The sequence below is a fragment of the Cnuibacter physcomitrellae genome, from assembly GCF_014640535.1.
In the GTDB taxonomy this organism is placed as follows: Bacteria; Actinomycetota; Actinomycetes; order Actinomycetales; family Microbacteriaceae; genus Cnuibacter; species Cnuibacter physcomitrellae.
This window is the reverse complement of record NZ_BMHD01000001.1, coordinates 1,825,500-2,276,748: the sequence shown is the minus strand read 5'-3', so window position 1 is coordinate 2,276,748 and position 451,249 is coordinate 1,825,500. Positions and strand designations below refer to the sequence as shown.

Genomic DNA, 451,249 nt, shown 5'->3' with positions numbered 1-451,249 from the left:
GCCTCGACCCCACCGGCCACACCCGACCCCACCGCGGTGGCCGAGCAGCTGGCCGTCGAGGAGGAGGCGCAGCTGCCGATCCCCGCCGCCGACATCCCGGGCTGGGCGAGCGAGGCCGTGCCGGCCGACGGTTCCCCGGGCCACCAGGGCACGTCGTCCGGGTGGATGAGCGAGCACTCGGCCCAGCGCCTGGTGTCGACGAACGGCACCCTCGAGGCCGGGAGCTATCAGATGCAGCTCGCCTGCCGAGGCGAGGGGACGATCACCGCCACGGTGACGACGATCGACGGCGCCACGGCCGGCGACAGTGCGACGTGTTCGAACGCGACCGTCGCGTTCGACGCCACGATCCCCGAGGCGGGCCTCGTCACGACCCTCGAGCACGACGGAGACCCGACGATCTACGCCCTCTCGGTCACGCGGGTCGGCTGAGGCCGCCGGAGCGCGGATCGGAGGTCCGCCCGTCGACGCGTGATGGCGCCGGTGGCGCGCATCCCGTATGCTCTCCTCAGAAATGTGACCGGTCACAATGAGGTGAGGCAGAAGCATGACGGATGCACGGGAGGGCGATCCCGACACGATCGCGTCGGGACGGACGGCGCTCGGCATCGAGCTCGGATCCACCAGGATCAAGGCCTGCCTGGTCGACGCCGACGACCCCACGGTCGTCCTCGCGACCGGGAGCCACGACTGGGAGAACCAGTTCGTCGACCGGCTCTGGACGTACTCCCTCGAGGCGGTGTGGGAGGGACTCCGCGCGGCGTACGCGGCGCTCGCCGCCGATGTCCGCCGGCGTCACGGCGTCGAGCTGACGACCGCGGGCGCGATCGGCGTCTCGGCGATGATGCACGGGTACCTTCCGTTCGACGCCGACGGCGAGCTGCTCGTGCCGTTCCGCACCTGGCGCAACACCAACACCGGCACGGCGGCGGCCGAGCTCACCGAGCTCTTCGGCGTGAACATCCCGCTGCGCTGGTCGATCGCCCACCTCCACCAGGCCGTCCTCGACGCCGAGCCGCACGTCGGCCGGGTCGACTTCGTCACCACGCTCGCCGGGTACGTGCACGTCGCGCTGACCGGTCAGAAGGTCCTCGGCGTCGGCGACGCCTCCGGCATGGTCCCGATCGACACCGCGACCGGGGACTGGGATGCACGGATCGTCGCGCAGTACGACGAGCTCGTGGGTCGGCGCGGGTCCACTCTCCCCGCGCTGACCCACCTCCTCCCTCGCGTGCTGCCCGCCGGGGCCCCCGCGGGGGAGCTCACCCCCGAGGGGGCGGCACTGCTCGATCCCTCCGGCACCCTGCGGCCGGGCATCCCGTTCTGCCCGCCCGAGGGCGACGCCGGGACGGGGATGGTCGCGACCGACGCGGTCGCGCCGCGCACCGGGAACGTCAGCGCCGGGACCAGCATCTTCGCGATGGTCGTCCTCGAGCGTCCGCTCACCTCGGTGCACCACGAGCTCGACCTGGTGACAACCCCCGCGGGCGACCTCGTCGCGATGGTCCACTGCAACAACGGGGCGAGCGAGCTCGCCGCCTGGGCGGGCCTCTTCACGCGCTTCAGCGAGGCGTCCGGCGCCGGCGCCGGCACCGACGGCGACGCCGTGTTCGACGTCCTGTTCCGCGAGGCCCTCGCCGGCGACGCGGATGCGGGCGGCCTGCTGGCCTACAACCACCTCGCCGGCGAGCCGATCGCCGGGCTGGCCGAGGGTCGGCCCCTCTTCGTGCGCTCCCCCGACAGCGTGTTCTCGCTCGCCAACGTGATGCGCGCCCAGCTCTACGGCGTCTTCGGCACGCTCGCGCTCGGCATGCGCGTGCTCGCCGACGAGGGCGTCGGCCTCGATCGGATGTCCGCCCACGGCGGCATGTTCCGCACCGCCGGCGTCGCCCAGCGGTTCCTCGCCGGAGCCCTCGACGCGCCCGTCACGGTGTCGGCCACGGCCGGCGAGGGCGGCCCATGGGGCATGGCCGTGCTCGCGGCCTACCTGCGCCGCTCGGATCTCCCGCTGGCCGAGTACCTCCACGACGTGGTCTTCGCCGACGCGCCGTCCGAGACGACCTCGCCCGACCCCGCCGACGTGGCCGGGTTCGCCCGCTACCTGGAGCGCTACGACGCCGGCCTGGCGGTCGAGCGCGCCGCTGTGGAGGCACTCGCATGACGACCGACAGCATCCGCGCCACCGGCGGCGCGCCCACCGGCGCCGACTTCGGTGCCGTGATCGACCGCATCCGCGCCGAGGTCGCGTCGCTGCACGCCGAGCTCGTCCGCTACGGACTCGTGGTCTGGACGGGCGGCAACGTGTCGGGCCGGGTTCCGGGGGCCGACCTGTTCGTGATCAAACCCTCGGGTGTCTCCTACGACGACCTCGCACCAGAGAACATGATCCTCTGCACGCTCGACGGCGAGGTGGTGCCGGGCTCGCCCGGATCCGACCGGTCGCCGTCGAGCGACACCGCCGCTCACGCCTACGTGTATCGGGAGATGCCCGAGGTGGGCGGGGTCGTGCACACCCACTCGCCCTACGCGGTGGGCTGGGCGGCGGCCGGCCGCCCGATCCCGTGCGTGACCACCGCGATGGCCGACGAGTTCGGGGGCGAGGTGCCGATCGGGCCCTTCGCGATCATCGGCGACGACTCGATCGGGCGCGGGATCGTCGAGACGCTCCGCGGACACCGCTCCCGTGCCGTCCTGATGCAGAACCACGGCCCCTTCACCATCGGCAAGGACGCCCGCGACGCCGTCAAGGCCGCGGTCATGGTGGAGGACGTGGCCCGCAGCGTGGCCGTCGCCCACCAGGTCGGCACGCCCCTCCCGATCGCCCAGGACGCGATCGACTCCCTCTTCCACCGCTACCAGAACGTCTACGGACAGGACCCGACAGGATCACTCGCGTGAGCACTCGCACCCCTCTGACCACCTCCTTCGACGGCCTCGAGATCTGGTTCCTCACCGGCAGCCAGGGCCTCTACGGAGAGGAGACCCTCCGCCAGGTCGCCGACCAGTCGAGGGCCATCGCGTCGACCCTCGACGGCGCCGGCGACGTGCCGGTGCGGATCGTCTGGAAGCCCGTGCTCACGGATCCGGCCGCCATCCGGCGCGCGATGCTCGACGCCAACGGCGACGACTCGGTGATCGGCCTGATCGCGTGGATGCACACCTTCAGCCCCGCGAAGATGTGGATCGCCGGCCTCGACGCGCTGCAGAAGCCGCTGCTGCACCTGCACACCCAGGCCAACGTCGAGCTGCCCTACGGCGAGATCGACTTCGACTTCATGAACCTGAACCAGGCCGCCCACGGCGACCGCGAGTTCGGCTACATCCAGACCCGCCTCGGCATCGCCCGGAAGACCGTGGTCGGTCACGCGACGAACCCCCGCGTCACGTCCGAGATCGGCACGTGGGCGCGCGCGGCGGCCGGCTGGAACGCGGCGCAGACCATGAAGCTCGCCCGCTTCGGCGACAACATGCGGTACGTCGCGGTGACGGAGGGCGACAAGACCGAGGCCGAGCACCGGCTCGGTGTGCAGGTCAACACCTGGTCGGTCAACGAACTGGCCGCGGCCGTCGAGGCGGCGGAGGAGGACGGCGCCGCGGTCGACGCCCTCGTCAAGGAGTACGAGGAGCTCTACGACGTCGTGCCCGAGCTGCGAGCCGGAGGCGAGCGGCACGCATCCCTCCGGGACGGCGCCGCGATCGAGCTCGGGCTGCGCTCCTTCCTCGAGGAGGGCGGGTTCGCCGCCTTCACCACGAGCTTCGAGGACCTCGGCACGCTCAAGCAGCTCCCGGGCCTGGCCGTGCAGCGGCTGATGGCCGAGGGCTACGGGTTCGGAGCCGAGGGCGACTGGAAGACCGCGATCCTGGTCCGGGTCGCGAACGTCATGGGCGCCGGGCTCCCCGGCGGGGCGAGCCTCATGGAGGACTACACCTACGACCTCGTCGAGGGTGCGGAGACCATCCTCGGCGCCCACATGCTCGAGGTCAGCCCGTCGCTCACCGTGGCGCGCCCCTCGCTCGAGGTGCACCCGCTCGGCATCGGCGGTAAGGACGACCCGGTCCGGCTCGTCTTCACCGCCGAGCCCGGCCCTGCGGTCGTCGTCGCCCTGTCGGACATGCGCGACCGCTTCCGCCTCACCGCGAACGTCGTCGACGTGGTCGAGCCGCGCGCCCCGCTGCCGAACCTCCCGGTCGGCCGCGCCGTCTGGCGCCCACGTCCCGACTTCGCCACGTCGGCCGCCGCCTGGCTCACCGCCGGCGCCGCCCACCACACCGTCATGTCGACGGCGGTCGGGATCGAGGCCTTCGACGACTTCGCGCGCATCGCGGGCATCGAGCTGCTCACCATCGACGAGTCGACCACGCTGCGCGGCTTCGAGCACGAGGTGCGCTGGAACGCGGCGTACCACCGCCTCGCCGAGGGTCTCTGAGTCGAGGCTGGGAAGGGAGGGCCGGTCCGACGCGACCGACGTAGCGTCTGGAGCAGTCCACGACCGAGGGAGCGCATCATGACCGACCACGACGACATCGAGACCCTCGCGGATCTCCTCGACGGCTTCCCCCTCACGATGATCGTGACCCTGGATGGCGACGGGAACCCCGTGTCGCAGCCGTTCGCGATGCAGCAGCAGCACCACCGCTTCGACGGTGACCTCTGGTTCCTCGTCAGCGTCGACTCCTCGACGGCGGGTCGGCTCGCCGAGCGGCCCGTCGTCAACCTCGCGTTCAGCGACCACGACTCCTGGGTCTCGCTCACCGGTCACGCCGAGCTGACCTCGGAGCAGTCCTACATCGACGCGATGTGGGACACGAGCGTGGAGGCATGGTTCCCGGGCGGCCGCACCGATCCGGCCATCCGTGCCCTCATCGTCCACGCCGACTCCGCCGAGTACTGGGACACCCCCGGGTCGACGGTGGCCACCGTCTTCAGCCTGGTGAAGTCGAAGGTCACCGGGTCCCCGATCGAGATCGAGAACGAGAAGATCGACCTCTGACGCAGGGGCGCCGACGGACTCCGGGCGGGCTGATCAGGCCTTCGACAGACGCCCGTAGCCCGAGCCGATGTGGGTCTCGATGAGATCCTCGAAGTGATCCGAGTGGTCGACGAGGATGTCGTCGATCAGCGACCCGTGCTCCTGCACGATGATCTTGTGGTAGTCGTCGACCTTCACCCGGCGCGCCAGGAGGAACAGCGCGACCTGCCACTTGATGGCCGTCCACGCCGTGTAGAGCCGCGAGTGGTCGGCGATCGTGAAGATCCGGTCGTGGAAGTCGAGGTCGAGCCGGACGAGCTTGGCCTTCTGGTCGCTCCTCACCGCGGCGGCCATCTCCTCGATGATCGCGCGGAGCCCGGTGATGTCGTCGGGCGTGGCCCGCTCGATCGCCCGAGACCAGGCCAGCTTCTCGAGGGCGATGCGCAACGTGGAGAGCTCGAGGAAGTCCTGCTGCGACAGGGTCACGACCGACGCCCCCTTGTAGGGGAGTGAGACGATCAGCCCTTCCTGCTCGAGATGGAGGAGGGCTTCGCGGATCGGGGCCCTGCTCACGCCCAGGGTGCTGGACAGACTGACCTCGCTCAGACGCTCTCCCTGAACGAGCCTCCCCTCGAGGATGGCTTCGCGGAGTTCGTTGACGGCGGCCCCCGAGAGGCCGGACCGAGCGAGTGCTTCCATGCGGTCAGAGTATCGGAAGACAGGTCCAAAAAAGTAGATTGTCGACAGTCGGCAGGTTTGTGCTAGCGTGACGACATTCAGCAGTGCTGGTGACCCCGTCGGCTATCGATCTTCAGATTCCGACTCCGATCGAGAGGCAAATCTGTGAAACGACTCGTACGAATCGCGGTGGTGGGTGCGGCCATGGCGCTCGCCCTCACCGCCTGTGCCCCGGCGGGTGGATCGTCGGGCGACAACGCCTCGGGATCGTCCGAGACCGCTCTCTACGGTGGCACCATCACCACCGCCGCGGCCTCCGACCCCGAGACCTTCGACCCGGCCGTCTGCACCGGCGCCACCTGCTGGAACATCATGCGCATGGTGTTCGACCGTCTCTACGACTACGACGGCGACACCAGCAACCTGAAGCTCCAGGCGGCCGAGGACTTCCCGCAGGTCAGCGACGACGGGCTCACCTACACGATGAAGCTCAAGGAGGGGCTGACGTTCTCGAACGGCGCCCCCGTGACCGCTGCCGACGTGGCCTACTCCTACGCCCGCGTGCTCGACCCCGCCACCAAGGCCGGCCTCGCGGAGTTCTGGAAGGGCATCGCCGGAGCCGAGGAGTACGCGGCCAACCCCACCGGCCTCCCGTCGGGCATCAAGGTGATCGACGACCTCACCCTCTCGGTCACACTCGACGCCCCGAACTCGGCCTTCAAGTACATCATGGCGATGCCGGCCGGCTCGATCATCCCCGAGGGGTCCGGTTCGACCGTGGCCACCGCCCCGATCGGCTCCGGCCCGTTCACCCTGGCCGACTTCACGCCCGGGCAGCAGGTCATGCTCGACCGCAACCCGTCGTACTGGGACTCCCCGCGCCCCTACGCCGACCACGTGCACATGATCCTCGGCGTCGACCCGGACAACCAGGTGCTGATGCTGCAGAAGGGCGACATCGACCTGATGGGCAGCCCGATCCCGCCGGCGAAGTTCGTGCAGATCACCACGGACCCGAAGCTCAAGGATCAGGTCATCTCGATCGACAAGCCGAGCACCTACTACCTGACGATGAACATGAACACGGCGCCGTTCGACAACCCGAAGGTGCGCGAGGCCATCTCGTACGCCTTCGACCGCGACTCGCTGCTCAAGCTCGTCAACGGTCAGGGCACTCCGGCGACCGAGTTCATCCCGCCGGGGGTCCTGGGACACTCCGGTGACGACCTCACCCACGGCAAGGACGTGGACAAGGCCAAGCAGCTCCTCGCCGACGCCGGGTACCCCAACGGGTTCGACACCCAGATGTACGCGTGGAACGTCGCTCCCTTCTCGGCTCTCGCTCCCCAGATGCAGCAGGACCTGAAGGACATCGGCATCACCGTCGACCTGCAGACCCTGGCGCCGAACACCTTCGCCGAGCTGGCGGGGTCGGGCAAGGCTCCGCTCGCGCTGACCTTCTGGGTGGCCGACTACCCGGAGGGCTCGGACTTCCTGCAGGCCCTGCTCTCCTGCGCCACCGCCGTGCCCCAGGGGCAGAACTTCGCCTACTACTGCAACGAGCAGATGGACTCCGACGTGCAGCAGGCCCTCTCGGCCAGTGACGAGTCGGTCGCGGCGGAGAAGTACCTCGAGGCGACCAAGGTGATGCTCGCCGACAACCCGGTCGTGCCGCTCTACTTCGGCACCAAGACCGAGATCCGCGGGGCGAACATCGGCGGCTACTACCCGCAGCCGATCTGGGCCTGGGACATGGCGTACTACTGGAAGACCGACGGCTCCGCCGAACGCCAGTAGCTCCGTCCACGGGTGCGGTGCCGCCGCCATCGAACGGTGACCGGCAGCACCGCACCCGACCCTGCCCGAAGGAGAACGCATGACCGCCCTACTCGAGGTCACCGACCTCGTCGTCGACTTCCCGACGTCGTCCGACGAGGTGTTCCACGCCGTCGACTCGGTCTCGTTCACGGTCCACGCCGGGGAGCGGGTCGGCATCGTCGGCGAGTCAGGATCGGGCAAGTCGCTCACCTCGCAGGCGATCATGCGTCTCATCCCCTCCCCGGGCGAGATCACCTCGGGCTCCGTGCGGTTCCAGGGCGAGGACGTCCTGGCGTACTCGACGTCGAAGCTCCGCTCCTGGCGCGGATCGCAGACGGCCATGGTCTTCCAGGACCCGATGTCGAGCCTCAACCCGCTCATGCGGATCGGGCGCCAGATCACCGAGACGCTCCAGGAGCACCTGGGCATGTCGAAGGCGGAGAGCCGCGCGCGGGCGATCGAGCTGTTGCAGCAGGTCGGCATCCCGGATGCCGAGGCGCGGCTCCGCGACTACCCCGGGGCGTTCTCGGGCGGCATGCGGCAGCGCGTGTGCATCGCGATCGCGACCGCGTGCTCGCCTCGCCTGCTCATCGCCGACGAGCCGACCACCGCACTCGACGTGACCGTCCAGGCCCAGGTCCTCGACCTGCTCGACACGCTGGCGACCGAGTCCGACACCGGGGTCATCCTGATCAGCCACGACCTCGGGGTCATCTCGAGCTTCTGCGACCGCATCCTCGTGATGTACGCCGGCCGGATCGTCGAGCAGGGCACCGCCGAGCAGATCGTCGGCGACCCGCAGCATCCCTACACCAAGGCCCTGCTCGAGTCGATCCTCAAGCTCGACCAGCCGGTGCCGCACCGTCTCTCCTCCATCTCCGGCACGCCTCCGGTCGCCGGCCGCCGACCGAGCGGCTGCTCGTTCGCGCCGCGGTGCGCCCTCGCGGTGGACGCCTGCTCCGCGATCGACCCCGCGCTCGTGCCGACCACGAACGGCTCGGCGGGCCAGCTGGTCGCCTGCGGAGTGACCGCTCCCGCCGCGTTCGCCGCGGGCGAGGAGGTGACCGCAGCATGAGCGCTCCTCTCCTCTCGGTCGACGACCTCCACGTCACCTTCCGGCGCTCGGGCGGCCCCGGCCGCCGCAGCAACACCGTGCGCGCCGTGCGCGGCGTCAGCTTCGAGCTGCAGGCCGGCCAGACCCTCGGCATCGCCGGGGAGTCCGGCTCGGGCAAGAGCACGATCGCCCGCTCCCTGATGGGCATCAACAAGCCCGCGAGCGGCAGCATGCTGCTCGACGGCGTCGACGTCGCCCACCGGCGCGGATCGTCTCTCGCGGCATACCGCCGGACGATGCAGATGATCTTCCAGGACCCCTACGACTCGCTCGACCCGCGGATGACGGTGGGCGACACGCTGCTCGAGGCCGTGCGGCTGCGGAAGGACCGCGTCGCCGACCCGCGCGGCGAGGTGAGAGCGCTCCTGGAGAAGGTCGGCCTCTCGCGCAGCTTCGCCGACCGGCGTCCCCGCGAGCTCTCCGGCGGCCAGCGGCAGCGCGTCTCGATCGCCCGCGCTCTCAGCGTCGACCCGCGCCTCATCCTCTGCGATGAGGCGGTGTCCGCACTCGACGTGTCGGTGCGCGCTCAGGTGCTCAACCTCCTCAAGGATCTGCAGGAGGAGCTCGGCCTCGCCTACCTGTTCATCTCGCACGACCTCTCGACGCTCCGCTTCATGGCCGACCAGGTGGCGATCATGTACCTGGGCGAGATCGTCGAGATGGGATCGCGGGACGAGGTCTTCGAGCGGCCGCAGCATCCGTACACCCGTGCCCTCCTGTCGGCTGTGCCCGAGCCGGTCGTGATCGACCGCACCGTGCGGCTGCCGCGCGTCCGGCTGACCGGTGAGCCGCCGAGCCCGACCAACCCGCCGTCGGGCTGCAGCTTTCACCCGCGCTGCCCGCTGGCGCAGGACGTCTGCCGCACCACCGCCCCCGCGGCGCGGGTGACCGCGAGCGGTCAGATCGCCGCCTGCCACTTCGCCGAGCCCGAGGAGGTGGTGGCCGCATCATGAGCGAGGCCATTCCCGCTGCCGCCGCCGTCGACGTCGAGACGCTCGGCGACAAGCCGATGCGCGCCAAGGAGGTCTGGCGGAGCCTCCGCCACGACCCCGCCGCGTTGATCTCGATCATCGTCCTGCTCCTGCTCGCCCTGATCGCGCTGCTGGCACCGCTGCTCTCGCCGCACGATCCGCTCGAGACCTTCCCCGACACGGGCCTCGGCCCGCAGGGGCAGCCGCTGCCGCCGGGCACACCCGGATTCCTGCTCGGCACCGACGCCCTCGGTCGGGACCTGCTGTCGCGTCTGATCTACGGCGCCCGGGTCTCGCTCGTGATCGGCATCGTCGCGAACGGCCTCGCCACCGTGATGGGCGTGCTCGTCGGGGTGATCGCCGGCTACTTCGGCGGCGTCACCGAATCGATCCTGATGAGGATCACCGACGTCGTGATCTCGTTCCCCATCCTGCTGCTCTGCACCGCCCTCATCGCGGTCACCACCCGCAGCACCGTCAACGTCATCATCGTGATCGCGCTGATCTACTGGACGACGCTCGCCCGCATCATCCGCGGCATGGTGATCTCGCTGAAGGAGCGCGAGTTCGTGGTGGCGTCGCGCACGCTGGGCCTCTCGCACCGCGCGATCATGTGGCGTCACATCCTGCCGCACCTCGTCCCCGCCATCATCGTGTACACGACGCTCGGCGTCGCCTCGTCGATCCTCATCGAGAGCGCGCTGTCGTTCCTCGGGATCGGCGTGCCCATCCCGGAAGCGTCCTGGGGCCAGATGATCTCCGACGGCAGCACCTACTTCCAGATCGCGCCGTGGATGCTCTTCATCCCCGGCATCTGCCTGATCGTGACCGTGATGGCGTTCAACCTCATCGGAGACTGGCTGTCCGACATGCTCAACTCCTCGTCCAGCTCGAGAGGTCGGTGACCGCATGATCTGGTGGATCCTCCGACGGCTCGGACAGATGGCCATCGTCCTGTTCGGCGTGGTCAGCCTCGCCTTCCTGCTCGTGTACGCCGTGCCGGCCGACCCCGCCACCACGCTCGCGGGGCCCAACGCCAGCGCCGCGACGATCGCCTCGATCCACGAGCAGCTCGGCCTCGACGCGCCGCTCTGGCAGCAGTACCTCGGGTTCATCGGGCGACTGCTGACCGGTGACCTCGGCACCTCGTACGTCCTGCGCGAGACGCCGGTCTTCGGCCGGATCATGGCGGCTCTGCCGACCACGCTCCTGGTGGCCGTGGGCGGCATCGTCTGGCAGATCATCCTGGGCGTGCCCGCGGGCATCTACGCCGCCTACCACCGCGGCAGCTGGATCGACCGGCTGATCACGTTCATCTCGCTCATCGGGCTCTCTGCTCCGCCGTTCTGGCTCGGGCTCCTCCTCATCTACTACTTCGCCTTCACCTGGGGCTTCTTCCCGCTCAACGGGCTCGGCGACCCGGTGCTCTGGTATCTCGTGCTGCCCACGTTCACGCTCGGTGCGGGCGGCGGGGCGTGGTACGCCCGGATGACGCGGACCAACATGATCGAGACGCTCGACTCGCCGTTCGTGCGGATGGCGAGGGCGAAGGGCATGCCCGAGCGCGTCATCCTCTGGCGGCACAGCTTCCGGCACATCTCGATCCCGCTGCTGACCATGATCGGGCTCGACTTCGGCTACTTCCTCGGCGGTGTCGTGATCGTGGAGACCGTCTTCGGGCTCAACGGCATCGGCCGCCTCGCCTTCGACGCCATCTCGAACCTCGACACCCCGATGATCGTCGGCACCGTGCTCTTCGCCGCGATCTTCATCGTCGTCGTCAACTTCATCGTCGACCTCCTCTACTCGGTCATCGACCCCCGGGTCCGGCTCACCACCTGAGCCGCGGGCGCCAGCCCGACCGCGCATCCCCCTGTCTCATCTCGTCCCGTTCCCCCTCGAAGGAGATTCACCATGGACACCCCTCAACTCCGCGTGGCAGTCGTCGGCGCCGGCCGCTGGGCCGTGCAGTCGCACATCCCCGGTTGGCAGCGCGATCCCCGGGTCGAGGTGGTGGCCCTCGCCGAGGTCGACGAGGACGCCCTCCGGTCCGCGTCGGAGAGGTTCGGCGTCGCCCGCGCCGTCACCGACTACCGGGAGCTCCTCGACGACCCCGACATCGACGTCATCGACGTGGCCACCGGCAACGCGATGCACTTCGAGATCTCCATGGCCGCGATCCAGGCCGGCAAGCACGTGCTCTGCGAGAAGCCGGTGAACAGCGACTACCGCGAGACGCGCCGCGCGGCCGAGCTGGCCGCCTCGAAGGGGCTGAAGACCAAGCTCGGCTTCACCTTCCGCTTCGCGCCCGCCATCCAGTACGCCAAGCACCTCATCGACACCGGCTGGATCGGCGAGCCGTACATGTTCAACGGCTACGAGCAGAACAGCCAGTGGCTCGACCCACACACCCCGCTGCGCCAGGTCGACGCGGACGCGGACCCCGACGTGATCGCCGTGTCGTCGATCGAGGGCTACGGCGCCCCGATCATCGACATCATGCACTGGTGGCTCGACGCGCCGATGACCTCCGTGGTCGGCACGATGCGCAACTTCGTGCCCGAGCGCATGGTCCGCGACACCGGTCGGATGCAGCGGATGAACATCGACGACGGCGACATGTGGATCGCGGAGTTCGAGAACAACCGACTCGGCAGCATCCAGTCCTCCTACGTCACCGTCGGCAACTTCCCCGGCATCGAGGCGCGCATCTACGGATCCGAGGGCGCGATCATCGTGCGCCTCGTGGAGGAGGCGGGCATCTGCCAGACCATCAAGGTCGCCAAGAAGGACTCGGTGGAGTTCGTGGAGATCGAGATCCCTCAGGAGTACTTCCCGGAGGGCGGCGCCTCGACCGAGCCGTGGCCGTTCCTCTTCTACTCCAACCTGGTCAAGGACTTCGCCACCGAGATCCTGAGCGGCGAGCCGATGAACCAGGGCGACTTCGGCCAGGGCGCCCTCGTGCAGGAGACGATCAACGCCTTCGAGCGGTCGTTCCGCACCCGTGCCTGGTGCGACTTCCCGCTCGAGGCCCCGGCCGGCGAGTCCGACACGGAGCGTGTCGCCTGATGACGGCCCACGACTGGGGTGACCTGAGCGACGACGTCGCGGCGGCCGCGATGCTCGCCGAGGCCCTCGACGCCGTCCAGGTCCGCGGCGTCAGCTACGCCGACGCGCGCCTGATCGAGGCCGAGGAGCTGCGGCTCTACTCGACCCTCGAGGCCGGCGTCGACGAGCGGGTCGAGAACAACCTCGGCATCGGCATCCGCGTGCTCTACAACGGCAGCTGGGGCTTCGCGTCGCTGCCCGTCTGGTCGAGTGCAGACCTCCGCACCGCCGCCGAGCGCGCGCTCGCCAACGCGCGGGCCGCCGACTCGGTGAGCGGCGCCTACCGCAGCGAGCTGCCCCCGCTGCCGCCCGCGAGCGGTCGGTACCAGACCGAGGTCGTCGTCGACCCGTTCGGGGTCAGCGCGTCGGCCCGCTACGAGCTGCTGGCCGCGGTGCTCTCCGCCGCCAGCGCGCCGGCCGAGATCGTGACCGCGCAGGCGGGGCTCAACGCCAAGCGTCAGCACCGCCACTTCGCCAGCACGGAGGGCTCGGTCCAGCACCAGCACTTCATCGAGAGCGGCGCGATGGCGCTCGTGAACGCCGCGGGCAACGGCACGCTCCAGCGCCGCTCGTTCCCGAACTCGTTCCACGGCAACACGGCGCAGGCGGGGTGGGAGTACGTCGAGGGCCTGCGGATGGTCGAGGAGGCCGACCGGATCGGTCGGGAGGCCGTCGAGCTGCTCACCGCTCCGCTCGCCCCGAGCGGATACGCCGACTTCATCATCGGTCCGGCGCAGATGGCGCTCCAGATCCACGAGTCGACCGGTCACGCCCTCGAGCTGGACCGCATCCTGGGCGACGAGGCGAACTACGCCGGGACCTCCTTCATCACGAAGGACGCCGCCGGCTCGATGAGGTACGGCTCGCCGGCGGTGAACATCACCTCCGACCCGACCGTCCCCGGCACCCGGGGCTCGTTCGGGTTCGACGACGAGGGCGTCCCCGCGTCGCGGCAGCCGCTGATCACCGAGGGGATCATCCAGAACTTCCTCTCCACCCGCGACTCCGCCGCGCGCATCGGCGCGCAGTCGACCGGGGCGGCCCGCTCCGACGGCTGGGGCTACCTGCCCGTCTGCTTCTCGACGAACGTCTTCCTCGAGCCGGGCGAGGGGTCGACCGAGGAGCTCGAGGAGCGTCTCGGCGACGGCTTCTACATCGACGACAACCGCAGCTGGTCGATCGACGAGCGCCGCCACGACTTCCAGTTCGGCACCGAGGTGGCGTACGAGGTGAAGAAGGGCCGGCGCGGACGCCTTCTCCGGGGATTCTCCTACGGGGGGACCACGCCGCAGTTCTGGCAGTCGGTCGAGGCGGTGGCCGGGCCCGAGGAGTTCAAGGCGTTCGGCATGCCGTGCGGGAAGGGCGAGCCGAAGCAGTGGGGATTCCTCGGACACGGGGCGTCGCCGACGCTCGTGCGCGACGTTCGGATCGGAGTGGACAGATGACGGACTCGACCCTCGACAGCCGCGAGGGGGCCTTCGCGCCCGTCCTCGACCAGGAGCAGGCCACCGGCGCCCTGGAGGCGGCGCTCGCGGCGGCGCCGGCCGACCGCGTGGAGGCGTTCATCACGTCCCGCTCGGGTGACTTCACCCGGTTCGCCGGATCCCGCGTCCACCAGAGCCAGGCGATCGCCGAGGTGCAGATCATGGTGCGCGCCGAGGTCGACGGCCGGGTGTCGCGGGCAGCGGCGAGCTCGTTCGAGAGCCTGCAGGAGGCGGTCGCCCGCGCCTGCCGCTCCGCCGCCGAGCAGGCCGCGGCAGGAGTGGCCCCGGCGCCCGCCCGAGCGCCGCTGCCCCAGCCCGGCACCGAGTCGGGCATCGCGGGGGTCGATCCCGCGCGGCTCTGGGGCGAGGACACCGCCGCCTGGTCGGTCGCCGATCACGCTCGCCTCGCCGACCGGGCGATGGCCGAGGCGCATGCCCTCGGCGGGGAGGCGGCCGGGATGTTCGGCCGCGCGGTCACCGAGGTGGCGTTCCACGACCGGGAGTCCGGACTCAGCCGCTACGCCGCCGCCTCGGAGGCGCAGGGCTCGCTGACCGTGCGCATCGAGGACGGGTCGTCGCACTGGAAGGACCTCTCACGCTTCTCCGGCCGACTGGGCGTCGAGGCCGCCATCGACCGGACGCTCTCGGAGGCCTCCCGCACCCGAGGGCGCGCGAAGCTCGAGCCCGGGGAGTACGACGTGGTCCTCGGCCCGCTCGCCGCGGGGGAGCTGCTCGACTTCTTCGGGGCGTTCGGGTTCACCGGGTCCGCGCTCGGCGCGGGCGTCGGCACGGTCGCCACGCACAGGGGCCAGCAGGTCGCCTCGCCCCTGGTGTCGGTGCACGACGACGCGACCCAGGACATCGGGCTGCCGTTCCCGTTCGACTTCCAGGGCGTCACCAAGCGCGACGTCCCGTTGATCGCCGACGGCGTCGCCCGCGACGTCGTCACGGATCGCGAGACCGCGCACGTCCTCGGCACCGCCTCCACGGGCAACTTCCACATCGCGCGAGAGGAGGCGCCGCACGCCATCCCGATGAACGTGGTGCTCCGCAGTGCCGACTCGAGCGAGGAGGAGCTCATCGCCGGGATCGAGGACGGCGTGTACCTCCAGCGCTTCTGGTACACCCGGACGGTCGATCCGGTGAGGACGACCATCACGGGTGTGACCCGAGATGCGTGCTTCCTCATCAAGAACGGCCGCATCGTGGGACCGGTCGAGTCCATGCGCTTCACGATGAGCGTCCTGGACGCGCTCGCCCGGGTCGACGGGGTCGGTCGCGACTCCCTCAGCCAGCCGCTGATGAACGTCTTCAACGGCTCCGCCTCCGCTCCGGCGATCCGCGTCCGCGGCTTCTCGCTGGGCACCGCTCCCGTCATGAGAGGACGCTCCTGATGTCGCTGCGCACCAACGCCGACAGGCTGGTGACCCAGATCCTCACGGGTGAGGTGTGGCCGCCGCAGGCGGACCGCCACGGCTACCGGGTCGACCCCGACGGGCATCCGTTCCTGCTCCCGGGGATGGGCGGCGTGACCATGGCCGCTCACATCGGGGAGGCGGCCACGGGATACGCGAGCGATCACCTCGAGCCGGGGCTGTCGATCCGTCACCGTGAGGAGGGTGCGAACTTCGCGCTGCAGTTCCTCACCTGCGTGGGCAACACGGTGACCGTGCGCTCCGGCCCCGCCGCGGGCGCCCGGGGTGTCGTGCTCGGCCAGCACGCGTACGTCCTGGCCGACTTCGCCGACGAGGACCTGCGCGAGATCACCACGGGCGACGCGGTGAGCGTCGAGGCGGTCGGTCAGGGGCTCGCGCTCCTCGACCATCCGGAGATCCGGGTGAAGAACCTGGCGCCGTCCCTGCTCGACCGGCTCCCGTTCCGGACCGCCGACGACGGCACGCTGCACGTCGAGGTGGCCGCGCGGGTCCCCGCCGCGGCCGCGGGAGCGGGCGGCGGGATGCTCTCCGAGTTCGCGAACACCGACCTCATGGGCGCCTACCCCGGGCTCTCGGAGGACCTCTCGCTCGGGCTCGAGTCGCTGCGCATCGGCGACATCGTGCTGCTCGAGGATCAGGACCACTCGTACGGGCGCGGCTACCGTCCGGGCTGGGTGACCATCGGCGTCATCTCCACCGGCGAGTGCCGGCTCTTCGGCCACGGTCCGGGCCCCTCCACCCTGCTGTCGGGCCCCGCATCCGCGTTCTCGATCGAGGTGCGCGACAGCGCGAACCTCGCGGCGGCGCTCGCCGCGCCGTCCCGCTCGACCCAGGAGGACACCCGTGCCTGACCTCGTGATGAACAACCTGCTCGGCATCGTCGAGCACGCCGCCCTCACGCCGATGGTCGCGTACAGGATCGACCGCGACGGCCACCCCTACGTGCCCACGGGCGACGGCGGAGTGGTGCTCGGCGTGCACCTCGGCGACTCGGTGTTCGCCAACGACGGCGATCACGTCGCCGCCGGGGTGACGCTGGTGCATCCCGACCCCGCCGCCCGGTTCGGCCTCACCGCCTTCTCCTGCCTCGGAAACGAGGTCGTGGTGCGCTCGGGCGCGGCCACGGGAGCGGTCGGACGTGTCACGGGGAAGCGGGGCGAGAGCGGTCGCGTCATCGTCTCGTTCTCCGACGACGTGCTCGCGCGGATGCTGCCGGGCGATCGGGTGACGGTCCGTTCCGTCGGGCAGGGCTTCCAGCCCGCAGGCGTGCCCTCCGAGGTCGCCGTGCTCAACGTCGACCCGGCCCTGTTCGACCTGCTCCCGATCGACGTCGCTGCGGATGCAGCGACAGTGACGGTCTCGGGGATGCTGCCGAGCGCCGTCTGCGGGAACGGCATCGGCCGGCCGGCCCAGATGTGGGACGTCGATCTCGCAGTCGTGGCCGACTCCCCGGATCTCAAAGGCGCCGACATGCGCCTGGGCGAGTTGTGGGCCGTGGCCGACCTGGATGTGCGGCACAACATGGGCTACCGGAGCGGCTGGATCACGGTGGGAGCGATCTGTCACGGCGGGTCGCCTCAGCCGGGCCACGGACCCGGTCTGGTCCCCCTGCTGAGCGGACCGGCCGAGCTGCTGCGGGCCGTCGTCGATCGCTCGGCCGGCCCGGCGATCACCGACGAGGTCCTCGCGGCCCTGGCGTCCGGAGGGACTGCGTCCGCTGCGACGGGAGGCGACCTGTGACGGAGCCGCTCACCATCCTCATCTCGACCTACCTGGAGCCGGAGCTCGTGGCGGAGATTGCTGCGGCCTCACCCGGGGACACGGTGCTCTACGAACCGGAGCTGATGCCCACACCGCGGTACGTCTCCGACCACGGCGGCGCCGCACCGGAGCTCGACGACGCCGCCGTCGAGCGCTGGCTCGGGATGCTGCGCCGGGCCGACGTGGCGTTCGACTTCGACTGGCGTGACCCGGCCGCGCTGCCGACCACGGCGCCGCGGCTGAAGTGGGTGCAGGCGACCAGCGCGGGCATCGGCGGGTTCATGGCCCGGACCGGTCTCGACCGCAGCGGCATCGTCGCCACGACCGCCGGCGGCGTGCACGCGGTGCCCCTCGCGGAGTTCGCCCTCACCGGCGCCCTGTACTTCGTGAAGGGCGTCCCGCACCTTCGCGCGCAGCAGGAGGCCCACCGGTGGGAGCGGTACACCACGCGCCAGCTGGCCGGGCTCGACGTCACCGTGGTGGGTGTCGGCGGGATGGGGAGCAACGTCGTCACCGTCTTCGACGCCCTCGGCGCGCACGTGACGGCGGTCGGTCGCCCCGGCGGCAGCTACGCGCTCGCCCCCTCGGTGCGCCTCGCCGACACCGACGGACTGCGCGACGTCCTCCCCGGCACCGACGTGCTCGTGCTGTGCACGGCGCTCACGCCGGCGACCGAGGGCCTCATCGGACGCGACGAGCTCGCGCTGCTGCCCGAGGGCGCCGTGCTGGTGAACATCTCGCGCGGCCAGGTGGTCGACGAGGAGGCGCTCATCGAGGCCCTGACCGAGGGGCACCTGCTCGGTGCGGCGCTCGACGTCGTGGCGCAGGAGCCTCTTCCGGCGGACTCGCCGCTCTGGGACCTCGACAACGTCCTCCTCTCGCCCCACTCGGCCTCGACGGTCGCGAGCGAGAACCGCACGCTCACCGAGCTCTTCATCGAGAACCTCCGGCGCTTCAGAGCGGGCGAGCCGTTGAAGAACCTCTACGACAGCGAGCGCGGCTACTGAGCGGGTGCCCCGGCGGGTGACTGGCGGTGGAGAGCCGTCAGCTGCACCTCGACCGGGGCGCCGCCGGGGAGCGACGCGACGCCGACCGCGGCCCGGACCGGCAGGGCGGACCCCGGCATCCGCTCGATGATGGTCGTGCTGGCCGCGTCGGCGATCCGGCTGTGCGTGGTGTAGTCGGACGTGGCCGCGACGAACACGGTGAGCGACACGACCTCGTCCAGGATGCGACCGGGCGGAAGCGCGGAGACCGCCGCGTCGAGGGCGCGCTCCGTCGCCAGAGCGGCCATCCGACCGCCCTCCGCGTCGCTGACCGCCTCGCCCAGTCGACCGGTGGCGAGGAGCGCGCCATCCACTCCCCGCGGGGTCATGCCCGCGGTGAGCACCAGGTCGCCCACCACCCGGGCGACCCGGTAGCTCCCCGCCGGGGTCGGAGTCTCGTCCGGACGCGCCACCGCGCTCACGCCCCGCGCCTCAGCCGACGAGGCCGGCGCGCGTCGCGAAGCCGGTGAGGCAGACGACCATGCGCTCGAGCGCCTGCGCCCACTCCGTCTCGTCGCGGGCGAAGCAGATCCGGAAGTGGCCCGTGCCCGAGGGTCCGAACTGGTATCCGGGCGAGACGATGACGCCGGCCTCGCGCTGCAGGGCGCCGGCGATCTCGACATCGGTCGCCCCGAACGCCGACACGTCGACGAAGAGGTAGGCGGTGCCGTCCTGTGCCTGCACGCGCACTCCCGACACCGCCCGTAGTGCGGCGAGGCTCTGCTCGCGCAGTCTATGGAGGTCGCCGATCCGCTCGGCGAGGAACTCCGCGTCGTCGACGAGCCAGCGCTCCAGCAGGCGCTGCGAGTACGCCGGGGCGCGGAGAGAGGTCATGGCGATGCACTGCTCGATCGACTTCACGATCTCGGTCGGGGCGACGACGACGCCGATCCGGAACCCGCTCATCGACTCCGTCTTCGACGGGCCGAGCAGCGTGATCGACCGATCCGCCATCCCGGGCTGTGCACGCAGGTGGGGGAAGACGGTGTCGCCGTAGACGAGTCGGCTGTAGAGCTCGTCGACCATGACGAGGAAGCCGCGCTCGTTCGACAGCTCGGCGACCCGGCGGATGACCCGCTCGGGGAACACGGCGCCGGTCGGGTTGTTGGGGTGGCTGAACATGAGCAGCACCGGCTCCTGCGCGGCGAGCTCCTCGACGAGGTCGAGGTCGAGGCTCGGCTCGTCCCCGTCGAAGGTGAGGGGGATGCGCTCGATCCGTGCGCCGAGGAACTGCAGGATGCGCTCGCAGAACAGGTAGTCCGGGTCCGCCAGCAGCACGAGGTCGCCCTCGTTCACGAGGGACGAGAGGGTCGTGAACAGCGCGCCCTGCGTGCCCGGCGTGAGCGCGAGGTTGGCCGAGGTCACCGGCGAGCCGAGGAAGTCGGAGATCCGGGGGGCCAGCGAGTCCAGGACCTCCGGGGCGCCGCGGTAGGGCGTGTAGGCCAGGCTGCCGTCGGCGACGGCCGCCTGCATCGCTGCATCGATCCACGGCGGCGGGGGGAAGCGGACGGTGTCGAAGTGCGTGGTGTCGAGCAGCCCGTTGCCACCGCCGTCGAGCCGCAGCGAGACGTCGGCCTCGCGCACCGACATGCCGGGCGCGGCCTCGCGGTCCGGGAGGTGCGTGCGCAGGATCCGGTCGCTCGGAGTCAGGTCGAGGTCTGTCGGCGTCTCGACGGAACGCAGAGCGTGGGTCATGGGGCTCCTCAGCAGGATCGCGCGTCTTCGACGCAAGCGTCAACAGAAGACTGTCGTTTGTCGACAATACTCTATCTGGGCGCTCACCGATGCTCAGGCGCGCTCGCGCGGGGTCAGGCGTCGCCGAGGCCTGCGTCGTCGAGGGCCCGCTGCAGGTGCTCGCCCACGGTGATGGTGACCTTCCCGCTCGGGTCGAGGCTGCTGATCCGCGAGATCATGCCGTCGCGCGAGAAGTAGAGGTCGGGGCTGATGGGGCCGCCGGGAACGGGGTCCTGCAGGATCGTCAGCACGATCGAGACCAGCTGCTGGATCGTGACGAGCGAGTCCGGTCCGGTGAGCTCCAGTGTGAGGAGCATGTGCCTGTTCGGGACCGCGAAGACGGTCCCGAACGGGGCGGGGCCCGTGACGGCCGTGAGGTTCGCTGCCTTGGAGGCGATGAAGAGCGACCCGCCCTCGAACAGTCGGATGCCCGGGACGAGCTCCGTCTCCTTCTCGATCGGCTCGTGATCGGTGTGGAACTGGCCGAGACCGTAGAGCTCGTCGAGACCCAGCGGCAGCTGGTCGAGGTCGCGGGTGGTGAGCGTGCGGACCGTCTGAGGGAAGTCGATGCACAGGACCGTGATCAGTCCCTCCGCGAAGGGCCGTCCGTAGCCGAAGCGTTCGGCGTCGGCGGGGTCGTCCACCACCGGGAGGATCCGCGTCCGCACCCTCGCCCGCAGGTCCTCGGGATCGAACGTCGAAGGGTCGGGGTCGGTCGCGGTGCCCAGCACGAGGTCGAGGTGCTGGTCGATCAGCCGCTCCGCCGCCTCACGCGAGGCGCCCTCCGTCTTCGGCACGAGGTTGTAGATCGGGAATCGTCTCCCGTCGGCCGCGACGAGCTGCGCATCCTCGAGGCGCTCGCCGAACTCGACGGTGCTCTCGACCCCCTTCTCGGCCAGTAGCCGCCGCGCGGTGGACGTGACCCACTGGATGCGGTCGTCGGGCTGCGGGGCCTCTGAGCGCTTCCGTCCGAACCATCCCATGCGAACCCCCATCCGTCGTGTCGTCCCCCCACGATAACGAGCACGGGATCCTGCCGACCGTCGGTCAGGGGCGCAGCGCGAGGGCGCGCGAGCGGGCGCGGACGAGCCCGACGCCGATGCCGGCGGGGAGGACGAGCAGCCCGAGGGGGCCGGCGAGCGTGAGCGCGGTCGCCGAGGCCGCCAGGGCGAAGGCCGAGAGCAGCGCATCCGCCTGCCAGGCCAGCTGCGCGAGGATCGACACGTCGCCCGCCGGCGTGGGGATGGGAGCGAGCAGCGACAGGGGGAGCGTCCCGCGGAGGGCGTCGACGATCCGCAGAGCGATCGCGGTCAGGGCGACCCCGGCGCTCAGGGCCAGCGTCGTGCCGTCGGGGGCCGGGCCCGCGGGGAGGACGCCGACGGCGCCGAGTGCGAGGGTGGCTGCGACCCCCAGCGCCACGGCGACCGCTCCGAACACCGCAGGCAGGATCGCGTGCAGGGCCAGGGCCGTCGCGGTCTGCTGGCGGAAGAGGGCCGGAGCGCCGATGGCGACGGCGACGGACCGGAACCCGTCCGACACGGCGCCCATCCCGGCGAACGCGAGCACTCCCGCCGGGCCGGCGACGGTCCAGGCCACGGCGGGACCGAGCGAGGACGCCAGCGACAGCAGCACGACCGCCGTGGTCGAGGCAGCCATCCCGGCCGCCAGCCGGAACGGCGTGCGGAGGGCGCCCACCAGGTCGCGGCCGAGGTAGGCGAGCGGCAGTCGATCGCTGAGGATCGCCCGCGCCCGCCGGGCGACGGAGGGCAGGGCGCGGTAGCGGGCGCCGGCCGCCGCGACGTCGCCCGTCACCGCGAGGGTGCGCGCGATGTCCTGGCGGGAGGCCTGCTCGACGAGGGCCTCTCCGCGGAGACCGTCGAGCAGACGCGGCGCGACGAGGAGCACGGCGACCGCGGCCAGGCCGAGGGCCGCGAGGGCGACGTCGAGCCCGCTGGTCGGGGCGGTGCCGGTGCTGGTGACCGCGGATGCGGTGGTCGGCCAGGTGACTGCCGCCCACCCCCACGGGAGTGCGGCGCCCAGCGGACGGAGGATCCACCCGAGCACGGCGAGCGCGAGGACCCCGGAGCCGACGGCGGCGGTCGCCGTCGGGGGCATCCGCTGACCGAGGAGCCAGCATCCGGCCGCCACGATGCCGTAGAGCGCTGCCGCCAGCACGATCGTCGTCCACGACGTCGCCGTGACGGCGCCGAAGGCCCAGAGGCCTCCCGCGGAGACGGCGGCGAGGAGCGCCAAGGTGCAGGCGAGCACGACGAGCCACGTCACCCAGGGGCCGTGGAGCGATCGACGCCGCGGGACGTCGCTGGAGGCGAGGGTGGCGGAGGCGAAGGCGCTCCGGAGGGCCGGACCGCGCATCCCGCCGAGCAGGAGGAGCCCGCCGGCCGCCAGGCCGAGGACGAGTCCGACCGCGCTGCGTGCCTCGGTGCTGACCAGGAGCGGCGCGACGGCGGGGTCCGAGAGGGCGAGCACGACGGCACGCACGAGGGGTGCGCCGGCGATCAGCAGGGCCAGGACGCCGGCGTAGACGGTGAGCGCCCGATCGCCGGATGCCGGTCGGTCGCCCCTCGTCCGACGCAGGTCGCGCGCCGCCGCCGAGCGGACCCGCCACGACGCCGCGGCCCGGTCGGCTTCCTCAGCGGGCGGCACCCGCCATCCCGTCGCGGTCACGGTCGTCCCTCGCCGGGGATGCGCACGTCGCGAGCGGCGGCCCCCCTCACGCCGTGCCCACGGTGACCTCGCGGCCGGCGAGCAGCGCGCTCAGCTCGTCGCTGTGGGTGGCGAACACGATCGCCGCGCCCTCGTCGAGGCGTCGGCGCAGCGCCTTCGCGACCAGCCCGAGGCGGTCGGCGTCGAGGCGCTGCTCGGGCTCGTCGAGGAGCAGCACGTCGAACGGGCGGGTGAGGGTCAGCGCGATCGACGCGAGCTGCGTCTGGCCGGAGCTGAGCTCGTGCGGGTACCGGGAGGCGAGTGCTTCGAGGGAGAGCTCGCCGAGGAGGGTCGTTGCGCGCCGGTCGGCGTCATCCCGCGGGACGCCCCAGGAGATGCCCACGAACGCGAGCTGCTCGGCGAGCGTCAGGTCGCGGGCGAACGGCGGCATCCCGATGAGTCCCGCGACGGCCGCGCGGAAGCGCCGGTCGCGGTCGTCGATGCGCAGCGTGCCGAGGGACACCGACCCGGACGTGGGCCGCTGCAGGCCGGCGAGCACGCGGAGGAGCGTCGTCTTCCCCGACCCGTTCGGGCCGCGGAGCGCCACGCTCTCGCCCGGCGCCGCCTCGAGCGAGGTGGGTGGCAGGAGCCGCTGCGCGTCGACCTCGACCGACACCCGATCGGCCCGCAGCGTGTCCTCCATCCCCTCGATGCTCTCACGCCCCCCCGTGGCGCCGGCGGGTCTGCGCGGGTCTGTGCGGGTTGCGCCCGCCCCGTGCGGCCTCGGGCCCGCCGGGGCGGCGACGGGGCGCTCCGCGGGCGCAACCCGCGGCGTCCCGGTGCCGGCGGCGGCTAGCGCGGGCGCCAGGGCTCGTCGGAGTGGGCGAGCCAGACCTCGGAGGGCTCGAGCGAACGGATGAGTCGCTGGCCCTCCGTGGCGGGGTCGTCGAGCTCGCCGAACCACACGGCCGTGTCGCCGGCGATGACGATCGGGCCGCCCTCCGCGTCGACGACCACGATCTGCGATCCCCGGGTGTGTCCGGGAGCCGAGACGAGCCGCACGCCCGGCAGCAGCTCCGACTCCCCGTCGACCGGCACGTAGGTGACGCCGGGGGCATCCACCCACTCGCGGATCGTGTAGGGATCCAGTGTCCGGGCGTCCTCCAGCTCACGGCGCTGCACGTGGATCGGCGTGCCCGCGAAGAGATGGTTCCCGCCGCAGTGGTCGAAGTGCAGGTGGGTGTTCACGACCGCGGCGACGCTGCTCACGTCGAAGCCCTGGGCGTCGAGGGGATCCAGGATGGGCTCCATGTCGGCGACCGCCTCATGGAGGGACGTCATGCCGGTGTCGACCAGGATGCGCCCCTCCGGATGCTCGATCACGTGCACGGTGATGGGCAGGCGCTCCTCTCCGGCGAGGAGCGATCCGACCGGGACGGGCGTCACTGCGATCCGTGTCATGTGGACAGTGTACACATTCTCGCCGGACCCGCGCGTGGTCCCGTAGGAGGACGGGACCGGTACCGCGGGGCGATGGAGCGGCGAACCGGTATCCCTACGGTGAGGACATGACCACAACCAGTCCCCTCGAAGTCACCGGCAGCGTCCAGGAACGGCGCCCGTCGCGCAGGTCGATCGCGCTCGCTGTCGCCGCTGTCGCTGTCGCCGTTCCCGCCCTGGTGATGGCCGCGATCGCCATCCTCGTCGTCAGGTTCTGACCGGCCGCACGCCTCGTCCCGGCGTGGGCCGACGTGGGCGGTCCTGGTAGGGCCACGACAGCGGTCGGCGCTCGGGCCTAGCGTCGGGATGCCCTGCACGACAGGCGTGCAGGTGCTCCCACCGCCCGACGACACGGAGAGCCCACATGACCGACCACTTCGACCCCCTGCAGTTCCGGATCGTCGAGCCGCGCACCTTCGAGCAGCTGAGGGTCGGAGAGGTGTTCCGCGCTCCCAGCCGGACCCTCACCGACGCGCACGCCTCCGCCTTCCAGGCGGTCTCGGCCGACAACCACCCCGTCCACTACGACGAGGTCTGGGCGAAGGCGCACGGCCACTCCGCCCCTGTCGTCCACGGGCTCCAGGTCCTCGCCTTCACCGCTCCGGGAGCGACGCTGTTCCCCCACGTCATCGGGGAGGTGTTCATCGCGTTCACGGGGCTGTCGGCGACGTTCCTCGGCGAGGTGCACGCCGGCGACACGCTGTACTCGCAGCTCGAGATCACGGCGCTCACACCCGACGGGCCGAACGGGGTCGTGACGGCGGCCGTCACGGTGCACAACCAGCGGTCGGAGATGGTCCTCTCCGGTGAGCACACGTATCTGCTGAAGCGCACACCGGGCTCCGAGTAGCCGCCGCCCCGGACCGTTCGTGTTCACCGGGCGGACACCTCGGGGTCACCGGGCTCTGCCAGCCTCGCAGGGCTCAGTCCCGACCGCTCCCGCGCATCCGGAGCGGCCCCCGACCGGAAGTGACCCCGTGCCCTCCTCCTCACCTCTGCGCTTCACCGCCGCCGCCGCGATCGCGGTCGGCCTCACGCTCGCCTCGGTGACGTCGGCGTCCGCCGCGCCCGCGCCCGCCGCACCCGTCTCCGCCGCCCCCGCCGCCGCGTCGTCCTCCGTCGACGTGAAGGATCCGAGCTGTGCCGCCGACGACGCCCGCGCGCTCTGCGCGGATCCCGAGGAGCTCCTCGACGTGCGGATCGGCGACGTGCATCCGACCCAGCCCTCCCTCGGCTACGACGAGGTGTACTACAAGCTCGGGCGGTACTCGACCGAGCTGAGCAAGGACGCGATCAACAAGAAGTTCGACGACTGGTGCGAGGCCAACGGGCAGGAGGAGGCCGCGTCGGCCTCCTCGAACGCGACGCTCACCGACCCGTCGACCTTCACCTGCACGGTCCCTGTCGGATCGGAGACGCCGGACACGATCGAGCCGATGAAGACGGTCGTGATCGGGCCCGGGGGCACCCTCTACCTCACCGACGGCCACCACACCCTGACCTCGTTCCTCGAGGACTCCGGCCCCGACGTGCACGTGCGCCTCCGTGTGCTCGGCAACCTCAGCGGCCTCAGCCAGACCGACTTCTGGGACACGATGCAGGCCCAGAAGTGGGTGTGGCTGCGCGACGTCGACGGCAACGCCATCACGCCGTCCCAGCTGCCGACGAACGTCGGGCTCTCGAACTTCGAGGACGACCGCTACCGCAGCATCATGTACTTCGGACGCGACATCGGTTACTCGGCCGATGGCGCCGTCCCGTTCCAGGAGTTCTACTGGGGCAGCTGGCTGCACGCCCACCCCGAGTTCGGCGTGGCGGACTGGGACCAGGACGACTGGGCCGCCTCCCTCGCCCTCGTGAAGAGGATCACCCAGGCCCAGGCCGCACTCGCGCCCAGCACCGTGATCGACCAGGCCTCCGGTTACACGGCCGCCGACCTGAGCGCGTTCACGAAGTGGAACGACGGCAAGGCGGAGAACAAGGGGGAGTGGGCCAAGCTGTCCGTCCCGTACGCGGAGTCGAAGCCCGGCAAGCTCGCCTACATGACGGCGTACCGCGCCACGCTCCCCGCCTTCGGCGTCACCTCGCCCACCCCGGGCCAGGTCCTCGACACGCGGACCGTCGTCTTCAGCGGCACCGGCGCCGACGGCGCGGTGGTCGCGGTGACCGAGGCCGACGGCGCGCCCGTCCCCGGCACCACCCCGGTCACGGTCGAGGGCGGTGCCTGGACCACGACGGGCACGTTCCCGTCGTCCGTCGGCGGTCCGCTGACCGTCACCATCACCCAGACGAACGGGTCGGAGGTGACCACCTCGACGGTGACCTTCACCCTCCCCGACGTCGTGAGGCTGCCCGCGCCCGTCATCACGTCGCCGGCCGCCGACGCGGCCCTGGTCGGCCCCACGGTGACGTTCGCAGGGACCGGCACCCCGGGCGTCCACGTGGTGCTGGGTGTCGCGCCGACCTCGACCGTGCAGGGTCGGATGTCGGCCCTCGCCGCACCGGAGCCGGCCGACCCCGCCGACCCGATCGTCGTCGCGGCCGACGGCACCTGGTCGGTCACCGTCGCCCTCGAGCCCGGCGACTGGACCGCGCGCGCCGTCCTCGTCGAGCTCGATGCCCGGGGCGGGGTCCCGACGGTCCTCTCGGATGCGTCCGACCCGGTCCGCTTCGCCCTCGCCGCAGCGGCGACCCCGACGAACCCCGCCGCCCCGGGCGGGTCCGTCGGGACCGGCGGCACCGGCGCGGACACCGCCGCGACCGGCAGCACCCTCGCCAGCACGGGCCTCGACCTCGGGTCGTACGGCCTCGGTCTGCTGCTCGCGGTCGTCGGCGCCGCCGCGCTCGTCGCCCGCCGCGCGCTCCGCGCCCGCCGCGCGTAGCTCTCGTCTCGCCACATCCACGTGGTTCCGCCACCCCGATCGGCATGGCGGAACCACGTGGGTGTGGCGGAACGCGGGCGGGGGAGAGGAGGCTGTGGGGATGGTGGAGGTTCACGAGACGGCCTCGGTGGCCGCGACCGCGGTGCTGAGCGGGGATGTGACGGTGGGACCGGGTGCGCGCGTGCTCGCCGGCGCCGTGCTCGATGGGTCACGCGGTCGGGTGGTGGTGGGGGAGGATGTCCTCGTCATGGAGCACGCCCTCCTCCGCGGGCGTCCGGAGCACCCGGTCGTGGTCGGTGATGCGGTCCTGATCGGTCCGCACACCAACATCACCGGAGCCCGGATCGAGGACGAGGCGTTCATCGCGACCGGGGCGTGCGTGTTCGCGGGGGCGCTGGTCGGAGCGCGGTCGGAGCTGCGCATCCACGCCGTGCTGCAGGTGAACTCCACCCTGCCCCCGGACACGGTGGTCCCGATCGGCTGGATCGCGGCAGGCGACCCGGCGCAGCTGTTCTCGCCCGACCGTCACGACGAGCTCTGGGCCGTGCAGCGCGAGCTCGACTTCCCCGGGACGATGTACGGCGTCCCGCGCGGCACGCCCATGCGATCCCTGATGCGGCGCCTGAGCGAGGCCTTCGGGGACGGCTGAGCTCGGGCCGGCCCGGGCCGAGGCCGGGCGGCGGACCTTCCCGGTCATCTCTCCCGGATGCGTCGCAGGATCGGCAGGAAGGCGTAGACCGCGGTGAGCACGGTCGCGAGGGAGAGCAGGGGCAGGGCGACCTCGACGGTCGGCGGGTTGTACTCCCCCAGGGTCGGCGCGAGCGTGAGCCACGCTCCGGCCGTCCCGGCGATGAGGAGCCCGGCGAAGGCGGCGAAAGTGACTCGCCCCGCGCGGGAGGTCTCGCGCTGAAGACTCACGGCGACGGCGATCATCGTGCCGATGATGACGGCGATGAGCACGAGGTAGGCGATCCCGAACAGCATGTCGACGCCGTCGGTCTCCCCGTCCGAGCCGGGTCCGAGGAGAGCGCCGGTGAAGGTGAACAGGTTCACCGTCTCGTCCTCGCCGTCCACGGTGTCCGTGAGGAACGGGAGGATGAGCGAGAAGGCGAGGAGAGCCTCGATGAGGAGGACGGGGAAGACCAGGACCGCCCGCTCGAGCTCCTTGACCTGCTCGCGCAGGACCTGAACGGCCGCCTGCTCGCCGGTGGGTGTCGCCTGTGTCATGAGCCCTCCCTGCCTCATCGACTGCTCTGAGCATGCCGCGGGTGCGGCGTCTCGGCCAGGCCTGGACGCCACGGGGCCCGGATGCAGGGGCGCCGCCGGCGTGGCGTTCCGCGTTCGTGCGGGTTCGGCCCGCTGGGCGCGCTGACGCCGCCGGGGAGGGCGCAAGGGCGCGCGGGGCGGGCGCAACCCGCGCCCGAGCCGGAGGCTCACAGGCCGAGGGTGAGCAGGTCCCTGGCGGAGGGCTCGCCCGCGGCATCCGCGAACAGCTGCAGCGCCTCCTCGACGCGGGCTCGATCGGCAGGGGTGAGGCGGACGAGGATCTCGGCGATCTCGCGTCGCCGGCGCTCGGTGACCTCGGCGACCAGGCTCGCGCCCGCGGCGGTGAGGCCGATGATCCGCTCGCGGCCGCTCGTGGCGCTCGGTGTGCGCGCCACCCATCCGCCGGCGACGAGCCGGTCGACGGTGCGGCTGAACGTGGACGGGTGCGAGCCCATCCGCTGGGCGATCGCGCCGCTGCGCAGAGGCCCCTCCCCGGCGAGGATCACGAGCACGCGGAACTGCGGCAGCGTGATCTCGTGGAGGGCCGCGGAGACGCTCCGCGCCACGACGCCGAGAAGCGCTCTCGACGCCCGCAGCGTCGCCTCCGCAGACTGCTCCTGGTCCGACATCCTCACCACCTTCGCTGCGTCGGCGACACCCTGCAACCCCCTTCCGACGTGGTCAGAAGTTTGCCATATGGCACAGATCCGGTACAGTCGATCAGCGTGCCTACGACGGCGCATGTCAACGACAGGCCCGTCCGAGCCGCGGCGGGCCGCCGAGGAGGACCCGTCGCATGACTCGAGAAGACCAGCGCTCGACGCTGCCCACCGATGGCGTGAGCCTGACCGCCGATGACGTCAGAAGCTCGAACAGCGGCGTCAGGAGGTCGAGACGCGTGCTCGACGAGGTGACGCATCCGGCTCTCATCCCGGGGATCGGCGTGGAGGACACGCCGCGATCGTTCACCACGAACTGGTTGGTGCTCGCCGTGGCCGGCGCACTCGTGCTGGGGGTCGTGGTGTGGGGCTTCCTCTCACCCGACTCGATCAGCGCGGTCGGATCGGAGTCTCTGGCCTGGGTGACGACCAACTTCGGCTGGCTGTTCTCGGCGCTCGCGCTCGTGACCATCGTCTTCATGTTCGTCGTCGGCTATGGCAGGACGGGCGGCATCCGCCTCGGGTCGGACGAGGAGTCGCCCGAGTTCTCGACGGTCTCGTGGATCGCGATGCTGTTCTCGGCCGGCATGGGCATCGGACTGCTGTTCTGGGGGCCCGCGGAACCGCTGCAGTACTTCCTCGACGTCCCCTACGGCTTCTCGTCGGAGCCCGGCAGCAACGATGCGATGCTCGACGCGCTCGCCCAGTCGATCCTGCACTGGGGGCCGATGGCGTGGGCGTTCTACGCCCTCGTCGGCGGAGCCATCGCGTACGCCGCGTACCGGCGCGGGCGCGCGCCCCTGATCTCGGCGATCTTCCGCCCGATCTTCGGCGAGCGCACGGAGGGCTGGCTCGGCTCGATCATCGACGTCTTCGCGATCATCGTCACGCTGTTCGGGACCGGGGTGACGCTCGGGATGGGGACGCTGCAGATCGCGAGCGGGATCGAGTACGTCGCGGGCATCGGCCCGATGGGCAACGGGGCGCTCGTCGGGATCGTCACCATCCTGACCGCGGCGTTCGTGGTCTCGGCGGTCTCGGGAGTCAAGCGGGGCATCCGCGCGCTCTCGAACATCAACATGATGATCGCCGCCGTCATCGGCCTCGCGGTGCTCATCCTCGGCCCGACCCTGTTCCTCCTCAACATCATCCCCGCCAGCGTCCCCGCCTTCTTCGGCGATCTCTGGACGATGCTGATGCGCAACCCGGCCCAGGGCGATCACGCGGCCTCGTTCATGGCGACGTGGACCGACTACTACTGGGCGTGGTGGATCTCGTGGACCCCCTTCGTCGGGATGTTCATCGCGAAGATCTCACGCGGTCGCACGCTCCGGGAGTTCGTGACGGTGGTCATCGTGGTCCCGTCGATCGTCTGCATCGCGTGGTTCGGCATCCTCGGCGGCACCACGATGCTGTTCGAGTCGCAGGGTCGCGGCATCAGCGATGCAGGGTCGTCGGAGGCGGTGCTCTTCGCCGTGCTCGAGAACCTGCCGTTCGGCGTGATCCTCTCGGTGCTCGCCATGGTCTCGATCGTGCTGTTCTTCGTCACCTCGGCCGACTCCGCCGCGATCGTGATGGGATCCGTGAGCCAGCGGGGTCGCCCCGAGCCGTCCCGCTGGGTCACGGTCTTCTGGGGGATCCTGCTCGGCGCGGCGGCCCTCGCGCTCCTCCTCGCGGGAGGCGAGACCGCGCTCTCCGGGCTGCAGTCGATCATGGTGGTCTCCGCCCTGCCGTTCGCGATCATCGCCGTCGGCATCATGATCGCCTGGGCCAAGGAGCTGCGGACGGATCCCTACATCCTCCGCACCCGGTTCGCGCGGGCCGCGATCGCCCAGGGTGTCCGCCGCGGGATCGAGGAGCACGGCGACGACTTCGTGTTCGAGGCCGCCGGAGTGGCGTCCGAGGACGGAGCCGGCGCGGGGATCGACACGGAGGACCCTGCGCTCACCTCCTGGTACGAGACCGCGACCGGCATGATCCCCGTCGCCCCCGGCGAGAACGAGGCGACGGATGCGTCCGGGGCGGCGGTCCGCGACGACGGCCGCCCGGTGGAGACCGATCCGGCGCCCGCAGGGCGTCGGCCCTAGAGGCCCGACCGGAATTCGATGGTCACGTCATCGGCGCTCGGACTGATCCAGGCGTAGATCGAGAACCGGCTGGTGTCGAAGGAGCCGTCCGACGTGTAGGAGAACCGGCCGGGGGTGAAGGTCGCCCGGAGAGGGGGCTCGGCGGCCACGCCGTCGGCGTACTCGACCGAGTACGTGGCGATGCCCTCGAGCGCTGGGTAGTCGGAGATCACGGCCTGCTGGGCGAAGTCGGCGCGGAGGACCAGGGCCGTCGGGCACTCGGGACCCAGCGCAGGCAGGGTGGCGAAGCAGGAGTCGACGAACGCCTGCGCCTCCTCGGTCACCCGATCCTGGAGGGCTGGCGTCGCGGAGTAGAGGAGCCCGCTGTCGACGGTCTCACCCAGGTCGTCGGAGTAGGAGCTCACCGCGCTCCCGCCCGTCACGGTCACCTCCTGGTCGTCCGCGGTCACGAACTGGTTCGTGGCCGCCGTCACCGTGTACGTGCCGGGGTAGAGCAGCGTCACGCGCTGCGGAGCCCCGTCGAGGCGCGGCCCGCTGACGGCGACCGCCGCGGATCCGATGGCGGCGGGTCCGAGCTCAGGGAGGTTCGTCTCCACGCGGAGCGGCACGAGCAGGGGATCCACCACGCGCCACTGCGGGAACCCGTACCAGGTGTCGGGGAGTCGCTCGACGCGGAGCGTGGCGCGGCTGTCGACGTCCGCCACCGAGTACCGCACGTCGACGTCCAGTCGGTCGCCCACGGCGAGGTGGTATCCGTCGTCGTCCTCCCGCAGGTCGTCGATGACGAGGCGCTCGCTCGCGGCAGCGGCGGTCGCCTCGATCAGCGCGGTGTCGAGGACGATATCGTCCTCGACCGTCCGCGCGGCGTCGTTCGAGACGACGGGGGCGGTGAGGCCGTCGTCGGAGTACTCGTCGTACGCGGTGTACTCCGCGGGTCGACCATCTCGGCCGCCGCCTGGGTGTCGCCGGCGGCCAGGAGGTCGAGGTAGTCGCGGACGGTGTCCTCGGGGTGGATGGTCACCCGGATGGCGCTGTACACGACCCAGGCGACCGCGGCGAGCAGCAGCACGCCTCCGATCACGCTCGTCAGCACGATCCGGCGTCGCGACCAGCGTCGGGTCGCGGTCGGCCCGGCCGTGCTCGCCCCGGTCTCCGCCATCGTCGCCCCTCTCCCGATGCTCCAGTCTGGCGCGATGCGTGGGGGTCCGCATCCGGGAGGGGGGTCACGTGGCATCGCCGTGACGTCGCTGGTCCGAGCGCGGGCGATCGCGCTAACGTGGCGGCGTGACCGAGTCCGCCCCGCCGGAGACCTCCGCGGCCGACCCCGCCCGCGCCGAGCGTGCCCGCGCCTCGACCAGGGCGACGGGTGTCGTGATCGTGGGCATGAGCATCGCGCTCTGGTGGCCGGCCTTCACGCTCGGCGCGTGGGGGACGCTGTTCTTCGATCAGGGGCTCACGGTGTGGGCAGCGTCCGTGGGCGCGCTCGTCGTGGTGCTGATCCAGCCCAGGGGACGGAAGCGGCTGTGGAAGGCCCTCGCGTTGCTCGTGCCGTCGCTCTGGGTGGTGCTCCTGTTCGTCGTGGTCGATGACACGAGCGACCTGCTGACCGGCATCCTGACCCTCGCGGGCCTCATCGCCGCCGTCCTCGGGCTGCCCGTCACGATCTGGGTGCTCGCGCGCGTGGTCTGGCCGGAGTTCGGGGAGGACATCCCCTGGAGCCGCCGTCTGATCGTCCTCGGTGCCGTGCTCCTCATCGCCGTCGCCTCCTTCTTCCTCGGGGCGAACCAGTCGCGGTTCCTCACCTGCGGCGACTTCACCATCAGCGGCAACTCCGAGCCGCCCGGGTGCACCCCCGGCCCTCCCGACATCCTCTTCGAATGACCGCCGCGAACTCCGACTCCGAACGGCGGATGCTGGTGCTGGCCCGTGAAGACGGCAGGATCAGTCAGCAGCAGCTGGCCAAGCGCGCCGGCACGAGTCAGCCTGCCGTGGCCGCGATCGAGGTCGGCACGCGCCGAGCCAGTCCCGAGCTGCTCGACCGGCTCTTCGACGCGGTCGCCCTCCGGCCCTCGGTGGCGCTCACCGTGCTCGCCGACGACGTCGTGGCGCTCGCCGCGTCGCACGGCCTCCACGACCTCCGCGTGATCGGATCGGCGGCCCGCGGAGACGACGTGCGCGGCAGCGATCTCGACCTCGTCGCCCGCTACGACGAGACCGCGGGCGTCGACGTGGTGAGGATGCTCGCCTTCGTGCCCCGCGCATCCGCCCTGCTGGCCTGCCGGGTCGACCTCGTGCTCGAGCCCGTGGAGCTCGACGGACCGGCGGTTCCGGTGAAGGGCTTCGCGCCCAGCCCGCGGATTGAGCGCACCCGCGCACCCGCGGCGGCCGAGCAGCTCGCCGCGCTCAGGCAGCTGGTCCACCGGCTCGACGACGTGACCGTCGAGCAGCTCGCCCGACCGGGCGGCGCCGTCACGCTCCGCGTCGAGGCCACGCTCGCACGCATCGCGGATGCGGTCGACCGCCTTCCCGACGACGTCCGCCGCCGGGTTCCCGATGGGGTGGTCGACGGCCTCCTCGCGGCGCCGCGCGTGCTGCGAGGCGGCCTCGAGCCGAGCGTCGCGATGCGCCTCCTCGAGGAGCTGCCGGCCGCCCTGCGCGCGCTCGACGTCGAGCCCTGATGCGGAGGGTCCTGCCTCGGATCAGGAGGGCTGGTCCGGGACGAGCTCGATCGACGGGTGTCCGTCGCGTCCGTTGACGTCGGTGTCGACGAGCAGCGGCGACTCGTCGATGATGGTCTGGAGGGCCGATGCGAACGCGGTCTCCGAGTCGAGGACGCTGATGTACGCGTCGAACGTCTCGTCTCCGGCGCGCGGCCCGAGCACGATCGACACCTCGTCCTGCGGCTGCGCGGTCAGCGCGGCGGTCGTGGCCTCGAGCAGCCTCAGGTGCTCCGCGGTGTATCCGGCCGGCGCGCTCACGCGACCTCGGTAGTCGTCGAAGCCGGCCTTGACGGCGAACGGCGACAGGTCCGTCGGCAGCGCGGTGAGCAGCTCCTGCGAACGCTGCAGGCCCTCGGTCTGGCTCGAGTCCTGCCAGCTGCAGGAGACCAGGATGAGGTCGTCCCCCGGATCGGTGTCGCATCCGGCGTCGGTCACCACCTCGAGCACCTCCCGGCGGAGCGTCGGGTCGGTGTCCGAGCGCAGACGGATGGACGAGTCCTCTCCGCCGGGTGCCGGGACCTCGATCAGATACGTCCACCGGTCGGGCATGTCGATGTCGGCCCGCTCGATCCGCTCGGCGAGGTCCGCGACCACCTCGTCCGCCCGTGCCGCATCGGCTCCCTCCACCTGGCGGACGTCCACGACGACGACGAGGCCGTTCGAGGTCGACGACGAGTCGTAGGAGGACGTCCTCACCCCGTCGGAGCTGTCCTGGACGTCGGCGAGCAGTGCGTCGAGGTCCTCGGGCTGGGGCGTGCATCCGGCCGTCGCGAGCACCACGCTCGTCGCCACCGCGGCGAGCACCGCGCCACGCGTCCCTCGTCTGCCCCTCATGTCGCCCTCCCCGAGCCGTTCCCACCGTCGCGGATCCGATGTCCCTCCCCAGTCTTCCCCGAGCCGGCTCAGACCGCAGGGCGGTCGACTCGGTACACGTAGTGGAGCGGGTCGTCGATCGGGTTGTCCGGTTCCATCGGGCCCTCGGCCATCCGCCTGAACCCCGCCTTCTCGAGTGCCCGCCACGAGGCGGCGTTCGCAGCGACCACGGCCACGAGCACGGCCGGAGCCGCGGGGTAGGCGGCCCAGGTGCTCTCGACCGCCTCTGCGATGAGCCTGGATCCGAGGCCGCGACCGCGGAGTGAGGCGTCGCCGATCAGATAGTCCAGCTCGACGGCGCCGTCCGGCACGTCGGCGATCGCCGCGAACTCCGCGAGGTCGTCCGGGTAGTCGGCGATCACGGAGCGCTGCAGGAGACCGATCGGGCGCCCGTCGAGCGACACCACGAGGTCCTCGCCCGGCTCCTCACCCCGCACGCTGGCGCCGAAGTCGCGCTGCACCGCCTCCGTCGAGTGCTCGTGGTTCCACCACCGCGCCACCTCCGGCTCGCGGAGCCACTCGGCCAGGAGCGGAAGGTCGCCGGCGGCCAGCGGGCGCCATGCCAGGTCACCGGTCACCGTCTCACCTCTCGGGGTGCGGCGACAGATCGTGCAGCGTTCGGGACCAGGCGACCTCGCGGTCGAGCTGGCCGGTCTCCGTGAACGACCGGACCTGCTGCGCGTCGGGCAGAGCCGCCGCGAGGGCGTGACGGTCGGCCTCGGCGAAGCCGAGCCTCTGCCAGAACGGGCCGGACCTGCGCGAGAACAACCAGGCCCGTTCGGCACCGGCCCGTGCGGCGCGGTCGAGAGCGTGCCGGGCCAGACGCGTCCCGGCGCCCGCCGCTCGGCGCCCAGGCGCCACGGCCACGCTCCGGATGAGCGCATGCCGCCCGTCGACGCTGAGCTCGAGACCCGTGCTGCCGATGATGATCCCCTCGCGATCGCGTTCGACCCACAGGCGCACCGCGTCGTCGTCCAGGCCCGTCAGCGTCAGGTCGGATTCACGCAAGAAGGAGCGCAGCTCGTCGGTGTCCGCACCGGAGACGACGTGGAGGCTCACCGACCCATCCTCTCGCGGCCGCAGGCGAGCCGCGATGCACGACGGAAGGCGCCCTGCCACCGTCGAAAGGTACGCTCAGCGCCACCATGAGCCCCTCTGCGGCCTGTGCAAGCTGTGGGGCGACCTTCTGACGGTCATCTCCGCTCGAGGGGGTCCGCCCGTGCGCGTTCCACCGTGCCTAGGCTGCTGAGCGTGATGTTCGGGTCCAGGAAGCGCGCCGAGCGAGCGGAGGCGCGTGAGGCGCTGCGGGCCGAGGTCGAGTCGCGCGGCTGGACGTGGCGGGAGGCGGCTCCTCCGCCGCCCATCGAGGTGCCGGAAGCCGCCCTGCGGGAGACCCGACGGCCGTCCCCCATCTGGACCATCGGCTTGGCCGAGACCGCGACCGGGATCGTCGACGGCCGGCCCTTCACCGCCGGGCGCCTGGTCGGATACGCGTACCGCACGTCGAACAGCGGCACCGCGTTCGGCGACCGGGAGACCGCGAACGCGGTGTGGCTCGCGCTTCCCGGTGCGCTCCCCGAGATCCGCCTGGTCGACACGACGGGCCCCGACGACGATCACGGACTGCCGCTCCCGCCGCTTCCCGCCCCCACGGCCCTCGCTCCCCGCTGGCGGGCGGAGGGCTTCATCCCCGCCTTCGCCAACGATCTGCTCACCCCGCAGGTCGCCGCCGTGCTGCACGGCGCTCCACCGTGCAGCGCCGTCGTGGTCCGGGCCGGGATCGCGATCGTGTACGGCATGCCCACCTGGGACGCGACCACGATCGAGGCGGCCCTGCGATTCCTGCAGGCGTTCGCGGCGGCCGTTCCCGCACAGTGCTGGGGTCGAGCGGATGCGCTGACAGCCGGGACCGGCGTCTTCCCGTACGACCTCCCGGCCGGTGGGCTGCGGCTCGAGCAGCGCCTGGTGGCCCCGAACTGGAAGGGCTTCGGGCTCGCGGCGAAGGTGGGATGGGAGCGGGCCGCGGAGGCGCCGAGGTCCGTCGTCCTCACGCGGGGTCAGGTGGGCGACGTCTGGGATCTGCCGCCCCGCTCGGGTGCGACCTCCTCGGTGAGCGTGGGCCTGCGCATCGGGGGTGCCCAGCTGGGGCCTGACTCGAACCACGGCATCGCCACGGTGGCGAGCACCCTGGCCTCCCGCACGGGCGGCATCCCACCCACCCCCTGAGCCCGTACGCACGCCCGCTCTGCGCGAGCGCCCGGTCAGAGTCGAGCGTCCTCCGGCGTGATCCAGGACGGATCCGAGACCAGCGCGCGCAGGTCGTCGACGAGCCGTGCCGTGTGGAAGCCGTCCGCCGCAGCGTGGTGGATCTGCACGGCCAGCGGGAGGAACGTCCGGCCGTCGCGCTCGACGTACCGCCCCAGGGTGAAGATCGGGGCGAGGTGGCGCCAGGCGTCGGCGATGTTCAGGTTGAAGCCCGTGAAGCTCGTCCAGGGGAGGCTCGACACGTCGAAGGTGTTCGGCGGCGGCGGCCCCTGGGGGAACAGCTCGGCCGACCCGGAGTGCGCAGCGATCGTCCGCGAGGCGGCCTCATGGAAGGACGCGTAGTCAGGCTCGAACGGCACCCACAGGCTCATGAACGTCTCGAGCTCGGGGTTGAACACGGTGAACGACGGATGCACCACCGGCCAGACGGCGGGCGTCCCGGACTCGTCGACGGTGAGCCGGAACTCGGGGCGCCGATCGACGACGGAGGCGAGCGCCCAGATCTGCGAGATGTACGTCCGGCGCCCGGCGGATCGGACGGCCGCGGCGAACTCGGTCACGTCGATCTCGACGGTGATCGAGTACGAGCAGGGCACCGCGTGGAGGTAGTGCTCGAAGTGCCCGCGCCGCGGCCACGTGTCGAGGTCGATCGGATCCGGTTCGGTCATCCGTCGATTCTGTCAGCCCCGCCCTGACGCACGCCGGAAGGGCGCCGACGTGGCCTCCAGCGTCACCGGCGTATTAACTCATTGTTATAAATGTGAGAAAGCAATCTCAAGGCTTGAGAATTCGAACGCGACCGGCCACACTCGTTCACCAAGCGCGACGGACGTCGCGTCACCAGTTCGAGGGATGGCGATGACCGCTTCAGGGATCACGGCACGAGACATCGGGATGAGGTTCGGTGACAACACCGTCCTCGAGAGGCTGGACGTCGACGTCCCGCCCGGCAGCTTCGTCACGCTCCTCGGTCCCTCCGGCTGCGGCAAGAGCACCCTGTTGAAGATCCTCGGCGGGATCCTCGAGCCCACCAGCGGCGAGGTGCGGATCGGCGATCTCACGGCGAAGCAGGCGGTGGCCCGCAAGGACATCGGCCTCGTCCTCCAGCGGCCGGCCCTCGTGCCGTGGAAGACCGCGCGCGAGAACGTGGCCATGCTGAGGGTCCTGGCCAAGAAGGGCAAGGCGAACGACGGCGCCGCCGACGAGGCGCTCGAGCTCGTCGGCCTCGCGCACGCCGCGGACCGCTATCCCCATCAGCTCTCCGGCGGCATGGCGCAGCGCGTCTCGATCGCTCGGGCGCTGGCGATGGACCCGTCGATCCTGCTCATGGACGAGCCCTTCGGCGCCCTCGACGCGATCACCCGCGACGCCATGAACGAGACCCTCGCCCGCATCTGGGCAGCGACCGGCAAGACGATCGTCTTCGTCACCCACTCCATCCCCGAGGCGGTGTTCCTCTCCGACACCGTCACGGTGATGGGTGTCCGCCCCGGACGGATCGTCGACCGCGTCGCGATCGACCTCCCCCGCCCGCGCGTGGCCGACATCGTCGACACCCCCACGTTCGTGCAGTACTCGACGCGCCTCCGCGAGCAGCTCGCGGTGCCGCAGGAAGCGACGGTGTGACATGACCGCCCTGGCAGAGGCCCGGACCACCGGGCAGGCGACCATTCGCAAGCCCCGCTCGTTCGCCCGCTGGTGGAGCGCCGCCTGGCCGCCCCTCCTCCTCGCGGCGCTCGCCGTCGTGCTCTGGCAGCTGGCCGTCGACGTGTTCGGCATCTCGAGCTACGTCATCGCCAAGCCCACCGACATCCTCGCCGAGATGGTGACCGGATGGCAGGTGCTCCTCGAGGCGACCTGGGTCACCACGCAGGAGGTCGTGATCGGCTTCGTCATCAGCATCGTGGTCGGCATGGCGATCGCGCTGCTCGTCGTCCGGTTCCGGTTCCTCGAGCGCGCGGTCTACCCGCTGGTGGTGCTGTTCCAGGTCGTGCCGAAGGTGGCGCTGGCCCCGATCTTCATCCTCTGGTTCGGCTACACGATGACCCCCAAGCTCGTGCTCATCGTGGTCATCGCGTTCTTCCCGATCACGATCAACATGGTGCTCGGCATGAAGCGGGCCGACGAGGACCTCCTGCTCCTCATGCGCTCGGTCGGATCGAGCCGCACCGAGATCCTCGCCCGCATCCAGGTGCCGACGGCTCTGCCCTACCTCTTCGCGGGACTCCGGATCGCCATCACGCTCGCCGTCATCGGCGCGGTGGTGGCCGAGTTCGCCGGCTCGCAGGCCGGGCTCGGGCATCAGATCCAGTTCGCCTCGACGCAGCTCGACACCGCGCAGATGTTCGCGGCGCTGGTCATCGTGTCGCTGCTCGGTCTCGTCCTCTACTACCTCGTCGGACTCGTCGAGTTCCTCTTCCGGCGGCGGTTCCCGCACCTCGCCCTCGCCGACGCCTGATCCACCCCCCACCCGCCCCGCACCCCCACCCCAGGAGTACGCATGTCCAGAGCACCACGGTTCGTCCTCGCCGCGACGTCGCTCGCCGCGCTCGCCGCCCTCACGGCGTGCGCCGGCGGCGGATCCGAGCCGGGGCCGAGCGCCCCGGCCGACGCCGACCACATCACCATCCAGCTCGACTACCAGCCGCGCGGCCTGCACGCGCCGCTCTTCGTCGCCGAGCAGCAGGGCTTCTTCGCCGACGAGGGCATCGTCGTCGACGACATCCTCACCGGGACGAGCTCGGGCGACACCCTCCGCCTCGTCGGTCAGGGCCAGGGCGACTTCGGCGTCTCCGACCTGCCGACCCTCGTGGTGGCGAGGTCGCAGGACGTGCCGGTCAAGGCGATCCTCGCCACCAACCAGAGCTCGCCGCTGGCGATGTGCGCGAAGGCCGACAAGCACACGCTGAACTCCCCGAAGGACCTCGAGGGCCTCAAGGTCGGCGTGCAGTCGTCGGGATCGACGTACGTCTTCTACAAGGCGCTGCTCGCGGCCAACGGCATCGACCCGAGCGCGCTCACCGAGCTGACGGTGAACCCGCCTTACGAGAGCTACCTCGTCACCGACCAGGTCGACACGGTGCCCTGCTATACGGATGCGGAGGTCCCGATCCTGCAGAAGTCGGCGGGCGACCTGAGCATCCTCATGGGCTCCGAGTTCGGCTACGACACCTATGGCACGGGCATCTTCACCACCGACACGATGATCCAGGAGAACCCGGACCTGGTGCAGCGCTTCACGAACGCCTACCTCAAGGGCCTCCAGTACACGATCGACAACCCGGCGGAGGCCGCGAAGACCCTCGCCGACTCGGACCCGCAGCTCGCAGACAAGGCGCCCCTCTACGAGCAGCAGCTGCAGGCGGACATCGACAACACGTTCACGAGCGCGGACACCGAGGCGAACGGTCTCGGCTCGATGGACGACGCGACCTGGCAGAAGACGATCGACCTCCTGTTCGGTCAGGGCGTCATCTCGACCGAGCCCGCGGTCGCCGACGTGCAGGATCCGACGTTCGTGACGGCCGACACCGACAACTGATCGACCGCGCGCGACCGCTCGCACGACACGACGGGGAGGGGGCCTGCGGGCCTGCCTCCCCGTCGACGTGTGCGACCCCTATGCTGAGCGCACCCAGACCGAAAGGCGTGCCATGGCCATCCTCAACTTCCAGCTCGTCGTCTCCGGCGACCTCGCCTCCGCGCAGGACGCCACGCGTACGGCCCTCGAAGCGGCGGACTTCACGATCACCGACAAGGGCGACCACTGGAAGGCCGCGCACGGCAGCATCGCCAAGACGATGTTCCAGGGGTTCATCACGAGCAAGGACTCCCTCCGCGAGGTGCTCGACGTGAAGTTCGTCGACCTCGGCGGCACCGTCCAGGTCGACCTGCACCGCCCGATCTTCCAGGCCGGAGGCGGAGACGACGACGGCCTCGTGCAGGTGCGCCTCTACGACGCCTACAAGGATGCGGTCGGCCAGGTGGCGTCGGAGCTGCAGCAGAAGGGCCTGCTGGTCAGCGAGAAGATCTGACCCGGGCCCGCCACCGCCGCCGGGTCGCCCCCGCTACGCTGACGGGATGTCGGCGGTCGAGGAGGATCAGATGTCAGGAGCGCAGCGCGAGGGTCGGGAACGGGTCTGCTTCCGCATGCAGCTGAAGCCCGAGCGCATCGAGGAGTATCTGGAGGCCCACGAGGTCGTCTGGCCCGAGATGCTCGACGCGCTCCGCGAGACGGGCTGGCGCGACTACTCCCTGTTCATCGATCGGACGGACGGCCTCGTCGTCGGCGTGCTCGAGACAGAGGACTACGAACGGGCGCAGGCCGAGATGGCGCGGCGAGAGGTGAACGCGCGCTGGCAGGCGACCATGGCCGACTTCTTCGTCGGATCGGAGAACCCGGACAGCAGCAGCCGCAGACTCGAGGAGTACTTCCACCTCGTCTGATCGACGCCGCCAAGGCGGGGTCCGCGGTTCAGGCGGTCGACTCCCGTACTACGAGCTCCGGCTGGAAGACGACATGTCGGTAGTCGCCCTCGTCGGGGTTCTCGATCTCGTGGAGCAGCACCTCCGCCGCGGTGCGGCCGATGTCGGCAGCCGGCTGGCGGATCGACGACAGGGGGATGGCCGCCGCGGACGCGAAGTAGATGTCGTCGTACCCGATCAGCGCGATGTCGTCGGGCACGCGCACTCCAGCACGGATGAGGGCCTGGAGCACACCCAGGGCGATGAGGTCGTTGGCGGCGAAGATGGCGTCGGGCCGGGCGCGCGGCGGTCGTGCCAGGAGGCGCTCGGCCGCGAGTCGACCCTCCTCCGCGGTCATCGCCTCGGTCTCGATCGTCCGGATCCCGGCTCCCGCGCGACCGTCGACCGCGTCGTGTGCTCCGGCGGACCGCTGTGACACCTGGAAGAGCTCGGAGGGGCCGCCGATGAAGGCGAGAGAACGCCGACCCTGATCGAGAAGGTGCGCGGCCGCGAGGAAGCCGCCGTGGCGGTCGTCGACGGAGACGGAGCTGAACGCTCGGTCCGGGTCGTGACGGTCGACCAGCACGACGGGTGAACCGCGGTCGCGGAGTCGCTCGAGTCGCGGGTACACCCGGCCGACGGGGGTGATGAGCAGGCCCGCCACCCTCTGCTCCTCGAAGAGGTCGAGGTGCGTGCGCTCGCGGTCGATCGAGTCGCCGCTGTTGCCGACCACGAGCGATCGGCCTTGCCTGCCCAGGGTCTCCTCGGCCGCAGAGGCGATGTCGGTGAAGAACGGGTTGCTGATGTCGAGGAGGGTGAAGCCCACGGTCCGGCTGTGTCCCACCCGGAGCTGCCGGGCCGACTCGTTGCGCACGAAGCCGAGCTTGTCGATGGCGGCCTGTACTCGAGCCGCGGTGGCGGGGGCGACCGGCTTCGAGGCGTTCAGCACATTCGAGACGGTCCCCACGGAGACGCCGGCCAGAGCGGCGACATCGCGCACGTTCGCGGCAGCCATCGGGTTCGACCTCCCGCTTCCGACATCGTTTGCATGGTTGAACGTTTCAGGACGTTATCAGAACGCGACTTGACGGGGAAGCGCGTGTGGTTCTACGGTGGCAAAACCACAACTTGTAAAACGTTTCACCGCATCTCGAAGACGAGTCGGACCCGAGACAAACCGGGGCGGACTCGAGTCGAGACCGACGCCAGCCCCGACGGAGGGGCCGAACGGGAAGCCGAAGATGACCCCACCCGAACACGCGCAACGACCGCTGCTCTCCCTGCGAGGCGCGAGCAAGACCTTCGGTCCGGTAATCGCCCTCGCCGACGGCACGATCGAGATCACGAGCGGCGAGGTCCACGCCCTCGTCGGCGAGAACGGCGCGGGCAAGTCCACGCTCGTCAAGATCCTCGCCGGCGTCCACCAGCCCGATGGCGGCGAGTTCCTGGTCGACGGCGCCCCCGTCGCCTTCCGGTCTCCGGCCGACAGCAAGTCCGCCGGCATCTCCGTGATCTACCAGGAACCCACCCTGTTCCCCGACCTCACCGTCGCGGAGAACATCTTCATCGGCCGTCAGCCCCGCGGTCGGGCCGGCCTCATCGACAGGTCCCGGATGCGCGCCGACGCCCGGGCGCTGTTCGAGCGCCTCGGGGTGCCCATCGACCCCGACCGTGTTGCCGAGGGCCTCTCCATCGCCGACCAGCAGATCATCGAGATCGCGAAGGCGATCTCGCTTGACGCGAAGGTCCTCGTCATGGACGAGCCCACCGCCGCCCTGAGCGGGGTCGAGGTCGACCGGCTCTTCGGCGTCGCACGGTCGCTGCGCGATCAGGGTGCCGGCATCCTGTTCATCTCGCACCGCTTCGAGGAGGTCTTCGAGCTCTGCGACCGCATCACGGTGATGCGCGACGGGCGATATGTGACGACGCACCGCACCGATGATGTGACGGTGGACGCGATCGTCCGCGAGATGGTCGGTCGCAGCATCGATCAGCTCTTCCCGAAGGTCGAGGCCGCGATCGGCGACGTCGTCCTCGAGGTGAAGGGACTCTCTCGCGCCGGGGTCTTCTCCGACATCGACCTCACCGTCCGGTCGGGGGAGATCGTGGCGCTGGCCGGGCTCGTCGGTGCGGGCCGCACCGAGGTCGCGCGCGCGGCGTTCGGCATCGATCCGTACGACCGGGGTGCCGTCACCTTCCTCGGGAAGGCGCTTCCACCGCGGAGCCCCCAGGCCTCCATCGACGCGGGGATCGCGTTCGTCCCCGAGGATCGGCGGAAGCAGGGGCTCGTCATGGACCTCTCCGTCGCGAAGAACGCGACGCTGACCCTGCGCAAGACACTGGCCCGCTTCGGCCTCATCAGCGGACGCGCGGAGCGCAGGGCGGCGGCCGACTGGTCGTCGCGGCTCCAGGTGAAGACGGGGTCACCCGACTTCGCGGTCTCGACGCTCTCCGGCGGCAACCAGCAGAAGGTCGTCCTCGCCAAGTGGCTCGCGACCGAGCCGAAGCTGATCATCGTCGACGAGCCCACCCGCGGCATCGACGTCGGTACCAAGTCCGAGGTGCACAGGCTGCTGTCCGACCTCGCGGGCCGGGGCATCGGCGTCCTGATGATCTCGTCCGAGCTGCCGGAGGTGCTCGGCATGGCCGACCGCGTCCTCGTCATGCACGAGGGTCGCATCACCGCCGAGCTGCCGAGGTCCGAGGCCACCGCCGAACGGGTCATGCATGCCGCGACCGCCTCCACGGAAGGAGCAGCTGCGTGACCACACACGCTCCCACCCCGCCCCCGGTGACCACGGCGACGACGCCCTCCGTGTCGCCGCACCGCCGCAACCCCGTGCTGGCGTTCCTCCGTCAGCGCGAGATCCCCGTCGCCGGTGCGCTCGTGCTCCTGGTGCTCGTCACCTTCGCCGTGAACCCGCTGTTCCTCTCCCCGCAGAGCGTCAAGGACCTGATGCTCAACGCGACCATCATGATCATCCTCGCCGTCGGGCAGGCCATCGTCGTGATTACCCGCAACGTCGACCTGTCGGTCGGCTCGATCGTCGGGCTGGTCGCGTTCGGCACCGGATCGATCTTCGACGTGGCGCCGGGCCTGCCGATCCCCGTCGTGTTCCTCATCGGGCTCGTCTTCGGGGCCGTGCTCGGCGGCATCAACGGGCTCCTGGTCTCGGTGGCCCGGGTGCCGGCCCTCGTGGTGACGCTCGGCACCCTGTACATCTACCGCGGGATCCTGGCCAGCTGGGCCGGGAGCACCCAGTACTTCTCGGGAGACATGCCGTCGGCCTTCGGGGCGCTCTCGGTCGACACCCTGCTGGGCATCCCGTACATCACGATCATGGCGATCGTCGTCGTGATCGTCGCTGCGGTCGTCCTCGGGCGGACGCGGGGCGGTCGCGACCTGTATGCGATCGGGTCGGATCCCGCGGCCGCCCAGCTCTTCGGCATCCCCGTGACCCGGCGCATCCTCACGGCGTTCCTCGCCTCCGGCGCCCTCGCTGGGCTCGCCGGCGTGCTGTACGCCAGCCGCTACAACTCCGTCGGTGCGCTGACGGGAGACGGGCTGGAGCTCAACGTGGTCGCGGCCGTCGTGGTCGGCGGCGTGGCGATCTTCGGTGGGTCCGGAACCGTCGTCGGAGCGGGCATCGGCGCGGTGCTGCTCTCGACGATCACGAGCTCCTTGACGGCCACCCGCGTCGACAAGTTCTGGCAGCAGGCCATCGTCGGCGTGCTGATCCTCGCGGCGATCATCGTCGACCGCGTCGTGACGCTGCGGAACATCCGCAAGCTGAGAGTGAGCGAGGCCCGAGATGTCTGAAGTCCTCACCGACATCCAGCGGAAGCGCACGTTGCCGCGTTGGCTGCGCGGCAACGACGCCATCATCATCGGCGCGCTCCTCATCGTCGCGCTGGTGGCCTGCCTGACCGTGCGCAACTTCGCCAGCACGACGACCCTGGGCTTCCTGCTCATCCAGATCGTCCCGATCCTGCTCATCGCGATGCCCATGGCGCTCGTCATCATCTCGGGCGAGATCGACCTCTCGGTGGCCAGTACGGCGGGTCTCACCAGCGCCGTCATGGGCGTGCTCTGGCGTGACAGCGGACTGGACATCTGGCTGGTGATGCTCCTCAGCCTCGTCGTCGGGCTGCTCTGCGGCGCGTTCAACGGGTTCCTCATCACGGTGCTGGGCCTGCCCTCGCTCGCGGTGACGATCGGCACCCTGGCGCTCTTCCGCGGTCTGGCGCTCGTCGTGATCGGCGACAACAAGGTGTCCGACTTCCCCGAGGAGCTGACCACGCTGGCCACCGCCAAGATCGGGGCGACCGGGATCCCGATCGTCATGATCGGCGTGCTGGCGATCGTCGTCCTGTTCGGGGTGCTGCTCCACTTCACTCCGTTCGGACGAGGCCTGTACGCGCTGGGCTACAGCCCCGAGGCGGCGACCTTCGTGGGAATCCGCGTGGGCCGCGCCAAGTTCTGGCTGTTCGTCGCGACCGGTGTCGTCTCCGCCCTGGTCGGCGTCTACTGGACGCTCCGGTACGCCAGCGCCGGCCCCGACAACGCCACCGGGATCGAGCTGAGCGTGATCGCGGCCGTCCTCCTCGGCGGCGTCTCGATCTTCGGTGGCAAGGGCTCGATCCCCGGGGTGGTGGCGGGCGTGCTGCTCATCGGCGTCGTGACCTACGCCCTTCGACTGGGCAAGGTCCCGGAGACCACCCTCACCATCGTCACCGGTGCGCTGCTGGTGATCTCGGTGCTCGCACCGAGCATCGCCGGCAGGGTGCGGGAGCGCGTGCGACTCGCCCGCGTCCACCGAGAAGTCCAGCGGTTGTCGACCGCCGGCGAGCAAGGCGTCTGAGCACCAGGCGTGATCCAGAGAGGAAGAACAATGGAGTTGTTTCACACACCCCACAGCCCGAAGCGGCGGGCCCGCAGGCTCGCCTCGGTAGCGGCCATCGCCACGGCGATCGCCCTGGCGGCCACGGGCTGCGCCTCCGGCGGAGGAGACGCGTCGAGCACCGACGGCGCCTCCGGCGGCGACGCAGGCACGATCGCGTTCCTGCCCAAGCAGCTCAACAACCCGTACACCGACGTGGTCCTGGGCGGCGGCGACACCGCGGCGAAGGAGATCGGCTACAACGCCGAGACCCTCGGCCCGCTCGAGGCCAGCGCCAGCGCACAGGTCCCGTTCATCGAGCAGGCCACGCAGGAGGGCGCGAACGTCATCGTCATCGCGGCCAACGACCCCGACGCGGTCGGTCCTTCGCTCAAGCAGGCCCGCGAGGGCGGCGCGAAGATCGTCGCGTTCGACTCCGACACGAACCCCGACTACCGCGACGTCTTCGTCAGCCAGGTCGTCGCCAAGGACGTGGCTCAGGTCCAGCTCGACATGATCAAGGAGCAGATCGGTGGCTCCGGCGACGTCGCCATCCTGTCTGCCACCGCGACCGCGACGAACCAGAACGAGTGGATCGCGGACATGGAGGACCTGATCGCGAACGACCCGGCCTACTCGGGCATCAACATCGTCACCAAGGTCTACGGTGACGACGACGCCGACAAGTCGTTCAAGGAGGCCCAGGGCCTGCTGCAGTCGTACCCGAACCTCAAGGGCATCATCTCGCCCACGACGGTCGGCATCGCGGCCGCAGCGAAGTACCTCTCCACCTCGGACTACAAGGGCAAGGTCGCACTGACCGGCCTGGGTCTGCCGAACGAGATGCGCTCCTTCATCAAGGACGGCACCGTCACCGAGTTCGCCCTGTGGGACCCGGCACAGCTGGGCTACGTCGCCGCGTACGCGGGCAAGGCACTCCAGGACGGCACCATCACCGGCGCCGAGGGCGACACCTTCCAGGCCGGCGACCTCGGTGAGAAGACCGTGGGCGAGAACGGCATCATCATCGTCGGCCCGCCCACGAAGTTCAACGCCGACAACATCGACGACTACGACTTCTAGTCCACTCGTCGCGCGGGAGGGACGGGTGACACTGCCCGTCCCTCCTCCCCCTCAGACCTCTCCTCCCGACCGCGGGAGCACGACAGGAGCATCATCACTGTGAACGCGCATACGGCCGCGCTGCGAGACCTCCTCCCGCCCCATCAGCGGCGCATGACCCGGATCGGACTGGTCGCGGGCGGACTGGGGACGTACTGGCCCCAGTTCCCCGACCTCCTGCCGCAGCTGCAGGAGTCGTCGAGGTACGTCTCCGAGCGGTTCCAGGCGATGGACGCCGTCGTCACCGACGTCGGCTTCATCTCCGACGCGCAGGAGGGGACGGCGGCAGCGGATCGCCTTCGCCAGGCCGACTGCGACCTGATCGTCCTGTTCCTCACGACCTACCTCACGTCGTCGATGGTCCTCCCGATCGCGCAGCGGACGAACACCCCGGTGCTCGTCATCGACCTGCAGCCGACCGAGCGGATGGACCACGCGAGCTTCGACACCGGCGCCTGGCTCGCCTACTGCGGTCAGTGCCCGGTCCCGGAGGTCGGCAACGTCTTCCGCCGCGCCGGCATCCCGTTCCGCAGCGTGTCGGGGTGGCTGCGTCAGGAGTCGGCCTGGCGCCGGATCGAGCAGTGGATCAACGCCGCCCACATCCGCGCCGCACTGCGCGACGCCCGCCACGGACTGATGGGTCATCTCTACCCGGGCATGCTCGATGTGTCGACCGATCTCACCCTGCTGCCGACGACCTTCGGATCCCACGTCGAGGTGCTCGAGTTCGACGACCTGCGCGTCCGTGTCGACGACGTGACGGACGCCGAGACGAAGGATCGCATGGAGCTCGCCCGTCGCGTCTTCACCCTCGACGAGAGCGTGGTCGACGAGGACTTCGCGTGGGGAGCCCGTGTCTCCGTCGGTCTCGACCGGCTCGTCGAGGACTTCGGCCTCGACTCCCTCGCCTACTACCACCGCGGATTGAACGGCGAGCTGCACGAGCGTCTCGGCGCGGGCATGATCCTCGGGGCATCACTGCTCACCGGTCGCGGCATCCCGGCGACGGGGGAGTACGAGCTGCGCACGACGGTCGCCCAGCTCGCGACCCAGGTCGTGGGCGCCGGCGGATCCTTCTGCGAGATCCAAGCGCTGAACTTCGAGGACGGCGTCGTCGAGATGGGTCATGACGGACCCGCGCACCTCGCCGTCTCGGCCCGGGACCCCCTGCTGCGGGGACTCGGTGTCTACCACGGCAAGCGCGGCTGGGGTGTGTCGGTCGAGTTCGACGTGCAGCACGGCCCCGTGACCCTCCTCGGTCTCGGACAGGACCGCGACGGCACCCTGTCGTTCATCGCCTCCGAGGGCGACGTGGTGCCCGGCCCGCTGCTGGCGATCGGGAACACCACGAGCCGGGTCGACTTCCACCGTGACCCTGGGGAGTGGGTCGACGAGTGGTCGGCGACGGGGATCGGGCACCACTGGTCGCTCTCGACCGGCCACCGAGCGGCCGACTACCGGGCCGCCGCGGATCTCCTCGGCATCCCGTTCCGGAGGGTCTGAGCCATGTCCGTCACCTGACCGGCCGAGCTTCCCTCCGCCTCGACGGCGCGAACCGTCGCGCCCCCTCAGACACATACCCAGGAAGGTCCTCGCACAATGGTGCAGTTCTCAGACATCGCCTCCGACCTGACGCGTCAGGCCATCGAGCTCCCGTCCTGGGCGTTCGGCAACTCGGGCACCCGTTTCAAGGTGTTCGGCACGCCCGGCACGCCCCGCACGCCGGAGGAGAAGATCGCGGATGCGGCCCAGGTCAACCGGTACACGGGCCTGGCGCCGACCGTGGCCCTCCACATCCCGTGGGACAAGGTCGACGACTACGCCGCGCTCCGGCGCTTCGCCGAGGACCTCGGGGTGACGTTCGGCACGGTCAACTCGAACACCTTCCAGGACGACGCCTACAAGTTCGGCTCGCTGACCTCCACGGATGCGTCGGTGCGGCAGAAGGCGATCGACCACCACCTGGAGTGCATCGAGATCATGCACCAGACCGGGTCGCGCGACCTGAAGATCTGGCTCGCCGACGGCACCAACTACCCGGGCCAGGGCGACATCCGCACCCGCCAGGACCTCCTGGCCGAGTCGCTGCAGACGATCTACGCCGCCCTCGGCGAGGAGCAGCGGCTGGTCCTGGAGTACAAGTTCTTCGAGCCGGCGTTCTACCACACCGACGTCCCGGACTGGGGTACGTCGTACGCCCAGGTCGCCGCGCTCGGCGATCGCGCGCTGGTCTGCCTCGACACCGGCCACCACGCGCCGGGCACGAACATCGAGTTCATCGTGGCGCAGCTGCTCCGCCTCGGGAAGCTGGGCTCGTTCGACTTCAACTCCCGCTTCTACGCCGACGACGACCTCATCGTCGGGGCCGCGGATCCGTTCCAGCTGTTCCGCATCCTGTTCGAGGTGGTCCGCGGCGGCGGGTACGACGAGGGCTCGCCGGTGGCGTTCATGCTCGACCAGTGCCACAACATCGAGGACAAGATCACGGGCCAGATGCGGTCGGTGCTGAACGTTCAGGAGATGACGGCCCGCGCGCTGCTCGTCGACCGCCCCGCGCTTCTCGAGGCGCAGAACGCGAACGACGTGCTCGCCGCCAACGGCATCCTGATGGACGCGTTCTACACCGACGTGCGTCCCGCGCTCGCCGAGTGGCGCGAGTCGCGCGGGCTGCCCGCCGATCCGATCGCCGCGTACAAGGCCTCGGGCTACCAGGAGACGATCGTGGCCGAGCGCGCCGGAGGCGTGCAGGCCGGCTGGGGCGCGTAGCCCTCCTCACACCTCCGCCGTGCGTTCGTGGTGGGCGCACGGCGGAACCCACTCCTCGCCGATCCGGTCGGCGACGCAGCACAGAACCGAAGGATGACGATGACCAACCCCGCCGCAGCCGACCTGATCGCGCGGTCCAACCGCCTCGGCGCCGATCCCCGCAACACGAACTACGCCGGCGGCAACACCTCCGCGAAGGGCCTGGAGAAGGACCCGGTGACGGGCGAGGACGTCGAGCTCATGTGGGTGAAGGGCTCCGGAGGCGACCTCGGGACCCTCACCGAGTCGGGGCTCGCCGTGCTGCGCGTCGACCGGCTGCGCGCCCTGCAGAACGTCTACCCGGGGGTGGAGCGCGAGGACGAGATGGTCGCCGCGTTCGATCACACGCTCTTCGGCAAGGGCGGCGCGGCGCCGTCGATCGACACCGCGATGCACGGGCTGGTGGATGCGGCCCACGTCGACCACCTGCACCCCGACTCCGGCATCGCGATCGCGACGGCCGCCGATGGCGAGGCGCTCACGCGGACGATCTTCGGCGACAGGGTCGTCTGGGTGCCGTGGCGCCGCCCCGGGTTCCAGCTCGGCGTCGACATCGCCGCGATCAAGGCGGCGAACCCGCAGGCGATCGGCACCATCCTCGGCGGTCACGGCATCACCGCCTGGGGCGACACCAGCGACGAGGCGGAGCGCCACAGCCTCTGGATCATCGAGACCGCCGCCGCGTACATCGCCGAGCACGGGCGTCCCGACCCGTTCGGCCCCGCCCTCGACGGGTACGGCGCGCTGCCCGAGGCGGAGCGACGGGCGAAGGCGGCGGCGCTGGCCCCGACCCTCCGCGGGCTCGCCTCGACCGACAGGGCGCAGGTCGGATCCTTCACCGACTCCGAGTTCGTGCTCGACTTCCTGGCCTCCGCCGAGCATCCGCGCCTGGCCGCGCTCGGCACGAGCTGCCCCGACCACTTCCTCCGCACCAAGGTCAAGCCGCTGGTGCTCGACCTGCCCGCCGACGCCTCGGTCGAGGACTCGATCGCGCGCCTCAAGGAGCTGCACGCGCAGTACCGGAAGGACTACCAGGCGTACTACGACGCCCACGCGACCGCCGACTCGCCCGCGATCCGCGGCGCCGACCCGGCCATCGTCCTCATCCCGGGCGTCGGGATGTTCTCCTACGGGGCGAACAAGCAGACCGCGCGGGTGGCCGGCGAGTTCTACGTCAACGCCATCAACGTCATGCGCGGCGCCGAGGCCCTGTCCACGTACTCCCCGATCTCGGATGCGGAGAAGTTCCGCATCGAGTACTGGGCGCTCGAGGAGGCCAAGCTCCAGCGGATGCCCGCGCCGAAGAGCCACGCGACCCGCATCGCGCTGGTCACGGGCGCCGCGTCGGGGATCGGGAAGGCCATCGCCACCCGGCTCGCCGCCGAGGGCGCCTGCGTCGTCATCGCCGACCTGGACCTGGCGAAGGCCCAGGCTGCTGCGGCCGAGCTGGGCGGCACGGACGTCGCGATCGGGGTGCAGGCGGACGTGACCAGCGAGGCCGACATCGAGGCGGGCATCCGCGCCGCGCTGCTGCAGTTCGGCGGCCTCGACCTCGTCGTCAACAACGCCGGGCTCTCGATCTCGAAGCCGCTGCTCCAGACCACCGAGAAGGACTGGGACCTCCAGCACGACGTCATGGCCAAGGGGTCGTTCCTCGTCTCCAAGGCCGCGGCGCGCGTGCTGATCGAGCAGGACATGGGCGGCGACATCGTCTACATCTCGTCGAAGAACTCCGTGTTCGCCGGCCCCAACAACATCGCGTACTCGGCCACCAAGGCCGACCAGGCCCACCAGGTGCGGCTCCTCGCCGCCGAGCTCGGCGAGTACGGTGTGAAGGTCAACGGCATCAACCCCGACGGCGTCGTCCGCGGATCGGGCATCTTCGCCGGCGGCTGGGGTGCGAAGCGCGCCGCCGTCTACGGCGTGCCGGAGGAGGAGCTCGGCGCCTACTACGCCCAGCGCACCCTCCTCAAGCGCGAGGTGCTGCCCGACCACGTCGCGAACGCGGTCGCCGTCCTCACCGGCGCCGACATGACGCACACCACGGGCCTGCACGTCCCCGTCGACGCCGGCGTCGCCGCCGCCTTCCTCCGATGACCCTGCCCGATCCCCCGTCGCCTCCGGGGTTTGTCCGGGTTTCCGCTCGCAATCGCGGAATTCGCGACGGAAACCTGGACAAAGCCGGGGTGGGAGTGCGTGCCGCGGGCGGACCGCGGGGCGGGGAGGTGCTGCCGTGACGGCGGCGGTCGCGGCGGTCGACCTCGGGGCGACGTCCGGGCGCGTGATGCTCGGGTACGTGGGGCACGACGAGATCCGTCTCGTGCCGGTCGCGCGGTTCCCGAACACCCCCGTGCGCATCCGCGATGGACTGCACTGGAACATCCTCGAGCTGTACCGCAGCATCACCGCCGGGCTCACCTCCGCGGTGCGGGAGGAGCCCGAGCTGCGGAGCATCGGCGTCGACTCCTGGGCCGTCGACTACGCGCTCCTGTCCGGCGATCGGATGCTCGGCACGCCGTACCACTACCGCGACTCCCGCGCCGAGCGGGGTGTCGCGGCCACGCACGCGCGTGTGCCGTTCGACGAGCTGTACCGGGCGAACGGGCTGCAGCACCTGCCGTTCACGACCCTCTACCAGCTCGCCGCGGAGGCCCAGGACGGGTGGCTCGACCGCGCCGACTCGATGCTCCTGATCCCCGACCTCGTCGCGTTCTGGCTGACCGGCGAGAAGCGGGCGGAGTACACGAACGCGTCCACCACGGGCCTCCTGGACGTCCGCCGTCGCACCTGGGACGACGGCCTCCTCGAGCGGCTTGGACTGCCCGCGAGGATCCTGCCCGAGCTCGTCGAGCCGGGCACCATCGTCGGAGACCTGCTGCCGGACGTCGCCACCGAGTTCGGCGCGGGGCGCCCGCTGCCCGTGACGGCGATCGGCTCACACGACACCGCATCCGCCGTCGCGGCCGTCCCCGCGACCAGCGAGCACTTCGCCTACATCTCGAGCGGCACCTGGTCGCTCGTCGGCGTCGAGCTCGACGCGCCGGTGCTGACGGACGAGAGCCGCGCCGCGAACTTCACCAACGAGGGCGGCGTCGACGGGCGGATCCGCTACCTGCAGAACGTCTCCGGGCTGTGGCTGCTCTCCGAGTCGGTCCGCACCTGGGAGCGTGAGACGGGGGAGAGCATCGACCTCCCGACCCTCCTCGCCGAGGCAGCGCGCGTGCCGGCGGACTCGGTCGCCACCTTCGAGGCGGGCGACCCCGTCTTCATCGCACCGGGGGACATGCCCGAGCGCATCGCCTCCTGGTGCTCGGACCGGGGGATGCGGGCACCGCGGTCGCGCGCCGAGGTGGTGCGCAGCATCCTCGAGAGCCTCGCCGAGGCCTATGCCGTCTCGCTCCGGCTCGCGTCCGAGCTCTCCGGCACGCGCATCGACGTGGTGCACATCGTCGGCGGCGGCTCGCAGAACGAGCTGCTCTGCCAGCTCACCGCCGACCGCACCGGCTTGCCCGTGCTCGCCGGTCCCGTCGAGGCGACCGCCCTCGGCAACGTCCTCCTCCAGGCGCGCGCTCACGGCCTGGTCCCCGCCGACGCCTCCCTCGAGGCGCTGCGCGCACTCGTCGCCCGCACGTACCCGCCTCGCCGCTACACCCCGTCCGCGCCCTGAGCTCGACGGGGACGGGGCGCGGGGCCTCGCGGTGCCCGTGCTGCGGGTTGCGCCCGTCGAGAGGCGGGAGAGCGGCGAATGGGCCCCACTTAGCCCGTCGAGAGGGCGGAACCCGCATCACGGCGTCGACGGCGGCGACGGCGGCGACTGCCTGCTCGTCGGGCACGCCGCCGCGCGAGACGTTCACCAGCGTCGCTCCGGAGGGCACCCGCCGAGGAGGGCGGCATCGTCGGCCGGATCGTCCATACCCTCGACGCCGATCCCCCGAGGATCAGTCGCGCTGTTCGTTGATGTAGGCCGTGAAACCGGGGACCGTGAAGGACAAGCGGCCGTGCCTACTGGCATCGATGATCCCCTTGCCGAGCAGTCGATCACGCGGCACCGAGATCGCCTGGGTCGTCTTGCCCATCTTGGCGGCGATATCCTCGCGCTTGACGTCGACACCCCCGAGCGACGCGATAGCGGCGAGGAGTTCCCGCTGTCCCTTCGAGGAGTTACGCCATCGAGAGGCGAAGAGTGAACGCATCTTCTCGTCGACGTAGGCCCGCTGCGGCCACGCCGATTCTCATGGCCTGCTCTTCCCAGACGACGCCGAGCTCGGAGGCGGGCCGTTGGAGTGCTGTCGCGGCGCCTCCGTCGTCGATTCCGAAGAGCTCGACGAAGTCGAACCGCTCGCCGAACGTGACGGCGCCAGTGATGTGGTCCTGGCTCCCGGGCAGGCCGACGGTGAAGAGACCTGCCGCCGGCGGATTCTTCGCGCTGGCCAGCTCCTGCCACGCCACCGCGATCGTCCTCAGGCTGGCCTTGTCGGCCGCCTGGATCTCGTCTACCAGGATCACGAGTCCGCCGCCGTCCTCTTCACGGGCAGCTTCTGCGATGTCAGAGACGACACTCATGAAGACCTTGCCCGCAGCCGACGCACTCTGCTGATTCGGCTTGAGTGTGACGCCGGCCTTGACCGGGCCTCCTCCGATCGTGACCGTCGCGCTGTCGATGAGCTCGACGAGCTCCTTGAGACGCTTGGTCTTCGGCAGGACCTTCCGGAGCTCGTCCAGGATAGAGGCTGCCAGGTTCTCGCCGTCGACCGCTGTCACCCAGACGGTCCTGATGCCGTAACGCTGGAAGAGGCGTTCCGCCTCCCTCAGCAGAGGCGTCTTGCCTACTCCTCTGGCCGCGTAGTCCACCCGGACGCTGCCTACGAGCGTCTGGTCGACTCTCACACGACGACGTTCACTTGTCGTCGATCACCGACATGAATCCGGCGAAGGCGAAGATCGCGGGCACGGCGTAGAGCAGGACGAGCGCGAGCACCCAACCCATCCGGCCCAGGGCCGGCCACAGGCCACGGCTCTTGTAGGCCCTCTGGAGGCGGCGGCCGTCGGGTCCGATCAGGCGCACCGGCCGCATCTGCTGGGACGGCACGCGGTCATCGCGGTAGGCCGCCGCGCGCTTGGCCAGGCGCACTGCCACTCCGTCGAGGATCGTCCTCACCCGGGTCCACGCGGCCGGGTCGGAGTAGTCGGCGGCGATCGGGGTCGACAACACCACGAGGTCGTCGATGATCTCCACGTCGAAGACGGAGGCGTCGTCGATGAGGGCGGCCATCACATCCGGGGTCAGCGCGTAGAGGGCGTCGGTCGCGTAGCCGTCGGGCGCGTAGGCGGCGAAGTAGCGGTCGAAGTCGCCCTCGAGCGAGAGCCGCTGGCTCCTGTCCACACTGCTGGCGAGGTCGCCCGGCGCGCGACCGTTCGCGAGGGAGTCGAGATAGATGTGGGGCAGGGCCGAGGGCAGCCTCACGGCGATGTAGGAGTGCGCGACGGGCCTGCCGTGCAACCCGGTGCGGTAGACGAGGTCGCCGAACTCGACGCCGGCGTCCGGGGCCGCGAAGCGCGGGAATGCGGATGCGCGGGGCGCGGGCCGGGCGGTGAGCGCGGGCAGGGGCGCTCTCGACAGCGGCCGTGACTCGAAGCCGTTGGCGAGGGCGGTGAGCGTCTGGCGCCATTCCGCGAGGCGGGCACGCGGCGACGGCGGGCGCTTCGACCACCGGCGAAGCAGGAGGGTCCCGGCGATCCCCGCCGCGAGCACCAGCACGGAGATGGCGAGGTCGCGGTAGTCGTCCGGCCCCGTGCGATTGTCACCGTAGCCGTCGACGCGGATGCCGATGACCATGAACACGACGAAGCAGTACCAGAGCAGGATGCTCCCACTGAGGTGCACGAGCATCCGTCGCCAGGTGGGGAGCCAAGGCGGGCGGGCGCTCGCACGGTGCTGCGCCATGGCGGAGGCCACCTCGACGGGCGGTGCGGTGAGGTACCGGGTGTCGAACGACGCGGCTCGATCGTTCGCCCTGCTCCAGCTCCGCACGCCCCACCCCGTCCGCGGTACTGTCGCGTACCGGATTCACCAGCCTGCCACACCCCCGCTCGGCTCGGAGAGACCGGGCGTCGCCGCCCGTGCGCATCCACCCCAGCTGGGCGGGGGCCTCATCGGGTGGAGGTCGCGAGCTCAGAGGTCACGCAACCTCAGTCGTAGGGGCGCGCCCTCACCCAGGGCATCGGGAGGAGCTCGGCCGGGCGGACGAGCCCGACCCGACCGCCGCCGAGATCGGCGATGACCTCGAGGTCGTCGCCGAAGACGGGCACGATCTCGCGACAGACGCCGCAGGGGTTGATGACCACCCCGGCGCCGGACGGATCGAGGCCGACCGCGACCATCCGCCGGATCCCCGCCTCGCCCGCCATCTTCGCGTTCGCGATGGCGGTGGTCTCGGCGCAGATGCTGACGCGCGGGCTGAGCAGGCTGAGGCCCAGGTAGACCGCGCCCGACGTGCCCTCCGCCGCGGCCGCCACTCGGTGAGTACCGGGGTCATGCGCCTCGACCAGGAGGGCGCTCGCCGCGGCGATCAGCTCGCGGTCGTGAGGCTGCAGGTCCCGGTCGTCCGTGCTGTGCGCATCCATCGTGGTCGTCCTCACACCCCGGTGTAGACGGTCTTGCCCCAGGTGAAGAAGTCGAGGGCCGTGGCGCCCTGCTCCCGGAAGGTGTTCGTCGACGAGTCCTTGACCCCGCCGAACGGGACGTTGAGGTCGAGGCCGGCGGTGGGCCGGTTCACCTTGACCACCCCCGCCTGCACCCGCTCCGAGAAGTCGGTGGCACGGGCGAGGCTGTCGGTGACGATGCCGGCCGTCAGCCCGTAGGGCGAGTCGTTCACCGCCGCGAGCCCCGACTCGTAGTCGTCGGTCGGAAGGACGGCGACCACCGGGCCGAAGACCTCCTCGGTGACGACGGGGTCGTCGCCGGCGACGTCGGTGAGGACGGCGGGGGAGAGGGCGAGACCCTCGGCCCTGCCGCCGGTCACGAGGCGACCGCCCCGTGACGCGGCGCCGGAGATCGCCTCGAGGTCCTTTTCGAGCTGCTGCTCGCTCACCACCACGCCCATCGTCGTGCCGGCGTCGAGGCCGTCGCCCGGGGTGTGCGCCCGCGCGGCGGCGCCGAGCTCGTCGACCAGGGCCGAGAGCACACCCGGCGTCGCGTACACGCGAGACGTCGCTGTGCAGGCCTGACCGGTCAGACCGAACCCGCCCGCGGCGACCACCTGCGCGGCCCGATGCGGGTCGGCGTCGTCGAGCACGAGCACCGCGTTCTTCCCGCCCATCTCGAGCTGGACCCGGGCCCGCCTCGCGCTGAGCACCCCGTGCAGCCCCAGACCCACCGCGGTGGAGCCGGTGAACGACAGCCCCGCGATCCGTCGATCGTGCGCGAGCGCATCCCCGACGATCGACCCCTTCCCGTGAACGATGTTGAGCACGCCGGCCGGCAGCCCGGCCTCGACGAGCGCAGCCGCGAGGTGGGAGGCCGACGCCGGCGTGAGCTCGGCCGGCTTGAGGACGACGGAGTTGCCGGCGAGCAGGGCCGGCGCCGTCTTCCACGCCGGGATCGCGATCGGGAAGTTCCACGGGGTGATCAGGCCCACCACGCCGAGCGGCTCCCGCCGCGTGTGGATGGTGGTCCCGGGCGTGGCGCTCGGCAGCACCTGTCCGCTGGCGGCCCAGCCGAGCCCCCCGAAGAACCGCAGGACGTCGATCGCGCGTCCGACCTCCCCGGTCGCCTCGGCGAGCGTCTTCCCCTCCTCGCGCACGAGGTCGGCGGCGACGTCGCTGCGGCGCTCGCGGAGGATCTCGCCGGCGGCCAGCAGGATCGCGCCGCGGGCGGGAAGCGGCAGGGCGGCCCATCCCGGCTGGGCGTCCACCGCGGCGGTGATGGCCTCATCGACCTGATCGGCCGAGGACGACGGGGCGACGGAGGCCACCTCGTCGGGGCGGGCGGGGTTGCGGCGCTCGAAGTCGGCGTCGCCGACCCACTCCCCTCCGATGAGGTTGCGGGCGCGGGTGGTGGTCTGGACGGTGCTCATGGTGCTCCTCGGGGTGGTTCTGGTGTGTCTGTCGTGGTGATGCCCGGGCGGTCGCCTCAGAGCACGGGGACGAGTCCGCCGTCGCAGCGGAGCGCGACCCCCGTGATGTACGAGGCCCGCTCGCTGCAGAGGAAGGCGGCGGCGGCCCCGAACTCGTCGGGCCGTCCGTAGCGGCGGGCGGGGATGCTCGATCGCGACTCCTCCTGCACCGTCTCGAGGTCGAGACCGCGGCGCACGGCCGCGGCGGCGTCGAGCGATGCGGTGCGATCCGTCGCGATCCGGCCCGGCAGCAGCAGGTTCGCCGTGATGCCGTCGGCCGCGACCTCGCCCGCGAGCGTCTTGAGGTACGCGGCGAGGGCGGCCCGGGCGACGTTCGAGGCCGCGAGCCCGGGCAGCGGAGCGACGACCCCGCTCGACCCCACGGCCAGGATGCGCCCCCAGCCCCCCACGGTCATCGCCGGGAGCGCCGCCGCGATCATCCGCTGCTGCGGGAGGAAGAGTCGCGCGGCGGCGGCCTCGAACGCCTCGGCGCTCGTCGCGCGCGCGGTGCTGGGCGCCGGACCCGGCCCGTTGGTGACGAGGATGTCGACCGGTCCCAGGGTCGCAGCGACCTCGTCGATCACGCGGCCCGGGGCATCCGGGTCGTCGACGTCCAGCTCGCGGGCCACCGCACCGGGCAGGTCCGCGGCCGCCTGCCGCGCCTTCTCGAGCGACCGGCCGGTGACGACGACGCGGGCGCCCTCTGCCGCGAGGGCGGTCGCGACCGCGAGTCCGAGCCCTCCCGTCGAGGCCGCGACGAGCGCGATCCTGCCCTCGATCCCGAGGTCCATCAGCGGCTCACCCCCGCGGCGGCCCGGAGTCCGAGCGCGAGCCCCACCTCGAGCTCGAGCTCTGCGAGATGGGCCTCCACCGCCGGAGCGAGCGCCTCGGGGAAGGCGACCGCGGGCGGGCGGGCTCCCGCCTCCGCGATGAGCCCGCGTCGACGCAGGAGCTCCTTGCGCACGGCGAGGGCGATGCGCGGCTGCTGCTCGAGGTTGATGAGGGGCAGGTAGGGCATGAGCGCGGCCCGGGCGGCGGCGAAGCCGTGTTCGTTCCAGGCCGTGATGCACGCCAGCAGTCCCTCGGGAGCGGAGAACCCGGTCATCGCCCCGGCGGCCCCCGCCTGCAGCTCGTCGAGGAGTCCCTGCCCGCCCAGGCCGCCGAAGACCGGGACGTCGAGGCGCGCGGTGAGGGCGGCGATGGCCACGCTCGTGGGAGGCGCCTCGGACTTCACCGCGACGACGAACGGACACGCCTCGACGATCGCGGCGAGGTCGCCGCCCGGGATCGAGACGCCGCTCGCGACGGGGTAGTCCTGCAGGACGACTCCCACGCCCAGGCTGTCGTGCACGGCCGTCAGATGCTCGATCACCTGACCCGGCCGGGCCGACGACACCTGGAGCATGACCCCGGCGAGCCGATCGCCGACGACCTCGAGGGCGAGCGCCGCCTCCTCGAGTGCGGGCCTCGTCGCCAGCGACGTCAGACCGGCGACGACGGGCAGCTCGGTGGCGTCCACCACCGTGGCCAGCACGTCGGCGCGCTCGCGGGGGGCGAGGCTCGCGGCCTCGCCGAAGACGCCCAGCACGGTGAGGCCTGTCGCTCCGATGCGCTCGTAGTGGCGGGCGAGCGCGGCGACGCTCTCACGGTCGACATCGAGGTCGGCGCCGCGGAAGGGCGTGGCGAGCACTCCCCAGACTCCGGGGGCGAGTGGTGTGGTCATCGGTTCTCCTCCTGTGGTTCTGATGGGGACGGGGCGCCGTTCGGTGCCGACCCCGATGCCGCGGCGGTGCGATCCCACGACGGCGGCCGCTTCTCCTGGAACGCGCGCACTCCCTCGTCCTGCTCGGCGCCCTGCAGGGCCTCGGCGAGAGCGGGCACGAGCATCGCGCGCGCCTCGTGCGGGGCGAGGTGCGCCGTGCGGGTGACCATCTGCTTCACCGCTCGCACCGAGGAGGGCGCGCAACGCAGGATGTCGGCCACCCAGCGGTCGACGGCGGCGTCGAGCTCGGCGGCGGGCACGACCTCGTTGATCAGCCCAGCGGCGTGCAGCTCGGCCGCGGTCGCCTTCCGGCCGGTGAGCAGCATCCCCATCGCGACCGTGTGCGGCAGCCGCTGCGTGAGCAGCGCGATGCCGCCGTCGAGGGCCAGCCTGCCGACCCGTGGCTCGGTCAGTCCGAGCTGGGCGTGCTCCGCGGCGACCACGATGTCGGCGCCGAGCACCATCTCGAGGCCGCCGCCCAGCGCATAGCCGTTGACCCGGGCGATGACGGGCACGTCGAGGGTGCGCCGCAGGCTCAGACCGCCGAAGCCGTTCGGATCCATGTCCGCCCAGTACTCGAGGCCGGTCTTGGCGACACCCTCCGCCGACATGTCGGCGCCCACGCTGAAGGCCCGGTCTCCTGCGCCCGTGATCACCACGACCCGCACGGACGGGTCCGTCTCGATCTCGGCCCAGATCCGGTTGAGACGATCGTGGGTGGCCGCGTCGACGGCGTTGAGGACCCGCGGCCGATCGAGCGTGACCCGGGCCACCCCGTCCCGCAGCGAGAACCGGACGCCGTCCGTCTCGGACGCGCTCACCGCAGCACCCCGTCGGCGCGCAGCCGCCCGATGGTGTCCTCGTCGACGCCGTACTCGCGGAGGATCTCGGCGTTGTGCTCGCCGAGCCGTGGCGCGACGCGGCGGACGGATGCGGGTGTCGCCGAGAGCCGGATCGGCACGTTGAGCATCTTCACCGGTCCGACCGTCGGATGCTCCGCCTCCACGATCATCCGATTGGCCGTGGTCTGCGGGTCGTCGAGCGCCTGGGCGAGCGAGTGCACGGGGGCGTTGAGCAGGCCCTCCTCCTCGAGACGGTCGCACCAGGACGCGGTGGTGTCGGTGGCGAAGCGCTCGGCGAAGATGCGGTGCAGCTCGGGCTTGGCCGCGAACTGCTGCTCGAGCGTCTGGAGGTCGGGCCGCTCGCCGAGGTCCTCCTCGAGCCCCAGCGCCCGGGACAGGTGGTGGAGCGGGTTCGTCGTGAAGCCCCCGACGAGGCAGAGCGCGCCGTCGGAGGTCTCGAACACGCCGCTCAGGGGCATCTCGGCCCAGTTCACCTCGTATCCGCGGTTGAGCTGCATGCACGCCTCCTGCATCTGCATGTGCAGCATCGAGTCGTACATGGTGACCTCCACGCGCTGGCCGAGCCCGGTGCGGTCACGGCTCCGGAGGGCGAGCAGGATGCCCTGCAGCAGGTGCATCCCCGTGGTGTAGTCGGCCAGCGTCGTCGGGTACATGGTCAGCGGGGTGTCGGGCGACTCCCGCCGCCACATGACGCCCGAGTAGGCCTGGGCGATCGCATCCTGCCCGCCCTTGTGGGCGTAATGGCCCTCGGTGCCGAACCCGGTGCCCGAGGCCCAGATCAGACCGGGGTTGTCGCGGGAGAGCTCCTCGTACCCGAACCCCATCCGCTCCATCACGCCGTGCCGGAAGTTGCTCACCACGACGTCGGCGTCGGCGATGATCCCGCGGAGGAGCGCACGGCCCTCCTCCTGCCGGGTGTCCACCGACAGGCTGCGCTTGTTGCGGTTGATGGACAGGAAGATCGGGTTGTCCTGCCCGTCCGGGTCGGGGAACGAGTTCCGTGAGATGTCGCCGAGTCCCGGCCGCTCGACCTTGATCACGTCGGCGCCGAAGTCGCCGAGCAGCTGCGTGGCGCTCGGCCCCATGTACACCTGGGTGAAGTCGACCACGGTGAGTCCCGCCAGCGGGAGCGCCGCATCCGGTGTCATGTCCTCCTCCTTCTCGACCTGTGCACGCGTTCTCTCCTCGAGGGTCGGACCGGTCATGCGCTGACCACAGCGTCCGCGTCCAGGGTGGCGTTGGCCGCGGGGACGTCGCCGGGGTCGGCCCCGTGGCGTCGCATCCCGACCTGGATGTCGGCCGCGGGCACGTCGCGGACGAGGACGCCCGAGTCGACCGCGAGGGCCGCGGCCACGCCGACCGCCTGACCCATCGCCATGCACGGCGGGATCTCCCGAGACGACTTCTGAGCGTCGGGGGTGGCGGAGTAGTGGCGGCCGGCGACCAGCAGCTGGTCGACCTCGCGGGGCAGGAGCGACCGGTACGGGTAGTAGTAGTCCCGGCCTCGGGCGACCGAGTCGGCGAAGTGCCGACGGGAGGTGACGTCGTCCTTGGTCATGACGTACTCGCCCTCGAGCAGTCGCGTCTGCCGGACCCCCATCTGGGGTGCGGCGTCGATGACGTAGCAGTCGGCGAACCCGGGCAGGTGCTCCTTGACGTGGGCCACGGCCTCGACGATGCGGTCCCTGGCTGCGAACTCGGCCCGCGTGAGGTCGTCCGGGTCGGAGCCGTCGAATCCGGTCATGTGCGGCGCGTTGCACCAGACCACGCCGGGCAGCGGGGTCTTCAGCCACCACAGCTCCCACGCCCCGCCGAGCAGCCGCTTGATGGTCCGGTTGATCGCGCGGGCCTCCTTCGGGTTCTCCTGCTCGAACCGCTCGGCTGCCTCGGTGTCGACGCCGCCGAGGCGGAACACCAGGGTGGTGAGGTAGCTGTCGCGGATGTGGCTTGCTCCTGCCCGCGACGCCACGTCGATGTCGCCCGTCGTGTCGATGACGACCGAGCCGAGGTAGGCGCGGGGACCGGCCTTCGTCTCGCAGACGACGCCCTTCATGACGCCGTCCTCGACGATGGGCCGGCTGAACCAGGCGTGCAGCACGAGATCGACGCCGGACTCGCGCACGAGGTCGTTGGAGACCCGCTTCCAGCCATCCGGATCGAACGCGGCGGCGTAGCAGATCGGCTTCGGCTGGGTGTGCGAGTGGAAGTCGAAGAGGCCGTACCGGCCCCAGCGGTTCCAGGTCTCGCGGGAGGCGCGGCGGTCCTCCTCGGGGGCCACGACGACGAGGCCGAGGCGGTCGAGGCGCTCGATGTACTCCGACACGATGCCGGTCACCGAGATCTCGGGCCCGTTCACCATGTCGTCCAGCACGAGCACCATGCCGCCGCTGGCCAGGCCGCCCAGGTACGGGTAGCGCTCGATGAGGGTGACGGAGGCGCCGGAGCGGGCCGCGGTGACCGCTGCGGAGACACCGGCCGGGCCGCCGCCGACGACGATGACGTCGGAGGTCGACGCGACGGGGACGTCCAGATCGGCGGGGCGGATGCGGAGATCGAGGGCTGTCATGGGGTACTCACTTTCCGACGAAGAGTCCATTGCGCGACCGCGCAAGGACGTAGAACAGCACGCTGAGCGCGCAGAGCACGGCGACGTAGGTGGGGAACACCCAGGTCAGACCGAGCGACTGCAGCCAGACGAGCAGGTACGAGGCGGTGCCGCCGAACAGGGCCACGCCGATGCCGTAGCCGAGGGCCACTCCGGCGCCGCGGGAGGCCTTCGGCAGGAGCGACGTGGCGACGACGTTGTAGAGGGTCATGTTGAAGACCAGGACGATCGAGCCGCCGAGGAGGACGAGTGCGAAGCCGCCGATCCCGGGCGAGACGTAGGCCAGCATGAGGAACACCGACGGGATCGCCAGGAGCCGCGCGATGACGAACCACTTCGAGAGCGGCCGGCCGTCCACGAACCTCCCGACCACCCAGCTGCCGACGACCATGATGACGCCCAGCGCGGTGGTGAGGGCGAAGACCGCGGTCGCGTCCTCCTTGAAGCCGCTTCGCGCGGCGCTCGGGAGGCCGGTGTTCCAGGCGTAGCTGTACGCCTGCACGGCGCCGACCACGAAGATCACGGCGAGCACGCCGAGCCAGTTCCTGCGGACGCCGGACCACACGGATCCGGTGGTCGACGCGGCCATCTCGTCGGCCTTCAACGTCTCGGGGAGGGTGCGACGCAGGTACAGGACGACGACGCCCAGGGCGGCCCCGACGAGGAACGGGATGCGCCAGCCCCACTCGCCCATCACCTCGCTGCCGAGGGCCAGGCTGCAGAAGAAGCTGACGAGGGAGGCCAGCAGGATGCCGAGGTTGACGTACACGGAGATGACCCCCGCGACCATGCCCTCCCTGCCCTCCGGGGCCAGCTCGACGGCGTGGGCGGTCGAGAGGGGCGCCTCGATCCCGGTCGAGATGCCCTGCACGATCCGGCAGAGCAGCAGGATCAGGCCGGACCAGATCCCGATCTGCTCGTACGTGGGCGTGAAGGCGATCACGAGGGTGGCGACGGCGATCATGCCGACCGAGAGGAGCATCACTCGTCGGCGGCCGATCTTGTCGGCGAGCGTGCCGAGGATGATGCCGCCCAAGGGCCGGAAGGCGAACCCGACGGCGAAGATGGACAGCGCACCGAGCGTGGCGGTGACGGCGTTGTCGGAGGGGAAGAAGTTCGGGCCGATGAACGCGGAGAGCAGGCCGAAGAGCATCCAGTCGTACCACTCGAGCGTGTTGCCGAGGCCGAGGCTGAACAGCCCTCGGCGGACCTCGGGGGAGAAGCGCGGGCGGGTGGAGGTGGAGGAGGTGGTGCCGGTGTCGATCATGACGATCCCTTTCGCGGGCGTGACGAAGAGCGCTCGGTGTCGGGCCCTCGGGCGCGACGGAGCGGAAGGTGGGGTGGATCTGACGCAGACTGGCTCGCTGCCCGCCGCGGGAGGGCGTGTCGGGCAGGTGGTGCGGTGTGACGGGAGGCGCGGGGTCGCTCAGACGAGGAGCGGGGCGCGGCTCACCAGGAGGGCGGAGTGCTGACCCAGATGGAGACGCAGTCCTCGTCATAGGCGTTGACGTACCAGTGCGGCAGCTCGGAGGAGTACCTGATGGAGTCCCCTGCCTCGACGGTGTAGCGCACTCCGTCGAGGTAGACGTCCTGCTTCCCGGAGAGGATGATGCCGAGCTCCTCGCCGATGTGTCGGAACGGCGTGGCACTGGTGTCGTGTCCGGGAGGACTGACCACCCAGTGGGCTTCGAGCGCGCCGTTGAGGTCGGGGGTCAGCTGCTCGTACACAGCGTCACCGACCGCTTCACGAGAGACCCTCGTGAAGTTCTGGCGCTCGTGCTTGCGGACTACTGGCGAAGGAGGAACCTCGCTCGTGGCGAAGAACCGGCCCACGGGGATGTCCAGCCCATGGGCGATCTGGACCAGCGTCGAGAAGGAGGGGTTCGCGAGTCCCCTCTCGATCTGGCTGACGATCGCCGGGCTGAGCCCCGTCGTCTCGGAGAGCGCGGCCAGAGTGAGGCCGCGCTCCTTCCGGAGGTTCTTCACCTGAGAACCGACGGAGAGCAGGAGGGTCTTCATGGCATCGGCTGAGACGTTCTGGTCCTGACTAGCCATTCGATCCTCCTCCTCGACGAGATTGCATTTACTTTATTGAAGATATTCAGCAGGTCAAGGCTTTTCGTGAAACCCACCCGGGGTTTTACCTTCTCGAAACACGTCCCGGCCGGATGATGTGCCGCTCGACCGCCGGGCGGCACGGTCCGCCAGGGGAGCCCCGTGACCCGGTGGTGGCCCGAGTATCGCGACCACCCCGAACGTCCGACCACGCTGCGGATGATGCTCTCGCACACGTCGGGGAAGCACGCCTTCCCCGACGCGGCAGCGACCATCCGTCCCACTGACTCTGAGGGACTCCGCCGCTCGCTCGCGGACTCGCCTCCCGCGACGACCCCTGGCACGGTCCTGGTCGAGCACGCGGCGACCTACGGGCACCTCGTGGACGGGGTCCTCGCTGCGGCGGGTGCGCCTTCAATCGCCGAAGGGACCGCGACTCTCTCCTCCGCACTCGGGTTGCGCGTCCGGTTCGGCGTACCGCGTCCGGAGCAGGGCGTGATCGCGACCCTCGAGTCGATCGCGCCGGGCTGGCCGGGGAGTCATCTGGAGGACGACGCCGTCCGGCGCTGCCTCGAGATCCCCAGGGGACTCCTCGACCTCGACGAGCTCGCCTCACCCGAGTGGCGGGAGACGTCGTTCCCCGCGATCGGGCTCGTCACGGATGCCCGCTCGCGCTGTTCTACGACGACGTGCATCGGACGAACGGCCGTCTCGCCGGGATCCTCGGTGCAGCGCTCCACCGCGAGCTGCTCGAGCCGTCGGCATCGGGCTACGACCGCTTCGTCCGTGGTGAGGTCCAGTGGTCGCTCGGGATGCGGGTCGAGGGCGGCGAGATCGGGATGGGCGGCATCGGAGGCAGCAGCGGCTGGTATGCCGCCGGGCCCGACTACGCCATGTCGTACGTCACTCGCGGTCTCGCCGACCACTCGCGGGCGGATGCGGTGGCCGACGCCGTCGAGTCCGCTCTCTCCGCGTAGACCGTCCTAGACCCGGAAGGTCGACAGCTCCAGGTCGACGAAGGGGAGCGCGTCGCGCGCCACGACGGCCGTGCACAGCACCCGCTCGCTCACCGGGAAGCCGACCGCGGAGACCCAGGGGTCGGTGTCGATCCGCACGCCCTCCCGGGCCTCGCCGTCGACGACGACGGTGCTGGGAACGACGGCGGAGACGCTCGCCTTCCACTCGTCACCTCCGCCCGGACCGGCGGGCAGCCCCAGCTGCTCGCGGAACGAGTTGCGGAGCACGTGGTTGACGTGGTCGACCATCTGGAGCGGCACCGTCCCCGTCGGGTGCTCGGCCGACCCGTACCAGCTCGTCCGGACCGCCTCCCACAGGATCGGGTAATGGAAGAGCCGCGCCTGCTCCCGCAGCCAGTCCGGGCGGCCCCACGGGGGCTCCTCGTCGATGGAGCGCCGGGTGCGCTCGTCGAGCTCGACCTCGTTCCGCGGATCGGAGCGATCCTCGGGGTAGCGCCACAGGGTGTAGCTGAACCGGACCGACGACTCGAAGAGTCCGGCCGAGCCCCGGCTCTCGGTGAAGCCTGTGATGGGCGTCCGAGCGATCGACGGCTGAGGCTTCAACTCGATGATCGGGAACGCACACGCGCGCAGGCGGGCTTCTGAGGCGAGGCTGGGGTCGGGGGCGTCGAGCGGAGTCACTCCACCGAATTCCATGACTCCAGTCTGCGCGGGTCCTCATCCGAGTCAACCCCACCGCGGCCGCCGCAGCGGGGTCTTAGGTTGCATGGGTATGAAGCACGTGACGTACGCGGACAAGTCCATCCTCACCGGTAGCGGTGTCGCCGATCTGCTGATGCAGTACGCCACGGAGCTGGCGCGGAAGGGCACGACGGACAACGTCTCCGTGCGGGTGCTGGGACCCGACGGGAACGACGCGGACGCGACCTTCCTGCTGGGGCCGGGGACGACCTTGATGATCGAGTCCGCCTCCACCGACTTGCCCGACCCCGACAACGCCGACGCGGAGAGGTACATGATCGACCGCCTCGACGAGCTGGGGCGATCACACAACGCCAGCTCGGCGGCCGGCGACGCGCTCGATCTCCCCTCCGACTTCTGATCGCTCATCCCATGCCGTCGTCGAGTCTGTCAACCCTTGCGCGGACCGGGCGTCGGTCGCCATACGGTGCGCAGAGAGGGCCGCTGTCGGAGCGGCGATGCTCGAGGAGGCGTGATGGGTAAGTTCCTGTGCGGCCCGCATGTGGAGGTCGAGTTCGAGGACAGGGTCCTCGCTCACCTGCAGATCGTCGTCGGGGCCAAGCTCCGTCGAGGCGAGTCGATGCTGTTCAGCTGGCGCGACAGCGTCGACTCCGGGGACGGGCGGACCACCGTGTGGGTCCATCCCGTCGCCGACATCACGTTCAAGTACTACGGACACCGGAAGCCCGCGATCAACAGCGACTGGGTCGACCTGCTCATGCTCGAGGCGAACAAGCCCGGGGGTCTTCAACTGGTCGAGGAGCCGGAGGGCGTCGCGGGCATCCCGCTCGGTCACAACAACCCGATCTCCCACAGCGGCCACGCCCCGTCGAAGGACTGACCGGCCCGTCAGCCCGCGGATGGGACGATGGCGCCGTCAGCGGACATGACGATGCTCTCCGATCGATAGTCGTCGCCCACCGTGGCGTAGACGCGGACGTCGCTCACCGACTCGGCGAAGGTGGGACTGTCGACGTCGGAGTCCGACGTCCTCGAGACGCTCAGGGAGATCCCGTCGAGCGGGTAGCCGCGCTCCGCGGCGATGGTCGTCACCGTGGCCCACACGCCGTCCCAGTCGAGCTCGCTCGTCGAGAACGCCTCCGCCGGCGTGCGCGGCTGGATGGTGGCGGCGCCGTCGCGCTCGACCGACCCCCGACGGTACGTCAGCCTGTCGGTGGGCAGCGCTCCGGGCGTGAGGGGTGCGTCGACCACCATGAGGTCGTCGCTCACGGAGATCGAGACCAGCTGGTCGTGTCCGGTCTCGGCCTCGAGCGCGGTGAGCGCGTCGCGGAACGGGCCCGGCTCGCGCAGGTCGGAGTGCCAACGACCCGACGGCAGCGCGGCGATCGTCTGCGTGAGCGCCGTCCGGTAGGGCAGCACGACCGCGGTCGCGGCGACGAGCGCGAGCACCGCCATGAGGGCGAGGCGCGCGGGCCGACCCCGTCTGCCGACGCCGAGCAGGGGCCGGCGACGCCGACCGCCCGAGACCCTGGTGCCTGATTCGGGCAGGAGCAGCGGACCGGCGCTCGCCGCATCCGGAACGCTCGGAACCCGGACGGGCACGCCCCCGTCGTCATCCAGGATCGCCACCTCGGGCCCGCCCTCGAGCAGCACGACCCCGGGATGCACGGTGCCCGGCTGGAAGCGCGGCACATCGATGACCGCGACGATCCTGCGCACCACGGTCCGGAAGGCGGGGCCGGTCTCCGGACGCACCGTCACCTGGAGCTCGCAGAGCGGCTGGTCGTTGACCTGCGTCCCGGTCTGGGAGAGCGCATCCACGCGGATGAGGGCCGAGCGGCCGGCCGCCCTCGCTGCGGCGATGTCGTCGGCGGAGGGTGTCTGCATCCCGTTCAGGGAGCGACCGACGAGGATCAGCGTGCCGCTGCCGATCAGGAGGATGAGTGCGACCGGGATCGTCCATTCACCCGCCCCCGGAGGGCCGACGACCTGCACGACGACTCCGCCGAGTCCGATGCCGAGTCCGAGGAAGAAGAGCAGGCGCAGCACCCTTCCAGGCTACGGGGCTGGAACGCGTCGACGCGTCGGGCCTCAGGTGTTCGTCCCCGTCTCGGAGTGGGGGGCGCCCACGCTCTTCGACTCGGTCGACCCGCGCTCGCGGAGGAAGATCGAGAGGGCCGCCATGCTCCCCACGGCGAGGAACTCGGACTGCCAGTTCTGCAGGGTCCGGTTCCAGAAGTCGCTCGAGAGCACGTACCGACCCCACGTGTAGGGCTCCTGCAGATCGTTCAGCTGCTGCTCGTTGAACGACACCACACCGGCGACGGACTGCGCCGCCCACGAGAGCAGGAAGATCGACCCCATCACGATCAGGAGCGAGTGCGAGAAGAGCACCCGGCGGAGCCCGTCAGCGACCGCCGAGCGGGGAGAGTCCGGCCGGGCGTGCTCGCCCACGAGCTCCTCGCGATCCGACTCGGGCCCGGCATCGCCGGGTCGCTTCGACTCGGGTGATCCGCGCTGCACGAGCCAGACGGTCGCCCAGATGTAGAGGAAGAACTGCAGGTACTCCGACTGCCAGTTCTCGGCGACGTCGGTGGCGAAGCTCGAGGAGGTGACGTACCGCCAGTACCCGATCTCCGTGAGTCCCTCCGCGATCCGGGTCTGGTCGTAGGCGGCGTGACCGGCGAACGACTGACCGATCAGGGCGGCGAGGAAGAGCGCGGCGAAGAACAGCGTCAGGCCGTTGTCGCGGAGGAAACGGAGCATCCGGAAGCCCGCTCGGGATGACCTCATCGGTGCAGCGCCCCGATCGTGAAGAAGGACGCCAGGCCCACGACGACGATCACGGCGTAGAGCAGGAACACGGTGCGCACGTCAGCTCCCGTCCACGACGCAGAGGAACGGCGCCTCGCCCTGCGGCACGCAGCCGATGGCGCGGACGAGCCACCCGTCCTCCGCCGCGGTGAGGAACGCCGCACCGTCGCCGAGTGGAACGAACGCCGACGTGCCGTACGCCTCAGGGTCGCCCGGCGGATCGTCGAGGTCGAGCCCCAGCGAGACGATGCCGGATGCGCACCCTGTGCCGGACTGCACGGCGACGGAGCGCTGGGCCGGTTCGGTGAGGAGGTCGCAGGCCGCTTCTCCGTCGCCGGCGACGACCGCCGCGGAGAAGCGGGACACCACGTCGGACGCGGCGGCCGCATCCGGGCTCAGCGAGGCGCACGACGTGAGGGTGATCAGGGCGAGAGCCGCGCCTCCGACGCCGCCCACCTTTCTCGAGGCTGATGACACGCTCTCTCCTTCCGGGGTCTCCCTCCCCAGTGCCCGGTCGGGTCGCATCTCATGCATGTCGATCCGCGGGCCTCGCGCGCGTGAGGCACCCTCCGTTCCGACAGGTCAAGCCCCGTGGCAGCGCAGTGGACGCGGCCGTTCGCTCGACGTCGAGGCCTGCCGTCCGGCGGCGGCCGGAGGAGGAGGGGTCGGACATGTCCGATGCAGTGGCCGACGGGGTCGAGACGACGAGCGCTCACCCGACCGCAGGGCGGCGCGGATCCGCACGACGGGTGCGGGGCACGAAGGACTACGCGGGGCTGCTCGCCGAGGTTCGGGCGGCGAGCCTGCTCGAGCCGAGGATCGGCTTCTACGTCGCCCTCGTCGCCGCGCTCGCCGGGGCGTCGGCGCTCGTGGTCGCCGCGAGCGTGCTCCTCGGAGACTCGTGGTGGCAGCTCGCCGTCGCGGCAGCGCTGGGGCTCGTGATGGCTCAACTCGGGTTCGTCGCCCACGAGGCGTCGCACCGGCAGGTGCTGCGCACGGGCCCGGGCAACGACCGGCTCGGACTCCTCCTCGGCAACGCCGTGGTGGGCATCGACTTCGACTGGTGGAAGGCCGGGCACGTCCGGCACCACGCGCATCCGAACGTCGTCGGGGCCGATCCCAGCATCGCGCTGGGCGCCTTCGCGTTCACGGAGGAGGACGCCCGATCCACGCGAGGGCTGTACTCCCGGTACATCGCCCACCAGGCCGTCCTGCTGTTCCCGCTCCTGCTGCTCGCGGGGGCCAACCTCTACGTCGCGAGCGTGATCGCCGCGGTGGGCGCCGCCCGGCGCGGCCACGTCGGGCGCCTCGCGCTGCTCGTGCTCCGCAACGGCGGCTTCCTGGCGCTGGTGTTCGCCACGCTGCCCCTGGGGAAGGCGTCGGCCTTCGTCGGCGTCGAGCTCGCGGTGTTCGGGCTGGCGACGGCGGCGGCGTTCGTACCCAACCACGTCGGCATGCCGATCATCGAGGCGGGCTCGGAGCTCGACTTCCTGCGCAGGCAGGTCGTCACCTCGCGGAACATCCGGGGTCGGGCGACGACGTGGTGGATGGGCGGCCTGGAGTTCCAGATCGAGCACCACCTCTTCCCGAGCATGCCCCGGCCGAACCTGGCCCGTGCCAGCGCGATCGTGCGCCGTCACTGCGAGGGTCTCGGCGTCGTCTACACGTCCCAGACGCTGACGGAGGCGTACCGCGACGTCCTCCGCGAGCTGCACGACGTCGGTGTCGTCGCCACCGAGCGACGCACCGGCTGCCCGGTGGCGACGCAGTACGGACGCTGAACACGGCGCGAGGACGGCGATGTGCGGGGCGTCGGGCCGCCTCCGCCCGCGTGAAGCACGTTCGGATGCGGATGGCTAGCCCCCTGGCACTCGAACGGGGGCCGCGTACACCCGTCAGGGAGGGACCAGGGAAGCGAACACGAAAGGACCGACATGTCAGACAGCTATGGTGCTGCTGCCTCCGGATCACAGGACGGCAGCACGGTCGACACGGCCAAGCAGGAGGCGGGCGAGCTCAAGGACACGGCGACCGAGCAGGCCGGCCAGGTGGCCTCGACCGCCAAGGACGAGGCAGCCGCCGTCGCCCGCGAAGCGAAGTCGCAGGTGAAGGACCTCTACTCGCAGACGACGAGCGAGCTGCGTGAGCAGGCGGGACAGCAGCAGCAGCGGGTGGCCGCCGGACTCCGATCGATCGGCGACGAGCTCGGCGGGATGGCCTCCGGATCGCAGGACCAGGGCCTCGCCACCGATCTGGTGCGACAGGCCTCCGATCGGGTCAGCGGCGTGGCGGAGTGGCTCGACGCTCGGGACCCGGGCTCGCTGCTGGCCGAGGTGAAGTCGTTCGCCCGCCGCAAGCCGGGCACGTTCATCGCGATCGCCGCGGTCAGCGGCGTCGTCGTGGGACGGCTCGCTCGCTCGCTCGCGGGTGCGGCCGCCGACGAGAAGGAGGCGCACGCCTCGTCCGCTCCGAGCACCGCTCCCACCAGCCCGAGCACGGCTTCCGCCCCCGCGAGTGCGTCGGGCGCTGCGAGTGCGTCGGGCGTTGCGAGTGCGTCGGGCGCCGCCTGGGCCACCCCCGGCCCGGCGGCCGACGAGTTCGAGCCCGTCGCTCCGGTGGAGTCCTTCGGCGCCCCGGCGACGGGAAGCGTCGCCGGGAGCGACGTCGACGACACCCCGCTCTACACCCAGCGCGCCACCGAGTTCGGTGACGACCCGGCCCGTGAGGACCGCCCATGACCGACGACTACACGCCCTCCGAGCGGAAGGCGGCGTCGACGTCGCTGGGCGATCTCCTCGGTGAGGTGACCCGCGATCTGTCGACCCTCATCCGCCAGGAGATGGAGCTGGCGAAGGCCGAGCTGAAGCAGTCCGCCGGTCGTGCAGGAAAGGGCGCCGGCATGCTCGGCGGGGCCGGCTACGCCGCGCTGATGGCGGTGCTGTTCCTCTCGCTCGCCCTCTGGTGGGCGATCGGGACCCTGATCGGCCTCGGCTGGTCCGGCGTGGTCGTCGCCGTCATCTGGGCGATCGTCGCCCTCATCCTCTTCGTGGTCGGTCGCGGCCAGCTGAAGAAGGTGCAGGGCGCTCCCCGGACCGTCGAGTCCGTCAAGAAGATCCCTGAGACGTTGAAGAGGAATGAGGAGAACCGATGAGCGATTCACCCGACCAGATCCGCGCCGACATCGAGCGCACCCGCAGCGAGCTGAGCGGCGACGTCGACGCTCTCGCCGACAAGGTCACCCCGTCCAAGGTCGTCGGCCGTCAGACCGACAAGGTGAAGGATGCGCTGGGCTCGGTCCGCGACCGCGTCATGGGCGCGGCCGACGAGGTCGGCTCCGCCGTGAGCGGCAAGGCCGCCTCGGCGCGCGGCGCCGCATCGGCGGCAGGGGACCTCGCCTCGGCGGCGGGATCGAGCGCGAAGGCGAAGGCGCAGGGCAGCCCGCTCGCGGTCGGCCTCATCGCCTTCGGCGCAGGCCTTCTCGCGGCGTCCCTCATCCCGGCGTCCTCGAAGGAGAAGGAGGTCGCCTCGACGGTCAAGGACAAGGCTCAGCCCCTCGTCGAGGAGGTGACCGACGCGGCCAAGCAGGTCGGCGAGAACCTCAAGGAGCCGGCACAGGAGGCGGCGGCCGCCGTCAAGGACCGGGCCGCCGACGCGGTCGACACCGTCAAGGAGGAGGCCTCCTCGGCGGCCGACGAGGTCAAGGATCAGGCACAGCAGTCGCGGGAGCACCTCTCCGGCAGCTGATCGCCCCGCACGACGAGCGCGGAGGGCGCGGCCGACGGCCGCCCCTCCGCTTCGTGCACTCGCCGCCCCCATCCGCAGATCCACGAGGAACCCCCATGGCACGCACCACACGCGACTCCGCCCGCGCCGACTCTGCCCGCGCCGACTCCAAGGGCGCGCCCGATCCGGACGACCCCCGGAAGCCCGACGATCCCACCGACGTCACGAAGCCCTCGTGGAAGTACGTGCTCACCAAGACGGCGCGCGAGTTCTCGAAGGACCAGTGCACCGACATCGCGGCGGCGCTGACGTATTACGCCGTCCTGTCCCTCTTCCCCGCGCTCATCGCGATCTTCTCGCTGCTCGGCGTGATCGGCCAGGGGCAGGCGGCGGCGGATGCGGTGCTCGACATCATCGGATCGGTCGCGCCGGGCGGCACGGCCGACATCGTGCGCGACCCCATCCAGCAGTTCGCGAGCTCACCGGCAGCGGGCTTCGCGCTCGTCAGCGGCATCGTGCTCGCCATCTGGTCGGCCTCCGGCTACGTCGGTGCGTTCAGCCGGGCGATGAACCGGATCTACGAGATCCCCGAGGGGCGGCCGTTCTGGAAGCTCAAGCCGGTGCAGCTGCTCGTCACGGTGATCTCGATCGTGCTCGTCGCGCTGGCCGCGGTGATCCTGGTCGTCTCGGGCCCCGTGGCGGACGCGATCGGCGGCGCGCTCGGTCTGGGCGGCACGGTGCAGACCGTCTGGGCCATCGTGAAGTGGCCCGTCCTCGCGTTCATCGTGGTCCTCATCCTGGCGATCCTGTACTACGCCACCCCCAACGCGAAGCAGCCGAAGTTCCGCTGGCTGAGCATGGGCGCTCTCCTCGCCATCATCGTGCTGGCGATCGCGACCGTCGCCTTCGGCTTCTACGTGGCGAACTTCTCGAACTACGACAAGAACTACGGCTCCCTCGCCGGGGTGGTGATCTTCCTGCTCTGGCTCTGGATCGTGAACAACGCGCTCCTCTTCGGAGCCGAGTTCGACGCCGAGCTCGAGCGCGGTCGTGAGCTGCAGGCCGGGATCGCGGCGGAGCGGAGCCTCCAGCTGCCTCCCCGGGACACCAGGAAGAGCGACAAGGCGGCGAAGAAGCAGGAGGTGGACGTGCTGAAGGGGCGCCTGCTCCGCGAGAGCCGCGGCAAGACGGACGGGGCCTCGCACGACGGATCCTCCGGTGGCGGATCCTCCGGTGGTGACTCGGGCCGCCGGTCGGGGCGCGACGGGAAGAAGGGGCGGCGCTGATGGCCCGCCTGGACGCCACGCGGCAGCGGGCGTCCGCCGGGCGGCGCGCCGAGTCGATGGCGGCGGTCCTCGCCGGCGATGCCGCCGCCACCTCGGGCCTGTTCGTGCTGGCCGGCGCCGCCGCGCTGAGGGGAAGGCCGTCCCGGGCACGGGTGCTCGCCACGCTCGGGGCGGCCATCGCGCCCAGCGTGCTGCTCGCGGCGTCGGCGGTGGGCGCCGTGGCGGCGGGCGGTGGTCGCGGCTCGCGTCGCGCGGCGGCACGCTACGGGGTCGCCGCGGTGGTCGTCGGAGACGTGCTGCACACCGCCGCGTCGGCCGCGTTCCTGCGCCGCGGCAGCGGCATCCGGGGCTGGGCGAGGCTGAGCCTCGTCGCCGGGAACGCCGCCACCGCGCTGTACCTGCGTCAGCTGCTGCCGGAGGCCCGCCGGGCGCGCTAGCCTGAACGCGAGCCGGTCGCCTCCGGCGGAGGAGGGGTCATGTCGCGTCCAGCTGGAGTCACGCTCGTCGCCGTCATCGTCTGGATCACCGGACTGCTGCAGGTGATCGGCGGCATCCTGACGATCCTCATCCCCTTCGTGGGCATCATCGCGATCATCCTCGGGATCATCACCATCGTCGTCGGCTCTGGGCTCCTCGGCGGCAGCAACGTCGCGCGCGTGCTCACGACGATCGTGCTGGCGCTGAACCTCGCGAGCGCGGTCTTCAGCATCACGGGCGGCTCGAACGCGAGCTGGTCGTCGATCATCAGCGGCATCCTCGCCCTGATCGGCATCATCCTCCTCTACACCCGCGCCGCGAACGCCTACTTCCGCCGCTGAGCCCGTCCGTGGTCCGTCCTTTCTCAGGACAGGATGCGCAAAGAGCCCGTTTTCAGGGCAGAACGTCCTGAGAACGGGCTCCGGTCCTGAGAACGGACGGGTGCGGCGAGCGCCGCGCGCGGCACACGCGCGCGCGGCGGACTACGCGGTGCGGATGAGCTTGCGGTTGACGAACTCGTCGAGGGCGAAGCGGCCGAGCTCGCGGCCGAAGCCCGAGCGCTTGGCGCCGCCGAACGGCAGCTCCGCGGCGTCGCCGAGCACGAGGTTGATCCACACCATGCCGGCGTCGATGCGGTCGGCGACGCGCGCCGCCTGGGCCTCGTCGGTGGTGTAGACGTACGAGCCGAGTCCGAACGGCGTGTCGTTCGCGATGCGCACGGCGTCGTCCTCGTCGGAGGCGCGGAACAGCATCGCGACGGGGCCGAAGAACTCCTCGTGGTAGGCGTCCATCTCGGGTGTGACGTCGGCGAGCACGGCCGGCGGGAAGAAGTTCCCGCGCACCTCGCCGCGGGCCAGGACGGTCGCGCCCTGCTCCTCGGCCCGAGCCAGCTGCGAGGCGAGTCGCGATGTCGCAGCAGACGACGACAGCGGCCCGAGCTCGGTGTCGTCCGAGGTGGGGTCGCCGGGCTGGATGGCCGTGAACCGCGAGACGAACTCGTCGCGGAACCGCTCGTACAGCGAGTCGGCGATCACGAAGCGCTTCGCCGCGTTGCACGACTGACCGTTGTTGTCGAGTCGCGCGTTGACCGCATCCTGCACGGCCGCGTCCAGGTCGTCGGTCGAGAGGAGGATGAACGGGTCGGATCCGCCCAGCTCGAGCACGACCTTCTTCAGGTTCTTCCCGGCGATGGCGGCCACCGCGGATCCGGCCCGCTCGGACCCGGTCACCGAGACGCCCTGCACCCGGGGGTCGGCGATGACGCGCTCGATCTGCTCGTTGGTGGCGAGGATGTTGCGGTACACCCCCGAGGGCGCGCCCACCTCGTCTGCGGCCCGGGCGAAGATCGCCTCGATCGCCGCCGCCGACTCCGGGCACTGAGGGGCGTGCTTCAGCAGGATCGTGTTGCCCGACACCACGTTCGGGCCGGCGAAGCGGGCCACCTGGTAGTACGGGAAGTTCCACGGCATGATGCCGAGCAGCACCCCCACGCCCACCTTGCGGATCACGGCTTCGCCGGACGAGACCTCGATCGGCTCGTCGACGAGGAACCCGGGCCCGTTGGCGGCGTAGTACTCGAAGATCGCCGCCGCGAACTCCACCTCGCCGACCGCCTGGGCGAGCGGCTTGCCCATCTCGCGCACGGCGATGGCGGCCAGCTCGTCCTTCTGCTCGAGGTGCAGCTCGGCGACGCGCTTGATGAGCGCAGCCCGCTGCTCGGCGGTCGTCGCACGGCTCCAGTCGGAGTAGGCCGCGTGCGTCGACGCGATCGCCGCGTCGAGCTCGGCGTCGGTGATGGTCTCGTACTCCTTGACCGTCTCGCCGGTGGCGGGGTCGATGACTGCGTAGTCGCTCATGGATCGATCCTCTCGTCTACTGGTCCGCGCCGTCGAGGGCGAGGATCTCGTGGGCCAGGCGCTTGCCCACCCGGAGCGCGCCGTCGACGTGCTGGTAGCCCTCCGCGGCGAGGTCGCTTGATCCGAACCGGATCGGGCCGATCGGCTCCAGCTGCATCGCGCCGTACCGGGTGAGCCCGCCGAGGTCGAAGCTCGTGGCGTAGGCGCCGCGCGTCCACTCCTCGGCCGCCCAGTCGCTCTCGTAGTACACGGCCGGGGTCAGCGCCTCTGGGCCGTAGTAGGTCGCCAGCGACTCCAGGATGCGCTGCTTCCGCTCGGAGGCGGAGAGCCGGAACACCGCGTCCGCCTTCTCGTCCGACACGAACCCGACGAGGGTGCCGCGGTTCTCGCCGTGGTTGGTGTTGTCGTACGCCTCGTGCACCAGCTGGTAGGGGCTGAACGCCGTGCCCGAGAGCCCCGCGGACCGCCAGAACGGGGTCTCGTAGGTCGCGTGCACCTTGATGACGAGCCCCAGCGACTGGTGTTGGAACTGCTGCTGGCGCAGCCGCGGCAGCGCCGGGAGGTAGTCGATGCGGTCGTAGAGGTTCGGCGGGACGGCGACGATCACGTGATCCGCGGCGACCTCGAGCTCGTCGCTGCGCACCACGGCGCCGAGCGACCCCCACGAGATCGACCGCACCGGCTGCTCGAGCCGGACGACATCCCGCCCCAGCCGTTCGGCGAGGACCAGGGGCACCGACTGCAGTCCGCCGACCACGCGCTTGTCGAGGATGAAGTCGGCGTCCACCAGGTGGCTGAAGCTGCCGGCGCTCGCGGCCATGAGGAGGGCCTGGAGCAGGGAGAACGCGTGAGAGGGCTTCGTGAGCATCGCGTCCGCGATGAACAGGGAGATGTTCTCCACGGCCTCCGAGTCGTCGCTCTCGCTCTCGAGCCAGGCGCGGAACGAGATGTGGTCGAACTCCTTGGCCCGCGGATGCTCCCACGGCGCCGCAGGGTCGGTCTGCGCGACGAGCTCGTCGAGGATCCCGATGAGCCGCGTGATCTCGGCCTCGGTGTGCTCGCCGGCGGGGAAGATGTCGCCGGTGAAGCGCTTCGCCTCGCCCGAGGGGGTGACGTAGACGCTCTCGCCCTCGCGGAAGCGCGAGTAGGTCTCCAGCCCGAGCTCGTCGAGCGTGCCGATCAGCTCGGTCTGGTCGGGCGAGACCCACTGACCGCCGATCTCGTACATCTGACCGTCGATCGCGTTCGTCCACAGCCGCCCGCCGACGCGGTCGCGGGCCTCGAGCACGATCACGCTCTTGCCCGCCTGCTGCAGCCGATACGCGGCGTTCAGCCCCGTGGCCCCGGCGCCGACGATGACGACGTCTCTCTCGATGTGTTCCATGGTGTCGAGTGTCTCCTGAATCGAGCCCTCGGGGCTCACAGCGAGGGGTTCGGGGTCATCGTGTACTTCGTGGTGAGGTACTCGTGGATGCCCTCGACGCCGCCCTCGCGGCCGAGGCCCGACTGCTTGATGCCTCCGAACGGGGCGGCCGCGTTCGAGATGACGCCGGCGTTGAGGCCGAGCATGCCCGTCTCGAGCCGGTCGATCATCCGCTGACCGCGGGCCAGGTCCTTCGTGAAGACGTAGGCGGCCAGCCCGAACTCGGTGCTGTTGGCCAGGCGCACGGCGTCGTCCTCGTCGGTGAACGGGATGATCGAGAGCACCGGTCCGAAGATCTCCGTGCTGAGGATCTCGCTGCCCGGCGCGACGCCGGAGACGACGGTGGGCTGGAAGAACGTGCCGTCGCCCTCGATCGCCTCGCCACCGGTGCGGACCGAGGCGCCGCGAGCGACCGCATCCTCGACGAGGGAGCGTGCCTTGTCGACGGCGGCCTGGTCGATGAGCGGCCCGACGTTCACGCCCTCCTCGGTGCCGCGACCGACCTTGAAGCCGGACACGCGCTCGGCGACCCGGGCGGCGAACTCCTCCGCCACCGACTCGTGCACGATGAAGCGGTTCGCCGCGGTGCAGGCCTCGCCCGAGTTGCGGAACTTCGCCGCCATTGCGCCGTCGACCGCCTTGTCGAGGTCGGCGTCGTCGAAGACGATGAACGGCGCGTTCCCGCCGAGCTCCATCGAGGTGCGCAGCACGTTGTCGGCCGCCTGCTTGAGCAGCGCCACGCCGACCTCGGTCGACCCGGTGAACGACAGCTTGCGGAGGCGGTGGTCGGCGATGATCGGGGCGCTCACGGCACGCGACGCGGTGGTCTGCACGACGTTCACCACGCCCGCGGGGACACCCGCATCCTCGAGGATGCGCACGAACAGCAGGGTGGTCAGCGGCGTGAGCGCAGCCGGCTTGACGACGACCGTGCACCCGGCGGCCAGCGCGGGCGCGATCTTGCGGGTCGCCATCGCGAGCGGGAAGTTCCAGGGCGTGATGAGGAAGCACGGTCCCACCGGGTGGTGGGTGACGATCATCCGCCCGGTGCCCTCGGGGTTCGAGCCGTAGCGGCCCGAGATCCGGACGGCCTCCTCGCTGAACCAGCGCAGGAACTCGCCGCCGTAGGTCACCTCGCCGTACGCCTCGGCGAGGGGCTTGCCCATCTCGAGCGTCATGAGCAGCGCGACCTCGTCCTTGCGCTCCTGCAGCAGCTCCCACGCGCGACGGAGGATCTCGCCGCGGGTCCGCGCGGGCGTCGCCGCCCACGACTCCTGAGCGGCGACGGCGGCGTCGAGCGCGGCCTTGCCGTCCTCCGGGGTGGCGGAGGCGATGGTCAGCAGCGTCTTGCCCGTCGCCGGGTCGTTCACGTCGAAGGTGCCGCCGTCGGAGGCGTCGACCCACTTCCCGCCGATGAACAGTCCCGTCGGGATCTTCTCGAGCAGCGCGGCCTCGGTGGATGCGGTCGGAGTGGTGATGGTCACGGGTACAGTCCTCTCAGTTGGTGGGCGTCTGCGACTCTCTCGACGGCCAGGCACATCGCTGCAGAACGGAGCGAGAGCCCGCGAGTCCGAGCTGTGCCCGTCACGTCGTCCCAGGCCCGGCTCATCCTCTCGGCGAGCCTGACCTCGACGTCGTGCTCGTGCCACCAGTACGACTGGTTGCCCTGCACCCACTCGAAATACGACACCACGACGCCCCCTGCGTTCGCAAGGATGTCGGGCACGACCAGCACGCCCCTCTCAGCGAGGATGCGGTCGGCCTCGGTCGTGGTCGGTCCGTTGGCGCCCTCGACCACCACGCGGGCGCGCACGCGCGGCGCGTTCTCGGCGGTGAGGACGCTCTCGACGGCGGCCGGCACCAGGAGGTCGACGTCGAGCTCCAGCAGGTCGGCCGGGGGGAGCACGTCTCCGCCGATGAACCCGGGGATGCCGCCGGTGCGGTCGACATGGAGGGCGAGCTCGCCGATGTCGAGTCCGCCGTCGGCGTAGACCGCGCCGTACTGGTCGCTGACGGCGACCACGCGGATGCCCGCCTCGGCCAGGAACCGCGCGGCGTCGCGGCCCACCTTGCCGAAGCCCTGCACGGCCGCGGTGCGCTCGGACCCGGTGATGCCGGCGTGCTCCAGCGCCCGCAGCGCGACGTGCACGACACCCCTCGAGGTCGCGGACGCGCGTCCGCGCGAGCCGCCGAGGTTCAGCGGCTTGCCGGTGACCACGCCGGGGACGGTGTAGCCGGAGGCGACGGAGTAGGTGTCCATCATCCAGGCCATGACCCGCTCGTCGGTGCCGATGTCGGGCGCGGGGATGTCGCGCTCCGGACCGATGATCGGCAGGATCTCGCTCGTGAACCGGCGGGTCACCCGCTCGAGCTCCGGGAGGCTGAGCGCGCTGCGGTCGAGGGCGACGCCGCCCTTCGCGCCGCCGTAGGGCACGTCGAGCAGGGCGCACTTCCACGTCATCCACATGGCGAGCGCCCGGACCTCGTCGAGCGAGACGTGGGGGCTGTAGCGGATGCCGCCCTTGGCGGGGCCGCGGGAGAGGCTGTGCTGCACGCGGTGACCGAGGAACACCTCGTGCCGGCCGTCGTCGTGCCGCAGCGGCACCGCGACCGTCATCTCGCGGCGGGGCGTGGCGAGCACGGAGTGCAGGCCCTCGTCGTAGCCCAGGATGCAGATGGCCTCGGCCAGCTGGTGCCGGGCGTCGTCGAGCACGCTCGACGGGGAGGGGAGCGTGGTCGTGGGGAGCGCGGACGTCGTCGGCCGCACCTCGGTGTCGGTCATAGCGGGTTCGCCGCCAGGGCCTCGCCCACCACGCGCACGCCCTCGCGGAGGAGGTCGTCGGAGATGGTCAGCGGCGGGAGGAAGCGGATGACGTTGCCGTACGTGCCGCAGGTGAGGAGCACGACGCCGTTCGCGTGGGCGAAGGCGGCGATCCTCGCGGTGAGCGCCGCATCCGGGGCGCCCGTGGCGGGATCGACGAGCTCGATCGCCATCATCGCGCCGCGTCCGCGCACGTCGCCGACGCGGTCGTCGACCGCGCGGAGCGCGTCGAGCGCACCGCGGAGCACCACGTCGATCTCGCGGGCGCGCTCCGTGAGCCCGCCGTTCTCGAACAGGTCGATCGAGGCCAGCGCCGCAGCGCAGGCGACGGGGTTGCCGCCGTAGGTGCCGCCCAGCCCACCGGCGTGGGCGGCATCCATGATCTCGGCGCGCCCGGTCACCGCCGACAGCGGGAGCCCTCCGGCGATGCCCTTGGCGGTGGTGATGAGGTCGGGGACGAGGCCCTCGTGCTCGCTGGCGAAGAGGTGCCCGGTGCGGCTGAACCCGGTCTGGATCTCGTCGGCGACGAACACCACGCCGTTGTCCTTCGCCCAGGCGGCCAGGGCGGGCAGGAATCCGAGCGCGGGCTCGATGAAGCCGCCCTCGCCCTGGATGGGCTCGATCACGACGGCCGCGAGGTTGCTCGCGCCGACCTGCTTCTCGATCTGCGAGATCGCCGCCGCCGCCGCCTCCGCTCCGGAGAGGCCGCCGTCGCGGAAGGGGTAGGAGAGCGGGACACGGTAGACCTCGGAGGCGAACGGCCCGAATCCGCTCTTGTAGGGCATCGACTTCGCGGTCATCGCCATCGTGAGGTTGGTGCGGCCGTGGTAGGCGTGATCGAACACGACCACGGCCTGCTTGCGGGTGTAGGCACGGGCGATCTTCACCGCGTTCTCGACGGCCTCGGCGCCGGAGTTGAACAGCGCGGTGCGCTTCTCGTGGTCGCCCGGGGTGAGCCGGTTGAGCGCCTCGGCGACGCGGATGTACCCGTCGTAGGCGGTGATGGTGAAGCAGGTGTGCGTGAAGCGGGCGACCTGCTCGGTGACGGCGGCGACCACCTCGGGGGCGGCGTTGCCCACTCCGGTGACGGCGATGCCCGAGCCCAGGTCGATGAGGGAGTTGCCGTCGACGTCGACGACGACCCCGCCGCCGGCCGCGACGACGGCGATGGGGAGGGTCACGCCGACGCCGTTCGGCACGGCGGCCGCCTTGCGGGCGAGCATCTCGCGGGAGAGCGGTCCGGGGATCTCGGTGACGAGCCGGCGCTCCTGGGGGAGGTCCGGGCCGCCGACGGGGGCGCTGCCGGCGGGGATGGTGCCGGGGCCCTGGTCGAGAACGGGTGCGAAGGTCATGCGGTCGTCCTTGTCTGCTGGCGCTGTCGCGGGGTGGTCCGCGCGGGCGGGTCGCGCTGCGCGGTGTTCCAGCCACGGTAGGTCCGTCAGGGTCACGGCGTCTCTGCCGCGATGGCACGCGCAGACCGCGGAGATGCCGTTTCGGCACTAGCATCGGAGGGTGCAGCCCACCCTCCGCCGGATGCTCTCGGAGCCCGCCTTCCGGGTGGTGCTGCTCACCGCATCCGACCGGCTCGACGATCCGCTGAGCTGGGTGTCGAGCTCGGACCTGGCGGACCCCAGCCCCTTCCTGCTGCCGGACCAGTTCGTGCTCACGACGGGTCTGCAGTTCCAGGCCGTCTCGGGCCAGGGCGACTACGACGACTACGTCGCGCGCCTCGCCGCGTCGGGTGTCGTCGGCATCGGGTTCGGCACCGAGGTGATCACGACCGGGACGCCGCCCGGGCTCCTCGAGGCGTGCCGCACGCAGGGGATGGCGCTCGTGGAGGTGCCCTACGACGTCCCGTTCGTGGCGATCATCACGTGGGCCGCGCGCGAGATCGCGCGGGAGGCCGCGGCGCGCGACGAGTGGGCGCTCTCCGCTCAGCAGGCGATCTCGCTCGCCGCGGTGTCGGGCGGAGGCGTCTCGGCAGCGATGCGGGAGACCGCCCGCCAGCTCGAGGGCGTCGTGCTGCTCTACGACGCCGACGGCGAGTTCGTGGAGCAGCATCCGGCCGGCCGCATCGCCGATCGGGTCGTGGATGCGGCGCAGGCCGACGTGCGAACGCTGCTCGGCCGCGGCCGGCGTGCGGGTGCGTCGCAGGCCGTCGGCGGGCGGGAGATCGTGGTGCAGACCCTCGGCCGCGGCGACCGGCCGCTCGGCGCGGTGGCCCTCGTGCTCGGCGCCCCCCTCGATGCGCCCGGGCGCGCGGTGATGATGACGGGGACCTCGCTGGTCGAGGTGGGGCGCGAGCGTGATGCGGCCGACAGTGCGGCGCTCGGCGCCCTGGGCGCGCACGCCGTGCGGCTGCTCGCGCGAGGAGAGGCGGCGCTCGCGGCGTCCCTGCTCTCGGAGGCCGCCCGGGCGGGCGCGGTCGACATCGGAGCCGTCGATCCGTCGTCGTCCGTGGTCGTGCTCGTCAGCGCAGGCCCCGCCGCTTCGGCCGCTTCGGCCGCGTCGGCCGAGGAGGTGCGCCGGCGCCTGCAGCGCACGGCGCGCACCGCCACCCCCACTCGCCTCGCGGCGATCCTCGACGGGGAGCTCGTCGCCGTCGCCTCCCCGGACGGTGAGCAGTGGCTGCGCCGAGCGGCGGAGGATGCGGTGGCGGGACTGTCGGCGCCGCATCCGATCGACCGCTTCGACGTGGCGGTGCAGGAGGCGCGAGCCGCGCTCGCGACGGCGACCTCCGCAGCAGACCGCAGCGGGGAGACCGCGATCGTCGGCTTCGCCGACACCAGCGCCGGCCGGCTCCTCGACGTGCTCGCCGACAGCGGGCTGCCCGCGGTCGCGCGACTGCGGCTCGCCGAGGTGCGGTCGACCGAGGAGGGCGAGGAGTCGGTGCGCCTCGCCGCGCTGTGGTTCGAGCACGGCTGCCGCTGGGAGGCGGCCGCCGAGGCCGCCGGGATGCACCGGCACAGCCTGCGCACCCGCGTCGAGCGCCTCGCCGCGCGCCTCGACCTCGACCTCGAGTCCTTCCCCGCCCGCGCCGAGCTCTGGGCCCTCCTCTCCCTCTCCTGAGCTCGGGCTCCCGCCCCGTGGCTCGCATTTCGAGCGTGTGAAGAGTCTGTTTCGGAGGGCCGGACGCCCTTGACAGCGCTGTCGCGTGTCTGCATTCTTGTCACGACGTCTGAAGGGTCCAAGCAGATGTCAGACAACCTCGGACACGAACCACGAACGAAAGAACCCCATGCTGAACTTCGATGTCGACAGATTCGTCAGGATCCAGTCGGACGCTCTCGCAGTCGAGCCCCGACTGAAGGAGGTCGTGACCGACCTGGTGAACGGCGGAGCGGAGAACCTCTTCTTCCTCGGTGCCGGCGGAGTGATGTTCCTCACCCAGCCCGCGTTCCAGCTGCTCCAGGCCAAGTCGCTCTTCCCCGTGTACTACGAGATGGGCGCCGAGCTCGTCGAGCGCGGCAACCCCCGTCTCGGTGAGAGGTCGATCGTCGTCACCCCGTCGCTGTCGGGCACGACGAAGGAGGCGATCGCGGCCCTCGAGTACGCCAAGAAGGCCGGCGCGACGATCATTACCTTCACCGGTCACGCCGACACCCCGCTGGCGGAGATGGCCGACCACAACTTCACCACCTTCGCCGAGGACGACACCTCCTCCGAGATGTTCTACCTCGAGACGCTCCTCGTAGCGCTCGCCCTGATGAACGCCCGCGGCGAGTACGACGCCTACGACGAGACCGTGGCCGAGCTGAAGCAGCTCCCCGCCCTGCTCGTCGACGTCAAGGCCTCCTTCGAGGACCGGGCCGCAGCGCTCGCCGAGGAGATCAAGGACGAGGACTACCACCTCATCACCGGCGCCGGCTCGACCTGGCCCGAGGCGCACTACTACGGCATGTGCATCCTCGAGGAGATGCAGTGGATCCGCACCCGCCCGGTCCACGCGTCCGACTTCTTCCACGGCGCCCTGGAGCTGCTCGAGGACGGTGTCAGCATCATCATCCTGAACGGCGAGGACGAGTCGCGCGGCCTGGTCGACCGGGTCATCGAGTTCGCCCCCCGCTTCACCGAGAAGGTGCGCATCCTCGACACCAAGGACTTCGAGCTGCCCGGCATCTCGCAGGCCACCCGCAGCCTGATCTCGCCGGTCCTGCTCGCCACCGTCTTCGAGCGGCTCAGCGCCCACCTCGAGGTGCTGCGCGACCACCCGCTCACCACCCGTCGCTACTACAAGAAGCTCGTCTACTAGTCGGGCCGCGGCCGGCTCGACCACCACACGAGCCGGCCGCCTCCGTCAGCACCCGAGCACCGACCCGCACCACCTTCCACCGCACCATCATCCAGAGAGGAACGAAGACGTGAGGAAAAGGACTACCGCGCTCGCAGCGGGCGGCGTCATCGCCATGCTGGCCCTGGCCGGCTGCAGCGGCGGCGGCAACGGCTCTCCCGCCGCCGCCGACGTCGACCTGTCGAACGTCGACTACAGCGGCTCCGTCAGCGTCATCACCCGCTACGCCGGCAACTACGAGAGCTTCTTCCAGGAGATGAAGTCCGCGTACGAGGCCGAGCACCCCGGCGTGACCGTCGAGCTCCAGCAGGAGTCGGACCAGGGCTACAAGGACAAGATCAAGACGCTCACCGCGTCGCAGAGCCTCCCGGACGTGTACTTCACCTGGCCGGGCAACTACGCCGAGCAGTTCTACGACAACGGAGTCGCGCTCGATCTCACCGACGTGATCGGACCCGACACCGAGTGGGGCCAGACCATGGCGCCCAGCGCGATCGGCGCCCTGACCAAGGACGGCCGGACCTACGGCATCCCGTTCGGACTCGATGCCAAGTTCATGGTCTACAACGAGAAGCTGTTCCAGCAGGCCGGTGTCGAGGTGCCGACCGACCTCGACGGGCTCCTCAAGGCCTGCGACACCCTCAGCGCGGCCGGCATCACGCCGATGTCGTTCGGCAACGTCGACGGCTGGCCCGCCATCCACTTCATGACGCAGCTGAACAGCTACGACGTCCCGGCGGATGTGCTCGCGGCCGACTACAAGCCCGACACCGCCACCTGGGACGACCCGGGCTACGTGGAGGCGCTCGAGCAGTTCTCCGACATCATCGACCGCTGCACGACCACCGGATCGGGCGCGAACGGCTCCGACTACTACTCGCAGCGCGACGCGTTCGGCGCAGGCCAGGCCGCGATGTTCTACGTCGAGAACCTCGAGTTCGGCGCCACCGTGCCCGAGGGATCGGTCGCCGCGAACGACGGATGGGGCATCTTCAAGCTGCCCGCCGCCTCCGACGCCCAGGGCGACCTCGGTGCGCTGACCGGAGCGCCCGACGGCTTCCTCATCAACCCGAAGGCGAAGAACCTGCCGCTCGCGGTCGACTTCATGAAGTTCGTCACCGACAAGGCCAACGCCACGGCGCTCACCGCCGAGCTCGGCATCCCGAGCCCGGTGAAGGACTCGCTGACCGACGAGAACTCCACGCCTCAGCTCCGCGAGAGCATCGACGTGCTCCAGGATGCGAACAGCCTGTCGATCTGGCTCGACACCGTCACCGTGCCGGACGTGGCCGACGCCTACCTCTCGGGGGTGCAGGGCCTCATCTCCGGAGACCGCTCTGCCCAGGACGTGATGGACGCCGTGAAGGCGGCCTCCGAGCAGGCGAAGGGCTGAGCCGTGTCGGAGGGGGTCATCGTCGGCCAGGAGAACCGGCTCGAACTGACGCGAGCCTCCTCCACCGCCGGTGCGCGCGAGCGCACCGGCGGGGCCTCCCCGCGCATCCGCCGCAGGCGTCCCCGCTGGAGCGGGCTCGTCTGGGTGCTGCCGGGTCTCGTCGTCCTGTTCCTGTTCGTCTACTACCCGCTCGTGCTCAACTTCGGGTACAGCTTCCAGCAGTCGAACATCTTCACCGGCGAGCAGACGTTCGTCGGCGCCGACAACTACGTCAAGCTGGCCGGCGACCCGATCTTCTGGCGGGCACTCGGGAACAACGTGCTCTACGCCGGGATCTCGATCGTGTTCCAGGTCTTCCTCGCGCTCGTCCTCGCGGCGATCATCGAGAGCCTGCGCAGCCACCGGTGGCGCGCGGTCCTGCGATCGGTGTACTTCATCCCCTCGGCGATGTCGCTCACCGTGATCGGGCTGCTGTTCACGTTCATCTACCAGCCGGACGGCGGCCTGCTGAACGGCGTCCTCGGCGCCCTCGGCCTCGACTCGCTGCAGCAGGCCTGGCTGGGAGACCCGAAGACGGCCATGACCGCGATCATCATGATGAGCCAGTGGCAGGGCTTCGGCTACTCGGCGCTGCTGTTCGCCGTCGCGATCCAGCGCATCCCGCAGGAGATCTACGAGGCGGCCGCGCTCGACGGGATCGGCCCGTTCCGTCGGATCTTCTCGATCACCATCCCGCTGGTGCGCGAGATGACCGCCCTGATGATGATCGTCACGCTGTCCGGGGCCTTCCAGGTGTTCAACGAGGTGATGGTCACCACCGGCGGCGGACCGGACAACTCCACCCAGGTGCTCGGCACCTGGCTCTACCGCAGCGGATTCGTCAAGAACGACTTCGGGTACGCGGCGGCGATCGCCGTGGTCATGTTCGTGATCACGCTCGCCCTCGCCATCGCGCAGGTCGTCTACGCCAACAGGAGGAGGGTCTGATGGCCGTCACCACAGCCTTCGGAGCGACCGAGGCCACGCCGACCCGTCGGCGACCGAAGCCGATCGGCGCCCTCGGGTTCGGCCGCATCGTCGGCCGGCTCCTGCTCATCGGCGTTCTCGCCGCGCTCGCGATCATCGTGCTCTACCCCATCCTCTGGATGGCGTTGAGCTCGCTGAAGTCGAACAGCGAGATCCTGTCGAGCCCGTTCGGCTGGCCGGCCGAGCTCGACCTCTCCAGCTACGGGAGGGCGTTCGCGGGCGGTGTGGGGGAGTACTTCCTCAACAGCGTCATCGTCACCGTCGCGAGCGTCATCGCGACGACCCTCCTGAGCGCCTGGGCCGCCTATGGCCTCACCAGGGTCACCATCCCGTTCAGCAAGCCGATCCTCTACATCATCATCGGCGGGCTGATGCTGGCGCCGACCGTGGCGGTCATCCCGCTGGTCAAGCTGCTGCAGGGATGGGGGATCTACGACACCTACTGGGCGCTCATCATCCTCTACACGGCGTTCCGCATCCCGTTCACGACCTTCCTCATCCGGTCGTACATGATCGACCTGCCGATCGAGGTCGACGAGGCGGCCGTGCTCGACGGGGCCCGCAGCTCGCAGATCTTCTGGCGGATCGTGCTCCCCATGTCGGCGCCCATCATCACCTCGGCGGTCATCCTCCAGGTGCTGTTCGCCTGGAACGAGTACCTGTTCGCGCTGATCTTCATCGGCAGCGACTCGCTGAAGACGCTGCCCGTCGGACTCGCGACGCTGTCGTCGAGGGCGGTGACCGACTTCCCCTCGGTGTTCGCCGGGATGACGATCGCCGCCGTGCCGATGATCGCCCTGTTCTTCCTGTGTCAGAAATACTTCATCCGAGGGCTGTCGGACGGGATCGGAAAGTAGATGAGCATGCACCACCAGCAGACGGAGCACTCGGGGCTGGCCACCATCGGCGACAACACCGTCGACCAGTACTACGGCACCGAGCAGACGAGCTTCGTGGGCGGCAACGCGGTCAACGTCGCCGTCAAGCTCCGCACCCTGGGCGCCGACGTCGCCTACGCGGGCGCCGTCGGTCCGGATGCGGACGGCGAGCGCATCCGGCGCACGCTCGAGGAGGAGGGCGTCGACACGTCGCTCCTGGTCGAGCTGCCCGGCATCACCTCCGTGTCGAAGATCCGGGTCGAGGACGACGGAGAGCGGGTGATCTTCTTCGAGGACTTCGCGACCTCGGCCGACTACCAGCCCAGCGAGGCGGACCTGGACGCGCTCGGCCGTCGGCGGCTCGTGCACATCGGCATGAACCCGTTCGCCGACCGCATCCGCCGCGAGCTGCGAGCGCGCGGGGTGCTGGTCAGCCAGGACTGCGCGGTCAGCTCCGGATACGCCGACCTCGACGTCGCCTTCTGCTCGGCCGGCGACGATCGCCCCGAGGCGGAGCGGCTGGCCCGGGAGGCCATCGCCGGAGGCGCTCGCCTCGCGGTCGTCACCTGCGGGCCCGCCGGCAGCATCGCGCACGACGGCGAGCGGTGGTGGGAGGCGGCGGCCCAGCCCATCGAGGTCGTCGACACCACCGGAGCCGGCGACAGCTACATTGCGGGGTTCGTCCACCGGTTCGCGCAGGGAGCCGATGTCCAGACGTGCATGATCGAAGGATCGCGCGTGGCCGCCCTGACCTGCCAGCATTGGGGTGGGTTCGACCAGGTCCCGCAGATCGTTCGAGAAGGGGCAGGCGCGTGATCGAGACACCGATCGTCCGAAGGCTCATGTCCGTCCAGGTGCGCGACGCGCTGGTCGAGTACTTCGAGCGCAACGGGGCGAAGCCGGGCGACCGCGTGCTGTCGGAGCCGGAGATCGTCGACCAGTTCGGCGTGGGGCGCAGCACGGCCCGCGAGGCGCTGAAGCTGCTCGAGCACGACGGCATCGTCGAGGTGCGGCCGGGCCTCGGCCGCTACCTCACCTCGCTCTCGGCGGCGAAGGTGAACCGCCCGATCACGCGCTTCGAGTCGGCGACCGACATGCTGCGCGAGCTGGGCTACTCGCCGCAGACCCTCGTGCTGTCGGTCGAGGAGGACGTCCCCGACCTCGACGAGCGCGAGGCGCTCGGCCTCGCCGACGACGAGCGCGTCGTGCGGATCGAGCGGCTCCGGTCGGAGGGCGACTCGCCCCTCATCTACAGCGTGGGCACCATCGCTCGGTCCCAGGTCCCCGGTCCGATCAAGCACGTGGACTGGACCGGATCGCTGACCACGTTCCTCAAGGACCAGGGTCGCGAGCTGTCGTTCTCGACCGCCGCCATCCACGCCGTCGAGATGCCCGAGGGACCCGCCGCCAAGTACTCCCTCGGCGGGTTCGGTCCCTGGATCTACATCACCGAGACCGCCTACTCGATCGCCGGGGAGCCGACGCTCTACGCGCAGGACTACCACCGCGGCGACATCTTCAGCTTCAACGTGCTGCGCCGCTGACCCGCACCGCGCACCTCCTCCACCTCTCGGCCCCCGGCCGCTCCGTGCCCCTCCGGCCGCACGCTCACCCTCCCTCGGCGCGCTCTCGCGCGCCCCGACGAGACGGACATCATGACCACCTACCGACTCCGCACGCCCGTCGAGGCGACCCTCCAGGACCAGGCCTTCTGGCTCCAGGACACCCACTCCTCCGCTCCGTCCTTCGAGCCGCTCACCGAGCGGATCACCGCCGACGTCGCGATCGTCGGCGGCGGCCTCACCGGGCTGTGGACCGCGATCCGGCTGCGGCAGACGCATCCCGAGCTCTCGGTCGTGGTGCTGGAGGCGAGCACCTGCGGGTCGGGGGCGTCCGGCCGCAACGGCGGCCAGGTGCACTCCTGGTTCGAGCGGCTCGACCAGCTCTCCGCCGTGGTGGGCGACGAGGAGGCGCTGCGCCTCGCCCGCGCGTCGGCGGAGGCGATCGACGAGCTGCGGCAGCTGCAGGAGGACCGCGAGCTCGACCTCGGCCTCCGGCTGGACGGCTGGGTCTGGACCGCCAGCTCGAGAGCGCAGGAGGGCGCGTGGGACGAGGCTCTCGCCCGCGGCGCGGAGGTGGGGGAGGACTCGTACTCCCGGCTGAGCGCGTCCGACCTGGCCGCGCGGGTGGGGCCGAGCGCCTCGTACGTCGGCGTCGTCGAGGAGCGCGGCGGGAGCCTGCATCCGGGTCGGATGATGCGCTCCCTGGCGCGGTGGGCCGACCGTCTCGGCGTCGTCATCCACGAGCACACCCCCGTCCGGTCGATCACGGACGGGGCCCGGGCTCGTCTCGTCACCGACCGCGCGACCGTCGACGCGGACCGCGTCCTGGTGGCGACGAACATCTGGGCGTCGTCCATCCCCGAGCTCCGGAAGCGCATGTTCGTCGTCGACAGCGAGGTCGTCGCCACCGCCCCCATCCCCGATCGTCTCGACGCCCTCGGCTGGCGCGGCGGCGAGGCCATCTGCGACGCGCAGCAGCAGGTGCTGTACTACCAGCGCACCTCCGACGGCCGCGTCGTCTTCGGGCGGGGCAGTGGGCGCACGCTGTTCCGCGATCGCGTGACCGCCGCGTTCAACCGCAGGCCGGAAGGCGCGCCGCTCGCCGTGGCCGAGCTGGCCCGGGTCTATCCGCAGCTGGCGGATGCGCCGATCGAGTACAGCTGGACCGGCGGCATCGACTGCGTGCCGAGCCACATCCCGCAGATCGGACGGCTGCGCGGCGCGAGGTCGGTGTTCTACGCCTACGGCTGGAACGGGACCGCCCTGGCGCAGATCCCCGCGTGCTCGCGCATCATCGCCGCGATGCTCGCGGGCGACGACGACGAGTGGGGCCGCAGCCGCCTCATCGACCAGCCGGACCCCGCCACCCTGCCGCCCGAGCCCATCCGCTGGATCGGGGCCAACGTGGTTCGCTGGGCGGTCGTTCGCAAGAATCGGGCCGAGATCCGCAACCGCAGGCCGGGCTGGTTCGTGCGCGCCCTCATCCGCTTCATGCCGTCCACGAGCGAGCACTGAGGCCCGCGATGCTGAGGATCGACGGAGTGTCGAAGACATACGACTGGGGTTCGCGCGAGGCGATCCCCGCCCTCCTCGGGCAGGAGCCCGACGGGCAGCCGGTCGCCGAGGTCTGGTACGGCGCGCATCCCACCGCACCGAGCCCGGTGCCTGCGGCTGGGACGACCCTCGACCGGCTGCTCGCCGACCGCGCAGACGAGTACTTCGCGGGCGGCGCGGGGGAGCTCGCGTACCTGCTGAAGCTGCTGGCCCCCGGCCAGCCGGTCTCGTTGCAGGTCCATCCCTCGACCGAGCTCTCGGCGGCGGGGTACGCGGACGAGAACAGCGCAGGCGTCCCGTTGGATGCGCCGCACCGCACGTTCAAGGATCCGCACGCGAAGCCGGAGATGGTGTTCGCGGTGACGCCGTTCCGGGGGATGGTCGGATTCCGGCCGCTCGACGAGGCGGTCGCCCTGCTGTCCGGGCTCGGGTCGTCGCCCGCTCCCGCGGTGCTCGAGCGGCTGCGGGCGGGGGAGCTCCGCTCGGCCTTCGAGGCGCTGGTGCTCGTGAACGGTGATCCCGGGCCGCTCATCGAGGAGGTGGTGGCGCGGGGTGACGAGGTCGGTGCTGTCGTCGCCGAGCTCGCCGGCCACCATCCCGGGGATGCGGGCGCGCTGGCGCCTCTGCTGCTCGCGGTGTGGAGCCTGGACCCGGGCGAGGCGCTCTTCGTCCCCTCCGGTGTGCCGCACGCCTACCTCTCGGGCGTCGCCGTGGAGCTGATGGCGAACTCCGACAACGTCGTGCGCGCGGGCCTCACCCGGAAGCACGTCGACCGGCGGGCGCTCCTGGAGGCGACGGACTTCGAGCGGGCCGTCGCGGTGGAGCGACCTCTCGTCGAGGGGCCGGTGCGCACGATCGCGCCCGAGGGGAGCCCGCTGCGGCTGGTCTCCGCGACCCTCGAGGGGTCGACCGCGCTCCTCCCGCTCGCGTCGGAGGGTCCGGCGATCGTCCTCGGCGTGAGCGGTCGCGTGCAGGTCGCGACGTCCGTCGAGTCGCAGCAGCTCGATCCCGGGCAGGCCGTCGTGGTCGCCCCCGCGGAGGGCGCGGTCGCCGTCTCGGGCACGGGCCTCGTCGTCGCCGCCTTCGCCGTGTGAGCTCGAGCGGGCGGGCGGGCTACAGCGCGCCGGGGGCGAGGCCGAGGGCGCTCGCGACGGCGGTGCGGATGAGGGCGGAGCGGTCGGCGTCGGTGCGGTACGCGACGCGGCTGTAGGCGTTGGTGGCGTCGATCAGAGCGAACAGCACCAGGCCCACGTGCTCGGGGTCGCCCGAGGGGAACGCGCCCGACGCCCGGCCCGCGGCGACGATCGAGCTCGCGACGCCCTGCCAGGCGTCGAGGCAGTCGCGCGCGGCCGCGGCGAGCGAGGTGTTCCGCCGGGCCAGACTCCACGCGTCCGACCAGAGGGGCACGTCCTCGCGGTCCGGGGCGGCCACCACGCCCACCAGCAGACGCAGCTGCTCGAGCGGCGTCGCCGCACGCTCCAGGAGCGCCGACATCGCGGAGATCTCGCGCCGGGCGACGCGGTCGAACGTGGCCGTGACCAGCTCATCCATGCTCGGGACGTAGTGGGCGACCAGCGAGGGCGCGACCCCCATCCGCGCCGCCACCGACCGCACCGTGATCGCGGCGAGCCCCTCCGAGAGGGCGACCTCCTCGGCCGTCGCCGCGATCTGCGCCACGCGTTCCGCGGGCTGCATCCGGCGTCTCGGTGAGCGGCTCGGCGACGTCGTCGTCATGCCGACATGGTACGTCGGACTTGCGCTCTGTTGATCACATGTCCAACAATGGCCCGCATGGACAGCGATGTCGGGGCGGTTCACGCTCCTCAGAGATTCATCGTGGGCTACACCGCCGACGACCGCGGCTTCGAAGCGCTCGCCCTCGCCACGTCGCTCGCGCGTCGCGCCGACGCGGAGCTGGTGATCACGCTCATCCTGCGCCAGCCCTCGCCGTACAGCGGCGCCGAGTCGGGTCTCTACACGAACGACCCGATCGTCCGCGAGCGCGTGACCACGTGGGAGCGGGAGGCGCTCGCCTGCGTGCCCGACGGGATCCGCGCGCGCACCGAGCTGCGCGCCGCCGACGACGAGGCGAGCGGACTGCTGGACGCGGTGGCCGAGCACGACGCCTCCGTCATCGTCATCGGAGCCCGGTCCAATCCGTTGCTGCAAGCGATCGCGATCGGCAGCACCGCCAACGCCCTGTTGCACTCCTCCGAGGTGCCCGTCGCCCTGGCGCCCGTCGGCTACGGCCACACCACGGGGGTCACCCGGGTCACCGCCGTCTACGGCACGCGCCCCGGCGCGGCCGCCGTCGTGGGCACCGCCGTCGAGGCGGCCGATCGGCGCGGGGTGCCCCTCCGGCTGCTCAGCCTGCTGCCCGCCGACGAGACCGCGGAGACGGTCGTGGACGAGGCCGCCGAGCAGGTCCGCCGCTTCGGGGGCGAGGCTCTCGGGTCCCGCGCCGAGGAGGTGCTCGCCCGCGAGGCGACCACCGTCGAGGTGGTCGGCGGCACCGACCTCGAGGATGCGGTCACCCGCGTCGACTGGATCGACGGCGAGATCGCCCTCGTCGGGTCGAGCCGGCTCGCGCCGCGCGGCCGCGTCTTCATCGGCAGCACGGCGCAACGGCTGATGCGACGCATCCCGACACCCCTCATCGTCATCCCCCGCGACTACAGCTACGGCCCGGCCTCCGTCTGACGGCGGCCACGACAGCAGGGCGAAGGAGCCACATGACCAGCCAGAAGACCTCGACCGAGACCGCCCCTCCCGGCGGGGAGGCCCAGCGCGAGACGTTCCACGCCAAGGGCCTGAGCGTCGCGAAGGTCGGCGCCATCGGCGGTGCGATCATCGGCATCTCGTGCATCGCCCCCGCGTACACGCTCACGTCCGGCCTCGGGCCGGTGGTGAGCGTGGTGGGTCTCCAGGTGCCCGCCGTGCTGCTCATCGGCTTCATCCCGATGCTGCTCGTGCTTTTCGGATACCGCGAGCTCAACTCGGCCATGCCCGACTCCGGCACGAGCTTCACCTGGGCCACGCGCGCCTTCGGTCCGTGGATCGGCTGGATGGCGGGATGGGGACTCATCGCGGCCACCATCCTCGTGCTCTCGAACCTGGCGGCCGTCGCGGTCGACTTCCTGTTCATCCTGCTGTCGCAGATCACCGGCAACCCCGACATCGCCGACCTCACCGGCGAGCTCTGGCTTAACATCCTGATCACGGCTGTGTTCACCGCGCTCGCGGCCTGGATCAGCTACCGGGGTGTGGAGGCCACGCAGAAGGTGCAGATCGCCCTCGTCGGGTTCCAGCTGCTCGCGCTCGGCTGGTACGTGGTCGCGGCGTTCGTCGCGATCGGCAGCGGCAACGCCTACGACTACACGCCCGTCACGCTCGACTGGTTCAACCCGTTCGCCGCCGAGGGCGGGCTCACCGCGATCACGGCCGGCGTCTCGCTCTCGATCTTCCTGTTCTGGGGCTGGGATGTCGTGGTCACCATGAACGAGGAGGCGAAGGACCCCAAGCGCACGCCCGGCCGTGCCGCGCTCATCACGATCCTCGTCATCGTGGCGCTGTACATGCTCGTCACGATCGCCACCCTGTCGTACGCGGGCATCGGCGACACCGGCCTCGGCGCGGGCAACCCGGAGAACCAGGAGTCGATCTTCGCGGTGCTCTCGTCGCCGATCATGGGCCCGTTCGCCATCCTGATGTCGATCGCGATCCTGTCGTCGTCGGCGGCGTCGCTGCAGTCGACGATGATCTCCCCGTCGCGGACGCTGCTCGCTATGGGCTACTACGGGGCGCTGCCGCCGTCGTTCAAGCGGATCAGCCCCCGTTTCAAGTCGCCGTCGGTGGCGACGATCGCGTCCGCGGTCACCGCGATCGTGTTCTACACCGTGATGCGCCTGCTGTCGGAGAACGCCCTGTGGGACACCATCACCGCCCTCGGCCTGATGGTCTGCTTCTACTACGGGCTGACGGGCGTGGCAGCGTTCTGGTTCTTCCGGCGCACCTGGTTCCGCTCGGTGCGGAACGTGTTCTACCGGTTCCTGTTCCCGCTGCTCGGCGGCCTGGCGCTGCTCGCCATGTTCGTGAAGACGGCCGTCGACTCGTACGCGCCCTCCTACGGATCCGGATCCGCCCTGTTCGCGACCACCTACGACGCCGACGGGGTCGCCCAGGACGGCGTCGGACTCGTGTTCGTGATGAGCATCGGCATCCTCGTGCTCGGCGTCATCATCATGGCGGTCTGCGCGGTGCGGAACCCCGCCTTCTTCCGCGGCGCGATCCTCCCGCGCGCCGCCGCCCCCGCGGGGGAGTAGAGCGTTGCGCCCCGACGGGCGCAACGCGACGCCGAACAGCGAGAAGGCGCCCTTCCCACGCGTGGGGAAGGGCGCCTTCTCGCTGTTCGACGGTGGTGGTCAGCCCGAGGGGTTCTCCACGGGAGTGCCGTCGGGCTCGGTGCCCTCGTCGGGGTCGACCTCGTCGGGCGTCGGGGTGTGCTCGGGGCGCGGCTCCGTGCCGCTCGTGTCACTCACCGGTCGCGCTCTCGTCAGGCTCCTCGGGGCCGCCGCCCGAGACGGTGTCCTCGCCGTCCTGGGCCGCGCTGCCGTCGGACGACGAGCCGTCGGGCAGGTCGTCGGCGTCGGGTCGTGCGGTGTCGTCGCTCATGTCACTCCTTCGATCGTGGCGGTCGGATGCGGTCAGTCTGACGCGGTCACTCCGCGCCGTTGACGGGGTTGCCGTCCGGCCCGAAGTCGGTCTCGGGGGCGAGGAGGTCGTCGCCCTCATCGGCGGACCCATCGGCGACGCCCTGGGTGTCCTCCTCGTGGTTGAAGTGCGACCCGTCGGGCACGTGTCCGGCCGCCAGACCGTTCGGGTCGTCCGGTATCGTGCCGTCCTTGCCGAGGCCGTCGCCTCCGGCGGTACCTTCGTCGCTCATCCGCTGTCTCCTCCTCTGCCCGGCACGACCGGGCTCCTCCTTCGAGCCTGGTCCGCCCCGCCCCCATCCGCACGCTCTCCCCAGCTTCTGTGGAGCGGGTTGCGTCCGTTGCCAGCACCGAGGTCGCTCCCACGGCCTCGATGGCGCGCTGAGCGGGCGCAACCCGCACGGCCCCGGCTCGAGCGACGTGCGGGGAGCGGGCGAGGGGTCGATCACGTCGCTCACCGACATCAAGACGTTCTCGCTGTGGGGTCAGGACAGCGAGCTCGCCGAGGACAGCATGGTCACCCATCCGCACGCTCTCCCCAGCTTCCCCGCAGGGGGCTTCGGAGTCACGCCCGCTGCCGGCCCTTCGAGGTCGAGCGAGGGCCGGACGGGAGGGTCGCGAGCCAGCCGGATCGGATGCGGGCCCGCCGTAGGAACACCAGGCCGGTGACGATGATCGCCGTGTGGAGGGCGATGAAGATCGTGTTCGACACGATCGAGTAGCCCTGGCTGATCATGTAGACGTCGTGCCCGATCCCGCGCACGACGGAGAGGGCGCAGACGAGCAGGACCACCGGTTCGAACCATCGCGGCACGAACGAGACCGCGATGAGGAACGCGCCGAGGACCAGCTCCTCGAGTCCGAACATGAACAGGTAGTCGACGAAGCCCGCCCACGCGGGGCCGTCGAGCGCGCCGTCGAACCCGGGGACGAGCTGCTCCACCCGGCCCGTGTTGATCGCAGGGATGAACGTGCTGCCGAGGACGAGATAGACCATGCCGACTGCTCGGCACCACCATGCCAAAGATTTCATGAGTGCACTGTAACATTCACCAGTACCATGTACTAGTGAATTGAAGGAGCCCATCATGACCATCGGCGACGACCTGCGGGACGCATCGACCTCCACCCCCGCCGCACGACCCGGACGACGGCCCGCCTGGGGTGTCTGGGGCGGCGGGCTGATCACGGTCGGCGGCACCCTGCTGCTCATCGCGACGCTCGTGGAGGTGCCGCTCCAGGAGGACGCGTCGGGCGCTCTCCTCGCCCTGTTCGCCGTGCTCTTCCTGGGCAGCGCGGTGGCGCACGCGCTGGCGATGGTGCCCCTCTCCGGCGGGCGGACCGGCGCCGACGGGATCGTCGGCGGTTCGATCATCGGGCGACTCGCGGTGCTCGGCTTCGGCGCGGTGTTCCTCACGTCGCAGACGGTCTACTTCGTCGTCACGTACGCGCTGCCCCCGGTCGACGACTACTCGGGTGCCCTCGTGCTCACCCTCGTGCTGAGCGTCACGCAGCTGCTGCTCCTGCTGGTCGCCTCTCTCGTGGTCCTCCGTGCCGGGGTCGCCGTCGGCGCGGCCCGCTGGGCTCTGCTCGCCCTCACCGTGGTCGCCGTCGTCACCGGGGCCGTCGCGAACGCCGCCGACAGCCTCGCGGTCGCCACGGTGGCGCTGCTGTGCTCGACCGGGGCGCAGATCGTCGTCGGCCTGGTCCTCGCGACGACGAGGGGCCGAGACAGGTAACGTCGAGGCCATGGCCCGCGCGTACAGCTCACCTCGCCGAGCGGCGGAGGCGGCCTCCACCCGTGCGGCGATCATCGCGGCGGCCGCGAAGCTGTTCGTCCGAGACGGCTACGCGGCGACCTCGCTCAAGGCGATCGCGACGGAGGCGAACGTCGCGGTCCCCACCGTGCAGCTGCAGGGCAGCAAGCACTCCCTTCTCATCGCCGCCTTCGAGGTCGCGTTCGCCGGGGACGAGGGGAAGCACTCCCTGACCGAGAGGCCGAGCCTGGTCTCGATCATGTCCGAGCCCGACCTGGCGACCGCGATCGACAGGTACGTCGAGTTCCTCGACGACGCCAACCAGCGTGCGGCCGGGATCGTCCGGGCGATGGCTGCGGCGGCGGACGCCGACCCGGCGGCGCGCGCCGCCTACGAGGAGCTCGAGCAGCGACGCCACCGCGACATGCTCCTCGCTGCGGGCTGGTTCGCCGGCCGGGGCGTCATCCCCGAGGAGCGCGTCGCGGAGGCCGCGGACGTGCTCGGGTACATCACCAGCGCCGACGCGTACCTGCACTTCACACGGGCCAGGGGCTGGACGCGCACCCAGTGGCGCAACTGGACGGCGAACCAGCTGGCGCACCTGTCCGACCAGCTGGGCGGCCTCTAGGTCCGCGGGTCACCGCCGGCGCGTCGAGACGGCGGCCTCCACGTCGTCGACCAGCCCCCGCGCGCCGCGTGCGGCGCTGATCGAGGCGCCGAGGGCGGCGCTCCGTCGGGCGAACGACGGGTCGTCCAGCAGCCGGCGGACGGCGGTGCCCACCTGGTCGGGCGTGGGGCGTCCGGTACGGAGATTGACACCGACTCCCGACCACTCCACGCGAGCGGAGGTCTCGACCTTGTCCTCCGAGTCGCCCGCGATGACGATGGGCACCCCGTACCGCATCGCGTGATGAAGCCCGCCGTAGCCTCCGTTGGTCACGAACACCGAGGTGCGCGGCAGCAGGGCCTCGTAGTCGAGGTACGACGCCGCGAACGCGTTCGAGGGGAGCGGGGGCAGGCCGTCGAGTGCTGCTCCGCCCGCCGACACCACGACCTGGACCCGCTCGTCGGCGAGAGCGGCGAGCGTCGGCTCGATCACCTCCGAGAAGTCGGTGTTCGCGACGGTCCCCTGGGTCACGTGCACGAGCGGGGTGCCCTCCTGCAGGCGAGGCCACCACTCGGGCGGCGGGCCTGGGCGGCGAGCAGGTCCGGCCATCGGCCCGTAGAACCTCAGGGCGTCGGGCGCGTCGCTCCGCGGGTACTCGAACTCCGGCACCGTGAACTGCGCGAGCAGGTCGCTTCGAGCGAGCACGTCCATGAAGAAGGAGCCGTCCAGGGTCGGGGCGCCCACGCTCTCCAGGAAGCGGTCGAGCGCCTTGTGGGCCGGGGCGAGGACGAGCTTGGCCGTCCGGTTGAGCACCGCATCCCGCATCCGACCCCATGCGCGGTTCGAGGAGGGGATGATGCCGAGGCCGTACGGCGGGCAGTCGCGGCTGGAGAAGCCGGCCGGTCCGATCCCGCACATCACCATCAGCGGGCGGTCGTCGGCCGGCCGGGCGAACAGCGCCTGCACCCCGAGGAACGTCATGTCGTGGAGGACGACCTCCGCGGGCTCCTCCTCCAGGAGTCGCAGCACGGCGTCCGCGGCGGCGTAGGCGGGGCGGACGAAGGCCTCCTCGACCCCGAGGTTGATGGTGGCCCGGCCGCGGTTGCGCTCACCCGTGCCCACCTCGTCGAGGGTGTCGGCCTCGGCCGGCAGCTGCGCGTACTCGGCGCCCGCCGCCTCGACCTGGGCCCGATAGCGGCGCCCGGTGAGGAACCGGACCCGCCAGCCTCGCCGCAGCAGCTCTTCCGCGACGACCAGCATCGGACCGACGTGTCCCACCGCCGGCATGCTGCACAGCAGCGCCGTGCGTCCCTCCCGTGCCATATTCACTATGTCACCATAACATCGAATCTAGCGGTCTCGACAGGGGGCCTGGGGGCGCCACCGAGGTGGTGGGACGCTGATCAGATGACGCACCCCGGTGGCAGCGACCGATCCGACCTCTCGTCGTGGTGGGTCGACCTGCTCGCCGACGAGCTCGGCGACTGTGCGTCCGTGGACCGTGCTGTCGGGCCGGCAGAGGGCATCGCCGTCGTCACCCTCACGCCGTTCCGGGCGGAGGCGCTGGCGATGAGGATCGTCGTCGGCGACGGGAGCGTCCCCGAGATCGAGTTCGGCACAGCGCGGCCGTTCGTCTGCGCGGGAGTCCCGACGGAAGACGGCGTGGGCGGCATCGATCCGTCGAACCAGCTCGGTGTCATGGTCGCCGCCGTCATCACCGACGGCGCCGCTCTGGTGCGGACCAGGTTTACTCGGCGCACGCTGGTGCTCGGACACGGCGATCGTGACGAGGAGGTGGCGGATGCCCGCGTGCTCCACCGGTGGCCGCCCTACGCCGACGACTACGTGATGTCCACGGTGTTCCGCCAACCCCCGGAGTACGCGACGCTGCCCCGCCGGGCGTTCATCCTGCCCGGGGTGGTCGCGCGGCCGTAGAGGCCGGGATCAGCGCTGGCCGCGGAAGAGCTTCCAGACGACGACGATCGCCGTCCAGACGATGCCGAGGCTCGCCAGCCCGAGCAGACCGACGTAGAGCAGCTCCAGCGCGGTGTAGTCGACCTCCATGTCGCTCCCTACTCGATCTCGCCGGCCGCGAGGGCGTCGGCGTACTTGCGGATGTCGGGGCCGGGCTCGAAGTCGATGAAGCGGTTCTCGAGCAGGCCGATGAGAGCAGCGTACAGCGCATCGGAACCCTCCTCACGTCGATCGCGGAGGCTCAGCACCGCCTCGCGGAGGACGCGGTCGGCGTCGTCGAGGATCTTCGTGTGCGCCTGCTCGTTCCAGACGATCTCGTCTTCGGTCATGCGCCGGACCCTACGCCTGCTCTCGGTGGATGGCGCGGGCTCGCTCCGGGTGGGAGCGGGATGCGAGCGACCGGGGCAGGCTCGGAGCATGGCTGACGACGACGAGGACGCGACGACTTGGGACGAGTTCCGGGAGGCGGTGAACATGACGCCCAAGCAGCTCGATCGGTGGCTCGGCACCGACGAGTCGAAGGAGGTCGGCCAGAAGGGCGGCGGATCGGAGTCGGTCGGGCACCGGAGCGGGCGGCACATCATCCGCATCCTCGAGAAGAGGAAGGCCGATCTCACGAGCGCCGACTACGCGCACATGCGCAAGGTCGTCGGATACGTGCATCGCCACCTGGAGCAGCGCCCGTCGGGCGACGTCACCGAGACGCCCTGGCGCTACTCGCTGATGAACTGGGGCCACGATCCCGAGAAGTCCTGAGCCGGGCCCGCCCCGTCAGGAGGCGCGCAGATACTGCTCGAGCGCGTCGCGCAGGATCTCGCTCGCTCCGCGGCCCTCGGCGGCGATGCGCAGCTCGAGGAGCTCGTCGAGCTGCGCCGGGAGCCGCACCTGCCGCTTGCGCGACGGGCCGTCGCCGACGGTCCCGCTGAGGCTCGGCCGTCCGGGGCCGGTGATGCGGTCGAGCTCCTCCTCGGTCATCACCGACAGGAGCAGCTCGCGTCCCTGTCGCGCCGCCTCCGCTCCGACGTACACGGTCGCGTTGCTCGTGTCGGGCTCGTAGTCGTCGCGCTCGACGTCGGCCGCCCAGGCGGCGTAGAACTCCTCCTGTTCGGGAGTGGTCGGCCAGCCGGTGAGGGCGTCGAATGGCTCCGGCGCTCGGTCGTCGCGCGATGTCGATTCGCTCGTCACTGTCTCTCCCTTGCCATCCGGATCGCCCGCTCCGCTATCGACCTTCGCAGAGGCATCGCGTGGAACACCGTGACCCTCTCCGCGACCGCATCGACGTCGAGCAGGACCTCGAGAAGGGTCCCGTCGGCCGTGTGTCCCACATACAGGTCGACCCTGCCCGTGCTCGGCGGCCTCGGCGGGTCGAAGTCCCGTATGACCAGCTCCGGTCGATCGACGACGTGCATCACGTCTTCCCTCGCTACGCCGTGCTTCGCGGCGCTCTGCACCCAGTACGTTCTTCCCACGGATAATGTACTCCAGAATCCCTCGTGGGGTCCAGAGTCGCAGGGCGTGGTCTCACGCGGGGGAGCGCTACCCGATCTGCGGAGAACGTCTGCTCCTTGGCGAACTGTGCAGGAGCGGAGCCGCGGGTCAGGCGGAGGCGAGCTCGCGGCGGAGGGCGTCGGCGAAGGCGTCGACGTCGGCCTCGGTGGTGTCGAACGAGCACATCCAGCGCACCTCGCCCGTCGCGGGGTTCCAGTCGTAGAAGCGGAACGACTCCCGCAGGCGGTCGGCGACCCCGGCGGGCAGGATCGCGAACACCGCGTTCGCCTGAGTCTCCTGCGTCAGCGTCACACCCGGCAGCCCCTCCACGGCCGAACGCAGCCGCTGGGCCATCCCGTTCGCGTGCGACGCCGACCGGAGCCACAGGTCGGTGCCGAACAGGGCGATCAGCTGCGCGGACACGAAGCGCATCTTCGACGCCAGCTGCATGTCGAGCTTGCGGAGGAAGGGGATGCCGTCGACCGCATCCGGGTTCAGGACCAGCACGGCCTCGCCGGCGAGCATCCCGTTCTTGGTGCCGCCGAGCGAGACGACGTCGACGCCCGCGTCGGTGGTGAAGGCGCGGAGCGGCACACCGAGGGAGGCGGCGGCGTTGGAGATCCGCGATCCGTCGAGGTGCACCCGCATGCCGAGCGAGTGCGCGTGCTCGGTGATCGCCGCGACCTCGTCGACCGTGTAGGCGGTGCCGAGCTCGGAGGTCTGCGTGATCGACACGGCGAGCGGCTGGGCACGGTGCTCGTCGCCCCATCCCCAGGCCTCGACGTCGATGAGCTCGGGGGTGAGCTTCCCGTCGGGGGTCGGCACGGTGAGCAGCTTGAGGCCGGCGACCCGCTCAGGGGCGGCGTTCTCGTCGGTGTGGATGTGCGCGGTGGTCGAGCAGACCACCGCACCCCATCGGGGCAGCATCGACTGCAGGGAGACCACGTTCGCGCCGGTTCCGTTGAAGACGGGGAAGGCCTCGGCGCGGTCGCCGAAGTGCTCGCGCATGACCGACTGGAGGTGCTCGGTGTAGACGTCCTCGCCGTAGGAGATCTGGTGGCCGCCGTTCGCCACCGCGATGGCCTCGAGCAGCTCGGGGTGGACCCCGGCGTAGTTGTCGGAGGCGAAGCCCCGGCGGTCGGCGTCGTGCAGTCTCTCGATCACCCGCAACAGTCTGCCAAACCCGAGCCGCACGTTCCTTGCATCGCGCGCCGGGTGCCGGGGGATCCGGCCGTCTAGGCGGCCATACCCCGCGTGATCTCGGCGATGGCGGACCAGTCGAGCCGCGCGAGCTCCTCGTCGGCGAGCGCGCTCTCGAACATCGACCGCAGCGTCGGCGCCGTCGGGAGCGCGACGCCCAGCTCGGCCGCTGCGGCCTCGGTGAGCCCCAGGTCCTTGAGCCCGAGGGGCACGGTGAAGCCCGGCGGCGAGTAGCGCCGATCCGCGATCATCGGCCCGTACCCGGTGTAGGCCGATCCGGTGAACGCGGCATCCGTGAGCACGTCGACGAACAGCCGCGGGTCGACGCCGCCGCTCTCCACGAGGGCGATCGACTCGGCGAGGGCCTGCAGGGCGTGGATGAGGGTGAAGTTCACGCCGATCTTGACCAGGTTCGCCTGCTCCGGGCGCTCTCCGAGGAACCACGTGCGCTTGCCGAGCAGATCGAGGGTTCCCCGCGCTCGTTCGAGCGCGGTCTCCGATCCGGCCGCGACGATGTTCAGTGCGCCCGCCTCGGCGACCTGCGCCCGGCCCAGCACCGGCGCCGCCAGGTACTCCACGCCGGCGAGCGCGTGCAGCTCGGCCAGGCGGCGTGCGGCGGCGAGGCTCACGGTGGCCATGTTGACGTGCACCGCCCCCGGCCGGGCCGCCGCGAGCGTCGCCTCGTCGAACACCGCCTCGACGGAGGCGTCGTTCGCCAGGATCGAGATCGTCACGTCCGCCGCGAAGCAGTCCTCGGGACGTGCCGCGGCGACCGCGCCGAGCGCCACCGCCTCCTCGACCGGCCCCGCCGAGCGGTTCCACACCGTCACGTCGACCCCGGAGGCGAGGAGGCGGCGCGCCATGGCGCCGCCCATCGTCCCGAGGCCGACGAGACCGACGGTGGCCCGGACGGACCCGTCGGCCCCGTCGACTCCGACGCCGGACATCAGCCCGCCTGCGGGCGGTTGAGGTGCGACTGGCTGCTGCGCAGCGGGTTGAGCGGGCCGTTGATCGTGAAGTAGCGGGTGCCGCCTGCGATCATGAGGTCCTCCGCGGGGAACTTTGTGATGACCTGGCAGCCGGTCTCGGTGACCACGACCTCCTCCTCGATGCGCGCAGCGCCGATGCCGTCGGCGGAGGGCCAGTAGGTCTCGAGCGCGAACACCATCCCGGCCTGCAGCACCTCCGGGTGGTCGAGGGACACCAGCCGCGAGAAGATCGGCTTCTCCCAGATGGAGAGTCCGACTCCGTGGCCGTACTGGAGCGCGAACGCCGCCTCCTCGTCGGGGAAGCCGAACTCCTGCGCCGTGGGCCACACCGAGACGATGTCGGCGGTCGTCGCTCCCGGCCTCACCAGATCGATCGCGTTGTCCATGTACTCGCGAGCCCGCACGTACGCGTCACGCTGCGCCCGGCTGGCGGATCCGACGGCGAAGGTGCGGTAGTAGCAGGTCCGGTAGCCGTTGAAGCTGTGGAGGATGTCGAAGAAGGCGGGGTCCCCGGGTCGGATGATGCGGTCGGAGTAGACGTGCGGATGCGGCGAGCAGCGCTCGCCTGAGATGGCGTTGACGCCCTCCACGTACTCGGAGCCGAGGTCGTAGAGCGTCTTGGCGACGAGCCCGACGGTCTCGTTCTCGCGCACGCCGGGTCGGAGGAACTCGTAGAGGTTCTCGTAGGCTGCGTCCACCATCGATGCGGCCTGGGTGAGCAGCGTGATCTCGTCCTGCGTCTTGATCCGCCGGGCCTCCATGAAGATCTGCTGTCCGTCGATCACGGTGATGCCCGCCTTCTGCAGGGCGAACAGGATCGGCAGCTCGATGACGTCCACGCCCAGCGGCTGATCCGCGAGGCCGAACTTCTCGAGCTCGCGCTTGATCTTCGCCGCGACCTCGTCGGCGATGCCCGCGTCCGGGCTGAAGGCGCCGCGGAGGGTGGAGATGCCGGCCCGGGCGCCGCTCTCGGCGCGCGGCCGCGTGGCGCCGTGGTGAGGCGCGTGCGGGTCGGCGTCCATCTCGGCGTGCGTCTGGTTCAGCCAGGGGTTGAACAGCTGGTGGTGCTTCGCGGCGGATCCGAAGTCCCAGGAGATGGGGTCGGAGTTGCGGGTGAGGAGCGCGAACCGGATGAGCTTGTCCATGGCCCACGTCCCGATGTGGGTCGCGGTCATGTACCGGATGTTCGAGAAGTCGAACGCCAGGACGGCGCCCGCCTCGGACCTCTCGAGCTCGTGCCGCAGTCGGGCCAGTCGCTCCGACCGGAGCCGGTCGAAGTCCGTCCGTGCCTCCCAGTCGACCGCCATGGTCCCCGTGGTCGCTGTGCTGATCGCCATCGATCCTCCTCGTTCGTCGTGGAACGAGGACCAGTCTGTCGCGTATTACTTCACATGTAAAGTGCTACTACACATCTTCTCGACGGTCCGGGGATTCGTAGTGGCTCCCCCGGTCGAACAGCGTGCCCAGGGCGGTGTGGCCCGACTCCAGCCGCTCGAACAGCTCCCTCGGATGCGCGAATCCGTGGCGCCCCACGACCGCCCAGATGGCCACGCAGTCGACGTCGTACGGGTTGCTGATGCGATGCGGGATCGTGGAGTCGAAGGACAGGCTGTCGCCCTGCTGGAGCGTGTCGGCGTCGAACCCGACCTGCAGGTCGATCTGGCCGCTGAGGACGTGCAGGTACTCCCAGCCCGAGTGGCGCATCATGTCGTCGGCCGAGTTGGACTCGCTGCCCGACGAGTACGTGACGCGCAGGAACTCCACGAGCGGGTCGTCGCGGGTGGTCAGCCGCTCCCAGCGGACCCCGTCGACGCGGATGTCGGGAGCGGTTCCGGCCCGCTGCAGGCCGGGGATGGAGGACGAGGTCAGGCGCTCGGCGTCGGGGATCGTGGTGGCGGCGGGCCCCGGCATCGTGGCCGCGGACGCCCGCTCCGGTGGGGTCCCCGTGACCGCCGTCGCGAGCAGGCCGTCGAGCGAGAGGTCGAGCTCGGCCACGATCGTGTACAGCGTCCCGATCGAGGGCGTGGCCCTGCCGAGCTCGACCTGCGAGATGAAGCTCGCCGAGACGCCCACCCGCCGTCCCATCTCCCGGAGCGAGATGCCCTCGTGCAGGCGGGCCTCCCGGATGGCGGCGCCGATCCCGGGCGCACCGTTCTCCCGGACCGCCTCGGCCAAGCGCTCCTTGGGACTGCTCGATCGCACCATCCGGATCCTGCCCCCTGTTCGGTCGACCCCCTCAGAGTAGACCGCGGAGGGGTGGGGATCCCCTGTAGCTCCCCACCCCCGTCTGTGGAGCGCGTCGCGCTCGTTCATGCCCCGGGCGGACGCGGCGTGGGCTGGAAGGCCAGCAGACGCCATCCGTCCGCCTCGCGCACCCAGACCGAGAGCGTCACGCTCTCGAGGGCGACCGGCCGGCCCGCGAGCTCGATGTCGGCGCTCATGGTGGCGACCAGGAGGGCCGTGTCGCCGACGACCACGGTGTCGAGGACCTCGCGGTCGACGCGGAGGTAGCGGAGCGACCCGTCGTCGACCTTGGCCAGGAGGTCCGCCTTCGAGTCCCGCGCCCCGCTGGAGTGGCCGTAGCCCAGCCGGTCGTGCAGGAGGTCGTCGAGACGGTCCACGTCGCCGGCCAGGAGGGCGACCCAGCGGTCGTCCTCGCGGTTCGCGACGACGGCCGCGTCCTCCTCCCCGGTCACTGGGGGATCCTCCTGCGCCGCCGCAGCCGCACGGCCATGGGGAGCACGGCGGCGACGAAGACGAAGATGCCCTGCAGCCAGTACTGCCACGACAGGTTCACGTTGAGGAAGGGCAGGGCGCTCGTGATGGTCTGGAGGAGCAGCGCCGCGGCAGCCACGGCGAGCGCGGAGCCGGATCCGCCGAAGATGCTGACGCCGGCGATCACGATCGCGGTGACGGAGGTGAGCGTCAGCGCTTGACCGACCCCGGCGTCGCCGATGCCCGTCTTGGTGAACAGGACGATGCCGGCGATCGAGGCGAGGACCCCCGACGCGACCGTCGCGAGCAGGCGCATCCTGGGCACGTTCACGCCCATCCGGTTCGCCTTGACCGGGTCGGACCCCGCGGCGCGCAGGCCGCGTCCGACACCGGTGTTCGTGAGCGCGAGCCAGAGCACCACGGCGATCACCACAGCGACGACGAGGACGAGGGGGATGCCCGCGATCGCGGTGCCGAGCGCGGTCATCAGGTCGGCGCTGGCCTGCCCGCCCGGCTGCGGTCGGAGCAGCTGGGCGGTGCCGAGCACCGCGATCGACGAGACGAGGGTGGCGATGACGGGAGGCATGCCCAGGCGCGTGATCAGCAGGCCGTTCACCACCCCGACGAGGGCGCCCGCGACGATGGCGACCACCATCCCCACGACGAGCAGGCCCGGCCCGCCCGCGCCGAAGAACGACACGATCACGGCGCCGAGCGCGACCACCGATCCGATCGACAGGTCGATGCCGCCCGTGATGACGACCACGAGCTGCGCCAGTCCGACGAGCACGAGGATGGCGCCAGCGGCCAGCAGCTGACCCAGGCTGAGCGGGCTCAGGAAGGAGGGGGCGATGCCCGCGGTCACCAGCGCCAGCGCCGCGGTGATGAGGACGAGGCCCACGGTCTGGACCTCGCCGCGCTGGTAGAACGGCAGACCCTTGCGCGAGGTCAGCTGTGCCGCGTCCGTCTCCTCGGAGAGGGAGGTCTCGGTGGAGAGGACCGCCGCGCCGGTGATCTCGCGCTCCGTCAGCCGTGGCCCGGTGAGCTCGGCCTGCACGCGTCCTCGTGAGAAGACCACGACGCGGTCGCAGAGCCCCTCGAGCTCCACGGCGTCGGTCGAGAGGATGACCACGGCCATCCCGTCGTCGGCCATGGCTCGGAGGAATGAGTAGATCTCGACGCGGGCGCCGGCGTCGACGCCCTGCGTCGGGTCCTCGACCAGCAGCACCGCGGGGCTGCCGAGGCGAGCCCGGGCGAGCAGCACCTTCTGCTGGCTGCCGCCGCTGAGCGATGTCACGGGCGTCTCGAGCGTGGGCGTCTTCACCGCCAGGCCGCTGATGGCCTGCTCGGTGAGCTGCGTCTCGAGGCGCGGCGAGACGAACCCCGCGGGCATCGCCCGCGAGATGTTCGGTGCGATCACGTTCTCGCGGACGCTGAGCTGGCCGAACATCGCCTCGCCCAGCCGATCGCCCGGCAGGTACACGATGCCCTCCTTGGCCGCCCGCTTGGACGTCAAGGAGCGGACGTCGCGACCCGCCACGGAGAGCGATCCGGAGGAGCGGACGGCGCCGGCGAGAGCCTTCATGAACTCCCGCTGCCCGTTGCCCTCGACTCCGGCGAGCCCCACGATCTCGCCTCCGCGGGCGACGAAGTCGACGTCGCGGAAGGCCTTTCCGGAGAGGCCGCCCGTCGTGAGGACGGCCGGAGCCTCCTCCGCCGTGGCCTTGTCGGGGAACGTGGTCTCGAGCGATCGGCCCACGATGAGCTCGACGATCTCGTCCGCGTCGTAGTCGGAGACGGCGCCGCGTCCGACGACCCGCCCGTCGCGGAGGACCGTCATCCGGTGCCCGATGGCGAGCACCTCGGGGATGCGGTGGGTGATGTAGACGACGGCCGAGCCCTTCGCGAGCAGGTCGCGGACCTGGACGAAGAGCCACTCGGTCTCGTCGGCGCCCAGCGCCTCGGTCGGCTCGTCGAGGATGAGGACGCGCGGCTCGGAGGCGAGGGCCGCCGCGATCTCGACCAGGTGGGCCTCGCGTTGGGAGAGGGCGGACACACGCTGCCGGACGTCGATCTCGAGGCCCAGCCCGGCGAAGAGCTCGGCGATCCAGGTCGTGGCGGTCCGCCTCGGCGGACGGACGGAGTCGGGCAGCAGGAGCAGCATCGCGTCGACCACCGTGAGCGAGGGGGCGAGCGCGGGGATCTGGTAGACGATCGCCAGTCCCTCCTCGCGGGCCTCGCGGGGATGCATGCGGGAGCGGGTGGTGCCGCCGAGGTCGATCGTCCCCGTGTTGGGGACGACCGACCCGGCAGCGACGCCGACCAGCGTCGACTTCCCCGCTCCGTTCTCTCCGAGCACGGCGTGCACCTCACCGGCGAGGACCTGGAGGTCGACGCCGTCGAGAGCACGGACTCCCGGGTACTGCTTGCCGATGTCGGAGAGGGTGAGGAGGGCCGTGGAGCGGCCGGCGTTCTCGTCCATCAGTTCGCGAACGCCTTCTCGATCTCGTCGGGCGTGAGGAGCGACGACGGGGAGCCGTCATCCGGTGCTCCGGACTGGCAGACGTCGGACGGGTTCTTGGCCCCCTGGGTCTTGCCGGAGGAGTCCTCGGCCAGCGACAGGTCGTAGATCGACGGCTCGGTGTCGGAGGTGCCGGAGATCGAGGCGAGCGCCTTGCGGAGCGCCACCCGTCCCACCCAGGTGCGGGAGGACACGGTCGCGAGCTCGTACGAGGGGTTCGCGGCCTTGAGCGCCTCGAACCCGCAGCTCAGGCTGTTCTGGTCGGTGGTCGCGATGGGCGGCAGCGGGATGCCCGCGGCCTGGTAGGCCCGGATCACGCCGTCGGTGGAGGCGCCGTAGTCGGAGATGACCGCGTCGATCTTCGGGTACTGCGAGAGCAGACCGCTCATCGCCTGCTGGGCCTGGGCGGGATCCCAGTTCGTGGTGACGGGATCCTGGGTGAGGAGGGTGATCTGCGGGTTCTTCGCGAAGACCTCCTTGATGCCCTCGAGCTCCTGCGAGGAGACCGCGCTGCCCGCGGGGCCGCCGAGGAACACGACGTTGCCGCCCTTCTCGCCCAGCTGGTCGACGACCCACTGAGCCCAGGTGCTGCCGCTGAACTGGGGGGACCAGTCGGCGTAGTCGAGGTAGTCGGTGCCGGCGGTGCCCTGGGGGTCGGAGGCGAAGGCGACCACGGTCGAGCCGGACTGCACGGCGCCGCGCAGGGCGGAGAGGTGGGCCTCGCCGGGGCCGGCGTCGGGGATGACGAGCACGATGTCGGTGCCCTTGGCGGCCATGCTCGTGATGGCGGCGGTGGTGGCCTGGAGGTCGCCGCGGCCGGCCTCGTAGTCGACGCTGGTGATCGCGGGGCACTTCGCCGCCTCGGACTCGATCTCGGCGCGGACGGTCTTCGACCAGGAGTTGGTGCCGTACCCGTCGACGACCCCGAGGGTGATCTGCCCGTCCTTCGGGCAGATCGAGGAGATGTCGGCGAACTCGTCCACCGTGCCCACCTTGCCCACGGCGATGTCGGCGCTGCTCGACGTCGACGTCGTGCCGCTGGAGTTGGTGGAGGAACAGCCGCCCAGGAGGACGGTGAGAGCAGCGACGGTGAGGGCGCTGCCGACCGCGAGAGCGCGGCGTGGTGCTGATGGTTTCATCGTGATGACTCCTCTTCGAGTGCTTCGGGTGCTACGGGTGTTTGGGCAGGGGTCGTGGGGCGGGAGAGCAGCCCCCGCAGGCGGGAGGTGTTGCCGCCGAGCTTCAGCTGGACGACGATGCCGACCGCGATGATGACGGCCTGGATGATGTTCTGGGCGGCCGTGGTCTGGGTGAAGGTCTGCACGAGCTGGCCGAGCTGACCGAGGAACAGGGCGCCGAGGGCCGTGCCGACGACGCTGCCGCGCCCTCCGGTCAGCGCCGTCCCGCCCAGGACGACGGCGGCGATGGACGGCAGCAGGTAGGCGTCGCCCGCGGTGAGCGTGGGCGAGCGGAGCAGCCCGGCGAGGAGCACCCCGCAGGCGCCCGCCAGCATCGCCGAGAGGGTGTACGCGCCGACGACGTAGACGTTGGTCGGCAGGCCGATGATGCTCGCAGCCCTGGGGTTGGAGCCCACGAGCTCGAACCGGCGGCCCGTGCGGACGGCCTTGAGCAGGATGTGCACCACCAGGACCACGGCGGCGGCGATCAGGGCGAGGACCGGGATGCCGATCCACCGCGAGAGCGAGAACTCGGCGAGCGAGTCGTCCACCTGGCCGCCGTAGCCGCCCGAGACGGCCTGCACGGTGCCGACCATGAGGGCGTTGCTCGCGATCGTGACCACGAGCGGCGGCAGCTTGAACAGCGCGATGACGAGACCGCTGAGCAGACCGAACAGCGCGGGGACCACGATGGCGAGGAGGATCGCGGCGGCGAGCCCGATCTGGTCCGGGCCGCCCAGCTTGGCGACCAGCAGGGCGCCGAGCGTGATCGCGCCCGGCACCGACAGGTCGAGGCCGCCCTGCTGGATGACGAGCGTCTGTCCGATCGCCACGACCGCGGTCAGGGCCGCGAACGGCAGCATCGACGACATGGCCGTGGGCGAGACGCTGCCCGGCGCGATCAGCGGACTCACCGCGAAGAGCACGGCGACCGCGAGGAGGGCGCGCGCCGCGGGCCAGGAGGCCACCCGAGCCCACGGGGTCACCCGTCGGATCTGCGGGCGCTCCTCGGAGCCGACCCGCGGTCGCGCGGAGTCGATGCTCATGCGTGGGCCACTTCGGGGTGCCAGGCGCCGTCCACCGACGCCGACGGCATCTCGGACAGGATGTAGTCGCGGGCCGCCGCGGCATCGTCGCGGAGCTTGCGCACGTCGACGTCGACCAGGCGGCCGTCCCGCTTGCGGATCACGCCGTCGACGACGACGTCGCGCACGAGTCCGGGGTGTGCGTTGTAGACGATGCTCCCGAACGGGTTGTTGAGCGGCGACATGGCGAGCGTGTTGCCGTCGACGACGATCACGTCGGCGGCCTTGCCGACCTCGAGCGATCCGGTCTTCGCGCCGAGTCCGGCGGCCGTCGCCCCGTCGAGCGTCGCGAACTGGATGACGTCCTGGCACTCGAGGCTGATCCGCTCGATCACCGCGCCGGCGTCCACGAGCTCCTGGTTGTCGGCCGCGCGCTGCAGTCCGATCGCCGTCCGCATGGTGCCGAACATGTCGCCGCCGTTCGAGCTGCAGACGTCGATCGAGAACGACGGGCGGACGCCCGCGGCCAGCAGACGACCGGTGGCCGGGTACCCGTGCCCCATCTGCGCCTCGACGTCGGGCGCGACGGACGCCGTCCCGCCGGTGGCCGCGATGATCCGGAGCTCCTCGTCGCTGAGCGTCGTGCAGTGCACGTACGTGGTCGTGTCGCTGAGCAGCCCGTCCTCCTGGAGCATCAGGATGGGGCGCATCTTGCCCCAGTGCCCGTCGCCGACGTGCACGGTCACGCGCAGGTCGAGGTCCTTCGCGAGCTGGTAGTCGGCGCGGTTCACCTCCCGGGTCGTGAACTGGGGGCCGCGGAGCGCGAGCGCCATGGTGACGAGCCCGTCGTTGGAGGCGAAGTGGCCCTCACGGAGCCTCGTCGCGTCCTCCCGGGGGTGCTCGACGGGGGAGGGGAGCGGACCGCCCCACTGCTGCGCTCCGCCGCCGTGCGCGAACACGGCGCGCATGCCGGTGTCCTCGAGCGCCTTCACGGCCGCATCCGCGTGCTCCGAGGTCCGGAGGTTGTGCGACCAGTCGACGAGCGTGGTGATGCCGGAGTCGAGGGCCTCGAGCCCGCCGAGGTAGTTGCTCACGTAGGTGTCCTCGGGCCGGAAGTGCCGGCTGAGGCCCGTGTGGAGCCCGACCATGTACTCGTCGAGCGACCAGTCGGAGGCGATGTTCCGGACGATGGCCTGCCAGGTGTGACGGTGGGTGTCGACGAAGCCCGGCATCACGATGCTGCCCGCGGCGTCGATGACCTCCGCGTCGGGGGCGACGATGCCCACACCGATCTCGGCGATCCGGCCGTCGCGGATGAGGACGTCGGTGCCGGGCTGGGCAGCGTCGCCCGCCCGCCCGGTCAGCACGGTTCCGCCGGTGATCAGGATGTCTCTGCTGGCGTTCATTGTCGGTGGTTCTCCTTACAGGGGTCGGTGGAGAGGTGGATCAGGCGGTCAGAGCGTGGTCTGCGGGGCGGGCGCGGTCGATCCACGGATCGACCAGGGTCTTGATCTGCGGCGACGAGCCGTCGGCCAACGGCTCGAGTCCCTCCTGCACCAGGTCCCGCAGGGGCAGGACCAGCGAGGCGATGTCGTCCCAGCCGTCCGTCGCCGCGCGGGCGGCGAGCAGCCGGACCGCTTCCGGGATGTCGTTGCGGAAGACGTGGGCCACCGTGCCGACGAGGGTCAGCTCGCCGAGCGTGAACCGGGACAGGTCGAGCTCGAGCGGCAGCTTCTGGAGCCCTACCGGCACGATCACCGCGCCCGGCTGCGCCGCGGCGAGGACGGAGTCCAGCCCGCGCCTGCTGCCGCTGACCTCGAAGAAGACCTCGGGCTCGTACCCGAGTTCGGCCAGGATCTCGACGAGCGGGCGGTCGGAGGCCTGCACCGTGTCGGTGGCGCCCAGTCGCGTCGCGAGGTCGAGCCGGTCGGGGTCGAGGTCGAGGGCGAGGACCCGAGCCCCGGTGGAAGCGGCGACGTGGGTGAGGAAGGCGCCGATGCCGCCCACGCCGACCACGACCGCATCCTGGCCCGCGTGCAGTCCGCTGCGGCGGACCGCATGGACGGCGACGGCCATGGGCTGCGCCATCGCGAGGGTGTCGTCCGAGAGGCCGAGGTCCGAGACGTCGTACAGGATCTCCGCCGGGGCGACGACGTACTGGGCGAGGGCCCCGTCGTCCTGGAGTCCGAGCGAGTGGTACGACCGGCAGAGGTTGGTGCGTCCCGCGCGGCACATGACGCACGTCCCGCAGCTGATGCCCGCTCCGCAGACGACCGTCGACCCGACCGGCAGCTCGACTCCGTCGCCCAGGGCGGCGACCGTCCCGACGAACTCATGCCCGAGGACCAGCGGTTCGACGAGTCCGGACTCGTCGTGCGGCACGAGCAGAGGACCGTGGGCCCACTCCGCGGAGTCGGTGCCGCAGATCCCGGCGGCGGTGACGCGGACGAGCACCTCACCGGGGCCCGGTGCGGGCACCGCACGCTGCTCCAGACGCACGTCCCGTGGCCCGTGGTACACGGCCGCGGACATGGTGGTCGCGATCGCGTCGACCGTCGTGTCAACCATGTCTCTCCTCATCGAGATGCTTCGACTCAGTATCGAAGTCGGGTGTCTGTAGTGTCAAGCATTAGTTCACAGTCGTGAACCAGAGATTGACGGTCCGGGTCGGTGGCCGTCAGATCAGGATCCCGAGCGGATCCTCGAGTCGGCTCGTGAAGGCGGCGAGCCACCGTGCGGCCAGCGCGCCGTCGACGGCACGATGGTCGACCGAGAGCGTGCACCGGAGCACGGTGCCCACCTCGAGTCGCCCGTCGACCACGACGGCCTGCTGGCGAGCGGCACCCACGGCGAGGATGCCGGACTGCGGCGGGTTGAGGATCGCCGCGAACTCGAGCGTGCCGTACATGCCGAGGTTCGAGACGGCGAAGCTGCCGCCCTCGAGCTCGTGCTGCTTGATCCGTCGATCGCGCGACCGCTCGGCGAGGTCGGCCACGGTGCGGCTGACCTCGGTCAGGCTCGTGCGCTGCACATCGCGCACGACGGGTGTGACGAGCCCTCCCTCGGTCGCGATCGCCACGCCGATGTCGACCGTGCGGTGCACCACCAGGCCGTCGTCGCTCCAGGTGACGTTGGCCTCCGGCACGTCGCCAAAGGCCGCTGCCACCGCCTTGAGGATGAGGTCGTTGACGGACACCCGCCGCGGGCTCGAGGCGTTCACCCGCTCGCGGAGGGCGAGCAGGTCGTCGACCCGCGCCTCCGTCGTGAGGTAGAAGTGCGGGACCGTCGACTTGCTCTCGGTGAGCCTGCGCGCGATCGCCCTCCGCATCCCCGTGTGCGGGATGAGCTCGGTGGCGTCGTCGGCGACAGGAGCGGACGGAGGGCTCGCCGGCGTCCGGTCGGCCGGGCTCGTCTCGGGCGCGGGAGGAGTGGTCGGGATCGTCCCCGGCGCGGCCGCGACTCGCGACGCGCTCGCCGAGGCGCGCTGGACGTCGCGTCGGACGATCCGGCCGCCCGGTCCGGTGCCCTCCACCTCGTCGACGTCGAGCCCGAGGTCGCGAGCCATCTTGCGCGCGATCGGGCTGGCGAACACGCGGTCGCCTGAGCCCGCGGACGGGTCGGCCGACGTGGACGTGGACGCAGCGTCGCCGGGCGAGGGCAGGGCGCCCGTCACGACAGGAGCCTCCGCGACCGACTCCGCCTCCACGACCGGCGAGGCGGACTCCGGGTCCCGTTCGGGCGTCGACGGCACCGCCTCGGGCGCCGGCGTGGACGCCGCGTCGGGCGCCGAGTCCACGCCGAGCGCGCGGTCGACGTCGGCGGGCGAGTCGCCCTCGGCGAGGAGGACCGCGATCGGCACCCCGATCTCGGCCGACTCCCCGGCGCCGATGAGCACACGCCCGACGACCCCGGCCGCCTCAGCGCTGTACTCGACGACGGCCTTCTCCGTCTCGATCTCCGCGATGGGGTCGCCGATCGCGACCGAGTCGCCCTCCGAGACGAGCCAGGAGGCGATGGCCGCCTCCTCCGCGCCCGCCAGGACGCTCGGCATCCGGACCACGGCCGCCATCTCAGCTCACCTCCCCGAACGACGCACGGACCCGTTCGAGGCCCGCGACGACCTCCTCCGTGCCGGCGATGGCGGCCCGTTCGAGGACCTTCGAGATGCTCGGCGAGGCCTCCGACCCGGTCACCCGGCGGACCGGCTGGTCGAGCCAGTCGAAGCATCGGAGCTGGATCTCGTCGGCCAGCCAGGCGCCGTACGAGGTGCCCTGCGCGCCCTGCTCGACGATCAGCACCGCGTTGGTCTTGCGGACGCTCTCCTCGATGGTCTCCCAGTCGATGCTCGCCCGGTCGAGGAAGCGCAGGTCGATCACCTCGGCGTCGACCCCGGTCTCCTCCACCGCCTTCAGGGTGTGCGCGACCATCGAGAGGTACGTCAGGACGGTCACGTCCGCGCCCTCGCGCCGCACCGCGGCCTTGCCGAACGGGATGCGGTAGTCGAGGTCGTCCACCGGCACCGATCCGGTCGTGGGGTAGAGGTCGATGTGCTCGATGACGAGCACCGGATCCTCCAGCGCCAGCGCCGTGTTCATGAGACCCACGTAGTCGAACGGCGTCGATGCGGCCATGATGCGCCAGCCGGGGCTGGTCGCGACGATGCCGGCGGGGTCCATGAGGTGCTGCGATCCGTAGCCCGATCCCATGGCGACCTTGGTGCGGAGCACCAGCGGGACGGGGTTGTCGCCGCCGAACATGTGTCGCGCCTTGCCGATCTGGTTGAACACCTGGTCGGCGGCGACCCACATGAAGTCGGGGTACATGAACTCCACCACCGGGCGGAAGCGGTCGTCGAGCGCGATGCCCCCGGCGAGGCCCGCGAAGGCGTTCTCGCTGATGGGGGTGCCGAGCACGCGGTCCGGGAAGCTCTCGGACAGGCCCTTGGTCGCCCCGTTCGTGCCGCCCTTGAGGCGGTGGATGTCCTCGCCGAGCACGACGATCCTGTCGTCCTGCTCCATGCGGCGGTGCATCACGCCGGCGACCGCGTCCACGAACTTGGTCTGGGCCATCTCGCCGTCGAAGTCGGCCTCCTCGACCTCGCGACCGGCATCCGACAGCTCGCTCGCGTCGCCCCGGATGCCCACGTCGACGAAGGCGGGGTCGGGCCAGAGCTCGGGTCGGATGCGCCGCGTGCCGGGCTTTCCCTCGGGGTCGGGCTCGAGCAGCCGCGAGACGGCGTCGGTCATCGCCGTCTGCGCCTGCTCGCGCGCCAGGCGCTCGGCCTCGGGGTCGAGGAGACCCAGCTTCGTCATCTCCGCGGCCACCCGGCGGAGCGGATCGCGGTCGCGCCACTCGCTCTCCTCCGACTTCGAGCGGTAGCCGAACGCGCTGCCCGGGTACGGTCCGTTCTGGTGGAAGTAGCGGTACACCTCCGCCTCGATGACGACGGGGCCGCGACCGCCGCGCATGAGCTCGAGGCCCTGCTTCATCGCCAGGTGGACCGCGAGCGGGTCCATGCCGTCGACCCGCCAGGCGGGGATGTCGAAGCCGAGCGCGCGCGCCGAGAGCCGAGGCTCCCGGGTCACCTCGGTGACGTGGGTGGAGACGGCGTAGAGGTTGTTCTCGATGAAGAAGCAGAACGGCAGGTCCCAGGCGCCCGTGAGGTTCATGCTCTCCAGGACGGAGCCGATGTTGGTCGCCCCGTCGCCGAAGTAGCTGACGGTGACGTCGTCGGTGCCGGCGTGCTTCTGCGCCCAGGCGTTCCCCGCGCCGAGCGGCACGCCGCCTCCGACGATCGCGTTCGTGCCGAGGGCCCCGGCCTCGAACCACTGCAGATGCATCGATCCGCCCCGCCCCCGGCAGTAGCCCTGGGCCAGGCCCAGGATCTCGGCGAGCGTGCGCTGCAGCACCTCCTGGACGGGCGCGGTCACCAGCGCGTCGAGCGAGAGCCCGTCCGGCGCGACGTGACCGAGGGCCTTGGCCAGGAACTGGTGGTGACCGCGGTGCGATCCGTTGATCCCGTCGGACGAGCGCAAGCCGAGGATGGATCCGACCGCGCCGCCCTCCTGCCCGATGCTCGAGTGGGCAGGGCCGTGGACGAGCCCTTCACCCGCCAGCTCGAGCACCGTCTCCTCGAACGCGCGGATGAGGTGGAGCTGGCCGAGCATGGTCGCCAGAAGGCCGGGATCGGCGCTGCGCCAGTCGGCGGACGTCGTCGAGAGCTGCACCCAGGGCGAGCCCGAGATCAGCTTGGAGGTGCGGGGCATTCGACTTTCTCCTTTGCAAGTGCGGATGCGCTGGCGACGACGTTACGACACGAATGTATCCATTGCAACTACTCTGTTCGCCGAAAGTGATCTAGATTGGCTCCATTGGATACATAGGACGAAGGAGTTCTCATGACCCTCCCCGGTCTGCGGGGCGCTGAGCATCTCGGCTTCACGGTGCCCGACATGGAGGAGGCTCACCGGTTCCTCGTCGACGTCATCGGCTGCCAGTACGTCTACTCGCTGCCCACGATGCGCCACGACGACAGCGACTGGATGCAGGAGCACCTGAACGTCGATCCCCGGAGCGTCGTCGAGGAGATCCGGTTCTACCGCTGCGGCACCGGGCCGAACTTCGAGGTCTTCGAGTACCGTGCGCACGAAGGGCAACGCGATCAGCCGCGCAACAGCGACCTCGGCGGCCACCACATCGCGTTCTACGTGGACGACCTCGACTCCGCCGTAACCCACCTGCGAGAGAACGACGTCCGGGTGCTGGGCGAGCCGACGGCCAGCCGGAACGCCTCGGCCGGGCAGCGGTGGGTGTACTTCCTCAGCCCCTGGGGCATGCAGTTCGAGCTCGTCAGCTATCCGGAAGGCAAGGCCTACGAGCAGGATGCGCCGGTGCTGCTGTGGCACCCCGCTCGCCCCGCGGAGTGAGCCCTGCCTAGGATCGTCGGGGAGGGGGTCGCATGACGATCGATGAGACGCGCGAGAACGTGGCGAGCCACCGCATCGCCGACAGCCTCCGCTCCTCGATCCTCGGCGGGGAGCTCCTGCCGGGGGAGCGCATCCGGCAGGAGGATCTCGCCGATCGCTTCGGCGCCAGCCGCATCCCCGTGCGGGAGGCGCTCCGGGTCCTGCAGGCGGACGGCCTGGTCACGCTCGTGGCCAACTCGGGCGCCTGGGTGTCGCGTCTGACGATGGCGGAGTGCATCGAGGCGTACCAGATCCGCGAGCGGGTCGAACCGCTGCTGCTGCGGACCAGCATGCCGAACCTCACCGAGACCGACGTCGCCGCGCTGCAGACCATGGCCGACCTCATGGAGCGCGACGACTCGGTCGACCTCTTCATGCGCACCGATCGGGAGTTCCACCTGGCCACCTACGCCGGTGCGCCGCCGTCGATGCTGTCGACCTTCATCCGGCGGCTGTGGAACACCACCCAGCACTACCGGCGCGCGTACTCGCAGCTCGTGAGGGCTCCCTCCATCGGGGTCACGCACATGGAGCACCACCTGCTCGTCGACTGCATCCGCCGCCAGGATGCGGACGACGCCGAGCGGGTGCTCGTCATGCACATCCAGCGCACCCGGCTGGAGCTGCAGAAGCATCCCGAGATCTTCGAGTGACGTCGCTCGCCCGGGCGTGAGCCGCCGCGCGGGCGGCGCTCGCGGTCCTCAGGATCCGGCGAGCGTGAGCAGGAGCCGCAGGTTGTCGGGCGAGGGTGCGATCTCGCGGCGCTCGATGCGGTGCGCCACCTCGACGACCGCGGCGTTCACCGGAGCGGCGAGTCCCAGCCGGCGAGCGGTGTCGACGACGTGCCCGTTGATGTCGTCCACCTCGCTGTGACGCCCCTTCGTCCAGTCCTGGAGGATCGTCGTCGTGGTGGACGGCAGGACGAAGCCGCCGTAGAGCGTGTCGAGGAGGGTCTCCACCACCGTCTCCGGGCGGGAGACATCGTCGGCGTCGAGGCCGAAGATCGGTGTGATCGTCCGGCCGTCCGCCAGGGCGGCGTCGAGTGCCTCCTGGCCGCTGCGCAGCATCAGCTCGCGCATCCCGGGATGGTCCAGCGCCGCCTGCATCGGCAGCCCCAGGCTCGCCGTGGTCACGAGCGTGGTGGCGTTGCTGACCAGCTTCATCCACTTCGCGGAGCGGATGTCGTCGACCACCTCGGCGGTGCCCGCCCAGGCGAGGAGACCGGCGATCTCGGACTCCCGGCCCACGGTCGCCTCCGTGACGCTCCCGACGGCGAACCACGAGCGGTCCGGGCCGGAGTGCCGCTCGACGATCCCGGGCTCGTACATCGTGGACGACACCTCGATGACGCATCCCAGGGTCCGCTCCGGGCCCACGACCTCGGCGATCGTGTCGATCGTCATCCCGTTCTGGACGCCGACGAGCAGGCCGTCCGGGGCGAGATGCGGTTCGATCAGCTGAGCCGCCCACCTGCTGTCGTAGGCCTTCATCAGCATCAGCACCACGTCGAACGGCTCGATGACGGTGGCGACCTCGCAGAGGTGGGCCGTCGTGACCTCCGTGCGCTCCACCCTGTCGGGCATCCGCACGGTGAGCCCGTCCGCCCGCATCGCGGCGACGTGGTCCGGCCATTGCTCGATGAGCGTGACATCGTGCCCCGCCCTGGTCAGGTCGGCTCCGATCGAGGCGCCGTTCGCGCCGGCGCCGAGGACGGCGATCCGCCGCCCGTCGGGTGAGGTCCTCTCGCCGATCACCGACGCGCCCCGTCGAGCAGCAGTCCGAGGTTGTCGGGCGAGACCTCGAGCTCTCCGCGCTCGATCCGTCGTGCGACGTCGACCACGAGCTGGTTGAACGGCGCCGGCTCTCCGACCCGCGCCAGCTCGTCGACGACGAGTCCGTTGATCTCGGCGACCTCGCTGCGGCGGCCCTTCAGCCAGTCCTGCAGCGACGTCGTCTTGGTGTCGGGGAGCGAGTACACCGTCAGGACGATCTCGAAGAGCTGCTCCGCGAAGACGTCGGGATCGTCGAGGCGCGCATCCGTCATGCCGAAGATCGGCCGGAGGCGGTTCCCGCCGGCCAGCGCGGCTCGAGCCGCCTCCTTGCCGCAGCTCATCATGAAGTCGTACATCCCCGGCGTCGTCGCGGCGGTGTTCAGCTCCAGCCCGAGGATGGCCGAGGGCACGAGCTCGGCGGCGTTCACGATGAGCTTCATCCACTTCGAGGATCGGATGTCGTCCGAGACCTCCACGGTCCCGGCGTGGGAGAGGACCGCGGCCACCTCCTCGGCGCGGACGGTCATGGCGGGGACGAGGCCGCCGACCGCGAACCAGGACTCCTCCGGCGGGTTCTGCCGGGTGGTGATGCCGGGCTCCCACATGTTCGACGCCAGCTCGATGACCGCGCCGACCGTCCGGTCGATCCCGACGATGTCCGCCATGTCGTCGATCGACATGCCGTTCTGGAGGCCGACGACGAGGCTGCGCTCGTGCAGGGCGGGCTTGATCAGCTCGCAGGCCCACCGGGTGTCGTAGGCCTTGACCCCCACGAACACCAGGTCGAACGGCTCGCGGAGGGTGGCCACCTCGCAGAGGTGCATCGCGGGAACGCGGGTGACCTCGGTCCGATCGGGCATCCTGACCTCGATGCCGCGTTCCCGGATCGCCTCCACATGAGCGGGCCACTGCTCGATGAACGTGACGTCCAGTCCGGCCCTGGCCATGTCGGCCCCGATCCCGGCTCCGTTGGCACCCGTTCCTACGACGGCGATCCTCATTCGTACTCCTCATCATCGGGAAGCAGGGGTTGCAGTGCTGCTGTACAGCGGTGTCAAGTAACACTACACATGCACCCGTGCTCCGTCGAGGGGCGGCCACCGGCGAATCGTGGACGAGCGATGCCGCGACCGCTAGCGTGAGCAGCGAGCTGGGTCGACGGCGAACCCGCACATCCGAAGGGCAGGGCATGTCTCATCTCCGATACGGCGCAGTCGATGTCTACGTCGTCGCACTCCCCTCCGATCGGCCCGACGGGGCGATCGTCTCGGCGCTCGCCGATCTCGAGGCCTCGGGCGCCGTCGGGGTGATCGACTTCCTCGTCGTCTCCAAGGACGCCGCAGGCGACGTGACGGTCGTCGAGATCGAGGACGACGAGGACGGCTTCGGTCTCGAGGCGGGGCTCGAGCAGCTCGGGATCCTCGGGGAGGACGACGTGGCCGAGCTCGTGGAGCTGGTCGAGCCGGGCACCTCGGCGGCGATCGTCGCCCTCGAGATGCGATGGATGCGCGACCTGGTCGAGCGCGTCCAGGCCTCCGGCGCGGAGGTGCTTCAGGTCGAGCGGGTGCCCGCCGCCGTGGTCAACGACCTCGTGGCCCAGCTCGAGGGCGTCGAGTAACCCCTCCCCTGGGTCCGGCCCGCCTCGCTGCGCTCCCCGCAACCCACCCCATCCCCGGCCCTTCGCGGGCCCCTCAGGAAGGACCCACCATGGCACCTCTCGGACGTCGCTTCGGCCGCCCCGGACTCCTCGGGCTGGCCGCCCGCACCGCCGTCGTCGCCGGGACCGCCACCGCCGTCAGCGGCGGCATGCAGCGCAGGCAGCAGGCGCGGGCCCAGTCCCAGTACGAGCAGCAGCAGTACGAGGCCCAGCAGCAGCAGGCGGCGATGCAGCAGGCCGCCGATCAGGCGGTCGCGCAGGCTCAGGCCCAGGCGGCGCCCACCGCGCCAGCGGCCCCGGCCCCGTCCGCTCCCGCCGCTCCGACCGCGGGCGTCGACCTCGTCGCCGAGCTGCAGAAGCTCGCCGCGCTCAAGGAGGCCGGCGCCCTGGACGAGGCCGAGTTCGCGGCCGCGAAGGCCCGCCTGCTCGCCTGAACTCGCCTCAGCTCGCCTCTCGCTAGGGGTGGCGTGCCCCGTGCAGCTCGACCAGCCGCGGCAGCACCCGCGCTATCAGGTCGTAGGGCACGGGCTTCGTGAGCGGGAACGCGAGCGTGTCCTTGCCCGACCGGTACGGCGCCACCTCCTCTTCCAGGTCCCCGCCGAGAGGATACACGGCGTAGAGCGCCACGTGGTTCTTCCACCCGGCGTAGTACGTCAGACGCCGTCCGTCGGACAGCGTGACAGTCGGCATGTGGTAGCTGACCGTCTCCCCGGCCTCGGGCAGCGCGTCGTGGATGGTCTCACGGAGGCGTCGGAGCACGGTCGCGACCTCGGGAGGGGCGGCGTCGATGTACGCGTCGACGGTCTCGGTCGTCATGCGACGAGGGTAGGGCGGGTGTCGAGCCAGCACAATGGAGGCATGTCCGCCCTCCTTCACCCTCTCGCGGAGAAGGCGCTCGCCGTGCGGGCGCGCAGCTCCGGCCGCGCCATCCTCGGGATCACGGGCGCGCCCGGGTCGGGGAAGACCACGCTCGTCCGGCGTCTCCTCGCGGCGCTAGAGCCCGTGATGCCCGGTCGTGTCGCCTGGCTGCCCATGGACGGGTTCCATCTCGCCGACTCGACCCTGCGATCCCTCGGAAGGCTCGACGCCAAGGGTGCGATCGACACCTTCGACGGATACGGCTACCTCGCGACGCTGCGCCGCATCCACGCGGAGACGACCCACACCGTCTACGCGCCCGACTTCGACCGCGTCCTGGAGCAGCCGCTCGCGGGAGGCATCGCCATCCCGCCCTCGACGGAGCTCGTGCTCACGGAGGGCAACTACCTGCTCGACGGGAGCGCGCCGTGGTCGTCGGTGCGCGCCGAGCTGGCGGAGGTGTGGTTCTGCGACGTACCGGATGACGTCCGGCGTGAGCGGCTCGTCGCACGCCACGTCGAGTTCGGGAAGTCTCCTGACGCTGCGGCGGCGTGGGTCGAGTCCGTCGACGAGGCGAACGCTCGACGCGTGCAGAGCACTCGCGATCGCGCGGACCTCGTCGTCGAGACGACGGTCGCCGCAGGCTGAGGCCCGAGGGCCTGCGACGCGCGGGCGCCCGAGGGTGGTCCGCCGCCGCCGTCAGAGGCCGAGGACGGTCCGCACGTCGTCGGCGACGAGACCGGCGGCGGCGCGCTGCGCCTCCTCCGCCGTGCGCGCGGACAGTGCCGCGCTCGCGATCCGCTCGCACTGCTCGCGCGTGTGGTGGCGCACGGCGTACCGCACGGCGGGCAGGGCGGAGGCGGCCATCGACAGGCTCGTGATGCCGAGGCCGGTGAGCACGAGCGCCATCAGCGGGTCTCCCGCCGACTCGCCGCAGACGCCCACGGGCTTGCCCGCGTCAAGGCCGGCTCTCGCCGTCGTGGCCACGAGCTCCAGGACGGCGGGCTGCCAGATCGACAGCAGGTCGGACAGCTCGCCACGGAGCCGGTCGGACGCCATCGTGTACTGCGCCAGGTCGTTGGTGCCGAGCGAGACGAAGTCGACCTCGGCGAGGATGTCGGCGGCCTTCAGCGCGGCGGCCGGCACCTCGACCATGACCCCGACGGTGGCGACCCCGGCGGCGCGGGCGCGGCGGGCGAAGTCGGCGGCCTCGGCCGGCGTCGCGATCATCGGCGTCATGGCCCACAGCTCGGTGCCGGGCACCGCACGGGATGCGGCGGCAAGCGCCTCGATCTGCTCCTGGATGAGGGCCTCGGCCGTGCGCACGAGCCGGTATCCGCGGATGCCGAGGGCCGGGTTGTCCTCGTCGGCCTGCGAGAGGAAGGCCAGCGGCTTGTCGGCCCCGGCGTCCAGGGTGCGCACGACGACCTTGTGGCCAGGGAACTGCTCGAGGACGCCCGCGTAGAGCGCGGTCTGGGTCTGCGCATCCGGGGCGGTGGCCTGGTCGAGGAACAGCACCTCGGTGCGGAACAGGCCCACGCCCTCGGCCGTGGGGGCCGCCCGGCGGGCATCCTCCTCGGTGCCGACGTTCGCCAGCAGCTGCACGGGGTGCCCGTCGGAGGTGGCGCCCGGCGCGGTGTCGGCGGCGAGGGCGGCCTCGCGGTCGACCGAGGACTGCAGGTCTGCGATCTGCTCGGCCGAGGGGTCGACGACGACCCGGCCGCTGGCGGCGTCGACCGCCAGCGGCGTCCCCTCCGCGACCTCGAGGGCCCCGACGGCCTGCACGACGCACGGGATGCCGAGCTGGCGCGCGATGATCGCCGTGTGGCCGGTGGGTCCGCCGGCGCTGAGGACGATCGCGGCGACGAGGTCGAGGTCGAGGGTCGAGGTCTGAGCCGGCGCGAGGTCGTCGGCGACGACGATCGAACGGGTGGCGAGCGCGGCGCTCGAGCTCGCGTCCTCTCCGAGGAGAGTGGCGACGACACGACCTCGGATGCCGCGCAGGTCGGTCGCGCGCTCGGCCATGTACCCGCCGAGCGCTTCCAGCTGGGTCGCGACGCCTTCGACGGCGGCCGCGGCGGCGGTGACCGGCCCCACGCCGTCGCGGATGCGGGACGCGGCGTCGTCGCTGAGGGTCGGGTCGAGCGCCATCATGGCCGTCGCCTCGAGCACCGACGAGAGGGGCTCGGCGGCGTTCGCCGCTGCCTCCGACAGCTGCGTCGACACCGTCGCGAAGGCGCTGCGCACGGTCTCGATCGCCGCATCGGCATTCGCTGCGGCGGGCTCGTCGGCAGGAGGCTCAGGCGCGGGCAGGAGGAGGTGCGCAGGCGCGATCGCGACCCCGCGTCCGATGCCGATCCCGGTGAGGACGGTGCTCATGGATGGATCCCTCCCGCGTGCTGCTCCTGCCCGCCGATCCTCTCACGCCCGCCCTCGGGCCGGGTGTGCGCCCTGCCAAGCGCTGCCCTCAGCCCGTGAGCAGCATCGCCACCAGGACGATGCCGACGCAGGTGACGAGGATCGCGCCGAACGCGGCGATCGCCGTGAGGGTGCGCGCGCGGGCCACGGAGCCCCTGCGAAACTGCCCGCGGGTGATGTGGCTGCCGTTCGGATGTCGGACCTTGAAGTACGGCTCGTCGAAGAGGCCCTTCGGCTCGTCTGGGTAGAGCGGCCACTCCTGACCGTCGCGGATGCCCGTGTCGCGAGGCTATCCTCCGTCGCCGGCCGCCCCCTCAGCACCTCGCCGATCGGGTCGCATTGGCTCTCCCTTCTGCTCGCCGCCCCCCTCGCCGTCGTCGCGCGTAAGAAGGCTCGCGGACGGTGGTCGCAGGTACTTTGTCCTACATTTGGCTGTTTGCTGCTACAGTCGGTCGCGTGACCCGACTCTCTCCCAACGTCCCGCTCTCGGCGCAGGTCGCCGATCAGCTGCGTCGGCGGATCGCGGAGGGCGAGTTCCCGGTCGGCGCACTCCTCCCGACCGAGAACGAGCTCTCGCAGCAGCTCGGAATCAGCCGCAACAGCGTCCGTGAGGCCGTGCGGTCGCTCGTGCACGCGGGGATCCTGGGCGCGCGGGCCGGCTACGGCACGTTCGTGGTGGCGGCGAGCGATCTCGCGCCCACGCTCGCGCGCAGGCTCGAGAGCGACACCGGGCGCGACGTGGCCGAGGTACGCACCATGCTCGAGCGGGAGGGCGCTCGCTTCGCCGCCGCGCGCGCGACCGACGAGCAGCGGCAGGAATTGCGTCGCGTGCTCGACGAACGGGCCCAGGCGACGGACGGACCGACCTACGTCGAGCTCGACCGGCGGTTCCACGAGCTCGTGTTCGAGGCTTCCGGCAACGCGCTCCTGGCCGAGCTCTACCGCGGCACCGGCGGCAACGAGCGCGCCCTCGCCTGGGTCGACTCGCCCGAGGTGGTGGTCGCCGAGGTGGGCCTCCTCGAGGTCGACCGGGCGCACGCCGACCTCGTCGAGGCCATCGAGGCCGGCGATCCCGAGGCTGCCGCCTCCGTCGCCGAGAGGCTGGTCCGCCTGGCCTACGAGCATCCGGCGATGAACGTGGAGGGTGAGCGACACGGAGGGTGAGCGACACGGAGGGGCTGGCGGATCGCACGACGCCGATCTGGCACCGTCCGCCTCACGTGCGACACCGGGTCGCAGACCCTGCGCCACACCTGCGCCGCACCTGCGCTGCCCATGACCACCCCGTCGCATCCCACACCACCGAGCACCAGCCCGCCGCATCCAGCACGACCCGAGCACCACCCCGTCGCATCCAGCACGACCGGAGCACCGCCCCGTCGCATCCACCCCAGCACCACCCGAGCGCCACCCCGTCGCATCCAGTACCACCCGAGCACCACCGAGCACCACCTTGAGAGCGAGCATGTCCGCATCCGCCGGCCGCCAGGCCACCCCCACCCCCACCCCCACCCCCGTTCCCGCGTCCGCCGTCGGCGCCGCCGCGTCGACGACCGGCGCTCCCGCCGTCCGCGCCCTGAGCCCCGTCCTGCTCATCGTCGGCGTGCTGCTCGTCGCCGGGAACCTCCGCGTCGGGATTACCACGGTGGGTCCGGTCCTCACCGACATCGAGGCCGATCTGGGGCTGACGTCCCTCGCCGCGTCCGTGCTCATCAGCCTGCCGCTCGTCGCCTTCGCGGTCGTATCGCCGTTCGCTCCCGCGCTCGCCAGAAGGCTCGGCTTCGAACGCACTCTCGGACTCGCCCTCGCCGGTCTCGCGGTCGGCCTGGTGCTGCGGTCGCTGCCCGGTCTCCCGCTGCTCTGGATCGGCACGGCGCTCCTCGGAGTCGCGATCGCCGTCCTCAACGTGGTCCTCCCCGCCGTGGTGAAGCGCGACTTCCCCGACCGGATCGGTCAGGTCACGGGCGGCTACTCCGCGGTGCAGGCCGCGTTCGCGGCGACGGCGGCGGGGCTCGCCGTGCCGGTCGCGGGGCTCACCGCGTGGGGATGGCGGCTCCCCCTCGGGATGTGGGCGGGCCTCGCGCTGATCACGCTCGCCGTGATCGCGCCCCTGCTCCGGAGGCGCACGACCGCCCCGCGGAGCGCCGACGACGTCTCGCTGGAACCGCCCGCCGTGCTCGACCCCGCGCATCCGTCGGATCGGTCGCCCTGGCGCACGGCGATCGGCTGGCAGGTGACCGGGTTCATGGGCCTGCAGTCGATCGGGTTCTACGTGCTCATCACGTGGCTGCCGTCGATCGAGGAGTCGGCCGGCATCGATCCGGCGGCTGCGGGCTTCCACCAGCTCCTCCTCAATGCCTTCGGCATCGCGGGCAGCCTCGTCGCCTCGGCGCTCATCCCGCGGATGCGCGACCAGCGCCTGCTCGCCACCCTCGCGCCCCTCGCGTTCGCGGTCGCCGTGTCCGGGGTGCTCGTGGCCCCTCAGCTCGGCATGGTGTGGGCGAGCCTGGCGGGCATCGCCGGCGGAGCGAACATCGTCCTGGCGCTGTCGTTCTTCGGGCTGCGTACCGCGCACCACTCCCAGGCGGCCTCGCTCTCCGGGATGGCGCAGTCGGTCGGCTACCTCCTCGCCGCAGCGGGCCCGCTGCTGATGGGGGCCCTCCACGATGCGACGGGATCGTGGACCCCGGCGCTCGCCATCCTCGTCGCCCTCCTCCTCGTCCTCATCGGCTTCGGCTGGCTCGCCGGACGCCCCCGCACCCTCCGCTGACCCGCGTCGCCCCCGTCCGCCCCGCTGCGTTGTCGCGCCCTGTTTGGCGTTTCGCGTGGTCAGTGGCCCCGCGAAAGGTCAAACAGGCCGCGAAACGGGGGGAGGGGGGTCAGAGGAGGCCGCGGAGGCGGCGGGCGCGGGCGACCCAGCCGGCGACGGTCGCGGTGGGGACGCGGAGGGTGCGGGCGACGGAGTCGATCGGCTTGCCGCCGTCGAGCACGGCCGCCGCGGCGAGCTCCTCGACGGACGTGAAGCGCCCCGACGACACGACGGCGCTCTCCACCGCCGAGGTCGTCTCGTGGCGGGCGGCCCCGTTCGCCGCCGCAGCCGCCCGCAGGCGGGGCGGCGGGGCGCTCACCGCGGGTCGCACGGGTGGGGCCTCGGAGTCGCGCGACCCGGGCCGCCGCTCTGCGCCGGGTGCTGCAGCGGCGAGCGCCCACCGCCCGCTCGTCCCCGTGATGGGTCCGCCGACCAGCCAGGTCGTGCCTGTCGGCGCGGCGGCGGGGCTCGCCTCGTCGCCCGCCCGCGCTGCTGCACCGATCGGCGCAGCAGCTGCCGTCACGGGTTCCACCACGAGCTCGGCGTCGGCGTCCAGACGCTCCGACTCCGCCAGCGCCTCCGCCAGCAGCGGGCTGATCTCCTCCGCGAGCCCGTGCTGCGCGAGCAGCGGATCCGCCGAGCCGACGAGCTCCGGCTCCCCGCGCAGCGCGGCCTCGTACTGCTCCTTCTCCGCCCGCGCGAGGGCGATCGTCGTCGACTCGACGAGCTCGCGGATGCGCCGCTGCCGCCGCATCCGCACGGCGATGAACGCGACGCCGAGCACCGGGATCACCAGCACGAGCGCCCACAGCAGCGCGAGCGGATGCTGCTCGATCCAGATCAGGATCTCCCACTTCACGCTCCAGTCGCCCGTGCTGTTGTCGAGCTGATCGACGTCCGCGGCCCCGCCCTCCACCGAGACGGCCGCAGGGCCGCTGCCGCTGAGCGTGTTGCCGCTGGCGCGCGTGGAGGTGAGGGCACCGGAGAAGACGATCCCCCGTCCATCCGCCACCCTCACGGCGTTCTCGTCGACCGCGCCCTGGGAGTCCGTGAGGCGGATGCCGATGCCCCGCTCGTCCACGTCCGTCCCGGTCACGACCACGCGGCTGGTGCCCTCGATCGAGATCGCGCCGAAGGCGTCGTCGTGGAAGGAGGTGCCGTCGATCGAGAGCCCCGTGGAGTTCGCCACTCCGTACCCGTTCGGGTTGGGGCCGTCGGCGCGGGGCGTGCCGTCGGCGAAGAGCCCCCACCGTCCGCTGCCCGACACCTCGCCGCCCGCGATCGACAGGTCGTCCACGCCCTGTCGGACCAGGATGCCGTCGGCGCCGGATCCGGTGACCGTCACGCCGTCGAGCGACGTCCCCGTGGCGCGGGTGCCGAGCAGCACCCCCTGCTCCGCGGAGGAGGCGAAGCGCGAGTCGGTCACCGTGAGCGCGGTGGTGTCGTCGGCGTAGAGGCCGATGTGGAGTCCGTCGGTCGTGACCCGTGTCAGCGAGCCGGAGGACAGCGTGCTGGGCGTGCCCGTCACGGCGAGTCCGCCGGTCGGGCCGCCCCAGTACCCGAGGTCGGAGAAAGCGACGTCCGAGGCGGTGAGGCTGCCGCTCTCGACACGGATGTAGACCCGCGAGTCCGAGGCGTCGACGTCGGGTTCGTCGAGCGAGTCGTCCCATCCGACGATGGTCAGCGGAGCGTCCTGGGTGCCCGAGAGGGTGAGCGATGCGCCCCACGCCACGATGCGGGCGGGCGCGGCGCCGGCATGACTGGCCAGACGGATCGTGGTGCCGGGGGAGTCGATCACGAGCGACGCACCCGGGCGGACGAACACGAGCTGCGTGACCAGGACGGTGCGGTCGTCGATCCGCTGCGCGGCGCCCTGCGCGATCAGGTCGTCGAGCGAGTAGGGCGTGTCGCGGGGAGCGAGCGCGACGAACTGACCCGCCGCGAGGTCGCGCACCTCCCCGGACCGGGCGAGGACGGGCCAGGCGGCGTCATCGCGCGCCGCGGTGTCGGCGAGCCGCTGCCACTCCTCGTCGTACGGGTACGGCGAGAACGTGCTGGTGGGCGTCGGCGTTCCGCCGGGGACGGTGGGGGAGGCGGATGCGCCCGAGCCCGCGCCGGTCGCCGTGCCGGCCGAGGGCACGGCGCTCGCGTCCGGGGTCGGGCCCAGCGCGACCGCGGGGCCGGAGGACGACCACGGGGTCAGCTCGAGGACGAGGTGCGGCACCTCCTCCAGCACGCCACGGGCGAGCAGCACGCTCGCGGCCACCCCGCCGGCGATCGCGGCGATCACCGCGGCCCGCACGACCAGACGCCTCGCGGGCGACAGGGTGTCACCCCGCTCCGCCGCGGTGAGCGCCGCCCGGTCGCCGTCCGCCCCGCTCGCCGCGTCCGCCGCCCCGCTCGCCGCGTCCGCCGCCTCGCTCGCCGCGTCTGCGTCGCTCGCCCCACTTGCCGCGTCTGCCTCGCTCGCCGCCCCGCTCGCCGCGTCCGCCGCACTCGCCCCACTCGCCGCGTCCGCCGCGTCCGCCCCGTCCGCCACCACCGCGCCGGGGGCCTCCCCGCCGGCGGCTGCGGCCTCCTCGTCCGGCGCGGGCTCCGGGCTCCGCGGGTCGCTCATCCGACGCGACCGGGCTCGGGCGACAGGCCCGGCACCGCATCCGGCGAGCTCGAGGGCGCCGCGTGCAGGCTCGCCTCGGTCTGCCCCTCGCCGCCGATGGTGTCGGCCGAGCGCGTCAGCCAGCCCTGCTTGTTCATCGTGAACAGCGCGTACGTCTTGATCGGCAGGGCGACGAGCGCGACCACGGCGACCACCAGCGGCAGGATGACGATGTCCTCCGGACGCCGCCACAGGTGCGACAGCCCGCGGATCGCGCGCCCCGCGAGCATCCACAGCAGCGCCAGGCCGAACGCGAGGAGCGGCGCCGGCGCCGTGAGCGCGTGGAACACGTACGCGAGGTAGATGAGCATGCTCACCGGGGTGAAGAGGATCTGCATCACCGTCAGCTGCGACACGAACGGCACCCGGAAGATCCACCCGTTCCTGATCGCGGTGATGTAGCAGCGGTAGGAGTTGCGGCTCCACCGCACGCGCTGCTTCACGAAGGCGCGGAACGTGTCGGGGAACATCGACAGCGCTCGTGCGCTGTCCTGATGCGTGACCCGGTACCCCTGCGAGAGCACGAGCCACGTGAGGCGCCCGTCGTCGCCGGCCACGCACTCGCGGCCGAAGAACACCTCGTGCTCGAGATCCTCGAGCCTCGGCAGGATCACCTCGCGGCGGTAGGCGCTGGTGCGTCCGGAGGCGCAGATCACCCCGCCGAAGCGCCCCATCGCGGGGGCGTAGTCGCCGTAGCGCTGGTCGACGATCCAGTCCGCCACCCGCCGCCAGACGCTCGAGCGCGGGAGGTACACGTTCTGTCGCGTGCTCACCGCGCCGACCGCGGCGTCGAGGAAGGGCATCTGGATGTTCGCGAGCATCCCCTCCTCCCACGATGTGTCGGAGTCGACGAGGATGACGAGCTCGGTGTCGGCGGCGCGGATCCCGACGCCGAGCGCGGAGCGCTTGCCGCGGTGGCGGAACATGATGACCTCGACGTCCGGGTACCCGAGCGCCTCGATGCGCTGCTGCGCCTTGGTGTCGGCGAGGTCGAGCACGATCACGATGCGGCTCGGTCGCTGCGCTCGCCAGGTCTCGAGGCAGCGCAGCAGGACGTCGGGGTCCTCGCGGTAGGAGGGCACCACCACCGTGGTCGTGGTGCGGTAGTCGTTCACGACGGGGCGCGTCGCCATCGAGATGCCCTTGCGGAGCAGCCAGAAGCTCCACGAGACGATGCCGAACACGCCGAACGGCAGCAGCCAGAGCACGGTCTGGCCGAGGCCGTGGAGGTACGACAGGACGTCGTCGAGCATGCGCGGGCGGGCTGCCTTCCAGCAGGCGGATTCGGGTCGCCGGCGCGGCGGCGGAGGGGGACCCGCCGGGCGTGCGAGCGGGTGACTCGCCGTGTGCCGGATGGAGCGTCCCCACCCTAGTGGCGGCGGCACCGCGCCCGCGCGCCCCGTTTCGGGGGGGCCTCGCGCCACCGCACTGGGCGGCGATCGCCCCGATCCGCGTCGCTCGTCACGGGATACGGCGAAGCGACGCCATATCCGCCGAGCTTGCGCGTCTCCCGTGACGAGCGACCGCTGACCGCGCGTGGTCGCGCCGCTTCGACACCGGATTCGGGCGAGCGGCGCGGTATTTGGGGGACTCCGGCAGTTTCGGTGTCGAGCGTGCGGCGAACTACGCTGACGTGGTGCGGATGAGCCGGGTGTGGCGCGTGTGCGCGGCCGCCGCGGGCGTGGCGCTCGTCGCCGCGCTCAGCGCCTGCGCGCCGGGCTCCCCGACGCCGACGGCGGTGGCGGGCTGCCCGGACGGGCACGTCGTCGCCGACGCGGGCGCGCTGCGCTCCGCGCTCGCGGAGGCGACCCCCGGCGACGTGATCGTGCTCGCGCCCGGCCGGTACGAGGGCACGTTCGAGGCGACCGCCGCGGGCAGCGACGCCGAGCCGATCACCCTCTGCGGCACCGCCGACAGCGTGCTCGACGGCGGATCGACGGACCGCGGCTATACCCTCCACCTCGACGGTGCCGACCATTGGACCCTCACCGGCTTCCGCGTCACCGGCGGGATGAAGGGGATCATGCTCGACGCCACCTCCCACGCGACCCTCAGCGGCCTGTCCGTCGACGGGGTCGGCGACGAGGCGATCCACCTCCGCGCGGGCAGCAGCGACAACCTCGTCGAGAGCAACGACGTGTCGGGCACGGGCCACCGTCGACCGGAGTTCGGCGAGGGCGTCTACGTCGGATCCGCGGAGTCGAACTGGTGCGAGATCAGCGGATGCGCGCCCGACGCGAGCGACCGCAACCGGATCGTGGGCAACCGCATCCACGACGTCACGGCGGAGCCCATCGACGTCAAGGAGGGGACTGCGGACGGCGAGGTCCGCGGCAACGAGCTCGACGGCGGCGGGACGACGGAGGCGGACTCCCTGTTGGACGTGAAGGGCGACGGCTGGCTCATCACGGGCAACACCGGGGTCCGCAGCCCTCGCGACGGCGCGCAGGTCCACTCGGTCGTCGACGGCCTGGGGGCGGACAACTCCTTCACGGCCAACTCCTTCGAGGTGGGAGAGGGCGGGTGGGCGATCGCGGTCGACGCCCCGGGCTCGATCCGCGCGACGACCACGGTCGGATGCGACAACGTCGCGCTGGTGGGCGGCGCCCCCGATCCGTCCCGTCTGTCGTCGATCCCCTGCCGCTGACCCGGCGACCCGCGCTAGCGCCCGAGAGCGGGCGCTGGGCCCGTCGACGCGCGGGGGAGTGTCGGCAGAGGGGGCCAGGATGGAGAGATGAGGACCTTCACGCTTCCCGGGACCGACATCACCGCACCGAACGTCGTGCTGGGGCTGATGCGCATCGCCGACAAGACCGACGACGAGGTGCGCGAGCTCGTGCGCACCGCTCGCGACGCCGGGATCGACTTCCTCGACCACGCCGACATCTACGGCCCCACGCTCCACGCCTGCGAGCGGCGCTTCGCCGAGGCGCTTCGGCTGTCTCCGTCGGAGCGCGACGCGGTCACCATCCAGACCAAGGCCGGCATCGTGAAGGACGGACCGTACTTCGACTTCTCCTACGAGCACCTCGTCGAGTCGGTCGAGGGCTCGCTCGAGGCGCTCGGCACCGACCACGTCGACATCCTGCTGCTGCACCGTCCGGATGCGCTGGTCGAGCCCGACGAGGTCGCCCGCGCCTTCGACGACCTCCACGCCGCGGGGAAGGTGCGGTACTTCGGTGTCTCCAACCACACGCCGCGCCAGATCGACCTCCTGAAGAAGAGCGTCACGCAGCCGCTGGTCGCGAACCAGCTGCAGCTCTCGATCACGCACTCGCCGACCATCGCCCAGGGCGTCGCCTCGAACATGGTCGGGCTGGAGCAGTCGATCACGATCGACGGCGGCGGCATCGTCGACTACTGCCGCCTGCACGACATCACCATCCAGGCGTGGTCGCCGTTCCAGGCCGGCTTCTTCGACGGGGTGTTCCTCGACTCCGACCGCTTCCCCGAGCTCAACGCCGTGATCGACAGGCTCGCCGCCGCCTACGGCGTGCCTGCCATGGCCATCGCGACCGCGTGGATCACCCGCCACCCGGCGCAGATGCAGGTCGTGCTCGGCACCACCACTCCCCAGCGCGTGGCGGATGCGGCGCTCGGTTCCGACGTGCCGCTCACCCGCCCCGAGTGGTACGAGCTCTTCCGGGCCGCCGGTCACCGCGTGCCCTGAGCCGTCGCCTCCGCGCGCTGCGGCCTGGCGGCGCCTCAGGAGGCGAGGGTGTCGCGCGGGAACTCGCCGTAGCGGGCGGAGTACGCGTGGGCGAAGCGGCCCTGGTGGCCGACCCGCCACCGCGTCATCACCGAGGCCACGCTGGTCCCGTCTCCCGGCGCGGCCTCGGCGAGGTCGCGGTGCACCCGCGCCATCCGCACCTCGGCCAGCACCCGCAGAGGCGTGGAGTCGAGCTCGCGCCGGAACGCGCTCTGCACTCCGCGGACCGACAGCGCCGCCGCCGTCGCGATGTCCTCGACCGAGATGTCGTCGTCGGCGCGGCGCTCGATGAACTCCACCGCCAGCCTGACGTGAGCGGACGGGGCAGCCGGCGACGGCAGCGCCTCGTCGGCGGCCACGCGGATGGCCGACAGCAGAGCCTCAGTCACCGCAGGGCTGGCGGACGACTCCAGGATGCGGGTCGTGTGCTCGAGAAGGATCGACCAGGACGCCCGTTGCTCGGTGTCGAGCAGACCCTCGTCCACGGCGCGGAGCTGCGTGGGCGTCAGGGCCCGCTCGAGAGTCGACCTCGTCGCCTCGGATGCCCTCACCTCGGCTCCTTCCGCCGCGCGGTCGGATCGCCCGCGAGTCCCATGCCTAATGCCACGCAGGGCCTGTGTCAACCCCTTCGTCCGATGGATGATCTCTGCGCCCACCGTATGACAATGTCGCAGGAGGTTCTGCGGTGGGTGTGATGTTGTACGACGGCGCGACGATCGAGTTCGACGATCGGACGCTCGCCCATCTCCACGTCGTCATCATCAACCGGCTGCGGCGCTCCGAGGGGCTGTCCATGTCGTGGGTCGATTCGGTGGCGAGCGGCGGCGGCCGCAGCTCCATCTGGCTGTCGCCTCACGTGCCCGTCTACTTCAAGTTCGACGGCGGTCGGGCGCCGGCCATCGACCCGCAGTGGATCGAGCTGCTCACGCGGTCTGCGGCCAGCTCGACCGGGCTCATCGTGATGGACGAGAAGAGCGTGCCCGTCCGCGGGAGCACCTACCTCCAGAACCGGGCCTGGCCTCCCGGTCACGGCACGTCGTGAGGCGAGTGCGACACCGGGTGACGGCGTCCCTGTGACGTTCTTCCGCACCGACTTCCGCGCGGACGACGGCGAGCACGCGGAACGCTGGCTGCTCGAGACCCACGGCGACATCCGGCTGGCCGGCGACGTCCGTGGCTTCGCGGAGCGGATGGTCGGCGACGCGCGCTTCGCGGTGTGCACGACGTCCATGGCCGGCCACTACGGATGCGACGCCGAGTTCGGGCAGATCCTCGTCTCCACCGCGGTCGGCGGATACACCTGGACGGTGGGTCGCGACACGGGCTCCCTCGGCGAGGAGCCTGCGCTCTTCCAGCCGGGCGACCGCCTGATCGCCGACATCGTCGACGTCGAGGCCCATACGCTGGCCCTCGACGTGGGCGCCCTGAGGGAGACGGCGGCGATGGTCTACGGCATCGACGGCGCCGACGTCCGCTTCGACGGGCCGCGTCCCGCGTCGGCGCCGTCGGCGGCCGCGCTGACGCGGCTGCTGGAGGACTCCGCGCGACTCCGCGACGGACTCGAGTCGGAGACCCTGCGGGCTCTCGTCTACCGGGCGCTGGCGGTCTCCGTCCTGGAGGGGTTCCGGCTGATCGGAGAGGTGCCCGAACGGCACCTGGCGGCACGGGCGCGCTACGCCGCCTACCGCGGCGCCACGCGCTTCATCGACGACTTCGCGTCGCTCCCCATCACCGTCGCCGACGTCGCCCACGCCGTGGGCCTGCCCGTCCGCGACCTCATGGACGTCTTCCGTGCGCACGCGCCGAAGGGCATCTCGCCACGCGCCTACCTCGCGTGGGCGCGGCTCGACGCGGCGCGCGCCGATCTCGACCGCGATCCCACTCAGAGCCACGACCGGGTCGCCCACCGCTGGGGCTTCTCGTCGGCGGCCGTCCTCGAGCTCGAGCTGCGCAGGAGCCGTCCCGCGCGGGACTGATCCGCCAGCTCGAGCTCGAGGGGCCGCTCAGGCGGCGTCGCGTCCGGTGATTCCCGAGGTGGACTCGACGGTGTCGCGCATCTTCTTCTCGAGCGCCTCGTAGAACATCGAGAGCGGGAACTCGTCGTCGAGCACGGCATCCGTCAGGCCCTTCGGCGGCCCGCTCACGGGGAGCGCGTCGACCCCGCGCGACCAGACGGAGGCCGGGTGCGGGGTGAGCGTCGACGACACCAGCTCGTAGGCGGCCAGCCAGTGCGCGGTCTTCGGCCGGTCGATGGAGCGCCAGTACAGCTCGTCGATGGCGTCGCCCAGGGCGACGACCGCATCCGGCAGCTCGGCCCAGTCGATCGTGAGCTTCGTGTCGGTCCAGTGCAGCACGCCCCGCTGGTGGAGCCACGCGAACAGCAGCTGACCGCCGAGCCCGTCGTAGTTGCGCACGCGCGACCCGGTGAGGGCGAACCGGAAGATCCGATCGAACAGCACCGCGTACTGCACGAGCTGCGCCCGATCGGCCAGGAGCGCGTCGGTCTCCGGGTCGCGAGCCAGCTCGACCGCCGACCGGAACGCCGTGAGGTCGCACCGGAGCTCCTCGAGGGAGTACAGGAAGTACGGCATGCGCTGCTTGATCATGAACGGATCGAACGGCAGGTCCCCGCGCATGTGCGTGCGGTCGTGGATGAGGTCCCACATCACGAAGGTCTCCTCCGCGAGCGTCTGGTCGTCGAGCAGCCGCAGGGCGTCGGCGGGCAGGTCGAGTCGCGTGATCTCGGCCGCCGTGCGCACGACACGTCGGAAGCGCGCCGCCTCGCGGTCGGCGAAGATCGCACCCCAGGTGTAGGCGGGGATGCTCGAGGTGGCGACCGACTCCGGGAACAGCACCGCGGAGTTGGTGTCGTACCCCGGGGTGAAGTCGAGGAACCGGATGGGGAGGAACAGCGCGTTCGAGAAGGCGCCGGCCTCGAGGTCGCCCACGAAGTCGGGCCAGATCACCTCGACCAGCACGGCCTCGAGGTGACGGTCGCTGCTGCCGTTCTGCGTGTACATGGGGAACACCACGAGGTGGCGGACCCCGTCTCGGCGGTCGAGCTGCGGCTGGAACGCGACCAGCGACTCGAGGAAGTCGGGCACCCCGAATCCGCCCTCGGCCCAGGCGGCGAGGTCGTCGTCGAGCGCCTCGAGGTACGCCGCGTCGTGGGGGAAGGCGGGGGCGAGCGCGGCCACGTCGTCGCGGATGCGGGCGAGCAGCCGTGCCGCCTCGGGGTGGTCCTCCGCCTCGGGGATCGACCCGTCCTTCACCTGGAACGTCTGGAACGCGGTGGCGGCGGCCTTGAGGTCCTGCCACGCGGGGTGCGCGATCAGGGCGGCGTCCTCGACGACCTCGGGTTCTCCTACGATGGCGGACCCGGCAGCGGGGGCGGTGGTGGTGATGCGTGCGGATGCGGACATGGTGAACCTCCAATCGTCGCTCTCGAGCCTACGGACGACTCTTCGCGCGAGTGTGGCCTTCACCGAGCATCCGTTGCGTCTGGTCGCAGGATCCGCGCGTTTTCTTTGCGTCGGGGTCTCACCTCGGCCGGGATGACCGTCCTCGTCCGGAGCTACGCGGTCGGCGGCGGCGGGGAGGCGAGCACGGCGTCGATCAGGCCCGGGAAGCGGGCGTCGAGCTCGGCGCGGCGCAGCTGGATCGCATGGGTGCGTCCGCTGACGATCGTGCGCGTCACCCCCGCCTCGCGGAGGGCCTTGAAGTGGTGCGACAGCGTCGACTTCTGCACGTCGAACCCCCAGTCGTCGGCGTGCTTCGAGTGCGGCTCGCCGTCGGAGAGCACGCGCACGATCTGCAGCCGGATGGGGTCGCCCAGGGTCCGGAGCACCTCGACGAGCTCGACCTCCTCGATGGGAGGGGACGGGTAGGGATCGGACATGGAGCACCTATTGTTTGACAACCATCGAACGATGTCGTACCTTCATCGTATGACATCGATCGAACGATCGTACCGCACATCCCTCCCGAAGCTGCTCCTCCTGGCCCTCGCGATGTTCGTCGTGGGCACCAACGCCTTCGTGATCGCCGGGCTCCTGCCCGACATCGCCGCCGACCTCGGCGTCTCCCCGACCGAGGTCAGCTACTCCATCACCAGCTACGCCGTCGTCGTCGCGGTCATCTCCCCTCTGGTGTCCATCACGCTCGCCCGAGTGCCCCGAGCCGTGCTCATGGCTGCCGGACTGGCCGTCTTCGCGCTCGGCACCGCCGTCGCGGCGTCCAGCGACTCCGTCGGCTGGTTCATCGCCGGTCGCACGCTCTCCGGTCTCGGCGGGGCGGCGCTCGTCCCGACGGCCACCGCCTCCGCGGCCCTCCTCGCACGGCCCGAACGACGCGGGCAGGCGCTCGCTCTCGTCGGTGCGGGCTTCACGCTCGCCACCGCGGTCGGATCGCCGTTCGGCACGGCGCTCGGGGGAGCGGCCGGGTGGCGGACCCCGATGTGGATCCTGGTGGGCGTCGCCGCGGTGCTGGTCGTCCTGATCCCGCTCGTGGTCCGCGGGCTGCCGGTGTCCGCCGCCATCTCCCTGCGTCGGCGGCTCGCCCCGCTGGCGGAGCCGCGCATCCTCGCCCTGCTGGCGACCACGTTCCTGATGATCGCCGGGTTCAACGTGGTGTACATCTTCAGCTCGGCCGTCACGGCCGAGGCGACGGGCGGCTCCGGGGCGCTGCTCGCGGTCCTGCTGCTCAGCTACGGCGGCGCGGGGGTCGTCGGCAACCTGGTCGCCGGCCCGGCGACCGACCGGATCGGCAGCCGGCTCACCGCGATCGTGGCGCTGGGCGGACAGGTCGCGGCGCTCGCCGTGCTCACGTTCGTGGAGTCGTCCTTCGTCGCCTCCGTCGTGGTGTTCGCGGTCTGGGGCGTGGCCGCCTTCGCGATCGCGATCCCCGTGCAGCACCGGCTCGTGAGCGTGGACCCGGACTCCGCCGCGCTCACCCTGGGCTGGTACTCGACCGCGATGTACGTGGGCATCGCCGTGGCTCCGCCGCTCGGCACCGCCGCACTGTCCCTGGGTGGGCCCGTCGCCCTCCCGATCGCCGGCGCGGTCGTGACCGCCCTCGCCCTCGTCTTCTTCCTCACCGCCTACGCCCGTCGCCGCGGCCCCGTCCTCCCGACGGGTGGGCTCTCACCTGAGCTTCCTGCCACGCCCGAGCAGCAGGTGCCCGAGCCGGCGCAGCGTTCCCTCTGATGCTTTCGCCATACCCACGCTGTTCCGCCACACCGATCGACGTGGCGAAACAGCGTGGGTATGGCGAAACGTGATCTACGCGTGGGGGCCGGGGAGCTCGCCGGAGCCGCGCACGACGAGGCGGGGGCTCAGCCGCACCTGCTCGAACGCGCGGCGGTCGCCGCCCACGCGGCGCAGGAGCAGGTCGGCGGAGAGCTGGCCCATGGTGGCCGGGTCCTGCGCGATCACGGTGACGCCCGGCTCGAGCACGTCGCTCAGCTCGAAGTCGTCGAAGCCCACGAACCCGCGCGTCGCGATCTCTCCGCGCGACTTCAGGTGCCGCAGCAGCCGCACGCTCCACCGGTTGTTGCCCGCGAAGATGGCGGTGGGCGGATCCTCGAGGTCGAGGATGCGGTCGATCCCGTCCTCGAGGTCGTCGCGTGTGGGGGCCGCGAGCATCACGAGGTCGTCGTCGAACGCGATGCCCGCATCCGCGAGCGCCAGTCGGTAGCCGGAGAGCCGTTCGCCGGCGGTGAAGACCGACGCGTCGTCGCCGAAGAACGCGATGCGGCGGTGGCCATGGGCGATCAGATGCGTCACGCCCTCGCAGCTGCCGCCGGCGTTGTCGGCGAGCACCGTGTCGGCCTCGATCCCGGGCACGATGCGGTCGACGAAGACGATCGAGCATCCCGCGGCGATCTCGGCCGCGAGGAACGCCGGGTCCGTGCCCTGGGCCGGGGCGAGGATGATGCCGTCGGCGCCGCGTGAGCTGAACGACTCGACGATCTGGCGCGAGCGGCTCGCATCCTCGTTGGACGAGGCGGAGAGCAGCAGGTAGTTGTGGGCGAGCGCGACGTCCTCGACGGCGCGGGTGAGGACGGAGTAGAAGGGATCGGCGACGTCCTCCATGATGAGGCCGATCGTCGCCGTGGTGCCCTGGCGGAGCTGGCGGGCGAACTCGTTGCGACGGAAGCCGAGCCGCTGGATGGCCTCCTGCACGGTCGCGAGCGTCTCGGCGCTGACGTAGCCGTCCTGGTTCACGACGCGCGACACCGTCTTCAGGCTCACGCCGGCGGCCGCCGCGACGTCGCTCATGGTCGCGCGGGTCCTCGTCGTCGGGCCGCTCATGCCAGAAGACTAGCGGCATCTCTCTAGGACAACGTTGACAGACAACGTTGACATACCCCTTCGGGGGTCGCTACCGTAACCCAGACGGATGCGCAGACGTCCGCAGTCACCATTCCTCTTTCAGCGTCGAAAGGCCCCCGCATGCCGGTCGCTCCCTTCGCCCACCCGCGCTCCCAGCGAAGGCGCACCACTCGATCCGGGCGGCTGACCGCACCGATCGTCGTGGCCGCCGTCGTCGCCGCCATGATCCCGCTGGCCTCCGTCGCCCCGGCTCAGGCCGCGAGCCAGACGGAGTTCTTCTCCTCGTTCGAGAGCGATCAGGCGGCTCCGTTCGCCGACCGTGTCGAGCTCGCCGCCGACGGCACCCCGCTCCAGCAGAACGTCGAGGGCCCCGGCGGCGGCAGCCTGCTCGGCAGCGTCAAGACCGTGACCGCGAGCGGCGAGAACGCCCCCAACGAGGCCGCCATCTGGGCGGCCGACGGCAACCCGGGCACCAAGTGGCTGGTCTTCCAGCCGCAGGGCTGGCTCCAGTACCAGCTGCAGAACGTCGCCACGGCCGTGACCTACTCGCTCACCTCCGGCAACGACGCGCCTGAGCGCGACCCCAAGCAGTGGGTGCTGAAGGGCTCGACCGACGGCAGCACGTGGGTCGACCTCGACACGCAGACCAACCAGACGTGGGCGGATGCGGATCGCGGCGTCAAGAAGAGCTACACCATCCAGACTCCGGGCGCGTACTCGTACTACAAGCTCGACGGCATCGTGAACCACTCCGGCGGCCTCATCCAGCTCGCCGACTGGGACCTCCTCGCCCAGGTCGACCCGAGCGCCCCCGCGGCGCCGGTCAGCACGGGCGTCGCCACCGGACCCAGCTCCGGCTACAACATGAAGGCGCGCGTCGGCTGGACCGGCACGCACTCGCTCCGCTACGCGGGCGAGCACAGCGCTGACGGCGAGGCGTCGTTCACCAACCGCCTCTTCGACGTCGACGTCGCCGTGGGCGCGACCAGCCGCCTGAGCTAAATGATCTTCCCCGAGCTCACCGCCAACGACCTGCAGTACCCGTCGACCTACTCCGCGGTCGACCTGCGCTTCAGCGACGGCACCGAGCTCTCCGATCTGAAGCCCGTCGACGTCTACGGCATCGACGCCACCGCGGAGGGACAGGGCGCCGGCAAGGTGCTCTACCCGAACCAGTGGAACCAGGTCGAGATCGACCTCGGCACGATCGCCGCGGGCAAGACCGTCACCGCGGTGCAGTTCCACTACGACAACCCGGGCGGCACCGCCGACACCGCGTTCGGCGGCTACCTGGACGACATCCGCATCCAGTCCGCTCCGGCGACCATCGACGGCTCGAGCCTGACGAACTACGTCGACACCCGTCGTGGCACCAACTCCTCGAGCGCGTTCTCCCGCGGGTCGAACGAGGCCATCACCGCGATGCCCAACGGGTTCAACTTCCTCGTCCCGCTCACGAACGCCGGCGCCAACTCGCGCGAGTACTCGTGGCAGCAGGACAACGACGACAACAACCGCACCCGGTTCGAGGGCCTCGGCTTCTCGCACGAGCCGAGCCCCTGGATGGGTGACCGCAACCAGTTCTCGGTGATGCCCGTGTCGGGATCCGGCACCCCCTCCGGGAACTGGCACACGCGCGCCGACCGCTTCGGGCACGACAACGAGACGGCGCAGCCCGACTACTACGGCGTGACGCTCGACAGCGGCGTCAAGGCGGAGGTCACCCCGACCGACCACGCGGCCGTGATGCGGTTCACCTTCCCGTCGGACTCGGGCAGCATCGTGCTCGACGCGCCCAACGGCTCGACCAGCGAGGGCAGCCTGAACATCGCGGCCGACGGCACCGTCACCGGCTGGGTCGAGAACGGCGCCGCGGGCGACACTGGCCGGACGCGCATGTACGTCTACGGCGTGCTCGACCAGGCGCCGACCAGCACCGGCACCGCCCAGGGCGGCCGTCAGCTCACCAAGTTCGCGAAGTTCAGCTTCGGCTCGGGCGACGACCACCAGGTGCTGCTCCGCGTGGCCACCAGCTACCTGAGCCTCGCGCAGGCCCAGCAGAACCTCGCGATGGAGGTCGGCGGGCAGGGCTTCGACCAGGTGCGGGATGCCGCGAAGTCCGCATGGAACGACCGTCTCGGCGTGCTCGAGGTCGAGGGTGCCACCGAGACCGAGCTGCGGACCACGTACAGCAACCTCTACCGCCTGAACCTCTACCCGAACTCGCAGTTCGAGAACACCGGCACCGTCAACGCGCCCGTGTACCAGTACGCGAGCCCGGTCACGAAGGGCGGCGCGAGCACCGCCGAGACGACCGGTGCTGTCGTCAAGGACGGCAAGATGTACGTCAACAACGGCTTCTGGGACACCTACCGGACCGTCTGGCCGATGTACTCCATCCTCTATCCGGAGCTCGCGGGCGAGCTGGTGGACGGCTTCACCCAGCAGTACCGCGATGGCGGCTGGATCGCCCGGTGGTCCTCGCCCGGCTACGCCAACATCATGACGGGCACCTCGTCCGACGTTGCGTTCGCCGACGCCTACGTGCGCTCGGTGCCGCTGCCGGATGCGCTGGCCACGTACGACGCCGCGATCAAGAACGCGTCGGTGCCGTCGTCGAACGACAGCGTGGGCCGCAAGAGCCTGAACTCGTCGATCTTCCTCGGGTACACGCCGGCGACGCAGGGTGAGAGCGTCTCGTGGGCTGCTGAGGGCTACATCAACGACTTCGGCATCGGCAACATGGCCGCCGCGCTCGCGAACGACCCGCGCACGCCGGCCGACCGAGTCGAGCAGCTGAAGGAGGAGAGCGCCTACTACCTCGAGCGCGCTCGGGGCTACGTCAACCTCTTCGACCCGTCGATCGGCGGGTTCTTCCAGGCCCGCAACGCGGACGGCACGTTCGTGACGCCGCCCGCGGAGTACGACCCGAAGACCTGGTGGGGTCCGTACACGGAGACCAACGGCTGGAACTTCGCGTTCCACGCTCCGCAGGACCCCAACGGTCTGGCGAACCTCTACGGCGGCAAGCAGGGACTCGAGCAGAAGCTCGACGAGTTCTTCGCCACCCCGGAGACCACGACCGGCTCGATCCACGAGATGGTCGAGGCCCGCGACGGCCGCTACGGCCAGTGGGGCGTGAGCAACCAGGTCAGCCACCACATCCCGTTCATGTACAACGAGGCGGGAGCGCCCTGGAAGGCGCAGTCCATCGTGCGTGAGGCGCTGCAGCGCTCCTACGCGGGCGGTGCCATCGGTCAGGGCTACGCGGGCGACGAGGACAACGGCGAGATGAGCGCCTGGTACCTCTTCAACGCGCTCGGCTTCTACCCGCTCCAGGTCGGATCCGACCAGGTCGTGCTCGGCTCGCCGCTGTTCACCAAGGCGACCGTGCACCTCGCGGGCGGCAAGGACCTGGTGATCAACGCGCCGGGCAACTCCACCACCAACAAGTACGTGCAGTCGCTGCGCGTCAACGGCGAGGAGTACACCAGCACCTCCCTCGACTCGCACGTCCTCACGGACGGCGCGACGCTCGACTTCACGATGGGCGCCGAGCCCAGCACGTGGGGAACGGGCGAGGCCGACAGCCTGCCGTCGCTGACCGAGGGCACCGGAGTCGCCACCCCGCTCAAGGACACCACCGAGCCCACGCTGGCCACGGTGTCGAGCGCGGGCGGCGAGAACGCGGGCGCGCTGGTCGACGACTCGTCGCGGACGCAGCTCACCTTCGCCGGGCCGACCCCGTCGGTGACCGTCACCTACAAGGGCGCCAGTCAGGCGCCGAGCTTCTATACCCTCACCTCGGGGGCGTCGAAGGCCGACCCGTCGGCCTGGAAGCTCGAGGGCAGCGACGACGGCGTGACCTGGTCGACCCTGGATGAGAGGACCGGGCGCACCTTCGCCCAGCGGAACCAGACGGTCCCGTTCCAGATCGAGCGTCCCGCCGCCTACCAGCAGTACCGCCTCACCGTCACCGCGGGCGACCCGACCATCGCGCTGAGCGAGTTCGAGCTGCTCACCGACGGCACCGGCGCCCAGGCCGCCGACCTGCGCTTCAGCGCAGCCGACGGACTCGCCGCCTCGTCGGGTGTCGAGAAGGAGTTCGCGCTCGGCATCGCCTCCGGCGGGTCGGCCGAGGGCTACTCGGCGACGGTCGACTGGGGAGACGGATCGGCGACCACGCCGGCGACGCTCGGTGCGGCCGACCTCGGCAACACGCCGGTGTCCGCGAGCCACGAGTACGCGCTCCCCGGCGTGTACCAGGCCCGCGTCACCCTCACCGACGGAGTGACGTCGACCAGCGGCCTCGTGTCGATCACCGTCGCGTACGTCGAGGAGGGCAGCCTCCTCGCCGCCTACGACAGCGTCTGCATCGGCGACGACGGCATCGGCGGCGCGGACTGCGACGCCAAGGGCATCTCGTACTCGCGCCAGGCGCTCCTCGCGGCCGGCGTGACGTTCGGCAAGCCCATGACGGTGCCCGGCACGGACCTGAGGTTCACCATCCCGGCCCTGCCGGTGGGTGCGCCCGACAACGCGACCGGAGACGGGCAGACCATCGCGGTCGACCTCGGCGCCGGAGCGACGCAGCTCTCGTTCATCGGAGCCGCGACCGAGAAGAACCAGGACACGACCGCGACGGTGACCTTCACCGACGGCACGACGGCGACGATCCTGCTGCAGTTCTCCGACTGGACGAAGGGCGGCAACCAGTCCGCCACCGCGCCCTACGGGAACATCGAGGTCGTCAAGTCGGCGTACCGCCTGGTCGGCGGCAGCCAGAACGGGGCCGCTCCGTACTTCTTCTCGACGGTGCCCTACACCGTCCCCGAGGGGAAGACCGTGGCGAGCATCACGATGCCCGACCAGCCCGGTGAGCCGAGCGAGACCGGACGCGTCCACGTGTTCGCCATCGCCTCGGACGGCGAGCTCCCGGTCGACACCTCGTTCACCGCCACGGCGGGGGCGGATGTGACGGGCACCGCGGGCGAGTCGCTCACGGCCGCTCTGGCCACCGTCGTGCCGACCGACCCGAAGGCCGAGGCGCCGATCGCCCGCGTCCAGTGGGGCGACGGCACGGTGACCGAGGACGCGACGATCACGCCGGGCGCCGACGGCTCGATGGCGCTCAGCGGGACGCACACCTACGCGGCGGCCGGGACCTACACGGTCTCCGTCACGGTGGCGACCACGGCCGGGACCTCGCAGCTGACGCTGAAGGCCACCATCGCGGCCGCACCGGTCTATACCACGGCCATCACCGCCGACCCGGCCGACGAGGTGCTCGCGGGCGCCACGGTCGCGGTGAGCGGCACCGGCTTCAAGCCGGGCGAGAGCGTCGACGTGGTGCTGCAGACCTCGCCCGAGGTCCGGCAGACGGTGACCGCCGGCTCCGACGGGGCGATCTCCGCCTCGCTCACGGTGCCGTCGGATGCGCAGCCCGCGATCTACGCGATCGTCGCCACGGGCGCCGAGTCGGCCATGCCGGCGACCGCCACCATCCAGGTGGTGCCGCCGACCGTGGATCCCGTCTACGACCCGCAGATCCACGTCGACTCCGGCTCGGGGCGCCCCGGTGACCTGGTCACGGTGACGGGAGAGGGCTTCGCGCCCGGAGAGACCGCTCACGTGGTCTTCCACTCCGACCCGGTCGAGGTGGGTGCGCCGGTCGCCAGCGACAAGGGCGCCATCGTCCTGACGTTCGCCGTGCCGGCCGACGCGGAGGTAGGCGACCACGCCATCGAGGTGACCGGTGAGGTCTCGGGCGTCCCGGTGTCGGTGCCGTTCCAGGTGCTGCCCCCGCGCACGCCCGGCGACGGCAGCACCGGGGTGACCGGCCCGGCGAGCGGCTCCGCGGCGTCGCACCTGAGCAACACGGGTGCCGACACGCTCGGCGCCGGCCTCGCCGGGGGCCTCGCGCTCCTGGTGATCCTGGCCGGTGGCGTGCTGCTCCTGCTCCGCCGCCGCCGCACCCACCGCGCCTAGCGGTCCCGCGGGCCGCGGGCCCCGCCTTCTCGGCGGGCCCGCGGGCCTGCGGATCACGCCGATCCGCGAGAAGACGCCCCTCCCACGCTGCGGGAGGGGCGTCTTCTCGCGTCTCAGCGCTGTCATCTCGCGGCGCGGCGGGCACCTCGCGTGCGGTGGGCGCGGTCGGAGGTGCGCGGTAGCGTGACGGCATGGCGATCGAGGTGCGTCCGGCGACGGTGTTCGCCGACGTCGCGACCATGGTGGGGCCGAAGAACCCCGACTCGAACGTCTGCTGGTGCCTCAGCTACCGGCTCCCCTCGAAGGAGAACCTGGCGCTCGCCAGACGCCAGCGCGGGGAGCGGGTCCAGCGGCTCGTGCGCGAGACGCCGGCACCCGGCGTGCTGGCGTACGACGGCGACGAGGTCGTCGGATGGGCGGCCGTGCATCCGCGGGCCGACACGTCCTTCGCCACGAACCGCAGGATCCCGCACGTCGACGACGTCGACGTCTGGTCGCTGTGGTGCGTGCGGGTGCGCCCCGGCCATCGGGGGCAGGGCATCTCCCACTCACTCGTCGCGGGCGCCGTCGACTTCGCCCGCGCCTCCGGCGCGCCCGCGATCGAGGCGTACCCCGTCGACAACGGCGGCGAGCGGGTCGACCTGACCATGGCGTACGTCGGCACGCGGTCCCTGTTCGAACGGGCGGGCTTCACGAAGGCCGCCGACACCACGTCGGTGATCAACGGGTTCCCGCGCGTGATCATGCGATTGGAACTGACATGACGGATGCGCGAAGCATGGGCACCCCGCTGTCCGGCACCGAGACGGCCGACCTGCCCGAGTTCACGGAGGCGCCCGCCGAGCCTCTGGCGCTCGCGCGGGAGTGGCTCGCCGCGGCCCGGGAGATCGGGGTGTCCGAGCCGCTGTCGATGACGCTCGCGACCGCGTCGTCCAGCGGGTCCGTGAGCGCCCGATCGGTCGACGTGAAGCGGATCGACGATACGGGTCTGGTGTTCGGGACCTCGCTGGAGAGTCGCAAGGGCGGTGTCCTCCTCGAGAACCCGCACGCCGCGCTGCAGGCGTACTGGCGCGAGACGATGCAGCAGCTCCGGTTCGAAGGGGTCGTGGAGGTCCTCGGCGGGGCCGAGTCGGATGCGCTCTTCGCCGATCGATCGCCTCGCTCCCGGGCGGCCACCGCGGTCGCTGCCCAGTCCGTCCCGTTCGCGACCGGCCCTGCGGAGGGGAGGGCAGCTCTCGCCGACGCGGCCGAGCGTCTCCTCGACGAGCACGGCGACGACGTGCCGCGGCCTCCAGCATGGCGGGCGCTGCGCCTCGTCCCGGATTACGTGGAGTTCTGGCTCGGACGCCGCGATCGCCTCCACCGTCGCCTGCGGTACCTCCGGGTCGAGGGCGGCTGGGTCGCGGATCACCTCCAGCCCTGAGCGTCTCGCATCGCCGGCACCTTCGCACCCTGGTCGCGGGTCTGAGCAGACGCTAGGGTCATCGCATGACGACATCGGGGGATGCAGTGGTGGTCGACCGGGCGAAGGCTCATCCGGTCGCGAAGGGGCTCGGCATCGCCGGGATCGTGCTCGGGGTGCTCGCGGTGGTGATGCCCCTCGCGATCGTGATCTGGGCGCTCCTGCCCGAGCAGATGAACGCCCTCTGGTACCTGCTCGCCGTCATCCCGCTGACGTTCCTGGTCGCCGTCCTCGGGCTCGTGCTGTCGGTGATCGGCCTCATCGTCGGCCTCGTCTCGAAGCGGGGCACGCCCGTCGCGGCCATCATCGGCGTGGTCCTCAACGCCCTCGTCCTCGCCCTGGCCTTCCTCGCCACGAGCGGCGGCTTCTCCTCCTTCTGAGGCGCTACGAGCCGTCCGCGCTGTCTGCGATGAGGTGGAGCTGGGTGCCGTCGAGGTCGATGAGGAACGCGGCGCGCTGGCCCCAGGGCTGCCGTGTCGGCGCGGTGAGGCGCGGGGCGCCGCTCGTGCGCTCGGGCACCACTGCGGCGACGGCGGCGTAGAGCTCGTCGAGGTCGGCGACCCGGATGCTGCACTGGAACGAGCTGGACGCGGGATCCAGGTCCGGGAACGGGAAGAACTCCAGCTCGACGGAGCCGCGGCGGAGGATGAGACAGGTGTCGTCCCGGAAGGACTCGCCGAACCCGAACGCGCCGTAGAACGCGCTCGTCAGCGCGAGATCGTGCGAGGGCAGGTTCGGGACGGCTCTGTCGACCACTCGGGCTCCGCGCTCCTGACGGCTAGGCCGGGAGCCAGCCCTCGATGGTCTGCACGATCTCCGGATCGTCGGGCTTCGTGCGCGGGCTGAAGCGGCGCACCTCCCCGGTCGGGCTCACGACGAACTTCTCGAAGTTCCAGGTGATCCGGCCCGACTTGCCCTCCGCATCCGGCACGCCGGTGAGCTCCTTGTAGAGCGGATGCGCGTGGCGGCCGTTCACCTTCACCCGCTCCGACATGGGGAAGGTCACGCCCCAGGTCGCGGAGCAGTACTCCTCGATCTTCTCCTCGCTGCCCAGCTCCTGCAGGAACTGGTTGCTGGGGAAGCCGATGACGGTGAACCCGCGCTCGCCGTACGTGCGCTGCAGCTCCTCGAGCTGCTCGTACTGGGGCGCGAGCCCGCACCGGGAGGCCACGTTGACCACGAGCGTCACGCGCCCGTCGGCCAGCTTCCCGAAGGTCGTCTGCTCGCCCTTGATGGTCGTCACCGCGATGTCGTCCAGTTCGCTCACGCCGCCACACTACGCCCCTCGGATGACCCAGAGCCCCCGGCCTCCCGGCGTCAGGGGTCGAGCGTAGGGTGCGGGTATCACGGACCGAGGACGGAACAGGAGGCGGCATGAGCGGGATCGACCTGACGTCGGGCGAGCATGAGAAGGCGCGGCGGATGCTCCAGGAGGACCTGATCGTGTGGTTCACGACGGTGGCGGACGACGGGACGCCGCACGCGGTGCCCGTCTGGTTCTTCTGGGACGACGGGAAGGCGTGGGTGTTCAGCCAGCCCGACACCGTGAAGGTGAAGCATGTGAAGGCCGGGTCGCGGGTGGTGCTGCACCTGAACGCAGGGGGAGAGTTCGGCGACGACGTCGTGATCCTCACGGGCAGCGCCGAGATCGACCCGCGTGGCGCCGCCGGGGTGCTGGCAGGCTTCCGCGAGGCGTACGAGCGCAAGTACGCCGCCGCGATCGCCGACTACGGGATGCCGCTCGAGCAGATCGGTGAGACCTACAGCACCGCGATCGCCTTCACGCCGGAGAAGCTCCAGGCCTGGTGAGCCTCCGCCCCGAGACGGGGAGCGAGGCTCCTGCCTCAGACGGGGCGCGAGAGGAAGCGGGCGGCGAGGGTTGCGCCGAGCCCCCCGTCGAGGACGACACCGTGCGCGGCGCCGCGGAGGATGGCGAGCCGCGCTCGCGGGATCGTGTGCGCCACGAGCCGCGCGCTGTCGGGCGGGGTGAGGCGGTCGGCCGAGCCGTGCAGCACGAGCGTCGGAGCCGTGATCCGGGAGAGCTCGGCAAGGGCGTCGTGTCGGCGGCTCGCGAGGTAGTGGGCCTGCCGCATCCGCGCATCCGTCGTGACCACCAGCAGGGACCGGGCGACGTCGACGGGCACGTCGTCGTCGAAGAAGAAGGGGCGGATGCGGGCGATCTCTCCCGATCTCAACGCCGCCCCTGCCTCGGGATCGCGGGTCACGGTGTGACGGTCACCCGCGTTCGTCGCGGCGAGGACCAGTCGCCCCAGGCGGGACGGATGGTCGACCGCGAACCACTGCGCCACCCGGCCGCCCATCGAGTGGCCGAGGAGGTCGACGCTCTCGAGACCCGCCGCATCGATCACCCGCACGAGGTCGGCGGCGAGGTCGCGAGTCGAGAAGACCCCGGACGCACTCCGTCCGCTCGCGCCGGTGCCGCGATGGTCCACCAGCACGAGCGGCCGGCCCTGCCCCAGCACGGGAGCGGCGAGCCGCCACGACCGGTGGTCGACCGCCTGCCCCGGGACGAGCAGCAGTGGACGCCCCGGCCCGTGGCCGAGGGTCCAGGCGGCGAGGCGTGTGCCGTCCGCCGCCGTCACGTCGGGGATCGGCACCGCCTCGGGGACGGCCGGCGACCGAGGGGCGCCTCCGCTGTCGCCGTCCCCGGCCCGCGCCTCAGGATCCGTGCCCGCCCCCGCGCCCGCGCTCATCGTCGGCGGGGCGTCCAGCCCACCGGCAGCGGCCCGGAGACGTCGGCGCGCTCGCGGTCGACCTCTGCCGACCAGCCCTGCGCCGCATCCGCCGGCCCGTCGAACCCGCCGCGGGCCACGCGGAACCCGAGGTCCTCCAGCGCGGTGCGCGGTGCCCCGCCGCGACGCGTCGAGGCGCGCACGCTCCACGCGTCGTCGGCGAACCCGCCGCCGCGGAACACGCGGTAGTCGCCGTAGCGGGCGGGATCGAGGAGGTCCCAGCACCACTCCCAGACGTTCCCGAGCGTGTCGAACAGGCCGAAGGCGTTCGGCATCCGCCCGCCGATGGCCTGCGGCGCCGTCACCCCGTCGGCCGCCGTCCAGGCCACCTCCGCCAGGGGGCCGTAGTGCGCCCCGGTCGAGCCGGCGCGGCAGGCGAGCTCCCACTCCGCCTCGGTGGGGAGCCTGAACCCATCGGCATCGACGTGCCAGGTGACCTCGTCGCCGTCGACCGCGTACGCGGGATCGAGCCCCTCCCACTCCGAGGCCGCGTTGCAGAAGCGCACCGCCCGCAGCCAGCTCACGCCGGTGGCAGGCCGACGCGGATGCGCGGCCGACTCGCCCAGCATCTCCGCCAGCTGCTCCTCGGTGACCGGGTAGCGGCCGAGCTCGAACGGCTCGAGCTCGACGCTCCAGCGCACCTTCCGACGCGCGTCGTGGAGCGCGACCGTGCCGCCGGGGATCGCCGCCATCTCGATGTCCACTGGTCCATCCTCCCAGCGGGGAGCGGGGAGCGCGGAGCGGGGAGCGGGGAGCGGGCGCGAGCGCCGTGAGGCCTACGGGACGATCGAGTCCACGTAGCCGCCGTCGACCCGCACCGCGGCACCCGTGGTGGCGGAGGCGAGCGGCGAGGCGAGGTAGCAGACGAGGTTCGCGATCTCCTCGGGCTCGATCAGCCGCTGGAGCAGCGACTGCGGGCGATGGACGCGCATGAACTCGCGCTGCGCCTCCTCCCACGGCAGCGAGCGGTCGACGAGCTGGTAGACGAAGTCCTCCACGCCCGGCGTATGGGTCGGACCGGCGATCACCGAGTTGACCGTGACCCCGGACCCGGCGGCCGCCTTCGCGAACCCGCGCGAGACCGCGAGCAGCGCGGTCTTGGACGCGCCGTAGTGGATCATCTCCTCGGGGATGACGAGCGCGGAGTCGCTCGCGATCGAGAGCACGCGCCCCCATCCGCGGTCGATCATGCCGGGCAGCGTCATCCGGATGAGGCGCGCCGCGCTGAGCACGTTGGTCTCGAAGAAGCGGCGCCACTCGTCGTCGTCGATCTCGAGCGGCGGCACCGCCCCGAAGATGCCCAGGTTGTTGACGAGCACGTCGACGTCGCCGGCCGATTCCCGCAGTCGATCGGCGCCCTCCTGCGTGGTCACGTCGGCGACCGCGGCCACGAGCTCGGCCTCGGGGAGCTCGGCGCGCATCCGCCCGATCGCCGACGAGACGGAGTCGTCGCTCCGGCCGTTGACCACCACACGCGCCCCCGCGTCGGCGAGGCCCCGCGCGATGGCGTACCCGATCCCTCCGGTCGACCCCGTCACCGCCGCCGTCCTGCCCGTCAGATCGATCCGCATCCCGCATCCTCTCGTCGACGTCCCATTCCAGCACCATCGCCCCAGGGATGCACCAGCGCGGATGGGCCAGACTGGCAGCATGAACCCGACAGAGCAGTTCCGGGCCGCGCGCGACACCCTCCTCGCCCACCGCACCGACGCGGAGGCGGCGGAGGCCGAGTTCCGCTGGCCGGATGTGGGTCCGCACTTCAACTGGGCGATCGACTGGTTCGACGCGATCGCGATCGGCAACGAGCGCCCGGCGCTGTGGATCGTGGAGGAGGACGGCTCCGAGACGGTGGTCAGCTTCGACCGGATGCGCTGGCGCTCCGACGAGGTCGCCGCCTGGCTGCACGCCCAGGGCGTCGAGCAGGGCGACCACGTGATGCTCATGCTCGGCAACCGGGTGGAGCTGTGGGAGTCGATGCTCGCGATCATGAAGCTCGGGGCCGTCATCCTGCCCACCACCGTGCTGCTCTCGCCCACCGACCTCGCCGATCGGCTCGAGCGCGGCGAGGTGACGCACGTCATCGCCGACGCCTCCGAGGCCGCCAAGTTCGAGGGCCTCCCCGAGGCGGACGACGTGGTGCTCATCGCGGCGGGCGGCCGGGTCGACGGATGGCTCGACTACGACGACTCCATCGACGCGGAGGGCATCGCCCCGACCGTGGTCGTCGACACCGACGACCCCTGCCTGGTCTACTTCACGTCGGGCACCACCTCGAAGCCGAAGATGGTGGTGCACACCCACGAGTCGTACCCGGTCGGCCACCTCAGCACGATGTACTGGCTCGGGGTGCGACCGCGCGACGTGCATCTCGCCATCAGCTCGCCCGGCTGGGCGAAGCACGCCTGGAGCTGCTTCTTCGCCCCCTGGATCGCTGAGGCGACGGTGTTCGTCTCCAACTACGCGCGGTTCGACGCCGGTGCGCTGCTGCGCCGCCTCGACGAGGCGGGCGTGTCGACCTTCTGCGCGCCGCCGACGGTGTGGCGGATGCTCATCCAGGCCGACCTCGGCGACCGGCCGAGGGCGCTCCGCGAGATCCTCTCCGCGGGTGAGCCGCTGAACCCGGGGGTGATCGCGAAGGTCGAGGAGTCGTGGGGGCTCACCATCCGCGACGGCTACGGACAGACCGAGATGACCGCCGTCATCGCCAACCCTCCGGGCCGCCCGATCGTCCCGGGCGCGATGGGGCGAGCGCTGCCGGGCGTCGCCGTCGAGATCATCGACCCGGTCTCGGGCGAGCCCTCCGGCACCGGGGAGATCTGCCTCTCGCTCGATCCGGAGCCGGTCAACCTCATGGCCGGCTACCTGGGCGACGACGAGCGCACCACCCGCGCGCGAGCGGACGGCCGCTTCCACACCGGCGACGTCGCCACCCGCGACGCCGACGGCACCATCACCTTCGTGGGCCGGACGGACGACATCTTCAAGTCCTCCGACTACAAGGTGTCGCCGTTCGAGGTCGAGAGCGTGCTGCTGCAGCATCCGGCCGTGGCGGAGTCGGCCGTGGTCCCGGCTCCGGATGCGACCAGGCACAGCGTGGTGAAGGCGTACGTCGCCCTCGCCGAGGGATGGGAGCCGGATGCGGCCACCGCCTCGGCGATCTTCACCCACTCGCGCGACCTGCTCTCGGCCTATGAACGCGTACGCCGCATCGAGTTCTTCGTCCTGCCGAAGACGATCTCCGGCAAGATCCGCCGGGTCGAGCTGCGCGAGCGCGAGGAGGACGCCTTCGCCCGCGGGGAGCGTCTCGCGGCCGAGCACCGAGCGGACGGCAGCTGATGGCGCACCTCCAGATCGCACTGAACGGCGACAGCACGCATCCGGCCATGCCGCGCACCCCCGACGAGATCGCGCGCGACGCGGCCGAGTGCGTGGCGGCCGGGGCGACCCTGCTGCACCTGCACGCGTTCGACGATGACGGGCGCGAGTCGCTCGAGCCGGTACACGTGGGGCGGATGCTCACCGCGGTGCGTGCGAGCTGCCCGGGCATCCCGCTCAACGTGACCACCTTCGCCGAGATCGAGCCCGATCCGCGGCGCCGCCTCGAGCTGGTGAGCGGCTGGACCGAGCTGCCCGACCTGATCTCGGCGAACCAGGGCGAGGACGGGATCGACGATCTGTCGGCCCTGCTCGTCTCGCGCGGCGTGGCGATCGAGGCGTGCGTCCTCTCGGTCGCCGACGCCGAGCGGTTCGTCGCGATCGGCGGATGGGACCGGTTCGAGCGCCTCGTGATCGAGGCCATGGATCCCGATCCCGAGACGGCCCTGGGTCTCATCGCCGACATGGAGGCCGTGGTGGCCCGCGCCGGGGTGGGCCTGGAGCAGCTGGAGCACGGGCTCGGTGCGGGCACCTGGGCCGTGGTGGAGCGCGCGGCCCGGCTGGGGAAGGGCATCCGCGTCGGGCTGGAGGACGTCGGCACGCTGCCCGACGGCTCCGTCGCCGCGTCGAACGCCGAGCTCGCCGTCGCGGCGAAGCGCCTCGTCCCCGCTGAGTAGCTCGTCCCGTCTGCGGAGAACCGCTCGCCCTCCCCTTCGGGGGCCGCGGGTGGTGCGGCGGCTTGGATAGCGTGGTCGAGGCCGCGACGCCGCGGTCTCGACAGTGGGGGAACCGACCTAGATGAGAAGACTCACCAGGGCCGTTGCGCAGTGCGCGGCCGTCACCATCGCCGCAGGGGCGATCCTGATGACCGCGGGCACGGCATCCGCGGAGCCGACGGCCGGGGGTGACCCGTCGGAGAAGCTGTCCGGATGGCTCTCCGTCGCGTCGAACCTCGACCTCTCGACCAATCCGGCGGTCGCCAACGAGCAGATCGACGCCGCCACGGAGTCCGCGGACGTCCTCGGCGCCGGACCGACGGGGCTGCAGATCTCCGAGCAGGGCATCGCCGTCACCGTCTACTACTCGACCACGCCGAGCGACGCCGACGTCGCCGCGCTCGCCGCCCTGGGCACCGTCGACGACGTCGCGGCGAAGTACTTCGTCATCGGCGCCACGGTCCCGGCCTCGAAGCTCGACGCCGTCGCCGCCCTGCCGCACGTGACGAGCGTCGTGCAGAGCCTCGCCCCGACCACCTCGGGCTCGGCCCGCGAGGCGATGGCGTCCGCCGTGGGCGCGGTCCCCGCGGCCGCCGCCGACGACTGCCGCACCGTCCCGGCGAACCTCGCCGACCCGCTCAACGTGCCTCTGGCGCAGGAGCTCTACAAGGTGGACGGCTCGGGCGTGAAGGTGGGCATCATCTCCGACTCGTTCGGCACGTCGACGGATGCGCTGACGACGCCCGCCGAGGACGTCGCCGCCGGTCTGCTCCCGGGCGCCGGCAACCCCTGCGGCTACACGCAGCCGGTGCAGGTCGTCCGTGAGGCGGAGGGCCCCGGCTCGGACGAGGGCCGCGCGATGGCGCAGCTCGTGCACAGCATCGCTCCCGGCGCGACGCTCGCGTTCGCGTCGGGCGGCAACAGCCAGGTGGCGTTCGCCAACTCCGTCGAGGCGCTGCTCGCCGACGGAGCGGACATCATCGTCGACGACCTCGGCTACCTCGACGAGTTGATGTTCCAGGACGGCACCATCTCGAACGCGGTGACCGAAGCGGAGAGCCAGGGCGTCCCGTTCTTCACCGCCGCCGGCAACGACACCTCCGTCGGTCGTGTCGGTCCGAGCACCGGGTCGGTCATCTCCTCGTGGGAGACCCCCGGCTATCGTCCGATCGACTGCCCCGCCGTCATCGCGACCTCGCTGACGCAGGCGGGTCTGACCGGCGACTGCCTCGACTTCAGCCCCACCGGCGCGGACGACCCCACCGACCAGCTGCTGTACCCGGACCTCCAGGGCGGGGTCGCGAGCATCATGCTGCAGTGGGCTCAGCCGTTCGGTGCAGCCGACACGCAGCTCACCGGCGTCGTGCTCGACTCGAACGGTGCGGTCGTCGGCTTCACTCCGTTCGCCGGTGTCGATCCCTTCCAGGTCATCCGCTTCCAGCCGACCGGTGGCGCCTACGACTTCGTCGTCGTCCGCGACACGACCGGCGGTGCGTCGGCGTCGCTGCCCCGCGTGAAGGCGATCTTCCTCGGCAGCTTCCTCGGCGGCGCCGAGTACTACCAGAGCACCGGCGGCGACATCGTCGGCCCGTCGATCTATGGTCACGCCGGCACCCCGTCGGCCGTGAGCGTCGTGGCCGCGAACGCGGAGACGCCGGACACCCTCGAGCCCTTCAGCGGCACCGGTCCGACGACCCTCTACTTCGAGCCCATCCCGAGCACGGCCGCCCTCGCGACGCCGATCTCCGGAGCGCCCGACGTCACCGGCGTCGACGGCGGCTGGACGAACTTCTTCAGCAACCAGCAGCCGGTGAGCGGTCATCCGGGCGTCTACTCCTTCACCGGCACCTCGGCCGCCGCGCCGTCGGTGGCCGCGGTGGCCGCGCTCGGGCTTCAGCTCAACCCGCAGGCCACGCCGCAGCAGGTGCGCGCGGCGCTCACCTCGACCGCCGAGGAGGTGCCGAACATCTTCAACGGCGTGTCCTCGCAGGACGCCACGGGTGCGGGCCGCGTGAACGCTGCGGCGTTCCTCGCCGCGCTGCCGCCCGTGCCGGTTCCGCCGGCTCCGGTACCCGTGCCGGTCCCGGCGGGTGGTGGCGGCAACGCCACGCAGCTCGCCGCGACCGGAGCCGGCGAGACGGGGTCCGCCCTCGGCCTCGGAGCCCTGGTCCTGCTGGCCGGATCCGTGCTCCTGATCGGAGCCCGCCGCCGCCGCGCCACGCGCTGACGAGCGACCCCCGCACCACCGAGCACACCCGGAGAGAGCGGCTGCCTGGCGACAGGAGCCGCGATCTCCGGGTGTGCTCGTCCGCGAGGGGGGCGGTCAGCGCAGGGCGGCGATGCGCTCGACGGCCTCGGTGAGGACGCCGGGCGAGCAGGCGAGGTTGAGCCGCGCGAAGCCGCGACCCACGGACCCGAAGGTGGGGCCCGGGACGAGCGCGACCCGCCCCTCCGCCAGGATGCGCTCGGCGGGGTCGTCGCCCCAGCCCAGCGCCCGGAAGTCGAGCCAGGCGAGGTATCCCGCGGTGGGCTCGCGATAGCCGACCTCGGGCAGGTGCTCGTCGAGCAGCGCACGCAGAAGGTGGCGGTTCTCGACGATCGCCGCCACCGTGCCGTCGAGCCACTCCTCGCCCTCGGGCGTGCCGAACGCGGCGACCGACGCGTGCAGCCCCAGGATGCTCGTCCGCGCGAGGACCTCGTCGCTCAGTCCGTCCACCCGGGCCGAGGTCGCCGCGGAACCCGGCACGATGAGTGCGCACTTGAACCCGGCGATGTTCCAGCCCTTCGACGCCGACGTGACGCACACGCCGACGCGGGCCGCCGCATCCGACACCGCGAGGAAGGGCGTGACGTCGCCATCCGGATGCACGAGCGGAGCGTGGATCTCGTCGCTCACGACGACGGCGCCGAACCGGTCGGCCAGCTCGGCCAGAGCGGCCAGCTCCTCGCTCGGATGGGGCCGGCCGATCGGGTTCTGCGGGTTGCAGAGCAGCACCGCGCGCGCTCCCGCTGCGAGAGCGGCCTCGAGGCCCTCGAGGTCGAGGCGCTCGCCGTCGGCGAGGGGCACCTCGACCACGCGATGGCCAGCCTCGGTCACCAGCTCGAAGAACGGCGGGTAGATCGGCGGCATGATCACCACGCCGGACGACGGGGGCAGCAGCACGCGGAGCGTCTCGACGATCGCCACGCTGACGTCGGTGGTCGCCCGCACGGTCTCCGCGTCGATCGTCCAGGCCCATCGCCGCTCGGCGAAGCGCGCGAACGCGTCGGCGACGGGACGGGCGCTCGCGACGTATCCGGTGTCGGACAGTCGCAGGCGTTCCTCGACGGCCGCGGCCACGACCGGAGCGATCGGGTAGTCGGTCTCGGCGACGAAGAGCGGCAGCACGTCCTCCGGGTAGGCCCGCCACTTGTAGCTCGAACGCTGCCGGAGCAGGGGCAGCGCGTCCGCCTCGACCTTCGTCATGATCGCAGCCTAGGCACGGCCGCCGACCTCCCGCTGCAGGGTGCGGATGGCGTCGCCGAGGGCGCCGACCGTCAGGAGCCCGGTGCCGAGGGGGCCGGAGCGGTCCTCGCCGAGGAGGGGCAGGCGGCGCAGCGCGGCTGCGACGTCGTCGTCCATCGAGTCCAGCTGGTGCTTCAGTTCCCGTGCCGCTGCCCCCGGGTCGTCGGGGGCGGCGAGGGCGACCGCCTTCGCGGCGTAGGCCGCGGCGCCGAGCGCGTGCGCGCCCATGTGCGCCACCCCCGAGGCCTGCGCGGCCGACCTGGCCGCCGCCGCCCCCGTGGGGGAGGAGGCGGAGGCGGCCGCCCGCCCGGCCACGAAGCGCATCCGGATCTGGCCCGCCGCGTCGACCTCGCCGCGTGCGTAGGCCCTCGCGCGCTCAATCGCGTCCCGCGCGCGGGGGTCGTCGGGCGCCTCGGCCTCGAACAGCGGCAGCACCCGCTCGGCGCAGTCGGCCGCCCACGCCGCCACCGCCCGCCGGTCGGCGTCGTCCAACGTCTGCGGAGAGAGCACGCCCCACTCTCCCACGCCCTCCCCCCGAGCGCCTCTCCTCGCGGGGTCGGCTCCCGTCAACATCGAGTGCTCATTTCTGGCTGCCCTGGCGCGCGGGATGGCGCCAAGAGTGAGCACTGGATGGGACGCGCGTTCGGGAGCGGGTGATCTTCCGGCGACGTCGAGTGCTCATTTCTGGCTGCATAGCGCAGGAGATGGTGTCAGGGGTGAGCAGTGGGTGGGATGCGTGGGTGCGGGTGTGGTCTCCTGGCGTGGTTGAGCGCTCATTGCTGGCTGCATTGCGCGGGAGATGTTGCCAGGAGTGAGCACTGGGTGGGATGCGCGTGCGCGGGCACGTGGGCCCCTGGCGGGGGTCGAGTGCTCGTTTCTGACTGCGTGGACGTGGGGTGGCGCCAGGAGTGAGCACTGGATGGGATGCGCGGGCGCGGGAGTGTGATCTCCTGGTAGGGGCGAGTGCTCATTTCTGGCTGCATAGCGCGCGAGATGGCGCAAGAAGTGAGCAGTGGGTGGGATGCGCGGGCCCGGCGTGTCGCCTCATGGGGTCGAGTGCTCACTTCTGGGTGCATGGCGCGCGGGATGGCGCCGAGAGTGAGCACTCGATGGGAGTGGGGCGCAGCGGGGCGGGCTAGGCGGGGCGGGCTAGGCGGGGCGGAGGAGGTAGCGGACGAGGTCGCGGGCGCCCTGGGCGGTGGCCGCGGTGTCGCTGCCGAGCGAGGAGAAGATGATCGCGCCGAGGATGGCGTCGCCGAGCTGGTCGACGGGGGCGTCGGCGGCGAGCTGCCCGTCCCGCACGGCGACGGAGAGGCGCTCGGCGAGGAAGCGGTTGACGCCGAGGCTCGCACCGAGGTGGTCGCCGACCGCGCGGTCCTCCGCGGCGGCCGCGAGCAGCGACCGCATCAGCGCGGTGCCGTTCGGGGCCTCGAGGACGGAGAGGATGACGTCGAGCCAGCTCTCCACATCCGCCAGCACGTCGCCGGTGTCGGGCACGTCGAACTCCAGGGGGAAGAGCCTCCCGTCGGTGAGGCACTCGGCGATGAGCGCCCCTCGCGACCGCCACCAGCGGTAGATCGTCTGCTTGCCGACGCCGGCCTCGCGGGCGACGCCCTCGATGGTGAGGTTCTCGTAGCCGACGGTGTGGAACAGGCGGGCGGTCGCGTCGAGGATGGCCTCGCGTGCCGCAGCGCTGCGGACGGGCCCGGCTCGGTGCTCGTTCATCCACACAGGCTACCCGCAGGAACTAGACGAGACGTCACGTATTGTGAACGTCATGGCCGCTCTGCTGTTCCGTCTCGGATCCTTCGCCGCACGTCGCGCCTGGGCGGTGATCGTCTCCTGGGTCGTCATCCTCGGCCTCGCCGTCACCGCGTTCCTCACGCTGGGTGGCACGCTCAGCAACAGCTTCGACATCCCGGGCACGGCCTCCGGCGCCGTCACCGACGAGCTCGCCGAGAAGCTGCCCGACCGCGCCGGAGGCACGGGCACCGTCGTCTACCAGACGACCGACGGCTCCGCCTTCACGGATGCGCAGAAGCAGGCCATCTCGGCGCTCGCCGCGACCGCGAAGGACCTCGACGGCGTGGCCGACGTGAACGACCCCTTCGCGACCGCACAGCAGCAGGCCGACCAGGCCCAGCAGCTCGCCGAGGGTCAGAAGCAGGTCACCGACGGTCGAGCCCAGCTCGATGCCGGACAGCAGCAGCTGGATGCGGGCAAGGCCCAGCTCGACGCCGGGCAGCAGCAGCTGACCGCCGCTCGCGCGCAGGCCGAGGCTGCGGGCGCACCGGCGGAGCAGCTCGCCGCGCTCGACGCCCAGCAGCAGCAGCTCGACGCCCAGACGGCGGCCCTCCAGCAGCAGCAGGCGCAGCTCGACGCGAACCGTGCCCAGCTCGATGCGGGCGAGAAGAAGGCGCAGCTCGGCCAGCAGCTGCTCGACTTCTCGAACGGGATCGGCCTCGTCTCCGCCGACGGGTCGACCGCGATCGTCAACGTCTCCTTCATCGAGCCCCGCCTCGACCTCCCCGAGGAGACCAAGCAGGCCACCATCGCGCACTTCCAGGACTCGCCGGTCGACGGGACCACGGTCGACTTCGGCACCGACATCGCGCAGGGCGTGCCCGAGATCTTCGGCGTGGGCGAGGCGGTCGGTCTCGTCTTCGCCGCCATCGTCCTGATCGTGATGCTCGGCACGATCATCGCGGCCGCCCTCCCGATCGTCACGGCGCTCGTCGGCGTCGGCGTCGGCGTGACCGCGTCGCTGGCCTTCTCGGGCGTGGTGGACATGGCCTCGGTCACGCCCGTCCTGGGCGTGATGCTCGGACTCGCGGTCGGGATCGACTACTCACTGTTCATCGTCAACCGGCACCGCAAGCAGATGCTCGCCGGCGTGCCCGTCCGGGAGTCGATCGGGCTCGCCACGGGAACCTCGGGCACCGCGGTGGCCTTCGCCGGCTCGACGGTCATCGTGGCGCTGCTCGCGCTCAACATCACGGGGGTGCCGTTCCTCGCCCTCATGGGGACGGTCGGCGCGGTGTGCGTCGCCGTCGCCGTGCTCGTGGCGATCACTCTGGCGCCCGCCATCCTCGGGCTCGTCGGCACCCGACTGCTCAGCAAGCGCAAGCGCGCCACGATCGGGCACCACCACCACAAGGCGAGCAGCGTGAAGCCCATGTCGACGGTGCGCGCCGTGCTCACCGCGCTCGCCACGGTCGCCGCCCTCCTCGTCATCGCCATCCCTGCGCTCTCGATGCGCCTCGGCCTGCCCGACGGATCCAGCGAGCCGGCCGACTCCACCAGCTACCGCGCGTACGAGATCGTCGACCAGGAGTTCCAGGCGGGGGCGAACGGTCCGCTCCTCGTCGTCGCCACCGTTCCGGATGGGGTCAGCGACGACGACCTGCTCCAGACCGAGGTCGACATCGCCCAGGTGCTGCACGACCAGGAGTCGGTCCAGGCGGTCGCGCCGATCGGGACCTCCGACGACAACTCCGTCATCGCCTTCCAGGTCAAGCCGACGGAGGGGCCGAACAGCGCCTCCACCGAGAAGCTCGTGCAGGACATCCGCTCCCTGCCGCCCGTCGACGGCGACATCACGCTCGGCGTGGCCGGCCAGGCAGCGATCAACATCGACATCTCCGAGGCGCTGGCCGACGTCCTGCCGATCTACCTCGTGGTGGTCGTGGGCCTGTCGCTGCTCATCATGATCGTGGTGTTCCGATCGCTGCTCGTGCCGCTCATCGCGACCGGCGGGTTCGTCCTCTCGCTGTTCGCGACGTACGGGCTCATCGTCGCCGTGTTCCAGTTCGGATGGGGTGCGTCGCTGATCGGACTGCACAACACCGGTCCGATCCTGAGCTTCCTGCCCGTGATCCTGGTCGGCATCCTGTTCGGATTGGCGATGGACTACCAGCTCTTCCTGGCCTCGGGCATGAGGGAGGCGTACGTCCACGGGTCGCCCGCCCGACTGGCCGTGGCGCAGGGCTTCCGCGCCGGACGCTCGGTCGTGATCGCCGCGGCGCTCATCATGGTGAGCGTGTTCGGCGGGTTCATCTTCTCGGAGTCGACGATCATCCGCTCGATCGGCTTCGGGCTCGCCTTCGGCGTGCTGCTCGACGCCTTCGTGGTGCGGATGCTGCTCATGCCCGCCCTCATGCACCTGCTCGGGAGCGCCGCGTGGTGGCTGCCGCGCTGGCTCGACCGCATCATCCCGAACGTGGACATGGAGGGCGCCGCGCTGGAGCGCGACCACCCCGGCGTCCAGACCGGCGGCGTCAACCTCACGAGCTGAGCGTCGACCCACGCCCAGCAGCGAGAAGGCGCCCCCTCCCGTGCGGGGAGAGGGCGCCTTCTCGCTGTTCGGCGGATGCGGCGCGGAGCGCCAGGCGGTCGCGCGTCACTCGACCGGGACGATGAGGCCCTTCCAGGTCTGGGTGATGTAGTCCTTCGTGCGCTGGTCGGTCAGCAGCTCGTACAGCTTCTGGATGCGCGGGTCGCTCTCGAGCGCCGGGGTCGTGGCGAGGACGTTGTAGTAGCTCGAGTCGGTGTTCTCGAGGATGATCGCCTGGTCCTCCGTGAGGCCCGCGGGGAGCGCGAAGGTCGCCGTGACGAAGGCGGCGTCCTGATCGGGCACGGCGAGCGCGAGGCTCGCGTTCTCGATCTCCGTGAACTGGAAGTCCTTGGGGTTGTCGGTGATGCCGTCGAGGTTCGTGACGTCGTCGGAGACGGTGATGAGGCCCTCGGAGGCGAGGAGCTTCAGTGCACGGCCCTCGTTCGTCGGGTCGTTCGGGATGGCGATCTTCGCGCCGTTCGGGAGCGCATCCGCGCTGTCGAACTTGTCCGAGTAGAAGCCGGCGGCGGGCAGGTAGACCTCGCCGACGCTCACCAGGTCTCCGCCCGACTGGGTGTTGTAGGTCTTCAGGAAGGTCGCGTTCTGGAACAGGTTCGCGTCGGTGCTGCCGTCGGAGAGGGCCGGGTTCGGGGTGTTGTAGTCGGTGAACTCGGTCCACTCGATGGTGAGGCCGGCCTCCTCGGCCAGGTTGTCCTGCACCCACTTGAGGATGTCGCCCGCCGGGGTGGCGAGCGCGCCCACCTTGACGGTGCCGAGGCTCCCGTCGGCCGAGCCGGAACCCGAGCCGGAGCCCGTCGAGCCGCTGGCTCCCGAGCAGGCGGCGAGGCTGATCGCGAGGGCGCCGGTCGCCAGGGCGGCGCCGGCGCGGAGGAGGGTCGATCGGATGGTCATGTGGCTACTCCTTGTGCGGGGTTGATGGTGAGCTCCGCATCCTTCGGCAGTGCTGCTGTGGTGCTCCGATGGGACACGGCGGTGGCGATCCTCGTCAGCACGAACTGCACGATCTGCACGATCGCGAACAGGATCAGGACGACGAAGACGATGTGGATCCAGCTGTAGCGCTGGAAGCCGTAGGTGATGGCGACGTTCCCGAGGCCCCCGCCGCCCACCACCCCGACCATCGCGGAGAAGTTGATGATCGAGGTGATCGTCGTCGAGACGCCGAGCAGGATCGACGGGAGCGCCTCCGAGAGGAGGACGCGGCGCACGAGCTGCCACTTCGTGGCGCCCAGCGAGTCCGCGGTCTCGTAGAGCCCGGTGGGGACGTCGTTGACGGCGATCTCGACCATCCTGGCGAAGAAGGGGATGGCGATGATCGTCAGCGGCACGATCGCCGCGGTCGTCCCGACGAAGGTCCCGATGATGAGCCGGGTGAGGGGGATGAGCGCGATCATCAGGATGATGAACGGCACCGACCGGCCGACGTTGACGATGAACCCGAGGACGCGGTTCACCGTGCGGGCGACCCAGATCGGCCCGAGGCTGTGCTCGAGGAACGCTCCCTTCTCCGTCCCGACGAGCAGGATGCCGAGGGGCAGCCCGATGAGGATCGTGAGGAGCGTCGCGACCCCGGTCATGTAGAGGGTCTCGAGCGTGCCCTTGAGGAGGACCTCGACGAGATCGCTCCAGAACGTCGGTGAACCGTAGTCGATCATGACCGGCCTCCCTTGAGGACGTCGACGAGCAGCCCCTGGCCGCGGAGGTCCGCGATGACGGCGTCGGCCGCGGTGCCCGCGACGGGGAGGGCGAGCCTGGTGCGGCCCGCCTGAGTGCCGCCGATGCGGTCGACGACCGCGCCGAGGATGCTGACGTCGAGCTGGTGGTCGCGGGCGAGCCGGGCGATGACGGGCCGGTCGGCGGTGCCGCCGGAGAACGTGATGTCGATCACCGTGGGGCCGTCGTCGGGCTGCGGGGCCGCGAGCGGGAACAGCTGGCTCGCCAGGCGCGATCCCTGGGTGCTGATGAGCCCGGTCACGGCGCCCTGCTCGACGATCCGGCCGTCCTCCAGGAGCGCGGCCGAGGTGCAGATGCGCTTGACGACCTCCATCTCGTGCGTGATGAGCAGCACGGTCAGGTCGAGCTCCCGGTTGATGCTCTGGATGAGGTCGAGGATCGACTCGGTCGTCTCCGGGTCGAGCGCGCTGGTCGCCTCGTCGCTCAGCAGCACGGTGGGCTCGGCGGCGAGTGCCCGGGCGATCCCCACCCGCTGCTTCTGACCGCCGGAGAGCTGCGCGGGGTAGGAGCCGCCGCGGCCCTCGAGGCCCACCAGCTCGAGGATCTCGGTGGCACGAGCGCGGCGACGGGCGCGCGGCGTGCGGGCGGCCTCGAGGGCGAACTCGATGTTCTGCTGCACCGAGCGGTTGGAGAGCAGGTTGAAGTGCTGGAAGACCATGCCGACCGACCGGCGGGCCCGGCGCAGTCCGGCCTGGTCGAGCGTGGTCATCTCGACCCCGTCCACCTCGACCGAGCCGGAGTCGGGGCGCTCGAGCAGGTTGACGGTCCGCAGGAGCGTGCTCTTGCCCGCGCCGCTGCGGCCGACGACGCCGAAGATCTCCCCCCTTGCCACCTCGAGGGAGACGTCGTCGAGGGCGCGCACGGCGCCGGGGCCGCGCCCGTAGGTCTTGCGGAGGTTCCGCAGCGAGATCATCCCTCGATCAGAGCATCGCCTCGGTGCGGAAGACGAATGCGGTTACGCACTGTGACGGAGAGGGTGGACGTGCTCGGCGCCGCCGCCGCGGATCCCGATCGTGTGTCTCACGTTGACACATCGCCCCGGATGCTGTTGAGTGACCACACCGCATGTCACCACTTCGAGGGAGAAGTATGCAGTCCTCACCCCGCAGCCGTCATCGGATGCGCCTCGGCGCCTCCGCCGCCGCACTCCTCGGCCTGGCCGCGGGCGCGCTCACCGCGGGGGCCGCGGGCGCCGCCGTGGCGGCACCCGCCGCCGCTCCCGGCGAGGTCGCCGCATCGCAGACGGTCATCTCCGGCGACGCGCGCTTCCAGGTGCTCTCGCCCACCCTCATCCGCACGGAGTACGCGGGCGACGGACGGTTCGACGACGCGGGCACGTTCAACGTCATCGGTCGCGGCGACTTCGCTCCCGCGGAGTTCACCACCTCCACCGAGGACGGCTGGCTGACGATCGACACCGGCAGCGCGGTCGTGCGGTACCGGGAGGGGTCGGGCGACTTCGGCCCCGACAACCTCACCCTCTCCCTCACGACCTCGACCGGGCAGGACGTGACGGCGGCGCCCTGGCCCGACGACAGCGCCCCCTCGTGCGAGGTCGGCGTGCTCTGCGAGGCCGAGTCGCTCACCCTCGACGGGCTGGGGATCGCGAAGAACCACACCGGCTACACCGGCGGCGGCTTCGTCGCGGGGTTCGAGGCCGTGGGCAACTCGCTCTCGTTCGACACCACCGTCGACACGGACGGCCCGTACGACCTCACGCTGCGCTACGCGAACAACCGGCCCGGCGACGGCTCCCTCGCCACCCGCACGGTCACGGTCACCGTCGACGGCGGGGCCGCGCAGACCCTCGAGCTGACGCCCACCGACAGCTGGGATACCTGGGCGCTCGCCACCGCGCCGCTCGACCTCACGGCCGGGGCGCACACCGTCCGCGTCGAGCGCACCGCCGGCGACTCGGGCAACGTCAACGTCGACAGCCTCGCCGTGGTGACCCGCGGATCGGACTACCCGGGTGCGGTCACCGCGCCCGCCGCCGCGGACTGCGCCTTCGGCAGCGTCTGCGAGGCCGAGACCTCGACGCTCGCGGGCGGCGCCGTGCCGGCGACCGACCACAACGGCTTCTCCGGCGACGCCTTCGTCGCAGGCCTCGGCCAGGGGGCCTCACAGACCCTGCACGTCACCGGCGTGCCGGCCGCGGGGACCTACGCCCTCCAGATCCGCTACGCGAACGGGCAGCCCACGTCGCGGCCCGTGTCGGTGCAGGTCGGCTCCGCCGCGGCGACCACCGCCGACCTGCCCGCCACCAGCGGGTGGGACTACTGGCAGACCGTCTCCGTCCCGGTCGACCTCGCCGCCGGTGCGAACGACGTCACCCTCGGCTGCCCGGATGGGGACAGCTGCCAGCTGAACGTCGACACCGTCGCGGTCACCGCATCCGACTCGCCGGTCCTCGCGCCCCACGCCGCCCTCGGTGGCTACCGCCGCGATCTCGACACGGCGAACGGCTCGGTCAAGACGAACCCCGGCCTGCTCTACCAGGACGGCTGGTCGCTCGTCGACGACACCGCCTCCGCCCTGTACGACCCGGCGACCGAGGTCATCACGCAGCGCGACCACGGGGGAGCGGACTACGCCGACGGCTACCTCTTCGCCTACGGCACCGACTACGAGCACGCTCTCGGCGAGCTCGCGCAGCTGACCGGACCGTCGATGCTGCTGCCGCAGTGGGCGTACGGCGTCTGGTACTCGGAGTACTACGACCGCACCGACGAGGAGTTCCTCGGCATCGCGGACCGCTTCGCCGCGGAGGGCGTGCCGGTCGACCTGATGGCGGTCGACACCGACTACAAGTCGCCCGACAAGTGGAACGGCTGGGAGGTCGACAAGACCCGGTTCCCCGACATGGCGGCCTTCCTCGCCGAGCTCGAGTCGCGGGGCATCCACAACACCCTGAACATCCATCCCACGATCGGCGCGAACGACCCCAAGTTCCCCGCCGCGCAGGCCACGGCGAACGGAGCGCTCACCCAGAGCGGCGACAAGTACCTCTTCGACTGGTCCGACCCCGCGCAGCTGCAGGCGTACTTCGACCTGCACACCGACATCCAGGACCAGGGGGTCGACCTGTGGTGGCTCGACTGGTGCTGCAGCGAGGGGTCGCAGTACTCGCAGCCCGGCGTGACCCCGGACGCCTTCATCAACCAGCAGTACGCGAACCAGACCTCCGCCGCTCTCGACGGTCGCGGGTTCGCGTTCTCCCGGGCGTACGGCTCGCTGACGGCGGGCGGCTACGGCAACCCGCAGCCGGTGCCGACCGGACCGTGGGCCGACAAGCGGACCACGCTGCACTTCACCGGCGACACCGTCTCGACGTGGCAGATGCTCGCGGCGCAGATCGGGTACACGCCCGGGGAGTCGGCTGCGACCGGCCTCAGCGCCATCAGCCACGACATCGGCGGGCACACCGGCGGCGACACGCATCCGGGCGCCGAGCCCGACAGCACCCAGCTCGCCGACGACCTCTACGCCCGCTGGGTGCAGTACGGCACGTTCCAGCCCATCGACCGGCTGCACAGCAACCACAGCGACCGTCTGCCCTGGCAGTACGGCGAGGAGGCGGATGCGTCGGCGTCGCAGTTCCTGAACCTGCGCGAGAACCTCGTGCCGCTGTCGTACACGCTGGCCGCCGAGGCGCAGTCGACGGGTGTGCCCGTGACGCGCCCGCTCTACCTCCAGTACCCCGACCAGCAGGAGGCGTACGGCCAGGCCGGACGTGAGTACCTGTACGGATCCGACATCCTCGTCGCGCCCGTCACCACACCGGGCTCGACCGCGGACACGACCGTCTGGTTCCCGGCGGGCGACGACTGGGTCGACTGGTTCACCGGTGAGGTGCACGCCGGGGGCACCACCGCCACCGTCACCACCGGCCTCGACCGGATGCCCGTGTTCGTGCGCGCCGGCGGCATCGTCCCCTCGCGGAGCGCGAACGTGCCGAACGCGTCGGCCCCGCTGACCGACGTGACCCTCTCCGTCGCCGCAGGCGCGGACGGGTCGTTCGACCTCTACGAGGACGACGGCGGCGCGGCCGACGTGGTGCAGTCGGCGACGACCGCCGTCACGTACACGCAGCAGGGGGCGGGCGGCACGCTCGCCATCGCTCCCGCGTCGGGCTCGTTCGCCGGGCAGGTGTCGGATCGCACCTGGACGGCGGAGTTCTCCGACGTCGATGCGCCGGTCACGGTGCTCGTGGACGGGGTCGCGGTGCCTGCGGCGTCGGCTGGTTCCGGTGCTGCCGCCGCGGCGCCTGCCGCCGGCTGGACGTACGACGCGGCGACGCGCACCCTCACGGTGCCGGTGTCGACGCGCTCCGTCTCGTCCGGTGCGACGGTGACCTTCTCGCCGGACGCCCTGCCGACGCCCGCGCTCGCGGTGGGCTCCCCCTCGGTCGCCGCAGGCTCGACGCAGACCGTCACCGGGTCGGGCTTCCCCGCCGACGTCGACGTGGCGCTGACGACCGCGCCCGACCTCGGCTCCGCGACGGCGCACACGGACGCGGCTGGCGCGTTCACGGCGGACCTCCCCGTCGCCGCCGGCGCGGCCGCCGGCGACTACACGGTGGTCGCCTCCGTGGCCGGCGCCGAGCTCGCCCGCGCCACCTTCGCGGTCACCGCGGCCGGCGGCCCCGGCGGTCCCGGCGGCCCGGGCGAGCCTGGCGGCCCCGGAGCCCCCGGCGGCCCCGGGACGGGTCCGGGCTCGGGCTCGGGTGGCTCCGGATCGGGCTCGGGTTCCGGATCGGGCAGCGGGTCGAACTCGGGCGACCTCGCCTCGACCGGCTTCGCCCTCCCCGGCGCGCTGCTCGCCGCCTCGGCGCTCGTCGCCGTCGGCGCCGCCCTCACCTGGCGCCTCCGCCGCCGTCGCCTCCGCCACGGCGACTGACCCTTGACCCTGCTCCTCCCGCTTGTATAGCGTCTTATATAGGCGGGAGGAGTACAGGTGGCAGTGACGTCCATAGACATCGACCCCGTCGAGCTGAGCACCGCGCGACGGCTGCTCGGCGCATCGAGCAATCGCGAGACGGTCGACATCGCGCTGAAGACGCTCATCGCCGTACGGCGTCAGGCCGCGGTCGTCGAGACGATCATCGGTCGTCGCTTCGACGACGACCAGATCGATGCGCCGACGGTCGAGCCCGCCGCGACCGACCGCCGGGCGGGATGAGCGTCTACCTCGTCGACAACAGCGTCTGGCAGAAGGCGGGCCGCAACCCGCGGATCGCTTCTCGGCTGCGCGAGCTGTCGCCCCAGCACCTGATCATCACGTGCCCGCCGCAGGTTCTCGAGTACTGCCACTCGGCGAGGACACCGGATGAGTACGACCTCCTCCGTGCCGACATGTCGGCGCTCCTCGCCGCCTCCGTGCACCCGAGCGCCGAGGTGGCCCTCGACATCCAGCGAGCCCTGTGGACGACCGGTCGGATGCGGGCCGCCGCCGCATTCGACTGCCTGATCGCCGCGTACGCGGTGGCGAACGATGCCATCGTGCTGCACAGCGACCGCGACTTCATCCACATCGCCGACGCGATGGAAGGTGCTCTTCGCGAGGAGTACGTCGCGTAGCCCGGCCACGTCGGCCCTCTGGCAGGCCGGGCGCTGGCTCAGCCGAGGGCGTGGAGGCGCCAGGAGGCCGATCCGGACTCGCCGGGGGCGAGGCCGATGACATCGATGAGCAGGTTGAAGGCGTCGGGCGGGCAAGTCATCGGTTCCACGGCGAGGCCGAGACGGGTGAGGCCCTGCGAGGGCAGCAGGTCGGCGGTGTGGATCTGAACCCACGCACAATCTATGCCCCAGGTCATGGCGACGCCGCGGCCGTCCGTATCCGTCACCGACACCGTCGTATGGCCCGCGTCATCGCGGACGAGGTCGGTGAACGCATGATCGATCTCGGTGGCGCCGATCACACGAGGGGACCGGAAGTCGAACGCGCCGCCCCGCGCCTCCGCTACTGCGTCGAGGTAGGCGGGAACGAGGCGGTCGGGCGTGACCTCGAACACGGTCTCCGCGGGGAGGGAGAGGGTCCACTCGTCGAGCGGGCTGTCGCCGGCGACGAGGTACGGATGCGGGCCGGTGCCGAACGGTGCGACACCGGTACCGAGGTTGGTGCCCGTGACGGTGGTGTGTAGTCCGTCGGCGTCGAGGCGGTAGCGGACCGCCACCTCGACGCGGAAAGGGTAGCCCGCTTGCGGCTCGACCACGGCGGTGAGGGTGAGCGCGTCGGGCGCGACCTCCATGGCGGAGAAGTCGAGCCACGAGGCGAGGCCATGCAGGGCGTGCCCGCGGGTGGGCTCCGTGAGGGGGAGCTGGTGCTCCGTCCCATACCAGTCATAGCGGCCGTCGACCACGCGGTTGGGCCACGGCGCGAGCACCGCCCCACGGTAGGCGGGACGCAGCTCATCGGCCTCGAACGGCACGACCAGATCGCGGCCCTCGTGGGTGACGCGGCGCACCGTCGCCCCGATGCTCGCGATGTCGAGCGCGTAGCCGTGCGACTCGAGGCGGTGCTGCGTGCCCGAGACGGGGCGGGGTGCGGTGCTCACGGGACGTCCTCCTCGAAGGCGATGATCGCCGCGCGAGGAGCGGGCGCGTTCCCACCGTACCGGCGCGGGCGGCTCCCGGAGTAGAGTCCGCGCCATGAGCATCAGGAGGGCCATCCCCGTGGTGAGGACGGACGACCTCGGCGAGAGCCGCGGCTTCTGGGTCGGCTTCCTCGGCTTCACGCCCGGGATGGACGAACCGGGGTTCCTCATGCTGAGGTCGCCGGAGGTCGAGACGACCCAGGTGATCGTGGCGGATCCGACCGCTGCGGACGCCAAGGTGCGCGACGTCGACGTCAGCGTCGAGGTGTCGGACGTCGAGGAGGCGTACGCCGACGCTCAGCGCCGCGGCCTCGAGATCGTGTATCCGATGACCGACGAGCCGTGGGGCATCCGCCGCTTCTTCGTGCGCGCCCCCGACGGCACGGTCGTCAACGTGGCCTCCCACCGCGGCTGAACGGGCCGGATGCGCGTCGCTCATCACGAGATACGCGCAAGCGACGCCGTATTCGTCGAGCTTGCGCGTATCTCGTGATGAACGGCGGGCATCTCGCTCGGCAGGCGGCCGGGAGGGCTTCACGTCGACACCGAATACGGGAAAGCCCCGCGTATACGGCGGGGCTTCCACGTATTCGGTGTCGAGGCGGCAGCTACTCGCGCTCGGCGGGCTCGCGGGCCGGCTCCCCGGCCGGGACGGCGGGCTCGTCGGACCCCGCCGGGGCTGCGGACCCAGCGGCCGGGGCCGCTCCGCCGAGGCGAGCGGCGCGCTGCTCGGCCTCGAGGCGCTCCGCCTCCTCGCCGCCGATGGCCTCGCCGCGAGCCACCAGCCCGGACACGTCCTGCAGCGGGATCTGCTTGAGGAACAGCGACAGCACGAACGCAGCCGCGATGAAGGGCAGCAGGTACCAGAACACCGGGGCGAGCGCATCCGCGTAGGCGTCGACCACACCCTGGTGCACGGCCTCGGGCAGCTGGTTCAGCGCCTGCGGGTCGAGGGTCGCGGTGGCCTGCGACGCGTCCGCGGCTGAGGCGCCGGCCTGGGTGAACACGCTCGTGAGGTTCTCGCTGAGGCGGGTGGTGAAGATCGTGCCGAACACCGCGGTGCCGAGCGCGGCGCCCACCTCGCGGAAGTAGTTGTTCGAGCTCGTCGCCACGCCGATCTGCGCCGCGGGGACGGCGTTCTGCACCACGAGGACGACGACCTGCATGATCAGGCCGAGGCCCGCACCGAAGAAGAACAGGTACACGCAGATCAGCCACACCGGGGTGGTCGCCGCGAGCGTGGTCATCGCGACCATCGCCCCCGCCGTGATGAGCGTTCCCAGGATGGGGAAGAGCCGGTACTTCCCGGTCCGGGTGATGATGACGCCGGATGCGATCGACGTGCCGAGCAGGCCCACCATCATCGGCAGCATCAGCAGACCGGACGCGGCGGCCGACGTGCCCGACGACATCTGCAGGAACGTGGGGATGAAACCGATCGCGGCGAACATCCCGATGCCGAGCGTGAGCCCGATGGCGGTCGCGTTGACGAAGATCGGGTTCTTGAACAGGCTGAGCGGGATGATCGGGTCCTTGGCGCGCGCCTCCGTGAACACGAACAGTGCGGCGGCGACGACGAGCCCGACACCCCAGGCCCAGGTCTCGATGGCGCCCCACCCGTGATCCTTGCTGCCGCCGAAGTCGGTGAAGAAGATGAGGCACGTCGTCGCGGCGGAGAGGAACAGGACGCCGAGGATGTCGATCGGCTGCGTGGCCTTCTTGGTCGGCAGGGTGAGCGCGACCAGGGCGATGACGAACGCCGCGATCCCGACCGGGATGTTGATGTAGAACGCCCACTGCCAGGTGAGGTGGTCGACGAAGAAGCCGCCGAGGAGGGGGCCGGCCACGGCCGAGAGGCCGAAGATGCCGCCGAGCGGGCCGAGGTACTTGCCGCGCTCGTTGGCGGGCACGATGTCGGCGATGATCGCCTGCGACAGGATCATCAGTCCCCCGCCGCCGAGGCCCTGGATGGCGCGGAACACGACGAACATCCAGAAGTCGCTCGCGAACGCGCATCCGACCGACGCCAGCGTGAACAGCGCGATGGCGAAGAGGAAGAGGTTGCGGCGCCCGAGCACGTCGCCGAACTTGCCGTAGATGGGCATCACGATCGTGGTGGCGAGGAGGTAGGCGGTGGTGATCCACACCTGGTTCTCGACGCCGCCGAGCTGCCCGACGATCGTGGGCATCGCGGTGGACACGATGGTCTGGTCGAGGCTGGAGAGGAGCATGCCCGCGATGAGGGCGCTGAAGATGATCCAGATGCGCCGCTTCGTCAGGAGCAGCGGGGCCGGGGCGGTGGCGGTCATGGTGTCCGTTTCGGGAGGAGAAGAGAGGAGAAGAGGGGGAGGGGGCGAGGGATGCGGGGAACGGTGAGACGGGCGGATGCGGTGGGCGGGCACCGCGATGACGGTCAGGCGAGCAGCTGACGCGCCACCTCGAGTCGTCGGCGGAGCAGGGCACGGAGGTCGTCGGGCGAGCTGCCCTCGTGGGCCCGGAACATCTCCTCGACGCTCGCACGGAGCAGCGCACCGAAGAGCTGCACGGCGGTCGCGGCGCGGACGTCGCCCGCGGGCAGCGCCTCGCGCCGCTCGACGAGGGCGATGTCGTCGCGTTCGCCCTCGCCCGCGAGACGGAGCGCGACCTGCAGCAGCTTCGGCTCGCGCTCGAAGGCCTGGAAGAGGTCGCGCACGTCGTCGTGGGTGAGGTCGACGGTGGCCCAGCGTGCCATCTGCAGCTCGAGGAGGTAGTCGAGGATCGAGTCGAGCCCGGTGGGACCGGCTTCGACGAAGGCCTGCTCGATGGCCTCGCGATCGCTGTCGATGGGGATGCCGATGACGGCGTTCTCCTTCGAGGCGAAGTAGTTGAAGAAGGTGCGGCGGGAGACTCCGACCTCCGAGCACAGCTCCTCGATGGTGAAGCCCGAGAGCCCGCGCTCCGCCGTGAGAGCGCGCGCAGCCTCCTTGAGGCGCCGGGAGGTCGTGGCCTTCCGCTCGTCTCGCAGGGTGAGTGCACTCTCGTTCATCGAGTGCAACTTTACACTTTCCGCTGAATAGTGCAAACCGGCGGATGCGGCTATCTCACCCCCGCCCCGGTGATGACGTCGGCCGCTGCTAGCCTCCGAGCGGAACGACGAAGGGTGGGGCACGTGCGCAGACTCACGATGGCGAGGAGAGGGCTGGCCGGGGCGGTCGCCGCGGTGATCGCGAGCGTCGCGCTCGCGGTGGGGAGCGCCTCCGTCGCGACCGCCGCCCCGGTCGACGGCGGCACCATCTCGGGCCGGATGGTGACGGCATCCGGCGACACCGTGCCCGGCATCGTGCAGGCCAGGCTCGCCGACGGGACGGGCGGCTACCGCAGCGCCGCCGTGCAGCAGGACGGGAGCTACGAGCTCCCGGTCCCCGCGGGCAGCTACCTCGTGCAGTTCGTCCCGGAGAGCGACTACGTCACCGAGGCGGCGCCCTACGGCTTCGCCCGCGCCTGGTTCCCGAACGCCCAGACCCCGGCCGACGCTCAGGCGGTCGTCGTCAACCCGAACAGCGACACGCTCTTCGTCGACTCCGCGCTGGTCGCGGCCGGGAGGGTGAGCGGCACGGTCGCCGGTCCCGATCCCGAGTACTGGATCCTGTTCTCGACCGGGGGCACGCCTCCCGTCGACCCCGGCGTCGACGCGCAGCTCGCGTACGCGGGCGGCGACAAGTCGTGGGACTACCGGATCGCGCCCGGGACCTACTTCCCGGTCGTGTACGCCGCCGACCCGGAGACCCACGACGCCACCTATCCGCTCGCCGTCCTCGGTCGGATCGAGGTGACGAGCGGCGGGTTGGTGTCGGGCGTCGACGCCACGCTGCAGCAGTCCGGCTCGCTCGACGCCTACATCCAGCTGCCCGACGGCAGCCCGTACGCGAACGTCGACGTGTGGATCGGCACCCAGCAGGGCTCCGGTCGACTGGGCCGAGAGGTCACGACCGACTCGAGCGGGCACGCGGTCTTCACGCACCTCCAGCCCGGCATCTGGGACATGTCGGTGCTCTCCGACCTCGACACGCCCTACGCGCCGCTGTTCGTGCGCGGGCTCGTCGTCGCGGGAGGCCTGGCCTCCGACATCACGTCCGCCGTCGGCGATCCGCTTCCGCCGGGCGCCACGGCCACGCCCTCGACGCGCACCGCCGACGGCGTGCTCCTCGTCGACCGCGGCCCGCTCACGCTGACCGTGTCCGACGCCATCGACCTCGAGGGCGTGAGCTACATCGTGTCCGACGACACCGAGGGCCCGGCTCCGCTCACGGGCGACTTCACGCAGGACGCGTCCGGCACCTGGACCGCGACCATCGACCTCAGCGGCACCGTCGGCAAGACGAGCATCGGCCTCACCCAGGAGTTCGACCTCGGGCTCACCGCGCAGACCATCATGCCCGTCGCCATCCCGCTCGCCGTGGCCGAGACCGACCTCATCGCCGCCAACCGCGGTGACGTGCAGACCCCGTCGACCGCGACGGCGGGCACCGCGACCACGATCTCCGGCCTGTCGGCCGGCGGGTGGTACTACGCCTGGTGGTTCTCCTCGCCCACCGCGGGCGGGTGGATGCAGGCGGATGCGTCGGGCACGCTCACTGCGGTCGTCCCCGCGTCGCTCGCGGCGGGTGACCACACGGTCGCGCTCGTGAGCGAGCTGCGGCAGATCGCGGGGTGGACGCCGGTCACGGTGCTCGCCGCCGGTGGCGGCGGTGGCGGCGGCGGCGGCGGCTCGTCCTCGGGTGGCGGGTCGGGCGCCGGTTCGGTCCAGCTGGCCGCCACCGGATCCGCGGCCTACGTCGCAGGCGGGATCGCGCTGGCGCTCCTGGTCGCGGGAGCGGTCGTCGTCCTGGTGCGCCGCCGTGCGACGCGCTCCGAGGCCCGCCGATGAGCCCCCGAGGGCAGGCCCCGGCGTCGCGGCGCTCGCCGCTCGCGCCGACGGGTCGTGTGCGCCGGAGGCCCGCAGCCGCCTGGCGGCGCGCCCTGCTCGTGCTCGGGGTGACCACGGGACTGGTGCTCTCCGGGGCTGCCGTCGGCGCCACCGCCGCGTCCGCCGATCCCGTCGGAGGGGTCATCAGCGGTCGGATGGCATCCGCGCTCGCGCAGACACCGCTCCCCGGCGACGTCGTGGTGCGCGCCGCGGAGAGCGGGTCGATCGTGACCGCGGTGACCACCGACTCCCAAGGTCGGTACAGCGTCCCGGTCGCGGCGGGCACGTACACCGTGCAGTTCCGTCCCTCGTTCGTGCAGGACGCCGAGGCACCCTACGGCTATCCGCCCGCCTTCTACCTCGACGCGGTCCACGCATCCGGGGCGGTGCCGATCACGGTCGCCGACGGCGCGACCGTGCAGGCCGACGGTCGGTTGAAGGCCGCCGGCGCCCTGATGGGGAACGTCACCGGCGCCACCGGCCGGTTCGCGCTCGCGCTGGTCGAGGCGGGCGCAGAGCCGCCGGCCGACCCCTTCGACGGCGAGCACTTCGCCGTCGAGGCTCAGGATGACGGCGGCTACGTCCTGCCGGGAGCCGCCGGGTCCTATCAGCTCGCCCTCTACCGCTACGCCGACGGCTGGGGCTTCGCCGGCTTCGCGCGCAGCGGTGCGTCGTTCGTCGTCGAGTCGGGCCAGCCGGAGATCGTCGACGTCTACGCTGGGCCGACCGGGTCCATCGAGGTCGCCGTCCGCGACTCGGCGGGAGCCGCCATCGCCGACATGCCGGTCACGCTCCGCTCCTCCGACGGGGTCACGCGCATCCAGAGCGAGACCGACGAGGCGGGCGCGGTCGCCTTCGACGGGCTGGAGCCCGACGACTGGCAGCTGTCGGTGCTGCCCGACGACGACCGGTTCGCCCCGCTCTGGGTGCGCGGGATCGCGGTCGACGCGGGCGAGGCGGTGACGGTCCCCGTCGCCCTCGGCGATCCGCTGCCGGGCGGGGCGACGGCGACGCCGTCCCTCCGCACCGCCGATGGCGTCCTGCTGCTCGACAAGGGTCCGCTGCTGATCACCGTGCCGGGCGCCGACGACCTCGTGGGCGTCGACTACATCGTGTCCGACTTCCAGGTCGGCGTGGAGGCGCTGACCGGCGCCCTCGAGCGCGGCGAGGACGGCACCTGGTCGGCGACCGTCGACGTCACCTCGCTCGAGGGCAAGGTGACGATCGGCCTGGTGCTGCATCGCAGCGAGGGCTGGACCGAGCAGACCGTGGCCCCGGCCGCAGAACCGCGTGTGGTCGACGCCACCGAGCTCACCGACGCCTCCCGCGGCGCGATCACCACGCCCGCGACGGCGACGGCGGGCTCGGAGACCACCGTCTCCGGGCTCTCGGCGGGCGAGTGGTACTACACGTGGTGGTTCTCATCGCCCACCGCTGGTGGCTGGGTGCAGGCGGATGCGTCGGGCACCGCCACCGTCGTGGTGCCGGCCGACCTCGGCGCGGGACTGCACTCCGTGGCCCTGCTCGACCGCATCGCGGAGTTCGTCGGGTGGGCTCCCGTCACCGTGGTCGCCGCGAACGGCGGGGGTGGTTCGGGCGCCGGGGGCGGTGCCGCCGGGTCGGGCGCCTCGGGCGCGGGCGCGGGCGCGCAGCTCGCCGCGACGGGCGTGGGCGCGACGGGCGGCATCCCGCCGCTCGGGGCGGGCGCCGGCGCGCTCGTGCTGCTCCTCGCCGGGGCTGCGCTCGCCGCCCGCGGTACGCTCCGCCGCCGCCGCTCGCGCGCGGCGTGACGCCAGCGCACCGATCCCGTCGAACCGCCGCGCTCTACGGCGTCGCTTCGGCGGGATCGGTGCTGAGGTGACGGGGCGCGGCGTTCTGGTGCTGAGGGCTGCCGCTCGTGCACGCCGCCGTCGCCGTCGCCGCTCGGGCATGGTGTGTCGCTAGCGCACCGATTCCGCCCTGGCTCGCCGAATAATGCGCCGCTTTGATGGAATCGGTGCTGAGGTGACGGGGCGCGGAGTGCTGGAGTTGCGCGCTGGCGCTCGTGCTCGCCGCCGCCGCCGTCGCTCGCGCGCGGTGTGACGCCAGCGCACCGATTCCGTTCGAGCTCGCCGGATAAGGCGTCGCTTCGACCGAATCGGTGCTGAGGGTGACGGGGTGCGGCGTGCTGCGCTCGTGCTCGCCCGCACGGGGTGCTCAATCTAGACGGAGCGAGTGCATCCCCGCGCCGACGCTCCCCCCGCAGATGCGGCGCTAAACTCGTCGCTGTGGCGCAGATACGGATTCGGGATGCCGGGGTCTTCCTCGGGGTGAGCGACGACACGGTCCGCCGCTACGTCGAGAACGGGTTCCTCACGAGCACGAAGGACGCCTCCGGGCGGTCGGTGGTCGACGGGCTCGAGCTCGCCGAGCTCGCGAGGCGGAACGCCGTGCTCCCCGCCGATCCGTCGGACGTGGGCCGGTCCGCGCGCAATCGCTTCGTCGGACTCGTCACCGCGGTGACCATGGACACCGTCATGGCGCAGGTGGAGCTGCAGTGCGGTCCGCATCGCGTGGTGTCGTTGATGTCGAGCGAGGCGGTGCGCGAGCTGGGGCTCGAGCCCGGATCGGTCGCGGTCGCCGTCGTGAAGGCCACGACCGTGATGATCGAGACGCCCCACGGGGTCTCCGAATGAGGCGGCGGCTCGCGGCCCTCGCGCTGGGCGCGGCCGCGCTCCTGCTCGCCGGATGCTCCGGCACCCCGGCGGCCGGCAGCTCGAACCCACCCGGCGCGGACCCATCCGCATCCGCACTCGAGGGCTCGATCGCGGTCTACGCCGCCGCGTCGCTGAAGCAGACGTTCACCGATCTCGCGCAGCGGTTCGAGGAGGCGCATCCCGGCGTGACCGTCGAGCTCACCTTCGCCGGATCGTCCGACCTGGTCACGCAGATCACGGAGGGCGCCCCCGCCGACGTCTTCGCCTCGGCCGACGAGAAGAACATGACGAAGCTGACGGATGCGGGGCTCGTCGCCCCCGATGCCCCCGTCGACGTCGCCACGAACGTGCTCGAGATCGCCGTGCCCTCCGGCAACCCCGGCGGGGTGCGATCGTTCGCCGACCTCGCGCGGCCCGACCTGAAGGTCGTCGTCTGCGCGCCCCAGGTGCCGTGCGGATCGGCGACCGCCGCGATCAAGCGGGCCACCGGCGTCACCCTCACGCCCGCGAGCGAGGAGTCGTCGGTGACCGACGTGCTCGGCAAGGTCTCCTCGGGCGAGGCGGATGCGGGGCTCGTCTACGTCACCGACGTCGCCGCGGCAGGGGGCGCCGTCGACGGCATCCCCTTCCCCGAGTCGAGCGAGGCGGTCAACACCTACCCGATCGCGCCCGTGTCCGCCTCCGCGAACCCCGCCGCCGCGCGCGAGTTCGTCGACTTCGTCGCCGGACCGGACGGCCGCGCCGTCCTCGCCGCCGCCGGCTTCGGCGCCCCCTGAGCATGCCCCGCCCGTCCATCGCCGTCCGCCCTGCGCTCGCGACAGCGCGTGCGCTGGCCCAGGGAACGTTCCTCCGCCGGTGGAGCGCGGTCCGTCCATGGCCCGCGGGTTTGTCCGGGTTTCCGTCTCGTTTTCCTGGATTCGCGACGGAAACCTGGACAAAGCCGGGGGTGGGCGGGTCCCGGGCGTCAACGGTCGCCCGCTCCGCCCGTGCGCTCGCTCGTGGGGACTTCCTCCGGCCGTGCGGCGCGGTCTGCACGTGGAGGGCGGTCCGCCCGTGGGGCCCAATCCGTCCGTGGGGCCCGGTCCGTCCGTGGGGCCAGGTCCGTCCGTGGGGCCAGGTCCGTCCGTGGGGCCAGGTCCGGCCGTGCGGCGCGGTCCGTCCGTGCGGCGCGGTCCGTCCGTGGAGCGTGGTCCGCACGCGGAGGGCGGGCGGATGAGAGACGTGGGCGCAGGGGTGCCGCGGTGGGTGATGGTGGTCGCGGGGGTGGGCGCCGCCTTCGTGCTGCTGCCGCTGGTGGCGATGGTCACGCGGGTGGACTGGGCGCACTTCGTCCCGCTCGTCACATCCCCCTCGTCGCTCGACGCGCTCTGGCTGAGCCTGCGCACGTCGCTCGCCGCGACCGCTTTCTGCATCCTGCTCGGAGTGCCGATGGCGCTCGTCCTCGCCCGCACGTCGTTCCGGGGGCAGAAGGTGCTGCGCGCCCTCGTGCTGCTTCCGCTCGTGCTGCCGCCCGTGGTCGGCGGCCTCGCGCTGCTCTCCGCGTTCGGCCGGAGGGGGCTGCTCGGCGGCACTTTCCAGGTGCTCGGCGTCGACATCGCCTTCTCGACCACGGCGGTGGTCCTCGCGCAGACCTTCGTGGCGCTCCCGTTCCTCGTGCTGAGCCTCGAGGGAGCCCTGCGCACCGCGGGTTCCCGCTACGAAGCGGTCGGCGCGACGCTCGGCGCCCGACCGACGACGGTGCTCCGCCGCATCACCCTCCCGCTGGCGCTGCCCGCGCTGATCTCGGGCGCGGTGCTCTCCTTCGCCCGTGCTCTCGGCGAGTTCGGCGCCACGCTCACGTTCGCGGGGAGCCTCCAGGGCGTCACCCGCACGCTCCCGCTCGAGATCTACCTCCAGCGCGAGACCGACCCCGACGCGGCGGTGGCCCTCTCGCTTGTCCTCGTCGTCGTCGCGATCGTGGTCGTCGCGATCGCGCACGGCGCGGGGGAGGTCGGCGCGGGTCCGTGGATGGGGGTCGGCCGGCGGATGCGGGTCGACCGACGGATGCGGGTCGACCGGCGGATGCGAGGAGGTGACGCCGAGTGAGCACGCCACCGCCGCCCGGTGAGCATCTGTCGCCTGGTGCGCATCTGTCGCCTGGTGCGCGTGCGGCGTCGCCTGGTGCGCATCCGCCGGGTAGCGCGCATCCGTCGCCACCTGGTGCGCATCCGTCGCCTGGTGCGTATCCGCCGCCGCCTGGTGCGCATCCGTCGCCTGGTGCGCGTGCGGCGTCGCCTGGTGAGCATCCGTCGTCTGGTGCGCGTGCGGCGTTGCCTGGTGCGCATCCGCCGGGTGGCGCGCATCCGCCGCCGGCCCTGGAGCTGAAGGCGACCGTCGCCGAGCGCGACTTCGCCGCATCCCTCTCGATCGCGCCCGGGGAGACGGTCGCCGTGCTCGGCCCGAACGGGGCGGGAAAATCGACGCTGCTCGGCCTGCTCGCCGGGCTCGTGCGCCCGACGTCGGGACGTGCCGTCCTCGGCGGAGACGTCCTCTTCGACCTGCCGCCCGGCGCCCCCGCGGACGGCGCCGAGCACACCCAGGATGCGCGGCTGCCGGCGGCGGGCAACCGCGTTTCCCGGGGGCACTCGGCCCCAGGCGCCGTCGGACGGCGCGCGTGGACCCCGCCGCACGAACGCGGGGTGACGCTGCTCGCGCAGCAGGCGCTGCTCTTCCCGCACCTCACCGCGCGCCAGAACGTCGAGTTCGGGCCGCGCAGCCGCGGGGCATCGCGCGCCGCCGCCCGCGCCGCGGGGGAGCGGTGGCTCGCCGAGGTCGACGCCCTCTCCCTCGCCGAGCGGCGTCCGGCGCAGCTGTCCGGAGGGCAGGCGCAGCGGATCGCCCTCGCCCGGGCCCTGGCCTCCGAGCCGCGCCTGCTGCTGCTCGACGAGCCCATGGCGGCGCTCGACGTGCACGTCCGGCCCGCGCTGCGGCGGATGCTGAGGGACGTCCTCGCCGACCGCACCGCGGTCATCGTCACCCACGACGTGCTCGACGCCCTCGTGCTCGCCGACCGCGTGATCGTCATCGCCGACGGCCGCGTCCGTGCCGAAGGCCCCACCCGCGCCGTGCTCGAGCGGCCCACCGATCCCTTCACCGCCGAGCTCGCCTCCCTCAACCTCGTCACCGGCACCGCCGTCGCCTCCCGCGCGGCCGGGCGGGAGGATGCGGTGACGGATGCAGTGGAGCTTCCCGACGGGCGGCGCCTCCCCGTCGCCTCCGGCGAGGCCGGGCCGGTGGATGCAGTGGTGGGTGCCGTGGAGCTTCCCGACGGGCGGCGCCTCCCCGTCGCCTCCGGCGAGGCCGGGCCGGCGGATGCAGTGGTGGGTGCCGTGGAGCTTTCCGACGGACGGCGCCTCCCGGTCGCCTCCCGGGCGGCCGCGTCGGCGGATGCGGTGACGGATGCGGTGGAGCTTCCCGACGGGCGCCGCCTCCCCGTCGCCCCGACGGCGCTCCCGCCCGGCGCGCGGGTGGGCGTCGCGATCCCCCCGGCCGCCCTCCGCATCGTGACCGACGCCGAACCCGCCGCCCCTGGTCAGGTGGACGCGATCGTCCGCGACCTGGAGCCCCGGGGCGACCTGGTGCGCGTGCGCACCGACCTCCTCTTCGTCGACCTCGCCCCCGCCGTCGTGGCCGACCGCGACCTCCTGCCGGATGCGCGCATCCGCCTGCAGTACGACCCCGCCGCCGCCGTCGCCTACCCGCTCCCGTAGCGCCCCGTCCCGCCACGTCTCGCCCGTGGCACCCGTGGGTCGAGTGCTCATTTCCGCCGGACGCCCGTCCCACCGTGCCGCCAAGACTGAGCATTCGATCGCGCTCGCGCGCGTGGCCGGGCATCCACTGCTCATCTTTGGCGCTGGCTTCGCGGGGATACCGCCAAGATCGAGCACTCGATCGCACACGCCCCCATCGCAGGTGAGCGCTCGAACCGAAGGGGCGGGCGCGGGGGTGCTTCCCAGGGCGGGCGGTGGCGCGCCGGTAGCATGAGGGGGCCATGACGAGTCCCGACCCGAGCTCCGCGCCCCGCACCCGCCGAGACGCGCGAGCCGCACGGGACGCATCCGCCGCGCAGACGCGCGCCGACGCCGCGGCGGCACGCGAGGCCGTCCCCGACGCGGCGGTGAAGCCGCGCTCGCCGCACTTCATGCCGCACATCCAGGGCCTGCGCGCGATCGCGGTGCTGCTGGTCGTCGTCTACCACTTCTGGCCCGGGCGCCTCACCGGCGGCTACATCGGCGTCGACGTGTTCTTCGTGATCTCGGGCTTCCTCATCACGGGGCAGCTCGTCCGCCAGCTCGAGCGCACCGACCGCATCGCGCTCCCGAGCTTCTACGCCAAGCGCGCCCGGCGGCTCCTGCCGGCCGCGATCCTCGTGCTCATCTTCTCCAGCCTGGCGACGCTGTTCATCATGCCGCTGTCGGCCCTCACCGAGAACGTGCGCGAGATCCTCGCCTCCACGTTCTACGTCGAGAACTGGGCGCTCGCGCTGAACTCCGTCGACTACCTCGCCGCGAGCAACGAGGCGAGCCTGGTCCAGCACTACTGGTCGCTGTCGCTCGAGGAGCAGTTCTACCTGTTCTGGCCGCTGCTGCTGCTCGGCGCGAGCGTCGTCGGCATGCGCTTCATGAACCGCCGCCGCTGGCCGGCGCTGTTCATCGTGCTCGGCGTCGTGGGCGTCGGGAGCTTCGTCTTCTCGGTGCTGTTCACCGCATCCGACCCGGCCCCCGCCTACTTCGTCACCTTCACCCGGCTGTGGGAGTTCGCGGTGGGCGCCGCGCTCGCGATGCTGCCGCGACTGCGGCCCACGCGGGCATGGCTGTCGAACCTGCTCGGGTACGCGGGCATCGTCGTCGTGCTCGCCTGCGGCGTCCTGTTCACCGCGGCGACGCCGTTCCCCGGGTACATGGCCGCGCTCCCCGTGCTCGGCACGGCGGCGATCATCGTCAGCCATCACCGCGAGCACTGGTACGACGCCGGCCGCGTGCTGAGCTTCCGCCCGGTCGCCTTCGTCGGCGACATCTCGTACTCGCTCTACCTGTGGCACTGGCCGCTCATCGTCATCGCGCCCTACGTGCCGTTCTGGGGGCTCTCGACCGCGCACCGGGTCGCCCTGTTCGTGTTCTGCTTCGTTCTCGCCTGGCTCACGAAGCGCTTCGTGGAGGATCCGGCCCGACGTTGGCGGTTCCTCGCGGAGGCGCGTCCGCGCCGTACCATGCTCTGGGTCGTCGGGGCGATGGCCGTGTCGAGCCTCTTCATCGGCACGACGCTGGCCGTGCAGCAGCCGAAGTACGACGCCGAGGCCGCGACCCTGCAGCAGACCGTGGCGGATCCGCCCGAGTGCTTCGGCGCCGCCTCCGGCCCGACGAACGGGCTCGCCCCGATCGACCCCCGCTGCGACAACCCGGCGCTCGCCGACGAGATCGTCCCGAGCCCCGGCTTCGGCAACGCCGATCGCCCGTCGAACTCCGACTGCCTCTCGACCCTCAACGACTCGACCGTCCGCGACTGCACCTTCGGAGCCGTCGACGACCCGAACGCCCCGCAGATCGCGCTCATCGGCGACAGCCACGCGTACGCGCTCATCGACCCGTTCATCCGCATGGCCGAGCAGCACGGCTGGCGACTGACCACGTACCTCAAGGGCGGATGCGCATGGTCGACCGATCCGCTGCCCGGCGACGACGCCTTCACCCGCTCCTGCGACACCTGGCGCGAGTCCCTCACCGCCGACCTCGCCGCGCACGCTCCCTTCGACGCGGTGTTCACCGCGGCGCTCGTCGACCGCTCGATCGAGGGATCCGACTCCGCCGAGGCCGCAGCTCAAAAGGGCTTCGAGGAGGCCTGGGCTCCCGTGCTGGCGGCGGGCACCCCGATCGTCACCGTGGTCGACAACCCGGCCTGGGAGGACGACCCGAACAAGTGCCTCCGCACCTCGTCGCCCGCCGACTGCGTCGAGCCGCGGTCCGAGGGGCTGGCCTCGTTCGACCCCGTCGCCTCGGCGGCCCGGGCACTCGCGGGGTCGGGGTCGGATGTGACGCTCCTCGACTTCAGCGACACCTACTGCACGGCCGAGGAGTGCCAGGCGGTGATCGGCGGCGCGAACGTGTACCGCGATCCCGACCACCTCACGAAGACGTTCGCGCTCACGCTGCAGCCCTTCCTGGCCTCGGCCATGGCCGCTGCCGTGGCGCGCTAGGCGCCGGCACCGCATGCTGGGGGTCCTCACCGGATTCGGCATCATCGGGATCGTCATCGCGATCGGATACGGTGTCGCCCGGCTCAGGGTGCTGCCCGACAACGCCCTGCCCGTCCTCAACCGGCTCGCGTTCTTCGTCTCGACGCCGGCGCTGCTGTTCACGGTGGTGAGCCGATCGCATCCGTCTGAGGTGTTCTCCCCCGCCCTCCTCGCCTCGGTCATCGCCGTGGTGGTGACGGGGGCGCTGTACGTGGTGGTGTCCGTGGTGTTCTTCCGCCGCGGGGTGGGGGTGACCGCCGTCGGCACCGGCGCCTCCGCCTACGTCAACGCGAACAACATCGGCCTCCCGGTCGCCACCTACGTGCTCGGACAGCCGAGCCTCGTCGTGCCGATCATCCTGCTCCAGCTCGTCGTGATGGCGCCCATCATCCTCACCGTCCTCGACATCACCTCGCGCGGGGAGGTCTCCCTGCGCTCCGTCCTCACGCAGCCGGTGCGGAACCCGATCATCATCGCCTCGCTCAGCGGCCTCGTCGTGAGCCTCTTCGGCTGGACCGTGCCCGACATCCTGCTGCAGCCGCTCCTGCTCATCGGCGGGTCCGCCGTCCCCCTGGTGCTGCTCGGCTTCGGGATGTCGCTGGTGGGGCGGCGGCCGCTCCAACCCGGCCCGGACCGGGTGGCGGTGATCGTCGCCTCCGCGTTCAAGTCGCTGGTCATGCCGATCGTGGCCTATCTCGCCGGGGCGCTGCTGATCGGGCTGTCGGGCCCGGATCTGTTCGCGGTCGTGGCGCTCGCCTCGCTGCCGACGGCGCAGAACATCTACAACTACGCGGCCCGGTACCAGACCGGCGTCGTGCTCGCCCGCGACACCGTGCTGGTGACGACGATCGCCGCCGTCCCGGTGCTCCTCCTCGCCTCCGTCCTCCTCGCCCACTGAGCCCCGCCCCCGCCGGTGCGTCGCGGGGATGGGTGTGCGCGGGCACCTCGGCCGTCGATGGATTCTCGGAAGTGACAGTTGTGGTGACCTCCGGCCGCGGGAACCCGCCACGAGTGTCAGATCCGTGCGGTGGGCGGAGCGGATGCGGTGGGGATGGGTGTGTGCGGGCGCCTCGGGCATCCACGGAATCTCCGAAAATGACACTCGTGGTGACCTTCGGGCTCGGGAAGTCGCCACGAGTGTCAGATCCGGACGCTGGTGGAGTGGATGCGGTCGGGGTGGGTAGGTGGGCTCCTCGGCATCCATGGAAATTCCGTAGATGACACTCGTGGTGACCTCCGAGCGCGGGAAGTCGCGACTAGTGCCAGATCCGCGCGGGGGCGGGACGGGGTCAGGGGAGGAGGGAGCGGACGAGGGACTCCCAGCCGTCGGCGAGGCGGGCGACGCCGATGCGCTGGCGCGCGTCGCGGGGGAGGACCATCACGGCGCGGAGGGCGGCGAGGAGCATGAACGCGGTGACGGGCACGTCGAGGTCGGCGCCGGACTGGCGCAGCAGCATCGCGATGTGCGCCTCCGATGCGGTGCCGGCGCCCGAGGCGGCCGGGTCGAACGCGGCGGCGGGTGCGTCGGCCTCGCGCAGCAGGTCGCTCTGGGTGTCGAACACCCGGATGCGCTCGCGCCCGTATGCGACGAGCCTCTCGACGGGCGGCGAGCCGGGTCCGAGAGGCGGCGGGCCGAAGATGTAGCGGCGCTGGAACTCCTTCTCGGTCGAGTCGAGCAGCGCGGTGAACAGTCCCGCCTTCGACTCGAAGCGACGGAACACCGTGCCCTTGCCCAGCCCCGAGTCGGCGGCGAGCCGGTCCATCGTGAGGGCGTCGACGCCCTCGGCGGCGATGATCCGGCGCGCGGTCTCGAGCAGGCTCTCCCGGTTGCGTGCCGCGTCCGACCGCTCGGGTCGGGACACCTCCTGCGCTCGTTGCAGGGGGAGCGCGGTCCGCTTCTCCATGCCCGCAGGCTACCAGGGGCCGCCGCGGCGGGCCCTCAGTACCCGTACCTGTACCCGCGCCGCACCCGAACGGACGCAGCACGCAGCACGCTCGCCGGGCGGAGGCAACCCCCTCGTCGCTCCGCCACGCGTTCCTAGGCTCACCCAGAGGCCGCCCCAGAAGCGGCCGGAGGGAGGCGACCCATGGCGACGGTGTCCGACGCGATCGTGCAGAGGCTCGGCGAATGGGGGGTCGACCGGATCTTCGGGTACAGCGGCGACGGCATCAACGCCTTCGTCGAGGCGATCGCCGCATCCGGTGATCTCGACTTCGTCCAGGCCAGGCACGAGGAGGCCGCCGCGTTCATGGCGGTCGGACACTCGAAGTACAGCGGGACCGTCGGTGTGATGACCTCGACTCAGGGGCCCGGCGCCATCCACCTGTTGAACGGCCTCTACGACGCCAAGCTCGACGGCGTGCCGGTGGTCGCGATCATCGGACAGCAGGACCGCAGCACCCTCGGCTCGGCGTACATGCAGGAGGTGAACCTCGAGCGCCTCTTCGCCGACGTCGCATCCGAGTACCTGCAGACCGTGCAGACGCCCGAGCAGGTCCCCCTCGTGATCGACCGCGCCTTCCGTGCCGCCCTCGCGACCCGCTCGCCCGCCGTGGTGATCCTCCCGCACGACGTGCAGAAGGCGGATGCGCCCGAGCTGCCCCATGAGCACGGCATCCTCCACAGCGCGGTCGGCTACAGCGCTCCCCGTGTGGTGCCCCACGTCGACGATCTCGCCCGAGCGGTCGAGGTGCTCTCCGCATCCGAGCGCCCGCTCCTCTTCGTCGGACGCGGTGCGCGCGGCGCGCAGGACGAGGTCGTCGCGGTGGCGGAGGCCCTCGGCGCCGGGATCGTGACGAGCCTGCTCGGGAAGCCGTACGTCGACGAGCGCCTCCCGTTCGCCGCCGGCACCATGGGTCACCTCGGCACGACGGCGAGCGCCCGTCTGCTCGCCGAGTGCGACGGGCTGCTCCTCGTGGGATGCGACGATCCGTGGACCGAGTTCTACCCCGCCCCCGGCCAGGCGGCCGCGGTGCAGATCGACATCGACGGGAGGGTGATCGGAAACCGATATCCCGTCGCCGTCGGCCTCATCGGCGACGCGGCCGAGACCCTCGCCGCGCTCCTCGCGCGGCTGCCGGACTCCCCGCCGGACTCCCGGCCGGAGACCGAGCCCGCGCCCGCGCCCGCCACACGCACCGCCGACGGCACCGGCGCAGACCCCGAAGCGGGCTCGTGGCGCGCGACCGTCGAGCGCGAGGTCGCCTCCTGGCGGGAGGTGGCACGCCGTCGCGCCGCGACGCCCGCAGACCCCGTGAACCCGGAGGCGGTCCTCGCCGCCCTCGATCCGCACCTCACGGCGGAGACGCTCCTCGCCCTCGACGTCGGCAGCGTCGTCTACTGGTACGCCCGCCAGCTCCACCTGCCGCACGGCGTCGAGGCGCACGTCTCGGGTCGCCTCGCCTCGATGGGATGCGGCGTGCCCTACGGACTGGCTGCGAAGCTCGCTGATCCGACGCGTCCGGTGATCGTGCTGGCCGGCGACGGCGGGATGCAGATGCTCGGGAACGCCGAGCTGGTCACCCTCGCGCGGATGTGGCCGCGCTGGGCCGATCCGCGCTTCGTGGTGTGCGTGCTCGACAACGGCGACCTCGCCGAGGTGAGCTGGGAGCAGCGTGAGATGGAGTCGGCGCCGCGCTACCCCGCGAGCCAGGACCTCCCCGCGTTCCCGTTCGCCGGGTACGCCGAGTCCCTCGGCCTCCGGGGCGTGCGGGTGGACGATCCGACCGCGCTCGACGACGCCTGGCGGGAGGCGCTCGCGGCCGACCGCCCCACCGTCCTCCAGGTCGTGACCGACCGGAACGTCCCCCTCCTGCCGCCCTTCCCCCAGGGCGAGCAGAAGCTCCAGTCGATGCACGAGGGTCTGGCCCGAGAGGGCGCCTCCGGCGCGGCAGCCGCTCGCCTGCTCGACGAGTACGCCTCACACGAGCGCCGATGAGGGCCCGGGCGAGGATGCGTCCGCGGGCGCTGCCCACGGTGTCCGTCGTCATCCCGGTGAAGGACGACCGGGATGAGCTCGAGCGCTGTCTCCGGGCGCTGGCGGCGCAGACCGTGCTGCCCGATGAGATCGTGGTGGTCGACAACGGCTCGAGCGACGGCTCGGCCGAGGTCGCGCTGAGCTTCGGAGTGAGGGTGCTCGCGGAGCCGCGCCCGGGCATCCCCGCCGCAGCGAGCACCGGGTACGACGCCGCGCGGGCCGACGTGATCGGGCGGCTCGACGCCGACAGCGTCCCCGACGTGCGCTGGGTCGAGACCATCGTCACGACGTTCGCCGCCCATCCCGAGCTCGACGCCCTCACCGGGCCCGCGCGCTTCTCCGACGGGCCGAGAGCGGGTCGGACCGCTCTCGCCGCGCTCTACCTCGGGGCGTATCGACTCGCGCTCGCTCCCGCACTGGGACACGTCCCGCTGTTCGGCTCGAACCTCGCCCTGCGCCGCGACGCGTGGCGGGACGTGCGGCGCCGCATCCATCTCGACCCCGAGCTGCACGACGACCTCGACCTGTCGTTCCACCTGGGCGTCCGCCACCGCATCCGGCACGAGCCGCGCCTTCGCGTGAGCATCTCGCAGCGTCCGCTGTGGTCGCTCTCGGCGTTGCGTGTCCGCTTCCGCCGCGGCTTCGCGACGGTGTTCGCGCACTGGCCGGCCGACCTCCCCTGGCGCCGCTGGCGGCGGATCGTGCTCGCCCGTCGGGCCGCGGCCCGATCGGAGCGCGGCGCCGGACGGCAGGCGGCCGCGTCGGATCAGCGCTCGGCGGGGTAGTCGGCGTCGTCGCCGGAGCTCGGCGACACCTCGGCGTCGTCGCGCCAGTCGATCCGCTTCGTGCCGTCGGCGGTCTCCGAGATGCGGATGCGCGGCTCGGCATCCGCCTCAGTCGCCTTCGGGGCGGTCGTGAGCTGGTCGTGGCGCTTCTGCTCGAAGTCGGCGTCGGAGTCCATCCTCCGAGCGTCCCACCATCCGGCGACTGTCGGGAATAAGCGGACCGTGGTCCGGTTAAACCCCTGCGAGACACTTCCGCGACGCGCCGCGTCGCCCGGATCCCAAGGAGAACCCATGACCTCGTCCGTGCTCGTCCTCGTCGGCAGCCTCCGCTCCGGCTCGACCAACCGTCAGATCGCGCACACCGCGCTCGAGCTCGCGCCCGAGGGGCTCGAGCTGCGCCTCTACGACGGACTCGCCGACATCCCGTTCTACAACGAGGACATCGACGTCGAGGGCAGCGTCCCCGCCGCCGCGACCGCCTTCCGCGAGGCCGTCGCCGCGGCCGACGCCGTGCTCGTCATCACGCCCGAGCACAACGGCACCATCCCGGCCGTGCTGAAGAACGCGATCGACTGGTCGTCGCGCCCGTTCGGTTCCAGCCCGATCTCGGCCAAGCCGGTCGCCGTCGTCGGGGCCGCGTTCGGACAGTACGGCGGCGTGTGGTCGCACGACGAGGCCCGCAAGGCTCTCGGGATCGCCGGAGCGAACGTGCTCGATGACATCCGGATGTCGGTGCCCGGCTCGATGACGCGCTTCGTCGACGTGCACCCCCGCGAGGACGTGGAGGTCACCACCCAGCTGCGCGCGGTGCTCGCCGACCTCCAGCGCGTGCTGTCCGCCCCGGCGGACTCCTCGGAGGACGCCGCCGCCTGACCCCTCTCCCGATCCGTTACTTTCCGCTAGCCGTGGGCGTCTGCACTAGCGGAAAGTGACGGATCAGGATGGGCGCGCGGGCGCGATCCGACGGGCCGCGAGGGGCGCGCGGGTGCGCGCGCAGGAGGGGCGCGCGAGTGCGCGCGGGCGGCGTCAGGATGCGCGGGCGGGCGTGGGGCAGATGAGCCGCGTGGGCGTGGACGAGTCCTGGTTCCGCTGGATCTCGTGCTGCGCGAGCGCGACGCCGCAGATCGGACACGTCGGGTCGGCCGGCGGCACGTACGGCGCCTCGGGGCGTCCGATGCCCACCTGAGCCGGCCCGGTGAACGTGAAGACGATGCGGTTGAGACGGTTGACGAACCCCGGCTTCCCGTCGAACGGGTTCATGGGGTTGGGCTCTCGCGGCGTCTTCTTTCGTGCCATAACCATTAGTATACTAACGATCATGACGACAGAGGCCACGGCGACCGCATCCGACCTGCTGAAGCTCGACCGCCAGCTCTGCTTCGCCCTTGCGGTCGCCTCCCGCACGGTGATCGGCGCCTACAAGCCGATCCTCGATCCGCTCGGTCTCACGCATCCGCAGTACCTGGTGATGCTCGCCCTGTGGGAGCGCGAGCCGCGCTCCCTGGGCGACCTCGCCGCGGAGCTGCGACTCGAGCCCGCCACGCTGTCACCTCTCGTGAAGCGCCTGGAGGCGGCCGGCCTGGTGACGCGCGAGCGCTCCGCGGAGGATGAGAGGCAGCTCGCCGTGCGGCTCACCGAGGCCGGCCGCGAGCTCCGCGATCGGGCCGAGGAGGTGCCGCCGCAGGTGATCCGCGCCCTCGGGGTCGACGTCGACGAGCTCGTCGAGCTGCAGGCACGGCTCACGTCGATCATCGACCGCATCGCGCCGCTGCCCGGGTAGCCTCGAGAGCGCGGCCCGCCGCTGGGGCATCCCCGGCAGGCCGGCCACGTCGCGTCGCTGCGCGACGCCCCCGCCCGGAGACAGAAGGCCACGACCCGAGTGCAGGCACTGCCCACCCCGATCGACACCACCGCGCTCACCGAGCCGCTCCGGCGTCGAGAGGTCCGTCGCCTCTGGCGCGAGCTCCTCGCCGTGCATCCCGAGGCGAGCGACGTGGGGAACGCCGTGCGCCGCTTCATCCTCGCGGTCCCGACGTTCGGGCTGCCGCTCGGCATCCTGGGGTTCGCGTCGGCGATCCTCTCGGAGCTCTCCGAGGGCGGGAGCGATGTGCTGATGAACGTGCTCGTGATCAGCGTCCTGGGTGGATTGACGCTCGGATGCGGGTTCCTCTGCGCCTGGGTCTGGTTCCGCCTGCGACGACGCCGCCCGCGCAAGCGCGTGCTCGTCAGGCTGATGCGCTTCGCCGCAGCGAACGGGATGGAGTTCCGGCCGGGGCCCAGCGGCGCCCATCGTCGCCTGCCGCTCCGGCGCCGTGGATCTCTCAACGTCCACCGGGTGCTCCGGACGCCCGGCGATCGCGGAGTCGAGTTCGCGAACTACGAGATCATGAACAAGCGGTCGAGCGTCACCACCCCGCAGTTCGGCGGGTACTGCGCCCTCCGACTGCCGACCGCGCTGCCGAACATCCTCCTGCGGTCCGAGGACGGGCCGATCCGTCCCCTCACCCTGTCGGGAGTGCCGCGCGACTCGCAGCGCCTCTCGCTCGAGGGCGACTTCGACCGCTACTTCGAGCTCTACTGTCCGGAGGGCTACGAGCGCGACGCGCTCTACCTCTTCACCCCGGATGTGATGGCGCGCCTGGTCGACACCGTGCGCGGTCTCGACGTGGAGATCGTGGACGACTGGATGCTCCTGCTCAGCGCGCGCGATCTCGTGACGGATCGCGCCGACCGCTGGCTCGCGCTCGCGGCGGCCGTCGATGCCCTCGACGACAGGATCGAGCGCTGGGGACGGTGGCGCGACGAGCGCCTCGCCCGGGGCGAGGTCGTCCCGACACCCGGAGACGACGCTGCGCGAGAGGCCGCCTCCGTCGCGAAGCCCGGGCGCCGGCTCCGGGTGAGCTGGGGGGTCGGCACGATCCTCGTCGTGGCCGCGATGATCGCGGGCGCCGTCGTCCTGGGCATCGCGATCAGCATGCGCTGACGCATCCTGTTTTCGCGCCCTCTTTGACCTTTCGCGTGCCCAATGACCCCGCGAAACGCCAAAGAGGCCGCGAAAACAGGCACTCGGACGGGCTACAGGGCGCGGCCGAGGGACCAGAGGCGGTCGCTGCGGCCGGAGATGGCCTCCGCGAAGGCCAGGGCCTGCGTGTCGGTGAACGACGACACGTAGTCGAGCACGGCCCGGGCGCGCGCCTGCTGTGCGATCGGCGCCGAACCCTGAGGGACGTGGATCGCCCGCTGAGAGTACTGCTCCTCCGCGATCGCGATGAGGTCGCGCAGTCGGCGGGGGACGCGCGAGGCGTCGAGCCGGTCGTCGGTCCACTCCACCAGCGACCGCACGGATCGCTGGAGCACCTCGCTGAGGCCGCGCTGGTAGACCGCGAGATCCGTCCGGCTGAGCACGAAGCGCTTGTGCACGAACTTCAGCACCTCGACCAGGTGCCAGGTCCGCGCATCCAGCGTCACGGGGCCGGCGCGGAGGGTGTCGACCGGGGTGGGCACGATCCCGCTGCCCAGGCGCGTGATCCAGCGGTCGGTGAACTCGGCGGTCGCGTGCTCGGCGGCGAGGGAGGCGTCGAAGGGGCGCGCGAGCAGTCCGTCGACGAGCTCGTCGCGCACCTGGACGACCGAGTCGTAGAAGATGTCGGCGTCGTAGACCCAGCCGTCCTTCCGCCGGATCTTGCGGCGCAGCTTCTCGAGCGCCCCGCCCGGGGGCAGGTCGTCGGCTCCCGCGGCGGTGGTGGAGGGCAGCTCGGCGTCGACGAGCTCGTGGGCGTCCTCGACGAAGGTGTTGAACTCGAGCGCCACCTCGGCGTAGCTCAGGATGCCCGAGCGGTAGAAGTCCTCGAGGTCGTGCACGGAGTACGCGATGTCGTCGGCGATGTCCATGACCGAGGCGGCGAGGGTCTGTCGCAGCGGTTCCGCGCCCACCTCGTCGCGGGCGGCGATCAGGTCGGGCTCGTCGATGACGTAGCAGGAGTACTTCGGCACCTGCCACGCCCCGCCCCGGTGCTGCAGCCCCTTGGGGATCTCGTCGTCGGGCAGCGCCGCCGGATCCTGCGCGATCAGCGGACTCCACGGGTACTTCGCGACGGCGGCGCGGGTCTGACCCGTGAGTCCCAGCCCCCGGTCGACACCGCCGGTGACCGCCAGCGCGGTGAGGATCCGGTAGGTCTGCGCGTTGCCCTCGAACCCGTCCGGCAGTCCGAGCTCGTGCCGTGCCAGGCGGTCGAGCACCCGCTCGCCGAGGTGGCCGAACGGCGGATGCCCGACGTCGTGTGCGCACGACGCGGCCTGCACCACGCGCGACGGCACCGACACGCCGTGCTCGTCCGCGAGCCGGCGCGCGATGCCCTGGGCGATCGCGCTCACCTTCAGCGAGTGCGTCAGCCTGTTGTGCACCGGCGAACCGGGTGACGCGGGGGAGACGACCTGCGTCACGTCCGCCAGGCGGGAGAAGAACGGGGAGAACTGGATGCGCTGCACGTCGCGCAGGAACGCCTCGTCCTCGGTCGCGGTGTCCATCCCCCGAGGCTACGCGGTCCCGCCCGCCCCCGCCGCGCTCCGTGGCCGCTAGCGCGACTCGGCGGTCGATCCCTCGTGGAAGTCGGTCACGCCGGCGGACTCGGCCTCGCGGCGGCGGGCGGCGAACGAGGGCGCGATGAGCGCGGCGAGGATCGCGAGCACGCCGACGCCCGCCGACGCCCAGAACCCGATCGTGAAGGCGTCGTCGGTGGGGGCGCCCTGCGGCGTCAGGTTCGAGGAGATCACCGCGGCGATCACCGCGGTCCCGACGCTGGAGCCGATCGTCCGGATGACGGTGTTGGCGCTAATCGCCTCGCTCGTCTGCGACGCGGGCACGCTCTCGACGATGGCGTTCGAGGTGGACGCGAGGGCCATCCCGATGCCGATGCCGGTCAGGATGCCCGACACCACGATCTGCCAGATCTCGGCGTGGCCGAAGGCGGGGAGCAGGAAGGCGGTGGTCACGGCGACGCCGCCGATCACCATCGGGATCTTGGGCCCTACGCGGCGGATCAGCATGCCGGCCAGGACGCCGGAGACCACCAGGGCGACGACCGTGGGCAGGAGGTAGAGACCCGACTCGCTCACGGTCTTCCCGAATCCGTACCCGAGGACGGTCGGCAGCTGCAGCAGGGTCGGCACCAGGATGAAGGTGCCGAACATCGCGAACCCGAACGCGAGCGCGACGACGTGGGCGGTCCAGACCCCGCGGTGCCGGAACAGTCGCACGTCGATCAGCGGCTCGGCGACCCGGAGCTCGACGATCACGAAGACCACGAGCGCGACCGCGCCGAGGACGAGCAGCCCGACGGTCTTGCCGTCGCCCCAACCCCACTTCTCGCCCTCGCTCACCGCGAGGAGCACGGCGACGAGACCGACGGAGAGGATGATCGTGCCGATCCAGTCGAGCCGGCCCGGGGTGCGCACGGGCGACTCGGGGATGCCGAAGATCGCACCCAGGAGCGCGATCGCGACCAGGATGGCCGGCAGCCAGAACAGCCAGTGCCAGGACAGCGCCTCGACGATCGGGCCGGCCGCGACGATCCCGACGCCCGCGCCGATGCCGAAGATCGCCGAGAGCAGCCCGATGGTGACGCTGACGCGCTCGCGCGGGAGCTCGTCCCGGACGATGCCGATCGACAGCGGCAGCACGGCGCCCGCCGCGCCCTGCAGGATGCGTCCCACGATGAGCATCCCGAGGTTGGGGGCGAGCGCGGCGACGACCGTGCCGACGAGCAGCAGTGCCAGGACGACGATGATGATCCGGCGCTTCCCGACCATGTCTCCGAGGCGTCCGAGGATCGGCGTGAGGACCGCCGCCGACAGGAGGTACGCGGTCAGCACCCAGCTCGCGTCGGAGGTGACCACACCGAGATCGGTGCCGATGGTGCCCAGCGCGGGAGCGACGAGCGACTGCAGCACGGCGAACGAGAGGCCGCCGAGCGAGAGGTAGAGGACGATCGCGGTGCCGCGGGAGCGCCGCACCGGTGCCGCCGGCGTCGAGCCGGTCGTGGGTCCGTGGGTGGTGGCGGACATGGCGCTCCTCGGAAGTAAACAGATGCTGACTTGAAGAGTATGCGCGGGGGAGGGCATGATGTCAACGCGGGTTTACATGGTTCGGAGGCGGCTCGTGGACGACGACGACGTCGAGGTGCGTACAGGACGCGACTCCGCGGCCACACGGCGCTCGCTCGTGCGGGCCGCCCGGCGGCGCTTCGCGACCGACGGCTACCGGGCCACGACCGTGCGGCAGATCGCCGCCGACGCGGGTGTCAACGTGGCCCTGATCAACCGCTACTTCGTGTCGAAGGAGGGGCTGTTCGAGGCCTGCATGCTGCGGACGTCCGACGAGCTCGACATCGACACCCGGACACCGTCGACGACGGTGGACGAGGTCATCACGAAGATGCTCGCCCACGTCGGCACCGGTCCCGACGGCGACGACCCGCTCCAGCTCCTGCTGCTCCTGCGCTCGTCGGGAGACGAGGCCGCCGACGCGGTCCGCCGCCGCATCCTCCTGCAGTACGCGCGTGGCATCGCGACGGTCGCCGGGCGGGATCCCGACGACCCCCGCTCGGAGCCGTTCCTGCTTCGCGCCGAGCTGGCGATCTCGATGCTGCTGGGGATCGTCATGCTCCGCTCGTCGTCGGCGGCCGTCGAGCCGCTCGCTGGCGCGGGGCCGGCCGACCTCGACGGTCCGCTCCGCGCCGCGCTCCGCGCGCTCCTCGCCGACGGCTGAGCCGACGGCGACCCGACGCCGCGGTCGCCGTCAGTCCACGGCGAGGGCCGCGATCGGGGTCACCCGGGTCGCGCGGCGGGCCGGGGTGACGGACGCGAGGAGCGTGAGCACCGTCGCCACGACGGCGGCGCCGACGAGCAGCTGCCAGGGCACGACCGGGGGGATGAGGGTGGGCGGCCTCCCGATCCCGCCGAGCAGCGACTGGGCGCCGGCCCAGCCGTAGACGGTGCCGAGCAGCAGACCGACGATGATCGACGTCACGGCCAGCTGCGCCGCCTCGGCGAGCACCATCGAGCGCACCTCGCGCGCGGTGAACCCGAGTACGCGCAGGAGGCCGAGCTCACGCTGACGCTGCAGCACGCTCAGCGAGAGAGAGTTGACCATCCCCACCGCGGCGATCACGGCCGAGAACCCGATCATCACCAGGAACACCGCCGTGATGGCGTCGAGCACCTGCTCCACGCCGGCGTACGACTCGGGCGACTGCGCCTGGGCGTTCAGCATGATGGTGCGGAAGCTCTCCATGGCCACGACGAACGTCGTCACGAGCGTGACGCCGATGACGAGCCCGATGGTCGAGCGGGCGCTCCGCTCCGGGTTGCGCACGGCGTTCGCGGCCGCGAGACGCGCGGCCGCCGACCGGCCGAGCAGCCGCCCCGCGAGGCGCAGCGCGCCGGGCATGAGCAGCGGCGCCCCCACGACGATGCCCGTGAAGGAGAGGATCCCGCCGGGGAGCGCGATCATGAGCCCCAGCGGCCCGAACAGCAGGCCGACCACGATCCCGAGGGCGAGCAGCCCGCATCCGAGCACCTGCAGCACGATCGTCCCCACGAGTCGTCGCCGTGGTGCGGTGGCGACGGGCGGCTCGACCGCGCCGGAGGTGGCCTCGAGCGGCGTCACGTCGAGCACGCGCCGGGCGCCGACGAACGAGGCCAGCCAGGTGGTGAGGACGACGATCACGAGCGGGAGCAGCAGCTCGGGCCGCGCGAAGTCGTAGGCCAGCGAGGGCATGACGTCCGTCGCCACGGCCACGCCGACCAGGGCGGCGGAGAGCCCGACCCCGACCAGCAGCCCGAGCACCGCGCCGATGGAGCCCGCCGCCAATCCCTCGCGGGCGATCCGTCGCCGCTCGGTCGACGCGGTCGATCCCAGCAGCCGGTGGAGGGCGATCAGGCGGCGGCGCCCGGCGATGAGCGTCGCGACCGTGTTGGCGGTGACGACCGCGGCGACGTAGACCGCGATCGTGAGGAAGGTGCCGGCCACCACGAGGAGCGCCAGTCGCACGGTGCCGAAGTCGCCGAGCGGGCTCGCCTCGACGACGGTGCCGAGCGCCCCCGTCACCTCGAGCAGCAGCGTCCCGAGGCAGGCGCTCAACCCGGCGACGAGCACCGTCGCGCGGTGCTCGAGAAGCGGGGAACGGACCGCGGCGCTCACGCCGCCGTCTCCATCCGCAGCATGATCGACGAGATCTGCTCGGGGCTCGACTGGGGGATGTCGCCGACGATGCGGCCGTCGGCGAGGAACAGCACGCGGTCGGCGAAGCTCGCCGCGATCGGGTCGTGCGTGACCATCGCGATGCTCTGCCCGTATCGCGCGACCGCGGCCGTGAGGAGGGTGAGCACGTCGCGTCCGGTTCGGGAGTCGAGGTTTCCGGTCGGCTCGTCGGCGACGATGAGGTCGGGTCGGGTGGCGAGGGCCCGCGCGATCGCGACGCGCTGCTGCTGTCCGCCCGAGAGCTGATGCGGGCGGTGGCGCAGCCGATCCTGCAGGCCCAGGGTGTCGACGAGGGTGTCGATCCAGAACGTCTCGGAGGCGGTGGGCTTCCGGTTGTCGAGGTCGAAGGGCAGCAGGATGTTCTGCTTCACATCGAGGGTGGGCACCAGGTTGAACGCCTGGAACACGAAGCCCACGCGTCGCCGCCGCAGCACCGTGAGCGCCGTGTCGTCGAGCCCCTCGATCGCCGTGTCGCCGAGCCACGCCTGGCCGCTCGTCGGGGAGTCGAGCCCCGCGAGGATGTGCATGAGCGTCGACTTCCCCGACCCCGAGGGCCCCATCACGGCCGTGAACTCGCCGCGGCGGACTCCGATCGTCACCTCGCGGAGGGCGTCGACGCGGGTGCCGTCGTTGGCGCGGCCGTAGGTCTTGGTGAGGTTCTGCACGCGGGCGACCAGCCCCATGTCGGTCGTGGTGATCTGCATGGGGCTCACGCTACGGATGCGGTCACCCGCCGCGCGTCACCCTCCGGTGCCGAGGCCGCACCTGGCGATGGCACCGCGGTACGACGTCGTCCGGGGAGTCGGCCCGGCCCCGTGCCCGCCGACTCTCGAGGTCACGCCGGGGTGAGGCGGGGGAGCATGTCGGCGACACGCTCCCGGATCTCGCGGACGACGTCGTCGAACGCCGAGTCGGAGTCGGCGCGGACGGGATCGGGGATCGACCAGTGCGCCTGATCGGCGCCGTGCAGGAGCTCGTGCGCCCGGTCGCAGACGGTGACGACGAAGTCGCCGGCCCGACGGACCTCCGCGAAGGCGCGGGGCACCATCTCGCCGACGAGCGGGATGCTCCACCGTCGAGCGGCGCTGACGGCGCGGGGGTTCACCGCCGGGCCGGGATGCGTGCCCGCCGACGCGCACGGGATGTCGCTCTCCTGCGCCCAGACGCCCGCGGCCAGCTGCGACCTCGCGGAGTTCGCCGTGCAGACGAAGAGCACCCGACCGGCCACGGGGATCGGGTCGGCCTCGAGCGTCCGGAACGCCTCGGACCTCAGCCGCACGTAGTTGCGGCGCCCGTCGCCCTCCGACGCGCGCCGGGTGATGATGCCGCGCTCCTCGAGCACGCCGAGATGGAAGGAGACCAGGTTGGACGGCATGTCGAGCTCCGCGCCGATCTCCTTCGGAGCGAGGTCGCTCACGGTGAGGAGGTCGACGATGCGGAGGCGGGCCGGGTCGCTCAGGGCGGCGAAGGCGGCGGCTCGTCGCTCGAGGTCCTCCCTCATCACGCCTCCCCAACAAGATCAATGCTGTTTGACTCAATCGTGGTAGGCAGGGTCGCAGACCGCCGGAACTCACATTGAACTTTAGGCAACCCTAACCTCCGGCGGACCCGACGCGGCCGTGACACGGCCAGGAAGAGAGGGCCCCATGGGCATCGGAACCGGCATCGCGCTGTTCGTCATCGGAGCGATCCTCGCCTTCGCCGTCAACGTCGACCTCGGCGGCTTCGTGAACCTCAGCCTCATCGGCTACATCCTCATGGGCGCGGGCGTCGTGGTGTTCCTCATCAGCCTCGTGCTGATGCTGCGGCGCCGGTCGACCGTCTCGACCTCGCGCACCGCCGTCGACCCCGCCAGCGGGGAGCAGGTCACCCAGCGCCGCACCAGCGACAACGGCGACCCGCTGGTCTGAGCATGTCCGACCTGCTCGAGACGCCTGCCCCGCGCACGGGCGAGCTGCTCGGCGGCAGGTACAGGCTCGTCGGCCAGCTCGGACAGGGCGGCATGGCGCGCGTGTACCGCGCCCGCGACGAGATGCTCGGCCGCGACGTCGCCGTGAAGCTGTTCAACGCCGGAGCAGCCGAGCCGGCCGACCAGGCCCGACGTCTCTCCGAGACGCGCCTGCTCGCCGCGCTCAGCCATCCGTCGCTCGTCACGCTGTTCGACGCCCACGTCGACGGGAGCGATCACGCCTACCTCGTCATGGAGCTGATCGACGGGCCCACGCTGCGTCGGCGACTCGACGAGGAGGGCGCCGTCGACACCCTCGATGTGGCGCGGATGGCCGCCGACCTCGCGGGGGCGCTCGCCGTCGTCCACGCGGCGGGGGTGGTGCACCGCGACATCAAGCCGTCCAACGTCCTGCTGCGGCCCGCCGCGCCCACGGATCCGGCGACCTTCCGCGCGACCCTGACGGACTTCGGCATCGCGTACCTCGTCGACTCCACGCGGGTGACCACCCCCGGCACCCTGATCGGCACGGCGGCCTACCTGGCCCCGGAGCAGGCGCGCGGCGAGTCGCCGGTGCCCGCATCCGACATCTACACGCTCGGCCTGCTGCTGCTCGAGTCGCTCACCGGGCAGCGGCCGTTCGGGGCCGGCACGATGCACGAGACGCTGATGGCGCGCCTGACGAAGCAGCCGGAGATCCCGGGCAACGTCGGCTACGAGTGGAAGTCGCTGCTGACGACGATGACGGCCTTCGACCCGGCCGCCCGCCCGTCGGCGGCGGATGTCGCCCGGCGTGCGGCCGAGATGGCGGAGAGGCCGGCGCAGGACGAGGGCACGGCCGCGACGGCCATCCTCGAGGGCGCGACCCTCCCGCTCGTCTCCGTCACGGCCCTCGACCCCGACGAGCCCACGGTCGCCATGGAGCCGCCGCAGGACCAGCGCGAGGCGCCTCCCGCCTCGCCCAGCCAGGCGGAGGCCCGGCCGCGAGCGGCCGCTCGTGCGGAGCGGATCTTCGTCCGCGACCCTCGGCCCGAGCCGGCCGACACCCTCGAGACGACGGCCACGTTCGCGGGTCCGCGTCGACGCCGGCTGAGCCCGCGGTTCTGGATCCTCGTCGCGATCGCCCTGGTGGTGCTCGCCGTCATCACGACCACCGCGCTCCTCCTTCTCGGCGCGAGTGCCGGCGACTCCGTGCCGCCTCAGCTCCCCCCGGTCGACGAACCACTGGGCTCGCATCTGCAGCAGCTGCTCGAGAGCGTGACGCCATGAGGCGCCGGATGCTCGGGATGGTCCCCGTCGCGCTGGCCGTCGTGATGGTCGCCGGATGCGCCTCCAGCGACGACTCCCTCGATCAGGCGACGGCGGCCACGCTGCAGAGCGCGGTCGTCCAGGTCGCCGATCACGCCTCGGCGGGCGACACGACGGGGGCGCTCGCCTCGCTCGACCAGCTGCAGGCCTCCCTCGACGCGGCCGAGGCCGCGGGGACGATCACCGCCGATCGGGTTCAGATCGTGCAGCAGAACATCGACCTCGTGCGCTCCGACCTGCAGCCCGCGGGGGAGACCACGACGCCCGAGGAGACGACCGCCCCGGAGACGGTCTCCACCGATCCGGCCCCGTCCGAGGAGACCACGCCCGCCGAGGAGACCGCCCCCTCCGACGAGTCGGACGACAAGGGCCCCGGCGGCGACAAGCCGAACAAGGGCCCGGGCAACAACAACGGGAACGGAAACGGGAAAGGGGGCGGACCGGGCAAGAAGTAGGGCCGCAACGCTGCGCTACATCACCGGCCGCGACCGCGTCTGAGCGCGGTGCCGTCCCGCCGAGAGCACACGACGAGACCGGATCGCCTCGAGCTCGGGCCCCGAGAGGCCCCGCTCGACGCGGTCCGGTGTCGTGCTGTCGGCGTCAGGCCTGGGCGGAGGCGCCGTCGGCGGCGCGCTCGGCGAGCGCCTTCTCGTAGTCGGCGCGCACCTGCACCATGTCGAGGCCGCGGGCCTGCTCGATCACGTTGTCGAGCACCGGGCCGGGGAGGGCGCCCGGCTGCGCCATGAGGGGGATGCCGTCGCGGTAGACGACGAGCGTGGGGATGGAGGTGATGCCGTAGGACGCGGCGAGCTGCTGCTGATCCTCGGTGTCGACCTTGGCGAAGGTGATGTCGGAGTTGGCCTCCGACGCCTTCTCGAACACGGGCGCGAACTGGCGACACGGGCCGCACCAGGACGCCCAGAAGTCGATGAGCACGATGCCGTCCTTGACGGTGTCGTCGTGGTTCTCGATGGTCAGGGTGGTGGTTGCCATGTCCTTCTCAACGGCCGCGGCCGCCTGGGAATTCCTGGGCTCCCAGACGGTGTCCAGGCGCATCCGGCGGGCCGCCGGCCCGGGGCATCCGATCAGCTGACGTGCACCTCGGGGCGCCGCTTGCGGTCGACCTCGGCCCGTCGGAGCACCTCGCGCGTGACGGGCGCCACCTCGCCGACGCCGGTGACCAGGTAACGGATCATGTTCGACATGGGGCTGCCCTCCGTCCACTCGAAGTAGATGCTCGGCACGGTCCCCGTCTCGTCGCGGATCGCCAGGAGGATCGCGGCGATCGTGTTGGGCACGTTCCCGCTCGTCACCTGCAGCACGCGGTAGCCGTGGCGGGTGACGCCCCGCACCACCAGCTCCTCCTCGAAGTCGGACGAGTCGGACGGATGCACCTCGAGCAGCATCACCGGGGAGCGCTGCGGGATGCCGCTGTCGCGGCGCTCGTCGTGGACCTTCTGCTTGTAGTCGATCGCCGCGCCCCGGCCGGGTTCGTTCGCGATGATGCGGATGGAGTCGTACTCCTCGGAGTCGGCCGTGACGAAGTCGAGGGCGGGCGCGTCGAGGGTGACCGAGACCGCCCGCAGCTGGAACGACCGGGAGATGCGCGAGACTATCGACACGACGACGATGCCCAGGATGAACAGCGCGGCGATCCGCACGCCGTCGGGTCGCTCGATCACGTTCGCGACCGTCGTGTAGATGAAGACCACCGTGATGACGCCGAAGCCGACCGCCCGCTTGCGCTGCTTCTTGCGCAGGCACGACAGCGTCACGGCGAACGACGCCGACGTGATGAGCACGAGCACGCCGGTGGCGTAGGCGCCGGCCTGCGCATCCACGTTGGCGTCGAACACGAGGGTGATGATCACCGCGATCACGCCGAAGACGATGACGAGCGGACGCACCAGCGCCGCCCAGTGCGGCGCCATCCCGTAGCGCGGAAGGTAGCGCGGCACGAGGTTGAGCAGCCCGGCGAGCGCGGAGGCGCCGGCGAACCAGAGGATGAGGATGGTGCTGATGTCGTAGGCCGTGCCGAACCAGTCGCCGAGGAACAGGTGCGCGAGGTAGGCCAGCGCCCGGCCGTTGGCGGGTCCGCCGGCCTGGAACGCCTCCTGCGGGATCAGCAGCGTTGTCGTGAGGCTCGAGGTGATGAGGAAGCAGCTCATGATGATCGCGGCCGTGGTCAGCAGGCGCTGGGCCCCGCGGATGCGACCGAGCGGGTACGACGGCGGCAGCGGCATGCCGCCCTTGGCCGCCGTCAGCGCCGAGGCCGCCCTGGCCGAGACCTTCGTGTTCGTGATCTGCGGCATGACGGCGACGCCCGTCTCGAAGCCGGAGAGGCCGAGCGCGAGCTTCGGGAAGGCGATCAGAGCGATCGCGACGATCATCAGCGGATCGCCGTTCTGGCGCGTGAGCGCTCCCCACCAGTCGCCGATCACCACCGGGTTCTCGAAGACGTGGAGGATCGACACGAGCACGACCACCACGTTGAGCGCCAGGTAGACGCCGACCAGCGCGACGGCGATGCCGATGGCCTCGCGGAACCCCTTGAGGAACACCGCCGCGAGCACGCCGACGAGCACGAGCGTGATCACGACGTTCTGGCCCTCGAACCAGCTCGGCGCGAAGGGGTTCTCGATCGCGTGCGCGGCCGCATCCGCCGCCGAGAGGGTGATCGTGATCATGAAGTCGGTGGCGGCGAACCCCAGCAGCACCAGGACGAGCAGCTTGCCGCCCCACCAGGGGAGCAGCCGCTCGAGCATCGCGATCGAGCCCTCACCGCGGTAGCTCTCGCGCGCCACCCGCCGGTACACCGGGAGTGCGCCGAAGAGGGTGATCGCGACCAGCAGGAGGGTAGCCAGAGGGCTGACGAGCCCCGCGGCGAGGGCCGCGATGGCGGGCTGGTAGCCGAGGGTGGAGAAGTAGTCGACGCCGGTGAGGCACATGACGCGCCACCAGGAGTGCGTCTTCTCGCGCAGGGTCGCCCCCGGGCCCGGATGCGCACCCGACTGCTCCGTTCCGCCCTGGACCCAGCGGGCGAACGCGCCGGGCGGCTTGTCGCCGTCAGGGCGTGGGACGTCGATGACCGCGCCGCCCGGCAGCGGCTGAGGTTCGTCGGGGTGCTGCTCGGCGGCGTCGACGGCCGCCTCGGCGGCGGTCGCGCGGGGGTCGCCGCCGGCGGTGGCGTCAGCGTCGCGGTCGGCCGCGGGCGTCGTGTCGGTCACGAGGGAAAGTCTGTCCCATCCCCGTGACTTCCGCGTGCCTCCCGGCGATCCGCGGCGCAGATCCGTCCCTCGTGGTGGCCGGCCCACCAGAGCGTCGGACTCGGCGGTGGCGGGTCGCAGCCCTGCCTCGCTATCCTCGCGACATGATCGAGGACGCTCAGCCGCCCCAGGTGCGTGTGGCCATACGCGCGAACCGCCCCCTGCTGGTGCTCTACCTGCTCGGAGCCATCGGAACGCCGCTCGGCATCATCCTGAGCTCGGTGAGCAACTCGATCGTGAGCGCGGCCTACGCGGCACCCCTCGCGGACGGGATCACGCTGGGAGCCGCGTCCTTCCTCTCGGTGATCGCCGGACCGCTCGCTCAGCTGGGGCTGCTGGCGCTGGTCGCGGCCATCGCGGTGCACGCCGTGCTCTGGCACACGGTGCAGCGCGACGAGAGGTCGCGCCGGATCATCGGCTGACCCTCACCCGCAGCGCGGGGATCACCAGAACATCGGGCGGTCGTCGTCGTCCTCGGGGGAGGGGGTCGCGATGTCGAGGTCGACCACGACGGGGACGTGGTCGCTGGGGGCGTCGCCCTTGCGTTCGTTGCGCTCGATCCGCGCATCCTTCACCAGCTCGGCGAACGGCTGCGAGCCCATGATGAAGTCGATCCGCATGCCCTCGTTGCGCGGGAAGCGCAGCTGCTTGTAGTCCCAGTAGGTGTAGCCCGTGGGGACGATGGGGCGCACGACGTCGGTGAGCCCGATCCGCTCGAAGGCGGCGAACGCGGCGCGCTCGGGGGCGGAGACGTGGGTGGCGCCCTCGAAGACGTCGAGGTCCCAGACGTCGGAGTCGAGGGGGGCGATGTTCCAGTCGCCCATCAGCGCGAGCGGCTGGTCGGGGTTCTCGCCGAGCCACTGCTCGGTCTGCTTCGCCAGCTCGTCGAGCCACTGCAGCTTGTAGGCGTAGTGCGGATCCTCGACCGCCCGGCCGTTGGGCACGTAGAGGCTCCAGAGGCGCACCTCGTTGACCGTGACGCCGAGCGCACGGGCCTCGAGCGGGAGCATCCCGTCGTCGCCGGGCTTGCCGAACCCGGGCATGCCGGTGAACGTCGTCGCGGGCTCCGTCATCGGGAGGCGGCTGGCGAACGCGACGCCGTTCCACTGGTTGAGGCCGTGCAGCACGACCTCGTAGCCCGCGTCGTGGAACGCGTCCATCGGGAACTGCGACTCCTTGCACTTGATCTCCTGCATGGCGAGGACGTCGACGTCGGCCTTCACCAGCCAGTCGACCACACGGCCCACTCGGGCGCGGATGGAGTTCACGTTCCAGGTCGCAACACGCATGTCCCTCACGCTACCGGCTGCATCCGACCCCCGGATGCGCGCATCGAGGGTGTGCGGATCCGGCGGACAGGGCCAGGCTGGGACGCATGATCGCTTTGGCCGTAGTCCTCTTCGTCGTCGGTATCGTGCTCCTCCTGCTCGGGCTGTTCGTGAAGGCCGCCGAGTTCCTGCTCTGGATCGGCCTCGTGATCCTCATCCTGGCCATCATCGCCGCACTGCTCCGCTTCATCCGCCGAGGTACGCGCGCCTGAACCCGCGCTCTCGGCGCGCCGCTCAGGGCGGGCAGCCGTAGGGTGAGGGCATGACGACCATCGGAGTGACCGGGGCGACGGGTGGCGTGGGCGGGCGCCTGGCCAGACGGCTTGCGGACGCCGGCCTCGAGCAGCGCCTGATCGTGCGGGACGAGGCGCGGGCTCCGCGACTGCGTCTGGCCGAGGTGCGCGTCGCCGAGTATCGCGACGTCGACGCCGCCATCCGGGCGCTGGACGGCGTCGACGTCCTCCTGATGGTGTCGGCGGCCGAGAGCGCCGACCGACTCGAGGAGCACCGCGCGTTCGTGTCGGCCGCGGAGGCCGCGGGCGTGCGGCACGTCGTCTACACGTCGTTCTACGCCGCTGCTCCTGACTCCGTCTTCACGCTCGGTCGCGACCACTGGGCCACCGAGGGGTTCCTGCGCGACGCCGGATTCGCCACGACGTTCCTCCGCGACAACCTCTACACCGACTTCCTCCCGCTGCTCGCGGGGGACGACGGGGTGGTCCGCGGCCCGGCGGGCGACGGTCGGCTGTCCTCCGTCACGCGCGACGACGTCGCGGCGATGGCCTTCGCCGCGGTCACCCACCCGGATGCGCACGCCGGTGCGGTCTACGACCTCACCGGTCCGGAGTCGCTCTCGCTCGGCGAGGCCACGCAGATCATCTCCGAGGTCACCGGGCGCCGGCTGCGCTACGAGAACGAGACCCTCGACGAGGCGTACGCGAGCCGGGCGCACTACGGGGCTCCGGACTGGCAGGTGGAGGCCTGGGTCAGCACCTACACCGCGATCGCCAGCGGCGAGCTCGCCCCGGTGTCCGACGACATCCCGCGCATCCTGGGGCGGCCCGCGCAGTCGCTGCGCCAGTTCCTCGAGGGTCAGGCGCCGCACGCCTGAGGGGCTGCGCGCCTGAGGGGCTGCGCCGCTGAGCGCGCCTCTCAGGCGCGGCGTCCCGGAGCGCTGCGCCCGCATCCCGCGTCAGGAGGACACGTCGTTCTCGATGTCCTCCGCGAGGTCGTCGACCACCTCGGGCCGCAGGTGCACACCGACCTCGTCGAGTCGCTCCTCGAGGACGTGGCTGACATCGTCCTCGATCCGCCCCTGGCGGATGTCGTCGCGGACCTCGTCGGTGACGTCCTCGATGGTGTCCTGATCGGCCGCTCCCCCGCCGTCCCCTGTGCCGACGTCGGCCGGGTCCACGACACCGGCATCCGCCCCGTCGACTCCTGCTCCGGTGTCGAGGGCGTCCGCCTCGAGTTCGCTGTCGGCCGCCTGACGGGCGGCGAGGCCGCGGTCCATGTCATCGCTCATGCCGCCATCCTGCGACCGCCTGCGGACGTCGCCAACCCCCTGGCGATCCTGCGGACGGAGGGCCTCGGTACACTGGCGGGGTGACCGAGGCGCGCGACAGACTGATCGACCACATCCGCGACGAGGCCGTGTTCCACGGCGACTTCACGTTGACGAGCGGCAAGAAGGCCACCTACTACGTCGACCTCCGCAAGGTCAGCCTCGACCACCGTGTCGCCCCGCTCATCGGTCAGGTCATGCTCGACCTCATCGCCGATGTGCCCGATGTGGCCGCGGTCGGCGGGCTCACCATGGGCGCCGACCCGATCGGCGCCGCCGTGCTCCACCAGGGCGCCGCGCGCGGACTTGCCTACGACGCCTTCGTGGTGCGGAAGGAGCCGAAGGACCACGGCCGCGGGAAGCAGGTCGAGGGCCCCGATCTCGCGGGCAAGCGCGTGATCGTGCTCGAGGACACCTCCACCACGGGCGGATCGCCGCTGAAGGCGATCGAGGCGCTCGAGAAGGTCGGCGCGATCATCGCCGGTGTCGCCGTCGTGGTCGATCGGAACACCGGGGCGGGCGACGTCATCCGCGAGGCCGGATACGAGTACCGGTACGCGATCGGCCTCGGCGACCTCGGCCTGGAGTGACATGACGGGCGCGGCCGACGGCTCCGCCGCTCCGCCGCCGTCGGGCGGACCCCGCTGGACCACGTGGGTGCTCGGCGTGAGCGTCGGGGTCATCGTCGTGGGCGGCATCGTCCTGCTGTTCCTCCTCGGCACCCGGGTGTCCGGAGGGGGTCCTGGAACGGCCCCGGAGGCGGCTCCGGTGCCCACCGTGACCGTGACCGTGACCGCGACCCCGTCTGCGGCGCCGGTCGCGCCCCAGCCGACGGCCCCGGCGGCGCCCGGACCGCATCCGTGGACCGACCTCGCCGGCGGCGAGTGCCTCGACCCCTTCACGTCGCCCTGGGCGGAGGAGCTCACCGTGGTCGACTGCGCCCAGCCGCACGCCGCCCAACTGGTGGGTCGGCCGGTGATCTCGTCCGACCCCGCCGCGCCCTATCCCGGCGAGGCGGCCATCACCGCGGGCCTCAACCTCGCGTGCACCGCGCCCGAGGTGCTCTCCCTCGACGCCGCGGCCGCGTATCCCGACCTCGCGTGGCAGGCGTCCTACCCGGTCACGGACGAGCAGTGGGCCGCGGGTCAGCGCACCGCGTCGTGCTTCGTGACACGCACGTCGGGCGAGCCGATCACCGGCTCGCTCAGCGCCGCGGGATGAGGACCGGAGCGTCGCACGGCGGCAGATCCCCGGCGTTCGCCGCCGTCGGTGAGCGATCCTCGCGAAGGTCGGTGCGCCGCGATAGCCTGGCCGTGATGCGCACCCTCGTCCGTTCCCTCGCCCTCGGGCTGCTCGTGATGCTCGGCCTCGCGGTGGCGACACCGGCCGTGGCGGCACCCGCTGCTGCTGCCGCCGGCGTGCCGGGCGTGGTCTCCGCTCGGACTGCCGCCGCTGCCGCCGCCGCGCCCGCTGCCGTCCCCGTCGGGGTCGGGTCCGTGCCCGCCGACGTGAACGACTTCACGTACTCCTCGTTCGACGCGGAGTACACGCTCGGCCGCGACGAGTCGGGCGCCTCCACGCTCACCACGGTCGAGACGTGGGTGGCCGACTTCCCCGAGTTCGACCAGAACCACGGCATGGTCCGCGCCCTCCCGCTGTCGTACAAGGGGCACCCGACCGACCTCGAGCTCGTGTCGGTCACCGATCAGGACGGCACCCCGCGCCCCTATGAGACCGAGGAGGACGACGAGAACCTCCTGGTCACGATGGCCGCCGACGACTTCGTGCACGGGCAGCAGACCTACGTGCTCACCTACGAGCGGCGCGACGTGACGGCGTTCAACGGCGATGACGACGTCGACGAGTTCTACTGGGACACGAACGGCACGCAGGTGAGGCAGCCGATCTCCCAGCACACCACGACCCTCACGGTCGACCCGTCGATCGCCGGGGCCATCACGGGCGAGCCCGTGTGCTTCGTGGGCCCTGAGGGTTCCACCCAGACGTGCGCGATCGAGCGCAGCACCGCATCCGACGGCGCCGCCGTCTTCACCACCCGCGAGTCCGACCTCCGCATCGGCGACAACGTCACCGTCGGCGTCGCGTTCGCGCCCCACACCTTCACCGAGCGCCCCACCGGCTACCTCGACGCGGGGGCCGCCGCCTGGGCGCAGATCCTCGCCGTGCTCGTCGCGGTCGCGGCCGCGGTGGCGTCGATCCTGCAGCGCGTCCTCCGGCTTCGCGACGCCCCGGGGCGCCCCACGATCATCCCCGAGTACACCCCGCCGAAGGGCGTCGACCTCCTGCTCGCGTCCGTGATCATGAAGAGGTCGACGAGGGGCGCGGCGGCGTCGTTCGTCGACCTCGCGGTGCGGCACAACGTCCAGCTGGTCGAGCGCGAGGCGGATGCGTTCCTCGGCTCCCGCACGGAGTACTGGCTGCGCTTCCTCACCTGGCAGGGGCTCACGCCCGCCGAGGTCGAGCTGGCGCGCGCCCTCTTCGGCACCGACCTGAGACCGGATGCGTGGCGCGAGATCCGCAAGAACGACACCCTGCTCGCGAAGTCGATCCAGTCGCTCATGTCCGCCACACGCAAGCGGGCGGCGGCCGAGGGGTACCAGAAGACGCGCACCCGCCCGCTCAGCGTGCTGCTCCTGCTGCTGGTCATCCTGGCGGCGGTCGGGAGCTTCCTCAGCGGTGTGATGGTGTCCGACGGCGGGTACGGCGGCGCGCTGCCGATCATCCTGATCTTCGTGGCGGGCGCCAGTGCGCTCGTCGTGTTCGCGACCGCCTTCCGCACGCAGCTCACCGCGAAGGGAGCCGAGCTGCGCGACTACATCCGCGGCATCGAGATGTACATCGAGTGGGCGGAGGAGGACAGGTTCCGTGTTCTCCAGAGCCCTGAGGGCGCTCTCCGGACGGGAGTGAACGCGCCCGACCAGGGCCAGGTGGTGAAGATCTACGAGAAGCTGCTGCCCTACGCGGTGATGCTTGGTCAGGAGACCGAGTGGGCGAAGGTGCTCGGCACCTATTATGAGAGCCTCGACACCCGTCCCGACTGGTACGGGTCCAACACCGCCTTCAACGCGGCGCTCTTCGCCACGACGGTGTCGTCGATGTCGTCCACCGTCGCCTCCTCCTTCTCGGGCACCTCCAGCAGCAGCTCGAGCGGCTTCTCCGGCGGCGGCGGCTTCTCGGGCGGCGGCGGTGGCGGCGGCGGCGCCGGCGGCGTCTAGCCCGCCCGCGTTCTCGTCGTGCTCGTCCCGTCGCGCGGGTTGCGGCGGGGGTTTCGTGCCGTGAGGCGCGGGTTCCGCCCTCCCGCGGCCGCGTCGTGCCCGTCGGGGCGCCGACGGCGCGCTGAGGGGGCGCAACCCGCAGGACGTGGTGGTGCGGCCCGCGTCTCCGCGCCGGGGGTGCGGGGTCTGGGGCTCGGGGTCCGGGGTCTGGGGTTCCGGGCTCGGGGCTCCGGGCTCGGGGGCCCCGGTCTGGGGTTCCGTGCTCGCGGTGCGGGACCGGCAGGCGGAGGTCCCGCGGTGCGGCGGCGGCGCGGGTTGCGCCCGCTGAGCGCCTGTTCGAGCCTGAGGGGGCGGCAAGCCCACCCTCCGCAGGCGGAACCCGCAGCGCGCCGAGTCCCTCCCCGTCCCGAGCTAGAGTCGGGCGCTCGTGGCGGGCCAGGGTGGATCCGGATCTAACACTTGTGGCGGGGTGGGGCTGCGCGAGGTCGCCACAAGTGTCAGATCGGCGGAGATGTTCCGGTGGGGTTCGTGGCGGGACCCCGGGGCCAGCCGGATTTGGCACTCGTGGTGGGGTTGGGGGTGCCTGGGGTCGCCACGAGTGTCAGATCGGCGGAGATGGTCCGGTGGGGCTGGAAGCGGGACTCCGGGGGCCGGGCGGATTTGGCACTCGTGGTGGGGTGGGGATGCGTGGGGTCGCCACGAGTGTCAGATCGGCGGGATGGCCCGGCGGGGCTTATGGCGAGACCCCGGGCGCCGGGCGGATCGGGCACTCGTGGCGGGATGGGGCCGCGCTGGGCCGCCACGAGCGCCGGACCCGTGAGGGGGGTCAGTGGGCGATCGCGCTGAAGAAGGCGGCGAGGAGGGCTGCGCCGGCGACGCCGAGCCAGGCGAGGAGGGCGAGGACCCAGCCCGCCAGGGTGACGTAGCCGAGGATGAGGCCGGCGAGCGCGAGGCCGCGGCCGTCCTCGCCGGTCCGCTTGAGCTGCGAGAGGGCGATGTGGCCCGTCACGACGGGAACGACGCCGAACCCGAGGATCCCGAAGACGAGCGTGAGCACGGCCAGCAGACTCGTGCGGCGCTGCGGCGGGTACACGGTCGCCTGAGCGGCCGCGGCGGGCATGCTGTATCCCGGCGCGCCCGCGCCCGGAGCGCCGTATCCGCCCGCGCCTGGAGCGGTGGGTGCGCCCTGTGCCCCGTCCGGACCCCAGCCGGAGGAGTACGTGGTCGAGCCGAACCCGCCCTGTGGCGCCATGCTCGGCGCGGCCGAGAGAGGCACGGTGGGCTGCGTCGCGCCGGAGACACCCGCCGACGCGCCGACCAGCTCGGGCTCGCGGTCGAGGCCCGCGGGCGTGGAGGCGCCGGGGAGAACGCTCGCGGGAGTGGAGGCGCTGGCGGTAGCGCCTGCGGAGGCACCCTCGCCCTCGGACGTGGAAACGCCCTCGGCGGCGGAAGCGGGGGTGGGGAGCTCGTCGAAGACGGCGGGGCCGTCGGTGGTGTAGTCGTCGGATGTCGAGTCGTTGGTGGTCATGGCATCCACGCTACGAAACCGGCCGACGAGGGGGATCGGACCACGGCATCACCGTCGTGGTACCAGGGGATGAACCTACGGGCGGCGGTGCCGGGGCAGGCCGGCGACGACGAGGTCGTACGAGTTGACGATGAGGTCCTCGACGAGCCTCGGGTCGGACTCGGGGCCCACGGTCACGGTGATCCAGTGCCGCTTGTTCATGTGGTAGCCGGGCACGATCCAGTCATGCTCCCGCACCAGCGCCTCGCCGTGCGGGGGCGCGACCTTCAGCGTGACCCGGACCTCGCCGTCGAGCGGCGTGATCGCGAAGACACGGCCCACCACCTTGGCGACGGCGGTCTCAGGGCCGAAGGGCCGCTCGTCGGTGGTCGCGGGCAGTCCGGCGCACGTCTCGAGCACGTCCTCCCGCGTCACCACACCCATGCCCGCAGCCTAGCTCCGGCATCCGACACCCCGCAGCGGACACCACCGCCCCACGACCCCCACCGGGGCCTCGGCGCTCAGTCGCTGAACGCGTTGGCGCAGGTCTGCTCCGCCGCGGTCTGCCCCTTGAGCCCCTCGATCACCTCGGGCGTCGCCGGGGAGTCGGTGGGCGCAGCCGACGCGTCGGGCGCGGACGGCGTCTCGGTCGACGGATCGGGTGTGACGGTCGTCGGATCGGTGCCGGGGTCGACGACGGTCGAGCCCGTGCCGGTGGAGTCGGCGTCGAGGCTGAACGGCTCGTCGGCCAGGATCTTCGTGAAGAGCTGGTCGGCCAGGTCGCTGAGCGGGACGACCTTGTTCGGGTACTCGGACGACGACCCTGCGGGGTACTGCACGAACACCATGTTGGCGAGGTCGACGTCCTTCAGCGTCAGCGCCAGCGACACCATCGCATCCGGGGTGGCGAGCGACCTCGACAGCTGGATGTTCTGCGTGGCCGCCTGGGCCAGGCCGTACAGCTTGGTGAAGTCGGTGAGCGTGTTCGAGCTCTTGATGGTCCGCACGAGCGACGACATGTACTGCTGCTGCGATGCGATGCGGGCCAGGTCGGACCCGTCGCCGACCCCGTGGCGGTTGCGGAGGAACGCGAGGGCCATGTCGCCCTGGATCGTCGAGATGCCGGCGGGCAGGTCGAGGCCGGAGTCCTTGTCGGAGATCGGCTCGACGAGGCAGACCGGCACGCCGCCGACCGCGTTCGTCATCTCGATGACGCCCTTGAAGGAGGTGGCGGCCGCGTAGCTGATGTCGAGCCCGGTGAGGTTCTCGATCGTGGCGGACACGCAGGCGAGCCCGCCACGGCTGAACGCCTCGTTGAGCGGCTGCGCGCTCATCGCGTCGTAGACGTCGCCGTTCGTGGGGTCGGTGCACTCCGGATGCGGGATGACCAGGTCGCGCGGGAAGCTCACGACCACGGCGTTCTTGTGGTCGGCGGACACGTGAAGCAGGATGTTGACGTCGTTGAGGGTGGCGTCGCGCTCGCCGAAGTCGTCGCCCTGGTTCGGATCGTTGTCGGTGCCCACGACGAGCAGGTTGAAGCCCCCGGGGAACGCTCCGAGGAGCGGGGGAGCGGCGGGCGCCTCGCCGCCGCCCGAGATGTCGACGGCGTTCGCCTGCACCTGCGAGTTGAGGTTGGCGAAGGCGATGCCGGCGGTGGTGACGAGCGCGACCAGCACGACGGCCACGGCGAGGCCGAGGAACTTGAGCACGGCGGCCGCGGGCGAGCTCGTGGGGAGGCGGCCGTGGCGCGGAGACTCGATCGGGCTGCGCCCGAGGGAGGCGTGGGTCACGGAGCGGATCCTCTCTCGTCGATCTGAGGCGTGACATGGCCGGAGGTCGGCGTGTCGTCGCTCGGCCGTTGCCGGTCGATAGTAGCGGATGCGCCACGCCGACCCCCGAGAGCGCTCTCAGGGACAGGGCGGGCCCGCGTGTCTGGGTGGGCCGCTTTGTCCAGGAAACCGACGCCTTTCGGCCGAAAGAGGTCGGCTTCCTGGACAAAGCCGGTGCCGGGAGCGCTCCGCGGGAGACCGTGGACCCCTCACACCTCGGCGACCGCCTCCGAGGCCTCGCGCTCAGCCGCCGCCACGGTGGCGGGGTCGTCCTCCGCGAGCGCCTTCCGCCCGGGCAGGGCGAAGGAGAGCACGACGGCCACCACGGTGAAGCCCACCGCCCACCAGAAGGCCGCGTCGAAGGCCAGCGCCGGCGACCCGGTCGCGGTAGCGGACGCCGACAGGATCACCGCGAGCAGCGCGACACCGACCGACCCGCCGACCTGCTGCGCGACGCGCGTGACGATGCTCGCGTGGGGGACCTTGTCGTGCGGGAGTCCCACGAACGCCACGGTCATCACCGGGACGATGACGATGCCGAGGCCCAGACCGCGGACGAACAGGGCGACCATGAGCAGCCAGATCGAGGTGTTCGCATCCGCGAAGGCGAAGGGGATGGTCGCGATGCCGACGAGGAGGAACCCGATGGCCGCGACACCCCTCGCCCCGAGGCGCTCGAGCAGGCGTGCGGCCGCGGTCCGGCTCACGAGCGATCCCACGCCCTGGGGGATGAGCAGCAGTCCCGCGCCCAGCGCGTCGGCGCCGCGCAGCTCCTGGAAGTAGAGCGGGAGGAGGAGCATCGCGCCGTAGAGCGAGGCGCCCGAGAGGAACAGGAGCGCGGACGCCGACCAGGTGGGGCGGGACCGGAGCACACGGAGGTCGACCAGGGCCGCGCCACGGCGACGCAGAGCCCAGACCACGAAGGCGGCGAGGAGGACGAGGCCGCCGATCATCGGCGCGAGCACGTCGGAGCGGGCGAACCCTCCGTCGCCCGTGACGTTCGACAGGCCGAACAGCAGGCCGACCAGCGCCGGGGAGAGCAGCACGAGCCCGACGACGTCGAGGCGGACGCGGGTCGCGGGGCCGTCGGCGGGGAGCATCCGCCAGGCGAGGAGCAGGCCGGCCAGGCACAGCGGCACGTTGACGAGGAACAGCCACCGCCAGTCGGCGACGCCCAGGATGAGCCCGCCGATCACGGGGCCGAGGATCGGGCCGACGGCGGTGGGCAGGGCGACCATGGCCATGAGACGGCCGCGCTCGGGCCCGCGGGACGCCTGCATGATCATCGTCGTCATGAGCGGCACCATCGCGCCGCCGCCGATGCCCTGGACCACGCGGAAGGCGATGAGGCTGGACGCATCCCACGCGACCGCGCAGAGGATCGAGCCGAGCAGGAACACGGCGAGCGAGGCGATCCACAGTCGCTTGGCCCCCATCCGGCTCTGCAGCCAGCCCACGAGCGGGATGACGACGCCGAGGGCGAGGAGGTACCCGGTGGTGACCCACTGGATGGTGTCGACCCCGGTGTCGAGGTCGGCGGCGAGCTCGTGCAGGGCCACCGACACGATCGTGGAATCGAGGATGACCGCGATGCCGCCGACGAGGACGGCGATCGTGGTGCGCAGCGTCTGCGGGTCGATCCGAGACGCGGATGAGGAGGGCATGTGGGCTCCTAAGGTACGGATGTGTATCTAACGGGCCCAGAGTAGATCAGCACGATAGGATACGCAAGTGGATCTAAACGACGACGACGCCGAGAGCGAGAGGGTCGACGGGACGGCGACCCGGCGGCGCGGCAAGGTGCTCGAGTCCGCCATCCTGCAGGCGGCGTGGGACGTGCTCGGCGAGAGTGGGTACTCGGGGTTCACCTTCGAGGCCATCGCCGCTCGCGCGGGGACGAGCCGTCCGGTGCTCTACCGGCGATGGCCCACGCGCGACGACCTGCTGCTGGCGACGCTCCGCGAGTTCTGGTGGTCGTCGCCGATCCCCGTGCCCGACACGGGGTCGCTGCGGCAGGATGCGCTCGACTACCTGCAGGCCGCCAACGAGGCCCGTGCCTGGCTGACCACGCTCATGAGCGTGCAGCTCGCCGACTACTTCCGTGACAGCGGGATGACCTTCCGACGTCTGCGCGACAGCGTGCGCGACGAGGTCTCGCCGAACTCGCTGGAGATCATGCTCGGACGCGCCGTCGCGAGAGGCGAGCTGCGGGGCATCCCGCGCTCGCGGCGGGTGATCGAGCTGCTGTTCGACCTCTTTCGCCACGAGCTGCTCATGTCGATGCAGGCCGTGCCCGCGGACACCATCCGCGGGATCGTCGACGACGTGTGGCTGCCGCTGCTGGCGGTCTCCGAGGTGCGGCAGGAGGATGCTGGCACTTAATCGACGGACTGTGTCAACTCAGCCACTCGTGGCGGAGAATCCCCGTTCATAGCGTTACTGCCATGATGATTCTCCTGGTGGTAGGCGGGCTGAGCGCCGCCGTCGCGGTGGCGGGCACGATCGTCGGCATGGTGACCGACGGGTACGGATGGCAGCGGAGGCGCGACTGCACGCCCGAGCGCCCGACGCTCTGACCGTCCGGTGATCGCCGCTCAGCGCGCGGGAGGCCGGGCCGGGCCGGGCCGAGCCGGCCGCGGGCTCAGAGCTCGGACTCGACCGGCTCGTGCGAGACGAGGTCAGCGACGGAGTTGAGGATCTCGTTGGGCCGGAACGGGTACTTCTGGATCTCGGACTGGTCGCTGATCCCGGTGAGCACCAGCACGGTGTGCAGGCCCGCCTCGATGCCGGCGACGACGTCGGTGTCCATCCGGTCGCCGATCATGCCGGTGTTCTCGGAGTGCGCGCCGATGCGGTTCATCGCCGAGCGGAACATCATCGGGTTCGGCTTGCCCACGACGTAGGGGTGCTTGCCCGTGGCCTTCGTGATGAGTGCGGCGATGGCTCCGGTGGCCGGCAGCGGACCCTCGGTGCTGGGGCCGGTCGCATCGGGGTTGGTGACGATGAAGCGCGAGCCGTTGCCGATCAGACGGATCGCCTTGGTGATCGCCTCGAACGAGTAGTTGCGGGTCTCGCCGACGACCACGTAGTCGGGGTTCGTCTCGGTCATGATGAAGCCCGCCTCGTGGAGGGCGGTGAGGATGCCGGCCTCACCGATGACGAACGCGCTGCCGCCGGGCATCTGGTCCTTGAGGAACGCGGCGGTGGCCAGCGCCGAGGTCCAGATCGACTCCTCCGGCACGTCGAGTCCGGACGAGCGCAGCCGGGCGCTCAGGTCGCGGGGCGTGAAGATCGAGTTGTTCGTCAGCACCAGGAACGGCTTGCCCTGGTCGCGCCACTGCTGCAGCAGTTCCGCCGCTCCCGGGACGGGGCTGTTCTCGTGCACGAGCACACCGTCCATGTCGGTGAGCCAGCATTCGACTTCTGAACGCTTCGCGGCCATCGGAGTCCCTTCCCTGCGGTCACCCCCAGGGTACTCGTCGCTCATCCGCGGCCGCTGGGACCCGGGCGTTACACTCCCCCTCAGGGGAAGCACGATCAGGGGGATCATGAGCTGGAGCATGAGAGCCGTCGCCATCGCGACGGCGGCGGTCGCCGTGGCGGCGCTCGTGGGGTTCGCCGTGAAGGCGCCCGAGCAGGCCGCCGTGGCGGGATCGGAGCACGGGCCGAGCCTCGACCGGAGCTGGGCGGGCAGTGTCACCGCCTCGTGGCAGGAACGTACGGTCGGTGACGTGGGCGGATGGTCGACGTCGGCGTGGGTCGGTCCGCTGCAGTCCGTCGTCGCCGCGGACGAGGGCTTCGCGTCGGATCAGGCGCGGAGCGCTCTGGCGGGCGCTGTGTCCGGTCTGGGTGACGCGTCCGCTCTGGCGGGCGCGGTGTCAGGTCTGGGTGACGCGTCTGCTCCGGCGGCGCCGCTCGCGACGACCGTCCTGGCCGGTGGGGAGGATGCTCGACACGACGCCGAGGGGACGCTCGCTGCCTCGCTCGCTCGAGGTGCCGAGATCAAGGCGCTCGTGGCGACGGCGAAGGCGTCGCTCGAGCAGGTGCGTCTCGAGGCCGTCGCGCGGGCGCAGGCGGTCCTCGACGCCGAGACGCCGGAGGCGGATGCCGCCAGCCGCGAGGCGCTCGCCGCCGCGCTCGCGGTGCCCGCTCTGGCGGCGGGGGCGCCATCCCTCCAGACGCCGTCCGCGATCATCGCGCTCGTGACCGCGACGCGAGCCGCGCAGGCCGCGCAGACGGCCGCCGTCGCGCTCCAGGCACAGGAGGCGGCCGAGTCCGTCGGGGGATCGGGAGGCGAGTCGAGTGACGACGGGCCGGAATGGGTCATGCCCTGCGGGCAGGCGCGCCCGGGTGACCCCTGCTTCGAGCCGCAACCGGAGCTGATGTTCACGCCGCCCCAGGAATGGATCGACCGCTGGGAGAGGCTGGAGGGCTGTCAGCGATTCAGCGATGACCTGTCGGAGTGCCTCGACTGACCCGACCCGTGTTTGTGTCGCGGTGACCTGAAGGGTTATAGTCACGGAAACCTTTAGGGGGTTCCCGTGACGGAGCACACGACTCGTGAGGCGATGGTCATCGCCGTGTCGACCGTGATCTTCGCGCTGCGCTCCGGCGAGGCCGAGTCGGATCACGACCCGGCGCGGCCGGGTCTCTGGCTGCCGCTGGTGCGCCGCATCCGCCCGCCGTTCGAGGGGCAGTGGGCGCTGCCCGGCGGTCCGCTGCGTCGCGACGAGGACCTCGAGGCCGCCGCCGCGCGCACGCTGCAGGCCACCACGGCCCTCGAGCCGAGCTACCTCGAGCAGCTCTACGCGTTCGGCACCCTCGACCGGGCGCCCGCCAGCGCCAGCGAGCGCGTCGTCTCGATCGTGTACTGGGCGCTCGTCGACTCGGAGGAGGCCACCCGAGCCGCCGAGACGGAGAACGTGCACTGGTTCTCGGCCGACGACCTCCCCGATCTCGCCTTCGACCACGACGTCATCATCGAGTACGCGCTCTGGCGCCTGCGCAACAAGGTCGAGTACGCCCGCATCGCGCACGCGTTCCTCGGCGACACGTTCACCCTCGCCCAGCTGCGGGAGGTGCACGAGGCGATCCTCGGGCGCACGCTCGACCCGGCGAACTTCCGCCGGCAGATCGAGGCGGGCAACACGATCGTCCCGACCGGCAAGCGCGTGACCGGAACCAGCTACCGTCCGCCGAAGCTCTACCGCTACAACCAGGCGATCGAGCCCGTGGACCGGGGTCCGCTCGGCAGCAGCGCGAGGCGACGACCGTCCTCCGACGGCGCCGAGGCCTCCGCCGGGCCGCCGGACTCCGCGGGCTGAGCCGCGCCCGACGCGTCCCGCTCGACGGGACCCCGCGCATCCGCGACCGCCGCCTCCGCGACCCGCTCACCACACCGACCCGCCGCATCCGCGACACACCCCGACCCGCCGCATCCGCGACACACTCCGACCCGTCGCATCCGCGGCCTACTCCGTCCCCCATCCCGACCCGCCGCATCCGCGGCGCACCCCGACCCCCATCCCGACTCCAGGAAGCCGCCCGCCATGACCAACCCGCTCACGCTCTCGATCGACGACGAGATCCAGCTCATCGCCTCCGGTGTGCACGCGCCGGGCGCGGTCGCCTCCTCCGGCGAGACCTGTGCGCCCGAGCTCGCCGACGGGCCCTGGTCGATCGATGTCCTCCCGCTGCCCACGTACGGCCCGGGCGCGAGCATGGCCGACCCCATCCCGGCCGAGACCCCGCGCCAGGGTGTCCTCCCGGAGGAGTACAGGCTGGCCTCGAAGGCCGAGCTCGACCAGCGCATCCTGGCGGCCAAGGACACGCTCGGCGAGCGCGTCGTGGTGCTCGGGCACTTCTACCAGCGCGACGAGGTCGTGAAGTACGCCGACTTCGTCGGCGACTCGTTCCAGCTCGCCAATGCGGCCAAGACCCGGCCCGATGCCGAAGCGATCGTCTTCTGCGGCGTGCACTTCATGGCTGAGACCGCCGACATCCTGGCGCAGCCTGAGCAGCGGGTGATCCTGCCGAACCTCGCCGCGGGATGCTCGATGGCCGACATGGCCGACATCGACTCGGTCGAGGAGGCATGGGAACAGCTCATGGAGCTCTACGCCGACGAGACGGCGGACGATGGCCGGGCTCCGATCATCCCCGTCACCTACATGAACTCGTCGGCCGCGCTGAAGGGCTTCTGCGGCCGCCACGGCGGCATCGTGTGCACCTCGTCGAACGCCGCGACCGTGCTGCAGTGGGCGTTCGAGCGCGGTCGTCGTGTGCTGTTCTTCCCCGACCAGCACCTCGGTCGCAACACCGCGAAGGCGATGGGCGTCCCGCTCGAGCGGATGCCGATGTGGAATCCGCGGAAGCCCCTGGGCGGCAACACCGACGACGAGCTCCTCGACGCCCAGGTCATCCTCTGGCACGGGTTCTGCTCGGTGCACAAGCGCTTCTCGGTGGCGCAGATCGAGCGGGCGCGGGCCGAGCATCCCGACGTGCGGGTGATCGTGCACCCCGAGTGCCCGATGCCCGTCGTCGACGCGGCCGACGAGTACGGCTCGACCGACTACATCGTGAAGGCGATCGGCGCTGCCCCGGCCGGGTCGACGTTCGCGATCGGCACGGAGATCAACCTCGTGCAGCGCCTCGCGAACCAGTACCCGCAGCACCGCATCTTCTGCCTCGACGACGTGATCTGCCCCTGCTCGACGATGTACCGCATCCACCCCGGATACCTCGCCTGGGTCCTCGAGGAGCTGGTCGCCGGACGCGTGGTCAACGAGATCACGGTCGGCGACGACGTGGCGGTGCCCGCGCGCGTGGCGCTCGAGCGGATGCTCGCGGCCCGGCCATGAGCATCCGACGGGGGCTCGCCTCGCGTGTGGTCGTCGTGGGCTCGGGGGCGGCCGGTCTGGTCACGGCGCTCGAGCTGCTGCGGCGGTCGCCGGACGTCTCGGTGACGGTGGTCACGAAGGGCTCGTTGTCGGACGGCAACACGCGGTACGCCCAGGGCGGGATCGCCGCCGCGGTGATGCCCGGCGACAGCGTGTCGTCGCACGTCAGCGACACCCTCGCGGCGGGGGCCGGGCTCTCGGATGCGGAGGCCGTGCGCGTGCTCTGCTCGGAGGGGCCGGCCGCCATCACCGAGCTGGTGCGGTGGGGGGTCGACTTCGATCGGGTCTCCGGTACGGGTTCTGGTTCTGGTTCTGCCGCCCCGTTCGATGCGGGCTTGGAGGGGGCGCACTCGCACCACCGGATCCTGCACGCCGGCGGCGACGCGACGGGGGCGGCGATCGAGCTCGCGCTCGTGCGGGCGGCGCTCGCGGCGGCGTCCGGCGGGCGGGACGCGCGGCTGGAGATCGTGGAGCACGCGTTCCTCCTCGACCTGATCGCGGTCGACGGCGCCGTGTCGGGCGTGCGTCTGCTCATCGGCGGCGTGGTGCGGGAGATCGCAGCCGACGCCGTGGTGCTCGCGACCGGCGGGCTCGGACAGCTCTACCCGCACACCACGAACCCCGCGGTCACCACGGGCGACGGCGCTGCGGCCGCGCTGCGGGCGGGGGCCGTGCTCGAGGACGTCGAGTTCGTGCAGTTCCACCCCACCGCCCTCGCGGTGCCGGGGTCGTTCCTCGTGTCGGAGGCGGTGCGCGGAGACGGCGCCGTCCTCGTGAACGCGACGGGGGAGCGGTTCATGCGCCACGCGCATCCACTCGCCGAGCTCGCCCCGCGTGACGTCGTCGCCCGGGCCATCGCCGCGCAGATGGCGGCGGGCTCGCCCGTCTTCCTCGACGCCACCTCGCTCGGTCGCGACGAGCTGGCGCGCCGCTTCCCCACGATCGACGCCGCCTCGCGCGCGGCGGGCTTCGACTGGGCCGCCGAACCGCTGCCGGTGGCCCCCGCCGCGCACTACTGGATGGGCGGGGTCGCCACCGACCTCGCCGCCCGCACGTCTCTGCCCGGCCTGTACGCCGTGGGCGAGGTCGCGCGCACGGGCGTGCACGGGGCCAACCGCCTCGCGTCGAACTCGCTGCTCGAGGCCGTGGTGTTCGGCCGCCGTGCCGCGGCCGCGCTGGCCGGCGCGGCTGCGGAGCCGTGGGGTGGCGCGTCTGGTGCTGCGGTCCGCTCCGTGGCGGGGCCCGCACTGTCGCGCGAGGATCTGCACGGGTGGATGTGGTCTGCCGCCGGACTCCACCGCTCGGCCGGGCCGCTCGCTGCGGCGTTCGAGGCGCTGGCGCCGTCCGCGACCGACGAGCTCGACGCCCCTCGTGGGTTCGCCACCGTCGAGGAGCTCGAGACCGAGAACCTCCACCTGCTCGGCGCTGCCGTGGTGCACAGCGCCCTGGCCCGGGAGGAGTCGCGGGGCGCCCACTTCCGCAGCGACTTCCCGGACACCGACCCCGAGCTCGCCCGCCCCCTCCCCATCACCCTCGACTCCCTCACCACAGCACTGCACCCCCTCCGCCACTGACCCGCCCGCCCCTCCATCGCCTGCCCCCCCACCGCCCGCATCCGCCCGGACCCCGCACCGCCCGCATCCGCCCCGACCCCCGCACCGCCCGCATCCGCCCCGACCCCGCACCCCCGCACCGCCCGCATCCGCCCGGACCCCGCACCGCCCGCATCCGCCGCTACCCCGCACCGCCCGCACCGAACGCATCCGCCTGACCGAAGGACCCACCGCATGCTCACTCCCGCGATCATCGCCGACGTCGTCGACCGCGCCCTCGCGGAGGACTCGCCGTGGGGCGACCTCACCTCCGAGCTGCTCATCCCCGCCGACGCCGAGGTCGTCGCCACGATGGATGCGCGCGAGCCGGGCGTATTCAGCGGATCGGCGGTGCTGGTCGCGGTCTTCGCGGCGGTGGACGCGCGCATCCGCGTCGACGTCGAGGTGCGGGACGGCGAGCGGTTCGAGGCGGGGGCCGTCCTGGCCCGCATCGCCGGCCCGGCCCGCGGAGTGCTGCGCGGCGAGCGCATCGCCCTCAACCTCGTGCAGCGGATGAGCGGCATCGCGACGCTCACCGCACGCTACGTCGCCGAGACCGCGGGCACCAAGGCGCGCATCGTCGACACCCGCAAGACGACGCCGGGCCTCCGAGCGCTCGAGCGGCAGGCCGTGCGCGACGGCGGCGGCCACAACCACCGCTACTCCCTGTCGGATGCGGTGCTCGCGAAGGACAACCACCTCGCCGTCCTCGCCGCACAGCACGGCGGCGACCTCACCGCCGCCCTCCGCGCGGTGCGGGCGCAGCTGTCGCACACGACGCACCTCGAGGTGGAGGTCGACCGCATCGACCAGATCGAGCCCGTGCTCGCCGCCGGGGTCGACACGATCATGCTCGACAACTTCACGCCCGAGGAGCTCCGCGAGGGCGTCGCGCTCGTCGCCGGGCGGGCGCTCGTCGAGGCGAGCGGAGGCGTCACCCTCGACACGGTGGCCGCCATCGCGGCGAGCGGTGTCGACATCATCTCGGTGGGGGCCCTCACCCACAGCGTCCGATCGCTCGACCTCGGGCTCGACGTGGGGCTGCATCCGTGATCTACCTCGATGCCGCGGCGACCACGCCGGTGCGCCGGGAGGTGCTCGAGGCGATGTGGCCGTATCTCGCGGGGGAGTTCGGGAACCCGTCGAGCACGCACTCCCTCGGCGACCGTGCGGCCCGGGCGCTGGCGCAGGCGCGGTCGACGGTGGCGGACTGGTTGGGGTGCCGCGCCTCCGAGATCGCCTTCACGTCGGGCGGCACCGAGGCGGACAACCTGGCCGTGAAGGGCATCGCGCTGGGGGCGCCCCGGGGGCGGCACGTCGTCGTGAGCGCGATCGAGCATCCGGCCGTGATGTCGTCGGTCGAGTACCTGGAGCGGGTGCACGGGTTCTCGGTGACGGTGCTCCCCGTCGATGCGGGCGGACTCGTCTCGCCCGACGACCTCGCCGATGCCCTGCGCGACGACACCACACTCGTCTCGGTGATGCTCGCGAACAACGAGATCGGGACGGTGCAGCCGATCCAGTCGCTCGCGGCGGTCGCGCACGATCGTGGCGTTCCTTTCCATACGGATGCGGTGCAGGCGGCCGGATGGCTGCCCCTCGACGTCGGGGCGCTCGGCGTCGACGCGCTCACCCTGTCGGGCCACAAGCTCGGGGCCCCCAAGGGGATCGGGGTGGCCTACGTGCGCGGGCGGCTTCCCGTCGAGCCGGTCCTGCACGGGGGAGGGCAGGAGCGCGGACGCCGATCGGGCACCGAGAACGTCGCGTTCGCCGTGGGCCTCGCCCGCGCCGTCACGCTCCCGCCGCTCGACTCGGCGTCCTCCGTCTCGGACGCGGCGTCGGGTGTGGCCGCCCTCCGCGACGACTTCATCGCCCGGGTGCTGGCGACCGTGCCCGGCGCGGTGCTGACGGGCGACCCCGTGCATCGGCTGCCCTCGGTCGCGTCGTTCTGCTTCCCCGGCACGAGCGGAGAGAGCGTCCTGCTGCAGCTCGAGGAGCGCGACGTCGTCGTCTCGAGCGGCTCCGCCTGCGCCGCCGGCTCCGACGACCCCTCGCCCGTGCTGCTCGCCTGCGGCTACCCGCCCGCCGTCGCCCAGACCGCGGTGCGGTTCACCTTCACGCACGAGACCACCGCCGCCGACCTCGCCGCCGCCGCAGATGCGCTCCGCGCCTCCGTCGTCGCCGTCACCTCCCTCGGCTCCCCGCGCCCCTGACCCCCGCCCCGCGCCGTCCCGCGCCGCGGGCCGCGGATCTGACACTCGTGGTGGCGTGGCCGCCGCGGAGCCCGCCACGACTGTCACATCCGTGGTGTCGTCCTCCCTCGATGCGCCTGAGCTATCGCGCTCACCGGCGCCGCGGATGTGCCCCGTGCCGTCGCGGGCGGTCACTTCTCGTGGATGTGACACTCGTGGTGGCCCAGCCGCCGCCGAGCCCGCCAGAACTGTCAGATCCGTGGTGTCGTCCTCCCTCGGTGCGTCTGAGCTGTCGCGCTGACCGGCGGCGTGGATGTACCCCCGGTTCTGTCGCGGGCGGACCCGTCCCGTAGATGTGACAGTCGCGGTGGCCTTGCGGGTGCCAAGCCCACCACGACTGTCAGATCCGTGGCGTCGTCGCCTAGGTGTGGCGGCCTTGACCGTATGACCCGCGACGCGGATGTGCTCCGTGCCGTCGCGCGATCCTGTGCCGTGGATATGACACTCGTGGTGGTCTGGCGCGCATGGATCCCGCCACGACTGACAGATCCACGCGGAGCCGTGATTCACCCCGTCAGACGGCGGGTGCCGCCGGCTGGTCCGTCGTCGCGAGTGGGGGACGCTCGTCACGGATTTCGGGGAAGTCCCTCGAAATACGGGGGGACTTGTGCGTATTCGGTGTCGAGCGTCAGCGCGAGCGGGCGATCCACACGGTCTCGGTCGCCTCGATCGTGACCGCGCCCGCTGTCCCGCCGGACCCCGGCACCCCGCCAGCCCCACCTACCCCACGGGCCCCACCCGACTCGGACCCAGGCACCCCGCCGGTCGCACCGGCCCCACCCGCACGGGCCCCACCCGCACCGCCCGACGCGGCACCGGCACCGGCACCGGCACCGAGCGGCGCGAGCGCGAGGGAGGGGCCGTCGCCGACGACGACGACGGCACCGGGCACGATCCCGCTCGCCGAGAGGGCGCGCAGGAGCGCGCCGTCGCGGTCGCTGATCCGCACCACCGCGCCCACGTGTCCGACGGCGGCGTCCTCGAGCGGGACGGCGTCGAAGACGGGGGCACGTCCGTCGGAGTCGGGGATGGGGTCGCCGTGCGGATCCTGCTGCGGGCGGCCGAGCCGCGCGTCGATGGCGTCGAGGAGCCGCTCGCTGATCGAGTGCTCGAGCACCTCCGCCTCGTCGTGCACCTCATCCCACGCGTAGCCCATCTCCCGGACAAGCCACGTCTCGACGAGCCGGTGCCGCCGCACCACGTCGGCAGCCCGCGTTCGACCGAGGGTCGTCAGAGTCAGCGGACCGTAGGGCACGTGCGTCACGAGCCCGGCCGCCGCGAGCTTCTTCACCATCTCGGTCACCGACGACGGCGCGACCCCGAGCCGCGACGCCAGCGCCGACGGCGTGATGGGCGCGGGCTGCCACTCGGTGTGCGTGTAGATGGCCTTGAGGTAGTTCTCGGCCGCGATCTCCTGCGCACCGATGCGCCGGGGCTGTCCCTCGTGCGCGGACCAGATGCTCATTCCGCCACTGTATCGATCGAGGATCAAATGAGTTATGCTCAGGAAAACGAGAAAGGATCATCATGAGACGTCTTCGACCCCTTCGTGCTGGATTCATCACTGTCGCCTGCGGCGCGGCCCTCCTCGTTCCCCTCGTGGCCGGCGCCTCGGCAGCCTCCGCGAAGACGGGGACGTATGGGTGGGAGTACCAGTGCGTCGAGATGGACATAGACCCGGCCTGCCACAACGGGTGGGATGCTCAGAACGGCGCAGCCGGATCCGCGGGAGGACAGTCGTCGTATCTCCCTGAGGACATGGGCTACGAGGGCGCACGGCTCGGAGCGGACGGCATGCCGTACCACGTGTTCGCCCGCAAGGACGGCACCGCCGCGAACGGCAACGACGCGAAGCGAGTGTCGCATGGCGTCAAGATGAGCTGCACGGCTGTGGGGGGCGCCGTCCTCTGCCCGATCTGATCTCCGGGGTACGCGACCCAGAGTCATCCGCGCCGGGTACAGTGTGCGCAGACCACCGCTGCAGGCGGCGTCGCGCCCATCCCGACCGTGCCTCCGGAGGACCTCGTGCCCATCATCGACAACGCCGTGTACGTCGACGGGGTGCGCACGAAGGATCCCGCCAGCCTCGACGAGACGTACGAGCTGCTGCGCGACATGCACGGCATGGCATGGATCGGGCTGTACCGTCCGAGCGCTCACGAGCTGCGGTCGGTCGCCGACGAGTTCGACCTCCACCACCTCGCGGTCGAGGATGCGCTGAGCGGCCATCAGCGCGCCAAGCTCGAACGCTACGGCGACACCCTGTTCATCGTGCTGCGCCCCGCGCGCTACATCGACTCGGAGGAGCGGGTGGAGTTCGGCGAGCTCCACCTCTTCATCGGCCCCGGGTTCGTCGTGACGGTCCGGCATGCGGAGTCGCCGAACCTCGGCGCGGTGCGGCACCGGCTCGAGGCGAACCGCGACCTGCTGAAGCTCGGTCCGGATGCGGTGATGTACGCGATCCTCGACCAGGTGATCGACGAGTACAACCCGGTGCTGGGCGGGCTCGAGAACGACATCGACGAGATCGAGACGCAGCTGTTCTCCGGCGACTCGACGGTCGCGAAGCGCATCTACGACCTGATCGGCGAGGTGATCGAGGTGCAGCGGGCCGTGCATCCGCTCGCCCCGATGATGGAGGCGCTGCTCCGCGGCGGCGAGAAGTACGGCGTCGAGCTCGAAGTGCAGCGGGGCCTGCGCGATGTGCTCGACCACGTGCTGCAGATCATCGGCCGTGTCGACACCATGCGCGACAACCTGCAGAACGCCCTCACTGTGCAGTCCACGCTCGCCACGCAGGAGTCGAACCGCGAGATGCAGCGCCTCGCCGAGGCGAGCCTCGACCAGGCGGAGGCGTCGCGCCAGCTGTCCGAGACGAGTCTGAAGCAGGGCGAGGAGGTGAAGAAGGTGTCCGCGTGGGCGGCCATCCTCTTCGCGCCGTCGCTCATCACGGGCATCTACGGCATGAACTTCGACAACATGCCCGAGCTGCACTGGGACTTCGGCTACCCCATGGCGATCGGGGCGATGCTCCTCGTCAGCACGATCCTGTTCCTGGTGTTCAAACGCAACCGCTGGATGTGAGCGTCCGGCCCCGACCGCGCGACCGCTAGCCTGAGGCGGTGACGGGTGATCGGGATGCGGAGGGCGACGACGGCGGATCGCCTGCGTCCGCAGCGGCGCCGTCACCCACCCACGAGCTGAGCACCGCGGGAGTGGGACCGTGGCAGGGGGAGCTCCCCGACGACCCGCGCTACGACCCGGAGCTCCTCGCGAACGGCGACACCCGCAACGTGATCGACCGCTACCGCTACTGGACGATGGAGGCGATCGTCGCCGACCTCGACGAGCACCGGCATCCGTTCCACGTCGCGATCGAGAACTGGCAGCACGACATGAACATCGGGTCGATCGTGCGCAGCGCCAACGCGTTCGCCGCCGACACCGTGCACATCATCGGGCGCCGGCGCTGGAACAAGCGCGGGGCGATGGTCACCGACCGCTACCAGCACGTGTCGCACCACGAGGACGTCGCCGCGTTCGTCGCCTTCGCCCGGGCGGAAGGGCTCCCGATCATCGCGATCGACAACGTGCCCGGCAGCGTCGCGATCGAGACCACCGCGCTGCCGGAGCGCTGCGTGCTGCTCTTCGGTCAGGAGGGCCCGGGTCTCTCGCCCGAGGCGCTCGCCGCCGCGGATGCGGTGGTGGAGATCACGCAGTTCGGCTCCACCCGCTCGATCAACGCCTCTGCCGCCGCCGCGATCGCCATGCACGCCTGGGTCACGCAGCACGTCCGCTTCTGAGCGCCGCGCCTCCCCGCCCTCCTCCGCGGCGTGTTTCGCCACGCCCAGGTGGTCTCGCCACTCCGATCGACGTGGCGGAACCACCTCAACGTGGCGGAACCGCTCGACGTGACGAACCGCCTCGACGGGGGCCGCGCTAGCCGGCGGTGGCGGTGGGGGACTCCTCGGGGTCGAGGTCGCGAGGGAGGCGTGCCCGCCTCCGCCACGCCACCGTCGCGATGGCCACGCCCGCGATCACGATGCATCCGCCGATGATGTCGCCCCAGGTGGGCACGTCGCCGAGGAGGATCCACGCGCTCGTGAACCCGGCGACGGGCACGAGCATCGAGAACGGCGCCACCCGGCTGGACGGGTTGCGCTTCATCAGCGTGGTCCAGATGCCGGAGCCGACGATCGTGCCGAGCACGACCGTGTACGCCAGCCCGAGGTTCGCGGGCAGCGCCTCGGGGGTGAACGCGGTCGACAGCGACCGCCAGACGACGTCGGGCCCCTCGACGAGCAGCGAGAGCGCGATCATGGGGATGGGTGGCACCACGGACATCCAGAGGGTGAGCCGCAGTGGCGAGTCGGGGTTCGCCTGGCGGCTGCAGACGTTGCCGAACGCCCATCCGAGCGCCCCGCACAGCGTGAGGATGACCGGCAGCAGGGCCGAGACGCCCGCGCGCTCGGCCGCGATGACCCCGAGCCCTCCGCACGCGATCGCGATGCCCACACCCTGGATCACCGTCAGCCGCTCCCGCAGCCACAGCGCCGCGATCACCACGGTGAAGGGGGCGGACGCCTGGAGCACCAGCGACGCGAGCCCCGGCGGCATGCCCGCCTGCATCCCGGCGTAGAGGAACGCGAACTGCAGGATGCCGAAGCCCAGCCCGTATCCGAGCAGCCAGCGCAGCTTCACCCCGGGCCACTTCACGAACAGCACGGTCGGGATGGCGAGCACGAGGAACCTCAGCCCCACCAGGAAGAACGGCGGGTAGTGCTCGAGCGACAGGTGGATCGCGACGAAGTTCACCCCCCACAGAACCGCGACGAGGGCGGCGAGGAGGCGATCGCGAGGGGGCACGGACTCAGCCTCGCGCAGGAGGGTCCGTCACGACGAATCGGATGCGCTACCAGTTCCTGAAACGTGAGTTCAGCGGCCCTTCACGATCGGGTCGGACGCTGCCCGCTACTTGCCGTGCTCGGCGAGGATCTCGTCGAGGTCGATGCGCTTGAGCACACCCGTCCAGTCGAAGGAGCGCGCGGCCTCGATGGCGTCATCCTCGGCCACGACCTTCCCGTTGCGCTGGACGGTCACGCCGGCCGGCGCCGCCTCGTTGAGGATGCGGAGGATGTGGTCGTCGACCGCCTCGGTGTCGAAGTCCGCGCCGTAGCGGGCGTAGACGTCAGCGTTGACGGTGTAGTTCAGGATGGTGATCTCGGTGTGCGTCACGCCTCCATCCTGCCGCTTCCCGCGGAGGAAGTGTCAGAGGTCGACGTGTCGTCGCGGGAGTCGCCTCGACGCCGGGCCCGGACTCGCCTCACCAGGAGCAGCACCGCCCGCCATCCCACGAGGAACACCGCCAGCACGACCGCGGTGACGACGACGAAGCTCGGCTGCACACCCTGCCCCGACGCGAGGCGGAGCAGCATCCCCACGACGACCGTCGAGACCCAGACCACCACGCCCGTCGGGACGAGCGCGAACGGACGCCGCCAGCCGAGCGACACCAGCCATCCGACGGCGGCGCCGGCCAGGAACGGCCAGAGCGTCGTCAGGAGGCCGAGCAGCGCATCCGACTCGTCATGACTGCGGCGACCGATCAGGACGAACACGAGCACGAGCAGGGCGTCGGCCACGGCGGCGATGAGGATCCTCACCCCGTCACCCTATGCGCCCCGGCGAGCGGGCCTGTCGACCGGCCCCGCGGTTCGGGCCCGGTCAGGCGTCCGCGTCGGGGCTCTCGTCGTGCAGCCGGTCGGCGGGGTGGGCGGCGCCGTCGGCGTCGGCCTCGGCCGGCCACTCGTCCTCGCCGGTGGCGCGGATGCTCCGGAGCTCGTCACCGAGCTCGGTGCGGGCCGCGTCGGGGATGCTGTGCTCGTCGCTCATGCCGCCGACCCTACGCCGGGCTCGTCGGCTCCGAACCCACTCTGAGGCGGCTCACGAGCACGGCGGCGTAGAGTCCGACTCGGGACACGGTCACGCCGATCCGTGCCCACTCCATCCCGAGACGAGGAGACGGATGCGCGGGAACGCCTGGGCAGCGCTCGTCGGCGTGGTCGCCGCCGGGGTCGAGCTCGCGGTGGCCGAGCTGGTCGCGGTGTTCGCCGGGCCCGAGTCGAGTCCGCTGTTCGCGGTCGGGTCGCTCGTGATCGACCTGGCGCCGCCCGGGGCGAAGGACCTGATGATCTCCCTCTTCGGCACGGGGGACAAGGTGGCGCTCCTCGTCCTGCTCGGGATCGTGGTGGCTGCGCTCGCGGTGCTCGCGGGCATCCTCGAGCTGCGCCGTCGGCCGGGCGGCGTGATCGTGCTCGTCGCCGTGACCGCGCTCGCCATCCTCGCCGTGACCACCAGGGCCGGGGCGAGCGGGCTGTGGGCGATCCCGACCGTGCTCGGCATGCTCGCGGGCGTCGTCGCACTGCGCCTCCTCACCGCCCGCCTCCGCGCCGCCCTCGCGGCCACCGCGGCACGGGCATCCGCTGCTTCCCCCGCTGCGAAGGAGCGGGCGTCCGATCCCGACACAGGGTCCGATGCCAGGACGTCGGTCTCACCGAACGACGGCATGCCGCGGCGGCGCTTCCTCCTGGCCACCCTCCTCGCCGGCGCGGGCGCGCTCGTCGTGGGCATCGCGTCCCGCACGATGAACGCCGCGGCCACCGCGGTGAGCTCCGCCCGTGCCGCCATCGCGCTTCCGCCCGCGGCGACCCCCGCGCCGCCGTCCCCTGCGGGCACCGACCTCGGGCTGGACGGCGTCACCCCGTACGTCACCCCGAACGGATCGTTCTACCGCATCGACACGGCGCTGCAGGTGCCGCAGGTCGACGTCTCGTCGTGGAGCGTCACCATCACGGGGATGGTCGAGAACGAGATCACCCTGACCTTCGACGACCTCCTCGCTCTTCCGCTGGAGGAGCACGCCGTGACCCTCGCCTGCGTCTCGAACGAGGTCGGCGGCGACCTCATCGGCAACGCGGTCTGGCTCGGATACCCCATCCGCGAGCTCCTCGAACGTGCGGTGCCGCAGGCCGGCGCCGACATGGTGCTCTCGACCAGCGTCGACGGCTTCACCGCGGGCAGCCCGCTCGAGGCGCTCACCGACCCCGATCGCGTCGCCCTCCTCGCTGTCGGGATGAACGGCGAGCCGCTGCCCGTCGAGCACGGCTTCCCGGTGCGGATGGTCGTGGCCGGCCTCTACGGCTACGTCTCGGCCACGAAGTGGGTCTCGCGCCTCGAGGTCACCCGGTTCGCCGACGCCGAGGGCTACTGGACCCCGCGTGGATGGTCGGCCCTCGGTCCGATCAAGACCGAGTCGCGGATCGACACCCCGCGCCGTGGGGCCTCCGTCCCGGCCGGCACGGTGGCCGTAGCGGGTGTGGCCTGGGCGCAACACACCGGCGTCGCGGGCGTGGAGGTGCAGGTGGACGGGGGAGCCTGGGCTCCCGCCAGGCTCGCGGCGGTCGACTCGATCGACACCTGGTGCCAGTGGGTCTACGAGTGGGACGCGACCCCGGGCTCCCACACCCTCGCGGTGCGCGCCACCGACCAGTCGGGCTACACCCAGACCCCGGACAAGGCCGCGCCCGCCCCCGACGGCGCCACGGGCTGGCACACGATCTCCGTCACCGTCTCCTGACGCGTCGCGGCTCCGCCGCCGCGGGTTCCGCCCGATGAGCGTGCCGTCGTCGCCGGTGGGGCCTCGTCGGTGCGTGGCGCGGGCGCAACCCGCGGTAGGCCACGTTCGGCGGGGGGATGGTGTCCGCTCGCCGCCGGCGTTCCCGGCCGCTGTCGTGCGGGTTCGGCCCACTGGGCGTGCCGTCGTCGCCCGTGCGCCTCCGTCGGTGTGTGGCGCGGGCGCAACCCGCGGTTGCCACGTTCGGCGGCGGGATGAGGTCCGCTCGCCGCCGGCGTTCCCGGCCGCTGTCGTGCGGGTTCCGCCCGCTGGGCGCGCCGTTGCCGCCGGTGGGGCCTCGACGCTGCGCCAGGAGGGCCGAACCCGCACCCACGTTCCCGATGGAGGGTACTTGGAAGGGAGAGGCCGAGAGCAGCCCCGGCCCTCGTGCGGCGCCCAGTGGCGAGAAAGGGCCCTTCCGGAGGGGTGGGAGGGGCGACTCCTCGCCGTTCGACGACCCCGCGGCCCGCCGGGGGCGGGTCAGGGGCGGGGGAGGGCGGCGGCGGTGCCGCGGACGACGATGCCGCCCGTCGGCGGGACCGTGACGCGCAGCAGGCTCGGTCGCCCCACGTGGGCGCCCTGGCGGATCTCGACCTCGGCGGGCGGGGTCAGCACGCCGAGCTCGCGCAGGTACGTCCCGGTCGAGGCCGCGGCGGAGCCGGTGGCCGGATCCTCCGTGATCTCGCCGACGGGGAACAGGTTGCGCGCCTCGTAGACGGCACCGGCCACCAGCGGATGCAGCACCGTCACGGTGCCCGCCCATCCCTGCTCGTCCATCAGGGCTCGCATCGCGCGCGGGTCGAAACCGAATCCGTCGAAGGTCGCGCGGTCGGCGACCACGACGATCGGATGCACGTTGCCCGCGAACGCGGCCCTCGGCGGATGCGTCGGGTCGAGCTGGGCGGAGGTCAGCCCGAGCAGGTCGAGCAGGCGGCCGAGCACCGCGTCGTCGAGCGGAGTCACGCGGGGCTCGACGCTCGTGAACGCGGCGGTCGGCTCGCCGTCGACGGTCGAGGTGGCGATGGCGACGTCGCCCGCGGGCGTCTCGAACAGCAGCTCGCCCGCTCCGTCCCGCTCCGCGAGGGCGACGGCGGTGGCGATCGTGGCATGTCCGCAGAAGGGCACCTCGGCCTCGGGCGAGAAGTAGCGGATGCGCACCCGCCGCACCGCCCCGTCGTCGACGATCTCGCGGACGAACGCCGTCTCCGAGTAGCCGACCTCCGCGGCGAGACGGAGCATCGCCGCCTCGTCCAGCCCGCCCGCCTCGAGCACGACCCCCGCGGGGTTCCCGCCGTCGGCCGCCCCGGGCTCCGGGAACGCGGTCATCCGCAGCACATCCACCATCCCGCCACCCTACTGAGCCCGGCCGCGCCGGGACTATCCTGGCCCGACCGACGGGCCTCGTCACGGAGGGAGGCCGGCGACCAGTGGAGTGGCGGATGCAGCGAATCGAGGACCCCCGCCCCACGTCCACCGTGCCACCGCACGTCGGCATGCGTCGACACGGTCGCCGTCTCGCCGCGCTGGCGGTCCTCGTCGTGCTCGCCGCATCCGGTTGCGCCGCGGAGCAGCACATGACCTCGCCCGCACCATCAGCACCGGCGAGCACCGCACCGGCGAGCACCGCGTCCGGCAGCGCCGCGCCGGCCCGACCTACGGCCACCGCCCCGCCGCCCGAGGGCATCACCGTGACGATCGACCAGCAGCGGCTCGACATCCCGCTCGACATGATGTCGGTCCAGGTGCACAACCGCTCCGGGCGCACGCTGGAGATCGTCGAAGCGACCTACACCGACGCCCGCTTCGCCGAACCGATCCAGTGGGTGGGCGACACCCTCGTGCCGAGCGACATCCAGCGGGACCTGCGGGTGCCCATCCCCGCACCCGACTGCGCCGCCTCCGCCGCCGCGCCCGCGCCGCACGTCGAGGTGACGTACATCCTCGACGACGCCGTCGCGGTCGGCGAGTACACGCCGACCGATCCGTTCGACTTCGTCCCGCTGCGCGTGGCCGCCGACTGCTTCGCCGAGCGTGTGGCGCAGACCGCCGACGTCTCGCTCACCGCGGTGTCGACGCGCCAGACCGAGGCGGGCGAGGTGGTCGAGCTCCAGATCACCGTCGCCGACCACGGCGCCGACGCGCTCACCCTCGGCACGATCTCCTCGACCGTGCTCTTCCAGCCGGCCGACGGATCCACCGGATGGACGCTCGACGCCGCCGTCTCTCCCGGCGAGTCGCGGGTCCTCACCATCGACGCGATCCCGAGCCGCTGCGATGCCCACGCCCTCGCCGAGGACAAGGTCGGCACCCGCTTCGACGCCTCGGTCGCGGTGGGCGACCCGGCCACGACGGCCACGACGGCCACGACGGCCACGACGGGCACGCTCACCCTCGTCGCGACGGACGCGCAGCGCAGCGACCTGTACGCCTACTTCTCCGACCGCTGCGGCCTGACCTGACGGAGCGCCTCGCGGAGCCGGGGCTCAGCCGATGAGCGACGGCCGCAGGTCGCGCAGCGTCCGGTGCCGCGTCATCCGACGCGCACCGAGGTACGACACGATGAGCGCCCCCGCCAGCCAGCACAGCAGGAAGACCACGTCGTTGGTCGCCAGCGCCAGGTTCCCGCCGTACATGAGCTGACGTATGCCGTCGACGGCATGCGACATCGGGAAGATCTGGTGCAGCACCTGGAGCGGCGCGGGCAGCGTCTGCCACGGGAAGGTCCCGCCGGCGGTGACGAGCTGGAGCACCATCAGCACGAGCCCGAGGAACTGGCCCACGCTCCCCAGCAGGATGTTGAGCGCGAGGATGATCGTGGCGTAGGTCGCGGAGGTGAGTGCCATGAAGCCGAGCATCGCCCACGGGTTCTCCACCCGGTAGCCGAGCGCCAGTGTCACGATGCCGAACACCGCCGTCATCTGCACGGCCCCGAGCACCGCCGGGGTGAGCCACCCGGCCGCGGTGATCCGCAGCGGCCGCTTCACGGCGGTGAGCGCGCGCTTCGACAGCGGCTTCACGATGAGGAACAGCGCGTAGATGCCGATCCAGGCGGCGAGCGAGATGAAGAACGGCGCGAGGCCGGCTCCGTACGATCCCGCCGCGGTGACGGCGCTGGTGTCGAGCGCGACCGGGTCGGAGATGGTCTGCGCCACCGCGTTGCGCACGTCGGTGCTCTGATCGGGGATCTGCTGAAGGCCCGAGGACAGGCCGTTGGCGAGCTCGGACGCGCCCGAATTCACCTGGTCGACGCCGTTGGCGAGCGTGGTCGCGCCCGAGGAGAGCTGCCCGTTGCCGGAGGCGAGCGAGGCCGCGCCGTCGGCGAGCTGGCCGATGCCCGCGGTGAGCTGAGGGGTCTGGGCGGCGAGCTGCGACGTGCCTGCGGCGAGCTGCGCGCTGCCTGCGGCGAGCTGCGCGATCTGGGCGTTCGCCTCCTGGACCCGGTTGTTGCCGTCCTGGACGTCCTGCCCGAGCGGGTCGAGCACTCCGAGGACGCGGTCGATCTGCGCCTGGGTGAGCCCCGCGGCCTGCAGCTGCTGGATGATCTGCGCCCGCACGACGGGCACGTCGGCGGCCGCCTGCGCGGTCGCGATCGAGACCTGCGACGACACGTCGGCGATCTTCGCGTTGCCGGCGGCGATCTGCTGCGCGCCGTCGTTCAGCTGAGCGGCCTGCGACGGCAGGTCGGACGTCTGCGACCGCAGCTGAGCGAGGCCGTCGCTGAGCTGCTGGGCCCCCGACGCGGCGGTGGCCGCGCCCTGTGCGAGCTGATCCGCCCCGCTCGCCGCCTGGGCGGTCCCCGACGCGAGCTGCGTCGCGCCGTCGGACGCGGTCACGATGTTGGTGCGGATGTCCGCCACGCCGTTCAGGAGCGTCAGCGCGGCCTGCTGGCCCACCTCCTGCGTGATGGACGCGCGGACCTTCTCGGCGACCTGGCCCGCGATCGTCGACGCGAGGTAGCTGTTGGTGTCGTTCGTGGTGAGGGTGACGACCGCCTGCTGGGGCGCATCCGTGGTGGTCGAGGTGAGCGCGGTCGAGAAGTCGGGGCCGATGGTGAGGATGAAGTCGAAGTCGCCGTCGCGCACGCCCGATGCGGCGGAGTCGGCGTCGGTGGGGACCCAGCCCACGGAGGCGTCGGACAGCAGCTGCTCCTGCATCTCGTCGCCGTAGTTGATCGCCTTGCCGTCGAGGGTCGATCCGGTGTCCTGGACGACGAGGGCGACGGGCACGTCCTTCAGGCTGCTGTACGGGTCGTTGTTGCCCCACAGGTAGAGCCCCGCGTAGAGCACTGGCACCGACATGAGGGCCACGAGCGCCAGCTTCGCCATGGGGGTCGCCGTGAGGCGCCTCAGCTCGGCGGCGATGAGATGCAGGATGGTCACGAGCGTGCCTTCGATTCGGGTTCGATGACGGATGCGGTGGGATCGGCGGCCGCGTCGGGAGCGGCCGCCGCGTGGCGGGGATGGGGTGAGTCGGAGTCCTCGTCGGCCGTCTCGACGCGGGTGCGGCCGGTGTGCTCGGGCGTGTCCGACTCGACGAGCTCGGCGTCGAGGTGCTCCGCGACCATGGCGGCGGGAGCGAGCTCGCCCTGCACACGGGCGGGCCCGGCGTCGGCGACCGCGTCGGCGTGCGTGTCGGCGCGCGCCTCGTCGGTCGGCTCGGACACGAGGTCGAGCACGTCGGATCCGGACTCGGGCTCGAGCACCCCCTCCTCCGGTCCCTGGGCGTCGGGGGCGTCCGGCTCGTCCGTCACGGGGTCGCCGAGGAGCTCGGCGGGCACGAGCGGGGCCACGATCTCGGCCGCGGCCGCGCCCACGACGACGAGCACCGCGAAGTCGCGCCGAGCGAGGTCGAGCGCGACCTCCAGCCACTCGCGCGGATCGCCGCCGTGCCGGTCGGGCGCGCAGAGCACCACGCCCTGGACGCCGCGGCGGAACGCGGCGAGCTCGGCGAGCACGCGGACACGGACCCCGGCGGGGACCTCGTCGACGGCGGCCCGCAGCCAGGGGGTGCCGCCCGCCTCGTCGACGACCGCGCGGACCGTCTCGCGGGACGTCGAGCGACCGCTGAGCGCGAGCTCCTCGCGCACGGCGCGGTCGAAGCGGAGATCTCCGGGCGGGTCGCTGACCTCGGGGGCGTCGACGAGCGCGACGCGGTCGCTCAGAGCGCGCGCATCCGCCTCGCCGTCGATCGTGACGGCGCCGGTGGCCGGGCGCATCCGCCCGCTCAGGATGAGGGAGAGCACGGTGGGGCGCTGCCCGGTCTCGGCGACGGCGACCGTCACCCGACCGGTCTCGAACGCCACGCTCGACTCCGGCAGGGCGAGGCCGGCCTTCCCCATGCTCACGCCCGAGGCCACGATCCTCATGCCGCACCTCCGGCCGTGGGCATGAGCGCGATCGCGGCGTCGGCGACGTCGACCGCCTCGCGCCAGGCGAGGCCGGCGACCGAGAGCCCCACCGACATCACCAGACGACGGGCCTCGTCGTGGGCGAGCTCGCTGCGGACCGCCTCGTCGAGGACGGCGATCGCCGCATCCTCCACGAGCCGTGCCAGTGCCTCGGGGTCGAGGTCGTCGCGGAAGTCGCCCGCGCCGGCGCCGCGGACCACCGCCTCGCGCACCGAGCGCCGCACCGGCTGCAGCGCGCCTCCGGCCAGCTGCTCGAGCGGGCTGTGCAGCAGCGAGCTTGCCAGCACCTTCACCTCGGCGACCTGACCGTAGAGGGCGCCGCCGATGAGCGCGAGATGGATGCGCGGATCGTCGTGCCGGACGCCGGTGAGGGCGTCGGAGATGCGGCGTCCCCCGCGCTCCAGGAGCTCGGCGAGCAGATCGTCTCGGGAGGAGAAGTGGCCGTACACGGCGCGCCGGCTGAGGCCCGCCTCCGCGGCGACGGCGTCGATCGCGGCCTCCGGATCGCGGCGGAAGACCGCGGCGGCGGCGTCGAGGATGGCTGCGCGGTTCTCGAGCGCGTCCTTCCGCGGCGCGCGGGGGGCGCGGGGCGCTCGCGCACCGTGCGGGGCGCGAGAAGACGGGGGTGTGAGCGTGGGCACGACCGCCATCCTACCGCAAAGTGCACACTAGTGTGCAACTTAGCGAGGATGACGGTCGCGCTCCGGCGGGGTCGCTCAGCCGAGGAAGGCGGGGTCGCTCAGCCGAGGAAGGGGATCGCCCCCACCAGCACGCCGACGACGAGCATCACGAGCGACACGATGACCGCCCGCCACAGCACCTTCCTGTGGTGGTCTCCGAGGTTCACCCCCGCGAGCGACACCAGCAGCAGGATGGCGGGGACGAGCGGGCTCTGCAGGTGCACCGGCTGTCCGGTGATCGAGGCGCGGGCCATCTCGACGGGGTCGATGCCGTAGGAGGACGCGCTCTCGGCCAGGATCGGCAGGATCCCGAAGTAGAACGCGTCGTTCGACATGAAGAACGTGAACGGGATCGAGAGCACCCCCGTGATGACCGCCATGAACGGGCCGAGCGAGGAGGGGATGACCTCGGTCACCCAGGTCGCCATCGCATCCACCATGCCGGTCCCGTTCAGGACCCCGACCAGGACGCCGGCGGCGAGCACCATCGACACCACGCCGACGATGCTGGGCGCGTGGGCGACGATCTCGTCGGCCTGCGTCTTGAGCTTCGGGAAGTTCACGATGAGGGCGATCGCGGCGCCGATCATGAAGACGAAGGCGAGCGGGAAGACGTCGATGACGAGCACGACCATCACCGCGATCGTCAGAGCCAGGTTGAACCAGATGAGCTTCGGGCGGAGTGTCGGCCGCTGGGGGTCGAGGATGGTGTCGGCCATCGCGGTGTCGCCCTCGATCACCTGGGCGACCGGCACGCTGACGCGAGCCCCGCGCACCGCGACCATGCTGCCCGTGCGGAGGGAGACCGCGGCGCCGGGACGGCCGCCCGCCCCGCGCACCAGGCGCGGTCCGCCGAGCGGACCCTCTCCGGACGAGTCCATCCTCGACAGGTCGACGCTGCCGCCCAGACGCTTGCGCTCGGCGAGCCCGAGGAACCAGGCGAACCCGAGCGAGACGATGATCCCGGCCGCCAGGGAGGGGAGCATGGGCACGAAGATGTCGGTCGGCTCCAGGCCGAGCGCGGTCGCAGCGCGCACGGTCGGACCGCCCCAGGGGACGATGTTCATCGTGCCGTTCATGAGACCGGCCACGCAGGTGAGCACGACGGGGCTCATCCCCAGGCGGAGGTAGAGCGGCAGCATCGCCGAGGTCGTGATGATGAAGGTCGTCGACCCGTCGCCGTCGAGCGAGACCGCGCCGGCGAGGAGGGCGGTGCCGACGACGACCTTGGCGGGGTCGTTGCCGAGCAGCCGCGTGATCCACCGGATGAGCGGGTCGAACAGACCCACGTCGATCATGATGCCGAAGTACATGATCGCGAACATGAGCAGTGCCGCGGTGGGGGCCATGCTCTTGATGGCGTCGAGCACCATGTCGCCGAGGCCGAGCCCGGCTCCGGCGAAGAGGCCGAACACCGCCGGCACCGTGATGAGGGCGACCATCGGCGTGAGGCGCTTCGTCATGATCAGCGCCATGAAGACGAGGACCATCGCGAACCCCAGGATGACCAGGACGCCGTCCGGCGGGATGAAGGCGACGGTGTACTCGGCGTCCTCTGCTCGTATGGTGCCCATGGCGACTCCTTCGTCGACTGCGTCCTCCCGGCGGCGGTCCGTCCGGGATCGGTGGTGCGAGCGATGCTAGGAAGCGCGGCCGGTCCGGCGCGCGCATGTTCGCATTGGTTCGCGAAGTGCGCGTAACGTGACTTCTGCGCATAGTGCTCACGCCTGCGCCATGAGGGCATACGCACGGCGATCACACGAGGAGGTGCGGATGCGGTTCTCCACCCGGGTGCTGCTGCTCCAGCTCGCGACCCAGGCCTGCGTCGTCGTGGTCTGCAGCGCGGTCTTCCTCTGGTTCGGAGTGCAGCAGCTGCGCGCCGAGGCCGACTCGTCGGCGCTCAACATCGCCCGCGCGGTCGCCGAGTCGCCCGAGGTGCGCGACCTCGTCGCCGCCTACTCCGCCGATCCGGGCACACCCGACGCCGCCGACCTCCGCGACGGTCCTCTCCAGGCGTACGCGACGGGGGTGACCTCGCGCACGGAGGGGCTCTTCGTCGTGATCACCGACGACCACGGCATCCGCCTCGCCCACCCCAACCCCGACCGCCTCGGCGAGGTGGTGAGCACGAGCTTCGACGACGCCCTGGCGGGCCGCGAGGTCGTCACCTGGGAGACGGGGACCCTCGGAGAGTCCGCGAGGGCGAAGGTGCCCGTCTACGCGCCCGATCCGTCGGGACGACCCATCGGCGAGGTGAGCGTGGGCTTCGAGCGCGCGAGCGTGTTCGACGACCTGCCCTCGGTCATCGGCGCCGCCGCGATCACGCTCCTGCTCGCGCTGGGGCTGGGGACGGTGGCGGCCCTGCTCATCCGCCGGCGTCTCGAGCGGGTCACCGTGGGGGTGCAGCCGGAGGAGCTGGTGGCCCTGGTGCAGACCCAGGCGGCCGTGCTCGAGGACTCCGACGACGGGGTGATCGCCCTCGACCCCGACGGGGTCGTGCGGGTGTGCACGAGAGCGGCCGCCCGCCTTCTCGCGCTCGACGATCCGGTCGGGAGGACGCTGGACTCGCTCGGCCTGTCGAGGCAGCTCGAGGACGCGCTGCTCGAGGGAGCGCCGGACGGACTCTCGGCCGCGGGACGCATCCTCTACATCGACACCCGGCCGGTGCACCGAGGAGGGCGGCTGCTCGGCACGTCCGCGGTCATCCGCGATCGCACGGATCTGCTCGCGCTGTCCGAGCGGCTCGACAGCGTGCGCTCCCTGAGCGATGCGCTTCGGGTCCAGCGGCACGAGTTCGCCAACCGGCTCCACACGCTCGCCGGCCTCCTCGACGCGGGGCGGGACGACGAGGCCCGCCGGTTCCTCGACGAGCTGACGGACCGCGGCTCGGTCGCCTACCGGGTCGAGGGCCTCGACCAGCTGGCGGATCCGCTGGTCGCGTCGTTCCTCGGGAGCAAGGCGATCGCCGCAGCCGAGCGCGGGGTGGAGCTCCGGGTGGGCGAGACCTCCCTGCTGCGCTCGCAGCTCACCGAGCTGGAGGATCCGCTCGCGGTGCTCGGCAACCTCATCGACAACGCGATCACCGCGGCCGCAGCGGGGCGCGAACCGCGCTGGGTCGAGGTGACGCTCCTCGACGACGGGGATGAGCTCGTCGTCACGGTCGCCGACTCGGGTCGCGGTCTGACCGACGAGTCCGCCGTCTTCACACGCCCGCCGGCGGAGGACGGACCCGACGCGATCCACGGGCACGGCATCGGGCTGCCGCTCTCGCGGGAGTTCGCCCGGCGCCGCGGCGGCGACGTGTGGGTGGTCGACCCCGGCGGACCGGAGCACGGCGCCGTGTTCGGCGTGCGGATGCCGGGCGTGCTCGGGGACATGGGCGCGGGGCCCGACGCGGGCGACGGCCGGGCACGGCAGAGAGGACCGGAACGGTGACGGAACTGAGGGTGCTCATCATCGACGACGACTTCCGGGTCGCCGGACTCCATCGCGACGCGGTGGCCGCCCAACCCGGATTGCTCCCCCTCGAGCCCGTCCGCACCGCGGCGGAGGCGATGACCGCGCTGCGCGAGCACCGTCCCGACCTGGTGCTGGCGGACGTGTACCTCCCCGACGGCGATGGGATCGAGATCGTCCGAGCGTCGCGGGTCGACGCCTTCGTGCTGTCGGCCGCCGCCGAGCCGGCGACCGTCCGCCGGGCCTTCTCGGCCGGCGCGGTCGACTTCCTGGTCAAGCCGTTCGAGACACGGGCGCTGGGGGATCGTCTGGCCCGCTGGGTCCGCTATCGCAACCTGCTCTCGACTGGGGAGGCGCTGACCCAGGACCGCATCGACCGGGCGCAGGCGATCCTTCATCCGGCGCCTGAGCCCGGATCCCTCACGCGCAGCTCGACCGAGCGCACGGTCCTCGACGCGCTCGGGACGGACGACGCCTCGGCGAGCGACGTCGCGGAGAGGTGCGGCGTCTCGCGGGCGACCGCGCAGCGTCACCTCACCGCTCTGGCGGCGCAGGGGCTCGTCGAGGTCAGCCTCCGCTACGGCGCGACCGGCCGGCCGGAGCACCGCTTCCGCGTGAGCTCGTGAGGGTTTGTCCAGGTTTCCGTCGCGAGATCGGGGATTCGCGACGGAAACCTGGACAAAGCCGAAGCTGCGGATTCGTTCAGGCGTGCTGCGACTGCGACGAGAGCACCTCGTCGATCCGCCCTGTGAAGGCGTCGAGGTCCTTCGGGGTGCGCGAGGTGATGAGCGTGTACCCGTTCGCGCGGTCGAGCACGACCTCCTCGTCGACCCAGCTCGACGCGTGGGCATTGCGGATGTCGGTGGCGAGCGAGGGGTAGGAGGTGAGCGTCTTGCCCGACACGACGTCGGCCTGCACGAGCGCCCAGGGGCCGTGGCAGATGGCGGCGATGGGACGACCCGTCGCCGCGAAGGACTTCACGATCGCGACCGCGTCGTCGTCCAGGCGCAGCGAGTCGGCGTTGAGCGTGCCGCCGGGGATGAGGAGCAGCTCGAAGTCGTCGGGGTCCACCTCGGCCAGGGTGGTGGTCGGGTCGACCGAGCGTCCCGGGTCCTTGTCTCCCACGAGCGTCTGCACGGGTTCGTCCTTCTGGGCGGCGATGGTCACTTGCGCGCCCTCGCCGCGGAGATGCTCGACGGGCACGACGAGCTCGTCCTGCTCGACGCCGTAGTTCGTCACGATCGCGAGGATGCGTCGGCCTGCGAAGTCAGTCATGGGGTTGTCCTCCTTCTGGCGTTGCCGAGGCCGGACTCCTCCGTGTCGTCGGCGGAGGCCGTCTCAGCGGGATGACTTCGACGCTACGCCGACCTCGCGCCGTCGGCATCGGGCGGGGAGGCTTTCGGTCGGATGTCGCTCGAGCCGGCCGCACTCGCGCCGAGCGCGGCGAGCAGGGGTGTCGCCTTGAGCGCCACCTCCGCGAGCTCCCGCTCCGGCACGGAGTCGGACGTGATGCCCCCGCCCGAGCCGACGGTCGCCCGCCCGCCGGCGACCGTGATGCTGCGGATCACCACGGCGAGGTCGATCGCACCCCCGTCGTCGATGAATCCGAACGCTCCCGAGTAGACGCCGCGCGGTCCCCGCTCGAGATCAGCGAGGATACGGACGGCGCTCTGCTTGGGGGTGCCCGTCATCGAACCCGGCGGCAGGACGGCCCCGAGCAGGTCCCCGACGGCGAGGCCGGCGCGCATCCGTCCCTCCACCGTGCTCACGAGCTGATGCACGTGTCGGTACGACTCGACGGCCAGGAGCTCGGGGACTCGGACGGACCCCGGGTGGGCCAGGCGCGAGACGTCGTTGCGGAGCAGGTCGACGATCATCACGTTCTCCGCCCGCTCCTTCGGATCGGCGGCGAGCTCGGCGGCCGCGCGAGCGTCGAGCTCGGGCGTCGATCCACGGGGACGTGTGCCCTTGATGGGTTTGGTGGTGAGCAGGCCGTCGGCGGTGACGCGGACGAACTGCTCGGGCGAGGAGCTGAGCAGCGCCGCACCGGCGGCGCGCACGAAACCGCCGTGATGGGCGGGCGAGCCGCGGCGCAGCCGGAGATAGACGGACGCCGCGTCCTCGAGGTCCACCCCCTCCACGGTGGCGGTGTTCGTCAGGCAGAGCTGGTACGCGTCACCGCGGGCGATCGCCTCCTGGCAGCGGGAGATGAGCGCGAGGTAGGCGTCCTCGGAGTGCCGCCATCGCGCCCGCCTGCTCGCGCCGTTCTCCGCGCCGGCACTCGTCTCGGCGGGCGTCTCAGCGCTCGTCTCGGCGCTCGTCCCGGCGCTCGCGTCGGGCTCCAGCGACGCCAACCGGGCGAGGGTGTGCTCGACCCAGGCGCGGTCGTCGGCGGTGTCGGATGCGGTGCACACCTCGAGCGTCCGATCCGCATGGTCGAACACGAGCATCCGTGTGGCGCGGAGCAGGACGACGTCGGGCGCCTGCCCCGTCGAGCGGACCGGGCCGGTTCTCTCGCCCGGGGGAGCGAGCATCCGGCAGGCGGCCTCGTAGGAGACCCAGCCCACCCATCCCGCCGTCAGCGCGGGGTTGCCCGCGGGTCCGCGCCCGAGCGCGAGGTCCGCGACCTCGGGCGGCACGCTCGTGCCCGACACCGTCCGCTGCGACTCGCCGAGGTAGGACCGGCCGCTCACCGCATCCGACCCGCTGTCGAGCCAGAACACGTCGCCCGAGTCCGCGTGGAGCGCGCGGAAGACGGCCTCCGGATCGACCCAGGGCGCACTCACGCAGAGCGGCGTCGTCGCGGCGGGCATCGACCCAGCGTAGTGCCCGGATACCGCGGCATGCCCGGGAGCGCAACCCCGTGCGAGCTCGGCGCGACCCCCGTACGGTCGGCCGCAGGTGGGGAACCGAACCGCGCCGGCCTGCCATCTCCCCTGGTGTCTCAACCCGGGCAGGCCGGCGCTCCCTCCGCTACCTCGCGCGGTGCTGGCCGCCGTCGGGGCGGCGCTCGTCGTCGGCGTCCCGCTCGTCGTCGGGATCGGCGCGCAGGGCGGAGCGCATCACGGCCGGGACGATCACCCAGATCACGACGATGACGGCGAACACCGCGACGCCCGCCACGATGCCGGCCGTCCGGCCGAGCACGAAGTCGAACACGAACATCGCCACGCCGGCGAACAGCAGCGACGCGGCGCCCAGGCAGACGAGCAGGATGCGGCTGGCCGCGTCGACGAGCGCACGCTTGGCCCGCCGTCGGAACAGCAGCCGGTGCAGGGCAAGCGGTGCGAGGGCGAGGAGTGTGACCACGACCGAGAGCACGACGAGCGCGAGGTAGACGCCCACCTCGAACGGGTCGAGCTCGGTGAAGCGCTGCTGGAACGGCAGCGTGAGCAGGAACCCGGCCAGGATCTGCGTGCCCGTCTGGAGCACCCGGAACTCCTGCAGGAGCTCGCTCCAGTTGCGGTCGTACCGCTCGTTGGGCGTCTCGTCCCGCCCGTCGCCGGGTACGGCGTCCTGCTCCTCGGTGTCGGAAGCGGCCATGGTCACTCCTCGGGTCGAACGTCGACACTCCATTCGACCCGGCCTCCGCCCGTCCCGCAACGCCCTAGCGGGGTCCTCACTGCGCGCGCAGGCGCTGCAGGATGACGGAGCGCTGGGCCACGAGGTCGGCGTACGTGCCGTCGCGCTCCGCCCAGCGGTGCATCTGAACGCCCTGCACGAGCACCTCGTCGGGCGTGGGATCCGCGCTGAGCAGGTCCATCACCTCGTCCAGGAAGTCCTCGAGGTCGAGCGCGTGAGGATTCAGCTGCTTGTTCTCCGGGGTCGTCGCGACGGCGGGCGGGACGAGCTCGACGACGTCCACCCCGGAGTCCGCGAGCTGGACCCGGAGGGCCTCGGAGTAGGCGTGCACGGCGGCCTTCGACGCACCGTAGGTCGCCATCAGCGGGAACGGCAGGAAGCCGATCCCCGAGCTCACCGTCATGACGGTGCCGCTGCCGCGCTCGATGAGGTGGGGTGTGAAGGCGTCGATCACGCGGATGGTGCCGAGCACGTTGACCTCGATCGTGGTCTCCGCGGTGGCGAAGTGTGCGGGGTCGCGCAGATCCTCCGTGAGGAGCACGCCGGCCATCGTGACGACGAGGTCGAGCTCCGGATGCGCGCTGAGCACCGCGTCGCGAGCGGCGATGACCGAGCCGGGGTCGGTGACGTCGATCCCGACGACCTCGATGCCGTCGCCGACGGGGTCGGTGCGGCGGCCCCCGACGATCACGGTGCTGCCCGCGGCGGCGAAGCGCCGGGCGAGCCCGAGACCGATCCCCGAGGTGCCTCCCGCGATGAAGACGGTGCGTGTGGAGATGTCCATGGTCCTCCGATGTCCTTCCTGATGCGTGCGGGACGGATGTCGTCCGGCACCTCGAGCGTCGCGCCGGCCGGGGAGGGGTGGGGAGCCCCTGCGCATCCGGGGAGTGGCAGGACCCCCTCTCAGGGGTGCGGTCGCCGTTACCGTGGGGACATGGGCGAGGACCGGGACAATCCGCTGGGCGAGTACCTGAAGGCGCGACGGGCCCTCGTCTCGCCCGCGCAGGTGGGGCTCCCGGGCGGGCCGAACCGCAGGGTATCGGGCCTTCGCCGCGAGGAGGTCGCCCTGCTCGCGGGCATCAGCGCGGACTACTACCTCCGCCTCGAGCGCGGGCGTGACGCGAACCCCTCGGCGCAGGTGCTCGAGGCCCTGGCCCGCGTGCTGCAGCTCGACGACGTGGAGCGCGACTACCTGCTCGGGCTCACCGCTCCGCGCCCGCGCACGCGTCCGCGGCGCCGGCCCGAACGGGTGCCGGCCCGCGTGCACGACCTCCTGGCCTCGATCGGCGTCCCCGCCTTCGTCGAGGGGCGCACCTACGACGTGCTCGCCTCCAACGCGCTCGCCGTGGCCTTCTCGCCCCGGCTGCAGCCCGGCCGCAACCGCCTGCGCGACCTCCTGCTCGATCCGGAGGAGCAGGCCTTCCAGAGCGATTGGGCGGCGGCCGCCGATGCGTTCATCGCGACCTTCCGGGGGTCCGTCGGCGACAGCACGAACGACGCCCGGGTCATCGAGATCGTGGGGGAGCTGTCGGTGGCGAGCGAGCGGTTCCGGGCCGCGTGGGCTCGGCACGACGTGCGCGCGCTCGACGGGGGCGCGACGACCGTGCACCATCCGCTCCTCGGCGACCTGCAGATCCTCCGCGACAAGCTCCCGATCGGAGACGTGATCCTCGTCGTGTACTACGCGGAGGAGGGCAGCGAGAGCGCGGAGAAGCTGACGCTGCTGGGCTCCCTCGCAGCCCCATCGGCCGCCACGCCGCGGGCCGGGACGGCGTCGTCGGACGCGGGCGGGGCCGTCACGCCGGCTGGGTCACCCGCGGAAGGCTGACTCCGGTCAGGCGCCGCAGCTCCTCGAGCAGCGCGTCCTGGAACGCCGTGTCCCGGGCGATCGGCAGGATCCGCCGCGGCTGCCGATGGTAGAGGTACTCGCCCGTGACCTGGGCGGCCGGATCGTCGCCGGCGGCGAGCCAGGCCTGCGTCACGTGACCCTGGGCGAGGTCGTCGGGCGCGCTCGAGCCGCCCATCTTCGTGGCCACCCATCCGGGCTCGACGGCGTTCGAGCGGACGTCGGGCCAGAGACGGGCGACCGCCAGCGCGAGGGCGGCGTCGAGGAGCTTGCTGTCGGAGTAGGCCTGCGTGCCGTTCCAGGGACGCGCCGTCCAGTCGAGGTCGGTCAGCGAGGAGTCGCCGCCGCGGTGCATGCCGCTGCTGAGGTAGACCAGGCGGTCCGGCCGCCGCATCCGGCAGGTGAGCAGGTAGGGCGCCAGCACGTTGATGGCGAGCAGGTGCGCGTGTCCGTCGACCGTGGCGATGCGGCGGGGCTCGCGGTAGCCGATGCCCGCGTTGTGGATCACCGCGTCCATCCGCCCGATGTCGTCGACCTGCTCGGCGACCGAGAGGGTCTCCTCCGCGCTCGAGAGGTCGCCGATCGCGATGCCGGAGGCGCGGCGGCGGATGTCGCCGAGGTGCGCGGCGCGGGCCTCGCTCCGCGCATGGAGCACGACGTCGTGCCCGTCCTCGATCAGCGTGCGGGCCGCCGCGAGGCCGAGGCCGTCGGTCGATCCGGTGATGAAGACGCGTGCCACCCTCTGCCCTCGCTCTCCTCGGCCCGTGGCGGATGCGCGCGGCGCCTCCTCCTACCCTGCGCCTCGGACTCCTCCGCCGCTGGTGCGGCCCGGGAAAGCGCAGGTGAAGTGTTCGGGTCGGCCCTCCGCACCGCGGTGCGGTCCGTCCGCCCCGGTGTGCGGTCGCTCGTCACGGGATACGGCGAAGCTCGCCGAATAGCGCGGCGCTTGCCCGTATCCCGTGACGAGCGACGGTCTCACGCCGAGCGCACCGCCGCCGCGGGCGGCAGCGGGGTCAGCCGAGGAGGTCGTGGCGGGTGACGATGGCCTCGCGCGCGGGCCCCACGCCGATGGCGGAGATGCGCGAGCCGCTCATCTCCTCCAGCGCCAGCACGTAGCGCTGCGCCGCGGCGGGCAGGTCGTCGAAGGTGCGGGCGCCGGTGATGTCCTCCGACCAGCCCTCGAGCTCCTCGTAGATCGGCTTCGCGTGGTGGAAGTCGCTCTGCGACACCGGCACCTCGTCGACGCGCGTGCCGTCGACGTCGTACGCGACGCAGACCGGGATGCGCTCGAGCCCCGTCAGCACGTCGAGCTTCGTGAGCACGAAGTCGGTCACGCCGTTGATGCGGGCGGAGTAGCGCGCGATGGGTGCGTCGTACCAGCCGGTGCGGCGCGGGCGGCCCGTCGTGGTGCCGAACTCGAAGCCCGCGGAGCGGAGGAACTCGCCCGACTCGTCGAACAGCTCGGTCGGGAACGGGCCCGACCCGACGCGGGTGGTGTACGCCTTCACGACGGCGATCACGCGGTCGAAGCGGTTGGGCGCGACGCCGGACCCGGTCGCGGCGCCGCCCGAGGTGGCGTTCGACGACGTGACGAACGGGTAGGTGCCGTGGTCCACATCCAGCATCGTCGCCTGGCCGCCCTCGAAGAGGACGGTGTCGCCGCGGTCGAGGGCCTGGTTGAGCACGAGCGACGTGTCGGCCACCATCGGGCGCAGGCGCTCGCGGTACGACATGAGGTCGTCGAACACCTCGTCGACGGCGATCGCGCGGCGGTTGTAGATCTTGACCAGCAGGTGGTTCTTCTGGTCGAGCGCGCCCTCGATCTTCTGGCGCAGGATGCCCTCGTCGAAGAGGTCCTGGATGCGGATGCCGACGCGGTTGATCTTGTCGGCGTAGGCCGGGCCGATGCCGCGACCGGTGGTGCCGATCTGCCGCTTGCCGAGGAAGCGCTCGGTGACCTTGTCGATCGTGCGGTGGTACTGGGTGATGACGTGCGCGTTGGCGCTGACGAGGAGACGCGACACGTCGACCCCGCGCGACCCGAGCGCCTCGAGCTCGTTGAAGAGCACCTCGACGTCGACGACGACGCCGTTGGCGATGACCGGCGTGACACCGGGGGTGAGGATGCCCGACGGCAGCAGGTGCAGGGCGTACTTCTTGTCGCCCACCACGACGGTGTGACCGGCGTTGTTGCCGCCGTTGAACTTCACGACGTAGTCGGTGCGGCTGCCGAGGAGGTCGGTGGCCTTGCCCTTGCCCTCATCGCCCCACTGGGCGCCGATCAGCACGATCGCTGGCATGAGAGAACCTCCGGATGCAGTGGTCTGGTCGTCGGCGTGACCCTCACCGGATCACACTCGATCCTACCGTGCCCCCTCCGACGCCCCTCTGCGTGCTCGTGCGCGCCCCTCTGTGCGCCCCACATGCGGCTTTGTCCACCTTTCCGTCGCCGATCGGGGGATTCGCGACGGAAAGGTGGACAAAGCCAGGGGGGTGGAGGACGCGTCAGCGGCGGGCGGGCCTCCGGCGGAGGAGGACGCGGGCCACGACGGCGGCGCCGCCGAGGAGCAGCGCGAGCGCGGCGAGCTGCAGCGGCAGCACGGGCTCCGCGCCCGTCGCGGCGAGCTGCCCGCCGGCCGTGCCGTCGGCGGGAGCCGCGGGAGCCGCGCCGGCACCGCCGCCGGGCGTCCCGGGCGTCCCGGGGTCGGCTCCGCCGTCGCCCGGGTCGGCGCCGGGGCTCACGCCCGGCACCCAGCCGGAGGCAGGATCGGCCACGCTCGGGAGGCGGTCGGCGACCGCGGTGCCCCACGTGAGCGTCGGCGCGGCCGCCGCATCCGAGGTGAGGCCGAAGACGAGCGATCCGCCGTCGGCCAGCTGGTCGACATCCGCCCACGTCGCCGTGTGGTCGACCCCGTCGACGCTGAGCGAACGGATGTAGCTGGGCGTCGACTCCGTCGCACCCGGTGCCGAGATGGTGAGGGTCGAGTCTCCGACGCGCACGGTCGCCGCCTGCACCCGGGGCGCGTTGAACGCGAGGATCCCGGATCCGGGCACGATCGGCTCGAAGCCGAGCGTCGCGAACACGTACCACGACGACATCGTGCCGAGGTCGTCGTTGCCGACGCCGCCCCCAGGCGTGTCGGGGAAGCGGTTGAGGTTCGCGGCGAGGACGTCGTTCACCTTCCACGGCTCACCCGCGGAGCTGTACAGCCACGGGTTCATGATCGTCGGCTCGTTGCCCGGGTTGTAGCCGATGCTCGAGTAGTAGTCGCTGCCGCCGGCCGCCCAGTGCTCCGGCGAGACGCCGGGCTGAGCCTGCAGCGCGGGCAGGTCGAAGTAGTAGTCGAGCCGGTCGAGGAAGCCCTCGGTGCCGCCCATCTTCTCCTGCAGGCCGCTGAAGTCCTGGCCGGCCATCCACTGGTACTGCCACTGCGTGCCCTCGTGGAAGCCCGACTCCTGCACCTGGGCGTTCTCGTCGACCGGCACGAAGCTGCCGTCCGGACGCACCGCGTTGACGATCCCCGTGAAGCCGCCCGACAGCTCGACCGCCGGGTTCCACAGGTTCTGCCAGTTGCGTCCGCGCTGCAGGAACTCCGCCGCCTCCGGCTTGCCGAGGCGGGTGGCCGCCGCGCCGATCGCCGCATCCGACACCGAGAACTCCATGGTGGCGGATCCGCCGTGGCGGTACTCCTCGTACTGCTGGCCGAGGCCGGGGTCGTTCTCGGAGTAGTACGGGATGTGCCCGTTCGCCAGGTAGTACTCCGCGCTCAGGCGGCCGTTGCCGAGTCCGCCCTCCGGCGGCGCGGTGGTGGCGTTCTCGACGAGGTAGCCCCAGAGCTCGTCCGAGATGTCGGCCGGCACCGTGCCGTAGGCGAAGTTCTCCGCGAGCCAGGCGGAGACGGGGTCGCCGGCCATGATGTTCGTCTCGATCGAACCCAGCGACCAGCGCGGCAGCCATCCGCCCTCGACCCGCTGCTGGAGCATCGAGCGCACGATGTCCTCGGCGGTGTCGGGCACGAGCAGGGCGTGCAGCGCGGCCTGGGTCCGGTAGGTGTCCCAGAGCGAGAAGGTCTGGTGGTACGTCCATCCGTCGGCGGTGTGGATCTGGCCGTCCTGGCCGCGGTAGCGACCGTCGACGTCGCTGCCGATCGTGGGCGAGAGCAGCGACTTGTAGAGCTGCGTGTAGAAGATCCGCTGGGCGTCCGCCGAGGCCTCGACCTGCGCGACGCTCAGCTGCTCGTTCCAGGCCTCGTGGGCGAAGGCACGCACGTCGTCGAACGGGGTGCCCTCGGCTCCCAGCTCGGCGACGCGGTTCGCCCGGGCTCCGTCGACGTCGACGAACGAGACGCCCACCTCGACCTCGACGGTCTGGTCGGCGGTGGTGTCGAAGACGGCGACGGCGCCGTTCGACCCGCTCGCCACCTCGCTCGAGAGCGCGGGCTGCACGGTGCCGCCCTGCCACGTCTCCTGGACGGCCGCGGGGCGGTCGAAGGTCGCGCTGAAGAACACGCGCTCCTTGCGATCGGTCCCGCCGCAGAAGCCTCCGTTGTCGACCCACCCCTCGAGGGTGTGGTCGTCGACCCAGGCGATGGAGGAGGCGCCCGCGTCGCGCAGGGTCTGCCCGACGTTGAAGGACAGGTTCGCGGTGGTGGTCGCCGGGAAGGTGTAGCGGTGCACGCCCGTCCGCTCGGTGGCGGTGAGCTCGGCGGTGACGCCGCTGTCGAGGGTGGCGGTGTAGTAGCCGGCCTCGGCCGACTCCGTGCCCGGCGTGATCGGGATGAACTGCCGGTCGGTGATCGGGTCGGATGCGGTGCTCGGCGTGACGAGCACCTCGCCGGCGGCCGGGCATCCGGCGCTGTTGACGTGTCGGTGGCTGAAGCCCCAGACCTGGCCGGCCTCGTTCGAGTAGGAGGTCGATCCGTAGGTGTTCGTGTTGTCGGGGCTGAGCTGCACCATGCCGAAGGGGAGCGTCGCGCCGGGGTAGGCGTTGCCCTCGTCCTCCGTGCCCACGAACGGGTTGACCAGGGACGCGTAGTCGCCGGCTGCGGCGGCGCTCGCGATGTCGCCCGGGGCGGTCGCGGGTGCCGCGCTCGCGGCGCCGGCTCCGGCTATGCCGCTGACCGCGAGTCCCACCGCGGTGAGACCCGCGGCGAGGGTGGTGGATGTTCTTCGAGTGACTGCACGTCGTGGCACTCTGCGTCCTCTCTGACGGCTCCGGCGTTCCTGGCGTTGACCCACCGTTGGAATCGATTCCAGGCGAGCCTAGGTGAACCTCATGCCCCCCGCAAGGGGGACACCCCTCTCGCACCCTGATCCGTCACTTTCGGCTGGTGCCACGCCCCATGACTAGCCGAAAGTGACGGATCAGCGCGTGCGGACGAGGAGCCGCGGCACGACGACGTCGTGGGTGGCGGGGCCGCGGTCGCCCGCCAGGCGCTGCTGCAGGCGGAGGGCCGCCGTCGCGCCGAGCCGCTCCGCATCCTGCTCCACGACCGTGAGCGGCGGGTCGAGGAGGTCGGCGAGCTCGAGGTCGTCGAATCCCACCATGTCGAGTCGGATGCCCGCCGCCGCCAGCGCACGGAGCGCAGCGGCCGTGACGCGGTTGTTCGCGGTGAACAGGGCGGTGGGCGGATCGGGCAGGCGCAGCATCCGCTCGATCACGCCGCCCGCCTCGGCGTGAGGCCCCACGCGGGAGTGCACCAGGGCGCCGTCCGGCCGGATGCCGGCGGCGCGGAGCGCCTCCCGGTAGCCCTCGACCCGTTCGCGCGACGTCCAGATCCCCGCGCGGTCCGCCAGGCATCCGATGCGTCGGTGGCCGCGGGCGATCAGGTGCTCGACGCCGAGGCGCGCGCCCGCCCGATTGTCGGCGAGCACGGTGTCGGCGTCGGCGGAGACGGGTGGGCGATCGAGGTACACGACAGCGGTGCCCGCCTCGACGCCGTGCAGCACCTCCGCCTCCCGGGAGCCCTCCGGCAGCATCACCAGCAGGCCGTCCACCCCGCGCGAGGCGAGGCCGGCGATCTGGCGGCGGGCGCGCTCTCCGTCGCCCGCCGTCGACAGCGCGAGGAGGGCCCAGTCGTTCTCGAGCGCGGCGTCCTCCACCGCGCGGTGCACCAGCGAGTAGAAGGGGTCGGCGAGGTCGTCGACGAGGAGCCCGATCGTGATCCCGGTCCCGCGGCGCAGGGCGCTGGCGGCGCTGTTGCGCCGGTAGCCGAGCTCGTCGATCGCGGTCTGCACGCGCCGCTTCGTGGCCTCGGCGACGTTCGGGAGGTCGTTGAGCACGCGCGAGACGGTGCCGACGCCGACCCCCGCGCGCCGCGCGACGTCCTGCACGGTGGGGCGGGACGGGCGCGGGACCATGGCCCCACGGTAGCGCCCGCGGAATCCCTGGCGCGTGCCCACGGTTGCACCTGCGGAGGAGGTGGTCCGGTGGCCGAGCTGAGCGTGACGCTCTACACGTCGAGCTTCTGCGGTGCGTGCACCGCGGCGCGGGTCGCCGTCGCCCGTGCGGAGGAGCTGCTGGGCGACCGCGTCGCGTGGCGCGAGGTGAACGTCGCCGACGCCCCCGCCGAGTCCGAGGAGGCCGCGATCACCTCGACCCCGACCCTCGTGATCCGGGCGGCCGTGCCGGGCGCGGCTGCGCTGGAGGCCCCAGCGGGGCTGGATGCGCCCGAGCTGTTCCGCGCGTCGGGCGCGCCCACCGTGCCGCAGCTGCTCACCGCGATCGCGGCCGCCCTCCCCGCCTGACGCCGTCGCTCGTCACGGGATACGGCGAAGCGGCCCCGTATTCGGCGAGCTTCGCCGTATTTCGTGATGAAGCACGCGCCATGGCCGCGGGGCGACATGTCGCCGTCGCCTCGACACCGAATCCGCCGAGGTCCGGCCGTATTCGAGGGGGCTGGCCCGTTTCGGTGTCGAGGCGGATCACGGCGCCAGGCGAGGCGCGCCGAGGCCGCGGGCGCCTGGGTGCGCTTGACATATGGACATCTATGGACATAACGTGCTCATGTACACAGTTGTTCATAGACAAGGATGTCCCGATCGATGAAGATCGCAGTCGTCGGCAGTTACGGTGCCGGCCTCACGATGCGCGTTCCGAAGGCCCCGGGCCCGGGCGAGACGCTCACCGGCGGTGAGTACGACGAGGGCCCCGGCGGCAAGGGGTCGAACCAGGCCATCGGCGCCGCACGACTCGGTGCGGACGTGACCCTCCTCACCGCGGTGGGAGACGACGCCTTCGGCGCCGCAGCGCGCGAGCTCTGGCGAGCGGAGGGCGTCGACGCGACGCACGTCGTCACGGGCGCCCGTCCGACGATGGTCGGCTTCATCCTCGTCGAGCCCTCGGGCGAGAACCGCATCACGATCGCGCCGGGTGCACTCGACGAGCTCGGTGCGGAGTCCGTGGCGGACTTCGCCGACGAGATCGAGGCGGCGGACATCCTCGTCGTGTCGATGGAGATCCCCGAGTCGGCCGTGGTGCAGGCGCTCCGGAGCGGTCGGGAACGCGGGACCCGCACCCTGCTCAACCCGGCACCGGCCCGCCCGCTGCCCGACGACGTCTGGACGTCGATCGACGTCATCACCCCGAACCAGACCGAGGCTCCGGTGCTGCTCGGCCTGCCCGCCGACCACGGCCTGGGCGACGCCGAGCTGGTGCAGCAGCTCCGCGCCCGGACGGGCGGGGCGGTCGTCCTCACCCGCGGGGGAGCGGGGGCCCTGCTCTGCAGCGACGAGGGCGTCGAGGAGATCGCGCCGCTCGCGGTCGAGCACGTCGTCGACACCACGGGGGCGGGCGACTCGTTCACCGCGGCCCTCGCCGTCGCCCTCGCCGAGGGTGCGTCGCTGGGCGACGCCGCGCGCTACGCCGCCCACGCCGGAGCGCACGCCGTGACCATCGCAGGCGTCATCCCGTCCCTCCCCACCCGCGCCCAGCTCCCTACCCGCGACGAGACCCGCGCAGAAGCCGCCGAGCCCCGCGCCGAAGCCGCCGAAGCCGCGGAGACCGAGCGCACCCCCGCCCAGCACCCGACCCCCGCCGACGAGCGCGCGGACGAGCACCCGAGCACCCAGACCACCACGAGGGGAATCCCGTCATGACCACCACCACCGCACCGACGCGGTCGGCGTCCTTCAACCCCCGGAAGCTGCTGCACGCCCGCGAGGCCGGCGTCTTCGCCGCCCTCGTGCTCCTGTTCATCCTGGGCGTCGTACTGCAGCCGAACTTCGCGCAGAGCGGCAACCTGCTCTCGGTCGGCCAGCAGATCTCGCAGATCGGGATCATGGCGATCGGCGCCACGTTCGTCATCATCAACGGCGAGATCGACCTCTCGGTCGGCTCGATCTACGCCCTGTCCGCCATCACGACGGGCATGGCGATCACCGCCGGCGTGGCCTGGCCGCTCGCGATCCTCATCGGTCTCCTCGTGGCGGTGGCCGCGGGAATCCTGAACGGTCTGGCGGTGGTCCTGCTGGGCGTGCCGAGCTTCATCGTCACCCTCGGCAGCCTGAGCGTCTTCCGCGGCATCACGCTGCTCATCTCCGACGGCGCCCCGATCTCGCTCTCGAGCGACCAGCCCGGCGTGGCCGAGTTCACGCTCATCGGACAGGGCCGCCTGTTCGGCGTCGTCCCGATGCAGCTCATCATCTTCGCGGTCATCGCCGCGATCGGGATCGTGCTCCTGTCGCGCTCGCGGCTCGGCTTCAACACCTACGCGGTGGGCGGCAACCAGGAGGCGGCACGCCTCGTGGGCATCAACGTCAAGCGCGTGAAGCTCACCGCCTTCGTGCTCTCCGGGCTCACCGCGGGCATCTCCGGCGTGCTCGGGCTGTCCTTCCTGTCCTACGTCCAGGGCGTCACCGGCACGGGCCTCGAGCTCACGGTGATCTCCGCGGTCATCATCGGCGGCGCCGCGCTGTTCGGCGGCTCGGGGACCATGTGGGGCACCATCATCGGCGTCCTCTTCATCGGTCTGCTGCAGAACATCCTCAACATCAACGGCATCTCGTCCTTCTGGCAGACCGTCGTCACCGGTCTGGTCATCGTCGCCGCTGTCGCCGCCGACACCTGGCAACGCCGCCGGAAGACCAAGGCGTAGCTCGTCCCACCCACCCTGCAATCACATCCGGACACCACAAAGGAGTAATGATGTCCCTCACCCGATTCACCAAGCGGATGCTCGTCACAGGCGCGCTCGTCGCTTCGGCCGCGCTCGCCCTCAGCGGCTGCGGCGCCATCACGACCGGCAACGGCAGCGACTCGTCGTCTGCCGACGGCGGCTTCCAGCTCGCCGACTACATCCAGCAGCGCGTCGACAACGGCGACCCGCTGCGCATCAAGCTCAGCTACCACGACCCGTCGCTGGCCTTCGCGACGCCGATCTCGAAGGGCATGGAGCGCGCGGGTGAGGAGCTCGGCGCCGACGTGCAGCTGATCGGACCCACCGGTGGCGACGCCGCGAAGCAGGTCTCGGAGCTGCAGACCCTGATCCAGCAGCAGTCGGTGGATGCGCTGGCCGTCTCGAGCGCCTCGAGCGACGCCCTCAAGCCGGTCATCGCTCAGGCGTACGACGCGGGCATCCCGATCATCTCCTTCAACACCGACAACCCGGGCTCGAAGCAGATGGGCTTCGTGGGTCAGGACCTCAAGGCGTCCGGCCAGTCCGAGTCGGAGCAGCTGCGCGAGGTGCTCGGCGACGGCGCCACGGGCAAGGTCGTCGTGTTCTCGCTCGACACGGGCGCGGGCTGGTCGAACGACCGGTTCAGCGGATTCGAGGCGGGCATGGAGGGCTCCGCTCTCGAGGTCGTGGGCCCGGTGAACGTCGGCAACGAGCCGAACGCCGCCTACAACACGGTCGAGTCGACCATGTCGGGCCAGTCCGGCGTCGTCGCCATCGCGGGTCTCGACTGCTGCAGCACGACCGCCGCGGCGAAGTGGGTCGAGCAGTCCGGCAACACGGGCAAGATCACCATGGTCGGCTTCGACCTGCTGCCGCAGACCGCCGACTTCGTGAAGAACGGGGTCGTCTCGTTCACGATCAGCCAGAACCCCGAGGAGCAGGGCTATCAGGCCGTCAAGGTGCTGTACGACTTCCTCAAGGACGGCACCCCGATCGAGGGCGTCGACACGGGCGCCCAGTTCATCACGCTGGAGAACATCGGCGAAGCCACGGTGGAGGGCTGATGAGCGCGCTTCCTCCGCTCGCCGTCCGCATCGAGCACCTCAGCCGGAGCTTCGGCCCGGTCCGGGCGCTCCAGGACGTGAGCTTCGACATCACCGAGGGCGAGGTGACCGCCCTGCTCGGAGAGAACGGTGCGGGCAAGTCCACGCTCCTCAAGATCCTCGCCGGCCTGCAGCCGCCGAGCGGAGGAAGCGTCACCGTCTTCGGGGAGGCCGTCACCTCCTACGACCCCAGCACGATGCTGACCAGGTACGGCGTCGCGATCGTGCCGCAGGAGCTGTCGCTGCTGCCGGACCGATCGGTCGCGGAGAACATCCTCGCGGGGATCGAGCCGGGCAACCGGGCCTTCCCCTCCCGGCGCAGGATGCTCGCCCGGGCGACCGAGCTGCTCGCCGAGCTCGACCTCCACGTCGACCCGACGACGGCGGTCCGCCAGCTCGACCTCGCCACGCAGCAGCTCGTGGTGGTGGCCCGCTCGATCGCCCGCGACTGCCGCGTGCTCATCCTCGACGAGCCCACCGCGATGCTGACGCCGGCCGAGTCGGACCGCCTCTTCGCGCTCATGGACACCCTCAAGGCCAAGGGCACGACCATGGTCTACGTCTCGCACCGCATGCCCGAGGTGTTCCGGCTCGCGGACCGCATCGAGGTGCTCCGCGACGGCCGGCACGTCGCCTCCTGGCGGCGATCCGAGGTCACGCCCGACCAGGCGGTGGCGGCGATGGTGGGGCGCGAGCTCGGCCAGTTCACGTCGCGCGCCGAGCAGCGCGCGGCCGCAGCTGCAGCGGCACCAGCCGGGTCGGATGCACCGCGCGGGTCGGATGCACCGGGCACGTCGGATGCGCAGGCCGAGTCGGCCGCTCCGGCCCTCAAGGTCACCGGACTGTCGGGCAGACGGCACTTCGGGGTCGACCTCGAGGTGCGGCCCGGCGAGATCCTCGGCGTGGCCGGCCTGCCCGACAGCGGTCGGGTCGAGCTGCTGCACAACATCTTCGGCGGCGACCGGGGGACGGGCGGCACCGTCGAGGTGCTCGGCGCCCCCTACGGCCAGCGCAACCCGATCGCGAGCGTCGAGCGGCGGCTCGGGTTCGTCCCCGGGGAGCGGCGGGCGCAGGGCCTGCTCACCACGATGAGCGTCGCCGAGAACGTGGGGGTGCTCACCGTGAAGGCGCTCACCAGCGTCGGCCTCGTCCGCCGCGGGGCGTTCGATCGCCAGGCCCGCACGCTCACGGAACGGCTGCGCGTGAAGACCGCGACGCTCGACACCCCGATCACGAACCTCTCCGGAGGCAACCAGCAGAAGGCCATGCTCGCCCGCTGGATCGCCATCGACCCGGGGGTCCTCATCCTCGACGAGCCCACCCGCGGCGTCGACGTGGGGGCGAAGGCCGAGATCTACGAGCAGCTGTTCGCCCTCGCCGACCGCGGCGTGGCGATCCTGTGCTCGTCGTCCGACCTGCCCGAGCTCCTCACCATCACCGACCGCATCGTCGTCATGTCGGAGGGCCGCGTCGTCGACGTGGTCGACTCCGCCGGGGCGACGGAGGAGTCGATCATGGCCGCCGCCACCGGCGCGATCAGCCACCCCTCGACCGCGGCCTGACAGCCCATCACCCACCCAGGAGAACAAGCATGAAGCGCCACGGCATCCTCAACGCCCAGCTCAGCGGGGCACTCGCCACCCTCGGTCACACCGACCTCGTCCTCGTGGTCGACGCAGGGTTCCCGATCCCGCGCGACGCACACCGGATCGACCTCGCGATCGCCGAGAACCTCCCCGACCTCCGCACCGTCCTCGGCCTCATCGCCGACGAGATCATCGTCGAGGGCGTCGTGCGCGCCGACGACGTGGTGTCGAACAACCCGAGGCTCGACGAGTGGCTCCAGGGCACCTTCACCGACGCCGAGTTCACCACCCGCACCCACGCCGCGATGCTCAGCGAGGTCGCCCGGGAGGCGAAGGTCATCGTGCGCACCGGGGCCTTCGAGCCGTGGGGCAACATCGGCCTCATCTGCGGCGTCGACGTGCCCAAATGGTTCGGCGGCGAGGGCGTCGTCGTGCCCGACTACTACGCCTCCAAGCTCTGAGCGCATCCGCTCGACCGGCCCCCATCCGAACTCCCAGAGACTCCCAGAGAAAGAGAACAACACCAGTGACCGACATCACGACCACCGGCGACATCACCCTGACGCCCGCGGAGCTCGCCCCGTACATCCAGCACACCAAGATCGAGCTGGGCACCACCCGCGACGAGATGATCGCGCACGTGAAGGAGACCGTCGAGTACGGCTTCAACGCGGCGATGGTCCCGGCCTCGTGGGTGCCGCTCGTCGCCTCCGAGCTCGCCGGCACCGGCATCGGGATCGCCTCCGCCCTCGACTTCCCGACCGTCGGCGTGATGACGAGCGCGGGCAAGGCGGCCGAGGCCGCCGAGATCGCGCGCCTGGGGGCGACCCAGCTCGACATGGGCGTGCAGATCGGATGGCTCAAGAGCGGCATGTACGACGAGTTCCGCGAGGACATCGCCGGCGTCGTCCGCGCCAGCGGCATCCCCGTCAAGGTGATGCTCGAGCTGCCGCTCCTGACGGAGGCCGAGAAGGAGGCCGCGGTCGAGCTCGCCCAGGAGGCCGGGGCCGCGTTCCTCAAGAACGCCTCGAGCGGCGCGATCGAGACCGCGAACCCGGACAGCATCCGCTACCTCGTCGAGCGGGCCCGCCCCGGCGTCCAGGTGAAGGCCTCGGGCTCGATCAAGAGCTATCCTCAGGCCATCTCCCTCCTGGCGGCAGGGGCCGTCCTCATGGGGACGAGCGCGGGCATCCAGATCGTCACCGACACCGGGAACGAGTCGACCGTCAGCTACTGATCCGGGCGGTGCCCGGCGCGGATGCGCGTCGGGCACGCCGGACGGGGGACGATGGGAGCGGGGATCAGGAGAGATCATGAGCAGCGGCACCAGCACACCGGGCATCGATCGTGATGCGCCGGTGGCGATCCACGCGCAGATCTCGGGGTCGCTCCGCAACCGGATCGCGACGGGGGAGTGGCCCGCCCACTACCGGCTGAAGAGCGAGCCCGAGCTGGCGGCCGAGCTGGGCGTCAGTCGCGGCACGCTGCGCCGGGCGCTCACCACCCTGATCGAGGAGGGCCTGCTGCGGCAGGTGCGCGGGCGGGGGACGTTCGTCGCCTCCACCACGTTCGAGCCCTCCATCGCGCAGCGGCTGAGCACGCTGTCGGAGGACTTCTCGAACCAGGGCATCGTCTTCGACACCGCCGTGCGCGCCACCGAGGTCATCGACCCGCCGCGGCCGGTGGCCGCGCTCCTCGATGTGCCCGCCGGCGGCGAGGTGCTCCGCCTGGCCCGCCTCCGGTCGACGGGCGGCGAACCGGTGACCCTCCTCAACAACTTCGTGCGGATGGACCTCACGCCGGGGATCGCCGACGTCGACTTCGGCTCGCAGAGCCTGTTCGGCACCCTCGAGGGCCGCTACGGGCTGAAGATCGGCACCGCCCGGCGCACCTTCAGCGCCGAGCCCGCCTCCGGCGAGGTGGCCGCCGCCCTGCAGCTCGCCGAGGGCGAGCCCGTGCAGTACATGCAGCAGGTGACCTACCTCGCCGACGGCCGCCCGATCGAGTACTCCGACGTCTGGATCCACAGCGGACGCCTGAAGGTCACCTCCCTCCTCTCCCGCCGCTGACCCTGCTCAGGCCATGCGGCCGAGGGCGCGGTGCACAGAGTGCACGGCGCTCGCACCCTCGCCCACGGCGGCGGCGACGCGCTTCATCGAGCCGCGGCGCACGTCGCCCACCGCGAACACGCCCGGCACGCTGGTCTCGAACGGCAGCGGATCGCGCCCCAGCCCGGTCCACGTGTCGTCGAGCACGTCCCGCGACGCCAGCTCCGCATCCGTCAGCACGAAGCCCTTCTCGTCGAGCGCGATCCCGTCGAGCCACGACGAGGACGGCGACGCCCCGATGAAGCAGAACAGCCCGCCGCAGTCGATCTCCGACGCGGCGCCCGACGCATCCGTCACCGTGACCGCCGTCAGCGCATCCGTTCCATGGAGGGCTGTCACCTCGCTGTGGGTCAGCACCGTGATCCCGGGCTCGGCGTGCAGGCGGTCGGCGAGGTACGCGGACATGTCCTTGCCGAGGTCGTGGCGCACGACGATCGTCACGCGCGATCCGCGTCCGGCGAGGAAGAGCGCCGCCTGCCCGGCCGAGTTCGCCCCGCCCACCACCACGAGCGGCTTGGATGCGCAGCTGCGCGCCTCCATCTCGGTGGCGGCGTAGTAGATGCTCGAGTCCTTGAACTCGTCCCAGCGGTCGAGCGGGAGCGCGCGGTAGCGGGCGCCGGTGGCCACGATCACGGCGCGCGGCTCGATCGAGGTGCCGTCGTCGAGCTCGAGCTGCAGCGATCCGGACTCGGTGTCGAGGCGCGCCACCGTGCAGGGCGTGAAGATCTCGGCGCCGAACTTCTCGGCCTGCAGCGCCGACTTCTCGAGGAGCTTCTCGCCGCTGATGCCGGACGGGAAGCCGAGGTAGTTCTCGATCCGAGAGCTGGCCGCGGCCTGTCCGCCGACGTTCACCGAGTCGAGCACGATCGTCGAGAGCCCCTCCGAGGCGCCGTAGACGGCCGCGGCCATGCCCGCCGGCCCGGCCCCGACGACGGCGAGGTCGACGACCCGGCCCGATCCGCCCCGGTACGTCAGACCCAGCTTCTGCGCGAGCTCGCCGGGGTTCGTGCGGCGGAACATGCCCTTCGGGCTGAACACCACGGGCAGCTCGTCGACGCCGATGCCGGCGGCGGCCAGCCGCGCGCATCCCTCGTCGCTGTCCGAGTCGATCCAGAGGTGCGGGATGCGCTGCCGCGCTGCGTAGGTGCGGAGCGCCAGCGACGAGCGCGAGCGCGGGTCGCCGACGATCTCGATCGTGCGCGCCACCACGCCGGTGCGCAGCACCTCGCGCCGAGCGACGAGGGTGCGGAGCAGGAAGTCGGAGAGCTTGGCCTCCTCGCCCATGAGCCGGCGGAACTCGTCCATGTCGAGCAGGCGCAGCCGGCCCGCCTCGGCCACCCGCGCCGTCGTGAACGACTTCTGCCCGGTGAGGAGCGCGAGCTCGCCGACGAAGTGATGCGGGCCGTAGCGGAGCACCACGGTCTCCTCCGTCGCGTCGGAGTTGTAGCCGAGGATCTCGACGGCTCCGGTCTCGACCACGTACAGCCCGGGCAGCGGATGTCCGGCCTGGTAGAGCACCTCGCCCGGCTCGACCTCGCGCAGCGTCCCGTAGTGCTCGAGCCGCTCCTGCAGGGCGTCGGGCACGCGCGGGAAGGCGTCGCGCACGACGGCGGGATCGGTTCCGTCAGGGACGAGCAGCTCGGCGCCCATGGGTCCTCCTGGGATCGGGGTGGTCTCCCTCGATGGTGGCCCACTCGGGGCCTGCCGCGACAGCCCCTCCGACGGTTAGGCTCGTCCGCATGACGGATGCGGCAGTGCGGACCGACGTCCCGCCGAGCGGGAACGGATGTGTGGAGTGCGATGCGGCGGGCGGCTGGTGGGTGCACCTCCGCCGCTGCGCCGAGTGCGGCCACGTCGGATGCTGCGACGACTCCCTCGCGAAGCACGCGACCGCGCACTGGCGCGAGACCGGGCATCCGATCATCCAGTCGTTCGAGCCCGGCGAGGACTGGTTCTGGGACTACTCCACCGACGCGTACTACGACGGACCCGAGCTCGCCCCCGCGACGAGCCACCCCGAGTCGCAGACCGCCCCCGGCCCCGCCGAGCGCCTCCCGGAGGACTGGCGCCGCCTGCTCGCCGCCGACCGCGGCGAGTAGCCCCGGCCCGCCCCGGGCGGCTGGTTTCGCGCCCTGTGTGGCGTTTCGCGGGGTCAGTGGGGCAGCGGAACGTCACAGAGGCCGCGAGAACCCGCCCAGCGGGGGCTCAGACGACCGAGTAGCCCTCGGGGAGGGCGCGGCGGCCCGTGAGGGCCATGAGCAGCTCCTCGCCCTGGCCGCGCATGGCCGCGATGCCCGCCGCCAGCTCGAGCGTGGCCATGACCGCCGGCTGCGGCTGCCCGTGCGGCACGCCGATCGCGTTCGCGATGTCGATCGAGTGGACCACGAGCTCGAACACGCGCGTGCGCAGGTACTCGGGCAGGCGGATGCCCAGCCCGCCGATCGACACGATCCGCTCGGCGGGAGCGGCGTCGATGGCGGCCATCGCGCGTCCGATCGCGTCGTGCACGGCCTGCGCCGGATCGTCGCCCAGCCACACGCCGGCCTCGACGCCCCGCGCCGCGACCTCGTCCGGTGAGCCGAGGTCGCGGTAGACGCGGCCGTAGTAGCCCTCGGCGTCGGGCACGCTCTCGAAGCCCGGGTCATCCAGGGCGAGGTAGCCCTCCACGGTGAGGATGGCGCGGGTCGTGTGCCCGACGAGGCCGCGGAGGTCCCACACGCCGAGCGCCGGCTGCTCCCATTGCGCGTCGTCGATGCGTTCCACGAGTGCGTGGAACGCCGAGGCGGACTGGGAGAACATGGCGACGGTGCCCATGGGGTCCATCGTGGCATAGGGCGACGACCCCGCAAGACCCGCCCGGATGCTCGAGCCGGTCGGCTGCGGGGGCTGGGCGGATGCCAGACTGGGGGGATGACCGCCCGCCGACCTGAGCCCGCCTCGCTGCAGGGCACGCGCATCCGTCTCGACCCGATGACGGAGGCGGATGTGCCCGAGCTCTTCGCCGCGATCGCCCGCCCTGAGGTGTTCGCCGGGGGCTACGGCGGCGGCGCGGCCGGGTACCGCGACACGCTCGAGGGGTTCAGCGCCTGGGCCGCGGGCTACTACTCGTGGGAGGCGGGGCGGCCGTTCGCGATCCGCGTCTCGGGCGGCCCCTCGGACGGCACCCTCGTGGGCACCACCACCCTGGGCGACTTCGACGAGCGCCTCGAGCACGCCCACATCGGCTGGACGGCCTACGACCCGCGCGTCTGGGGCACCGTCGTGAACCCCGAGGCCAAGCTGCTGCTGCTCGATCACGCCTTCGCGCACGGGTTCGGGCGGGTCAAGATCCAGGCGGATGTGCTGAACACCCGCTCGCGCGCGGCGATCGCCAAGCTCGGCGCCACCTTCGAGGGGATCGTGCGCCGCGACATGCCGCGCGCCGACGGCTCGTGGCGCGACTCGGCGGTGTTCTCGATCATCGTCGACGAGTGGCCGACCGTGCGCGAGGCCCTGGTCGAGCGCGTCGCGTCGCAGGCCGCCGCCGGCCCCGTGGTCGTCGAGCCGCGCTAGCCGCCCCTCTCCGTCCGCCCGGGCGGCCTCGCCGGCCCGTGCTGGTCCGCTTTGCCGGCCGTGCTGCGGGTTGCGCCCGCTCCGGGTGGCGTGGCGGCCGTCACGGCGGTGTAGGGCCGCTGCGCGGGCGGAACCCGCGGTTGTCTCCTTCTGGCCGGGCTGGGCTCGCTCCGCCGCTCTCTCGGCCGGGCATCCGGCGCCGGTGTGGCCCGCGGGTTGCGCCCGCTCCGCGCGTCGACGTCGCCGTCAGGGCGTTGTCCGCACGCTGGGCGGGCGGAACCCGCGGTGTCTCCTTCTGGCCGGGCTGGGCTCACCCCGCCGCTCTCTCGGCCGGGCATCCGGCGCCGGTATGGCCCGCGGGTTCCGCCCGTTGCGGGTGGCGTCACCGCCGTCACGGCGGTGTCCGCACGCTGGGCGGGCGGAACCCGCGGTTCTCTCCTTCTAGCCGGGCTGGGCTCGCTCCGCCGCTCTCTCGGCCGGTCATCCTCGGCGCAGGTGTGTGCCGCGGGTTGCGCCCGCTCCGGGTGTCGTGGCGGCCGTCACGGCGGTGTCCGCACGCTGAGCGGGCGGAACCCGCGGTGTCCGACCACGGCGGTGGTGCGTCGGTCAGTGACGCCGTCGCTACGTGCCCTGCGGCTGCCAATCTCGGGTACGGGACTGCCAAGGTCGGGCGGGGTCCGCATCCGCGGGGCTGGGCGTCGGCGGCGGACGGTAGTGTCGCCGGGTGAGCCACCCTGCACCACCCCGCCCCGAAGCACCGCGGTCTGCCGCTCGGTCGTCGGTGACGATCCAGTTCGTCCTGCTCGGGCTGCTCTGGGGTGGCAGCTTCCTCTTCATGAAGGTGGCGCTCGAGGGCGTCTCGTTCGGGCAGGTCGCGTGGTCCCGGGTCGTGCTGGGCGCGCTCGCGCTCGGGGTGATCGTCCTCGTCACGCGCACGCGACTGCCGCGGAACCCGATCGTGTACCTCCACTTCGTCGTGGTCGGGCTGAGCGGATGCGTCGTGCCCTACCTGCTGTTCTCGTGGGCCGAGCAGTACGTGTCGTCGGGCCTCGCCAGCATCTACAACGCCGTGACCCCCATCACCACGGCCCTGCTGGTCACGCTCGCCTTCCGGGTCGAGAGGCTCGATCGCGCGCAGATCGCCGGGGTGGTGGTCGGCATCCTCGGAGTGATCGTGATCATCGGGCCCTGGCGGTTCGTGCCGTCCGCGGCTGCCGAGGGGTCTCCCGTCCTCGAGCTGGCGGGTCAGCTCGCCTGCATCGGGTCCGCCGTCTGCTACGGGTTCTCGTTCGGCTACATCCGCCGGTTCGCCGCTCCGCACGGTGTGAAGGGACTGGCCGCGGCGTTCCTGCAGATCGGCATGGGCGCGGTGGTCATGCTCGTGCTCACTCCCTTCCTCGCGATCGGCCCGGTGGAGCTGTCGCTGCCCGTCGTGTCGTCGCTGCTCGCCCTCGGCATCCTCGGCACCGGTGTCGCCTACGTCTGGTACATGAACGTGCTCGACAACTGGGGTCCGACGGCCACGTCCACGGTCACCTACGTCACGCCCGTCGTCGGCGTCGCCCTCGGCATCCTCGTGCTGGGCGAGAGCCTGAGCTGGCACGAGCCGCTCGGGGCGCTGCTGGTGTTCCTGGGCATCCTCCTGGCGCAGCGGCGCCTCCGCCTCGGGCGCTTCACGCGTTCACGGAAGGCTGTCAGCCCCGGCTGAGCCGGGCCGCTAGAGTCGACGCATGGTTGACGAGGGCGCGACGATCCGCAACGTGTTCGATACGGATGCGGATGTCCACACCCGGCTCGAGAACATCCGCCAGAGCATCGACAACATCGACGCTGCCGTGATCCACATGCTCGCGGAGCGGTTCAAGTTCACGCAGCACGTGGGCTATCTCAAGGCCCAGTTCGGTCTGCCGCCGGCCGACCCCGACCGCGAGGCGCGGCAGATCGCCCGCCTGCGCGCTCTCGCCGAGGAGTCGCACCTCGACCCGGCCTTCGCGGAGAAGTTCCTGAACTTCATCATCGCCGAGGTGATCCACCACCACGAGCGCATCGCGGAGGTCACCGGCTCTTCCGAGTAGCCCCATGCCCGTGCGGGGGCGCCGCCGCCAGCGCACCGATTCGGCGGGAGCGTCGAGGATGCCGCGGCGGTGCGGGAGAATCGGTGCTCGAGCGACACCCGTCTCCGCCGAGCAGCCCCGCCCCGGCGCCCGAGCGGGGCGAGTCAGCGCTTGCCGAGGCGCCAGTATCCGGTGAACGTGATGTTCGACTTCGGCACACCGCGGCCCACGAGCCAGCGGCGCAGTGTGGTGGGGATCGACTGCTCTCCGACGAGGTACGCGTACGGCGTGCCCGAGGGGAGCGCGGCCGACTGCACCGCCTCGACGACCCGCGCCCCCGGCCGATCGGCCGCCGACCGCACGACCCAGCTCAGGCTCATCCCCGGGGGAGCGTCGGCGGGCTGTGCGTCGTCGGCGTGCGGTACCTCGATGAACGCGTGCCCGACCGCCGTCCGCGGCATGTCGCGCAGGATGCCGAGGACGGCGGGCAGGCCCGTCTCGTCGGCGACGAGGAGCGTCCAGTCCGCCGGGACGGGGTCCCATCCGCAGCCCTGGTCGACGAGCGCGAGCCGGTCGCCGACCTGCGCGGAGAGCGCGAAGCGGGAAGCGGGCCCGGTGTCGCCGTGGGCGACGAAGTCGATGTCGAGCTCCCGCGCATCCGGCCGGAACTCGCGCACCGTGTAATTGCGCATCGGCGGGCGGGTCTCCTTGGGCATGCGCAGGTAGCCGATGTATCCGCGGAGGTCCATGCGCGCGGGGAGGTCGAAGTTCGTCTCCCCGTCGCGCGGGAGGAACAGCCGGAACCAGTGGTCGAAGCCGCGGTGCTCGAGGGCGCCGAGCTGTTCGCCGGCGACGGTGATCCGCACCATCGACGGGGTCACCCGGGCCGTGCGGGCGACCTCGACCACGCAGCGGGTGTCGAAGGTCTTCGCATCCTTGAACGCCATGAGGCGAGGCTACCCTCACTTCAACTGGTGCATCAGCTCGCCACTTCGACTGTACTTTCCATCATGGAAACTATATGCTCGAGGAACACACCGATGAGGAGGCTGAGATGACCGACCACATGACCCCCGACACCGCCCGCGAGCTGCTCGCCACGGCCGAGGACGCGGCCGACCGAGGCGCCGCCGCCTCCCGCGGAGCCTGGATCGGCGCGGCGACCAGCGTGGCGATCGGCCTGCTTCTGGCCGGGTTCCTCCTGGCCTCGGTGTTCCTCTTCCCGACGGCCGACGGCCCGACGGCTGCGCTCATCGTCGGCGTCTACGCCGTGGGGATCGTGCTCGCGACCACGGTCTACAACCTGGGGCGGAAGCTCACGCCCGCGGGCTGGATCCGGCGGTACTCGATCGGCCTGGCCTCGTCGATGGGGGTGTTCGCGATCGCGCTGGCGCTGTCGTTCCTCGTCGACGAGCGGTCGCTCTGGCTCTGGGTTCCCCTCGCGGTGCTCACGGCCGCCCCGCTCGCGGTCCTCGGCAGCATCCGGGGGAACCGGTGAGCGACGCCCCCTCTCGCGAGACGGGTCGTGCCACGCATCCGAGGCATGCGACGGATGCGGTGCTCACCGCCCCCATCCGCCTGAGCATCGTGGCCGCCCTCTCGCGGGTCGACGAGATGGAGTTCGCCGCCCTCCGCGATCTGATCGAGCTGAGCGACTCCGCGCTCAGCAAGCAGGTCAGCGCCCTCGAGGACGCCGGGTACGTCGAGGTCCGCAAGGGCTACGTGGGGAAGCGTCCGCGCACGTGGCTACGGGTGTCTCCCGACGGCCGCGCCGCGCTCCGCCGCCACCTCGCGGCGCTCACCGCCATCGTCGAGGGCGCCTGACCCGCGACCGCGCACTGCCCGCCGCCGGCGCGTGACCCGGCCCGTCGACTCCTCGTCACGGGCGCCTGGACCCGTGCCCGTGGGCTCCTCGTCGAGGGCGCCTGGACCCGTGCCCGTGGGCTCCTCGTCGAGGCACCCTGACCCGTGCCCGTGGGCTCCTCGTCGAGGCACCCTGACCCGTGCCCGCGTGCTCCTCGCCACCGGCGCCCACGGCTGCTCGATGCCCGGGCCCCGGCGGACGGGCGTGCTCCCTCGATTCCGCCACCCTGCTGACCTTTCGCCACCTGCATGCGTATGGCGAAAGGCCAGCGCCATGGCGAAATGCCGGGTGGGGTGGGCCTCAGTCGCGGCGGGGGAGGCCCGCGCCGGTGTCGAGGTCGTCGCCGGCCTCGAGGTCGGGACCGTCGCTCTCCGTGATGTCGGCACCGGCGAAGAAGGGGTCGACGCCGAGATCGCGGTCGTTCTCCTCCTTGAGGCGCTGCTGCGTCTCGGGGTCGTCGGCGAAGTCGCGGTCGTCGGGCGAGGTGTCGTCGGGCACGTTGGTGTCGCTCATGCTCTCATCCTCCCCCACTTCCGCCACCCCGAGGTGGTTCCGCCACCCCCACGTGGTTCCGCCACCCCCACGTGGTTCCGCCACCCCGATCGACGTGGCGGAACAGCGTGGGCATGGCGCACGTGCCCGCCACCGCGGCTTTCGCGGCCTGTTCGGCGTTTCGCGTTCCCACTGACCCCGCGAAACGCCAAATTGGCAGCGAAACGAGGGGGCGACCGGGCGAACGCACGGGGTCGGGCGCTACCGGTAGCCACCGCCCGCGCGACCACCGCCCCGCGACCACCGCCCACGTAGGCCACCACCCACGCAGGCCCCCCCCGCGCAGCCGCCGCCCGCGGCAGCCGACGCCGGGGGCGGGCTAGCCGCCGACGACGGGGCCGAAGTGGGCGGGGAGGGTGCCGCGGTGGGCGGCGCCGAGCTCGTCGAGCGGCACCGTGAAGAGCCCCTGCACCTCGAGGGAGCCGCTCTCCGCATCCGTCACGCCCACGCGCAGGACGGGGTAGCCACGGCCCTCGCAGAGTCCGCGGAACTTCACGTCGTCCTCCCGCGGCACCGCGACGAGCACTCGCCCGGTCGACTCGCTGAAGAGGGCGTCGGATGCGGACACGCCGTCGCGATCGATGATCTCGTCGAGCCAGACCCGGGCTCCGATCCCGAAGCGCAGCACCGATTCGGTGAGGGCCTGCGCGAGCCCGCCATCCGACAGGTCGTGCGCCGAGTCGACGAGCGCCTCGAGCGCCGCGCCCTGCAGCAGCCCCGCCAGCTCCACCTCGGACGAGAGCGACACCGCGGGCGGCCGCCCCCCGAGGTGGTCGTGGATGACGCCGGCCCACGCCGACCCGTCGAGCTCGGAGCGGGTGACGCCGAGGAGGTAGAGGTTGTCGCCGTCGTCCTGCCATCCGGACGGGATGCGGCGGGCGACGTCGTCGATCACGCCCAGCACCGCGACCACGGGGGTGGGGTGGATGGGGGCGGTCCCGGTCTGGTTGTAGAACGAGACGTTCCCGCCGGTGACGGGGATCTCCATCTCGAGGCAGGCGTCGGCCAGGCCGGTGACGGCCTGCGAGAACTGCCACATCACCTCGGGGTTCTCCGGGCTGCCGAAGTTGAGGCAGTCGGAGACCGCGACGGGCTGCGCGCCGGTCACGGCGACGTTGCGGTACGCCTCCGCGAGGGCGAGCTGGGCGCCCTGGTACGGGTCGAGCTGGCAGTACCGGCCGTTCGCGTCCGCCGCGAGGGCGAAGCCGAGGCCCGACTCCTCGTCGACGCGGATCATGCCGCCGTCGTCGGGGTAGGACAGCGCGGTGTTGCCGAGGACGTAGCGGTCGTACTGGTTGGTGATCCACTCCTTCGACGCCATGTTCGGCGAGGCGATGAGCCGGAGGAACTCGTCGCGGAGGTCGTCGCCCGAGGTCGAGCGCGGCAGCGACGCGGCCGAGGACGCCTGCAGCTCGTCGATCCACGACGGATACTCGACCGGGCGCTCGTAGACCGGGCCGTCGACCGCGACGGTGCGCGGGTCGACGTTGACGATCTCCTCGCCGTGCCAGTGGATCACGAGCCGGCCGGTGTCGGTGACCTCGCCGAGGACGCTGGTCTCGACGTCCCACTTCGCGGTGACGGCGAGGAAGGCGTCGAGCTTCGACGGCTCGACCACCGCCATCATCCGCTCCTGGCTCTCGGACATGAGGATCTCCTCGGCCGTGAGCGTGGGGTCGCGGAGGAGCACCCGGTCGAGCTCGATGAACATGCCGCCGTCGCCGTTGGAGGCGAGCTCGGACGTGGCGCACGAGATGCCCGCGGCGCCCAGGTCTTGGATGCCCTGCACCAGCTCGTCGCGGTAGAGCTCGAGGCAGCACTCGATGAGCACCTTCTCGGCGAACGGGTCGCCGACCTGCACGGCGGGGCGCTTGGTCGGCCCGCCCGCGGAGAACGTGTCGGACGCGAGGATGGAGGCGCCGCCGATGCCGTCGCCGCCCGTGCGGGCGCCGAAGAGCACGACCTTGTTGCCGACGCCGCGGGCGTTCGCGAGGTGGAGGTCCTCGTGGCGGAGCACCCCGACGCTCAGCGCGTTGACCAGCGGATTGCCCTGGTACACCGGGTCGAAGTACGTCTCGCCCCCGATGTTCGGCAGGCCGAGGCAGTTGCCGTAGAACGAGATGCCGCTGGTGACGCCGTGCACGACGCGCGCGGTGTCGGCCTCCTCGATCGAGCCGAAGCGCAGCTGGTCCATCACCGCGACCGGACGAGCGCCCATCGAGATGATGTCGCGCACGATGCCGCCGACGCCGGTGGCCGCGCCCTGGAAGGGCTCGATGTACGACGGATGGTTGTGGCTCTCGACCTTGAACGTGACGGCCCAGCCCTCACCGACGTCGACCACGCCGGCGTTCTCGCCCATGCCGACCATGAGGTTCTTCTTCATGGCGGGGGAGACCTTCTGCCCGAACTGGCGCAGGTACACCTTCGACGACTTGTAGGAGCAGTGCTCGCTCCACATGACCGAGTACATGGCCAGCTCGCCGCTCGTGGGTCGGCGCCCGAGGATCTCGCGGATCCGCTCGTACTCGTCGGGCTTCAGGCCGAGCGCGCCGTACGGCTGCTCGCGCTCGGGGGTGGCGATCGCGTTCGCGACGGTGTCGGCGACCGCGGTGCGGTCGGCGACGGTACCGGCGGTGCCGCCGGCGGGGGTCGCGTCGGTCGAGGGGGCGCTCGGGGTCTCGGCGGTGCTCACGCGGCCGTGCTCCTGACGTTCGAGGGGCGGTGCGCGTCGATTCTACCGGCGGATGCGCGCCCTCCGGCGCGGTCGCCCGGACTGTAGAGAGCTGCGTCGTGGAGGCCCCGTGTGCAGGAATGGGGATGCGCCCCTGTGAGGCGTCCACCGCCGCCGCCCGAGCGTCAGCGTCGCCGAGGCCAGGACGGCTCAGGGCGACGCCGCCGCGGCGGGACGAGATAGGACGGACGCCCGATGAGCGCCGGGGGCCTTAGCGAGGAGTGTCGTGGGCGTCGGAGGGAGAGCCTCCGGCCCGACGAAAGGCGGACGCCATGTTCTTCCTCATCCTCCTCGCGGCCCTGGCCCTCTGGGCGGCCGTCTTCGCGGTGCTTCTGGTCGTCCGCGACGGCTACGCCGCGTGCCCCACGAACGACTCGCTCGCCCCCGAGGACCGTGCCCAGCCGGTGCCGTACTTCTACGCCCGCTGAGCGCAGCCCGCAGCCCGCAGGACCGGCGGCTCGGCGCAGCGACGGCCGCTCAGCGCAGCGACAGCAGCCAGGCGTAGAGCGCCATCGAGAGCGCGTACACCGCGCACACGATGAGGTATCCGGCGAGGTGCACCTGCCAGCGGCGCTTCCGCTTCAGCCACCATCCCAGCCGCTTGAAGGCCCACGGCACGAAGATCCACCCGAGCAGCTGGGTCGACACGACGTTCCCGATGAAGAGCGACAGCCAGAACGGCACGTCGTGAGCGGCGAAGAGCGGGTCGGAGACGAAGTAGCCCCACAGGAACACGATCGGGTACAGCATCATGAGCACGATCAGGTTGCTCTTGAACACCGGGTCCGGAGCGGGCGCGGATCCCGACCAGAACCCGAACCCGTACGACGCCTTCTGCAGGGTGAGCTGCTCGTTGTAGCCGGCGCCCTCCGCGAGGAGCGCCGCGCGTTCGGGCGAGTCGAGCCACCTCTGCAGGTGCTCGTCGGTGTCGAAGGAGAGCACGACGGTCCAGGCGTCCTGGACGCCCGGGATCGGACGCTCGACCTTGTGCCCGACGAACCCGTCGTAGCGCGCCTCCACGGCGGAGATGCGCCGCTGCCAGGCGAGGAACTCGTCCTCGAGCTCGGGCGGGACCCGGCTCGAGATCAGCGCCGAGGCCGACTCCGCGCGCTGCTGTGCGTCCTCCGTCACGAGGTGGATGTCGTCGTTGCCGAGGAAGTGGGACGAGATCTCCGACGACAGGGCCGCGCGCTCCGGGCTCCGCAGCCAGGCGCGCGCATCCGCCGCCGACCGGAAGCGCTGCACGATCACCCAGTCGACCTGCACGGGCGGGTTGGGTCGGATGACCTGGCGGTCGACGAATCCCGGGAAGCGCGCCAGCGCCGCGCCGACGCGCTCCTGCCAGGCCTCGTAGACGTCGTACGACGACTCGGCGAGCCGGCGGTGGATGACGAGCGAGACCGGAGCGCCCGTCTCCGTCGCGGCCCGCGCGGACGAGCCGGTCGTGCTCACGTCAGGCCTTCTTGTAGAGGCGCTCGCCCGCGACCCACGTCTCGTCGACGGCGCGCTCGTCGCTCACCATCATGATCGAGAACAGCAGCTCGCCCGCCTGCTCGACGGTCTGCGGTCCGCCCTCCTCCACGAGGAGGGAGGCATGCCAGGCGTTGGCGGGCGGGCCGGCGGTCCAGTCGAGGGCGACGAAGTCGGCCTCCTTGCCGATGTCGAAGTTGCCGACGTACTCGTCGATGTAGAGAGCCTCGGCGCCGCCCTGGGTGATCGACCAGAACGCGCGGAAGGGGGAGAGCTTGTTGCGCTCCGACTCGGCCAGGTCCTGCTCGCTCGGCACGATGCTGCCGTCGAGGATCGTGTTGTTGAGCATGCCGACCTTGTACGCATCCTCCAGCACGTTGAGCATGCTGAACCGGTTGCCGCCGCCCATGTCGGTGCCGAACGTGAGCTTCACGCGGTGCTCCGGATCCGTGGCACGACCCAGGCGGAACAGTCCCGACCCGAGGTACAGGTTGGAGCAGGGGCAGAAGGTGACCGCGGCGCCCTTGTCGGAGATCCGGCGGAACTCGTCGTTCGAGAGCCACACGCCGTGGCCGCCGGTGAACTTCGGGCCGACCAGGTCGTACTTCTCGTACATGCCGAGGTAGTCGGTGCAGTCGTCGTGGATGGCGAGCACCCCGCGGATCTCGGCCGGGTTCTCGCTGATGTGCGTGTGCACCCAGAGGTCGGGGTTCTCCTGCTTGAGGCGACGGCAGGTCTCGAGGAGCTCCTTCGTGGCACCGAACGCGAAGCGCGGGGTGATCGCGTAGAGGTTGCGGCCCTTGCCGTGGTAGCGCTCGATCTGCTCGGTCGCCGCGGTGTAGAACTCCTCCGGCGAGATCGTGAACCAGTCGGGGGCGTTCTTGTCGATCGCGGTGATCCCGGCGATCACGCGCATGTTGCGGCGGCTCGCCTCCTCGAACAGCTCCTCGGTGCAGACCGGAGCCGAGCTCGTGAACGCCTGGATGGTGGTGGTGCCCGACGCGAGGAGGTTGTCGAAGAACCGCACCGCCCCCGCCTGCGCGTACTCGCGGTCGGCGTACTTGCGCTCCTCCGGGAACACCCACTTCTGCAGCCACGGCAGCAGCTGCTCTCCGTAGGCGCCGAGGACGCGGGTCTGCGGGAAGTGGATGTGGCCGTCGATGAAGCCCGGCACGATGATCCGGTCGCGGATCTCGGTCACCTCGAGCTCGGCCCACCGATCGGCCAGCGCGTCGTACGGACCGAAGTCCTTGATGATCCCGTCCTCGATCACGAGAAGTCCGTCGACCAGGAAGCGCGTGGCGGCGTGCTCGTCGCCGACGTGCTTCCATGGGTCGTCGATGAAGTCGAGGAACGTCCCCCTGATCGCCTTGGTGCTCATCCTGCTGTCCCTCCATGGGCCTTCCGGGCGCGCGGCTTCGCGCGATGCGGGCTCGTGCCGCCATTGTGGCAGCGTGCCCCTCCCGAGCGCGCCCCCACACCGGGGGAACGCGTGCCGGGGTGCTGCCGGGGTGCTGCTGGTGGGTGGGATGCGTGGTGTGCGCTCGTGGGGTGACGCGAAGGGGGTTGCCGCCTCGCGCTCGCGGAGTAGCGTCGCGCCCATGACGGACGACAGGATCCACGACCTCGAGCCGGGTGTCGGCGGCGGCACCGGTGCCACCACGAACCCCGGGCCCGGGCACCTTCCGCACAACGGCCGCAGCGCGGCGGAGCTCGCCCCCGAGTCCGCCGCGGAGGGCTACGGCCCGGCGGTGACCCCGGCTGCGGATGCGGACGCGGACGGCGCGGTCGCTCCCGCCTCCGTCGACCCCGACGCCGCTGCCGCAGCCCCCGCGGTGGGCGAGGACGCGGACGCCCCCGGCTCCGACGACGAGCGCACCCCGGGCCTCGACGAGGTCCCGGGCCCGCACGGCGTCGACGACCCCGACCAGAACCCGCCCCTCCCGGACTGGGGCCCCACCGACGGCACCCACGGCGAGGGCTGACCTCCCTGCCTCACGCCCGGCGCACGAGCGCACCCACTTTCCGCGGCTGAATCCGCGCGGACGGCGCTCTTCTCGGGTGTACTCGCTTCGTGTGCGCGGCGAGCTGGCCGAGCGCGCACTGCACCCCCAGTTTCCGCGGCTGAATTCGTGCGGAAAGCGCTCTTCTTGGGTGTGCTCGCGTTGTGTGCGTGGCCCGCTGGCCGAGCGCGCTCTGCACCCCCAGTTTCCGCAGCTGGACCCGCTCGGACAGCGCTCTTCCCGGGTGCGCTCGCGTCGTGTGCGCGGCCCGCTGGCCGAGCGGGTTCTGCGCCCCCACTTTCCGCGGCTGAATCCGCTCGGAAAGCGCTGTTCCCGGGTGTACTCGCTTCGTGTGCGCTGCCCGCTGGCTGAGCGCGCACTGCACCCAGTTTCTGAGGCTGGACCCGCGCGGAGAGCGCTCTTTCTCGGTGTGCTCGCTGCGCGTGCGTGGGCCGCCCGCCGAGCGCGTTCTGTGCCCCCAGTTTCCGCGGCTGAATCTGCGCCGAGAGCGCTCTTCCTGGGTGTGCTCGCTTCGTGTGCGCGCCCGCTGGCCGAGCGCCTTCTACCCCCAGTTTCCGCGGCTGGATCCGCGCGGAAAGCGCTCTTCCTGGGGGCACTCGCCTCGCGCGCGTCCCCAGAGGAGCGACACAGCGACGCGGAGGCGCGGCCGCGCGGCTACGCCGCGGGCGCCGCCGCCCGCCCGCGGGGCATGCGCAACGCGAACACGGCGGCGAGCGCCATCAGCACGAACGCCGACGCGAAGGCGGCCTCGTACGAGAAGGTGTCGGCGAGCAGGCCCGCGAGGAGCGGCCCGGCGATGGCGCCGGCGTCGCCGAACGCCTGGAAGATCGCGACGGGCTGCCCGCCCCGCCCGCCGGCCGCGTCGCCGACGGCGGCGGCGGGCGCGGTCCCCTCGAACGCCGCGGCGGCCCCGTACACGCACAGCAGCAGGATCAGCACGCCCACGTTCGGCACCAGCGGGATCAGCAGCATCACCACCGCGCCCACCGCGAACGACGACACGATCGCCGGACGCCGCCCGACCGTGTCGACGAACCGCCCGGCAGGCACCAGCGCGAGCGCCTGCACCACGGCGGCGATCGCGAACGCGATGCCCGTCCACGCCGGGTCGCGCCGCAGCACCTCGACGACGAGCACGGGCACGAGCGCGCTCCGCACCCCCATCGACGCCCAGCCCTGCGCGAAGTTGGCCAGGCACGCGGCCTGGTAGCGTGCATCCGCGAACACCTGGCGGAGCGGGCGAGGGGGCGGGGCGGATGCGGTCACCTCGGCTCGGTCGTGCCGCTTCAGCAGGGCGAGCCCGATCCCGCCCGCGATGACGAGCGTGCCCGCGTAGAAGAAGAAGGGCGCCGTCAGCGAGATGCCGGCGAGGAGTCCGCCGACCGCAGGGCCCGCCATCCCGCCGACGAGGAATCCGCCCTGATAGAAGCCCACCGAGCGCCCGCGGAGGTGCGACGGCGCGGCGGAGAGCAGCAGCGTCATCGCGGAAACCGAGAACATCGCCGACCCGATGCCGCCCGCCCCGCGCAGGATCAGCACCTGCGGGTAGTCCTGTGCCAGCCCGACGAGCGCGCTCGACAACGCCACGATCCCGATGCCGACGGCGAGCGTGACGCGCTCTCCCAGGAGGTCGACGACCTTGCCGACGAACGGGTTCGCGACCAGGCGCATCACCGCGAACGCGGACACGACGGCTCCGACCTCGAGGTAGCCGACGCCGAAGCTCCGCACGAAGACCGGCAGCACGGGCACGACCACCCCGAAGCCGACCATTACGAAGAACGCGACCGCGCCGAGCACGTAGACGTCGCGCGGCAGCCGCTCGCGCGGACCCGACGACCGCCCGCCGACGAACGGGACCCACGGCGCGACCCTGCTCCACCGCCCGCCGTCCGACACCCGAGAAACCCTACCCGCCGCCGGAGACACCGCGCCCGGGGACCGCGGCCGGAGACACCGCGACCGGAGATACCGCGGCGGGACGCCGCCACCGGAGACACCGCGGCCGGGACTCCGCCGCCGGGGACACCGCGGCCGGGACGCCATCGCTCGCCGCCCCCCGCCCGCGTCGCCGGGACGCCGCCACCCGCGGCCCCGGCAGCCCCTGAACCCCGCGCCCGCGAAGGCGGAGCGCCCGGGGCGCATGTTGCGAACTCGTGACGATTCTCGCCACGGCCCCCGAAAGGGGGCATCATGGGTCGCAACAGTGAGCATCCGTCGATGAAGAAGGAGGCAGCCCGATGGCCGTCACCGATCGCACGTCCGACACTGCGCAGTCGCAGCCCGAGCTGAAGCGGGTGATGGGACCGAAGCTCCTGCTCCTCTTCGTGGTGGGCGACATCCTCGGCACGGGTGTGTACGCGCTCACCGGCCAGGTCGCCGCCGAGGTGGGCGGAGCGGCGTGGGTGCCGTTCCTCGTGGCCTTCGCGGTGGCGATGGTCACGGCCTGCTCCTACCTCGAGCTGGTGACGAAGTACCCGCAGGCGGCCGGCGCCGCGCTCTACGCGCACAAGGCGTTCGGCATCCACTTCGTCACGTTCCTCATCTGCTTCACCGTCATGTCGTCGGGCATCACCTCGGCCTCGGCCGCGGGCGGCGCGTTCGCGAGCAACGTCGCCGTCGGGTTCGGGCTCGAGAAGTCGCCCGGACTCCTGCTCGTGATCGCGCTGGCGTTCATGATCCTGATCGCCGCGGTGAACCTGCGCGGCGCGGCCGAGAGCGTCGGGCTCAACGTCGTGCTCACCCTGGTGGAGCTGTCGGGCCTGCTGCTCGTGATCTTCATCGGACTCTTCGCGATCTTCGGCGGGCAGGGCGACTTCTCGCGGGTGGTCGCCTTCGACACCCCGAACGACAAGGCGGTGTTCCTCGCGATCTCCACCGCCACCTCGCTGGCGTTCTTCGCGATGGTCGGCTTCGAGGACAGCGTGAACATGGCCGAGGAGACGAAGGATCCCGCCCGGATCTTCCCCAAGGTCATGCTCTCCGGCCTCACCATCACGGCGATCATCTACGTGATCGTCTCGATCGTCGCGGTGGCGATCGTGCCCGTGGGCGAGCTGGCAGGCAACGACACCCCGCTCGTCACCGTGGTCGAGACCGCGGCACCCGGCTTCCCGATCTCCGCGCTCATCCCGTTCATCTCGCTCTTCGCGGTGGCCAACAGCGCGCTCATCAACATGATGATGGCGAGCCGGCTCCTCTACGGGATGAGCAAGCAGGGCGTGCTGCCGCCGTTCCTGTCCAAGGTGCTGCCGGGACGGCGGACGCCGTGGGCGTCGATCCTGTTCACGACGGTGATCGCGCTGGGGCTGACCACGTTCGTCTCGCTCGACTCGAAGAACCCCGTGGCCCTGCTCCTCGGATCCACCACCTCGCTGCTGCTGCTCGCCGTGTTCGCGGTGGTGAACGTCGCGGTGCTCGTGCTGCGGCGCGACAAGGTGCAGCACAAGCACTTCCGGACGCCCACCTTCCTCCCGGTGATCGGCGCCCTCGCCTGCGTGTACCTCGTGCTGCCGTGGACGTCGGGTCGCGCGGCCGGCCAGTACGTCATCGCGGGTGTGCTGCTCGCGATCGGGGTCGCCCTGTGGGCCATCACGTACATCGACCGGCGCCACCGCGGCTACGCGGCCGACACCTCCCGCGTCGAGGACCCCGCCCTCGCCGAGCAGGAGGCCGACCGCGACCTGCGCTGACGGAGCCCGCGCCCGGCGCGACCCCGTGTCGGGGCGGGCGACCGGGCGTAGGCTCCGGCGCATCCGGACCCGCTCGGGGCGCCGGAGGAACAGGAGACGACGATGTCCGACCCCGCGAACCGCGACGCGCAGGATGGCCGTGCCGAGCCGGAGGCTCGCTCTGCGGCCGATGACGCCGCCCCCTTCGACAACACGAACGGCGTGGTCGACGGACTGCACGGCGACGACGCCGGCACCGCCGACGCCGATGCCGCCGACCGCGACGCCACCGCGTGGGAGTCCCCGCTCGGCGCCGACGCGACGACGGATGCGGTCGACGGCCCCGACTCCGACCCCGCGGTCACCCCCTACAGCGAGGACGACGCCCGCTGACCCCGCGCGCCCGCTCCGAGCGGGCCGCACGCCGTCGTTCCTCACGGAATACGTCCGAGCGACGGCGTATGGGGCGGGGCTTCCCCGTATTCCGTGACGAGCGTCGGCCTCCGCCGCACGCACGCCCGACTACGTCGCACGCGCACCGGACTCCGTCGCTTCAGCACCGATTCCGCCCGACCGCCGCCGTATTCCGGGGGCTTCGCCGAATCCGGTGTCGTAGTGACGGCGCCGCGCAGTCTGCCGTCCCGGACGCTCGCGCGCAGGACGCGGTGGGCGCCCACCCGGCGCCCTGCGTTGCCGAAGCGTCGCCGCTTCAGCACCGATTCCCGCCGACCGCCGCCGTATTCCGGGAGCTTCGCCGAATCCGGTGTCGTAGTGACGGCGCCGCGCAGTCCGGCGTCCCGGACGCTCGAGCGCAGGACGCGGTGGCCGTGCCCACCCGCCGCCCTGCGTCGTCCGAAGCTCCGTCGCTTCAGCACCGATTCCCGCCGACCGCCGCCGTATTCCCGGGGCTTCGCGGGATTCCGTGCCGAGGCGCGGCGGGTGGAAGGATGGACGGGTGGCGTACCTCGCAGATGAGAACCGATACGAGTCCTTCCCCTACCGGCGCACGGGGCGCAGCGGGCTGATGCTGCCCGCGGTGTCGCTCGGCCTCTGGCAGAACTTCGGCGACATCACGCCGATCGACACGCAGCGGCAGATCATCCGCAGGGCGTTCGACCGCGGGGTGACCCACTTCGACCTCGCGAACAACTACGGGCCGCCCTACGGCAGCGCCGAGATCAACTTCGGCCGCATCCTGAAGGAGGACCTCGCGCCCTACCGCGACGAGCTCGTCATCTCCACCAAGGCCGGGTACGACATGTGGCCCGGCCCGTACGGCAACTTCGGCAGCCGCAAGTACCTCCTCGCCTCCCTCGACCAGTCGCTCGAGCGGATGGGCCTCGACTACGTCGACATCTTCTACTCCCACCGCGCCGACCCCGACACCCCGCTCGAGGAGACGATGGGCGCGCTCGCGACCGCCGTGCAGTCGGGCCGCGCGCTCTACGCGGGCATCTCGTCGTACTCGCCGGAGCGCACCCGCGACGCGGCGCGCATCCTGGGTGAGATGGGGGTGCCGCTCCTCATCCACCAGCCGTCGTACTCGATGTTCAACCGCTGGATCGAGGACGGACTCCTCGACACCCTCGGCGAGCTCGGCGTCGGCTGCATCGCCTTCTCGCCCTTGGCGCAGGGCCTGCTCACCGACCGCTACCTCGATGGCGTTCCGGCGGATTCGCGTGCCGCTCGCGAGGGATCCCTCGGTTCGCGGATGATCACCGACGAGACCCTCGCACGCGTCCGCGCCCTGAACGAGATCGCGGCCGGACGCGGGCAGACTCTCGCGCAGCTCGCGCTGTCGTGGGCGCTGCGCGATGACCGCGTGACGAGCGTGCTGATCGGCGCCTCCTCCGTGAAGCAGCTCGACGACAACCTCGACGCCGTGCAGAACCTCTCCTTCACGGAGTCGGAGCTCGCCGCCATCGACGAGCACGCCGGCGAGCGCGACATCAACCTCTGGGCGCCCTCCAGCGACGTCCACTGAGCCCGGCCAGGGCCAGAGGCCGTCCTGGGGCCTCTGGGACAGCGTCCTCGACTGGCTCATGCTGCCGGTGGCGCGAATCCTCCCGTCGGGGTCGAGGCGGCCGCGGAGGGTGTGGCTGATCGCCCCGAGCTCCTCGACCTGCTCCGGCATCAGCTGGTCGAAGTTCAGCGAGCGCACGCGCTCGACGTGCCCGGGGGCGGCGCGGGCGATCTTGGCCCACCCCGCCTCCGTCATCACGGCGTCGGTGGCGCGGCGGTCGGTGGCGCACGGCATCCGTCGACATACCCCTCTGACTCGAGGGGATCACCACCTTCGACAGCCTCGGAAGGGTGGGCTTGGGGCGGGATGCAAGCTCCCGGGTGCGTGCCCCCGGGGTGTGTGACGGTCAGCACCGATTCCATGCACTCGACGCGCTGAGCGGCCCGTACGCACGAATGTGATAGTGAGCGTCACTCAGTTAGTGGAAGAATGAGCCGATGGTGTACCAGGCTGACGCGAACCGATACGGCTCCTTCCCCCACCGACGGACTGGCCGGAGTGGGCTCATGCTCCCCGCCGTGTCGCTCGGCTTCACGCAGCGCGCGATCCTGCGCCGCGCGTTCGACCGTGGGGTGACCCACTTCGACCTCGCGAACAACTACGGGCCGCCCTACGGCAGCGCCGAGATCAACTTCGGGCGCATCCTGAAGGAGGACTTCGGCCCGTACCGCGACGAGCTCGTCATCTCGACGAAGGCGGAATACGACATGCGGCCGGGACCTTACGCCGATTTCGGCAGCCGCAGATACCTCCTCGCCTCGCTCGACCAGTCGCTCGAGCGGATGGGGCTCGACTACGTCGACATCTTCTACTCCCACCGCGCCGACCCCGACACCCCGCTCGAGGAGACGATGGGCGCGCTCGCGACCGCCGTGCAGTCGGGCCGCGCGCTCTACGCGGGCATCTCGTCGTACTCGCCGGAGCGCACCCGCGACGCGGCGCGCATCCTCGGCGAGATGGGGGTGCCGCTCCTCATCCACCAGCCGTCGTACTCGATGTTCAACCGCTGGATCGAGGACGGACTCCTCGACACCCTCGGCGAGCTCGGCGTCGGCTGCATCGCCTTCTCGCCCTTGGCGCAGGGCCTGCTCACCGACCGCTACCTCGACGGCGTCCCGGCGGATTCGCGTGCCGCTCGCGAGGGATCCCTCGGTTCGCGGATGATCACCGACGAGACCCTCGCGCGCGTCCGCGCCCTGAACGAGATCGCGGCCGGACGCGGGCAGACGCTCGCGCAGCTCGCGCTGTCGTGGGCGCTGCGCGACGACCGCGTGACGAGCGTGCTCATCGGCGCCTCCTCCGTGAAGCAGCTCGACGACAACCTCGACGCCGTCCAGAACCTCTCCTTCACGGAGTCGGAGCTCGCCGCGATCGACGAGCACGCCGGCGAGCGCGACATCAACCTCTGGGCGCCCTCCAGCGCGGTCGAGTAGCCGCCTGCGCTCGGTGCCGAGCGAGCCAGCGGCCGAGCGACCTGGGCGCCGAACGATCCTGCAGCCGAGCGAGCCCGCCGCAGCCGCGCGAGCCGCAGCCCCGCGATCCCGCAGAGGGATCGCGGGCGCGCTCAGCGCGCGCGGCCGGTGACGCGCATCCGCCCCTCGGGGTCGAGACGCTTCATGAGCGAGTGGGTGATCGCGCTCAGCTGCTCCACCTGCTCGGCGGAGAGCTGATCGAAGACGAGCGAGCGCACGTTCTCGACGTGCCCGGGCGCCGCCCCGACGATCTTCGCCCATCCCGCGTCGGTCATCACGGCGTTGGTCGCCCGGCGGTCGTTCGGGGAGGGCACGCGCTCCACGTATCCCTCCGCCTCGAGGCGGTTCACCACCTTCGACAGGCGGGGCAGCGTCGAGTTGGTGCGCGAGGCGAGCTCCGACATGCGGAGCGTCCGACCCTCCGCTTCCGACAGCATCGCGAGCAGGAAGTACTCGAAGTGGGTGAGCTGCTCGTCGTGGACGAGCTGGCTGTCGAGCGCGCTGGGCAAGAGCTCGAGCACGGCGGCGAACTGCACCCACGCCTCGCGCTCCGTCTCGGACAGCCAGCGCGGTTCGCTCATCGCTCCATCCTACCGATGGTTGAATCGGCAACTAAAGAGGCGTATCGTGATTATCGATAGTTGTAGATACAACTAAACGACAGAGAGAAGAACGATCATGACCTCCTTCACCATCTTCGGCACCGGGAACATGGGCTCCGCGATCGCGGGCATCGTCTCCGCCGGCGGATCGTCGGTACAGCACATCGGCCGCGAGACCGACGCGACCGTCAGCGGCGAGGTCGTCGTCCTCGCGGTCCCGTACCCGGCGCTCGACGGGATCCTCGCCGCCTACGCCGACCAGTTCGCCGGCAAGGTCGTCGTCGACATCACCAACCCGCTCGACTTCGAGACCTTCGACGCCCTGGTCACCCCCGCCGACGGCTCTGCCGCCGCGGAGCTGGCCGCCGCTCTGCCTCAGTCGCGAGTGGTGAAGGCGTTCAACACCACGTTCGCCGCGACCCTCGCGACGAAGACCGTCGGCGGATCCGCCCCCACCACCGTCCTGGTCGCGGGAGACGACGCCGAGGCGAAGGCACTGCTGATCGACGCCGTCATCGCCGGCGGGGTCAAGGCGATCGACGCCGGAGCGCTGAAGCGCGCTCGCGAGCTCGAGGCGATCGGCTTCCTCCAGCTCACCCTCGCCGTCTCCGAGAAGATCGGCTGGACCGGCGGCTTCGCCCTCCTGCCCTGAGACCGAGCCGAGCTCCGCGCATCCGCGACCACCGGGCGGATGCGCGGACCGGCCGGATGCGCGGGCGGGCGGATCGTGATCCGCCCGCATCCCGCCCGGTCGCTCTAGGCTGGGTGCATGAGCGAATCGACGATCCCCTCCCGAAGCGGTGGCCGCACCGTCGACACCCTCGCGATCATCGCGCTGATCCTCGCGCTCGGGGCGGTCGGATGCGTCTTCCTCGCCTCGCTGGCGAGCCTCTCCCTCGGGCTGGGCCTCGCGGCGATCTTCGCGGGCGTGCTGTCGCTCTTCCGCCGCGCCCTCCCCGCCAGCCGGTGGATGTGCGTGGCCGCGATCGTGATCGGCCTGATCCCCGTCATCCAGCTCTTCGCCCAGCGCGCCGTCGAGTCCGCGGTCTGACGGCAGAGCACGGCCTCATGTCGCACGCACGGAAGCGGAGGGCGGTGACGAGGTCGCGGTGGTCGATCGCGTCCACCGACTCGGTGCTGTCCATCGGATCGCGCGGGTCCGTGCTCTCGATCGGCAGCATCGGGTCGTTCGGATCGATCGGCAGCGTGGGGAGCTTCCTCTCGGTGGCGTCGGTCGGATCGGCGCTCTCGCTGCTCGCGCTCGGCTCCTGGCTCTCGGCGGCGGCGGTCCTGTCTGCGCGCTCCCGCCGCGCCGTGCTCTCCGACGGGTCGACCCACCGCCACGCGCGCGGCCGCTGAGGCCGCGCGACGGCCGGAGCCCGTCGCTTCGACACGGAATACGTGAAAGCCCCGCATATACAGCGGGGCTTTCACGTATTCGGTGATGAAGCGACGCGCACTCAGCCCGCGACCGCGCCGACCGCGCCGACCGCGCCAACCGCGCCAACCGCGCTCACGGCGCGAGGTACCCGCCGTCGACCACGAGCGACGTGCCGGTGATGTACGAGGCCTCGTCGCTGGCGAGGAACAGCGCCGCGTAGGCCGTCTCGCGGGGCACCCCGGGCCGCTTCAGCAGCGTCCCGGCGATGAGCGCGGCGTTGATGTCCTCGGCCTGGTCCTCGTTCATCGGGGAGAGGATGTACCCCGGGTGCAGCGAGTTCGCCCGCACCCCGTCGGGCCCGTGCATCGCCGCCACGTTCTTGGTCATGTTGAGGATCCCGCCCTTGGCGGCGTGGTAAGCGTGTGCGCTCGGGACGGCCGCGAGGCCCCAGATCGACGACACGTTGACGATCGCGCCCTTGCCCGACTCGATCAGCGCGGGCAGCGCTGCCCGCATCCCCAGGTAGAGGCCCTTGAGGTCGACGTCGATGATGCGGTCCCACATCTCCGGGGTGGTCTCGAGGATCGGCTCGTAGGTGATGATCGCCGCGTTGTTGATGAGGATGTCGAGTCTGCCGTAGCGAGCCACCGTGTCGGCGACGACGGCGTTCCACTGGTCCTCCTTCGTGACGTCGAGCTTCACGAAGTCGATGCCCGCGCCCGAGCCCTCGGGGTCGGCGGGGTCGAGCATGTCGGCGGCGACGACCTTCGCCCCCTCCGCGGTGAACAGCTCGGCCATCGCGCGGCCCTGGCCGCGGGCGCCGCCGGTGATGAGGGCGACCTTGTCCTTCAGACGGTCCATGGATGTGTCCTTTCCTATTCCTTGGCGTATCGCCGGGCGAGGGTGGAGAGCCCGACGGCGAGCACGAGGATCGCGCCCTTGAAGATCGGCTGGAACCAGGTCGGTGCGCCGAAGATGCTGAGGCCGTTGAAGCCGACCGCGATGATGAGGACGCCGACCAGGGTGCCGACGATGTGGAACTCGCCGTCCCGGAGCGTGGCCGATCCGAGGAAGACGGCGGCGAACGCGTCCAGCAGGTAGCCGTCGGCGGCGGCGAGCGTGCCGCTGCCGAGGGTCGACGACAGCAGCGTGCCGGTGATGGCTGCGCACACCCCGGCGGTGGCGAAGGCGAAGATCTTCACGCGGTCGACGCGGATCCCGGAGAGCCGGGCCGCCTCGATGTTGCCGCCGACCGCCTGCATCTTCTGGCCGAGGTCGGTCTTGTTGAGGATGACCCACAGGATCGCCAGCACGATCAGCATGATGAAGATCGGGTTCGGGATGCCGAAGATCGGCCGGCCGAGGGCGATCTGGATGAACTCCTGCGGCACGCCCGCGGCGATCGGGAACGCGCTGTACGCGAAGCCGAGTCCGACCAGGATCGTGCCGACGCCCAGCGTCGCGATCACGGCGTTTATTCGGACCTTCGTCACGAGGATGCCGTTGGTCGACCCGATCGCCGCGCCGATGAGGAGGATGAGGGGGAGCGCCAGGAGCACCGGGACGCCGTCGCGGGCGATGAAGCCCACGACGAGCAGCCCCGCGAAGCTCGCGACGTACCCGATCGACAGATCGAACTCGCCGACGACGAGGGTCATCGTCAGCCCGGCCGCGATGATCGCGGTGAGCGACGACTGGTTCAGGATGTTGAGGAAGTTCGGCAGGGTGAGGAACGTCGTGGGCGCTCGCACGGTGAAGGCGATGATCATGATCGCCAGACCGATGAGGGTGCCGTATCGCGACAGGACGATGAGCGCCACGCGCTTGGCGCTGCGCCTGGTGGGGGACTCGGGGGCGGGCGCCGTGGGCGCCGGGCCCGCCGGGGCGACGGTCGTGCTCATGCGTTCTCTCCTTGGGGGATGGTGGTCTGGAGGGCGGGTTCTGCGCGGAGGTGGGCGTAGGAGAGCTCGATGATCCGGCTCTCGGAGATCTCGTCTCCCACGAGCTCGCCGGTGACGACGCCCTCGCAGAGGACGACGATGCGGTCGCAGAGGATGTCGAGCTCCTCGACGTCGGAGGAGATCACGATCGTGCCGATGCCGTCGGCGGCGAGCTGCCGGATCGCCTCGTGGATCTCGTGCCGGGCGCCGACGTCGACGCCCCGGGACGGCTCGTCGAAGAAGAGCACCTTCACGTCGGGGGTGAGCCAGCGCGCGATGAGCGCCTTCTGCTGGTTGCCGCCCGACAGCCCGCCGATGGTCTGCGAGGGGGAGGGGGTCTTGATCCGCAGCTGGTCGATGAGCCGCTGCGCGCGGGCCTTCGACTTGCCGGTCGAGAGGAACGGCAGGGCGGCGACCGACCGCAGCTGCTTCAGCACCGCGATGTTCATGTTGTACGCCACGGACTTGTCGAGCATGAGCCCCTCGGAGCGGCGCTCCTCCGGCACGAGCCCGACGCCCTTGGCGACCGCGCGCGGGATCGACCCGGTGCGCAGCACCTCCTGCTCCAGGCGGAACTCGCCGGCGTCGAGCTTCCCGGCGCCGAACGCGAGCTTCGCGAGCTCCGAGCGTCCGGCACCGACCAGCCCGCCGATCCCGAGGACCTCCCCGGGGTAGAGGCGGAAGGACACGTCGTGCACCCGCGGCCCGCCGGCGACGTGGGACGCCTCGAAGATCGGCGGGGCCGAGCGGTCGATGACGCTGCTGCGCTCGCGGGAGGGCTTCTCGACCTCGCGTCCGACGATGGCGCGGATGAGACCGGCCTTGTCGAGCTGGCCGCGCACGGCGGTGTCGGTGACACGGCCGTCGCGGAAGACGGTGATCCGGTCGCTGAGGTCGAGCACCTCGTCGAGCCGGTGGGACACGTACAGGATGGCGACGCCCGAGGCGGCGAGATCCTTGACGACGCGGAAGAGGTCCTGGCTCTCCTGGTCGGAGAGCGAGGCGGTGGGCTCGTCCATCGCGATCATCGTCGCGTTGCGGACGAGCGCCTTGCTGATCGTGACGAGCCACTGCTCGGCGACGCTGAGCTCGTCGACGCGCCGATCGAGCGAGAAGCGGATGCCGATGCGGGCCGCGGCCTGCTCGGCGATGGTGCGTGTGCGCTTCCAGTCGATGAACCCGAGCCGGGTGACCTTCTTGGCGCCGAGCATGATGTTCTCGATCGCGCTGAAGTGCGGGACGAGGTTGAGCTCCTGGTGGATGAAGGCGAGCCCGGCCTTCTCGGAGGCTCGGGGCGAGCCGAACGCGAGCTCCTCGCCGTCGATCGTGACGGATCCGGAGTCGGGTGTCACGATGCCGGCGAGACAGCGGATCATCGTCGACTTGCCCGCACCGTTGGCTCCGACCAGGCCGTGCACCTCACCGGCGTGGATGTCCACGTCGACGTCGCGGAGGGCGTGGGCGCCTCCGAACTGCTTGCTGAGGCCTCGTACCTGGAGCCATGCTCCATCGTTCGCGGACATCGTCGCCTTTCTTCGGCTGAGAGGGAGGGGGATGCGGGGCCCGGTCGGTGAGGCCGGGCCCCGCGGGTGGCTGCGCCCCTGCGCAGCGGTCGGGATGCGGACGCCTACGTCAGGGCGTCCGGGTGGTCCTTGAGGAACTGGTCGATGGTCGAGGAGTCGACCAGGACGCCGGGGACGTCGATCGTCTTCGGCTCCCACGAGTCGCCCGCGGCCTCCGAGTCGAGCACCGCCTGGAACAGCTCCTGGCCCTCGGTGTAGCCGTCCTGCCAGATGATCTGCGTCATCGTGCCGTCCTTGACGGCCTGGAGCGCGTTCGGTGCCCCGTTGATGGAGTACACCTTCACGTCGTCGCGGCCGGCCTGCTTCAGCGCGGCGATGGCGCCCATGCCCGGCTCGTCCCACGCTCCCCAGACCGCGTACGGAGTGCCGTCCTTCGGGTGGCTGGCGAGCCAGGCCGACGTGAAGGCGGTGCCGTCCTCGACCTGGCCGGGGATGGCGACCTCGTTCGCGGTGATGGAGATGTCGGGCTCGTCCTTCATGGCGTCGTCGAACGCGATGCCGCGATAGAGGCACAGCACGCCGGTGTGGTAGGTCAGCGCGAGCACGTCGCCCTTGTTCCCGAAGTCCTCGAGCATGGCGTTCACCGAGTCCTCGCCGACCTTCTGGGCGCTGGTGGTCGCGACGATGCCGTCGACGAGCTCGCCGCCCCAGCTGACGACGGGGATGTTCGCCGCGATCGCCGACTGCAGGCCGGCGCCGATCGCGGTGGAGGCGAAGGCCGAGACGAGGATCGCATCCACCTTCTGGGTGGTCGAGAACGCGGTCATGGCCGCGTTGGCCTTGTCGGGGGAACCCTGCGTGTCGGTCACGGTGACCGCCCACCCGGCGGCCTCGGCCGCCTCGGTCGCCCCGTTGATCACGGCGGCGTTGAGTGCGTCGGTGGCGACGAGCGCCACGATGCCGAGCGTCTTCTGGCCCGAGCCGCTCGTGGACCCGGCGGACGTGCCGGGGTCGCTGCAGCCCGACAGGGCGAGCGCTGCTGCCGCGACGAGCGCGGTCAGGGCATACCTCTTCTTCATGGTCACACCTCTCTGTGTGATGGTCAGGTCGTGGTGCCTGGGTGTGGTCGGTCCGGCGCACCGGACCGACCACGCGGGCCGGACTACTTGATGGAGTCCGGGTGGTCCTTGATGAACTGCTCGACGTTGCTCGAGTCGACGACGACGCCGTCGATCTTGATGGTCTGCGGATCCCAGCCGTCGGGGTTCGCCCGGTAGTCGAGGATCGCCTGGGCGAGGGCAGCGCCCTCGTCCTCGCTCGGCTGCCAGACCACCGAGGTGACCTTCCCCTCCTGCACGTCGAGGATGCCGGGCGCGCTGCCGTTGGTGGAGAACGTCTTGACGTCGGTCCGGCCGGCCTGGTCGAGGGCGGAGATGATGCCCTCCATCGGCTCGTCCCAGCACGTCCAGATGCCGTAGTTGCCCTGGCCGGCGGGGTGGCTGGCCAGCCACGACGTCGTGAAGTTCGCTGCCGACTGCTGCTGGCCGGGGACGACGACCTCGTTGTAGGTGATGTTCAGGCCGGGCTTCTCGGCGACGGCGGCGTCGAACTCGTTCTGGTGGTCGAGGCACAGCTTGCCGGGGTGGAAGGTGAGCGCGAGCAGGTCGCCCGAGTCGCCCATGTCCTTGACCAGCGCCTCGGCCGACGCCTTGCCGACCGCCTCGTTGCTGGTGGTGGCGATGACGCCGTCGGCGAGGCCGCCGCCCCAGCTGGCCACCGGCACTCCCGCCGCCTGCGCCGACGCCAGTCCGGCGCCGAGGGCGGTCGAGGCGTACACGAGGGTGAGGATGCCGCCGACGCCCTGCGTGGCGAAGCTCGACATGGCGGCGTTCGCCTGGTCGGCGTTGCCCTGCGTGTCGACCACGTTGACGGTCCAGCCGTTCTTCTCGGCCACCTCGGTGGCGCCGCGGATGGCCTGCTGGTTGATGGCGTTCGTGCCGATGTAGGCCACGATGCCGAGGGTCTTATCGGCGGAGCCGCCGCCGGAGGTGGAGCCGGCGTCGCCGCCGGAGGAACAGGCGGCGAGACTCACAGCCGCCACGGCCGCCAGGGCCGCCATTGCCAATCGCTTCATTGCGTTCGCGCTTCCGTCGTTCGTTGACTGTGTGGTGATTGCGGTGCATCCGACCCTGTTGTGTCGGACTGTATGACAATCTGGAGGCAGTCTTGACCACGTTCGAACGAGATGTCAAGTACCGATTCGGCAACAGAGAGCCCAGAAATCGCGGATGTCAGCGCCGATCGGCGGATCGAGATCGATCGCTTGACAAAATTTGTATGACAATCCTACAGTCGGACGAGCAAGCTCTCAGGGTACGCAACGAAGGAGTTCGAAATGCCCTCAACCGTCGATGCCGCCGACTCGTCTCGCGAAGCCGTCGACTCATCGTCCGGCCCGTCCGTATGGCAGGTCAAGTACGGCGAGCGAGTCGTCCGCATGAGCGACGTGTTCCACGACTACGCCCAGTACGGCCGCCCGGATGCCGACCTCGACATGGACTACAACTTCTGGGTGGTGCGCTCGAACGGCAGCGTCATCCTGGTGGACACGGGATACGACATCCCGAAGCGCGACTGGCTGGGCGAGATCAGCGTCACGCCCACTCCGGAGGGTCTGGAGCTCGTCGGCATCGACCCGGCGGACGTGGACATGGTCATCACGAGCCACTTCCACTACGACCACATCGGCTATCTCGGCCTCTTCACGAACGCGCAGGTCGTCTCGGGGAAGAAGGAGTACGACTACTGGTTCGGCAAGCGGTCGGCGGATGCGCTCGACGGCGAGTTCACGACGGCGGAGGACCTGGCCGTCGTCGAGAAGGCGGAGCAGGAGGGCCGGCTGCGGCTCATCGACGAGGAGACCGAGGTCTTCCCGGGCATCACGGTGTACCCCATCGGCGGCCACTGCCCCGGTGAGCTGCTCACGCGGATCCGCACCGCCTCCGGCTCGATGATCCTGACGGTGGACGCCGCCCACTTCTACGAGCAGATCGAGAACGAGTGGCCGTTCTTCGCCTTCACCGATCTGCAGGAGATGAAGGACGGGCTCGCGTTCATCAACCGGCTCGCGCGCGAGACGAGCTCGACGATCATCCCCGGGCACGACGCCCGCGTGCGCGACCGCTTCCCCGCGGCGCCTGGCGAGGCGGGCCGTGTGGCGACGGTGCTCGCGTGACCCAGCTCTACGAGGTGACCATCGCGCGATACGGCACCCGCGTGGGCCGACGCAGCGAGGTCTACCTCAACCATCAGCTGTACCACGAGGACGACGCCCCCATCGGGATGGACTACTTCGTCTGGGTGGTGCGCGGCGGCGGCCGCACGATCGTCGTGGACACCGGGTACTCGGTGGCGGGCGGTGAGCGGCGTGCCCGCACGATGCTGCACGAGCCGCCGTCGTTGTTCGAGACGCTCGGCGTCCATCCCGCGGATGCGCCCACGGTCGTCGTGACGCACGCGCACTACGACCACATCGGGAACCTCGATCACTTCGACTCGTCGCGCATCGTCATCGCGCAGGCCGAGCTCGACTTCTGGGCTTCGAAGCACGCACAGCGCGTGCAGTTCCACCACTCGGTGGAGGACGCCGAGCTGGCGGCGCTGTTCGCCGCCGTCGAGGAGGGGCGGGTCGACGCGTTCGAGGACTCCGTCGAGGTGGCACCGGGTGTGGAGGTCCTCCGTCTCGGCGGGCACACGCCGGGACAGTCCGTGGTGCGCGTGCCGACCAGCGCCGGTGTGGTGCTGCTCGCCAGCGACGCCGTCCACTACTACGAGGAGTACGAGCGGGACATGCCGTTCAGCTCCGTGGCGGAGCTCGTGCAGATGTACGAGGGCTTCGACCGCATCCGCGCCATGCTCGACTCCGGCGAGGTCGATCACCTCGTGTCGGGTCACGACCCCGCGACGCTCGATCGCTTCCGTCCGCTCGGCCGAAGCGACTCCGAGCTGGTGGTCACCATCGGCGCGAGCGACGGCGTCGCGCCGTCCGCCGCGCCCGCGGAATCGGCGGTGAACGCATGAGCGGCCGCTTCGAGGGTCGGGTCGCCGTCGTCACGGGCGCCGGCGGCGGGCTGGGTCGTGCCTCCGCGCGTCGGCTCGCCGCGGAGGGGGCGCACGTCGTGGCCGTCGACCTCGACCTCGACGCCGCTCAGGCGGTGGCCGACGAGCTGCCCACCGAGTCGATCGCGATCCGAGCCGACGTGTCGGTCGAGGCCGACGTCGACTCCTACGTCGGCGCCGCCCTCGATCGCTTCGGGCACCTCGACCTCCACCATCTGAACGCCGGGATCTTCGGCACCTTCACCCCCCTCCCCGACCTCACGGTCGACGAGTTCGACCGGGTGATGGCGGTGAACGTACGAGGGCAGTTCCTCGGCCTGCGTGCGGCGTTCCGTCAGTACGCCGCGCAGGAGAGCGGAGGGGCGATCGTCATCACCGCGTCGATCGGCAGTCTCACGGGCAGCGCCGACCTGCTCGCGTACCAGACGTCGAAGCACGCGGTGACCGGGCTCGTGCACGGCGCCGCCGTCTACGGCGGCCCCCTCGGCATCCGCGTGAACGCCGTGGCTCCCGGCATCGTGCCCACCGACCTGTTCGCCGCCGCCGCGAGCACCACGGGTGGGAAGAACGACATGGAGACCCGCGCCTCGACCACGCCGCTGCGCCGAGCGGGCCGGGCGGAGGAGATCGCCGCGGTCGCCGCGTTCCTCCTCAGCGACGACTCCGCCTACGTGACCGGCCAGCTCGTCTCGGCCGACGGCGGCGCCACGGTCGTCAACACCGTGCGTCCCGCCGGTGGGGCGGGCGCGTGGGACGCCGCCGCCCACGACCGCGCCTTCTACGGCGACGACCCCCGACTCCCGCAGATCCCCCGGATCCCGCTCGGAAGGAACGATCAGTGAGCAACGACAGCCCCGGCTCCGCAGCGACGGAGACGGCGACGAGCAGGGCGACGCCGCCACACGACAGGGTCGGGTTCATCGGCCTCGGCAACATGGGCGGACGGATGACGCGCTGCATCGTCGATGCCGGCGTGCCCGTGCTCGGCTTCGACGCCCGGGCCGAGAGCATCACGGCGGCCGGCGCGACGCCCGCGTCCTCCGGCGGCGCGGTCGTCGACGGGTCGGATGCGGTGCTGCTGTCGCTTCCCGACAGCCGCGTCGTCGAGGCGGTCGTCTACGGCGAGGACGGGCTCCTCTCCCATGTGAGAGAGGGCCAGGTCGTCGTCGACCTCTCGACCTCCTCGCCCGACTCGACCCGACGCATCCACGCCGACCTCGTCGCCCGCGGAGTCGAGTATCTGGATGCGGGCATCTCCGGCGGCGCCGCAGCGGCCGAGAAGGGGGCGCTCACCCTCATGGTGGGCGGATCGCCGGACGCGCTCGAGCGGGTGCGTCCCGTCCTCGACCACATCGCCACGAACGTCCACCTCGTCGGCGAGAGCGGGGCGGGGCACACGACGAAGCTGCTCAACAACTTCCTCAACGCGATCGCGCTCTCCGCGACCGCCGAGGTGATGGTCGCGGCGAAGAAGGCCGGGCTCGACCTGCAGACCGTGCTCGACGTGTTCAACCAGTCGTCGGGCGTCAACTTCGCCACACTCAACCGCTTCCCGAAGATCATCCACGGCGACTACCTCAAGGGCGGCCTCACGAACTCGCTGATGCTGAAGGACGTCGCGCTCTACGTCGAACTGCTGGGGCGGCTCGGCGTGGCGAGCCTCAACTCGGCCGGGCCGGTCGCGAGCTTCGGGCTCGCCCGGGCCCTCGGGTACGCGGACGAGATCAGCAACACCGTCGTCGACGCGATCGGCGACGTGTCGGGCGGGGTGCGGCTGCACGAGCCGGCCGAGTCCTCCGCCGGAGCAGACGGGAGCGACGCGTGATCCACATCCGACCGCACGAGCAGGCGGGCATCGCGGGCAAGCCCGGCTCGCAGTTCACCGGCGACGCCTTCCCGTACCTCACGATGCCCGCCACCGACGGCGTCACGATCAACTCCGTCGACTTCACGCCCGGCGCGCGGACGCACTGGCACACGCACGAGCGCGGGCAGATCATCCTGGTCGTCGCCGGTCGAGGACTCGTCCAGAGCGAGGGCGGTCCGATCGAGGTCCTCCGGCAGGGCGACACCGTGTGGATCCCGGGTGGCGAGCGCCACTGGCACGGTGCCGCTCCCGACTCGTTCCTCATCCACACCGCCATCTCCCTCGGCGTCACCGACTGGTCGAACCCGGTCGCCGACGAGGACTACCACGGCCCCGTCCGTTCAGAGGAGACCGCATCATGACCGACCGGGACAAGACCCGCGAGCAGATCTTCGAGGAGGGCCTCGCGGTCCGCCGCGAGGTGCTCGGAGCAGCTCACGTCGACGCCTCTCTCGGCGCGACGAGCGAGTTCTCGCGACCCATCCAGGAGCTCGTCACCGAGTACTGCTGGGGCATCGTCTGGACGAGCGACGGACTCGAGCGCAAGACCCGCAGCCTCATCAACATCGCCATGCTGACCGCTCTCAACCGCTCGCACGAGCTGGCGGTGCACGTGCGAGGGGCGCTCACCAACGGGGCGACCGAGGCCGAGATCCAGGAGGTGCTGCTGCAGACCGCGATCTACGTGGGCGTCCCGGCGGCCCTGGAGTCGTTCCGCATCGCGGACCGCGTCGTGAAGGAGCACCACAATGCCGGATGAGCTCGCTATGGCGTCGGGGCCGGCTTCGATCGGATTCGTCGGGCTGGGCAACATGGGGATCCCGATGGTGACGAACCTCGTCGCCGCCGGGTTCGACGTGGTCGCGTCCGATGTGTCTCCGGAGGCGCGCTCCCGCGCGGCCGAGGCGGGCGCGTCGGCCGTGGACACGGCCCGCGAGGTCGCCGCCGCCGCGGGCACCGTCATCCTCATGCTGCCGAACTCGCAGATCGTGAAGTCGGTGGTCGACTCGATGGTCGGGTCGCTCGCGCCCGGTTCGCTGGTGATCGACATGAGCTCGTCGGAGCCGTTGCGCACCCGTGAGCTGGCCGAGCAGCTGGCGACCCGGCGCATCCGCATGATCGACGCGCCCGTGTCGGGCGGGGTCGGCGGGGCCGTCGCGGGGAAGCTGACGATCATGGTGGGCGGTTCGCCCGCCGACGTCGCTTCGGCCGCACCGGTGCTCGCCGCGATGGGGCGCGTCGTTCCCGCCGGCCCGATCGGCGCCGGACACGCGATCAAGGCGCTCAACAACCTGCTCTCGGCCACGCACCTGTGGATCACCGCGGAGGCGATGACCGCGGGCGAGCGCTTCGGCCTCGACCCGGCCGTCATGCTCGAGGTGTTCAACTCCTCCAGCGGACGCAGCGGCTCGACGGAGAACAAGTTCCCGAACTTCGTGCTCACCGAGCGCTACGACTCGGGGTTCGGGCTGCGGCTCATGCTCAAGGACATGCGGATCGCCACCGAGCTGGCGTCGCAGGTCGGTGTGCCGAGCATCCTGGGCGAGGAGGCGGTGACGTTGTGGGCGGAGGCCGCCGACGAGCTCGACCCCGCCGCCGATCACACCCGCGTCGCGCAGTACGTGGCGACCGCCGAGAGGGGTGCCATCGCGACGTAGCATTGACGATCGTATGACCGTAGAACGAAACGTGTAGACGGGTAGGTGAGATGACTCCGACGAACTCGCTCGCAGAGTCGTGGACCGTCGGCCCCATGGGCCGGGTCTCCGCGCCGCTGCGTGAGCAGGTGATCGCCGCGCTGCGGCAGGCGATCCTCGACTTCCAGCTGAAGCCGGGCCAGCGCCTGGTGGAGCGGGAGCTCATCGAGCAGCTCGGCGTCTCGCGCACCACGATCCGCGAAGCCCTCCGCGAGCTGACGAGCGAAGGGCTCGTCACCGTGGTGCCGCAGCGCGGGGCGATGGTGAGCGCACCGTCCCTGGCGGATGCGGTCGACCTGTACGAGGTGCGCGCCTCGCTCGAGTCGCTGGTGGTCCAGCGGTTCGTGGAGCGCGCCACCGACGACGAGGTCGACGACCTCCGCCGGACCGTCGAGGACCTCGCCGTCGTCAGCGACAACTCGCACGACATCCGCGAGATCCTGCAGGCCAAGGACCGCTTCTACGCCGTGCTCATCCGCGGGGCCAGGAGCGCTGCGCTGCAGCAGCTGCTCGAGGGCATCCAAGCGCGGGTGCAGGTGCTGCGGGCGACCTCCCTCTCAGAGGCCGGCCGTGCGCTCGAGGTGGTGCGCGAGCTGCGCGCTGTCGTGGCCGCGATCGCGGCGCGCGACGCGGAGCTCGCCTCGCGCCTCTGCGCCGAGCACGTGCGGAAGGCGTCGGTCACGGCGCTGCACAGCCTGCGGGAGTCGGAGGGGGAGTAGTCCCCCCACCTGTCCGCGTCGCGTCTGCGTTCGGGTTCCGTCTCGTTCCAGCCCGGTCATCCGGTCGTCTCCATCCGGTCCATTCAACGAAGGAGATGACATGGCACTCACTGCCGAACAGCAGCAACTGAAGGACGAGTTCATCGCGGTGCGCGGCACCTGGGGCGACTCGTGGGAGGCGATCCTCAAGCTCGACCCGGGATTCCTCAAGGCGTACCTCGAGTTCTCGGCGGTGCCCTGGCGCAAGAACCACCTGGACGCGAAGACCAAGGAGTTCATGTACATCGCGATCGACGCCGCCGCGACGCACCTCTACGAGCCCGGCATCCGCCAGCACATCAAGGCGGCGCTCGCGCTGGGCGCGACGAAGCAGGAGATCATGGAGGTGCTCGAGTGCACCGCCACGCTCGGCATCCACGCGATGAACATCGGTGTGCCGATCCTCGTGGAGGTGCTCGAGGAGAAGGGCCTGCGCACCGGCCCGGCCGAGCTCACCGCCTACCAGGAGGAGGTGAAGGCCGAGTTCACCCGCAGCCGCGGGTACTGGCACGCGTTCTGGGACGAGATGCTCGAGCTCGACCCCGAGATCTTCGCCACGTACACCGACTTCTCGTCGGTCCCGTGGCGGACGGGCACCCTCTCGCCCAAGGTGCGGGAGTTCATCTACATCGCGTTCGACACCGCCGCCACGCACCTCTACGTGAAGGGGCTGAAGCTGCACATCGAGAACGCGATCGGCTACGGGGCCACCCCGCAGGAGATCCTCGAGGTGATGGAGATCGCCTCCGTCATCGGCATCCACGCCGTCACGACGGCCGCCCCCATCCTCCTGGAGGAGGCCGGCGAGTAGCAGCGCTCCCTTCTCGCGGATGTGACACTCGTGGCGACCTGGCTGGGGAGCAGGTCGCCACGAGTGTCATATCCGCGGGTCTCGTCAGGGGAGGACGACGACCTTGCCGCGGAGGGTACCCGCGGCGGCCTCGGCGTGCACCGACGCGAGGTCGGCGAGCGCCACGCGGCGGGTGGGCGCAAGGGTCAGCTCGCCCGCGTCGAGGAGCTCGACGAGCGCGGTGAGCTGCGCCGCATCCGGGCGGACGAACTCGGTGATGCCGCGGACGCCGCGCGCTTCGTCGGAGGGGGCGGGCAGCCACGCGGTCGTCGTGACGATGACCCCGCCGTCGCGCACCAGCCCGAGGTAGGCGGTCATCTCCTCCGGGGTGGACGGGGCGAGGTTGTAGACGACGTCGACCTGCTCGCCGACGGCGGCCACCACATCCGTCGAGGTGTGGTCGATCACCTCGGCCGCGCCCGCGGCGGCGACCGCGTCGCGGCTCGACGGGCTCGCGGTCGCGATGACGTGCGCGCCCGCCTGGGCGGCGAGCTGGACCGCGTAGTGTCCGACGGTTCCGCCGGCGCCCGTGATGAGGATGCGCTGGCCGGCGGTGAGCCCGGCGTGGTCGACGAGGCCCTGGTAGGCGGTGAGCGCGACCGAGGGCAGGCCCGCCGCGTCGGCGAGGTCGATGCTGCGGGGCGCGTCGACCAGGGCGGAGGTGGGAGCCACGACGTACTCCGCCGCGGCTCCGTCCTTGTCCATGGGGAGGAAGCCGACGACGGGCCGACCGTCGACGGTGCCGGCGACGTCGTAGCCGGGGGTGTGGGGGAGGGCGATCGGGATCGCCCGCAGGTTCCCGGCGCGGATGGAGTTGTCGGCGGGGTTGAACGCGGATGCGGTCACCGCCACCAGGGTCTCTCCGTCGCCGGGGGTGGGCTGCTCGACGTCCTCGTACTGCAGGACCTCGGGGGCGCCGAACTCGTGGAAACGCACTGCCTTCATGGTCGTACTCGCTCTCGTGTGGTCTTCGATGGTGGTCTTCGTGCTTCGAGTTCGAAGCAATGAGATGACCTTAGCACTGCTTTGACATCGAAGCAAGTAGTTCGAGATCAAAGCACGTAAGATCGGATGCATGACCTCCGACGACGACAGCCCCCGCGTCCTCGACGCCGTCGAGCTGGGCGCCTACCTCACGCTGATCGAGGTGACCGCCCTCATCCGGCACGCGGTCGAGCAGCAGCTCCGGCAGGCGGGAGACCTGAGCTACGTGCAGTTCCAGCTGCTCGCCACGCTCGGCGACTCACCCGACGGCAGTCGGCGCATGACCGAGCTCGCCGACGGCGTCGTCTACAGCCGCAGCGGCCTCACGCACCAGGCCGGCGTGCTCGAGGCCGCCGGCCTCGTGACACGCGCGCCGTCGCCCGAGGACGAGCGCGGCGTCACCGTCACGATCACGCCCGCCGGACGCGAGCGGCTCGCCGCCGTCTTCCCGGGTCACATCGAGGTGGTCGACCGGCTCCTCCTCGAGCCCCTCGGCCACGAGGGCGCCGTCACGCTCGGCACGCTCCTCGGCCCCGTGCGCGACCACATCCGCGCCGCGCCCCCGCGCTCCGCCGCCCCCCGCCGCCGTCGCTCCTGACCCCCCGGGGCGCGGTGCGCGGTGCGGCGCGGTGCGCTCGCGCGCTCGCGCGCGGCCTCTTCCTCGCGCTGGCCAGCGTCATTCCCACGTCGGATCTGACACTCGTGGTGACGTCCGCGCGCGTGAGGCCGCCACGAGTGTCAGTTCCGTCCGCGTCCCTGGGGTTCCTCCGAGCCGACGTTCATCGCGGACTCGATCCAGGTCGACGGGCTGGCCGAAGCCGATGGTCCTCATCGGCCGGATCTGACACTCCCGGTGACTTCCGTCAGCGTAAGGCCGCCACGAGTGTCAGATCCGGGCTCGGTCAGCCCAGGTCGGAGTGCCGGGCGTAGTCCATCGCAGGCCGGAACTGGCAGTCGTGGTGACTTCCCCGCGCGTAAGGCCGCCACGAGTGTCAGATCCACTCGCTCCAGCGGGCGGCGTGCCCGCGCTCGCCCGCCTCGGCGCGCGGGCCCCCGCCGCGAACGCGCGCGGAGCGTCAGCGGGCCCGGGCGCGGCGGAGGGGGCGGAGCGCGAGCACGCCCGCGCCGAGCAGCACCACCGCGAGGAGCCCGTACGGCGCCGAGCCACCGGCGCCCGTGGCCGCGAGGGCGGCCGGGCGCACGCCCGCGGCATCGGGCGATGGCGCGGGCACCGGGACCGGCACCGGAGCGGGCGACGGCGCAGGGCCGAGCGCGCCGAGCAGCGCGGTCGCATCCGCCAGGCCCGCCCCGGCGAAGCGGGCGCGGTCGACGTCGGCCGGCAGCGTGCTCGTGTATCCGTCGGGGCGGGCGGATGCGGTCAGCGCCGCGGTGAGGTCGGCCACCCCGGTACCGGGCGCGTGCTGCAGCGCGAGCGCGAGCGCACCCGCGATCGAGGGCGCGGCGGCGGACGTGCCGCGGAACACCGCGCCGCTGCCGAGGACGAACGAGATCGGGATCGCGTCCGCCCCGGCGACCGTCGGGCCAGGGACGGTGATCGGCTCCGACACGCCGAGCGCGGTCAGCGCCGGTCCACCCGAGGAGAAGGTCTCGAGCTGCAGCGACGTGCTGTCGACGGCGGCGACGCGGATGGCGGACGGCTCGGCGCTGTGCCCGAGCATCGACGCGCCGATCGACACGTCTCCGCCGGAGCGGAAGTGCTCGAGGTCGAGCAGCATCCGCGCGCTGCCGCCCGGGATGAGCAGCTTCTGCAGCACCCACTGGACGGCGGGCGTGCCGGCCGTGTCGGGGTTGGTGCGCACGATGCTCACCTCGACGTCGGCCGCGGCATCCTCGTCAGGGTTGTACAGCCCCGCGGCGATGAACGCGGAGCTCGCGTCTGGGGCGGGCACGACTCGCGTGGTCCCGTCGGCGAACGCGAGGACGTAGTCGAGGTGAGTGACGACGGCGCCGTCCGGTTCCGCCCAGCCGAGCTGGCCCGCCATGGCGCCGTTCGCGGGCAGGGTGACGCGCATCGTCGGGTCGCCCGCCGATCCCGGGTCGAAGTCGAGGCAGTCGACGTCCTGGCCCGGGTAGAGCGCCGCGACGGCGTCGCTGCAGGCGGTGGGCTCGTAGCGCGGCGCCGACCATCCGCCGATCGGATATCCGGCGCTCGGATAGCCCTCGGCGCCGAGCACGGTCCAGTTGCCGGATGCGGTGACGTACGCGACCCCGGCATCGACCGCGGCCTGGATGGCCGCCCCGGCGGCGCTGCGCTGCAGCACACGTTCGTCCTCGCCCTGGATGTCGTCGACGATGACGTCGACGCCCTGCGCCACGAGCAGCTCGATCGCGTGGGCGATGCCCGCGCTGCCGCTGGCCCCGGACGCGGCGAAGTAGAGCGCCGCCCCCGGCGCGATGCCGTGCACCACCTGCGCCATGGCGCGGCCCTCGTCGTCCTGCGGACGCTCCGACTCGAGCACCACGGTCACCGGCGTCGTGTACCCGCAGGGGTTGCCCGGGCCCGGGAGCGCTCCGCTCACGGCGTCATCGGATGCGGTGGGCTCCACACCGGTGTCGAACGAGTTGGAGATGATCCCCACCTTCACACCCGTCCCGTCGACCCCGAACATCGTGCGTGCCTCGTCGGCTCCGAGCGCCGCGCTCGCGATGGAGGGGCTGCAGGCGGAAGCGGACCCCGCATCGGCCGCGGGCGCTGCATCGGATGCGGACGGCGCGGCCGCGTCGGACGCGGGCTCCGTCGCGTCCGCCCGGCCCACGCCGACACCGGAGGCGTCGCCGGGCGCCGCGATCTCCGCCTGCGACCACTCCGGGGGCACGTTCTCGGCGTTCGCGGGCACGGCCGTGCCGAGCACGCACGCCGCTGCCAGCGCCCCCATCACGACGAACCTCGTCCGCTGCGCCATCCTGCCCCTCTCGACGCCCTCACCGTATCGGTGAGCGAGGACATCGCGCCGCCGAGGGGAGCAGAACTGCTCCCGTGCTCAGTCGTCGGTGCTCGACACCAGGCCGGTGCGGACGGAGAGCAGCTCGAACTCCGGACGCTCGGCGAGGAAGCGCTCGACGCCGTCGATCACCTCGCGCACGTGCCGTGCATCCGCCGCCACGCAGCTCACCCCGACGCCCGTGCGCCGGTGGAGGTCGAGATGATCCACCTCGGCCACCGCGATGCTGAACCGCCGCCCCAGCTCGGCGACGAGCGGGCGGACGTAGCCGCGTTTCTCCTTGAGCGAGTGCACGTCACCGAGCAGGAGGTCGGCCTCCAGCCATCCGATCCACATGCCGCGCATCCTCTCACGGCCCGACGGTCCACGGCCCGACGATCCGCGGTTTCACGACCCACGGCCCGACGACCCGCGGCCCGACGACCGTCGTGCGTCGCGGAGGAACCCGAGGGTGACGCCGCGTGATCGACCCCGATCGGATCCCGCCCCGCGGGCGCGCGGCCTGCCAGGATGGGGGACGTGCTGACCGATCTCCCCCTCGAGCAGCTGTGGCAGTACCGCAGCGCGCAGACCACTCCCGACGACTTCGACGCCTTCTGGGCCGACACCCTCACCGAGTCCCGCGCCGCGGCGCCGATCTCGATCGAGCTGGTGCGGGTCGAGCCGGATCTGGCGTCGATCGAGCTCTACGACGTGACGTTCCCGGGCTTCGCCGGGCAGCCGATCAAGGGCTGGCTGCGTGTGCCCGCCGGAGCCGGTGGACCGCTGCCCGCGATCGTGCAGTACATCGGCTACGGCGGCGGCCGCGGCCGCGCGTGGGAGAACCTCCTCTGGGCCTCCGCCGGGTTCGTGCACCTGCAGATGGACACCCGCGGCCAGGGAGCGGCCTGGTCTGCGGGCGCGACGGGCGACGACCCGGGACCCGCCGCATCCGGACCGCAGATCGCGGGCGTGATGACGCGCGGCATCGACGCGCCCGAGGACTACTACTACCGGCGTCTCGTGACGGACGCGGTGCGGGCGATCGACGCCATCCGCACGCTCGACGTCGTGGACGAGTCGCGGATCGCCGTCCTGGGCACGAGCCAGGGCGGGGGTCTGGCGCTCGCGGTCGCGGGCCTGCGCGACGACCTCGCGGCGGTCGCCGCGAACGTGCCGTTCCTCTCGGACTACCCCCGGGCGATTGCGATCACGGATGCGCGCCCGTACCACGAGCTCACCGAGTACCTCGCGGTGCACCGCGAGAAGGCGGAGCAGGTGCTGCGGACGCTGTCGTACCACGATGCGGTGTCGTTCTCGTCGCGCGCGTCGGCGCCCGCCCGCTTCTCGGCGGCGCTGATGGATCCGGTGACGCCTCCGTCGACCGTCTTCGGCGCCTTCCACCGCTACGCGGGCGAGAAGGAGATGCGCGTGTGGCCGTACAACGGCCACGAGTCGGGGCAGGCCGACGAGGAGGCCGAGGTGCTCGCCTTCCTCCGCGCCCGCCTCGCCGCCGGCCCCGCCTGAGGGCTCGCCTGAGGCCGGGATCGCTCAGAATCCATCCCGAGCCACCCACCGCGGATCTGACACTTGTGGTGGCTTCGCAGCGCGGGAGCCCACCAGGAGTGTCAGATCCGTGGCCCTTCTTTCGCGGCCCTGTTCGCCACGGCGCATGCGCGGCACCCCCGCCCCGAGCCACCTCCTCCGGATCTGACACTCGTGGTGGCTTCGCGGCGGGTGAGACCGCCACGACTGTCAGATCCGCGGGCGCCTTAGTGGCCCGGGCGCGAGGGCGGACGCGCGACGACCGGCTCAGGGGCCACCCACAGCGGATATGGCAGTCCTGGTGGCTTCGCGGTGCGAGAGGCCACCAGGAGTGTCACATCCGCGCGGACGCGGACGGCGGAAGCACGGGTGAACCGGGCGCGGTGGCCGGGCGCAGCTCTTCGATCGCGCGCATCCGGCGGACGGGGGAGAGGGCCACGGGCAGGGTCGCCATCGCCATGAGCGCGGTGCCGACGAGCGCCGCGACCCACTCGCCCACGAGGACGACGAGCCCGCCGCCGGCCAACGCGCCGATCGAGAGCGCACCCCAGGAGACGAGGCGGTAGGCGGCGTTGGCGCGTCCGCGCAGTTCGGGGACGACCGCGAGCTGGCGGAGGCTCACCGCCTGGGAGTTGGCGACCCCGCATCCGATGCCCGACACGAGCATGCCCGCCGTCAGCACCACCACGACCGAGGTGATGCCGGCCGCGGGGAGCGCGTTCAGGACGCGACCGGCCGCATCCGCCCCGCTCGCATCGACCCCGGATGCGCCAGGCCAGGCGAGGGCACCCGCGCCGAGCGCGGCGACGACGATCGCGCACGTCCCCGCGATGGCGACGAGCGGCGCCGCGTTCCCGGCGAGCATCGACCCGATGAGCGACCGCCCGTATCCGAAGCGCGCCGTGAGCCGCCGGCTGAGCGCGGCGCCGGCGAACGCACCCGCGCCCCCGGCCATGAGCACGAGCCCGAGGACGCCCGGCCCGAGACCCAGCGTCCGCAGCACGAGGAGCGAGAGCGCGAGCATGAACACCTCGTTGCCGAGGTTCCACAGCGTCGCCTCGCCCACCAGCGCCCGCAGCACCCGATGCCGCAGGATCACCGCCACGCCCGCCCCCGCCTCTCGGACCGCCGATGCACGCTCGGGCGCGGTCGCCGGGGGTGCCTCCACCGCCGCCGTTGCGCGCTGGGGCTTGGGCGCCGCGCCCGCCGCCCGCACCGCCGATGCGCACCCGGGCGCGGTCGCCGCGGGCGCCTGCACCGCCGCCGTTGCGCGCTGGGGCGCGGTCGCCGCGGGCGCCGCCCGCGCCGCCGATGCACGCTCGGGCGCGGTCGCCGCGGGCGCCTCCAGCGCCGCTGATGTGCGCTCGGCCCCCGCCCCCGCCCCTTGCCCGTCAGCGTTCTGCGCCGAACGGCGAGAACGCGCCCTCCCTTCACCGCGGGAAGGGCGCATCCTCGCCGTTCGACGCAGACGCGCGCCGCCGCCCGCGGGCCCGCGCGAGGGCAGCGGCTCCTCCACCCGCACCGACGCGATGAGCACCCCCGACGCGAGGTACCCCACCGCGTTCGCGACGAGGGCGAACGGCGCCGTCAACACCTGCACGAGCGCCCCGCCCGCCCCCGCGCCGGCCACGCCGATCGCGGACTGCGCGGCGGTGATGCGCGCGTTCGCGTCGGTGAGCTGCTCCTCCTCGACGACGAGGGGCACGAAGGAGAACTCTGCGAGCGTGTAGAGCACGGTGAGCGACCCGAGCGCGGCGGCCGCGGCGATGAGCAGCGGCACGGTCAGCCATCCGAGCAGCGCGAGTGTGCAGACGACGCCGAGCAGGATGCCTCGTCCGAGATCCGCGATCACGAGCAGCGGGCGTCGACGCCGCCGGTCGACGACGACCCCCAGCCACAGCGTCAGCAGCAGGTACGGCACGAGCAGCGCCGCCCGGACGAACGAGAGTTCCGTAGCGGACGCACCCAGCGTCACGAGCGCGAGCACCGGCACCGCGAGCTCCCCGATCTCCGCACCGAGCCCTGAGACCGCTCCCGCCGACCACACCCGTCGGAAGGCCTTCGACCGCCACGCGCTGGTAACTGTCGTCATGCTGATGCAGGTTACTGCGACACCGCCGTTTCGCCAATGGTGGTTATGTGCTGAGATGGAGTCGTGTCATCCGACGTGGTCGCGCCGCACGCTCCCGGAGAGCTCGAGTTCGTCCGCGCCTTCGTGAACACCTGGGACATCGAGGACGACGTCGACCGCCTCCGCGACGCCTCCGCCTGGGCCGACTGGGCGGGCGACGTCGGTGTGGATGCGGGGACGACCCCCTCCGCAGACGACCTCGCCGCGGCACGAGAGCTGCGCGAGTCCCTCCGCGACGCCCTGCTCGCGAACCACGACCGCGCACCCCTCCCGCAGTCCACGGCGGACGCGCTCACCGCTGCGGCTCGCCGTGCCGGCGTCGTTCCGCGGTTCGGTGCGTCGGGCCTGAGGCTCGAGGGGGCATCCGAGGGCCTGGATGCGGTGACCGCCCGGGTGCTCGCCGCCGTCGCCGCCGCGCTCGCGGACGGCTCGTTCTCGCGCCTCAAGGCCTGCACGAACGACACGTGCCGGTGGGCGTTCTACGACCACTCCCGCTCCCGCACGGGCCAGTGGTGCTCGATGGCCGTCTGCGGCAATCGCGCGAAGCAGTCCCGCCACCGCGCCGCCGCCCGCAGCGGCGTGAGCCCCGCCGCATCCTGAGCGACGTGGTCATCCGATTCGCCGGTAGCCTTCACGCGGAGGGGATGCAGATGACGGACTTCAACGGGCGGACGTGGCAGGCCCAGGACGCGTGGCAGGCGGAGCCGGTTCCTCTGCCTCCGCCGGGCTGGTATCCCGAGCCCCTGGGGAGCGGGCGCGACCGCTGGTGGACGGGTACCGAGTGGAGCGACCTCTACGCCCGCAACCCGAACGGTGCGCTCGACATGGGCATCCCCGGATACACGCGCGCCATGCGGCCGGCGATGAACCGGGATGCGCGCATCGCCAAATGGACGGGATTCGCGGGAGTCCTGCTCGGCATCCTCTCGTTCGTCGTGGCCGCGCTCCTCGGCTTTGCAGGTGCGGTCACCCCGAGCACCGGCGGGGGCCTGCTCAGCTGCTTCGTGGTGGGCTTGCTGCTCGACATCGTGGCGGTGATCTGTGGTGCACGGGGCATCAGGAGGGCCTCGAGGCTCGGCGGACTCGGCGCGGCCATCTACGGCACGGTCGTCGGAAGCTTGTTCGGGCTGGTCAGCGTCCTCGTGATCGCCCTGGTCCTCATCCCGGCGATCTGATGGGCGACGTGCGCAAGCCGTGGGACGGGCGGCTCGGGTTCCCCTTCGTGATCGTGAGCGCGTTCGTGACTGCCGGCCTGGCGTTCCTCGTGTCGCAGGTCGTGATGCTGATCGGGACCGGCGGAAGCTTCAGCTTCTGGGGATTCGCCATCATGCTGAGCGGGACGCTCGCGGTCGTCGAGCTCGTGGGCGTCCTCCTCGGCGGATGGCTCGTCGTGGCGTGCTTCGGCGGGAGGCCCGGCCGACGGTCGGTGCGCGCGCTGTGGGCCGGCGCCGTCTGCGGCCTTGCTGCCGGAGCGTCGGTCCTCCTCGGCGCGGCTCTCGTCGGTGTGGGCGGGGCATGGGTCTTGGTGATCACGTCGACTGTCGGGGCCGGCCTCGTATCGGGTCTCTCCGCCGCTGTCGTGCGGCCCGCGCCTCTGGTGTCGGAGCTGCCCATCGCTGACGTGCCCTGAATCGGAAGCCTCTCCTGGACTTCCGGGGCGCGCTGCCGGCCGCACATGACGAAGGGGCGGATGGCCGAAGCCACCCGCCCCTGTACGGAGCCCGCCCGCTTACGCAGCCGCGGGGAGCTCCGCGTCCGCAGCGCCCGCGCCGTCCCCAGCATCGGCGGGAGCGTCGGAGCGCACCGACAGCGTCCCGCCCGCGGCGCTGAGGCCGGAGGTCGCGTCGATCGTGACGTGGCCCCCATCCGTCAGCTCACCGGAGACGAGGAGGTCGGCGATCGCGTCGTCGACGTTGCGCTGGATCACCCGGCGCAGGGGACGGGCGCCGAACTCGGGCTCGTAGCCCGCGTCCGCCAGCCAGTCCACAGCCGCCGGAGTCACCGACACGGTGATCGAGCGCACCGCCAGCCGAGCCGACGTGTAGCCGAGCAGCAGCGACACGATCTGGCGCAGCTGCGCCTGGTCGAGCTTGCGGAACAGCACGATCTCGTCGATCCGGTTGAGGAACTCGGGACGCATCGCCTCACGCAGCTTGCCCATCACGCGGTCGCGCAGCGCCTTCTCCGAGCCGAAGCCCGTCGTGTCACCCGGCTGAGTCGCCACGAACCCCATGGCGCCCGACCGCGAGGCCAGGAACTCGGATCCGAGGTTCGACGTCATGATGATGACGGCGTTGCGGAAGTCGACCGTGCGGCCCTGGCCATCCGTCAGGCGCCCGTCGTCGAGCACCTGCAGGAGCAGGTTGAACACATCCGGGTGGGCCTTCTCGATCTCGTCGAGCAGGATCACGGTGTACGGGTTGCGGCGCACGCGCTCGGTGAGCTGCCCGGCCTCGTCGTAGCCGACGTATCCGGGAGGGGCGCCGATCAGCCGCGAGACGGTGTGGCGCTCGCCGAACTCCGACATGTCGAAGCGGACCATCGCCGAGGCGTCGCCGAACAGCGACTCCGCGAGCGACTTCGCCAGCTCCGTCTTGCCGACGCCGGTCGGGCCGAGGAAGAGGAACGAGCCCACCGGACGCGCGGCGTCGCCCATGCCCGTGCGGTTGCGGCGCACGGCCTTGGCCACGGCGGCCACGGCGTCGTCCTGTCCGATCACGCGCTCGTGCAGCTCGGTCTCGAGCACGGCGAGGCGCTCGCGGTCCGCGTCACCGAGGCGCGAGGCCGGGATGCCGGTCGCACGCGAGATGACCGCCGCAATCTCGGCCTCGTCGACGATCGGGTCGCCGGCGGAACCGCCCTCGCGGGCTGCGGCAGCGGCGCGGCGCGCGACGGCGTCGTTGAGCTGCTGCTGCACGTCCTCGATCTCGTCACGGATGCGCGACGCCTCCTCGTAGTGCTCGGCCGCCACGGCGGAGTTCTTCTCCGCCTCGAGGGTCGCGAGCTGAGCGAAGAACGACGACGTGTCGATCTCCTCGGCCCGCTTGCCGAGCTTCAGGCGAAGCCGGGCGCCGGCCTGGTCGATGAGGTCGATGGCCTTGTCGGGCAGGAAGCGGTCGGTCACGTACCGATGCGAGAGCTCGACGGCGGAGCGGATCGCGGCGTCGGTGTAGGTGACGCCGTGGTGCTCCTCGTACGCGGGGCGCAGTCCGGTGAGGATGAGGACGGAGTCCTCGATCGACGGCTCGGGCACCGTCACGGGCTGGAATCGGCGCTCGAGGGCCGGGTCCTTCTCGATCTGGCGGTACTCCTTGAGCGTGGTCGCACCGACGAGGTGCAGCTCACCGCGCGCGAGGCGGGGCTTCAGGATGTTCCCCGCATCCATGCCCTCACCGGATCCGGACCCTCCGGCCCCGACCACGGTGTGGATCTCGTCGATGAACACGATCAGCTCGCTCTTGTGGGCGCTGATCTCGTCCATGAGCTTGGTGAGGCGCTCCTCGAAGTCACCGCGGAAGCGCGTGCCGGCGAGCATCGCGGGCAGGTCGAGCGCGATCACGCGCTTGTCCTGCAGCTGCTCGGGCACACCGCCCTCGATGATCGCGCGGGCGAGCCCCTCGACGATCGCGGTCTTGCCCACGCCCGCCTCGCCTACGAGGACGGGGTTGTTCTTCGTGCGGCGCGAGAGGATCTCGACGGTCTGCTCGATCTCGTCCAGCCGCCCGATCACGGGGTCGAGGTCGCCCTCGCGGGCCATCTCGGTGAGGTCGGTGCCGAACTGGTCGAGCATCGGGGTGTCGGACTCCTGGTCCGTGCCCTGCTGGGTGCTGGTCTGGGTGTTCGTCTGCTGTCCTTGCTGGTTCTGTGCCTCGCGCATCCCGGAGGTGAGGGCCTCGGGGGTGACGCCCGCGTTCTCGAGGACCTGCCCGGCGGGCGAGTCCTGGTTGATCACGAGCGCGAAGAAGAGGTGCTCGGGGTCGATGTACGTCGATCCGGACGCGCGCGCCACCTGGTAGGCGTGGAACAGCGCGCGCTGAGCGGACGGGGTGATCGCGGGCGCGTTGGTCGTGCTGGTTCCCGCCTGGGACTGCGGCAGCCGCTCGTCGGCCGCGCGGGCGATCGCCTTCGGGTCGACGCCGAGGCGCTGCACGGCGTCGCTCGCCGGCTGCTCGGTGACGATGGTCCGAAGGATGTGGAGCGCGTCGAGCTCGTTCTGTCCCTGCTCGAGCGCGAAGCGGCCGGCCTTGGCCAGAAGCTCCTGGGTGCGCCGCGTCATGTAGCGGCTGATGTCGATGGAGCGCTGCTGCGATCGCGCGGCGCGCTCGCCCTCGAGGTAGCGGGCCAGGAACTCGTCGAACGAGTTGCTGCCGCCCTCTTCGGGTCCGAAGTTCTCGGGCACGTGTCCTCCTGCGTTGAAACTTGAGTGCCTTACGCTCAAGTACAACACGCGGGGGCGGCCACTATTCCCGGGGGCCTTGGACCGCGAGTGATGTGAGGAGGATTCGACCCGTCAACTCTTACGGGATCGAGACCGCTATTCAGGCTTGATCGCCGAGGAAGACTGCTGAGCCAGATCCCCGAACGCGCCGTTCCGCCAGCCCGCATAGAGCGCCGCTTGCCACGTCGCGAGTGATCTCAGCGCGATCTCGTTCGTCGTCGACCGGGCCTCGGCCCGATCGCTGGCGTCGGCTGACCGCCAGGCGAGAGCGAGTTCTGGACGCTCGTGGGCGACGTGCGTTTCGAGGTCCTGCCATTCCCCGAACGGCGAGGATGCGGAATCGGGTCCGTCAGCGAGCCAGTTGAGGAAATGAAAGCGACCGGAGCGCCCATAGTTGTCGAAAGCGGCGACCATCCTGGGCCAGGTCGAATCGGCATCAAGCTCATTGAGGGCATCGCGTATCTGATGAGGCCGGGTTGCGTCGACTATTCCGGCCTCGAGCTCTGCGCGCACTGTCTGGTCGAGGGCTTCGACGCCATGACCGACCTTCTTCAGCTCAGACAACTGTGGCCAGGGGCTACCATCCCGCAGACGGGCAGCGCCGAGACTGAGCTTGAGCAACTTTTCGACTCCGATCGAACCTACTGCCAGGACGGAGTGGACATCGTTGACGGCATAGCGCATCCTCGAAATCAGGTACCTGGCATCCCTGAGCAGACTCCCTGCGGCATCCGCTTCGACAACGAAGGCCACTCGCTGGCTCTGTTGGAGTTCAGCCACGGCTATGCGTACGTTCTGACCGCGTCCCTGATCGACTCCGCATGCTCGTAGATGTCGTCTAGAGCGTTGATCGGATGACGCGTCTCGACCTTCTCCGCGTCGAACAGTCCTAGGTACTTCTGCTTCTTCCCGTTGAAGTGCAGGCGCGCGATCGGCTTGCGGTTGTTGTCGTCGAGGAGGATCGCGAAGTAGGACTTTGCGTCCCGATGAACAACGCGGTGCGGCTTCACTTCGGCGCACGCGATCGCCTTCACGATCTGGTAACCCTCGAGTTCCTCGAGAGTGGTCTCGATCTCAGTGTCCCGATCGAGATCGTTCTCAGCCACCGGCTGACTCTGAATCGCCTCTGCTGCTGCGGGGCCGGAGGAGACCGGAAGTGCCGTGGCCCCGAGGGCTGTCTTCAGCCGATCGTTGACCTGCTCGGTGAGGAACTGCTTCGACGCCTTCGCGACTAGCGTCGAGAACTGCTCGCGCACCCTCTGCGTGAAGGCGCCGTCGTAGACGCGGCTCGTGAAGAACTTCACCCACTCGTCTGACGGATCCCTGAACTGTCCAGCGATCTCTCGTTTGAGGGCACCCACGTACTTGAGCTCTTCGGCTCCGCTGATAATCGAGTCGAGGTCGAATGCGTCCTTGGTCAGCTTCTTGAGCTCGGACACAAGCGTCTCGTCGATGTCCGCAAGGTCGAGGACCAGGAACGGCTTCTCGTCCATCCGGTTAGGCGCATCGAGGTCGGTGTAGAAGTTGTAGACCTCGCCGTTCGTGAGCACCGCGATGCGCGCATTCGTGACACCGAAGTACCGGAACAGCTGGCTGGCGTGCTCGATCTTCAGCTGCCCAGTCGAGCTCTTGCACTCGATGAGGATCTGAACCTCGCCGTCGCGCATGATCGCGTAGTCGATCTTCTCGCCGCGCTTGACGCCGACGTCCGCCGTGAACTCGGGCACGACCTCGAGCGGGTTGAACACGTCATACCCCAAGATCGTCGAGATGAACGGCATGACGAACGCGTTCTTCGTCGCCTCTTCCGTCTGGATTGCGTCTCGCTGATTCTGCACCTTGGTTGCAAGCGCGGCGAGTCGTTCTTCGAACTCCATTGTCAGTCCCCCTCGGACATCCCCTTACGAAGACGATAGGTCAATGCGCCGACATCGATGCTCCGCGCCGCCACCCCAGTTCGGGGTGCTTGAGGGGTGGGCCGGGATACGTGATCTGGCTCTGCATCGCGACTACTCGCAGGCGATGCCGTCGCCGTCGCGGTCGAGGTCGTAGATGTCCGTCCCGATGACCTCGATCGGACCGCTCACGTAGGCGGGGCCGTTGCCGCTTCCGCCAGCGCAGTCGACGTCCGACGCGATGGGGACGCATCCCGAGTAGTTCGGATCGCATCCGCCACCCTGCGCGACCGGCTCGGGCTCCGCGGCGGCGGGAGGCGCGACGGGCTCGGGCTGGCGGGTCCCGATCGCCGTGACCTCGTCGACCGGAGCGACGGTGACCGTCTCCGAGACCAACGTTCGCGACGTCTCGACGCCATCGACCGTCGTGACCTTGAACACTGAGACCTTGGTTCCGGCGACTCCCGCGGTCACCAGGACGGTCGACCCGGCGTCGACGCTTGCATCCTCGTAGCTCGTGGAGGCGAACGGCACGGGCTCGGAGACCTCGACAGTCTCCGTCTTCGTGACCGGTGTCGGCTTGGGGGTCGGTGTCTTGGAAGGCTTCGCGGAGGGAGCCGCAGTCGCCGAGGGTGTCGCGCTCGACGAGACGCCCACCGCGATGTCGGGCCCGGGCTTCGCCTGGCTCGGAGCGACGAGCGCGCCGAGCAGCAACGCGACGACCGCTCCACCAGTGACCGCCACCGCTGCGACGCGCCGACCGGCGAGGTTGAGCCAGCCGGGCTTGCGGGTGGCGAGGGTCCAGACGCCTCCCGCGAGCGCGAAGAGCCCGAGCATCACGAGGAATCCCGCGAAGCCGTTCGTGGCCGCCGCGATGATGGCGGTGAGGAGCGCGACCGCGGCGATGATCCAGGTGATGAGGGTCGGACGCCAGGCCCTCGAGCCCGCGGACTTCGCGGCCGGCGTCGCCATCGGCTGAGACTCACCGACCCACTGTGCTCCGTCCCAGTAGCGCATGCGAGTTCGATCTCGCGGATCCGGATACCAGCCCTGCAGCGGATTCGGTGACGACATCGTCGGGTCCCCTCTCGTTCCGGGGACCGGTACCGCCAGCGCCCCCGCGCATGACCCGGTTCATTCCCCCGCATGGACGTTACGGGTCGGGACTGGACGGGTCCAGCCCCCGTTGAGGGGCCCGGTCGAAGCGGGTGCCCAATGCAAGCATGAGGGGCCACGGAAACCGCGCTGGTGCTGTCACGCAGGGGTCGGATCAACTCGACTAACGGCTGCGCGTCCGTGCACACGCCACGCCGCCACTCACCGGTTGAGTAGAAAATGCTCCCGGTTCCCTCGCCCCAGTAGCTCATAGGCTTCGCGCACCAGGAGGAGGTCTGTGAAGCAGTGGTGGTGGCTCATCCCGATCGCACTCCTGACGGGATTGGGAGCTGGCTGGGCGCTCTGGCATCTGCTGCCGCCGCTGACCGTGACGGATCCGTTCTGGCCGACTTCGCCACAAGTCCTGCGATGGGTGGTCTGTTTGGAATCGCCGGCGCATTGATCGCTCTCACCGCGGCAGGTGTCGCGGCCACTGTGAGCAGGATCAGCGCACGCCGCGGCGAGTGGTGGGACCGTGCCGAATGGGCCCTCCAGCTTGCAATCTCAAGGGTCTCGCGTGAGCGCGAGGCCGGGCTGAGCGCGCTCCGGATCCTCGCTCGAGAGGCCACCAAGAACGAAGGCGAGATGATCGACGCGGTGACGAGTGTGTATGTCGCAGATCTGGACGGAGCATCCGAGCAGGCGGAGAATGATGGTGAAGGAGGCGCAGTCGATGTCGAGCAAGAAGAGCTCTCCGGTCCGACATGAACCTCGGAGGATCGGAGATGACGCCGATCCCGTGACGGACTACGAGCGTGCTCTCGCGGCGAGCATCCGGGTGATCGTCGACAAGAAGCGCGGTGTGAAGACACCGCAGTGGGTCAGGGATCTCGCCGCCAAGGCATCCTGAGCGCTGCCCCCACCCGAATCCGCCGTTTCCCCCATGGTGCCCCGCGGGAGCGCGCCGGGAGAATGCGGAGGGGTCGCTGACCGCGACCGACCCGTGCCCTCCGTCGACAGGACGACCATGCGCCTCCGTGCTCCCGCCACCGCAGCCGCCGCGGCTGCTCTCGCTGCCTGCGCGATCCTCCTGCCGGGGACGGGGGCCTCGGCCGCCGACCCGATCCCGCCGCTGCACTTCGTGACGGGCGTCTCGGGGTCGGGCGGCCCGACCAGCTCGGTGACGGCGATGGCGATCTCGAACGACGGCAGCACGGGGTACGTGGTCGACGGGTCCAGCCGCATCCTGATCTTCGACACCGCGACCAACGCCGTGATGGGTCAGTCGTTCGACTTCGCGGGCATCGGCGTGGGGCTCCCCGTGGATGTCGCCGTGCCCGTCGACCGGGACGAGGTCGACGTCGCGACCTCGGCGGGATGGATCATGCAGCTGAACCCCGACGGCACACTGCTCGCGACGAACGGCCTGCCCGGGACGGCGCTCGCGGGGCTGGCCACGGTGGAAGGTGGGGCCACCGTGGTCGCGACCCCCGCGGAGGCCGACCCCACGCGCCTCCTGCGCTACAACCTCGGGCTGTCGGTGTCGCCGATCCCCTTCGCCCCCGACACGCCCACCACGCCGACGCCGTCGTCGCTCGCGCGGATCGCGGCGGGGCCGGGCACCGGGTTCGACAACGACGTGCTCGTGGCCGGGACGGCCGACGGCTCGGGCGTGCTCTACCTCTTCGACAGCCCGTTCTCCCTCTCGGGGCAGGCGTTCACGATCCTGCTGCCGGGGACCAGCTCGGCCGGGGACGTGGTCGTCAGCCCGTCCGGAGATCAGGCGCTCGTCACCGCGCCCGCGGCGAAGAAGGTGTTCCTCGTCGGCCTCGACCCTCTGTCGAGCGACTTCGGCACCATCACCGCCACCATCGACCTCCCGCACCTCGCCGCCGCGGCGGCCTGGGCTCCGAGCGGCGGGCGGGCGTACGTCGTCGGGGACAACGGCGTCGCGACGATCGACACGGATGCGGGGACGCTCGCTTCCGACGTGCTCGTCGACACGGTCGACGCGGCCGGCGTCGTCGCGTCGCCCAGCGGAGACCGCGTGTGGACGGGGGATGCTGAGGGGAGCGGCGGCATCGGCATGCTGTCCGCGTCGGCGGTGGCTGCGCCGGTCAGCGGCGCGGCGACGGTCGGGGAGGCGTTCTCGGATGCGTTCGGCGCGGTCCGCTTCGACCTCCCGGTGACGTGGAGCGTGCAGTCGGCGCTGCCCGACGGGCTCGCGCTCGACCCGGCGACCGGCGTGGTGTCGGGGACGCCGTCCGCGGCCGCTGCGGACACCGAGTACACCGTCACCGCGTCGTCGAGCGACGGGGATGCGGTGTCGGTCTCGTGGGCGCTCACGGTGAGTGCCGCGGCGGGGCCCGTGCCGTCGCCGTCGCCGTCCGTTCCCGGGGGCGCGTCCGGTGGGACGGGGTCCGGCGCGGCGCCGAGCGGCGGGCGGGGTCCGCTTGCCGCCACGGGTTCGGATGCGGTGCCCGCGCTGGCTGCGGGCGCGCTGCTCCTCGCGGGTGGGGTGGGCGTGTGGGCGGTGGCCGCGCGACGTCGGGCGGCGCAGCGCGGGTGAGGGCCTCGGCGCGAGCCTGACGCCGGGCCTCGCTCCGTCATCGCCGCAGAGTCGCACGTCGACTGCTCACTTTCGGCGCGATCGTGGGTGGGATGGCGCCGAAAGTGAGCAGTGCATGACACAAGTCGCGTTCTGAGGTGCGCCCCCACGCATCAGCAGTCGTCAGGGCAGGCCCACCGACGCATCCGCATCCGCCGCGCCCGCATCCGCCGCGCCCGCATCCGCGGGCGTCCCCGACCACTCGAGGGTGACGGAGGCGAGGGCGGTGCGGGAGGGGATGCCCAGGCGCTTCAGTGCTGCGGCGAGGTGGCGCTCGACGGTCTTCTCGCCGACGCCGATCGCGGCGCTGATCTCGGCATTGCGGCGTCCGGCCGCGGCGAGCTCGGCCACCTCGCGCTGGCGGGCGGTGAGCGCGCGCGCATCCACCACTCGCAGCACTCCGAGCACGCGCGCCGCCTGCGACCGCGTGCGCGAGCCGGTGATGCGGAGGATGTCCTCCACGTGCGTCTGCACGGTGCGCGACGAGAGGAACAGCACCTGCCCGATCGCCGCGTTGCTGTGGCCCTCGACGAGGAGAGTCGCCACGGCGCGTTGGCGCGATGTCATGACCGATCTGTCGCCGACGAGCGCCGACGGACCACCCGACCAGGATGCGGCGGCGAGCTCGCGCCAGCGCCTCGCTGCGACGGAGCGGATGGCCTCGTTGCCGGTGGCGTCGGCCTCGCGGGCGATGTGGTGGAAGCGGGCGGCCGCCTCCGCCGGGTCGGGTGCGGGGAGAGCGGACAGCGCGGTCGCCTCGATGAGGAGGCCGCGCAGCACCTCCGTCGAGGCGCCGGCGTTCTCGTCGAGGCGGACGGAGGCGGCGGCGAGCGCCTGCGCCTCCGCCAGGCGGCCCGCCGACAGGGCCACCGCCCCGCGAGCCCGCGACACCGACGACGCCGCGACCGCGTAGCGCGCGAGCGCGCCCGTGCTGCGCAGGAGCGCGCCCGCCCGGTAACGGTCGCCGCGGGCGAGCGCGGCCTCGATGAGCACCTCGGCGGCCAAGGCGCGGTCCCAGACCTTGCAGCGGTCCAGGGTCGGGCCTGCGGCCGACACGAGGAGCGCCGCCGCGCGCTGCAGCTGCCCCATCGTGCGGAACGCCCAGGCGACGTAGAGGCAGGCACCGACGGAGAGGTAGTTGACGTCGCCGCGGGTGCGCGTGAGCACGGTCTCGGCGAGCGCTGTCGAGCGGTCGCGGTCGCCCGTGACGGCGGCCCCGTAGCATCCGATCGCCAGGAGCACCGTGAGCGCCCGGGGCGGCACGATGGATGCGCGCTGCTGCAACCCCTGCGCGATCGCGATCACCTCGTCGCGCCGCCCGTGGAACGCGGCGCTCCGGGCGGCGAGGAGTTGCAGGGCGACGGCCGCGCCGTCGGCCCGGGTGTGCTCCGCAGACGCGGACGCGCTCTCGTCGCGGGCGATCTGCCCGGGGGCGAGGCCCGCGGACGCGATCAGCGCATCCGCCCGCTCGAACGCGCCCGAGCTCAGGGCCGCCTCGGCGAGGAAGTAGCGGTGCAGGAGGGCGTGCGCGTCATCCTCGGCGGTGGGGTCCGCATCGGGGTCGGGACCGGTGCCCGTCCCCTCCGTGCCCGTGCCCGTGCCCGTGCGCGTCCCGTCCGTGCCGGCTCGCGTATCCGTGCCCGTGTCGGCGCGCGTGCCTGTGCCCGTACCGGCGCCGGCCGCCCCATCGCCTCCCGCCATCGCCCGCGCCATGATCGCCGCTGCTCGCGACAGCGTCCGCACCTCCGCCGCGCATCCGTCGCCGTCGCGCGCAGCCTGCGCCGCGAAGCGCGCCGCGCGGTCGAACTCGCAGGCGATCACCGCCGCGATGGTGGCGGCGATCCCGTAGAGCGCCCGATCGGCCGGATGCGCGCTGCCGTCGAGCGCGGTCTCGATGCGCGCGAGGTGCACGGCAGTGTCGCCGCGGAAGACGTCGAGCAGCGCGGCGTCGACGCACGCCCACGCGGCTCCGCTACCGTCCTCGAGCAGCACGCGCCCATCATCGTGGATGCGAGCGCGGAATGGGGGCATCTTCCCTGAACTGGGGGTGCGGTGCGCCGGGATTCCGCCGAATCCCGCAACGCATCCACCTCACCCACACGTCCCGAAGGGGAAGCGATCGGATGCGTCTCGTCAGCCCAGCGCTGACGCGGCCGCGCGGAGGTCCTGCAGCGCCGCGAGGGCGTAGGGGGCGAGTCTGTCGTCGTCCCCGCGGTCGGCCTCCGACCAGCGGGCGTAGCCCTGCTTGAAGGCGAGGATGCCCATCTCGGCGGCCAAGGCCGCGACCGTCTCGGGCACGCCTCGGGCGAGCAACGCCTCCGTCATCGCGGCGGTCATGCCGACGCTCTTGAGCGCATCGCGCTCCTGCAGCTCGACGCTCGCGGCGAGGGCCTCGCGGATGCGGGGGCCGAGATCGCGATTGGCGGGCCCCATCATCGTGGACGCGCGCTCGAGCCCGGAGGCGACGGCATCGAGGGCAGAGGCGTCGGCCGGGGCCTCGGCGATGCCCTCGGCGAGCAGGGCGCTGAGGCTCTCCTGGCCGGCGACGAGCAGCTCGCGCTTGTCGGGGAAGTGGCGGAAGAACGTGCTCTTCGTCACTCCGGCGCGTTCGGCGATCTGCGCCACCGTCGTCGCGTCGTAGCCATGCTCGGTGAAGAGCTCGACCGCGGCGACGACGAGACGCTCCCGCGCACCCGGCTCCCATCGACCCATACGACGATCCTACGTGATGGGACTTTTGTCCCGTCACGGGTGTACGGTGATGAGACATCAGTCCCATCACTCGTCTGGAGATCTCATGTTCGTCTTCGTCACCGGCGGCACCGGCACGATCGGCACCGCCGTGGTCGCCGAGCTGCTGTCGCATGGTCACACGGTGCTCGCGCTCGCCCGCTCCGAGGCGTCCGCCGACGTTCTCGCCGCGGCTGGAGCCACGCCGCTGCGGGGATCGATCACCGACCTCGACGTGCTGCGCGAGGGCGCTGCCCGGTCGGACGGGGTGATCAGCCTCGCGTTCGGTCACGACCTCGACGCCCCCGGTGCGCTCGAGCGGAGCATCGCCGAAGAGGCTGCGGCCATGGAGGCACTCGGCACCGCACTCGTGGGAAGCGGGCGGCCGATCGTCACCGTCTCGGGCACGCCGTGGGTAGAGGGTCGCGCATCCACTGAAGGGGATCCGCTGCCCGAGGTCGGGCCGGTCGCCGGACGCTCGCGCTCGGTGAACGCGCTGCTCGCCCTCGCGCCGCAGGGCGTCCGGGCCTCGGCGGTACGGATGCCGCGCACCGTCCACGAGAACGGCCAGGGCGGATTCGCGGGGCTGCTCACCGAGGCGGCCCGCGCTCGCGGCGCGGTCGGATACCCGGGCGACGGTGCTCAGCGGTGGCCCTCGGTGCATGCGCGCGATGCGGCGTCGCTGTTCCGTCTCGCGCTCGAGTCGGCGCCCGCGGGGACCGCGTGGCACGCGGTGGCGGATGAGGGGATCGCCGTGCGCGACATCGCTGCGGTGATCGCGCGGCGGCTCGGGATGGGGACGGAGCAGGTGCCCGTGGAGGAGTTCGGTCCGTTCGGGCCGATCTTCGCGATGGACCAGCCCGCGTCGAGCGCTCACACGCGAGAGGCGCTGGGATGGGTACCCACGCACCCGGGGCTGCTGGAGGACCTCGAGAACCTCGAGCCGTGACCGTGCGCCTCGGGTGATCGCCCGGGGATGGTCTTCGTCGAGGGCTCAGAATCCGCGCCATGTCCGCGGTCATGGCGCGTTTTCCGAGCGGTGAGTCCACGTTGTGTCGGGGTGGGTGTCGCTGGTGGACCTCGTCCAGTGCTCAGAATGCGCGCCACCCCTCCGGGGACCGTGCGATTCGTGAGCAGTGGGTTTCGCGTTGTGCGGGGCGGGGTGTGGCTGCGTGGTCCCGTCGAGTGTTCGGCAGCCCCGGGCCTGCGGTCGGAAGAGGGCGGGTGGTGAGGGCGTGGTCAGAAGGGGGCGTGTTCGGGGAGGGGGCGTGGGGTGCGGATGCGGGCGAGGACCTCGCGGCCGCGCGCGGTCATGGCCGGGCCGTCGTCCGGCTCGGGGGTCCTGGTGTGGGGCGGACGGTTCTCGTCGGTGGGTGGTGGTGGGTTCTCGCGATCGGGGGCGTGGGCCGGGTCTGCGTTGTGGGCGCGGCGGAGGATCGCGCGGGCGCGTTCGGTGGCGTCGGTCATGTCTCGGCCGGGTGGTCGTGTCTGGGCGACCTGGCCGAGTGGGCTGATCCACGTGAGTGTCCGGTCGGGATCTTGGGCCACATCCCCGTCGGTGGCGTGTTTGAGCCGGTGATGCCGGCGGCAGAGGTGGGCGAGGTTCTCTGCGTCGGTACCTCCTCCGTCTTCCCAGGCTGTGGTGTGGTCGGCATCGGCCGTGAGCGCCCGCCGGTTGCAACCCGGGAACCTGCAGCGTTCGTCCTCCACCCTGAGCCGGCGGCGGAGCGCGGCGGGGAGTCGGTAGGAGCCCCGCCCGACGGAGACGATGTCGCCGGTGTCGGGTCGGGTGAGGATGCGGGTAAAGGCGGGCGCTGCGGCGGCCAGCCTGCGGGCAGTGTCGGGATCGACGGGTCCGTATCCGCTCAACTCGCCCGGCTCCTCGCCCGCCCCGGCGAGGGTGGCGGCGGGGACGGTCACCATGAGCTCCACGGCGACACCGCCGGCGGTCGCGGGGAGGCCGAGGAGGAGGTCGACGGCGGCGTCGGCGCGCAGTTGCGGGAGGGTGCGGGTCTCGTTCGGTTCGGCGGCCAGAGCGCGGGCGTGGTGATGCAGTCGGGCGTCGATGGCGAGGACGTTCTCCGCAGTGGCGAGGAGGTGGAGGTGGGCCATCCCGTCGCGTTCCTCGGTGATCCACGCGGATCGCTCCTCGCGTGCTTGCCGCGCGCGGGTGGTGAGGGAGTCGGGGTGCAGGCGTTCCCGCATCCTGCGGGCGAGGTTGTCGAACCTCGCGGGGGTGAGGTGCATCGCGGCGGGGAGGACGGCGCCTTCGTATGCCTCCCACGTCTCGGTGGGAAGCGAGTTGAGGTGGACCACGAGCTTGTGAACGTGCTGCCGGGAGATGTCGCCGGTGGCGAGGGCATTGAGGGTGGCGGGTAGCGCGGCGATGGTCTCGGCGTCGCAGGTCTCGATCTGCACGAACCGCTCCGACACGTTCAACGCGACGGCGACTTCGGCGGTCATGGACCGGCGTTGCATGTCCCGCGCCTCGGCCAGGCGGTCGAGATGGAGGAGTGCGGCGAGCTCATCGGCAGTGGACGCGAATTCGGCCAGCAGGCGCAGTCGTTCGGCGTGGAGTGCTGCCTCGGCTCGGCGGCCCTCTTCCAGGCGTGACAGGAGGATCCGCTGTCTCTCCTCCATCGCGGCGACCGCGGGGTCGGAGGCGCGTGCGGGTTCGAACCGGGGTGTCCGGTTCGTGGTGCGCGTCTCCTCTGTCATGAGAGATACTCAACCAGAGGCCACCGACATTAGGGATGGGGCCGGGTCGGGTGGGGAGAACCGCGGGGCGGTTCTCCCGCTGTGAAGGAGTCGGGGCGCGCCGGGCGGATGGTCACCGCCAGGTCGGACGTGCTTACATGGCCGAGCCGTGCAGGTGGCGAGCTATGAGGGGTCGCGTTCCTGGCTGTGCTCTGGCTGTCGGTCAGGACGGGTTGGGCCAGACTCAGTCCGCGGTGATCGGGAGACTATGCCAGGTGTCGAAGGCGACGGCGGCGGCGGCCTCCGCGTCGCCAGCGGCGCAGAGCTCGATGAGGCGCTCGTGGGCGTCGACCGAGCGCTGGGCGCTGGCCGAGGCGAAGCGCATCCGCTCGACTCGACGGACGACGGGGCCGAAGTGCTCCAGTACCGACTCGACGGCTTCGTTGCCGAGGGCAGCGACGGGGACGGCGTGCAGTCTCTCGTCGGCGTCGAGAGCGGCGGCGACGTCACCCGTCTCCAGGGCCGCAGCGAAGTCGCGGTTGGCTGCGCGCATCCGCTCGATGTCTTCAGGGGTCAGGATGGCGACGCTCTCGCGGACGGCGAGCTGGTGCATCGCGGCGAGGACATCGCGGGCGTCGCGGACCTTGCGCTCGTCGATCGTGCTCACCGTCGTGGATCGGCCTGGCTGGGTCTCGACGAGACCGCTCGTCGCCAACCGGAGAAGGGCTTCCCTGACCGGAGTTCGGCTCACGCCCAGCCATGCCGCGAGATCGACGTCCTTCAACTGCTCTCCCGGCGCGAATGTGCCATCCACCAGGGCATCTCTGAGACGCGTGTACACGTCGTTCCGGAGCAGGGAGCGTCCAAGAGGAGAGGATCCGGCGGGGATAGGCATGCAATATATTGCGCACACTTCGCAGGCCCCAGCAAATCAACCGCACACCCGGGAATGGAAGACCACTCTTGTGTATTGCTACCAGTACGCAATATATTGCGTATCAAATCGAGAAGGGGTCCCCCATGACCGCCACCGTGTTCCAGCCCGCAGCCGAGCAGCCCACCGTCGTCCTCGTCCATGGCGCCTTCGCCGAATCGGCGAGCTGGAACGGCGTCGTCGAGCGCCTCCAGGGTGCCGGGCTCCCCGTCCTCGCCGTCGCGAACCCGCTGCGAGGGTTGGCGGCCGACGCCGAGTACCTCCGCACGGTGATCGACCACATCGACGGACCGGTCGTCGTCGCCGGACACTCCTACGGAGGGTCCGTGCTGAGCGAGGCCACCGAGGGTGCAGAGAACGTGCGCGCGCTCGTCTACATCGCGAGCTTCCAGCTCGAGCCGGGGGAGAGCACCGGCGAGCTCGCCGCGAAGTTCCCCGGCGGTGTGCTCGGCGAGGCACTCACGCCCGTCCCCTTCACCTCGGGCGGCTTCAGCGGCGACGACCTCTACATCGAGCAGGACAGGTTCAATGAGATCTTCGCCTCCGACGTCCCGGCCGCCACCGCGGTGCTGATGGCCGCGACCCAGCGCCCGATCGCCGCCTCCGCCCTCGCCGACGCGGCGACCAAGGCGGGATGGAAGACCATCCCCTCCTGGGCGATGATCACCCTGCGCGACCTCGCCATCCCGGCCGACTCGATGCGCTTCATGTCCGAGCGGGCGAACTCGCGGTCCGTCGAGATCGACGCGTCGCACGCGGTGACCGTGTCGCAGCCGGACGCGGTCGCCGACCTGATCCTCGAGGCCGTGCGCGAGACGAGCCGCTGACCATGATCGCGGAGTCGGTGCGAGCATCGCGAGTGCCGGTCGCGGTCGCAGCCGAGGCGCGCGGCTGATGGACGCCGCGGTGTTCGGGATCCCGCTCTGGGCCGAACTGGTGGCCGCCGGACTCGGCGGCCTCCAGGGCGCCCTCTTCGCGGCGGGATTCAGGGAGCGCCGCCTCGACGTCCTCGGGGTCGTCGCGATCGGGATCGCGGTGGCCCTAGGCGGGAGCCTGCTGCGCGACCTCATCCTCAACCAGCCACCGGTGGTGGTGTGGAGCAGCTGGTACCTGCTCGTCGCCGGACTCGCCGCGCTGGTGGGGATGGCCGCCGGCCCGCTCGTGAAGCGGGCCGGATGGGTGGTCACCGGGCTCGACGCCCTCGTGATCGGCACCTTCGGCGTGATCGCGACGACGAAGGCACTCTCGCTCGGGGTCGGTGCTATCGGCGCACTCCTCGTGGGGATCATCGGCGCCGTGGGTGGGTCGCTCGTCCGCGACCTGCTGCTCGGGCTGCCCGTCTCCTTCCTGCAGATCGGGTCGCTGTTCGCCGCGGCGGCGGGGGCCGGGGCGGCGGTCCTCATCCTGCTCGTGACGCTGGGTGTCGGCGTGCCGATCGCGGGAGCGATCGCAGTCGGCGTCACCGCTCTGCTCAGGCTCGCGGCGGTGCGGTTCGACTGGCGCTTCCCCGAGCAGCGCGCGCTGCCGTGGCCGTGGCGCTCCCGGCCTCGGATGCGCGGTGCGGGCGGATGACGGAAGACCCGCATCCGTGGATCGAGACGACAAGAGGAAGAGATGGACGTGACGCGACGAGATGACGTGGTGGCGGGGATGCTCTCCTCGGCGGTGGAGGCCGCTGCGATCGCATCGGCACTTGCCGACACCCGAGCTGCGACACCCGCCGAGGCGCTCGCCCTCGACCCCGCCCGCGCCGCTGTGCTCCGCGGCGTGCCCGACATCGAGCGCGTCCTCGAGGAGCTGTGGGCGGAGCGGAGAGCCCGGAGCGGACACCTCGCCAGCGTGCTCGGGCAGGCGGCGTCCGCGGCGACCGGGTCCACTCGCGACTGGACGGATGTGGGCGACGAGGCGATGATCGCCCAGGGCAGGTCGTCGGCGCTGATGGCGACGGTCATCCTCCAGAGGATCGCTCCCGCCTACGGTGTCCTCCGAGGCGACGCCCCCGCCCGAGCCCTCGATGTCGGCACAGGTGTCGGCGCGATCGCCCTTGCTCTCGCGGAGGGGGTGATCGCGCTCCAGGTCACCGGGATCGACATCGCCGAGCGGCCCCTCGAGCTGGCCGAGCGACGACTGGCGGAGGTCGCGTCGGAGCCGGCGTCCCGCATCCGACTGCGTCGTCAGGATGTGACGACGCTCGGCGACGAGGCAGCGTACGACCTGGTGTGGGTGCCTGTCCCGTTCCTCCCCGACGGCATCGTCGACGCCGCTCTCGCGCGAGCGTCCGCTGCGCTGCGGCCCGGCGGACTGCTCGTCCTCGGCACCCGACCCGACGTTGCCCACCCGCGATCTGCGGTCACGGCCGCGTGGGTCGCCGAGTCGAGCGGGGGAGGGACGCTCACGACGTCGGAGGTGGAGAAGCGCGTCGCCGCCCTCGGGCTTCAGGAGATCCAGCGGTTCGCGACCGTGCCGGGCGGGCCCGTGCTGGTCGCGGCGCGCGCGGAGTGAGCCGCCGGGGCGCCCTGCGATCCTTCCGCGGGGTCCGCCGCTGAACATATGTGCAGATCCGGCCTCACGGCTCATCGACACGTGATGCGTTCGCTAGGTTAGCGACCAGTCACTACGTGAAGGAATGCAATGAAGCACATGACCCAGCGGCGCAACGCGATCTGGCTCGCCGTCGCGCTCGCGCTCTGCCTGTTGTCGGCGATCGGATCCTCTCTGATCCAGACGGCGGGCGGCCACGTCACCGTCAAGGACATGCGGTGGGAGACCTCGTCCGGCGAGGCGCTCAGCGCCCTGCTGTTCAAGCCCGACAGCGCGACGGACGAGAACAAGGCGCCTGCGGTCGTCGTCAGCCACGGCTGGTGGAACAACCGCGAGATGCAGGACGCGAACTACGTCGAGCTCGCGCGGCGCGGCTACGTCGTCGTCTCGATCGACATGTACGGTCACGGCAACTCCGACCCGCTCTCGAACGCGGACATCCCGGTGAACGGCACCGGCATGTACGACGCGGTCAAGCTCGTCGCCGACCTGCCCTACGTCGACACCGACCGCATCGGAATCGAGGGGCATTCGAACGGCGCCCGCGCCGCGAACTACAGCGTCGTGGCCGACAACGCCGCCGACACGCAGCTGATCTCGTCGGTGCTGCTCGTCGACAACGAGGCCTTCTACAAGGATGCGGACGGCGCCTACATGAACATCTACGGCAGCCGCGACGTGGGCCTCGTCGCCGACCAGTACGACGAGTTCTTCTTCCGCAGCTATGACGCGGAGGGCACCGCCATCACGAAGCCGCGCGACTTCGTCACCACTCCGAACGCGCAGTCCTTCCTGAACTTCGGGGCCGACCCGTCGAAGGGCGGTACCCAGGAGCGCGAGGCCGGGCAGTTCTACACCGACGACGTCGACGGAGCCGAGGCCGACCGCATCCTCTACACGCCGGCCCAGACGCATCCGTGGGGCCCGTTCTCGAAGCAGACCACGACCGACGTGCTCGACTACTTCGACCACACCCTCGGTGCCCCGAATCCGATCGCGTCGGACTCGCAGGTGTGGCAGTGGAAGGAGGCGTTCAACGCCCTCGGGCTCGTCGGCTTCGGGATCTTCCTGGTCGCGTTCGCCCGCGCTCTCCTCTTCACCCGGGCCTTCGCCGGCCTGCGGCGCACCGAGGAGGAGCCGGCCCGTCCGCTCGCCCGCAAGGGTCTCGTCTGGTTCTGGGCGACCATGGTCGTCTCCGCCGTCGTGTCGGGCGTGACCTACGTCGCACTCTCGCAGAACGACGACATCGGTGCGCTCGCGTTCAACACGCTGCCGTCGATCTTCCCGCAGGGCGCCGTGTTCTTCATCGCCCTCTGGGCTGCAATCAACGGCGGAGCCGCCCTGTTGATCATGCTGATCTCGTACTACGCGATCGGACGCAAGGCGGGCGTCGACCTTCGCGCCGGCGGGATGCTGCCCGGATGGAAGAAGTTCCTCCAGGCCATCCTCCTCGGCCTCGTCGTGGTGGTCGCCGCGTTCGGGATCGTCGCCGTCGTCGACTACTTCTTCACCAGCGACTTCCGCCTCTGGGTGCTCGCCGTGAAGTGGTTCACGCCGGACAAGATCCCGCTGGCGCTGCTCGTGCTGCCCTTCTTCCTGCTCTACTTCTTCGCCAACTCGATCGCAGTGAACGTCTTCAACCGGTTCACCCTCGGCGGACGCGAGTGGATCAACACGGCCGTGCTCGCCCTGTTCAACGCCCTCGCGCCGATCGTGCTCGTGGTCGTGCAGTACTGGACGTTCTTCGCCAGCGGCGAGCTCGTGCCCGGGTTCGGCGGGATCTTCAGTATCTGGCTGTTCCCCGTGATCGTCATCCTGGCGGTGGCGGCCGTGGTGTCGCGGAAGCTCTACCGCGTGACGAACAACCCCTACGTGGGCGGGTTCATCATGGCGGCGACCGTGAGCCTGGTGTCGGTGACGAACACGCTCACCGTCGTGAGCTAGACGCGGTGACGTCGTGCGCCGCGGTTGGTCAGTGCAGCAGCTCGAGACCGACCGCGGTGCGCACCACCAGTCGGGTGCCGCGGGCGAACATGTCGTTCACCTCGTCGGCGCTGGCCCCCGTGAGCTCGCGGCTGAGCTCGAGCGAGCGGTGGAGGCGACGCGCCACCACCTCGCGGATGCGCGGGTGGGTCGCCGACGCCGCCCACGCCTGCAGCTGGAAGCGGAGCAGGTCGGCCTCGGCGATGGTGGTCTGGAAGGCCGCACCGATGTCGTCGAGGGATCCCGGCCGGCCCTCCGCCACCGCCTGGTCGAGACGGACCCGGGCGTTCGCCTCGATGAGGTCGTAGCAGAGCTCCACGCACGCCACGAAGAGGCCCATCTTGCTGGTGAACAGCTTGAAGAGGTAGGGCTGCGACACTCCGAGAGCATCGGCCACGGCGCTGACGGGAGTGCCGTCGTAGCCCCCACGGGCGAAGTGCGAGAGCGCCTCGCGCGTGGCCTCGAGCCGCCTCTGGTCGGCCTTGGTGGTCATGGGGGAACGCTATCGCATGAGGTGCGGGCGGACCCTGGGCCCGGATCGGCCGTGGCAGGGCCGCGCTGAGGGGGCAGAGAGTTCATCGACCACCACGGGGAGTCCACGCCCCGGTCGATGAGCAGAAGGGGGAGCGTCGCCCGAGATCGGCGCTCCCCCGGATCACGTCCCGGTCCCGGGTCGGGCACCGGGTCCGGCGTCGCGGTGGCTCCTCTGTGCTGACGGCCGTCACGTCGGGCAACGCCGCGGCGACGGCTGCGCTGATGGCCGTCAGAAGGTACCGCCAGAGCGGAGCTGACGCGTATATGGGCTCCTGATGGCGCTGAGCGTACCTTTGTGCGGCAACCCTGGCCGCGGAAGCGAAGAGGGGTCGGCGCAGTCAAGGCCCGCCCGGGGTCAGTCCTCTTCGATGTCGGAGAACAGCCCTGTGAAGCCCACGCCGGTGGCGCCGAGGCCCTGGAAGAACGCGCCCGCGGCGGGGCTGGCGACCGCGGCGGAGGCGTCGTCGTAGCCGTCGAAGTAGAGGTCGAGCGTCCGGTGGGACGGGGTGGGGGTTCCGTCCTCCTTCGGCCAGACCTTCGCCGACTCGAGTCGGCGCAGGCCGGGGAGCTGCGCCGCGAGGGCCCGGAGCTCGGGATACGCGGCCTCGAAGGTCTCGGGGTCGGTGGGGTTGTCGATGATGAGGGTGATCTTCGTCGGCATGGTGTCGTCTTCTCTCTGTGTTCTCTGTGTTCTCTGTGTTCTGTATGTTCTCTGCGGGATGGGGTCTGGGGCGGAGGGGGTGCTCAGTCGGGCCGGCCGTACGTCTCGAGGAGACGCAGCCAGATCTCGCTGATCGTCGGATAGGCCGGCACCGCATGCCAGAGTCGTTCGACCGGCACCTCGCCGACGATCGCGATGGTGGCGGAGTGGAGCAGCTCGGCGACATCCTGGCCGACGAAGGTCGCGCCCACGACCACACCGCGGCTCTCGTCGACGACCAGCTTCGCGCGCCCCGCGTAGCCGTCGGCGTGCAGCTTCGCCCCGGCGACCCAGCCGAGGTCGTACTCGACCGCTCGAACGGGCATCCCCTGCTCGCGCGCGGCGCGCTCGGTGAGCCCGACGGCCGCGACCTCCGGATCGGAGAACACCACGCGAGGCACGGCGCCGTGGTCCGCCGTGGCGACGTGGGCTCCCCACGGTCCGTCGTGGAGTGCGGTGCCCTGGAGGCGCGCGGCGATCGCCTCGCCGGCGGCGCGAGCCTGGTACTTGCCCTGGTGGGTGAGGAGGGCGCGACCGTTGACGTCGCCCACCGCGTAGAGCCAGTCGGTTCCCGAGACGAGCATGGTCTCGTCGACGACCAGCTCTGTCCTGCGGGCTCCGGAGCCGGCCGTCCCGAGCCCGGCCGTCCCGAGGCCGACCGTCTCGAGGCCGACCGTCTCGAGGCCGAGGTGGTCGGTGTTCGGCCGTCGTCCGGTCGAGACGAGGATCTCCTCGGCCCGGATCGCGGTGTCGTCTCCCAGCGTGACGGTCACGGTCCCATCCCTATCACGAGCGACCCGCGCAGGGGCAGACCCCCATCGCACGTCCACACCTTCCTCGGACAGGGCGGCCGCGACCAGGTCCCCGACGAACGACTCCTCGCGCTCGAGGAGCGCCCCTCGGGAGAGCAGGGTGACCCGGGATCCGAGGGACGAGAAGGCGAACGCGAGCTCGACGCCCGCCACGCCGCCGCCTACGACGATGAGGCTCGCGGGCACGTGGTCGGCTGCGGTGGCCTCCTGCGTCCCCCACGCGGAGACGGAGTCGAGGCCGGGGATCGGCGGCAGGACGGGGACGGAGCCGGTGGCCAGTGCAACGGCACGCGCGCGGTACTCCCGGTCGCCCACCTCGACGGTCTGCCGACCGACGAGGCGGCCATGCCCGCGGAGGAGGTCGATGCCGGCCGAGTCGAGCCACGAGACCTGCCCCGCATCCGACCAGCCGTCGGTGAAGCCGGTCCGGCGGGCGAGCACTGCGGCCGCGTCGATCGTGCCTGTGACCGCCTCCCGCGCGCCGGCGAGCCGACGCGCCGTGCGCAGGGCGTGCCCGCTCCGCAGCAGAGCCTTGGACGGCATGCACGCCCAGTACGAGCACTCTCCGCCGACGAGCTCCGACTCGACCACGGCGACGTGGAGTCCGCGCTTCGTGGCGTAGTCGGCGACGTTCTCGCCGACGGGACCGGCCCCGATCACGATGAGGTCGTAGTCGAAGCGGTCGCCCCCGGCGCTCATGCGCGGCCCTTCCGAAGCAGCACGCTCAAGCGGATCGCGGCGATCAGGAAGAAGATCCCGCCGAGGATGGCGTAGCCGCCCACTCCCACGATGGTCGTCGCCCCCTGGAGCCCTTGGATCAGGAAGGCGGTTCCGGCGAAGACCGAGATCCCGCCGCTCACGATGAGGGCGACCTGCCCGCCCGCGCGTCGCCGGAGGACGGCGGTGATCAGCTGCGTCGCACCCGACAGGATGGCCCACGTTCCCCAGACCGCCAGTGCGGCGGCCACCGAGATGACGGAGGTCCAGCCCAGGGCGATCGCCACGAGCACGCTGACGACGACGTTGATCCATTCGGGGATCCGAGGTCCGCTCGCGGCGTCGACCGTGCGGAGCTGCCAGAGCACGGAGCCTGCGTCGACGAGCGGGTAGAGCACGAGGAGTGCGCTGAGCAGAGGTGCACCGAGAGGCGCCGTGACGATGAGGACCGCCGCCCAGACGATCGCGAAGCCGAAGCGGACGACGTAGAGCCGACGCAATCGGGTACTCGACGTAGGAAGCGGGGTGGCGCCGGGGGTGACGGGTGGAGCGGACGCGGACATGTCGAACCTCTCGAAGTTTGTGGCATAGATGTAGAGTTACTAGTACGTCTACATCGGCGACTATAGAGTGATCCCACCGAAGGACGCAAGTGAACGGTGACGAGAGGAGGCGAGCGTGCAGGTCGACGACACCGTGGACTCCACACCGCCGGCGGGCCCGGTGCCTCGCTCCGACACCCGGGCGCGCATCCTCGCCGCGGCGAACGACCTCTTCTACGCGCAGGGCATCCGGGCGACGAGTGCCGACCGCATCATCGAGCAGGTCGGCATCACGAAGGTCACCTTCTATCGGCATTTCCGCACGAAGAGCGACCTCGTCGTGGCCTACCTCCAGCAGCAGGCGGCAGCCGAGCGCGGCTGGATCGAGAGCGCCCGCCACGAGGGCGATCCCGTCGGTTCACTGCGCTCCCTGGCGACCGGGATCGGGGCCGCCAGCTGCAGCCCGGGCTTCCGCGGGTGCCCCTTCATCAACGCGGCTGCGGAGTTCAGCGACCCCGACGACCCGGTGCGCGAGGCCGTGCAGGTCCATCGCGACTGGACTCGGGACCAGTTCGCGTCCATCGCGGCGGACGCCGGCGTGCCCGACCCCGAGGCGACCGCGCGGCAGCTCATGATCCTCCGCGACGGCGCGATGGTGAACGGCTACCTCGGCGACCCGGAGACGGTCGCCGACTCCCTCGGCGCCGGCTTCGCCGCCATCCTCGCCCGGGCGTAGCCTCGCCCCCTCAGCGCTCTCGTGCCCGGTGCTCCGTGAGGTTGGGGCGTGCGGATGTGACGGTTGCGGCGGGCTGAGGGTGGCAGAGGTCGCCAGGAGTGTCAGATCCACCCACCGGCCGAGGGGGAGGGCTGGGGTCTAGCGGATTGTGCGGATCTGGCAGTTGTGGCGAGCTGAGGGTGGCGGAGGTCGCCGGGAGTGTCAGATCCACGCACCGGCCGAGGGCGAGAGCTGGGGCCTAGCGGATGGTGCTGGATCTGACGGTTGTGGCGGGTTGAGGGTGGCCGGAGTCGCCAGGAGTGTCAGATCCGCGCACCAGGTCGAAGGGGGAGGGCTGGAGGCCCAGCGGGGATGGTGCTGGATCTGGCAGTTGCGGCGGGCTGAGGGTGGCCGAGGTCACCGGGAGTGTCAGATCCATGCACCGGGTCGAGGGGGAGGGCTGGAGGCCCAGCGGATGGTGCTGGATCTGACGGTTGTCGCGGGTTGGGGTGGCGGAGGTCGCCGGGAGTGTCAGATTCGCGGAGGGGCGGAGTCCGGCCGCCGACGGGTGCCGGGTCGGCGCCGACCTCGCGGACGGGTGAGGGCGTTGAGGACGGCGAGGGCGCGGAGCGCGAGGCGGCGGCTGATGCGGCCGCCGCTGCCCGCGCGGAGGAGGCGCAGGGTGAGCTGCGACGCGACGGCGCGCGCGATCGCACGGGCCTCCCGGCCCTCGGCGGGGATGCCGAACACGCGCGTGGCCTGCGACACCAGCGTGCCGAGGAGGAGTCGCCCGACGAGGGTGTCCTGCATGTCGAGCACGGCGGTGTCGAGCGTGTACTCGCCCGGACGGGGTGCGCGATTCGGGGGCAGCGGTCGGCCGAGGAGGGCGGCGAAGTCCGCCGCGGGGAACCGCCGCTCCGCCGAGGGGGACCGGTACGCCTCGGGGGCGCTGGAGGGCACGGATGCGGCGGACCGCGAGCCGTGCGTCGTCGTCGCCTCCGGGTGCGGGTCGCCCACCTCCACGCTGTCGCTCCACACGACGTCGCGGGAGGAGCGCGCGATCCGGATCTCGAAGCGACCCGGCTCCAGCCGCCACCCGTGCGCCGCCGCATCCCAGTACTGGAAGGCCCGCGGCCCCAGCTCGATCCGCACCCGCTCGGCCGCGCCGGGCTCGAGCTCGACCTTCGCGAAGCCGCACAGCTCCTGCTCCGGGTGGAAGACCGCGCCGGAGGGCGCGTGCACGTAGACCTGCACCACGTCCGACCCGCGCCGCGCGCCCCTGTTCGTCACCGTCACCTCGACCGCGAACGACCCCGGGGGACCACCCGGCAGCGGCGTGACCCGCGCATCCGACCAGTCGAACGTCGTGTACGAGAGCCCGTGCCCGAAGGGGAACGCGACGGGGGTCTTCACGCTGTCGAACCAGCGGTATCCGACGTAGAGGCTCTCGCGGTACTCGATCGTGGCCGGTCCGTCGGGGAGGCGGGCCACCGGATGGTCGTCGTAGCGCTCGGGGAACGTCTCCGCCAGGCGTCCGCCGGGCTCGGCCGCGCCGGTAAGGACGTCGGCGAGGCCGCTGCCTCCCGCCTGCCCGCCCAGGTACGCCTCGAGGACGGCCGCGACCTCCCCGCGCCACGGCGTCTCGACGGGGGAGCCGTTCTGCAGCACGACCACCGTGGACGGGTTCGCGCGGACCACGGCGTCGATCAGGACGGTGTGGGCATGGGGGAGTCGCAGGTGCCGCCGATCCACGCCCTCCGTCTCGAACGTCTCCGGCAGCCCCACGACGACGACGGCCACATCTGCGGCCCGCGCGTGCGCGACCGCCTCGTCGATGAGGGCGCGGGAGGGCGGCGACGTGCCGAGCAGCCGTTCGTAGCCGGGAGCGTAGGTGACGGCGTCCGATCCCAGCGCCTCCGTCAGCGACACCCGGAGGGTGTCGAGCCGCGTCGGGGTCACGTGCGAGCTGCCGGCGCCCTGGTAGCGGGGGTCGTCCGCCATGGCACCGATGAGCGCGACCGTCGCCCCCGGGCGCAGCGGCAGGATCCCGTCGTTCTGAAGCAGCACCGTTCCTGCCGCGGCGACCCGCCGCGCGAGGAAGTGGTGCCCGTCCGCCCCCGACGGCACCGAGTGCGGGTCGCCCGACGCTTCGTCGGCGTGGGAGAGCACGAGGGCGAGGATGCGCGCCACGGCCGCGTCGAGATCCTCGCGCGGGAGCCGGCCCGAGGCGAGGGCGGTCAGCACGCCCTCGTCGTCGTCGCGGCCCAGGCCCGGCATCGTGAGGTCGGCTCCGGCGGGGATCGAGAGCGTGCGGTCCCAGACGGCGCCCCAGTCGGAGACGACCACCCCCTCGTAGCCCCACTCGTCGCGCAGGATGGTCGTCAACAGCTCGCGGTTCTCGGTGCAGTGCTCGCCGTTCAGGAGGTTGTAGGCCGCCATCACGGTGGCCGGGCGCTCGTTCGTCACGATGGACTCGAAGCAGGCGAGGTACAGCTCCCGGAGGGCGCGCTCGTCGACGATCGAGTCGACGCCGTAGCGCCGCCGCTCCGTCTCGTTCGCCGCGAGATGCTTGAGCGAGACGCCCACCCCGGCGCTCTGCACCCCGGAGGTCCACGCTCCGCCGAGGACGCTCGTCACGAGCGGATCCTCCGAGAAGAACTCGAAGTTGCGCCCGCCCACCGGCGTCCGCTTGAGGTTCACGCCCGGTCCGAGCAGCACGCCGATCCCGTGATCGCGCGCCTCGCTGCCCAGAGCCTCGCCGACCTGGCGCACCAGCACGGGATCCCACGTGGATCCGAGCGACACCGCCGTAGGGAAGCACGTCGCGGGATGGGCGTCGAACATCGACATCTGCGCGTCCTCCCGCGGACGGCGGACGCCGTGCGGTCCGTCCCCGAGCCTCATCGACGGGATGCCGAGCCGCGGGATCGCGGTGGTGGTCCACGTGTCGGCGCCGGCCGTGAGGGCGATCTTCTCCGCATCCGTCAGCTCCGAGAGCAGGTCTCGGATGCGCGTCTCGATCATGTGGGCTCCCGACCACCATCGTAGGTGTGTCTGGCAGACTGAGCCGCACCTCGACCGAAGGGCATCGCCGTGACCGACACCGTTGTTCCCGCCACCGCTGGTTCCACCACCCTGCCGACCGTCTCGCTCGTGATCCCGGCGTACAACGAGGAGGAGAGCATCGGGAAGTGCCTCATCGGCGCCGTCGAGCAGACGGTGCCGTTCCACGAGATCATCGTCGTCGACAACAAGTCCACCGACGGCACCCGCGCCGCGGTCGAGGCGATGATCACGGCCTTCCCGGATGCGGGCATCCGCCTGGTGACGCAGGATGCGGAGCAGGGCATCACCCCCACCCGCAACGCCGGCTTCAACGCGGCGACGGGCGACGTGATCGGGCGGATCGACGCCGACACCGCGCTCTTCCCCGACTGGGTCGAGCAGGTGCAGAGGGCGTTCTCGACGGGCGACTTCGTGGCGGCGAGCGGGCCGGTCGAGTACTACGACATGCCCCTGCGGCGGCTCGGGCACAAGGCGGACGACGGGTTCCGCAAGATCCAGGTGAAGCTCGCCGGCGACTACGTCTTCCTGTTCGGGACGAACATGGCGATCACCCGCGCGGCGTGGATCGCGGTGCGCGACGACACCTGCGCCGACCGCGAGGACCTCATGCACGAGGACCTCGACCTCGCCGTCCACCTCGCGCTGCGGGGCCTGAAGGTGGGATACGTCTCGTCGATGGTGGTGGGGATGTCGGCCCGTCGACTCGACTCCGCGCCGAAGGACTACTTCTACTACGTGGAGCGCTTCAAGCGGACCTACGAGGCGCACGGCATCCGCGACGTCCGACTGCTGGCGCCGATGGCGGTGTTCCTCGGCATCTACCCCGCGCTCCACCTGGAGCGGCAGCTGCGCGAGCACCGCACCGCGCGGGAGTGGGGCGGCGCGCCGAAGGCGCCCGTCGCCACCGCGTCCGACTCGAGCGCGTCGGACGGCGGCGCGGTCACCGCCTAGCGTCGCTGAGGGCGGTGACGAGGCGCTCGACGCCGTAGTTCCAGGCGCGGTCGACGTCGCCGCCGAGGCGGAAGCTGCCGTTCAGCTCCATGCTGATGAAGCCCGTCGCCCAGGCCGTCAGCGTGCGCGCGGCCTCGAGCGCATCCGCCTCGCCCGCCAGGTCGGTCGCCGTGCGGATCAGTGCCGCGCTCGAGGCCGCGCTGAGCTCCCGGTTGGCGACGGGGATGCCGGGGCCGGGCGTCATCACGAGCTGGAAGGCCGCGGGCCGCTCCTTGCCGAACTCCCGGAACCGGGCGAGCACGTCCGCCGCCGTCTTCGCATCGTCGACGCGTTCGGTGAGCTCGCGCAGCGTCGCCTCGGCGACGAGGCGGATGAGCTCCCCGCGGCTCTGTACGCGTTTGTAGAGCGACGGGGCTCGGACGCCGACCCGCGTCGCGACGGCCTGCATCGTCACCCCGGGGAGCCCGTCGTCCTCGAGCAGGTCCCGGGCGGCGGAGAGGATGGCGTCGAGCGAGGTGCGGTCGGGCGTGGGCATGGCTCGAGTATAGCTATTGACAGTAGCCATGATGGCTATGTATCGTAGCCATCATGCAGATCGCACCCCACCTCCACCGCATCGGCAACGACATCGTCGCCGCGTACCTCGTCGACACGGAGGAGGGCATCACCGTCATGGACGCAGGCCTCCCCGGCCATTGGCGCGACCTGCTCGCCGAGCTGGCGTCGATGGGGAGGCGCGTCGACGACATCCGCGGCGTGATCCTCACCCACGGCGACTCCGACCACGTCGGCTTCGCCGAGCGGCTGCGACGAGAGCGCGGGGTGCCGGTGTACGTGCATCCGGGCGATGCGGCGCGCGCGAAGGGCGGCCCGAAGCCGAAGAACCCGACCGGCCGGATGCGCCTGGGCGCGCTCCTGGGGTTCGCCGCGTACTCGCTGCGCAAGGGCGGGGCGCGTCCGGTGTGGCTCACCGAGGTGGTCGAGGCGCGGCCGGGCGACGTGCTCCCGTTGCCGGGCGCACCGGAGATCATCGGCATGCCCGGGCACTCGCCCGGCAGCATCGCCGTGCACGTGCCGCTCGTCGACGCCGTGTTCGTGGGCGACGCGCTCACCACGCGGCACGTGCTCACGGGCGCAGTGGGCCCGGCGCCGGCGCCGTTCACCGACGAGCCCGCGGAGGCGCTGGCCTCCCTCCGCGCCCTGCTGCCCACGCACGCGACGTGGGTCCTCCCCGGCCACGGCGCCCCCTGGGCGGGCGGCGTCGAGGCCGCCGTCGACGCCGTCGAGCGCGCCGCCGCCGCCCACTAGCGCCCGGGCCGCGCCCGCGCCGGTGGAGGAGGGTGGGCGGGCGGATGTGGCAGTCGTGGTGGGTTCGTGGGCGGGAAGATCGCCGCGAGTGTCACATCCGCGCGCGTCGCTGCGGGCGGGCTCGCCCGGCGCCCACGTGGGGAGGGTGGTGCGGAACTGACAGTCGTGGTGGCTTCGCGGGCGGGAAGGTCGCTACGAGTGTCATATCCGCGCGCGTCGCTGCGGGCGGGCTCGTTCGGCGCGCCCATGCGGGGAGGGCGGGGGATGCGGATGCGGCAGTCGTGGTGGGTTCATGGGCGGGGAGGTCGCCACGAGTGGCAATTCCGTTGCTCTGCGCGGTGAGTAGCAGGGACGACGGCCACGGATTGGCGCGGGCGGGGTGGATGTGGGCGCGGCCACGCGGGGAGGGCGAGCGGTGCGGATGTGGCAGTCGTGGTCGGGCTCGCGAGCGATGGAGGTCGCCACAAGTGTCACATCCGCGCCGAGTCCGGCGGAGCGCGCCGAGTCCGGACGGTGCCCGGGGCTACGCGCCGGAGGCCGGGGGGAGGGGCGGCTCGGCGGGGAGGACGTGCTCGATCCAGCCGCCGTCGGCAGAGCGGACCCGCCAGCCCGTCGAGGAGAGGGAGGGGTTGAGCCCGCGCCGACGCCAGTGCACGTCGAAGAGCACCGCGGCGGTCACCATCTTCGTGACGGACTCGTCGTCGGGGTCCGAGAGCGCCATGGCGCGCGGGTCCATGTCGACGATCTGCGCATCCTTGAACGCGTCCTCGTCCTCGACCTCGATCTCCAGCTCGATCACGACCCGGTGCTTCGCCATGGCACGAGCGTACCCAGCGGAGGGGATGTGGATGGCAGAGCGGCGCGCGTCAGAAGAGCCAGAACGCCCACGGCCCGCCGAGCGGCAGGGCGATCGCGACGTAGGCCGCCAGCACCGTCGCCACGCCGCCCACCACGAGCGAGAGGATGCGCAGGGCCCGGATCAGTCGCCACGAGCCCGAGCGAGAGAGCAGCGCATGCTCCTCGCCGACGACCACGCCCCTCGAGAAGGCCCAGCCGGGCGCGACGCACGAGATCGTGATCCCGAGGAACGCGAAGGAGCTCAGCGAGAACCAGGCCAGGCTGATGTCGCCGAGGATCGCCGTCACGAGGCTGGCGATCCCGACGATCGCGACGGCGGAGTAGGCGAGGAACAGCGTGGGCTGGCGCACCAGCCGGAACGCGGCCGCCTCGCGGGCGACGAGCGCCGCGTCGGCGACAGGGCGGGCGCCCGAGCGAGGGGTGGACCGGTCATCCCACTCCGGGATGCGGTCGACGGCGCCCGGCCCTGTCACGGCGGCCGCGCAGGGCACTGACACAGCGCCATCGGCCGGCCCTGTCATGGCGGTGGCGCCGGGCACTGACACAGCGCCATCGGCCGGCCGTGCCACGGCGGCGGCGCCCGGGCCCGACGTGGCAACCACGCCCGACCCTGCCACCGCAGCCGCGGCCGCCCCCGACGCGGCGGCCGCGCCCGCGGCGACGACGTCGAGGCCGCCGCCCGCGGCCAGCTCGCGACGGATGCGGCGCCGCCGCAGAGCCCCACCCACGATCACCGCCGTGCCCACCACGGGTCCCGCGTAGAGGAGCGGATACGCCAGGAGGTAGGTCAGGAACATCGCCGGCACGGCGACGACGAGGCAGAGCACCGGGGCGATCGCGCCGAGCAGCCAGAGGGCGGTCCGCCCTGGTCTCGTGGGGTACCGCGGTGCCGCGGAAGGGGCCCCCGCCCCCGTGTCGACCATCGTGCCATCGTACGCACGGCACTCGAGAGCCACGGCGCGAGCGAGGATGGAACCCGGGGGTGGGATGCGGACAGTAGGGGATATGGGGACGGGAATCACCGACGAGGAGGAGACGTGGGCGCGCGCTCGCGACGGAGACTCCTCGGCCTTCGCGGCGCTCTTCGACAGGCATCGCGATCGGGTTTTCGGGCAGGCGCTGCGGCTCCTCCGTGCGCCGCACGACGCCGAGGATGTGACGGCCATGGTGTTCCTCGAGGCGTGGCGCAGGCGCGCCTCCGTCCGGGTGGTCGACGGTTCGATCGTCGCGTGGCTGCTCGTCACCACGAACTTCGTCGTCCGCAACCAGGCGCGCAGCGTCCGGCGATACCGCGAGGCGCTGCAGCGCATCCCCGTCCCCGCGGCGTCGGAGCAGCCCGATGAGACGGCGGATGTGGACGAGCGGCTCGACAACTCGTCCCGCGACACTCAGGTGCGGGCGGCCTTCGCCCGCCTCAGCCCGAACGACCAGGACGTCATCACCCTGTGCCTGCTCGAGGAGCTCCCGATGGAGCAGGCCGCGGCGGTGCTGAAGGTCCCCGTCGGCACGGTGAAGTCCCGGCTCTCCCGGGCCCGGCAGCGGCTCGGAGCCCACATCACCGAGCTCCTGAGCGCGACAGCGACCGCGAAGGGCGCGCCCGCGACCGCGAACGGCGCTCCCGCGACCGATCTCGACCCGACCGGATCCACGATTCCGCCGACCGGATCCACGACCTCGTCAGGAGGTGCAGAGCGATGACCGGACCCCGTTTCGACCCGCAGCGCAGCGACGCCATCCGCACCATGCTGATCGACACCGTCGAGCAGACCCCGGCGCGCGACCATCGCCGCCACGTGCGGATCGTCGTGCTCGCGATCCTCGCCGCGCTCGGCATCGGCGTCGGCTCCAGCGCCGTCGCGATGGCGCTGGGCGGGATCGACCTCTTCGGTCCGCCCGCGGCCACGCAGGCGGCGGTGGCCCCTGCGACCGCGTCCCCGACCCCTACGCCCACCCCATCCGCGACCCCCACGCCCGAGCCCCACCCGCTCGTCGTGACGGGCGACCCGATCGCGCCGCGCGACGTCGTGTCCGCCCCGCCCGCCACGCCCGCGTGGACGATCGACGTCCCCGGTGCGGGAGACATCTGCCAGGACCCCCAGGTCATCGACGTGTCGGACGGATACGCGCTCGTCCAGAGCGGGCCGACGCAGCCGCCCGAAGACCTCGCCTACGACTGCGCGCCGACCGAGACCAAGCTCTGGCTCTCGTTCGTCGACACGCGCGACGGCACCGTGGTCTGGACGAGGGAGTGGACCTGGCCGTTCGAGCCGACGACGTACACGACGGCCAACGTCCGTGTTCTCGGCACCTCGGGGCATCTGCTCGTGCAGACGGTCCTCTCCGGCGCGCCGCAGGATGCCGATCCGCGCGACGTGCCGGCCGAGGTGCTGGATCTGGCCTCAGGTCAGACCCTGGGTTCCCTCGACTACTTCTCCGAGCACCCGTGGGACTCGATCCTCCCGATCGCTGACGACTCCGGCGATGTGATCGCCGTCCGGCGGACGCCCGCTGACCCTCACGGGGGCACTGGCCAGGTGACGGTGAGTCGAGAAGACCCGCTGGATCCCTCGTCGGTCGCCTGGAGCGTATCCGTCGACGCGTCGCGGGTGAGCGTCAGCACGATCACGAACGAGAGCTCCGTCCTGCAGATCTCCTATGCGAGCACCGATGTCCAACCGCATTCCATGATGAAGGTCGTCGACATCGACTCGGGGGCGATCATGGTCGAGGGGCCGCAGGACCGCAGGTACCTCTATCTGGATGGCGTGACGATACGCGAGACGATGACCGGATCGACGATCTCGTCGATCGCGGGGATCGACGACGCCGGCAACGAGTTGTGGAGCAGGAGCGACGACGGGCGAGCGCTGCAGGTCGCGACGGTGACCTCACCCCAGGCCGTCCCGGGCGCCGGCGAGCTCCAGACGTCCACCGTGATGGTCAGCTTCGCCGACGGCAGGGTCGAGATGGTGGATGGTCTGACAGGCGAGTCCAGGTGGATCGTCGACGGCTCGACCTGCACGGTCAACCCGTACTTCGAACCGTTCCAGCGCACGCCGGACGGACTCGTCGTCCAGTGGTCGAGCGGCTACTCCTTGGAGGACGCGACCACCAGCAAGGGACCCACGTGTGCCTTCACCATGGACGGCGAGGTCGTGGACGTTGCCGGCCGGCCGGCACCCCACCCGTTCCTGGACTCCCCGGATGGCTGGACGGCGACCTACGAGCTGAAGGACGCGTGGGGTAGCGGGGGAGTGGCGACGTACAAGGTCCACAGCCCCGAGGGGACGGTGCCGACGGCGACCGTGCGGGATGCGGTCACCGGCGCGGTGCTGTGGACCAGGCCGATCGCCTCCGACGAGCGCTGGGCGTTCGCGGGAGGGTACCTCGTCGGACTCTCCGGAGGGACGATGTTCGGGATCGGCTGAGCACAGGCTCCGGCGGACGCGGACCCGAGGGGGGAAGCTGCGACCGTCGGGCGCCCGGGCGGGGGGCTCGGGCGCGACCGGTGGCCGTGGGCGGGGGGCCCACGGCCACTGGGGTCGCTGCCACCGCGCCGACGGCGCTCGGCCGGGGCTGGCCGCGCCTGCCGTGCGAGCGGCAGCGGCGCATCCGCGCATCCGCGCATCCGGGAGGGGACATCGCTAGGGTGAGGGCGTGGAAGAGGCGCAGCAGTACGTGCGATGGCGGGCGTCGGTGGGCGCCGAGCCCGACGCGGTGGTCCGGGAGCTGACCTACTCGGGGTGGACGGAGCCCGCTGCGGCGGCGCTCGTGGCCGAGGTGTGGCCGCCCGTCAAGGGGCGCGGGCTGTGGATGCTCGTGGTGACGCTCGTGATGGGCGTCGCGATCCTCGTCATCACCGTGCAGCTGCTGGTGTCGGTGTGGGCGTACCCCGGGGGTCCCCGTGCGACGTACGCGCTGCTCGAGGGGATCGGTCCCGCGTTCGGCAACTACCTCCTGGTGACCGTGCCGCTGTGGATCATCGGGACGGTGTTCTTCATCGTCCATCTCACCGTGGCGCGTCGCAGTTGGGCGATGGTGAAGCTCGTGAGTCCGCGGTCGAGCGCGCTCGGCGCCAGGAGGACGCTGCTGACGTTCTCCTGGATCCTGACGATCGGCAACCCCATCCTCAGCACCGTCGCCTGGATCGTGCTCTTCGTGCAGTACGTCGCGCTCGGCGTGATGTGCGGTGAGGCGGTCAGCGCCACCTGCGGCATGTGACCCCGACCGCACCCGCTCGGGCGCCGACCCGCCTCTGTCGCGGGTGCGCCTCCTGCCCCTAGCATGGGGGCGGATGCGGGCGACGCCGCCCGCGATGAGGGGGCGACGCATGGGTGACACGGCGACGACGACGGGCTCCGCTGACCGGACGCACAGCGGCTCGGATGCGCGGGCGCTCGCCGCCCGGATCTGGTTCGGCGCCATCGCGGTGATCGTCGCGGCCGCGCTCGTCATCCAGATCACGCTCATCTTCACGGGTGGGCAGGACGTCAACTCGACGACGAACACGTCGGGTGAGAGCCTCGCCACGCGCCTCGTACGGCTGTTCAGCTACTTCACGATCCAGAGCAACATCTTCGTGCTCGGCACCTCGATCGCTCTGCTCGTGAGCATCCGGCGCGACGGCCGCGTCTGGCGTGTGCTGCGGCTGGACGCGATGCTCGGCATCATCATCACGGGCCTCGTCTACGAGACCATCCTCGCGCCGCTGGTCCATCCGGAGGGCTGGGCGCTCGCCGCCACGATCGGCTTCCACTACATCTCGCCGTGGGCGACGCTGATCGGCTGGTTGATCTTCGGCCCCCGGCCGCGGATGAGCTGGGGTGCCGCGGCGGCGGCCTTCATCTGGCCGATCGCCTGGCTGGTGTACACCTTCGTGCACGGCGCGGTCACGTCCTGGTATCCGTACCCGTTCCTGGACGTCACCCTCATCGGCTTCGCCGACTCGGTGCGCAACTGCCTCGTCGTCCTCCTCATCGCGATGGTGATCGCCGCGATCCTCACCCTCCTCGACAAGCGCCTCCCCTCCCTCGTCCGCTGACGGGAGGCTCCGGGCTCACCTGCGCCCGCCTCGGGTGGCCTGGCCCCAGGCGACGGCGCGGCGGGCCTCGGAGTGCCAGCGGCGCCGCACGTGCAGGGTGATGTCGCTGTCGGCGCCCTCGCGCATCGTCATCCTCACACCGACCATTCGGCCGACGTCCACGACCTCGATGTCGTCGATCCGAGTCCTCGAGACACGGGTCGCGGGTCGCGGCGGTGATGAGGATGTCCAGACGATCACCTCCTCGTCGGCGAAGGTCACGCCGCCGTAGGAGTACAGCCGGGCGGGGTCGCCCTCCCGCTCCAGCCACTCCAGCGGGAGCACGAGCTCCGCGGCGGGCGCGACCCTGCGAAGGTGACGACGGAGGAGGCGCTCACGCTGGAAGGCGGAGACCAGGATGGCCCGAAGTGCGGCACCGGCCACGATGACCGCACCGATCACGAGCGCCGCGAGCGCCTGGTCCGCGAGCCATCGCTGGTCGGCTGCGGACCAGCCGTCGACCTCTCGGACGCTCGACCAGACACCCCACGCCACCGTCGCGCCCAGGGCCGCGATGACGACGAGGACGACGATCGTGGTCACGCGCCGCCGCTGCATCCTCCGATCATGGCGGATCCGGCGCACGCGGCGGATGCGGGCACGCACACCGCCCGCGGTGTCCACGTAGGGTGGGAGCGTGGCGGGGGAGGACGACGCGGGGCGCGCCGAGGGCGAGCGGGTCCCGGACGCCCGACCGCGGCCGACGCCGCTGTGGGCGCTGCTGTCGCGGTGGCTGCTCGCGCTCGAGGCGTGGCTGCGCTCGCACGGGGGGAAGCGACTCCGCAACGGGCTGCGCGCCTTCTGGGGTCTCATCGGCGTGGCCGGGCTCGTGCTGCTGTTCGGCCCCGTCATCAACCCGCCGCTGACGTTCGAGGACATCACCGGATCCGCCGAGACCGCCACCGACACCTGGATCGCTCGCGACTTCACCGCGGACTACACCCTCACCCAGGATGCGGAGGGGCGGCTGCAGGCCGAGGTGGTCGAGACCATCACCGCGTTCTTCCCGGACGACGTCGACGAGAGCGGCATCCAGCGTGTGCTGCCGGTGGAGTACCAGGGCCACGCCCTGAACCCGACGCTGCTCAGCGCCACCATCGACGGCGACCCCGTCGATCCGCCGAGCCAGACCACATCCGACCGGCTCACCTACACGCTCGACACCGGCCAGCGCCTGAGCGGCGACCACGAGTTCACCCTCCGGTACACCCTCCAGGACCTCGCCTACGCCTCGACCGACGACGCCTCGGGCGACGACATCGACCTCCTCGAGTGGAGCGTCTTCGGTCCCAGCTGGCCGCAGGCGTTCGCGGGTCTCGACGTGACCATCACGATGCCCGACGAGCTCGCGAGCCATCTCGTCCGCCAGCCCCGCGCCGACATCGCCTGGCTGCTCGTGAGCGGCGGCGACTGGCTGGAGCCCGAGGAGGACAGCCCGCCCGGGCAGACGACGTACGCGTTCACGCTCGACCAGAACATCCCGCCGAACGCGCAGGCCTGGTTCGACATGCGCTTCCAGCCGGGCACGATCACGATGCCGGGCCCGTCGCCGCTGTTCCTCGTGCAGACGTTCGGGCCGGTGGTCCCGCTCGTGGTGCTCCTGGTGACGCTGCTGTTCTCGCTCGCCGCTCGCGCCGTGGCGTGGAGCGACGCCCGGGGTCGGCCGTGGTTCGTCGCCCAGTACGACCCGCCGAAGGGCGTCTCTCCGCTCGTCGCGGCGCAGATCCTCGAGCGGCCGCGCACGAGAGAGCTCGCGGGAGCGCTCGACGAGCTTCGCGACCCCCGCGGCGGAAGCCGTCGGGAAGCCCTCATCGCGGCCGGACGCGCCGCGCGCCGCACCGGGCGCGTCGGCGATCGGCTCCGGGCGGGCTTCGCCTACGACCTCGCCCTGGAACGGCGCCGGCAGCTCACCGACGGCTTCCGTCGGGTCCCCCGCGGCTTCGTCCGCGACTGGTTCCTGCTCGCCCCGATCGCGCTCACCCTCGTGCAGTGGGGCATCGTCCGGCAGCTGTCGTTCCAGACCACGCTGGCGATCGTGTGGTGGCCCGCCGCCTTCGTCCTCGTCTCGACGGCGATCTCCCTCGTCGTGATCTCGATCGCACTCAGCGCGCGGCCGCTCACGCGCAAGGGCGCCCTCGTGAAGCAGCACCTCCGCGGCATCGGCGTCTACGCCGAGCGCACGAGCCTGCTCGAGCGCGCCACGCTGACGGATCCGCTGCTGCCGTACGCGGTGCTGCTGGACGACCCGCGCGACGCAGGCAAGCGGATGACGGCGGCCATCGATCGCGAACTCGGCGACGATGCGCCCACGGCGAGCGACTGGCGGACCCGCGACTTCGTGACGTGGCCGCGGTTCGCCGTGAACACGCTCGCGATCCTTCTGGTGGCCGGGTCCATCGTGCTGGCGGCCACGGTCACGACCCCGTACGCCCGCTCGTCCACGTTCGACTCGTACGACGTCGACGTGCCGGGCGCCCTCTACACGACCATCGACTCCGTCTCGGTCGACGCGACGCTCTCGCGCGACGACGACGGCAGGGGCCGGCTCGACGTCACGGAGCGCGTCACGATGTCGATCGACGACGACGCGAGTCGGCCGCCGCAGTTCGCGCAGAAGCTGCCCGCCGCGATGGACGGGCAGGACCTGGGGCTCTCCGTGACGGGCGTCCGAGTCGATGGAGCCGACGTCCCCTTCGACGTCACCCGCCAGGGCGACCTCGCCCTCGTCGCGACGCGGATGTCGCAGGTGCTGACCGACACGCACGACGTCGAGGTGACGTACATGCTCGCCTCGGCGGTGACCGCGGCTCCCGCCTCACCGCTGGCGGAGGCGCCGGGCGAGACGGTCGACCGGATGCGGTGGGTGGCCCTGCTGGAGGGCTGGGACAGCTGGGGGACGCAGACCGACGGGCCGAGCCCGGTCGAGGTGTCGATCACCGTCCCCGACGACCTCGCGGCGCTCGCGGAGACCGCCGGGTGGCTGCGCGAGGATCCCGACACGGCCGAGGACGCGCGCGACTGGAAGGAGTCCACCTTCCCGTTCGGCACGGCCGTCGCCGAGATGGGGCCGTCGGACTACCTGGAGGACCCGTCGCCGTCCGACTACGGCACGATCACGGAGACCGCCACGCAGAGCGACGGCGCCACCCGCCACGCGCTCACCGAGACCTACGGCGAGTTCGGGTACCCGACCGGGAGCAGCTACGACGACCTCGGTGCGATGCTCGAGTTCCCGGCGGGCACCTTCACGGGGCCGGATGCGGGTGCCCTGGCCCGGGATCGGTTCCAGCGGGTGATCCCCTTCCTCCTCGTCGGGGGGCTGGCGCTCCTGGTGTTCGTGATCGCCGCGCTGGGCGTGGGGCACGCGATCGTGAGGTCGCGCCGCACGAAGCCGGGGACCTTCCGCGACCTGGTGTGGCGGCTCGGGCCCGCGTCGGCGCTCGCGGCCGTGATCGTGTTCGTGTGGGCGACGGCGGACATGCCCGCCGACTGGGCGGAGTTCCCGCCGCTCGCGCTGATGGCCTGTGCAGCGGTGGCGGCCGCTGTGGTCGGGATCGTCGCCGTGCGGCCGGAGAAGCGGGTGGGGCAGCTGCTGGCGGGGCGCGGGCGGCTGACCAGGGGATCGTCGCCCGGCCGGAAGGGGCGCGGCCGGCACTGACGCCCCGGACGCTGCTCGTGATCGGGCGCCTGGCGATGGTGAGTTCTCCCCATAGCCGACGACGGCGGGTGCGAGTACGTTCGGATCAAGGTCGGGGGCGAGCGCCCTCGATGCTTGTGACGAGGAGAGCGAGACATGACCGACCCGACTGGGGGAGACAGCCGGCCCGACGAGCAGAAGACGCCGCCGCTGCCCCCGACGTACCAGCCCCCGCAGACCGAGGGTCAGCAGCCGCCCGCGGGTCCTCCCGCTCCGCCTGCGCCCTACGGGCAGCAGCCGTCCTCGCCGCCGCCCGGCCCGGGCAGCAGCTCACCGTACGGCCAGCCCTCGTCGCCCCCGCCGCCGTCCGGTCCGTCGGGCAGCAACCCGTACGGTCCGCCGCCGGTGCCGTCCGCCTCGGGGCCGACGCCCCCGCCGCCCGCGGGCCCGCCGTCGGGTCCGTCCGCCTCGGGGTCGACGCCTCCGCCGCCCGCGGGTCCGCCGTCGGGTCCGTCGGGCAGCAACCCGTACGGTCCGCCGCCGGTGCCGTCCGCCTCGGGGTCGACACCTCCTCCTCCGCCCTCCGGTCCCTCCGGCTCCACGCCGCCTCCGCCGGCCTACCAGCCGGGCGGCTTCGGCGGCGGGCAGACCCCGCCCCCGGCCGGTCCGGGATACGGCGGACCCGGCTACCCCGGCGGCCCGGGGCAGCCCCCGCAGAACCCGGGTGACTTCCCGGGCAAGACGCTCGGCATCGTCGGTCTGATCGTCGCGATCTTCGCCAACGTCGTCGGACTGATCATCTCGATCATCGCCCGCAACCAGTCCAAGCGCGCGGGCTACAAGAACGGGCCCGCGACCGCGGGCATCGTGGTCGGCGCCGTGCTCACGGGCATCGGCGTGATCGTCGCGATCTTCTCGATCATCGCCATCGTGATCGCCGGCACCACGACGGCGGCGGTCGTCGGCGGCCTGAGCGACTACACGCCCAGCGCGACCGACGGCGGGGACGTCGACGAGACCCAGGTCGACGTGTTCTCGATCCAGGTGGGCGACTGCTTGAACGACACGACGTCCGGCACCGAGGTCAGCGACGTCCCGCTGGTCAGCTGCTCCGACCCGCACGACTACGAGGTCTACTACGACTTCGACATCACGGGGGGCAGCACGTACCCCGGTGACGACGCCGTCGCGCAGGACGCCGAGGAGGGGTGCGCCGACGCGTACGAGGCCTTCGTCGGCATCCCGTACGCCGACTCCACGCTGAACTACAACTACTACACGCCCACCTCCACGTCGTGGGAGGAGGCGGACGACCGCCTGGTCTCCTGCGTCATCTACGACCCGGCGGGCAAGGTCTCGGGAACGCTCGAGGGGAGCAAGCGCTAGCGCCCTCGCGCCCCGCGCCCGCGTGTCGATCGGCGCCGCATCCGCACTCAGCGCGCGGGTGCGGCGCCGATCGCCGTCGCGACCACCCGAGCCATCGAGCGGCGGATGACGTGGTCGTTGACGTGCACCGGATGCGTGGTGACGCCCTTCATTCGCGACAGGATCGCGACGCTGCCGGGGACGAGGAACTCGTCGAGGGTGCCGTAGACGACCTCGATCGGCACGTCGACGGTGGCGAGGTCGCTGATGATGGTCTGCGTCTCGATGCAGTTCTCGAGCGACTTCACGAACGGCGTCCAGTTCTGCTCCGTGATCTCCATCACGTGCTCGATGGGGAGCAGCTTCGTCACCCAGGCGGCGTTCGCGAGGGTGAAGTCCTTGTTCTCGCGGAAGAAGCGGTAGGCCGCCAGGTAGCCGGAGACCCGGGCCCGGGTGCGCGGATCCCCGATCTCGGAGGGCGACTGGTACACGGGCGGGCTGACCAGCACGAGCTTGTCGAGCGAGCGGCGATGGGTCGCCGCGTAGCGTGAGGCGATGAGGCAGCCGAGCGAGTGCCCGACCAGGGTGAAGTGCCGGAGGCCGAGGTGGCGGAGGGTGTGCGCGAGGGCGTCGACGTGCTCCTCAAGCGTGTACTCCGCATCCGGAGGCTGCGGCGACTGACCGAAGCCGAGGAGGTCGACCGCGATCACCCGGTAGTCGTCGCGGATGAGCGGGACGACGAAGTCGAACGTCGTCGCGCTCGACGCGATCCCGTGCACGAGCACGATCGTGGGCGGCTGCTCGGCGCGGAGGTGGGGCGTGTGCCCGTGCTCGTGCCCGTGCTCGGCGGGCGGCGCCGGCTCCGAGTCGACCGACACGTGGAGCAGCGGTTCCCGCTGCTCCCGGATGAGCCCCCTGATTCCCGCCATGCCGCCCATTCTGCCGCGCCCACCTGGCCGGCGGGCGCGAGCGCGTCACTCGGGGATAGCGAAGTTGTCCTTGAAGAGGCGGGCGGGGTCGACGCGGCGCTTCACCTCGCGGAGGCGGGCGAGGTGCGCGGGCGGGAACGCCTGCTCCACGATCGAGGCCCCCGTCCGTGTCTCGAAGCTGAGGTAGAGGCCCTCTCCGTGGGCGGCGAGCGCGTCCCAGAGCGCCTCGAACCTCGCCGAGCGGCCGATCGCCGTCACCGAGAAGTTCGCCGAGCGGTGCGCGTACGCCGTCGCATCCGCCTCCACGTCGGAGACCGCGCCGCCCACCGAGCGGATCTGGAACCACGGAGCCGACCCCGACCGCACCAGGGCGGCGGCAGCGGCGGCGGACTCCTGGTCGAGGTGCCCGAGCAGGGTGGAGCGGAAGCCGGGCTCACCCTGTCCGTCGTGCGTCGCATCCGAGGCGTTGGCCATCACCGCCGCGTACGGGGCGAGCTGCACCTGCTGCCCCACGAGGGGCCCGATCTCGGCGAAGGGCTGCAGCCGCGCGATGATCGTGTCCGGATTCGGCGAGTCGACCACCCCGTACACCTGCGCGATCGTCGGCTCGCCCGGACGGGCGGCGCCGAGGATGAGGAACAGCGTCACGTCGCGCGGGGCGGCCTCCATCGCGGCTCCGAAGCGCTCGAGGAAGCCCTCCGTGTCGGAGGCGTCGAACGCGAGCTGCACCCAGCCGACGTCGGTGACCTCGTCGACCTCGAACTCGAACGCCGTGACGATCCCGACGTTCGCCCCTGCCCCGCGGATCGCCCAGAACAGGTCGGGCTCCTCCGTCGCCGAGGTGCGCACGACGGAACCGTCCGCGAGCACCACCTCCGCGGCGACGAGGTGATCGATCGTGAGTCCGTGCTCCCGGGAGAGGAAGCCGATCCCGCCCGCGGTCGCGAGTCCGCCGACACCCACCCCGCCGTAGTCTCCGCTGGAGAGCGCCCAGCCGTGCGGCTGCAGCGCGGCGGCCACGTCCATCCACCGCGCGCCGGGGCCCACGCGCACGAGTCGACGCGACTCGTCGAGCACCTCGAGGGAGTCGAGCGCGGCGAGGTCGATGACGAGTCCACCGTCGTTCGTGCTGCGTCCGCTGATGCCGTGCCCGCGACTGCGGACGCCGAGCGGCAGGTCGGGATGGCGGCGTGCGAAGCCCACCGCCTCCACGACCTCGTCGACGGACCGGGGCCGCAGCACGAGCCCGGGCGAGCCCGCGCGCATGTACGTCGACCGCACTCCCGCGAATCCGATGTCGCCCGGCTCGACCGCCGTCTCGCGCAGCGACTCGGGCAGGTCGTCGTAGGCGATGCCCTCGCGCCGTTGGGCGAGGGCGCGGGCACTGCGTCCGGTGCGCACGGCGGTGCCGGCTCGCTCCCGCTCGGCGGTCACCGTCGTTCGGACCGCGGGGACGACCTCCTCGGCGAAGCGCTGCAGCTGTGCGGGATCGTCGGTGGCGAGGATGAAGGTGCTCACGCCGTCGGCGAGGGCGAGCGACACGAGCTGGTCGACGCTCTCGCCGCCGCCGATGTTGAGCAGTCGCGTCACCTCGGACGGATCGCGCCCGGCGTCTCGCGCCGCGTCGTCGATCCGGGCGTTGCCCTCCGCGAGCTTGCCGTCCTGCATGTAGGCGAGCGAGGGCAGCCAGCCGTCGGCCTTGCGCCCGGTGAGGCGCAGCATCCGGGGCTTGTAGGCGCCCAGCCAGATCGGGATCTCGTGCGCCGGCGCCGGTCCCCGCTTCGCGCCGCGGATCGGGTAGTGCTCCCCGCCTCGGAGCGGAGTCCGGTCGGCGGGGTTCCAGATGCCGCGGATGACGTCGATCGCCTCGGAGAGCGCGTCGACGGCCTGCCCCGGGGTGAGCCGGGTGCCGCCCATGGCCTCGATGGCGTCCCAGAACGCGCCGGCGCCGAGGCCGAGGTCGACGCGGCCTCCGGAGAGGAGGTCGAGCGACGCGGCCGCTCGGGCCGTCACCGCGGCGGGCCGCAGCGGGAGGTTGAGCACGTTCGGGGAGAGGTGGATGGTGCTCGTCGACGCCGCCGCCCAGGTGAGGAGGGTCCAGGTGTCGAGGAACGCCGGCTGGTACGGGTGGTCCTGGAAGGTGACCAGGTCGTACCCGAGCTGCTCGCTGAGCTGAGCCAGCGCGACCGACGCCTGCGGGCTCGCCGCCGTCGGGGTGATGAAGGTTCCGAAGCGGATCGGATGACCGTAGTCCATGCGAGGTCCTCTGGTTGAAAGATCGTCTGTCGTACAACCTATCTGATTCACAACGTATTCCGGTAGGATCTGCTCATGGCGCACGACTCGGAGCTCGGCTGGGCACTCGGCGTGGTGTTCCGCGCCTGGCAGCGCGAGACGGAGGAGGCGGTGGGCGACCTGCCGCACGGGCCGCGGGGCTTCCAGATCCTCAGCACCCTCGCCACGGGCGACCCGCCGACGCAGGCCTCGATCGCGATGCACCTCGGCATCGACCGCACCGTGCTCACCTACGTGCTCGACGACCTCGCGGCGGCGGGCCTCGTGGAGCGGACGGCGGATGCGCGCGACCGGCGGGTGCGTCGACTGGTGCTCACCGCATCCGGGCGGTCGCGCGTCGAGGAGCTGCGGGCCCGGGTCGCTGCGGTCGAGGCGGGGATGTTCCCCGGGCTCACGGCCGAGGAGAGCGCGTCGCTGCGCTCGCTCGTGGAGCGCGCGGCCGCGGGTATGCACACCGGCGACGGCGACCACGACGCGTGCCGCGTGGTGCAGGACATCCTCGCCGACGCGGCCGGCTGAGGCCGGCGCGGGCCGGGGCGGGCCTGGGCGGGCCCGGTGGCCGCCTGACCGTCGAAAGGGAGCCTCAGAGCGCGCATGGCGTCCTCTGCGCGCCATGTCGGCTCTCACGGTACCTTTCTGCGGCCATCGGGTGGGTCGTACCTCACGCCCACGGCCGTCGCGCAGGCGAGTCCGGGTAGGTTCTAGAGCGATGCGCACCCGAAGCACCGCTCTCCGATCCATCCCGACCCGCCGACGAGTCGCCCGCCGGATGGGGCTCGTGACCGCGGCCGGTGCTGCCGTGCTCGCGCTCGCGGGGTGCGTCGCGCCCGACCCGTCGCCCGGAACGCCCACGGCGTCGCCGACGGCGTCTCCCACGCGCACGCCGACCCCCACGCCGACGCCGACCCCGGTCGACCCGATCGCGGGCATGAGCCTCGAGCAGCAGGTGGCCCAGCTGTTCATGGTGGGCACCGCTGCCGACTCCGTCGATCAGACCACGCTGGATGCCGTCAGCCAGCAGCAGATCGGCGGCATCTTCCTCCACGGCCGCTCCTCCGCCGGGGTCGACGCCACCTCGCAGGTGGTCCAGCAGTTCACCTCGGCGCTGCCGGCCGGGGCACCCAAGCTGTGGGTGTCGACCGATCAGGAGGGCGGCGACGTCCAGGTGCTGTCGGGGCCCGGGTTCGACGACATGCCGTCGGCCCTCACGCAGGGGCAGTCCTCGCCCGACCAGCTGCGCGCCTCCGCCGCCCAGTGGGGAGCGGAGCTCGGGCAGGCCGGCGTCAACATGAACCTCGCCCCCGTCGCCGACATCGTCACGAGCCCGGAGACCGCGCAGAGCAACCCGCCGATCGGCGAGCTCGACCGCGAGTACGGCTACTCGGCGGATGCGGTGATCGCCGGGGCGGGGGCGTTCGCCACCGGGATGCGCGACGCGGGCGTGATGCCGACGCTGAAGCACTTCCCGGGCCTGGGGCACGTGGGCGAGAACACCGACACCGACACCGGGGTGACCGACACCGTCGTCACCACCGACGGGCCCGACATCAGCGTCTACCGCGCGCTGCTCGCGCAGGGACCGGCCGTCGTGATGCTCTCGACCGCCACCTACGCGAACATCGACCCGTCGGCGCCGGCGGCGTTCTCGAGCACCATCGCGACCACGCTGCTCCGCGACCAGCTCGGCTTCCAGGGGGTGATCACCACGGACGACCTCTCCGCGGCGGCCGAGGTGCAGGCGTGGTCGCCCGGCGACCGGGCGACGCTCGCCCTCTCGGCGGGCGTGGACCTGCTGCTCGTGTCGGCGGACTCGTCCGTGTATCCGGAGATGTACGCCGCGGTGCTCGCGAAGGCGCAGGCCGATCCCGCGTTCGCGGCGCGGGTGGCGGACGCCGCGCGGCACATCGTCACCGCGAAGGTGGAGCCGCTGCAGTAGCGCCGCCCGCGCTGCCGCGCGGCTCCGCCCGCTGCAGTGCTGTGCTGCGGTGCCCCGCAGCGTCGTGCTGCGGTGAGGTGAGGTGCGGTGCGGGCTCGGGCGATGCGCCGGTCTCGACTGGCCCGCGGCTGTGCTGCGGATCCGGTGGGATCGCGGGCCTGCTCGACGGGCGCTACAGCGGCTGCGCTGCGGCTCAGGCGATGCGGCGGGCGAGGACGACGCCGTCGTCGAGGACGGCGGGCTCGCCGTTCGGCGCGGTGGCCTGGCGGGTGCGTGTCTCGACGAGCAGCAGCTCCCACTCGGTCGGGTCGAGCGCGAGCGCCTCGACCTCCTCCGCGGGGCTCAGGAGATCCGCGTGGTGGGCGGCGTCCTCGCCCGTCGCCCACGGCGGCACCGCCGCGTGCGTGACGAGGAGCAGGTGCCCGCCCGGAGCGACCAGGCTCGCCGCCGCCGCCAGGATCTCGCCGCGCGGAAGCAGGACCGGGGAGTGGAAGAAGCTCGCCGTGACGAGGTCGACGGAGTCCGTTCCTCGGCCGGCCGCGCCGGCCATCCAAGCCGAGAGGTCCGTGGCGATGAAGCTCACCTGGTCCTCGCCGAGACCGGCGGTGACGGCTGCGTCGCGGGCTCGGCCGATGGCCGTCGGGGAGATGTCGAGGCCGGTGACCCGCCATCCTCGCTGGGCGAGCCAGATCGCGTCGCCGCCCTCCCCGCATCCGAGGTCGAGGGCTGTGCCCGGCACCACTCCGGCTGCCTCGAGGTCGGTGACCACGGACGCCGTCGTCGCGTTGACCCGTCCGGACCACACCTGTCCGGAGCTGCCGTAGCGCTCTTCCCAGAAGTCGACCGGGGCCGGGTCGGAGGTGCCGTGCGCGTGCCCGGCCGGGTCGGAATGGGTGTGCATGTCCCCATCTCAGCGGATGCGCGCCGGCCGCGCACCTCCGCGTGCTGAAACGGCAAGCGGAGGTGCGGATCGGGGCTCAGCCCTGGCGTGCCTTGAAGCGCGGGTTGAGCTTGTTGATGACGAAGACGCGTCCGCGGCGGCGCACCACCTGCGATCCGGGCTGGTTCTTCATCGACTTGATCGAGTTGCGGACCTTCATCGCGATCTCCTTCTTGTGAGAATGGTTCTCAATAAGCTACACGATCGACAACCGCGAGGCGACCGCATCCATTCCCCGCCGCGCCCGCCGCGTGCGAGTACGGACGGTCGTCGCTGCTCGCTGCTCGCTGCTCGGCTCGGGCGGGCGCGGGCGGGGTGTGTGGTGGGTCAGCTGCAGAGGCGGGCGGTGGCGGTGGGGAGAGCGGCGGCGACCTCCGGGACGGAGACCGGCGCAGCGGCGGAGGCGGAGGCGGTCGAGGCGGCGACCGCATCCGCGCAGCCGGGGTCCGAGCGGTACTGCTGCACCGCGGCCAGCGCCGGGACGAGCTCGGCGGTGATGCGGTCGAGGACGGGCCTCACCTCCGTCGCGAGATCGGGCGCGGTGGTCGGCGCGGGCGCCGAGCCCGCCGCCCACTGGTCGAGGAGCGACTGCTGCACGAGCTTGCTCGCGGCGATCTGGTCGGCGAACACGGCCTGCACGTAGTCGGTGTCGGCGCCGGCCTGCTGGGCGGCGGCCGCAGCCGCATCGAGCACGACCTGCTCGCGCGCGGGGTCGGTCACCGGCTGGCCGGTGAACAGCTTCGACGCCGCCACCTGCGGCGCGGTGTCGAGGCGCTCGACGATGAGGCCGACCGCCGCGTCGAAGGTCCCGCCGGGCACGGCGGATGCGGGACTGCTGCCGGTGGGCGCCGTCGCCGTCGCGCTCGCGGTCGCGGTCTCCGAGGAGACCGGTGCGGGGCTGCCGCAGCCGGCGAGCGCGATGCCCGCGACAGCGACGAGTGCGGCGGCGGCGATCCGCCGGAGGGTGTGGTGCGGCATGCCGCCAGCGTAGAGCGCTCGGGACGCGCTTCGCGGTCGCTCATCACGACATGCGCTCAAGCTCGCCGAATAGCGCGCCGCTTGCACAAATCCCGTGATGAGCGACGGCAGATGCGGCGCTGCGCGGCCGCGTGACCGGGTCACGACGGACGCTCGACACCGAATGAGCCCGAGTCCGCCGGATACGCTGCCGCTTCCGGGGATTCGGTGTCGAGCGTCCGGGGCGGGGGCGCTGTCGTGGATCCCGTGATGGGGCGGTCTTGGGGCAGCCTCATCCAGAGCGCGGACGCTCGACACCGAATGAGCCCGAGTCCGGCGGATACGGCGCCGCTGTCGTGGATTCGGTGTCGGGCGGCCGGTGGGACGCCGCGGTTAGGCTGATCGGCATGTCGAGCGCAGCGGATTCCGACGCGGCGGCGTGTCCGGCGGGACCGGAGGAGGCGGCCGCAGCATCCGGGGAGGCGTGGTCGCCGGTGGCGGAGGAGTGGGCGGCGCGGTGGGGGCGCGTGGCCGATCCGGCGCGCGAGGAGATCGTGCGGCGCGCGGGCATCGGCGCGGGATCGCGCGTGCTCGATGCGGGGTGCGGGTCGGGCGAGCTCGCCGCGCAGCTCGAGGCCGCGGGTGCGGCGGTGAGTGCGGTCGACGCCGCGCCGGGGATGGTCGCGCTCGCTCGGCGGACGGCTCCCGCCGCCGACGTGCAGCTCGCCGCGATCGATCGGCTGCCCTTCTCCGACGGGGTCTTCGACGCCGTCATCGCCGTCAACGCCCTGCAGTTCGCCGACGACATGGCGGCAGCGCTCGTCGAGCTCGGGCGGGTCACCGCGCCGGGCGGCGTGGTCGCGGTGGCGAACTGGGCGGAGCGTGCGCGCAACGACCTCGACACGCTCGAGACCGCGGTCGCGCTCGACGACGGCGACGACCCGGACGACCTCGTCGACCTCGACTACCGCCTCCCCGGCGGGCTCGAGGCACTGTTCGCCGAGGCGGGCATCGCCGTCGAGTGGTCGTCGACCGTGGATGTGCCGTGGTCGGCTGCCTCCGACGACGACCTCGCCCGCGGCGTCCTCCTCGGAGAGGACGACGACACCATCGCCGCGCGCACACCCATCCTCGTGGCCGCCGCCCGCCCCTTCGCCACGCCCGAGGGCGGGTATCTGCTACGCAACGCCTTCCACGTCGTCCTCGGCCGCGTCCCCCGCTGAGCCACCCCGGGCGCGCCGCTGCGACGGCGAGTGCTCGAGATCGGCGTCATCGGGGCAGGGTGGCGCGCAAAGTGGGCAGTGGAGTGGGATGCGCTAGTAGCGAGTGCTCGAAATTGGCGTCATCCGGGTGGGGATGGTGCGCGGAGTGAGCAGTCGCTTGGAGCCTGCGAGCGGGCGACCCGCGGGCGGGCGCGACTACGCTTCTTCGGATGGGCGAGCCGGGGCGGGTGGTGATCGCGGGACACGTGTGCCTCGACGAGATCGTGACGCCCGAGGGGGTCGTGCGCGCGGCGGGTTCGCCCGCGGTGTTCATGGCGCCCGTGCTCGCCGAGGCGGGGATGGCGCCGGTGGTCGCCGCTCCGCGGGGCGCCGACTTCGAGGCGCTCCACACGGGTCTGCAGTTCCTCGAGCCCGCCGTCGGAGACCAGACGCTCGTGTACGTGAACGATGTCCGTTCCGCGCGTCGGGTGCAGTGGGTCCGCCACGCGGAAGCCGTCGAGCAGGCCGCGCTCGGGGTCTCGACCCGCGCTGCCCTCGCCGACGCCGAGGCGCTCGTGCTCACCCCGCTGCTGCCGATGAGTCCCGAGCTCATCGCCGAGTTTGCCTCGCCGCTTCCTCTGGACGCGCTGCGGGTCGCCCTCGTGCAGGGATACCTCCGCGGCCTGGGCCCCGCTGTGCGCGGCGCGCGGCCAGTCGAACCCCGCGAGTTCGCGGAAGCGCCGGCGGTGCTCTCCCAGGTCGACATCGCCGTCCTGAGCGAGGAGGACCTCGGCGATCCGGCCGCATCCCACCAGGCGGCCCGGATGTGGACCCTCGCGCATCCGTCGACCGCCGTCGTCGTCACACGGGGCGCGGAGGGCGCCAGCGCATACCTCCGAGGAGAGCGGCACGACGTCGCAGCCCACGCCGTGGGCGACCTGCCCGCTGCGAGCCTCATCGGAGCCGGCGATCTCTTCAGCGCCGCACTCGTGGTGTCGCTGCTCTCGGGCCGCGCACGTGCGGGCGCTGATGGCCCGCGGTCGTCGCGTGACCGCGCGAGAGACCCCGCGACCCTCACGAGCGCGGTCGCCGAGGCGAACCGCGTGACCGCGGAGCGCCTCGCGGCGCGCTGAGAGGCTCAGCGGAGGGCCCCGGGCGACGGGCTCAGCGGGGCGAGCTGACGCGCTCCGGCTCGATGGCGAGGATGACGCGCTGCTGGTCGCGGCCGCCGTACCAGGGGTAGGGGCCGCCGGTGTACTTCTGCGACAGCTGCTCGATGTGGTCGACGGCGCCCTCGGTGCGGAGCTCGCGCACCGTGCCGCGGACCTGGTAGTAGAACCACGGGTTCTCGGGATCGGAGATCGTGACCGCCACACGCGGATCGCGCTGCACGTTCCGGACCTTCTGGTGCGTCATGACGCTGTTCACGAGGACGTTCTCGCCGTCGGTGTCGACCCAGGTGAGCGTCACCTGCGGCGAGCCGGACGGCATGACCGTGGCGATGTTGCAGAGCGCACGGCGCTGCAGGAGCGAGATCAGGTCATCGGGCAGAGCGGTCATGGGGGCCCTTCCAGGCGAGAGAGGGTGGGAACCTCCACGACGTTACCCCTCCCGGACGACACCGCACGGGGCCGGCTGCCCCGGGCCGGAAGCACGGGCCCGCAGCACGGGAGCCGCGGGCACGGGAGTACGAGTCCCATCGCATCCGGGATACCCTCGCAGCACCATGACGAGGCAGGGTGACTCGGCGATCCGCGCGGCGAAGCGAGCCGCGACGGTGCTCGCGGGAGTGCTGTTCGCGCTCGGGGTGGTGTGCATCGTGGTGATCATGGCGAGCGACGAGGACGCCATGGCCATGAACTGCGACATCGACGGATGCGCGGCGAGCGATCCCCTGCTCTACACGGTGCTCTCGGCGACACTCCGGGTCTGCGGTCCCCTGGTGGGGGCAGGGGCGCTCGCGGTCGGCGGGGCGCTCGTGCTGGCGACGGCGATGACCGCTCCAGCAGGGGTGGAGGCGAGGCCCACGACCGGCGCAGGTGGGACGTGGTCCGAGACGCCCACCCCTGCCACACCGGTCCCTCGCGCTGCGGCCGAGGTCCGCACCGCTACCGCCACAACCACCGCCACCGCCGACATCGAGGAGAGGAGCTCGGGGATGCGCGCCATCGTCGCTCTGTGGGTGATCGCCGCTGTGTCCACCGTCGGATCGGCGGCACTCGTACTCTGGACGAGCAGCCCGGCGGTGGTGACGTACACGGGCGCCTCAGACAGGGCGACGCAGCTGTTCGTCCAGGTCGCGTACTCGCTCATGCCGTTCCTGATGTTCGCTGCGCTCGTCCTCGTCGGGATGGCTATCGTCGCGACCGCCCTGCGCACACGGCTGCGCGCGGCACCGAGCCGGGCGGATGGGCGGCCGACGGATCCTGGTCGGCGCGCCGCAGACGACGCGGACGACGCAGACGGCCTCGACGAGCTCTTGGCACCCCAGCCCGAACCCGCCCGCCCCTGGCGCCGGGGCGACGACCTCACCCCCTTCATGCGGCCCGACGACCGGCCGTAGCGCGCGTCCGCCCACGGGAGGTTCCCGAACCCCGACCGAGAGCGCGAGCCGAGGCCCTCGGGGAGAATGGGAGCATGACGCAGCGCGACGACACCACCGTCGAGGTCACCCGCGTCGAGCGGGGAGACGTCTACGCCCGCGTGTCCACGATCGGCAGCGGGCGGGAGCGCCCCTTCGTCCTCGTCGCGGGCATCGGCGTGGCTGCGACCTACTTCGAGCGGCTCGCGCCGAACCTCAACGAGTTCGGTCCCGTGCACGCTCTCGACCTGCCCGGGTTCGGCGGGGTCCCGCATCCGCCCGCCGCCATGACGATCGAGGAGTACGCCGATCTCGTCGAGGCCGTCATCGACGACCTCGGACTGACGGACCCCATCCTCGTCGGTCACTCGATGGGGACGCAGATGGTCGCGGAGGTCGCCGCACGGCGGCCCGGGATCAGCACCGTGGTGCTGATCGGACCGGTGGTGTTCCCCGGGATCCGCCGTCTCGTGCCGCTCGCGGGCCGGTTCCTGCGGGCGTCGTGGCATGAGCCGTTCCGGGTGAAGGTGCTGGCGATCGGCTCGTACCTGACGTGCGGATTCCGCTGGTTCTTCCGGATCCTGCCCGAGATGATGCGGTTCCCGATCGAGGAGCGGTTCGCTCACATCCGTGCCCACACCCTCGTGATCCGCGGCGAGCACGACGCCGTGGTGCCGCGCGTGTGGGTGCGGTGGATCGCGCGGACGATCCCGTTCGCGACGACCTGGGAGATCGGCGGCGCGGGCCACTCGGTGATGCACGGGCACGCGGAGGGGGTGGCGCGGCTCTGCGTCGAGTGGGCGCGGAGTCCGCGCGACACCGACGGCTTCCTGCACCGGATGTCGGATGAGGCGGCCGCCGCGCCCGAACCCACCCACCAGACGCTGCGGACCGCGCTCAAGGGCCTGCGCGGGCGCCTGCGGGAGCTGACCGGCGTCGCCCGCGACGACGACCGCCTCATCGCCGCGGGCAAGACCGAGCACGCGGAGTCGATGGCGGAGGCCCGCTCCGAGCGCTGAGACGCCCGGTCCGGGCGGGAGGCCGTCGCTTCGACACCGATTCCGCCGAACCGCGCCGATAGACGGCTCGCTCTCGCGGATTCGGTGCACAGGCGACGCGTTCGTCCGCCCCGCCCCGCCGCCGCAGCCGCCGTTCGCGCGAAAAGGGTCGAATCTCGACGGGTGTCGTCGATAGGGTGGACGGGACCCCCGACACCGAGAGGATCCTCGATGCCCACGGGACTCCCCATCCACTTCGAGCACGTCACCAAGGCGTTCGGCGCGGTGCGCGCCGTCGACGACCTGTCCGTGACGATCGAGCCCGGCCGCGTCACGGGCTTCCTCGGCCCCAACGGCGCGGGCAAGACGACGACGCTGCGCATGCTCCTCGGGCTCGTCCGCCCCACGAGCGGCGTCGCCACCATCGGCGGCACGTCGTACCGCGACCTCGCCTCGCCCCTCACGACGGTGGGCGCGTCGCTCGAGGCCACGAGCTTCCACCCCGGACGCACGGCGCGCAACCACCTCCTCATCGCGGCGCAGGCGTCCGGCCTGCCGGCGACGGCGGCCGACGAGGCGCTCGCCCGCGTCGGCCTGCAGGACTACGGCCGGCGCCGGGTCGGCGGCTACTCGCTCGGGATGCGCCAGCGCCTCGGGCTCGCGTTCGCGCTCCTCGGCGACCCGGGGGTGCTCGTCCTCGACGAGCCCATCAACGGGCTCGACCCCGAGGGCATCAAGTGGATCCGCCAGCTCCTGCGCGCGATGGCGTCCGAGGGTCGTACGATCCTGATCTCCTCCCACCTGCTCAGCGAGGTGCAGCAGACCGTCGACGAGGTGGTCATCATCGCGCACGGCAAGCTGGTGCACACGGGCGACCTCGCCAGCCTCGACGCGTCCGACACGATGTCCGTGCAGGTCAACGCGGCGGATCGCGCCGGTCTCGCGGCCGCCGTCGCCGCGGCCGGATACACCTACTCCGAGATGCGCGCGGGCCTCGTGGTGGATGCGGCGGATGCCGCCACGATCGGCCGCATCGCCTTCGACGCCGGAATTCCCCTCACCAACCTCACGCAGAAGCGGGTGGGGCTCGAGGAGAGCTTCCTGGCCCTCGTCGGAGAGGAGGGCTCGCTGTGAACTACGTCCACGCTGTCCGCGCCGAGATCACGAAGATCACCTCGACCCGCATCTGGTGGGTCCTCGCGATCATCATGGTCGGCTATGTCGGACTGGTCGCGGCCGGCGGTGGCCTCCTCATCACCGCGGTCGCCAGGGAGGCCCCGCTGGGAGATGTCTCCCTGCCGCGCCTGGTGTACAGCTTCGCGTCCTCGATCGGATACGTGTTCCCCGTGCTCTTCGGGGCCCTCGCGGTGACGGCCGAGTTCCGGCACAAGACGCTGACGCCCGCCTTCCTCGTCACCCCTCGCCGGGCGACGGTGCTCTGGGCGAAGCTGACGGTGCTGGTCGTGATGGGCGCCGTCTTCGGCGTGCTCGCGCTGATCGCCGCGGTCGGCCCTGGCGCGCTGACGCTCTCCTTCGGCGACAGCGGCACGGGGCTCGACCAGCCGGAGACCTGGCTGATGTTCGCCCGCATCCTCCTCGCGATGGCCCTGTGGGCCGCGATCGGCGCCGGACTCGGCGTGCTCGTGCCCAGCCAGGTGGCGGCGATCGTCATCGTGCTGGCGTTCACGCAGTTCGTCGAGCCGATCCTGCGCGCGGCGACGTCGCTGGCCGACTGGGCGTCCGCGATCGGCCGGTTCCTCCCGGGGGCGGCGTCGGATGCGCTGGTCGGCACGAGCTTCTTCTCGATCACCCAGTCGGGTGGTGGCGAGCAGCTGCCGTGGTGGGGCGGGGCGCTCGTGCTGCTCGCGATCGCCGCGGTCGCGACCGCTGCCGGGTACTTCACGAGCTGGCGGCGCGACGTCGACTGAGCGCCGGGGCGGGTGGGCGGCGGTTTATACCGTGAAGGCGAGCACCACGAGCGCGGCCGTGCCGGTGACGAGCGCGATGCCGCAGGCCACCTTGATCACGAGCTCGGTGCGAGCGGCGGACCACCGCCGCCTTCGGCTTCCTCGGTGCGGATGCGGATGCGGGTGCGGGTGCTCCTGCTGGTGCGGGCCCGGATGCGGGTGCGGGTGCGGGAGCGGGTGCTCCTGCTGGTGCGGATGCGGGTGCTCGTCGGGGCTGAGCTGAGGGAGGGCGCCCGCGTCGCCGGGCGGGGTGTGAGGCTCGCGCGCCCCCGTCGGCGCCACACGGGGCCCGAGCGCGGCGGGCACTCCCTCCGTCAGCCGGACCGTGTCCTCGATCGACTCGAGTCCCGACGAAGGGGTGGGTGAGGGTCGGGCGTCCTCCTGAGCGGCCTTCGGCGCGGCAGCGACCGTTGGCCGCACGAGGCGCGGACGACGGACGCGGGCCAGCGTGAAGTCGTACTCCCACGGCACCTCGCCGCGAGCGGCGCCGGCGTCGCTGACCTCGTCCCTGTCGTCCATCCATCTCGAGGCTACGGACCGGGCCGCGCCCTCGCGATGGGGAGAAGTCCCCATTCGCCCTCGCGCGGGCGGCCGTCCTCCCCGGATGTGGCACTCGTGGTGACCCGCCGCGCCCGAAGGTCGCCACGAGCGTCAGATCCGCCGGGCCAGGCTGCCGTGTAGCGTGGTTCGTCCGTGCGCGGGTTCGCGGTGGGGCGTGGATCTGGCAGTAGTTGTGGGCTGTGCGGCGCGGAGGTCGCCACGAGCGTCAGATCCGCTCGGTCTGGGGTCAGCGCCGTGGCGTGACTGATCGCCTCGGTCGTGCGCGGTGGGTGGTGGATTTGGCAGTCGTGGCGGCCTGTTGGGCGCGGAGGTCGCCAGGAGTGTCAGATCCGCCGGGCCAGGCCGCCGTGCGGGATGGTTCGTCCGTGCGCGGGTTCCCGGTGGGGCGTGGATTTGGCAGTTGTTGCGGGCTGTTCGGCACGAAGGTCGCCACGAGTGTCAGATTCGCGCTGTCGACGGGTGTGGGCCGCGCCCCGACGGAGCAACCTCGTCGCGGGAGATCGCGGTTCGGATCCGACCGTCGCGGCGAGGCCACGACGCCGAACCCGAGCCCGAGCCCCTGGGGCCCGAGCTCGAGCTCAAGTCCCGGAGGGCGGGGGCGCGGCGCGGAGGGCGGGCAGCAGGACGCGGTCGACGAGGTCGACCACGGCCTGCGGCTCGAGCGAGCGCTTCCGCAGCGAGATGCTGCCGAACGCGGCCGTGGGGACGATGCCCGCGACGAGCGTCACGGGCGCCTCGGGGGAGACCTGCCCGCGCTCGATCGCGCGGCGGATGACCGTCTCGATCGCCGCGACGGGAGGCCCGCCGATCAGGCGGTAGGCGACGTCGTAGAGCTCCCTGTCGCGACCGATCTCGCTGAGCAGGCTCGCCAGCACGGGGCCCGAGCGCTCGTCGGTGGCGGCGAAGTGCAGGGCGGCGCGGAGGAGGTCGTCGCGGAGGTCGCCCGTGTCGGGCACCTCCGCCGCCACCTGGAGGTCGCTGACCGCGGCCACGACGAGCTCGGCCTTCGTGCCCCAGCGTCGGTAGATGGCCGACTTGCCGCAGTGGGCGCGGGCGGCGACGGCGGCGATGGTGGTCCCCGGATAGCCGTGCTCGATCAGCAGGTCCTGCGTGGCGGTGAGGATGCTGCGTTCCACCTCCGGGTCGCGCGGGCGTCCGGCGGGGGACGGCGACTCCTGGATGCTCACCCCAGCATTGTATGTTCCGGTTCCGAGTAGTACCGTATCCCTCTAACGGTACCGATCGGAACCGTAATAGGCCGTACACCTCAGGAGGACGTCATGACCGCATCCGTCGCCACCACCCGCGCCCCGTCGCGGTCCCGCCTCCGCGCCGCGGGCATCCTCGCCGCTGCGGCCGTCGTCGCCGTGGGGCTCAACGCCGTCGTCGCCGCCGTGGCGACGAGCCTCGGCGCGCCGACCGACTACGGTCCGCTCACGCTGCCCGCCTACGCGCTCTTCACCGTGCTCGGCATCGCCGCCGGATGGGCGGGCTGGCTCATCGTGCGGCGCCGCGCCCGTGACGCCCGGCGGGTCCTCGCCGTGCTGGTGCCCGTCGTGACGGTGCTCTCGCTCGTGCCCGACGTGCTGCTGCTCACGCTGCGCTTCATCCCCGGGACCACGCCGGCCGCGGCGATCGCGCTGATGGTGATGCACCTCGCGGTGGTGGCGGTCGCCGTCCCCGCCTACGCGCTGGCGTCGCGTCGGGCGTGAACCGGGCGTGAACCCGCCTGAACCCACGTGGACCCGCGCGGGAGTCGCGCGAGCGCCGCGTGTGAGAACCGGCCCGCGACCGGCAGAATAGTGGGGTGACGGATGCGGCGGCCGACGGGCAGGGGACGGTCGCCGACCCGATCCCGGCGCGCCGAGGCCGCCTGCACCACAGGTTCGTCACGCCCGAGGCCATCTACGGCACCATCCTCTTCTGCGCCGTGCTCACCGCGGCGGAGGACGACGCCGACGACTTCCACCTCATGGTCAATGGGCTCCTGGCGAGCCTCGTGCTCTGGTTCGCCCACGTCGTGGCCATGACGGTGGCCCGGCACGGATCGCGGGACGGCCGGGAGACCGGCATCCGTGCCGCCGTCACCGAGGGCCTGCACCACTCGACCGGCGTGCTCATCGGCCCGGCCATCCCGCTCTTCTTCCTCGTCTTCGGAGCCTTCGGCGTCGTCGACGAGGACGTCGCCTACTGGCTGTCGATCGGCTCGGGCGTCGCCGTGCTGGTGGTGCTGGGGATCCTGTCCTGCCGCGAGAGGCGGGTGCCGTGGCCGCTGAGCCTCGCCGGCGGGCTCGCCGCCGGTGCGGCCGGATTCCTCGCGGTCGTGATCAAGGCGACGCTGCTCGAATGACGCACCCCCTCGCCTCCGACCCCCGCCGCGCGACCCGGCTCTGGCGCATCACCAGCGTGATCTACCTGATCGGGCTGGTGGACTTCCTCGTCGCCTTCGTGCTCATCTTCGTGGCCTACTTCCTGTCGGCCGACGTCCTCTCGGTGATCGCCCTGTACATGTTCATCGCCGCCTGGCCCGTGCTCTTCGTCGCTGCCGTGCTCGACGTCCTCCGCCACCGCTGACCCGCGCCGCCCTCACGGGGGCGGGATGCGCGCGGGTGCTAGGCGGGGAGGGCGCCCGCGACGACGCGGCCGCGGGAGACGACCGCGACGATGCGCGACACGTCGAGCGCGCCGAGGTCGTCCCAGGGGCGGCCGCGGAGCACGACGAGGTCGGCGGCGTAGCCGGGGGCGAGGCGTCCGAGCGAGGAGCCGCGCCCGATCGCGGCGGCGGCGCGCGAGGTGGCGGACTGCAGCGCGCGGTCGGCCGACCATCCGAAGACGCCTGCCATCGCCCGCACCTCCGCCATCTGATCGCCGAAGTCGACGTGGTGCCCGTTCGCATCCGTGCCGAGGACGAAGTCGACCCCGGCGTCGGCGGCAGCCCGCATCAGCGCATCGCGTCGCGACACGAGCTCGGCCGCCTTCGCGGACTGCTCGGGCGAGACGGCGCGCTCGCCCGACGCGATCCGGTCGTTGATGAGGAGGGTGGGTGCCACGGTCACTCCGGATGCGGCGATCCGCGCCGCCTGCTCCTCGCCGATGAGGGTGCCGTGCTCGATCGAGTCGACGCCCGCGTCCAGCGCGATGTCGATGCCCTCGGCGGTGTGCGCGTGAGCGGCGACGGGCATCGAGAGAGCGTGGGCTTCGTCGACGATCGCGTCGATCTCGGCGCGGGTGTGGTTGCGCCACGACGCCTTGTCGCCAACCGAGAGCACGCCCCCGCTCGTGGCGATCTTGATCCCGTCGGCGCCGGCGCGGGCCCACTGCCGCACGAGCTTGCGGCACTCGTCGGGCCCGTCGGCGGTCGGCTTGCGCAGGGGGAAGGCGGCCGGGGTGAAGAGGTCGCCGTGCCCGGCGGTCATGCTCACCATGCCGTGCGCGAGCAACCGAGGTCCCTCGACCAGACCCGAGTTCACCGCACGGGCGAGGGAGAACTGGATCTCGTCGGCCGACAGGTCGCGCAGCGTCGTGACGCCGCCCCGCAGCGCGGCCTGCGCGTGGGCGAGGCCGTGCAGCACCTGCTCCTCGGGCCGGGTGGTGAGCGGCCAGCTGAGGAAGTCGGCGTGACCCCGCCCCGCGTATCCGATCAGGTGCACGTGCGTGTCGATCAGCCCGGGGATGACGGCGAGCCCCGCGCCGGCGTCGCCGGAGGCGCCCGTGCCCACGCCCGCGGCGCCGGAGGCGCTCGCGCTCGCGTTCACGCTCACGCCCGTGATGGTCCCGTCGCCGTCCGCGACGCTCCACTCGACCGAGCCGACGCCCAGCGCCCGCTCGCCGTCCCACACCTCGACGTTCTCGATCCTCACGGTGTCATCCTCTCGTGGTCGTCTCTCGAGTTCCGCCACCCTCCTGACCTTTCGCCACGTGCATGCGCATGGCGAAAGGTCAGGAGGGTGGCGGAACGCGCGGTCAGCGCTTGTTCTTGCGGGGGAAGAGGGCGCCGAGGGCGGCGGGCGGGCGCATCGTGGTCCCGGCGACCACGAGCACCGCGAGCGTCACGAGGTAGGGCGCCGCGGTCGGCAGCTCGGCGGGCAGGGGCACGAACAGGAACACCAGCACCAGCGCCACACCCAGCGCGAGGGGCGCGATCCCGGAGCGGAACGCCTTCCGCGCGGCCAGCGCTGCACCGGCGACCACACCCACGTCGCTCGAGGCGAGGCCAGAGCCCGAGGCGAGGCCAGAGCCCGAGGCGAGGCCAGCGCCCGAGGCGAGGCCCGAGCGGTCGGCCGTGCCGGACGCCAGCCCGCTGCGCGAGAGCCGGCGTCCGCGCCACATCCGCACCAGTCCGATGACGACGAACACGATCGCCAGGATGAACACCAGCGCACGGAACGTCTCGGGCCGCCCGAGGCCGACCGCGTCGGAGAACCCGAAGAGAGCCGACCCCAGGAAGACGCCGGACGGCATCCAGTTGCCGAAGATGAGCGTCGCGAGACCGATGAACCCGCGGCCCGCGGTCTGGTTCTCGACGTACCCGGAGGAGATGAGCGCGAGATACCCGCCCGCGAACCCGGCCATCGCGCTGCCCGTCAGGACGGCGATCCAGCGGGTGCGGTGCACCCGTCCGCCGAGGGCCTGCAGCGCGGCGGGCTGCTCGCCGGCGGCGCGCCAGCGCAACCCGAACGGCGTGCGCCACAGGATGTACGCGGTGAGCGGGATGAGCAGCAGCCCGATGATCGCGGCGAGAGAGACGTCGCGGGTGAGGCCGCCCAGGATGCCGCCGACCTGCGACAGCACCGGGATGCCCGACCCCTCGAGGCCCGCCATCCAGTCGGGCGTCCCGAGGCCGCCGGAGAGGAAGGGGATGCTGATCGAGGGCAGCGAGCCGTCGATGCGCGGTGAGCGGGCGATGGTCCCGCCGTCGACGCCGTTGAAGACGATGTCGGAGAGGAACCGGGCGAGCGCCGCCGCGATGACGTTGATGGCCACACCGACGACGAGCTGGTTGATGCCCATCTCGATGCAGAGCAGCGCCATGAGGAGGCCGAACACCAGCCCTCCGACGATGCCGCCGCCGAGCGCGGCCCACGGACCCCAGAACCAGCCGAAGAGCCCGGCCGCCCAGGTGCCGCCGATCATCATGCCCTCGAGGCCGACGTTGATCACGCCCGCGCGCTCCGAGTAGAGGCCGCCGATCGCGACCACGGCGATGGGCACGGTGAGCCGGAGCGCGGAGCCCCAGGTGGAGGAGGCGGCGATGCCCGGCGCGTCGGCGACGTACTGGGCGATGATCACGAGCGCCAGGCCGAGGAGCCCCCAGCGGAGGGCCGCACGGAGCGACGAACGCGACGGGCGCAGCTTCGCCGGCGCGGCGGCGGCCGCGGGCGCGGCGGGGTCGACGACGGTGCTCATCGGGCGGCCTCCAGTCCATCGGCGGGTGCGGGGGTGGGGGCGTCGGACGAGTCGCCGTCGGCCGGGCCCGAGGAGCCGCCGCGGCGACGCGAGCGGATGGCGTTCCACAGCGCGATGCGCTGGTCCGCCCGCTCGGTGAGCCAGTACCCGACCGCCGACGAGAGCAGGATCACGGCCATGAACAGCGTGCCCACCTCGGTCGGCAGCTGCACGAGCCCGAGCACCTGGGAGCTGCGTTCCACGAACGCCAGGATGAACGCGCCCACGGCCATCCCGATCGGATGCGACCGGCCGAGCAGCGCGGCGGCGAGCCCCGTGAACATGAGGTCGGTGGGCATCGTGCCGTCGTAGCGGTAGGCGACGCCGAGCACGTGGTACATCCCGATGAGGCCCGCGATCGCGCCGGAGCCGAGCATCGCGTAGATGATGCGGCGGTTCACCCGGATGCCGGCCGACTCCGCCGCCTCGGGCGACTGCGCCGCGACCTGCAGCGTGAACCCGAACACCGTGCGGTACTGCAGCAGGTAGAACACGATGCCGACGATCACGGCGACCACGATGAACCCCGAGATGGAGGTGCGGTTGCCGATGCCGAGGTCGAGGAGCACCGGCATGGCGCCCTGGTCGTCGATGATGGCGGTGCCGGTGTTCTGCCCGCTGCCCGAGCGGAAGACGTTGGCGAGCAGCATCGCGACGACCGTCGTGGCGATCGCGTTCATGAGGATGGACGTGATCACCTCGCTCACGCCGCGGTACACCTTGAGCAGCGCCGGCACGAGCGCCCAGAGCGCCCCGACCACGCAGCACACGAGCAGGGTGATCGGCAGGCGCAGGTAGAGCGGGAGCGGCAGCTGCGCCGCGACCACCGCGCCGATGAGGGCGGCGACCCGGTACTGGCCGTCGACGCCGATGTTGAACAGCCCCATCCGCAGCGCGAAGGCCGCGGCGACTCCCGCGATGTAGAGCGGGATGGCGTTGTTGAGCGCCGACACGAGCGACGCGGGCTCGATGCCGTAGTTCCACATCACCTCGTACGCCGAGGCCGAGGAGTAGCCGCTCAGCTCGAGGAAGAGCGTGGTGACGATGAGCGCGAGCACGACCGAGACGACGGGGCCGGCGAACGTGGTGACGATCCTGCGGGTCATGCCGCACCTCCTGCCAGGTCGGCATCCGACGGCGTGGGCCGGTCGGTGCGGACGCCGGTCATGTACTCGCCGAGGGTCTCCGCGTCGACCGCGCGGGGGTCGAGCTCGCCGACGACGGCTCCGCGGTAGAGCACGATCAGCCGGTCGCTCAGGGCGAGCAGCTCGTCGAGGTCGGCGGAGACGAGCAGCGTGCCGAGGCCGCGGTCGCGCGCGTCGGTGAGCTCGGACCAGACGGCGGCCTGCGCGCCGATGTCGACGCCGCGGGTCGGATGCGCGGCGATGAGCACCCGGGGCTCGGAGCCCAGCTCGCGGCCGACGATGAACTTCTGCTGGTTGCCGCCCGACAGTGCGGACGCAGGGGTGGACGCGTCGCCGCCGCGCACGTCGAAGGCGGTGATGATGCGGCGGGCCGCCTCCGCGGCGCCGGCGCGGCTGTACCAGGGCCCGCGCTTGATCGGCGGGCGGGTGTGGTAGCCGAGGGCTGCGTTCTCGCGCAGCGGCATCCCGAGCACGACGCCGTCGCGGTGGCGGTCCTCGGGGATGTACGCCATGCCCGCCGCGCGTCGGTCGGTGGTGGAGAGGGCGGTGACGTCGTCGCCGCCGAGCGACACGGTGCCCTCGGAGGGCACACGGCCGAGGAGCGACAGCATCAGCTCCGACTGCCCGTTGCCCTCGACTCCGGCGACCCCGAGGATCTCGCCGCTGCGCACCTCGAACGACACGTCGTCGAGCGCCGCGACCTCTCCCGGCACGGCGACCGTGAGGTGCGACCCCGCGAGCACGACCTCGTCGCCGACCGGGACGGCTCGCGGCTCGACCTGGGGCATCGCGACCTTCACCATGAGCGAGGCGAGCTCGCGGGCGGTGGTCTCCGCCGGGGTCGTGTGGCCGACCACCTCTCCGGACCGGATGACGGTGATCTCGTCGGCGAAGTCGAGCACCTCGTCGAGCTTGTGGGAGATGAAGATGACCGCGGCACCCGCATCCGTGAACGCCCGCATCGCGGCGAACAGCGACTGGGCCTCGCTCGGCACGAGCACGGCGGTCGGTTCGTCGAGGATGATCACGCGGGCGTCGCGGTAGAGCACCTTGAGGATCTCGACGCGCTGACGGGCCCCCACGCCGAGGTCTCGCACCACGGCGTCGACCTCGACCGGGAAGCCGTTCGCCTCGGCCAGCTCGGCCACCCGGGTGCGGGCGGCCGAGCCGTCGAGGCGGAAGGGGGAGCCCGGCTCGTCCGCGAGGACGACGTTCTCCCACACCCGCAGGGCGTCGGCGAGCAGGAAGTGCTGGTGCACGATGCCGATGCCGGCTCGCTGCGCGTCGCGCGGCGAGCGGAAGGTCATCGGGCGACCCGCGATGGCGATCGAGCCCTCGTCGGGGCTCTCCTCGCCGGCGAGGATCTTCATCAGCGTCGACTTCCCGGCGCCGTTCTCGCCCACGATCGCGTGGACGGTCCCGGCCCTGACCGTCAGGTCGATCCGGTCGTTCGCGACGAACGTGCCGAACCTCTTGACGATCCCGGTCAGCCGGACCAGCTCGTCCTGCTCTGCCATGGTGGTGCTTCCTGGGGTGCTTCGGTGCTTCTGGACGGGTGCTTCCGGTGCGTCCGGTTCCGGATGCGGGTCAGACCGCCGTCGGGACGGTGACGGTGCCGTCGATGATGTCCTGCTTCGCCTTGTCGAGCTGAGCCGAGTAGGCGTCGAGGAAGCCGCCGCTGGTGGAGTAGCCGACGCCGTCGTTCGAGAGGTCGAAGTCCTGCTCGCCGGGCTGGAGGGAGCCGTCGAGGAAGGCCTTGATGCTGTCCTCCACCGCCACGTTGACGTTCTTGATCGCCGAGGTGAGGATGTACGGCTTCAGCGAGTCGTCGACCTGGTTGTACACGTCGCCGTCCACGCCGATCGCCCACGACTTCGTGCCGGATGCGCTCGAGAGCGGGGCCTGCTCGTAGACGCCCACACCGGATCCGCCGGCCGCCGCGTAGATGACGTCGGCGCCGCCGGCGTACATCGAGGCCGCCGCCTCCTTGCCCTTGGTGGGGTCGGAGAAGCCGGTGAAGTCGCCGAGCGGGGCGAGGTAGGTCTTGTCGACCACGATGCTCGGGTTCACGCTCTTCGCGCCGGCCTCGTAGCCGACGAAGAAGTTCTGGATGCTGGGCTGGTCGACGCCGCCGATGAAGCCGATGTGGCCGGTGGTCGAGGCGAGGGCCGCCGCGACGCCGACGAGGTACGACGACTGCTCTGCCGCGAAGGAGATGGTGGTGACGTCGGGGATCTCGGTGCCCTTGTCGATGTCGACCGCGACGAACTTGGTGTCGGGGTGGTCGGTGGTCTGCTCCATCGGGGTGGCGTACTGGAAGCCGATGCCGATCGCCAGACCCGCGCCCTGCGAGATCGCGAGGTCGAGGCGGTCCTGGTAGTCGTCGGTGTTGGGGCTCGAGAAGTCGAGCGGGGTGAAGTCGTACTCGCCTTGGGCGTCGGTGAAGCCCTTGTAGGCGCTGTCCATGAAGGAGAAGTCGCCGGTGGTGCCGTACAGCATCGCGATCTTCGGGGTGTCGGCGTCCGCGCTCGGCTGCGTGGTGGCGGTCTTGCCGGAGCAGGCGGTGAGGATGAGCGACGCGGCGACGACGGCGCCGCCCAGTGCCGCCAGGCGGCGGGTACGGGTGCCAAGCATGGGACTCCTTCGGAGGGGGACTGTGATCTGTGTGACGGTAGCTCGCAAAACGCTTTGCTTTGTTACGCGAATGTTTAATCTGTGTGACGTGAGGCCCGGATCCGCGCTGATCCGCGCCTCTTTTTCGCGACTCCCCGGTGGTCGTCATCGAATCGTTATCTTCCGGCGTGCAAAACGTTTCGCGTCGGCTAGCATTCGTCGCATGGACGAGACGGGGGCGAACCGCCCGGTCACGATCCGCGACGTCGCGCGGGTGGCCCAGGTCAGCATGACCACCGTCTCGCATGCCCTCTCGTCGAAGCGGCCGGTGAGCCCCGAGACGGCCGAGCGCATCCGAGCTGCGATCGAGCACCTCGGCTACGTGCCGCACTCGGGCGCTCGCAGCCTGCAGAGCGGGCGGGCCATGATGATCGGCCTCGTCGTGCCCGACGTCTCCGATCCGTTCTTCGGCGAGCTGGCGGTGAGCGTCGAGCGCTCGGCCGACGACCTCGACTTCGGCGTCGTGCTGTCGAGCTCGATCAGCCGCGCCGAACGCGACGCCCGCTACCTCAACCTGCTGCGCTCGCGCTCGATCGACGGGCTCATCTACGTCACGGGCGAGGTCCGGGTCGACGAGCGGCTCGCCGATCTCGCCGCCCGGCATCCGATCGTCCTGGCCGACGAGTCGGTCGCCACGCTCGAGTCGATCCCCCTGGTCGCCGCCGACCATCTGCAGGGCGGACGGCTCGTCGCCGAGCACCTCCGCGAGCTGGGGCACTCGCGGGTCGCCGTGCTGACCGGCCCGCGCGGGCTGCGGTCGGCGGAGGAGCGCGTGTCGGGCTTCCTCTCGGTGCTGCCCGGCGCCACCGTCGTGGACGGGGACTTCACCGAGGAGGTCGCGTACCACCGCACGGCCAAGCTGCTCGCCGGAGCGACCCCGCCCACGGCCGTCTTCGCCTCGAACGACGTCTCCGCGTTCGGGGTGATCGACGCGGCCCGCGACCGCGGGCTCAGTGTGCCCGACGACCTCTCGGTGGTCGGCTTCGACGACGTGCCCCTGAGCGGACGCCTCTCGCCCGGTCTCACCACGGTGCGGCAGCCCGTGGGCGAGATCGGCCGCGTGGCCGTCGAGACCCTGCTCGCGGAGATCGCGGGCGAGGCGCCCGGCTCGCCGCCCCGCCATCCCGTGGTGCTCGTCGTCCGCGGCACCACCCGTCCGCCGCGCTGACGCGCACTCCGCGCGCTTCTGCCGTCCGCCCCTCGAAAGGAGCCCCCGTGGCCCGCATCCTCCTCCTCGGCGAATCCTGGTTCGTCTACTCCGTACATCAGAAGGGGTTCGACGCGTTCTACACGTCGGAGTACACCGCGGGAGGGCAGGAGTTCGTCGCCGCGCTGCGCGCTGCCGGACACGAGGTCACGCACGTGCCGGCGCACGAGATCACGACCACGCTGCCGCTCACCGCGGAGGGCCTCCACGAGATCGCCGACGTGGTCGTCGTGTCGGATGTGGGCGCGAACACGTTCCAGGTGCCGCCGGCCACCTTCACCCGGTCGGTGCCCGAACCCGATCGGGTCGAGGTGCTGCGGCGCTTCACCGAGACCGGTGGCGGCCTGCTCATGGTGGGCGGATACCTGACGTTCTCGGGCATCGACGCGAAGGCGCGGTGGGGGCGGACGCCGCTCGCGGCGGCGCTGCCCGTCGAGGTGCTCGACCGTGACGACCGGGTGGAGATGTCGGCAGGATCCGCACCCGCCGTGGTGGCTGCGCATCCGGTGGTCGCGGGCCTCGACACCGCCTGGCCGGCGCTGCTCGGGCTCAACGAGGTGGTGGTCAAGCCCGGCGCCGACCTCGTCGCCGAGTGCGGCGGGCATCCGCTGCTCGTCTTCGGGGAGTACGGGGCCGGGCGCAGCGGCGCGTTCACCTCCGACCTCGCGCCGCACTGGGCGCCGCCGGAGTTCCTCGCCTGGGACGGGTACGCACCCCTGTTCGACCGCACGGTGCGCTGGCTCGCGGGGGAGGAGCTCGAGACGGCCGGCGCTGCCGGCGTGAGCGTGGGGGCCGGAGCATGAGCGCGACCACGCCGAACCCTGCTTCCGCTCCCGATGAGGTCACCCTCGTCGACACCGTCATCACCGGTGCCACCGTCCTCACGCACACCACGCGTCCGGCGCCCGCCTACCCCGAGCTGCCGCGCGAGGACGTCGAGGCGCGGGGGACCGCGACGTTCCTCGACGACCACGCCATCGGCACCCGAGGCGGGGTCATCGCGTGGGTGGTGCCCACCGCCTCCGTCCCCGCCTCGGTGCTCGACGCGGCCGCGCGGATCGACGCCCACGGGCTCGTCGCGATCCCCGGCCTGATGAACGGGCACACGCACTCGCCGATGACGATGTTCCGCGGCTCGGCGGAGGACGTGCCGACGAACGAGTGGTTCAACAAGCACATCTGGCCGATGGAGGTGAACCTCACCGACCGTGACGTCTACCTCGGAGCGCAGCTCGCCATCGGCGAGATGCTGCTCGGTGGGGTCACGTCGTTCGCCGACCACTACTTCGCGACCGACCAGATCGCCCGCGCGGTCGAGGAGAGCGGAGCGCGGGCGCTGCTCGCCTCCACCTTCTTCTCGTCGCAGGGGCCCGCCGGTGTCGAGTCGTCGGCCGCGTTCGCGGAGCGCTGGAACGGCGCGGCCGGTGGCCGCATCCGCACCGCGATGGGTCCGCACGCGACCTACACGGTCGACGACGCCGACCTCGAGCTGACCGCCGCGCATGCGAGGCGTCTCGGGATCCGCACGCACATCCATGCTGCCGAGAACATGCAGCAGACCGAGTCGAGCCTCGCCAAGCGCGGGGTCACGCCCATCCAGGTGCTGCACGACACCGGCGTGCTCGAGGCGGGGGCGATCATCGCGCACGGCACCGGCATCGTCGAGAGCGACCTCGAGTGGCTCGTGCCCTACGCCGATCGGGTCGGAGTGGCGTCGTGCAGCAAGGTCTACATGAAGCACGCGCACACCACGACGCCGGTGCGGATGCTGCACGACGCGGGCGTGACCGTCGGGCTCGGGACCGACGGGCCGGCGTCGAACAACACGCTCGACGTGCTCGAGAGCCTGCGCATCCTGTCGCTGAAGCAGAAGGACGCCCACCTCGACGCGACCTGGCTCACCTCGCAGCACGCGCTCGACATCGCCACGCGGCAGAGCGCCGCCGTCTTCGGGCAGGAGGCGTCGCTCGGCGCCCTGCTGCCGGGGTACACGGCCGACATCGTGCTCATCGATCCGTCGGCCCCGCACATGCAGCCCATGCACGACCTCGCGGCCGCGCTCGTCCTGAGCGTGCGGGCGAGCGACGTGCGCACCGTGCTCGTCGACGGCGAGGTCGTCGTGCGCGACGGCCGACTCACCCGCCTCGACCTCGGGGAGGCGATCGCCGAGCTCAACGCCCGCATCCCGGAGCTCACCGACCGCTCGCGCGGCAGCATCCAGGACTACGCGCCGTGAGCCGTCTCGAGGGGAGGATGGAGGCATGATCGAGGCGGAGCGCACACCCTGGACCGATGTGGCCGGGCACCTCGGCCGCACCGACGCGCCGCCCGCGTCGCGGCTCGCGGTGCTGCCGTTCGGGGCGCTCGAGCAGCACGGACCGCAGCTCCCGCTCGGCACCGACACGTTCCAGGCGGTGCACGTCGCGCGCGGCATCGCCCTGGCGCTCGACGCGGTGCTGCTGCCCGCCGTGCCGTACGGCGACACGTGGAACAACGCCGGCTACCCGGGCACGGTGTCGCTCTCGGCGTCGACCGTGGCCGCGATCGCGCTCGACATCGGTCGGGCGCTGGCCGCCTCGCCCGCGCCGGCCTCGGGCCTCGTCGTCGTGAACGGCGACTGGGGCAACCGGACGCCGCTCTACGGCGCGGTGCGCACGCTGCTGCAGGAGGGGTTCCCCGCGATCGCGCTCGACTACCCCGGTCTCGACGCCGCGGCGGCCGCGGTGCGGACGACGCAGTCGGCGGCCCCCGGGCTCAACCACGCCGACGAGCTCGAGACGTCGATGATGCTCGCCATCGACGACACCCTCGTGCACCCGGAGCGCGCGGTCGCGGTCTATCCCTCGTTCCCGGGCGACTTCGGCACCACCCCGATGCAGCTGCATCCGTTCTCGCCCTCCGGCGTCTTCGGTGACCCCACCGCCGCCACCGCCGAGACGGGCCACCGCCTCCTCGACGCCACCGTCGCCGGCTCCCTCACCGTCCTCACGGACTTCCTCGCCCGCCTCCCCTGACCCCCGCTCCGCTTCCCCTCGCGTCGCTTCGACACCGATCCGCGGCAAGTCCGCCGAATAGGGCGGGGCTTCGGAGGATTCGGTGCCGGGGTGACGGTGGTTGCTCGTCACGGGATTCGGCGAAGCTCGACGTATACGGAGGGGCTTCGCCGTATTTCGTGATGACGGACGGGCCTAGGCGGGGTGGCGGCCCGCCTCGCCCCCGTCGCCTCGACACCGATCCGCGGCAAGTCTGCCGGATAGGGCGGGGCTTCGGGGGATTCGGTGTCGAAGCGGCGCGGAGGCGGGCGGGCTAGCGGGTGAAGGCGGCGATGGCCGCCTTCACCTCCGCGGCGAGGGCGCGCTTCTCGGGGCCGGAGAGGAACGCGGCCTCGACGGCGGCGAGCTCCGCGGCCTCGAACTCGGGCACGCCCCAGCCGAACTGCTCCTCGATCCGGCGGAAGTCGGCGCTGATCGAGATCATCGAGATGAGGCGGTTGTCGGGGTTGATCGTGACCGTGAACCCGAGCTCGCGGAGGAGCTCCACGGGGTGGTTCTCGATCCCGTCGACCACGCCCTTCGAGTTCGACGACACGCACACCTCGAGCGGGATGCGGCGGTCGACCACCCACTGCGCCGTGCGGCCGAGCGTGAGGGACGCGGGCCCGGATCCGGCACGGGCGGCGGCGACGTCACGCACGGCGGTCCTCACCCCGAGTGGGCGGCCGTTCAGCCGCACGTCCTCGATGATCCGCACGCCGTGGCCCAGGCGCAGCGCGTGCGCGAGGTGCACGGTCTCCCAGACGCTGTGCTCGCCGTCCGCCTCACCGGTGTGGATCGTGTAGGGCACGCCCTCGCGATCGAGCAGGGTGAACGCATCCAGATGCTGACGCACGGGGAAGCCGTCCTCCGGCCCCGCGATGTCGTACCCCGCGACGCTGCCGCCCCACTCGCCGTACGTGTCGACGGCGAGCCGCGCGATCTCGAAGCTGAGCGTCGACGAGCGCATCCCGCACAGCAGCTGCCGGGCGCGGATGCGTCCGCCTTCGGCGGCGACGATCGCCTCGCCCTCCGCCAGCCCGGCGGCCACCGCCTCGACCGCGACGCGCAGGGGGAGCCCGCCGAGGATGTGCTTCTCGGGCGCCCAGCGGGCCTCGCCGTACACGACACCGTCGGCGGCGGCCTCGATCACCCACTCCCGGGCGATCCGGACGATGCTCTCCTCGGTCTGCATGACCGCAGTGGTGAGGCCGAACTTCTCGTCCCAGTGGGCGACCTGCGGCTCGGCGACGTCGCCGATGAACCAGCGGGCGAGCGTCTCGGGGTCGTCGTACGGCAGCGTCACGCCCGACGAGGCCGCGAGCTCGATGAGGGTCTCGGGCCGCAGGGAGCCGTCGAGGTGATCGTGCAGCGACACCTTCGGGAACTCGATCCACGGCTCGTCGGCCTCGGCCCAGCGCGGATATCCCGCCGGGCGGAAGCCCGGAGATGCGAACCCGCTCACTTGAAGGCCGCCAGCCCGAACGACACCATGTCGGCGAAGGTGGTCTCGCGCTCGGCCGCGGTCATGTCCTGGCCCGGCTTGTCGCTGATGGTGCCGACCATGAGGGTCTCGAAGCCCTCCTTGAGCCCGACCGCGTAGAGACCGGCCGCCTCCATGTCGACGCCGAGCGTGCCGTACTCGATGAGCTTCGGCACCACGGTGGTGTCGGGGTTGTAGAACTGGTCGGTGGTGAACAGCGGGCCGACGTGGATGGTCTTCCCCGTGGCCTCTCCGTACTCCACGGCCTTCCGCAGCAGCGAGAAGCTCGGCGCGTGGCTGAACGTGACGCTCGGCACCCACCCCGAGGTGAGGGCGGAGTTCGTGTGCGCGCTGGAGGCGGCGATGACGTCGCCGAGCTCGAGCCACGGCTGCAGCGCACCGATCGTGCCCACGCGGATGATGCGCTTCACCCCGTAGTGGCGCGCGAGCTCGGTGGCGTAGATCGACAGGGAGGGGATGCCCATCCCCGAGGCGAGCACGGAGACCGGACGGCCCTCGACGGTGCCGGTGTAGCCGAGGATGCCGCGCACCTCGGTGACGAGCCGGGGCGAGTCGAAGAAGGTCTCGGCGATGAGCTTCGCGCGGCGCGGGTCGCCGGGCATGAGCACGTCGGAAGCGAAGTCGCCGGGCTCGGCGGAGATGTGCGGGGTGGCCATGGGGGTCCTTTCGAGGTGACCGGGTGACGGATGCGGGTGGTGACGGATGCGCGGCCTCGCGCCGGGCGGTCAGCCCACCTGGGAGGGCGCGAACCGGCGCAGCACGACCCGCTCCGCCCAGCTCACGAGGCTGTAGAAGACGAGCGACACCGCGGTGAGGAGCGCGGCCGCCGCCCAGAGCTGCGTGTAGTCGGAGTGCGACCGCGACGTGACGATCGTGTGCCCGAGCCCGTCGCCGGTGGCGAGCCACTCGGCGAGCGTCGCCGCCAGCACGGCCGTGGGGGCCGCGATGCGCGCCGAGGCGAAGATCGCGGGCAGCGTGTACGGCAGCTGCACGCGCCAGAGGTTGCTCCAGATCGACGAGTCGTAGGAGCGCATGAGGGTGAACGCATCCGACGGAACGCGCTTGAGGCCCCCCTGGACGTTGGCGAGGGTGGGGAAGAACGTGACGATCGCGGTGAACGCGACGACTCCCCCCAGCCCGCGCCCGAGGGCGAGGATGAGCACCGGGATGAGCACGATGATCGGCACGGATCGCAGTGCCACGGCGAGCGGGGTCAGCACGCGCTCCACCACCGGGACCGTGACGAACGCCACCGCCATCGCGATGCCGACGACGAGTCCCGCGATGTACCCCGTGCCGGCGTGCACCAGGGTGACGCCGAGCGCCTCGACGAGCACGGCGCGGTTCGCCGCGGCCTCCTCGCTCACGAACAGGTACTGGAACACGTCGACGGGGGACTTGCCCACGAACGGCGACATGTCGAAGACGATGAGGTACGCCCACCAGGCGAGGAGGATGACGACGATCGAGCCGATCGTCCAGGCCACCGCGCTCGCGAACCGGCTGAACGCCGAGCCCCGCGGCGAGGCGGTGGCGGCCTGGGCGTTCGAGATCGAGGCCGACCAGGGGGTGAGCCAGCGGCGCAGCAGCCCGAAGAGTCCGTACGGCACCGCCGCCATGAGCGTCACGAGCACCGCCACCGACCAGACGCGCGGGAGGTTCAGGCCCATGAGCCCGTTGATGAGCAGCACGCCGAGGCCCGACTTCGCGCCGATGAACTCCCCGAAGATCGCGCCGAGCGCAGCGGCGGCGGCACCGATCTGCAGGCCGGTGAGGATGGCGGGGATGCCGGACGGGAAGCGCACGAAGCGCAGCTTCGGGAGCCCGCCGCCGCCCCACGCGGTGACCATGGTGAGCGGTCCGCCATCCGCCGACCGCAGCCCGAGCATCGTGCCGACGAGCGTGGTGAAGAAGACGGCGAGCGAGGTGAGCACGACCTTCGCGGTGTCGGGGTCGAAGGTCAGCTGGAGCAGCGGGTTGACGGCCACGAGCGGCAGGCAGAACAGGGTGAGCGCGAGACGCAGGAAGAGCGACTCGAAGGCGGGCACCTGCACGAAGACGATCGCGACGAGGACGGCGAGGAGGTTCCCCCAGAACCAGCCCCGGATCGCGACCCAGGCCGTGGCGGTGAAGTTGCTCCAGTACAGGCCCGCATCCGCGATGAGGCTCTGGACGATGGCGCTCGGCGACGCGATGACGCCCAGGCGGGTGAGCCACAGGTCGGCGGCGACCTCCCAGAGCACGAGCAGCGCGAGGGAGACGACGAGGGTCGTGACCCAGCCGTTGATCGCACCACGGCGCGCGGCGCGGCGCGATCGGGAGCGCTCGGTGGCGACGGCGGCGGCACGGATCGCGTCGCGGTCGCCCGGCGCGCCTGAGCGGCCGTCCGCCGGGCCGGCGGAGGTGCGGGCGCCCTGCGACGACCCCGTCACGGAAGCGGTGCTCACGTCAGGCCGCCGATCCGGACGCGCCCGCGGAGGGTCCGGCGGAGGCGCCCGCGCCCGCGAGCTCGCCGTCCGACACGAGGTCGTCCGGGTCGTCGTCCTCGGTGCCGGAGTGGAGCATGGCGGACAGCTGATCGCAGACCGCGTGGAACTCGCCCGTCGAGAGCAGCTCGCGCCTGCGCGGGCGCGGGAAGTCGATCGTGATCTCGCCGACGATGCGGCCGGGGCGCGGCGACATGACGACGACGCGGTCGGCGAGGAACGCGGCCTCCGAGATGGAGTGGGTCACGAGGAGGGCCGTCGCGCTCGACGCGGACCAGAGCTTCTGCAGCTCCTCGTTCATGCGCTGGCGGGTGATCTCGTCGAGGGCGCCGAACGGCTCGTCCAGCAGGAGGATCTCGGGCTCGGTGGCGATGGCGCGGGCGATCGCCACTCGCTGGCGCATGCCGCCCGAGAGCTGGGACGGGCGCGAGTCGGCGAAGCCCTCGAGCCCGACCAGGCGGATGAGGTCGTCGACCCGATCCTGGGGGATCGGCGTCCTCATCACCTGGCCGGGGAGGCGGATGTTGTCGCGGACGCTGCGCCACGGCAGCAGCGACGGGTCCTGCAGGGCGAGGCCGAGCCGGTGCGCCTTGCGCACCGCGGCCGGGGTCTCGCCGTGGATGGAGACCTCGCCGGCCGAGTACGACTCGAGGTCGGCGAGGATGCGGAGGATCGTGGACTTGCCGCATCCGGAGGGGCCGAGCAGCACGGTGAACGAGCCCTGCGGGACGGCGAGCGAGACGTCGTCGAGGGCGAGCACGTCGCGCTTCTTCGACGAGTACACCTTGGTCAGGTTGGTGAGGGTGAAGCCGGATCCGTCCACGGTGTGCCTCCGGGTGTCGCGGTGAGGGGAGCGGGGGAGAGAAGAGGGGAGAAGGGGAAGAGCGGCGCGGGGCCTTGGAGGGAGCCCCGCGCCGCTCGGTCTGTGTCAGCCGATGGTGTTCTTGCCCTGGTAGACGTCCTGCAGCACCGAGGTGTCGAAGAGCGACTCGTCCGCTCCGGTGATGCCGAGCGACTTCAGCGTGGTGAGGTTCTTCTGGATGCCGTCGTCCGAGATCCAGAGCAGGCCGTGCTCCTCGGTCTCGGGGGTGACGAGGAGGTCCATCTGGCGCTCGGCCTGCTTGGTCTGCTCCTCGATCGTGAGGCCGCCGTCCTTCGCGTAGTCGTTGACCGTGAGGTCGACCGCCTCGGTCGGGTCCTTGACGTACGCCTGCCACCCCTCGATCTCGCCCTTGAGGAAGCCCTCGATCGCGGTGCGCTTGCTGTCGTCCTCGAGCGCGGAGCGCTGGACGGCGTAGACCTGGGCGTAGACGTCGAGGCCGTAGTCGGCGGTGAGCATGGTCACGCCCTCCTTGCCGGTGTTCTCCTCGTAGGCGATGGGCTGCTCGGTGTAGAACACCCAGAGGCCGTCGACCTCGCCCGAGACGAGCGGCGCGACGTCGAAGCCGACCGGCACGCTCGTGATGGCCGAGGCGTCGAGCCCGTTGAAGTCGACGAGCGCCGACTGGGCGGCCTCATCGCCCGACGGCACGCCGATCTTCTTGCCCTCCATGTCCTTCGGCGTCTTGATGGGCTTGTCGGGGCTCGACAGGATCGCGAGCGGGTTCTTCTGGAAGCCGGCGGCGATGATGACGAGGTCGGCGCCCTGCTCGTTGGCGCGGGCGACGGTGTCGGCGTTGCCCATGCCGATGTCGGCCTGACCGGAGGCCACTGCGGCCATCGAGTCGACGTCGGGTCCGCCGGGGAGGATGTCGACGTCGACGCCGTTGGCGTTGTAGTAGCCCTCCTTGTCGGCGACGTAGCTGCCGCCGAACTGGACCAGCGGGATCCACGAGGTCTGCAGGGTGAGCGGGGTCAGCGAGCTGCCGTCGGTCGACGGGGCGTCGCTCGCGCTCGAGGAGGAGCAGCCGGCGACGGCGGCGAGCACGGCAGCGAGGCCCGCGGCGAGCACGGTGGCTCGGGCGGCCCTGCGGCGAGGGATGCGGATGGTCATGGTTCTCCTTGACGTGAAGGGGACAGGCTGCAAGGGGAGGTGCCACATCGCGCCGGATCGGGTCCGGTGCTGCAAACCGTTTTGCACGATGCTTGGCCTCGACGTTACGGGGCGACTGTTTCTGATCGGTTTCGCGATGTAAACGCTGTGTAACGCGTCACGGGCCCTCTCGTGCGCGCGGGAGAAGAGCCGTCGCCCCGGGCGCAACTCGATTTGCGGATGCGGGTCCCCCGCCGCGCGGCTCGGCTACAGTGTGCGATGTGACCGACTCGAGGCAGCGCCCCTGGACGATGCAGCAGATCGCTGCCGCCGCCGGCGTCAGCGTCACGACGGTGTCGCACACCATCTCGGGCAAGCGCCCCGTGCGCCCCGACACCGCCGAGCGGGTGCGCCGACTCATCGAGGAGTTCGGCTACGTGCCCGACTCCGGCGCCCAGCGCCTGAAGACCGGCCGCAGCCGCATCATCGGACTCGCCGTGCCCGACGTGTCGCACTGGTACTTCGGCCGCATCGCCCGTGGTGTCGAGGAGGCCGCCGACGAGCTCGACTACGGCGTCATCGTGGCGAGCACGTCGAACTCCGACCCCCGGCGCGAGAAGCGCTACTTCAACATGCTCCGCACCCGCCTCATCGACGGGCTGGTCTACACCGCCTCCCGCGAGATGACGCCCACCGAGGAGCTCGTGAAGCTGGCGTCGAAGTCGCCCGTCGTGCTCGCCGACGAGGCGATCCCCTCGCTCGACGGGCTCCCGTCGGTGACGAGCGACAACTACGTCGGCGCCCAGGACCTCGGGCGCCACCTGGCGTCGCTCGGGCACACCCGTGCCGTGATCCTCAGCGGATACGCGGGGCTGAAGTCACAGATCGAACGGGTGAAGGGCATCCGCGAGTCGTTCCCCAACGCGCTCGTGCTCTACGGCGACTTCGAGCTGCGCTCGGGCTACGACCTGGTGTCGGACCTGCTCGCCCAGGATGTGCGGTTCACGGCGCTCTTCGGGTGCAACGACCTCATGGCGATCGGTGCGATGCAGCGGTTGCGCGAGGCGGGAATCCGGGTGCCCGAGGACGTGTCGGTGGTCGGCTTCGACGACGTCGACATGGCGTCGGTGGTGACCCCCGGGCTCACCACCGTCCGGCAGGACATGCTCGAGATCGGGCGTCGATCGGGCCGACTGCTGATCGAGGGGCTCGAGGGGCGCACCGAGCTGACGTCGGCCGGGTCGGTCTCGCTTCCGGTCGAGCTCGTCATCCGCGGCAGCACGGCGACCGCTCCGGCGTGAGGTCCGGCGCCGGGGAGGGGCCTCGATCCGCCGGTGACCCGGATCGCGGCATCCGCTAGATTCGGCCTGACGGAGGGGGAGCCATGGCGCGGCTGACCAACGCGGACCTGCAGCAGCGGATCCTGGCGCTCGAGGCGGAGAACGAGAGTCTGCGCGAGTCGGTGGCCGCGGCGGAGGTCGCGCTCGCGGCCTCGTCCCCGGACTCGCCGCTCGGATCGCCCCGGCCGCGGAAGGGGCGCGGCTGGGGGTGGGCGCTGCTCTCCGTGGTGCTCGTCCTCGTCGGCGCCCTCCTCGCTCCCGCGGGGCTCGTCGCGGGCTGGGCCAAGACGCAGCTCACCGACACCGACGGCTTCGTCGCCACGTACGCGCCGCTCGCGCGGGACGCGGGGGTGCAGACGTTCATCACCGACCAGACCATGGTCGTCATCCAGGAGAACGTCGACATCCCGGCGATCACGTCCGACGTCGTCGACGGCATCACCTCCCTCGGCACCGGCCCGGCGGCGACGCGGGCACTCGAGGCGCTGAAGGGTCCGGCGGCGCAGGGGATCGTGACGCTCGTCCGCTCCAGCGTGCAGGGCTTCGTGTCGTCGGACGCGTTCGCCCAGGTCTTCGAGCAGGCACTCCGGGTCAGTCATCAGCAGCTCGTCGCCACCATGCAGGGCGATCGGAACGCGGCGCTCGCGGTGGCGTCCGACGGGTCGATCGGGGTGCAGCTGGCGCCGATCATCGCCCAGGTGCGCCAGCTGCTCATCGACCAGGGGCTCACGTTCGCCTCCGCGATCCCCGCCGTCGACTACACGATCACGATCGCGCAGGACACCTCGCTCCCCACCGTGCAGGCCTTCTACGGGCTCGCGGTGAGCGCCGGCGCCTGGCTGCCGTGGATCGCGCTGCTGTTCCTCGCCGCCGGGGTGGTCGTCGCCCGTCGCCGGAGCACGGCGCTCATCGCGGCGGCCGTGGCGCTCGCGGCGGCGATGCTCGTGGTGGTCGTCGCGTTCGCCGTCGGCGCCTCCGTGTTCACCGCCTCGGTGTCGCCGTCGATCATGCCGGCCGGGGTCGCCTCCACCGTGTTCGCCACGCTCACGCAGAGCATGCAGGGCACCGCCGTCGCCGTGCTCGTCCTCGGGCTCGCGGTCGCCGTGGTCGGATGGCTCGGCGGGCCGTTCCCCGTGCCGCGCCGGCTGCGGCGCTTCGCGGCGAGCGGGGCGGATGCGGTCCGCCGCGCAGGCGAGCGCGCCGGTCTCACGACGGGGGCGGTCGGGTCGTGGATGCACCGGCAGCGGCTGCTGCTGCGCGTCGCGGCCGCGGTGATCGCCGCCGCCGTCGTGCTGTTCGTCCGTCCGCTCTCGCTCGGGCTCATCGTGTGGACGCTGGTGCTCGCGGTGCTGGTGCTCGCGATCCTCGAGGTCGTGCAGCGGCCGCCGGGGGAGGCGGACCCGGGGTCCGACGATCTCCCCGTCGAGGAGGGGGCGGCATCATGACCGAGCTCGCTGCGCAGGAGGTCGCTCACCTCGAGCGGGCGGTCGCGCTCGCCCAGGCCGCGCGCGACCGGGGTGACCACCCGTTCGGCGCGGTCGTCGTGGCCGCGAACGGCGCGGTCGTCGAGGCGATGAACTCCGTCGTCACCGACCACGACCCCACCGGCCACGCCGAGACCAACGCGGTCCGCGCCTCCGGCCGTCGTCTCTCCGACGCTCAGCTCCGCACCGCCACGCTCTACACGAGCACCGAGCCCTGCGCGATGTGCGCGGCCGCGATCTTCTGGGCGGGCATCCCGCGGATGGTGTTCGCGCTCTCCGGTGCGGCGCTCATCGACCTCCTGCCCGCCGGGTCGGACGCCCCGTCGCTCGACCTCCCGGCCCGCGAGCTCTACGCGCGAGCGTCGCATCCCGTCGAGGTCGTCGGTCCCGTCCCCCTCCCTGCCGCCGTCACTGTCCACGCGGACTTCTGGGCCTAGAGCTTTCGCTGCCTTTCTAGAGTCTCGCGTGCCCACTGACCCCGCGAGACGCCGAACAGGCAGCGAAACGACGGTTCAGTCGCCGGGATCCCAGCCCGGGACGCGCACGGTGGGGATGCCGAGCGAGCGCCAGAGCGAGACCACCGTGGGGTTGTCGTCGATCGCCAGTACCGGGTCGTAGCCGAGGTCGCGCATCCGGGCGTGGAGGTCGCGTTTGACGTCGTCGTCGCGCCGGTCGTCCGCATCCGCTCGCATGCCGAGGGCGACGTACGGCACACCCCACTTGTCGAGCCAGACACGGGTGCGGTACCGCCACCGCTCCTTGCGGGAGGTGAGGACGACGATCGAGAGGCCCGCCCGGTCGAGCGCCTGGGCGACGGCGACCACGTCGGCCACCGGGTGGACGAACGAGGCCGCGGCGTGGAACACGTCGAAGTTCCTCCGGCGCGGATCGTCGCGCACGTAGTGGCGGATGCCCGCCACGTCCGCCAGCGTGCCATCGACGTCGAGGATCACCGCCGGCTCACCCACGCGCGCCCCCTCCTCTCGCCCCCGTCATGCTCTCACGGGCGGTTTCGCTGTGTCGTTGGCGTCTCGCGTGCCCACTGACCGCGCGATTCTCCACAGAGGCAGCGAAACCGGCCGGATCGGGCGCGGGCGCGGGCGAGCAGCATCCCGCCGAGGCCCGCGAGGAGCGCGGCGAGGGCCCCGAGCGGCGCCGGCGCCGCGCCCGTGGCGGCGAGCTGCGGGGCGGATGCCGCGGGCTCCGACACGTCCGGGGTCGGCGGAACGGGTGGGGCGGGCGGGGTCGGATCCGCGCCGCGGAGGAGCGCGACGAACGCGGAGGCGTCCGCGACGCCCGGACCCGTCATGCGCACGGGGTCGATGTGCGCGTAGGGGGCCGTGGACGGGCGGGCGGTGGCGGCGAGAGCGGCCTTCACCTCGGCGGTGGTGACGCCGGGGGCCACCTGCTTGCCCAGCGCGACCACCCCCGCCATCGACGGCGCGGCGGCCGAGGTGCCCCAGAACTCCCAGACCCCCGGCTGGCCGGCGACCGGATGCCGGGTCGAGAAGAAGTTGGTCCGCATCCGGGCGACGCCCGTGATGTCCGGCCCGGGGAACACCATGGGCTCCGCGAGCGGCACCGAGACGCCGGACGGCGTCGACTCGAAGAGGTGCACCGCCGGGCCGGCGGAGGAGTAGGGCTCCGCCACCGTCGGGGACGCCACCGAGGCGGCCGCCACGCTGATCACCGACTCGTCGGCCTGGTGACCCGTGATCGTCGCCCCCACCACATCGTCTCCGACGCTGGCGTGGTACTCGGCGTCGAGGAGCCCCTCCTTGAGCGACCAGCGGAGGGTGATCGCGGGGGTGATCGGTACCTGCGCATCGCGCACGATCGAGAGGTCGTAGTCGCCGAGGGGCAGGGCGGGCAGGATGAGGGCCGCCGCCGGGGTCCCCTGTTCCGTCGCTCCCACGATCACGGTCCCGTCGGGAGAGGTGAGCACGGGCACGAACGAGCCCCGCACGGCGCCCACCGGCTCGGCCCAGTAGAGGACGCCGTTCTGCGGGTCCGAGGTCGAGATCCGCAGCGTGTCGGTCGCATCCGGTGCGGCGTCCTGGGCGAAGTCCATGCAGTCGAGCGAGCCCGTCCGGCCCTTCGCACGGAGTGCGTCGACGACCGCATCCGGGCACGACGTCGGGCGGTACGCCCCGGTCGACCATCCGGCGATGTCGTAGCCCTCGCTCGCCGTACCCGGCGCACCGCCCACGGAGTAGTTGCCGGCGCTCGTCAGGTACACGATGCCCTGGGCGGCCAGCGTCTCGATGGTGCGCCCGACGACGCTCTGCTCGTAGGCCGGCTCGTCGAAGAGCACCTCGTCGTCGACGATGACGTCGGCACCCGCATCCGCCAACTGCTGGATGGTCTGGGCGAAGGCCGCCGCATCCTGGTCCTCGGGACTCGCGATGAACATCAGCCGGGCGCCCGGCGCGACGCTGTGCACGACCTGCGCCATGGCGCGACCCTCGTCGCTGCCCGTCGAGGGCTGGGGGCCGACGAGCTCGACGGGCTGCTCGTGTCCGCACGGGTTCCCCGGCCCGGGGAGGAGCCCCGCGGCGATGTCGTCCGCCGCCCTCGAGTGCGTGGTGGAGGAGCTGTCGAAGGAGTCGGAGATGATGCCGACCGTCACGCCCGTGCCGTCGATGCCGCCGAGGGCGGAGGGCTCCGCGTGCAGCGCGGGCGCCGCGTCGGCGGGGATCGCCCGGCACCCGTCGAGGTCGGATGCGGTCGGCTCGGCCTGAGCAGGAAGGGGGCCGCCGATCAGGACGAGCGCGACAGCGACCGCCGCGCCCAGGCCCTGGAGCACCCGCGTCCTCGTCGCGTCGACCACGACGCCCTCCCTCCGCTCGGCCGTCAGCGCCGGGCGGCTGACTCGCATCCAGGTGCACGGTATCGGCTCCGACGTCCCGGCACCCCCACGGGAGGTGCTGCTACCTTGTCCGGCCTTCCGGAACCGATCACGCAGCTCTCAGCGCACGCGCGAGGGGCCCACCGAGGGGATGGCGGCGCGCACGTCGCGCCAGCTGCCCGACTCGGCCATGTGCTCCATGCCGGAGAGGTGGTCGAACACGATGTTCGTCTGCGTCGAGGCCACCGAGTCGTCCATGCTCAGCTCGGTGGCGACGAAGTCGCGCAGCTGCGACGTCGACGCGCAGGCGACGTGGATGAAGAAGTCGTCCGCCCCGCCGAGGAAGAACACGTTGAGCACGTTCGGCAGGGTGACCACGCGCTGCGCGTACGAGCGGATCTGCGCCCGCGCCTGCGCCTTGAGCCGCACCGCGACGATGGCCTGGATGGGCAGGCCCAGCGCATCCCAGTCGGGCGAGGCGTGGAACGACCGGAGCACGCCGCTCTCGCGCAGGGCGCGCACCCGGGCGAGACAGGTCGACGGGGCCACGCCGATGCGCTCCGCGAGCTCCTTGTTGCTGAGCCGGCCGTCGCGGGTGAGCTCCCAAACGATGCGCTCGTCGGTCTCGTCGAGGTCGGGTGGTGCCTGGGTCATGCGGGCTCCGCATCCTGTTCGGATCGTGAGCGGCAGATCGGCGCTCGACCGAATCTTATGCGGATGTGCTGACAAGCATGGTGCGTCGCGGCATACTTCCTCCGTCTGGCCGAATCGAGAGCAGGAGCAACGGATGTTCGTCGGTGTCCCGAAGGAGATCAAGAACAACGAGAACCGCGTCTCGATGACGCCCGCGGGAGTGTTCGAGCTCGCGCGCCACGGCCACCAGGTCATGGTGGAGCACGGCGCCGGCGTCGGGTCGTCCATCCCCGACTCCGAGTACGAGGCGGCGGGCGCGCGGATGGTCGACGTCGACACCGTCTGGTCGGCCGAGATGGTCGTCAAGGTGAAGGAGCCCATCGAGCCCGAGTACGGCCGGATGCGCGATGGGCAGCTGCTGTTCACCTACCTCCATCTCGCGGCGGCCGAGTCGCTGGTCGAGGCGCTGCTCGCCTCCCGCACCGCGGCCCTCGCGTACGAGACCGTGCAGCTCGCGGACGGGTCGCTGCCGCTGCTGGCCCCGATGAGCGAGGTCGCGGGGCGCCTCTCGGTGCTCGTGGGCGGATACCACCTGATGGGCAGCCGCGGCGGGCGCGGGGTGCTGCTCGGCGGGGTGCCGGGCGTGCGTCCGGCGAAGGTCGTCGTGATCGGCGGAGGGCAGGCGGGCGCGAACGCGGTGCAGCAGGCGGTGGCGGCGGGAGCCGACGTGACCGTGCTCGACCTCTCGATCCCGCGACTGCACCACCTCGACGAGATCTACGCCGGGCGGGTGAAGACCGTCGTCTCGAACGCGTACGAGATCGAGCGGAGCGTGCTCGACGCCGACCTCGTGATCGGGGCCGTGCTGGTGCCGGGAGCTGCGGCGCCGAAGCTCGTCTCGCACGACCTCGTGATGCGGATGCGTCCGGGCTCGGTCCTCGTCGACATCGCGATCGACCAGGGCGGCTGCTTCGAGGACTCCCGTCCCACCACCCACGACGACCCCACCTACCGCGTCGGCGACGTGCTCTTCTACTGCGTCGCGAACATGCCGGGCGCGGTCTCCGCCACCTCCACCGCGGCGCTCACCAACGCGACGATGCCGTACGTCGTGCGCCTCGCCGACCTCGGCTGGCGCGGCGCGGTCGACCGCGACCCCGCCCTCGCCTCCGCCGTCTCCACGGTCGACGGCCGCCTCACCCACGCCCCCACCGCCGCCGCCTTCCCCCGCTTCGAGCTCACCCCCCTCGGCGCCCTCCTGTAGGTCGCCGCGGGTTTGTCCCCCGGCCCCGCCCCCGCCCGAGCCCGCGCTCCGCTCGGGAGGCCGGGCTTTGTCCAGATTTCCGTCGCCTTTCGCGCGATTCGCGACGGAAAACGGGACAAAGCCCCACCCGCCAGGGCCACGTGGGCGGCCGCGGGGCTGTGGGGTCAGTGGGCGGTGCGGCCCTCGACGGCGACGATCTCCGCGTCGAGGTCGCCCGAGAGGGACGAGCCGAGGAAGGCGCCCGACTCGGGCAGGCGCAGGTCGAAGTCCGCATAGGCGGAGACCCGCATCGCGCCGCGGGTGGTCACGACGTCGAGGACGTGCCCGCCGGTGCTCCGGTCGTCGGTCAGGAAGTGCAGGTGCAGTCCCGCGACGGTGATGCCCTGGTAGATGCTCGGCGACCAGAAGCCGATGAGGGTGCCCGTCATCTCGACGAGCTCGTGCTCGACCTGCTCCTTCGCCACCTCGGCGAGCGGCCGGTAGGGCGGCGTCTGCGCCGGCGTTGCGCGGATCCTCACCCGCGAGAACTCCCCGTCCACCCGGATCGCGTGGAAGTGGTTCCGGCTGGCCAGCGCCCCGTCGACGGCGGCGGCCAGCTCGTCGTGGGTGATCTCGCCGAGCGGATGCACGACCGCGTCGGGATCGAGGTGGCACATCTCGACGAAGGGCAGGAGCGCATCCGGATCCAACGGGCTGCAGCTCCCGTCGCTGCGGCACTGCCACGGCCGCCCGTCGAGCACGACCACCTCGGCCTCGATGCGGTCCGTGCAGCCGATGCCGACGTCGCCGAACCGGAGCGCGTCGCGCATCCGGAAGACGCCGTCGTAGTCGCCCACCATCAGCGCCTCGATCACGGAGAACTGGGTGAGGGTCGCCCCGGGTCGGATGGCCGCTCTCGTCACGCAGCGACAGTATCAAGCCGCCGCGTCGATCCGGGACGCTGGGAACCGATACCAGTCGACGGGATGCGAACCCTCGGATACCCTGAGAGCGTTGCCATGCCGACGAGGGTGGGCACGTTCATCTGGGGGGAACCACCGTGCTGTCACGTCTGTCTTCGAGAGTGGTCGCCGGCGCGACCGCCGCCGTGCTCGTCGGGGGTTCCACCCTCCTGATCGCGGGCCCCGCGTCCGCCGATCCGTTGCCGGTCGTCGGCCTGGGACAGGCATCGACGGTGGGCGCCGCCGCTCAGGTCGACGTGACCCTCGGCGACTTCCTGGTCTATCAGCAGCAGAGCGCCTACGGGGTGCTGCACGTCGAGGTCGGCCAGCAGGACGCATCGAGCAACGCGAACGTCACTCTCCTGGACGCCGGCATCCCCGGCCTGGCGAGCCTGACCGCCGGCTCTGTGTCGAGCGCCGTGTTCAGCAGCCCTGACGCATCGGGGGCCGCCAGTGCCGTCCTGGACTCGTCTCTCGACTTCCTCGGCCTGAGTGTGCTGGGACTGGCGAACGCATCGGCGGCGACCATCTGCGAGGTCGGACAAGACGGCCAGGCGACGCTGGACACCTCCGGCCTGACGGTCTTCGGCATCCCCGTCGACCTCGACTCGCTCCCGCAGGGCTACGTCGCCTCTCAGCCGCTCGGTTCCGCGGTCCAGGTCGGGGACGACCCGTCGGACGTCCAGGACCTCAGCGGCATCGACCTCGAGGTGCGCATCGGCCAGCTCGAGGAGACGGGCGCCGAGGGCGCGGTCTCGATCGCACTCGCCGTGCAGATCGCGATCGAGGGCACGCTCTTCGAGGGCACCGCGAACGAGCAGGCGGTTCCGGCGACGGTCGTCGCGAACCTGGTCCTGGCGGGCGCGTCCTGCCTCACCCCGGTGCCGCTGTCGCTCTCGGCGATCACGCCGACCAGCGGGTCGACCGCGGGTGGCGAGACGGTGACCATCACGGGCGCCGGGTTCACCACCGGCACCACCGTGGACTTCGGCGGAGTCCCCGCCACGGTGGTCGCCATCGACCCGACCGGCACGTCGCTCACCGCCACGGCTCCCGCCCACGCCGCGGGTGACGTCACCGTGACCGTCACCTCCTCGGCCGGGGTCAGCGCATCCCTGCTCTACACCTACGTCGCCCCGGTAGTCCCCGTGAACCCGGTGAACCCCGTGAACCCGGTCACGCCCGCGAGCACCGGGACCACGACGCTCGCCGCGACCGGCGCCGACCCGGTGCCGACCCTCGGACTCGGCGCGGGCGTCCTCGCGCTCGGGCTCGGCGCGCTCCTCGCCACCGCCGCGGTGCGCCGCCGCCGCGCCTGACGCGAGGCGCGCGCGACGCGGCAGCGGCAGCGTCATGGCAGCGGTGAGGATCAGGTCCCGGGCTGAGCGGTCCCGGCCTGCGACGGAGCCGCGGGGGCGGCCCCGTCGATCGGCTCGAGCACGACGGCGGTGCCGTACGCACAGAACTCGGTGAAGTTGCCGATCGAGCCGGAGTCGAACCGGAAGGCGACGACCGCGTTGGCGCCGCGCTGCTGCGCCTCGGCCCACATCCGCTGCATGACCTCCCAGCGCGACTCGTAGATGACCTTCGTGTACTCCGGCATCTCGCCGCCCGCGAGCGAGCGGAAGCCGGCGGTGAAGTTCTGGCCGAAGTTGGCCGAGCGGACCGTCAGGCCCATGACCTCTCCGAACACCTGCGTGATGCGATACCCCGGGACGTCATTGGTGGTGACGACGAACATTCTCGGCTCCCCTCGTGCTGATCCCGTGCGCGGATGCGCGCGGATGCGGTGTGCGCGGATGCGCTGCGGCACCGATCCTGGGCGGTCCCGCCAAGACGAGCCTATGACTCGGCCAGGAGAAAGGTGGGAGGGAGATCAGCGGGGAAAGACGAAGGCCCCGAGCTGACGCTCGGGGCCTTCGTGCACTGTCTCAACACAGTGTGCGCCCTAAGGGATTCGAACCCCTGGCCTTCTGATCCGTAGTTCTACGAACCGTGTCCACCCCCGTCTCAGGGTGTGTCGTCATGCCTGGAATCTAGCGGAAGTCTCGCAGTTCGTGTTCCTGGATGTGTCAGGTTGTCGCACGGGTGTGGCTGTCCGCGTGGCTGTCCGCCGCTCGGAAGGATGCTCCCGTGCTGCCCCCCACTAGGGCATCCGGGCGATCAGGCTCTGCGCTTCCCGGATGAGCCAGCTTGCCTCATCGTTGCCGACTTTCTCAAACCATCCGTGGGCTGCGTCATCCCGGATGATCTGGATGCGGTTGATGATCTGGATATCAGCGGTCGTGATCATGCTACGAGCCTTCAGTTGAGCCGCGTAGGTGCTCAGTTTCCCGTTTTCCGCTCGCACCGGTATCTCAAGTCGCAGGCACGTACCGCGTAGGTGGCGCTCCAGAATCGCTCCGGCGTAAGCTGCGGCGACCGCTGGCGGACCCTCGCTGTGCTTGAGGGCGTCGGATGCCTGCCCGAGCCGAACTTCCGGCGAAGATTGATCGAGCGTGATGAGCCGGGCCAGCCTGAGCGAGGCATGATCGTCCATGTTCGCCGGGGCGCGAGATACCCACTCTGCCAGTCGGCGCGTCTCCATCTCACCGACCGATCTGATCACGCTTGGATAAGCAAACCCCTGCTCGATAGCTATCGCTCGAAGCGTGAAGGAGAGGGTCAGTGGGAACAGTTTGAATGGCAGTTTGGCGTCCTTGCCGATCCGATCAACTCTTCGCGTCAGGGGGGCGATTGTGAACCGTCTCCCGACGCTGGTCAGCAACAGCGGTCCATCATTCCTTTCGCCGATGTACTCGTGGATCGCCGCCGCAACCGAAGCGTGAAGCACCACGTAGGGAGCCTCCCCGGGACGCCGACGACCTGCTACTCGCAGAATCTCGACGCCCTCCGCTCGTCCCAGGTCGAGTACGTCTGCGGCGACTATCTCGCGGGGCTTCATGCCGCCAATCGCCATTAGCCCCACGATGACGCGATTGAGTGCGGAGAGGTCGCTTGACCACATCGAACGAAGCTGCTCCACGGTGGGGACTGGGCGCACCTGCGGCTGCTGGAAGGAGAACCTGATATCGCGCGCGGGGTCCGACTTGATCAGCTGGCGCTCGTGCAGCCATCTGTAGAACAGCTTCACGGCCCGCATCTCGTGCTCGATGGTCGCGGCAGCTAGTGGCACGCGGCGCAAGTGCTCTGCGTAGTCCTGGAGCTCGAGGGGTTGCACCTCATCAGCTTCAAGGCCGTATGTCGCGCACCAGTCGAGGTATTTGTTCAAGCTCAACCGGTAGCCACTTTTCGTGGACTCTTTCAGGTCGCGATCAAGGAGATACAGAGCTGTCTGGCGTCGCCAATCGACCTTGCCCCCCGCATTCATGACGCAAACTTACCGGGGTCTAGCGAAGCGAGCGGACTGCTGGTCTGGGATGCGCTCACGCCGCTCCGCGCTTCACTTACCCGCAGATCGCCTCGGTACCGCTCCTAGGTGGGGCATTCTGCACGGTGCGGGACGCGAGCGGCTACGCTTCGATCTAGGGCCGGGGGTCGGCTCTTGACGAGTCGGTGTCAGTGGTGACATCTACCGTCATTGCATGGATGCAGGGGGCGCCACCGTGGGTTACTTCGTCAATGTTCCAGCCTTTCTCCCGGACAGTCGGGGTGCGAAGCTTCAGAGGTTCGAGGTTTTTCCGCCTCGCGACGGCAGGCAAGGTCAGATTCTTGCTCTGTGTACGTCGTCAGAGGTCGCGTCGCAGGTGGCTCGCGCCGCTGGCAGTGCCTGCCAGGAGATAGCTGTATCGGAAGAGAAGAGCCTCGAATGGACCCATGCGTTCTATTTCCCGGACGGGATACCGGCAGGGCTAGATGATTTCCTCGACCTGCTTTCAACGTGTCTCACTCTCAACCAGCGAGCAGAGGTCGACCTCAGCATGGCTTTGGACTGGTACAAAAGGCCCGACGCGGAGCTAAATCTTGTGGTCAGCGATGCTGGCCGTTGGATCAATTACACGAAGCATGCGCCCTACCCGAACGGCACTGGTTCGCAGAAGGCGCGCGCTCAGATGCATGACGCTCTGGTGGACTTCGTGGCACGGCATCCGGAGTACTCCGTGACTGAGGTATTGACGGCACCCCCGGGTCACAAGGCAGACGGAAAGAGCTATGCGGAGACCATCGCGAAGGCTTTAGCGAAGGCTACGGGCAAGCGCTACGTTGCAATGACGGCACCGGGCCCACGCGCCGAGCAGAAGGAGGAGGGACTGCGTGAACTCACGGATGTCTTTACTCTCGAAGAAGTAGTCTCAGGGCGAGTGTTGATCTTCGATGACGTGTTCCATACCGGTGCGACGCTTGACGCGGCTGCGCGCGCCGTAAGGGCGGCTGGTGGTACAGAGGTGCTGACGCTGAATGTTGCGAGAGCGATGCGGAATTGATTGAGACGATGACGGGCACTGTCGAGCTGGCCTTGGGCGCATTCGAGAGCCTTCGGACTCCGGCTCGAATTACCGCTGCGCTCAAGCTCGACGGGCACAGCGGATTAAGCGAGGCTTTCGAGCGCCTAGACCACGCCACGCAGGTGGACGTACGGCATAAGGCACACGAGATGGAAGACGACGGAATCGGAGCCGTGATCTTCGGCGATGACGATTTTCCTCAGAACCTTGTCGTGAATGGGCGTCCGTTGATGCCCATCATCTTCTATCGCGGAAACAAGGACTTGTTTTACGCGAAGGGCGTGGGGATGTGCGGCTCAAGGAATGTGAGTCTGAAGGGGCTGGAGGCAGCGGAGCGCAGCGGCATTGCGGTCAGCGAACTGGGCCTAACCATCGTCTCGGGATACGCGAAAGGTGTGGACACCGCGACTCACTTGGCTGCTCTGCGGTCCGGGGGCTCCACCGTTATCGTCCTGGCGGAGGGCATCGACTTTTTTAGAGTGAAGCGTGACTTCAAGGCCGACTTCGATCCCTCGCGAACCTTGGTTCTTTCGCAGTTCGCGCCGTCTCAGACTTGGCAGGCTCACGCTGCTATGGCGCGCAACGCCATCATCTATGGTCTCAGCGAGGCGCTGGTAGTCATTGAGGCTGGCGAGAAAGGTGGAACACTCGCGGCAGGAGAGGGCGCGATGAAGATCGGTCGCCCTGTGCTTGTGGCCGACTTTGGAGAATCGACGCCCGCGGGGAACAGGAAGCTACTCGCGGACGGCGCTGAGCCCATCAGAACGCCAGCTCACCTCTATGACCGCCTACTCGCTCTTCGAGCCAACCAAAGCCCAGACGAGCCACGTTTGTTCTAGGCATCTCAGCGCTCCATGTTCTACCTGGCTCGGGGCATCGATGAGCAGTCTTATATCGTTCTTGACGCAGACCTGCGGGAGACGGCTTGGCGTATTGAGTGCGACCGCACCGGTCTATGGCATATCGAGCACGCGGACAGCCTCGGCGTCAGCGAGATATTGCACGATGCGGGATCGTTTCCGAACCCGGAGGAGGCTGTTTCTGCGCTGGCCAGAATCCTCGGACGCTAAACGAGGTTCAAGGATCTGAGGTCGGCATAGGGGTCCGCTGCGAGGAGCGCTGCGCGATCCTCAGCCACTAGGCCGCGCATGTCCTCACTCTGCTGCTCGTGGGCGAGTGTCCATCGTCGGATGGTGTCGTGGGAGACGCCTAGTCGCTCTGCTACGGCCCTGAGGCCGCTAAGGGCTGTTGCATCCGCAATGACGGCGGCATATGCCCGCTCAACGGTATCCAGCGCCTCTTCTGCGCGCTCTAGGTGGCCGCCGATGGCTTCTAGCTCGGCATTCAGTTCGAGAGATATTGGAGGAAGTGTCATATATCAATTGTACGATGCATCGTACATTTAAATGCCACCTGATCAGGCAATCCATGTTTCGCTTCGATTTCAGGAAATGGAAAATGCCCCGATGTAGTGAGGGGGCTGCATCGGGGCTGTGAGCAAACGCTGGCTGGGTGGCAAAGCGAAGCCGTGGCAGGGTTACTGCCCTTGGATGGGAGCCTTCGTGATGCGGTAGATCGTCGCCGCCGACACCTCCAAGGTCTTAGCAATCTCAGGGACAGGGTGACCGCCGTCACGGAGGGTCTGAGCCTTGCGAGAGAGGGCAGTGTCACCCTTGCGTGGGCGACCGCCGACGCGGCCCTGTGCCTTGGCTGCTGCGAGTCCGGCGACCGTTCGCTCCTGAATGAATGACCTCTCCATCTCCGCGAAGATTGCCAGCATCTGCAACATGGCGCGACCGGTAAGGGTGGAGGAGTTGAGCCCGTCGCTGATGCTCTCAATGAACACACCGCGCTCGGTGAGGTCCGCAAGCAGGGATGCGACGTGTGCAGTGCTACGCCCGATCCTGTCGAGCTTGTAGACAACGATGGTGTCGCCCGGCTCCACATCGGCCAGCATGGCATCCAGTCCAGGACGGGAGGTCTTCGAGCCCGAGATGCCGTGATCGGTATACCGGTTGCGCTTCAACACCTTGGCTCCATCGAGTGCGTCGTGCTGTAGCTGCTCGTCTTGCTTCCCTGTCGAGACGCGGACGTAGCCAATGCGGGTGCCGGTGGAGGATGTCATATGACTACTCTCTCATCTACCCGACCCTTTATGCAAGTCAATAACGCACGAGTTTTGAAAGCCCCATATGCCGGGCGACTCGCGACCTGGCGCGGTCATCTGTGATCACGACCGTCTCTCATCTGAGCATCGTTTTTGAGAGAGCAAAAAGATATGACGGCGGCACTGCCCGCCCTTACAGGAACAGTGCCGCCGCCCTCCCCTCGCGGCGGAGATATCCGCATACACACCCTGAGGGAAGCTAGAGGGCGAGTCGCGCCCCAATGACTAAAACGCAACTCGCCCGGCGACGGGTCACTAGTCCGTCGCCCCCCTTAGCCGCGCCTACTCTAAAAGACGGTCAAGGGGTTGTCTGTGAAGTTGTGAGCCCGCCCCCTGCGCTTTGAAACATTTAGCGCCAGCGCTCCTTGAATGAGTGATGGATGTCGCAGGGAGCGGGGATCAGTACCGGGGCGAACCATTTTGGGTGTACCAGCGATTGTCAATTTTTGTCATCCGCCCCGGTGGTCTTTGTCAGCCGTCGTCTTCTCCCCGAAGCCAACGGCGGATCGACTGGACGTAGAGGGTCGCTCGGCGTCTGGCGGATCGGTCAGCCTGGCCTGACTTCACCCCGGCGAGGAGGTCCATTGCGTCGTGGTAGCGCTGCTGGGTCTCGTAACTTAATTGAACCAGGCGGCGGCCCTCGGCCCTCACCTTTCGCTGAACGTCCTCAAGGTGCTTCTGGCGGCGTTCATCGCTGCCTTCCGCTTCTGGGGGGCGGACATTGTTTGTCGGGTCGAACAGAAGCTTTTTTGCGGCCTTGGTGTCCAGCAGTCCTAGGTTTCTAAGGGGCTCGCCAGCGAGAGTGTAAACGCTCACTTCTCCAGATGCTCGGTCGAGCCGCCACTGCAAGCCGCTCCACTCGACGTGCTCGACGCTACTCATCGTTCGCCGCCTCCCTAATGAGGTCTGAAAAGGTGTCGAGGTCGGTCACGACGTAGCTCCCGCCGTAGGTGGCACCGGCGCGAGGAAGCACAGCGGCGTAACGCGTCCGACCGTCTGCATTCGCTGCTGCTCTGGCAGAATCGAGCGCGAGGCTGATGCGACTGCTCGCGGCGCTGGTGCTCGTCACGACGGACCAGTCTCCGGGCAGACCGGTGATCTGCGTTCCTGGGGCAAGCTGGCCGGGGCTGCCGTCTCGGTATCCGACCGTGGCGTCTCCCGCTGCCACGGCCAAGATCGTACGCACCAGGCTACGGAAGGTTTGAGAGGCCCGAGTTTGCGTCATTCGGAGACCCCGCCGTCCTGGCGCTCGCGGTTGAACGTTGACTTCTGAGCGCCGTACTTTGCGAGCGTCTTCGAGGTCTTGGGAGCCGGGGCGATCGTCTCGTCAATCTCACGAAGACGCCGAGCTCGCTCTGCGGGGTCCGCGATCTTCCATGCAACTTCTCGCGCTGCGTGGCGTTCAGCAAGGCGTTCCGGTGACCCTGGCAGGCTGGCGCGCTCACCTTGAGGCCAGGCCCCCCAGCCAAGCTGAGCCCCTTCCTCACCCACATGCTGGAAAATATTGTCGCCGCCCTGTGAGAAATACTCGACCACGATGTCAGTCACGAAAAGGGTGTCACCACGACGGCGGGTCTCGCAGACACCGATGACGCCACGACGAATCGGCCACGGGATCGACGGTCCGAGTACGTGAAGAACGTCGCCGACCTCGGGAATACGGGTTGCTTCAGTCATCGGATGCCCCTTCCTCGGGGAGTCGGTCTCGGAATTCGGTCATCGCGCTCACCAGACGGTCGCTCGCCCCGTGCGTCTTCAGCCTGCTAAGTAGGTCTGTCGTAAGTTCTCGCGGTCGCTCTAGCAACATGTCGCGCATCGCCAGTACGAAGGCGTCGGCGTCGGAGTCGCTGGTGCGCGGGAAGCCGCGTAGGGTCTCTGTGATTTTGGAAAGTTCCACGAGGGCGCGGCGCTGTGACTCCAGAGCCTGGAGGCGGAGGCGATCCTGTCCGGCTTCACCTGCGCGCTCAGCAATAATCTCGGCGCGGGTCACCAGTTTCGCGAGCGCGGTAGCCACTCCCTCGGTCGAGTTGAGGCTGGCGGCTGCCTGTGCTGCCTCGGCATCCTCTCGGAGACGAGCCCGAGCGACGTAGAGAGCGCTCTGCGATATTCCGTGGACGCTGGAAATTTCCGCCACACTCCCGCCTGACAGGAGCGCCAACTCAATGGCTCCGCGGTCGGGGTGTTGCTCTAGGGCTGAAGGTCTCGACATCACGTGCAAGTTTCGGTAGAGGGGCGGACGATTTTTCGACCACCGAAAGAACCTGAGCAGAAATACTAAAGTTCTTCTACTACTACTATCGTCCTTTTTGTAGGTAGAGTTACGTGAACTATTACGGCTGGCGACGGGTCATCGCGCCACATTCCCGGAATGGCGGGGGCGTGATGCACATAAATGACCCACACCGCGGCGTGTCGCCCTAGAAGCGATCCCAGAGGCGCTGGGTGAAGGCGTCGGTGAACATGTCGGCGCTCGCGGTGTACGTCTTCTGAGTAGGTAGCTCGTCAAGCTCCCTGAGGCGTGCCCTGGCCTCGTAGCCGTACTCGTCCGATAGATAATCGGCAGGCTCAGGGTCGTCAAAGTTGGGAATATTCATGTTTTTTCCTGCTCCTGCGTCGATGAGGTCACGGAGACTCCTGCCTCCGGTGAAGGTGTCGAAGGCTGCGCCGAAATCAGGCTTGTGGAATCCGACCTTCCCGCCGTTCTCGAAGCCTGACTTCATGGTGTAGTAGACGACGGCCCATTGGTCCTGAGGGGCACGCCTGACGGCGGAGGAGTCCTCTGAGCGGGCCAGGGCGTCGATGTCCTGACTATGGGCCTTGGAGACGAACCGATCCCTCCAGGCAGCTCCTGCGGCTGCTGCGTCCATCTGTGAGGACGATGGATCGAGCACGAGGATTTCGTGCGTGTGCGGGTGCCAGTCCCCATCGGCGGAGACGGTGTACTCAATTCGGCGGAAGGTGCCGAGGATCGAGTGATCTTTCATGAATTTTCTACCGGCTGCACCTTGCCGGGCAAGGGCGTGTGTGCGGCGGAGTTCGTCATTCGCCGCGGCCAGGTTCTTGGCGTCGGTCGGGCTCAGGGTGTTGGTCACGAACGCCATGGGCGGCGTAGCCGCGAGTAGCGGGGCGAACCTTGCAGTGTAGGAGTCCGCCGCGCGTGCTGCGCACCGCGGACACACCAACGGTCTGTTGCAGTACTTTCGTGCGCTCTTTGGGTTGTCGCTGACGCGAGTCGAGCCGCAAGCGCCGAGGCGCGGAATGGCTGTGTAGTCGTGATGGGCGCGTTCGAGGTCGCGGTCGTTTGTAGCGTTGTACTCCTCAGAGGGAATAAAGACTGTGGTGGGTGCTGCCATGGTTTCCTGGCGGGGTCAGTGGTTCGGATGGTCGGCACCCCACGCCAATGGGGTCTGCGCCAGACATGAGAAATTTTATCATCCTGGGTATTGACAAAACCCAATGCGTGTGTTTCGAGCTTATTTCGGGAATGTCGAAGCCCCCCGGAGTCCGTGTTGGCGTACGACTCGACGGGGGGCTATTCGAACGATCCGGGACACTGAAAACCGACGTTCATCAGCGATTTTAGCATGGTTACTAGGCTAAAATTGAGTCATGCCTAACCATCTGCGCGAGAGAATGCGCGAGAAGATTCACGCCCGACGAGACGCGCTAGGACCGGCTGTCGATTCCTTCGTGGCGGCACTGCGCCACGATACGGACCTGGCAATTGAGGTCGTGGAGGCGGCGGCTGTAGTCGTCGAGCGAAACCTGGCGAAAGAGGCAAGGAAGGCTGCGCAGGCCTCTCAGGGCTCCCAGGCGTTTAAGTACCCCCGGCGCTCGCGAAAGTGCCTGAGAACTGCTCCTGAGGGCCGCTCAGACTCCGATGTAGACCGTTACCGCGTGAGCTGCCCGGTCGATCAGCGCTTGGACGTACGGCGCGTAGACCCGTTTGGTTATCTCGATGCTGGCATGACCCAGTGCTTGCGAGACGGACTCGATGGGGGTTCCGGCTTCCAGCATCATGACTGCCGCGGTGTGGCGGAGGTCGTGAAATCTGATGCGCCGCAGTCCGGCCTTCGCGGCGAGGCGCTGGAAGCTCCGTGCGACCGATGTCGGGTACAGCGGTGCTCCAAACCGATCAGTGAAGACGAGATTCAACGGGTTGCGCGTCCATGAGTCGCCCGCAGCCTCCTGCCACTCTTCCTGACGGTCGCGCCGCTGTCGGAGGGCGTCGGCAATCGGAGGGGCGATGGCAATCGTGCGTCTGGAACTTCTGGTCTTCGTCGCGCCGAGCTTGACCTCGGTTGGCCGCACCCCGCTCTCGCGCGCGATGCCTCGTGCTTCATGGAGCGAACCGCGGATGCGAATCTGCGGATGGTCGCCGTCAAGGATCAGGTCGGCCCACGTCAGCCCCAGAACTTCGCCCCTCCGAAGGCCGTAGTGGACCGCCAGGAGCAGGATGGGGTACAGGTCCGAGCCCTCTGCTGCCCGTAGGAGCGACCTCACCTCTGCCAGGGAGTACGGCTGGCACACTGCGTCCTCACCGGGACCAATGTCCGGCGTCTGCGCTGTGGCGACTACGTTTCGCTGGAGCGTGCCCGCCCTCACGCAGAAGTTGAGCACAGCGCCGAAGCACTGTTTGGCCCGCTTCACGGTGTTGGGACTGTAGTCGGCAGCGAGGTCCGTCAGCCAGGTCTGTACTGACGCCAGCTCAATGCGGTCCACATGGACAGCGCTGAACGTGGGTAGGACGAAGGAGTCCAAGAGATATCGATACGACTCCAATGTCTTCGGGGCTCGCGACTTGGGAATTCCGCTGAACCACTGCTCCGCCGCTGCTGCGAACGTTGGGGCGGAGGCGCGAGCTTGCGCCAAATTGTCCCGTTCCCGTCGAAGGTCGTTCAGAGCTGCCTTCGCAGCCTTCTGAGTGAGACACACGCGGCTTCGTCGGTCACGGCGACCGTCAAGCTTGCGGGGAAAGTCAAGCTCAGCCTTCCACCGAAGCTGCCCGTTCTTCACTACTTCGAAGTACGTGCCCTGCGAGGCTGAGGAGGTCACAGTGCCACCCCTCGATCTGCGGAGGCAGCGAAGGCTAGAAGGTCGTCGTGGCGCACGCGGGGCGAGACGCCGATGTAGACCACCTGTAGGTGACCGGCGGTCACAAGACGGTAGAAGGTCGAGCGAGAGACCGAGAGAAGCTCGCAAGCTTCGTTGATGCGGTAGAAAATCTTCTGGGTCGCCAAGGAGACCACATCCATTCCTGGAATGTGAGCTGTTTCGGCTCGCCAACGATTTTCGAGGACGAACAATTTCGCAAGATGCGTTGCTCGACGGGCTGTCGCCCGCCCTGCACTGACCGTGCCGGTATGTCGGCTGACATGGTGCCTCAACCAGAGGGCGCTTGTCAACGCTTGAAGAATTGTTTGGCTGTCCGCGTGGCTGTCCGAGCGTTCTGCGGGTAAAGCGAAACCCCGCCACTTCGTTGAAATGACGGGGTTCTTGGTGGTGCGCCCTAAGGGATTCGAACCCCTGGCCTTCTGATCCGTAGTCAGACGCTCTATCCAGCTGAGCTAAGGGCGCAGTTTCCGGTCGCTCTCGCGGCGGACAATCAAGACTAGCACGTTCTCCGCACCGTCTCGAACACGGCCGTCTCGAACACGGCTGTCTCGAACACGGCCGCCTGGACCGAGGCCGTCAGCTCGCGCGAGCCAGCCCGCGCTCGGCGACAGCCTCGACCAGCGCCTCGACGCAGCCCTCGCCGAAGCACTCGATGCAGAAGGTGATCTCGTCGGGCGCCTCCGCGAACGGCTGCACCGGGTCGGCTCCGGTGCCGAAGCACCGCTCGCACATCTCGTAGGTTCGCATGCGTCCATTGTGCGAAGACCCACCGACATCGGGGGTCCGACGCGCGCAGGAGGCGGACACGCTCAGCCCGCGCCGAGCGACGGCCCGCGCCTCAGCCCTCGTCATCGATCAGCTCGAGGAGCTTCTTCGCGGCCTCCTCGATCTCGGCGTGGTCGTACTGACCGGCCCTGCTCTCGAGCGAGATGACCCCGCCACGGCGCACCTTCGAGAAGTCGCCATAGGGGAAGCTGAACCGGCCCTTGGTCTCCGGCGACTCGTCGTCGTCGATGCCCAGATGCCAGTGCGAGTACTCCGTCCAGCCGTGCTCCTCGATGAAGCGGTTCTCCTCGGCGGCCGACGGTGCGGCCTCGCTCCAGTCGTCGCGCTCGTCGCGCACGACCTCGCCCGCCCGCACCATCCGGCGCGCCTGCTCCAGCGCGGGCTTGTTCAAGCGGATGGCCATCAGCCCACCTCCTCGGCGGGCCCGCGGCCCTGCAGCTCGGGATCGGACTCGGAGTCGACCGGCTCGCCGGGTTCGGCGGGATCGATGAGGTCGACGGTCCGCTCCTCGTCGGGCGCCTCGACGACTGATTCAGACGAAGCCGCGTGCACGGCGTCGTCGGCGTCGACCGCGTCGTCGCCGTCCTCGGGTCCCGGGATCGTGGTGCTCACGGGGACCTCCTCAGGAACGGGCGCTCTTGATCGCGTCCGAGGCCTTCGACGCGACCGACGACGCCGCCTTCTCGACTCCGTCGGTGGCCTTGTGCACGGCCTCCTGCACGCGGTCGTCGTTCCAGACCTGCTGCGCCTTGTCGCGGATCTGCTCGTACCGGCGCCGTCCCGCGCGCGCTCCGAGCACGTAGCCGACGCCGAACGCCAGGGCGATGAGGATCTTGTTCACGCTGCACCTCCGTCATACCGGCGCACCGCGGCGGTGCGCCTCCCTCCATCGTGCCGCGGGCGGGCTCCAGCGCAACGGGGTGACGGAGAAAACTCAGGGGATGACGGCCTTCGTCCATCATCACGGCTCGAAGGCCCTCATCCCCTGCGTTTCTCCGCACGACCAGCGCGGAGCCGCGGCACCCGCCCGTCAGTGCGGCGCGTTGTCGGCGCCCGTGTCGTCCTCGGTGGGCTGGTCGGGCAGCTCGAGCGCGAACGGCAGGCCCGCCACGCCGGCGACGTCGGCCGGATCCTCCCCGTGCGCCCGGGTGTACGCGCGGTGCGCGATCCGCTCGTCCTCCATCCGCTGGCTGAAGCCCGCGTAGGCGACCCGCAGCGACGGCACGCGCTGCACGACGTCCATGACCAGGCGGAACCGGTCGAGGTCGTTGAGCATCAGCATGTCGAACGGGGTCGTGGTCGTTCCCCGCTCCTTGAACCCGCGCACGTGGATGTTCGCGTGGTTCGTGCGTCGGTACGTCAGTCGGTGGATGAGCGACGGATACCCGTGGAAGGCGAAGATGACGGGCTTGTCCTTCGTGAACACCTCGTCGAACGCGTCACTGGAGAGCCCGTGCGGGTGCTCCCGCTCGTCCTGCAGCCGCATGAGGTCGACGACGTTGACGAAGCGGATGCGCAGATCGGGGATCTCCTTCGCCAGGATCTGCACCGCGGCCATCGCCTCGAGCGTCGGGATGTCGCCGGCGGCCGCGATGACCACGTCGGGCTCGAGCCCCTCCACCTCGGTGCCCGCCCACTCCCACACCGAGAGGCCGCGGGCGCCGTGCGCGCGAGCCTCCTCGAGGGAGAGGAGGGTGGGGCCGGGCTGCTTGCCCGCGACGATCACGTTGACGTAGTCGCGGGTGGCGAAGCAGTGCTCCGCCGTCACCAGCAGGGTGTTCGCGTCCGGCGGCAGGTAGACCCGCACCACGCTCGCCTGCTTGTTGACGACGTGATCGAGGAAGCCGGGGTCCTGGTGCGAGAAGCCGTTGTGGTCCTGGCGCCACACGTGGGACGACAGCAGGTACGTGAACGACGACACCGGGCGCCGCCACTCCACCTCGGCGCTCGACTCGAGCCATTTCGCGTACTGGTTGAACATCGAGTCGACGACGTGGATGAAGGCCTCGTAGGAGGTGAAGAGGCCGTGGCGTCCGGTGAGCAGGTAGCCCTCGAGGAGGCCCTGGGCGAGGTTCTCGCTCAGCATCTCGATCACGCGACCGCGCGGCGCGAGGTGCTCGTCGACGGGGAGGACCTCGCCCTCCCACTCCTTGTCGGTCACCTCGTAGACGGCGTCGAGGCGGTTCGAGGCGACCTCGTCGGGGCCGAAGAGGCGGAAGTCGTCGGGGTTGGCGACCATGACGTCGCGCAGCCACTTCCCGAGCACCCGGGTGGGCTCGGCGATGGTGCCCCGGCCCTCCGACACGTCGATCGCGAGGTCGTCGAGCGGCGGGAGGTCGAGGGCCTTCAGCAGCAGTCCGCCGTTGGCGTGCGGGTTGGCGCTCATCCGCCGGTCGCCCTTCGGCCGGTTCGGGTCGAGCGCGGCCGCGGGGCGGCCCTGCTCGTCGAAGAGCTCGTGCGGACGGTAGCTCTCCATCCACTCCTGCAGCTGGCGCAGGTGCTCCGGGTTGTCGCGGAGCCCGGCGAGCGGCACCTGGTGCGCTCGCCAGGTGTTCTCCACGGGGAGGCCGTCGACCTCCTTGGGGCCCGTCCAGCCCTTGGGGGTGCGCATCACGATCATCGGCCACGCGGGACGCGCGACCTCGCTGCCGTCGGCCGACGCGGCGGCGGCCGCCTCCCGGATCTCCGCGATGTCGTCGAGCGCGGTGGCGAGCACCGCGGCGAAGCGCTCGTGCACCGCCATCGGGTCCTCGCCGTCGAAGCCGCCCTCCACGAACCGGGGGGAGTAGCCGTAGCCCGTGAACAGCGCGGCGAGCTCGTCCTGCGGGATGCGCGCGAGGATCGTGGGGTTCGCGATCTTGTAGCCGTTGAGGTGCAGGATCGGCAGCACCGTGCCGTCCGTCACCGGGTTGACGAACTTGTTGAGGTGCCAGCTCGTGGCGAGCGTGGCCGTCTCGGCCTCGCCGTCGCCGACGACGCACGCGGCGATGAGGCCGGGGTTGTCGAGCACGGCGCCGTAGGCGTGCACGAGCGAGTAGCCGAGCTCGCCGCCCTCGTTGATCGAACCCGGCGTCTCGGGCGCCGCGTGCGAGGGGATCCCGCCCGGGAACGAGAACTGGCGGAACAGGCGGCCCATGCCCTTCGCATCCATCGGGATGTGGTGGAACAGCTCCGAGTAGGTGCCGTCGAGCCACGCGTTGGCCACCACGCCGGGGCCGCCGTGGCCGGGGCCGGCGAGATAGATCACGTCGGCGTCGCGCTCGACGATCTGCTTGTTGAGGTGCGCCCAGATGAAGTTGAGGCCGGGCGTGGTGCCCCAGTGGCCGAGCAGCCTCGGCTTGGTGTCGTCGACCGTGAGCGGATGCTCGAGCAGCGGATCGTCGAGGAGGTAGATCTGGCCCACGCTCAGGTAGTTGGCGGCGCGCCACCACGCGTCGACCGCCGCGAGCGGGACGGTGGCCGTCTCGTCCTGATCCGTCTGCTTCTTCTGCTGCTTCGTGATCCGTCCCATGGGGCCAGCCTAGGAACGCGGGACGCTCCTGCACAGGGGTGGCGCGGTGAACACCTCGGTGCAGGGTGGGGCCGCGAGGGTCAGGCGGGGAGGCGGGGGACGACCGGGACGAGGAGGTGCGACGGATGCTCGGCGGACCAGTGCACGCGCACGCGGCCTCGGCGCGGGGAGGCGTGGTGCGCGGGGAGGTGCCCGGAGAACGGGTTGCGCGGGTAGGGCTCGCGCGCGGTGACGATGAGACGCAGCACGTCGCCGCGCCGGAACAGCGTCGAGGACGCGGTGAGTGCGACGTCGACGGGCACGATCTCGCCGGGAGCGATGGGCTGCAGGCGCGCGAACGTGTGCACCGGCCGGCCCGGCTGCGAGGCGGCGGCGTCGAGCTCGCGGGCGGCGACCCGCTGCATCCCGAGCGCCACGCGGTCGCGTCCGTACCCGTAGGAGCCCTCGAACGGGACCCACCGCCCGCCGGTCCGCTTCTCGACGGTCACGAAGACCGCCGCGTCGGCCGCAGCGTCGGCCGCCGTCTCGGGTGCCGCGTGGGGAGCGCCCTCCACCGACACCCACAGCTGCGCCGACATCGGGCCGGTGAGCTCGAGGTCGTCGGCGAGGGGGAGGTCGAAGGCCAGCCCCGCGCCCCGGGCGGTGATCGAGGCGGACCCCGTCCCGCGCGCCGGACGGCCCTCGACGAGGGTGCCGCCCGGCCCGAGGTGGAGCGGGCGCCACTGCGTGCGAGCGAGCGGCCACTCGTGCTCGGCGCGGACCTCGGCCACCCGGTCGCCGCGCTCGCGCACCTCCAACCGCACCGGGGGCAGCGGCCGCGCGTCCGCCCCCTTCAGATGCCGGTCGAAGAACGCGCGCTGGGCGGCGATGGCGGCGTCGCTGTAGAACGCCCACCACTTCGGCGCGCGGTGCGTGTAGAGGTGGCGGTGCTCGGAGGACACGCGCTCGAACGCCCGGAACGAGCCCGTGCTGTGCAGCTCCCCGTCGGAGAAGCTCCCGCACACCAGCATGGGCACGGTGATCGCGCCGAGATCCGGTGTCATCGCCTCCCACCAGGCGTCGCGCAGGGGATGCCGATGTCGTTCGCGGCCGATGTCCACGGACAGGCGGGCGCCTCGCTTGGTCATGGTCGTCCACACCGTGGCGAAGCCGTCCTCCTCGAGCCCGCCCTGCCGCATGAAGTCGCGGTACGCGTCGGTGAACCCCTCCCACGGGCAGATCGCCTTCAGCGACGGCGGCTGCAGGCCCGCCACCTTGTACTGCGACAGGGCGAGGTAGGAGACCCCGAGCATCCCGACCGCCCCCGTCGACCACGGCTGGGCGCCGGCCCACTCGACGAGGTCGTACACGTCGCGGGCCTCGGCGTCGTCGAGGAGCGTGCCCACGCCGTCGGACGTGCCCGCGCCGCGCAGGTCGGCGTTCACGACCGCGTAGCCGGCGCGCGTCCAGGTGACGGGGTCGGGCGCCTCCCATCCGGTCTCGCTCGAGATCGTGTACGGCAGCGACTGGTTCGTGATCCGCGTCTGGGCGCCGAAGCGCCAGCCGCGACGTGTGCGCCGGGGCACGTTGTCCTTGCCGTACGGATGCGCGGACATCAGCACCGGGAACGGCCCCTCGCCGGGCGGCAGGTAGACGTTGACGCGGAGGATCACGCCGTCGCGCATCCGCACCTCGACGTCGCGGAGCTTCCGCAGGTCGCGCGGAGCCTCGACGACGTGCACCGGCGGCCGGACCGCGTTGCGCGCGCGCCCGAGCGCGTACCTCGCGGCGCCGCTCCGGCGCCAGGGACGATCGCGCACGTCCTCACGGTAGCGCCTCAGCACCCTCCCGTCTCGTGTGAACGGCGAGAGGGTGTCCTCGAGGGTCCGCGACCGCGATCGTGCTCACCAGGAGGGCGGCATCGACGGTGACTCCGCACCCATGATGATGGCGGATACCCGCTCGCGGAGGTACGCCTCGATCACGCGCACCGACGGCCCGTCCCACGAGCTCGGCAAGCGATCGAGAAAGCGGAGCGCCGATACGGCTTCATGCTCGCGTCCTGCCCGAACCATCTCGGCCACCCGGTCGAGCCCGAGGTAGCTGCGACGGATCAGGGCTTCGACCGCCTCGGCCTGGGCTGCGCCGACCTCCGGGTCGTAGTCCTCGCCGAACCGGGAGAGCACGTTCTCGATCGTCCGTGCGAGGTCCGACATGGCTCCTCCTGTCCTCGCGCCCACCCGGCGCGACACCTCGATCCTGGACGCCCGGCCCGCTTTCCGGAGGCCCGTGACACCGGCCATGTCAGGGCCCGTTCGGGACGCCCCTTCACGCGTAGCGTCCCACTCGACGCCAGCGGTCGGCGTCGTCGGGAACGGAAGGAGAGAGTCATGACGTGGTTCGGGATCGTCATCGCGATCGTGGTGATGGTGGTGGTGCTCGTGGTGGTCCGCCGCCGCTCGAAGGGTTTCAGCGGGCGGGGAACGATCGCTCGCCGGCTGTGGTCGTGGGTCCGCGGCGGGGGTCGGGACATCGCGGATCTCATCGCCCGCGAGGTGGTCGGTCTGGCGCACCCCGTCCTCGGTGAGCTGGGCGCACCGGAGTTCGTCTACGTGAGGGCGTCGTTGCCCGAGGCCACCGTCCTGGAGCGGGACTCCCTGAAGACGACGAAGGTGGTCCTCGGCGCGGTGAACCGGGGGATGAAGGTGAAGTCGGAGCGAATGGGGCTCCCGTTCGTCCCCGTCCTGTCGATCTCGGTGCACGTCGAGGTCGGCGATCGTGACGTCGTCGCGTCCTTCGTCCCGCTCGAGGAGCCGTTCGGGAGCCCGCGTGACGAGGACCCGGTCCGCTACCTCGGGATGTCCGCGTTCGTCCCCGAGGACGGAGCGACCGAGGAGCCCGCTCGGGTCCAGGCCTCTGCACACGACACCGTTGCATCGGACACCGTCACGGAGGAGATCCCGACCTGGGTCTCGGGTGACATCCCGACCTCCGCCCCGGTCGACATCCCCACCATGCCTGCGGTGGACCGGGAGCCCGGACGCCTGTCGACGATCGACCTGACCCTCAGCGTGCCCGGCCTGCCCGACGTCGACCTCATCATGCCGGCGTTCGACGGTCGGCCCATCACGATCGGACGGTCGGCCTCGTGCGACCTCCGGCTGCCCGAGATGCCCGGCCTCAGCAACCGCCACCTGCTGGTGGAGCGTCTCGCGGACGGGGTCGTGGCGAGGGACGTCTCCAGGTGGGGCACCTTCGTCCGCGACGCGGCGGGACGCTGGTCGCGCCTGTCGCAGGACACCCCTCTTCCCCTCGGCGAGGGAGCGCTCCTGGGGCTCGACGGCGACGGATTCGTCACGGTCACCGTCAAGGTCACCGCCTCGGAGTCGGTGGGGGCATGAGCTCGCTGCTGATCGTCCTGCTCGGCTCGGGCGTCGCGGGAGGGGTCTTCCTCCTCGCCGCGACGCCCGTCTGGGCGGACGCGCCCGTCGGTGCCGCCGTCACCGCGCTGTGCGCGGCGCTCACCCTCGTGGTCTCGCCCGGCATCCGGATGCGGTCAGCGGCCCTCTGGGCTGTCGTCGCGCTCGGTGCCGCCATGCAGCTGCGCCTCGGGGCAGCACCCGCTGCCATCCTCCTCGTGCTGTGCTCGGCCGCAGCGGTCCACGCCCTGGTCGCCGTGGGGGGACCGGTCGTCCTCCGCCGTGGTCGCCCGCAGCGTCTGCAGGCGGTCTCGCTCTTCCTGCTCGCGGCGGCCCTGGTGGCCAGGCTGTCCACGGCGTTCTTCGGCGATCTCCAGAGCGGCGGCATCGAGCTCCCGGGAGGCTCGGTCCAGGTCGGCGAGTTCACGAGGGTCGCGGTGATCGTCGGCAGCGGGCTGTTGCTCGCCGACCTGGTGCTGCCCGCCCGGACGAAGACGCTGGAGCGGAGCGACATGCGATCGCTGCTCGTCGGCGGAGTGCTGCTCGCCGTCAACCTGCTGGCCCTCGCGATCGTGGACTCGGGTCCGGCCGTCCTGCTCCTCGGTGCTCTGATCGTCATGGCTGTCGTCGCGACGAGAGACGACCGCTTCCGGGTCCGGTCACTGCGGCCGGGACCGGGCAGCGGGTCGAGGAGGGTGGGGGCCCTGGCGCTGGCCGCCGTCGCGGTGGTGGCTGGAGGGGCTGCCCTCGTCTGGTCGACCAGCATCGGCGAGAGGCTCAGCGCCCGATGGGGCGACGTCCTCGATCCGGGGTATCAGCTCTCGACCGCGCTGCACGCCTTGCAGACAGGCGGTTTCGTGGGCCTCGGGGTCGGCACGTCGTCGTCGGCCTCGGCCATCCCGGCCGCGCGCTCCGACTACCTCCCGGCGGTGGTGGGTGCCGATCTCGGGATCGGGGCCCTCATCGCGGCGGTCTCCGTCCTCATCCTCGTGTGCGGCTCGCTCATCGTCACCTCGGCCCGGGCGACCCGCCCGGCATCCGTGGTGGGATCGGGAGCCGCGGCGGCACTCTTCGGACAGGTCGTGATGTCCGCCTTCGGGGTGATCGGCGTCATCCCCCTCTCGGGAGTGAGCATGAGCTTCCTCACGGTCACCGGCGCGGCGACCACGGCCTGCTTCCTGCAGCTCGGACTGATCGCCGCGACCGTGCGGGTGGGGGCGGGTCGCGTGGTGCGGGTGGGGGTGGGTCGCGTGGTGCGGGCGCGGAACAGGCGGCGGACGAGTGCGTCGGAGGTGCCCGCGGTCGCGATCGCGGTCGCTGCTGCCTTCGCCGCCTCCGGCATCCTCCTGGCGGCGATCGCCCCTGCCCCGTCCGCGGCGGCGATCCTCGGCGCCCGGCGCGGCGACATCCGCACCGCCGACGGCGTGGTCATCGCGACCACAGGTCCCGGCGGAGCGCGCGAGTACCCCCGCGGCTCCCTCTACACGGGCATCGCGTACCTGAAGCCGGGATACGCGGCGTACGGCGTCGAGGACGTCGCCGGTGATCAGCTCACCTGCGGGGGCGATCACGAGCCCGTGGAGATCGTGCTCCAGGTGGTCCGCCCGTTGCCCTGCCACCCCGGCGACGTCCGTCTCACGATGCTCGACTCCGTTCAGACGGCGCTCGCCGAGGCGCTCGGTGGACGTCGCGGATCCGCGGTGGTCCTCGACTCGCCCACCGGTGACGTACTCGGGTCGTACTCGACCGACCAGCTCGAACCGTCGGACATCCCGCTCGACGAGCTTCCGCCCTCAGACGCTCGCACGGGATCCGGTTCGCCCGGCTCCACGTTCAAGATGATCGTGGCCTCGGCAGCACTCCTCGACGGGATCGATGCCTCCGGCGCCTCCACCGAGGTGGTGGAGGTAGACGGTCAGCGCGTCGAGAACAGCGACGGCTTCGTCTGCCCTGACACCCGGATCGTCACCATGCTCACGGTGAGCTGCAACACGACCGCGGCTGCCCTCGCGCTTCGACTCGGCCAGCAGCGCCTCGAGGACGTGGCACGAAGCTACTTCGGGGCGGAGCGCGAACTGCGGTTCGACGGTGGCGCGGTGTCGCCGCTGACGACGGGGCTGGCCGATGGGGACGTGAACAGCGCGTCCCTGGCCCGCACCGGCTACGGCCAGGAGTCCGTGCAGTCGAGTGCGCTGTCGTTGGCCGCGGCGACGGCGGTGATCGCTCAAGGGGCAGGGCCTCACCCCGAGGTCGCCGCACCGGCCCCGCACCTCCTCCCCGGCTCCTGCTCCGACGGGTCGGTCACCCCGTCCTCGATCGGCGAGCCGCTCCCCGCGGCCGTGGCAGCGACCGTCCTCGAGGGGATGCGCGGCGCAGTGGACCAGGGCACGGCCGCGACGTTGCAGATGGCCACGACCGAGTGGGACGTCGCTGCCAAGACGGGGACCGCTCAGGTGCCCGACTCGGTGTCGACGACCGGACTGGACTCGTGGGTGACCGTGATCCTCGACACACGGTGGGTCCTCACGGTCCAGATCCACGACGTCGCACCCGATGCCGTGAACAACCCGGCCGTCGACGTCGCGGCCACCGTGCTCGACAGGTTCCGTTCCGACGGCTCCCTCACCCCGGATGGGGGGACGCCGTGCGTGCAGACTCTCCCCTAGCGTGGACAGGACACCCGTCGATCCCCTCTGAGGAGACCCAGATGTCGACCGACCAGCTCCATCGCCCGACCGATCCGATCACCCTGACCGTCGTGGGATTCCGGTGGGTGTCCGATGCCGAGGGTTCCCGCGACGAGGTGATGCTCGCCGAGGGGCTCGTCCTCGGCCCCGGTGGACAGCTCGTGGTGGCTCGCCCCGGGCTGCGTCTCGACCCGGCTCCGGACCGGACCGTGCTCCACCTCGAGTCCCGGTTCGTGGGCGCCTTCCCTGAGAGACAGCTTCCGCGCCTGACCCTGGTCGTCACGTGCGACCGCATCCACGGCGAGGACATCGTCCTCGCCGGGCTGCCGACATCGCAGCCCGAGGTCTGGAAGCTCAGCCTCAACGGCAGGATGGTGAACGACTCCAGCTGGGTCCGGGTGAAGACGGGCGACCGTGTCCTGGTTCTGACCTGGCAGCATCATGAGCAGGGACTGACTCCGCTCCTCGGCGTCGAGGTGGGGTCCGCGGGTGCCGGGCCCGACTACACCGAGGACATCCCGACCGCGATCGCCCCCAGGGTCGAGGCCAGGAGAGACCTCCTCAAGCGATTCTGCGACCAGCTCTTCCCCGCTGACCCCAACGCATGGGACCGCAACGCGATCATCCTGGCAGCGTTCTGCTCCGACCCGAGCGACCCGCTCAAGGCAGCTACGACGGCTCTCGCGGCGTGCGGCATGTCGACGAAGAACCTGTCCCACACGGGCCGTTTCGTGGCGTACCTGCGGAGGACCCTCGCCGATTGTCGTGACCCGCATGTGGAGACACAGGAGGCGACGCTCGAGGACGTCCTCAGGATCTCCGCCTTCCCGCTCAGAGAGGACGACGCGCGGGCGCTGCTGATCGACCGGCTTCGCAAAGCCGGGCTGGTGACCCCCCGAGCCCGAGGGGTCATCGCCAAGCTGACGGCAGCGGGCTCGTGAGCGCGTTCGAGTTCGTCGCGTCCGCCGCAACCTTGCTGGGCCCACGGGCGCAGCAGAGCGACGCCACGTGGGTCAGCCACTCGGTCCTGGTGCTCGCCGACGGTGCCGGCACGGGATGGGGGGCGCGCCGAGCGGCCGACCTGGTCGTCGAGCACTACGCCGAGTCGAACTGGTCGGCGCCGGTCGAGGTGCTCCTCGACGGCCCCCGCGCGCTCGCTCGGCGTCTCGACGCGGGCGACGTCGCGGATGGCGCGACCGCGTCGGTCGCCGCACTCGACGGCGACGGCCGCCTGTGGCTCAGTGCAGTAGGCGACAGCCGCATCCTCATGCTCAGGAGAGGGTCCGTCGTCCACCTCTCCCGTCTCCACGAGCGCAGTGCGGTGCTCGCCGATCTGGAGCCGTCATCCCCATCCTCCTCGAGGACATCCGGAGGGCTGACCCGCATGATCGCGCGCGACCGTGACGATGTGCCCGACGTGTCCGTGCTGGCCGCCCAGGAGGGCGACGTGGTGGTGCTGATCAGTGACGGTGTCGGTTCGCGTCTCTCGCCCATGACGATCGCTCGGATCGTCCACGAGGACACGCGTGGCCGAGCCTCGCGCAATCTTGTCGACGCGGCAGCGGAGCGGGGACTCTCCGACAACGCGACGGCGCTGGTCGGGGTGCTCCGCGCCTCCGCGGAGCAGGGGGGAACGTGAGCATGGGGGACAGGACGAGGATCGACTTCGGTCGATGGACGGTCGGGGTGGGTGCTCGAGTCAGTGGGCTGCACCACGACGTCTTCGAAGCGACCGTGATCGAGGGACCCGACCCGGGCATCGAGCTCGTCGTCAAGCAGACTCGCGTCGATCCTGACGACGCCAAACGCGGCGCCCGAGAGGCGCGTGCCTACGCGAAGCTCAGAGACCTCACGGGATCGGAACGATCCCGTTCGAGGATCGTCGCGTGCCTGGCATCGATCAGGGACGAGACCACGTACTCGTTCCTTCTCGAGAGGCTGGGGAGCTCGGTGACGGCTGTCGCGGCGGGGACTCTCGATGACACCGCGCGTCGCGAGCTCATCGAGACCGTGCTGTGCGACGTCCACCACGCACTGGACATCTTGCGCCAGCGGGGATTCGCGCACCGCGACGTGCATCCCGGAAACGTGCTCGTCCCACTCGACGACCGGCCTGACACCGCCCCCGAGCAGGTCACCTTGATCGACTTCAGCCACGCCTACCATCAGGGCGATCCGGACATGCCGTCGTCGGGCTCTCTCCCGGGATCGCGGGTCGTGCAGAGCCCGGACATGCTCGTGAGGATGAGCGCTCACCGCGGGTTCGTTGACGACGTCTACGCCCTCGGCATGACAGCACACATCCTCCTGGACTCGACGCTGCCCACAGCCTGGACCATCGACGACCGACGTGTGCCCTATGCGCAGAGATCGCCTGACTTCGCCCCGTTCCTCCCGCGGGCGAGTCGATGGCCCGATCCGCTGCCCGAGGGGTACCGTCTCGTGCCCGACACGGTGCTCATCCGTCGGGTGCTCGGCGACGGGCCGGACGACCACGCAGCTCACGCGATCATGGCCATGCTCGAGTCGGACGGCACGGCGCGCGAAGAGCTCCTGCCGATGATCGAGGCCCACATACAGCTGTTGCGGGAATCACGGCGCGGACCAGGCATCGAACCTCCGACGGGGAGATACGACGGTGTCGTCCTCGGCGACTTCGTCGAGGACGACGAGGAGAGCGATGTCCTCTTCTCGGACGTCGTGGAACCTCACGGCGCAGCGGGCCGGCCCGAACCCGGTCCCCCGACGGTGGCGTCCGGCGACGATCCCTCCTGGGCTCCGTGGCTGGCGGCACCCGAGTACTACGCGCCTCACTCCGATACCGCGAGATCGTCTCGGAGGAGCGACTCCCCGCCGCGTCGACGCAGACGGAGGTCGTCGTTCTCGCCGCGTGCGCGGAAGGCGGCCTCGTGGGCGATCGTCGTGATCCCACCCCTGCTGGTCTTCGCCGCTGCCGTCTTCGCGCCCGTCGTCGGCCTGGCGGCGCTGGACGTCCAGCGCCCCGCGGACTGGGTGGTCTGGAGCATCCTGATCCTCGGTCTGATGATCACCCTCTTCGTGTCGCTCACCGCGCAAGAGGACGCGAAGCTCCTCGCTCCGTTTCTCCGCTCGCTCGCGGCGTCACTGGTGGGCGCACTCCTCTTCGTGTATGTGCCGACGCTGTTCGTCAACGGTGTGAGCGCCGTCGTCTACGCCTACCTGCCCGGCATCCCCTGGAGGGTGAGCGAGTGGACGGTACCCGAGGCCCTGCTCGTGCTGCTCCTCGCTGCCGCGGTGGTGGCCGTCCTCGTGGCGATCATCGGGCGGGTCACCAAGGGCATCCCCCGGAACGTGACACGTGCCACGACGGCGATGGCCGTGATCGCCCTCGTCGCCGTCGTGACGATTCCTGCTCTGATGGCCTTCCCGCCGTGGGAGGCGACTGCGCGTTCCAGCGCCGTGGACTGCGGGACGACGGCTGTCCCGTTCCTCCGAGGAGGAACCGACCGGATGTGCCTTCCCGCCGTCGAGGGCTGGCGTTCGATGTCGGATGAGGAGTTCGTCGCCGACCCGACGGCGGTCGCTGGAGGCTTCACCACGGTGTCGAGTGGTGGGGGGTCGGTGATGGCGCTGCGCTCCCTGGCGCAGCCCTGCCTCAGCGCGCTCGTCTACGGGTACGACGTGGGTGGAGCCGTTCCCGTCCGAGCCGAGGTGGAGAGGGCGACCGCACCAGATCAGCCGAAGGTCCTCCTGACTCGGATCAGCACGGACGGTACGGTCGACCGCGTCCGGTTCGGTGCGACCGACTACACCGTCTTCCGTCCCGTCGACGGCAACGACGAGTCGATGATGATGTACGTGGCCTACTCCGTGCCGCCCTTCCGCAACCTCGCTGCCGATCCGCCCGGCCTCTTCGGAACGACCGGAGCGCTGGTCCAGTTCGTCGAGCGGGATTGCGCAGCCGACGTGGAGACCCACGAGTCCCTCGACGTGGTGCGTGCGGCGCTGCTATCCGTTCTGAGGGTCTCCGACACGGGGAATCTCAGTCGTTCGTACCTCAGCGTGGACTCCGCTGCTCTTCAGGGGTTGGGTCTCACCGGGGACAGCATCGAGATCCCGGTCGGTGGCGGTCTCTCGCCCGCGAGGGTCGACGACATCGACGGGATCCGCACGAATGGGCAGGGCTTCGCCGCCGCTGTCCTCGCCTTCAGCACCGGTGACGACGCGCCCACGGCGACGATCGTGTTCTCCACCACCAAGCCTGCCGGCATGGAGGCCGCCACGACCGGTCCGGGTGGCTGGACCGTGTCGAAGGCGCAATCCGACGCGACCCTCGACGAGACCTACTATCGCGAGACGGACGTCGGTGGCACATCGGTCTACATCTCGATGCGTGTGTACGCGGGCCCCCAGGTGCCATTCGGATCGGATGCCAGCGATGCCGTCGCCCGCCTTCTGACGGGTATCGACCTCTCCTCGGCGAAGGTGGACTGAGATGCAGAAGCGCGGAGGGCGCGGTCCGATGAACGGGGAGATGATGTGCCTGACCTGCGGTGACGTCTACCGCGGCGTCGATGACCTGGACTGGGTGACGCCGTCCGGTGAGAAGGGGCCACCGCCGCCGGTGGTGCGGCGGCACTCCGACCGCGCCGTCCGTCGTGACTGGGTGGCGAAGGGATACCTCCCCCACTGCGGCCGGGGACATCTGATGCCGGGCGCCGACGGTCTGGGCAACCCGCTGCTGGTCATGAGCCTCTTCGGGGAGAAGGGCGCGGGCAAGGGCACGCTGCTCCGGGGAATGGAGCGACGGCTGTCGTCCGGTCACCTCATTCCGAGGGGCATCAGCGGAAGCGTGCGGAAGGACCAGGAGGGGCGCTTCGACCGGGAGTACCCCGATGCACCCCTGGAGTCGACTCAGAGAGCCACGGAGGACAAGCCTCGCGTGCCCATCTACTTCGACGTGACGGTGGCCGATCGGCTTCCGACGCAAGGGGCGCAGACGAACACACGCCGGATCGACCTCGCCGTGTTCGACACCGGATGGGAGGACCAGCAGACCGAGGCCGGCGTCGCCCTCGCCGCCCCCTTCATCCCGTACACGGATGTCATCGTCTTCGTCGTCCCGCCGGCGAGCCTGGCCCTGCTCCCACCGGAGATCATGCAGCCACCGGGCACGGTGGAACTGCAGAGCCCTACGCAGACCGAGCGGGGGATGAACGTCGTCGTCTCACGTCTCCTCGACGCCGATCACACCCCGGACGAGAGGCGGCGGCGGGCGACGGTCATCATCGCTCTGACCAAGTGCGACCGCTACGTCGGGATCGACTCCTTCCCCTCCGATCTCCTTCGGGATCGGGACTACGGTCCGAGCGCTCCGCCCGTCGGATCCCAGATGGCGGCGGAGCAGGCTCAGCTGAACGCATTCGTGCGCGATGCCGGGGGGCTGCAGCTCCTAAACCGCGCGGCGCAGATCAACGGCACGGTCAGCATCCACGCGATCAGCGGGACGGGCGCCGACGACCCGCGTCGGGCCCCGGCTCCGGTGGCCGCCCCGAATCGCAGCCTCGACCCCCTCGTCCTGGGGCTGCTCCGCACGGGAGCGTGGCCGAGCGGCGCGGCGGTGACAGCATGAGCGCGATGGACGCGACCCGGGGGAGCCAGGGGTACGAGCAGCTCATCCACACCTGGGCGCTGCGCACGCTCGAGGGCAGCGGTGCGGGCATCGTCGCGGCGACGCGCGGCTGGCCGACGTCCAGGAGCAGCCTCGATCCCGAGGTGGCGAGCATGGTGGACTTCCTGCCACAGGGGTCGGCGCTGGCCATCGAGAGAGGTGCGGTCCCTCCGACCGCTGTGGAGTTCGGTTTCGATCGAGCGGGTCACCGCCGACTCGTGGTGAAGCGTTATGCGGGTGATGACGCGGCGGGGCGGCCGGGGCGCGCGATCGTCCACGCCCTGATCGATCCGAGCATGACGCTGACAGCACGATCCGCGTGCAGGCTGGCGCGGTCAGGGGCGCTGGCCCGCGACTGGGCGTTCGACGCTGTGCCCGACCCCGAGCTCGACCGGTTCGATCCGACCCGCGTACCGGCATCGGATGAGGCGACCCCGACGAGCGACTCGCGCACTGGCGCCCTGATGGCGATCATCCTCGAGGCGCTGACGACGCGGATCCCGGTCGTCGTCCAGCGCGTCAGTGATCCGCTGCCCCTGCTCGACTCCGTGCTCGTCCTCCTTCCGTCAGCGCTGACACGCGACCTGACGTTCTCGACCTATCGAGCGGATCCCAGAGACTCCGGCGCACTGCTCACGTTCGAGTCGGAGTCGTTCGGAACACCCTGGACGTCGGGGCCCCAGCGCGTGATCCCGCTGGATGAGGTCGTCGTGACCGGCCCCGTGGCGAGGGTCATCGATGCCATCACGGCCGGTCGGGTCCTTCCGGACGGCTTGGACTCGTTGGCGTCGATCGAGGCGCACCTCGCGCTCGAGCAGGCTGTGGAGGCGGGGCCGGGGCAGGCGACGATCGACCAGATACGACGGGTCCTGTCGTCGGATCGGGGTCTGGTCTGGTGGGAGACGCCTGGGCGCGCTGCAGAGTTGATCGACAGGCTGACCGCGGGCGGTCCAGCGGCCGTGAGAGACATGGCCGGCGATCTGCGAGGAACCCCCATCGGCGAGCGGGTAGCAGGGGTTGCGGTCCAGGAGGCCGTGAACCGGTTGTCCCGTGACCCTGTGACCGCGGCGCGACAGGCCGCGATCGCGCGGCAGTTCGCCGTGGACCCCTGGCGAACGCACCAGGCGATCGTGGGGAGGCTGAGCGAGCTCTTCGAGGCGTCATCGCTCGGGGCTGCTCATCGGGCCGCGTTCCCCGAGGAGTTCGCCCGCGTCGTCGCCGTCGGACGTGCCACATCGCGTGACGGCCGACCCGCCGGGGTGGAGTCTCTGCGTTCCGTCCCGGCCGGGCCGTCGCCAGGATCCGCTGTCTCGGATGCCGTTCCGTCAGGGTCACCGTCGCCGTGGGACCTTCCCCGATCTCCATCGGGCTCGGGGCGGGCGAGGCGGCGGATCGCAGCGCGGCTCGGAGCGCTCACGCTCGTGGTGCTCTCGGCAGTCGCACTGGGCATCTGGGGGCCGGGCGTCGCGACGTGGGGAGCGCTGGCCGTGACGACCGCGACCGCAGCCGTCGTCCTCATCCTGGGTGAGCGGGCCCGGTGAGGTCGTCAGGCGCGACCCATCGCAGATGCGGCGGTCACGGTCGCATGTCGTCGTGTGCGACGACCCGCGACAGCTCGACGCCCCCGTCGGCGAGCAGCCAGAAGTGCATCCGGCGAGCGGCGGGGGTCTGCGACTCGACGTTGAGCCGGATGCACCGGGCACCGTCCGACGGACGGACCACCTCCGTCGCCTGAGCCGTGGGACCCACGCGCAGCGGATGCGCGCTCCTCGCCTGGACCTCACGCCAACGACCAGCCGCCACGTCGACGGCGCAGCGCCAGGCTTTCGTCCGCAGCGGAGCAGGCAACGTGCGGATGCTCTCGGCGAAGTCACGTCCGATGGTCACGGCCTGCAGCGGATACGACACGCGGTCGGCAGGGGAGAACCGCCGAAGCCAGGTCATGGTGATCTCGTGCCTGACCCATTCCTCATCGTCGGTGAAGACGATCACCGGCTCGGCCGGCTCGTCCTCGTCGCGCCGCGACTCAGCGCGAAGGCGGGACCGCAGCCTCTTGAGGTCCTCCTGTGCCTGCGCCAGTCGACGGTGCAACGTCGTGTTCTCCACGTCGAGCCGACGGAGCTGCTCCTGGAGCTCGTCGGTTCGGTCCCGGAGCGGCTGGTCGAGCTGCACCGGGCGCGGCGGGACGTGCCGGAGGCCCGGGCCCGGCAGGGGCCGGAGCTCCCGGAGACCGGGGTGGGTCGTGACAGCAGAAGTACCGGGCGTGAGGACCATGTGCGACTCCGTTCGTGCCGATGACCACCGGGCGGTGGCGTCGACAGCGACTGTACGAGCGGGATGGACGCCCCGGTTCTGGCTGACACGACCCATGTCACCCAGGGCGCACGCAGCGCGGAGGCCGGCGCGCCGGCCCCGGGCTCAGCCGACGTCGCCGTCGACGTAGTACCAGCGGCCGCGCTCGCGGACGAAGCGGCTGCGTTCCCGGAGCACGCCCCGCTCGCCCTCGGCCGTGCGGTACCGCGCCTCGAAGGCGACCTCGCCGCGGTCGTCGAACGGGCCGCCCGCACTCGTCGAGAGGATGTCGAGACGCAGCCACCGGGTGTCCTCCTCCAGGTCGACGGAGGCCGGCCGGGTCGACGGATGCCACGAGTCGAGCAGGTAGGCCGCGTCGCCCACCGCGAAGGCCGAGAACCGGGAGCGCATGAGCGCCTGGGCGGTCGGGGCGACCACCGAACCGGCGTGGATCGGCCCGCAGCACTCGCCGTAGGGCAGGCCGCTGGAGCAGGGGCAGCGTCCGGCGTCGTCCATCGTGGTGATCTCCTCGGAATAGTTGCCGTCTATAAACTGTTTCACTGCTCGTCCCTGTTACGGGCCACGAGAGGATGCATGTGACCGACGCCGCGAAGGACCCCGACGATCAGACCTGGTTGAGCCAGCGGGAACGCGCCCGGCTCTCCCGACCCACTAACCAGCGTGCCGTGGTCGTCACCCTCGCCGCCACCGGACTGGTCGCCGCGTTCATGATGACGCTGATGACCCCGCTCGTCCCCGAGCTGCCCCAGCTCGTCTCGGCCGACGCCGAGGATGCGCAGTGGGCCATCACGGTCACGCTCCTCGCCGCGGCCGCCGCCACGCCGATCGCGGGTCGCCTCGGCGACCTGTACGGCAAGCAGCGGATGGTCCTCATCCTCCTCGCGCTGGTCCTCGTGGGCTCGGTGGTCGCGATGTTCGCGAACGACCTCGTGCCGCTCATCGTCGGCCGCGGCCTCCAGGGGCTCGGGATCGGCGTGATCCCGCTCGGCGTGAGCATCCTCCGCGACGTGCTGCACCCCGACCGTCTCGGCTCGGCGGTGGCGCTCGTCAGCGCCACGCTCGGCGTCGGCGGGGCCGTCGGTCTCCCCGTCGCCGCGGTCATCTCGCAGTACCTCGACTGGCACTACCTCTTCGTCCTCAGCGGTGTGCTGGCGGTGGCCGGCTTCGTCCTGGTGCTCGTGTTCGTGCCGCCGTCGACGCTGCGCAGCGAGGGCGGCTTCGACCTCGTCGGGGCGATCGGCTTCGGTCTGGGCCTCGTCGGCGTGCTGCTCGGCGTCTCGAAGGGCTCGACGTGGGGCTGGACCAGCCCCGCCACCCTGGGGTCGATCATCGGCGGCGTCGTGGTGCTCGTGCTGTGGGGGCTCTTCGAGCTGCGCCACCCGAGCCCCCTCATCGATCTGCGTGTCGCCGCCCGTCGCACGGTGCTGCTGACGAACCTCGCCTCGATCACCGTCGGCTTCGCGTTCTTCGCCAGCACGGTGGTGCTGCCGCAGCTGCTCGAGTCGCCGACCGCGACGGGCGTGGGCCTCGGCCAGGACATGCTGATCGCGAGCCTGTGCCTCATGCCCAGCGGTCTCGTGATGTGGGCGATGTCGCCGGTCGCCGCGCGACTCACCGCCGCTCGGGGTGCCCGGGTGAGCCTCCTGCTGGGGCTCTCGATCATCGTGGTCAGCTACGTGATCGGCCTCTTCCTCATGACCGAGGTGTGGCACGCGATCCTCGTCTCCACCGCGGTGGGCTTCGGCGTCGGGTTCGCGTACTCCTCGATGCCGAACCTCATCATGGGCGCCGTCCCCGCCACCGAGACCGCCGCCTCGAACGGCCTCAACTCGGTGATGCGCACCCTGGGGTCGACCATCGCGAGCGCCGTGCTCGGCGTGGTCCTCACCTCGAACGTGGTGACGGTCGGCGCGGTCACCACACCGAGCTTCGACGCCTTCCGGATCGCCTTCGGCGTCTCCATCGCCGCGGCCGTCGTCGGCGTGCTCCTCACCGCGTTCATCCCCCGGCATCATCGCGCCTACGAGGATGCGAGCCTCCCCGATGCCGGCGACCTCGAGCGGGCCCTCGCTCGCACCGGCTCGGTGTCCGTCGTGGCGGACTCGCGGCGTGCTCTCGCCGAGTGAGGGGGTAGCGCGGTAACCTCGAAGGAACCTGTGAACCTTCGAGAGGGGATTCCACGATGACCGATCAGCCCACGCCTCCGCCGTCGCAGCAGCCGGGCTACGGCGCTGCGCCCTCGTACGGCAGCGGCCCCGCCGCCGGCGGCACCCCCAGCGCCCCGGTGAAGGCGCCTCCTGGAACCGACTTCCCGGGCAAGACGCTCGGCATCGTCGGTCTCATCCTCGCGATCCTCATCCCGCTGGTGGGTCTCATCCTCAGCATCGTGGCCCGGGTCCAGTCGAAGAAGGCCGGGTACAAGAACACGCTCGCCACCGCCGGCATCATCGTCGGCGCCGTGCTGATCGCGCTCTACATCATCCTGTGGATCGTCATCGCGATCGCCGCAGCGTCGGCCATCGGCGGGGCCGTCGAGATGTGTCAGCAGCTCGGCCCCGGCACGTGGGAGATCAACGGGGTCACCTACACCTGCAGCTGATCCGCTCCATTCGTCACGACGACGCCGCCCGCGCTCCGGCCCGGGCGGCGTCGTCGCGTCTGCGGAGCAGGAGTCGTCTCCCGCATCCGACTGGCAGGATGAGGACATGGGACGCTTCACGCTCGGAACCCTCTCCACGGCGCCGGTCTCCGACCGCCCGGACCTCGTCGCCCCGCCCGTGCTGGCCGCGCTCGAGAGCCTCGGGCTGACGGATGCGGTGGGCGTCGTCGAGATCGACGCGGCGCTCTCCGACACGGCGGCGACCCAGGAGGCGTACGACCTCGTCGGCGACGACCTCGCGAACTGCGTCGTCGTCGCGGGCAAGCGCGAGGGGGAGGAGCGGGTCGCGGCCTGCGTCGTGCTCGCCACCACCCGCGCCGACATCAACACCGTGGTGCGGAAGCGGCTCGACGTGCGCAAGACGTCGTTCCTCCCCATGGATCGCGCGGTCGAGGAGTCGGGGATGGAGTACGGCGGCATCACGCCGATCGGGCTGCCGACGGACTGGCCGGTGCTCGTCGACTCGCGGGTGGCCGAGCGCCCGGTCGTCGTGGTGGGCAGCGGCGTCCGCCGGTCGAAGCTGCTCGTGCCCGGGAGCGTGCTCGCCGGGCTCCCTGCCGCCGAGGTGATCGAGGGGCTGGCGCGACCGATCGAGTCGTGAGGGCCGGCGCTGCCGCACCATCCTCCACGGCGCCTCCGCATCCGTCATCGATCGTCACACGGCGGAGGGCCCGCAATAGAGTGGGGTGAGAAGACGCACGTCCTTTCGACCCGCAGGAGCAGACACATGCCCGCACGCATCTACAACGACGTCACCGAGCTCGTGGGGCACACCCCGCTCGTGCGCATCAACCGGCTCGACGGGGCCGACAAGGCGACGGTCGCCGCGAAGCTCGAGTTCTACAACCCGGCGAACAGCGTGAAGGACCGCATCGGCGTCGCCATCATCGACGCCGCCGAGAAGGCGGGTGCGCTGAAGCCCGGTGGCACGATCGTCGAGGGCACGAGCGGCAACACGGGCATCGCGCTCGCGCTCGTCGGCGCGGCCCGCGGCTACAAGGTCATCCTCACGATGCCCGAGACGATGTCCCGCGAGCGGCGCGCCACCATCCGCGCCTACGGCGCCGAGATCGTGCTCACCCCCGGCAGCGAGGGCATGCGCGGTGCCGTCGAGAAGGCGAACGAGATCGTCGCCACGACCGAGAACGCGATCCTCGCCCGCCAGTTCGAGAACGCGGCGAACCCGGCGATCCACCGCGCCACCACCGCCGAGGAGATCTGGGCCGACACCGACGGCGAGGTCGACGTCTTCGTCGCCGGCATCGGCACCGGAGGCACCATCACCGGTGTGGGCCAGGTGCTCAAGGAGCGCAAGCCGGGCGTGCAGATCATCGGCGTCGAGCCCAAGGACTCCCCGCTGCTCACCGAGGGCAAGGCGGGGCCGCACAAGATCCAGGGCATCGGCGCGAACTTCGTGCCCGAGATCCTCGACCGCGAGGTCTACGACGAGATCATCGACGTCACGCTCGACGACTCGCTCCGCCTCGCGCGCGAGCTCGCCGCCAAGGAGGGCATCTTCGCCGGGATCTCGTCGGGCGCCATCATGTGGGCCGCGCTCGAGGTGGCGAAGCGACCGGAGAACGCGGGCAAGACCATCGTCGCGGTCGTCTGCGACTTCGGCGAGCGCTACATCTCGACGCCGCTGTACTCCGACCTCGCCGACTGAGCGGGGCAGACGAGCGGATGCGGGTGGTTCCGGTCTCGGTGCGCCCTCGTGATCGCGCCGGGGCGGACAGTCGCGGGCGTCAGCCGGTGGCTCACGCTGCGCTGTCCCGGAGTGAGGTCGTGAGCGCTGTGCGGCGGGGCGCGACGCCGTGGGCGTCCTCCGCATCCGATCGCTGCGGGGTGGGCTCGTGAGCGTGCTGGGACGGATGCGGGAGGACGTGGCGGCCGCGCGTCGCCACGACCCGGCAGCGCGATCCGGTCTCGAGGTGGTGCTGGCGTATCCGGGCCTCCACGCGGTGTGGGTGTACCGCATCGCGCACCGGTGGTGGCTCGCCCCCGGCCTGCGGCTGCCCGCGAGGCTGCTGTCGCAGTTCGCGCGGTTCCTCACCGGCGTCGAAATCCACCCGGGCGCACGGATCGGCCGTCGCCTGTTCATCGACCACGGGATGGGCGTCGTCATCGGCGAGACGGCCGTGATCGGCGACGACGTGATGCTGTACCACGGCGTGACGCTCGGCGGGAAGAGCTCACGCCGCGAGAAGCGTCATCCCACGCTGGGGTCGCGGGTGACGGTGGGGGCGAACGCGACGATCCTCGGGCCGGTGACCATCGGATCCGACTCGAGCGTCGGCGCCGGCGCCGTCGTGGTGAAGGACGCGCCTCCGCGCTCCGTGCTGGTGGGCATCCCCGCGCGCGACGTGAGCGCCCCGCGCAGCCCCTTCACGGACCCCGCCTCCCCGTCGTACATCGACCCCGCCATGTACATCTGACGCGCCCTCCCCGTTTCGCCACACGGGTGGCCTTTCGCCACCTGCATGCGCATGGCGAAAGACCACCCGTGTGGCGAAACCGAACGGGACGGGCTACTGCTCGTAGCCGAGGTTGTCGTTGAGGTAGTCCTCGTCCTCGCCGAAGACGTCGTCGCCCTCGTCGTCGCGCTCGTCGCTCGCCTCCTCGATCGAGTCGGCCTCCTCGGGGTCGACCGACTCGGCGTCCTCGAAGGGCTCGAGCTCGTCGTCGATGCGTGCGTTCACTGATCACTCCTCGTGGTCGGGTGGGGTGCGCGGATGCCGCGACCGAGTCCCAGCGTAGGGTGCCGCGGATGCACTCGCATCCGGTGTGCGCATCCAGCCTGCCGGTGTTCACTGAACGGATGGAGTCGCTCTGGAGGGCAGGCCGCGCGCCGATCCCGTCGCAACCGTTCACGCCGGGGGAGGAGTATGACGACGTCGTGGTGGGGGCCGGGCTCACCGGGCTCACCACGGCGCTGATGCTCGCCGAGTCAGGGCGCCGGGTGGTCGTCCTCGAGGCGCGCGACGTGGGTGCGGTCGCCACCGGCAACACGACCGGGAAGATCAGCCTGCTGCAGGGGACGCGGTTGTCGACCATCCGCCGTCATCACTCGGAGGCGGTCACACGGGCGTACGTCGACGCGAACCGCGACGGGCAGGACTGGCTGCTCGACTTCTGCGAGCGGGCCAGGGTCGCCGTGCAGCGGCACGAGGCGTTCAGCTACGCGCAGACCCTCGACGGGGTCCCCGCCGCCGAGGCCGAGGTGAAGGCGGCGACGGAGGCGGGGCTCGACGTCCGGCTCGTCCGCGCGCTGGACCTGCCGTTCCCCGCCGTCGCGGCGGCGGCCCTCCCCGACCAGGCGCAGGTCGACGCGATGGAGCTGCTCGCCGCGCTCGCGGCCGCGTTCGAGCGCGCGGGCGGGGTCATCCACACGGAGTCACGTGTCACCGGGGTGTCGGCGTCGCCGCGGGTCGAGGTGCGCACCTCCCACGGCCCCGTCTACGGATCGACGGTGACGCTCGCGACCGGGACCCCCATCCTCGACCGGGGCCTCTACTTCTCGAAGGTGCGGGGATCGCGGTCGTACGGGCTCTCGTTCGCCTTCGACTCCCCGCCGGACCTGCCGTCGGGCATGTACCTCTCGGTCGACTCGCCCACCCGGACCGTCCGGACCGCGCCGCGCGCCGACGGGATGCAGCTCGTCACCGGGGGCAACGACCACCCGACCGGGCGCGTCGAGTCGGAGCAGGCCCTCGTCGACGACCTCGTCCGGTGGACCCTCGACGCGTTCCCGGGCGCGCGGCTGACCCACACCTGGTCGGCGCAGGACTACGAGTCGCACAACCTCATCCCCTTCGTCGGACGCCTGCCCCGCGGCCGCGGGCGCGTCTACATGGCCACCGGATACGCGAAGTGGGGCTTCACCAACGCGATCTGGGCGGCGATGCGGATCGCGATGGAGATCCGCGGGGACGGCGTCACCGCCGCGCCGCCGGGGTCCTGGCACCGGGTGCTCGGCTCGCGCCTCACCGTGCCCGCCGACCTCGGCCGCGGACTCCTCGAGGGAGTGTCCGTCGGCGCGGCCGCGGTGCGCGGCTGGGCGGATGCGGAGCGGGACGCCGTGCCGGTGCCCCGGCCCGCGGAGGGCGTCGGCGTGGTCGCGCGGTCGGGCCTCGAGCCCGTCGGGGTGTCCACGGTCGACGGACGCACCTGCGGCGTCAGCGCGGTCTGCACCCACCTCGGCGGCGTCGTCGAGTGGAACGACGCCGAACGCACCTGGGACTGCCCCCTGCACGCGTCGCGTTTCGCCGCCGACGGCACGGTCCTCGAGGGCCCCGCCACCCGCCCCCTCCGCCGCCTCCGCTGAGCCCCCGCGCTCCGCCGCTTCCGCCGCTGTCATGCGCAGGGCGCCGGCACGGGGCGGCACTTATGGCGAGTGACGCGCGGTGCTTTTGCGTGTGTGGGGCAGCTTGTGGAGCGGGTGCGGTCCGCCGGGTGAGCGCAAGGAACTCCGGGCACTCATGGGATAGTCCGTTGGGACTCCGAAAGTCACCCGCGCAGGGCTCGATATATCCGGAGCTCGCTCACCAGGGGTCCTACTTCCGCGATCGGAACCAGCGGACGGCGACCTCCGCGGCTGTCGGGATGTCCACGACCTCGAGGCTCATGCCGTCCGCCCCGTGCACATCTATCCCCGCATCGCTCGCCCGGACTCCGTCGTCCCAGTTCAGCCCTGCTGGGCTCAGTCCCGCCTCCAGTCGCTCCCCATCGAAGTCGCAGCGCCAGGTCCTCATGATCCTCTTGCCGTCTTCGACATCGAGGCTCACCATCATCCACGGTGCCTCGGAGCCGGCGTCCTGGTGGTACCAGAAGTCGGCATTAGGTATCTGCTCGACCACCAACCGGCGAAAGAGCTGTTCGTCGTCTGTCGGCTTGCTGGTTCTACTCATCGATCGGCTCCGCTGTCGACAGGATCTGCGCTTGCGAATGAGGAGTGTTCAGCTCGTGGGTGTGGTCGCCGGGCACGGGCGGCGGTAGTCGCATCCATCATGGAAAACGAGAATAGATCACCGAATCTGTGCTTGATGGGTGCACGGGTGTGAGGGATGTGTCCAGCAACCGCATCGGGCGCGGCGATAGCATCGGGGGATGGCGGCGGACAGCATCGGGTCGATGGTCCGGCGCACGCGCGGCGGGGCGGTCGGCGGGGCGCACGCCGGGGGCGTGCTGAGCTGGAAGGGCATCCCGTACGCGGCGCCGCCCTGGCGTGAGCGGCGGTTCCGCGCGCCGGAGGCACCGCATCCGTGGGAGGGCATCCGCGACGCGACGCGCTTCGGGCCGATGGCCCCGCAGACGCCGTTGCGGTCGATGGAGGTCGCGCCCGACGTGCGGATCAGCGAGAACTGCCTCACCCTCAACGTGTTCGCGCCCGAGGACGCAGGCCGTCCCGGCGTCGACCCCAAGCCCGTCATGGTGTGGATCCACGGCGGCGGCTACTTCAACGGCACGCCCGCGCAGCGCTACTACGACCCGACCGTCCTGGTGCGCGAGGGCGACGTGATCGTCGTGACCGTCGCGTACCGCCTGGGCGCCCTCGGATTCATCGACTTCACCGCGCTCGACCCCACGGGAGAGCACGGCTTCGTCGCGAACGCGGGTCTCCGCGACCAGATCGCCGCCCTCGAGTGGGTGCGCGACGACATCGCCGCGTTCGGCGGCGACCCCGACAACGTCACGCTCTTCGGGGAGTCGGCCGGCGGCGGCAGCGTCGTGTCGCTGCTCACCTCCCCGCGGGCGGCGGGCCTCTTCCACCGCGCGATCGCGCAGAGCGCCCCGGTCTCCAGCGTGTACGGCCCGGCGCGATCCGAGACGGTGGCCCGCCGATTCCTCGACATGGCCGGGATCGACCCCGCCCATTCGGAGAGGCTCCGCGAGCGGAGCGCCCGCGAGCTCGTGGCGCTCGGCGGCGAGCTCATCGCGCAGGTGTCGAGCGACGTCCCCGGCACCCTCGCCCTCGCCCCCGTCGTCGACGGCGACGTGCTGCCGGACTACCCGCTCGAGCTCGAGCGGGCCGGGAAGGCGCATCCGGTGCCCCTCATCATCGGCACGAACCACGACGAGTCGAGCTTCTTCAAGCTGATGCGGTCGCCGCTCATGCCGATCACCCCCGAGGCGGTCGACCAGATGTTCGCCGAGATCGCGGTCGACCGGCCCGAGCTCGAGGGCGTCGGATCGCGCATCACGAGCGCCTACCCGTCCTATCCGCGACGCAGGACCCCCGCCGAGGTCTCGCGTGACGCCGCCTTCCGGATGCCGTCGATCTGGCTCGCCGAGGCCCACGCCCGCCTCGCGCCGACCTTCATGTACCGCTTCGACCACGCCACACCGCTGCTGAAGCGGTCCGGGATGGGGGCGACGCACGCCTCGGAGCTCGCCTACGTCTTCGGATCCTTCGGACCCTGGGGCCGCGACCTCGTCTTCGCGCTCGGCGGCCGGCGCGAGGCGGGCGAGGTATCACGTCGGATGCGCGACCGCTGGACGTCGTTCGCTCGCGACGGCGTGCCCACCCTCGACGGGGACGCGTCGGCATGGCCGACCTACGACGACCGGACGAGGTCGACGCTCGTGATCGACGCGCAGGACACCGTCGTCGACGACCCCGACTCGGCCCAGCGCCGCGCGTGGGGGCCCGAGGTGCTCGCCTTCCTCTGACGTGGGCGCCCGGCCCCTTCGGCTCGTGCCCCGCGTGGAATCGCGCGCGTCCGCCCTTCCTGATCCGTCACTTCCTGCTAGTCGCGGCCCTCCGCACCCGCCGAAAGTGACGGACCAGGAGGGCGCGCGGGCCTCCCGCTCGGGGAGGCTGCGTCCATGCGAGGATGGGGCGTGGTCGTGGCGCAGCAGTTCGAGATCCCGCTGTGGGTCGACCTCGCGGCGACCGCCGCGGGCGCCGTGCAGGGGGCGATGTTCGCCGCCCAGTTCAAGGACCGCCGCCTCGACCTGCTGGGCGTCGGCATCATCGGCGTGGTCACCGGGTTCGGCGGCGGTATGCTCCGCGACCTGCTGCTCAACCAGGTGCCGGCGGCGCTGCAGTCGAACTGGTACATCCTCGTCGCGACCGGCGCAGCGCTGCTCGGCATGCTGCTGCAGCGCCTGTTCTCGCGGATCAACATCGCCATCGTCATCCTCGACGCCGTGAGCCTCGGTCTCTTCTGCGCCATCGGGGTCAGCAAGGCGCTCTCGGTCGGACTGCCCGTGGTGCCCTCCCTCTTCATCGGCGTGGTCGCCGCCGTCGGCGGCGGGATGCTGCGCGACGTCCTCCTCGGACTCCCGATCGGCGTGATGCATGTCGGGTCCCTCTACGCCGTCGCGGCCGGTGTCGGCGCGCTCTTCCTCGTCGGGGCCACGGCGAGCGGGGCCGACATCACCGTCGCAGGGATCGGATGCGTGATCGTCACCACCGTCATCCGCCTCCTCGCCGTCCGCTTCGGCTGGAGCCTGCCCGAGCAGCGCGCCCTCAGCACGCTCCGCCGCCTGCGCCGCCAGCGCGGCGGAGCGCTCGACTGACCAGCGACTGCTTGCGGTACTGAACCTGAGCAGCTCCTGGGAGGGCGGGGCGCGCGTGAACGCTGCGCGTCCCGCCCTCGTTGGTCGTGGATGAGGGCGGAGGTGGGAGTCGAGGCGTCGTCGGATGCGACGCGGGAGCGTCTCGCGGGACGCATAGACGACGCAAAGAACCGCCACCGGATCCTGCCAGACGTCCTCGGTACGGTCGAATAGTTGTTGAAGCAACCAAGAGACAGGAGCCGAGATGAAGACTCTGACCAAGAAGCTCACCCTTGCGACCATGGCAGGGGTGTCCGTCTCCGTGGCACTCGCGGGCTGCTCCACCGGCACGCAGTCGGCGGCGGATGCGGGCCAGGTCCCGTCCGACGCGCCCGCCACGAGCAGCGCGCCCGCGACCTCCGGCAGCAGCGACAGCGGCAGCAGCAGCAGCGGCAGCAGCGCATCCGGCGGCACCTACTCCGACGGCACGTACGAGGCCACGGGCAACTACCAGTCGCCGAACGGCACCGAGGAGGTCGACGTCTCGGTCACCCTGAAGGGCGACGTCATCACCGCGGTCACGGTCACCCCCGAGGCCACCAACCCGACCTCCGTGAGCTACCAGACGAAGTTCGCCGACGGCATCGCGGCGGAGGTCGTGGGCAAGAAGATCGACGAGATCGACGTCTCGCGCGTCGCCGGATCAAGCCTCACCAGCGGCGGCTTCAACGCCGCGATCGAGACCATCAAGAGCGATGCCGCCAGCTGACCTCGCGGTCGACGCGCGGCACACCCTCGACTTCGACGCGATCGGCACACGCTGGCAGATCGAGACCGACTCCCCGCTCGACGACGCCACCCGCGCGGCCGTCGCCGAGCGGATCGAGCTGTTCGATCGTGCATACTCGCGGTTCCGGCCCGACTCGCTCGTGTCCCGACTGGCCCGCGAGGGTGGGCGCCTCGAGTTCCCGGCGGATGCGGGTCCGCTCTTCGACGTGTACGACCGCGTCTCGGCGCTGACCGACGGTGCGGTCGATCCCCTCGTGGGGCGCGAGCTCGAGCGGCTCGGGTACGACGCGGAGTACTCGTTCACGCCGCATCCGGAGCGCGTGGCTGAGACCCGCCGCTGGTCGGATCTCCGGCGGGAGGGCACCGCGGTCGACCTGTCCTCGCCGGCCTTGCTCGACGTGGGCGCAGCGGGCAAGGGCCACCTCGTTGACATCGTCTCCGACCTGCTCGTTGCGCGCGGGTACGAGCGCTCGGTGGTCGACGGGAGCGGCGACCTGCGGCATCGCCTGGGGCGCCCCGGCGGCCTGGGCTCCGCGGCGCCGGGCGGGGCGATCCGCGTGGCTCTCGAGCATCCGCTCGATGCCACGCAGGCGATCGGCGTCGCCGAGCTCGGCGAGGGCGCGCTCTGCGCCTCGGCGGGCAACCGCCGGGCGTGGGGCGACGGGGTGCACCACATCCTCGACGCCCGCACGGGGCGGCCCGCCCGCGAGGTGATCGCCACGTGGGTCATCGCCGCCACGGCGCTCCAGGCCGACGCGCTCGCGACGGCGCTGTTCTTCGCCGGCGCGCACACGCTCGCGACCGCATTCCCCTTCTCCTACGTGCGGATGTTCGCCGACGGCCGCGCGGAGATCTCACGCGACTTCCCCGGGGAGCTGTTCACATGAGAGACCTCAAGGCCCGCCTCGACACGCTCGTGGGCAGGGTGACGATGTACCGGCAGATGACGATCGTCCTCGCGGCCCTGGTCGTCGTGGCGTTCGTCGCCTCCGCCGTCGGACAGCTGTTCTACACTCCGCTCGAGCTCGCGCTGAGCCTCGTGGCGCTGCTGGTGTCGACGGTCGTCACGGGCTGGGTCATCGCCCGGATCGTGCGGACCAAGGCGCACGTGGAGTCGAGCGTCATCACCGCGCTCATCGCGTTCTTCGTCTTCATCCCCGTCGGCGACGTCAGCGGCCTGCTCGTGCTGGTCCTCGCGGGCGCGATCGCCTCGGCGAGCAAGTACGTGGTCGCCTGGCGTGAGCGGCACATCCTGAACCCGGTCGCGGTGGCCGCCATCGTGATCACGGCGACCGCGCTCGGCGTCGCGGGGTGGTGGATCGCGAACCCCGTGATGCTGCCCTTCGTCGCGGTGGGGGCGTTCCTCATCCTGTGGCGCAACCGGCGGCTCAGCGTCGGGGTGACCTTCCTCGCTCTCGCCACGGTGATCCTCACCGTGAGGTTCGTCCTGGTCGGCATGGGTGTCGGCGACTCCCTCGCCCTGGCGTACACGTCGTTCCCGCTGGTGTTCCTCGCCGGGTTCATGCTGAGCGAGCCCCTCACCCTTCCGCCGAGGCGTTGGCAGCAGCTGCTCGTGGCCGCGATCGTGGCCGTGCTGTTCTCGGTGCCGTACCAGATCGGTCCGGTCTACTCGTCGCCCGAGATCGCGCTCGCGGTGGGCAACGTGGTCGCCTTCGCGTTCGGTCAGCGCGGGGCGCTGCGGCTCGCGCTCGTCGGCTCGCGACGGCTCACCCCCACGTCGACGGAGTACACCTTCGAGGCGCGCCGCCCGGTGCGCTTCAGGGCGGGCCAGTACCTCGAGCTCGCCCTCCCGCACCATGGCGTCGACTCCCGGGGCACGCGTCGTGCGTTCAGCCTCACCTCGTCGCCGTCGGATCCTCGCCGGGTCTCCATCGGAGTCCGTCACGCCGTCGACGGGACCCGCTCCTCGTCGTACAAGACCGCGCTCGCCTCCCTGCGTCCGGGCACGAAGCTGCGGGCGACCTGGGTGGGCGGCGACTTCGTGCTCCCCTCGGATGCGTCGACGCCGCTCGTGCTCGTCGCCGGCGGCATCGGGATCACCCCGTTCGTCAGCCAGCTCGCCGACCGCTCCACGGGCGGGTCGACGCCGTCGGATGCGGTGCTCGTCTACGCCGTCTCCAGCCCCGACGAGCTGGCGTACGCCGACGAGCTCGCGGCCGCGGGCATCCGCGTGCTCGTGACCGGACCGACGACCACGGACGGGCTGCCGCCGTCGTGGGAGCACCTCGGGCCGGGCCGCATCTCGTCCGAGCGCCTCGCCGCCGCGATCCCCGACCTCGCCTCGCGGCACGGCTACGTCTCGGGCTCGCCCGGGTTCGTCGACCACGTCACCGGCGAGCTCCGCCGCGCCGGCGCGCGCCGCCTCCGCACCGACGCGTTCGCCGGCTACTGAGCCCGGAGGGATTGAGCAGAAACTACTCCTCACGTCCGGCGTCCTCGCTCTCCTACCTTCGACGGAAGAGCGAGAGGACCTCGGACATGCCGAAGACATCGACGATGGCGGCGCTGATCGCCTGCCTGGGCGTAGCGTTCACCACGCTGGCGGGTGGCGCCGCCCACGCGGATCCCACCCCCGACTTCGTCGCGGCTGGGACGCTGACGCATCCGCTGCAGTCGAGTCTCGGCTCGGTGGTCGACTCCGCAGGTCGACTCGTCGTCGGTGACCCCGTCGACAGGACCCTCATCCGGATCGGTGCGGATGGCTCGGTGGCCGCTCCCCTCCCCCTGCCGGTGCGACCCCAGTTCCTGATCCCCCGGCCCGACGGGTCCGTCCTCGCCTGGGCGATGGGCGGCGACCTGGCCCGCATCGACGCTTCAGGGGCCATCTCGGTGGTCGACCTGCCCGACTTCGCGAGGTGGGTCGCGGTCGCGCCGACCGGTGACCTCCAGGTCACCGACGACACGGGAGGCATCTGGGTCCAGCAGCCCGACGGCTCCTTCCTGGTGCAGATCATCCTTCCCGACCTGGGTCCGGGATCGCTGAGCTACATCACTCCGTCGCTCGACGACTACGTCTGCCAGTCCTCCCTGTACAAGCTGACGGTCAGCGGCGTCGTCACGATCGACAGCGGCCGGTCGTCGTGCCAGGGCATGACGCACGCGCTCAACGGAGATCTCGTCGTCGCCTGGAGCAACGGCGATGTCGTGCAATACGACTCCGCGGGCAGAGCCAGTGTGATCGCCCGCGCCCCGGGGGATCGCTCCATGACGTGGGACTTCCATCTGCTTCCCTCCGGCGACATCGTCTACCGCGATTCGCAGCGGAGCTTCTATCGCATCGCTCCGGACGGATCGATCTACGAGGCTCGCCGCGGCGGGTGGCAGACCTACGGGATCGCGAGTGGGGCAGAGTTCGACTCCAACTCCGTCGCGGTGAGCGAGGACGGCGTCCTGTACTCCATCACTCGCGAGGGCGGGGTCGATCGCTACACGCTCGGCGACCTCGAGACCGCGGACTTCGAGGGATACGCCCCCGCCCCGTCCATCCCTGCGGGATCGGCCACCCTGTACTCCTACCCGACGTGGAGCGGGCCTTCGTCGGCGCGCTTCTCGGTGGTCGCAGGCTCTCTCCCCGCGGGGATGACCCTCGATCCGGTCCATGGCGACATCGCGGGTGCCCCGACGGTCCCCGGTACGTCGACCGCCACCATCCGTCTGGATCCCGGCACCGGGGCGCCCTCGATCGACCGCACCGTCACCATCACCGTGACAAAGAGCCGCAGAGGCTCCTACTGAGCCCGCGCCGGGCTCAGCGCGCCGCGGGGCCCAGGGCGAGCGCGCGGCGGGCTCAGCGGATGGTGGCGTAGGCGTCGAGGGCGGCGCGGCGCGACTCCGCCAGGTCGACGACCGGGGCGGGGTAGTCGTCGGTGCCGTGCTCGGGGACCCAGTGGCGGACATACTCCCCGTGCGGGTCGAACTTCGTGGCCTGCAGCTCCGGGTTGAAGACGCGGAAGTAGGGGGCGGCGTCCGGCCCGGAGCCCGCGACCCACTGCCAGTTGAGCGCGTTGCTCGCGGGGTCGGCGTCGACGAGGGTGTCCCAGAACCACTCCTCGCCCGTCTTCCAGTGGATGCGGAGGTTCTTGACGAGGAACGACCCGGTCACGAGGCGGACCCGGTTGTGCATGTAGCCCGTCGTCCAGAGCTCGCGCATGCCCGCATCCACGAGGGGGATGCCCGTGCGGCCCGTGCGCCAGGGGCGCAGGCGATCGTCGTCGGCGGCCTCCCAGGGGAACCGGTCGAACTCGGTGCGGAGGTTCTCGGTGGTGATCTGCGGATAGTGGAAGAGCAGGTGGTACCCGAACTCGCGCCAGATGATCTGCCGCAGGTACCCCGTGGCGCCCTCCGCCTCGGCGCGGTGCCCCGACCGTCGCTGCGACACCGCCCGCCACACCTCGAACGGGCTGATCTCGCCCCAGCGCAGATGCGGGGAGAGGTGCGACGTCGAGTCCTCGGCGGGCAGGTCGTGCTCGTCGGCGTAGTCGCCGGCGCCGCCCGACTCGAGCCACTCCGAGAGGGTGGCGCGTGCCGACTCCTCGCCTGGGGCCCAGCGCTCGCGGAGCCCGCCGGCCCAGTCGGGATGCGTCGGCAGGAGCCGCCAGCCCGACAGCTCGTCGGACGGGAGGCGTCGATGGTGAAGGCCGTCGTGCGGCGCAGGCAGAGGCAGCCGCGGCGCCTGCTGCGCGAGGCACGAGCGGTAGAAGGGCGTGAACACCCGGTAGGGAGTGCCCTGGCCGGTGAGCACCGTCCACGGCTCGTGCAGCAGCGAGCCCTGGAAGCTCTTCACCTCGATGCCTCGCTCGCGCAGCGCCGACTTGAGCGCCGCATCCACCTCGCGTTCGGGTTCGCCGTAGCGGCGGTTCCAGAACACGGCGGTGGCCGAGGTCTCGTCGACGACCTCGCTCACGACCTCCTCCGCGGGGCCTCGTCTCAACGTGAGCGACAGGCCGAGCTCGGCGAGGGAGGAGGCCAGCGCTTCGAGGCTGTGATGCAGCCACCAGCGCGAGGCGCCGCCGAGGGGGCGGATGCGCGGGGACTCCTCGTCGAGGACGTAGAGGCATACGATCGGGCCGCCTCGCTCGACGGCCTCGTGCAGGGCGGGGTTGTCGTGCACCCGGAGATCGTCTCGGAACCAGACGACGCTCGTGGGTTCGGTCACCTCTCCGACGCTACGCCGGTACGGAGCTTGTCGCACAGACGGGCGAGCTCGCGCTGCTCGTCTGCATCGAGGTGGGTCATGTGCTGCGAGATCGAACGCGCGTGCAGCACAGCCGCCTCGCGGTACACGCGCGCGCCCTCGTCGGTCAGCTGCACTAGGGTGCCGCGCCCGTCGGTGGGGTCGTCGCTCTTGGAGAGGAAGCCGCGCGCGACCAGGCGGTCGACGAGCCGCGAGATGCTGGGCTGGGTGAGCAGCACCTTCTCGCCGAGGTCGCGGATGCGCAGCCGCCGCTCGGGCTCGAGGAACAGGTTGAACAGCACGTCGTACTCGTTGAGCGAGACGATGCTGGTCGGGAACTCCGAGGCGAGTTGACGCATCACCGTCACCTGCGCCCGGAAGAGCGACTCCCAGGCGGAGACCGGTGAGATCTGGTCGGCCATGAGCACCTCCCTGCTGCCGAGTCGGTCCATTCTGCCATGCTGCCGGGGCAGGTCATGACCATCGCTCAGGTCCTGTGGAGAACCTGCCGATACCCCTCATTGTGCAGGAGTTGACGGGCCTCCGGTCCCCGCTGGGGCGCCGGGCGCTCAGGCCTCGGCGTCGGCGATGATGCCGTCGAACCGCAGGCGCGCCTCGACGCTCGTCATGCGTCCGGAGTCGACGGCGGCGACGACACGGGCGAACTCGAGCTTCAGCTTCGCCCGCTCGGGCGTGACCCCGAAGCGGCGCGGATCGAGGAGCATCGCCGCATCGATGCGCGCCTCCAGCGCCTCCTTGCTCCAGTTCGTCTCAGCCACGCTCGGAGCGTAGGCGCTCCCGGTGAACGCGGGGTGAAGCCCCCCCGCCGCGGGGAGCGCATGCGGCACGCGTCGCGCGCGCGGCTCAGGGGTGGGCGCGGCGGGCGGACCAGGCGGAGGCGACCATGTCGTCGAGGGAGTGGCGCATCCGCCAGTCGAGGTCGCGGGCGGCGAGCTCGCCCGACGCGACGATGCGAGCGGGGTCGCCCGGGCGGCGGGGCCCGATCTCGGGGGTGAAGGCGATCCCCGTCACCGCGGCCATCGCATCCATGATCTGCCGCACCGAGACGCCGTCGCCCGAGCCCAGGTTGTAGGCGTGCAGCAGCGGAGAGCCCGCGGCCAGCGCGCGGGCCGCCGCGACGTGGGCGAGCGCGAGGTCGGCGACGTGGATGTAGTCGCGCACGCAGGTGCCGTCGGGGGTGTCGTAGTCGTCGCCGTTGATGCGGGGCGCGCGTCCGTCGAGGAGGGCGTCGAAGACGAGAGGGAAGAGGTTGTGCGGACTGGTGTCGTAGAGGTCGGGTCGGCCCGAGCCGACCACGTTGAAGTACCGCAGCGAGGTGTGCACGAGTCCGGTCGCGACGCCCTGGTCGCGGAGCAGCCACTCTCCGATGAGCTTCGACTCCCCGTACGGCGACTGCGGCGCCTTCGGGGTGTCCTCGGTGACGAGGTCGGTGTCGGGCGTGCCGTAGACGGCCGCGCTCGAGGAGAACACGATGCGGGAGACGCCGACCTCCTCCATGGCGCCCAGCAGGACGGCCGTGCCGGTGACGTTCTGCTCGTAGGTGTGGAGCGGCCGCTGCACGGAGACGCCCGCATACTTGTAGCCGGCGACGTGGATGACGCCCTCCACCTCGTGGGAGCGCAGGACGTCGGCGATGAGAGCGCGGTCGAGGATGCTGCCCTCCACGAACGGCACGTCCGCCGGCACGAACCCGCGGTGACCCGACGAGAGGTCGTCGATCACCACCGGCGCGAGCCCCGCATCCTGCAGCGCGACGACGACGTGCGAGCCGATGTAGCCCGCCCCTCCCGTGACCAGCCAGCTCATCGTGATCCCCCGTCCGCCACGGCCCCGGCTCCCGCCGACGGCACGACCTCGAAGATACCCGGCTCGCGGAATCCGGCGGCCGCGAACGCCGCCCGGACCGCGTCGCCCACCGCCGCGGCGGACGCGCGCGGGACGAGCGCGATCGCCGACCCGCCGAACCCGCCGCCCGTCATGCGTGCTCCGACGGCGCCCGCGGACCGCGCGGTCTCCACCGCGAGGTCGAGCTCGGGCACCGAGATCTCGAAGTCGTCGCGCATCGACGCGTGGGAGGCGTCGAGCAGGTCGCCGACGGAGGCCGCGCCCGACTCTGCCAGACGCCGCACGAGGGCGAGTACGCGCTCGTCCTCCGTCACGATGTGCCGGACCCTGCGGAAGGTCTCGTCGTCGAGGATGCGCTCCGCGCGGCCGAGGTCGCCCGACGAGAGGTCGCGCAGCTTCGCGACGCCCATCGCCGCCGCGCCGCGCTCGCAGGAGGCGCGGCGGTCGGCGTAGCCGCCCGTGGCGTGCGCGTGCGAGACGCGCGTGTCGATGACCACGATGACGAGGTCCTCGTCGCTCAGCCCGAGCGGGACGACGGTCGCGTCGAGCGACCGGCAGTCGAGCAGCACGGCCGAGTCGGCGCGGCCCATGAGCGAGGCGGACTGGTCCATGATCCCGGTCGGGGCGCCGACGGCCTCGTTCTCGGCGAGCTGTCCGATGCGGGCGAGGCTCGACCGCTCGAGCCGGAGATCCCACAGCGAGTCGATCGCGGCCGCCGTGGCGCACTCGATGGCCGCGGACGAGGACAGCCCGGCGCCGACGGGCACGTCGGACACGAAGTACAGGTCGAGGCCCGACACCGCGTCGAGGTCGACGCCCGCCCGCCCGGCCGCCCAAATCACACCGAGCGGATACGCCGACCAGCCCTCCACCGCATCCGGGGTCAGGTCGTCGAGGGGGATCTCGACGGTCTCGTCGGCGATCGCGCTCGCGACGCGGACGACGCGGTCGTCCCTCTGCCGCACGGCCAGCACGGTGTGGCGGTCGATGGCGAACGGGAGCACGAACCCGTCGTTGTAGTCGGTGTGCTCGCCGATGAGGTTGACCCGGCCGGGGGCGGCCCAGAGCGACGTGGGCTCCGCTCCGAAGCGCTCCTCGAAGCCGCGCCGCGCGTCGGCGACGAGCTGCGGCGCCGGGTTCGGCGAGGGGTCCGGATGCGGGGTGGACGCCGGGTGCGTCGTGTCGTGCGAGGTGCTCATTCGTCGTCGTCCATCTCGTCGAGGGCGGTGCGCAGCATCCGCGCCGTGGTCTCGGGCGGCACGTCGCCGATGAAGGCGCCCATCGCCGACTCGGATCCCGCCAGGAACTTCATCTTGTCGGCCGCCCGCCGCGGCGAGGTGATCTGCAGCATGAGGCGGATGTCGTCGCGGTGGGTCGCGACCGGAGCCTGGTGCCAGGCGGCGATGTACGGCGTCGGGGTGTCGTACAGGCGGTCGAGCGCGCGGAGGACGCGGCGGTAGACGCGGGCGATCTCGTCGCGCTCCTCCGGCGTCGTCGCCGCGAGGTCGGGGACCTGCCGATGGGGGAGGAGGTGGACCTCGAGGGGCCATCGGGCCGCGAAGGGCACGAAGACGCTCACGTGCTCGCCGCGCACCAGCATCCGCTCGGACGCCTGCTCGAACGCGAGCACGTCGTCGAAGAGGGTCGGGCCGTAGCGCTCGATCGAGCGCAGGAGGGCCGTCGTCTTGGGGGTGACGTACGGGTAGGCGTAGATCTGGCCGTGCGGATGGTGGAGGGTCACGCCGATCGCCTCGCCGCGGTTCTCGAAGGGGAACACCTGCTGCACACCCGGCAGCGCCGAGAGCGCCGCGGTGCGGTCGGCCCAGGCCTCCACCACGGTGCGGGCGCGGCTCGGAGAGAGCGTCGCGAACGAGCCGTCGGTCTCGGGGCTGAAGCAGACGACCTCGCAGCGGCCGACGGACGTCTTCGTGCGGCCGAGTCCGACCTCCGCGAGGCTGGCGAGCTCGTGCTCGGCGTCGTCGCTCGCGTCGGCCAGGTTCGGTCCGAAGGACGGCGACTTGTTCTCGAACACGGCGACGTCGTACCGGCTCGGCACCTCGGTGAGGTTGCCGGGGGTGCTCGGAGCGAGCGGGTCGAGGTGCGCGGGCGGCAGCATCACGCGGTTCTGGCGGGCCGCCGCGATCGAGATCCACTCGCCGGTCAACGCATCCTGCCGCATCTCGGCCACGGGCGGCCGCGGTGCGGGCTCGCGTCGGTCGGGCGCGCGCTCGGGATCGAGGGTGGTGTCGGCGTCGTCGAAGTAGATCAGCTCGCGCCCGTCGGCCAGTCGCGTCACCCGCTTCGTGATGCCTCCGGTGAGAAGGTCTGCGGTCACACCACGATTACGTCACTTTCGGATGCGCAAGTCAAGTCGCGCATCCGCTTTCTGTTTCGTAAGATCGGGATGTGGTGGAGTCGACTCCGGAGGGATCAGCGTCGTTGCGCCGCACGGAGATGCTCGCGCTGGTCGCCGAGACGGGCTTCGCGCGGGTGGCGGACCTGAGCCGCGCGCTGGGCGTCTCCGAGGTGACCGTGCGCACCGACCTCGGCGCGCTCGAGGCGGAGGGCTCGCTCGAGCGCGTGCACGGCGGAGCGGTCCTCCGCGGCGGGCCGCGCCGGCTCGAGCCGTCGTTCGAGACCGCGCAGGACACCTCGGCCGATGAGAAGCGGCGCATCGGCGTGGCCGCGGCGTCGCTCGTGCGCAGCGGGATGAGCGTGCTGCTCGACGTCGGAACGACGACCGCCGCCGTCGCCGATGCCCTGCTCGAGCGGGAGGACCTCGACGACGTCGTCGTCATCACCAACGGGCTGTCGATCGCGCTCGCGTTGGAGCGGGCCATCCCGCGGTTCACCGTCGTCGTCACGGGCGGCACGCTGCGTCCGCTGCAGCACTCGCTCGTCGCGCCGTACGCCTCGGCCGTGCTGGGGCGCATCCGCGCCGACCTCGCCGTCATCGGATGCACGGGGGTGGAGGCGTCGGCGGGCGTCACGAACGTGAACCTGCCGGAGGCGGAGCTCAAGCGGGCCATGCTCGAGTCGGCCGGGTCGGCCGTCGTGGTCGCCGACTCGACCAAGCTCGGCCGCGCCCACGTGGGCGTGGTGGGTCGCCTCGACGAGTTCGAGCGCGTGATCACGGGGGCGGAGGCGCCGCCCGCCGCGCTCGCGGCGCTCCGCGCCGCCGGCGCCGTGCTGTGGGAGGCGTAGCCCGGCACGGGCAGCGCTGCTCCCAGGCCCGGCCCGGCTGGTCGGTTGGTTGGTTGGCTGCTGGCTGGAGCCAACTCCGGAGATCTTGGCTAGTTCGAGCCAACTCCGGAGATCTGCAGGCGTGTCGCGCCAGGACTCCGGAGTTGGCACCCTGACGTCGGAGCGTGTGCACCGGAGCCCACGCCCGCGCTCGTGCGGGCGGGCGGGCTCGACTGCTCACCTGTGGTGCGATCCGCCGCAGAGTGACCCCGAAAGTGAGCACTCGACGCACTCCCACCTCGGGGCGGCAGCCAGGTGGCTCAGGGGGCGAGGGCGGCGCGGAGGTCGGCGAAGGCCTCGCGGAGGAGGGGGGTAAGGTGCTCCTCCTCGCCCTCGGCCCAGCGGGAGAAGGCCACGCGGAGGGCCACCATCCCCGCCTCCGCCGCCATCTGCGCGGCGGCGGCCGGCACGCCCCGGTCGCGGAGGGCGCCGGAGATCGCCGCGGCGAAGGTGGTGAGCTTCATCAGCTCGCGCTCCGCCAGCGGCGGGTTCGCGGCGAGCACGCGCTGGCGCTTCCGGGCGAAGTCCGCGCGCTGCTCGAAGAACCGCTCCGCCGCGACCTCGAGCGCGACCTGGACCGCCTCGAGGGGCGAGGCATCCGTGGGCGCCGACGCCGTCCCGTCGACGAGCAGCTCGATCAATCCGCTCGATCCGTCGAAGAGCACCTCGCGCTTGTCGGTGAAGTGCCGGAAGAAGGTCCGCTCCGTCACGCCGGCCCGCGCGGCGATCTCTGCGACCGTGGTCTGCTCGTACCCGCGCTCGACGTAGAGGTCGAGCGCGGCCACCGTGAGGCGGCCGGGCGCGTTCGGCTCCCAACGTCCCATGCCCTGATCCTACGCGGAGGAGGCTGTGATGACAGAAGCTGACATCAGGTGTAGCGTCTCTGATGTCAGGAACTGACATGAATGGAGTCATCATGAAGATCTTCGTCACGGGCGCATCCGGGTTCATCGGATCGGCCGTCACCACCGAGCTGCTGTCGAACGGGCACGAGGTCGTCGGGCTGGCACGATCCGAGGAGTCGGCGGACGTCATCCGAGCCCTCGGCGCCTCGGTCGCCCGCGGCTCGCTCGAGGAGCCCGAGACCTTCGCCGCCGGCGCCGCCGGCGCCGACGGCGTGGCCCACATGGCGTTCCGCCACGTCTTCACGGAGTTCCCGAAAAACGTCGCGCTCGACCGCGCCGTGCTCGAGGCCATGGCCGACGTGCTCGAGGGCACGGGCAAGCCGCTGTCGATCGCCGGCGGCACCGCCGGCATCGCGCCCGGCCGGCTGGCGCTCGAGACCGACGATCCGGATGCGGAGGCCTCCGCCGCGAACGGCGACCGCGCCGCGAACGGCCGCTATGTGCTCGGGCTCGCCGCGAGGGGAGTCCGCTCCTCGGTCGTCCGCTTCGCGCCGACCGTCCACGACAGCGTCAAGCGCGGCTTCATGGGCGAGTACGTCGACATCGCGAGGCGGACGGGGGTGGCGGGCTACGTCGGCGACGGCTCGAACCGCTGGTCGGCGGTGCACGTGTCGGATGCCGCGCGGCTGGTGCGTCTCGCGCTCGAGGCCGCGCCGGCGGGGACGACGCTCCACGGCGTCGGGGAGGAGGCGGTGGTGATCCGCGACGTCGCCGAGCTCGTCGGCGCACGGCTCGGCGTGCCCACCGCGTCCATCGACCCCGCGGATGCGCCGGCGCACTTCGGCTGGCTCGCCGCCTTCATCGGCAGCGACATCCCGGCGAGCAACGCGCTCACCCGCGAGTGGATGCACTGGACCCCCACGGGCCCCACCCTGACGCAGGACCTCTCCGAGGGCTCCTGGTTCGACGCGTAGCCCGCCGCCGCCCCGCGTGCGCCCCACGGGCGGAGCGGCGCGAGGCACGCGGGTCCGGATGCTCTGCTGCCGCCGTTCCCGGGTGCGCCCGGGACGGCACGTGGGACAAGCCGGTCGCTCGTCACGGAATACGGGGAAGCGCGGCGCTATTCCGCGCGCTTGCGCGTATTCCGTGATGAGCGACCGCGCGACCGGCCGCACCACCTCCGTCGTGCACCGGACGGGTGCTGGATCTGGCGGTCGTGGTGGCCTCGGCGGGCGGAAGGTCGCCACGAGTGTCAGATCCGCCGCAGCGAGCGCGGGACGGGAGCGGGGAATGCGAGCGCCGGGAAGGGCGTGCTGGATCTGACGGTCGTGGTGGCCTCGGCGGGCGGAAGGTCGCCACGAGTGTCAGATCCGCCGCAGCGAGCGAGTGCGGGATGCAGGCGCCGGGGAGGGCGTGCTGCATTTGACAGTCGTGGTGGGCTCGGCGGCCGGAAGGTCGTCACGAGTGTCCAAACCGCCACAGCGAGCGCGGGACGGGAGCGCGGGACGCGAGCGCGGGGGAGGGGGTGCTGGATTTGACAGTCGTGGTGGGCTCGGCGGGCGGAAGGCCGCCACGAGTGTCAGATCCGCCGCAGCGAGCGCGGGACGCGAGCGCGAGCGCGGAGGAGGGGGCGGGCGGTGTCGGAGGGTGGACCTAGCGTCGGGCGCAGGATGGAACACAGCAGGGCGCACCGCGGGTTCGCGGTCATCGACTTCGAGACGACCGGGCTCTCGCCGGCGCGGGGATCGCGGGCGATCGAGATCGGAGTGGTGCTGAGCGACCGCGACGGCACCATCACCGAGGAGCACGACACCCTCATCCACGCCGGCCCGGCTGTCGGGCCCACGCGCATCCACCGCATCTCCGCGCGCGAGGTCGCCCACGCCCCGACGTTCCGGCAGATCGCGCCGCAGCTCCTCGAGCTCCTGGCCGGGCGGGTCATCGTGGCGCACAACGCCGCGTTCGATCTCGCGTTCCTCCGCACCGAGCTCCTCGCCGCGGGATACCCGCCGGGCCCCGTCGTGTCGCTCTGCACCATGCAGCTGGCCAGGCACTTCCTGCCCGACTCCCGCCGCTCGCTCCGGGCGTGCTGCGAGGTGTTCGGCATCGACCTCCGCGACGCGCACCGCGCCTCGGCGGATGCCCGCGCCACCGCCGTCCTCCTCGAGTGCTACATCGCCTCGTCGCGCGATCGCGGCTGGTGGGATGCGCGCCTCGACCGCGCGTCGGCGACACCGTGGCCGCCGTTTCGGGTGGGCCGAGGGTCGCATGCGCGGACCGCCGCCTCATCCTCGATGCCGGTCTCCGACGGCCGGGCTCCGTGGGTGCCGCGCGAGATAGCCCGAGCCGCGGCAGGTCTCCCCGCCGCCGAGCTCGGACTGCGCCTGCCCGCGTTCGTGTAGAGCCCTGCCCCGCCAACCGGGAGTTCCAGGCGGGCAGCGGATCTGGCACTCGCGGCGACCTCCCGCCCGCCGAGGCCACCACGAGTGTCAGATCCGCTGTGGGCGGCCCTCTTCCGTGGACGATGGCCGTCCCGCCGCACGCCCACCCCTGGCGGTAACGGATCTGGCACTTGTGGCGGCCAACCGTGCTTCGAGGCCGCCACGACTGTCAGATCCACTCTGGGCGCCCTTGTCGATTGGCCAGGGCCGCCCCCGCCGCACACGCGCTCTCGCCGGGTGACGGATCTGGCACTCGTGGCGACCTCCCGGGCTCCGAGCCCACCATGACTGTCAGATCCGCTCCGACTGGCCTTTTGGCGGGTCATGGCCGCCCCGCCGCTCGTGCGCTCTCGGTGGGTGACGGATCTGGCACTTGTGGCGACCTCCCGCCCTCAGAGGCCACCACGACTGTCAGATCCACTCCGGGTGTCCATGTCCGATTGGCCAGCCCCCCCCGGCACACGCGCTCTCGGTGGGTGACGGATCTGGCACTTGTGGCGGTCTTCCGCGCTTCGAGGCCGCCATGACTGTCAGATCCGCTCTGGGTGGCCTTGTCGGCGGGGCATGGCCGCCCCGCCGCACACGCGCTCTCTTGGCGGGTAGTGGATCTGGCACTTGTGGCGGCCGTCCGCGCTTCGAGGCCGCCACGACTGTCAGATCCGCTCTGGGCGGCGTTGTCGGTGGCTCATGGCCGCCCCGCCCCCCCCGGGGGCCCGTGCGCTGCAGGTGGCTAACGGATCTGGCAGTTGTGGCGACCTTTCGCGCTTCGAGGCCATCACGACTGTCAGATCCACACCGGCCGCGCGCCGCGCGCCCCGCGCCGCGCCCAGCGCGGCGCCGCCGCGCGGCGCGCGGGCTCAGCGGCGGTAGCGCGCGAGGACCTCGTCGAGGGAGCCGCCCGGGTCCTCGTCGCCGAGGGCGCGCTCCTCGACCGCCTCGATGTGGCCGTCGACGATGGCGGCCGCGCGCTCGGCGTCCCCGGCCGACATCGCCGCGACGAGCTGCTCGTGCTCGATCAGCCCCTCGGTCTGCGGGTGCGAGTGCCCGAACACGGCGAGGATCAGCGTGCACCGCGACACCACCTCCGAGAGATACCGCAGCAGAAGGGCGTTCTCGGTGAGCTGCGCGAGCAGCAGATGGAACTCGGCCCCGAGGCGCACGGACCGGCGATGGTCGCCCGCCGCGGAGGCCTCCCGCTCCGCGTCGATGTGCGCGCGAAGCGGCGCCGAGAACTCGTCGCGCCAGGATCGGGCGAGCGTGGCGACGACGGCGCGCTCCAGGGCGCGCCGCACCGCGAACGCCTCGTGCGCCTCCTCCCGGCTCGGCTCGGCGACCCGGGCCGACTTCGTGCGTCCCACTTCGACGAGCCCCTCCGAGGCCAGCCGCTGCAGCGCTGATCGGATGAGGGTCCGGCTCACGCCGAAGCTCTTGCCGAGCGCGTCCTCCGGGAGCTTCGTCCCCGGCTTGAGCGCGTTCTCCATGATCGCGTCGCGCAGCGCGGTGTACGCCGTGCCGCTCTTCGAGGCGGACGGGTCGAGCACGTCGGTCATGCCTGCAGGATACCGCACGAGCGAATTTACCTGCCCGAAACATCCAGCGACGGTATACCGAAACATTCACTACGGCATACTGTATCGACACCACGAGGAACGGATCGATGAACACGACCGCCAGCACCACCCCAGCCACCAGCACCACGAGCCGCATCGCTCTTTCTCTCACGGCGCAGCAGCAGGAGACGATCGCCCGCTCCCTGGCCTCGGGCGAGGCGAGGGACCTCGCCGGCCTGGCCGCCCGCGCCGTCCGGGAGACCGTCGAGGGCGACTTCAGTCGTCTGCCCATGCCCGCCACGAGCCGCCGCGAACGCGCCTGGCGAGACCACCTGCCGAAGCGCCCGGGTGCAGAGCGGGAGCTTCTCGACGAGCTCGTGCTCGAGCCGGGCACCGGTCGCGCGATCGAGATGGCCGCGGGCGAGGTGCTCCGCCTCGAGCAGATCGAGGGCTCGCAGTGCCTCGACTTCAACTGCTTCAGCATGGCCGACTACCGCGAGGCGTTCCACACCGGCCGCACCCGCACGCTGCACGGAATCAACCCCACCACGGGCGACTTCCTCTGGTCGGCCCCGCCGCGCGAGCGGGCGATGATGTTCATCCTCGCCGACAGCGTGGGCTGCAACGACGTGCTCTTCCCACGCTGCAGCGCGAACATGTACGAGTCCGTCTACGGCTTCACCCGTCACACCAACTGCGCCGACATCCAGGCGGAGGCGTAGCGCGAGTACGGACTCACACCCGACGACGTGCACGACTCCTTCAACCTGTTCATGTCGACCGAGGTCGTCGACGGCATGCCGCGCATCCGCCGTCAGGACACCGCCCCGGGCGACCACGTCGAGCTGCTCGCCCTCATGGACGTGCTGGCGGTGCCGAACATCTGCGGATCCGACGTGCAGCCCACCAGCAACTACTCGTTGAAGCCGGTGCTCGTGCAGCGCTTCCGCGCCTCCGAGGCCGACCTCGCCGCCGTCCCCGAGCTCTGGGAGTATGACTCGCAGCGCACGCCCGCCGACTTCGCGCAGCCGCGCATCCGCTCGGAGCGGGCGCTCACGCGCGATCCCTCCTACGTGCCCGCGTTCCTCACCGACGCCGTCGTCACGACGGTCGAGGACGTCGAGCTCGACGCGGACACGCGATCGCTCTTCGAGCGGATGTGGGACGACGGCCTCTCCGCCCGCTACGCCACGCGCGGCGCCGGCCTCCGCGACGTCCTCTTCTCGTGGTGGGCCGCGACCCATGGACATTGACTTCACCCGGCTCGGCGAGTACGAGCGCTACAAGCTGATGGCGAGCCTCATCGTGCCGCGTCCGATCGCGCTCGTGACCACGCTCGACGAGGGGGGAGTGGTCAACGCGGCCCCGTTCAGCATGTTCTGCATGGTGGGCGAGGAGCCGCCGCTCGTGATGATCAGCCTCAACCGCCTCGCGGGCGGAGGCCAGAAGGACACCGCCCGCAACATCGACCGCGAGCGCGAGTTCGTCGTGCACATGGTCGACGAGCCCCTGGTCGCCGCCGCCGACGGATGCGGGGAGCGACTCCCGGCCGGATCCAGCGAGCTGGAGGCGGTGGGCCTGGGCACCACGCCCTCGAAGGCGGTCCGGCCGCCGACGATCCCGGATGCGCCGGTCGCCTTCGAGTGCGTGCTGCACGAGAAGCTCGAGACCGAGAGCCGCGAGGTCTTCCTCGGGCGCATCCTCTCGCTCCACACCCGCCTCGACCTCATCGACACCGACGCCTGGCGGGTCCGGCTCGGCGACTACCATCCGGTCGCACGATTCGGAGCCAGCTTCTACACCACCACCCGCGACCGCTTCTCGGTCGGCGCGCTCTCCACCCCCATCGACACCCTCACCTGACCGGTCACCCTCCAGGACCCCGAACCCCCCCCGCACGCACCACCACCCGTCCCGCACCCCCTTCCCCACCGGAGGCACACCATGCCCATGCACCACCGCCCGTCCGCCCGCCGCATCACCCGCCTCGCGGCGGGGACCGCGCTCCTCGGCCTCGCCGCCGCGCTCACCGCCTGCTCCGGCGGAGCGGGTTCCACCGGCGCCACCGCGTCGTCCGACCTCGCGATCGGCTCCGTCGACCTGTCGGGTGTGTGCCCGGCGACCGTGGTCATCCAGACCGACTGGAACCCGGAGGCGGAGCAGGGCAACCTGTACCAGCTCATCGGACCGGATCCGGTCATCGACGCCGACAAGAAGGCCGTCTCCGGTCCGCTCATGGCGGGTGGCGAGTACACCGGGGTGGACGTGGAGGTGCGCTCCGGCGGCCCGGCGATCGGCTTCCAGACGGTGACCAGCCAGCAGTACACCGACCCGTCCATCACGCTCGGCTACGCGAACACCGACGAGGCGGTGCAGCTGTCGGCCGACATGCCCACGACGGCCGTCTTCGCCCCCTTCGAGGTCGGTCCGCAGATCATCATGTGGGATCCGGCGACCTACCCCGACGTGAAGACCATCGCCGACCTGGGCAAGACCGACGCCGTCGTGCGCTACTTCGGGGGCGCCGCCTACATGGAGTACCTGATGGGCTCCGGCATCCTGCCCGCCTCGCACGTGGACGGCAGCTACGACGGCACGCCGGCGAACTTCGTCGCCGCCGGTGGGAAGGATGCGCAGCAGGGCTTCGCCACGGTCGAGCCCTATGTCTACGAGAACGAGCTGTCGTCGTGGGGCAAGCCCGTGGCCTACCAGCTCATCCATGACGCCGGGTACCCGATCTACGCGTCCGCCCTCTCCGTGCGCACCGGCGACCTCGAGTCGCTCAGCCCGTGCCTGACGAAGCTGGTGCCGATCGTCCAGCAGGCGACCGTCGACTACTACGCCGACCCCGCGGCGACGAACGACCTCATCCTCGAGGCCGTCGACCAGTTCGACAACGGGTGGGTGTACACGCCCGGTGTCGCCGCCTACTCCGCGAAGACGCAGGTCGACCTCGGCCTGGTCGGCAACGGATCGAACGAGACGGTCGGCGACTTCGACATGGACCGCATCCAGAAGATCATCGACATCACCACCCCGCTGTTCGAGGAGCAGGGCACGCCGCCGGCCGCCGGGCTGACCCCCGACTCGATCGCCACCAACGAGTTCATCGACACCTCGATCGGGTTCTGATTCTGGGCTCGTGGGTCCGACCGCGCTAGGGTCGGGCCCACGAGGAGGTGGGGCGGATGTGTCGCTGGGTCGCCTACGCGGGGGAGGCCCTGCATCCGTCGACGCTCATCCTCGACACCCCGCACTCCCTCGTCGCCCAGTCGCTCAACTCGCCGCTCGGCAAGGAGACGGTGAACGGCGACGGGTTCGGGATCGGCTGGTATCCGGCGGGCGATGTGCCGGGCAAGGCGCCCGCGCTCTTCCGCAGCGTGGAGCCCGCCTGGTTCGACGAGAACCTGAGCGAGATCGCCAGGGCGATCGAGACGCCGCTGTTCTTCGCCCACGTCCGCGCCGCCAGCGGGCCACCCATCCAGCGGACGAACTGCCATCCGTTCCGGCACGAGAACTGGCTGTTCATGCACAACGGCGCCCTGCACGGCTTCACGCGGATGCGTCGCGAGCTGCTGCTGCTCATCGACCCCGCGCTGTTCCCCGAGGTGCGGGGCACCACGGACTCCGAGGTGCTTTTCCACCTCGCCCTCACCCACGGTCTCCGCGAGGACCCGCTCGCGGCGATGAGCCGCACGCTCCGCGAGGTGGAGCGGATCGGCGACCAGCTCGGCATCCCGCATCCGGTGCAGGGGACCTTCGCGGTGACGGACGGCACCACGATCTGGGCGTTCCGCTACTCCTCGATCCACGACTCGCGCACCCTCTTCTACTCCGAGGACCTCGGCACCCTGCAGCAGACCTACCCCGACCTGGACCGCCTCAGGGTGTTCACCAAGGGTGCTCGCGTCGTGGTGTCGGAGCCGCTCAGCGACCTGCCCGGGGCGTTCATCGAGGTGCCCGAGTCGACCGTCGTGGTGGTCGACCGGACGGGCTGTCGTCTGGAGCCCTTCCTCCGCTGAGCGAATCCGGCGCTCCGCTGAGCGGACCCGGCACGAGCCGCCCTCAGAGCATCGCGGTGAGCACGCCGCCGTCGGCGCGGACGGCGGCGCCGTTGGTGGCCGAGGCGAGCGGGCTCGCGAGGTAGACCGCGAGGTGCGCGATCTCGTCGGGCTCGAGGAAGCGACCGAGGAGCGAGGTGGTGTTGCCGGCGGCGATCGCCTCCTTCATCTGCTGAGCATCGACTCCCTGCAGCGAGGCCACGTGCTCGACGGCCCCGGCGACGCCCTCGGAGTACGTCGGTCCGCCGAGGATGGTGTTCACGGTCACGCCGGTGCCCCTGGTCAGCTTCGCGAGCCCGTTGGCGAGCGCGATCATGCCCGCCTTGGTCACGCCGTAGTGGATCATGTCCGCCGGGACGTTGACACCCGACTCGCTGCTGACGAACAGGATGCGCCCGGTCCCTCGCTCGAGCATGGCCGGGAGCATGGCGCGCGACAGCCTGACGCCGCTCATCAGGTTGACCTCGAGGTACCGGGCCCACTCCTCGTCGGCGACGTCGAGGAAGTCGGCCACGCCGAACAGTCCGACGTTGTTCACGAGGACGTCGACGTCGGCGATTCGCTCGCCGAGCCCCGCCGCCTGGTCCGCGTCCGCCATGTCGGCGGCGATCCCGTCGATGATCGAGCCGGGATGCTCCGCGCGCAGCGCGTCGACCGCCTCCTCCACCCGGGCTGCGGTGCGGCCGTTCACGATGACCTCGGCTCCCTCCTGCAGCAGTCCGCGGGCGATGGCGTAGCCGATGCCCTGGGTCGATCCGCTGATGAACGCGCGCCTGCCGACGAGACCGGTGTCCATGGTGACGTCCTCCTTTTTTGTTTGCTCAGTCAAACATCTTAGAGGCCGAGATGCTTGACTGAGCAAATGAATGCGGCCGGGGACGCTATCCTCGGAGCATGCAGACACCCCCGACGCCTCGTGCGCTGGAGGGGAGCGACCTCGAGACCTGGGCCTCGCTCGCGACCGTGTTGGAGTGGCTCCCGCCGGCGCTCGACGAGCCGCTCGAGAAGGCGTTCGACCTCACCCACTTCGAGTACGGCATCCTCTACGCCCTGGCCGGCGCCGACCACCAGAGCCTCCGGATCGGGGTGCTCGCCGGCTACGCCCGCAGCTCGATCTCCCGGCTCTCCCGCGCCGTCACTCGCCTGGAGTCGCGGGGCTGGGCGAAGCGGTCGCGCGATCCCCTCGACGGACGCTCGAT

General features: G+C 71.4%; 433 protein-coding genes, 1 tRNA gene and 2 pseudogenes (2 of these 436 only partly in view). 232 read left to right on the top strand and 204 right to left on the bottom strand.

Going from position 1 to position 451,249, the window contains the following annotated elements; translation table 11 throughout:
- From IEX69_RS10615 to IEX69_RS10595, 5 genes are all read left to right on the top strand, one after another.
- Positions 1-432, top strand: the 3' portion of a protein-coding gene (locus IEX69_RS10615; RefSeq protein ID WP_085020953.1) for a hypothetical protein. 120 nt of this gene lie to the left of the window's left edge; only the last 432 of its 552 coding nucleotides appear in the window; its start codon lies beyond the left edge, outside the window; its stop codon occupies positions 430-432.
- 115 nt (positions 433-547) lie between these two features.
- Complete coding sequence (locus IEX69_RS10610) at positions 548-2,161, top strand: xylulokinase (RefSeq protein ID WP_085020952.1); 1,614 nt, start codon at positions 548-550, stop codon at positions 2,159-2,161.
- A complete protein-coding gene (locus IEX69_RS10605; RefSeq protein ID WP_085020951.1) occupies positions 2,158-2,898 on the top strand; it encodes an L-ribulose-5-phosphate 4-epimerase in 741 nt (246 codons plus the stop codon). The genes IEX69_RS10610 and IEX69_RS10605 overlap by 4 nt, the downstream gene beginning before the upstream one ends.
- Positions 2,895-4,427 carry an L-arabinose isomerase gene (araA, locus tag IEX69_RS10600; RefSeq protein WP_085020950.1) on the top strand — a complete coding sequence of 511 codons (1,533 nt, stop codon included), beginning with the start codon at positions 2,895-2,897 and terminating at the stop codon, positions 4,425-4,427. Before IEX69_RS10605 ends, araA begins: the two co-directional genes overlap by 4 nt.
- A gap of 78 nt (positions 4,428-4,505) precedes the next feature.
- Positions 4,506-4,991, top strand: a complete 486-nt coding sequence (locus tag IEX69_RS10595; RefSeq protein ID WP_085020949.1) for a pyridoxamine 5'-phosphate oxidase family protein — start codon at positions 4,506-4,508, stop codon at positions 4,989-4,991.
- Between the two features lie 33 nt (positions 4,992-5,024).
- On the opposite strand, the gene IEX69_RS10590 is transcribed toward IEX69_RS10595, so the two are convergent.
- Positions 5,025-5,669 carry a GntR family transcriptional regulator gene (locus IEX69_RS10590; protein WP_085020948.1) on the bottom strand — a complete coding sequence of 215 codons (645 nt, stop codon included), beginning with the start codon at positions 5,667-5,669 and terminating at the stop codon, positions 5,025-5,027.
- A 144-nt stretch (positions 5,670-5,813) separates the two neighbouring features.
- On the opposite strand from IEX69_RS10590, the gene IEX69_RS10585 reads away from it, so the two are divergent.
- From IEX69_RS10585 to IEX69_RS10535, 11 genes are all read left to right on the top strand, one after another.
- On the top strand, positions 5,814-7,445 hold the full coding sequence (locus IEX69_RS10585; RefSeq protein WP_157127318.1) for an ABC transporter substrate-binding protein: 1,632 nt from the start codon (positions 5,814-5,816) through the stop codon (positions 7,443-7,445).
- A 79-nt stretch (positions 7,446-7,524) separates the two neighbouring features.
- Positions 7,525-8,541 carry an ABC transporter ATP-binding protein gene (locus IEX69_RS10580; protein WP_085020946.1) on the top strand — a complete coding sequence of 339 codons (1,017 nt, stop codon included), beginning with the start codon at positions 7,525-7,527 and terminating at the stop codon, positions 8,539-8,541.
- Positions 8,538-9,533, top strand: coding sequence for an ABC transporter ATP-binding protein (locus IEX69_RS10575; RefSeq protein ID WP_085020945.1), 996 nt, complete (start codon positions 8,538-8,540; stop codon positions 9,531-9,533). Before IEX69_RS10580 ends, IEX69_RS10575 begins: the two co-directional genes overlap by 4 nt.
- Positions 9,530-10,456, top strand: a complete 927-nt coding sequence (locus tag IEX69_RS10570) for an ABC transporter permease (protein ID WP_085020944.1) — start codon at positions 9,530-9,532, stop codon at positions 10,454-10,456. Before IEX69_RS10575 ends, IEX69_RS10570 begins: the two co-directional genes overlap by 4 nt.
- 4 nt (positions 10,457-10,460) lie before the next feature.
- Positions 10,461-11,393 carry an ABC transporter permease gene (locus tag IEX69_RS10565; RefSeq protein WP_085020943.1) on the top strand — a complete coding sequence of 311 codons (933 nt, stop codon included), beginning with the start codon at positions 10,461-10,463 and terminating at the stop codon, positions 11,391-11,393.
- Between the two features lie 72 nt (positions 11,394-11,465).
- Positions 11,466-12,620, top strand: coding sequence for a Gfo/Idh/MocA family protein (locus IEX69_RS10560; RefSeq protein WP_085020942.1), 1,155 nt, complete (start codon positions 11,466-11,468; stop codon positions 12,618-12,620).
- Positions 12,620-14,104, top strand: a complete 1,485-nt coding sequence (locus IEX69_RS10555) for a TldD/PmbA family protein (protein ID WP_085020941.1) — start codon at positions 12,620-12,622, stop codon at positions 14,102-14,104. Before IEX69_RS10560 ends, IEX69_RS10555 begins: the two co-directional genes overlap by 1 nt.
- Entirely contained in the window at positions 14,101-15,537 is a 1,437-nt protein-coding gene (locus tag IEX69_RS10550; protein ID WP_085020940.1) for a TldD/PmbA family protein, read from the top strand. The genes IEX69_RS10555 and IEX69_RS10550 overlap by 4 nt, the downstream gene beginning before the upstream one ends.
- A complete protein-coding gene (locus IEX69_RS10545; RefSeq protein ID WP_174604533.1) occupies positions 15,537-16,430 on the top strand; it encodes a DUF4438 family protein in 894 nt (297 codons plus the stop codon). The genes IEX69_RS10550 and IEX69_RS10545 overlap by 1 nt, the downstream gene beginning before the upstream one ends.
- Positions 16,423-17,319, top strand: coding sequence for a DUF4438 family protein (locus tag IEX69_RS10540; RefSeq protein WP_085020939.1), 897 nt, complete (start codon positions 16,423-16,425; stop codon positions 17,317-17,319). Before IEX69_RS10545 ends, IEX69_RS10540 begins: the two co-directional genes overlap by 8 nt.
- Entirely contained in the window at positions 17,316-18,347 is a 1,032-nt protein-coding gene (locus IEX69_RS10535; protein ID WP_085020938.1) for a D-2-hydroxyacid dehydrogenase, read from the top strand. Before IEX69_RS10540 ends, IEX69_RS10535 begins: the two co-directional genes overlap by 4 nt.
- Here the strand turns inward: IEX69_RS10535 and IEX69_RS10530 are convergent.
- From IEX69_RS10530 to IEX69_RS10505, 6 genes are all read right to left on the bottom strand, one after another.
- Positions 18,341-18,808, bottom strand: coding sequence for a RidA family protein (locus IEX69_RS10530; protein WP_217348642.1), 468 nt, complete (start codon positions 18,806-18,808; stop codon positions 18,341-18,343). The two genes, IEX69_RS10535 and IEX69_RS10530, sit on opposite strands and share 7 nt — an antisense overlap.
- Positions 18,809-18,818: 10 nt before the next feature.
- On the bottom strand, positions 18,819-20,081 hold the full coding sequence (locus tag IEX69_RS10525; RefSeq protein ID WP_085020937.1) for an aminotransferase class I/II-fold pyridoxal phosphate-dependent enzyme: 1,263 nt from the start codon (positions 20,079-20,081) through the stop codon (positions 18,819-18,821).
- A 113-nt stretch (positions 20,082-20,194) separates the two neighbouring features.
- On the bottom strand, positions 20,195-21,103 hold the full coding sequence (locus IEX69_RS10520) for a hypothetical protein (RefSeq protein ID WP_085020936.1): 909 nt from the start codon (positions 21,101-21,103) through the stop codon (positions 20,195-20,197).
- Positions 21,104-21,167: 64 nt separating this feature from the next.
- Positions 21,168-22,805 carry a hypothetical protein gene (locus IEX69_RS10515; RefSeq protein WP_157127317.1) on the bottom strand — a complete coding sequence of 546 codons (1,638 nt, stop codon included), beginning with the start codon at positions 22,803-22,805 and terminating at the stop codon, positions 21,168-21,170.
- 46 nt (positions 22,806-22,851) lie between these two features.
- Positions 22,852-23,487 (bottom strand): ABC transporter ATP-binding protein, encoded by a 636-nt coding sequence (locus IEX69_RS10510; protein WP_085020934.1) that lies wholly within the window; start codon positions 23,485-23,487, stop codon positions 22,852-22,854.
- A 149-nt stretch (positions 23,488-23,636) separates the two neighbouring features.
- Entirely contained in the window at positions 23,637-24,245 is a 609-nt protein-coding gene (locus IEX69_RS10505) for an N-acyl homoserine lactonase family protein (protein ID WP_085020933.1), read from the bottom strand.
- A 107-nt stretch (positions 24,246-24,352) separates the two neighbouring features.
- Here IEX69_RS10505 and IEX69_RS10500 point away from each other — a divergent pair, with 107 nt between their 5' ends.
- From IEX69_RS10500 to IEX69_RS10485, 4 genes are all read left to right on the top strand, one after another.
- Positions 24,353-24,502, top strand: coding sequence for a hypothetical protein (locus tag IEX69_RS10500; RefSeq protein WP_157127316.1), 150 nt, complete (start codon positions 24,353-24,355; stop codon positions 24,500-24,502).
- Positions 24,503-24,648: 146 nt separating this feature from the next.
- Positions 24,649-25,134, top strand: a complete 486-nt coding sequence (locus IEX69_RS10495) for a MaoC family dehydratase (protein WP_085020932.1) — start codon at positions 24,649-24,651, stop codon at positions 25,132-25,134.
- Between the two features lie 127 nt (positions 25,135-25,261).
- Complete coding sequence (locus IEX69_RS10490; protein ID WP_217348641.1) at positions 25,262-27,166, top strand: ParB/Srx family N-terminal domain-containing protein; 1,905 nt, start codon at positions 25,262-25,264, stop codon at positions 27,164-27,166.
- A 100-nt stretch (positions 27,167-27,266) separates the two neighbouring features.
- Positions 27,267-27,815, top strand: a complete 549-nt coding sequence (locus IEX69_RS10485) for a gamma carbonic anhydrase family protein (protein ID WP_085020931.1) — start codon at positions 27,267-27,269, stop codon at positions 27,813-27,815.
- A gap of 44 nt (positions 27,816-27,859) precedes the next feature.
- On the opposite strand, the gene IEX69_RS10480 is transcribed toward IEX69_RS10485, so the two are convergent.
- On the bottom strand, positions 27,860-28,393 hold the full coding sequence (locus tag IEX69_RS10480) for a hypothetical protein (protein WP_085020930.1): 534 nt from the start codon (positions 28,391-28,393) through the stop codon (positions 27,860-27,862).
- A 206-nt stretch (positions 28,394-28,599) separates the two neighbouring features.
- On the bottom strand, positions 28,600-29,061 hold the full coding sequence (locus IEX69_RS10475; RefSeq protein ID WP_085021609.1) for a MarR family winged helix-turn-helix transcriptional regulator: 462 nt from the start codon (positions 29,059-29,061) through the stop codon (positions 28,600-28,602).
- A 167-nt stretch (positions 29,062-29,228) separates the two neighbouring features.
- On the opposite strand from IEX69_RS10475, the gene IEX69_RS10470 reads away from it, so the two are divergent.
- Positions 29,229-31,178 carry a BCCT family transporter gene (locus tag IEX69_RS10470; protein WP_085020929.1) on the top strand — a complete coding sequence of 650 codons (1,950 nt, stop codon included), beginning with the start codon at positions 29,229-29,231 and terminating at the stop codon, positions 31,176-31,178.
- On the opposite strand, the gene IEX69_RS10465 is transcribed toward IEX69_RS10470, so the two are convergent.
- Positions 31,175-31,918 carry a hypothetical protein gene (locus IEX69_RS10465; RefSeq protein WP_085020928.1) on the bottom strand — a complete coding sequence of 248 codons (744 nt, stop codon included), beginning with the start codon at positions 31,916-31,918 and terminating at the stop codon, positions 31,175-31,177. The two genes, IEX69_RS10470 and IEX69_RS10465, sit on opposite strands and share 4 nt — an antisense overlap.
- A gap of 80 nt (positions 31,919-31,998) precedes the next feature.
- A complete protein-coding gene (locus IEX69_RS10460) occupies positions 31,999-32,337 on the bottom strand; it encodes a hypothetical protein (RefSeq protein ID WP_085020927.1) in 339 nt (112 codons plus the stop codon).
- Positions 32,338-32,462: 125 nt separating this feature from the next.
- On the opposite strand from IEX69_RS10460, the gene IEX69_RS10455 reads away from it, so the two are divergent.
- Both IEX69_RS10455 and IEX69_RS10450 read left to right on the top strand, forming a co-directional pair.
- Entirely contained in the window at positions 32,463-33,059 is a 597-nt protein-coding gene (locus tag IEX69_RS10455; RefSeq protein WP_229756308.1) for a hypothetical protein, read from the top strand.
- Complete coding sequence (locus IEX69_RS10450) at positions 33,056-33,856, top strand: XRE family transcriptional regulator (RefSeq protein WP_085020926.1); 801 nt, start codon at positions 33,056-33,058, stop codon at positions 33,854-33,856. The genes IEX69_RS10455 and IEX69_RS10450 overlap by 4 nt, the downstream gene beginning before the upstream one ends.
- A 21-nt stretch (positions 33,857-33,877) precedes the next feature.
- Here IEX69_RS10450 and IEX69_RS10445 read toward each other — a convergent pair whose 3' ends face one another.
- From IEX69_RS10445 to IEX69_RS10435, 3 genes are all read right to left on the bottom strand, one after another.
- Positions 33,878-34,732, bottom strand: a complete 855-nt coding sequence (locus IEX69_RS10445; RefSeq protein WP_157127315.1) for a hypothetical protein — start codon at positions 34,730-34,732, stop codon at positions 33,878-33,880.
- Between the two features lie 68 nt (positions 34,733-34,800).
- Positions 34,801-35,349, bottom strand: coding sequence for a GNAT family N-acetyltransferase (locus IEX69_RS10440; RefSeq protein WP_217348640.1), 549 nt, complete (start codon positions 35,347-35,349; stop codon positions 34,801-34,803).
- Positions 35,350-35,353: 4 nt separating this feature from the next.
- Positions 35,354-35,830, bottom strand: coding sequence for a GNAT family N-acetyltransferase (locus tag IEX69_RS10435; protein WP_157127314.1), 477 nt, complete (start codon positions 35,828-35,830; stop codon positions 35,354-35,356).
- Positions 35,831-36,004: 174 nt separating this feature from the next.
- On the opposite strand from IEX69_RS10435, the gene IEX69_RS10430 reads away from it, so the two are divergent.
- Complete coding sequence (locus IEX69_RS10430) at positions 36,005-36,997, top strand: hypothetical protein (protein WP_157127313.1); 993 nt, start codon at positions 36,005-36,007, stop codon at positions 36,995-36,997.
- 35 nt (positions 36,998-37,032) lie between these two features.
- Here the strand turns inward: IEX69_RS10430 and IEX69_RS10425 are convergent, their stop codons facing one another.
- Entirely contained in the window at positions 37,033-37,704 is a 672-nt protein-coding gene (locus IEX69_RS10425; protein WP_085020923.1) for a CatA-like O-acetyltransferase, read from the bottom strand.
- A 190-nt stretch (positions 37,705-37,894) separates the two neighbouring features.
- Here IEX69_RS10425 and IEX69_RS10420 point away from each other — a divergent pair, with 190 nt between their 5' ends.
- The 5 genes from IEX69_RS10420 (at position 37,895) to IEX69_RS10400 (ending at position 41,482) form a co-directional block, all read left to right on the top strand.
- A complete protein-coding gene (locus IEX69_RS10420) occupies positions 37,895-38,662 on the top strand; it encodes an ABC transporter ATP-binding protein (protein ID WP_217348639.1) in 768 nt (255 codons plus the stop codon).
- Position 38,663: 1 nt separating this feature from the next.
- Entirely contained in the window at positions 38,664-39,494 is an 831-nt protein-coding gene (locus IEX69_RS10415) for an ABC transporter permease (protein ID WP_157127312.1), read from the top strand.
- Between the two features lie 42 nt (positions 39,495-39,536).
- Positions 39,537-40,577: an ABC transporter substrate-binding protein gene (locus IEX69_RS10410; protein ID WP_085020921.1), complete on the top strand. Its 1,041-nt coding sequence runs from the start codon at positions 39,537-39,539 to the stop codon at positions 40,575-40,577.
- Between the two features lie 112 nt (positions 40,578-40,689).
- Entirely contained in the window at positions 40,690-41,070 is a 381-nt protein-coding gene (locus IEX69_RS10405) for a hypothetical protein (RefSeq protein ID WP_085020920.1), read from the top strand.
- 70 nt (positions 41,071-41,140) lie between these two features.
- Positions 41,141-41,482 carry an L-rhamnose mutarotase gene (locus IEX69_RS10400; RefSeq protein WP_085021605.1) on the top strand — a complete coding sequence of 114 codons (342 nt, stop codon included), beginning with the start codon at positions 41,141-41,143 and terminating at the stop codon, positions 41,480-41,482.
- A 28-nt stretch (positions 41,483-41,510) separates the two neighbouring features.
- Here IEX69_RS10400 and IEX69_RS10395 read toward each other — a convergent pair whose 3' ends face one another.
- Positions 41,511-42,515 (bottom strand): LacI family DNA-binding transcriptional regulator, encoded by a 1,005-nt coding sequence (locus tag IEX69_RS10395; protein WP_085020919.1) that lies wholly within the window; start codon positions 42,513-42,515, stop codon positions 41,511-41,513.
- 226 nt (positions 42,516-42,741) lie between these two features.
- Here IEX69_RS10395 and IEX69_RS10390 point away from each other — a divergent pair, with 226 nt between their 5' ends.
- The 8 genes from IEX69_RS10390 (at position 42,742) to IEX69_RS10355 (ending at position 53,974) form a co-directional block, all read left to right on the top strand.
- Positions 42,742-44,265 carry a sugar ABC transporter ATP-binding protein gene (locus IEX69_RS10390; protein WP_085020918.1) on the top strand — a complete coding sequence of 508 codons (1,524 nt, stop codon included), beginning with the start codon at positions 42,742-42,744 and terminating at the stop codon, positions 44,263-44,265.
- The gene (locus IEX69_RS10385; RefSeq protein WP_229756307.1) at positions 44,262-45,320 is read left to right on the top strand and encodes an ABC transporter permease; all 1,059 of its coding nucleotides are present in this window, start codon (positions 44,262-44,264) and stop codon (positions 45,318-45,320) included. Before IEX69_RS10390 ends, IEX69_RS10385 begins: the two co-directional genes overlap by 4 nt.
- Positions 45,313-46,362 carry an ABC transporter permease gene (locus IEX69_RS10380; RefSeq protein WP_085020917.1) on the top strand — a complete coding sequence of 350 codons (1,050 nt, stop codon included), beginning with the start codon at positions 45,313-45,315 and terminating at the stop codon, positions 46,360-46,362. Before IEX69_RS10385 ends, IEX69_RS10380 begins: the two co-directional genes overlap by 8 nt.
- A gap of 30 nt (positions 46,363-46,392) precedes the next feature.
- Positions 46,393-47,463 carry a rhamnose ABC transporter substrate-binding protein gene (gene rhaS / locus IEX69_RS10375; RefSeq protein WP_085020916.1) on the top strand — a complete coding sequence of 357 codons (1,071 nt, stop codon included), beginning with the start codon at positions 46,393-46,395 and terminating at the stop codon, positions 47,461-47,463.
- Between the two features lie 153 nt (positions 47,464-47,616).
- Entirely contained in the window at positions 47,617-49,005 is a 1,389-nt protein-coding gene (locus tag IEX69_RS10370; RefSeq protein WP_085021603.1) for an L-fucose/L-arabinose isomerase family protein, read from the top strand.
- A 96-nt stretch (positions 49,006-49,101) separates the two neighbouring features.
- The gene (gene rhaI / locus IEX69_RS10365; protein WP_085020915.1) at positions 49,102-50,268 is read left to right on the top strand and encodes an L-rhamnose isomerase; all 1,167 of its coding nucleotides are present in this window, start codon (positions 49,102-49,104) and stop codon (positions 50,266-50,268) included.
- A gap of 99 nt (positions 50,269-50,367) precedes the next feature.
- Entirely contained in the window at positions 50,368-52,404 is a 2,037-nt protein-coding gene (locus IEX69_RS10360; RefSeq protein ID WP_085020914.1) for a bifunctional rhamnulose-1-phosphate aldolase/short-chain dehydrogenase, read from the top strand.
- 136 nt (positions 52,405-52,540) lie between these two features.
- Positions 52,541-53,974 (top strand): rhamnulokinase, encoded by a 1,434-nt coding sequence (locus tag IEX69_RS10355; protein WP_085020913.1) that lies wholly within the window; start codon positions 52,541-52,543, stop codon positions 53,972-53,974.
- A gap of 271 nt (positions 53,975-54,245) precedes the next feature.
- On the opposite strand, the gene IEX69_RS21265 is transcribed toward IEX69_RS10355, so the two are convergent.
- The 12 genes from IEX69_RS21265 to IEX69_RS10295 form a co-directional block, all read right to left on the bottom strand.
- Entirely contained in the window at positions 54,246-54,500 is a 255-nt protein-coding gene (locus IEX69_RS21265; protein WP_506256320.1) for a DUF8462 domain-containing protein, read from the bottom strand.
- Positions 54,469-55,194 carry a P-loop NTPase family protein gene (locus tag IEX69_RS10345; RefSeq protein WP_085020912.1) on the bottom strand — a complete coding sequence of 242 codons (726 nt, stop codon included), beginning with the start codon at positions 55,192-55,194 and terminating at the stop codon, positions 54,469-54,471. Before IEX69_RS10345 ends, IEX69_RS21265 begins: the two co-directional genes overlap by 32 nt.
- 10 nt (positions 55,195-55,204) lie before the next feature.
- On the bottom strand, positions 55,205-56,338 hold the full coding sequence (locus IEX69_RS10340; protein ID WP_085020911.1) for a hypothetical protein: 1,134 nt from the start codon (positions 56,336-56,338) through the stop codon (positions 55,205-55,207).
- 158 nt (positions 56,339-56,496) lie between these two features.
- The gene (locus IEX69_RS10335) at positions 56,497-56,931 is read right to left on the bottom strand and encodes a cytidine deaminase family protein (RefSeq protein ID WP_085020910.1); all 435 of its coding nucleotides are present in this window, start codon (positions 56,929-56,931) and stop codon (positions 56,497-56,499) included.
- 11 nt (positions 56,932-56,942) lie between these two features.
- Entirely contained in the window at positions 56,943-58,382 is a 1,440-nt protein-coding gene (locus IEX69_RS10330) for an aldehyde dehydrogenase family protein (protein WP_085020909.1), read from the bottom strand.
- Positions 58,383-58,438: 56 nt separating this feature from the next.
- The gene (locus tag IEX69_RS10325; RefSeq protein ID WP_085020908.1) at positions 58,439-59,212 is read right to left on the bottom strand and encodes an SDR family oxidoreductase; all 774 of its coding nucleotides are present in this window, start codon (positions 59,210-59,212) and stop codon (positions 58,439-58,441) included.
- Positions 59,212-60,144, bottom strand: coding sequence for a dihydrodipicolinate synthase family protein (locus IEX69_RS10320; RefSeq protein ID WP_085020907.1), 933 nt, complete (start codon positions 60,142-60,144; stop codon positions 59,212-59,214). The genes IEX69_RS10325 and IEX69_RS10320 overlap by 1 nt, the downstream gene beginning before the upstream one ends.
- Complete coding sequence (locus IEX69_RS10315) at positions 60,141-61,004, bottom strand: enoyl-CoA hydratase-related protein (RefSeq protein WP_085020906.1); 864 nt, start codon at positions 61,002-61,004, stop codon at positions 60,141-60,143. The genes IEX69_RS10320 and IEX69_RS10315 overlap by 4 nt, the downstream gene beginning before the upstream one ends.
- Positions 61,001-62,194, bottom strand: a complete 1,194-nt coding sequence (locus tag IEX69_RS10310) for a CaiB/BaiF CoA transferase family protein (protein ID WP_085021602.1) — start codon at positions 62,192-62,194, stop codon at positions 61,001-61,003. The genes IEX69_RS10315 and IEX69_RS10310 overlap by 4 nt, the downstream gene beginning before the upstream one ends.
- 53 nt (positions 62,195-62,247) lie before the next feature.
- Entirely contained in the window at positions 62,248-63,612 is a 1,365-nt protein-coding gene (locus IEX69_RS10305; RefSeq protein ID WP_157127310.1) for an FAD-dependent oxidoreductase, read from the bottom strand.
- Positions 63,613-63,619: 7 nt separating this feature from the next.
- A complete protein-coding gene (locus tag IEX69_RS10300) occupies positions 63,620-64,918 on the bottom strand; it encodes an MFS transporter (RefSeq protein WP_085020904.1) in 1,299 nt (432 codons plus the stop codon).
- Positions 64,919-65,100: 182 nt separating this feature from the next.
- Positions 65,101-65,706 carry a helix-turn-helix domain-containing protein gene (locus IEX69_RS10295; RefSeq protein ID WP_085020903.1) on the bottom strand — a complete coding sequence of 202 codons (606 nt, stop codon included), beginning with the start codon at positions 65,704-65,706 and terminating at the stop codon, positions 65,101-65,103.
- Positions 65,707-65,868: 162 nt separating this feature from the next.
- Between IEX69_RS10295 and IEX69_RS21210 the strand changes: the two are divergent.
- Both IEX69_RS21210 and IEX69_RS20905 read left to right on the top strand, forming a co-directional pair.
- Positions 65,869-66,315: pseudogene (locus IEX69_RS21210) on the top strand (serine hydrolase); the annotation flags it as partial.
- Positions 66,316-66,326: 11 nt separating this feature from the next.
- A complete protein-coding gene (locus IEX69_RS20905; protein ID WP_229756306.1) occupies positions 66,327-66,683 on the top strand; it encodes a hypothetical protein in 357 nt (118 codons plus the stop codon).
- A 6-nt stretch (positions 66,684-66,689) separates the two neighbouring features.
- On the opposite strand, the gene IEX69_RS10285 is transcribed toward IEX69_RS20905, so the two are convergent.
- Positions 66,690-67,379, bottom strand: a complete 690-nt coding sequence (locus IEX69_RS10285; RefSeq protein WP_085020901.1) for a hypothetical protein — start codon at positions 67,377-67,379, stop codon at positions 66,690-66,692.
- A 76-nt stretch (positions 67,380-67,455) separates the two neighbouring features.
- Here IEX69_RS10285 and IEX69_RS10280 point away from each other — a divergent pair, with 76 nt between their 5' ends.
- Complete coding sequence (locus tag IEX69_RS10280) at positions 67,456-67,785, top strand: hypothetical protein (protein ID WP_085020900.1); 330 nt, start codon at positions 67,456-67,458, stop codon at positions 67,783-67,785.
- A 114-nt stretch (positions 67,786-67,899) separates the two neighbouring features.
- A complete protein-coding gene (locus IEX69_RS10275; RefSeq protein ID WP_085020899.1) occupies positions 67,900-68,265 on the top strand; it encodes a DUF7882 family protein in 366 nt (121 codons plus the stop codon).
- 8 nt (positions 68,266-68,273) lie between these two features.
- Here the strand turns inward: IEX69_RS10275 and IEX69_RS10270 are convergent, their stop codons facing one another.
- From IEX69_RS10270 to IEX69_RS10260, 3 genes are all read right to left on the bottom strand, one after another.
- The gene (locus tag IEX69_RS10270; protein ID WP_085020898.1) at positions 68,274-69,434 is read right to left on the bottom strand and encodes a hypothetical protein; all 1,161 of its coding nucleotides are present in this window, start codon (positions 69,432-69,434) and stop codon (positions 68,274-68,276) included.
- A 42-nt stretch (positions 69,435-69,476) separates the two neighbouring features.
- Positions 69,477-70,178 carry a DUF6766 family protein gene (locus IEX69_RS10265; RefSeq protein WP_229756305.1) on the bottom strand — a complete coding sequence of 234 codons (702 nt, stop codon included), beginning with the start codon at positions 70,176-70,178 and terminating at the stop codon, positions 69,477-69,479.
- 81 nt (positions 70,179-70,259) lie between these two features.
- The gene (locus IEX69_RS10260; RefSeq protein ID WP_157127309.1) at positions 70,260-70,676 is read right to left on the bottom strand and encodes a hypothetical protein; all 417 of its coding nucleotides are present in this window, start codon (positions 70,674-70,676) and stop codon (positions 70,260-70,262) included.
- Positions 70,677-70,870: 194 nt separating this feature from the next.
- Here IEX69_RS10260 and IEX69_RS10255 point away from each other — a divergent pair, with 194 nt between their 5' ends.
- From IEX69_RS10255 to IEX69_RS10225, 7 genes are all read left to right on the top strand, one after another.
- Entirely contained in the window at positions 70,871-71,980 is a 1,110-nt protein-coding gene (locus IEX69_RS10255; protein WP_085020895.1) for an acyl-CoA desaturase, read from the top strand.
- A 153-nt stretch (positions 71,981-72,133) separates the two neighbouring features.
- Positions 72,134-72,937, top strand: a complete 804-nt coding sequence (locus IEX69_RS10250; protein ID WP_085020894.1) for a hypothetical protein — start codon at positions 72,134-72,136, stop codon at positions 72,935-72,937.
- Positions 72,934-73,350: a phage holin family protein gene (locus IEX69_RS10245; RefSeq protein WP_085020893.1), complete on the top strand. Its 417-nt coding sequence runs from the start codon at positions 72,934-72,936 to the stop codon at positions 73,348-73,350. Before IEX69_RS10250 ends, IEX69_RS10245 begins: the two co-directional genes overlap by 4 nt.
- Positions 73,347-73,943: a DUF3618 domain-containing protein gene (locus IEX69_RS10240; protein ID WP_085020892.1), complete on the top strand. Its 597-nt coding sequence runs from the start codon at positions 73,347-73,349 to the stop codon at positions 73,941-73,943. The genes IEX69_RS10245 and IEX69_RS10240 overlap by 4 nt, the downstream gene beginning before the upstream one ends.
- 95 nt (positions 73,944-74,038) lie before the next feature.
- On the top strand, positions 74,039-75,208 hold the full coding sequence (locus IEX69_RS10235; protein ID WP_085020891.1) for a YihY/virulence factor BrkB family protein: 1,170 nt from the start codon (positions 74,039-74,041) through the stop codon (positions 75,206-75,208).
- Positions 75,208-75,645: a hypothetical protein gene (locus IEX69_RS10230; protein ID WP_085020890.1), complete on the top strand. Its 438-nt coding sequence runs from the start codon at positions 75,208-75,210 to the stop codon at positions 75,643-75,645. The genes IEX69_RS10235 and IEX69_RS10230 overlap by 1 nt, the downstream gene beginning before the upstream one ends.
- 39 nt (positions 75,646-75,684) lie before the next feature.
- Positions 75,685-76,026, top strand: coding sequence for a hypothetical protein (locus tag IEX69_RS10225; protein ID WP_085020889.1), 342 nt, complete (start codon positions 75,685-75,687; stop codon positions 76,024-76,026).
- Positions 76,027-76,167: 141 nt separating this feature from the next.
- Here the strand turns inward: IEX69_RS10225 and IEX69_RS10220 are convergent, their stop codons facing one another.
- Genes IEX69_RS10220 through gabT form a run of 5 tightly spaced genes read right to left on the bottom strand, consistent with a single transcriptional unit; the run spans position 76,168 to position 83,137 of the window.
- Positions 76,168-77,541 (bottom strand): NAD-dependent succinate-semialdehyde dehydrogenase, encoded by a 1,374-nt coding sequence (locus tag IEX69_RS10220; RefSeq protein WP_085020888.1) that lies wholly within the window; start codon positions 77,539-77,541, stop codon positions 76,168-76,170.
- A gap of 16 nt (positions 77,542-77,557) precedes the next feature.
- Positions 77,558-78,925, bottom strand: coding sequence for a flavin monoamine oxidase family protein (locus IEX69_RS10215; RefSeq protein ID WP_085021601.1), 1,368 nt, complete (start codon positions 78,923-78,925; stop codon positions 77,558-77,560).
- A gap of 35 nt (positions 78,926-78,960) precedes the next feature.
- Positions 78,961-80,448 (bottom strand): NAD-dependent succinate-semialdehyde dehydrogenase, encoded by a 1,488-nt coding sequence (locus IEX69_RS10210; protein WP_229756304.1) that lies wholly within the window; start codon positions 80,446-80,448, stop codon positions 78,961-78,963.
- Entirely contained in the window at positions 80,445-81,746 is a 1,302-nt protein-coding gene (locus IEX69_RS10205; RefSeq protein ID WP_085020887.1) for a Glu/Leu/Phe/Val family dehydrogenase, read from the bottom strand. The genes IEX69_RS10210 and IEX69_RS10205 overlap by 4 nt, the downstream gene beginning before the upstream one ends.
- Positions 81,743-83,137, bottom strand: coding sequence for a 4-aminobutyrate--2-oxoglutarate transaminase (gene gabT, locus IEX69_RS10200; protein WP_085020886.1), 1,395 nt, complete (start codon positions 83,135-83,137; stop codon positions 81,743-81,745). The genes IEX69_RS10205 and gabT overlap by 4 nt, the downstream gene beginning before the upstream one ends.
- Positions 83,138-83,297: 160 nt before the next feature.
- On the opposite strand from gabT, the gene IEX69_RS10195 reads away from it, so the two are divergent.
- From IEX69_RS10195 to manA, 9 genes are all read left to right on the top strand, one after another.
- Complete coding sequence (locus tag IEX69_RS10195; protein WP_157127307.1) at positions 83,298-84,854, top strand: PucR family transcriptional regulator; 1,557 nt, start codon at positions 83,298-83,300, stop codon at positions 84,852-84,854.
- Positions 84,855-85,023: 169 nt separating this feature from the next.
- Positions 85,024-86,037, top strand: coding sequence for an SIS domain-containing protein (locus IEX69_RS10190; protein WP_085020884.1), 1,014 nt, complete (start codon positions 85,024-85,026; stop codon positions 86,035-86,037).
- Between the two features lie 109 nt (positions 86,038-86,146).
- Positions 86,147-87,469 (top strand): ABC transporter substrate-binding protein, encoded by a 1,323-nt coding sequence (locus IEX69_RS10185; protein WP_157127306.1) that lies wholly within the window; start codon positions 86,147-86,149, stop codon positions 87,467-87,469.
- Positions 87,470-87,472: 3 nt separating this feature from the next.
- A complete protein-coding gene (locus IEX69_RS10180; protein ID WP_229756303.1) occupies positions 87,473-88,456 on the top strand; it encodes a carbohydrate ABC transporter permease in 984 nt (327 codons plus the stop codon).
- Positions 88,456-89,352 carry a carbohydrate ABC transporter permease gene (locus IEX69_RS10175; RefSeq protein ID WP_085020882.1) on the top strand — a complete coding sequence of 299 codons (897 nt, stop codon included), beginning with the start codon at positions 88,456-88,458 and terminating at the stop codon, positions 89,350-89,352. Before IEX69_RS10180 ends, IEX69_RS10175 begins: the two co-directional genes overlap by 1 nt.
- Entirely contained in the window at positions 89,353-90,189 is an 837-nt protein-coding gene (locus IEX69_RS10170; RefSeq protein ID WP_217348637.1) for a PfkB family carbohydrate kinase, read from the top strand. It abuts the gene before it with no gap.
- Positions 90,186-90,917, top strand: a complete 732-nt coding sequence (locus tag IEX69_RS10165; RefSeq protein WP_205353326.1) for a GntR family transcriptional regulator — start codon at positions 90,186-90,188, stop codon at positions 90,915-90,917. The genes IEX69_RS10170 and IEX69_RS10165 overlap by 4 nt, the downstream gene beginning before the upstream one ends.
- Before the next feature lie 111 nt (positions 90,918-91,028).
- Positions 91,029-92,450, top strand: coding sequence for an NAD(P)/FAD-dependent oxidoreductase (locus IEX69_RS10160; RefSeq protein WP_085020881.1), 1,422 nt, complete (start codon positions 91,029-91,031; stop codon positions 92,448-92,450).
- A gap of 8 nt (positions 92,451-92,458) precedes the next feature.
- Complete coding sequence (gene manA / locus IEX69_RS10155; RefSeq protein WP_085020880.1) at positions 92,459-93,583, top strand: mannose-6-phosphate isomerase, class I; 1,125 nt, start codon at positions 92,459-92,461, stop codon at positions 93,581-93,583.
- Between the two features lie 19 nt (positions 93,584-93,602).
- Here manA and IEX69_RS10150 read toward each other — a convergent pair whose 3' ends face one another.
- A complete protein-coding gene (locus IEX69_RS10150; RefSeq protein ID WP_157127305.1) occupies positions 93,603-94,223 on the bottom strand; it encodes a TetR/AcrR family transcriptional regulator in 621 nt (206 codons plus the stop codon).
- 102 nt (positions 94,224-94,325) lie between these two features.
- On the opposite strand from IEX69_RS10150, the gene IEX69_RS10145 reads away from it, so the two are divergent.
- The gene (locus IEX69_RS10145) at positions 94,326-95,189 is read left to right on the top strand and encodes a universal stress protein (RefSeq protein WP_174604529.1); all 864 of its coding nucleotides are present in this window, start codon (positions 94,326-94,328) and stop codon (positions 95,187-95,189) included.
- Positions 95,190-95,221: 32 nt separating this feature from the next.
- Positions 95,222-96,811 (top strand): APC family permease, encoded by a 1,590-nt coding sequence (locus tag IEX69_RS10140; RefSeq protein WP_085020877.1) that lies wholly within the window; start codon positions 95,222-95,224, stop codon positions 96,809-96,811.
- Positions 96,812-97,019: 208 nt separating this feature from the next.
- Here IEX69_RS10140 and IEX69_RS10135 read toward each other — a convergent pair whose 3' ends face one another.
- From IEX69_RS10135 to IEX69_RS10125, 3 genes are all read right to left on the bottom strand, one after another.
- Positions 97,020-97,160 (bottom strand): hypothetical protein, encoded by a 141-nt coding sequence (locus IEX69_RS10135; RefSeq protein WP_174604527.1) that lies wholly within the window; start codon positions 97,158-97,160, stop codon positions 97,020-97,022.
- Between the two features lie 46 nt (positions 97,161-97,206).
- Complete coding sequence (locus IEX69_RS10130; protein WP_085020876.1) at positions 97,207-97,431, bottom strand: hypothetical protein; 225 nt, start codon at positions 97,429-97,431, stop codon at positions 97,207-97,209.
- A 332-nt stretch (positions 97,432-97,763) separates the two neighbouring features.
- Complete coding sequence (locus IEX69_RS10125) at positions 97,764-98,231, bottom strand: BphX family protein (protein WP_268235395.1); 468 nt, start codon at positions 98,229-98,231, stop codon at positions 97,764-97,766.
- Positions 98,232-98,286: 55 nt separating this feature from the next.
- Between IEX69_RS10125 and IEX69_RS10120 the strand changes: the two genes are divergently transcribed.
- Positions 98,287-98,937, top strand: a complete 651-nt coding sequence (locus IEX69_RS10120) for a hypothetical protein (protein WP_085020874.1) — start codon at positions 98,287-98,289, stop codon at positions 98,935-98,937.
- A 10-nt stretch (positions 98,938-98,947) separates the two neighbouring features.
- Complete coding sequence (locus tag IEX69_RS10115; protein ID WP_085020873.1) at positions 98,948-99,583, top strand: TetR/AcrR family transcriptional regulator; 636 nt, start codon at positions 98,948-98,950, stop codon at positions 99,581-99,583.
- A 9-nt stretch (positions 99,584-99,592) separates the two neighbouring features.
- On the opposite strand, the gene IEX69_RS10110 is transcribed toward IEX69_RS10115, so the two are convergent.
- The gene (locus IEX69_RS10110) at positions 99,593-100,885 is read right to left on the bottom strand and encodes a glycosyltransferase (protein WP_085020872.1); all 1,293 of its coding nucleotides are present in this window, start codon (positions 100,883-100,885) and stop codon (positions 99,593-99,595) included.
- 84 nt (positions 100,886-100,969) lie between these two features.
- Here IEX69_RS10110 and IEX69_RS10105 point away from each other — a divergent pair, with 84 nt between their 5' ends.
- Complete coding sequence (locus tag IEX69_RS10105; protein WP_085020871.1) at positions 100,970-101,497, top strand: hypothetical protein; 528 nt, start codon at positions 100,970-100,972, stop codon at positions 101,495-101,497.
- Positions 101,498-101,634: 137 nt separating this feature from the next.
- Here the strand turns inward: IEX69_RS10105 and IEX69_RS10100 are convergent, their stop codons facing one another.
- Positions 101,635-101,865 (bottom strand): hypothetical protein, encoded by a 231-nt coding sequence (locus tag IEX69_RS10100; RefSeq protein WP_085020870.1) that lies wholly within the window; start codon positions 101,863-101,865, stop codon positions 101,635-101,637.
- A gap of 88 nt (positions 101,866-101,953) precedes the next feature.
- On the opposite strand from IEX69_RS10100, the gene IEX69_RS10095 reads away from it, so the two are divergent.
- Complete coding sequence (locus tag IEX69_RS10095; protein WP_085020869.1) at positions 101,954-102,292, top strand: DUF3140 domain-containing protein; 339 nt, start codon at positions 101,954-101,956, stop codon at positions 102,290-102,292.
- A 15-nt stretch (positions 102,293-102,307) separates the two neighbouring features.
- Here the strand turns inward: IEX69_RS10095 and IEX69_RS10090 are convergent, their stop codons facing one another.
- From IEX69_RS10090 to IEX69_RS10025, 14 genes are all read right to left on the bottom strand, one after another.
- The gene (locus IEX69_RS10090; protein ID WP_085020868.1) at positions 102,308-102,721 is read right to left on the bottom strand and encodes a ribbon-helix-helix domain-containing protein; all 414 of its coding nucleotides are present in this window, start codon (positions 102,719-102,721) and stop codon (positions 102,308-102,310) included.
- Positions 102,718-102,987 (bottom strand): hypothetical protein, encoded by a 270-nt coding sequence (locus tag IEX69_RS10085; RefSeq protein ID WP_157127302.1) that lies wholly within the window; start codon positions 102,985-102,987, stop codon positions 102,718-102,720. Before IEX69_RS10085 ends, IEX69_RS10090 begins: the two co-directional genes overlap by 4 nt.
- A gap of 145 nt (positions 102,988-103,132) precedes the next feature.
- Positions 103,133-104,188 (bottom strand): threonine aldolase family protein, encoded by a 1,056-nt coding sequence (locus IEX69_RS10080; protein ID WP_085020866.1) that lies wholly within the window; start codon positions 104,186-104,188, stop codon positions 103,133-103,135.
- A 71-nt stretch (positions 104,189-104,259) separates the two neighbouring features.
- Entirely contained in the window at positions 104,260-105,171 is a 912-nt protein-coding gene (locus IEX69_RS10075; protein WP_085020865.1) for an NAD(P)-dependent oxidoreductase, read from the bottom strand.
- Positions 105,171-106,550, bottom strand: coding sequence for a M24 family metallopeptidase (locus IEX69_RS10070; RefSeq protein ID WP_157127301.1), 1,380 nt, complete (start codon positions 106,548-106,550; stop codon positions 105,171-105,173). Before IEX69_RS10070 ends, IEX69_RS10075 begins: the two co-directional genes overlap by 1 nt.
- 67 nt (positions 106,551-106,617) lie before the next feature.
- Entirely contained in the window at positions 106,618-107,418 is an 801-nt protein-coding gene (locus IEX69_RS10065) for a helix-turn-helix domain-containing protein (RefSeq protein WP_085020864.1), read from the bottom strand.
- A 104-nt stretch (positions 107,419-107,522) separates the two neighbouring features.
- Positions 107,523-107,909, bottom strand: a complete 387-nt coding sequence (locus IEX69_RS10060) for a nuclear transport factor 2 family protein (protein WP_174604523.1) — start codon at positions 107,907-107,909, stop codon at positions 107,523-107,525.
- The gene (locus tag IEX69_RS10055; protein WP_085020862.1) at positions 107,906-110,410 is read right to left on the bottom strand and encodes an ATP-binding cassette domain-containing protein; all 2,505 of its coding nucleotides are present in this window, start codon (positions 110,408-110,410) and stop codon (positions 107,906-107,908) included. Before IEX69_RS10055 ends, IEX69_RS10060 begins: the two co-directional genes overlap by 4 nt.
- Positions 110,410-111,588, bottom strand: coding sequence for a substrate-binding domain-containing protein (locus IEX69_RS10050; protein WP_085020861.1), 1,179 nt, complete (start codon positions 111,586-111,588; stop codon positions 110,410-110,412). Before IEX69_RS10050 ends, IEX69_RS10055 begins: the two co-directional genes overlap by 1 nt.
- On the bottom strand, positions 111,585-112,673 hold the full coding sequence (locus IEX69_RS10045; protein ID WP_085020860.1) for an ABC transporter permease: 1,089 nt from the start codon (positions 112,671-112,673) through the stop codon (positions 111,585-111,587). The genes IEX69_RS10050 and IEX69_RS10045 overlap by 4 nt, the downstream gene beginning before the upstream one ends.
- Entirely contained in the window at positions 112,670-114,058 is a 1,389-nt protein-coding gene (locus tag IEX69_RS10040; protein ID WP_085020859.1) for an amidohydrolase family protein, read from the bottom strand. Before IEX69_RS10040 ends, IEX69_RS10045 begins: the two co-directional genes overlap by 4 nt.
- A 40-nt stretch (positions 114,059-114,098) precedes the next feature.
- A complete protein-coding gene (locus IEX69_RS10035; RefSeq protein WP_174604521.1) occupies positions 114,099-115,220 on the bottom strand; it encodes a zinc-dependent alcohol dehydrogenase in 1,122 nt (373 codons plus the stop codon).
- Positions 115,221-115,329: 109 nt separating this feature from the next.
- Positions 115,330-116,721, bottom strand: a complete 1,392-nt coding sequence (locus IEX69_RS10030) for a dihydrolipoamide acetyltransferase family protein (protein ID WP_085020857.1) — start codon at positions 116,719-116,721, stop codon at positions 115,330-115,332.
- Position 116,722: 1 nt separating this feature from the next.
- The gene (locus IEX69_RS10025) at positions 116,723-118,918 is read right to left on the bottom strand and encodes an alpha-ketoacid dehydrogenase subunit alpha/beta (RefSeq protein WP_085020856.1); all 2,196 of its coding nucleotides are present in this window, start codon (positions 118,916-118,918) and stop codon (positions 116,723-116,725) included.
- Between the two features lie 132 nt (positions 118,919-119,050).
- Here IEX69_RS10025 and IEX69_RS10020 point away from each other — a divergent pair, with 132 nt between their 5' ends.
- Complete coding sequence (locus IEX69_RS10020) at positions 119,051-119,578, top strand: VOC family protein (protein WP_085020855.1); 528 nt, start codon at positions 119,051-119,053, stop codon at positions 119,576-119,578.
- Positions 119,579-119,610: 32 nt separating this feature from the next.
- A complete protein-coding gene (locus tag IEX69_RS10015) occupies positions 119,611-120,270 on the top strand; it encodes a GntR family transcriptional regulator (protein WP_085020854.1) in 660 nt (219 codons plus the stop codon).
- A gap of 48 nt (positions 120,271-120,318) precedes the next feature.
- On the opposite strand, the gene IEX69_RS10010 is transcribed toward IEX69_RS10015, so the two are convergent.
- Entirely contained in the window at positions 120,319-121,371 is a 1,053-nt protein-coding gene (locus tag IEX69_RS10010; protein WP_229756302.1) for a ketopantoate reductase family protein, read from the bottom strand.
- Positions 121,368-122,390, bottom strand: a complete 1,023-nt coding sequence (locus IEX69_RS10005) for a ketopantoate reductase family protein (RefSeq protein WP_085020853.1) — start codon at positions 122,388-122,390, stop codon at positions 121,368-121,370. Before IEX69_RS10005 ends, IEX69_RS10010 begins: the two co-directional genes overlap by 4 nt.
- Positions 122,391-122,578: 188 nt before the next feature.
- On the opposite strand from IEX69_RS10005, the gene IEX69_RS10000 reads away from it, so the two are divergent.
- Complete coding sequence (locus tag IEX69_RS10000) at positions 122,579-123,007, top strand: DUF6325 family protein (protein ID WP_085020852.1); 429 nt, start codon at positions 122,579-122,581, stop codon at positions 123,005-123,007.
- Positions 123,008-123,096: 89 nt separating this feature from the next.
- Entirely contained in the window at positions 123,097-123,480 is a 384-nt protein-coding gene (locus IEX69_RS09995; protein ID WP_085020851.1) for an SHOCT domain-containing protein, read from the top strand.
- A gap of 22 nt (positions 123,481-123,502) precedes the next feature.
- On the opposite strand, the gene IEX69_RS09990 is transcribed toward IEX69_RS09995, so the two are convergent.
- A complete protein-coding gene (locus tag IEX69_RS09990) occupies positions 123,503-123,862 on the bottom strand; it encodes an iron chaperone (RefSeq protein ID WP_085020850.1) in 360 nt (119 codons plus the stop codon).
- Positions 123,863-123,904: 42 nt separating this feature from the next.
- Here IEX69_RS09990 and IEX69_RS09985 point away from each other — a divergent pair, with 42 nt between their 5' ends.
- The gene (locus IEX69_RS09985; protein ID WP_085020849.1) at positions 123,905-124,552 is read left to right on the top strand and encodes a nucleoside/nucleotide kinase family protein; all 648 of its coding nucleotides are present in this window, start codon (positions 123,905-123,907) and stop codon (positions 124,550-124,552) included.
- Positions 124,553-124,603: 51 nt separating this feature from the next.
- Here the strand turns inward: IEX69_RS09985 and ptsP are convergent, their stop codons facing one another.
- Entirely contained in the window at positions 124,604-126,283 is a 1,680-nt protein-coding gene (gene ptsP, locus IEX69_RS09980) for a phosphoenolpyruvate--protein phosphotransferase (RefSeq protein WP_085020848.1), read from the bottom strand.
- Positions 126,284-126,778: 495 nt separating this feature from the next.
- On the opposite strand from ptsP, the gene IEX69_RS09975 reads away from it, so the two are divergent.
- Together IEX69_RS09975 and IEX69_RS09970 are read left to right on the top strand one after the other, a co-directional pair.
- The gene (locus tag IEX69_RS09975; RefSeq protein ID WP_085020847.1) at positions 126,779-127,486 is read left to right on the top strand and encodes a FadR/GntR family transcriptional regulator; all 708 of its coding nucleotides are present in this window, start codon (positions 126,779-126,781) and stop codon (positions 127,484-127,486) included.
- A gap of 301 nt (positions 127,487-127,787) precedes the next feature.
- On the top strand, positions 127,788-129,092 hold the full coding sequence (locus tag IEX69_RS09970; protein WP_085020846.1) for an MFS transporter: 1,305 nt from the start codon (positions 127,788-127,790) through the stop codon (positions 129,090-129,092).
- A gap of 109 nt (positions 129,093-129,201) precedes the next feature.
- On the opposite strand, the gene IEX69_RS09965 is transcribed toward IEX69_RS09970, so the two are convergent.
- Complete coding sequence (locus IEX69_RS09965) at positions 129,202-131,748, bottom strand: right-handed parallel beta-helix repeat-containing protein (RefSeq protein WP_085020845.1); 2,547 nt, start codon at positions 131,746-131,748, stop codon at positions 129,202-129,204.
- Positions 131,745-133,040 (bottom strand): glycosyltransferase, encoded by a 1,296-nt coding sequence (locus tag IEX69_RS09960; protein WP_085020844.1) that lies wholly within the window; start codon positions 133,038-133,040, stop codon positions 131,745-131,747. The genes IEX69_RS09965 and IEX69_RS09960 overlap by 4 nt, the downstream gene beginning before the upstream one ends.
- 389 nt (positions 133,041-133,429) lie before the next feature.
- Between IEX69_RS09960 and IEX69_RS09955 the strand changes: the two genes are divergently transcribed.
- Complete coding sequence (locus tag IEX69_RS09955) at positions 133,430-134,434, top strand: right-handed parallel beta-helix repeat-containing protein (protein WP_085020843.1); 1,005 nt, start codon at positions 133,430-133,432, stop codon at positions 134,432-134,434.
- Positions 134,435-134,521: 87 nt separating this feature from the next.
- Positions 134,522-135,457: an aldo/keto reductase gene (locus IEX69_RS09950; protein ID WP_085020842.1), complete on the top strand. Its 936-nt coding sequence runs from the start codon at positions 134,522-134,524 to the stop codon at positions 135,455-135,457.
- A 35-nt stretch (positions 135,458-135,492) separates the two neighbouring features.
- Here the strand turns inward: IEX69_RS09950 and IEX69_RS09945 are convergent, their stop codons facing one another.
- A complete protein-coding gene (locus IEX69_RS09945; protein ID WP_174604520.1) occupies positions 135,493-136,047 on the bottom strand; it encodes a helix-turn-helix domain-containing protein in 555 nt (184 codons plus the stop codon).
- A gap of 143 nt (positions 136,048-136,190) precedes the next feature.
- On the opposite strand from IEX69_RS09945, the gene IEX69_RS09940 reads away from it, so the two are divergent.
- Both IEX69_RS09940 and IEX69_RS09935 read left to right on the top strand, forming a co-directional pair.
- Complete coding sequence (locus tag IEX69_RS09940; RefSeq protein ID WP_229756424.1) at positions 136,191-136,538, top strand: DUF7882 family protein; 348 nt, start codon at positions 136,191-136,193, stop codon at positions 136,536-136,538.
- A gap of 31 nt (positions 136,539-136,569) precedes the next feature.
- On the top strand, positions 136,570-137,472 hold the full coding sequence (locus IEX69_RS09935; protein WP_085020839.1) for a helix-turn-helix transcriptional regulator: 903 nt from the start codon (positions 136,570-136,572) through the stop codon (positions 137,470-137,472).
- A gap of 27 nt (positions 137,473-137,499) precedes the next feature.
- Here IEX69_RS09935 and IEX69_RS09930 read toward each other — a convergent pair whose 3' ends face one another.
- Positions 137,500-138,918 carry a DUF6421 family protein gene (locus IEX69_RS09930; RefSeq protein ID WP_229756301.1) on the bottom strand — a complete coding sequence of 473 codons (1,419 nt, stop codon included), beginning with the start codon at positions 138,916-138,918 and terminating at the stop codon, positions 137,500-137,502.
- Positions 138,919-139,070: 152 nt separating this feature from the next.
- Positions 139,071-139,394, bottom strand: coding sequence for an ArsR/SmtB family transcription factor (locus IEX69_RS09925; RefSeq protein WP_085020838.1), 324 nt, complete (start codon positions 139,392-139,394; stop codon positions 139,071-139,073).
- Positions 139,395-139,443: 49 nt separating this feature from the next.
- Here IEX69_RS09925 and IEX69_RS09920 point away from each other — a divergent pair, with 49 nt between their 5' ends.
- Positions 139,444-140,700 carry an MFS transporter gene (locus IEX69_RS09920; RefSeq protein WP_085020837.1) on the top strand — a complete coding sequence of 419 codons (1,257 nt, stop codon included), beginning with the start codon at positions 139,444-139,446 and terminating at the stop codon, positions 140,698-140,700.
- Positions 140,701-140,775: 75 nt separating this feature from the next.
- On the opposite strand, the gene IEX69_RS09915 is transcribed toward IEX69_RS09920, so the two are convergent.
- Positions 140,776-141,807, bottom strand: coding sequence for a LacI family DNA-binding transcriptional regulator (locus tag IEX69_RS09915; protein WP_085020836.1), 1,032 nt, complete (start codon positions 141,805-141,807; stop codon positions 140,776-140,778).
- A 141-nt stretch (positions 141,808-141,948) separates the two neighbouring features.
- On the opposite strand from IEX69_RS09915, the gene IEX69_RS20900 reads away from it, so the two are divergent.
- The 5 genes from IEX69_RS20900 (at position 141,949) to IEX69_RS09895 (ending at position 149,658) form a co-directional block, all read left to right on the top strand.
- The gene (locus tag IEX69_RS20900; protein ID WP_217348636.1) at positions 141,949-142,830 is read left to right on the top strand and encodes a discoidin domain-containing protein; all 882 of its coding nucleotides are present in this window, start codon (positions 141,949-141,951) and stop codon (positions 142,828-142,830) included.
- Positions 142,831-147,816, top strand: coding sequence for a GH92 family glycosyl hydrolase (locus IEX69_RS09910; RefSeq protein WP_217348635.1), 4,986 nt, complete (start codon positions 142,831-142,833; stop codon positions 147,814-147,816).
- Positions 147,817-148,007: 191 nt separating this feature from the next.
- Positions 148,008-148,580, top strand: a complete 573-nt coding sequence (locus tag IEX69_RS09905) for a GNAT family N-acetyltransferase (RefSeq protein WP_085020835.1) — start codon at positions 148,008-148,010, stop codon at positions 148,578-148,580.
- Positions 148,577-149,239, top strand: a complete 663-nt coding sequence (locus IEX69_RS09900; protein WP_229756300.1) for a pyridoxal 5'-phosphate synthase — start codon at positions 148,577-148,579, stop codon at positions 149,237-149,239. The genes IEX69_RS09905 and IEX69_RS09900 overlap by 4 nt, the downstream gene beginning before the upstream one ends.
- 65 nt (positions 149,240-149,304) lie before the next feature.
- On the top strand, positions 149,305-149,658 hold the full coding sequence (locus IEX69_RS09895; RefSeq protein WP_157127300.1) for a hypothetical protein: 354 nt from the start codon (positions 149,305-149,307) through the stop codon (positions 149,656-149,658).
- 4 nt (positions 149,659-149,662) lie between these two features.
- Here IEX69_RS09895 and IEX69_RS09890 read toward each other — a convergent pair whose 3' ends face one another.
- Positions 149,663-150,034, bottom strand: coding sequence for a bleomycin resistance protein (locus IEX69_RS09890; RefSeq protein ID WP_085020832.1), 372 nt, complete (start codon positions 150,032-150,034; stop codon positions 149,663-149,665).
- Between the two features lie 22 nt (positions 150,035-150,056).
- Entirely contained in the window at positions 150,057-150,545 is a 489-nt protein-coding gene (locus tag IEX69_RS09885) for a glutathione peroxidase (protein ID WP_085020831.1), read from the bottom strand.
- Between the two features lie 107 nt (positions 150,546-150,652).
- Here IEX69_RS09885 and IEX69_RS09880 point away from each other — a divergent pair, with 107 nt between their 5' ends.
- Complete coding sequence (locus tag IEX69_RS09880) at positions 150,653-151,087, top strand: pyridoxamine 5'-phosphate oxidase family protein (protein WP_085020830.1); 435 nt, start codon at positions 150,653-150,655, stop codon at positions 151,085-151,087.
- 35 nt (positions 151,088-151,122) lie between these two features.
- Here IEX69_RS09880 and IEX69_RS09875 read toward each other — a convergent pair whose 3' ends face one another.
- From IEX69_RS09875 to IEX69_RS09865, 3 genes are all read right to left on the bottom strand, one after another.
- Complete coding sequence (locus IEX69_RS09875) at positions 151,123-151,992, bottom strand: alpha/beta fold hydrolase (RefSeq protein WP_085020829.1); 870 nt, start codon at positions 151,990-151,992, stop codon at positions 151,123-151,125.
- Positions 151,989-152,723 (bottom strand): formylglycine-generating enzyme family protein, encoded by a 735-nt coding sequence (locus IEX69_RS09870; protein ID WP_085021593.1) that lies wholly within the window; start codon positions 152,721-152,723, stop codon positions 151,989-151,991. The genes IEX69_RS09875 and IEX69_RS09870 overlap by 4 nt, the downstream gene beginning before the upstream one ends.
- Positions 152,724-152,807: 84 nt before the next feature.
- Positions 152,808-153,602 carry an SDR family NAD(P)-dependent oxidoreductase gene (locus IEX69_RS09865; RefSeq protein ID WP_085020828.1) on the bottom strand — a complete coding sequence of 265 codons (795 nt, stop codon included), beginning with the start codon at positions 153,600-153,602 and terminating at the stop codon, positions 152,808-152,810.
- Positions 153,603-153,681: 79 nt separating this feature from the next.
- On the opposite strand from IEX69_RS09865, the gene IEX69_RS09860 reads away from it, so the two are divergent.
- The 3 genes from IEX69_RS09860 to IEX69_RS09850 all read left to right on the top strand — a co-directional run bounded on the left by IEX69_RS09860 (position 153,682) and on the right by IEX69_RS09850 (position 158,349).
- Positions 153,682-155,367: an AMP-binding protein gene (locus tag IEX69_RS09860; protein ID WP_085020827.1), complete on the top strand. Its 1,686-nt coding sequence runs from the start codon at positions 153,682-153,684 to the stop codon at positions 155,365-155,367.
- A complete protein-coding gene (locus IEX69_RS09855; protein ID WP_085020826.1) occupies positions 155,367-156,083 on the top strand; it encodes a 3-keto-5-aminohexanoate cleavage protein in 717 nt (238 codons plus the stop codon). Before IEX69_RS09860 ends, IEX69_RS09855 begins: the two co-directional genes overlap by 1 nt.
- Positions 156,084-156,204: 121 nt before the next feature.
- The gene (locus tag IEX69_RS09850; protein ID WP_157127299.1) at positions 156,205-158,349 is read left to right on the top strand and encodes a S8 family serine peptidase; all 2,145 of its coding nucleotides are present in this window, start codon (positions 156,205-156,207) and stop codon (positions 158,347-158,349) included.
- Between the two features lie 96 nt (positions 158,350-158,445).
- Here IEX69_RS09850 and IEX69_RS09845 read toward each other — a convergent pair whose 3' ends face one another.
- The 3 genes from IEX69_RS09845 to IEX69_RS09835 form a co-directional block, all read right to left on the bottom strand.
- Positions 158,446-159,588: a MalY/PatB family protein gene (locus tag IEX69_RS09845; protein ID WP_085020824.1), complete on the bottom strand. Its 1,143-nt coding sequence runs from the start codon at positions 159,586-159,588 to the stop codon at positions 158,446-158,448.
- 9 nt (positions 159,589-159,597) lie between these two features.
- On the bottom strand, positions 159,598-160,137 hold the full coding sequence (locus tag IEX69_RS09840; RefSeq protein ID WP_085021592.1) for a putative immunity protein: 540 nt from the start codon (positions 160,135-160,137) through the stop codon (positions 159,598-159,600).
- A gap of 639 nt (positions 160,138-160,776) precedes the next feature.
- Entirely contained in the window at positions 160,777-161,352 is a 576-nt protein-coding gene (locus tag IEX69_RS09835) for a TetR/AcrR family transcriptional regulator (RefSeq protein ID WP_229756299.1), read from the bottom strand.
- Between the two features lie 52 nt (positions 161,353-161,404).
- On the opposite strand from IEX69_RS09835, the gene IEX69_RS09830 reads away from it, so the two are divergent.
- Positions 161,405-163,921: an MMPL family transporter gene (locus IEX69_RS09830; RefSeq protein WP_085021591.1), complete on the top strand. Its 2,517-nt coding sequence runs from the start codon at positions 161,405-161,407 to the stop codon at positions 163,919-163,921.
- Positions 163,922-164,026: 105 nt separating this feature from the next.
- Here IEX69_RS09830 and IEX69_RS09825 read toward each other — a convergent pair whose 3' ends face one another.
- The 3 genes from IEX69_RS09825 to IEX69_RS09815 are packed head-to-tail and all read right to left on the bottom strand — an operon-like array spanning position 164,027 to position 166,628.
- Positions 164,027-164,872: a MetQ/NlpA family ABC transporter substrate-binding protein gene (locus tag IEX69_RS09825; RefSeq protein ID WP_085020822.1), complete on the bottom strand. Its 846-nt coding sequence runs from the start codon at positions 164,870-164,872 to the stop codon at positions 164,027-164,029.
- A complete protein-coding gene (locus IEX69_RS09820) occupies positions 164,869-165,636 on the bottom strand; it encodes a methionine ABC transporter permease (RefSeq protein ID WP_085020821.1) in 768 nt (255 codons plus the stop codon). The genes IEX69_RS09825 and IEX69_RS09820 overlap by 4 nt, the downstream gene beginning before the upstream one ends.
- Positions 165,633-166,628 carry a methionine ABC transporter ATP-binding protein gene (locus IEX69_RS09815; protein WP_085020820.1) on the bottom strand — a complete coding sequence of 332 codons (996 nt, stop codon included), beginning with the start codon at positions 166,626-166,628 and terminating at the stop codon, positions 165,633-165,635. Before IEX69_RS09815 ends, IEX69_RS09820 begins: the two co-directional genes overlap by 4 nt.
- A 176-nt stretch (positions 166,629-166,804) precedes the next feature.
- Here IEX69_RS09815 and IEX69_RS09810 point away from each other — a divergent pair, with 176 nt between their 5' ends.
- Genes IEX69_RS09810 through IEX69_RS09800 form a run of 3 tightly spaced genes read left to right on the top strand, consistent with a single transcriptional unit; the run spans position 166,805 to position 171,294 of the window.
- Positions 166,805-170,614 (top strand): TIM-barrel domain-containing protein, encoded by a 3,810-nt coding sequence (locus IEX69_RS09810; RefSeq protein WP_217348633.1) that lies wholly within the window; start codon positions 166,805-166,807, stop codon positions 170,612-170,614.
- Between the two features lie 57 nt (positions 170,615-170,671).
- Positions 170,672-170,896 (top strand): type II toxin-antitoxin system VapB family antitoxin, encoded by a 225-nt coding sequence (locus IEX69_RS09805; RefSeq protein WP_157127298.1) that lies wholly within the window; start codon positions 170,672-170,674, stop codon positions 170,894-170,896.
- Positions 170,893-171,294, top strand: a complete 402-nt coding sequence (locus tag IEX69_RS09800) for a PIN domain-containing protein (RefSeq protein WP_085020818.1) — start codon at positions 170,893-170,895, stop codon at positions 171,292-171,294. Before IEX69_RS09805 ends, IEX69_RS09800 begins: the two co-directional genes overlap by 4 nt.
- Before the next feature lie 38 nt (positions 171,295-171,332).
- Here IEX69_RS09800 and IEX69_RS09795 read toward each other — a convergent pair whose 3' ends face one another.
- Positions 171,333-172,271 carry an aldose 1-epimerase family protein gene (locus IEX69_RS09795; RefSeq protein ID WP_229756298.1) on the bottom strand — a complete coding sequence of 313 codons (939 nt, stop codon included), beginning with the start codon at positions 172,269-172,271 and terminating at the stop codon, positions 171,333-171,335.
- A 94-nt stretch (positions 172,272-172,365) separates the two neighbouring features.
- Here IEX69_RS09795 and IEX69_RS09790 point away from each other — a divergent pair, with 94 nt between their 5' ends.
- Positions 172,366-172,725 (top strand): VOC family protein, encoded by a 360-nt coding sequence (locus IEX69_RS09790; RefSeq protein WP_085020817.1) that lies wholly within the window; start codon positions 172,366-172,368, stop codon positions 172,723-172,725.
- 193 nt (positions 172,726-172,918) lie between these two features.
- Here IEX69_RS09790 and IEX69_RS09785 read toward each other — a convergent pair whose 3' ends face one another.
- Together IEX69_RS09785 and IEX69_RS09780 are read right to left on the bottom strand one after the other, a co-directional pair.
- On the bottom strand, positions 172,919-174,619 hold the full coding sequence (locus IEX69_RS09785; RefSeq protein WP_085020816.1) for an MDR family MFS transporter: 1,701 nt from the start codon (positions 174,617-174,619) through the stop codon (positions 172,919-172,921).
- Between the two features lie 104 nt (positions 174,620-174,723).
- On the bottom strand, positions 174,724-175,335 hold the full coding sequence (locus tag IEX69_RS09780) for a TetR/AcrR family transcriptional regulator (protein ID WP_085020815.1): 612 nt from the start codon (positions 175,333-175,335) through the stop codon (positions 174,724-174,726).
- A gap of 123 nt (positions 175,336-175,458) precedes the next feature.
- Between IEX69_RS09780 and IEX69_RS09775 the strand changes: the two genes are divergently transcribed.
- From IEX69_RS09775 to IEX69_RS09735, 9 genes are all read left to right on the top strand, one after another.
- Positions 175,459-177,216 carry a hypothetical protein gene (locus IEX69_RS09775; protein ID WP_157127297.1) on the top strand — a complete coding sequence of 586 codons (1,758 nt, stop codon included), beginning with the start codon at positions 175,459-175,461 and terminating at the stop codon, positions 177,214-177,216.
- A complete protein-coding gene (locus tag IEX69_RS09770) occupies positions 177,213-179,045 on the top strand; it encodes a carboxypeptidase-like regulatory domain-containing protein (protein WP_085020813.1) in 1,833 nt (610 codons plus the stop codon). Before IEX69_RS09775 ends, IEX69_RS09770 begins: the two co-directional genes overlap by 4 nt.
- 477 nt (positions 179,046-179,522) lie before the next feature.
- Positions 179,523-179,930, top strand: coding sequence for a TOBE domain-containing protein (locus IEX69_RS09765; protein WP_085020812.1), 408 nt, complete (start codon positions 179,523-179,525; stop codon positions 179,928-179,930).
- Positions 179,927-180,727 (top strand): molybdate ABC transporter substrate-binding protein, encoded by an 801-nt coding sequence (gene modA / locus IEX69_RS09760; protein WP_085020811.1) that lies wholly within the window; start codon positions 179,927-179,929, stop codon positions 180,725-180,727. The genes IEX69_RS09765 and modA overlap by 4 nt, the downstream gene beginning before the upstream one ends.
- A 436-nt stretch (positions 180,728-181,163) precedes the next feature.
- Positions 181,164-182,036 (top strand): ABC transporter permease, encoded by an 873-nt coding sequence (locus tag IEX69_RS09755; protein ID WP_085020810.1) that lies wholly within the window; start codon positions 181,164-181,166, stop codon positions 182,034-182,036.
- An 18-nt stretch (positions 182,037-182,054) separates the two neighbouring features.
- Complete coding sequence (locus tag IEX69_RS09750; RefSeq protein ID WP_174604518.1) at positions 182,055-182,315, top strand: hypothetical protein; 261 nt, start codon at positions 182,055-182,057, stop codon at positions 182,313-182,315.
- Positions 182,261-183,700 carry a sulfate/molybdate ABC transporter ATP-binding protein gene (locus tag IEX69_RS09745; protein ID WP_229756297.1) on the top strand — a complete coding sequence of 480 codons (1,440 nt, stop codon included), beginning with the start codon at positions 182,261-182,263 and terminating at the stop codon, positions 183,698-183,700. Before IEX69_RS09750 ends, IEX69_RS09745 begins: the two co-directional genes overlap by 55 nt.
- 281 nt (positions 183,701-183,981) lie before the next feature.
- Positions 183,982-186,183 (top strand): acyltransferase family protein, encoded by a 2,202-nt coding sequence (locus IEX69_RS09740; RefSeq protein ID WP_085020809.1) that lies wholly within the window; start codon positions 183,982-183,984, stop codon positions 186,181-186,183.
- Positions 186,184-186,196: 13 nt separating this feature from the next.
- Positions 186,197-187,120, top strand: coding sequence for an AEC family transporter (locus IEX69_RS09735; RefSeq protein ID WP_085020808.1), 924 nt, complete (start codon positions 186,197-186,199; stop codon positions 187,118-187,120).
- Positions 187,121-187,511: 391 nt separating this feature from the next.
- On the opposite strand, the gene IEX69_RS09730 is transcribed toward IEX69_RS09735, so the two are convergent.
- A complete protein-coding gene (locus tag IEX69_RS09730; protein WP_085020807.1) occupies positions 187,512-188,126 on the bottom strand; it encodes a TetR/AcrR family transcriptional regulator in 615 nt (204 codons plus the stop codon).
- A 183-nt stretch (positions 188,127-188,309) separates the two neighbouring features.
- Between IEX69_RS09730 and IEX69_RS09725 the strand changes: the two genes are divergently transcribed.
- The gene (locus IEX69_RS09725; protein WP_085020806.1) at positions 188,310-190,160 is read left to right on the top strand and encodes a thiamine pyrophosphate-binding protein; all 1,851 of its coding nucleotides are present in this window, start codon (positions 188,310-188,312) and stop codon (positions 190,158-190,160) included.
- Positions 190,157-190,984, top strand: coding sequence for a glycosyltransferase family 2 protein (locus tag IEX69_RS09720; RefSeq protein ID WP_229756296.1), 828 nt, complete (start codon positions 190,157-190,159; stop codon positions 190,982-190,984). Before IEX69_RS09725 ends, IEX69_RS09720 begins: the two co-directional genes overlap by 4 nt.
- On the opposite strand, the gene IEX69_RS09715 is transcribed toward IEX69_RS09720, so the two are convergent.
- On the bottom strand, positions 190,966-191,160 hold the full coding sequence (locus tag IEX69_RS09715) for a hypothetical protein (RefSeq protein WP_085020804.1): 195 nt from the start codon (positions 191,158-191,160) through the stop codon (positions 190,966-190,968). The genes IEX69_RS09720 and IEX69_RS09715 overlap by 19 nt on opposite strands.
- A gap of 115 nt (positions 191,161-191,275) precedes the next feature.
- On the opposite strand from IEX69_RS09715, the gene IEX69_RS09710 reads away from it, so the two are divergent.
- Positions 191,276-191,857 carry an NAD(P)H-dependent oxidoreductase gene (locus tag IEX69_RS09710; RefSeq protein WP_085020803.1) on the top strand — a complete coding sequence of 194 codons (582 nt, stop codon included), beginning with the start codon at positions 191,276-191,278 and terminating at the stop codon, positions 191,855-191,857.
- A gap of 153 nt (positions 191,858-192,010) precedes the next feature.
- Here the strand turns inward: IEX69_RS09710 and IEX69_RS09705 are convergent, their stop codons facing one another.
- A complete protein-coding gene (locus tag IEX69_RS09705) occupies positions 192,011-192,280 on the bottom strand; it encodes a hypothetical protein (protein ID WP_085020802.1) in 270 nt (89 codons plus the stop codon).
- A gap of 22 nt (positions 192,281-192,302) precedes the next feature.
- Here IEX69_RS09705 and IEX69_RS09700 point away from each other — a divergent pair, with 22 nt between their 5' ends.
- Both IEX69_RS09700 and IEX69_RS09695 read left to right on the top strand, forming a co-directional pair.
- Positions 192,303-192,764, top strand: coding sequence for a MarR family winged helix-turn-helix transcriptional regulator (locus IEX69_RS09700; protein WP_085020801.1), 462 nt, complete (start codon positions 192,303-192,305; stop codon positions 192,762-192,764).
- A gap of 99 nt (positions 192,765-192,863) precedes the next feature.
- Entirely contained in the window at positions 192,864-193,967 is a 1,104-nt protein-coding gene (locus IEX69_RS09695) for a hypothetical protein (RefSeq protein WP_085020800.1), read from the top strand.
- Positions 193,968-194,059: 92 nt separating this feature from the next.
- On the opposite strand, the gene IEX69_RS09690 is transcribed toward IEX69_RS09695, so the two are convergent.
- Entirely contained in the window at positions 194,060-195,511 is a 1,452-nt protein-coding gene (locus IEX69_RS09690) for a deoxyguanosinetriphosphate triphosphohydrolase family protein (protein WP_085020799.1), read from the bottom strand.
- A 48-nt stretch (positions 195,512-195,559) separates the two neighbouring features.
- Positions 195,560-197,047, bottom strand: coding sequence for an MFS transporter (locus tag IEX69_RS09685; RefSeq protein ID WP_085020798.1), 1,488 nt, complete (start codon positions 197,045-197,047; stop codon positions 195,560-195,562).
- Between the two features lie 94 nt (positions 197,048-197,141).
- Here IEX69_RS09685 and IEX69_RS09680 point away from each other — a divergent pair, with 94 nt between their 5' ends.
- Positions 197,142-197,750: a TetR/AcrR family transcriptional regulator gene (locus tag IEX69_RS09680; RefSeq protein ID WP_217348632.1), complete on the top strand. Its 609-nt coding sequence runs from the start codon at positions 197,142-197,144 to the stop codon at positions 197,748-197,750.
- A 30-nt stretch (positions 197,751-197,780) separates the two neighbouring features.
- On the opposite strand, the gene IEX69_RS09675 is transcribed toward IEX69_RS09680, so the two are convergent.
- From IEX69_RS09675 to IEX69_RS09665, 3 genes are all read right to left on the bottom strand, one after another.
- Complete coding sequence (locus tag IEX69_RS09675) at positions 197,781-199,184, bottom strand: ABC transporter permease (RefSeq protein WP_085020796.1); 1,404 nt, start codon at positions 199,182-199,184, stop codon at positions 197,781-197,783.
- Positions 199,181-199,948, bottom strand: a complete 768-nt coding sequence (locus IEX69_RS09670) for an ABC transporter ATP-binding protein (RefSeq protein WP_085020795.1) — start codon at positions 199,946-199,948, stop codon at positions 199,181-199,183. Before IEX69_RS09670 ends, IEX69_RS09675 begins: the two co-directional genes overlap by 4 nt.
- Positions 199,949-200,079: 131 nt before the next feature.
- Positions 200,080-200,745 carry an arsenate reductase/protein-tyrosine-phosphatase family protein gene (locus IEX69_RS09665; RefSeq protein ID WP_085020794.1) on the bottom strand — a complete coding sequence of 222 codons (666 nt, stop codon included), beginning with the start codon at positions 200,743-200,745 and terminating at the stop codon, positions 200,080-200,082.
- 145 nt (positions 200,746-200,890) lie between these two features.
- Here IEX69_RS09665 and IEX69_RS09660 point away from each other — a divergent pair, with 145 nt between their 5' ends.
- The 3 genes from IEX69_RS09660 to IEX69_RS09650 are packed head-to-tail and all read left to right on the top strand — an operon-like array spanning position 200,891 to position 202,955.
- Positions 200,891-201,154, top strand: coding sequence for a DUF6458 family protein (locus IEX69_RS09660; RefSeq protein WP_085020793.1), 264 nt, complete (start codon positions 200,891-200,893; stop codon positions 201,152-201,154).
- 2 nt (positions 201,155-201,156) lie between these two features.
- Positions 201,157-202,461 carry a serine/threonine-protein kinase gene (locus IEX69_RS09655; protein WP_085020792.1) on the top strand — a complete coding sequence of 435 codons (1,305 nt, stop codon included), beginning with the start codon at positions 201,157-201,159 and terminating at the stop codon, positions 202,459-202,461.
- Positions 202,458-202,955: a hypothetical protein gene (locus tag IEX69_RS09650; protein WP_157127295.1), complete on the top strand. Its 498-nt coding sequence runs from the start codon at positions 202,458-202,460 to the stop codon at positions 202,953-202,955. Before IEX69_RS09655 ends, IEX69_RS09650 begins: the two co-directional genes overlap by 4 nt.
- Positions 202,956-203,100: 145 nt before the next feature.
- On the opposite strand, the gene trxA is transcribed toward IEX69_RS09650, so the two are convergent.
- Together trxA and IEX69_RS09640 are read right to left on the bottom strand one after the other, a co-directional pair.
- Positions 203,101-203,556, bottom strand: a complete 456-nt coding sequence (gene trxA / locus IEX69_RS09645) for a thioredoxin (protein WP_085020790.1) — start codon at positions 203,554-203,556, stop codon at positions 203,101-203,103.
- A gap of 29 nt (positions 203,557-203,585) precedes the next feature.
- On the bottom strand, positions 203,586-205,448 hold the full coding sequence (locus tag IEX69_RS09640) for an APC family permease (protein WP_217348718.1): 1,863 nt from the start codon (positions 205,446-205,448) through the stop codon (positions 203,586-203,588).
- A gap of 422 nt (positions 205,449-205,870) precedes the next feature.
- Between IEX69_RS09640 and IEX69_RS09635 the strand changes: the two genes are divergently transcribed.
- Complete coding sequence (locus IEX69_RS09635) at positions 205,871-206,188, top strand: hypothetical protein (RefSeq protein WP_085020789.1); 318 nt, start codon at positions 205,871-205,873, stop codon at positions 206,186-206,188.
- A gap of 21 nt (positions 206,189-206,209) precedes the next feature.
- On the opposite strand, the gene IEX69_RS09630 is transcribed toward IEX69_RS09635, so the two are convergent.
- Positions 206,210-207,055: an exodeoxyribonuclease III gene (locus IEX69_RS09630; RefSeq protein ID WP_085020788.1), complete on the bottom strand. Its 846-nt coding sequence runs from the start codon at positions 207,053-207,055 to the stop codon at positions 206,210-206,212.
- An 86-nt stretch (positions 207,056-207,141) separates the two neighbouring features.
- Here IEX69_RS09630 and IEX69_RS09625 point away from each other — a divergent pair, with 86 nt between their 5' ends.
- Both IEX69_RS09625 and IEX69_RS09620 read left to right on the top strand, forming a co-directional pair.
- Positions 207,142-207,306, top strand: a complete 165-nt coding sequence (locus IEX69_RS09625; RefSeq protein WP_157127294.1) for a hypothetical protein — start codon at positions 207,142-207,144, stop codon at positions 207,304-207,306.
- A gap of 50 nt (positions 207,307-207,356) precedes the next feature.
- The gene (locus IEX69_RS09620) at positions 207,357-208,205 is read left to right on the top strand and encodes an SDR family oxidoreductase (RefSeq protein ID WP_085020787.1); all 849 of its coding nucleotides are present in this window, start codon (positions 207,357-207,359) and stop codon (positions 208,203-208,205) included.
- Between the two features lie 81 nt (positions 208,206-208,286).
- Here IEX69_RS09620 and IEX69_RS09615 read toward each other — a convergent pair whose 3' ends face one another.
- Positions 208,287-208,619: a hypothetical protein gene (locus IEX69_RS09615; RefSeq protein ID WP_229756294.1), complete on the bottom strand. Its 333-nt coding sequence runs from the start codon at positions 208,617-208,619 to the stop codon at positions 208,287-208,289.
- 80 nt (positions 208,620-208,699) lie between these two features.
- On the opposite strand from IEX69_RS09615, the gene pyrE reads away from it, so the two are divergent.
- The 3 genes from pyrE to IEX69_RS09600 all read left to right on the top strand — a co-directional run bounded on the left by pyrE (position 208,700) and on the right by IEX69_RS09600 (position 211,894).
- Positions 208,700-209,248, top strand: coding sequence for an orotate phosphoribosyltransferase (pyrE, locus tag IEX69_RS09610; RefSeq protein ID WP_085020786.1), 549 nt, complete (start codon positions 208,700-208,702; stop codon positions 209,246-209,248).
- Between the two features lies 1 nt (position 209,249).
- Positions 209,250-209,879, top strand: coding sequence for a septum formation family protein (locus IEX69_RS09605; protein WP_085020785.1), 630 nt, complete (start codon positions 209,250-209,252; stop codon positions 209,877-209,879).
- 95 nt (positions 209,880-209,974) lie between these two features.
- Positions 209,975-211,894 carry a DUF2207 family protein gene (locus IEX69_RS09600; protein WP_157127293.1) on the top strand — a complete coding sequence of 640 codons (1,920 nt, stop codon included), beginning with the start codon at positions 209,975-209,977 and terminating at the stop codon, positions 211,892-211,894.
- Between the two features lie 826 nt (positions 211,895-212,720).
- Here IEX69_RS09600 and IEX69_RS21100 read toward each other — a convergent pair.
- From IEX69_RS21100 to IEX69_RS09580, 4 genes are all read right to left on the bottom strand, one after another.
- Positions 212,721-213,422, bottom strand: a complete 702-nt coding sequence (locus IEX69_RS21100) for a DUF4190 domain-containing protein (protein ID WP_085020783.1) — start codon at positions 213,420-213,422, stop codon at positions 212,721-212,723.
- 75 nt (positions 213,423-213,497) lie between these two features.
- On the bottom strand, positions 213,498-213,845 hold the full coding sequence (locus IEX69_RS09590; protein WP_114703801.1) for an MmcQ/YjbR family DNA-binding protein: 348 nt from the start codon (positions 213,843-213,845) through the stop codon (positions 213,498-213,500).
- Positions 213,846-213,922: 77 nt separating this feature from the next.
- Positions 213,923-215,191 (bottom strand): LCP family protein, encoded by a 1,269-nt coding sequence (locus tag IEX69_RS09585; RefSeq protein WP_085020782.1) that lies wholly within the window; start codon positions 215,189-215,191, stop codon positions 213,923-213,925.
- A 248-nt stretch (positions 215,192-215,439) separates the two neighbouring features.
- Positions 215,440-216,894, bottom strand: coding sequence for a DHA2 family efflux MFS transporter permease subunit (locus IEX69_RS09580; protein WP_085020781.1), 1,455 nt, complete (start codon positions 216,892-216,894; stop codon positions 215,440-215,442).
- A 67-nt stretch (positions 216,895-216,961) separates the two neighbouring features.
- On the opposite strand from IEX69_RS09580, the gene IEX69_RS09575 reads away from it, so the two are divergent.
- Positions 216,962-217,612, top strand: a complete 651-nt coding sequence (locus IEX69_RS09575; protein WP_085020780.1) for a TetR/AcrR family transcriptional regulator — start codon at positions 216,962-216,964, stop codon at positions 217,610-217,612.
- Between the two features lie 62 nt (positions 217,613-217,674).
- Positions 217,675-217,806, top strand: coding sequence for a hypothetical protein (locus IEX69_RS21095; RefSeq protein WP_268235393.1), 132 nt, complete (start codon positions 217,675-217,677; stop codon positions 217,804-217,806).
- Positions 217,807-217,871: 65 nt separating this feature from the next.
- Here the strand turns inward: IEX69_RS21095 and IEX69_RS09570 are convergent, their stop codons facing one another.
- Positions 217,872-218,672, bottom strand: a complete 801-nt coding sequence (locus tag IEX69_RS09570) for an HAD-IIA family hydrolase (RefSeq protein ID WP_085021585.1) — start codon at positions 218,670-218,672, stop codon at positions 217,872-217,874.
- Positions 218,673-218,790: 118 nt separating this feature from the next.
- Here IEX69_RS09570 and IEX69_RS09565 point away from each other — a divergent pair, with 118 nt between their 5' ends.
- The 6 genes from IEX69_RS09565 to IEX69_RS09540 all read left to right on the top strand — a co-directional run bounded on the left by IEX69_RS09565 (position 218,791) and on the right by IEX69_RS09540 (position 225,934).
- Positions 218,791-219,705 carry a hypothetical protein gene (locus IEX69_RS09565; RefSeq protein ID WP_157127291.1) on the top strand — a complete coding sequence of 305 codons (915 nt, stop codon included), beginning with the start codon at positions 218,791-218,793 and terminating at the stop codon, positions 219,703-219,705.
- A 66-nt stretch (positions 219,706-219,771) separates the two neighbouring features.
- Positions 219,772-220,554 carry an NUDIX hydrolase gene (locus IEX69_RS09560; RefSeq protein WP_373284452.1) on the top strand — a complete coding sequence of 261 codons (783 nt, stop codon included), beginning with the start codon at positions 219,772-219,774 and terminating at the stop codon, positions 220,552-220,554.
- 225 nt (positions 220,555-220,779) lie between these two features.
- A complete protein-coding gene (gene nadA / locus IEX69_RS09555) occupies positions 220,780-222,090 on the top strand; it encodes a quinolinate synthase NadA (protein WP_085020777.1) in 1,311 nt (436 codons plus the stop codon).
- Positions 222,087-223,703: an L-aspartate oxidase gene (gene nadB / locus IEX69_RS09550; protein WP_085020776.1), complete on the top strand. Its 1,617-nt coding sequence runs from the start codon at positions 222,087-222,089 to the stop codon at positions 223,701-223,703. Before nadA ends, nadB begins: the two co-directional genes overlap by 4 nt.
- A 213-nt stretch (positions 223,704-223,916) precedes the next feature.
- Positions 223,917-224,774 (top strand): carboxylating nicotinate-nucleotide diphosphorylase, encoded by an 858-nt coding sequence (gene nadC, locus IEX69_RS09545; protein WP_085020775.1) that lies wholly within the window; start codon positions 223,917-223,919, stop codon positions 224,772-224,774.
- The gene (locus IEX69_RS09540) at positions 224,771-225,934 is read left to right on the top strand and encodes a cysteine desulfurase family protein (protein ID WP_085020774.1); all 1,164 of its coding nucleotides are present in this window, start codon (positions 224,771-224,773) and stop codon (positions 225,932-225,934) included. Before nadC ends, IEX69_RS09540 begins: the two co-directional genes overlap by 4 nt.
- A 667-nt stretch (positions 225,935-226,601) precedes the next feature.
- On the opposite strand, the gene IEX69_RS09535 is transcribed toward IEX69_RS09540, so the two are convergent.
- Entirely contained in the window at positions 226,602-227,438 is an 837-nt protein-coding gene (locus IEX69_RS09535) for a metal-dependent transcriptional regulator (RefSeq protein WP_085020773.1), read from the bottom strand.
- 62 nt (positions 227,439-227,500) lie between these two features.
- Here IEX69_RS09535 and IEX69_RS09530 point away from each other — a divergent pair, with 62 nt between their 5' ends.
- The 3 genes from IEX69_RS09530 (at position 227,501) to IEX69_RS09520 (ending at position 229,776) form a co-directional block, all read left to right on the top strand.
- Positions 227,501-227,893, top strand: a complete 393-nt coding sequence (locus tag IEX69_RS09530) for a hypothetical protein (protein ID WP_157127290.1) — start codon at positions 227,501-227,503, stop codon at positions 227,891-227,893.
- 105 nt (positions 227,894-227,998) lie between these two features.
- Complete coding sequence (locus IEX69_RS09525) at positions 227,999-229,057, top strand: magnesium and cobalt transport protein CorA (protein WP_085020772.1); 1,059 nt, start codon at positions 227,999-228,001, stop codon at positions 229,055-229,057.
- Between the two features lie 116 nt (positions 229,058-229,173).
- Positions 229,174-229,776 carry a TrmH family RNA methyltransferase gene (locus IEX69_RS09520; protein WP_229756422.1) on the top strand — a complete coding sequence of 201 codons (603 nt, stop codon included), beginning with the start codon at positions 229,174-229,176 and terminating at the stop codon, positions 229,774-229,776.
- Between the two features lie 136 nt (positions 229,777-229,912).
- Here the strand turns inward: IEX69_RS09520 and IEX69_RS09515 are convergent, their stop codons facing one another.
- The 4 genes from IEX69_RS09515 to IEX69_RS09500 form a co-directional block, all read right to left on the bottom strand.
- Complete coding sequence (locus IEX69_RS09515; RefSeq protein ID WP_085020770.1) at positions 229,913-230,839, bottom strand: EamA family transporter; 927 nt, start codon at positions 230,837-230,839, stop codon at positions 229,913-229,915.
- 105 nt (positions 230,840-230,944) lie between these two features.
- Positions 230,945-231,208, bottom strand: coding sequence for a hypothetical protein (locus IEX69_RS09510; RefSeq protein ID WP_085020769.1), 264 nt, complete (start codon positions 231,206-231,208; stop codon positions 230,945-230,947).
- Positions 231,205-231,636 carry a DUF3054 domain-containing protein gene (locus IEX69_RS09505; protein WP_085020768.1) on the bottom strand — a complete coding sequence of 144 codons (432 nt, stop codon included), beginning with the start codon at positions 231,634-231,636 and terminating at the stop codon, positions 231,205-231,207. The genes IEX69_RS09510 and IEX69_RS09505 overlap by 4 nt, the downstream gene beginning before the upstream one ends.
- A gap of 61 nt (positions 231,637-231,697) precedes the next feature.
- Positions 231,698-231,865, bottom strand: coding sequence for a hypothetical protein (locus tag IEX69_RS09500; protein ID WP_157127289.1), 168 nt, complete (start codon positions 231,863-231,865; stop codon positions 231,698-231,700).
- Positions 231,866-231,998: 133 nt separating this feature from the next.
- Here IEX69_RS09500 and IEX69_RS09495 point away from each other — a divergent pair, with 133 nt between their 5' ends.
- Positions 231,999-233,609: a molybdopterin-dependent oxidoreductase gene (locus IEX69_RS09495; protein ID WP_085020767.1), complete on the top strand. Its 1,611-nt coding sequence runs from the start codon at positions 231,999-232,001 to the stop codon at positions 233,607-233,609.
- Between the two features lie 516 nt (positions 233,610-234,125).
- On the opposite strand, the gene IEX69_RS09490 is transcribed toward IEX69_RS09495, so the two are convergent.
- Positions 234,126-234,989 (bottom strand): PhzF family phenazine biosynthesis protein, encoded by an 864-nt coding sequence (locus IEX69_RS09490; protein WP_085020766.1) that lies wholly within the window; start codon positions 234,987-234,989, stop codon positions 234,126-234,128.
- 95 nt (positions 234,990-235,084) lie between these two features.
- Between IEX69_RS09490 and IEX69_RS09485 the strand changes: the two genes are divergently transcribed.
- Complete coding sequence (locus IEX69_RS09485; RefSeq protein WP_085020765.1) at positions 235,085-236,104, top strand: hypothetical protein; 1,020 nt, start codon at positions 235,085-235,087, stop codon at positions 236,102-236,104.
- Between the two features lie 24 nt (positions 236,105-236,128).
- On the opposite strand, the gene IEX69_RS09480 is transcribed toward IEX69_RS09485, so the two are convergent.
- From IEX69_RS09480 to IEX69_RS09465, 4 genes are all read right to left on the bottom strand, one after another.
- Positions 236,129-238,024: a YhgE/Pip domain-containing protein gene (locus tag IEX69_RS09480; protein ID WP_085020764.1), complete on the bottom strand. Its 1,896-nt coding sequence runs from the start codon at positions 238,022-238,024 to the stop codon at positions 236,129-236,131.
- A complete protein-coding gene (locus IEX69_RS09475; RefSeq protein ID WP_085020763.1) occupies positions 238,021-239,010 on the bottom strand; it encodes a hypothetical protein in 990 nt (329 codons plus the stop codon). Before IEX69_RS09475 ends, IEX69_RS09480 begins: the two co-directional genes overlap by 4 nt.
- Complete coding sequence (locus tag IEX69_RS09470; protein WP_174604516.1) at positions 239,007-239,693, bottom strand: TetR/AcrR family transcriptional regulator; 687 nt, start codon at positions 239,691-239,693, stop codon at positions 239,007-239,009. The genes IEX69_RS09475 and IEX69_RS09470 overlap by 4 nt, the downstream gene beginning before the upstream one ends.
- Before the next feature lie 98 nt (positions 239,694-239,791).
- Positions 239,792-241,306, bottom strand: a complete 1,515-nt coding sequence (locus tag IEX69_RS09465; protein WP_085020761.1) for a CitMHS family transporter — start codon at positions 241,304-241,306, stop codon at positions 239,792-239,794.
- 199 nt (positions 241,307-241,505) lie between these two features.
- On the opposite strand from IEX69_RS09465, the gene IEX69_RS09460 reads away from it, so the two are divergent.
- Together IEX69_RS09460 and IEX69_RS09455 are read left to right on the top strand one after the other, a co-directional pair.
- A complete protein-coding gene (locus IEX69_RS09460; protein WP_174604515.1) occupies positions 241,506-243,167 on the top strand; it encodes a sensor histidine kinase in 1,662 nt (553 codons plus the stop codon).
- Positions 243,164-243,814, top strand: a complete 651-nt coding sequence (locus tag IEX69_RS09455) for a response regulator (protein ID WP_085020760.1) — start codon at positions 243,164-243,166, stop codon at positions 243,812-243,814. Before IEX69_RS09460 ends, IEX69_RS09455 begins: the two co-directional genes overlap by 4 nt.
- 76 nt (positions 243,815-243,890) lie before the next feature.
- Here the strand turns inward: IEX69_RS09455 and IEX69_RS09450 are convergent, their stop codons facing one another.
- The 4 genes from IEX69_RS09450 to IEX69_RS09435 all read right to left on the bottom strand — a co-directional run bounded on the left by IEX69_RS09450 (position 243,891) and on the right by IEX69_RS09435 (position 247,554).
- Positions 243,891-244,463 (bottom strand): type 1 glutamine amidotransferase domain-containing protein, encoded by a 573-nt coding sequence (locus tag IEX69_RS09450; protein WP_085020759.1) that lies wholly within the window; start codon positions 244,461-244,463, stop codon positions 243,891-243,893.
- An 83-nt stretch (positions 244,464-244,546) separates the two neighbouring features.
- A complete protein-coding gene (locus IEX69_RS09445; RefSeq protein WP_085020758.1) occupies positions 244,547-246,001 on the bottom strand; it encodes an anthranilate synthase component I family protein in 1,455 nt (484 codons plus the stop codon).
- 160 nt (positions 246,002-246,161) lie between these two features.
- The gene (locus tag IEX69_RS09440) at positions 246,162-246,731 is read right to left on the bottom strand and encodes a DUF6328 family protein (protein ID WP_085020757.1); all 570 of its coding nucleotides are present in this window, start codon (positions 246,729-246,731) and stop codon (positions 246,162-246,164) included.
- Positions 246,732-246,807: 76 nt separating this feature from the next.
- Positions 246,808-247,554 carry an SDR family oxidoreductase gene (locus IEX69_RS09435; protein WP_085020756.1) on the bottom strand — a complete coding sequence of 249 codons (747 nt, stop codon included), beginning with the start codon at positions 247,552-247,554 and terminating at the stop codon, positions 246,808-246,810.
- Between the two features lie 150 nt (positions 247,555-247,704).
- Between IEX69_RS09435 and IEX69_RS09430 the strand changes: the two genes are divergently transcribed.
- Positions 247,705-248,598: a helix-turn-helix transcriptional regulator gene (locus IEX69_RS09430; protein WP_085020755.1), complete on the top strand. Its 894-nt coding sequence runs from the start codon at positions 247,705-247,707 to the stop codon at positions 248,596-248,598.
- On the opposite strand, the gene IEX69_RS09425 is transcribed toward IEX69_RS09430, so the two are convergent.
- The 4 genes from IEX69_RS09425 to IEX69_RS09410 all read right to left on the bottom strand — a co-directional run bounded on the left by IEX69_RS09425 (position 248,567) and on the right by IEX69_RS09410 (position 254,976).
- Positions 248,567-249,355 carry an SDR family NAD(P)-dependent oxidoreductase gene (locus tag IEX69_RS09425; RefSeq protein WP_085020754.1) on the bottom strand — a complete coding sequence of 263 codons (789 nt, stop codon included), beginning with the start codon at positions 249,353-249,355 and terminating at the stop codon, positions 248,567-248,569. The genes IEX69_RS09430 and IEX69_RS09425 overlap by 32 nt on opposite strands.
- Positions 249,356-249,629: 274 nt before the next feature.
- Positions 249,630-250,916 (bottom strand): adenylosuccinate synthase, encoded by a 1,287-nt coding sequence (locus tag IEX69_RS09420; protein WP_085020753.1) that lies wholly within the window; start codon positions 250,914-250,916, stop codon positions 249,630-249,632.
- Positions 250,917-251,121: 205 nt separating this feature from the next.
- Positions 251,122-253,809: a GH92 family glycosyl hydrolase gene (locus tag IEX69_RS09415; protein WP_188760944.1), complete on the bottom strand. Its 2,688-nt coding sequence runs from the start codon at positions 253,807-253,809 to the stop codon at positions 251,122-251,124.
- 171 nt (positions 253,810-253,980) lie between these two features.
- Positions 253,981-254,976: a LacI family DNA-binding transcriptional regulator gene (locus tag IEX69_RS09410; protein WP_085020751.1), complete on the bottom strand. Its 996-nt coding sequence runs from the start codon at positions 254,974-254,976 to the stop codon at positions 253,981-253,983.
- A 69-nt stretch (positions 254,977-255,045) separates the two neighbouring features.
- On the opposite strand from IEX69_RS09410, the gene IEX69_RS09405 reads away from it, so the two are divergent.
- The 8 genes from IEX69_RS09405 (at position 255,046) to IEX69_RS09370 (ending at position 262,490) form a co-directional block, all read left to right on the top strand.
- Positions 255,046-255,363, top strand: a complete 318-nt coding sequence (locus tag IEX69_RS09405) for a thioredoxin (protein ID WP_229756293.1) — start codon at positions 255,046-255,048, stop codon at positions 255,361-255,363.
- Positions 255,364-255,660: 297 nt separating this feature from the next.
- A complete protein-coding gene (locus IEX69_RS09400) occupies positions 255,661-256,713 on the top strand; it encodes a ribokinase (protein WP_085020750.1) in 1,053 nt (350 codons plus the stop codon).
- Positions 256,710-257,711 carry an ABC transporter permease gene (locus IEX69_RS09395; RefSeq protein ID WP_085020749.1) on the top strand — a complete coding sequence of 334 codons (1,002 nt, stop codon included), beginning with the start codon at positions 256,710-256,712 and terminating at the stop codon, positions 257,709-257,711. The genes IEX69_RS09400 and IEX69_RS09395 overlap by 4 nt, the downstream gene beginning before the upstream one ends.
- A gap of 50 nt (positions 257,712-257,761) precedes the next feature.
- Positions 257,762-258,796: a sugar ABC transporter substrate-binding protein gene (locus tag IEX69_RS09390; RefSeq protein ID WP_085021582.1), complete on the top strand. Its 1,035-nt coding sequence runs from the start codon at positions 257,762-257,764 to the stop codon at positions 258,794-258,796.
- The gene (locus tag IEX69_RS09385) at positions 258,796-260,397 is read left to right on the top strand and encodes a sugar ABC transporter ATP-binding protein (RefSeq protein WP_085020748.1); all 1,602 of its coding nucleotides are present in this window, start codon (positions 258,796-258,798) and stop codon (positions 260,395-260,397) included. The genes IEX69_RS09390 and IEX69_RS09385 overlap by 1 nt, the downstream gene beginning before the upstream one ends.
- A gap of 29 nt (positions 260,398-260,426) precedes the next feature.
- Entirely contained in the window at positions 260,427-260,882 is a 456-nt protein-coding gene (rbsD, locus tag IEX69_RS09380) for a D-ribose pyranase (protein WP_085020747.1), read from the top strand.
- Between the two features lie 65 nt (positions 260,883-260,947).
- On the top strand, positions 260,948-261,658 hold the full coding sequence (deoC, locus tag IEX69_RS09375; RefSeq protein WP_085020746.1) for a deoxyribose-phosphate aldolase: 711 nt from the start codon (positions 260,948-260,950) through the stop codon (positions 261,656-261,658).
- Between the two features lie 76 nt (positions 261,659-261,734).
- Positions 261,735-262,490 carry a GntR family transcriptional regulator gene (locus tag IEX69_RS09370; protein ID WP_085020745.1) on the top strand — a complete coding sequence of 252 codons (756 nt, stop codon included), beginning with the start codon at positions 261,735-261,737 and terminating at the stop codon, positions 262,488-262,490.
- 6 nt (positions 262,491-262,496) lie between these two features.
- Here IEX69_RS09370 and IEX69_RS09365 read toward each other — a convergent pair whose 3' ends face one another.
- Positions 262,497-264,179, bottom strand: coding sequence for an FAD-dependent oxidoreductase (locus IEX69_RS09365; RefSeq protein ID WP_085020744.1), 1,683 nt, complete (start codon positions 264,177-264,179; stop codon positions 262,497-262,499).
- Between the two features lie 89 nt (positions 264,180-264,268).
- Here IEX69_RS09365 and IEX69_RS09360 point away from each other — a divergent pair, with 89 nt between their 5' ends.
- Positions 264,269-264,628 carry a UBP-type zinc finger domain-containing protein gene (locus IEX69_RS09360; protein WP_085020743.1) on the top strand — a complete coding sequence of 120 codons (360 nt, stop codon included), beginning with the start codon at positions 264,269-264,271 and terminating at the stop codon, positions 264,626-264,628.
- Between the two features lie 106 nt (positions 264,629-264,734).
- On the opposite strand, the gene IEX69_RS09355 is transcribed toward IEX69_RS09360, so the two are convergent.
- Complete coding sequence (locus IEX69_RS09355; protein WP_217348631.1) at positions 264,735-265,343, bottom strand: maleylpyruvate isomerase family mycothiol-dependent enzyme; 609 nt, start codon at positions 265,341-265,343, stop codon at positions 264,735-264,737.
- 96 nt (positions 265,344-265,439) lie between these two features.
- On the opposite strand from IEX69_RS09355, the gene IEX69_RS09350 reads away from it, so the two are divergent.
- The 3 genes from IEX69_RS09350 (at position 265,440) to IEX69_RS09340 (ending at position 268,156) form a co-directional block, all read left to right on the top strand.
- Positions 265,440-266,081, top strand: coding sequence for a GNAT family N-acetyltransferase (locus IEX69_RS09350; protein ID WP_085020742.1), 642 nt, complete (start codon positions 265,440-265,442; stop codon positions 266,079-266,081).
- A 724-nt stretch (positions 266,082-266,805) separates the two neighbouring features.
- Positions 266,806-267,789: a DMT family transporter gene (locus IEX69_RS09345; RefSeq protein ID WP_268235392.1), complete on the top strand. Its 984-nt coding sequence runs from the start codon at positions 266,806-266,808 to the stop codon at positions 267,787-267,789.
- 22 nt (positions 267,790-267,811) lie between these two features.
- On the top strand, positions 267,812-268,156 hold the full coding sequence (locus tag IEX69_RS09340; protein WP_085020741.1) for a chorismate mutase: 345 nt from the start codon (positions 267,812-267,814) through the stop codon (positions 268,154-268,156).
- A gap of 143 nt (positions 268,157-268,299) precedes the next feature.
- Here IEX69_RS09340 and IEX69_RS09335 read toward each other — a convergent pair whose 3' ends face one another.
- Positions 268,300-269,082, bottom strand: coding sequence for a siderophore-interacting protein (locus IEX69_RS09335; protein ID WP_085020740.1), 783 nt, complete (start codon positions 269,080-269,082; stop codon positions 268,300-268,302).
- Between the two features lie 107 nt (positions 269,083-269,189).
- Between IEX69_RS09335 and IEX69_RS09330 the strand changes: the two genes are divergently transcribed.
- Complete coding sequence (locus tag IEX69_RS09330; RefSeq protein ID WP_157127287.1) at positions 269,190-269,633, top strand: hypothetical protein; 444 nt, start codon at positions 269,190-269,192, stop codon at positions 269,631-269,633.
- Positions 269,630-269,959: a winged helix-turn-helix domain-containing protein gene (locus tag IEX69_RS09325; protein WP_085020738.1), complete on the top strand. Its 330-nt coding sequence runs from the start codon at positions 269,630-269,632 to the stop codon at positions 269,957-269,959. The genes IEX69_RS09330 and IEX69_RS09325 overlap by 4 nt, the downstream gene beginning before the upstream one ends.
- A gap of 340 nt (positions 269,960-270,299) precedes the next feature.
- On the opposite strand, the gene IEX69_RS09320 is transcribed toward IEX69_RS09325, so the two are convergent.
- Both IEX69_RS09320 and purL read right to left on the bottom strand, forming a co-directional pair.
- A complete protein-coding gene (locus IEX69_RS09320; protein WP_085020737.1) occupies positions 270,300-270,512 on the bottom strand; it encodes a hypothetical protein in 213 nt (70 codons plus the stop codon).
- A 358-nt stretch (positions 270,513-270,870) separates the two neighbouring features.
- Complete coding sequence (purL, locus tag IEX69_RS09315) at positions 270,871-273,135, bottom strand: phosphoribosylformylglycinamidine synthase subunit PurL (RefSeq protein ID WP_229756421.1); 2,265 nt, start codon at positions 273,133-273,135, stop codon at positions 270,871-270,873.
- 422 nt (positions 273,136-273,557) lie between these two features.
- Here purL and IEX69_RS09310 point away from each other — a divergent pair, with 422 nt between their 5' ends.
- Entirely contained in the window at positions 273,558-273,713 is a 156-nt protein-coding gene (locus IEX69_RS09310) for a hypothetical protein (RefSeq protein WP_174604511.1), read from the top strand.
- A gap of 49 nt (positions 273,714-273,762) precedes the next feature.
- Here the strand turns inward: IEX69_RS09310 and IEX69_RS09305 are convergent, their stop codons facing one another.
- The gene (locus IEX69_RS09305) at positions 273,763-274,737 is read right to left on the bottom strand and encodes an antibiotic biosynthesis monooxygenase (protein ID WP_085020735.1); all 975 of its coding nucleotides are present in this window, start codon (positions 274,735-274,737) and stop codon (positions 273,763-273,765) included.
- A 1-nt stretch (position 274,738) separates the two neighbouring features.
- Positions 274,739-276,136, bottom strand: a complete 1,398-nt coding sequence (guaD, locus tag IEX69_RS09300) for a guanine deaminase (RefSeq protein WP_085020734.1) — start codon at positions 276,134-276,136, stop codon at positions 274,739-274,741.
- A 220-nt stretch (positions 276,137-276,356) separates the two neighbouring features.
- On the opposite strand from guaD, the gene IEX69_RS09295 reads away from it, so the two are divergent.
- Positions 276,357-276,740 (top strand): hypothetical protein, encoded by a 384-nt coding sequence (locus tag IEX69_RS09295; protein ID WP_085020733.1) that lies wholly within the window; start codon positions 276,357-276,359, stop codon positions 276,738-276,740.
- A gap of 693 nt (positions 276,741-277,433) precedes the next feature.
- Here the strand turns inward: IEX69_RS09295 and IEX69_RS09290 are convergent.
- Positions 277,434-278,678 (bottom strand): MFS transporter, encoded by a 1,245-nt coding sequence (locus tag IEX69_RS09290; protein WP_229756292.1) that lies wholly within the window; start codon positions 278,676-278,678, stop codon positions 277,434-277,436.
- A gap of 341 nt (positions 278,679-279,019) precedes the next feature.
- On the opposite strand from IEX69_RS09290, the gene IEX69_RS09285 reads away from it, so the two are divergent.
- The 4 genes from IEX69_RS09285 (at position 279,020) to mgrA (IEX69_RS09270) (ending at position 283,906) form a co-directional block, all read left to right on the top strand.
- Positions 279,020-280,471, top strand: a complete 1,452-nt coding sequence (locus IEX69_RS09285) for an APC family permease (RefSeq protein ID WP_217348630.1) — start codon at positions 279,020-279,022, stop codon at positions 280,469-280,471.
- Between the two features lie 102 nt (positions 280,472-280,573).
- The gene (locus IEX69_RS09280; RefSeq protein ID WP_085020731.1) at positions 280,574-280,843 is read left to right on the top strand and encodes a hypothetical protein; all 270 of its coding nucleotides are present in this window, start codon (positions 280,574-280,576) and stop codon (positions 280,841-280,843) included.
- Between the two features lie 562 nt (positions 280,844-281,405).
- Positions 281,406-282,434 carry an L-glyceraldehyde 3-phosphate reductase gene (gene mgrA, locus IEX69_RS09275; RefSeq protein ID WP_085020730.1) on the top strand — a complete coding sequence of 343 codons (1,029 nt, stop codon included), beginning with the start codon at positions 281,406-281,408 and terminating at the stop codon, positions 282,432-282,434.
- A 476-nt stretch (positions 282,435-282,910) separates the two neighbouring features.
- Positions 282,911-283,906, top strand: coding sequence for an L-glyceraldehyde 3-phosphate reductase (gene mgrA, locus IEX69_RS09270; protein ID WP_085020729.1), 996 nt, complete (start codon positions 282,911-282,913; stop codon positions 283,904-283,906).
- Between the two features lie 131 nt (positions 283,907-284,037).
- On the opposite strand, the gene IEX69_RS09265 is transcribed toward mgrA (IEX69_RS09270), so the two are convergent.
- Positions 284,038-284,526, bottom strand: a complete 489-nt coding sequence (locus tag IEX69_RS09265) for a MarR family winged helix-turn-helix transcriptional regulator (protein WP_085020728.1) — start codon at positions 284,524-284,526, stop codon at positions 284,038-284,040.
- 97 nt (positions 284,527-284,623) lie between these two features.
- Here IEX69_RS09265 and IEX69_RS09260 point away from each other — a divergent pair, with 97 nt between their 5' ends.
- The 3 genes from IEX69_RS09260 to IEX69_RS09250 all read left to right on the top strand — a co-directional run bounded on the left by IEX69_RS09260 (position 284,624) and on the right by IEX69_RS09250 (position 285,906).
- The gene (locus tag IEX69_RS09260; RefSeq protein ID WP_085020727.1) at positions 284,624-285,199 is read left to right on the top strand and encodes an NADPH-dependent F420 reductase; all 576 of its coding nucleotides are present in this window, start codon (positions 284,624-284,626) and stop codon (positions 285,197-285,199) included.
- A 117-nt stretch (positions 285,200-285,316) separates the two neighbouring features.
- Entirely contained in the window at positions 285,317-285,598 is a 282-nt protein-coding gene (locus IEX69_RS09255; protein ID WP_085020726.1) for a hypothetical protein, read from the top strand.
- Positions 285,599-285,615: 17 nt separating this feature from the next.
- Positions 285,616-285,906, top strand: a complete 291-nt coding sequence (locus IEX69_RS09250; protein ID WP_229756291.1) for a hypothetical protein — start codon at positions 285,616-285,618, stop codon at positions 285,904-285,906.
- A gap of 154 nt (positions 285,907-286,060) precedes the next feature.
- Here the strand turns inward: IEX69_RS09250 and IEX69_RS09245 are convergent, their stop codons facing one another.
- From IEX69_RS09245 to IEX69_RS09225, 5 genes are all read right to left on the bottom strand, one after another.
- Positions 286,061-286,789, bottom strand: a complete 729-nt coding sequence (locus IEX69_RS09245; protein WP_085020725.1) for an SDR family NAD(P)-dependent oxidoreductase — start codon at positions 286,787-286,789, stop codon at positions 286,061-286,063.
- A 14-nt stretch (positions 286,790-286,803) separates the two neighbouring features.
- On the bottom strand, positions 286,804-287,829 hold the full coding sequence (locus IEX69_RS09240) for an ABC transporter permease (RefSeq protein ID WP_085020724.1): 1,026 nt from the start codon (positions 287,827-287,829) through the stop codon (positions 286,804-286,806).
- Positions 287,826-289,391: a sugar ABC transporter ATP-binding protein gene (locus IEX69_RS09235; RefSeq protein WP_085020723.1), complete on the bottom strand. Its 1,566-nt coding sequence runs from the start codon at positions 289,389-289,391 to the stop codon at positions 287,826-287,828. The genes IEX69_RS09240 and IEX69_RS09235 overlap by 4 nt, the downstream gene beginning before the upstream one ends.
- A 104-nt stretch (positions 289,392-289,495) precedes the next feature.
- The gene (locus IEX69_RS09230; protein WP_157127286.1) at positions 289,496-290,470 is read right to left on the bottom strand and encodes a sugar ABC transporter substrate-binding protein; all 975 of its coding nucleotides are present in this window, start codon (positions 290,468-290,470) and stop codon (positions 289,496-289,498) included.
- A gap of 83 nt (positions 290,471-290,553) precedes the next feature.
- On the bottom strand, positions 290,554-291,525 hold the full coding sequence (locus IEX69_RS09225) for a sugar ABC transporter substrate-binding protein (RefSeq protein WP_085020721.1): 972 nt from the start codon (positions 291,523-291,525) through the stop codon (positions 290,554-290,556).
- Positions 291,526-291,786: 261 nt separating this feature from the next.
- Here IEX69_RS09225 and IEX69_RS09220 point away from each other — a divergent pair, with 261 nt between their 5' ends.
- From IEX69_RS09220 to IEX69_RS09180, 9 genes are all read left to right on the top strand, one after another.
- Positions 291,787-292,626, top strand: a complete 840-nt coding sequence (locus IEX69_RS09220; protein ID WP_085020720.1) for an N-acyl homoserine lactonase family protein — start codon at positions 291,787-291,789, stop codon at positions 292,624-292,626.
- Positions 292,623-293,471, top strand: coding sequence for an N-acyl homoserine lactonase family protein (locus tag IEX69_RS09215; protein ID WP_085020719.1), 849 nt, complete (start codon positions 292,623-292,625; stop codon positions 293,469-293,471). Before IEX69_RS09220 ends, IEX69_RS09215 begins: the two co-directional genes overlap by 4 nt.
- Positions 293,468-294,352, top strand: a complete 885-nt coding sequence (locus IEX69_RS09210) for an SDR family NAD(P)-dependent oxidoreductase (RefSeq protein WP_085020718.1) — start codon at positions 293,468-293,470, stop codon at positions 294,350-294,352. The genes IEX69_RS09215 and IEX69_RS09210 overlap by 4 nt, the downstream gene beginning before the upstream one ends.
- Positions 294,349-295,335 (top strand): NAD(P)-dependent oxidoreductase, encoded by a 987-nt coding sequence (locus IEX69_RS09205; protein ID WP_217348629.1) that lies wholly within the window; start codon positions 294,349-294,351, stop codon positions 295,333-295,335. Before IEX69_RS09210 ends, IEX69_RS09205 begins: the two co-directional genes overlap by 4 nt.
- The gene (locus IEX69_RS09200; RefSeq protein WP_217348628.1) at positions 295,332-295,739 is read left to right on the top strand and encodes a cupin domain-containing protein; all 408 of its coding nucleotides are present in this window, start codon (positions 295,332-295,334) and stop codon (positions 295,737-295,739) included. Before IEX69_RS09205 ends, IEX69_RS09200 begins: the two co-directional genes overlap by 4 nt.
- Positions 295,736-296,137 carry a carboxymuconolactone decarboxylase family protein gene (locus IEX69_RS09195; RefSeq protein ID WP_085020717.1) on the top strand — a complete coding sequence of 134 codons (402 nt, stop codon included), beginning with the start codon at positions 295,736-295,738 and terminating at the stop codon, positions 296,135-296,137. The genes IEX69_RS09200 and IEX69_RS09195 overlap by 4 nt, the downstream gene beginning before the upstream one ends.
- Positions 296,127-297,035 carry an NAD(P)-dependent oxidoreductase gene (locus IEX69_RS09190; RefSeq protein WP_217348627.1) on the top strand — a complete coding sequence of 303 codons (909 nt, stop codon included), beginning with the start codon at positions 296,127-296,129 and terminating at the stop codon, positions 297,033-297,035. The genes IEX69_RS09195 and IEX69_RS09190 overlap by 11 nt, the downstream gene beginning before the upstream one ends.
- Positions 297,036-297,085: 50 nt before the next feature.
- Positions 297,086-297,793: a GntR family transcriptional regulator gene (locus IEX69_RS09185; protein ID WP_085020715.1), complete on the top strand. Its 708-nt coding sequence runs from the start codon at positions 297,086-297,088 to the stop codon at positions 297,791-297,793.
- Positions 297,794-297,893: 100 nt separating this feature from the next.
- Positions 297,894-298,643, top strand: a complete 750-nt coding sequence (locus tag IEX69_RS09180; RefSeq protein WP_085020714.1) for a carboxymuconolactone decarboxylase family protein — start codon at positions 297,894-297,896, stop codon at positions 298,641-298,643.
- Positions 298,644-298,727: 84 nt separating this feature from the next.
- Here the strand turns inward: IEX69_RS09180 and IEX69_RS09175 are convergent, their stop codons facing one another.
- On the bottom strand, positions 298,728-299,627 hold the full coding sequence (locus IEX69_RS09175) for an NADP-dependent oxidoreductase (RefSeq protein ID WP_085020713.1): 900 nt from the start codon (positions 299,625-299,627) through the stop codon (positions 298,728-298,730).
- Between the two features lie 130 nt (positions 299,628-299,757).
- Here IEX69_RS09175 and IEX69_RS09170 point away from each other — a divergent pair, with 130 nt between their 5' ends.
- The gene (locus IEX69_RS09170) at positions 299,758-300,264 is read left to right on the top strand and encodes a MarR family winged helix-turn-helix transcriptional regulator (RefSeq protein WP_085020712.1); all 507 of its coding nucleotides are present in this window, start codon (positions 299,758-299,760) and stop codon (positions 300,262-300,264) included.
- A 478-nt stretch (positions 300,265-300,742) separates the two neighbouring features.
- Here IEX69_RS09170 and IEX69_RS09165 read toward each other — a convergent pair whose 3' ends face one another.
- The gene (locus IEX69_RS09165) at positions 300,743-302,590 is read right to left on the bottom strand and encodes a S8 family serine peptidase (RefSeq protein WP_085020711.1); all 1,848 of its coding nucleotides are present in this window, start codon (positions 302,588-302,590) and stop codon (positions 300,743-300,745) included.
- A 78-nt stretch (positions 302,591-302,668) separates the two neighbouring features.
- Positions 302,669-302,965: a DUF503 domain-containing protein gene (locus IEX69_RS09160; RefSeq protein ID WP_085020710.1), complete on the bottom strand. Its 297-nt coding sequence runs from the start codon at positions 302,963-302,965 to the stop codon at positions 302,669-302,671.
- A 174-nt stretch (positions 302,966-303,139) separates the two neighbouring features.
- Here IEX69_RS09160 and IEX69_RS09155 point away from each other — a divergent pair, with 174 nt between their 5' ends.
- The gene (locus tag IEX69_RS09155) at positions 303,140-304,135 is read left to right on the top strand and encodes an acetylxylan esterase (protein WP_217348626.1); all 996 of its coding nucleotides are present in this window, start codon (positions 303,140-303,142) and stop codon (positions 304,133-304,135) included.
- Positions 304,136-304,487: 352 nt separating this feature from the next.
- Here IEX69_RS09155 and IEX69_RS21090 read toward each other — a convergent pair whose 3' ends face one another.
- Positions 304,488-306,245: an MFS transporter gene (locus IEX69_RS21090; protein ID WP_157127285.1), complete on the bottom strand. Its 1,758-nt coding sequence runs from the start codon at positions 306,243-306,245 to the stop codon at positions 304,488-304,490.
- Between the two features lie 63 nt (positions 306,246-306,308).
- Between IEX69_RS21090 and IEX69_RS09145 the strand changes: the two genes are divergently transcribed.
- Genes IEX69_RS09145 through IEX69_RS09135 form a run of 3 tightly spaced genes read left to right on the top strand, consistent with a single transcriptional unit; the run spans position 306,309 to position 307,914 of the window.
- The gene (locus IEX69_RS09145; RefSeq protein WP_085020707.1) at positions 306,309-306,884 is read left to right on the top strand and encodes a CGNR zinc finger domain-containing protein; all 576 of its coding nucleotides are present in this window, start codon (positions 306,309-306,311) and stop codon (positions 306,882-306,884) included.
- 50 nt (positions 306,885-306,934) lie between these two features.
- Positions 306,935-307,459, top strand: coding sequence for a DUF2510 domain-containing protein (locus IEX69_RS09140; protein WP_174604509.1), 525 nt, complete (start codon positions 306,935-306,937; stop codon positions 307,457-307,459).
- On the top strand, positions 307,459-307,914 hold the full coding sequence (locus IEX69_RS09135) for a hypothetical protein (RefSeq protein ID WP_085020705.1): 456 nt from the start codon (positions 307,459-307,461) through the stop codon (positions 307,912-307,914). The genes IEX69_RS09140 and IEX69_RS09135 overlap by 1 nt, the downstream gene beginning before the upstream one ends.
- A gap of 99 nt (positions 307,915-308,013) precedes the next feature.
- Here IEX69_RS09135 and IEX69_RS09130 read toward each other — a convergent pair whose 3' ends face one another.
- The 4 genes from IEX69_RS09130 to IEX69_RS09115 form a co-directional block, all read right to left on the bottom strand.
- A complete protein-coding gene (locus tag IEX69_RS09130; RefSeq protein WP_085020704.1) occupies positions 308,014-310,683 on the bottom strand; it encodes an ATP-dependent Clp protease ATP-binding subunit in 2,670 nt (889 codons plus the stop codon).
- Positions 310,684-310,818: 135 nt separating this feature from the next.
- Positions 310,819-311,502 (bottom strand): hypothetical protein, encoded by a 684-nt coding sequence (locus IEX69_RS09125; RefSeq protein WP_085020703.1) that lies wholly within the window; start codon positions 311,500-311,502, stop codon positions 310,819-310,821.
- A gap of 2 nt (positions 311,503-311,504) precedes the next feature.
- Entirely contained in the window at positions 311,505-312,599 is a 1,095-nt protein-coding gene (locus IEX69_RS09120; protein WP_085020702.1) for a type I restriction endonuclease, read from the bottom strand.
- Positions 312,600-312,731: 132 nt separating this feature from the next.
- Entirely contained in the window at positions 312,732-313,691 is a 960-nt protein-coding gene (locus tag IEX69_RS09115; protein ID WP_085020701.1) for a G5 domain-containing protein, read from the bottom strand.
- Positions 313,692-314,024: 333 nt separating this feature from the next.
- Between IEX69_RS09115 and IEX69_RS09110 the strand changes: the two genes are divergently transcribed.
- Both IEX69_RS09110 and IEX69_RS09105 read left to right on the top strand, forming a co-directional pair.
- A complete protein-coding gene (locus IEX69_RS09110; protein ID WP_157127284.1) occupies positions 314,025-314,480 on the top strand; it encodes a hypothetical protein in 456 nt (151 codons plus the stop codon).
- Between the two features lie 259 nt (positions 314,481-314,739).
- Entirely contained in the window at positions 314,740-316,281 is a 1,542-nt protein-coding gene (locus IEX69_RS09105) for an Ig domain-containing protein (RefSeq protein ID WP_085020699.1), read from the top strand.
- Positions 316,282-316,443: 162 nt separating this feature from the next.
- Here the strand turns inward: IEX69_RS09105 and IEX69_RS09100 are convergent, their stop codons facing one another.
- Both IEX69_RS09100 and IEX69_RS09095 read right to left on the bottom strand, forming a co-directional pair.
- Positions 316,444-318,312, bottom strand: coding sequence for a helix-turn-helix domain-containing protein (locus tag IEX69_RS09100; RefSeq protein ID WP_085020698.1), 1,869 nt, complete (start codon positions 318,310-318,312; stop codon positions 316,444-316,446).
- A 141-nt stretch (positions 318,313-318,453) separates the two neighbouring features.
- Complete coding sequence (locus IEX69_RS09095) at positions 318,454-319,032, bottom strand: TetR/AcrR family transcriptional regulator (protein WP_085020697.1); 579 nt, start codon at positions 319,030-319,032, stop codon at positions 318,454-318,456.
- Positions 319,033-319,117: 85 nt separating this feature from the next.
- Here IEX69_RS09095 and IEX69_RS09090 point away from each other — a divergent pair, with 85 nt between their 5' ends.
- Positions 319,118-319,999 (top strand): NAD-dependent epimerase/dehydratase family protein, encoded by an 882-nt coding sequence (locus tag IEX69_RS09090; protein ID WP_085020696.1) that lies wholly within the window; start codon positions 319,118-319,120, stop codon positions 319,997-319,999.
- A gap of 290 nt (positions 320,000-320,289) precedes the next feature.
- Here IEX69_RS09090 and IEX69_RS09085 read toward each other — a convergent pair whose 3' ends face one another.
- Complete coding sequence (locus tag IEX69_RS09085; RefSeq protein ID WP_085020695.1) at positions 320,290-321,768, bottom strand: HNH endonuclease signature motif containing protein; 1,479 nt, start codon at positions 321,766-321,768, stop codon at positions 320,290-320,292.
- A 223-nt stretch (positions 321,769-321,991) separates the two neighbouring features.
- Complete coding sequence (locus tag IEX69_RS09080; protein ID WP_085020694.1) at positions 321,992-322,642, bottom strand: GntR family transcriptional regulator; 651 nt, start codon at positions 322,640-322,642, stop codon at positions 321,992-321,994.
- A 125-nt stretch (positions 322,643-322,767) separates the two neighbouring features.
- Between IEX69_RS09080 and IEX69_RS09075 the strand changes: the two genes are divergently transcribed.
- The 4 genes from IEX69_RS09075 to IEX69_RS09060 all read left to right on the top strand — a co-directional run bounded on the left by IEX69_RS09075 (position 322,768) and on the right by IEX69_RS09060 (position 327,166).
- Positions 322,768-323,508 (top strand): alpha/beta fold hydrolase, encoded by a 741-nt coding sequence (locus tag IEX69_RS09075; RefSeq protein WP_085020693.1) that lies wholly within the window; start codon positions 322,768-322,770, stop codon positions 323,506-323,508.
- 67 nt (positions 323,509-323,575) lie between these two features.
- The gene (locus IEX69_RS09070; protein ID WP_085020692.1) at positions 323,576-324,253 is read left to right on the top strand and encodes a trimeric intracellular cation channel family protein; all 678 of its coding nucleotides are present in this window, start codon (positions 323,576-323,578) and stop codon (positions 324,251-324,253) included.
- Between the two features lie 48 nt (positions 324,254-324,301).
- Entirely contained in the window at positions 324,302-325,183 is an 882-nt protein-coding gene (locus IEX69_RS20885; RefSeq protein ID WP_157127283.1) for a methyltransferase domain-containing protein, read from the top strand.
- 129 nt (positions 325,184-325,312) lie between these two features.
- Complete coding sequence (locus IEX69_RS09060) at positions 325,313-327,166, top strand: alpha/beta hydrolase family protein (RefSeq protein WP_174604506.1); 1,854 nt, start codon at positions 325,313-325,315, stop codon at positions 327,164-327,166.
- A 28-nt stretch (positions 327,167-327,194) separates the two neighbouring features.
- On the opposite strand, the gene IEX69_RS09055 is transcribed toward IEX69_RS09060, so the two are convergent.
- The 4 genes from IEX69_RS09055 to IEX69_RS09040 all read right to left on the bottom strand — a co-directional run bounded on the left by IEX69_RS09055 (position 327,195) and on the right by IEX69_RS09040 (position 330,531).
- On the bottom strand, positions 327,195-327,698 hold the full coding sequence (locus IEX69_RS09055) for a TetR/AcrR family transcriptional regulator (RefSeq protein WP_085020690.1): 504 nt from the start codon (positions 327,696-327,698) through the stop codon (positions 327,195-327,197).
- Between the two features lie 396 nt (positions 327,699-328,094).
- Positions 328,095-328,400: a hypothetical protein gene (locus tag IEX69_RS09050; protein ID WP_085020689.1), complete on the bottom strand. Its 306-nt coding sequence runs from the start codon at positions 328,398-328,400 to the stop codon at positions 328,095-328,097.
- Positions 328,401-328,483: 83 nt separating this feature from the next.
- On the bottom strand, positions 328,484-329,950 hold the full coding sequence (locus IEX69_RS09045) for a dihydrolipoyl dehydrogenase family protein (protein WP_085020688.1): 1,467 nt from the start codon (positions 329,948-329,950) through the stop codon (positions 328,484-328,486).
- On the bottom strand, positions 329,947-330,531 hold the full coding sequence (locus IEX69_RS09040) for a hypothetical protein (RefSeq protein ID WP_085020687.1): 585 nt from the start codon (positions 330,529-330,531) through the stop codon (positions 329,947-329,949). The genes IEX69_RS09045 and IEX69_RS09040 overlap by 4 nt, the downstream gene beginning before the upstream one ends.
- A gap of 115 nt (positions 330,532-330,646) precedes the next feature.
- On the opposite strand from IEX69_RS09040, the gene IEX69_RS09035 reads away from it, so the two are divergent.
- Positions 330,647-331,246, top strand: coding sequence for a TetR/AcrR family transcriptional regulator (locus IEX69_RS09035; protein WP_085020686.1), 600 nt, complete (start codon positions 330,647-330,649; stop codon positions 331,244-331,246).
- Between the two features lie 510 nt (positions 331,247-331,756).
- Here IEX69_RS09035 and IEX69_RS09030 read toward each other — a convergent pair.
- Positions 331,757-334,249 (bottom strand): beta-glucosidase family protein, encoded by a 2,493-nt coding sequence (locus IEX69_RS09030; protein ID WP_085020685.1) that lies wholly within the window; start codon positions 334,247-334,249, stop codon positions 331,757-331,759.
- Positions 334,250-334,318: 69 nt separating this feature from the next.
- On the opposite strand from IEX69_RS09030, the gene IEX69_RS09025 reads away from it, so the two are divergent.
- Positions 334,319-335,242, top strand: a complete 924-nt coding sequence (locus IEX69_RS09025) for a glycosyltransferase family 2 protein (protein ID WP_229756289.1) — start codon at positions 334,319-334,321, stop codon at positions 335,240-335,242.
- Here the strand turns inward: IEX69_RS09025 and IEX69_RS09020 are convergent.
- Positions 335,232-335,777 carry a TetR/AcrR family transcriptional regulator gene (locus tag IEX69_RS09020; protein ID WP_085020684.1) on the bottom strand — a complete coding sequence of 182 codons (546 nt, stop codon included), beginning with the start codon at positions 335,775-335,777 and terminating at the stop codon, positions 335,232-335,234. The two genes, IEX69_RS09025 and IEX69_RS09020, sit on opposite strands and share 11 nt — an antisense overlap.
- Positions 335,778-335,830: 53 nt before the next feature.
- On the opposite strand from IEX69_RS09020, the gene IEX69_RS09015 reads away from it, so the two are divergent.
- Entirely contained in the window at positions 335,831-336,550 is a 720-nt protein-coding gene (locus tag IEX69_RS09015) for an MBL fold metallo-hydrolase (RefSeq protein WP_085020683.1), read from the top strand.
- A gap of 523 nt (positions 336,551-337,073) precedes the next feature.
- On the opposite strand, the gene IEX69_RS09010 is transcribed toward IEX69_RS09015, so the two are convergent.
- Together IEX69_RS09010 and IEX69_RS09005 are read right to left on the bottom strand one after the other, a co-directional pair.
- Positions 337,074-337,367 carry a hypothetical protein gene (locus tag IEX69_RS09010; RefSeq protein ID WP_085020682.1) on the bottom strand — a complete coding sequence of 98 codons (294 nt, stop codon included), beginning with the start codon at positions 337,365-337,367 and terminating at the stop codon, positions 337,074-337,076.
- 49 nt (positions 337,368-337,416) lie between these two features.
- Entirely contained in the window at positions 337,417-338,331 is a 915-nt protein-coding gene (locus IEX69_RS09005; RefSeq protein ID WP_085020681.1) for a hypothetical protein, read from the bottom strand.
- An 82-nt stretch (positions 338,332-338,413) separates the two neighbouring features.
- Between IEX69_RS09005 and IEX69_RS09000 the strand changes: the two genes are divergently transcribed.
- The 4 genes from IEX69_RS09000 to IEX69_RS08985 all read left to right on the top strand — a co-directional run bounded on the left by IEX69_RS09000 (position 338,414) and on the right by IEX69_RS08985 (position 342,449).
- Positions 338,414-339,106 carry an RNA polymerase sigma factor gene (locus IEX69_RS09000; RefSeq protein ID WP_085020680.1) on the top strand — a complete coding sequence of 231 codons (693 nt, stop codon included), beginning with the start codon at positions 338,414-338,416 and terminating at the stop codon, positions 339,104-339,106.
- Positions 339,103-340,836 (top strand): PQQ-binding-like beta-propeller repeat protein, encoded by a 1,734-nt coding sequence (locus tag IEX69_RS08995; RefSeq protein ID WP_085020679.1) that lies wholly within the window; start codon positions 339,103-339,105, stop codon positions 340,834-340,836. The genes IEX69_RS09000 and IEX69_RS08995 overlap by 4 nt, the downstream gene beginning before the upstream one ends.
- 229 nt (positions 340,837-341,065) lie before the next feature.
- Complete coding sequence (locus IEX69_RS08990; RefSeq protein ID WP_085020678.1) at positions 341,066-341,629, top strand: hypothetical protein; 564 nt, start codon at positions 341,066-341,068, stop codon at positions 341,627-341,629.
- 109 nt (positions 341,630-341,738) lie between these two features.
- A complete protein-coding gene (locus tag IEX69_RS08985; RefSeq protein WP_174604504.1) occupies positions 341,739-342,449 on the top strand; it encodes a Pr6Pr family membrane protein in 711 nt (236 codons plus the stop codon).
- Positions 342,450-342,464: 15 nt separating this feature from the next.
- Here IEX69_RS08985 and IEX69_RS08980 read toward each other — a convergent pair whose 3' ends face one another.
- Complete coding sequence (locus IEX69_RS08980) at positions 342,465-343,031, bottom strand: hypothetical protein (protein WP_085020675.1); 567 nt, start codon at positions 343,029-343,031, stop codon at positions 342,465-342,467.
- 94 nt (positions 343,032-343,125) lie between these two features.
- Between IEX69_RS08980 and IEX69_RS08975 the strand changes: the two genes are divergently transcribed.
- A complete protein-coding gene (locus IEX69_RS08975; protein ID WP_085020674.1) occupies positions 343,126-346,146 on the top strand; it encodes a DUF2207 domain-containing protein in 3,021 nt (1,006 codons plus the stop codon).
- Between the two features lie 135 nt (positions 346,147-346,281).
- Positions 346,282-347,511, top strand: coding sequence for a DUF4190 domain-containing protein (locus IEX69_RS08970; protein WP_157127282.1), 1,230 nt, complete (start codon positions 346,282-346,284; stop codon positions 347,509-347,511).
- A 47-nt stretch (positions 347,512-347,558) separates the two neighbouring features.
- Here IEX69_RS08970 and IEX69_RS08965 read toward each other — a convergent pair whose 3' ends face one another.
- Both IEX69_RS08965 and IEX69_RS08960 read right to left on the bottom strand, forming a co-directional pair.
- Positions 347,559-348,419 carry an alpha/beta hydrolase gene (locus IEX69_RS08965; RefSeq protein WP_174604502.1) on the bottom strand — a complete coding sequence of 287 codons (861 nt, stop codon included), beginning with the start codon at positions 348,417-348,419 and terminating at the stop codon, positions 347,559-347,561.
- 45 nt (positions 348,420-348,464) lie between these two features.
- Positions 348,465-350,675 (bottom strand): LLM class flavin-dependent oxidoreductase, encoded by a 2,211-nt coding sequence (locus IEX69_RS08960; protein WP_085020670.1) that lies wholly within the window; start codon positions 350,673-350,675, stop codon positions 348,465-348,467.
- Positions 350,676-350,750: 75 nt separating this feature from the next.
- On the opposite strand from IEX69_RS08960, the gene IEX69_RS08955 reads away from it, so the two are divergent.
- Positions 350,751-351,233 (top strand): MarR family winged helix-turn-helix transcriptional regulator, encoded by a 483-nt coding sequence (locus IEX69_RS08955; RefSeq protein ID WP_085020669.1) that lies wholly within the window; start codon positions 350,751-350,753, stop codon positions 351,231-351,233.
- A 190-nt stretch (positions 351,234-351,423) separates the two neighbouring features.
- A complete protein-coding gene (locus IEX69_RS08950; RefSeq protein WP_085020668.1) occupies positions 351,424-352,650 on the top strand; it encodes a glycoside hydrolase family 3 N-terminal domain-containing protein in 1,227 nt (408 codons plus the stop codon).
- A gap of 193 nt (positions 352,651-352,843) precedes the next feature.
- Here IEX69_RS08950 and IEX69_RS08945 read toward each other — a convergent pair whose 3' ends face one another.
- The 3 genes from IEX69_RS08945 to aroQ all read right to left on the bottom strand — a co-directional run bounded on the left by IEX69_RS08945 (position 352,844) and on the right by aroQ (position 354,568).
- Entirely contained in the window at positions 352,844-353,551 is a 708-nt protein-coding gene (locus IEX69_RS08945) for a class I SAM-dependent methyltransferase (protein ID WP_085020667.1), read from the bottom strand.
- 76 nt (positions 353,552-353,627) lie between these two features.
- A complete protein-coding gene (gene ykgO / locus IEX69_RS08940) occupies positions 353,628-353,750 on the bottom strand; it encodes a type B 50S ribosomal protein L36 (protein WP_085020666.1) in 123 nt (40 codons plus the stop codon).
- Positions 353,751-353,917: 167 nt separating this feature from the next.
- Positions 353,918-354,568 (bottom strand): gamma subclass chorismate mutase AroQ, encoded by a 651-nt coding sequence (gene aroQ, locus IEX69_RS08935; RefSeq protein WP_085020665.1) that lies wholly within the window; start codon positions 354,566-354,568, stop codon positions 353,918-353,920.
- Between the two features lie 386 nt (positions 354,569-354,954).
- Here aroQ and IEX69_RS08930 point away from each other — a divergent pair, with 386 nt between their 5' ends.
- Both IEX69_RS08930 and IEX69_RS08925 read left to right on the top strand, forming a co-directional pair.
- Positions 354,955-355,770: a class I SAM-dependent methyltransferase gene (locus IEX69_RS08930; RefSeq protein WP_085020664.1), complete on the top strand. Its 816-nt coding sequence runs from the start codon at positions 354,955-354,957 to the stop codon at positions 355,768-355,770.
- Positions 355,771-355,979: 209 nt separating this feature from the next.
- A complete protein-coding gene (locus tag IEX69_RS08925; protein WP_157127281.1) occupies positions 355,980-356,882 on the top strand; it encodes a PfkB family carbohydrate kinase in 903 nt (300 codons plus the stop codon).
- A gap of 31 nt (positions 356,883-356,913) precedes the next feature.
- Here the strand turns inward: IEX69_RS08925 and IEX69_RS08920 are convergent, their stop codons facing one another.
- Positions 356,914-357,309, bottom strand: a complete 396-nt coding sequence (locus tag IEX69_RS08920) for a PPOX class F420-dependent oxidoreductase (RefSeq protein WP_085020662.1) — start codon at positions 357,307-357,309, stop codon at positions 356,914-356,916.
- Between the two features lie 166 nt (positions 357,310-357,475).
- Here IEX69_RS08920 and IEX69_RS08915 point away from each other — a divergent pair, with 166 nt between their 5' ends.
- From IEX69_RS08915 to IEX69_RS08900, 4 genes are all read left to right on the top strand, one after another.
- Complete coding sequence (locus IEX69_RS08915) at positions 357,476-358,312, top strand: hypothetical protein (protein ID WP_085020661.1); 837 nt, start codon at positions 357,476-357,478, stop codon at positions 358,310-358,312.
- Positions 358,313-358,386: 74 nt separating this feature from the next.
- Entirely contained in the window at positions 358,387-359,349 is a 963-nt protein-coding gene (locus IEX69_RS08910; RefSeq protein ID WP_085020660.1) for an alpha/beta fold hydrolase, read from the top strand.
- A gap of 210 nt (positions 359,350-359,559) precedes the next feature.
- Positions 359,560-360,462 (top strand): ABC transporter ATP-binding protein, encoded by a 903-nt coding sequence (locus IEX69_RS08905; RefSeq protein ID WP_085020659.1) that lies wholly within the window; start codon positions 359,560-359,562, stop codon positions 360,460-360,462.
- Positions 360,459-361,256, top strand: a complete 798-nt coding sequence (locus tag IEX69_RS08900; RefSeq protein ID WP_085020658.1) for an ABC transporter permease — start codon at positions 360,459-360,461, stop codon at positions 361,254-361,256. The genes IEX69_RS08905 and IEX69_RS08900 overlap by 4 nt, the downstream gene beginning before the upstream one ends.
- Positions 361,257-361,280: 24 nt before the next feature.
- Here IEX69_RS08900 and IEX69_RS08895 read toward each other — a convergent pair whose 3' ends face one another.
- Both IEX69_RS08895 and IEX69_RS08890 read right to left on the bottom strand, forming a co-directional pair.
- Complete coding sequence (locus IEX69_RS08895; RefSeq protein ID WP_085020657.1) at positions 361,281-361,814, bottom strand: hypothetical protein; 534 nt, start codon at positions 361,812-361,814, stop codon at positions 361,281-361,283.
- Positions 361,815-362,434: 620 nt separating this feature from the next.
- Positions 362,435-363,043 (bottom strand): TetR/AcrR family transcriptional regulator, encoded by a 609-nt coding sequence (locus IEX69_RS08890; RefSeq protein WP_229756288.1) that lies wholly within the window; start codon positions 363,041-363,043, stop codon positions 362,435-362,437.
- 93 nt (positions 363,044-363,136) lie between these two features.
- On the opposite strand from IEX69_RS08890, the gene IEX69_RS08885 reads away from it, so the two are divergent.
- The 3 genes from IEX69_RS08885 (at position 363,137) to IEX69_RS08875 (ending at position 364,430) form a co-directional block, all read left to right on the top strand.
- Complete coding sequence (locus IEX69_RS08885) at positions 363,137-363,568, top strand: DUF6069 family protein (RefSeq protein WP_085020656.1); 432 nt, start codon at positions 363,137-363,139, stop codon at positions 363,566-363,568.
- A 95-nt stretch (positions 363,569-363,663) separates the two neighbouring features.
- Entirely contained in the window at positions 363,664-364,206 is a 543-nt protein-coding gene (locus IEX69_RS08880) for a hypothetical protein (RefSeq protein ID WP_085020655.1), read from the top strand.
- Positions 364,203-364,430 carry a hypothetical protein gene (locus IEX69_RS08875; protein ID WP_085020654.1) on the top strand — a complete coding sequence of 76 codons (228 nt, stop codon included), beginning with the start codon at positions 364,203-364,205 and terminating at the stop codon, positions 364,428-364,430. The genes IEX69_RS08880 and IEX69_RS08875 overlap by 4 nt, the downstream gene beginning before the upstream one ends.
- A 38-nt stretch (positions 364,431-364,468) precedes the next feature.
- Here the strand turns inward: IEX69_RS08875 and IEX69_RS08870 are convergent, their stop codons facing one another.
- From IEX69_RS08870 to IEX69_RS08850, 5 genes are all read right to left on the bottom strand, one after another.
- Complete coding sequence (locus tag IEX69_RS08870; RefSeq protein WP_174604501.1) at positions 364,469-365,716, bottom strand: metal-dependent hydrolase family protein; 1,248 nt, start codon at positions 365,714-365,716, stop codon at positions 364,469-364,471.
- Between the two features lie 103 nt (positions 365,717-365,819).
- The gene (locus IEX69_RS08865; protein WP_085020652.1) at positions 365,820-367,262 is read right to left on the bottom strand and encodes an ABC transporter permease; all 1,443 of its coding nucleotides are present in this window, start codon (positions 367,260-367,262) and stop codon (positions 365,820-365,822) included.
- Entirely contained in the window at positions 367,259-368,407 is a 1,149-nt protein-coding gene (locus IEX69_RS08860) for an ABC transporter permease (protein ID WP_085020651.1), read from the bottom strand. Before IEX69_RS08860 ends, IEX69_RS08865 begins: the two co-directional genes overlap by 4 nt.
- Positions 368,404-369,963 (bottom strand): ABC transporter ATP-binding protein, encoded by a 1,560-nt coding sequence (locus tag IEX69_RS08855; RefSeq protein ID WP_085020650.1) that lies wholly within the window; start codon positions 369,961-369,963, stop codon positions 368,404-368,406. Before IEX69_RS08855 ends, IEX69_RS08860 begins: the two co-directional genes overlap by 4 nt.
- Before the next feature lie 70 nt (positions 369,964-370,033).
- Entirely contained in the window at positions 370,034-371,080 is a 1,047-nt protein-coding gene (locus IEX69_RS08850; RefSeq protein ID WP_085020649.1) for a BMP family lipoprotein, read from the bottom strand.
- A 202-nt stretch (positions 371,081-371,282) separates the two neighbouring features.
- Here IEX69_RS08850 and IEX69_RS08845 point away from each other — a divergent pair, with 202 nt between their 5' ends.
- Genes IEX69_RS08845 through IEX69_RS08830 form a run of 4 tightly spaced genes read left to right on the top strand, consistent with a single transcriptional unit; the run spans position 371,283 to position 375,340 of the window.
- Positions 371,283-372,287 (top strand): LacI family DNA-binding transcriptional regulator, encoded by a 1,005-nt coding sequence (locus tag IEX69_RS08845; RefSeq protein WP_085020648.1) that lies wholly within the window; start codon positions 371,283-371,285, stop codon positions 372,285-372,287.
- 47 nt (positions 372,288-372,334) lie between these two features.
- Complete coding sequence (locus tag IEX69_RS08840; RefSeq protein ID WP_085020647.1) at positions 372,335-373,129, top strand: glutamine amidotransferase; 795 nt, start codon at positions 372,335-372,337, stop codon at positions 373,127-373,129.
- Positions 373,126-374,562, top strand: coding sequence for an amidohydrolase (locus tag IEX69_RS08835; RefSeq protein WP_085020646.1), 1,437 nt, complete (start codon positions 373,126-373,128; stop codon positions 374,560-374,562). Before IEX69_RS08840 ends, IEX69_RS08835 begins: the two co-directional genes overlap by 4 nt.
- A 25-nt stretch (positions 374,563-374,587) precedes the next feature.
- The gene (locus IEX69_RS08830; RefSeq protein ID WP_085020645.1) at positions 374,588-375,340 is read left to right on the top strand and encodes a creatininase family protein; all 753 of its coding nucleotides are present in this window, start codon (positions 374,588-374,590) and stop codon (positions 375,338-375,340) included.
- Positions 375,341-375,632: 292 nt separating this feature from the next.
- Here the strand turns inward: IEX69_RS08830 and IEX69_RS08825 are convergent, their stop codons facing one another.
- The 5 genes from IEX69_RS08825 to IEX69_RS08805 all read right to left on the bottom strand — a co-directional run bounded on the left by IEX69_RS08825 (position 375,633) and on the right by IEX69_RS08805 (position 381,341).
- The gene (locus IEX69_RS08825) at positions 375,633-376,823 is read right to left on the bottom strand and encodes an adenosine deaminase family protein (protein WP_217348623.1); all 1,191 of its coding nucleotides are present in this window, start codon (positions 376,821-376,823) and stop codon (positions 375,633-375,635) included.
- Positions 376,820-377,518 (bottom strand): purine-nucleoside phosphorylase, encoded by a 699-nt coding sequence (gene deoD, locus IEX69_RS08820; RefSeq protein WP_085020644.1) that lies wholly within the window; start codon positions 377,516-377,518, stop codon positions 376,820-376,822. Before deoD ends, IEX69_RS08825 begins: the two co-directional genes overlap by 4 nt.
- A 69-nt stretch (positions 377,519-377,587) precedes the next feature.
- Positions 377,588-379,309 (bottom strand): ABC transporter permease, encoded by a 1,722-nt coding sequence (locus tag IEX69_RS08815; protein WP_085020643.1) that lies wholly within the window; start codon positions 379,307-379,309, stop codon positions 377,588-377,590.
- A 1-nt stretch (position 379,310) separates the two neighbouring features.
- Positions 379,311-380,171, bottom strand: a complete 861-nt coding sequence (locus IEX69_RS08810) for an ABC transporter ATP-binding protein (RefSeq protein WP_085020642.1) — start codon at positions 380,169-380,171, stop codon at positions 379,311-379,313.
- A gap of 105 nt (positions 380,172-380,276) precedes the next feature.
- The gene (locus tag IEX69_RS08805) at positions 380,277-381,341 is read right to left on the bottom strand and encodes an ABC transporter substrate-binding protein (protein WP_114703937.1); all 1,065 of its coding nucleotides are present in this window, start codon (positions 381,339-381,341) and stop codon (positions 380,277-380,279) included.
- Between the two features lie 260 nt (positions 381,342-381,601).
- Between IEX69_RS08805 and IEX69_RS08800 the strand changes: the two genes are divergently transcribed.
- From IEX69_RS08800 to IEX69_RS08790, 3 genes are all read left to right on the top strand, one after another.
- Positions 381,602-382,621, top strand: a complete 1,020-nt coding sequence (locus tag IEX69_RS08800) for a LacI family DNA-binding transcriptional regulator (protein ID WP_114703938.1) — start codon at positions 381,602-381,604, stop codon at positions 382,619-382,621.
- An 83-nt stretch (positions 382,622-382,704) separates the two neighbouring features.
- On the top strand, positions 382,705-384,105 hold the full coding sequence (locus IEX69_RS08795) for a hypothetical protein (protein ID WP_085020639.1): 1,401 nt from the start codon (positions 382,705-382,707) through the stop codon (positions 384,103-384,105).
- On the top strand, positions 384,102-384,581 hold the full coding sequence (locus tag IEX69_RS08790) for a nucleoside deaminase (protein ID WP_085020638.1): 480 nt from the start codon (positions 384,102-384,104) through the stop codon (positions 384,579-384,581). Before IEX69_RS08795 ends, IEX69_RS08790 begins: the two co-directional genes overlap by 4 nt.
- Before the next feature lie 75 nt (positions 384,582-384,656).
- Here the strand turns inward: IEX69_RS08790 and IEX69_RS08785 are convergent, their stop codons facing one another.
- The 3 genes from IEX69_RS08785 to IEX69_RS08775 all read right to left on the bottom strand — a co-directional run bounded on the left by IEX69_RS08785 (position 384,657) and on the right by IEX69_RS08775 (position 387,646).
- The gene (locus IEX69_RS08785) at positions 384,657-385,112 is read right to left on the bottom strand and encodes a phosphatase domain-containing protein (protein WP_085020637.1); all 456 of its coding nucleotides are present in this window, start codon (positions 385,110-385,112) and stop codon (positions 384,657-384,659) included.
- 32 nt (positions 385,113-385,144) lie between these two features.
- A complete protein-coding gene (locus IEX69_RS08780; RefSeq protein WP_085020636.1) occupies positions 385,145-387,022 on the bottom strand; it encodes a S8 family serine peptidase in 1,878 nt (625 codons plus the stop codon).
- 90 nt (positions 387,023-387,112) lie between these two features.
- On the bottom strand, positions 387,113-387,646 hold the full coding sequence (locus IEX69_RS08775) for an Lrp/AsnC family transcriptional regulator (RefSeq protein ID WP_085020635.1): 534 nt from the start codon (positions 387,644-387,646) through the stop codon (positions 387,113-387,115).
- A gap of 133 nt (positions 387,647-387,779) precedes the next feature.
- On the opposite strand from IEX69_RS08775, the gene ald reads away from it, so the two are divergent.
- Entirely contained in the window at positions 387,780-388,889 is a 1,110-nt protein-coding gene (ald, locus tag IEX69_RS08770; protein ID WP_085020634.1) for an alanine dehydrogenase, read from the top strand.
- A gap of 164 nt (positions 388,890-389,053) precedes the next feature.
- Here the strand turns inward: ald and budA are convergent, their stop codons facing one another.
- Entirely contained in the window at positions 389,054-389,791 is a 738-nt protein-coding gene (budA, locus tag IEX69_RS08765) for an acetolactate decarboxylase (RefSeq protein WP_085020633.1), read from the bottom strand.
- Between the two features lie 137 nt (positions 389,792-389,928).
- Here budA and IEX69_RS08760 point away from each other — a divergent pair, with 137 nt between their 5' ends.
- Complete coding sequence (locus IEX69_RS08760; RefSeq protein ID WP_157127280.1) at positions 389,929-391,149, top strand: IPT/TIG domain-containing protein; 1,221 nt, start codon at positions 389,929-389,931, stop codon at positions 391,147-391,149.
- Positions 391,150-391,199: 50 nt separating this feature from the next.
- Here IEX69_RS08760 and IEX69_RS08755 read toward each other — a convergent pair whose 3' ends face one another.
- On the bottom strand, positions 391,200-391,571 hold the full coding sequence (locus tag IEX69_RS08755) for a YbjQ family protein (protein WP_085020631.1): 372 nt from the start codon (positions 391,569-391,571) through the stop codon (positions 391,200-391,202).
- Positions 391,572-391,976: 405 nt separating this feature from the next.
- Complete coding sequence (locus IEX69_RS08750) at positions 391,977-393,200, bottom strand: tyrosine-type recombinase/integrase (protein WP_085020630.1); 1,224 nt, start codon at positions 393,198-393,200, stop codon at positions 391,977-391,979.
- A gap of 214 nt (positions 393,201-393,414) precedes the next feature.
- On the opposite strand from IEX69_RS08750, the gene IEX69_RS08745 reads away from it, so the two are divergent.
- The 3 genes from IEX69_RS08745 to IEX69_RS08735 are packed head-to-tail and all read left to right on the top strand — an operon-like array spanning position 393,415 to position 395,345.
- A complete protein-coding gene (locus IEX69_RS08745) occupies positions 393,415-394,254 on the top strand; it encodes a P-loop NTPase family protein (RefSeq protein ID WP_157127279.1) in 840 nt (279 codons plus the stop codon).
- A gap of 8 nt (positions 394,255-394,262) precedes the next feature.
- On the top strand, positions 394,263-395,114 hold the full coding sequence (locus tag IEX69_RS08740) for a DNA-processing protein DprA (RefSeq protein WP_085020629.1): 852 nt from the start codon (positions 394,263-394,265) through the stop codon (positions 395,112-395,114).
- 15 nt (positions 395,115-395,129) lie between these two features.
- On the top strand, positions 395,130-395,345 hold the full coding sequence (locus IEX69_RS08735; RefSeq protein WP_085020628.1) for a hypothetical protein: 216 nt from the start codon (positions 395,130-395,132) through the stop codon (positions 395,343-395,345).
- Here the strand turns inward: IEX69_RS08735 and IEX69_RS08730 are convergent.
- The 16 genes from IEX69_RS08730 to IEX69_RS08655 form a co-directional block, all read right to left on the bottom strand.
- A complete protein-coding gene (locus IEX69_RS08730; protein WP_157127278.1) occupies positions 395,342-395,650 on the bottom strand; it encodes a hypothetical protein in 309 nt (102 codons plus the stop codon). The two genes, IEX69_RS08735 and IEX69_RS08730, sit on opposite strands and share 4 nt — an antisense overlap.
- 162 nt (positions 395,651-395,812) lie before the next feature.
- Positions 395,813-396,400 (bottom strand): recombinase family protein, encoded by a 588-nt coding sequence (locus tag IEX69_RS08725; RefSeq protein WP_085020627.1) that lies wholly within the window; start codon positions 396,398-396,400, stop codon positions 395,813-395,815.
- 513 nt (positions 396,401-396,913) lie between these two features.
- Positions 396,914-397,324 carry a hypothetical protein gene (locus tag IEX69_RS08720; protein WP_157127277.1) on the bottom strand — a complete coding sequence of 137 codons (411 nt, stop codon included), beginning with the start codon at positions 397,322-397,324 and terminating at the stop codon, positions 396,914-396,916.
- Positions 397,325-397,663: 339 nt separating this feature from the next.
- Complete coding sequence (locus IEX69_RS08715) at positions 397,664-398,119, bottom strand: hypothetical protein (RefSeq protein WP_157127276.1); 456 nt, start codon at positions 398,117-398,119, stop codon at positions 397,664-397,666.
- Positions 398,112-398,651, bottom strand: coding sequence for a hypothetical protein (locus IEX69_RS08710; RefSeq protein ID WP_157127275.1), 540 nt, complete (start codon positions 398,649-398,651; stop codon positions 398,112-398,114). Before IEX69_RS08710 ends, IEX69_RS08715 begins: the two co-directional genes overlap by 8 nt.
- A gap of 208 nt (positions 398,652-398,859) precedes the next feature.
- On the bottom strand, positions 398,860-399,795 hold the full coding sequence (locus IEX69_RS08705; RefSeq protein ID WP_157127274.1) for a rep family protein: 936 nt from the start codon (positions 399,793-399,795) through the stop codon (positions 398,860-398,862).
- Between the two features lie 517 nt (positions 399,796-400,312).
- Complete coding sequence (locus tag IEX69_RS08700) at positions 400,313-401,377, bottom strand: tyrosine-type recombinase/integrase (RefSeq protein WP_373284488.1); 1,065 nt, start codon at positions 401,375-401,377, stop codon at positions 400,313-400,315.
- 116 nt (positions 401,378-401,493) lie between these two features.
- On the bottom strand, positions 401,494-401,697 hold the full coding sequence (locus IEX69_RS08695; RefSeq protein ID WP_085020623.1) for a helix-turn-helix transcriptional regulator: 204 nt from the start codon (positions 401,695-401,697) through the stop codon (positions 401,494-401,496).
- Between the two features lie 245 nt (positions 401,698-401,942).
- Positions 401,943-402,019 (bottom strand) — tRNA-Arg (locus IEX69_RS08690).
- Between the two features lie 114 nt (positions 402,020-402,133).
- Positions 402,134-402,304: a hypothetical protein gene (locus IEX69_RS08685; RefSeq protein WP_174604499.1), complete on the bottom strand. Its 171-nt coding sequence runs from the start codon at positions 402,302-402,304 to the stop codon at positions 402,134-402,136.
- A gap of 91 nt (positions 402,305-402,395) precedes the next feature.
- Positions 402,396-402,746 (bottom strand): hypothetical protein, encoded by a 351-nt coding sequence (locus IEX69_RS08680; RefSeq protein WP_085020622.1) that lies wholly within the window; start codon positions 402,744-402,746, stop codon positions 402,396-402,398.
- Positions 402,746-402,955, bottom strand: coding sequence for a hypothetical protein (locus tag IEX69_RS08675; RefSeq protein WP_085020621.1), 210 nt, complete (start codon positions 402,953-402,955; stop codon positions 402,746-402,748). Before IEX69_RS08675 ends, IEX69_RS08680 begins: the two co-directional genes overlap by 1 nt.
- 10 nt (positions 402,956-402,965) lie before the next feature.
- Positions 402,966-403,184, bottom strand: coding sequence for a hypothetical protein (locus tag IEX69_RS20880; RefSeq protein WP_085020620.1), 219 nt, complete (start codon positions 403,182-403,184; stop codon positions 402,966-402,968).
- Positions 403,185-403,373: 189 nt separating this feature from the next.
- Positions 403,374-405,854, bottom strand: coding sequence for a phosphoketolase family protein (locus IEX69_RS08665; RefSeq protein ID WP_085020619.1), 2,481 nt, complete (start codon positions 405,852-405,854; stop codon positions 403,374-403,376).
- Positions 405,855-405,934: 80 nt separating this feature from the next.
- Complete coding sequence (locus IEX69_RS08660; RefSeq protein ID WP_157127273.1) at positions 405,935-407,653, bottom strand: CocE/NonD family hydrolase; 1,719 nt, start codon at positions 407,651-407,653, stop codon at positions 405,935-405,937.
- Between the two features lie 84 nt (positions 407,654-407,737).
- A complete protein-coding gene (locus tag IEX69_RS08655) occupies positions 407,738-408,049 on the bottom strand; it encodes a hypothetical protein (protein ID WP_085020618.1) in 312 nt (103 codons plus the stop codon).
- Between the two features lie 174 nt (positions 408,050-408,223).
- Between IEX69_RS08655 and IEX69_RS08650 the strand changes: the two genes are divergently transcribed.
- From IEX69_RS08650 to IEX69_RS08620, 7 genes are read left to right on the top strand one after another with little or no spacing between them, the layout of a single operon-like run.
- Positions 408,224-409,234, top strand: coding sequence for an FHA domain-containing protein (locus IEX69_RS08650; RefSeq protein WP_085020617.1), 1,011 nt, complete (start codon positions 408,224-408,226; stop codon positions 409,232-409,234).
- Positions 409,231-411,918: a penicillin-binding transpeptidase domain-containing protein gene (locus IEX69_RS08645; protein WP_085020616.1), complete on the top strand. Its 2,688-nt coding sequence runs from the start codon at positions 409,231-409,233 to the stop codon at positions 411,916-411,918. Before IEX69_RS08650 ends, IEX69_RS08645 begins: the two co-directional genes overlap by 4 nt.
- Positions 411,919-411,959: 41 nt before the next feature.
- Complete coding sequence (locus tag IEX69_RS08640) at positions 411,960-412,880, top strand: hypothetical protein (RefSeq protein ID WP_085020615.1); 921 nt, start codon at positions 411,960-411,962, stop codon at positions 412,878-412,880.
- Positions 412,877-413,578, top strand: coding sequence for a PP2C family protein-serine/threonine phosphatase (locus IEX69_RS08635; protein ID WP_085020614.1), 702 nt, complete (start codon positions 412,877-412,879; stop codon positions 413,576-413,578). The genes IEX69_RS08640 and IEX69_RS08635 overlap by 4 nt, the downstream gene beginning before the upstream one ends.
- Positions 413,579-413,580: 2 nt before the next feature.
- Positions 413,581-416,412 (top strand): protein kinase domain-containing protein, encoded by a 2,832-nt coding sequence (locus tag IEX69_RS08630; protein WP_085020613.1) that lies wholly within the window; start codon positions 413,581-413,583, stop codon positions 416,410-416,412.
- Between the two features lies 1 nt (position 416,413).
- Positions 416,414-417,550: a hypothetical protein gene (locus tag IEX69_RS08625; protein ID WP_085020612.1), complete on the top strand. Its 1,137-nt coding sequence runs from the start codon at positions 416,414-416,416 to the stop codon at positions 417,548-417,550.
- A gap of 5 nt (positions 417,551-417,555) precedes the next feature.
- Entirely contained in the window at positions 417,556-419,130 is a 1,575-nt protein-coding gene (locus IEX69_RS08620; RefSeq protein ID WP_157127270.1) for a GAP1-M domain-containing protein, read from the top strand.
- 34 nt (positions 419,131-419,164) lie between these two features.
- Here the strand turns inward: IEX69_RS08620 and IEX69_RS08615 are convergent, their stop codons facing one another.
- Positions 419,165-419,863 (bottom strand): hypothetical protein, encoded by a 699-nt coding sequence (locus IEX69_RS08615; RefSeq protein WP_085020610.1) that lies wholly within the window; start codon positions 419,861-419,863, stop codon positions 419,165-419,167.
- Positions 419,864-420,007: 144 nt separating this feature from the next.
- A complete protein-coding gene (locus IEX69_RS08610) occupies positions 420,008-420,397 on the bottom strand; it encodes a YchJ family protein (RefSeq protein ID WP_085020609.1) in 390 nt (129 codons plus the stop codon).
- 74 nt (positions 420,398-420,471) lie between these two features.
- Between IEX69_RS08610 and IEX69_RS08605 the strand changes: the two genes are divergently transcribed.
- The 5 genes from IEX69_RS08605 to epsC all read left to right on the top strand — a co-directional run bounded on the left by IEX69_RS08605 (position 420,472) and on the right by epsC (position 424,996).
- Positions 420,472-422,028, top strand: a complete 1,557-nt coding sequence (locus IEX69_RS08605; protein ID WP_085020608.1) for an MFS transporter — start codon at positions 420,472-420,474, stop codon at positions 422,026-422,028.
- Between the two features lie 56 nt (positions 422,029-422,084).
- Positions 422,085-422,501 (top strand): DUF4190 domain-containing protein, encoded by a 417-nt coding sequence (locus IEX69_RS08600; protein ID WP_085020607.1) that lies wholly within the window; start codon positions 422,085-422,087, stop codon positions 422,499-422,501.
- Positions 422,502-422,607: 106 nt separating this feature from the next.
- The gene (locus tag IEX69_RS08595) at positions 422,608-423,162 is read left to right on the top strand and encodes a YbaK/EbsC family protein (protein ID WP_085020606.1); all 555 of its coding nucleotides are present in this window, start codon (positions 422,608-422,610) and stop codon (positions 423,160-423,162) included.
- Between the two features lie 126 nt (positions 423,163-423,288).
- Positions 423,289-424,227 (top strand): cysteine synthase A, encoded by a 939-nt coding sequence (cysK, locus tag IEX69_RS08590; RefSeq protein ID WP_085020605.1) that lies wholly within the window; start codon positions 423,289-423,291, stop codon positions 424,225-424,227.
- 187 nt (positions 424,228-424,414) lie between these two features.
- Positions 424,415-424,996: a serine O-acetyltransferase EpsC gene (gene epsC, locus IEX69_RS08585; RefSeq protein WP_085021570.1), complete on the top strand. Its 582-nt coding sequence runs from the start codon at positions 424,415-424,417 to the stop codon at positions 424,994-424,996.
- Between the two features lie 93 nt (positions 424,997-425,089).
- On the opposite strand, the gene IEX69_RS08580 is transcribed toward epsC, so the two are convergent.
- The gene (locus IEX69_RS08580; RefSeq protein ID WP_157127268.1) at positions 425,090-425,260 is read right to left on the bottom strand and encodes a hypothetical protein; all 171 of its coding nucleotides are present in this window, start codon (positions 425,258-425,260) and stop codon (positions 425,090-425,092) included.
- Positions 425,261-425,328: 68 nt separating this feature from the next.
- On the opposite strand from IEX69_RS08580, the gene IEX69_RS08575 reads away from it, so the two are divergent.
- Positions 425,329-426,885 (top strand): FAD-dependent oxidoreductase, encoded by a 1,557-nt coding sequence (locus tag IEX69_RS08575; RefSeq protein ID WP_229756286.1) that lies wholly within the window; start codon positions 425,329-425,331, stop codon positions 426,883-426,885.
- A 229-nt stretch (positions 426,886-427,114) separates the two neighbouring features.
- Here IEX69_RS08575 and IEX69_RS08570 read toward each other — a convergent pair whose 3' ends face one another.
- Positions 427,115-427,468: a hypothetical protein gene (locus IEX69_RS08570; RefSeq protein WP_085020603.1), complete on the bottom strand. Its 354-nt coding sequence runs from the start codon at positions 427,466-427,468 to the stop codon at positions 427,115-427,117.
- A 199-nt stretch (positions 427,469-427,667) separates the two neighbouring features.
- On the opposite strand from IEX69_RS08570, the gene IEX69_RS08565 reads away from it, so the two are divergent.
- The 6 genes from IEX69_RS08565 (at position 427,668) to IEX69_RS08540 (ending at position 434,606) form a co-directional block, all read left to right on the top strand.
- On the top strand, positions 427,668-429,230 hold the full coding sequence (locus IEX69_RS08565) for a carboxylesterase/lipase family protein (protein ID WP_217348622.1): 1,563 nt from the start codon (positions 427,668-427,670) through the stop codon (positions 429,228-429,230).
- 156 nt (positions 429,231-429,386) lie between these two features.
- Complete coding sequence (locus IEX69_RS08560; RefSeq protein ID WP_085020602.1) at positions 429,387-430,082, top strand: trimeric intracellular cation channel family protein; 696 nt, start codon at positions 429,387-429,389, stop codon at positions 430,080-430,082.
- A 244-nt stretch (positions 430,083-430,326) separates the two neighbouring features.
- Positions 430,327-430,830 carry a hypothetical protein gene (locus IEX69_RS08555; RefSeq protein ID WP_085020601.1) on the top strand — a complete coding sequence of 168 codons (504 nt, stop codon included), beginning with the start codon at positions 430,327-430,329 and terminating at the stop codon, positions 430,828-430,830.
- Positions 430,817-431,737 (top strand): FAD:protein FMN transferase, encoded by a 921-nt coding sequence (locus IEX69_RS08550; protein WP_085020600.1) that lies wholly within the window; start codon positions 430,817-430,819, stop codon positions 431,735-431,737. Before IEX69_RS08555 ends, IEX69_RS08550 begins: the two co-directional genes overlap by 14 nt.
- Positions 431,734-433,263 (top strand): FAD-dependent oxidoreductase, encoded by a 1,530-nt coding sequence (locus tag IEX69_RS08545; protein ID WP_085020599.1) that lies wholly within the window; start codon positions 431,734-431,736, stop codon positions 433,261-433,263. Before IEX69_RS08550 ends, IEX69_RS08545 begins: the two co-directional genes overlap by 4 nt.
- Positions 433,264-433,349: 86 nt before the next feature.
- Positions 433,350-434,606, top strand: coding sequence for an Ig domain-containing protein (locus IEX69_RS08540; protein WP_085020598.1), 1,257 nt, complete (start codon positions 433,350-433,352; stop codon positions 434,604-434,606).
- A 52-nt stretch (positions 434,607-434,658) separates the two neighbouring features.
- Here the strand turns inward: IEX69_RS08540 and IEX69_RS08535 are convergent, their stop codons facing one another.
- The 6 genes from IEX69_RS08535 to galT form a co-directional block, all read right to left on the bottom strand.
- Positions 434,659-436,026, bottom strand: coding sequence for a cryptochrome/photolyase family protein (locus IEX69_RS08535; protein ID WP_085020597.1), 1,368 nt, complete (start codon positions 436,024-436,026; stop codon positions 434,659-434,661).
- Positions 436,023-436,496, bottom strand: coding sequence for a MarR family winged helix-turn-helix transcriptional regulator (locus tag IEX69_RS08530; RefSeq protein ID WP_114703959.1), 474 nt, complete (start codon positions 436,494-436,496; stop codon positions 436,023-436,025). Before IEX69_RS08530 ends, IEX69_RS08535 begins: the two co-directional genes overlap by 4 nt.
- Positions 436,497-436,613: 117 nt before the next feature.
- A complete protein-coding gene (locus tag IEX69_RS08525) occupies positions 436,614-436,823 on the bottom strand; it encodes a hypothetical protein (RefSeq protein ID WP_114703960.1) in 210 nt (69 codons plus the stop codon).
- An 85-nt stretch (positions 436,824-436,908) separates the two neighbouring features.
- Positions 436,909-437,871 (bottom strand): UDP-glucose 4-epimerase GalE, encoded by a 963-nt coding sequence (galE, locus tag IEX69_RS08520; RefSeq protein WP_085020595.1) that lies wholly within the window; start codon positions 437,869-437,871, stop codon positions 436,909-436,911.
- Entirely contained in the window at positions 437,868-439,109 is a 1,242-nt protein-coding gene (gene galK / locus IEX69_RS08515; RefSeq protein WP_085020594.1) for a galactokinase, read from the bottom strand. The genes galE and galK overlap by 4 nt, the downstream gene beginning before the upstream one ends.
- Positions 439,106-440,245, bottom strand: a complete 1,140-nt coding sequence (gene galT / locus IEX69_RS08510) for a galactose-1-phosphate uridylyltransferase (protein ID WP_229756285.1) — start codon at positions 440,243-440,245, stop codon at positions 439,106-439,108. Before galT ends, galK begins: the two co-directional genes overlap by 4 nt.
- 71 nt (positions 440,246-440,316) lie before the next feature.
- Here galT and IEX69_RS08505 point away from each other — a divergent pair, with 71 nt between their 5' ends.
- Positions 440,317-441,114 carry a DeoR/GlpR family DNA-binding transcription regulator gene (locus IEX69_RS08505; RefSeq protein ID WP_085020593.1) on the top strand — a complete coding sequence of 266 codons (798 nt, stop codon included), beginning with the start codon at positions 440,317-440,319 and terminating at the stop codon, positions 441,112-441,114.
- A gap of 299 nt (positions 441,115-441,413) precedes the next feature.
- Here the strand turns inward: IEX69_RS08505 and IEX69_RS08500 are convergent, their stop codons facing one another.
- Positions 441,414-441,977, bottom strand: coding sequence for a TetR/AcrR family transcriptional regulator (locus IEX69_RS08500; RefSeq protein ID WP_085020592.1), 564 nt, complete (start codon positions 441,975-441,977; stop codon positions 441,414-441,416).
- A 77-nt stretch (positions 441,978-442,054) separates the two neighbouring features.
- Between IEX69_RS08500 and IEX69_RS08495 the strand changes: the two genes are divergently transcribed.
- Entirely contained in the window at positions 442,055-442,972 is a 918-nt protein-coding gene (locus tag IEX69_RS08495) for an SDR family oxidoreductase (protein WP_217348621.1), read from the top strand.
- A gap of 696 nt (positions 442,973-443,668) precedes the next feature.
- On the top strand, positions 443,669-444,400 hold the full coding sequence (locus IEX69_RS08490; RefSeq protein ID WP_085020591.1) for a 3'-5' exonuclease: 732 nt from the start codon (positions 443,669-443,671) through the stop codon (positions 444,398-444,400).
- Between the two features lie 896 nt (positions 444,401-445,296).
- Here the strand turns inward: IEX69_RS08490 and IEX69_RS08485 are convergent.
- Entirely contained in the window at positions 445,297-445,989 is a 693-nt protein-coding gene (locus tag IEX69_RS08485; RefSeq protein ID WP_085020590.1) for a GntR family transcriptional regulator, read from the bottom strand.
- A 107-nt stretch (positions 445,990-446,096) separates the two neighbouring features.
- On the opposite strand from IEX69_RS08485, the pseudogene IEX69_RS20870 reads away from it, so the two are divergent.
- The 4 genes and pseudogenes from IEX69_RS20870 (at position 446,097) to IEX69_RS08460 (ending at position 450,011) form a co-directional block, all read left to right on the top strand.
- Positions 446,097-447,242: pseudogene (locus tag IEX69_RS20870) on the top strand (DUF1989 domain-containing protein).
- Positions 447,232-447,852: a flavin reductase family protein gene (locus IEX69_RS08470; protein WP_085020587.1), complete on the top strand. Its 621-nt coding sequence runs from the start codon at positions 447,232-447,234 to the stop codon at positions 447,850-447,852. The pseudogene IEX69_RS20870 and the gene IEX69_RS08470 overlap by 11 nt, the downstream one beginning before the upstream one ends.
- An 81-nt stretch (positions 447,853-447,933) precedes the next feature.
- A complete protein-coding gene (locus IEX69_RS08465; protein ID WP_085020586.1) occupies positions 447,934-449,121 on the top strand; it encodes a substrate-binding domain-containing protein in 1,188 nt (395 codons plus the stop codon).
- Between the two features lie 56 nt (positions 449,122-449,177).
- Positions 449,178-450,011 (top strand): class II glutamine amidotransferase, encoded by an 834-nt coding sequence (locus tag IEX69_RS08460; RefSeq protein ID WP_085020585.1) that lies wholly within the window; start codon positions 449,178-449,180, stop codon positions 450,009-450,011.
- A gap of 43 nt (positions 450,012-450,054) precedes the next feature.
- On the opposite strand, the gene IEX69_RS08455 is transcribed toward IEX69_RS08460, so the two are convergent.
- Complete coding sequence (locus tag IEX69_RS08455; protein ID WP_085020584.1) at positions 450,055-450,846, bottom strand: SDR family NAD(P)-dependent oxidoreductase; 792 nt, start codon at positions 450,844-450,846, stop codon at positions 450,055-450,057.
- 98 nt (positions 450,847-450,944) lie between these two features.
- Between IEX69_RS08455 and IEX69_RS08450 the strand changes: the two genes are divergently transcribed.
- Positions 450,945-451,249, top strand: partial view of a MarR family winged helix-turn-helix transcriptional regulator gene (locus tag IEX69_RS08450; RefSeq protein WP_085020583.1) — the 5' portion only. 193 nt of this gene lie beyond the right edge of the window; 305 of the gene's 498 nt are visible here — the first part of the coding sequence; the start codon lies at positions 450,945-450,947; the stop codon falls past the right edge of the window.

Bases quoted from the DNA above. Each gene is read 5' to 3' on its own strand.
- IEX69_RS10325 (WP_085020908.1), bottom strand. From the start codon at position 59,212: ATGGACCTCGGGATCGAGGGCAGGATCGCGCTCGTCGCGGCCTCGACG.
- IEX69_RS10000 (WP_085020852.1), top strand. From the start codon at position 122,579: ATGTCTCATCTCCGATACGGCGCAGTCGATGTCTACGTCGTCGCACTC.
- IEX69_RS08850 (WP_085020649.1), bottom strand. From the start codon at position 371,080: ATGCTTGGCACCCGTACCCGCCGCCTGGCGGCACTGGGCGGCGCCGTC.
- IEX69_RS10480 (WP_085020930.1), bottom strand. From the start codon at position 28,393: ATGACACAGGCGACACCCACCGGCGAGCAGGCGGCCGTTCAGGTCCTG.
- IEX69_RS10215 (WP_085021601.1), bottom strand. From the start codon at position 78,925: ATGGAACACATCGAGAGAGACGTCGTCATCGTCGGCGCCGGGGCCACG.
- IEX69_RS08460 (WP_085020585.1), top strand. From the start codon at position 449,178: ATGTGTCGCTGGGTCGCCTACGCGGGGGAGGCCCTGCATCCGTCGACG.
- IEX69_RS09070 (WP_085020692.1), top strand. From the start codon at position 323,576: ATGGACGCCGCGGTGTTCGGGATCCCGCTCTGGGCCGAACTGGTGGCC.
- IEX69_RS08805 (WP_114703937.1), bottom strand. From the start codon at position 381,341: ATGACCATCCGCATCCCTCGCCGCAGGGCCGCCCGAGCCACCGTGCTC.
- IEX69_RS08540 (WP_085020598.1), top strand. From the start codon at position 433,350: ATGCCGAAGACATCGACGATGGCGGCGCTGATCGCCTGCCTGGGCGTA.
- IEX69_RS09630 (WP_085020788.1), bottom strand. From the start codon at position 207,055: ATGCGTGTTGCGACCTGGAACGTGAACTCCATCCGCGCCCGAGTGGGC.
- IEX69_RS10335 (WP_085020910.1), bottom strand. From the start codon at position 56,931: ATGGATGCGCACAGCACGGACGACCGGGACCTGCAGCCTCACGACCGC.
- IEX69_RS10595 (WP_085020949.1), top strand. From the start codon at position 4,506: ATGACCGACCACGACGACATCGAGACCCTCGCGGATCTCCTCGACGGC.
- IEX69_RS09740 (WP_085020809.1), top strand. From the start codon at position 183,982: ATGACGAGTCCCGACCCGAGCTCCGCGCCCCGCACCCGCCGAGACGCG.
- IEX69_RS09115 (WP_085020701.1), bottom strand. From the start codon at position 313,691: ATGTCGTCACCGAATCCGCTGCAGGGCTGGTATCCGGATCCGCGAGAT.
- IEX69_RS10125 (WP_268235395.1), bottom strand. From the start codon at position 98,231: ATGAAATCTTTGGCATGGTGGTGCCGAGCAGTCGGCATGGTCTATCTC.
- IEX69_RS10555 (WP_085020941.1), top strand. From the start codon at position 12,620: ATGACGGCCCACGACTGGGGTGACCTGAGCGACGACGTCGCGGCGGCC.
- IEX69_RS10105 (WP_085020871.1), top strand. From the start codon at position 100,970: ATGACGCACCCCGGTGGCAGCGACCGATCCGACCTCTCGTCGTGGTGG.
- IEX69_RS10295 (WP_085020903.1), bottom strand. From the start codon at position 65,706: ATGGCTAGTCAGGACCAGAACGTCTCAGCCGATGCCATGAAGACCCTC.
- IEX69_RS09660 (WP_085020793.1), top strand. From the start codon at position 200,891: ATGGGCATCGGAACCGGCATCGCGCTGTTCGTCATCGGAGCGATCCTC.
- IEX69_RS08835 (WP_085020646.1), top strand. From the start codon at position 373,126: ATGAGCGCGACCACGCCGAACCCTGCTTCCGCTCCCGATGAGGTCACC.
- IEX69_RS09500 (WP_157127289.1), bottom strand. From the start codon at position 231,865: ATGAGCGACGAGCACAGCATCCCCGACGCGGCCCGCACCGAGCTCGGT.
- IEX69_RS09820 (WP_085020821.1), bottom strand. From the start codon at position 165,636: ATGATCGACTACGGTTCACCGACGTTCTGGAGCGATCTCGTCGAGGTC.
- IEX69_RS08605 (WP_085020608.1), top strand. From the start codon at position 420,472: ATGCATGTGACCGACGCCGCGAAGGACCCCGACGATCAGACCTGGTTG.
- IEX69_RS08630 (WP_085020613.1), top strand. From the start codon at position 413,581: ATGGGGGACAGGACGAGGATCGACTTCGGTCGATGGACGGTCGGGGTG.
- IEX69_RS09690 (WP_085020799.1), bottom strand. From the start codon at position 195,511: ATGGACACCGCGACCGAGGACGAGGCGTTCCTGCGCGACGTGCAGCGC.
- IEX69_RS09970 (WP_085020846.1), top strand. From the start codon at position 127,788: ATGTCCGCATCCGCCGGCCGCCAGGCCACCCCCACCCCCACCCCCACC.
- IEX69_RS08830 (WP_085020645.1), top strand. From the start codon at position 374,588: ATGATCGAGGCGGAGCGCACACCCTGGACCGATGTGGCCGGGCACCTC.
- IEX69_RS09735 (WP_085020808.1), top strand. From the start codon at position 186,197: ATGCTGGGGGTCCTCACCGGATTCGGCATCATCGGGATCGTCATCGCG.
- IEX69_RS09620 (WP_085020787.1), top strand. From the start codon at position 207,357: ATGACGACCATCGGAGTGACCGGGGCGACGGGTGGCGTGGGCGGGCGC.
- IEX69_RS08750 (WP_085020630.1), bottom strand. From the start codon at position 393,200: ATGAATGCGGGGGGCAAGGTCGATTGGCGACGCCAGACAGCTCTGTAT.
- IEX69_RS08915 (WP_085020661.1), top strand. From the start codon at position 357,476: ATGACGAGGCAGGGTGACTCGGCGATCCGCGCGGCGAAGCGAGCCGCG.
- IEX69_RS08715 (WP_157127276.1), bottom strand. From the start codon at position 398,119: ATGACTGAAGCAACCCGTATTCCCGAGGTCGGCGACGTTCTTCACGTA.
- IEX69_RS08950 (WP_085020668.1), top strand. From the start codon at position 351,424: ATGCGCACCCGAAGCACCGCTCTCCGATCCATCCCGACCCGCCGACGA.
- IEX69_RS08455 (WP_085020584.1), bottom strand. From the start codon at position 450,846: ATGGACACCGGTCTCGTCGGCAGGCGCGCGTTCATCAGCGGATCGACC.
- IEX69_RS09650 (WP_157127295.1), top strand. From the start codon at position 202,458: ATGAGGCGCCGGATGCTCGGGATGGTCCCCGTCGCGCTGGCCGTCGTG.
- IEX69_RS09900 (WP_229756300.1), top strand. From the start codon at position 148,577: ATGACGGATGCGCGAAGCATGGGCACCCCGCTGTCCGGCACCGAGACG.
- IEX69_RS09240 (WP_085020724.1), bottom strand. From the start codon at position 287,829: ATGAGCACGACCGTCGCCCCGGCGGGCCCGGCGCCCACGGCGCCCGCC.
- IEX69_RS10495 (WP_085020932.1), top strand. From the start codon at position 24,649: ATGACCGACCACTTCGACCCCCTGCAGTTCCGGATCGTCGAGCCGCGC.
- IEX69_RS10110 (WP_085020872.1), bottom strand. From the start codon at position 100,885: ATGGCACGGGAGGGACGCACGGCGCTGCTGTGCAGCATGCCGGCGGTG.
- IEX69_RS09190 (WP_217348627.1), top strand. From the start codon at position 296,127: ATGCCGGATGAGCTCGCTATGGCGTCGGGGCCGGCTTCGATCGGATTC.
- IEX69_RS09330 (WP_157127287.1), top strand. From the start codon at position 269,190: ATGACCGACCACATGACCCCCGACACCGCCCGCGAGCTGCTCGCCACG.
- IEX69_RS09700 (WP_085020801.1), top strand. From the start codon at position 192,303: ATGACGACAGAGGCCACGGCGACCGCATCCGACCTGCTGAAGCTCGAC.
- IEX69_RS09670 (WP_085020795.1), bottom strand. From the start codon at position 199,948: ATGCAGATCACCACGACCGACATGGGGCTGGTCGCCCGCGTGCAGAAC.
- IEX69_RS10300 (WP_085020904.1), bottom strand. From the start codon at position 64,918: ATGATCGACACCGGCACCACCTCCTCCACCTCCACCCGCCCGCGCTTC.
- IEX69_RS09140 (WP_174604509.1), top strand. From the start codon at position 306,935: ATGACGGACTTCAACGGGCGGACGTGGCAGGCCCAGGACGCGTGGCAG.
- IEX69_RS09155 (WP_217348626.1), top strand. From the start codon at position 303,140: ATGGGGGACGTGCTGACCGATCTCCCCCTCGAGCAGCTGTGGCAGTAC.
- IEX69_RS09235 (WP_085020723.1), bottom strand. From the start codon at position 289,391: ATGTCCGCGAACGATGGAGCATGGCTCCAGGTACGAGGCCTCAGCAAG.
- IEX69_RS09220 (WP_085020720.1), top strand. From the start codon at position 291,787: ATGCCCTCAACCGTCGATGCCGCCGACTCGTCTCGCGAAGCCGTCGAC.
- IEX69_RS09990 (WP_085020850.1), bottom strand. From the start codon at position 123,862: ATGACGACCGAGACCGTCGACGCGTACATCGACGCCGCCCCTCCCGAG.
- IEX69_RS08725 (WP_085020627.1), bottom strand. From the start codon at position 396,400: ATGACATCCTCCACCGGCACCCGCATTGGCTACGTCCGCGTCTCGACA.
- IEX69_RS09530 (WP_157127290.1), top strand. From the start codon at position 227,501: ATGAGACGTCTTCGACCCCTTCGTGCTGGATTCATCACTGTCGCCTGC.
- nadC (WP_085020775.1), top strand. From the start codon at position 223,917: ATGCTCACTCCCGCGATCATCGCCGACGTCGTCGACCGCGCCCTCGCG.
- IEX69_RS09160 (WP_085020710.1), bottom strand. From the start codon at position 302,965: ATGTGGATCGGATGGCTGGAGGCCGACCTCCTGCTCGGTGACGTGCAC.
- IEX69_RS21090 (WP_157127285.1), bottom strand. From the start codon at position 306,245: ATGACGACAGTTACCAGCGCGTGGCGGTCGAAGGCCTTCCGACGGGTG.
- IEX69_RS21265 (WP_506256320.1), bottom strand. From the start codon at position 54,500: ATGCGTTCACTCTTCGCCTCTCGATGGCGTAACTCCTCGAAGGGACAG.
- IEX69_RS10070 (WP_157127301.1), bottom strand. From the start codon at position 106,550: ATGGCGATCAGCACAGCGACCACGGGGACCATGGCGGTCGACTGGGAG.
- IEX69_RS08530 (WP_114703959.1), bottom strand. From the start codon at position 436,496: ATGGACCGACTCGGCAGCAGGGAGGTGCTCATGGCCGACCAGATCTCA.
- IEX69_RS09930 (WP_229756301.1), bottom strand. From the start codon at position 138,918: ATGTCCGCATCCGCACGCATCACCACCACCGCCCCCGCTGCCGGGTCC.
- IEX69_RS10450 (WP_085020926.1), top strand. From the start codon at position 33,056: ATGACCGCCGCGAACTCCGACTCCGAACGGCGGATGCTGGTGCTGGCC.
- ald (WP_085020634.1), top strand. From the start codon at position 387,780: ATGTTCGTCGGTGTCCCGAAGGAGATCAAGAACAACGAGAACCGCGTC.
- IEX69_RS10360 (WP_085020914.1), top strand. From the start codon at position 50,368: ATGACCAACCCCGCCGCAGCCGACCTGATCGCGCGGTCCAACCGCCTC.
- IEX69_RS09450 (WP_085020759.1), bottom strand. From the start codon at position 244,463: ATGACTGACTTCGCAGGCCGACGCATCCTCGCGATCGTGACGAACTAC.
- IEX69_RS09335 (WP_085020740.1), bottom strand. From the start codon at position 269,082: ATGGCGTTCAAGGATGCGAAGACCTTCGACACCCGCTGCGTGGTCGAG.
- IEX69_RS09180 (WP_085020714.1), top strand. From the start codon at position 297,894: ATGGCACTCACTGCCGAACAGCAGCAACTGAAGGACGAGTTCATCGCG.
- IEX69_RS08745 (WP_157127279.1), top strand. From the start codon at position 393,415: ATGGATGCAGGGGGCGCCACCGTGGGTTACTTCGTCAATGTTCCAGCC.
- IEX69_RS09350 (WP_085020742.1), top strand. From the start codon at position 265,440: ATGACCGCCCGCCGACCTGAGCCCGCCTCGCTGCAGGGCACGCGCATC.
- IEX69_RS10225 (WP_085020889.1), top strand. From the start codon at position 75,685: ATGTCGCGTCCAGCTGGAGTCACGCTCGTCGCCGTCATCGTCTGGATC.
- nadA (WP_085020777.1), top strand. From the start codon at position 220,780: ATGACCAACCCGCTCACGCTCTCGATCGACGACGAGATCCAGCTCATC.
- IEX69_RS08685 (WP_174604499.1), bottom strand. From the start codon at position 402,304: ATGCGAACCTACGAGATGTGCGAGCGGTGCTTCGGCACCGGAGCCGAC.
- IEX69_RS09880 (WP_085020830.1), top strand. From the start codon at position 150,653: ATGAGCGGGATCGACCTGACGTCGGGCGAGCATGAGAAGGCGCGGCGG.
- IEX69_RS10045 (WP_085020860.1), bottom strand. From the start codon at position 112,673: ATGAGCATCGACTCCGCGCGACCGCGGGTCGGCTCCGAGGAGCGCCCG.
- IEX69_RS09710 (WP_085020803.1), top strand. From the start codon at position 191,276: ATGACCTCGTCCGTGCTCGTCCTCGTCGGCAGCCTCCGCTCCGGCTCG.
- IEX69_RS09250 (WP_229756291.1), top strand. From the start codon at position 285,616: ATGTCGCACGCACGGAAGCGGAGGGCGGTGACGAGGTCGCGGTGGTCG.
- IEX69_RS10040 (WP_085020859.1), bottom strand. From the start codon at position 114,058: ATGAACGCCAGCAGAGACATCCTGATCACCGGCGGAACCGTGCTGACC.
- IEX69_RS09055 (WP_085020690.1), bottom strand. From the start codon at position 327,698: ATGACCACCAAGGCCGACCAGAGGCGGCTCGAGGCCACGCGCGAGGCG.
- IEX69_RS10525 (WP_085020937.1), bottom strand. From the start codon at position 20,081: ATGACCCACGCTCTGCGTTCCGTCGAGACGCCGACAGACCTCGACCTG.
- IEX69_RS08470 (WP_085020587.1), top strand. From the start codon at position 447,232: ATGGACATTGACTTCACCCGGCTCGGCGAGTACGAGCGCTACAAGCTG.
- IEX69_RS09755 (WP_085020810.1), top strand. From the start codon at position 181,164: ATGAGAGACGTGGGCGCAGGGGTGCCGCGGTGGGTGATGGTGGTCGCG.
- deoD (WP_085020644.1), bottom strand. From the start codon at position 377,518: ATGGCCACCCCGCACATCTCCGCCGAGCCCGGCGACTTCGCTTCCGAC.
- IEX69_RS09390 (WP_085021582.1), top strand. From the start codon at position 257,762: ATGTCCCTCACCCGATTCACCAAGCGGATGCTCGTCACAGGCGCGCTC.
- IEX69_RS10075 (WP_085020865.1), bottom strand. From the start codon at position 105,171: ATGTCCGGCGTCGGAGTCGACGGGGCCGACGGGTCCGTCCGGGCCACC.
- IEX69_RS09370 (WP_085020745.1), top strand. From the start codon at position 261,735: ATGAGCAGCGGCACCAGCACACCGGGCATCGATCGTGATGCGCCGGTG.
- IEX69_RS09225 (WP_085020721.1), bottom strand. From the start codon at position 291,525: ATGAAGCGATTGGCAATGGCGGCCCTGGCGGCCGTGGCGGCTGTGAGT.
- IEX69_RS10400 (WP_085021605.1), top strand. From the start codon at position 41,141: ATGTCAGGAGCGCAGCGCGAGGGTCGGGAACGGGTCTGCTTCCGCATG.
- IEX69_RS08965 (WP_174604502.1), bottom strand. From the start codon at position 348,419: ATGGCGGGAATCAGGGGGCTCATCCGGGAGCAGCGGGAACCGCTGCTC.
- IEX69_RS08735 (WP_085020628.1), top strand. From the start codon at position 395,130: ATGTTCTACCTGGCTCGGGGCATCGATGAGCAGTCTTATATCGTTCTT.
- IEX69_RS08970 (WP_157127282.1), top strand. From the start codon at position 346,282: ATGACCGACCCGACTGGGGGAGACAGCCGGCCCGACGAGCAGAAGACG.
- IEX69_RS08645 (WP_085020616.1), top strand. From the start codon at position 409,231: ATGAGCTCGCTGCTGATCGTCCTGCTCGGCTCGGGCGTCGCGGGAGGG.
- IEX69_RS20900 (WP_217348636.1), top strand. From the start codon at position 141,949: ATGCCGGTCGCTCCCTTCGCCCACCCGCGCTCCCAGCGAAGGCGCACC.
- IEX69_RS10310 (WP_085021602.1), bottom strand. From the start codon at position 62,194: ATGACACCGGATGCGGCGCTCCCGCTGGCGGGACTCACCGTGGTCGAC.
- IEX69_RS08860 (WP_085020651.1), bottom strand. From the start codon at position 368,407: ATGACCCGCAGGATCGTCACCACGTTCGCCGGCCCCGTCGTCTCGGTC.
- IEX69_RS10395 (WP_085020919.1), bottom strand. From the start codon at position 42,515: ATGGCTGCCGCGAACGTGCGCGATGTCGCCGCTCTGGCCGGCGTCTCC.
- IEX69_RS08695 (WP_085020623.1), bottom strand. From the start codon at position 401,697: ATGGATGTGGTCTCCTTGGCGACCCAGAAGATTTTCTACCGCATCAAC.
- IEX69_RS09020 (WP_085020684.1), bottom strand. From the start codon at position 335,777: ATGCCCACGCCCGACCGCACCTCGCTCGACGCCATCCTCTCCGCCGCC.
- IEX69_RS09260 (WP_085020727.1), top strand. From the start codon at position 284,624: ATGACCTCCTTCACCATCTTCGGCACCGGGAACATGGGCTCCGCGATC.
- IEX69_RS08845 (WP_085020648.1), top strand. From the start codon at position 371,283: ATGGACGAGACGGGGGCGAACCGCCCGGTCACGATCCGCGACGTCGCG.
- IEX69_RS08985 (WP_174604504.1), top strand. From the start codon at position 341,739: ATGGGTGACACGGCGACGACGACGGGCTCCGCTGACCGGACGCACAGC.
- IEX69_RS09705 (WP_085020802.1), bottom strand. From the start codon at position 192,280: ATGGCACGAAAGAAGACGCCGCGAGAGCCCAACCCCATGAACCCGTTC.
- IEX69_RS08570 (WP_085020603.1), bottom strand. From the start codon at position 427,468: ATGAGTAGAACCAGCAAGCCGACAGACGACGAACAGCTCTTTCGCCGG.
- IEX69_RS09665 (WP_085020794.1), bottom strand. From the start codon at position 200,745: ATGAGGGAGGACCTCGAGCGACGAGCCGCCGCCTTCGCCGCCCTGAGC.
- trxA (WP_085020790.1), bottom strand. From the start codon at position 203,556: ATGCGCCTGGACACCGTCTGGGAGCCCAGGAATTCCCAGGCGGCCGCG.
- IEX69_RS09175 (WP_085020713.1), bottom strand. From the start codon at position 299,627: ATGAAGGCAGTGCGTTTCCACGAGTTCGGCGCCCCCGAGGTCCTGCAG.
- IEX69_RS08625 (WP_085020612.1), top strand. From the start codon at position 416,414: ATGCAGAAGCGCGGAGGGCGCGGTCCGATGAACGGGGAGATGATGTGC.
- IEX69_RS09015 (WP_085020683.1), top strand. From the start codon at position 335,831: ATGCAGATCGCACCCCACCTCCACCGCATCGGCAACGACATCGTCGCC.
- IEX69_RS09985 (WP_085020849.1), top strand. From the start codon at position 123,905: ATGTCCGCCCTCCTTCACCCTCTCGCGGAGAAGGCGCTCGCCGTGCGG.
- IEX69_RS09770 (WP_085020813.1), top strand. From the start codon at position 177,213: ATGAGCCCCCGAGGGCAGGCCCCGGCGTCGCGGCGCTCGCCGCTCGCG.
- IEX69_RS09185 (WP_085020715.1), top strand. From the start codon at position 297,086: ATGACTCCGACGAACTCGCTCGCAGAGTCGTGGACCGTCGGCCCCATG.
- IEX69_RS10605 (WP_085020951.1), top strand. From the start codon at position 2,158: ATGACGACCGACAGCATCCGCGCCACCGGCGGCGCGCCCACCGGCGCC.
- IEX69_RS10570 (WP_085020944.1), top strand. From the start codon at position 9,530: ATGAGCGAGGCCATTCCCGCTGCCGCCGCCGTCGACGTCGAGACGCTC.
- IEX69_RS09170 (WP_085020712.1), top strand. From the start codon at position 299,758: ATGACCTCCGACGACGACAGCCCCCGCGTCCTCGACGCCGTCGAGCTG.
- IEX69_RS08710 (WP_157127275.1), bottom strand. From the start codon at position 398,651: ATGTCGAGACCTTCAGCCCTAGAGCAACACCCCGACCGCGGAGCCATT.
- IEX69_RS09960 (WP_085020844.1), bottom strand. From the start codon at position 133,040: ATGCTCGACGACGTCCTGTCGTACCTCCACGGCCTCGGCCAGACCGTG.
- IEX69_RS09265 (WP_085020728.1), bottom strand. From the start codon at position 284,526: ATGAGCGAACCGCGCTGGCTGTCCGAGACGGAGCGCGAGGCGTGGGTG.
- IEX69_RS08790 (WP_085020638.1), top strand. From the start codon at position 384,102: ATGACCGAGCTCGCTGCGCAGGAGGTCGCTCACCTCGAGCGGGCGGTC.
- IEX69_RS10470 (WP_085020929.1), top strand. From the start codon at position 29,229: ATGACTCGAGAAGACCAGCGCTCGACGCTGCCCACCGATGGCGTGAGC.
- IEX69_RS09920 (WP_085020837.1), top strand. From the start codon at position 139,444: ATGACATCGATCGAACGATCGTACCGCACATCCCTCCCGAAGCTGCTC.
- IEX69_RS10420 (WP_217348639.1), top strand. From the start codon at position 37,895: ATGACCGCTTCAGGGATCACGGCACGAGACATCGGGATGAGGTTCGGT.
- IEX69_RS09040 (WP_085020687.1), bottom strand. From the start codon at position 330,531: ATGTCCGCGTCCGCTCCACCCGTCACCCCCGGCGCCACCCCGCTTCCT.
- IEX69_RS10445 (WP_157127315.1), bottom strand. From the start codon at position 34,732: ATGAGGGGCAGACGAGGGACGCGTGGCGCGGTGCTCGCCGCGGTGGCG.
- IEX69_RS09605 (WP_085020785.1), top strand. From the start codon at position 209,250: ATGACGGGCGCGGCCGACGGCTCCGCCGCTCCGCCGCCGTCGGGCGGA.
- IEX69_RS09810 (WP_217348633.1), top strand. From the start codon at position 166,805: ATGCAGTCCTCACCCCGCAGCCGTCATCGGATGCGCCTCGGCGCCTCC.
- IEX69_RS09955 (WP_085020843.1), top strand. From the start codon at position 133,430: ATGAGCCGGGTGTGGCGCGTGTGCGCGGCCGCCGCGGGCGTGGCGCTC.
- IEX69_RS21100 (WP_085020783.1), bottom strand. From the start codon at position 213,422: ATGACCACCAACGACTCGACATCCGACGACTACACCACCGACGGCCCC.
- IEX69_RS09835 (WP_229756299.1), bottom strand. From the start codon at position 161,352: ATGAACGAGCACCGAGCCGGGCCCGTCCGCAGCGCTGCGGCACGCGAG.
- IEX69_RS09310 (WP_174604511.1), top strand. From the start codon at position 273,558: ATGTTCTTCCTCATCCTCCTCGCGGCCCTGGCCCTCTGGGCGGCCGTC.
- IEX69_RS09410 (WP_085020751.1), bottom strand. From the start codon at position 254,976: ATGGTCCCGCGCCCGTCCCGCCCCACCGTGCAGGACGTCGCGCGGCGC.
- IEX69_RS08545 (WP_085020599.1), top strand. From the start codon at position 431,734: ATGAGAGACCTCAAGGCCCGCCTCGACACGCTCGTGGGCAGGGTGACG.
- IEX69_RS08705 (WP_157127274.1), bottom strand. From the start codon at position 399,795: ATGGCAGCACCCACCACAGTCTTTATTCCCTCTGAGGAGTACAACGCT.
- IEX69_RS10265 (WP_229756305.1), bottom strand. From the start codon at position 70,178: ATGAGGTCATCCCGAGCGGGCTTCCGGATGCTCCGTTTCCTCCGCGAC.
- IEX69_RS10015 (WP_085020854.1), top strand. From the start codon at position 119,611: ATGACGATCGATGAGACGCGCGAGAACGTGGCGAGCCACCGCATCGCC.
- IEX69_RS10035 (WP_174604521.1), bottom strand. From the start codon at position 115,220: ATGGTTGACACGACGGTCGACGCGATCGCGACCACCATGTCCGCGGCC.
- IEX69_RS09285 (WP_217348630.1), top strand. From the start codon at position 279,020: ATGGCCGTCACCGATCGCACGTCCGACACTGCGCAGTCGCAGCCCGAG.
- IEX69_RS08960 (WP_085020670.1), bottom strand. From the start codon at position 350,675: ATGGACTACGGTCATCCGATCCGCTTCGGAACCTTCATCACCCCGACG.
- IEX69_RS09790 (WP_085020817.1), top strand. From the start codon at position 172,366: ATGAGCATCAGGAGGGCCATCCCCGTGGTGAGGACGGACGACCTCGGC.
- IEX69_RS10175 (WP_085020882.1), top strand. From the start codon at position 88,456: ATGGCCGTCACCACAGCCTTCGGAGCGACCGAGGCCACGCCGACCCGT.
- IEX69_RS10030 (WP_085020857.1), bottom strand. From the start codon at position 116,721: ATGGCGGCCGTGGTCCGGATGCCGAGCGTCCTGGCGGGCGCGGAGGAG.
- IEX69_RS09615 (WP_229756294.1), bottom strand. From the start codon at position 208,619: ATGAGCGATGACATGGACCGCGGCCTCGCCGCCCGTCAGGCGGCCGAC.
- IEX69_RS09875 (WP_085020829.1), bottom strand. From the start codon at position 151,992: ATGAGCGCGGGCGCGGGGGCGGGCACGGATCCTGAGGCGCGGGCCGGG.
- IEX69_RS10025 (WP_085020856.1), bottom strand. From the start codon at position 118,918: ATGCCCCGCACCTCCAAGCTGATCTCGGGCTCGCCCTGGGTGCAGCTC.
- IEX69_RS08895 (WP_085020657.1), bottom strand. From the start codon at position 361,814: ATGGACGACAGGGACGAGGTCAGCGACGCCGGCGCCGCTCGCGGCGAG.
- IEX69_RS10205 (WP_085020887.1), bottom strand. From the start codon at position 81,746: ATGACCGACACCGAGGTGCGGCCGACGACGTCCGCGCTCCCCACGACC.
- IEX69_RS09905 (WP_085020835.1), top strand. From the start codon at position 148,008: ATGGCGATCGAGGTGCGTCCGGCGACGGTGTTCGCCGACGTCGCGACC.
- ptsP (WP_085020848.1), bottom strand. From the start codon at position 126,283: ATGAGCACCGTCCTCACCGGGATCGGCATCGGACGCGGGGTCGCGATC.
- IEX69_RS10065 (WP_085020864.1), bottom strand. From the start codon at position 107,418: ATGGTGCGATCGAGCAGTCCCAAGGAGCGCTTGGCCGAGGCGGTCCGG.
- IEX69_RS08920 (WP_085020662.1), bottom strand. From the start codon at position 357,309: ATGACCGCTCTGCCCGATGACCTGATCTCGCTCCTGCAGCGCCGTGCG.
- IEX69_RS09105 (WP_085020699.1), top strand. From the start codon at position 314,740: ATGCGCCTCCGTGCTCCCGCCACCGCAGCCGCCGCGGCTGCTCTCGCT.
- IEX69_RS08615 (WP_085020610.1), bottom strand. From the start codon at position 419,863: ATGGTCCTCACGCCCGGTACTTCTGCTGTCACGACCCACCCCGGTCTC.
- IEX69_RS09715 (WP_085020804.1), bottom strand. From the start codon at position 191,160: ATGGACTCCGACGCCGACTTCGAGCAGAAGCGCCACGACCAGCTCACG.
- IEX69_RS09895 (WP_157127300.1), top strand. From the start codon at position 149,305: ATGACGACATCGGGGGATGCAGTGGTGGTCGACCGGGCGAAGGCTCAT.
- IEX69_RS09400 (WP_085020750.1), top strand. From the start codon at position 255,661: ATGAAGATCGCAGTCGTCGGCAGTTACGGTGCCGGCCTCACGATGCGC.
- IEX69_RS10370 (WP_085021603.1), top strand. From the start codon at position 47,617: ATGACCCGGATCGGACTGGTCGCGGGCGGACTGGGGACGTACTGGCCC.
- IEX69_RS09685 (WP_085020798.1), bottom strand. From the start codon at position 197,047: ATGTCCGCCACCACCCACGGACCCACGACCGGCTCGACGCCGGCGGCA.
- IEX69_RS10245 (WP_085020893.1), top strand. From the start codon at position 72,934: ATGACCGACGACTACACGCCCTCCGAGCGGAAGGCGGCGTCGACGTCG.
- IEX69_RS10220 (WP_085020888.1), bottom strand. From the start codon at position 77,541: ATGAGCGACTACGCAGTCATCGACCCCGCCACCGGCGAGACGGTCAAG.
- IEX69_RS10050 (WP_085020861.1), bottom strand. From the start codon at position 111,588: ATGAAACCATCAGCACCACGCCGCGCTCTCGCGGTCGGCAGCGCCCTC.
- IEX69_RS08600 (WP_085020607.1), top strand. From the start codon at position 422,085: ATGACCGATCAGCCCACGCCTCCGCCGTCGCAGCAGCCGGGCTACGGC.
- IEX69_RS10485 (WP_085020931.1), top strand. From the start codon at position 27,267: ATGGTGGAGGTTCACGAGACGGCCTCGGTGGCCGCGACCGCGGTGCTG.
- IEX69_RS09090 (WP_085020696.1), top strand. From the start codon at position 319,118: ATGTTCGTCTTCGTCACCGGCGGCACCGGCACGATCGGCACCGCCGTG.
- IEX69_RS08865 (WP_085020652.1), bottom strand. From the start codon at position 367,262: ATGAGCACCGTCGTCGACCCCGCCGCGCCCGCGGCCGCCGCCGCGCCG.
- IEX69_RS10255 (WP_085020895.1), top strand. From the start codon at position 70,871: ATGTCCGATGCAGTGGCCGACGGGGTCGAGACGACGAGCGCTCACCCG.
- IEX69_RS09565 (WP_157127291.1), top strand. From the start codon at position 218,791: ATGAGAGCCGTCGCCATCGCGACGGCGGCGGTCGCCGTGGCGGCGCTC.
- IEX69_RS09925 (WP_085020838.1), bottom strand. From the start codon at position 139,394: ATGTCCGATCCCTACCCGTCCCCTCCCATCGAGGAGGTCGAGCTCGTC.
- IEX69_RS09580 (WP_085020781.1), bottom strand. From the start codon at position 216,894: ATGCCCTCCTCATCCGCGTCTCGGATCGACCCGCAGACGCTGCGCACC.
- IEX69_RS09730 (WP_085020807.1), bottom strand. From the start codon at position 188,126: ATGGAGAAGCGGACCGCGCTCCCCCTGCAACGAGCGCAGGAGGTGTCC.
- IEX69_RS08885 (WP_085020656.1), top strand. From the start codon at position 363,137: ATGACCGCATCCGTCGCCACCACCCGCGCCCCGTCGCGGTCCCGCCTC.
- IEX69_RS08855 (WP_085020650.1), bottom strand. From the start codon at position 369,963: ATGGCAGAGCAGGACGAGCTGGTCCGGCTGACCGGGATCGTCAAGAGG.
- IEX69_RS09050 (WP_085020689.1), bottom strand. From the start codon at position 328,400: ATGCCGACGAAGATCACCCTCATCATCGACAACCCCACCGACCCCGAG.
- IEX69_RS09910 (WP_217348635.1), top strand. From the start codon at position 142,831: ATGATCTTCCCCGAGCTCACCGCCAACGACCTGCAGTACCCGTCGACC.
- IEX69_RS09385 (WP_085020748.1), top strand. From the start codon at position 258,796: ATGAGCGCGCTTCCTCCGCTCGCCGTCCGCATCGAGCACCTCAGCCGG.
- IEX69_RS10475 (WP_085021609.1), bottom strand. From the start codon at position 29,061: ATGTCGGACCAGGAGCAGTCTGCGGAGGCGACGCTGCGGGCGTCGAGA.
- IEX69_RS09120 (WP_085020702.1), bottom strand. From the start codon at position 312,599: ATGGAGTTCGAAGAACGACTCGCCGCGCTTGCAACCAAGGTGCAGAAT.
- IEX69_RS09210 (WP_085020718.1), top strand. From the start codon at position 293,468: ATGAGCGGCCGCTTCGAGGGTCGGGTCGCCGTCGTCACGGGCGCCGGC.
- IEX69_RS10250 (WP_085020894.1), top strand. From the start codon at position 72,134: ATGTCAGACAGCTATGGTGCTGCTGCCTCCGGATCACAGGACGGCAGC.
- IEX69_RS09280 (WP_085020731.1), top strand. From the start codon at position 280,574: ATGTCCGACCCCGCGAACCGCGACGCGCAGGATGGCCGTGCCGAGCCG.
- IEX69_RS08495 (WP_217348621.1), top strand. From the start codon at position 442,055: ATGAATGGAGTCATCATGAAGATCTTCGTCACGGGCGCATCCGGGTTC.
- IEX69_RS10610 (WP_085020952.1), top strand. From the start codon at position 548: ATGACGGATGCACGGGAGGGCGATCCCGACACGATCGCGTCGGGACGG.
- IEX69_RS09995 (WP_085020851.1), top strand. From the start codon at position 123,097: ATGGCACCTCTCGGACGTCGCTTCGGCCGCCCCGGACTCCTCGGGCTG.
- IEX69_RS09445 (WP_085020758.1), bottom strand. From the start codon at position 246,001: ATGCCCGCCGCGACGACGCCGCTCTGCGTGAGTGCGCCCTGGGTCGAT.
- IEX69_RS08465 (WP_085020586.1), top strand. From the start codon at position 447,934: ATGCCCATGCACCACCGCCCGTCCGCCCGCCGCATCACCCGCCTCGCG.
- IEX69_RS09365 (WP_085020744.1), bottom strand. From the start codon at position 264,179: ATGGGCGCCGAGCTGCTCGTCCCTGACGGAACCGATCCCGCCGTCGTG.
- IEX69_RS08650 (WP_085020617.1), top strand. From the start codon at position 408,224: ATGACGTGGTTCGGGATCGTCATCGCGATCGTGGTGATGGTGGTGGTG.
- IEX69_RS09360 (WP_085020743.1), top strand. From the start codon at position 264,269: ATGACGGATGCGGCAGTGCGGACCGACGTCCCGCCGAGCGGGAACGGA.
- IEX69_RS10240 (WP_085020892.1), top strand. From the start codon at position 73,347: ATGAGCGATTCACCCGACCAGATCCGCGCCGACATCGAGCGCACCCGC.
- IEX69_RS10305 (WP_157127310.1), bottom strand. From the start codon at position 63,612: ATGACAGCCCTCGATCTCCGCATCCGCCCCGCCGATCTGGACGTCCCC.
- IEX69_RS08485 (WP_085020590.1), bottom strand. From the start codon at position 445,989: ATGACCGACGTGCTCGACCCGTCCGCCTCGAAGAGCGGCACGGCGTAC.
- IEX69_RS10100 (WP_085020870.1), bottom strand. From the start codon at position 101,865: ATGACCGAAGACGAGATCGTCTGGAACGAGCAGGCGCACACGAAGATC.
- IEX69_RS09950 (WP_085020842.1), top strand. From the start codon at position 134,522: ATGAGGACCTTCACGCTTCCCGGGACCGACATCACCGCACCGAACGTC.
- IEX69_RS10020 (WP_085020855.1), top strand. From the start codon at position 119,051: ATGACCCTCCCCGGTCTGCGGGGCGCTGAGCATCTCGGCTTCACGGTG.
- IEX69_RS09940 (WP_229756424.1), top strand. From the start codon at position 136,191: ATGTTGTACGACGGCGCGACGATCGAGTTCGACGATCGGACGCTCGCC.
- IEX69_RS21095 (WP_268235393.1), top strand. From the start codon at position 217,675: ATGATGATTCTCCTGGTGGTAGGCGGGCTGAGCGCCGCCGTCGCGGTG.
- IEX69_RS09865 (WP_085020828.1), bottom strand. From the start codon at position 153,602: ATGCGGATCGATCTGACGGGCAGGACGGCGGCGGTGACGGGGTCGACC.
- IEX69_RS09430 (WP_085020755.1), top strand. From the start codon at position 247,705: ATGGGCGAGGACCGGGACAATCCGCTGGGCGAGTACCTGAAGGCGCGA.
- IEX69_RS09640 (WP_217348718.1), bottom strand. From the start codon at position 205,448: ATGTGCCTCACCGGCGTCGACTACTTCTCCACCCTCGGCTACCAGCCC.
- IEX69_RS10235 (WP_085020891.1), top strand. From the start codon at position 74,039: ATGGCACGCACCACACGCGACTCCGCCCGCGCCGACTCTGCCCGCGCC.
- galK (WP_085020594.1), bottom strand. From the start codon at position 439,109: ATGAGCACCTCGCACGACACGACGCACCCGGCGTCCACCCCGCATCCG.
- IEX69_RS09800 (WP_085020818.1), top strand. From the start codon at position 170,893: ATGAGCGTCTACCTCGTCGACAACAGCGTCTGGCAGAAGGCGGGCCGC.
- IEX69_RS10560 (WP_085020942.1), top strand. From the start codon at position 11,466: ATGGACACCCCTCAACTCCGCGTGGCAGTCGTCGGCGCCGGCCGCTGG.
- IEX69_RS08925 (WP_157127281.1), top strand. From the start codon at position 355,980: ATGGGCGAGCCGGGGCGGGTGGTGATCGCGGGACACGTGTGCCTCGAC.
- IEX69_RS08755 (WP_085020631.1), bottom strand. From the start codon at position 391,571: ATGTTCGTCGTCACCACCAATGACGTCCCGGGGTATCGCATCACGCAG.
- rbsD (WP_085020747.1), top strand. From the start codon at position 260,427: ATGAAGCGCCACGGCATCCTCAACGCCCAGCTCAGCGGGGCACTCGCC.
- IEX69_RS09785 (WP_085020816.1), bottom strand. From the start codon at position 174,619: ATGACCGCCACCGCCCCGGCCCCGCTGCTCCTGACGAAGCGGCGCATC.
- IEX69_RS09060 (WP_174604506.1), top strand. From the start codon at position 325,313: ATGAAGCACATGACCCAGCGGCGCAACGCGATCTGGCTCGCCGTCGCG.
- IEX69_RS10425 (WP_085020923.1), bottom strand. From the start codon at position 37,704: ATGACCGAACCGGATCCGATCGACCTCGACACGTGGCCGCGGCGCGGG.
- IEX69_RS10005 (WP_085020853.1), bottom strand. From the start codon at position 122,390: ATGAGGATCGCCGTCGTAGGAACGGGTGCCAACGGAGCCGGGATCGGG.
- IEX69_RS08665 (WP_085020619.1), bottom strand. From the start codon at position 405,854: ATGGGACGGATCACGAAGCAGCAGAAGAAGCAGACGGATCAGGACGAG.
- IEX69_RS08555 (WP_085020601.1), top strand. From the start codon at position 430,327: ATGAAGACTCTGACCAAGAAGCTCACCCTTGCGACCATGGCAGGGGTG.
- aroQ (WP_085020665.1), bottom strand. From the start codon at position 354,568: ATGCCGCACCACACCCTCCGGCGGATCGCCGCCGCCGCACTCGTCGCT.
- IEX69_RS10120 (WP_085020874.1), top strand. From the start codon at position 98,287: ATGACCATCGGCGACGACCTGCGGGACGCATCGACCTCCACCCCCGCC.
- IEX69_RS10055 (WP_085020862.1), bottom strand. From the start codon at position 110,410: ATGGACGAGAACGCCGGCCGCTCCACGGCCCTCCTCACCCTCTCCGAC.
- IEX69_RS09135 (WP_085020705.1), top strand. From the start codon at position 307,459: ATGGGCGACGTGCGCAAGCCGTGGGACGGGCGGCTCGGGTTCCCCTTC.
- IEX69_RS10150 (WP_157127305.1), bottom strand. From the start codon at position 94,223: ATGACGACGACGTCGCCGAGCCGCTCACCGAGACGCCGGATGCAGCCC.
- IEX69_RS10320 (WP_085020907.1), bottom strand. From the start codon at position 60,144: ATGACCACACCACTCGCCCCCGGAGTCTGGGGAGTGCTCGCCACGCCC.
- IEX69_RS09440 (WP_085020757.1), bottom strand. From the start codon at position 246,731: ATGGCCGCTTCCGACACCGAGGAGCAGGACGCCGTACCCGGCGACGGG.
- IEX69_RS09485 (WP_085020765.1), top strand. From the start codon at position 235,085: ATGCAGCGAATCGAGGACCCCCGCCCCACGTCCACCGTGCCACCGCAC.
- IEX69_RS09245 (WP_085020725.1), bottom strand. From the start codon at position 286,789: ATGGACCGTCTGAAGGACAAGGTCGCCCTCATCACCGGCGGCGCCCGC.
- IEX69_RS09465 (WP_085020761.1), bottom strand. From the start codon at position 241,306: ATGGGCACCATACGAGCAGAGGACGCCGAGTACACCGTCGCCTTCATC.
- IEX69_RS10565 (WP_085020943.1), top strand. From the start codon at position 10,461: ATGATCTGGTGGATCCTCCGACGGCTCGGACAGATGGCCATCGTCCTG.
- IEX69_RS09830 (WP_085021591.1), top strand. From the start codon at position 161,405: ATGGCCGCTCTGCTGTTCCGTCTCGGATCCTTCGCCGCACGTCGCGCC.
- IEX69_RS08795 (WP_085020639.1), top strand. From the start codon at position 382,705: ATGGCGCGGCTGACCAACGCGGACCTGCAGCAGCGGATCCTGGCGCTC.
- IEX69_RS09255 (WP_085020726.1), top strand. From the start codon at position 285,317: ATGAGCGAATCGACGATCCCCTCCCGAAGCGGTGGCCGCACCGTCGAC.
- IEX69_RS09085 (WP_085020695.1), bottom strand. From the start codon at position 321,768: ATGACAGAGGAGACGCGCACCACGAACCGGACACCCCGGTTCGAACCC.
- IEX69_RS09725 (WP_085020806.1), top strand. From the start codon at position 188,310: ATGGCGACGGTGTCCGACGCGATCGTGCAGAGGCTCGGCGAATGGGGG.
- IEX69_RS09075 (WP_085020693.1), top strand. From the start codon at position 322,768: ATGACCGCCACCGTGTTCCAGCCCGCAGCCGAGCAGCCCACCGTCGTC.
- IEX69_RS08910 (WP_085020660.1), top strand. From the start codon at position 358,387: ATGACGCAGCGCGACGACACCACCGTCGAGGTCACCCGCGTCGAGCGG.
- IEX69_RS09435 (WP_085020756.1), bottom strand. From the start codon at position 247,554: ATGGACATCTCCACACGCACCGTCTTCATCGCGGGAGGCACCTCGGGG.
- IEX69_RS09460 (WP_174604515.1), top strand. From the start codon at position 241,506: ATGCGGTTCTCCACCCGGGTGCTGCTGCTCCAGCTCGCGACCCAGGCC.
- IEX69_RS09395 (WP_085020749.1), top strand. From the start codon at position 256,710: ATGACCACCACCACCGCACCGACGCGGTCGGCGTCCTTCAACCCCCGG.
- IEX69_RS08560 (WP_085020602.1), top strand. From the start codon at position 429,387: ATGCGAGGATGGGGCGTGGTCGTGGCGCAGCAGTTCGAGATCCCGCTG.
- IEX69_RS09080 (WP_085020694.1), bottom strand. From the start codon at position 322,642: ATGCCTATCCCCGCCGGATCCTCTCCTCTTGGACGCTCCCTGCTCCGG.
- ykgO (WP_085020666.1), bottom strand. From the start codon at position 353,750: ATGAAGGTCCGCAACTCGATCAAGTCGATGAAGAACCAGCCCGGATCG.
- IEX69_RS08995 (WP_085020679.1), top strand. From the start codon at position 339,103: ATGACCGGACCCCGTTTCGACCCGCAGCGCAGCGACGCCATCCGCACC.
- IEX69_RS09870 (WP_085021593.1), bottom strand. From the start codon at position 152,723: ATGGCGGCGATCCCCGGCGGCACGGTCGCGCTCCACGACGCGCGTCGG.
- IEX69_RS10550 (WP_085020940.1), top strand. From the start codon at position 14,101: ATGACGGACTCGACCCTCGACAGCCGCGAGGGGGCCTTCGCGCCCGTC.
- cysK (WP_085020605.1), top strand. From the start codon at position 423,289: ATGCCCGCACGCATCTACAACGACGTCACCGAGCTCGTGGGGCACACC.
- IEX69_RS10405 (WP_085020920.1), top strand. From the start codon at position 40,690: ATGGCCATCCTCAACTTCCAGCTCGTCGTCTCCGGCGACCTCGCCTCC.
- nadB (WP_085020776.1), top strand. From the start codon at position 222,087: ATGAGCATCCGACGGGGGCTCGCCTCGCGTGTGGTCGTCGTGGGCTCG.
- IEX69_RS08780 (WP_085020636.1), bottom strand. From the start codon at position 387,022: ATGCGAGTCAGCCGCCCGGCGCTGACGGCCGAGCGGAGGGAGGGCGTC.
- IEX69_RS10230 (WP_085020890.1), top strand. From the start codon at position 75,208: ATGGCCCGCCTGGACGCCACGCGGCAGCGGGCGTCCGCCGGGCGGCGC.
- IEX69_RS09815 (WP_085020820.1), bottom strand. From the start codon at position 166,628: ATGATCTCGCTGCGGAACCTCCGCAAGACCTACGGGCGCGGCCCCGGC.
- IEX69_RS08955 (WP_085020669.1), top strand. From the start codon at position 350,751: ATGGCGCACGACTCGGAGCTCGGCTGGGCACTCGGCGTGGTGTTCCGC.
- IEX69_RS10590 (WP_085020948.1), bottom strand. From the start codon at position 5,669: ATGGAAGCACTCGCTCGGTCCGGCCTCTCGGGGGCCGCCGTCAACGAA.
- IEX69_RS10505 (WP_085020933.1), bottom strand. From the start codon at position 24,245: ATGACACGGATCGCAGTGACGCCCGTCCCGGTCGGATCGCTCCTCGCC.
- IEX69_RS09780 (WP_085020815.1), bottom strand. From the start codon at position 175,335: ATGAACGAGAGTGCACTCACCCTGCGAGACGAGCGGAAGGCCACGACC.
- IEX69_RS10135 (WP_174604527.1), bottom strand. From the start codon at position 97,160: ATGAGCGACGACACCGCACGACCCGACGCCGACGACCTGCCCGACGGC.
- IEX69_RS10330 (WP_085020909.1), bottom strand. From the start codon at position 58,382: ATGAGCACCGTCCAGACCACCACCCGCGCCCGCAACCTCATCGGAGGG.
- IEX69_RS09045 (WP_085020688.1), bottom strand. From the start codon at position 329,950: ATGAGCGCCGGGGGCGACCGCTTCGACTACGACCTCATCGTGATCGGG.
- guaD (WP_085020734.1), bottom strand. From the start codon at position 276,136: ATGAGCACCAAGGCGATCAGGGGGACGTTCCTCGACTTCATCGACGAC.
- galE (WP_085020595.1), bottom strand. From the start codon at position 437,871: ATGAGCTGGCTGGTCACGGGAGGGGCGGGCTACATCGGCTCGCACGTC.
- IEX69_RS09230 (WP_157127286.1), bottom strand. From the start codon at position 290,470: ATGAAGAAGAGGTATGCCCTGACCGCGCTCGTCGCGGCAGCAGCGCTC.
- IEX69_RS10390 (WP_085020918.1), top strand. From the start codon at position 42,742: ATGACCCCACCCGAACACGCGCAACGACCGCTGCTCTCCCTGCGAGGC.
- rhaI (WP_085020915.1), top strand. From the start codon at position 49,102: ATGGTGCAGTTCTCAGACATCGCCTCCGACCTGACGCGTCAGGCCATC.
- IEX69_RS08500 (WP_085020592.1), bottom strand. From the start codon at position 441,977: ATGGGACGTTGGGAGCCGAACGCGCCCGGCCGCCTCACGGTGGCCGCG.
- IEX69_RS10380 (WP_085020917.1), top strand. From the start codon at position 45,313: ATGTCTGAAGTCCTCACCGACATCCAGCGGAAGCGCACGTTGCCGCGT.
- IEX69_RS10160 (WP_085020881.1), top strand. From the start codon at position 91,029: ATGACCACCTACCGACTCCGCACGCCCGTCGAGGCGACCCTCCAGGAC.
- IEX69_RS09825 (WP_085020822.1), bottom strand. From the start codon at position 164,872: ATGACCATCCGATCGACCCTCCTCCGCGCCGGCGCCGCCCTGGCGACC.
- IEX69_RS08550 (WP_085020600.1), top strand. From the start codon at position 430,817: ATGCCGCCAGCTGACCTCGCGGTCGACGCGCGGCACACCCTCGACTTC.
- IEX69_RS09845 (WP_085020824.1), bottom strand. From the start codon at position 159,588: ATGACGAAGGTCGAGGCGGACGCGCTGCCCCTGCTCCGGCAGCGTTCG.
- rhaS (WP_085020916.1), top strand. From the start codon at position 46,393: ATGGAGTTGTTTCACACACCCCACAGCCCGAAGCGGCGGGCCCGCAGG.
- gabT (WP_085020886.1), bottom strand. From the start codon at position 83,137: ATGACCTTCGCACCCGTTCTCGACCAGGGCCCCGGCACCATCCCCGCC.
- IEX69_RS09165 (WP_085020711.1), bottom strand. From the start codon at position 302,590: ATGGCGCAGCGGACGAGGTTCGTCGTGATGGGGGCGCTGGCAGCGGCG.
- modA (WP_085020811.1), top strand. From the start codon at position 179,927: ATGAGGCGGCGGCTCGCGGCCCTCGCGCTGGGCGCGGCCGCGCTCCTG.
- IEX69_RS10510 (WP_085020934.1), bottom strand. From the start codon at position 23,487: ATGGAGGACACGCTGCGGGCCGATCGGGTGTCGGTCGAGGTCGACGCG.
- IEX69_RS08620 (WP_157127270.1), top strand. From the start codon at position 417,556: ATGGACGCGACCCGGGGGAGCCAGGGGTACGAGCAGCTCATCCACACC.
- IEX69_RS09355 (WP_217348631.1), bottom strand. From the start codon at position 265,343: ATGGGCACCGTCGCCATGTTCTCCCAGTCCGCCTCGGCGTTCCACGCA.
- IEX69_RS10115 (WP_085020873.1), top strand. From the start codon at position 98,948: ATGGCCCGCGCGTACAGCTCACCTCGCCGAGCGGCGGAGGCGGCCTCC.
- IEX69_RS10545 (WP_174604533.1), top strand. From the start codon at position 15,537: ATGTCGCTGCGCACCAACGCCGACAGGCTGGTGACCCAGATCCTCACG.
- IEX69_RS08875 (WP_085020654.1), top strand. From the start codon at position 364,203: ATGACGCACCCCCTCGCCTCCGACCCCCGCCGCGCGACCCGGCTCTGG.
- IEX69_RS09195 (WP_085020717.1), top strand. From the start codon at position 295,736: ATGACCGACCGGGACAAGACCCGCGAGCAGATCTTCGAGGAGGGCCTC.
- IEX69_RS09340 (WP_085020741.1), top strand. From the start codon at position 267,812: ATGGTTGACGAGGGCGCGACGATCCGCAACGTGTTCGATACGGATGCG.
- IEX69_RS08565 (WP_217348622.1), top strand. From the start codon at position 427,668: ATGGCGGCGGACAGCATCGGGTCGATGGTCCGGCGCACGCGCGGCGGG.
- IEX69_RS08740 (WP_085020629.1), top strand. From the start codon at position 394,263: ATGACGGGCACTGTCGAGCTGGCCTTGGGCGCATTCGAGAGCCTTCGG.
- IEX69_RS09000 (WP_085020680.1), top strand. From the start codon at position 338,414: ATGGGGACGGGAATCACCGACGAGGAGGAGACGTGGGCGCGCGCTCGC.
- IEX69_RS09030 (WP_085020685.1), bottom strand. From the start codon at position 334,249: ATGATCGAGACGCGCATCCGAGACCTGCTCTCGGAGCTGACGGATGCG.
- IEX69_RS08775 (WP_085020635.1), bottom strand. From the start codon at position 387,646: ATGACCCAGGCACCACCCGACCTCGACGAGACCGACGAGCGCATCGTT.
- IEX69_RS08945 (WP_085020667.1), bottom strand. From the start codon at position 353,551: ATGCACACCCATTCCGACCCGGCCGGGCACGCGCACGGCACCTCCGAC.
- IEX69_RS10190 (WP_085020884.1), top strand. From the start codon at position 85,024: ATGCTGAACTTCGATGTCGACAGATTCGTCAGGATCCAGTCGGACGCT.
- IEX69_RS09915 (WP_085020836.1), bottom strand. From the start codon at position 141,807: ATGAGCGGCCCGACGACGAGGACCCGCGCGACCATGAGCGACGTCGCG.
- IEX69_RS09490 (WP_085020766.1), bottom strand. From the start codon at position 234,989: ATGGTGGATGTGCTGCGGATGACCGCGTTCCCGGAGCCCGGGGCGGCC.
- IEX69_RS10410 (WP_085020921.1), top strand. From the start codon at position 39,537: ATGTCCAGAGCACCACGGTTCGTCCTCGCCGCGACGTCGCTCGCCGCG.
- IEX69_RS10285 (WP_085020901.1), bottom strand. From the start codon at position 67,379: ATGGAATTCGGTGGAGTGACTCCGCTCGACGCCCCCGACCCCAGCCTC.
- IEX69_RS09535 (WP_085020773.1), bottom strand. From the start codon at position 227,438: ATGAGCATCTGGTCCGCGCACGAGGGACAGCCCCGGCGCATCGGTGCG.
- IEX69_RS08595 (WP_085020606.1), top strand. From the start codon at position 422,608: ATGGGACGCTTCACGCTCGGAACCCTCTCCACGGCGCCGGTCTCCGAC.
- IEX69_RS09625 (WP_157127294.1), top strand. From the start codon at position 207,142: ATGATCGCTTTGGCCGTAGTCCTCTTCGTCGTCGGTATCGTGCTCCTC.
- IEX69_RS09600 (WP_157127293.1), top strand. From the start codon at position 209,975: ATGCGCACCCTCGTCCGTTCCCTCGCCCTCGGGCTGCTCGTGATGCTC.
- IEX69_RS08930 (WP_085020664.1), top strand. From the start codon at position 354,955: ATGTCGAGCGCAGCGGATTCCGACGCGGCGGCGTGTCCGGCGGGACCG.
- IEX69_RS08490 (WP_085020591.1), top strand. From the start codon at position 443,669: ATGGAACACAGCAGGGCGCACCGCGGGTTCGCGGTCATCGACTTCGAG.
- IEX69_RS10140 (WP_085020877.1), top strand. From the start codon at position 95,222: ATGACCAGCCAGAAGACCTCGACCGAGACCGCCCCTCCCGGCGGGGAG.
- IEX69_RS08905 (WP_085020659.1), top strand. From the start codon at position 359,560: ATGCCCACGGGACTCCCCATCCACTTCGAGCACGTCACCAAGGCGTTC.
- IEX69_RS09655 (WP_085020792.1), top strand. From the start codon at position 201,157: ATGTCCGACCTGCTCGAGACGCCTGCCCCGCGCACGGGCGAGCTGCTC.
- IEX69_RS08575 (WP_229756286.1), top strand. From the start codon at position 425,329: ATGCACTCGCATCCGGTGTGCGCATCCAGCCTGCCGGTGTTCACTGAA.
- IEX69_RS09320 (WP_085020737.1), bottom strand. From the start codon at position 270,512: ATGAGCGACACCAACGTGCCCGACGACACCTCGCCCGACGACCGCGAC.
- IEX69_RS10580 (WP_085020946.1), top strand. From the start codon at position 7,525: ATGACCGCCCTACTCGAGGTCACCGACCTCGTCGTCGACTTCCCGACG.
- IEX69_RS09095 (WP_085020697.1), bottom strand. From the start codon at position 319,032: ATGGGTCGATGGGAGCCGGGTGCGCGGGAGCGTCTCGTCGTCGCCGCG.
- IEX69_RS09005 (WP_085020681.1), bottom strand. From the start codon at position 338,331: ATGGTCGACACGGGGGCGGGGGCCCCTTCCGCGGCACCGCGGTACCCC.
- IEX69_RS08680 (WP_085020622.1), bottom strand. From the start codon at position 402,746: ATGGCCATCCGCTTGAACAAGCCCGCGCTGGAGCAGGCGCGCCGGATG.
- IEX69_RS09475 (WP_085020763.1), bottom strand. From the start codon at position 239,010: ATGAGGATCGTGGCCTCGGGCGTGAGCATGGGGAAGGCCGGCCTCGCC.
- IEX69_RS09860 (WP_085020827.1), top strand. From the start codon at position 153,682: ATGAACCCGACAGAGCAGTTCCGGGCCGCGCGCGACACCCTCCTCGCC.
- IEX69_RS10415 (WP_157127312.1), top strand. From the start codon at position 38,664: ATGACCGCCCTGGCAGAGGCCCGGACCACCGGGCAGGCGACCATTCGC.
- IEX69_RS09495 (WP_085020767.1), top strand. From the start codon at position 231,999: ATGCGCGGGAACGCCTGGGCAGCGCTCGTCGGCGTGGTCGCCGCCGGG.
- IEX69_RS10170 (WP_217348637.1), top strand. From the start codon at position 89,353: ATGAGCATGCACCACCAGCAGACGGAGCACTCGGGGCTGGCCACCATC.
- IEX69_RS09295 (WP_085020733.1), top strand. From the start codon at position 276,357: ATGACGGACGACAGGATCCACGACCTCGAGCCGGGTGTCGGCGGCGGC.
- IEX69_RS09720 (WP_229756296.1), top strand. From the start codon at position 190,157: ATGAGGGCCCGGGCGAGGATGCGTCCGCGGGCGCTGCCCACGGTGTCC.
- manA (WP_085020880.1), top strand. From the start codon at position 92,459: ATGCTGAGGATCGACGGAGTGTCGAAGACATACGACTGGGGTTCGCGC.
- IEX69_RS09855 (WP_085020826.1), top strand. From the start codon at position 155,367: ATGGCGCACCTCCAGATCGCACTGAACGGCGACAGCACGCATCCGGCC.
- IEX69_RS10460 (WP_085020927.1), bottom strand. From the start codon at position 32,337: ATGGCGGAGACCGGGGCGAGCACGGCCGGGCCGACCGCGACCCGACGC.
- IEX69_RS08640 (WP_085020615.1), top strand. From the start codon at position 411,960: ATGTCGACCGACCAGCTCCATCGCCCGACCGATCCGATCACCCTGACC.
- mgrA (WP_085020729.1), top strand. From the start codon at position 282,911: ATGGTGTACCAGGCTGACGCGAACCGATACGGCTCCTTCCCCCACCGA.
- IEX69_RS08655 (WP_085020618.1), bottom strand. From the start codon at position 408,049: ATGTCGGACCTCGCACGGACGATCGAGAACGTGCTCTCCCGGTTCGGC.
- IEX69_RS08610 (WP_085020609.1), bottom strand. From the start codon at position 420,397: ATGGACGACGCCGGACGCTGCCCCTGCTCCAGCGGCCTGCCCTACGGC.
- IEX69_RS10575 (WP_085020945.1), top strand. From the start codon at position 8,538: ATGAGCGCTCCTCTCCTCTCGGTCGACGACCTCCACGTCACCTTCCGG.
- IEX69_RS09965 (WP_085020845.1), bottom strand. From the start codon at position 131,748: ATGAGCGACCCGCGGAGCCCGGAGCCCGCGCCGGACGAGGAGGCCGCA.
- IEX69_RS10095 (WP_085020869.1), top strand. From the start codon at position 101,954: ATGGCTGACGACGACGAGGACGCGACGACTTGGGACGAGTTCCGGGAG.
- IEX69_RS09850 (WP_157127299.1), top strand. From the start codon at position 156,205: ATGAGAAGACTCACCAGGGCCGTTGCGCAGTGCGCGGCCGTCACCATC.
- IEX69_RS09635 (WP_085020789.1), top strand. From the start codon at position 205,871: ATGATCGAGGACGCTCAGCCGCCCCAGGTGCGTGTGGCCATACGCGCG.
- IEX69_RS09590 (WP_114703801.1), bottom strand. From the start codon at position 213,845: ATGGGTGTGGTGACGCGGGAGGACGTGCTCGAGACGTGCGCCGGACTG.
- IEX69_RS10520 (WP_085020936.1), bottom strand. From the start codon at position 21,103: ATGGGATGGTTCGGACGGAAGCGCTCAGAGGCCCCGCAGCCCGACGAC.
- IEX69_RS08730 (WP_157127278.1), bottom strand. From the start codon at position 395,650: ATGACACTTCCTCCAATATCTCTCGAACTGAATGCCGAGCTAGAAGCC.
- IEX69_RS09010 (WP_085020682.1), bottom strand. From the start codon at position 337,367: ATGGCGAAGCACCGGGTCGTGATCGAGCTGGAGATCGAGGTCGAGGAC.
- IEX69_RS10130 (WP_085020876.1), bottom strand. From the start codon at position 97,431: ATGAGCGACGAAGGTACCGCCGGAGGCGACGGCCTCGGCAAGGACGGC.
- IEX69_RS10275 (WP_085020899.1), top strand. From the start codon at position 67,900: ATGGGTAAGTTCCTGTGCGGCCCGCATGTGGAGGTCGAGTTCGAGGAC.
- IEX69_RS09420 (WP_085020753.1), bottom strand. From the start codon at position 250,916: ATGCCAGCGATCGTGCTGATCGGCGCCCAGTGGGGCGATGAGGGCAAG.
- IEX69_RS10280 (WP_085020900.1), top strand. From the start codon at position 67,456: ATGAAGCACGTGACGTACGCGGACAAGTCCATCCTCACCGGTAGCGGT.
- IEX69_RS09570 (WP_085021585.1), bottom strand. From the start codon at position 218,672: ATGGCCGCGAAGCGTTCAGAAGTCGAATGCTGGCTCACCGACATGGAC.
- IEX69_RS08720 (WP_157127277.1), bottom strand. From the start codon at position 397,324: ATGAGTAGCGTCGAGCACGTCGAGTGGAGCGGCTTGCAGTGGCGGCTC.
- IEX69_RS10500 (WP_157127316.1), top strand. From the start codon at position 24,353: ATGACCACAACCAGTCCCCTCGAAGTCACCGGCAGCGTCCAGGAACGG.